Genomic DNA, 386905 nt, shown 5'->3' on the forward strand with positions numbered 1-386905 from the left:
GATCCCATGGACCAGGTGCTGGCCCACTGCCGGGCCGCTGCGAATGCCACAGGGCGTGGTTGGATCCTCATGTATGATCTCACCGGGTTGAAGGCAGGTGAGAGCACGAGAGTCATCGAAGACTGGAAACGCCTGGTCGATGAGAAGCGCGTGGCGCGCGACGGCTCGGACGCTGCGTATTTCCGGCATCATGGGAAACCGCTGATCTCGCTGTGGGGATTGGGCTTCAAGGAAAGTCCGCTCACGCTGGAGGAGTGGTCAGCTTTGCTCACCTTCTTCAAGGACGATGCGCAGTATGGCGGATGCAGTGTGATGCTGGGCGTGCCGTACCACTGGCGGACACTGGATCGCGACAGCATTTCTGATCCGAAGCTCCACGAACTCATCACACGAGCTGACATCGTGAGTCCATGGGCGGTAGGCCGTCTGGCGACACCTCAGGACGCTGCCAATCGCGTGGAGAAAGTTCTGAAACCGGATGTCACATGGTGCCAGGAAAAGAAGGTGGATTACCTGCCGGTGATTTTTCCGGGTTTCAGTTGGGTAAATCTCTCCAAGGGACGTGGTCAGGAGGCGAAGTTTGATGCCATTCCACGCCTCGGAGGACAGTTCCTCTGGTCCCAGGCAATTGCTGCGAAGCGTGCGGGTTCGCAGATGCTGTATGTGGCGATGTTCGATGAAGTGGACGAAGCCACGGCGATCTTCAAGACAAGCAACAATCCTCCCAACTCCGACGCCACCAAGTTCCTCGCGGATCCTTCATTGAAGAGCGATCACTATCTGTGGCTTGTGGGAAGGATTGGGCAGATGCTGCGGGGTGAGCTGGACGCGAGTGACTCAAGACCTGAGCGGAAGTAAGTCCTGGTCTGCACATCAAGGTGTGCGATCCGCGTCGTGCATAAACTAGAGACTTGCACCGAGGGACTGGGTGCTAGTTCTCCGTGACTTGCGCCAGTCGCTTGCGATGAAATTCCTCGGCCTGCTGCAGGCGCTGTTCCACGTATTGCAGGTACGTATCGCGGCGCGTGGTCAGGAATTCGCGGCTTCGCGCCAGTGCGTCGAGCAGTTCCGGAGCCTTGTCCGGCTGCATTCTGGCGATGTGTACATAGCGCTCAAGAAGTGAACCGAGGTTTTCCTGGGTGAGGCTGCTTTCCAGCTTGTGACGTACGAAACGCCGGAAGTAGTCCCTGTATTCGGAGGAGCCTTCAATGAGCCGGAAGAACAGCCGGGCCCGGTCTCCGATGATGGCTTCGAAGGGTTGCTCGCTGTAGTTGATACGCCGTCCGTCGACCACCTGCACGATCTCATTGAAGGCCTGATCCATGTCCCAAGTGAGCGTGCGCCACACGGCATCTGAAGAGCTGCGATCACGGAAGTAGCCACCCTGGTTGTTGTCCGTGGTGGCAGTAAAGGTCATGGCCAGCACCCATGCGCTCAGCTCTTCCAGATCGAAGCGGGCACCTTCTTCTGCCATGGAAATGGGATACCGCTCACGGCGGATCCATTTCCGCCAGATGATGTAGTTTTCATTCTCGTTGGGACGTCGCGACTTCAGTCGAACCCAATCCACATCGGCAAGTCCGAAGCGATCCTTCACAAACTCTTCCGACTGGCGCTGATAGATGAAGTAAGGGGCAGGAATGCGGGTGCCATTCAAATACACCACTGCCGGGGTGCAGCGTGACGTATGGCAGCCTGCGAGCGTTGCGATTTCGGTGGCCAGCGCTGCGTTAAATCGGCTGGGATGTGCGGCATTGGTCAGGATGAATTCCGTGGACGCCGGAGAATCGCCACCGAAGAACAGTCCTGCGGGAGCTGCGTCATGACCGCTGTAGCTGCTGTGGAAGACGAGGCGAAAACTCGTCTGCGGAGTCTTGCGATTGAACCCGCCATGGACACGCAAACCCACTGGGCTCTCCACCAGCAGGTGGCTGCCTCGCTGTGCACTAAGCCAGGCTGGCCGCTCCCACTCCTGTCCGGTTTCTTCCTTGTTGGCAATGATGCCTGACTCCGCATCAAAGAGATCCTGAGCACGGCACACGAGGGAAATGACCGTGATGTCTGGAGCCAGCTCTCCTCGGGCGGGGAGGAGCGCTGTGGAAGGAGGCATGCTCCTCGCGAGGAGCGCCTGCTGAGGTGACGGGCAACTTTTTCCGTAGAGTGCAATGGCGGCGGATGAATCGGAGGCCAGCTCTTCTGGTGTCGCAAATGTGTGGCTCATCTTCAGCAGGCCGGCTTGCAGCATCGCGGCCTGGCGTTCCGAGATCTTGTCCACGCCAAGGATGAGCTCGGGGCGGGCACGCTGCTCGTAGCCCAGCATTCCTGCCGTGCTCCATTCTTCCATTCCGAGTGACAGTGCGAGCAGGGACGCGACGCAAACGCCGAGGAGGCAAGCTTGCTTCTTTCGACGGATGGGAGACGGGAGCTGGCTCATCACGCAGTGAATCAGGCGTTGGCGTGATTGTTGTAGTACACACCCACGGAGGCCTGGGGCAGTGTCTCCTGGAGCTTCCGCTCAAGCTCGGCGGATTTCACAAGACAGACTTTTTGAAACGACCACGTGAGCACGCAGGCGTCCTCCGCGGTGGAGAGGCTGTCGAAGGTGGGCTTGCTCAAGTGCGATTCGATGAGAGAGATCATCGAAGGAAGGGCCTCGCGATACTGCTCGCCAGTGCAGCGAATGACCAGCGTGCCGGAGCCGGCGCGACGACGCAGGAAGGCCGGGCTCCACCGCAGAACGAGAAGTGCCACCATCGCGACTCCGAGAATGGCGATGAGGAAGGCCACATTGAAGGAAGCGCAGCAGAGAGCAGACGCGATCACCAGCATGATGAAGCCGATTTCTTCCGGCTCCTTGATGGGAGTGCGGAAACGCACAATCGACAGCGAGCCGAGCAAACCCAGGGACAGCGGCAGCGAGAACTGCACGCAGATGAAGATGGCGGTAATCGCAATGCTGATGAGGGGGAAGGAACGGTGCACATTGCTTCCGGTCGCACGTGACCCGTAGAAGGCGCTGTAGGCCCAGGAGAGCAGCAGCGAAGATAACAACGCCGCACCCAGGGCGAGGCTCAGAGTGAAGAGGCCAAGATCTGCCACGCGGCGTGTGTCACCGCCGAACATGATGGTATTCGCGGCCTCGCGAAGATCAGCAATGGTCATGAGTGGCGGGAATGGGGGAGAAGCTGCAGCATAATGAGGAAGTATTTCGAGAGAGCGGCACGGCGTGCCCCAAAGCGTGGCAATGCCTGTAGAAGCGGCACCGCCTCACGTGAGGGCCCCTTTTGTTCGAAGACCGCGAGCGGAAGCGGACGCTCTGACCCCGACGGCGCCGCGGCGGGATGCGTGCGCACGCAGCGGATGTTCTCGTCCAGACAGAAGCTGTCGGGAAAGATTGGGTGATGGTACCGCCGCCGCAGGTAGCGGAGTTCCAGCACGGGACGCAGGCTGGCCGGGGGTGTCTCCGCCCCTGGAGGCGAGTGCCGTTGGAACAAGCCGGTGAGCGATGGATCGCGAAAGGACGTGCGCGCCAGCTCAGCGCCCGTCATGGGAAGAGGGCAGCGGAACTTCCGGCGTGCGGCTCCGTGCTTCTCCTTGATCTCGATGAAGGCGGGTACGGACAGCGGCTGACCTGCTCCGTCGGCGTACCAGCGCACGCGATATTTGGTTTTGCGGAAGTCACTTGCCGCCTTTTCCAGGAAGGACACGCCCTCTGGAGTATCAAAATAGATTGAGCAGACCGTGGTTTCCGCATGGCTCCGATGTGGCTGCAGCGTCATGCCAAGCCACTGCCGGAAGGAATCCGTCACGTGCTGCGGCACATGGAACTTGAGTTCTTGTTCCTTGGCGGCTGCAGATGGGAACTGGCGAACGGCAGGGGCGCTCAAGGCCGTGCTTCCCTGTGGGATTGAGAACGGCTGCGGTAAGCGGTGAGCCGCCCCTGTTCACAAGGCTCTTCTGCATGCGGGGTGTGAGGTATTTTAACGTAGAAACTCATGAGGTTTATGAGTTTTTACGTTTGTATTTACCTCGTGCAACTGGTTTTCGGTCTCTTGGGACCTAAGTCTCACGCGGTGGAGGGCGCTCTCGGGTGATTTGGAGAGCCTGCTAGGCCACCTTTGCAGGGGTCAGCCTGCGTAAGAAGCATTCGTATGCTTCAAGGTTGGTGCACCCACCAGGAATCGAACCTGGATCGGTGGTTCCGGAAACCGCTGTTCTATCCGTTGAACTATGGGTGCGACTGATTTTGAACCGTTTACATCGATTCGAGGTGCGTTACAAGGCGAAATTCTACCAGAAGTTCTACCTCGTTCAGAGACATCCAATCGTGTGTCGGCGAGTCATACGCTGTTGGACGCTGGTTGGCAAATGGAGATTAGAAGACCGGTTCCCATCACGATAGGCAGCCCATTTCGGTGTCTTCTAAAGATGCGTTGGCCGCGTAGATACCGAGAACAACATCGATTACTTCTGCGCAGAGCTTCAATCACCCCGCGCTGCTGTGGCGCCTCGGACGTATCTGAGAACCTGTATTCAAGACCTTGGCCAGTCAATGACTGCGGCGAAGTGGACAAGGGAGAGGAAGTTCTGAGCGAGCTTGTCACGACGGGATGCGGTGCAGCCCCATCGTCTTTGGCCCAGCGACTGTGCCAGCTGTGGATGATCGAGTACGGACCGAACCGCTCGGGAAGGTCCTGCATTGCGCAGACGGTAGAACAACGCCTCCAATGACAAGCCCATGTCCGTGCGAGAGGTCGTCCGCCTTGATTTACATGGGCACCTCCACGGCGAGAGTGTGAAGTCATATGTCGTATCTACGTGCATGTGAGGACCGTGGATCCGTGATCCGGCCAGACCCGAGGGTGGTGTTGCGAAAATCGTCAACGAGGTCAACGGCCCTACTCCAGGTCCACAACCTGAGCGATTCGCTCGGCCTCTTCATCCGAAGCAGCCTGGTCGGGGCGGTAGATGAGGAACGTGCCGTCACTTGTCTGGTCCTCCTGACCGCCGGCACCCGTCGAAACGTGAAAGAGATGGATGCTTGTCCGCCCACTCCAGTTGCTGCGGAATTTAGGTCCAGAGCAATCCATACGACCGTGCCATTGAAAATCGCTCAATCCCCGCGCGACCCATGAGGAGGTGGAATCGAATTCGAAACCAAAGTGACCCCGCTTGCACTTGGCCACCACAATGGGACCTCTCCCAGGAGGCAGGTCCACAGTCAGCTCAACGTTGAACGTGCCACGCTTGTTCAACCGGATCAGAATGGGTCCATTGCCCAGGCTGCCCAGGTGGCTGCGACGCTCGGGCCGCCTGACATAAATCTGGTTGGGACCGCGGGTGCTGACTGTCTCTCCACTGTATACATCGCCCATCTCATTGGAGCGCATGAAGTGCCAGGTGGCATCCGTGAACTGCGGTCGTGCGGCATAGCTTTTGAGGGCGGGTTCCCGCGAAGCTGCTGCGGTAAGTATGTCCGCCCAACGCTCGTGGTAGCCCCCGTTCTGTTTCGCGCCGAGAAGATTGCGGGCCATGACTTGAACAGCCCCTGCCCGGAGGATTGCACGCGCCAGCACGTTCAATGCGGGGTCGGCACCGTCCCGCTGGGATCCGGTGGCACTTTGGATGAAAGCATCCCTTGCGTCATTCACCGCGGCTCGGCCGGCACTCTCACTAGCACGCGCGATGATTTGCAGTGCACCATCCAGTTGGAGGGCATTACCACAAAAATCCGTGATGGATCCTGGCACTTCGTCCACCAACTCCGATTCAAGAAGATCCTTCACCCCAAGCGCCCGGCCCAATGCCCAGTGAGCATCGGTATACACATTGTTCCCGATGGAAACCTGGTAAGAACTCGCCAGGAAGTAGGACATGGTGACGGAGTGCAACTCGTAGAGAAATTTTTCAGTGGCGGAAGCATCCGCGGTGGGCGGCTGGATTCCGGGCGAAAAATGCCCCCCCAGATCCGAGTCGTCTGCTTGAGACGTCCTGGTTTCCGGAGTGGTTGGCGACGCAGCCACCGCCTTCCCCAGGACGCGTATGCAACTGCTATGCATGTATCCACTCGTCCCGTCCGGCATTCTTACCAGCCACCAGCTCTCCGAGGACGGCTCTACCAGGAAACGGACGTCCTCATCAATCCTGCCCAAAATCGGCGTTTTGGTGCTCTTTCCCTGGCGAACATTCGTGTAGCCATCCGCATCGTCAATTACGGCGAGGTGTGTGAGTTCCGCAAAAGCGTAGTTTGCGGCGGTGAGCATCCAGACCAGTAGAACGATAGGCAAAATTGATTTGATCATGATATATGGAAAACTAAAGATTCTGAATTGGCCAATGGTTTCTCTGCGCAAACGTGTTACGGAGGATTGCAAGGCAGCACCGTCAAGGATGCGGAGATCCAGACCACACATCGAAGGTGACAAGTCCCACGGCCGCTTGTTATTGATTACCATGGGGCCGGATCGTTCCAATGCTGCTTCTGCCATTCGTGCCGCTTCTCAACCGCGCGCAAGTACTTGATCGCTTCCTGATCGCCCAGGGCGGCGCGCTTGCGTGCAATGGCGATGTCCATATCCTCAGCTTCGAAGAGCACGTCCGCCCACCACGGTGTTCTGTTATTGCCTGCGTTGTAGGGACCGGTAGGCAGGGGCTTCTGCCCCGGCTTTTGATAGGAATTCTGATACGGCTGTTGCTGGTACGACCGTTGATATGACTTTTGATAAGGCTGCTGATACGCGGTGCGATGCTGACCGCCGAAATATCCGGACTCGATGGGGGTAAGGGCCTCACAGGAACTGAGAAGCGCGCACAGGGGAATAAGGAGCACGGTGTGTTTCATGGTGGGATGATGAGGATGATGGGATGGATGTGGATGAGGTGATGGAAAGCGGGTGCTTTGAGAGTATTCCTGCCAGACGGCGAATCAGGTGACGAGGAGCACGACGCCCCAGGATGTGCCGGCGGCGATGGCTGCGAAGAAGATCACGCTGGAGAGACAGCCCTTGCGGATCGTGTGGTAGCCATCGCCATCACACACATGGCATTTGCGCAGCACACCCTTGCCTTCACAACGGTGGCAGTACTCCCCGCCATATGTGTATCCGGGTTCCCTGCCGCTGCCGTTGCAATAGTAGCAAGTGCCGCTACCGCTGCCGTTGCAGTTCTTGCAGAGCTCGCATCCTTCCGGGATGACGAACTTCTTGCGTCCAACCCTGTCGAAAAGCCACAGGATGAACAGGACCCCGACAATCATTGCGATCTGTTCCATGGTCTTGTGAGTGGGAATAGCGATCTACGTCTCCGGCGCACCCCGGGCTTTGAGCGAGTGCAGTGGGAGTTGAGCAGCAGCCCAGGCCGGACTAGCGCAGGGGATACTTTTCATTTGCCTCCATGACGCCCGCGTGAATGGAATTGTGGTCCTGTCTGTACTCGTCATGCGCGTTGCGAATGATGGTGAGTTTCTCGTGGGCGTTGTTCGCCTGGAGAAGCGAGTGGTAGATCTCGCCCACCACGCCCGCCCGTCTTCCAATGCCGGCTGTCAGCGTCTCTTCATCCACGAAGCCCACGGTGCCGCGAAGGTAGACACCCGCTGAGCTCCCTGCAGGGGCAACGGTCAGAACTGCCGCGACGGCGGTTACATTTCCACTCGATACCGTGTTGAACTTCAGAAGAAAACGGCACTGGTCGGTGGTGGTGCTCAAGGAATAGCGACCGCTCGAGTTGATCAACACGGCGATGCCCTTGGCCATCAGCCGCGTCACAGCGTCGCTATCGGGAGCCATCTGGATTTCGACAGGGATGTCTGCGGCGGCGGACGAGCTGGGCTGGATGAAGAATGCAATGGCGGCGAGACAGAGCGAGGTGAGTAGATGTTTCATAAGCGGATTCTGACGTCTTTGGTTGTTCGATGGAGGTGGCGGACGTGGTGGCGTGACGTTTCTCTGGAGAGGCTTTCGGTGAATCTGCGCGCGATTGGGCCATCCATGGCGGGCAGGATCCATGGCGCATCAGGGTGACTTCTTTCCCGGGACCGAACCCGTTCAGCGATTCACCAAGCTCAGGACTTCTGATGAAGAAACACCATGAAGGTGAAGCCTCCTGCATGGATGAAGTCGCCGTGGTGGATGAAGCACTGCTTGATCCTGGCGGGACTTTCGTTGACGCGCGTGCCGTTGCTGGAATCGAGATCTGTCAGGACATATTTCTGACCGTGCTGGGAGATGCTGAAATGGCAGCTGCTGAGTTTTTTCTGGCTGTCTTCCACCTGCCAGTCGGCCCTGCGGCTGCGTCCTACCGTCAGGGATTTCTTGATTGGTGTGAAGCCGGCGGGGCCGAGGCCGCCGCCCTGTATGGAAGCCACAAGGGGCCCGGCCTTGCCAGCCGGCAATGCCTCTGAGACCTTGCTGATGACCAGCATCCTCTGGAGGAAGGCTTGATTGTTTGCGGGAAGGGAGAAGACTTCCGCGGTCGTATTGGAGAGCATGGTCTCAATGGTCTCATCAGATGGCAGGAACGCCTTTTGGGGAAGAGAGTCTTTCATGATGGGGTGGGGTGGAGCATGCATTTCTAGCTGTCCCGGGGATCGCGACCGGCACGCAGGTCTGCAAAAATTTCGGCGAGTTTGTCTTTGATGAACTTGACTTCCTTGTCCACGTGGTTGCTCGACATCTTGTAGTGCGTCATGATGGCTGGCTTGGTGAGGCATCCGGCTCCATCTCGTGGGAGCCTGGCCAGGGCCTTTATTTCCATCATGTGTTCCGCAGGCAGGGGGGAGGAAGACGATGCCAGGGTGGTTTCGAAGACCTGCGGCAGTTTCAAGGCGAGGAACAAGGCGAGCTTGCGCGGATGACTCCTCTTCGTGCACTGGGGCAGCAGACGGATGGCCTGCTCGAAGAGCGCCATGGTGTAGTTCCGCTCGGATTCTTCGTCCACGATGGTATCGGGCGAGGCATCGTCATCCTTGATTTGCTCAATCAGGTCACGGCCACCGTCCGCCGAGTCATTCGAAAGGTCCGAGAACAGCACCTCCCGCTCGCGCTGCGCATTGTAGCGGTGCTTCCAGATGGCCCGCTTGGTCACCACGAACAACCATTGCCGGAACCCACCGTGCTTCTTGCCCTTGGTACCATCGAGTCCGTCAGGATTGGCGATGAAAACGCGATTCTCGCGATCATAGGTAAAGGTCTTGGACATGCGGTTGACCGCCAGCATCACCTCCTGGAGGACGTCCCTTGACGTGGCCTCACTGAGTCCCCACATACGGGACATGCTGAGGATCACACCCTCGTACATCTCATAAAAGCGCAGCCAGGCTTTGTCGTCCGTATTGGTGCGAAGGCGTGAAAGCAGCGTGGGACGAGTGCGGATCTCATCGTTCATCTGCAGTTTCTTGCTAGGTTTGTGCATGGGGCTGCGGTTCGGTTCGTCTTGAGCTATCGGGTTACAGGCTCCGCCCACCGTGGGAGGGTGTGGGCGGAGCGAGGGGCGACTTTCTTAATACCTGGCGGCAATCTTTTCCTTCACATATCCCTGGGGCCAGGCGTAGAGCGCGCGGCGGGAGAAGAAGATGCCGTCCTTGCGTTCAGCATGCATGTTGTCTGTGAAGAGTTTCAGGAGGATGGCGCCCGCCGTGAGTTCATCCTGGTTGAAGATGCCGATGACACGGTCCAGTTCCTCGTTGGCGGCTTTGAGATCGCCCTTGAGCTTCGACCTGTCAGGCTTGAGCAATGCCGCAGGGTTGGTGGTGGCGAGCTCGTAGAACCGGTTGATGTCTGCTGCCGAGAGGGGAACCCAGTCGCTCGTCTTTTTGCCGGCGGGATCTTCGGGATCCTTGGAGCCGATGCGTTCCGGGTGGAGCAGGGTGGTCATCACGTACGGCAGGCCGCCTGCCAGATAGAGCCGGGAGCAGTTTTGCATGCCGGGCTTGTTGCGGATCTGGCCCTGCAGCGGTGCCAGAAGCTCTTCGCCAGCCAGCTTCATCGCTACCGCCTTGAAGTCTTCACCGTTTTGCTTGAGCTTGGTCACCTCCTTGGAGAAGGTGCCGGTGCCCATTTGCAGCGCGTACGTCTCGAAGGTCGCGGGAGGCTCATCGAGATAGGCGCCCTTCGAGTTGCCGCTCCCGATGTCAAGCACGACCACTTCATTCTTGCCATAACGGTGGGGTGGCACGATGCCCTGGAAGACATAGCGGGACTCGGTGGGCGCATCGATGCTCTGCAACTCGATACCCTTCACCTGCTTGCCTTCCAGCTTGGCTTTCACTTCCGCGGGAATCCCGCTGCTCATCACCACATAGATCTGATTTTCGGGCATGTGATATTTCCCGATCATGGAGCTTTTGATGTTCAGCACTTCCTGGGCGACCTGGGGTGCGGTGTCTCCATCATAGGGATTCTTGTTCTTCGGCTTGAATTCCTCAATGGTGAAAGGCGGCAGGAGGAGCTTGTTGGCGTCCAATCCCTTGTCTTCCACCACGATGGCCTTGATGCCCTTGGAGCCAAGCTCGATGACGCCGAAGCATTTCTCAGGTGGGGGAAGGGTCTGCGCCTGCGCGGCCTGGGTAAGAATGGCCAGGCAGAATACGCCGGCCGTGATGCACGTTGATTTCATGGTGGAGGTGATGATGTGGTTTCTTGTTTTTGTGTTCAATCCTGGTTGTCTGGATGAAAATGAGGACCTGCTTTTCTCGTCACGGTTCCAAGACAATCCGGAACCCAGTTTCGGCTGCCTCAGAGGCAGCAAAGGTTTGCCTCCAGGCTGAGGTGAAATACATGAGCTTGTTTCGTTCGATGTCGGCCTTGGCCTCAGGTGTTGTTGCCTGACTGGAATCCCACGGGCGGGTCATAAACGAACCTCCCCGCATCAGGATGCTGTCCGCACCCGAGTTCTGGTCGGTGCACATTTCCAGCACATTGCCGCCGAGGTCGTAGAAGCCAAAGGGGTTGGCGCGATACTTCCCCACATCACAAACCTTGTGTGAGGCATAGTTTCCCAAGGATTCCAGCGCCTCTCCGGTTGTCTCTCCCCAGGGGAATACCTTGCGGTATCGCTCGTTATCCTTCTTATCTTTCCACGGCATGGCCGCGGGCTCTTTGAGATCCGCCATGCTGCTCCATTCCTGGTCCGTGGGGAGGTGGTAGTTGCGCCCTTCCAGTGCACTTAGTTTGAGGCAAAAGTTTTTGGCGAGCCTGGGTTCTGCTACGGTGACAGGTTCCTCGGGAGAACCTGAGATTTTGTAATCGGGAATGATCTGTCCGTAGTCCGACTTCCGAGTCTCGTAGATGCACCCCAGCATCGTCCGCACCGTCACCACACTGCCATCAGGCGCGAGGTCGACCACGGTGAAGGGCACAAACTTCATGCCCAAAGAATTGATAAAGGGATTCTCGAAGCTCCACGGGCCAGAACTGTCCCTGGGTTTTGGTTTGGGCACGTCCTGTCCCACGCCCATGAGGCCGAGATCAAAAATCTTCCTGTCGCCCGGTGCATTGCTGGAGATGTGCAGCGAGGCCTCCCGTGGACCAGCTTCAGCGGGCATGAAGCGGATGCTCAGTGTCCCGGTGGAGCCCGGGGCAATGCTGCGGCTCGTTCCATTGGAGCGGACGAAGTATTCCTTCGCAGCGGGCCCATCCAGGTCGGTATAGGACAGCACCTGCAGCTCCGCCTGGCCCGTGTTTCGGATGGTCAGGTCCAGGATGGACTCGGTTCCGACCGTGATGTTGCCAAACTTGAGGATGCTTCCTCCATCCGCCAGCATCGTGCCCACAGGTTGCTCCAGGGAGATGTCCGGTGTTTTGATGGGAGGCTCGGGTACGGCACGCGGCGGCGCTCCGATGCCGCTCACGATGATGTCAAAGGGACGGTCACGGTCGGAGGAGTTGCTCGCCAGGTGCAGCGTCGCGGTCCGGATTCCTGCTTCGCGGGGCGTAAAGCTCACGATGAAATTCGTGTCCTCCTGGGGAGGCAGGGGAGCGCTGCTGAGGCGGGACACGGAGAACTCATCTGCACCATCGTGCGCGAGTGCCAGGCCTTCGAGTTCAGCTTGGCCCACGTTCTTGACCACTACCGTTCTTGTCGAGGTCATGCCGATGGCGGACTCCCCGAAGTCGACCGCGCCTTTGCCATGTTTCAGGGTGCGGCCCAGGGGATACTCGACTGCCATCACCGGCCCGCGGCTGGCCTGTTCGGATGACTGGGGTGTCTGGGTGAACCAAAGGAGTGAGCTTCCGCCGAGGACGGCGCATGAGGCAAAGGCGGCGCCGATCTTACCCCAGGGTGTCGTCGATGGCGTGGGTGGCAGGGGCGGCCGGACATACAGGGCCTTTTCCCAGGCGGCACAAGTCTGCCACCTGTCCTGGGCACGGCGCTGCAGTGCTTTGTCAATCGCGGCCAGAAAGACCGTGCTGTATTCGCGGAGATCGGGATGGTGCGCCAGTTTTACCAGGGGATCATTCTCGTGCCGGTCCGTCGCCCACGGAGGGTCTGTGCGCATGAAAATCCGGTAGAGCACGGCTCCCAGGGCATAGAGATCCGTCCATGGGCCTTGTCTACCGTTGGTCTGATACTGCTCGATGGGGCCATAGCCCGCCGTGACTATGGCGCTGATATTGGAGGTCTTCAGCCCGGTCATCATGCGGGCGTTGCCGAAGTCGATCAGGACCGGCAACTTGGACTTCCTGTCCATGCGGATGTTCTCAGGCTTCAAGTCCCGGTGCATCACGCCCCCTTCATGCACGAGGGCGAGCGCTGATAGCAGTGTCAGCGTGAAGGTGCGCAGGAAGTCTTCGCTGGGCCGGGCATGCTTGTTGAGCCAGGCCTCCAGGTTGTCCCCATCAATGTACGCCATCACCAGGTAGGCCGTGCCATTGTCCTCAAAGAAGTCGTACACTGGAACGATGGACGGGTGCTGCAGGCTGGCCAGGGTCTTCGCCTCGTTCAGGAAGGAGCGTCTCGCCCACTCCAACGACTCTTCGTTCTTCGGGCCGCCCCTGGCCACAATCCTCACCCCGTCCCGGGCTCGCGCGGCGAAATCAAACGGCAGCATTTCCTTGATGGCAACGTGACGCTCGAGTTGATGATCGTAGGCCAGGTAAGTAAGGCCAAAGTTTCCATGACCCAGGAGTTCCTGGAGCTCGTAATTCCGTTCGCCAAGTGTCAGGCGGTATCCTTTTGGCAGAGCATAGATGTGTTCGGAGGCCATGGGAGCAGGGACAGCGGGTCAGAAACGGAGGAGGTGCATCTTCAAAGGTCTACTGCGCGTCCGGGTTCCATACTGACAGTTGAGTGATCATTTTTTTGTTTGAACGAGATGGTGATGGAATGGAGGAAATGGGCGGGACATCGCTTTCGCCGGTGAGTCCTTGCCGCTTCGGCGCCGCTCAGGAATGTGGCGTGGACGGCATCGAGCCTTCTGCTTCGAATACTTCAGGCGGGGCGCCTGCGGTCACCTCCCCGGAGGAAAAGTTCAACACGCCGGCATTCTTCGTTTCGATCTCCTTCGGGGCTGGGTTCCCGTCCTTGGTGACAGGCGGCGTGGGGACTGGGTTTCGCGCCTCCTCTTTCTTTTCCTCTTCCTTCTTCGGCGGCGAAGGTGACGGCGAAGGCTTCGGTTCCTTTGCTTTGGCCTTCTCCTTTTCCTCGGTCGACTTGTCTCCCTCCTTCTTAGGCGCAGTAGGAGGCGTACCTTTGGGAGCTTCCCTTGCAGAAGGCGGATTGGGTTTTGGACTTGGATTCGAAGGAGGAGTCGGCGGTGTCCCCGCCGTTGGGGACGCAGGCGTCGTTGGCGAAGTAGAAGACGAAGGGGGCGCGGGAGGAGGCTCGGTCTTGGGTTTGTCTGTACTGTCGGCGAGCTCGTTCGGAGGCGTTGAGGCCGAGTTCTCCGCCGACTTCACGTACACGAGGCGGAATCCCAGGTGGTGCTTCTTCTCATCATGCCGGATGACGGACCACTTCTCGCGCATGTTCATGTCCTGGTACATGGTGGCGAGTGCGGCCAGATTATGCAGTGTTTCCTCGTCCCCTGGGGCAGTATCGAAGTGGGAGCCCAGCATCGCGAAGTCTTTGAACTCCTGCGGTGACGGCTGATTGCGATTGGGCGAGAGCCCCACCATTTCTGCGACATTGCCCACATAGTCCGACACCGCGAAGGGCTGATCCATGGTGCGATCGATCTGGTCACCGGGCTGGATTTTGCCCGAGCCCACGTTCCCAAAATCCTCCGGCCTCTTCTTCTCCATGCCCCAGGGATAGGTCCATTGCAGATCGGGACCCCGTCCGGACGCAATCCATTCCATGGCCTCGGGCAGGCGATAGTGCCACTTCTCTCCCGCTCCCCGTTCGGCGATGGCCGCCTGGTCCTTCTGCGTGAGAAGCCGTGCAAACTCCTGCGCCTCGTCGGGGGTGATGTCCGTGATCGGCTGAAGCTCCTCTCCGTCCTTGATGGTCCGCGGTTTGGGCGAGATCGCATTCCAATCCTCGCGTGTGACCTCGTACTTGGTCATGTAGAGGGTGGTCCCATCCTGCCGCTTCACCGGGTGGAAGCGCATGCCCCTGAAGTTCACAAAGCCGACGTCGAGGGGTTTGCCGAGGTTCACGTCCCGGACCGCGTTCAGGTCTCCGACGACCGCCTTCTCGGGTTCCTGCTTGCGTTCCGGGGTTTCGTGTTCCTGCGGAGCCGGGGTGGGCGGTGGTTGTTGCACCACCACGGGGTCCGGGCGTGTCAGCAGGTAGGCTGCCACCGCAGCGAGCAGCAGTCCCGTCACCACGAGCAGCGCTGCGGCCACGGCCCGCTTCGGGAGCCGTGCGCTTGCTCCGGGTGAGGTATCTTTTGGCACCACGGCCGCCACCGTGAGATTGTCACCTTCGGGACCATTGGCTTCCGCAGCACGCGCGACGGCTTTTTTCAGGCGCGCTTCCAGGCCCCGGCTGTCTCCGGCGAGCATGTCCAGCATGACGCGTGGCGGGGTCCGCTCCCAGAAACCATCTGTGCACAGCACGAAGGCATCCGTGGGCGTGACTTCATCCGTCCCGTAAGTCGGCTCGCGATATTCCTTCGTGCCCAGGGACTGCAGCAGCCGCCCCTGGTCTGGATGCTCACCCATCTGCTCCTCGGACACTTCGCCTTGCTCGAAGAGAATCTGCACAACGGAATGATCTCGTGTGCGGGCTATCTGCTTGCCATTGCGGAAGCGATACAGCCGTGAGTCGCCCGAGTGAACCCAATGCGCTTCCGTGGGAGTCAGGTAGAGCGCCACAATGGTCGAAGCCGGCGCGCGCTTGTCACCCATACCTGCCAGGTCGGTGATCCTGCCGTGCGCCGCAGCGCTCATCTTCAAGAGGTCGATCTTCGGCTCCGTGAGCACCCCATTGCGATTTCTCCAGAGTTCCTCCGCCGTCCGCACCACAATCGCGGAGGCCTCGTCACCATTGCGGCAGCCTCCCACGCCATCACAGACGACGATGAGCAGGGTGGACTCCGCGGGATTGGTGAAGAGCCAGCACGCATCCTGCTGCTCGCTGCGTCCACCTATCTGTGGCTGGAGCGCAATTGCGCTCCATGGAGGTACGACGGCTCGGTGCGTGCCGGGCTTCTTGGCGGAGGGAGGTGGCGAGGTCTTTGGCATGGCTTCAATTTTTTACGACGATCACGATGACGGGCTCGTCCAGATCGGGGAAAACTTCGACGACAGGAGTACTGGCAAGCACGGCTTCCGCTGTTTCTTTGCCACCAGGGACCAGGATGATCTTGTCATCCGGCAGTTCAGAAACTTTCTTGCGGTTGGCTGCGTTCTGGAACAACCCGAACGCCATGTCCTCCGGATCGCGTGGTCCCTGGAGCTCAAAGTTCTCCCGGTCCTTCCGGATGATTTCCCTGACGGCAGCCAGCGGAGTGATGCCACGTGCCATCTGTTCTCTCGCAGTGGCACAGTCTGCCTCGGACAACCGGCAGCGATAACCGGCAGCGCGCGCGGTGACGATGCGCCGTGAGATAGAGGGGCTGCCGTGGCTGGCCTTCTCAATGCGCACCTCCCGCACCACCAGCCCAATGCGGCGGACACTGCTGCCAATCAATTGCCGCTCGTACGTGAAGATCTGGCGCATCTCCGCGGTATCAGTGGCAGGGTGATAGTTTACACAGGTGGAGCCGAGGTGGGTGAATCCTCCCACATCCGCCGCATACCGGGCTTCATCACGCGCCTCTTCTGCCATGAAGGCAGTGCGACTCATCTCCCGCAGATCCGCTGTTTCACCGGTGTCATTCACCGTCACGGACTCCGCATAGTTCTCTGCTTTGACACGCTGTTCGATCTCTTCCTTGAGGAATCGATCCATCTTCGCGGGAATCTCCTTGGGTGGCGGCATCGCAGCGCTGGCCACCGCATCGGTGGGAGGAGGTGTGGTGGGCTGCGCGCGGGTGGCAACCACCTGCGATTTCACTCTCTCATTCTCATTCTCGCTGGCGGCTGGCGGCTCACTGCCAGGCACCTTCTCCTGCGGATGGGGCTCCGGTGGTGTTACTGCCCCGGCCTTCGCGGTGGAAATGGGCGCCATGGCGATCTGGTGCAGCCCTGCGTCGGAAATCTTTCCGGTGACTTGCTCTTGGTGCTCGGGCTCTGCTGACATGCGGGCCGCGATCCACGCGCTCGTGAAAGCCAGCACCAGGCAGATGAAAATCGCCAGCACCCAGTTTGCGGTGTCCCCAGTCCTGCTCTTCACGTCCTTGGTGCGCACAGATCCCTTGCGCAACAGCATCTTCCGCCATTGCGCGATGGACTTGGGCCGGCGATCCGCCTTCAAGGCCATCGCGGCATCAATCCCCTTGAGCAGGGCAGGGGAGTACCGCCCGCGGTAGGCGACGGCCAGCGGCATGTATTTGTCCTTCACGTTGCGCTCGCATGCGGGCTGGGGATCCTTCATGGTGATGGCTCTCACCAGCGTGGCTGCCGTGGCGTAGATGTCCGAGGCGGGCGTGAGTGGCTCCGTGGACGTGTACTGCTCAGGGGGGGAGTAGCCGTCCGCATGAAAAATGAAGGTGGACTTGCCATTGCGCTCGCCGTCAGGACGCGCAGCGCCGAAGTCCAGCAGGATGACCTCATTGCGCCGAGTGAGGTAGATGTTGTTCGGCTTGACGTCGCGGTGCAGCAGGCGCGCCGCATGCACTGCCTCCAGCCCATCGAGCACTTGTGTCAGCACGGGCAGGAGATCCGCTTCGGAAGGGCGCCTGGGAAGTTTGCGCAGGTACTGGCTGAACGTCTGCCCATCCACATAGTTCATCACGATATACGAGGTGTTATTCTCCTCGAAGGAGGCCTGCACTGTCACGATGTTGGGATGCCGGAAGAGGGCCAGATGCTTCGCCTCATCCGTGAACTTGCGCAGCAGTCCCTTCCACTCCGCGACCAGCGAGGGCTCCATCGAAATGGGATATACCGCGTGCCCCCGCCGGGTGACGGATTCGGTTCGGAACAGTTCTTTGATCGCCACCTTGTGGCCGAGCTTCGTGTCCGTCGCCAGGTAGGTGAAGGCGAATCCGCCCTTGCCGAGACAGCGCTCGATGCGGAAGCGCCGCACCATGGTGCCAGCAGGCAGGGCGAAGTGGTGAGTCTGCAGGACCATGGCGGACAGTTAGTGAACGAGCAGGGAAAGGAGGAGGAAGATCACCCCCCAGAGCAGCACCACCATGCCCAGGGCCGCCAGCACCCACTTCACCGGGGAGCGCCGCACGGGTTCCCCATTCCAGTTCGTATCCAGAATCTCGGAGACCTCATGCACCGGTGGATGAACCTCTGGCACCCGCACGGGGGGAGGAGGTGGTGGTGGTGATTGCGTTGGCCGGGTAAAAGGCGGGAGGGGTGGAGGACCGACGGTTGGCGGAATCTTCGTGGGTGGCAGTGTACCAGTGGCAGTGCCATTGCCAGATGTGGTGGCGGGAGCCGGTGGTAGAAATTCACGCCAGGCGGCAACCGTCTGCGGGCGGAGCTTGGCTTGGACAATGAGCGCCGTATCGATCGCCTTGCGGAATTTTTCCGAATAGGCACCCAACTCCCGCCGCTGTGCGAGCGGCCGATACTGGTCCCCATTCTCGCCAAGTCTCTCGATGGACTCGGGAGGTGGCGTGCCGGTGATGGCGCGATACAGAGAGGCGCCCACGGCATAGATATCGGTGTACGGTCCCTGCTTGTCGCTGCTGCCGTACTGCTCGAAAGGAGCGTAGCCACGCGTGAGAACGGCGTCCATCTGGCGGCTGCGATTGGCAATCAATTGACGTGCCGCGCCAAAGTCGATGAGAAGAGGCTGGCTGCTTCCGGCCAGGACGAGGATGTTCTCCGGCTTGATGTCCCGGTGCAGGTAGCCCACCCCGTGCACGGTTTCCAGGCCATCGAGCAACGGGTGGAGGAGCGACAGCAATTCACTCTCGCCCGGAGGAGCGCCGGGCCCGCGATCCTCCAGGTATTTTTCGAAGGTGATCCCGTGTGCAAAGGGCATGACGTAGTAGCTGGTTCCGTTGCGGTCGAACAGATCGAGAATTTTCACCACGTTTGGATGATTCAAGCGGCTCAGGATGGTGGCTTCCCGCAGGAAGTCCTGCTGGCAGTGCTTGAACCCGCGCATCAAGCTGGTGGAGAGCGGCACGATTTCCTGTGTGGGCGTGGAGCGGGTGGCGAAATCTCCTGGCAGCAACTCCTTGATCACGCACGGAAGATTGAACCGGTGCGAATGCGCCTGGTACGTCACCCCGAAGTTGCCGACTCCCAGCGTCCGGTGGATCTGATAATGATCCAGCCGGAAGCCGATGGGCAGGGCCAAGGGAAATTCTTCGTGGGCGCTCATGATGGAACCGTGGGAGAGCAGGAACAAAAGGGGACCGTCTAGAAGCGCCGGCGGAGCAAGGCGGTGACCTGGCCGAAGTCCATCCGGTCACCTTCCTTGAGCGCCTGGTCCCTGAAGGGGGCGGAGAGACGGATGTTGTTTACCTTCGTCCCATTGGAAGAATTCCGGTCCGCGACGAAGAGTGAGCCGCTCTTGAGCTCGAAATGCAGATGCTGGCGGGAAATACTGTCGTGCTTCACCGTCACTCCACTGAAGTCCGCGTTGCGACCCAGGATCACACGACCGCGTCCCTTGATGAAGTCCTCATCCGTGAGGCTGACCCGTTGGCGAAAGCCACCCTCGCCCGTGATTTCAAGCTCCCATACCACTCCTGATGAGGGATTCGAAAGTGCCGTGGCATCCCCGTTTGTGCCCCCTGGCTTCTGATGATTTCCAGGCCGGCCCTGCCCGTTGTTCATGAACTCCTCCATCTTTTGCCTGAAGATGGATGTGGGCATGCTCATCGTGGCGGGACGACGCTTCGTCAGCAGCGTCAACCCCAGGCCGGCCGCCACGAGCAGTGCGGCAGATGCCAGGGCGATCAGGGCTTTCTGAAGCATCGTGAGCTGGCCCGGATTCACGATGTTCACCTGACCGAATGGAACGTCGTGCTCGGAAAGGAACGCCGCGAGTTCCTTGGACGACATGGCAAACTGGATCTGGTGCACAGCCTGCTGCCTGCCCTGGCCTACGACGCCCACCACGTACCCGGCACGGTCCAGCAGCGGACCGCCGCTGTTTCCGGGCGCGATGTCCACATTGAATTCCACCGTTTCCACACTGCGGCCTTCGAGATCGGACTCCTGGCCCTTGTTGTCCACTTGCAGCAAGGCCCGGCGGGCGATACGGCGGACTCCGCCGGGAGGCGCCACGGAAGGTGCCGCAAACTGCGCCAGCGACTGGTTCTCCTCCATGTCCTGCGTGATGTCCACCCCCTTGGTCTTGAGTTCCGGCAGGGTCACTTTGTTCAACAGGATCTTTCCAAGGCCGATGGGCCGGGTGTCTGCGATGGCAGGAAAGCCCACCGATGAGACAATGGTGTTGCCACTGATGTCAGGATTCGGCAGCGCGAGGTTCAAGGTCAGCGGGGAGGCGTTGATGCCCGAGCTCACCACGGCAAGATCCGCCTCCGGCAGCGTTTTCACCGATTTCGCCAGGTGAAGGCGGATGCGATCCTTGTTCTTGTGCAGGATGAAGATCATGTCCGCCCCTGCGACCACATGATTGTTCGTCACCACGTCACCGCGATCATTGATGATGAAGCCAGAGCCCACACGTTCGAACGCAGGTGCGGTCGTCCGAACGCAAAGAAAGCGGACACAGGAGTCTTTGACTCGCTCGGTATCGAGTCCGTTTCCTTGATTGCAGCCGCTGGAGCCCAGCACTGCTCCGAATACACACAGGCGCACCAGGTGATGTTTTATACAGGCAAAGAAGGAGGTCATGAATGTTGTTGGGGTCAGAGATTTGGCATGCCGAGAAACTGGCCGCGGTTTTCGCGGGCGAGCTGCATCAGGAAGTCCACGCAATAAGGTTGGGAGTTGTACTCACCGATGGCGATGCAGTGGATTTCCTTCCTGCCTGCATTGCGGGATTTGATATCGGTCGTGATCTCACGGCAGACCATCTCACCCACGCGTTGGCCATCACTGGGCGCCCCATCCGTGATGAGGAAGATTGCTTCCGTGTCATCCATCATCGCCTGTCTCAGGGCGGGCCCCGTTGGCGTCGAGCCGTCTGTGGTTTTCAGGATGCTGGATACAAAGCCCTTGGCAGCCTGCCGCTCGCGAGCATCGAGTTCCACCGGGGTGCTGCGCCACTTGGGCAGGTCCACCCGGACTCCGTCGGGTGCGTGAAAACCCATCACCTGGAGGCGCTGACCAGGCTTCATGCCTTCAATGATGGTCTCGCACACGCTCATCACCACGGGTCGGTAGTCCTGGGCCTGCGGATTCTGCCGGATGTTGTGCATACTCCCCGAGAGATCGACCACCAGTGTGATGGACTTCGCATGCGTGACGATGCCAAAGAGCGCGAGCATGGAGCTCTTCGAGAGTTCCTTCTTCAATTGCTCGATTTCCTGCTTGGCTTGCTCGGTCTTTCTGGTCTGGTCCGCGAGCTTTGTCTCCACCACACTCGTGTCCGGGATGGGCGCGGACTCCAGACGACCGAAGTATGGGATGAGGATGATCGAGATGACCATGAAGGCTCCCATGGCGGAGCAGAACAGGTCGATGGCCGCCAGGCTGAAGATGGTGAATTCGCGTCTCGGTCGGCGCATGGGGACAAAGGGGCTGGAGGTTTATCAGGGCGTGCTGGTGGCAGGGACACACTTCATCACCGTGACGGTCAGGTTGTCCTGGCCGTCCTTGCGTTCCGACTCCACGGCCTGCATGAGCTTCTCGGCGAGCTCGCCTGCCGCCAGGCCCGAATAGATTTCGAGCTTGGATCCAATCTGCGACAGCGGGATGGTATTCATGCCATCGCTGCAGCAGACGATGATGTCGCCTTCCATCAGCTGCACGACGTCTTCAGGAGCATCAATGCGGAAAATGCGTCCACCGGTGAGCGCCGAGGTGAGCACGGCGGAATCCGTGGATCCTTCGTCCACCGGGCTCACGGTGTGTTCTTCATTCAGCCGCAGCATCACCCCAGCCCGGTACAGGTACAGAGGTGAATCTCCCACGCTGACCCAGCGCAGCCGCTTGCCGTGGAGAAAGATGCCCACAAACGTGGTGCCCATCTCATCAGGCGCACCACCCCGGCGGGCATTCTCCGCCGCGATATCGCTGTTCGCCAGGTGGAGCGCATCGAGCATGGCCTGGCGCATGTCCTGCCGGCGCACATCGAGCCGCTGTAGGAAGCACTCCACCGCCAGGGCACTGGCGACTTCGCCGCGCTCGTGCCCTCCCATGCCATCCGCCAGGGCCAGCAGGAGGGCTCCCTCAGGTCCGGATCCGAGAACACAGAAGCCATAGCTGTCCTCCTGGTTCTCCCGTACCCCGCGGACTTGCCTGCCGGCAAATGTGAGCTCTGCAATCATCACGCCTTTGCCTCTCCGCTGGTTCCCGTTGCTTCCGGTTCGTTCCAATCAAAGTCCGCACCGCAAAACGGGACGAAGCGCAATAGGGTGGCGCCAATCTTGATCAGGTCGCCATTCTTCAGCACCACGGCGGAATCGATGGCTTCGCCATTCACGCGTGTGGGATTGAGGCCCTCATCATTGGCCACCTTGAACTTGCGGGCTTCAGAATCGTAGAGGATCTTGGCGTGTTTATCACCAGTGATGCTGGTGTCCCCGAAGTTCAGCACAATCCGGTTTGTCAGATCGCGCCCTATGCTGCTCCAGCCGTAGCCCACCTGCACCGATGTCCCTTTGCCAGGGCCCTGAACAATCACGAGCCATCCAGCCACCGCGTTGCGCGTATTGTCGAGGGAAGGAATGCCGAGGATCATTGTCCCGGGTTTCTTGGGCTGTGCCGGTGCAGGTGCTGGCGCCTGGTCCTGTTGGCCGTAGAGTATCGTGCCATCGGTGGAACTGCCCTCCATCTCGGATGGGGATCCCCAGGCAAGCTCACTACGGCTCACGATCTTGGTCTTCTTGTAGTCGGTATCGCTCATGATGTGGTACGGTTGTGTTGAAATAGAAGAATGAGGAGGGTCACTGGGGCTGGTTGCCGGAGTGCAGACGGTTGATGAGATGGTCCAGGCAGTACTGGCCGGAACGGTTCACAATCTCCTCCTCACGCCCCTGGATGATGTGCATCGCAAACAGGAGGACGGCGGTCATCATCAGCGCGAGGAAGGTGCCGTCATACGCCACGGCCAGGGCCTTGGTGACGTTCATCAAGAGACTGGGATCGGTAGTGGCGGAGTGGCCCGTGACGTCGAGCGCATCGCCAATGCCCTTCACGGTGCCAATGAATCCAAGACTTGGAATCAGCCACATGAGATACCGGAGCATGTTGTAGCCGAGGTCCACCTCATGCATGAACAGGTCGAGGTTTGTATTGAGCAGGCTCTGCGCCTGATCGGTTGATCGGGACGACTGGAACATCAGGATGATGCGCTGGATCAACCGGGGCAGGAAGTATCCCTGGGAGGCTGGCCGGCTGATCCGGGCATAGACCGGCTCGAGATTCTTCGGCGTGAGCATCGCCGCATGTGCGTCCTCTGAAAGGTAGCGCAGCTTGAGCTGCCGGCCCTCACGCGAGCTCACAATGAACCGGTACAGGATTTCCCCCAACCCCAGGAAGAACACCACCCACAGTACATGCTGCACGGTGAATGGATAAGCATCGACACCCCGGTTCTGTAGCAGACGAGCGGCATACCCACCGGGGTCCAGGGTGAAATGCAGGATGACGATCAGCAGCAGTGCTGCAACCAGCATGCTGGCGGTGATTGTCAGATGGATGACCGTTCCGGATTTCATGGTGATGTTGCTCTATCAATTCTGGGTTCCGCGCGTTCAGTGCTCAGCGGTATTCGATTTGTCCGGTTTCTGGATTTCTGTAGGGCTGGAGGCTGGTCCTGGCCGGGACGGGCGACTGGATGCGCGCAGCAGGGGGAGTGCGACGCGGCAGCATCTTGAGCAGGTCCTTCATTTGCACGACGTTCATGCCGAAGCGCACCGCGTCCTCCTTCCGCACAACCTCCTGCTTGATCCGCTCCCAGTTGCCCTGACGCCGGATGAAGGTGCCGTTGGAACTGCCGCAGTCCACGAGGTAGAAATTTCTCCCGTCTGAACTCACCGTCAGTTCCGCGTGACACTTGCTCACGCTCTGCTCCGGATCCTCAAGGAGGATGTCGGCATCCTTTCTGCCGATGGTGAATACTTCGATCATACTCTGGAATCCTGGCTGGAGTTGTTGAGCACGAGCATAAGGCGGACTTTCCCCAGCTGAATCTTGTCACCGTCCTTGAGCACGCAGTGCTCCACGGCCTTTCCATTCACACGCGTCTGGTTGGCGGATCTCAGGTCCGTGATTTCCAGGCTGCGGTCGCTGCGCCGGTGAATATTGGCGTGATGGACGGAGACGCTGTCATCCAGGAAGCGCAGGGTGCTGTCTGAACTGCGACCAATGGTGAAGTTCCCCTTCGTAATCTCATGACGCCTCACAGGAGAGGGAGTCGCCGAATCATCGAACTCTTCCAGCCATCCAATCACGAGCTGGGTTTTGCTTTCATGATCGAACCCACCACCCGAGATGATATCGCGACCCTCGTCAGTCACCGTTGGACCCGTAGTGACACGGCCGCCATCGGTGGGATCTACGATGGTAATCTCCTCTTCTTCGCGCGGCCGGGTAAGCTTGAAGATCAGGAAACTCAGCAATCCCATCACCAGCACTCCACCGCCTACCAGTGCGGGCAGGAACCAGGGTTGGTCGGTGAGCCCTTTGACGGGAGTGGCATCGGGAATCGGCGGAGGCACTGGTTTACCCTCATCGTGATCATTCTCGTGAACCGATGGATCTTTCTTCTCGGCAGGATCCTCCTTGGGCGGTGCGGGAGGCACAGGCAATTGGGGCACCTCGATCTCCTTTTCCACGGCGATCTTTCCTCCGGAGTTGAGCTCAAGATTGATCACCATCGGCTGCTTCCCGGAGGGAGCATTCTTCAGATCCACCGTGACCACTGCCGCCGACTTGAGCCTTCCGTGAAGTTCCTGAATCGTGCGTGGAGTCGCATTGGTGGGCACGCCCTTGATGGAAAGGACCGTTTCAATGAACCCACCGCCTGTCTCCTTCGCCACGCGGCGCAGTTCCTGCCAGTCTGACATGCCGGCCTCCGTTTTGCTGAAGCCAATGGCAAACACCACGATCCCTTCCTTCCTGGCTGCTGCGATGAGGGCATCCGCAGAGCTCTTTTGCTTGTCCGTATCCGTGGATTTTCCGGATGAGAGAATGTAGAGCACCTTTCTCTCGCCACCCTGCTGAAGCTTGAACTGGTCAATCGCCTCCAGCGCGCACCGGTAGATTTCGGAGGTGGCCTCGGGCTTGTCGTTGGCCACACCCTCCAGGATCTTCGACCTGCCATCCTTCGTCGGCAGCGCAAAGGCAAGATTCTTGTGCTGGCTGCCGATGGTGCCGATGCCGACCTGGAAGAGCGTTTGCGCTTTGTCATCGGCAAGCAGGGCATCCGTCATCTCCTGCACGGCGGCCGTTTCTTCCTTCACATAGGACACTCCCTTTTGCTCGCTGACATCCAGGAGGAAGTAGATCAAGGTCTTTCCCTCATTCGCCGGGCTCAGGGTCACGGGTGCCTCCTTGCCTCCGACCGTCGCCTGGGCACCCGGTGCCTTCTTGAAGTCATCAATGTTGGTCAGGCGGACCGTGAGCTTCGCCTCCGCTGTTTGCGGCGGGCCGCTGGAAGGCGTCGTCACGATCTCGACCACGTCCCGATTGATCAGGAAATCGGCCCCGTGGACTGGGCTCGCCACGAGAGCCGCGCCCAGGAAAGTCGCGAGTAAACGGCTGATGTGCGTAATTTTCATACTTTCAAATGCGCTGAGAATTCGTGGTACGTATGGAGCGGAAAGTTTGAACTGCTCCTATTGGGACAAGTGTTAGCAAGAACAAAGAAAAATGTTTTTTTCTAAGTAATAATGCTTAACGTGTGAACATTCTGCCACACAACGGTTGGGGACAATGCCGTCGGCGGGTCGATGTTCCGGGACCGGCGCAGGAAGGAAGGCGGGTGGAATCAGTAACGCCCGCCAAACCGGCCGACGAGGCGGCGCAAGTGGTTGGTCGGAGCCACTCCGAGCATGCGATCCAACTGAAACTCCATCTCGCTGAGAGCCCGGGCCTCTTCCAGGAGTGGGCGCATGACACTCGCTGCAGCAGCCTCACCGTTGCTCTGCGAGTAGGCTTCATTCGCCAGGCCTCCAATCAATTCTCCCAAGGCGCCGCCGAAGGCGCGGGTCAGCCGATCGTTTTTGTCCGCCATGCTTTTGCCAATTTCTCCACCAACCCATTCGGTGGGCCTTTTCAATACCTTCCCCTGGCGGTAAGCCTCATCGTAGGCTGCGGACGCACGAGCGCGGTACGCGGGGTACGCCGCCAGCCAGCGCTTCACCGCCCTGACGTGGGCCGCAATGCGCGGATCTGCCCCGGAAAGGGAAATGTTATCCAGTTGCGTACTGAGCTTGTTCACCACGTAGATGGAGTCGTTGGTACTGTAGGAAAAGGGGCTGGAATACAGATACTGCTTCCAGATCGCCTGGGAGGCATCTGCAGCACTGGCGTCCGTCGTGACGCTCCCAAAGAGAAGCGTCACGAGCCAGACACAGCAGGCGAGGGGAGATGAGAGAAAGGAGTTCATGAGGGTAGTGGGGTGGGATGATTTCCGTGGAGCTACCTGTCCTTCTAGTGATTGCGCGCATCGGCCACGCTGCGCTCGTCTGCGTCGTCGTCACGATTCGCGACATCACGAAACACGTTTCCGATGCCAGCGCCCAAAGCGCCCCCGAGCAGTGCGCCCTCCGCTCCCCGACCGCTCTGATGGCCGATGACTCCGCCAGCCAGCGCGCCAATGGCGCCAGCAGCCAGTGTGCCCATGCCATTGTGGCGGGCTTCGTTCACCTGAAATGGGGTGCAGGAAACAAGCCCGCTCGGAAGGATGACCGAGACCAGGGCAAGGGAGGCGAGCGTTCTGGCGGTGCGCAGCTTAAGAAGAGCAAATGGATTGTTCATGATGTGGGAATGGGTTTCGTGTTGATGACTACACGGGGTACCTGCCCGCCCAACCCGCCTGCTGACAGTTCGCGAACAAAAATCTTAATTTTTCTTCTATGCCTCCCCGGCACTCCCCAATCAGGATTGGGCGCCATGGGTGCGGAAAGAGTAGCGGTGGGCCGCGACGGCGCGTGGCGTGCGAGGGGGGAATGTGATAGTCGCGGCGTCTCGCGTCCAGAGTGGCTGGCCGCATGGGGCTCGGTGTTGGGGGGCGGGAGAGAGCTGCGCCGTGTGTCGCGGGTGTGCGGCGAGTGACGGCCCTGTGGCCTGAGCCCTTGGAACGACGCACGAGGAGGTGCGAAGAGGGAAGGGGCGGGATTTGGGTGGGTGTAACTTGCTGCAACGTCGAGAAAGTGCGGTGCGTGGAGGCCGGGATAGCTTTGGTGTGGCACGGCCTGGCGAAGCGCACACTTTTCTGAGCGTTGTAGCAGGTTTACCGATGGGCGGGCGCGGAGCTGGCGAGGTTGCGAGACGGGCTGTAGCGTGCGGACCGGGTTGGGTGGTGCCGGCGTGTGGCGCGAGCGGATGATGCCGACAGGCCCCAGGGGCTTTTGGATGGCGATATGATACATCAGTGCCAACGCAGAAGAAGGAAGCCACCCACAGGTTTGAGACTAAGCTCCGATGAGCACCACGTGTTGGGCGTGGGTCGAGGTCATCGCGGGTTCACTCATTACTGCGAGGCAACGCCAGGCCATCGTCACCAATCTCCTGGAGCACACGACCAGAGAGTCCCTCATCAAGCCCAGAAGGGCTCGGACCTGTCAGCGCGGCGTGCGCAAACCTCAGGACCCCTGGCCGCGTATCCACGAGCGATCCTTCCTCAAAGGTCACTTCGCGTTTAAGCTCATGCCACGGCTAAAAATTATCGCGTTTTCCTTCATGGCATTGGGCTTCAGCCAACAAGAACGGGTCACTCTCCGGATGTCGCATTCTTGTGCCGAAAGGCCACGATGCGGAGTTTCCCGGATTCGACCTCGTAGAGGCGGCTGAGGTCGCTGAGATGCATGAGCATGAAGGGCTGCATCAAGCTGGAGCCATTCTTGGTGTAGACGAGATCGTCCGCCACGTAGTTGCAGGAGTGCCGTGCGTACTCGTCAGGAGTGACAAACATCAATACATCACCAAAGCGATACGGCGGATTTACACGGTCGAAGTTTTCAAGGATGGCAGTGGTGGCAAGGCGCTCGTCCAGGTAGTGCTGCTCAGCGGAAGCGTTGAAGAAATTCAACGTCGCCCAATGACAGTCAGGAAGACGGCCCATCATCGCGAGATCGGAGCCGGGATAGGAATAGAGAAACTTGCGTGAGAGCGGGGGGAGCAGATGCAGCAGATCCAGGTGATTGATACCCTGGGTGTTTGTCACTGCCATCAGCAGGGGTTCCAGCTCCTTGCGTCGTAACCCCAGTCCCATGGACCAGTAGTTCAGGACCGTGGGAATGTCTGTGGTGGAGTCGACTTCAAGTCTGGCAAAGACTGTCTGGATACGGGTCAGCTTTCGGGCCACGAGGCGCGCCTCGGACTCCGAGCGGGAAAGCCGCATGAGTACGGGCGCATCCGAGAATGCCAGCGTGCCTCCGCGATTGTAGGCGTAGTGGCGCAATGCCTCAACGATGTGATCTGGCAAACCGGTGCCTTCAGCCCACTTTGCCACCGTTGGTGTGAGAAAGAAGATGGGATATTGGTGAAATTCGTTGCCGGGATGTTTCCCCAGCATGCTGTAAACGGCGGAGCGCGACTCAGATGTCATTTCCTCGAGATCCTTTTCCGAGGGGAAAAGATACGCGACTTCATCCGTGAGCGTCATGCGCGCGGGATCGAGGAGGGACTTGATGAATCTCTCGTTCAGCCCTGCACCCGCCAGGAACTGTGGTAGTTCACCAAGCATCTTGCGTGGCACGCTCCATCGCGACACGGGACTGGGAAGCTTGAATTGGTTGGTAAGGTTTTCCGGCGCCTCGAGGAAGAATTTATAGCACTGAAGACGGCCCCACGGGCCGGACTTGGTATGATAAGGTGCCTGCACGCTCAAAGGCTCAGTGGTCTCCGCCACTGCTGCGGTGCCCCCTGGAAACATCAAGCACAGAAGATACAGCAGGGCGCGAGTGGGAGAGGTGAAGCAAGCAACGCGCGGAAAGACCATGCCGTCACTCTACAATGTTCGCGTGATGCTTATGGCATAAAAATGATCATTAGGATCACGCTAAAGAAAAACTCTAGATTGTTTCGGCGCCTTTGCTGAAGGCGCGATCGCAGCCGTCCCGCATGTGGAGCAATCCACAAAATGATGGGCCATGAAAGTAGATTCGAAAATAATGACCGCACTTAGCTGATGGGCGGCTCATCAGCCTTTGTAGACAAGCCTCACATGATATTTCCGCTATGATTACTGGATACATACAGTTGCTCAAGGATGCCTCACTAAGAGCTGCGAGGAGGGTGATAAAGAAGAGCGGGTATGTATTTGTCATGGGAATTCTCGTCGGGACGTCACGGGCGCAAACCACAGGGACGTACACGGACACCAATGGCGGTAATTGGTCGGATACCGCCAGCTGGTCTGGTGGTGTGGTGCCCAACGGCATTGACGACATCGCAAACCTCCTGAACGTGATTGCCGCCAACAGCACAGTCACTCTCAATGTGCCTGTGACTCTCGGAACGTTGAACTTTGGGGATACGTCCCAAAGCTACACCATTGCAGGAAGCGGATCCAATGTGCTGACCTTTGATGTCTCGACAGGTGCGGCACAGTTGAACTTCGGCTCCGGAGGTAATACCACGGCAAATAACATCATCTCTGCCGGCATCGTTCTGAACGATCAATTGGATATCGTGCTGAATGACACCGGGAGCCGCCAGGCGCTGACGCTCTCTGGAATCATCAGCACAGGTGTGGGCGGTCCTGCTGCGGGTGCCGTTGCCTTGAATGTTACCAATCCCACGGAGGTCCCCACGGGTTCCAGCACACGCTGGAATGAGCTCATCATGACGGGAGCGAACACCTTCACGGGCCAAGTCGTGATCAACTCTGGAAGTGTCCGCTATGAAACAAGCAACAGGGCCGCTGGTGCTTCCGGAGTGGGAAATGAGACCATTGTGCTGGGATCGGGAAGGCTCGATCTCCGCGGGCTCAACTTCAAACAGAGCGCAAGCGTCGCTGAGATCTTCAGGCTGAATGGTCATGGCCTGTACAATGCCGGAGCGCTCGTGAACAGCACTGGCGTCGCTGCCATCAACCAGCTTATTCTCGACGGGAACTCCACAATCAACTCTGAAAGCCGTATCGATATGAGGCAGGTGGAGGGCGGCGGAGCGCTGGCCACGCTGGACATGGGTGGCTTCACCCTGAACAAATTCGGCGAGCAGGACTTTGCCCTGGTCGATACCATCATTCTCAATCCAGGAATCATCAACGTTTACGAAGGGGAACTGAGGTTCGAGTCGAGCAGTCCGGCGTCCGCGAATCCGACCATGGCGAGTGGTCTCACGATCAACATCGCCTACAATCCTAATCGATTCGATGGTGTGGACCCAGCGAATGGAACACGGACGAGCGGAGACCCCTACGCGGTGACGAACATTAGCGATACCACAGGGAACGCTTTGTTTGAGGCGCGCATTGAGTTCTACAATCAAAACGTCACCCACACTGGGCTCAACATCAATTTGAACCGCGGCTCCATTGATCGGAGCGGTGTTACTACGACCGGTACCTCCTTCAACACTATCCTTGATGCTACGAGCACCATCACACTTGTAGGTGGCACCGTGCGCGACAATTTCTTCAACATCGCCGGAGGCAGCTCCGCCTACAACTCGGCCATCAGCGCCTATGATGATCCTGGAGCGTTGATCATTGAAGGGGAGATCGTGGGAGATTCCAGCACCGGAATCACGAAGCGGGGAAATCGAGAGCTGCGCCTGACCAATGCCAATGAAAATTTCACGGGCACTTTCCTGATCAAACAAAACCCAGGTCGCTATCTTCCAACCGGGTTCCAGACTGGTGGTGGTCAGGTTGAGAAGCAGTGGGCATCTGTGGCGTTGAGTGGTGCTTCGGGTGGGCTGACAAAGGCGTCCAAGGTCGAGATTACCCGTTCAGCAACCCTCTGGCTGGACAACACAGCTGCCAACAGCAATGACCGTCTCAATGATCTGGGTATCATGGATCTCAAGAACGGGTACCTGCTGCTATCTACAAATGCCAGCGTGACCAATACCGAGAACTTCGGGAATGTGCACTCCTCGGTGGGAACCAACAAACTGTTCATTGATACGCGGGCAGGCGGTCGCGCTGACATTTCGCTGGAGAGCCTGAACATTTCAGAAGGTTCGGTGCTGAAGATCGCCCATGTGAACTCCACCGCAACTTGGGGGACGGCAGCTGGCACAGATCGCATTGCTTTGAACGATCTCGGCTCCATCACTCTGGTCGGGAATGCCTCGGGTAGCATGGACAGGGCGATTGTGCTCGGTGCCTTTGGTTCCATTTCACCAGGTGCCGGCGGCGCCACGGTGACACGTCCCCTGGCAGCCTTGGAGAATGCCCAGGCGCGGTCCAATGTCATGGCCCGTCTTCTGACGGTGGAGAACGTCGGCGGGGTGGACTACCTGCGACCACTGCTCAACTCCGAGTATGACACGAGCACTGCCGATCCGTCGGCAAATGCGAACTGGATGATAACCGGATCCTTGGGGACATTTGGCAACAAGAACAATGCCATCAACATTTCCACCAGTCGTGCCATCAACTCGATCACCGTCGGTGATACCTCCAATGACAACAGCAACGGTGAGTATGTGCGCATCAAGGATGGGGAGACTCTGACAATCAACTCCGGGATCATCAACTTCGCCAACTACGGATTCGGAAATGCGGTGAATACGGAGGCCTCCGTCCGGGGTGGAATGATCAGCATGAATGGTCGCATGGCCATCATCAACAGTGGCAGCTTCTGGGAGGATCTGGACCGCAATGAAGCGAACTACTACAACTACCTTTCCGGGAACAGCGCCTACATGCGCTCGACCATCATCAATGCGAATGGTTTGCTGAAGACGGGGCGGAACAATCTCTATCTGGATACCTGGAATCAGTTTATCGCGGGAAGCAAGGCCTACGTGACGGATGAAGCCAGCTTGGTGGTGCGTCATAGCGGTGCCCTTGGAGGCATTTCTGAGGTGGTTATCACGGGGCAGGGCAACTTCCTCCTTCAAGGTGGTGTAAACATCACAGGAACAGACATCCGGGTCACGCCTCTGGATACCGACCGGGTGATCCTGCGCTCTGAGTCCCACCACAACACTTGGGGTGGAAACATTATCCTGGATACTGTTGATTCCTCGGGGTCGAAGGAGAATCAACGGCATCGGCTCACCGCCTTGGCCAATGCCACGCTCACGGTCTACGGGGACATCTATGTGGACCCCACGGCCAGCGCCAATGCCACCGCGAGCGATCTCTGGGATGATTCATTCATCCTTGCACATGATAGTACTGCCAGCGGCATTGTGAACTTGCGGGGTAGAGTGATGGATCTTCCCACCGGACCTCTGGGTATGCCCGTCAATGTCCGTGGTGACACGGCCACGACGATTGACCGGAATCACGCGCTGCGCTTCCAGATTTCCGGTGCTGATGACGCCAACCTCAATGTCTTCCAGCAGTGGAATGCCACGGGACGCATCGATATCCGGCAGGGCTATTTTCGGGTGCTCTACGATCCCACGACTTCCCCAGATGGGACTGGCTTCCTGAGCGATACCGCCCGCAGCCGCATACTGGCCAATGACTACCTCACCCGCCTTGTGCTGGGAGGTGATGGCTCTACCGCGCAGACGTACCACTCCCACCTGATGCTCACGCGGGATGGTCAGGTCATCAACCATCCCTATTTGTACTCGCACAATGACAACCGAAATGGAACACAGACCATTGGTGGCGAGAACCGGAGTGGAACGGTATATCTCGGAAGTTCGGACAATAGCGTGAACTTCGGTCTTCAGTTTGTGAACCAGGGAGGAGATCGGGACGTTCGCTTCCTTCAGGTGCGTGGTGGAACCATGGTTTTCAACGGCCGCTTGGACGATGAAGGCACCAGCGTGAACTCGAGCATTTCCGTGGTTGGACCAGGCACGGTGAGATTCAATGGAAACGCCATTGGGACATCGGACGTGGAACGCTGGAATTTCATCGGTGGCAGCACGATTTGGGGGAATCACTTGGGGAACAACCGCTTTGCTCTCTCCTCCGCCGTGTCGACCTTTGGTGGTGGTACTCTCACCCTTGAGGCGCAGGCTTCTGCATTCTCCCAGTCGCTGTCCGGAAACATCTATCTGCTTGCCGGTTCGGGGGGGATTGAAGCGCAGAACAACACCACACTGACGCTGGGATCCGGCACGGCAGTGCTTACGCGTCGCTCCGGTTCCACGCTGGCCTTCACTGAATCTGGCAATGGAGTGATCAATTTCACGTCCGCCTCAGGCACCCCCTCTTCGGATGGGGATCGCTTCGACAGTTGGGCGGTATACGGCTCCGCGCTCAATAATATCACAGACTGGGCGGCCCGTAGCGGCACAAGCGGAGTACAAGCTTTTGCCGGATATGCGAATGATACCTTTACCTCAGGTAGTCACACAAATGTCACGACTAATGCGGTCTTGGGTGGCAGTACCTCTACGGCATCCATTCGTTTTGGCTCTTCAGCATCCATCGATCTCGGAGGAGCAGGCAACACGCTGACCGTGGAGAATGGCGGCATCCTCATTCCAACCTCGGTCTCCGGATCTGTGAACATCGGCAACGGGAATCTCACCAGCGCCTGGGCATCGGGCAACCATGATCTGGTCGTGCACAACTACGGCACCGGGACCACCACCATCTCGGCTGCCATTGTGGACAACGGGACGGACAAGGTGAATCTCGTGCATAGTGGAACCGGTACCACAGTGCTGGAGGCTGACAACACGTTCACCGGGGACATGCACATCAACGGCGGGGTGGTGAGCATTTCCTCTGAGGACCAGTTGGGCAATGTCAGCGGCACAATCGAACGCCTTATTCTCATGAACGGAGGCGGGAGTCACAGCAACAATGTTTCTGGTGGTACGCTCATTTTCAACACGTCCAATGCACCTGGCGCTGCGGCGACGGGGACGTTCAACACCAATGGAACAGGAAACGTGTCATCCGTTACTCTGACGGGCGGAGGCTCGGGATACACGAGCGGAGTATGGGTACAGTCGGAAACTGGGGCCTCGGGTGAAACCTACGCGGGCATCTGGGCCATCATGAATTCTGGTAACATCCATCTGAACGGTGGAACGCTCCAGATCACCAACGACATCAGTCTGAACGGGGCAAGAACAATTTTCCTGGGCGCAAATGGCGGCACCTTGGATGTGCAGGCTGGCAGGACGCTCACCATCAATGGCCTGATCACGAGTGAAGCCAGCCATGTGAATTCCGGCAACGGCTATGCCAATGCAGACCACGTTGGAGGAGCTACGCAGCGCTACACGGACCGGAATCCCGACATGGGGGACCTCATCATCGATGGAGGCGGTCGTGTCATCATTACAGGCAATCCTGATGGAGGCGGGGCGCGTTCTTACCTTGCTCCAGTGATCGGCGGTATTACCTGGATCAACGAAGGCATTTTGCGGCTGAGCATGCCGAGCTCTTCCGCCGCGGAGTGGTTGGGATCGAATCGGTCCTTTGCCGACAGTACCATCATTGGCGCCGATGGCACGCTCGAACTCGCAGGCGGCAATGGAGGCGATATCTACGAATGGTTCACCTTCGAAGGCAAAGGCTACCTGGGAGGAGGAACTATCCGGACTCTGGGCACGGCGCAGACTTATGACTTCACCGGACAACTTTTCATCGACAGTGACATCTACATCAACAACAAGAACGGATCGAACATTTACTTTGGTGAATCCACAGGCGCCTTCTACGGCCAGGGGGACATCATTCGAGGTGGTGCCAGTGGGGAGTTTCGCATCTACACGAATGCGCCTGAGTGGACGGGTCAGCTGATTCTCGGTGGCGGTACAAACCGCATCTATGGAAATGGGAAGATCGGTGGTGCAACAGGGCTCACTCTCTCTCGCAATGCGTATCTGGGACTTGGAAACGGGGGCACTAGTGAAAATCAGTTCGACGATCGCCTGCCGGACAATCTCGCCATCGACTCCAATGGTTGGACGCGCCTGCGCATGGAGGCGACCGGGGGCGTCTACAGTGGTGTGGAACGGCTTGGCAGATACACCGCTCGGTGGGGGACCGCGGGTATCGAAGTGGATCTCGGTGCGGATATTGTGGCCGGAGCGGCCAGGCTTCCCGGAGACTATGCAGGCTTCCGATTCTCCGAGTTGGTCCGAGATAAAGGCGCAGTGTTCCAGTTCCGCAACACGGACGGCGGTACCAGCATTGCTGGCGGGGACTTCACCTCACAGAGTGGTGGTAATCAGGCATTGTTCATGGTGGACACATTGCCGGAGATGTTTGGCTCAGGGGATGGCACCAATGGCGACACGAAGATCATTGCTGGATTCTTCGGTGGTACACGGGCGGAGTGGTTCAGTGACACGACGGATCAGCGGATGAGCGACACTTATGCGGCGCGGCACATGATGACTGCGGAGCAGGGGATAGATCCGACCACCGGAGAGACGGTCTACTACCTCCGTCCCTTGTCTGATGCTGAAGGTTCCACGGATTATCACAAGATTGGCAGCGCATCCACAGTCGTCAATGGATCGAGCCTCAGCGTGCTGAGGGATTGTGATGTAACCGCCGCGCAGAATCTCCGACTCACGGGTATTCAGACGGATGGCATTGGCGTGAATGAACTGACGGGACGCCGTGATCAGATTGTGACACTGGGTGAGGATATCACCATCAACTCCTTCTCCATTGGCCTCAACGTCTACGGTAATGGCGTGAACGGCAGCGGCGAGACAATGTCTCTGATGCTTCGCCGTGGCACCACGGTGACTGTGAATTCCGGCGTGCTGGCCTTTAACGGTCTCGGTGTGCAAAACCGCAACGGCGCTGGCCTGGATACCGGTGCAAACCTTGACATGCGAGGGTATGTTCATGGAGGGACCTTCGACTTCAACGGACAGCAGGCGATTCTGTTCAACATGAATCGCTGGGTCCATTACAACACGAGTGACGATCCCAATGCGTATCGCTCCGAAGACGGAGATAATACCCATGTTCGTATCAATACCTCCATTACCAACACGGGTGGCAATGGTCTCATCAAAGCGGGAGGCGGATCCATCTTTCTCGAAGGAGCCAACACCTACACAGGTGATACGACCATCGTAGAAGGCACGCTTTACGTAAGAAACAATCGGGCGCTGGGCCTGAGCGAACGGGTCAATGTGGTGGGAGATGGCCAGTTCGTCCTTGGCTACGGCACCTACGTTGATGGTGTCGACCTCTATGTCGGACCTCTCAACGGCAACAAGCTGGTGCTCTGGTCGGAGCAGGATGGCGGCTACTGGGGAGGCGATGTGATCCTCGACAACATTGATGCTTCCGGAAACGCCGGTGGATTCCAGCGCAACTTCACCGCGAGGATCGGGAACGCCAGTTCCGCAATCTTCACACTGGGTGGAGATATCTACGGAGGTGGGCTGGATGCCAATGCCTATGGGGTCGCAGGAGCGGAAGGCGGTGTTGCACGCATCTTCAGCACGCTCACCAGTGCCGCGGGTATGTTGGACATCCGTGGTCGGGTGCGTGACACAGCGACCGGTGCGGTGGGCGCTCCTGTTACCACTGCCAACCAGAATGACCTGCTTCGCATGGAAGTGGTGGCCAGCACCAATGAGAACACAGTACAGCTCTGGCAGTCGTACGATGCTGCCGGGCGCATCTCGCTCCTGAGAGGCTCCCTGCGCTATGCAGGAAGTGGAAACTTCTACACTGCTGCAGCTGCCGCCGCCGTCAATCCGAACAACTTCATGTCAGGATTCCACATGGGTGGCCGAAGTGTCATTGACAGCAATGGTGGATCTGGAACCGGAGACGCCACCTCCAACAGCAATCTGGGCTTCTTCCTCGCGAATGGGGGAACGACGTTCAATCTCTCTTCCTGGACGGTCGGCGGAGATCCCTATGATCCGGAAAACCTCAATGGGAATGACAACTGGGGCAGGGGAAATAACATTGGTAACTCCACGCTGGGTGGTGAGAATCGGAGTGGTGAGGTCATCTTTGGCACGGGCACCGGTACCGTGACCTTCACACCGTATCGCACGGCTGGCTCCAACCGCGATCTGCGCTTGTATGCAACCAAGGGTGGCGAGGTAACCATGCGAGTGAACTTCATCGATGGTGGAAATGCTGTGAATACAGTGAATACCTCGCTCACCAAGGTGGGCTCGGGCCGGGTGAATCTGCAAGGCTCCTCAGCTGGCGGGAGCACCGTGGAGGGACTGAATGTGCTGGGTGGTGTGGTGGTCATGGAGGGCTATGGCTCCAATCTGAATCGGCGTGTGGGTAATGGCGCGCGCCTCCTCATGGGCGGTGGTATCCTGGTCATGGACGGCAGCGAAGCCTCATTCACCGAAAACTTTGGCAGTTTGACTTTGAATCAAGGTGGCAACGGCATTGCGGCCCTTGGCAACGGACTTGGTGCCTTTGGCACCATCAGCATTGGAGGAACTGGCATCACGCGCAACGCGGGAGGGACGCTGCATCTCCAATCGATCGCTGGTGGCCTGGTTCGGTTCTCGGATGCAGCCATGGCCTCGCGGGCACGTCTGGGCTCTTTTGCCACGTTCGGTTCAGGCGTGGCGACCTCCACGATTGCCACGGATTGGGCTGCGACAGATGCCGCCGGGAACGTCATCGCCTTCACTGGCTATGCTACGGACACCTTCGGTGCGGGACAGCACACGGATATCACCAGTGCCGGTCTCGCGGGTGGGATCACAGATTCAGTCCGCTTCAATAGCGCGGCAGGAACCATTGCTACTGGCAATCTGGTCCTTAATGACGGCGGTATTCTGATCACCAGCAATCACACCGGTGGCACCGCCATGGCTGCTGGAGTCGGGATCACGACCAGTGGTACTGCGGTAGACCTGCTCGTGCACAACTATGCATCCTCCGCCGTGACCATCGCAGGTGATATCTCCGGTGGCCAGAATGTGGTGTTCACAGGCAGTGGCGAGACTGTTCTCTCCGGCACGAATACCTACACCGGAACTACGCACCTGAACGGCGCTGCCATTGTTTCTGTGGATGGTATAGAGCGCTTTGGCGCTACCTCGGGTTTTGTGATGAATGGGGGTACGCTTCGATACACGGGCACCGCACCCAGCTCGGTGCTCACTGCTGGAGTTGTCCTTGGCGGCAACGATGGCAACATCGATGTCACCGATGTTGGCGGTGTGTTTGTCTCCAAGGCGGTTTTCAGTTCCGATGCCAATGTGATTTCCACCTATGGCACGAACCCCAACAGCGGAGGGCTGTTCATCACTGGTGCCGGTACTTTCCAGATGGGTAACCGGGCGACCGAGACGACTGTTGCCGATGTCGCTGGCGTGATGAACACGTACACAGGTGTGACCGTGATCGGTGATGGTGTCCAGGCGACACGTGTGGACGTGCAGGGCATGACAAATGACTCCGGCAACAACGTCTATATTACCCCGTTTGGCACCACGGAGGGATGGGCAGATGGCACCATTGTCCGGAATAACGCAACACTTGAGCTGTCTCCAAAACGTGGCGACGTCAACCACGACAGTCAGATTCGCCTCCGTGAGTGGCTCCAGTTTGGCGAATCTGCGGCGGACAACGTTACACTGCGAATGACCACGCAACGGGAAGTCGCGATGGATGGCATGGTTCATGTCGTCGGCAACCTTCTGATCGAGGTGGGTAACGGAGGATATGCCGATGCGAATGGTACCGGCAACGGTACCCTTACTTTCGGTGCCAATGAGGGCGGACTCTATGGTGATGGGAACATCATCATCAATGGCGACGGCACGGTCTCATTCCGCAGCAGTATACCTAACTTCACTGGGAGCATTGACATTCAGGATGGCAATCTCAATGTCTATGGCAATGGACTCCCCTTTGGTTCAGGCACCTCACCGATTATGATGGGGCTCAATGGTGAAACGGGCCAGGTTCGGCTTCTACATTTGGCAGAGAATGGGTCCAACAGTCCCACCACTGCCTTTGACAGCGGTGCCACGGACTACACGATCGCGCGTGACATCATCGTACGAAACACGTCCCAAGATGTGCGCATCGGTGGTGGATACTATGCGCTGAACGGCACCGTTCGCTTCACCGGCAAGATCCAACTCGGAGATGGCGGCCCTGGTTCCACACCCACTGTGCGCCTCTACTATGAAGACACGGAAGGGCTTGATCAAGCCATCTACGGTGTACAGCAGCAGACCATTCTGGAGTTCTCGGGCGGATTCAGTGGGGCAGGAAATTTGCTGATCGATGTGAACGAAGGTGGGAGTGCCAACGATACCATTCACGATATCTATGGAATCTTCCACTTCACGGCAGACAATAGTGCCTGGACTGGCATGCTGGATATTGGAGCCGATACGGGCACATCAAGCAATCCACCGGCCGTGGACACGGACGATACCAACGTAGTCCGCTTGGGGCATGTGAACGCACTCAATGACAACCTAGTGCGATTCAGAAACTCGGGAATCCTACAGATGGCCGGCCTGAGCAAGATCTTCACTCAAAATTTCCTATTCATCGGAGGGGCAGGCTTTCATACTAGCTCTCGAATTGAAAACGCTGGCCCGGTAGATGCCTGGGTGACGTTTCACTCATTGCAAACTGGCCTGCAGTATCAGGACATTGGAGTGGGCTTGGCTGATGGAACTTACTGGACGGATCTTGGAAACGTGACCGGAAAGCTTGGGGTCATCAAGACTGGCTCGGGTAATACAGTGCTGGGGGCTTCCACCGGCGGTGGAAATGCTCCTGGCTCATTCAGCAGTTACTCCGGGGATACAAGAATCCTGGAGGGGATTCTCTATGCCGGATCCAACAATGCCTTTTCGCCGAACTCAAGGTTTGTAGTGAGCGACAATGCGGAACTCAGTCTCTATTGGGATGATGCCAGCGCCGGGTTTGACAATATGATCGGTTCGTTGGTCGGAGCGATTCTCGCTCGAGTGGACATTCAGAACTCAACTTTCCGTGTGGGTGGAGACGGCACACATGATGCGGACTTCGCCGGTGTCATTTCTGGTGCGGGGAACCTGTACAAGGTAGGTGCTGGGACACAGAGGCTCTCCGGAACGAATACGTTTTCGGGTAACGTGGCGGTGAGCCAAGGAACGCTTGTTGGTGGTGGCAACAACGCTTTTGGTGATGATTCGAACATCATCTATCTCGGTGGATTCCCCAATGATGGGAACAACCCTCTCGACGCCCGAGTGGAACTGCTGCTGGATGGTGCTGCAAGCGCAGTGAATCAGACCATTGTAATGAACGCGTTTGACGGGAATGACGAGGGCATTGTGGTCATCGGCACAAGAGCGACAAGTGGCACCTACGGGCTCACCAGTTCTGCGACGGTCGAAATGGCGCAGAATCTGTTCGCGGAGAGCGCCGGGACCTCGACCTTCCGGTTTGGTGGTGCCATCAGCGACTCTGGTTCGGAGAGGTCCATCATCAAGGTGGGATCTGGGACTGTTGAATTGGCCGAAGGGAATGTCTACGGCCCGGCGGGAGTTGCCGGAGCTGCCATCAATGGCGGGACTGTGATCCGTCATGGCACCCTCACCATCTCCAATGAGTTTGCTTTGGCCAGTACGGTGGTGGAGATGGGCGACACTCATCGTGCGCTGAGCCAGAATGCCTACTTGGCCACAACAAAGTCACTCATCTCGCCTGGCGCGGGGAGCTTTGATGCCTCAAGCAACGGCGCCGGTGGTGCTGGCACAGGTGCCTTTCTCAACGTGAAGGCTGAGGTCGACGGCGTTGCCATCACATCGGCGGACGTTGGCAAATGGATTCTGGTGAAGGATGAAGGGCTCGACCCCGAGCGCAATGGCGTGTACCGGATCGTGAGCGTGGACCCCACCTGCGGACAGATGAATCTCGTCCGTGCGAGCGAGTTCGATGACAGCACTGAGATGTTGTACGGGACCAGTGTCGGAGTGACTTCGGGCACTTATGCAGGCCTCAGGTACTTCATGGGTTCCAAGGATATCACCTCTGTGAATGCGGATAACACGGATCCTGTTCATTGGATGGCGGAGACTGGGAACCCGGACATCGCATTGCTTGCCACCCAGTCAGGCATGCTAATTTCCAATGCGTTTGATATCAATGATACGAACGGCAGTGGAACTACGACGATCGGTGGGACATTCACCACGGGTACCACCACCTTCGAAGGAAGCGTCACCCTGCAGCATCATTCGGTGCCGGGTGTGGACAATCTTCGGGAGATTGTGCTGACATCGGCGTCCAACGATGATGACGGGACAGGAGCTCGTGGCACCATCTTCTCAGGCGTTATCTCAGAGGCGGACGCAGGGGATACTCTGTCCGTCCGAGTGACTGGTCCAGGCACGGTCACGATGTCCAATGACAATACCTACAAGGGCAAGACCACGGTTGCCTCGGGCACATTGGCTCTTGAGGGGGCGGGTTCCATCAGCCAGACATCCTGGCTTGAGGTGGCCCAAGGTGCGAAATTTGATATGGCAGCGGTAAGTGGCGGAGACTATACCCTGGATACCGTAGTCAGCGGCAGTGGAACCATTGTCACGGGTTCCGGAAAGTTCACGGTCGGAACAAATGGCGGCGTTGGTGTCTTGCGTCCTGGCATGTCGAGCAATCCATCTGATGTTGGCACGGCTGGCAATCTCGTGGGGACACTTACGGTGACCGGCAACCTGGAACTCGCTGGCTCAGCCACGGGAACCGAGCGTCTCGTGCTGCAACTTGGTACCACCAACGGGGCTGACTACAATGATGCTGCCAATTTTGGTGGGCATCTCGCGGCAGGTACGTTCAGCACCTACCTTCAGAGTCAGGCGGATACCTATGACACGTTTACAGGCGGGAATCATGATCGCGTGGTCATCACCGGTTCGCTGGAACTGCACGCGGGTGGTCAGATCGTCGTGAGTAATAGTGATGGCTCCGCCTATTCGCCGATGTTTGGGGATGTCTTCAACCTTCTGGATTGGGCTGAGGGGATGCTGGTGCCGAACGACTTCGATTCTGGATCCACAAATACATTCGGTGGTTTGAATGGGGACTTGGATCTGCCGACTCTCAGTGGGGGCCTCTTCTACGACACGAGCCTCTTTGCAAGTCATGGCATTTTTGTCGTGGTCCCCGAGCCGGGTCGTGTCCTGCTCCTTATGCTGGGACTGATTTGCCTGATTGGCCGCCGTCGGCGCTAGGCAGACGCAGCTGTGCACTGTGCGGACAATTCTCAACGATAACACCATCGCATCATGAAACCAGTTGTAACGTCCAAGCTGGCCGGACGCACTCGCAAGGGCCTCGCCTTAGTCACCGTCGTCAGCGTGCTCATGCTGGCTACCATCCTGCTGCTGGCGCTATTTTCCACGACTCAGACGGAACTGGAGTCCACGGTGGCATATTCAGATGGGGTGATGGCGAGAACGCATGCCGACTCAGCGGTGAATATCGTCATTAATCAGATTCAAACCGTGGCCCAACAGGATGAAAAGGTGCCCGGACTTGAAATCTGGACGTCGCAACCCGGCATGGTGCGGCAGTACCGTGAGAATGGTGTGCTGTTACGTGGGAATAAGTTGTATTCAGACTCAAAGATGATCGCCTCCACAGAAAGGGAGATCATCGAGGACGTGCCTGCGGGCAACTGGAAAGACTTTCCAGAAAGGTATGTGGATATGAATGAGCCGGCGGTAAGACCGGGTGAGATTCCCGGGCAGGAGCGCGTCATCTTTCCCATCATTGATCCACGAGCATTCTCTCCCGACAAGGATCGGTCGGTGGAAGGCTTCTCCTACAGCAACCACGTCAACGGCACCTCAGGGGCTGCCCTGCAGGGAGTAGTGCTGCCCAGTGGCGGAGCGAATACCGAGGCCCGTCTCCCCATGCCAGTGGAGTGGCTCTATGTGTTGAAAGACGGATCGTTGGGTTTCTTGGACGACCAGAACATGTTCATCGGAGCTTCTGGACAAAAGGCAACGGTGGCAAATCCCATCGTGGGGCGCATCGCTTTCTGGACGGATGACGAGTCTGCGAAGATCAACATCAACACGGCAGGAGAGGGGACCAATTGGGATACGCCTCGTCTCTACCATGAGCGGGACGGACAGTGGGCAAGGTACCAGCCCATGATGTATGAGTACCAAAGATATCCCGGCCATCCCTCCACGGTATGCATGAGCACGGTCCTATTTCCAGGACAGGACATGAATCCGCTTGTTTCTGAGACTGCGGCTTTTAACAAGGCCCTCGATTTCAAAGAAAAGATCTACGAGCTGATGCCGAAGATACTGCCGGGTGGATCCAAGGCTGGTTCCGTACTTGTGCCGGTGTCGCGGGAGTTTTCTCCGACAGACTTCAAGAATGTCCAGCAAGCGCTTGGCGAGAGACTTTTCGCCAGTGTGGATGAGTTCCTTTTGCAGTCCAAGATAGACGGGACTGGCGAGCGTCCGGAGATTGATTTGGGAGACTCCGGACTTTGGGCGGGAATGAACCGGGCAGATGTGATTGAGCGACTTCGCTTCTTCCTGACGACCCGTAGCCGTTCGTCAGAAATCAACCCGTTCGGCCTCCCGAAGATCGCCATGTGGCCGCTGCACAGGAACAAAGGCAATGATTATCGATCTGTATTCGACCAGACAATCGCCTACTGCTCCACCATTGGGGGCAGGGACTATTTCTTTACCCGCGAGAATTGCGCCAGCCAATCGGAGTTGAGCACCATCGGCCGGAACATGCAGTTGTTCAATGGGCTGATGGCGCAGATGAAAAAGTCCATTCCAGGCTTTGGCACGAGCGCGTCGGCAACTTACGAAAACAAATACGGCGACAATCTTCAGCAGATTCTCATCGAGATCTTTGATTACATCCGTACGACGAACTTGTACGACGATACCATCGCCGAGAAGACCGTTGGAGAAAACCCACCGATCACCGGACTTCCTTCGGCTCGACTGAATGCCTATCTGACAACTGGGGGCATGAAGGCAAAGACCTTTACCCCCATGCGGAATGCCACAGGCTCAAGCTTTCCTGGTCATGGTCAGGTAATGCCGACGGTGCTGCCCAAGGCAAAAGACGAGGTGTACCGTGGCATGGGTCGCTTCCTCACCATAAGTGAAGCGGGCTTGCTCTTTGTCTGCAATGCGGAGGGGACAGACACGGCCGGCGGCAAATCTGCCCTCAAGATCACTCCAAAAGTGCCGCCGGGGGATACCAACTACACACCGCCGACCTGGCGCGGCGGTGTCTGGGGGCCGTACAACAACTGGTACTCCAATTTCCCACCATTGAGCCCTGCTCAAATGCAGGCCAAGACTTTTTACAAGACACGCTACCCAACGGGGCACGAACTTGAAGGATTCGCCGGGGATAATCCCATGCACCCGGGTTACAATCCGATGAACTGGAATTGGTGCCTTGAAAAGGACACGCCGCTGCCCAAGGACACGAAGCGGGTACAGGCGACCTTCTTGCTGGAATGGTTTTGCCCCGCAACGGGCTGGACACTCATCAATCCAGATCTGGCAATCGAGGTGGATGCGAGCCAGCTCACCATCGGGGGTAAGAAGATGTTTCCGGTCAATGGGGGCAAGACCTTGATCCGCCCCTACCAACACATGAGCAATGCCTGGGGAATCTATCAGCGCGGAGGCACCATATCGTATCGCGCGTTCTTGCAGGGACGGAAGCTGCCTGCAGTGGCTGCGGGCGTGAATGGGAACACCAATGGCAGCCTCGTGGAAGACACCAATTACCAGCAGTACAAGACCCAGTCGGGTATCCTGAAGGATTGCATCCAATACAATCTGGTAAGCGACTTCCTCGACATTCCCAACTCCGCGACGGAGGGAATCGACTTTGGCGGTGGGAAAGTCATCGTAAAAATCCTGACCAACGAGGAGGCTCCCAAGACACTCCAGACCTTCACCTTCAACTTCCCCGGCAGGAAATTTCCATCGCCCACTCTTGCCACCAGAAGTGAGGACACCAGCTGGGGAAAAAACTCGGACGGTTCGTGGTGGGTGAGGCAGCCGGTACCCGCTCCCTACTGGTGGGCTCTCCATGCGGATGGCGCTCTTGGTCGCGACAAGACAACTGGAAAGATCACGGCTGAGGCCGCTGCAGACAAAACCCGCATGGGCGGGCGGTTCCGCTTTATTGGAAGCGAAATTGGCAGCTATGGCGATCTTCCTGGTACAGGGACCTACAACCGGGGGAACCTGGTCATTCCGGATGACACACTTCAATCTCTGGTGCTCCGGCATGGGGACCCGCGTCTGACGATGGGGCAGTTTATGGTTCCCGAGTCGGAGTTTCAGGAGCACCGCTACTATGGCCAGAAGACGCTCGCACACAATATTGTGCTGGCACACTGGAGCGACGGTCCTGGGTTGGATCGCGGTGAGGATAAGAAGGGGTGGCGGCTGGTGAAGGATGCCAACTATCATTCAAGCTTCCTGCCAGACCATCCGTACTCGTCAGCGACTGGTGTGGGCCTCCAAAAATATGCCGACTTTGATCGTGGTATCACCAATCAGACGGATGGTGCCTATATCAACAAGCCTGATGAGGGCAATACCTACAGCAAGCTGAATGTTGATACGGGAGAGCAACTCGTTCCCTATTTCACAGACCCGTGGGTGGCATGGATGGGTGGGTCGACGTATTTTTCACCGAATCGTCAGGTGGCGTCTCCCGGAATGTTCGGCTCGCTGCCCACAGGAGTGCATGATTCCGGAGCTTCTCCAGCGGGGAGAAGACGCGAGGCGTGGCGGACATTATTTTTTCGCCCACAGACTTGGAGCCAGAAGCAGGGGCAGCAGGCACACATCGGCGCACCACGAACGCTCAAGGGATATGGCCCAAGTTCCGGGATGCCAAACCAGGGTGTGGACCCTCCAGACTACCTGTTCATGGATTTCTTCTGGATGCCTGTGGTGGAGCCTTATGCCATCAGCGAACCAGGGGCTACGAGCGGAAAGCTGAACATTAACTACCAGATCGCGCCCTTCCGCCACATCACTCGATCGACGGGTCTGCAGGCGGCATTTAAGAGCGAGATGCTCACAGCGGTAGCGCATGGCGATGCAAACATCTATCTTCGCAGACCGGGTGGAGCTCCTTCAAATGGGGGGCAAGCTTGGTTCTGGGACGAAACCAGCAGCTCCTCCAAGGGTAGAAAGTACTGGCACAGGCAGATTGATTCGGATGCTACGCTCAAGATTTTCCAGGAGCGTTTCAACTCCGGATTTGCATTCATCTCACCAGCCCAGATATGTGAAATGTATCTGCTGCCAAAGCGCGTGAGCGAGTATGACACCCTCGCTCCGGAGAAGTGGCCTGAAAAAATCTCGGATCTTCTGAAGCCCACCGGAAACGGAAGCATCCTCAAGTTTTGGGAGGACCACGCCATCACCGCAGAGAACCTGAAGGAGCGTCCCTACACAAATCTCTATCCGCGGCTGACCACGCGCTCGAACACATACCAGGTGCACGTTCGCGCGCAAACCGTTCGCAAGGCGCGCTCCGTGGGTCCGGAGAAGGTGGACGTGACTAAGGACAGCATCACCTCAGAGTATCGCGGCTCAGTGGTTCTTGAGCGCTATCTGGACCTGACGGATCCGCGGCTGAAGACAGTTGACTTTGCTGCCGGCGCTCCGGGAACGAAGCCTTCGCTGGAGGCTTATCACCGCGTTCGAGTGCTGAACCAGAAGCGTTTCGACCCGTGATCATCACAAACTCACAACGAACACACTCGCGATGAAACTGAAACGTTCCCCATTCATTGTCCAGCCCGGTCAGCAGGGGTTTTCCTTGATTGAGGTGTCCTTGGCCGTCGCCATTGCCGCGGTGGGATTCATCACATTGTTGGGGCTCCTTCCCCAGGGGCTGGATATGGCACGACGATCCGCGAACCTCGCCTCGGAGGCCCGCATTGTGCAAAAACTCTCGGGTGAGTTGCAGTCCGCGTCATGGGAGGAACTGCAATGGAAGGGATATGGGAAGAAGCGATACTTCAACGATCAGGCCATGGAAATTTCCGAGGCGGAGCTCTCGAATCCAGCTGTTTCGTTTTCGTTGTCGTATGTTGCATGTGTCTATCTTCCGGATCAGGGATTGGACCTTATGCTGCCTGCCGGAAGAGGTGCGAAAACGGCTGCGGCCACCTCTGCGCAGAACAATGCCCGGCGGCTTGGGATTGCGATAGTGCCGACGACCAATGCTGGCTATCACTTCGGTGGAGGAATGGCTCAGCGTCACGTCATTCATCCGGTCATCATCGCCAGGATGAATGCTGAAGCCCGGTAGTCCTCGAAATCGGCATCTGCCCGGACCTACGTAAATCGTCAATCGCAGTCATGACTCACTCACGCAAACACGCCCTGGAGCGACAGCGTTTTGCCCCTTCCACGGCATTCACGCTGGTCGAGCTTCTCATATCCATGGTGGTGCTCTCCATGATCCTGATCATCGCCACATCGGTGATGAATGAGACACAAAAGACCTGGCTGCAGACGACGGCCAGATCCGAGCAGTTCAGGGATGCCAGGCTGGCGTTTGAACAGATCACACAGAACTTGAGGCAAGCAACGCTGAATACCTACATGACGTACCAGTACAACGATGGAGATACACCCACCGTGCCTGAAAACAAGACCCAGGCACCGCTGAAGTACCTCAGGCACTCGGAGCTTCAGTTTGTCACGGGCAGAGCTGCCACTGTGTTGGGTGTCGGGGCCAATCCTGAGATTCCCGGGCACTGTGTCTTTTTTCAGGGAGCTGTTGGCGTGACGCAACGCGACGGCTACGAGAGCCTGGATAGATTATTGTGCAGCCGGGGATACTTTATCATCTACGGAGATGATGCCGCATACCGTCCTGCACATGTCACCACCGCTAGGACCCGCTTCCGCCTCATGGAATATCGGCCACCCGCCGAGCGGAACGAAGTTTACTCGGTCACACCGGGAGTATGGTTCCAGGATGCGGAAAAGGAAGTCGTCGGAATGGATGAGACAGCGACACGGGCAGCATACACACGGCCTGTGACGGAGAATATCATTGCTCTTATCATTTCTCCGAGAGTGTCTGATGCAGAAGCCAAGGAGAGCGGAAGGCTGCCCAATTGGATGGCCCCTGACTACGCTTATGATTCAGTTAAGGTTAGAGGGGAATCGACCAATAATCTCCAAGGCACACAGCATCTCCTGCCTCCCCTGGTTAGGGTCACGCTTGTTGCCCTGGACGAGACATCGGCAAGACACCTCGAGGAACGCTCGGGAACCAATGTTCCTGATCTGCTCCCTCCCAACACGTTCACCAGTGCGGCAAACTATGAGCAGGACATGCTGGCGCTGGAATCCAGACTTCAAGTCCAAAAGCTGAACTATCGTGTCTTCACAACCACCATTGGACTGAGAAACTCCAAGTGGGCCATGTACGGCCATTAAGCATGAAAATACCGGTCAAGTCCCCGCTGCTTCCCTCTATTGCAAGCCTGACACGACGGGCATTCACGCTGATCGAAATGATCACGGTGATCACCGTTGTGGCCGCGCTGATGGTGATAGCCACTCCCTACCTCATGGAAACCATCCAGGCAAACAGGCTTACCTCCGCGGGTGAGGGACTGATGTTTCGCATAGCCCGGCTACAGCAGATTGTGGCTACTACTGGCAAGCCGGGGGAGATCCGGTTCTTCAAGTTTGAGAATGAGGATGCGGAGGGGTTTCAAGCCTACCAACTTTTTGCGCACAATGAGTCCACAGGGCAGCTCACAGCGGTGGAGAATCCTGTGTATTTGAGAGGGGACAATCTCGTATTCCTGGAGGGTCAGCTTTCACCCCTGCTCGATCAGGCTGCCCACGGAGCAGCCAGTGGCTCATGGCCACGCCCAGCCGCGGATGAGCCTTTCAAGTCCATGGCAGCGCAATATCTCCGCATCGCGTTCTATCCGGATGGTTCCACAAGTCTGGTTGTACCCTTGCGTTCATCCTACCTTACTCTCGCCGCAGAGGCTGGTACGAGCAGGGGCATGACAGCTCCACCTCCCAACTACTACACGATCCAGATTGATCCTGTGACTGGTCGTGCAAAGTCATATCGGCCGTGAGAGTTGCCGGGTGGAGGGGGCGTTGGCAAAGCGACTGCACATCACCTCAATGCATGAGGTGATTGCCTCACATCCCCGGCGCTGCATGTTTCATTTCATGCAGTCCTGAATCTCGGGACACGGCAACGCACAGACGTGCCTCCTTGGGGGAGGGGGGCCACACTGAATTCAGCATTCATGGACCGTGCCCTGTACTCCATGGTGCGCAATCCCATGCCATTGCCTCGGGTCGTCGCGTTTTGAATGCCTCGTCCATTGTCCACGACTGACAGTTCCAAAGCTTGGTCGTCGCCATCCAGGGTGATGCTGATGGTGTTTGCACCGCTGTGGCGAAGGGCGTTGCCGAGGGCCTCCTGTGCAATGCGGTACAGATGCAGCGCCTTCTGGGGATCGTGTTCATTGACGTCTCCACCGCTTTGAAAGCGTACCTTCGCTGTATACATACAGGCTGACGTCCCACACAGATCCTGCAAGGCTGCTGCGAGGCCGGCTTCGTTGTTCATCACCGGAGAGATGCCGCGTGCCAGATCCCGGGTCTTGGTCACAGCATCTTTCAGGAGGGATTCAATGTTCCGCAGTTCCGTGTGTTGTGGAATCCCTTTCGTTTCGAGGTCATGCCTCACGATCCCCAGTGCGCATTTGATGCCTGCAAGGTACTGGCAGATGCCGTCGTGGAGATCGCGGCCAATGCGCTGCTGCTCTTCTTCGCTGATGCGGACGATCTGGCGCTCAAGTTCGCTGGCGCGTTCGAGCGCCCGCAGACGGCCTCGTTCCGCATTGCGTTTCACGCGGAGCGCTCTTCCTCCCACTGCTACAAAGAGGAAGTAGGTCATTCTGCTCAGACTCGCCCACAGGTATCCCCATCCTGTGGCGTAGGGGTGCTGATCCTCATTGGCGAGCCACCACACGCCAGAGCTGGCCAGAGCGAACAGAATCGCGCTGAAAAGATTTCCGTACCAGACAACAAGGAGAATTGGTACTGCATAGAATACGAAGAGGCTCAGCTCCCAGCCGGTGGACCAGTCAAGCCAGCCTACAAATAGCATCAGCAGGATCGCGATCAGTGACAGCCATGGATTTGTCAGCCATGTTGCTGGGTTCCTGTCGTGTGCCTCAGTGTTTCTGTATATGCCCGCTTGCGGTAGCATCTGGCTGTTCGTGGAGCAGATGTCGACAGGACATGGGCGGAGCTGGTTGCTGGAGGCCTGCATGCGCGAGATGCAAAGTGGTTTGCCTAGGTCTTTACCTGAGCGACTGCGCTCAGACGTTTTGATTCACCCCAACGGATGGCATAGCGGGTTACAGCCGCTCCATCCTCCAGCTTCAGTTTGGCCCGGATGTTTGCCCGATGCACATCCACAGTCTTGGGACTGATGTTCATGGCATCCGCGATTTGCAAGGAACTCCGTCCTTCTCCCATCAATTGGAAGACTTCAAACTCCCTATCGGTGAGGGTGTCGAGGCCGTCGCTGTTTCTTGGTGCCGTCCCTGAAGTGAATGCCTCGAGAATGGTATCCGCAACTTCCTCGCTCAGCCACAATTTGCCGGTGACCACCTTGCGCAATGCACGTTCGAAGGACTCGTAGTCGGCGCTCTTCATGAGGTAGCCCTTGGCTCCTGCTCGAATGGCCCGTTGTGCATAGAGGGTTTCCTCGTGCATGGAGAGCACAAGGATCGGCACCTTCGGGTACAATGCATGGACATCCTTGATCAATTCGAGCCCGCTCCGTCCAGGAAGGGTGATGTCTACAAGCATCACATCGGGGACCTGCTGCTCCAGCTGTTTCAGAGCTTCTCCGGCATCGGACGCCGTCCACACGCAGTGGAAGTTCGGAAGGCTGTCTATGAACTGCCTCATGCCTTCACGGAGGAAGGTATGGTCATCGACTACCGCCACTTGGTGCGATGCAGTCGCCGCTTTCAATTCTTTGGTTTCAATCATACGAGATGGAGCTTGTGCCGGCAGCAACTGGACCTGCGTGTGCACACTTTTATTTTTTACCTCTTCGATTAGTTTAAAGGGGAACGGAGACCCCGTAAGCGGGGGAGATCTTCAACGCGGAGCAAGAGGCTTGCACAAGCGCGCCTAAAGATAGTGCTCAGGTGCTGCTTATGTGTGAGAGGTCCCTGCGGCGATGGTCCCAACGAATGTGCTCGTCTTTATCTATTCAGAATCAGACCCTTGAGTGACAGGCATACGGCCTGCCAACGGTGATGCATCGTGGATGCGGCAATGCAACAGGGAGTGTCAAAAAAGGAGTGCCAACCTTTATCAGGAAAGTCTTTCCACTATTCAGGCCGGTGTTCTCCACACCCGTTCCGGCCAATCACTTCCTAATATTTGGGCAATCGCTTCCTTCAGTTTCTTCTTTCGCCCTGCAACCGTTTGTTTAAAGCCGTCCGGTACGGCGTCTCCGCTGAGGGCGACGGTACCCTTCTTCCTCCACAGTAGTTTCTGGTGGTCTTTTCCTTGGCGGATGGCTTCGGCAAGTTCTACAGCCAGAGCGGCGGGACTCCACCGTTTTGCCATGGAGTGGATTTGCCTGTGAGTCCTTCGGACTTGATTGGCGGTGCCTTGTTCAACGTTTACTTCCCAGTGCTGCATCTCGGCTCTTGTGGAGCCCAGGGTTGTTCCTCCATGCCGCTCGATCTGAAAGGAGAGCACGGGTGGATTCCACTGGACCTTTTCGATGCGATGCAGCTTTTCCGCGTGCATACCGCCTGCTGAGGAACCGCTGAGTCGAGGCCAGGCTTCTCTCAGCAGGAGCACCAACGTGTGCTCATCTTGGACGGAGCCCGCGGCAATGGAGCGCAGATAGTTCGCGAGTGTTGTGACGGCGTAGTGCATCATCGTGTTTCATCTCACGTATGTGTGGGTGGCATGGGCGGGCGGGACGCGCTACGCCCGGAAGAGAGTTCCGAGTTTTCTGCCGAGGAGAAGCCCTGCGCCTAGAAGCGTGATGCCCAGAAATACCATGGCCCACACACCAAGAGCGGAGGCGAGATAGGGACCATTCCCCAGTGAAGCCACGAGTGCATAGATGGCTTTGGTAATGGGATAGTGGATCGACTGCTGGGCGAGGATCATGGAGTCGGATACTTCCAGCATGGCGAAGGCAAATGCGAGAAGACCGCCCGCAATCAGGTTGGGCATGATGAGTGGAAGGGTGACTCGCGCCAGCGCACGCAGCGGAGGAGCGCCAAGATTTTGTGCCGCATATTCGAGTTCAGGGCTGATCTGTTGAAAGCCGGCACTGGCACTGCGCACCACATAGGGGAGCCGGCGCACGGCATAGGCGATGACCAGCAGTAACAACGGATTCTCTCCCAGCATGAGCCAGTGAAGAGGTTTGCCTTCACGAGACATCGCCAGGAAACCAAAGGCCAGCACGAGCCCTGGCACCGCGAGGGGGAGCATCGCCGCTGCGTCGAGGAGATGACGTCCCCAAATGCGGGTGCGCACGGTTACATATGCAATGCCGATGCCCAGTACGAGATCGAGGATGACGGCTAGTGAGGCGTACTTCAGGCTGTTCGAGACAGAGGGCAGGGTGAGTTCATGCCCAAGCGCTTCGCCGAAGTGTTTTAGCGTCAGTCCTTCTGGCAGCACGGTCCCATACCAGTCCGTGGATACGGAAAGCAGGAGCACACCCAGATGCGGAATGACGGAAATCGCAATGCACAGCGCAAACAACAAGCTGCAGGCCATGGCCAGGCCCATGGGGAGACGTTTCATCACCCTGCCGGTGGTGGCTCTCCCTCCTCCCATGACGCTGCCCCGCTCAAAGACCAGCTTGCTCAGGAGGTACAGCACGACGGTGAAGAGCAGCATGATCACCACCAGCGCGTAGGGCAGGGGATTGTCGCTCAGGTCTTTGATTTCATCGAAGATCTGCACGCTGGTCACCCGACGGAAGTCAAAAACCAGGGGAACACCGAGTTCGGTGAAGGCCCAGATGAACACAATGGTGCCGCCCGCGAAGATGCCGGGCATGATGAGTGGCAGCGTGATGCGCCAGAAGCGCATTTGCGGTGGGCAGCCGAGATTGGCAGCCGCTTCCTCCAGGGCCGGATCCAGATTCGAGAGAGCGGCTACGATATTCAGATAGAGTATGGGAAAGAGGTGCAGGACATTCATGATGATGATGCCCGTCATCTGTCCCTGGCCCAGCCAGTCCGCAGGGTGTTGTGCATCCATGAAACCCGCTTTAATCAGCAGGCTGTTCAATGCCCCTGCCTGGCCGAGCATCGCACGCACGCCAATCGCACCCACGAAGGGAGGAAGGATCATTGGCAGAAGGACGAGTGCGTTCAGCACGGTCCGTCCGGGAAACTCAAACTTCGAATAAACCAAGGCCAGCGGCAACGAGATCAGCAGGCAGCCAGCCGTGCTGCCCACGGCCATGATCAGGGAATTTACCAGTCCCTCGCGATAGATGGGGCTGGCAAAGATGTTCCAGACATATTGCAGGGTGAAGGTGTTCTTGTCGGAAATGAATGCCGCCTTCACCGTCTCCCAGAGCGGCAGCACAAAGAAGAACGCGAAAAATGCGATCACGCTGAAGAAGATGGCGAGGGCGACAGAGCGGGACATTCGGGCGTGTGGAGAGGTGCTGGCTTGTTTTTCTACTGACCGCCCCCGGCCAGATCCTCGGCTCGTTTGTACTGGGACCGAAAGTGCATCGAGAGCTCCCGTGCTTTGCGCATTTCCTGCGTCTTGTTCTTTTTGGCAAGCATGGCCGCGAGCTCCATGGCGGCGTCATAGTTCACCAGACTCACATCGCTGAAGATTTCGGTGGAACGTTCTGGCAGATGCGCACCGGCGATTGAGCCCCAAGCCTGGCGAAGTTCATCGTGGTTCTCCACACACATGGTTTTCACGAGGAAACGCAGGACATTGAATAGAGGACCGGTGCGCTCGGGATGGTACGTGAAAGCTTTTGCATCTTCATAGGGATTGGCCTGGGCATCGGTCATCCGGCTACGATTAGCCTCGGTATAGAAGTCCTTTCGAGCCGGCAGTCGCCGCAAAGCGTAGCGCTGCGGGCCGCCCGGCGTCCCAGGAGCGTAGTTCCAGAGGCGCTGGCCTTCGTCGCTCATGACGAATTCCATGAAGGCGGTGGCCGCCTCCGGTTCTTCCGCACCGCGCAGCATGCCAATGGGATCCACGCTGATGCCCGTGCCACCCACCGGAATGACAAATCCCACCCGCGCGGTGCCGTCAGCCTTGCGCACCATTTCTTCAAAGGAATAGCCATAGAAGTCGATGCACATGCCCGCAGCGGCGTCGCCCTGGGAGACTTCCAGGGGGATTTTGGTGGCATTATCCGTGAAGTAGCGCGCATTCGCCGAAATGCGCTGGATGAGCTGCAATCCACGTGTCCAGCCGATGCGGATTCCGGCATTGACCATGTCCTTCTCTTTTCTCAGCTCTCCCGGCTTCTGCCGTATCTCGTCGATCGCAATCTGCATCTGCTGCTGCACGAGTTGATCAAACGCCTTCGTCACAGTCCCGCTCTTGTTGGGATCTGCGAGCGCGATCTGGCCGCGATATTTTGGGTCTGCGAGGTCAGCCCATTGGGCAGGTTCTTTCTCGATACCCAGGCGCTTCAGCACATCGCGATTGTAGACCATGCCCATGCTGGAGAGACAGGCACCCACCCAGCGGTGTTCTTTGTCATAGAATGCTTCACCACTGACATTTTGAGGCAGGGCATCTGGAGTGAACCACTCTGGGTGCTTGGAGAAGAGGGCGTCGAGCCCCTGCTTCCTGGAAGCGTCGCTGCTCACGAGAAAGCCTGCCTTGGCCTGTGACTCGAAGTCAAATGTGCCACCGCCAAAGAAGAGGTCGACGCCCACACCGACAGTGGATTCCAGAAAGGCACGGCGTGCCTCTTGCTCGATATCGTTCTCCGCGGTCGTTGGCGCGGAGAGATCCACTTTGCTGTTTCCAAATGCTCCTGCCACACGCTGGGACCACTCCTTGGTCAGGATGCGTGTCCAGTAGTACTCAAAGGCCCCGGCGAAGTCTGACCTGAGCATCAGAGTGATTTCACCGGTGCCGGCCACACGCCAGTCCACATAGAGGGTCTCACCGGTGCGCTCCTTCCACTTTCTGGCAAAGGCCTGGCCGAACTCCTGGCGAATCTTTTCGTGATGCGGTGTGATGATCACCAGCCGCCGATCATAGTGCGAGGGTGCGGACGCCTCCGAGGGCTTCAGCAGGAAGGGGGCTGCAATCGTGAGGAGCAGGGCCGCCACTACCACGAGTTCCCTCCACCAATGCCGCAGAAAGACGGATTTCCGCAGAGCCTGCCCGGCGCGGGTGCTCCAGGCACGCGCCTTCTCCAAAATGGTCACGACCTGATCCAAACCGCCCGGCATGCAGGCCCTCATCAAACCGGAAAGATGCTGCTCCCGCAAGCCAGCATGTGCCCTGCGGGACGAAAATGCGTCCGAAACCTAAGTGCGAAGACGGGCCTGTCCGGAATTTCGTAGTGGAAAAGACGTCCCGGATGTCCGTAGAGTTCATCTCCACCAAGCCACACCACCCTGCTCCCAGAGGTTCTCGATGCCATGAAGCTCGCCTTTCTCTCCACCTTCGCACTCGCAGCATCCACCGCGTCCTGCCTTTTCCCTGTAACTGTCCACGCGGAGGACTGGCCGGAATTCCGGGGACCAGACAAGCAGGGGCATTCCACGGCCACGGGCCTTCCTACCGAGTGGTCGGAGCGCAAGAATGTGACGTGGAAAGCCGAGCTGCCGGGGCGCGCCTGGTCCTCTCCGGTGGTGGTAGGTGACGTGATCTACATGACCAATGCCGTTGGCCAGAAGGATTCAACCGATCCCCACGACACCTATTCACTCCGGGTCCTGGCTCTCAATGCTGCCGATGGAAAGGTTCTGTGGGATACGGAGATCTTCAAGGTGGACTCCCCCCACGCGTTGGGCGTGCATGGGAAGAACAGCTACGCCAGCCCCACGCCCATCCATAGCGATGGACGCATCTATGCGCACTTTGGCCACTTCGGCACCGCGTGTGTGAATGCCGCCGATGGCAAGGTGCTGTGGAAGAATGACACCGTGAAGTACAGCCCAGTGCACGGAAATGGCGGGTGCCCGGTGCTGGTGGATGGTCTGCTGGTCTTCAGTTGTGACGCCGCTCAGGATCCCTTCATTGTGGCGCTGGATGCTTCCAATGGTCGTGAGCGCTGGAGAACCTCACGCAAGGCAAAGGCCAAGAAGACGTTCTCCTTCTCCACCCCATTGGTCATTGAGGTGAATGGAGCAAAGCAAATCATCTCCCCAGGCAGCAATGTCTTGAGTGCTCTCGATCCGCAGAGTGGGGCGGTCATCTGGTTCATCAACTATGAAGGCTACTCCGTCATCCCACGTCCCGTGTATGGGAATGGCATGATCTATTTCAGTACAGGTTATGATCGCGCTTCCGTGATTGCGGTGCGTGCCGATGGCAAAGGCGACGTGACTCGCTCGCACATCGCGTGGACTGTGGACCGGGGCGCTCCGCACACGCCTTCCATGCTCCTCATCGGGGAGGAACTCTACATGGTGGCGGACAATGGCATGGTCACTTGTGTGGACGCCAGGACTGGCAAGGTCCACTACCAGGAGCGTGTGGCCCGCCAGACCTCCGCCTCGCCCCTTTATGCCGATGGGAAGATCTACATCCAGGATGAGTTGGGCAATGGCTATGTCCTGAAGCCTGGTCGCCGCCTGGACCTCGTTTCCAAGAATGAACTGGGCGACAAGTCCCTCGCGTCCTACGCGGTGTGGAAAAATAAACTGCTCATCCGTACGCAGTCCGCGCTGTGGTGCATTGGGCAGGGGTAAAGCGAGGTTTGCCGCTCGCAGCATTCCTGGCTGCAACATCCGCTTGCGGATCGCGTTCAATGGCCGCATGCCTTCCTTCATGCTTCGCACCTGTTGCTCCCTGGCGCTCATTGTAGCCGCTTCTTTCCTCCTTGTTCAGTGTGGCGAGAAGCAATCGGCCCCTGCGGAACAATCAAAGAAGGCCACGGCAGAGGCTCCATCTCCTGTACCTCCTTCGACGCCTTCTCCCGCAATCCCGGCGGCTACGCCCGAGAAGACCAAGATCTTCTGGACGGAAGAGTTGATGCACAAGGAGGTAAGGTACTACAACCCGGAGTACGCAGGCGATGGACAGTTCCGGATTGAGAACGGTGAACCTGTTGCCGTCGGGCTGGCCAACGCCAGGGTGACGAACCTGAAAGCGCTCGAAGGTAGGAAGCTGCTGGCGTTGGATCTCAGTGGCACGGCAGTTTCTGATCTGACACCGCTCAAGGGGATGCCCCTGATGGAGTTGTATCTGGAGCGGTCCAAGGTGGTAGATCTCTACCCACTGAAAGGCATGCCAATTCAGAAGCTGTACCTCAGCGGCACTGCCGTGCGGGACATCGCACCCCTTGAAGGAATGCCACTGACCGATTTCAATGCGGTGGATACCCAGATCGCCGACATCTCACCACTCGCGAAGTCACCCATCGCGATGATGTGGCTCACGAACTGTCCCGTGGAGAGTATTGCGCCTCTTCGCACCATTCCCCTGGTCAGCGTCACGTTGAAGGGCACAAAGGTGCGTGACCTCTCTCCGCTTTCCGGCACGAGGCTTCAGCGCCTGCACATCGCGGAAACCCCGGTGGAGGATCTCACTCCGTTGAAGGGCATGTCGCTTACGCGATTGGTCTTCACTCCGGCGAATATCAAACAAGGCATCGATGTAGCCAAGGCTCTGCACGTGCAGCAGATTGGCACCCGGTTTGAAGAGGATGGCAACGACTTGCTGCCACCCGCTGAGTTCTGGGCAAGGCAGGGGAAGTAGCCCCACCATCCCACATCAGATCCATGTCCCCGGAGGAATCACCGTGTTCTTCGGAATCACGATGATGCCGTCACGGATGTAGAACATGCCATCGGGACCATCGAAGGTCTCGGGCTTGCCACGTGGCGTGATCACCACGCCGTCACCGACGTGGACATTCTTGTCCACGATCGTGCGCTCAATCTTGCAGCCCTTGCCGATGCCGGGCGGCGGACGGTCTGTGGGGCAATTGGTGGCGCCGGCGTAGTAGTCTGCTCCCATGATCACGCTTTCCTTGATGATGCTGTTCCCCTCCACCACGGTGCGCACGCCCAGGATGGAGCGCTCGATCGTGGCCTCGGTGAGAATGCAGCCATCGGAGAGCAGCGCATGATGAATGTGGCCGCCGTTGATCTTGGTGGCAGGCAGGAAACGCGCGTGCGTAAAGATGGGTGCCTGTGAGTCGAAGAAGTTGAAGGCTGGCACCACGGAGCACAGATCCAGATTTGCCTCGAAGAAGCTTCCGATGGTACCGATGTCCTCCCAGTAGCCCTGGAAGGGATAGCTGTGCACACGGCACTTCTTGATGGCTTCGGGAATGATGTGCTTGCCGAAGTCGGCCATGTCATTGTCCAAGGCTTCGATCAGCGTCTGGCGGTTGAAGACATAGATGCCCATGTTCGCCTCGTACCGGGGCTCATTCTCGGGCAGCTTGAGCTCGCGCAGAATCTCCGCTGGCATCTCCAGGGGCTTGAGGGCTTCGGGAGTTTTGGGTTTCTCTACAAAGTTCAGAATGCGTCCTGCGGCATTCGTTTGCATCAGGCCGAAGCTGCTCGCGCGCTTTCCATCCACAGGAATGGTGGCGATGGTGATTTCCGCGCCGCTCTGGATGTGTTTTGCCAGAAACTTGCGGAAGTCCATGCGGTAGAGCTGGTCACCGCTGAGGATGAGGAAGTACTCGTACTTGCCCTGAGTGAAGTTCTTCAGATTTTGCCGGACTGCGTCCGCGGTACCTTGGTACCACTCCACACCAGATGCGGTTTGTTGCGCAGCAAGGATTTCGACAAACCCATTGCTGAACAGGTCGAACTTGTACGCCCGGCTGATGTGCCGGTTGAGCGAGGCGCTGTTGAATTGGGTGAGCACATACACCTGGCGCACACCGCTGTTGATGCAGTTGCTGATGGGGATGTCCACCAGCCTGTACTTTCCTGCCAGGGGCACGGCAGGCTTGGCGCGGTCCTTCGTCAGGGGGAAAAGACGGGTACCCGCACCCCCCCCCATGATGATTCCCAGCGTGTTGCGTTGCAGAAGTGCTTCGGTTTCAAAGCGGTTGAAGGCAGGAGGGGCAGCCGGAAACATGGGCGGATTTTTCATGAAACAGGGTGATCCATCAAGCGTTTCCTTGTGCCACCATGACCGCTCACCCAAATTTTTTCAAAGTTCCTGCGATCGCCGCCCTGCTCATGGGCGTTTCTGCGCAGGGAGCTGTAAACTTCAAAACGGAAATCCTGCCCGTCTTGGAGGCCAAGTGTGTAAAATGTCACAAGGCAGAGCATGAAGAAGGCGGCAAAATCGTAAAACCCAAGGCGGAACTCCGACTGGACGCCGCCTGGGCCATGCTGAAGGGGGGGGAGAGCAAACGCCCTGCGTTGGTCGCTAAGGACACGGCAAAAAGTTACATGTTTGAGGTGGTGAACCTGCCGAAGGACGATGACATGTTCATGCCTCCCAAGGGCGACCCGCTGACTGCGGAGGAAATTGCCAAGCTTAAGACATGGATCGAAGAAGGTGCCGATTTTGGCGATTGGGAAGGGAATTTGGCAGGCAAGCCCGCCGACGCTCCCTCCACCGCGAAGGCCGCGCCGAAGGAGCGTGAGCACGATATTCTGTACAAGAAGCTCAGCGAAGGCCTTCAACCCCCTTCGAAGGAGGCGCTCAAGAAAGTCCAGGAGGCTGGCGCCCAGGTGACCATCCTGCAGGTGGGCGGGCCACTGGTGCGGGTCGACTTTCTCACTGGAGTAAGCAAGACGGATGACGCGAAGATCGCGGCAATCCTGCCCATCAAGGACAACATTGCCCACTTGGACCTTGCTCGGACGGTCATCACAGATGCCTCCCTCAAGACGGTGGCTTCGTTCCCCAGACTCGTCCGCCTCGACCTTCGCAAGACCAAGGTGACGGACAAGGGCGTGCAGCAGCTCGCCGAGTGCAAAAACCTTGCTTACCTGAACCTCTACGGCACCGAGGTGACGGACGCCGTCATCCCCGCGCTTTCCAGCCTGAAGACCCTCCGTGATGTCTTCATCTGGGAGACCAAGGTGACTGAGGCGGGGGCTGCCAAGCTTAAAGCTGCCCTGCCCGAGGCCGAGGTGGTCGCCAGCGCCGTCATGCCTGCTCCGCAGCAGGCTCCGGCGGGGGGGAATCGCCGCCGCGACAAGTAAAAGACGCGTATTTTTGAACGATTTGGACCGGCAGCCAGCGCCTCAGGGAGGCTGCCGGGGGGAGCGTACCCCTTGACTCCACCCCCGATCTGTCGGAGTCTCCATGTCCTCAACCCCATGGATTTCCTCAAGTCTGCCCGCGACTCGCTCATGCGTCTGCTAGGTGTGGTCTGGCGCTGGTTGCGCCGCTCCCCTTACGCCGGTCCGGGCGCCCTCCTGCTGGCCTTTGTGGTGATGCTGCTTTGCCAGCTTTTCGGCTACCACGAGGCTTTCATGCCACCGGAGCCGAACCCGAATGAGCTGCCGAAGAGCTGGGTCGCACCCCCCACGCCCACCTACTTTGTCCTCTACATGCTGGCGTACATGCGCCTGTTCGTGCTGGTAGGCGGGCTGGCCTACCATGTCTACATCATCCGGGCATGGCCGAATGTGGAGAAGATGATTCGTCCCACCTGGATCGCCTCGATCTACCTCGCCGTCTGGGCGATCACGAGCCAGGGCTATACTTTCTTTGAATCGGTTTACCTGAATACGACAGGGGAGGTGATCTCCGTCCCGGCCTTCATCATCCAGGTGCTTCTGCTCTGCGGTTTGCTGCTGTCCCCACCGCTGATGCTCACGTACTACGCGCGCAGCCGCATCATGGAGCGCTACATGATGCGCTCCTTCCTCCAGCCGCTTTTCTTCTGCCTCATCGCATTCTGCACGCTCTGGGTGGTCATGGACCTTCTGGACAACATGTCCGACTTCCAGGAGAACGGCATCAAGGGAGGGGACATCGCGATGTTCTACCTGAAGATGGTGCCCTTCATCTACGTGACGGTAGCCCCCATCTCCCTGATGCTGGCCACGGTGTACGTCCTGGGGCGCATGTCGCGCACGAATGAGCTCATCTCCATGCTTGGCACCGGCAAAAGCCTGGGCCAGGTGCTTCGTCCCATTTACGTTGCCGCTTGTTATGCTGCCTTTCTGGGCATGGCCGCGAACTATCACTGGGCTCCGGTTTCCGCAGGAAACAAGGAGCAGCTCCTTGGGAGCGCGAAGGATCGCATCAACCAGCACTTCCTCGTCATGGGGCTGGTGTACCGGAATCAGGAGGAGATCGGTCGTAGCTGGTTTGTGGGCACGGTCCCGCGTGATCTGGTGCGGGACAAGATGCGCCGCATTGAGGTCCGTCAGGAAGGCGCAGACGGCAAGCTGGAGAAGGCCTGGTTTGCCAAGAGCGCGGCGTGGTGGCGTGAAGATGGCATCTGGTCGCTGTACAATGGCGTGGAGGTCATCTACAAGGACGGCAAGGTCGACTCCATCCAGAAGTTTGACTTCGATGGCACGGGCTACTCACGCAAGGATTTGACTGGCTTCCGCGAGACACCGTGGGTGCTGATGAGCGGTTCCCTCTCGCCCAACTATCTTGGCGTGCCGGATCTCATCTCCTACATCCGGGCGAATTCCTCGTACGGGAGCAAGAAGCTGGCGTCCTTCTGGGCGCATTTGTTCTACCGTTTCGCATTGCCATGGCAGTGCCTTGTGGTGGTCATGTTCTCCGCGCCACTCGCGGTGGTGTTCTCACGGCGCGGCCTTGTGGGGGGCATTGCCAATGCGGTCCTCCTCTTCTTCGTGCTCATGTTCCTGGACAACCTGTTCCTGAACCTGGGCCGCGGCGCCCGCATTCCGCCATTCTTCGCCGTATGGTTCCCGCACCTGATCCTCGGCGCGCTCGGCGTCTGGCTTTTCCGCCTGCGCTCGCAGAACAAGGAGTTGCCCCGCATTTCCTTCCGCTGGCTGCGCGAGCTCGTTCAGTTCGTATGGCAGCCCAGCCGGAATCGCTCCTCGGTGAAGACTGCCTGATCGGCATCATTACTGGCGGCAATATTTCTTTCGCAACGACTCCGTCTCCCTTCCTCACGTGCAGCAAAATTGGAACATCAAGTCCCGCTCCCACGAATGCTCCCGCTCCGGGCGGCCCTTTGAAGAGGGAGAAGTGTTTCACACGTCCATCTACTTCGACAACGAGAGCGGCGAATTCGTCCGCCGCGACGTGGCGCTGGACGTCTGGGATGAGGAGTTGAAGGACCGAACGCCGCTGGCGTACTGGCGCACCACTTATGTGAAACCGGACTCCGGCAAGCCGAAGGTGGAAATCTCCAGCAAGGAGAGCCCCGAAAGTCTGCTGCGCCGCCTCATCGATGAGGATCAGGAGCATACGGAGCATGCCCGCTACATCCTTGGACTGATGCTTGAGCGAAAAAAGCAGCTTGTCCCCAAGGAAACGAAGTACACCGAGCAGGGCACATTGCTGCTCTACGAACATCGGAAGAGCGGTGAGGTTTTCATCATCCGCGACCCGGAACTGCGCTTGGACGAAATCGAGTCCGTACAGGAGGAAGTTGCTACGCTGCTGGGCTTTGGCGGCCCCGTGGTCGAAGCCGCCAGGATTGCCGGCGTGACCCTCACTCCAGACGGCAAGATTGAGAAGGGGGATGCTGCAAAGAGCGCGCCTGAGAAGGCTCCCTCCGAGAAGCTTGAAGCTGAGAAATCTGAGTCTGAGCCTGTACCCGGTGCGCTGGAAGAAGGCGAGACCGGCGTGACTGAATCCGAAACCCCCGAATCAGAGCTGGCCGAAACTGGCGCGGTCGAATCCGAGGAGGGCGAGAATGTGAGCGAAGAGCCTGCGTCGGCCGCAGATGAAGCTGAAGAGCCCGAGGCTGCCGATGAGGAAGTGGAAGCAGTTGAGGCGGAGCCAACGGCACCTGAAGGCGAAAGCGATGCTTCCTCTGAGGAGCAGACTGGTTCGAGGGAGACTGCGTCTCCGAGCTAGAGTCTCTTAACCCTCCTCAGCGGAAAAGAACCGGCCCATCGAGGTCTTGGTGGCAAGGTAGCGCACGCACGGCGTTGCCAGGCCCACCGCCACCAGTCCTACCACCAAGAGCAGGCCCTCCCGCCGGAAGAGACTGCTCAACGGGTGCTCGGCACCCTGCCAGACCCGGAGATTCCAAGGGCCCCATCCATGGAGGAAGCCGGCGACCACCGCCAGTCCCAAGAGGGCAGGGGGGATGCGCCGGACCAGGAGTAGGGCCAGAGCTGTGCCGCCCAACATCATCCAGGAATTCCTCGGCAAACCACCCAGCGCCACGGGTAACCACCCTTGCCACGTCAGCCACGCAGCCGCCATGGAGGCGAGATGAAACACGACCATGACCACCACGGCGCTCCATGAGCGTCCTAGGAGCACGGAGGTCACCGCCACGGCGAACAACGCGTGCGCCAGCAGGGAGTGCGTCGGGAGTCCCGCCAGGGAGCCCGCGGTGCTGCCATTCTTGGTCCCCTGTGGCGTGGCGTCAGCAACAGACTTCGCGATAGGAGAGGGAGCGCCTTGTCCTGCAGCGGCCTTCGCCCCCGTTGGGGGCAAGGCAAAGCCTCGACTGGATTCTCCTGGAAAGACAAGCTGCGGCTGCCGCTGCTCTGCGCCGGCCATGGCGTTCATCAGCAGGGTGGCCACAGCACAGGTTCGGGCCACGGTCATTTTGAAATCACCGGCAATTTCGGGGAGCGGCCCCTTGTGCTCCACCAGCAGGTGTACTTCCGCACTGGAGGGAGTGAGGGGGGCCACAGTGGCACTATCCACCGGCTGCGCTTTCCAGATCCCGCGGAAATCGCTCCCGCCGATGCGGAACTGAAGTTGTGTGTCCACGTACGCAGCGGCCTTTTTCAGCGTCTCCGCCTGCTCTGCCTCGCTCTGCTGGAACCACCACGAGGCCGGAATTGGAGGCATCGCGGTGGGTTGGTCGGTGAGAAACAGACGCGGATCGAGGTTCACCAGCAACGTCACCTCACGTTCCGGGTTGAACTCTGCTTCAGCCACCATGCTGGGCACGGTATGTGCGCTGACCTTTTGCCCTAAAACCAGCAGGGCAAAGCAGAGGACAAAAGCCGCGTAGCGCATGCTGTTTAAAACGCCAGAATCCACCCCGCCGCAAACACAGAATCTCTTGCAGGAGAACGGCATGAAAAAAGATCCCAATTAATCAACACATCGCGCACGTGCGCTGTCTTTTCTGCACCACGTTTCGCAAAAGCAACCTTGACTTTGCCTGTCCGATTCGGTTGAAAAGACACATACAATCACATGGGAGCCTTTCTCAGATCACTGGCAGGAGAGAACACATTCGAGTTGGACGATTTTAATCTCGTCGGTCGTGGCGAAGAGGCTACGATCCGCTTGGGTGACGCGGGGGTGTCCCGGCAACACGCCACCATCCGCCGGGAGGGGGTGCATTACTGGCTGGTGGATCTGGGCAGTGCCAACGGCAGCTACGTGAATGATGTGGCGCTCACCACGGCGCGGGTATTGCGCGACGGCGACCGCCTGCAGTTCGGTAGCGCCATCTACCTCTTCGACCAGAGCGAAAGCACCATCTCCAACCACGACACCACCATGGTGGGCATGAAGACGCAGGTTCTGCGCCGCGCCCCCGTGCCGGTGAAGACCGCCCAGGCCACACTGCTGGTGGGCGACTTGAAGGGATTCACCCAACTCGGAGCCCAGCTCAGCGCCGAGCAGCTCGCCGATGTGCTGCGCGAGTGGTACGCCGACTGCAACGCCATCATGAAGCGTAGTGGAGCGATGATCGACAAGTTCATCGGTGACTGCGTCTTTGCCTATTGGCCGGGCATTGAGCTGGACATCCGCTCCCGTGCCGTCGAGGCCGCTCGCCAGCTGCGCCAGACCGAGCTGGATGCCTCCTCACCCACGCGGAAAATGCTGCGTGAGACACGGAATATCGTGCTCGATTGTCGCATCGGCCTGCATTTGGGCGAGGTGGCGTTCGGAGCCATGGGCAAGGGCATCAACACCGCTCTTGGCGACGCCGTGAACCTGGCTTTCCGCATCGAGGGGCTGACCCGCCAGACGAACAAGGCCGTGCTCGTGAGCGCTGCCTTCCTCAATGGCTGGGAGGCCGGAGCCACGCAGTTTGAGTCCTGTGGACCCCACGAGGTAAAAGGACACCCGGACAAGGTGGAAGTCTTCTCGCTGAAGGACTAATCGGGCAAAGGGCGCGCTCAAAGGCGCTCCGAGGCTGGTAAGTGGAAAAAAGATCCGAAATTTTCGGATCTTTTTTGTCACGACTTGGGATCGGGTCACATCCAGTGCTGGTCCACCACAGTGGACCGCAGAGCGGCCGTGCAAGCTGCCATGCTTCACTCGTCACTAGTCCGTCCGTCCACCACCCACTGTGTCCATGAACAATCCTGCTCGCCTTGCGGCAGTCGGCTCCCTGGCTGCGGCGTCTCTCCTCTCATCTTGTGTTTACCCGTATCCGTATCCGTATGCCGGCCCCAATGAAGCCCGCGGCACGGTGATTGGCGCTGCCACCGGTGCCATTGCCGGGGGAATCATCGGTCACCAGAGCTGTAATGGACTGGAAGGTGCCCTCATTGGAGGTGCTCTCGGTTCGCTGGCTGGCGCGGTGATTGGGAACGCTCAGGATAACTATTACGGCCCGCCACCTCCCGGCTACTACTACGGCCCGCGTCCTGTGGCCCGTGTGTACGGCGGCTACACCTACGGTCCCGGCTGCTACGACTCCTGCCCGCCTCCCTACTACGGCCGCAGATATCATTGCTGGTAGTGAGGATGGCGCGCTGGGTGGATTCACGAAATGGGGGAGGGGTGCCCTCGATCCTTGAGGAATTCCTGCTTTCCCTTGGCGCGGTGACAGCGCTCCCCCCAAGGAACGGGGACACCCTTGTCTCCTCAGTGATGCGTCTCCTGACGAACCAACTTTTCTGGCTCCATATGCGGGCTACTTTGGTTGCACCAGCCCTTGAAATCCGGACGATTCCCGTGTGCGTCTCACCCCGTCCTCAGTCAGCCAGACAAATCGGGCCACGGTACCTTGCGATTTCTCCGCCACACGGAGCCCTTTCTCCACCCCCAGCACGCATAGCGCGGTAGCCAATCCATCACTGGTAGTCGCATCCGGTGAGATCACTGTACAGGCGATGCGATCCGTGAGTCCCAGTCCCGTCCTCGGGTCCACAATGTGGGAGTACCGCTTGCCGTCCAGTTCCACAAACTGATGCAGATCCCCTGAGGTGGAGCAGCCGCAGTTCTTCAGCATGACGTGCGTGAGCTGCTCCTTCTCTTCCGGCGCCTCAAACGTTCGTAGCGCTACGTCCCAGCCAGCCTTGCCAGGCGGAGCATCTCCGGCGGCGACGTCACCGCTCCCTGCCACGAGTGCTCGAGTGATCCCGTGCTCCTTCAAGACAGCCAGCGCGGCATCTGCCGCGAAGCCTTTGCCGATGCCTCCAAGATCCAGGAGCAGACCTTCCTTCATCTTGGTCACGGTGCGTTCTTTCTCGTCGAGTTTGACGGCACTCCAATCCGTCATGGCGATCGCCCTTTGCGTCTGCTCTGCGGTGGGCAGTTTCTTCTGCCTCCGTGCGCGCCGCCAGTGCTGGATGGCATAGGTGGCCGTGATATCGAAGGCGCCATCCGTCTGAGCTGAAATCTCAGATGAACGGGCAACGAGAACGAAGAGGTCTTCGCTTACCTTTATCGGCGAGTTCGCCGGCGCTTTGTTCAACCGGCTGAGTTCACTCTCGGGGAGATAGTCCGACGCACATTGATTGAGCGCCTCAATGCGTTGGAATGCCGCCTCCGCTGCCTTCTCCGCCACGGTGGCGTCTTGTGCATAGAGCTCGATGCGAAACACCGAGCCCATCGCTGGCCTTGAGTAGGAATGGCGCTGCAGGTCACCCGCGTGCGCGGCAATGCCGAACAGCGCAAGGCACGCGAAAATAAAAATGCCGCGTACTATCCCGGCACACCGGGGAGCACGCGGCATCTTCGAAAACATGGGAGGACTACTCCTTCTCCACGCCGTTGTTCCAGTACTTGTACATCTCCTCAGCCGTGGGGATCTCCAGCGGGCGGACGAGGCGGAAGCCGAGGAACTTGGCGTCAGTCAGGTACCAGATGCTCTTGGGAAGCTGGGGGTCCTGCTGCTTCCAATCAGCATGAGAGGCGCGACGGAAGGCGGCACGCAGCTTGTCCGGATCATCATCGAAGGAACCTCCGCGGGCCGTGTGAGGATAGGGCTTGGTGGAGGGCACATAGTAGCCCGTGGCCTTGTCACCCAGAGCCGCGAGGTTCTTGAGGTAGTCCGGCTGATACTGGTCAAGCGTCCACTCGGCCACGTTGCCCAGGATGTCATGCAGGCCCCAGGGATTGGGTCCCTTCTGGCCGACCTTCGCGTACTGGAAGTTCGGAGCGTTGTCGTAGTACCACTCGTGGTCCTTCGCCTTGGAGACGTCATCGCCCCAGTAGTAGGCGGTGGTGGTGCCGGCGCGTGCAGCGTACTCCCATTCTTCTTCGGTGGGCAGGCGGTAAAAGTGACCGGTCTGGGCGCTCAGCCACTGGCAGTATTTGTTCGCCGCGTGCTGGGTCATGGAGATGGCAGGATAGCCGTCCGTGCCCATGCCGAAGCTCATTTCCGTGTACGGCGTGGTGGGCTGGGAGGTGATCTCCGTGATGGCGTCGTCCGGATTGAACTTCTGCTTCGAGCCATCCTTGTTGCGGCCCACATCCGTGATCATGAAGGGGAGATACTCGTCCCACGTGACCTCGAACTTGCCCATCCAGAAGGGCTTCACCTTCACCTTCACCTGCGGACCTTCGTCGTCCTTGCGGTTCGCCTCGCTGGCCGGGCTGCCCATGAGGAACTCACCACCCTTGATGGCCACCATGCTGTAGGGCTTCTCGGTCTTCGGAACCTTGCTGTCGTAGGCCTTCATCTCCGCCTCGGCCTTTTCCTTCGAGGTCTGCACGATGAAGGCGTGAATCTTCTGCACCAGCGCCAGGTTGTCTGGATTGTTGGTGGCAGGGCCCTTCTTCTCCTTGGCCTTCAGGGTGATGTTCTCGGGCCAGACGGCGCCTTGCTCAATCCAGGCGCGCAAAAGATCCGTCTGCTCCTTCTTCAGCGGCCCGCCGCTCTTCTTGGGAGGCATGAGGTCATCGTCGTCAGCGTCGAGGGTCGTGAGACCGTAGAGGCCGGACTTTTCTGCTTCGAAGGGGATGATGGCGGGCGCGTTGTCTCCCGTGGAGAAGGCGTCCTTCATGGTGGCGATGTTCAGCTCACCCTTGGCCTTCTCGGGATTGTGGCAGGTGACGCAGTTCTCTTCGAGGATGGGCTGGATGTGCTTCTCGAAGTTCACGCGTACGGTCTGTGCAAGCTTCACTTCCTTGGGCCAGTTGGCACCCTGCTGGATCCACAGCTTGAGGAGTTCCTGCTGCTCCTTGGAAAGAAGACCTTCCTTCTTGGGAGGCATCACTTCGTCTTCATCCACCCCAAGCGTCGTGGTCGTGTAAAGCGGGCTCTTGGCCGGGTCCCCGGGCACGAGAGAAGTGCCATTGTCCCCACCCTTGAGCGCCTCTTCCAGCGTGGTGAGCTTCAGCCCCCCCTTGTCGGACTTCTCCGAGTGGCAATGCACACAGGCCGCCTCAAGAATGGGCTTGATGTGCTTGTTGAAGTCCGGCTTTTCGATCTTGGCCGCCGCGCCCGAACAGAGGGCGGCGTTAAGCGTGGTCAGGGTGAGCAGGTGGGTGAGACGCATGACAGAGATGGCTTAGCACAGGGGGAGGGGGGCTCAAGCTGCAATCGCAGACTTGAGCCTGACAGTTCGCCCTGCGCCAGGCCCTTATTTCATTCCATTCGATAAGAGAACCCGCCGCCTCAGGCAGTCACCCCAGGCCGGGGCATGGGGGTGGGCTGGAACTTGTCCCCCCACTTCAAAGTCTCCTCAGGAGCAAGGTCTTCCTCGCTCTTGATGGCCTCGTCCCACGTGATTTTCTTGCCGGTGTAGGCGGCCATGCGGCCCATGATGCCCACCATGGTGCTGTGGAGCATCCAGTCGCCGTCATTCACCATCTCGCCCTTGCGGATGGCAGCGAAGAGCTCGTCATGCTCCACCTGGTACATGTTCTTCTCTTCCCCACGGAAGCGCCAGCGCTTCTCGCCATCGATGAAGGGCTTGTCACCTTTTCCGATGATCAGCGTGCCCTTGGAGCCGCGGATGTAGTCCGAGTTCTCGTTGTAGCAGCCTTTGATCTGGCGGCAGCCGAGGTGGGCAAGGATGTTGCCCGGCCATTCATAGGCGATGTGGAAGTGATCGTAGATGTTGCCCCCGGCATTGGGAAGCTGGCGGCCACCGGTGGCCACGCAGGAAATCGGCGCGGTGTCTTTCATGGCCCAGCACACCTTGTCCACACTGTGGATGGCCTGCTCCACGAGACCGTCGCCGGAGAGCCAGGAGAAGTTGTACCAGTTGCGGATCTGCCACTCTACATCACTCCATTCCGGCTTGCGGGCGGAGTCCTCTTGCATGGGCTTTACCGGACCGGTGTAGTAGGTGGAGAAGATGCCGTTCAGCTCGCCGACCTCGCCATCGTGCAGGCGCTTCATGGCCTCGATACGCGAGGCACTGCGGCGCCAGCAGTAGCCAGCCACCACGCTCAGTTTCTTTTCCTTCGCCTTGCGCACGGCCTCGAGCGCGACGCGGTAGCCTGCTGCGTCCACAGCCATGGGCTTCTCACAGAAGACGTGCTTCCCGGCATCCACGGCGGCCTGCAGATGGTGCGGACGGAATCCGGGAGGGCTGGCGAGAATGACGACGTCGCAGATGGCGATGACCTGCTTGTACGCCTCAAGGCCGATGAACTGGCGCTCTTCCGGGACGTCCACGCGCTTGGCAAAATCCTTCTCCAGGGCCTTCAGAGAATTCTGCGCCCTTTCAGGAAACACTTCGGCCACGGCATGCAGCGTGGTGTTGTAGTCCGCGGAGAGCGCCTGCTGCGCTGCACCCGAACCACGTCCACCGCAACCCACGAGACCGATCTTCAGTGTGTCCTCATTCTTGGCCGCCGCCGGTGCACCCTTCAGCACGAAGGGGAAGGCAAGTGGGGACAGGGCCAGGCCACTGCGGGTGAGGAAATGGCGGCGGGTGAGGGGCGACTGAGAAGGCGTGGGAGGATTCATGGTGGGAAAATCCGAGTCCTGCAATTCCGGATCGGGAGAAAGGATGCGGGGTGAGGGGCCCCCTTGTTTCACGAAATACGCAGAAGAGAAGTTGAGGCGACAATCCTACCACTTGGCTATTTGGCTGCGCCTAATGCTGGGTCAGACTGCGGCACTTGCCGATGGGCCTAGTTCTAGCGACCCATTCAGCGATTCTCCGAAGAACCACGCTACGCGAACTCGTAGCGGCTCATCTCGATCTCGGAAGCGTCCAAGCTCCTTCTTGATCTGATCGCCCGTCAACACGCCGAAAAGCAGCTTTTGAATCCGCTCATTGAACTTCCTGCTCTCGCTTTGGTCTTCGATGGCGTCGATGGTTGCACGCATCCAGGACAGCAATCCGGCGCAGTCAGGAAACAGGTGCTTGGCTGTGTGATTCACACAACTCAATCTCCAGTCCGCCGTGGGCCAGTCATCTCCGTACTCTTCTGTGAATGGGTCAATATTCTGACGTTCGAGCTCTGGCTCGCGGTTGGTGAGAAGGCTGATGGAGATCTCAGTGTTGAAGGAGTCAAAGCCAACATGGACGGCGCGAAGTTGATCCCCACCGAGCCACATTCGCCAGTGGCTCAGGACACCATAGAGTCCCCAGTAGAATTCATTCTCAATTTCGGAGTCGGTCATGGGGCCTTGCTTGAGCCTTCAAGAGTCTGTCCTGTCTGAATGTCCTCTATGACGCGAAGTCGCCGGACAACAAGCTCGTCAATTTCGAGGCGCCGGATTTTGGCACGACCGATCACCAGTCGCCCAATGGCGAGGGCCCCGATGGCAATGGCACCGACCGCTACCGCGGAAAGCGCTAGCACGCCGATGGCCTGCGCCCCAATGGCCTCTGCCCCGATTCCCTGCCCTCCGATTTCGACTGCTTGGTAGCGGGTAACTTCGGCCTTGCAAGCGGCTCGCTCATCCAGGGCGTCATCTGCGTTGGACTCACGCGAGGGCTTCGATGAGTGTGCGATCATTGGTTTGATGGACGCGCTATCCGCGCGCATCATAGGTCCAAATGGAGCGCGATGCAAATGGGGCGAGCTTGTTGCCCGCCTACACCATCACATTCGTCTGATTCGGATTCAGATTCGGCGGCTGTGGCAGCCAGGCTTCATCTCCTTCAGCCTCGGTGTTCTCATTCGCCGGCGAGAGGGCGGCGGAGATGAGAAGCTGGGCGTCATTCAGGAAAGTCTTCACGATGCCCGTGATGAAGTCGGATTCTTCCTGGCGGGTGTGCAGGACGATGACGCTGATTTCCCCAGCAAAGATGCACATGGCGTGCACATCCAGGAAGCCCATCCACAGGGAGTCCAGCATGCGATCACCGTTGCCCTGGAAGTGGTCACGCGCGTCGTGAAAGGTCTGCACGACCTGCTCGATGCGGAAGTCCTCAAAGGGCATGAGGCTCACCAGCACCTGACGGCGCCAGGCGAGACAGAGGCCATTGATGGCGCCCGCGTGCTTCAGCCGTTCCATGCTGGCGCGGAGGGAGGGAGTGATGGCGTTGGCCATGGTCGTGAATTGAGGAAAATGGTTCAGCCCTGTCCTTGCTGGGCGCGCAGGCTCACGAGGAGCTCGTTGTTGGAGACATTGGCCGAAATCATGGCACCCGTGGCCCGGCTGGGCTGGGCCTGGGCATCCGGAGGCAGCAGGAACATGAAGGTGAATTCCGGCTCATGCAGCGCGGCATAGAGGGAGTTGCCCAGCTCAAGCGAGGCACCCACGCGGTCAGCGAAGTGGCGCAACCCCTGGAAGTCGGCGGCAAAATCGTCCGCATCCTGCTGCCCCGTCTCGCTGATGACCAGACCGTTTTGAATCTCAAATACCCGCAAAGTCTGCGGCATCGTCGCGTGTGGGAATTCCATAAATCCGTAGAGGTTTTTGGTGTGCTCCCCTCTTTCCTCTCAAAAATGCCGATCGGAAGCAAGCACAAAAGGCGTTGATGGAGAGAAGATTCCGGGAAGCGGTGCGACGATGAGCGGTGGGACGGTAGGACGGTGGAGAGTAGCATCTACAGCGTTGTTTCTGTGTGGGTTTGGGAAGAGAAAGTCCACGGACTGCCAGCCAGAGACGAGGTGGAAACTTCCACCCTCCTACTGTCGCACCGCTCACCGTCGCACCTTTTTCCCACGCCCTTTCATTCAAATACAACCATCACTCTTGCTCCGCGTGTACGCTCCTACTAGGATGCCTTCCCCCTCTCCGAAAAAATCCCCATGGAATTGCGTGCCATCATGTTCGTCGACATGGTGGACTCCACCGGTCTGAAACACCGGGAGTCCTCCGAAACCGCGCTGTTGCTGACCAAGGCGCTGTTTGAGCAGGTGAAGCATGCCACGAAAAAGCACGGCAGCCTCTTTGTGAAATTCACCGGGGACGGAGCCATGGTCACTTTTGCCGGAGACAATGCCGGCTGCTTCGCGGCGATTCAGGCCGCACGGGTGTTGGTACGGAGCATCGACGAATACAACCTCCAATTCAACCATCCCAGCCGCGCGCGTGAAGGGGCGTATGTGAACATTCGGGTGCGCATCGGCATCGCCTTTGGTCGCTGTGACCTCATCGAGGACCACAGTGGTGACGTGGTGGGCCTGCCCGCGGACCTCGCGGCACGCCTCTGCCGTGAGGCGGACATCAATCGCATCCTCTTGGACCGCGAAACCATGATGCGTTCCGGAATGGACCTCTCGGAGTTTGATTCCCTGGCAAGACGCCGGCTTGCCCTGAAGGGCATCCCGCTTCCGGGCGATCACGAACTGGAGCAGTTTTTCCACGTGAAGGTCCCGCGACTGGTGCAGGCACCGCTGGAGGAGGACTTTCCCGGTGGCATGGTCGCGGTGTACACGAATCGCAACGAACTTCGCAAGGACTTCAGCCTTTCCCGTGTGCTGGATCGGGCCGTGTTCGAGTCACAGATCCTGGTGGTGGGCCGCACTCTGGTGGGCTGGTCTCAGATGAGCGCGGACGACCTCGAGCTCATTCGCACCAAGAAGCTGCGCCTCAGACTGCTCGTCAGTTCACAGGAGGCCTGCAAGTTCCTCGCCGGTGCAGAAGTCACGACCATCGCCGCCGACAAGGCTGCGACTCTGCCGGCATTCGAGAGGCTCACGAAACTGATGCCATCTGTGGATTTCCATGAAATGGACATCCTGATTCCCGATGGCTTCACGTGTGTGGAGGTTTCTTCGGGAGGTGAGATGAAATCCGTGGTGCTGCGGGACATCAATTCAGGCGCGAAGACAGACAAGATCACGATGCTCTTTGCCTGCATCTGCGATCGTGATCCCAGCCGTCAGAGCCGCTGCATCACCTGCGGCATGCGCGAGCGTGCCCGCCGGCTTGCGGAGAGCCCGCGAGGAAGTGCCGCGCGGGTGTAGATAGCGGTGCTCTCCTACTTGCCGCTAGCTCCTGTCAGCCAATCCAAAGATCTTTTTTGAATCTTGAGCCTGGCATTGCCCCGAACTTTCCCATTGGAATATACTAAGACGTAGCAGCCATCTCTGTCGGTAGCGTCCTCAAAGCAAAGAATACTGAAGGTGTTGCCGTCATCCTCAAGAACAAGGTCGCCCAAGTTGTCTGAAGGATGAATTCTGTCTCCAGGTTGGACCATGGATCCAAGTTCTACCGTGCGGAGGAGGTTTTGCTGCCAGTCCCAGGACGTTGGACGATTGGCGAAATTTCCTCTCATTGAGACAACGCGGAGATGGTTGCCGGCAAGCGTTTTTCTCAAGGCATTCTTAACATCTTCGCTTGTGGAGAAGTTGGCCTTCCAAGGAAACGCAAGAAGCATAAGTATGCCTATCACTAACGCCATTGCACGCGGCGTGGACAGCCTCTTATTCATCTCGAAATCAGGTCGCTGTAAGCGCTAAAATACAACCGTCCCGAATGGACGCCAGTCCTACTCGGCTTTCTGCATCGAGGCTGCCGTCAGTGGTGTGACTGGTGGCTGCTTTCCGATGTGAAGGTAGAGGATACGGCGGATTTCTTCGATGGCCGCAGGATGCTGGTTGGACCAGTGACCGCTTGGCACGATGATCTCGCTCTGCGCACCATCAATGTGGCTGCTCCAGTAGGGCACCACGCCGTCCGTGCTGACGGGCTTGGTGTGGTCCTTGTTTCCACCCTTGCCGCGGTCGCCGATGATCGAGTGGTAGGGAATGCCCTTCGTGGGCGGAATGCTGTTGATGGCCTTCAGGAAACGATTTCCGGGCACCAGCGCATCGATTGCGGTGGGCATTTTGGCGAGAGGGTTGCCATCCTCGCTGGGCTTGGCGAGGCCCACGGCGGTTTCAGTGTCCTCCTTGTCTCCAAATGCCGTGGAGATGGTGCCAATGATCTTGCGGCCCAACCTTCCGAAGAAGCTCTCAGCCATATCCGCACCTCCCAGCGAAGCGGAGGAGAAGATGACTCGGGACACTTCCGGACGATGATTGAAGATGAGGGTTCCGGTGATGAGCTTCCTGCCGGAATCGGAGACCGGAAGTTTTGCCGGGGGCACGTCGAAGTAGGCGTCCCAAATTTTCATGCCGCTGTCGGTGATCAGCTCGCGTGCGATCATGCCGCCCATGCTGTGGCCGATGACCACAAACTTTTTCCGGTCGGGATAAGTCTTGTGCATCTTGTCGAGCTGCTGCCGGAGATTCTCCGCCATGATGGGGTAGGGGTATCCGGTGGGGTAGCTGAAGAACCAGAACTGATAATTCTCCCGGATGACAGGGTCACCGCGGAGAATCTCAAGCATCGGCGCCCACGTTGCCTGGGAGTCGCCCAGTCCGTGGATGCACAGGATGGGGATCTTCTTGGAATCCCAAGGCTGGAGACGTGCGAGGCGGCTGGTGCCGGCAAACTTGTCCGGCTTGAACATGCGCTGGAGCTCGGTCTTGCGCGGCTTGAGTTCCGCGAGAGCGAAGGCGATGGGCGCGGTGAAATCCGCCGCGAGTGGCACCGTGTGCCCGGCGAACTGCACATCTTCGACGGACAGGGGATCATAATACACCATGGTACAGTCATGTCCCTTGAAGTTGATGAGCACGGTGACGCCGTAGTAGGACGTCTTGCCCATCACAAACGGGTCCACCTTCGTGAAGTCGAACCCCTGGTTCGCCGTAATCATGGGCGCGCCGATGCCCTTCTTCACCGTGCGTTCCTTCACGAGCTTCCCTTTGAACTCGAACCGGTCGGCAGGCAGCACGCGGAACATGCCGGGGTCGTACTTGCCGTCTGTCTTGAGGACGAGCGTCCAGTCTTCCGTGGCACCCGGACACACGAGGGGGTTCAACCAGGGCTTGAGCTGGTTGTCATGAATGACTTCAAAGATGCGCGCGACCGCGAAGTTGTAGTCATTGCGAGCTTGCTCGTCCGCAGGGTTCTTTGCCAGCTGATCGGCCGAGTAGGAGGCGGCATTGAGGTATCTGCCAATTTGCTCCTCCGGTGTCTTGGCTGGTGTCTTGATGGCCCGCTGTAGCAGCGCGCTGCCAAGACCGACGGGTTTGACTTTGGGAGCTCTCTCACGCGCGGTGGAGTAGCCGTTGCAGCCCGCAAGGCTCACGGCCATGAGCCCGAGCATGAGGGGACGGAGCAGGAATGGGAGCTTCTCCATGAGTGAACGGAGTTAGCGAGAATCTCGCCCCTTCGTCAAGCTCTCCCTCTCTGGAGAAATGAGACGCTTCCTTTACACCACGAGAGGTGACTTGGAGTAAATCTCCACGTCGTACACGTGTCCCGCGCCCATGTGCTTCTCCAGCTTGAAGCCGCCGGTCTCCATGAGCGCTTTCAGATTGTCGCGGTTGCGATAGTCAAAGCGTCTGCCGAAAACTTCCAGCAGTCGCGTGGCCGCATTGCGACGGTAGGTATTCACAATCAGGCTGCCACCTTCGGCGAGGAGGTGGTGCAGGCGCTGTACAAGATCCAGCGCTGACGCGGCATCCGGCGGGGGCTGCATGCCCATGCACTCCTCCGTGGTAGTGTAGGTGTGACCGTGGAAATACTCCAGGATGCCGATGGCCGTCACCACGTCATACGTGGCCAGCACGTCTTCCGCATGGTCCATGAAGATGTCCTCCGCGCGGGCGGAGATGCCCTGGCCAGTGCCGGGCTTGGTGTGACGCTCCCGGGTGGTCGGCAGCTTGTCCATCAGGCGATTCGCCTTGTCAATGTTTGCCCGGTCGCGGTCCGTGACCTCCGCGGAGATGCGTGTGGGGTCGAAGCCATCGCGCACCAGCTTGTCGTACACCAGAATCATGCTGAGACCGGTGCCGGCGGCCACGGCCTTGAGCCGCACGGATTTGCCGGAGTCGAGACGGCGCTTCGCCTCGTCATAGGTCGCCAGTGTTTCCCAGACCATCCGGAGGCGCACATCCTTGGCCTGCACGGAGTCCAGGAACAGCCGGTCCCAGACTTCGCAATTGGCGCGAATCTCCGGGCAGATCATCATGTACTGGCTGTTCATGGGGTCGCCGCCTTCCACGAGTGACTCCGTAGTGTGGCAGCTGGAGCCCATGAGCGCGTGGGCGTAGCCGTGCCCGGAGCGCTCCAGAATGCGGTTGCTGTACCTGGTGGCCACGGCACCGTCGGCCGTTTCGGACTTGGTGGTCCGGGTGGTCCAACTCAGCACGCGGTGGGACACGGTCGCCAGAATCTTTTTGGCGGGCCGGGCCGGTTCCAGCCCATGAGCACCGAAGATGGTGCGGCTCAGGCTCGCCACGATGGCTTCTGAGTCCGCCTCGTTCCCGCTCGCGTAGAGCGTGGCCACTGCTTCCATGGGCTTCAGATGCTTCATAAGCGAAAACTGGTTCGTCGTTCCAACTAGCCCTGGATGGCCACGGCAGGAGACATGCGGGAGGCGCGCCAGGACGGATACAGGCCGCTGATCAATCCGACCACCACAGCAATGGCCACGGAGAGAATCATCAGCTGGGGACTCAAATCAGGCTCCAGCAGACCGCGCACACTGGGCATGCGTTCCATGATTCTTACAGCCAGCGCGCCCAGTGCCACACCAACCACACCTCCCAAGAATCCCAACAGCGCGGATTCGCAGAGCACCATCTTCATGACGCGGTTCTTCTTCCAACCGACGGCCAGCAGAATGCCGATCTCATGCGTGCGCTCAAACACGGTCATGAGCATGGTGTTCATCACACCGAAAACGCCCACGATGATGGCCAGCGTGGAGGTGCTCCAACTCATGGCCTTGACCACCTTGAACCCCTGGCTGGACTGTACTACGTCATTGGCACGGAGCGCGCGGCCTTGGGGGAAAACTTTTTTCACTTCGGCGGCGATGTTGTCGACGTCCTGCTGCGTCACATCAGGAGCGAAGCGCAGGTCCACGAAGTTCACCTTTCCTTCGTTCTGCGTGACCTTTTGCAGTACGGGAAGCGAGAGGATGATGGCGCCATTCTCCACGACAGAACCGCCGGAGACGATGCCTACAACAGCGAGTTCTTCGCTCTCTATCTGCACCGTGTCGCCCACCTTCTTGCTCATGGCGTCGGCTACGGTGACTCCCAGGACAACGGCCATTTCGTTGGCGTCATTCGGCATGCGGCCATCCACCACCTTGAGTTTATTCCAGGTAAATCCGCCCCATTCGCGCCCCGAGACCATGACCATGTCCATGGTCTCCACGCTGATCATCTGCATCAGCACGGTGGTCGTCTCCTGCACCTTGGGGATCTTGGCGATCTCGTCCTCCAGCTTCTCGTCGAACACCTTCGGGTTCACGGACCCGCTCATGTTGCTGACGATCATGTCGATGCCGATGCTATCAAGTTGCTCCTTGATGCTCTTTTCATAGCCGCCGGACATGCCCACGAGCGCCACCACGGCAGCAATGCCGATGGCGATGCCACACAAGGTGAGACCGGTGCGGATGGGGCGGCGCGTCAGACCGCGGCGAACGATGGTGAAAAAGGTCATTTACTCAGGGAGATGGAAGATTCGGAGGTGCCATCGGAGACCACGCGGCCATCCTTCATGCGAATGGTGCGTCCTGCCATTTCGGCGATGGAGGGATCATGCGTCACCAACGTGAGCGTCACTTTGCGCTCCGAGTGCAGCTTCATGAGCAGCTCGAGGATTTGCTTGGCGTTCTCGCTATCGAGGTTGCCCGTGGGTTCATCAGCGAGCACGACCGAGGGACCATTGGCCAGGCCGCGGGCGATGGCGACGCGCTGACGTTCACCGCCAGAAAGCTCAGAAGGGAAATGCGTGAGGCGGTGGCCGAGGCCCACGGAGGTGAGCAGTTCCTTCGCGCGATCGGTGCGCTGAGCCACGGTAAGCCCGCCTTCAAACATGGGAATCTGCACATTCTCCAGTACCGTAAAGGTGGGCAGCAGATGGAAGGCCTGGAACACAAAACCGATGTCATGTGACCGGTAGTGTGAAGCGTCCTTCATGTCCGGAATCGACTTGCCGCGGAACGTGAGGCTGCCTTCCGTGGGCGTCACAAAGGAGCCCAGCAACTGTAGCAGCGTACTCTTGCCGCAACCGCTCGGGCCGGTGATGGCTACAAACTCACCCTCCCTGATTTGCAGATCCACGCCGCGCAGGGCGAGAACGTGGCCTCCGTCATAGCTTTTTTTCAGGCCCTTGGCCTCAAAGACGATGTTGTTGGAGCCGTCCGGCGATGATGCGGGCATGGAGCAAACTTATGTGGGAGAGATGGAGGGAAACAGGGAAGAGAATGTGACCACCCGGGGCCGGGTGTGTTCAGTCTCCACCGCGTGGAGCGCTGACATTTTTCAGGCCTTCGGGTGAAAAATCAGCATCCGTGTAGCTCACCCCTCGCTTGATGCGGGAGCCGTCCAATTCGGTGACGGTGGAGCCACGGCGTGCGCTGAGGTTGGCGGGGATGTGCTTGCCGTCATTCTGGACCACATCGGTGGTATCGATGCGCACCACGACCTCACCAGAGGACGAGTACTTCTCCACGCGCATGGGCACCATGCGGCGCAGGTCAATCCATGTGCGCACCTTTGCGTAGGAACCCTTGCCGCCTTTGGACTCCAGGATGTGGCACTCCACCTTGTTGATGGTCTCGGTGCCGGCGAAAGCCTGGTTGTCCCAGGCAAAGAAGTTCTGTACCACATCCTCATAGGTGAGAGCACTGCCGAAGAGCGGCTGCTTCATCTGCGAGGACTCGATGGTCGTCAGCTTGTCGGGAGCAGTGAAGCTGGCTCCGCCACCACTGCTGCGCAGCAGCACGCCATTGCCCTTCTGTTCCTTGGGAAACAGGATCTGATACACCACATCCGTGGAGGAGGCGGTCTTTCGGGACTTGATTTGCACCTGGAGGGAGGTGCCGCCGGTGTCCATCTTCAGTCGGATGAAGGTATTCCCATCCTGCTGCTGGGCGCTGAGCCTGGAGGCAAGCTCCTTGGCCGTGATGCCACCTTCCTGGGCACTGGCGGCTGGTGAAATCATTGCCGCGGCGGCGATGGCGGCGCCAAAAAAGACGGACCGGACGGGCGAGAAGAAGCTGGCTTTCATGCAGATAACTTTGTGGTCGGCTGACTGGGAATCCTCGACGGGGGCGCAAATCGTGCAACTTGAATTGATTAGCACGCCGCCGCCCCTGCTGACGAAATCGGCACCGGAACCCTTCAGGCAGGGCTCCGGTATCGTGGAAGGAGTGCGCGGTTTGGTTCAATCATCGTCATCGTCGTCGTCAGACTTGGTGGTGGTCGTGGTGGTTGTTTGTCGAATCACCGGTGCAGGTGACACCGCGGCCGCGGGTCTTGCGACAATCACCCGCGAAGCCACCAGTTCGTCGCCCTCGCGCACGTACTGCACGGTCACCGGCGCCCCGGGGGCGATTTGCCCCACCGCGATGGGAGTACCAGCATCATCCACATACGTGGTGCTTCCCGTCACCGCGTAGGTGAGCGGTTCGGCGCTTTCTGAGCGGACAATCAATCGCGCACCCGGCGTGAAGTTGGTAATCACACCTCCGGCAGTGGTGGAGGCGGCTACGACCTTGCGTTCAGTCACTACAGGCGTGGATACCGCGACGGGCGTGCTCACACTCTGCCGGACGACCACACGTGAGGCCAGCATGCGGCTGCCATCACGCACGTAGTGCACCGTGATGGGCATGCCGGAAGTCACCTTCTCGGCCAGCACGGGCGCGCCGGTTTCATCGATGAAGGTGGTTCTTTCTGTCAGGGCATAGCGAACGGGTGCGGAGCTCGATTCTTCACGCACGATGATGGCTTCACCGCCGGGGACGTAGTCGGTGATGATGCCGCTGCCGGTGGTGGTTTCTGCGATGACGGTTTGTGCCGGGGCGATGTTGCTCCAACTAAAAAACGTGGCCACGCTGAGAGCGCAGGCGATGGCTGACCAATGAGTTTTCATGGGGCCTTTCGGTGGGTTTGAGGGTGGTTTTAGCAAGCCCGTGCCCTGCAACCGCTGGCAGCAACAGGAGCCGCGGCGGTGCAAAGGCATCAGGCTTACTCCTCAGAATCGCCTTTGCGGAAAGCAGTGGCTGGAACCGCGCGGGAGTCCGTCGAGTGAGGAAGGGCTTTTTGGCATTCCTGCTTACGGCTGCATTTCACGTGGAGCAGTCCAAGTGTTGCGCAGTTCCGCCGCGAGCACAAAAAATGGGGACAAGAATGTCCCCACCCCTTGAGAAGCTGTAGCTCTCAATGTGCGCAGTCTATTTCGCCGCCAGAGAAGTCTGTGCGCCCTTCAAGCCACGCCACTGCGCGCCCACTTTCGGGTCATACAAGCAGGTGACGAGATGTCCGATGGCGTGCGAGTAACTGCGGAACGGAGCCAGTTCCTCGTCATTGGTGGGATACAAATCCTTCTGGTAGCCGGGCAACTCCGCATGGGGGAGGCCGGCCCGCTGGTGGTGCACTCCATGGAAGGGCTCATGCAGCAGGGTGAAGGAAACGAGCTTTCCGGTCCAAGTGTCCGCGATGATGCTGCGGGTGGCGCTGCGAATGGTGGAGCCGGTCAGGCCCACATGTTCCACGTACTTGCGCCAGCTCTGGAGATTACCTGCAATGAAGCCGGGGATGAAATACATCCACAGCCAGTATTTCCACCCTCCTGTGAGAGCTGCCGCAGTGAGCATCATGGCATGGAAGGCGACGATGCCAAACAGCTCCATCCACACGCGGCGACGCACCTTCTTGCTGCGGATCGGCGAGTTCTTCCTCAGGAAGGTCCTCAGGAACATGGCGGGCGTGTGGAAGAGCCCGAAGAACAATTCCGTGAACGCCATCAGTCGGCGGAACCAGCGGGGAGACTTGGGATCGTTGAAGGGCCAGAGCTCTTCATCGCGCTCAAGGCCCAGGTGCGCATGGTGTGTCTGGTGCGAAGCGCGATAGAGCGTGAAGCTCATCAGGCTGAGGAAGCCGATGAACACACCATCAAGGTCATTGAGAAGACGGCTCTTGCGCAGCATGCCGTGAGACGCCTCATGGAAGCCGATGAGGTTCCCGTGCATCAGGTGGCTGGCGATGAGGGCCAGCGGTACCACGAGCCAGTAGTTGTTGTGATAGAGAGCCGCGAACAGCCCGCCCAAGGTCAAGGCCAGCATACCCACCATGATGGGGAACGCGGCACGGCTCACCCAGTGGGGTTCGTGTGGCTCGAAAAGGGGATTTTCAGCAGGGGCTGGTGCGGGGGCTTGAGTCGTGGCTTCCATTGCTGCTTCAGTCAGGACTGACTAGGATTTGAAGTTGGCAATGCGGTCCTCTGGTGAGCGACAGGCTTCCGCGAGCACATTCTGGTACAGAGTGTTGAGGCTTTCAACCTCGGCATGAGTGAACAACGAGGCGCGTGAGAGCCATACGATCTCCAGTGTCTCGTTCTCCTCAGTTACTTCGCATCCCAGGTCAAATCTTGCTGTACCCGTCGAGCGCATACGCAGTTTTACCGACATGCCCGGAAGATTGACATCGGGCACCGGGTGATTTTGCAATGCGAAGCGCACGTCAAAAATTGGATTGTGCCCTGATGCAGGTTTGTCCTGCATTGCAGCTGCGAGTTCCGCGAACGGCATGAAGTTGGCAAACGAGTCCATGGTGGACTCATGCACTTCGCGGAGGGCATCGACGAAACGCTGATCACCTTTCACCTGACCGCGCAGTGGCACCACGCCGGCCACGTAGCCCATGGTTTCCTTCACTCCGGCACGGTTGCGATTCGCGAAGGGGGTGCCCACGGTGACGTCAGCCACCTTGGTCCACTTGTTCAGAGTGATTTGGAAAACGGTCAGCAGGGCGCTGAAGAGCGTGGCGTGCGTCTTCTTCACCACTTCGCGCACGGCGCTGGTGAGATCTGCAGGAATGTGTGTCACCCACCGTTGCAGCGGTCCCGTGTGGGACGGCGAGGCGGGAGGGCTCCACAAACGGGGAGCGCCTTCAAGCTTCGGCTTCCAGAAGGAGGCACAGCGCTCGACTTCAGCAGGTGTCCAGAAGGCGCGCTCCGCAGCATCCCACGCCCCATAGGTCATGGGCACGGGAGGCATGGGCTCGGAGAGGCCCATGAGTTCCTGAACATAGGCGGCGCAGAGGTCCTGCACGAACACACCAAGGGTCCATCCGTCTGCAATGGAGTGGTGCACGGCAAACACCAGCAGGAGTTCATCTGCGCTGCGGCGGACCATCTCCACGCGGTAGAGCGGTCCGTGCATCAGGTCGAAGGGCTCCAGGACGATTTCCTGGATGATCTCCTCGATGGCCTCATCACTGCGCTGCTCAGGTGCCAGTTCGCGAACCTTGAAGTTCGCCTCGCCTGTGTTGCGCACCATTTGCAGCGTCCTGTCCTTGCCGGGCAGGAAGGTGATGCGCAGGGCGGACTGCCGCTCCACCACCCGTTGGATGCTGGCGCGGCACAGTTCCGCCGGCAAACTGCCGCGGACATAGATCACGCTGCAGATGTGATTCGCCGGATCGCCGACCGGTACCGGCGTGGTCTCCCACAACTCGCGCTGGGGGAAGGAGAGGGGCTGGAGGCGGATTTCTCCGCTCTCCAGCATCTGTTTGAGCCGGGCACGTTTTTCTCCTGACATGCGGGAAGGAATCGAACGTCTGGCTTAGGCGGATGGCTTCGCGGCGGCAGTGGCTTCCGCGGTGTCATCGTCATCTCCGAGCAACCGGTCAAGGTCGTCATCCGAGATGGCATCCAGGTCCACATCTTCCACAGGAGCTGCGACCGGCTCAGCCACGGGGGCTGCGGCAGGAGCAGCGGCACCGGCGGCCTTGGCACCACCCACGCGTTCTGCGATGAGGGTGACGATCTGGCCGATGGTACGGGCACGCATGAGGCTGGTGGGCGGCAGGGCCACACCGATGGCGCTTTCCAGCGAGTTCTCGATTTCCACGCCCATGAGCGAGTCAAGGCCGAGGTCCGTGAGCGGCTGGTCGTTGCGCAGGGTATCGGGCTTCACGCGAAGCACGCCACCCACCACGTCACGAACGGCTTCACCGATGACGCCTTCTTTCTCCTCCGCCGAGGCGGATTCGATCTTGAGACGCCAGTCGCTGCCACCGCTGCTGGCTTCACCACCTTCAAGACCGGAGGCAAAGATGCGCTCAAGCAGCGGGTTCTCCTGCATGTTGCGGAAGGACTGGCGCCACTTGTTCCAATCCACGCGGATGGCCACGCCCTGGGCGGAGCCTGCGACGAGGAAGGACTCGAGGAGGGTGACCACTTCACCCGGAGTGAGGGCTGCCGTACCCTGGCGGGCCAGGAACTCGGCGACCTTCTCATTGCGGGCCACGTAGCCTTCGCCACCCAGCACACCCCAGTTGATGGTAAGTGCGGGCAGGCCGAGCGAGCGGCGATGATGAGCGAGGGAGTCGAGGAAGGCATTGGCCGCCGCGTAGTTGGCCTGCGCGGGGTTGCCGAAGATGCTCGACACGGAGGAGAACATCACAAAGGCATCGAGGTCCATCTTCGCGGTCGCCTCGTGCAGCAGCCAGCCGCCAAACGCCTTGGGCGTCAGCACGGACTGCATGCGCTCGCGGGTGAGCGCGGCGAGCGGGGCGTCGTCGATGACCATCGCGAGGTGGAACACACCCTTGATGGGGGTCTCTTCGGAATGGCTTTCGCTGATGAGGCGCTGCACATCCGCGGGCGAGCCCACGTCTGCGGCGATGGCTTTGACCTCCACACCACGAGCGGTGAGGTCATCCACGAACTCCTGCGCGCCGGGCGACTTGATGCCGCTGCGGCTGCTGAGCGTGAGGTGACGGGCACCTGCTTGCACGAGCCACTCGGCGAGCACCTTGCCGAAGCCACCGAAGGCTCCGGTGATGACGTAGCGACCATTCGACTTCACGTCGAAGGCAGGCACAGGGGCCTCGCCACGGCGCGGCACGAAGGCCTCGGGGAAGGAGACCACCACCTTGCCGATGTGCTTGCCCTGCGCCATCTGGCGGAAGGCGGCATCCACGCGGCATGCGGGGAAGGAACGGAAGGGAAGGGGATGCAGCGCGCCCTTTTCGACGAGCTTGTTCACCTCACCGAGGAGCTGGCGGGCGAGTTCACCGTCACCGGAGAACACGGCGTCCATGGCCACGACGTGGAAGGACGCGTTGCGGCGCAGCGGCCACAGCGGGATGCGTGAGTTCTGGTAGATGTCGCGCTTGCCGATTTCGATGAAGCGACCGAACTCCGCAAGGCAGGCCATGCCCATGGGGATGGCTTCGGCCGCGAGGGCGTTGATCACGACGTCAACACCGCGGCGGTTGGTGAGGTTCATCACCGCATCCACGAAGTCGCCACGACGGGAGTCGATGACGTGGGCCACGCCCATCGTTTCAAGGAGCGCGCGCTTGGAGGCGCTGCCGGCGGTGGCGATGACCTTGCAACCGAGATGGTGCGCGATCTGAATCGCTGCCATACCGACGCCACCAGCACCAGCGTGGACCAGGATGGTCTCACCCTTGCGCATGCGGGCCACATTCTTCAGCGAGTGCCAGGAGGTCATGAAGACCACCGGGATGGTGGCCGCCTCTTCGAAGGAGAGACCGGCAGGAATCGGCAGCACGTCGCAGCCACGGGCCAGCGTCTGCGTGGCCAGGCCGAACACGGCCAGACCATACGCACGGTCGCCCACCTTCACGTGCTTCACGTTCTCACCCACCTGGGTGATGATGCCGCCCACTTCGTCACCGAAGATGCGGGCATCCGGAGCTTCACCCGGATAGAGGGCGAGCGCCTTGAGCACGTCACGGAAGTTCATGCCAGCGGCACGAGTATCGATGACCACCTGATCTGCTTCGCAGGGCGGGTTTTCGAATGGCGTGAAGCGCAGCGTGTCGAGGTGACCACGTTCGCGGGATTCGAGACGCAGCGGGATGGTCTTCTGCAGCCACTGCTCTTTGACAGGGCGGCCGCGATCAAGGCGCTGCACGTAGCGGGCTTCGCCACGGAAGGCGACTTCACGCTCCACATCGGTGCGCTTCAGTTCGCTGATGAGAAGGTCCACATCCGCGTCGGAGGCGACGGTCGGAAGGTCGATCGCCTTGCAGGTGATGTCGGGGTGTTCGTTGTTGAACACGCGCACCATGCCGATGAGGGGAGCCTGCACCACGGTGGTGGCGCTGTTGTCGCGACCAATCGGCTGGGCGCCGCGGGTCACGAGGTCGAAGCGGCTCTTCACGGCAGGACGCACGGCATCTTCCGCATGGGAGAGGTGCAGCAGCGCATCGGTGCCGGCGATGACTTCGTCGGCATTGCTGGGCTTGGCGGGTTCGTCGAGCGTCCAGAAGTACACGCTGCGCTCAGGCGCGGCATCCTTCGTGACGGTTTCGAGAAGCGTCTTCCAGTCTTCACCGGCTTCCGCACGGAGGGTGAATTTGTCACCGCTGGCGCTGTAGCTGTCGCCCTTGTAGGCGAGGCGCACGCGGGCACCGCCTTCGCGGAGCTTCGTAGCGAGCTTCTCAGCGAAGCCACCCTTGTCGGCGTAGAGCAGCCAGGAGGACTCCAGCGCGGCTTCTTCGGCGGGTGCTTCAGTCGTGGGGGCAGCGGCTTTCTCGGACGCCTTGCGACCGAAGAGGAGGATCTGGCCTTCGCCACCACGTGGACCGGTGAGGCCGGCGAGGGAGGCGGTTTCGGCGTAGCCGGCGGACTTGATGACTTTCTCCCACTGGGCGCGCTCGATGAGCGGCTGCTCGGGGCGAAGCTCGCGGTCGGCGAATCTCCACCAGCCGCTCGTGAGGCCGAAAGTGGACTCGGTCCACAGCATCGGAGAGCCCGTGTCCATGAAGATGAGGCTGCCGCCGGGGGCGAGCAGGTCATGCACATGGCGCAGGGACGCGGTGACATCGCTCACGGCGTGCACGCAGTTGGTGCCGATGACGAAGTCGTAGCTGCCGACGTCGAGGCCCTGCTCGGCAGGGGATTTCTCAAGGTCGAAGATCTTGCACTCCACCTCGGGGAATCCGGCCAGCTTCTGCATGGCGCCGGGGAAGAAGCCCGCGGAGATGTCCGTGAAGGTGTAGGTGTGCAGACCGCGCTCAAGGAGCGGGAGCAGGTAGGAGGCGAGACCGCCGGTACCGGCGCCGATTTCCAGGATGCGGAGGCCACGGCCTTCGGGAAGGGCGTTGGAAGCTTCCTGAAGGGCAGCCGCAATGGCGGCGAGCCACTGGCTGGTGTAGAGGCCGTCACCGTAGAACTGGTCCAGGTGTTCGGCGCCCGCACCGGCGAAGAGCACCTGCACGGCTTCCTTCTCACCACGGAGGATGGGGCCGAGTTCGGCACACGTCGCGTGGTTGATCAGGCCTTCAGAGAGGTGACCGGGGTTGTTCTCGATGTACTTGCGAAGCGTGGGCGTCGCGTTGCTGGCTGCCTTCTTGAAGAGCGGCGTGGTCTTGTAGATCGCGCCTTCCTTCTGGATGAGACCGCGACGCTCCAAGCCCGTCATCAGGGCGCCGAAGACCGGCATGAGTGCCTCGTCGATCTTCAGCTTCTTGGCGTCGATGGTGCTCTTCACACCCATGCTCTGGAGACCACGGGCGAGGTTCGCGGCGGCGAGTTCGTCACCAGCGGCGAGTGCTTCTTCAAGCTTCTTCTTGCCACGTGCTTCGACGACCTGGTCAAGCGCGGCACCTGCGGCCTTCTGAAGCTGCGCCAGCGGAAGCGGGGCACCCACGGTGCTCGGTTCGGCGCTGGAGGGATTGGTACGTTCCCAGGCGACCTGATAAACAAGGTCGCGCTGGCCACCAGGCGTGCCGGAGCGGCGGGCGCCGGCCACAGCGATGGCGCGGAAGCCGTCCACGAGCACGCAGGGGTTGCCTGCTTCATCGTAGAGGCCGAGTTCGCCTTCGAGGTAGTCGTCGTTGAAGCCCTGAACGCTGGCGCGGACCTGGCTGGAGGCGCCGGGCGAGCGGAGGAAGAGGATGCGCTGGAAGCGCACCGGGAGCTTGAGCTTGGCCTTGCGGCTTTCCACCGTCTTCGCGCCTGCGGAGAATACGTGCAGGGCGGCGTCCATGAGGACGGGGTGGAGCTGGTATTCACCAGCGCGCTTGGCGGACTCCTCGGTGAGGGCCACCTTGCCATGGGACACGCCACCGGCGGCGGCGAGTTCCTTCACGCCACGGAACTCTTCGCCGTAGCGAAGGCCCATGTCGCTCATGTGCTGGTAGAATCCGGTCAGGTCCTGCGCTGGCAGGTCCTTCGGCTTCACGTCTTCCCACTTGGTGTGCGCGAAGGTGGTTTCCGTGCGCTCACCGCGCATGGAACCGACCACGTGCACCGACCAGGAGGCGGCGTTTTCAAACTTACTCTGGATGGAGAATGTGCGCTCGCCGGTTTCGTAGGTGATTTCGATCTGCAGACCCGCGGTGGAGTCCGGAAGGATCAGCGGCTTGCGGATTTCGAAGTCTTCCACCACGAACGGGCGGCCTTCGAAGTACTGGGCGCCTGCTTCGAGGATGAGCTCGATGAAGCCGGCGGCCGGGAAGATGACGTGGCTCTCGACCTTGTGATCCTTGAGGTACGCCATGTGGCGGTTGTCGAGGCGTGCCACCCAGGTCGGGGTGGCACGGGGCAGGCGGATGTCCAGCATGCCGCGTCCACCGTTCATGAGACGGCCATCGCGCCAGTCGGGGGACTCACTCCACCAGCGGGCCTTATCCCACGCGTACGAGGGGAGGGAAAGCTGGCGGCGGGAGGGCGTCATCGCCGCGAAGTCGAGCTCGACCGCAGCGCGGTGGAGGCCCATCACGGTGTCGAGGATGGTCTCATGCTCCTTCTCACGACGGACGGAGGAGAGCACGGGAGCCTTGATGTTCCGGGCGCCGAGGCATTCCTGGATGTTGCGGGCCAGGGCGGGGTGCGAGCTGATTTCCAGCCACACGTCCACGCCGAAGTCAGCCATCGCGTCCACGGCAGGTGCGAAGCGCACCGATTGGCGGATGCCTTTGCCCCAGTGGGTGGCGTCGCAGGAGTCACCGGCGCAGCGGTCACCCGTGACGGTGCTGAAGAAGGGAACGGTGTCCGGCAGCGGCTTGAGCTCGGCGAGCGCCTTCTCGAGCGCTTCCGAAGCGGGCTGCATGAGCGGGTGGTGGAAGGGATGGTCCACCTTCACGAGGCGGGCGAAGACGCCCTGCTCTTCCAGCTCATTCATCATCTTGGTCAGTGAAGCCGCGTTGCCCGCGAGGGTCAGCGACTTCGGACCGTTGAAGGCCGCGATGGTCACGGTGCGGTCATGACGAGCGATGAGCGCGCGAGCGTCTTCCTCGGTGATGCCCACGGCGAGCATGGTGCCGTCACCCTTGGCGCACTCTTCCATGAAGCGCGCACGCTGCACGATGATGCGGGCGCCGTCTTCCACACTGAAGATACCCGCCACACAGGCGGCGGCGATTTCACCGACGGAGTGACCCACGATGGCCGCAGGCTCCACACCCCAAGACTTCCAGAGGGCGCAAAGGGATACCTGCATCGCGAAGATGGCCGGCTGGCCCACTTCGGTGCGCATGACTTGGGAGTCTGCCTCGGACTTGGCGAGTTCTTCGAGAAGGCCAAAGCGAGCCCAGGGACGCATGGCGGCGTCGCAGCGCTCCATCATCTGGCGGAACACAGGCTCGTACTTCATGAGCTCGCGGCCCATGCCCCACCACTGGGGACCCTGGCCGCTGAGCACGAAACCGACGCGGGGCGCGGTTTCCGGGCGAGGAGTGAAGACGCTCTGCAGCTTCGGTCCGGGATTGCCGGTGGCGAAGCCGTTGAGTTCTTCGATCAAGTCATTGATGGAATTCGCCACCACCGTGGCGCGGTACTGGTGGTGGTTGCGACGAGCACCCAGGGTGTAGGTCAGGTCGGGCAGGACAGGAGAGCTGCCGTTGGCATTTGCCTTGGAGGTGAGCCAGGCGCCGAGGCGTTCCGCCGTGCCACGCAAAGCTTCTTCGGAGCGTGCGGAAATCGTCACCGGCCAGGAGCGGCCTTCGGGGACTTCCAGGTACTCACGCTGGGTGGTGTGGGGAGCTTCCGCGAGGATGACGTGGGCATTCGCGCCACCGAAACCGAAGGAGTTCACACCCACCATGCGGGGGCCTTCTGCCGGGGCAGGGAAGGCTTCCATGGAGGTCGGGATACGAAGCTTCAGTGCTTCGAAATCGATGTGCGGGCTCGGGTTTTCGAAGTGCAGGCTCGCGGGGATCTGCTTGTGCTTCAGCACGAGGAGGGCCTTGACGAGGCCAGCCACACCAGCGGCGGTTTCAAGGTGACCAAGATTGGTCTTCACTGAACCGATGGGCAGTGGCTGGTCGGCAGGGCGATCGACGCAAAGGGCATTGGCAAGAGCGGTCGCTTCGATGGGGTCACCGACGGCGGTGCCGGTGCCGTGGGCTTCCACGAAACCGATCTGCTTCGGATCAATGCCGGCGTCCTTGCAGGCGTCACGCACGAGGCGGGCCTGGGCTTCCGGGCTGGGAAGGGAGATGCCGTTCGTATGGCCGTCCTGGTTCAAGGACGTGCCGATGACGACCGCGTGGATGGGGTCGCCATCCTTGATGGCCTGCGAGAGGCGCTTCATGAGCACCACGCCGGCACCTTCGCCGCGCACGAAGCCATTGGCTTCAGCTGCGAAGGCCTTGCAGTGGCCATCCGGGGAGAGCATGCCCGCCTGGGAGAAGCCAATGAAGCCGCCAGGGGTGACCATGATGGTCACACCACCAGCCATGGCCACGTCGCCACGATTGGTCCAGATGTGCTCACATGCCGCATGCACTGCAGTCAGAGCGGAGGAGCAGGCGGTGTCCATCGCCACGCTCGGGCCGAGCAGGTTCAGGCTGTAAGAAATGCGGTTTGCCGCGATGCTGTGCGCACTTCCGGTGGGCGAGTGGGGACTGATGCCTGCTGAGTCCCAAGGCGTGCCCTGGATGATCTGATAGTCATTGTGGGACACCCCCATGAATACGGCGATGTCCGTGCCCTTTTCGAGGTCCAGCACGATGCCGGCGTCTTCAATCGCTTCCCAAGCCGTCTCCAAAAGCAGACGCTGCTGGGGGTCGATGTAGGGGGCTTCACGTGGAGAGATCCCGAAGAACTGGGGGTCGTACTGATCGAGGCCGTCGATAAATCCACCGCGCTTGGCAATAGATTTTCCAACCAGGCCGGGTTCCTCGTCGTAATACCGATCAGCATTCCAACGATCGGCAGGAACCTCCACCACAGCTTCACGGCCCTCGGCCAGTAGTTTCCAGTAGGACTCTACGTCATCCACTTTTCCTGGAAAACGGCAACCGACTCCGATGATGGCAATTCCTTCTTTGGTCATAGGCTAGCAATAAATTCCGAAACAGGGGCAGCTTTATGTGGTTTGCCCCGCACCACAAGTTATTTGCAAGGGCAACCTGATGGAAGCAAAAAGCACGATCTGCAAGTAGGCCCTTGGGGCACTGAGTATCGACTCAGGACCACTGTCCGCGTGAACTGTGCCGCGACTAATTTTGCTTAATCTTTTTGCCAGAAGACGCATCCTCACCACACTCGCTGGGGCGAACTATAATTTATGTGTGGCATTGCAGGCATGCTGGATTTGGCCGGGGAACGGGACGCGCCGGTGGACGTCGTTCGAAGCATGGCGCGTGCCATCTTCCATCGAGGCCCTGATGAAGAAGGCTTTCTTTGGCGGCCAGGGCTTGGAATGGCCTCTCGAAGGCTGAGCATCGTGGGTCTCGCAGATGGCCAACAGCCCATGTCCAATGAGGACCGCAGCGTTCATGTGGTCTTCAATGGGGAGCTGTTTGATCACCTTGAGAAGCGCGCCGAGCTCCGGGATCGGGGCCATGTACTGACCACTCATTGCGACACGGAAATCATTCCCCATATGTGGGAAGACCACCGGGAGGGCATGTTTGAGCGATTGCGGGGACAGTTTGCCATCGCCCTGTGGGACGAGAAAAAGAAGCAACTCACCATGGGGCGTGATCGCTTTGGCATTGCGCCCCTCTACTGGAGCCGGCAGGGAGATTGGCTGCTCTTCGCATCGGAAATCAAGGGGCTGCTGGCCTCCGGCATGGTGCCTGCCCGGCCCGACCGGAGGGGCATTGATCATGTCTTCACCTTCTCAGCGATGCCGGGGCCGGTGACTTGCTTCGAAGGGGTGAACTGCCTCCCGCCTGCGCGATATCTGCAGATCACGAAGGGCAATCGTGGCGATAATGTCACCATCCAGGAGCGAGCCTACTGGAAGATGGATTTCCCCGATGCGGGACAGGAAAGGGACGGCGATGCCAAGACTCTGGTGGATGAGTTTGAGCAGCTCATGCTCAAGGCTGTGGAGAAACGCCTGCGCGCGGATGTGCCGGTTGGCTCCTATCTCTCAGGCGGAGTGGATTCCAGCATGATTCTGGCGCTCGCCAGCCACGTCAAAGGCAAGGACATTCATACCTACACCGTGCAGGTGGATGAACCTGGTTTGGACGAACTGGATGCAGCCAGCATGGTAGCCAAGCACATTGGGACGGCGCCTCCCATCGTTCAGAAGTTTCGCACAGAGGACGCTCTCAGCACCTATCCCAGCCTCATCCGGGCGGCTGAGTGCCCGGTCATTGACACCTCCTGCGCATCGCTCCTGCAACTGGCTCACAAGGTCCACTCCAACGGACAAAAGGTCGTGCTGACGGGGGAGGGAGCAGACGAGTGGCTCATTGGTTACCCATGGTACAAGATCTCCAAGGCACTTGGTTTCCTTGACAAGATTCCAGGCGTGGAACTCAGCGACAATGTCCGTCGCGCCTTCTTGAGAATGAGCAATGTGCCGAATTTCCCAGCGCAGGTTCGGAGGGATATCGAAAAAGTCATCGGGGGCACCAATCCCTGGATTGATTCCTACGGAGTGCTTTGTGTTTCCAAACTGCGCTTTTACAGCCCGGACATGCTGGCACAGATGGACGCCACGGCACCGTGGGCCATGCTGGACATGGATCTCGATCGAGCCACCCAATGGCATCCATTGAATCGAGGGGTCTGGATGGCGGGAAGGGTGAACCTCGCGGGCCACCTGCTCCAGGCCAAGGGTGACCGCGTGGCCATGCACTCCTCCGTGGAGGTGCGCTATCCTTTTCTGGATGAGGATGTCTTCGATTTCACGGCGAAACTCCATCCTCGCTGGAAGTTGCGTGGGTTCCGCGACAAGCATCTGCTCCGTCTGCTGGCGGAGCGTTGGGTGCCACCGTTCGTGTATAAGCGGGGGAAGGTCATCTTCCGTGCTCCGCTGGACAGCTTTCACCTTGAGCCGGAACCCGCGTTTGTCGCTCAACTCCTCAGCGAAGAGTCGCTGCAGCGCACCGGCTACTTTGATGCCCAAGCCGTGCGGCATTGGAGGAAGGCCTATACCAGCATGCGAGCAGGGTCCCTGCCGCGCCTGTCGATCGAGATGGGTTTGGCGGCTGTCGTGGCGACGCAACTCTGGCACCATCTCTACATTGATGGCTCCCTGTGCGAGTTGCCCACGGTCGGAAGTGCTCCGGCCGCTACCTGACCGCCAGCAGAAGAAACAAAAGCGCCGCGGAACCACTCATGGGTCGCGCGGCGCTTGTGCTCTACAATTCGGTCAGGATACCAATCTTGCCATCAACCGCCTTACTTCAGGCTTGCGAGAAGTTCCTTCGCGGCAGCTTTCGCGTCCGCATCGTCTTTCTCCACGCTGGGCATCGCAATGCCTTTCTCGAGATACTTGCAGGCTTCGGAGGTGCGGCCCACCTGGGCGTACACGCGACCGAGTTCTACGTAGTGCATGAGGCGGCCTGGATTGAGCTTCACTGCCTTCTCAAGGCAGTTCACGGCCTCATCATTGGAGGCTTCCGGCAGCTTGTCATAGATCATGGAGGCGAGCATTTTCTTCACGCCGCCCACATTTGCCACATTCCGGTGCCAGCGGCCCAGAATATGCCAGGCCAGATCATTGGAGGAATTCAGCTTCACGGCCTTCTCCGCACCCGCTTTGATGGCCTTGGAGCAGGCCACCTGTTCCTTGTTGCTCATGAAGGGGACCATCTTTCCGTAGCTGATGGCGCAGGAGAGCTGGGCATCCGAGTTCTTGGGATCGGCGGCTGCAGCACGCTTTCCGTACTGCAGAGCAATGTTCCCGAGCTTCAGCTTTTGGTCGTTGGAGGAAGCGTCCGCCATGAGGTGCCGGTACTGCCGGGCGATCCGCACCAGCACATCAGCATTGTCCGGCTGGAGTTTCTCGAGTTCCAGATAGATCTGGAGGGCTTCCTTGGCCTCGAGCTTTACATCAAGGGCGTCTGCTTTTTGGAGCAGCTCTTCCGGGGATTGGGCCTGGACGCTGACGCTGGCTATACACAGCGCCGCAGCGGAGAGGAGGGCCTTGGCCGAAGCACGAAGGCGGAGGGGTTTCGGGCAAAACATCATCGCTTCGACGCGAGGATTCTTGCCGCGTTCAAAAGTTTTGCCTCACTTAATCTTGGGCCGACAAGTTGGAGACTGGTCAGGGGTATCTTTTTGTCATCCATGGGTACGGGCATGGCCACTGCCGGGTTGCCCGCATAGTTCACGGAAACGGTGTTTTGCAAGGCCAGGGCTTGGGCTTCGAAAAGGACGAAGCGGCTGAAGATGGGAACCTTCATGGGGTGGTGGCGCAGCGTGGGCAGGGCAATGAAATCCACTCGTTGGAAGATCCGGTCGAGTTGTCGCTGCCATACCTTCTTCATGGCCAGTGCTTTGCGATAGTCCTCGCTGTCGTACTTGAACTCTCCCAGAAGGATGGCGGCCTTGGTGGTGGAGGTTACTCCACGGGCTTTCAGCAGTTCCTTGTCCGTCACGTAGCCGTCCGCCACGGCGATGGTGTTCCCGTTTTTCATGGCTTCCTTCCAAGCCTCGGAGAACCACCGGGGAAGGCGGACCACTTTCACATTCGCTGACGCCAGAGCGTCGTCGATGGCCTTGTCGATTTTCGGATCCGTATTCTCGATGTAGAGGCGTCCGATGGTGAGGCTCCGTGGGCCGGGCTCGGAGGCCATGGCATTCATGTACTGGCTGCGGAAACCCGGCTTCAGCAGGTCCATGCCCTCCACGAGGTTGGGAACATCCTTGGCAATGGGTCCCACGGTGTCCAGATGCCGGGGCGAGATGGGGTGGATGCCTTTCGTGGAAATCAGGCCGAAGGTTGTCTTCAACCCATACACACCGCAGCAGGCGGCCGGGGTGCGGATGGACCCGGCGGTATCCGTGCCGATGGCGACGTCCGCTCGCTCATTCAAAACCGCAACCGCTGAGCCGCTGGAGGAGCCTCCCGGCATGAGTCGCTTGGAGTCACCCATGCGGTTTCTCGGCGTGCCGAAGTAGCCGTTTATCCCGGTGGCCCCGAGGGCGAGTTCGTTGAGATTGGTCCGGCCCACGATGTGGACTCCCCGGGCACGGACCGGAGCGAGACAGGCAGCGTCTTCTTCCGCAGGCGGATTGGTCTTCAGCAGGTACTCGGAGCCAGCGGCGGTGACCACGCCCTTCATGTCGATGTTGTCCTTCACCGCCACGCGGAGCTGGGTACTGCCTTCGGGCGGCGGCCAATAGCGGATGAAGGCCTTGTCACCCCTGAGCTTGGGGAAGGGGTTGGAAAAGCTGGGCAGGGAGCTGGTGCAGCCGCTCAGCAGGCTGACGGCGGTCAGGGCAGCTACGCCACGGCGGAGGGGGAGGCTTTGAAACCACATGGTTTTCTTATGGAATCGCATCGCCGGGCACCCTTAACCGTGTGTCAGGGTGTCGACCGGGAGGAAGGGCAGGGGCACTGTCGGCTTGGAGATGGAGGACCTCCGCCTTGTGCTGAAAAATTCCTTGCCTCTCCGCCGCAGCCGTGCATTGTCCCTGCCCCCTGCGAGCCCGTCAATCGCCGTTGGTCTTCGGGTCCACCTCTTCCGAGGTAGAACCGCTCGCCCCGAAGGCAACCCGGCCACCCATCAGAATACATGTCCATCCGTCTTGCCCGTTTTGAAATGCCGAACCGCCTCGTGAAGAACGATGCGACGGCCACCGAAACCTTCGCGCAGTTCGTTGCCGAACCCTTTGACCGTGGTTACGGCCACACCATCGGCAACAGCCTCCGCCGCGTGCTGCTTTCCTCCCTGGAAGGAGCCTCCATCACGAGCGTCCGCATCAAGGGCGCTGAGCATGAGTTCCAGACCCTCCCCGGAGTGGTGGAAGACGTGACGCAGATCGTGCTGAACCTGAAGAAGGTGAAGTTCCAGCACTTCGAAAACAAGGAGTCCCGCACCCTTTTTCTCAACGCCGACAAGGAAGGCGTCGTCACCGCCGGTGACATCAAGGACGACCAGCACTACCAGGTCATCAACAAGGACCAGGTCATCTGCACCCTCGACCGCAAGGGCAAGCTGGAAATCGAAATCGAAGTGAAGGTGGGCCGCGGCTTCGCCACCAACGAGGACAACAAGCGTCCTGACATGTCCATCGGTGTCATCCCGATTGACTCCATTTTCTCCCCGGTGACCCGCGTGAAGTACGCCGTGGAAGCCACCCGCGTGGGCCAGAACACGGACTACGACAAGCTCATCCTCGATATCTGGACAGACGGCCGCATCGCCCCACAGGACGCCCTCCTGCAGGCTTCCGCCATCCTTCGTCGCCACCTTGATGTCTTCGTGAACTACGACGACAGCCAGGTCGAATTCGACGCGGCTCCCGAAGCCCAGAGCGAAGAAAACCTCGAGCTGCGCAAGCTGCTCAACATGTCCGTCAACGAAATCGAGCTGTCCGTCCGTGCGGCGAACTGCCTCAACAACGCGAACATCACCACGGTGGGCCAGCTTGCCCAGAAGACCGAGGCCGAAATGCTGCGCTACCGCAACTTCGGCAAGAAGTCCCTCACCGAGATTCGCGAAAAGCTCGGCGAGCTTGGCCTCACTCTTGGCATGAAGCTCGACCCCTCGCTGCTTGAACCCCTTCCCGGCGGTATCTCCATGATCCGTCAGGGTGGCTTCCGCCGTGAGGACGACGAAGACGCCGATGCCGACAGCTTCTCCCGCCTGATCAGCGCCAACCTCGGCGGTGACGACGATGAGGACGAGGAATAAACCTCCTCATCAGCCAAGCACCACTGAACGAATTAACAGGAAACCTGAGAAATGAGACACCGGAACAAGACCGTCAAGCTGCAGCGCAAAAAGCCCCACCGCGAAGCGTTGCTCAAGAACCTCTGCAAGAGCCTGATCGAGCACCGTCGCATCAAGACCACCCTGGCCAAGGCCAAGGCGCTGCGTCCGGTGGCTGAAAAGCTGCTCACGCTCGGCAAGAAGAATACCCTGCACAGCCGCCGCCTCGCGTTCGCGAAGCTTCGCAGCGAGACCCTCGTGAAGAAGCTTTTTGATGAAATCGCCGTGGCTTCCGCCGACCGCAAGGGTGGCTACACCCGCATCACCAAGCTCGGTCAGCGCATGAGCGACTCCGCTCCGATGGCCTTCATCGAGTGGGTGGACTATTTCGTGCCCGCCGCTCCGGCTGCTGCTGAAGCTGCTCCTGCCGCTGAAGAAGCCAAGACGGAAGAAAAGCCCGCCAAGGCCAGCAAGTCCAAGAAGGCTGCTGCTTCCTCCGAAGCGTCCGAAGAGAAGCCCGCTAAGAAGGCTTCGAAGAAGACCGCCAAGAAGGCTGAGACCGCAGAATAAGTTTCTCAGGTTTTCACATCCCCATCCTGGAAGCGCGAAGGAGCCATCCTTCGCGCTTTTTCTTTTCAGCCAGGAGGTTGGGTCTCCTGACCCGACAGTGGATGGTGGGTTTTCCGACCCGCCAGGAACAAGTTGCCGATTGGCTCCTACAGCTTGGCCATGTTAAGCACGATTGGCACTGCCGTCAGAAATGCGGCATGGATGTCATCGATATCGGGTACTCGAGCGCCGGCAACTGCTGTCTCGATCGCTTCCCGTGTTAGCTGCTCTGATTCAATGATGAACTGAGCGTCGATCATGTCCTGCGGGTCAGTTCCGCGCATCATCTTGGTGAGAAGCAAATCCACGCCATGAGGACGCGACAGCGACAACCGCTGGCACCCCATCACTGGAAGCGGCACCAGATGCTGTTTCCAATCTGGACGCAGAATGACCTGGCTCTCTTCGAAGAGGTGCGTGACATACAGACCAGATGGGGCGAGTTCGCCGTTCGCGGCCTCCAGGGCCATCCAGAAAGACTCGTCTTGGTCCAATTCAGAAGACTGCTCTGTCGTCAAAATGACATCGACATCCAACGAGAGGGCCGCGTCTGGCGGGGATCCTGAAAAACCCAGTACCAAAGCAGCGCGTCCGTAAAGGACAAGCGCAGTATGCTTCGTCAGGTGCTTGTCCAGTGTTGTGAGGATCTTTAAGGCGTTGCTCATCCGGCAGGAAGCATACGGGGGCGAACCCATTGAGCCTTCCCTGTGGCGCCTGGGCGCACCTTGCCAGGTATCACCATGTATCGGGAGGGATGGGGCATGACTCCCGCAGGCACCGGAAGGTCAAAGGGGATGTGAGACAACAATGTGGTCCAGAATTTCACCCCAGGTTCAGCAGCCTTTCCGGCCCGCCCTATGTCGGCCAAGGGAAGAACAGCGCGTTCATGTACGGCCAGATTTGCCAACAATACTGGGTCGACCCCGGGTGCTGCCATGAGTGCCGCCGCAAGACGAAAACGTTGTGGCTCCCAAGGCAGGCAGGGATGGATGAGTGCCACGACTAGCTCCTCCAAACCCACGTCAGAAGTTGGCGAGCCTGTGCCTCCTTCGGTATTTCCTGTTGGTATGTAGTAGTCGAGTCCCCGCCGTTGAGCCTCTCTGGCTACGCTATCCGCGGTTTTCAACCCGCGTCGTGCAAGACTACGAAGCAGCACCGACTTATGCACCGTGGTGCCAAGGCGCGCTGCGAGTGTCTCAGTGCCCGTCATGTTTTCAGTATGCCATTTTTCAATCTGCGGCGCATCTGAAGAAATTTAGCGCGCAGTCCGTGCCTTTCGCTGTAGCTGCTACTCCTCTCCGCGTCCGCCGCGCACCTTTGCCCGCTTCTTCTTCACGTCGCTGCGCTTGTGCTTGCTCTGGAGGATGCGTTCCTTCACGCCGCGGGGACGCTTGCGGTTCTGGCGCTTTTTCTTTTCCACGGCATCGCGTTTCTCCTGGCGCACGGCCTGCAGCTTCTGCTCGAGTTTGGAGCACAACTCTTCACGTGCCACGAGACGGTTCACACTCTGGCTGCGCTCACGTTGGCAACGCACTTCAACACCCGTTGGCACATGCACGAGCACCACGGTGCTGCTGGTCTTGTTAATCTTTTGCCCGCCGACACCGGTGCCGCGGATGAACGTCTCCTCAATGTCCTCGTCCCGCAGGCCAATCTTGGCCATGCGCTTGAGCAGGGATTCGTCTTCGATGGGAAAGGCCATGGGGATGAGCGCGCAATATGCCGTGAAACCAGCAAAGCCCCAAGCAAAAGAAAAACCGGATACCCCGCTGAGGGGCATCCGGTTTGATTCAAATCAAAGCGAAAGAGCGCAGCTTACTTCAGCTCTTTCAGCGCGGCCTTCACTTCATCCGCCTGGGTTTCGGTGGCGCCCTTCGGGTCATGCCACACGACCTTGCCACCTTTGATGATGAAGCACTGGCGGGTGGCCATGCCCTTGGCGTTCTTCTGCACCTTGAAGGCGTCCACCACTTTGCCTTCCTTGTCGGCCAGCAGGGTGAAGGGGAACTTCTGACCATCGGCGAACTTCTTCTGAGCTTCCACGGTGTCGGTGCTCACGCCGATGACCTTCACACCTTCCTTGGTGAGATCCGCGTTGGCATCGCGAAGAGAGCAGCCTTGCTTGGTGCAGCCGGGGGTGTCGGCCTTCGGGTAGAAGTAGACCACCACATAGGGGTTGGCCTTGTAGACATCGGCGAGATTCACGGCTTTGCCGTCCTGGTCGACGCTTTCCACAGCGGGGGCGTCATAAGGGGGATTCACCTTGGCCCCTTGGCCGGCGAAAGCGGTGCTGGTGGCGAGAAGAGCGAGGGTAAGGGCAGAAAACAGAAGTTTCATGGGACGACAAGAACGCAGCCTCCCCCTGCAGTCTAGCGGGAAAGAAACGGCCGCCTGCTCGCTTGCCCTGCGTTTCGTGCTAAGGGTGAAGGCTCACCTCACCTCAATGCCCGTCACGCTTCCCGTCATTCTTTATCCCTCCCTCGCGGCCCTCATCTATACCTTCAGTGCCCTTTTGCTGAAACGCTCCAGCCAGCTGGGGGTGGGACTGTGGCGGACGACGTTTGTGGCAAACATAGTGGTGGCAGGACTGTTCTCCCTGCTGTGGCTCCTGGGTGGGAAGGCTGTGCAGGTGGAATTGTTGTGGCAGCCAGCCATCATCGCAGGTTGCCTTTTCTTCGGTCAGATCAGCCAGTTCCTCGCACTGGAGAAAGGGGATGTGTCCATTGCAGTGCCTGTCTTCGGGCTCAAGGTGGTGCTCATTGCGTTCTTCACACCGTTGGTCATCGGAGATGGGGTGAGCATGAAGCTCTGGGGGGCAGCGCTGCTGAGCGTGTTGGGTGTGGCGTTTCTCAATAAGAAGGATGGCGATAGCCCGGCGCGCAATGTGGGTATCACCCTCATGGCAGGTGGCGCGGGTGCCATCTTCTTCGCGATGTTCGACGTGCTGGTGCAGAAGTGGGGGCCGAACTGGGGTGTGGGCAGATTGCTGCCTATGATTTTCTGGATGAACGGGCTCCTTTCCTTCTCGCTCATCTTCATGTTCAAGGCGCCGCTGCGTCAGGTGACAAAGGGGGCCTGGCCCTGGTTGCTGATGGGCTCGCTGCTTCTCGGCACCCAGAGCATCATTTTCGTCAGCGCGATCGCTCTGCACGGGCAGGCGACCGCAGCGAACGTCATTTACGCCTCACGCGGTCTGCTCAGCGTGGTGATGGTCTGGCTGGTAGGGCATTGGTTTGCCAACCAGGAGCAGCACCTCGGCGCCAGCGTCCTGCGCTGGCGCTTGTTCGGTGCGGCCATGATGCTGACGGCGATTGTGCTCGTGATTAAGTGAGATTCCACCGATGAAACAAGACACACGTCAGGGGCGTTGGGGTCCCCATGACAGCATTGGATACCCGGGGCATTCTTGATGCGTATGAGCGCGATGGAGTTGTGCGTGTGCCAGGACTCTTCAATCGCGAACAGGTGGCGGCGTTTCGCACGGAAATTGAGAGATACATCCGTGAGGATCTCAGTCAGAAGCCGGCGGATGCACGTACCTTGGAGCCCGATGGAGTGACAGTGCGAAACCTGTGGCGCATGGAACTGCACCATCCCGAGTTTTGCAAGATGGTGGAGAATGAGCAGATCGTGGCGCTGGCCGGTCAGCTTGTGCACGGTGAGCCGATCCTCATGGCAGTGGAGACGTTCAACAAACCCGCGCGGGTGGGTTCAGGTGTCCCGTATCATCAGGACAACGCTTATTTCTGCCAGACGCCACCGGACATGCTCACCATCTGGATTGCCATGGATCCCGTGACGCTGCAGAACGGGCCAGTGTACTACATCCGTGGCTCGCACAGGGAGGGCATGCTGCCCACCAAGCTCTCCGGAGTAAAAGGAAATTCCATCGGCCTGGCTGAAGCGCCTGACGTTGCGCTTTCAGAGCAGTTCTGCGGACTGCTGGAGCCGGGGGACGCGCTCATTCATCAGTGCCAGACGATCCATCACTCCGCACCAAACACGAGCGAGCATCCGCGCCTGGGGTTGCTGCTGGTGTATCGCGGTTCCCATACCCAGACGGATCCGCAACTCAGGGCCGCGTACAGCGTGGCGGCAGCCGCCACGCCTCCGGCCTGACCTGCGAGCTCACCCCAGCACCTTCTTCACAAATTTGCCCTCGTTCTGGTCAATGCGCTCGGGGCGGCCCTTGTGATGGTAGATCATGCGGGTGTGGTCAACGCCCAGCAGGTTCATGATGGTCGCGTGGAAGTCGTGCACGTGCACCTTGTCCTTGATGGCGTGCAGACCCAGCTCATCGGTCTCGCCCACCACGGAGCCGCCTTTCACGCCGCCGCCAGCCATCATCATGCTGAAGCCGGTGGGGTTGTGGTCGCGGCCGTCGCCCTTCTCAGACATCGGTGTACGGCCGAATTCACCGCCCCAGATGACGAGTGTTTCATCCAGCAGGCCTCGCTGCTTCAGGTCGCGGATGAGACCCGCAACGGGCTTGTCCATCTGGCCGCAGTACTTGGTGTGGTTGGACTCGATCTTGTCGTGCGCGTCCCACTTGCTGCCAGCGCCGTGGTAGAGCTGTACGAAACGCACGCCGCGCTCGACGAGACGGCGGGCATGCAGGCACATGCGGCCGAAGTTTTCCGTCTCCGGCGTGTCCATGCCGTAGAGCTTTTTGGTGTCTTCAGATTCCTGACTGAGGTCCACGGCGCCGGGAGCCTCGGCCTGCATGCGGAAGGCGAGCTCGTAGCTGCGAATGCGCGCATCGAGCTCGGAGTTCTCCTTGCGGCTCATGGCGTGCTGATGGTTCAGCGAGTTCAGGAAGGCGAGCTTGCCCTGCTGGCGATCCTCCTTGATACCCTTCGGGGTGTAGAGGTTCGCGATGGGTTGCGGGCCATCATCAAACAGTACACCCTGATATACCGCAGGCATGAAGCCCGCGCTCCAGTTGCGCACGCCATTCACCACATCAGTGTCGCTGTCCTTCATGACCACGAAGGCGGGCATGTTTTGATTTTCCGTGCCGAGACCGTAGCTGACCCAGCTTCCCAGAGAGGGTCGCCCGCCGAAGATGGCGCCGGTGTTCATCTGGCACACACCGCCGGCGTGGTTGATGCCGTCGCTCATGCAGGAGCGCACCACGCACCAGTCATCCGCGAGTTCCGCCATGTTGGGAATCCAGTCGGAGAACCAGAGGCCGCTCTCGCCATGCTGCTTCCAGGTCCGCTTGGACTCGAGCAGGGGAGCATTCGCCTCACCCATGGCGGTGATGACCTTGCCAAAACTCTCTGGCAGGGGCTGGCCCGCGAGTTTGTTCAGCAACGGCTTGGGGTCGCAGATGTCGAGGTGGCTGGGGCCGCCCTCCATGAAGAGGAAGATCACATTCTTCGCACGACCGGCCACGTGCGGCACCTTGTCCGACATCGGATTGGCTGGACTGCCACCCGCATCGCCAAGAGCGGCCATCAGCGGGCTGTCGCCCATGAGCGAAGCCAGAGCCATGGCGCCAAAGCCCGCACCTCCACGGCGGAGGAAGTCGCGACGGTTGGTGAGGATTTCGTGGTGGGGGACCAGGTTCATTGGAGGTAGAGGAACTCGTTCGAATTGATCAAGGCGTGGCAGAAGTCAGCAAGGGCTTCGAGCCTCGGGGAGATGGTGGCGCCGGTGGGGGACTTCACCGGCTGCTTCTCCCACACAAACTTGGGCTCACTGGTGTTGGTCAGTGTTTCCGCCTGGGCGTCGAAAAGGCAGCGCGGGGCGCTCTGGACACCACCAATGAGGAGTTGCTTGCCTTCGAGGAGCTGGTTGGTCATCATCACGCGGCTGATGGCGCCGTCCCACAGGCTGCGGCTGTCACGTTCGCGGCCACCGATGGTGAGCTGGCGTTCGGGATTGGCATAGCCGCCCACGACAGGATGCTGCACGGTCACCTTCTCCAGTGGGGCATTCGGATCCGCGAGGTTGCGGGTGTAGAAGGTCACAGTACCGCCAAACTTCTGGTCCGGAGCCAGCTTGTGCGAGAGCACGGCTGCCACGTAGTAGGGAGTTTTCACCGGAATGCGCAACCCGGAGGCCACCACCTCATAGATGACCGAGCCCTGGAAGTCATCTCCACAGAGCTGGAGGATGAGGTTGTTGGGCTGGTGCTTGGACTTCTCACTGGTCACACCGAAGGCCCAGCCCTTGCTGGCCTTGTCGTTGTTCCAGCGGGCCGCGATGGTGCGCACGGAGGCATCAGGATATAGGGAATCCAGATACACCACGGCCTCCACGGTGAATTCGTCGCTTTCGTTGTCGAGGGTCTGCACGCGCATCTTTTCAAATGCGGTGCCGGGTTTGAAAGCCACGGTCTTCGTGCCTGCCAGCGGATGGGTGCCGAAGAGAGACTTCGCGTCCACCAGAGGTCCAGCAAGGATGGGCTCCGGCGGCAGTTCCTTGTCGAGCAGCTTCTTCTGGTGATTGATGAAGGTGGTGGCCGCTTTCATCTCCGCCTTCGTGGGAGGGCGGGAGAAGGCGAGCTCATACGCACGCTGCACGTGCTGCTCCGTGGTGGCGTCGGGCATCTTCAGGAGCTTGGCGGCCATGGCGCGGGCGCGGTTCAGTGGCCAGTCGCCATTGATGAGCAGGAGGCTCTGCAACGCGGTGGTGGTGCTGTCGCGGCGGGCCACGCTGGCGAATCCAGGAGGCGCATCGAAGCTGCGCAGGAAGTCGTCCTGCGAGTTGCGCACCTTGCGCGTGTAGATGGTGCGGCGGGGCTGGGCGGACTCCTCGCTCTTGCCGCCCATGTCCGGCTTGAGCTCGCCGCTGATGGCCAGCACGGCATCGCGCGCTTGTTCCGCATCGAGGCGGATCGGATTCATGCGCCACAGCAGGCGATTCTCCGGGTCCACGTTCATCAGGGAGCGGCCCTTGCTGTCTTTCGCAGTGGGATTCAAGCGGGCAGTCTGCTGATAGGTGGCGGACATGAGGATTTCCTTGTGCAGCCACTTGAGGCTCCAGCCGTGCTTCACGAACTCCTGGGCCAGATAGTCGAGCAATTCGGGATGTGTGGGCTTCTCACCCAGGCGTCCGAAGTCACTCGCACTGCCGGCAAGGCCCCGGCCGAAGTGGTACTGCCACACCCGGTTTGCGATGACACGGGTGCTCAGGGGATTGTCCGGACGCGTGATCCAATCCGCCAGGGCGGTGCGGCGGCCGGTGCTGTTTTTGTCCTTGAGAGGAGCGATCTTGGGCTCGCTGGGATCGAGAATCGTGAGGAAGCCCGGCTGCACCTCCTCAGAACCACGGCGCGTCTTCATGATCGTTGGCGGGGCTTCGGTCCCCACGTCCGAGGCGGAGAACGCGACTTGAAGGGGTTTCGGCTTGAATTCTTCGAAGGGTTTCAGCGGCTCCAACGTGGCTTCGAGCTTCGCTTTGAATTCACCCTTTTGCTTGGAAGGTGTAAGCTTGTTGTACTCCTCGATGATCTGGCGCTCCACGAGGTAGCTGATGATCTTGTCGTAGGGCTTTTTCTCGGCCGCAGGTCTGTTCATCATGACCTGCACTTCATCCGGGAACTTTTCCACGGCACTTCTGTGCATGCCTGCCTTCTTCGCAGCGATCAATTCATCGTACGGTTTGCGCGCTTCAGCCGTCATGTCCTCCCACGCCTTTTGTCTGGCGGCATGTGAGGCCAGCTCCTCCTTGTTGGCGAGGGTGAGGTCATCCCGCCATACCACGGGCGCAAAGAAAGCCTGGAGGCGGTAATAGTCCTTCTGCAGGATGGGGTCGAACTTGTGATCGTGACAGCGCGCACAGCCGAAGCTGAGGCCCAGGAAGAGTTCGCCGCTTACATCCGTGACTTCGTTGAGAATCACGGTGCGCTGGCCTTCGGCATCGCGCTGGTTGTATTCATAGATGCCATTGCGCAGGTAGGCGGTGGCGATGAGCACATCTGGATTCGTGGGATCGATCTCATCTCCGGCAAGCTGCTCACGCACGAACTGGTCGTACGGCTTGTCGTTGTTGAAGGAACGAATGACGTAGTCGCGGTACGGCCAGGCATCGGGACGATAGGCATCCTGGCGATAGCCATCGCTCTCCGCATAGCGGGTGAGATCCAGCCAGTGCTGTGCCCAGCGCTCGCCATAGCGCGGATGGTTCAGCAGGGACTCGATGAGTTTTTCGTACGCATCCGGGCGCTTGTCTTCCACGAAGGCCTTCACCTGCTCCGGGGTGGGTGGCAGACCATGAAGGTCAAAGTACACGCGGCGCACGAGTTCATAGCGGTCGGCCGGCGCGGATGCGGACAGGCCTTCGTTTTTCAGACGGGCCCGGACGAAGAGATCGATGGGGCGGAGCGAGCCCGATTTTTGATTGGAGAGTGTGGGCGGAGCAACCGGCTTCAACGGTTGGAAGGCCCACCAAGAGCGGTCTTCGTTGGAGAATTCGCCGGATTTTTCCACCTTGGCGGACTTCACCTCGTGCTCGGGCCAGGGAGCACCCATCTCCACCCACTTCTTCAGGTCGGCGATCTGCTCGTCTTCGAGCTTGCCGTCCGGGGGCATCTGCATGTCCTGGTCCTCGTAGGACACGGCCTTCAGGATGAGAGAGGCGTCGGCATCATGGGGCACCAGGGCCGGACCGCTGTCGCCGCCCTGGAGCATGTAGGCGAGGTTGTCGAGGCGCAGGTTGTGCTTCTGCTTCTTCTCGCCGTGGCACTCCGTGCAGTGATTCACCAAGAGGGGGCGGATCTTGGTCTCGAAGAACTTGAGCGCTGCCGGGTCAGGCTTTTCCGAGGTGGCGCCGTGGGCCGCCAGGACAGTGGCGAGCAGGCAGGAAGCCACCGCACCAATGCGGACGGAGGCAGTCTGGAAACGGGAGGAGCGATGCCGGAAATCCATGAGTTGCGCCTAGAGTGCAAAAGTGGGTACGAGTTGGACACAAAAATTTTTCTGTCCGAAACTGCCCCTGAGCCGCCTCTAGGGCGTAATCTGGCTCCTCATGTCCGAACCCGACCGTACCACCGAATTCCTCACCCTGCTCACCCAGCACGACCGTGCGCTGGGCGGGTACGTGGGCGCGCTCGTGCATGCCAGCGCGGATGCGGATGACATCCTCCAGCAGACGAAGCTGGTCATGTGGCGTGAATTCGGCAACTTCGAAACGGGCACGAACTTCCTCGCATGGGCCCGAAAGATCGCCTTCCACCAGATTCTGACGTACCGCCGGACCAAGAAAAAGGAACACCTGCCGCTGGATGAGGATGTGCTGGAAGCCCTGCACCATGAGGTGTCCCGCCTTTCCGACACGCATGACGATCGCCGCGAGGCCTTGCAGGCCTGCCTGCACAAGCTGCCCACGGAACATCGCCAGCTCGTGCTGCTGCGTTATTACGAGGATCTGGATATTGACCAGGTGGCCGAGCGCATTCGCAGCACGGCGGGTGCCGTCTATCGCGCTCTCAGCCGGGTGCGGTACACGTTGATGGATTGCGTGGAGAAGGAACTCGCGAAGGGAGGTGCCGCGTGAGCATGAGCCCGCAGGAGAACTGGAACTTGCTCGAACTCGTGGAGAAATCGCTCGCTGGGGCGCTCTCTGAGTCCGAACGCACCGAGCTGAATGCGCTGCTGCGTGAGAATGCCGGCGCCCGGAGACTCTTCGCTGAGGCGATGCATCAGCACGCCACGTTGTGCCTCGATGAGCGGTTGACGCGTGAACTGGCGCAGCCAGGACCATCGGTTGTGGCAAAGCCTTCGCCCACGATTCAGAGGCTTTCGTCATGGTATCCGACCGCAGCCGCTGCTGCGGTGGTGGCCATGGGGCTGGTGGCTTGGAAGCTTCTTGAGCAGCCATCCTCGCCGACGGTGCACAGTGGGCCTGCCGCCATTGCCACGGTGGTGAAGGCGCGTGGTTGCAAGTGGGCAGGCAGCACCCTGCCTACTGCCGAAGGTTCACGGGTCACTCCCGGTACACTGGAACTCGTGGAAGGCATTGCCACAGTGAAGTTCGATAGCGGCGCAGAAGTCGTGATGGAAGCACCTGCCACGCTGGATCTGGTGGATGCCATGGCCTGCCGTCTGGTGAAAGGCACGCTCGTGGCCGATGTGCCTCCGAGCGCAATTGGCTTCACCGTCGATACTCCAGATGCCAAGGTCGTGGACTACGGCACGCGCTTCGGCGTGAGCGCGGGTGAAGATGGCAAGTATCTCGTGCAGGTGCTGGAAGGTCTCGTGGAGGTGAATCCCAAGGCCACAAACGAACCCCAGAAGCTCAGGGCAGGGGAGAAGGTGGACACGGGTGTGCGTGCCAGCCAGCTTCGCCCCCAGCAGCCCGGCCAGGAACCGCCGCGCTGGCAGCCGCAGACCATTCTCGATGCCGGTGGCGGATGGAAGGTCCTCTCCACGGCATACGGACGTGGCAAGGACGCCTACATCCAGAGCAGTCCCAAGTCGAAGAACTTCGGCGATGACGCCTTCTTCCGTGTGAAGCACTCCAGCCTCGCGCCGGAGCTGAATCGCAAGGGATACGTCGCCTTTGACCTCAGCAAGTTCTCCGGCGCACAGGTTGAAGACGTCGAGCTGGTGCTGAGCATTGAGCCCAGCGATCTGGGTTTTGCCACATTGGTTCCCGACAGCACCTTTGCGGTGTACGGCGTGACGGACGAATCCAGCGATGATTGGGACGAGCACGAAATCACCTGGAAGGAGGCACCGGCGCACCATCCTGAGCAGGTTGACCGCCATCTTCCGGACACCTCACGCGCCGTGCTGCTGGGCAAGTTCCAGGTGGACCAGGGTGTGAGCCGTGGCTCGCGCACCATCCGTGGCCAGGCCATTCTGGATTTCGTGAAGCAGGATACCAATGGCATGGTGACCTTCATCATCTGCCGCGAAACGGATGAGACGACTCGCGATGGCCTCGTGCATGCCTTCTCCACGAAGGAGAACGGCAGCAATATGCCGCCGCTGCTAAGGGTGAAGGCGAAGTAACAAAGTGGCTTCGACTTCACTCGAAGGAACACGTGAAAGCGCGTGTTGACGCAATCATTCGGCTGAAGCCGAACCTACTTTGGTGGCTCACGCCACTTTCGTCGCAATCCACCACGTGGTGCCGCCGGCATCCTTGAAACCGCCGCGCTTGTCGGCATCCTGTTTCTTCACCGGTTCTTGCACGGATTCGGCACCGGCTTTGAGGCCCTTCTGATAGGTCGCGTCCACATCAGGAACGTACACGTGCACATGCGCCGGCATCACGGGCCAGCCTTCGGCGGAGTCCGCGATCATGAGTACTGTGTCATCCAGCCGGATCTCCGAGTGCATGATTTTTCCATCGGGCGTGGGGAAGCGGCGAATCTCCTGCGCGCCGAAGACTTCGGTCAGGAACTTGAGCGTCTGGTCAGCTCCCGAGACGATGAGGTAGGGGGAGACGGAGTTGTAGCCAGCGGGTTTGTAAGCGAAGCTCATGGGTTCAGAGAATATGGGTTCCTGATGGGTTGTCTGAGAGACTGCATGAAGCAGGGAGTTGGCTACACCTTCTCCACCACGATCTTCCCACCCTGCACCTCGCGCACGCGGACTTCGGTGCCAAAGGGCAGATAGTCTCCCACCACCATGGCTTCGAGCTGGGTGCCGCTGAAATCGACGTGGCCATAGGGGCGCATCGCGCTGCGCGTCGTGCCCGTCATGCCGGGGCTGATGGCGGAGGCCTTGGCCTGGCCCTGACCTTCAATGGCCACCTGATCACCGCCCACGGTGGACTTCAGCACGAGCCACGCAAAGGGACCGGAAGTGGGGAAGAAGCGCATGAGCAGCAGGATGATGGCAATCGCCCCACCGAAGGCGATGGCCAGATTCCAAATGGCCGCCGTGTAGTCGGTGAATTTCACGGGGAAGGTCTTGCCATCCGGAACGGTGATGTCCCAACCGGCCATGGTGTAGATGAGCGCTCCAAAGAGACACGCGAGCCCCAGCAAGCCGGGAAGGATATGGCCGGGGAAGACAAAGAGCTCCACGATAATCAAGGCCACTCCGATCACAAAGATCACCACGGTCTCATAGCCCACGAGGCTGCCTGCCACATAATGGCCGAAGAAGAACAAGCCGAAGGCAATCGTGGCGATGACGGCGGGAATGCCCATGCCGGGGCTTTGCATTTCCAGATAGCCTGCCGCGAGACCAATGAGCAGCAGGATGGCCGCATACTGGGTGATCAAGATGGCGACGAGTTCGAAGCCCTTCGGCTCCGCGGTGACCACTTCTCCTTTGAATCCCTCTTTGGTGATGAGTTCGTTCAGGTCATTCACGATGCCTTTTGCCAGCAGGGGCTTGCCCTCATAGATGGCGGTGGCCTGGTTCTGGTCCAGCGTCATGATGGTGCCCTTGGGCCACACCTGCACGTCACCCAGCTTGAATCCCACATCCTTGTCGATCATGGCATCGACCACGCCGCCGTGGTGTCCCTTTGCCACCGCGGCGGCACGAGCCATTGCCATGAATGCGGAGTTGGTCTTCGCGCGTTCGGCTTCGTCCAGTTGCATGCCGGGGGCGCCTCCTACAGGCGTGGCTGCTCCGATGGCGCTGCGTGGGCTCATGTAGATGGCGTCCGTGCCCAAGGCGATGAGCGCGCCCGCGGAAATGGCGCGGGTATTCACAAAGGCAGCGCTGGGGCAGCCGAGCTTCTGCAGGTCCTCCATGATGAGAGTGGCAGTGTCCCAGGCCAGGCCACCTGGAGTGTCCAGGTTGAAAACGACCGCTTCCGCCCGCTGGGCAGTGGCGCGCTTCAGCGTGCGCGACATGAATTCAAATCTTGCCGGATTGATGAGGTCTTCCTTCCCGACGGGAATGATCACAATCTTGCCCTTGTATGGTCCATCCTCTGGAAGCGATGTCGGTTTGGGGGCAGTTGCAGGTGGAAGAGCTCCGCTGGTAGTCACCTCCTTCTTGGGGGCGGCCGCCGGCGTGGACGTGGGCGTGGGCGCAGATGCAGGAGCATCCGCAGGTTTTCCCGCGGCAGCAGCCTCTGGCTTGGCTTCAGGTTTTGCCGGTTCTGCTGCCTTGGGAGCCGCGGCAGCCGTGGTCTCCGATGTTGCGGGAGCCGTTGTGGCAGGCGCAGGCGGCGGAGATGTAGGCTCCTGCGTCTGCGCTCTCAGCATGAGTGAGAAGGCAGCGCTTGCGAGTGCAGGAAACCACAGGAAAAGGAGCGGACGGAAGCGACGGGGAAGCGCGTTCATAGTGAGGAATCCAGCGTGTTGTACCTACGATTCCGCAGAATCGGGTGGGATGCAACCTGCACCGGACGCGTAAGGTTCGCCGCCTGCTTGCGCGCCATGCCATCCGCAGGTATCTGAAAGGCTCCCCCTCCATGATTCACCTCGCCTCGGACGCCGAAAGCACCCCCAGCCAGACACTGCTGGACCGCATGGCGCAGGCATTCTCACCGGAAGGCGTGCTCGCGAAGTCGCCGGATTTTGAGTATCGCCCACAGCAGCAGCGCATGGCGAAAATCGTGGGGAAGGCGCTCGAAACCACTCGTGCCGTGGTCATTGAAGCCGCCACGGGGGTCGGCAAGTCCCTGGCATATCTCCTGCCTTCCGTGACCTTTGCCCTGGAGCACAATCGCAAGGCCATCATCACCACCCACACGATCAACCTTCAGGAGCAGCTCATCCAGAAGGACCTGCCCATCGTGCAGAAGCTGGTGCCACGAACCTTCCGTGCGGAACTGCTGAAAGGACGTGGCAACTACCTGTGCCCGCAGCGCCTTGAGCGTGCGGTGAAAGGGGCTCCGGACCTTTTCACCAGCAGTGAGCAGGCGGAGCTGCAGCTCATCTGGGAGTGGAGCCAGAAGACGCAGGACGGCAGCCTCAGCACACTCGATTTCACTCCGACTCCCAAGGTGTGGTCCATGGTGTGCAGTGAGGCGCATGTGTGCACCCCGCGCCGCTGTGGCTCAACACGCTGCTTTTACCAGGCCGTGCGGCGTCGCATGGCGGAGGCGGATGTGCTGGTCATGAATCATTCGCTTTTCTTCTCCATGCTGTCCTCTTCTGAGGAAACCCTGCCGGAGGATGCGAACTTCCTTTTCCCGAATGACTTCCTCATCGTGGATGAAGCGCACACGATTGAGAACGTGGCGTCTCGCGCGTATGGACTGGCTGTTTCGGAGAGCAACATCCGCTTCGAGCTGCAACGCCTCTACAATCCCAAGACGCGCAAGGGATACTTCCCGCATCAGGGGGACTCCGTGGGCTCTCGTGCGGTGACGGACGCGATGGATGCCGCGGACATTTTTTTCCGCGCAGTGGAGGCGTCGAGTGTCTTCACCCACCAGCAGTCGCGTGAGTTCCGCGTGCGTGAACCGGGCCTGGTGGAGGATACGCTGAGTGTGCCGCTGCATCGTGTGATGGAGCGTGCCCGTGCTGCGGGCGATGGCGCATCGAGCGAAAACTCCCGGCTGGAGTTGCACGACCTTGCGCGCCGTCTCATCGCGTTGCGCCAGAGCATTGCCACCTTCCTGGACCAGAGCGAGGAAGATCACGTGTACTGGGTGGAGCGCAACCAGGGGGATACACGTCACTCCATGACGTTGCGGAGCGCGCCCATCGATGTGAGCCGTCAGCTTGGCACGCTCTTCTTCCGCGGTGATCGTCCCTGCATCCTCACCAGCGCCACGCTCGGTACGGGCGGCAGCAATGGGCTCGATTATTTCAAGAAACGCGTGGGTGCAGACACCACCGTGGGCGTGAGCATCGCGAGTCCCTTCGACTTCGAGAAGCAGATGAAGCTCTACCTCGTGAAGAGCATCCCGCCGCCCGGGTCGAAGGAGCACGAGGCCGCGCTGCCGAAGTGGATCAGCCACTTCCTGGACATCTCCAAGGGCCGCGCCTTTGTGCTCTTCACCAGCTTCGCGCAGATGAACCGCGTGGCGGAGGAGATGGAGGAGTACTTCGAGGACCGGGGCTGGACCCTGCTCGTGCAGGGGAAACAGCTTTCACGCTCACGCCTGCTGGAGGAATTCCGCAAGGACACCCACAGCGTGCTCTTTGGCACGGAGAGTTTCTGGACCGGAGTGGACGTGCCAGGCGAGGCGCTGAGCAATGTCATCATCACGAAGCTGCCCTTCGCCGTGCCGGATCATCCGCTGACCGCCGCACGTCTGGAGCACATCGAGGAGAATGGCGGAAACTCCTTCATGGAGTACTCCGTGCCCGAGGCCATCTTGAAGCTACGCCAGGGCATTGGCCGCCTCATCCGCTCGAAGCGTGACAGCGGCATTTGCGCCATCCTCGACAACCGTGTGCTCACGAAGCCCTACGGCCGCACTTTCCTGAGCGCACTTCCCCAGTGCCCGGTGGAAGTGGTCAGTGATGCCAAGTCCAAGTAGGCTGCTGCGCCTACGCTTTCGCGGCCACCGCTTCCGCAATGGTGTCCACTGAGCGCAGGGTTTCACGAGCGGCGGCGGCATCCGGGAGCTTCAGGCCGAAGCGCTTCTCCAGGGCGACCACGAGTTGCAGGGCGTCCACGCTGTCGAGGCCGAGGCCCTGGGGGCTGAAGATGAGGGCGTCATCGGCGATCTCTTCCGCGGTCTGGGGGAGCATGAGTTCTTCCACCATTGCCTGTTTGATCTGCAACTTGATCGCGTCGAGGTCTGCCATGCTGGGAAATCGGATGAAATGAGAAGGGTGGGCGTCAGAGAATGCCGCCGTCGATTTTGAGAGTGGCCCCGGTGATATACGAAGCCTGCGCCGATGCAAGGAAAAGCACGGCGGCGGCCACCTCTTCCGGCCTGCCGAGGCGACGCATGGGGATGCGCTGGATGGCGGCGCGCTTTTGGTCATCGGTCATGGCGGAGAGGGCATCGGTTTCGACGTAACCAGGGCAGACTGCATTCACCGTGATGCCGGCGCGGGCCACTTCCTTGGCGAAGCTCTGAGTGAGGCCCACCATGCCGGACTTCGCGGCGGCGTAGTTGGCCTGGCCCGCTGGGGACATGAGCGCGCTGAGGGAGGAGATATTGATGATGCGGCCGAAACGCTGGCCCATCATGGTGCGCGTGACGGCACGGCAGCCGAGGAAGGTGCCGCTGAGATTGCTCTGCAGCACGTCGTTCCACTGCGCATCCGTCATGGTCGCGAGCAGGGCATCTTCGTGATGGCCTGCGTTGTTCACCAGCACGTCGAGTCTGCCACTGACCTTCGTGATGGTCTCGACGGCAGTGGTCCATTGCTCGCTGTTCGTGACATCGAGCGGGATGACCTGACAGCGCTCTGCATGCGCTGTGGCGAGGGCTTCCGCCTTCTCTCTGCGCGAGCGCACACCCAGCCACACGTGATTGCCTTCGTCTGCTTTCAGGAAGGCCTCGCCCAAGGCCAGACCGAGTCCGCCATTTCCGCCCGTGATGAGTATCGATGCTGTGCCCGACATTCATCAAACATGGCGGTGATGCGGGCCAGCACAAGTCTGCCTTCGCATCAGGCGGCCTTGCCCAGCACGGCACCCACGGCCTGCTCGCTGAGACCCACGGCGCTGATGGCCACCTGGGTGCTGTCTCCTCGCGCAATCGATTCGCAGGCCGCCACCGTCTGCCATCCGGCGATGCATCCGTAGGCTTCACCCAGCACAGGGCGGAGACGCATTTTTTTTCCTTTCCAACCCTTCCACGCCGCGTGTTCAGCCGCGTCAGCCCGGGGAGCTGCACCGAGTCCGCTGCATAGCAGCACATTGGAGAAGTCTTCGGTGAGCAGGGATTGCATTTCGGCCTGCATGCCAATCGCGGCATTCGCTAGACTCAGGTCGGTTCCATAGGTCCATGCGTCTGTGATGCCAAGCAGTGCGACGCCCTTCTGACCATTGGCCGTGTCCCTATGGACTTTTTCCATCACCACTGCCGCGGCACCTTCAGCCGTCGCGCCATCGCGGTCGAAGAACAACAGGGCTTCATCCGTGAGCCAGTCGAGTTCCTCAGCGGCCACCACGAGCACGGCGTCCACTTCGCCGTCCTCCAGCCATTGCGCGCCGAGATCCATGCCGCGGAGGAACTGGCTGGAGTCACCGACCAATGTGCAATTGAGCTCAGGTGACCCTGCCAGCGCGGCGATGTGGCTGGCGGGGGCGTTGTAAACCGTTTCAGGAAACAAGATGGGACTTGCGAGTGCAGGATCCTTCAGGGCCTCTGCAAAGAAGCGCCGGCTGAATTGCACGCAGCCATTGGTGGTGCAGAAGACGACTCCAGCTTTCCACTGTCCGGCCTGTGCGGCAGCAAGGCGCTCCGCTCCCATGGCCTCCATGGCAGCACCCACCGCGTGGCGCGCCGCGGCGGTGGTGCGGCGGATGCGGTTGTGCTTCATCCAATCGGGCGCCGGTGTGGGCGCAGGCACTTTGCGAGTGCAGCACTTCGGTGCGCTTTCTCCACGGTGTGATGCGGAGCAGGGCAGGGGTACACCTTCCTTGATGGCATCAAAGAGAAAAGCTGAGCCCCAGCCCGCCGGTGATACGGCGCCCCAGCCCGTGATGTGGATGCGGCTGTCTGTGCTCATGCGGCCAGCTTCTTGAAGATGAGCGTGGCATTCGCGCCACCGAAGCCGAACGAATTCGTGAGCGTGCAATCCAACTGCGCTTCACGCGGCTCGCGCACCAGGTCGAAGGTGCAAATCGGGTCCGCAGTTCGCACGCTGCAACTGGCCGGTACAAATCCCTCCCGCATGGCGATGAGGCAGATGACCGCCTCCACTGCGCCCGCGCCTCCAAGGAGGTGACCGATGGCAGACTTGGTGCTGCTCACCATGATCTTCCCCACATGCCCGCCCGCCCAGCGCTGGATGGCCGCGCCCTCCGCCACGTCATTCAGCGGAGTGCCGGTGCCGTGGGAGTTGATATACTGTATCATGTCCGGTGTCACCCCGGCCTCCTCGCATGCGCGGGTCATGCTGAGCAATGCCGCGTCTCCTTGCGGATGCGGCTGGGTGAGGTGATGCAGGTCGGTGCTTGCGCCGTAGCCGGAGATTTCAGCGAGGATGTTTGCGCCACGCGCAAGAGCGTCCTCCAGACGTTCCAGCGTCACGATGGCGGCGCCTTCACCGAGTGCGAGGCCATCGCGATTCGCATCGAATGGTCGTGGCAGCGTGGTGCTCAAAGCTTGCAGGGAATCGAAGCCCGCGAAGACCATGTGCGCGAGCGCATCATAGCCACCCGCCAGAGCGCGGCGCGTGCGGCCGGACTTCACCAGTCGGAATGCCTGCCCGATGGCATTGGCTCCCGAGGCGCAGGCATTGGCAATGATGGTCAGCGGCCCGTGAATGCCGAGCGCGCTCTGCAAATGCTGGGCCTGTGTGTGCGGGAGATACAGGATGACCTTTTCCGCGAGGCTGGTCTTCGTGGCAGGCGCATTCGTCTTCGCAAGGTAATAGGCCTCACCCGTGGCCATGGCACCCGCACTGGTGCCGAGGCAGAGCGGCACGGGTTCCCCAGACAACGCATCGGCATTCCACCCGCTTTGCTGGATGGCCTCCACTCCTGCATGGACGAGCAGGCGGGAAGCGCGATCGAGGCGTTTGCGCTGACTGCGCGTGAGGCGGGTTTGCGGGAATGCGTCTGGAAACACCACCTCCCCGGCACGCTGCACCCGCTGACGGCTGGCATCGAAGACAGTGATGTCGCGGAAGGCGAGCCTGCCAGCGCGGAAACCCTCGGCATTCTCCTGCCAGTTGTTCCCCATGCTCGTGATGATGCCCGCCCCGGTGATGACCACCCGGTGCGTCTCTTCACGTGTCTGGCCTGCGCGATACGGCATGATCTGGTGTAGCCCAGCGTCACACTCTCTGGCAAACGATTAGTCACCATGCATTTGGCCTGAGGCACGTGCGGGAGTCCGGGCCGGGGCGCATCCATGCTTGCGCCGTCCGCTGGGTGGTCTAGATGACAGGAATGCTCTATGCCCGCTGGCAGCAAACTCTCTCCCAGCATCGCGATGAAGTCGCGGTGATGGACGCGGTTTCGGGCGCCTCCTGGACCTTTGCCGCCCTGCAGCGGTCTTTGGATTCGCTGCCTGCGCTGGCGGTGGGCGCTTTGCACGTGGCCTCCATAGCGGATGGCGTGCTGGCCTTTGTGATTCAGACGCTCTGGGCGTGGAGAGATGGCGCGGTGCTCTGCCCCATGGAGCGTGAAGGGGGACGCGTGCCGGATGTGCGTGGCATGCCGACAGGCATTGCGCATTTGAAGATGACCTCGGGCAGCACGGGGGAACCGCGCACCGTGATGTTCCGCGGAGAGCAGCTCGCGGCGGACGCGGACAACATCCGCTCCACCATGGAACTCGACCGAGCCTGTCCGAACGTGGCCGTCATCAGCGTGGCGCACAGTTACGGCTTCTCCAATCTGGTGCTGCCGCTGCTCTTGCAGGGGCACCCGCTGGTGATGGTGCCGGATGCGTTGCCCTCCTCCCTGCGTGCGGCGTGTGCCGTAGGCCATCGTGTTACCCTTCCTGCGGTGCCTGCCATGTGGCGCGCGTGGTGGCAGAGCGGCCTCATCAAGGAGATGCCCGTCGCGCTGGCCATCTCGGCGGGTGCGCCACTGCCGTTGGACGTGGAGCGTGGTGTGTATGAGGAGACCGGCATCAAGATTCACAATTTCTTCGGCAGCAGTGAATGTGGCGGCATCGCCTATGACCGTGCTACGACGCCTCGTGATGATGCCTCCCTCGCCGGTACTGCGATGGACGGGGTCACGCTCAGCATCGCTGAAGGTGGCCGCCTCGTGGTGGAGAGCGCTGCTGCGGGACAGGGCTACTGGCCTGCCGATGATGAAGCGCTCGGCGGTGGCAAGTTTTTCACCAGTGACCTCGTGGAGATTCAAGAGGGACGTGTGCTCATGCGTGGCCGTGTGAGTGACGCCATCAACATCGCCGGTCGCAAGCTCAATCCCGCCGATGTGGAGGCCGCGCTGCTTTCATGTGAAGGCGTGAAGCACTGTGTGGTCTTTGGTGTGGCGAGCGCGGACCCCGCGCGGTGCGAGGATACCATTGCGTGTGTGAACGCGGCAGAAGACCTCACCCCCGCGCGGCTCTCGGCCTGGCTCGGGGAGCGTCTCCAGACGTGGCAGCTTCCGAGGAAGTACTGGCTTTGCTCCGAACTGGTTCCGAATACCCGGGGAAAGATTTCCCGCGCGGAATGGCGCGAGAAATGGTTGAGTGCCCAGCCAGTGAAAGTGTGAATCAGCACCCGCATCTCGCATGAACGACGAGCCGATTTCCATTGGAGGATTCCGCGAACTCTGCTGTTCTGGCAGCATGACATCCAGCGTCCGTCTCGCGCCTCGAATTGAAAGCGTGCTACAGCCCATGAGGCGTGCACTGGGGCTGGTGCTGGTCGCTGCATTCAGTGTGCTCATCCCTCTCACGGCATGCGCCCTTCCTGATCCCATCACGGTGAGCATGAGTTCAGATGGGAAGCTCTCCGTGGATGGCTCGGAAGTCACCACTCTGGAGTCGCCAGCCGCCTTCGTGAAGCGGGTGGAGGAGATCAATGGCAGCGCTCCCTCCAAGTGGTCGGATCCGAAGCGTGACTTCTACATGTTCTCCCGGCTCGGCATCACGGTGTATCACGATCGTGGCGATGCCGACGTGGTGAATGTGCTCATGTCGATGCGTGAGGGCAAGGACCTCCCCATGGAGGCCTTCGTGGGCAGGCTGTCGATGGAGGGCATTGATGTGCCCCGGAATGCCTCGGGACAGTTTCAGGCCCAGGACGTACGCAAGGCGCTCAAGGCCCTGAATCCCGAGCCGAATGACAAAATCGATGGGCCGAATGCCGCCGTGGTCATCGGCCACCTGCCGTACTACGACTACCTGTACTTCAGCGCTGAGCCGAATGGCCGCATCAAGGAAGTCTCCCTCGGCATTGTGCTCAGCAAGGGGCGGCTGGCGTGGATGCGCGAGAATGGCGACCAGCTCAAGCGCGAAGCTCTGAAGCGGGCGATGGAAAAGGCAAAGCCATAAACGGCATTGCTTGAGCGGCGGGGAGGGGAGTGCTTTCATGCCTCCATGCAGCGTCGTTCCTTTCTCCGTACCGCAGCCGCTTCCGCCGGACTGTCCTCGCTTCCCTCCTTTTTGTGTTCGCAGGAGGCGGCGGCAGAAAATTTCCCTCCCGTGCGTGCCCTGACGAAGGGGCCGAAGTTTCACTGGTTCGGCTACTATGACAAACTGGAGTTCGACCCCACGGACCGCTACATCCTCACGAATCAAGTCGAATTCGAAGGGCGCACGCCATCTCCGGAAGATGTCATCAAGGTTGGCATGATCGACACCGGCGAAGGAGACAAGTGGACCGAGCTGGGCTCTTCGTCTGCGTGGGGCTGGCAACAGGGTTGCATGTTCCAGTGGCTCCCGGGCAGCCAGAGCAAAGTCATCTGGAACGATCGTGAGAATGGCAAGTACGTGAGCCGCGTGCTCGATGTGAAGACCGGTGAGAAGCGCACCCTGCCGATGCCGGTGTACTCCATCAGCCCGGACGGTAAATGGGCCGTGACACCCGACTTCGCGCGCATCGACTACTGCCGCAGCGGCTACGGCTATCCCGGCATCGAGGACCCCTGCAAGAATGACAAGGCGCCGGACAAGAGCGGTGTGTGGCGCATGAACATCGAGACAGGCGAAACCCAGCTCGTGTTCTCCATCGCCCAGGCGGTGGCCATCAAGCACCCCACCATCGATCTCACGGAAAAGTGGAACTGGTTCAATCACCTCCTCATTTCACCCGATGGCAAGCGCCTCATCTTCCTGCATCGCTGGCGTGATCGTGTGGACATTCCGCGTGAGCAGAAGGCGGGCGGATTCACCACGCGCATGTTTACGGTGAATCTCGATGGCTCGGATCCCTACGTGTTGGAGCCTAGCGGCATCGTGAGCCATTTCATCTGGCGCGATGGTCAGACACTGGTGGCCTGGGCCAAGCCGGATGCCGAGGAGAAGGCGCGCGTGATCGTCTACAAGGACCAGACACGTGAGTACACGAAGATTGGCGAGGAGAAGATTCCCGTGGATGGCCATATGACGTACGTGCCACACACGAACAACGAATGGCTGCTCATGGATACCTATCCGGATCCGGTGCGTCGCATGCAGGTGCCGTTCCTCTATCACATCCCCACGGACAAGAAGGTGCCCATCGGTTCCTTCTTCGAACCGCGGGAGTACAAGGGCGAGTTCCGCTGCGACCTGCATCCGCGTGCCAGCAATGATGGACGCAAGGTGGTCGTGGACTCCGTGCACGGTGGCAATGGACGCCAGATGTACCTCATCGACATCAAGGGGCTGGTGTAGCCGCAGTCGCAGAGCCGGGACGCCCCTCATCCAACAAGGCTCCGCCTTGTTCAAGGGTCGGGGGCACTCCTGCCCCTGTGGTGGCGGTGCCCCTGAGTCAGCTTTGAGATGAAGCGCTGCCCGAATAAGAGAGCCAGTCGAGTATTTCTCACCCTGAAGGGGGAGGGAGTGCCATAGGCGACTCCAGAGCTCTCACTCCGCTCTACTGTCTGCGCTCGCGGACGCCTGCAAGCTGCCGACTGGGGCATGCACCGGAGGTGTGCCGGGCAGGGGACGCAGGCCATGGCAGGCGAAAATCTGCACCTGCTGGCACACCGCGCCTTCATGCCGGATTTTGAAGATGCCGAGGCTCTGCACCTGCTCGAACTCTTCACGCAGGCGTTTGGGCGCTTTCTTCTCCACGGCGCCTTGCCGCACGAAGATGGCATTCTCTCCAGTGCGTGAGGTGTAGGTGGGCCAGAACCAGTATTGATTCTGCGGCTTGTCCGCGCTGAGCACGTAGGAAAGCTGTCGCTCTGGAAGCATGGTACGCGCCGCAGGATTGTAGAAATTCATCAGGCTAGCGCGACCATAGTGATCCGCGAGGAGGAAGGTGGGTACGCCAGTCTCCTGCTCCAGCTTGAGGCGCTGCTCTTCCATCACACGTGCCAGATCGCTGCCACCACGCACACGGCACAGGGGATCTGCACCGGGCTTCAAATCGATGCGCACGGCCTTTTTCATGAGGCCAGTGTCGTGAATGAAAATCACCGCGGGCAGACCGAGGATGAATCCCGCCGCCAGCCAGCGTGCCGGCATGCGTGCACCGTTCTTCGCGCGGAGATGCCACCAGATTGCCGCAAACAAGAACAACATCGGAGCTGCTGGTGCGATCCAGTTCGGTTGCGCCTTGGCCTGCACAGACAGGGCAAGGTAGACTGCAAACACCGGCGCGCTCATGCAGACGAGGAAGGAGAGCAGGGCTGGCTTCTCCTTCATGCGGAACCAACCCCACATGGCAAACGCTGCCGCGATGAAGAATACCGGATTCAGCAGACCCGTGATGGAGCCCGCGAATTCACCGAGCGTGGCAAAATTCAGGTGCGCCGAGCCATCCAGACCGCCGCGCTCCTTGAGGTGCGTCACCGTCACCCAATCGTGTGTGATGTTCCAGTAGAGCACCGGGAAGGCGGCAGCCACATTCATGAAGAGGGCCAGCCACGGACCGGGCCTGCGAAGTTGATGCCGGTAGGAGCGGTTGAACGCGAGGAAGAGGAACAGGCCGGCCCAAAGGAAGGGAGAGAAGAACTTGCTGAGGAAGCCCAGAGCTGCGGCCACGCCTGCGAACGCCCACCACTGGGTGCTGTCCTGCTCCATCGCTTTCCACATGGCCATTGCTGCCGCGGTGTAGAAAAGTACCGTGGGAGCATCCACCGTGAGAAGCACCCCGCCCACGGCGAACAATGGCGTCACGGCAAAGGCTGCCACCACCCAGAAGGCGGTGCGTTCATCCGTGCGCTTACGGACAAAGCACCACACCAGGACATTGCAAAGCAACGCGAGCACCGGCGACATGAAGCGCACGCCGAAGGTGGTGTCTCCCCAGAGATTCGTGCCCAGCCATTGCAGCCAGGCGATGAGTGGCGGCTTGCTGTAGTACGCCCAGTCCAGCCGCTGGCTCCACATCCACTGATACGCTTCATCTTCACTGAGCTCGATGGTGCCGCTCGCGATGTAGACCAAACGCTCGATGAGCAGACCCAGCATCAGCACCCACGCCGCATGGCGCCAGCTCACGCGTGATGCTTCGTTTGTGAGCCATTCCGGTCGCGGAGGGATGTCACGATAGAGCGAAGGGCAACGCGCCCACAGTGCGGGAAAGGCGATGCGTCCCAGTGCCTGCCACAGCCATTCCAATGCACGGATGAGCATCCACGTGGAGACGCCACCAAGGATGAATCCCGCGAGGACATCCGAAGGATAGTGCACGCCTGTGTACACCCGTGAAAAGCCCACCAGCAACGCAAGCGGTACCATGAAACGCCAGGTGCGCCGGAAGAACATCCACGTCACCACGACCAGCGCACCCCAGTTCGCCGCATGACAAGAGGGCATCGCGTGGGAGCCGGAGCCGTTCCCCGCCAGCAAGCGCACATCAGTCATGGTGACGAAGGGGCGGGGTCTTTCGATGAGGTCCTTCAGTGGTCCGCACACCCAGTTGCTTGCGACGAGTGCGGCTAGAATCGCCAACAAGACGAAGGCCCAGCCGCGCCGCTGCCAGCGCCAGATGACGAACACCGCCACTGCGAGCAGCAGCGGGTAGAAGAGCGCATTGCCACTGGCATACGGAATGGCCGCGTCAAAGACGGGATTGGCCAGACCGTGATTGATGCCGTGGAAGAGGAAGGTATCGAGTGCTTGCAGGGATGCCATGCGGTGGTGCGGGGCGAGCAGTGCTGCGCGTGGGCTCCACTGAAGCATCCCGGCTGTTTCCCGCGATGTGCAGAGAATGACATTCCTGCCACGATGAGCTGCCTCACGTGTGACTCAAAGGTTGCAGCAGAGAGGTTGCACAGTCGCTGGCATGGATCTTTCCGGCCTTGCGCAAAGGTTCACAAAGTTTGCTTGGAGCATTGCGCGTGCGTTCGCTATGCTTCCTGTGAAAACGTTCCGACACAAGCCATGGCGAATACGACACCGCAGGCGTTCACGGGAGAGGTCGTCTACTTGTTCGCCATTGATGTGGCTTATGAGTTGAAGCGCCCCATTCCAGAAACATTGCTGGGCCAGCCTCTGCTGCCACATCAGGTGGGACCCGCGAAGCGCAGCCCGAAGCAGCATCTCTTCCAGCACTTGCGCGCCGCGAAGCTGGAGCCGGTGAAGATGAACTCACCCATGGGCGAGGTCACGGTGCAGCGCATGGTGAAGGTGCTGCCCATCGGCGCGGTGAGCATCATGCTGAGGGTGCCGTTTGCGATTTCGCGGTTGGAGCAGCTGGGCGCCTTTGATGCCCCGGCCTTTGCCAAGGCGGTCATTCATGCGCACCTCGTCTCACTCACCAAAGCGATCCATGAAGAGCTGGCTCCCTACGCCGTGAGACCTGCGGTGGCGCTCCCGGAGGGGGAGGCGTACACGGTCTTCTGCATCGAAACTCCAAAGGCCAATGGCGATGGTCCCGCCTTCCACGCGGAGGCATGGTTTGAGTCGAATCGCCGCGACATTGCTGCCATCCTCACGCAGGAACCGGATGGCAGCCTGCTCTCGCAACAGGAAGCCGAGGAGTCCACGAGCCAGTTTCTCTCCTACTACCGTACCGACCTTGTGGTGGTGGACTGGGATGCGGCACTCGTGATGGATCAAGCGGCGGACATGGAGGAGACGCTGCACGTGCTGGAACTGGCGAATCTCCAGCTTGAGGAACTCATTGCCTACGACCGCCTGCTGGATGCCGCCCTGGAGCGCTCCTACGCGGATCTGCTGCATCCGCCGAAGCTCTTCAGCAGGACCACGCTCATGAATCGCCTTCGTGAGGTGCGCATCGATCTCGCACGTTTCAGTGACGAACTCTCGAACATCACCAAATTTTTCGGCGACTGGCATCTTGCGCGTCTCTATGAAGCCGTGTCACGCCGCTTCCACCTCGCTGACTGGCATCGTACCATCGACGACAAGCTCAAGACGCTGGATGACCTTTATGAGATGCTGAAACAGGAGCAGAACCACCGCCTCATGGTGTTCCTGGAGGCGTCCATCGTGGTGATGTTCCTCATCGACATCATCGTGTTGTTTGGCGGGTTGCGGCACTAGTTTGGTGCCGTGGAGTTTGTCCAAGTGAACGCCACGAAAATATCGCCATGGCTCATGGATGCTCCTACACCGAAGGTGTTGTACACGCATAGCCCGGGGTCAGCTCGCGAAGCGGGCGCCACCCCGGGATGGCATGATGATTCAGGAACGCCGAAGGTGTTCCACAAAGGCGGATTATCGGTAAGCCACATCGTCCGGCTCCGGCGCCCGTTTGTGGAACACCTTCGGTGTTCGATACGTTTCGCATCACCACCCAAGGTGGCGCTTGCTTCGCAAGCTGACCTTGGGCTGGACAATGTTCAACGCCTCCGGCGTAGGAGGGCGCCCGTTCTTCTTGGAAGAAAAAAGCCCGCCTCATGAGAGGCGGGCCTTTTGACAAAGTCTGTCTGACGGAGGCTGGCTGCCTCAGTAGATCATCTGATTCTCTGGCGCGGCGGTTTCCTCGATCTTGGTGGCCTCCAGTACCGGAACGGTCTGGCCGCCCTCTTGAGTGAAGGACATCTTGCCGACTACTTTCACCCAGGTCATTTCCTTGAAGTGAGGAGCTTCCTTTCCGAATTCCACCGGGATGGAGTAAGGACGGGCGTCTGCCGCGCAGCACTGCACCAGCATGCGGAAGAGGCGCAGGCGGGTTCCCTTTTCATTGTTCACCTTTTCAGGAAGCACCTGCGCGATGGTTTCCACCGGCTGACCAGTGAGCACGGACTGCACCTCTTTGTCGCCCGCGGTGTAGTAGAGCTCGGTCACTTCCAGCATGAAGTTGCCGTCCTTGCTCTTGGGCACCTGGGCCTCGAGGTCTGCGAGGGTGAAGGAGCCGTAGCTCTTCGTCTCGGCACCCTTGGCGGCCTGCTTCTCCACCTCGGCCACATTCACCTTGGGCATCACATCTTGTCCGCCGGGAGTCGAGGAGGGTGGGGTGCCTGTGGCGGCAACGGGCTTGTCCGGGGCAGGGGCGGTGGTCACTGCATTGGTGTTGCCGGTGCCGGGGCGTTCTCTCTTCAGCGAGTACTGCTCGGCCCGGGCGCCCTGGCCGTAGTTCTGCGCGTACACGCCCTTGTTCACCACCGCATTGGCGCTGAACTTGTCTGGCGTGTGCATGGCCGCGTAGCTCACCGGCACGGCCAGGAGGCAGATGGCCACAACACGGCCGACCATTCCGCTCTCTTCCAGGATGCCGTGGGAGTGACCCGCATGGCTGTGCTCGTGGTCGTGGTCGTCGTGCTCATCCTTGTGCACGTGGTCAACGCCAACGCCACCACCTCCGCAGCAGCCGTGGGCGTGGTCGTGATGGTGGTGACCGTGGCCATGATCGTGCCCGCAGCCGGGACCATGCACATGTCCATTGTCGGGCTTGTGCCCGTGATCGTGGGAGTGGCTGTGGCCGCCGCAGCATCCGTCCTTGTGCTCGTGGCTGTGGGAATGGCCATGACCGTGGTCATGCTCATGCTCATGCTCGTGAGCGTGGGAGTGCGCATGGGCATCTTCATGCTTGTGCCCATGGTCATGGGAGTGTCCGTGGCCACCGCAGCATCCGTCCTTGTGCTCATGGGAGTGACCGTGTCCGTGGGCATGCGCATGGCCGTGGTCGTGCTTGTGCGCGTGGTCATGGTGATGGTCATGCCCGCAGTGGTCGTGATCATGATCATGTCCATCGTCAGCGCAGCAGGCGGCTTCCTTCGCCTTCATGGTGGCCAGATTGAAAAGCGCCAGCACGATCAACCCGATGCTGCTCCAGAGCACCATGGGCCGGAAGATGCCGTCCGGAGGCAGGTAGTGGGTGATGCGTCCGCTGGTGTAGAAATACAGCATGATGCCACCCCACAGGAGGAGCAGGGACACGCTGATGAGATGGATGCCGATGCGCTTGGAAGTCATGACACGGAGGGGGCTCAGGGATTCGTGGCAGGCGGAGTCGCCGTCTGGCTGGTGGTGGCGGCAGGGATGACTTTGCTATTGTCCGAGGGGAAGAAGACCTTTTCCCAGGGCTTGCTCAGCAGCGCCACCAGAAGGAACAGCGCGACGCACAGGCCCATGAGGAACTTCCTACGGAAGATGGAAGCATACATGAATACGAGCTTCACGTCCAGCATGGGGCCGAAAACGAGGAAGGCCAGCTTCGCCGCGCTCGGGAAGCCCGCTTCCGGCATGGCCATGGGAGCGGCAATGAAGGCGTCTGACGTACTGCAGAGTGCCAGAATGAACGCCAGACCCATCATGGAGGGCACGGCAAAGAAGTCGTTCGAGGAGACTGCCTCGATGCGGGTCTGGTCCACCTGCGTGTTGAAGACGCTGGTGATCATCACGCCGATGGCGAAGTACATCGCGGTATCCAGGAAGTCCCGCATGCTGGTGCGCATGGCGTGGGTCAGCTTGGAGTCAAAGCCATCTGGCGGAGCATGGCTGTGGCCACCGCCACCATTCGCGGCTTCAATGCCTGCCGCCACAGAGGGGTGCAGGATGTCGCCCGGTCTTTTGCGCATGAGCACGAGGCCGATGAGTACCGCGACCGTGTAGCCGAGGGAAAGTCGTGCAAAGGTCATGCCCGTCTGGCTCAGGGCATTTTGAATGGCAGCCGCATGGTCGGAGACGCCGCCTGTGCCGCCGTTGGCCTTGCGCTCCGCCAGCTCATCGTTGTAGGCGGTTCCGTAGCCTTTGTGCTGGAATTCCTTGAAGGCCGTGAGCGTGCTCACGATCACAATGGGATTCACAATCGGCGCGGAGAGCAGGTAGGCCAGCGCGCAGGAGAGGGGCAGGCCCTTCTGCACCAGTCGCCGCACCACCGGTACCACGGCACACTCGCACACGGGAAAGATGAGACCCAGGAAACCGGCTGCCAGTGTGGAGAGCACCTTGTTCTTCGGCAGCATCCGGTCCAGGAGCTTGGCGGGAAGGAAAGCGTCGATGAAGCCTGAAAGCAAAGTGCCTACTAGAATGTAGGGCGCACCCTCAAAGAGGATGCTGAGGAAGGCCATTAGTACGTCGCCGCTGCGGCTGGGTTCAGGAAGGGCTGCGAGGATCATTTCGTGGGAGCCCCCTGTAAACGCGCTTCGCCCACGGGTTCAAGCAGGGAATGCGACTTCGCAGCGAGGTAATCCACCGGTTACGTACCGATTCAGTCTGCGGGTTGCGGGACTTTCCGGTCTTCCGTGACATTCACGACTCCTTCCGAGGATGGTCGCGTCGCGATTCGCGGCCCTTGCAGGATGCACAAGATCCATGCCACCAACCGCTTGCCCGCGTGCGTATCCTCTGCCAGTCTGTGGCTCGCATTCGCGAGTCTCAATACCAAAACCGAGAACCGTATACCAATCCCATCGTATGGCACACACCCTCCCTCCTCTTCCCTATGACAAGGCGGCTCTGGAACCGCACATTGATGCCACCACCATGGAGATTCACCACGGCCGGCATCACAACGCCTACGTGACGAACCTGAACAACGCCATCGCGGGCAAGGCCGATCTCGAAGCCCTGAGCATCGATGAATTGGTGAAGAACCTCGACAAGGTGCCCAAGGACATCGCTGGCCCTGTGCGCAACAACGGTGGCGGCCACTGGAACCACACCTTCTTCTGGAACATCATGGCCCCCAACGCGGGCGGCGCTCCCACGGGCGACCTCGCCAAGGCGATTGATGAAGCGTTCGGCAGCTTCGATGCCTTCAAGGAAGCTTTCGCCAAGGCTGGCGTGGGCCGTTTCGGCTCCGGCTGGGCCTGGCTGGTGAAGAAGGATGGCAAGCTCGCCATCACCTCCACCCCCAATCAGGACAATCCGCTCATGGACGGCTCCGGCACCCCGCTGCTGGGCATCGACGTCTGGGAACACGCCTACTACCTCAAGTACCAGAACAAGCGCCCTGACTACATCGCTGCCTGGTGGAATGTGGTGAACTGGAAGGCCGTGGCAGACCTGTACGCGAAGGCGTAAGCAGCCTGCTTCTGGATCGGCATTGATTCATTCAATCAATTGAAAAGCCCGGGGCATGTGCTCCGGGCTTTTTGTTTTGGGGTGAAATGAGGGGAGAGGGTCAGTGGGTCAGACCGGGTGGCAGACTTTTCATCCAGTAGTCAGCCAATGGAGAAGGCGGAGCCTTCTTTGAGGGGCCGGATGTGGCAAGGTGAATGGGTCTCCTAAAAACCCGCGCCAAACTCCGCAGGGAGTTCCACATCATTGATGGAGGTCTGCCGGGGTTCGCGAAGTTTTTCGATTCGCCATTGGAGTGCCCCGGGGACATATCCGATCAGGCCGGAGGCGGCGCTGCTGGTTTTCTCCCGCAAGGGAAAGGACCAGAAATAGTAGACGTGGGCTTTGCCGCCGGGGAAGGGGCGGTCTCGCTCCAGGAAGTACTGGCCTTCAAAGACCTCGCCGGGTTTCAGGTCCCCGGCCTGCATGAAGGGAGGATCCCAGGCGGCGTCATGGTCTGCCGCGTCCGGACGGTCCAGAATCCCGCTGAAAAGAATCACCGTGAACCAGGAGGTGTTCTTCACCTCATAGCGCAGCATGCGCCGCCCAGACAGTTCGGGCGCCACCTCCACGGCGCGGAACTCCACGGGATGGTGCGATACCCAAGGCAGCAGCAGGTAGCCGACCAAGGCCATCACTGCGATGGCGAGAAGCACGAGGAAGCCCCGCTTCATCTAACTGTCAGGGTGGGGGGAGTGGAGTGCAGTACAGGCAGTTCTTCTGCGCACTCCGCCATTTTCTGGGGCGCGAATCCATACGGTGAGATTCGCGCCCCTGGCAATGCTTACTTCTTGCTCAGGTCCTTCACCCGGATGTTGCGATACCGCACGAAGCTCTTCGTCCAGTCACCGCCGCCATGCACTTGCAGGGCGATGCTGCCCTTGGCGGGGAGGCGCGCTTCCGTTTCGGTCCATTCCATGATCTTCAGGCCATTGATCCAGGTGGTGATGGTGGGCTTGTCTCCACCGGTGATGCGCATCTTGAATTCATTCCAGTCGCCCGCCTTCCAGAAGGTCTTCCATTTCTCCGGAGTCATGTCGACCACCTGAGGCTTGCCATCGGCACCCGGAGGGGTGCGGTCGGGAGTGAGGGTGATGTCGGACTCGGTCGCGCCGAAGTTGAAGAAGCGGAAGTGCGGCTTGCCGCCGAGACCTTCGCCATAGAGACCCATGAGGCTGCCGTCCTTGTGGAAGTCGATGAGGCCCTGGTAGCACTTGCCATCCTCCGTGCTGCGGAGGAAGAGACCGCTGTCCGGACCGAAGTCGTTTTTCATTTCCACGATGACTTCGAACTCGCTGTACTGCTCGTCCGTGAGGATGAGACCGCCGTTTCCGGGGACGTCCTGGGAGCCGGTGATGGCGCCATCCACGACTTCCCACTTGCCGCCGCTGGTGTTCTTGCTGGTGCGGCTGTGGCCGGACTTGGCGCTGACGTGCCAGCCTTTGAGCGTCTTGCCGTCGAAGATGGAGACGAAGCCGGATTCATCCGCCGCTTGGGACGGAAGGGCCTGGCAGAGAAGCAGGGAGAGGAGAAATGCGGTACGCGTTTTCATGGAGGCGGATTCTGTACCGGGAGAGTACAGGGGTGCCAGCGGAAAACTTTCCGCCCGCGTCCTTCCGGGGTGGCATGTGGTTGTGCAGGAGGTGCAGGTGCCTCATGATTGCTTAAGCCGGGCTTCATTGAGGAATGCCCCCGGGAACTGAACTTGCACCGCCAGCCAAATGGGTGTATCAGAGCGCTTCTGGCTAAACATCTGTTAAGTTCAAGGCATGGTAATTTCCACGGAACAGCACAAGGGAGCATTCGGTGGGGATTTGAAAACCCGGTGATCGGGCACAGTCGAAGAAATTGCAGTCGTCGAGCTGATACGACAAAATGAGCAATACGAAAATGTACGTGGGCAACCTGTCTTGGACAGCCACTGAAACCGATGTCCGTGCCCTCTTCGAGCAGTACGGCGATGTCACGGATATTCATCTTCCTTCCGATCGTGAAACGGGCCGCCCGCGTGGTTTTGCCTTCGTGACCATGGGTACCAAGGAAGCCATGGAAGCTGCGATCAAGGCATTGGATGGTTCCGAATGGATGGGTCGTCCCCTCAAGATCAATGAAGCCCGTCCTCGTGAAGAGCGCGCTGGCGGCGGCGGTGGTTATGGTGGTGGCGGCGGCGGCTACGGCGGTGGCGGCGGTCGCAAGGGTGGTGGCGGCGGCTACGGCGGCGGCGGTGGTGGTGGCTATGGCGGCGGTGGCCGTCGTGATCGCTACTAAGCATCCCTGACTCACCAGAGTCCGATTCAAATTTGAGGAGCAGCATCGCGAGATGCTGCTCTTTTTCTTTTGTGGGAGGGTGGAGATTGAAACTGCCGGGTACTTGGGGGCAGGATAGACCTCTTGAGCGTCCCTCTGGTCTCTCTGAACCGGTGGGGAGCCGCTGCGCCGGCTTCCTTACTAGAGCGGGCGGAGGTGGGGCGGAGCTTCCCGGTGATACCGGCTTGTGAGGCACCAGTTCCACACCGCCTCTGCCCACCTGATTAGGAAGCCGACGCGGCGGCTCCCCACCGGGTTATCAGGTATGCCACGATGCATACCGGAAGATTGCTCCAGAGTACTACCTCGATTGCAGTGGCTCTGAGGCGATACACTTTCTCGCCTCCACTGTGCCAGCTCACGGCCAGTCCGTTCAATTCGCGCTCAGCCCACATTGAAGAGCGAGGTCACCGACTCGTCATCGTGAATGCGCTTGATGGCTTCGCTCAGGAGTGGCGCCACACTGAGCGCGGTCACTTTGCTGCCATAGGCCTGCGGCACGGAGTTCGTGGTGAAGACTTCCAGAATGGGGGAGGCATCCAGGCGCTCGCGTCCCTTCTCGCTCAGCACGGCGTGGGAGACACCGGCGTAGATGTTCTTCGCACCGCTCTCGCTGAGGAGCTTGGCGGCGGCGGTGAGGGTGCCGGCGGATTCCGTGAGGTCATCTACCATGAGCACATTCTTGCCCTTCACATCGCCAATGACGCTGAGGGCTTCCACTTCTTCGGCGCTGATGCGGTTCTTTGCCACGATGGCGAGAGGCACGCCAAGGGTCTTCGCATAGGAATGACACATCTTGATGCCGCCCACGTCGGGGGAGACGACCACGAGGTCCTCGATGCCACGCTCGCGGATGGCCTTGATGAGGACGGGCGCGGCGTAGAGATGGTCCACGGGAATGTCAAAGAAGCCCTGAATCTGACCAGCGTGCAGGTCCATGGTGAGCACGCGATTCACACCGGCAGCCACGAGGAGGTTCGCCACGAGCTTGGCGGTGATGGGCACGCGGGGGCGGTCCTTGCGGTCCTGTCTCGCGTAGCCGAAAAAGGGCAGCACGGCGGTGATGCGGTCCGCGCTGGCACGGCGCACAGCATCCACCATGATGAGCAGTTCCATGAGGTTCTGGTTCGCGGGCGGGCAGGTGGGCTGCACGATGAAGACATCGCGACCGCGGATGTTCTCATTGATCTGCACAAAGGTCTCACCGTCCGGGAAAGTCTCCACCGTGGCTGAGCCAAGCGGCACGCCGAGGCTGTCGGCGATGGCTTGTGACAATGCGGTGTGCGCAGTGCCACTGAGGACGCGGAGGTGATTTTTCATGGGTCGCGCAGTGAAGGGAGATTCCGACCAAAATCAACTCCCGTCCCGAAATTGCGTGACTTTCCCGTCAGTAAAAGCCGCAATCCTGCCTGCTACTGTGCCTGTGCCTGTGCCTGTGCCTGCGCCGCCAGCGGGTCCGTGGCGCCTGCCGCCTGACGGAGCATGCCTTCATAGTAGCTGAACCACTCATCCCGGCGTCCGGCGCGTGCTTCATTCGTCCAGAGGTACGCCAGCTCCGCGTCCTGCCAGCGCTGGAGGCGGTGGTAGTGGAAGGCCAGCGCCAGCCTCGGCTCACCATAGAGAGGGGCGAGGGCTCCCGCTTTTTGGATGGAGGCGTAGGCCTCTTGGGGCATGCCCAGCGGGTCATACACGTCCCCCAGCGCACGCACGGAGAACATGTGGTAGGGGTTCAACCGGCAGGCTTCCTCAAGGTCGGTGCGCGCGCGGGAAAGCAGGCTCTGCACGAGCGGTTGCGGCTGACCGGAGGCGGCCTCCAGCCGCACCATGCCGCGGCGGTACCAGAGCCGGGCATTCTGCGGGTCGAGGTCGATGGCCTTGGACAGCAGTTCCAGCTTCTGGGGGACCACATCATCCAGGGAGAAGATGTCCTGCGGTTCCGGCTTGAGCATCTCCGCCTTCTCCGCGTAGTAGTCTGCCCGGCCAAATTGCCAGGTGCCGTAGAGCATCCACGCCCCGGCTGCGATGAGGGTGAGCTTCAAGGCGGAACGGACCACCGGGAGGCGCATGGGCTGCCTGTTCTCCGGCTTGAATCCCGGATTTGCCAGGAAGCCAAAGAGCAGCGCGGCCGTGATGGCGGTGGCAGGGACGTGGAAGTGAAACTCAAACAGGGCATGCACGAGCACCGCGACCAGCGCGGCAACGGCCCCGAGCAGGATGCCGAGCTTGTTGCTCATGAGGGTCGCGCTCCGGGGGAAGCGCTCCGAGGCGTACCAGTTGAGAAATCTCAAGGCATGCACGAGGTGGCTCCCGACAAAGAGCAGGCCCAGCGCCAGCCCCACCCAGCCGTACTCCGTGAGGAGCTGCAGCCAGTCGTTGTGCACAAAGAGGGCGTCCTTCGTCCACGCAGGCGTATCTGCGGTGCGGTAGGTGATGCAGCCCTCCGTGAACATGCGTGAGCCCGCGCCCACCCAGGGGCTCCCGGCATGCTGCGCCAGCGCTGCACGCCAGATGAAGGGACGCGGGTCGCCCTCGGCAAAACCCGAGCCGCCGAGGCGTGAGCGAAGCTGCTCGGCAAAGACCCCGTACAGCACCAGTCCGCCCAGCACGGCCAGCACACCCACACCGGCGAGCACCTTGCCCAGCAGATGCCGCTGGGTGCGATACAGCATGATGACTCCTAATACAGCCAGTACCACCATGCCGATGGCCAGCCCCACCATGGCGCCACGGCTCACGGTGAGGGCCACACCCACGGCGGCGGAGAGACCTGCGAAGGCGATGCTCAAGCGGCGCACTGCCCCGCTGCGACCGAAGGTGGCCATGCCTGCCGCCAGCAGGGTCATCATGGTGAGGAAGGAAGCGAGGTGGTTGGAGTTGTTGAAGAAGCCGCCGATGCGCTCGCCATCGCCGAAGGCCCGCATGTACTCCGGCACGATGTGGTAGTGCATCATGCCCTTGTCACTGAAGTGGATGAATCCCACGGTGAGATTCCCCACGAGGATGAGCAGCAGCGCGACGAGGATCATGGTTCGCGCACGCGGCTGGCTCAGCACGGTGGCGCTCAGCGTGTAGGCCACCGCGCAGCCGAGCAGCATGAAGAGGTCCTCACGCGCATGGATGGTCACGGGCGAGGTCATCTGCCGCACCATGAGGTAGGCGGCGAAAAGGAGTCCCGTGAGCAGGCACCAGTGGGAGGGCGGGTGCTGGATGCGCCATGTCCAGCGTAGACCGGCGATGAGACCTGCAAGACCCAGCACGGCACAGCCCGGCCAGAAGAGAAGCAGCCGCGTCTCCGTGCCCAGAGCACCCACCGCCAGCAGCGCGAGGAAGAGTGCGGCGGCGACGAGAGCCTTGAAGGTCTGCGTGAGCATGCGGGCAGGGCTGGGCAGGAGAGGAGAAGGGGAAGGGAGGTCAGGAGCGGCTGGTGGCCCGCTCGTACGCGGCGAGCAGTGTCTCCACAGAGCGCTCCCAGCTCAGTTCATTTGTGAGCCGCTCATATCCCAGGGCGCCCATGCGTTCGCGCTCGTCGGGATTGTCGATCATCTCCAGAATCGCATCGCCCAGCTTCTCCGCGGAGTTCTCCATCACATACCTGGCGGCATCGCCAGCGGAGTAGCGTCCTTCCCTGGTGCCAAACATCACCTGTGCCCGGCTGAAGGCCATGTACTCCAGCGTCTTGTTCATGGTGCAGTGGTCGTTGTAGTCGTTGATGGGGTCACACGCCACGCCGAGATCCATCGTCTTCAGGGCGGTGAAGAGGAACTCATTCGTCACGCGACCGGGCATGTCCACGAAGCCCTGCAGGGACAGGGAGTCACGCAGCTTCGTGAGCTCCTCATGCTCCGGTCCGCTGCCCATGAGCAGGAACTGCACATCATTGCGCCGGCGGTGGTGCACGATGTGGCTGGCGGCCTCGATGAGGTAGTTCACGCCGTCCGCATTGCCCATCACGCCGATGTAGCCCACGAGATGTTTGCGTCCCTTGCGCAGTGTCAGGTCCGCGGCCACCTGGGTATTCAGCTTGTGCGGGGCGGTGCGCACCACAAAGACATCGTCATCACTCTTGCGCCCACGCTGCTTCACCGTGGAGAGCACGCTTTGATTCGTCGCGATGACCACATCCGCCAGTGCCAGCGTGCAGCGCTCGGCAAAGCGCACCGCGCGGTAGAGCAATCCCTTCCCGCCGAACTTCGCCTCAAACATTTCTGGCCAGAGATCATGCACGTCGAAGACCACCTTCACCTGGGCAAAGAGCTTGAAGGGAAGCGCCACCAGGAAGAGCAGATCCGGCGGATTGCAGAGGTGGATCACATCGAACCCCTTGCGCCGCCAGGCTTTCAGCGCGCACCAGAATTCCCCCAGCAACGCGGAGGCGTACTCGCTGAGGAATCCGCGGATGCCCTTGGCCTCGCCACTGATCCAGTGGCGGTAGATCTGGATGCCGTCCAGCACCTCCTCCGCCTGGGTGTAGCCGCGCATCTGCGGGCAGATCACCGTCACGTCATGGCCCGCATCGCGCAAAGCACACGCTTCCTGCCATACCCGACGGTCGAGGGGTACGGGCAGGTTCTCGACAATGATGAGGACGCGCTGCTTGTCGGAAGTCATGGAAAATCCTTATAAATATACATGCAGACAGGAAGTCTACCGGAGAAAGTCTGGTTTTTTCAGGGCAAATCCATCCTTTAGACCCTTTTTTGCGGAGATTCGCTGAAGTTTAATTCAGTCCGGCGTTTTAAGTTGCTCGGATTGAGGACCGATTGCAGCATTTTCCAGCCCATGACTTTCTGCCGAAATCTCCATGTTCCGCTCTGGCTGGTCCTCTGTTTGGTGACCGTGTCGCACATCGCTTCTGTCCACGGCATCGGCGTGGGGGCCGTCAAAGCCCAGCAGAGCGCCATGGATGATGATGAACAGAAGGTCCTCGCCGGTGCCGAGGAGGCCCTGAAGTCCCAACTGGGGGAAATCAAAAAGACCACCCAGGACAAAGAGAGCCTGGCCGCTGCCGAGGACATGCTCGCCGTGCTGGCCAAGCCCCGGGTGCCGATAACCACCAGCGAGGAACTCCAGGGGAACTGGCAGGTGCGCAGCCTCCAGACCGGCCAGTACGGAGCCTACACCTACCCCTACTTCAAGTGCCGCATCGGCACCGAGGGCAAGGACCTCGTCTTCCACAAGTCCACCGGCTCCCAGCGCCGCAAAGGCACCCTGGTACGCGAGGATGAAAACCGCTACCTCTTCACCGGCGGCGCCTACGTGGAAGGCGACCCCGTCGGGCGATACTACGGCGTGAAAGACAATCCCACCGAGGCGCAGAAGAATAACAATTCCGTGGGCTACCTCTACAAGCTCGGCAAAGGCCACTACCTCATGATCTTCTCCCCCTCCGGACCGAATGGGGAGATGTATGAGATGAAGAAGTGAGAGGGACTCTCGAAGGCGGCGCGCCTACTGGAAGTCGGGTCTCATGATCGCAACGAGCATGAACGTCAGGTTAACGATACGGAATAGGTGCCGAAGGCCTTGGACTGCGCGCAGCCTGCTGCCGCTTTCCTAAAGTGCAGCCTGCTGCACGCTCCACCGCGACGCAGTCGCGAAGCTTTTCTGGACACGCCCCCTCACTGGCGGGTGTCACCATCGCCACAGCAGGCTGTGGACTCTTTAAAGTGGCAGCAGGCTGCGCACAGTCCAAGGACGCTCCGCGTCACAGCATCCGAATCCGTCGTTCGTAGTCCGATCTTCTCTGGCATCACACAGTTCCTCTGTCCTGACGATCGCGTGCACCGGTCCCCGAAACATCCCCGCACCACCCGCGTACTCTTCGACCATTCCCACAATCATGAAATCCACTCTGATTCTCGGACTGCTCGGCCTCATCACCCTTCTGCTTCCCACTCCGGCAGCGGCTCAAAACTTCAAAGTCACCGAGACAGATGAACTCATCCACGTCACCGGCACCGCGCTCGACTTTTCCGTTCGCAAGAAGGGCTATGTGAGTGGTGTGGCGGCGGGAAGCATGCTAGACAAGAAAACCGGCTTTCGTGATCCCGGCTTCGGTCTCGATATCGTGGACTTCCTCATGGAGTCCGGGAGCGACGAAACCTACCGCGCCCAAGTGCCGGAGACTCTGCGCTATGAGTTCAACAATCCGCATCACGGAAACATCGCGAAGCGTCTCATCGAAGGACCGCAAATCTGCACCCAGGCAAAGGAACTCTCACCGCAGGTCATTCGCGGGAGCGACTTCATCGCCGTGACCATGAACTGGAAATACCACCAGGCCGCGCCGGACAAGAAGGCGGGCTCACAGTGGTCGCAGACACTCGTCTTCCCGGAAGGAAAGCGGTACTTCATCTCCACCGACAAGGTCACGAGCGCGAACGACAGCGACGGTCTCTTCCTCCGCATCGACATGCCCGGCCACGTGAAGCACAAGGAGGGCGATACCTTCAGCGAGATCTACCTTAGTTACTCATGGCCACCACCGCCTGATTCACCGCCGTTCCACGTGCGAGGTCACAAGCTCGATATCCGCCACGGGGGCACCGTGCCCGCATCCGCCTTCCTCACCAACTTCGCCCCGGACGAAAAGTTCCACTACCGCCGCGAGGGACGCGAGCCACCCAAGCGCTTCATCCGCGCTTATCGCCTCCGCGATTCCAAAACCGGTGCCGATGGCCCATGGCTGGCGGGCATGACCTTGAATGCGGTAGACGTGTATGAGGCCTGGTGTCATCAGCGCAATTATGTCTGTTTCATCCAGGAAATCGGAGGGAGGCCCATCAAGGCGGGTGAATCCTTCAGCGCGGCCTTCATCGTGGGCTACTTTGATTCCATCGAGGAGATGCAGGAAGTCTATAATCAATACTCCGGTCACAGCGGACTGGAGGTGAGCAAAGGTGGGTGGAGGCTGACGAAATAATCCGGCTGTCGCAAAGCGGTCGCGAAATGTCCGCCTTTTCCCCGACGTATAGGCGGGTCTCGAATTCCATTCTTATCTCAGGAATCAACCGACCTAGACCACGCCAAACATCATGCATCGCAAACTCATCCATTCCCTCCTGCTCGCGCTGGCGCTTACGCCAGGCCTCGCGAGCGCGGAGTTGAAGCTGCCGTCCGTCATCGGCGACCACATGGTCCTGCAGCAGAAGCAGTCCAATCCCATCTGGGGTTGGGACACGCCAGGCACGAAAGTCTCTGTCACCTTCGCCGGGAAGATGTATGCCGCAGACGCGGACAAGGACGGCAAGTGGACCGTGAAGCTGGACCCGCAGGTGGCCAATGCCAATCCGCAGGTGATGAACATCAAGGGCACGACCGCGAAGGACGTGCAGGACATCCTCATCGGTGAGGTGTGGATGTGCTCCGGCCAGTCCAACATGGGCTTCACCGTGGCGGGTGACTGGAAGGGTGACCTGGAGGCGCTGGCCTCGAAGCACCCCGGCCTGCGTCTCTTTGCCCTGCCCATGGTGGGCACGCAGGACCTGAAGACGGACATCGACGCGAAGTGGGAGCTTTCCAATGCGGACACGGCAAAGCCCTTCAGCGCGGTGGGTTTCTTCTTTGGCCGCTACCTGCATGAGGTGCTCGGCGTGCCGGTGGGCCTGATCGACAATGCCTGGGGTGGTTCCTCCGCCGAGGCGTGGGTGCGCCGCTCGACCATCGAGTCCGACCCGCGGTTCAAGGACCTCATGGAGCGCTGGAAGACCACGGAGAAGAACGGCTTTGACCCAGTGAAGGCGAAGGCAGATTTCGAAGCGCAGACGGCCAAGTGGAAGGAAGCCGTGGCTGCGGCGAAGGCCGCGAACAAGCCCGCGCCCCAAGCTCCCCGCGCTCCGCAGAATCCGCTGACGGGTCAGCATCGCCCCGGCAATATCTTCGCCGGCATGATGCATCCCACCCTCGGGTATGGCATCAAGGGTGTCATCTGGTACCAGGGCGAGTCCAATGCGGGCCGCGCGCTGGAGTATCGCGACCTCTTCCCCTTCATGATCACGGAGTGGCGCAAGGAGTGGAAGCAGGGTGATTTCCCCTTCTACTGGGTGCAGCTGGCCGACTTCATGGCGTACAAGGACCAGCCGGGCGACAGCGCCTGGGCAGAGCTGCGTGAGGCCCAGACCCTGAGCCAGAAGCTGCCGAACAGCGGCCAGGCCGTCATCACCGACCTCGGCGAGGCCAACGACATCCACCCGAAGAACAAGTACGACGTGGCCGCCCGCCTCGTGCGCTGGGCTCTGGCAAAGGACTACGGCATCAAGATTGCCTACCGCAGCCCGGAGCTGAAGAGCCACGAAATCAAGGGCAACAAGGTGACGGTCACCGTGGATTGCTTCGGCTCCGGCCTCCGCACCGTGGACGTGAATGACGTGAAGGGCTTCGCCATCTGCGGCGAGGACAAGAAGTGGGTCTGGGCGCAGGCCAAGATTGTGGGGAATGACAAGGTGGAAGTCTGGAGCGAAGCCGTCGCAGCCCCCAAGGCCGTGCGCTTCGCCTGGTCGGACAATCCTGTCTTTAACCTCATTTCCAAGGAAGGCCTGCCCGTCACGCCCTTCCGCACCGACGACTTTGAGATGGTGACCAAGCCCAAGCCCGCCGTCGTGGCCCCGGCCCCTGCCAAGCCTGCCGCTCCCGTGAAGCCCACCGCTGCCCCGGCCAAGCCTGCGGAACCGAAGACCGCCGCGGCACCGAAGAAGGCGTAATTCACCTCGCGTTAACTCCTTGGCGTCCATGGGTCCTGCCTGTGGACGCCTTATTATTTAGGGCGGCACGCGGGAAGGAAATCCATCTCCCAGTTGACAGACGTGCCATACCGGGTACCCTCTCCGCCCTTTCCCCGTAAACCAGCGAACCTCAGGAGACAAAGTACATGGCCAAGATTCTCGATTTGGATGCCAAGACCCGCACTGCCGTGGGCAACGGAGCCGTCCGCCGTCTGCGCAAAGCAGGCAGCATTCCCGCCGTGATCTACGGCAAGAAGCATGACAGCAAGAATCTTGAAGTCGACGCCAAGACCTTCAGCCGTCTGGTCGCTCACAGCGTGTCGGACAACATCCTGGTGAACCTGAAGATCGCCGGCGAATCCGCCGACTCCCTCGCGCTGGTGCAGGAAGTGCAACACGACTACCTCAAGGGTGGCGTGCTTCACATCGACTTCCACGCCGTCGCCGCGGATGAAGACATCCACGCGAACGTGCCCATCATCCTGAATGGTGTTGATGCAGCGGAGAAGAAGGGCGGCAAGCTGGAATTCATCCTCCACTCGCTGGAAGTGCACTGCCTTCCCAAGGACCTTCCCGAGAGCCTCGAAGTGGACGTGGAGCCCCTCAATATCGGTGACTCCATCCACGTGAGCGACCTCAAGCTTCCGGCCGGAGTCTCCACCAAGATCGAAGCCGACGTGGTGGTGGCCATCCTGAAGGAGCCCACCGTGGCTGAAGAACCCGCTCCTGCCGCTGCCGCAGCTCCTGCTGCCGCCGCCGCTCCCGCCAAGGGCGCCGCTGCTGCGGCTGCTCCTGCCGCGAAGGCCGCTCCGGCCAAGAAGTAACCCTGTTGCGCGTCGTCTGACTGGATGTGTCCGGCTCCGGCCCTCTCCCTTCGCTGAAGCCACGCTTGATCGTGGGATTGGGCAATCCGGGACGCGACTACCAAGACACGCGGCACAATATCGGTTTCATGGTCGTGGACGCGCTTGCCAGCCAGTTCGGTGCCTCCTGGGTGTCCGAAAAGCGCTGGGATTGCGCGCTCGCCAAGTTCGGTGGTGGGTGGCTGCTGAAGCCTCTCACCTACATGAACCTCAGTGGCGAGGCTGTCTCCGCCGTGAGCCGGTTCTACAAGATTGAGCCCGGCGAAGTGCTGGCCGTGTATGATGACGTGGACCTCCCGCTGGGGTCCCTGCGCATCCGGCAGAAAGGCAGCGCTGGCGGGCACAACGGCGTCCGCTCCCTGATTTCCCATCTCGGAGGAGAGGACTTCCCCCGCCTGAAAGTCGGTATCGCCCCGGAAGGCGGCCGTCCCGCGGGTGACCGCATGGTGGGACACGTGCTGGGACGCTTCACGGAAGGGGAGCGCCCCGCGCTGGCGCAGGTGCTGGACAGGGCCTCGGATGCCGTGCGCACCGCCCTGCGCTCCGGCATCGCCAACGCGATGAACATTTTCAACCGCAAAGAGCAATCCAACAACGAAACTACGGAAAAACCATGAGCCGCAAGTATGAAGCGATGATCGTCCTGGACATGAAGGGACGCGAAGAAAATGTCGAAACGCTGGTGAGCCAGCTCGGCAAGGAATTCGAATCCAATGGTGTGAAACTTCAGCAGGTGGACAACCTGGGCAAAAAGAAGTTCCCCTTCGCTCCCCGCCACGTGGAGAGCGGCTACTACATCAATTTCCTCTTCGAAGCTGAGCCGGCCGCCGTGGACAAGGTGCAGGCCCGCCTCAAGCTCAATGACAACGTGTACATGCAGTACTTCCAGCGCCGCTAAGGCCTGAAGTTTCTGTTGATTCACGCGGCGGATCTCTCCGGCGATGGGTTTTTGCGGCCCGTCGCCGAAATTAGTTCGCCATCCTTACTCACTCCCTCTAACCTCGCTCCGCTATGGCCTCCTACAACAAAGTGATGCTCATGGGGAATCTCACGCGGGATCCCGAAGTCCGTTACACACCCAAAGGAAGCGCCGTGGCCGACCTGGCCATTGCGGTGAACCGCTCGTACACTGCGGACAACGGCGAAAAGCGTGAAGAGGTGACCTATGTGGACGTGGTGCTCTGGGCGCGTTTGGCTGAGATTGCCAGCCAGTACTTGAAAAAGGGCAGCCCAGTCTTCATCGAAGGTCGTCTCCAGATGGATTCGTGGGAGGACAAGCAGACCGGACAGAAGCGCAGCCGCCTGCGCGTCGTCGGTGAAATCATGCAGATGCTCGGTGGCAAGCGCGACGGCTCTGGTGATGACCAGGGCGGTGGCGGCGGCGGCGGTGGTGGTGGATACCAGCAGCGCCCGCAGCAGCAGTACCGCAGCGGCGGTGGTGGTGGTGGCGGCGGCGCTCCTCGTGGCAACCAGCCCGCACGCCAGTCCCAGCCGGCGAATGAAGAATACGGCGACGGGCCCATTACCGACGGACTCGAAGACGACGACATCCCATTTTGAGCGTCGCTGGTGTTTTGACTTTCACATGAAACCGGAGCGTGGCTCCGGTTTTTTTGTGCCCGGATTCATGAAGGCGCTCATCGACATCATCGATTGGGAGTATCCAGAGACGCGGGAGGCCTATCGGCCCACCGTATGGGACTTGTCCGACAAGGATGAGATCTACAAGCTCGTCCTCGTCCTGGGCAATGGCGTGATTCTGGAGCTGCGTGCCGAGGCGGATTCGGAAGAGGTGCTGCGGGTCCTGCGCGGCCTGTTCAAAGGCGTCGGTTCCTGCGAGCAGGTGACGCTCACAGACAAGCAGAAGCAGCGGCTCTGGTACTACTACGAAGGAGACGAGTGCTACGAGCAGCGGGGAAAGAATCCGGGTTACATGATGATTGATCCCGTGCCGAGGCCGGAGAAATTTGGTGCATCGGGTCACCCATGAAACTCCTCTCCACCAGCCACACCATCGCCTATGTGCCGGGGAGGGAGCTGAGATTGCGCTCCAGGCCCGGATTGGCCATGTGCGTGGGCTTTGTGTTCTTTGCCGTGCTCACGCTGGGCAGTCTCGTGAGTGCCGTGGCTCAGGGCGAGTGGGGGGTCCTCTGGGGCACCCTGGTCTTTGCATTCTGGGCCTGGCTCATCGGAGCGCTGGTGTGGATGGAATGGACCGACCTCTGTGTGCCTCCCATCGGTACTGGTCCTGTGACCTGGCGTGATGGTTTGAAAAAACAAACCATCACGGCAGAGCGTGTTCTCGGTGCCATGGTGGATGCTCACGTGCAGCCCAAGCTTCACAAAGGGCCAGGCCCTACTGCCTTTTTGGGTGTATGGATATGTGATGCCAGCCTGACCAAAGAAGCGGGAACATACCCGTGGCGGCGTTTGTTTTCTCTCAATGCAGGGAGCTACACGACAGAGCAGGTGCAGGCGGAGTTTGAGAAAATGCGGAGTGCGTTGAAGGAGCTTGGATATCCTGACGAAGTTGCTCTTGAAGGGAAGAGCAGTTCCAAAGCATCAAACGCCTAGCTCAGAAACGCGCTGCAAGTTCGAGCGGTTAAAGTTGCTGTGCAGTCGTCGAGCAAGATCCTGCTGCCAGGTGACGTAGGCAATGCGGTCGGGATTTCCTCAATCTATGAAGGTTCTTCTCACGCTATTTGCTGTCGTGTTCTCGTTTCAGGCAGTTGCCATCCATGCGACAGAACTGCTGCAGTCGCAGACGCCTCGCGGCACGCATTATGCCATCTCGGGCGATTCATCCGGCAGTCCGGCGCCCACGCTCTTCATCATTGGCAATCCGATTTCGGTAATGGGGCAGGAGGGGATGCGCTATCTCATCGGCACTGGAGAGATATTGGCGAAGCATGGCTGGAGGTATGTGCTGCTCGATCCAGCGTGTGAAGGGCACGACGTCCAAGAAGGCCAGCCAAAGAGTCTGAGTGGCTGGGCCACGCATGCGAAGAACGGTCACGACTTCATGGGGCCGTATGTGCGGAACTGCGTCGATGTGCTCGATCATCTCATTGATGAAGGGATCACAGATGGGAAGCAAGTTGTTGTGCAGGGCGTTTCGCGCGGTGGCTTCTGCGCTCTGCACTTCGCGGCTGGGGAACCACGCATTCAGGCCGTCGTCGGCATTTCGCCAGTGACGAATCCTCTTGCCCTGAAGGAGTTTTCCGGTGTCACTGCAGCGCAGGTGGCAGGCTTCAGCCTCGATGGGGTGCTGGAGAAGATGGTGAACCGCACGGTATGGATCAGCATTGGGAATGCGGATGATCGTGTGAACTCGGAGGACTGCATCGGCTTCACGCGTCGCCTTGTCGCGACGACACAGAGGTTGCAGCCCGGGTTGAATCTCGTCCCGGTGCATCTGCATGTCGGTGTCTCAGCGGGACACCGCTCCCCAGACGACGCTTATGCGAAGGCGGCGGAATTCTTGCTGGCCCAATTTCCTGGAAAGCCGGCATCCGGGGTGACTCGCGATGTATTCAGCGGTGACTTCCCGCCCGCGAGCTACGGCAAGAATTTCGAGGAGGTGGAAGCCACCGTGCAGGAAGTGATCGAGCGTGTCTTCCGCGACGAAGACGGCATCCTGCGCAGCGGGGTGAATGGTCGTACCATGAAGCCATTGACGAATACCGAGGTGCTCGATCGTCCCAAGGGCAAAGGCGGTTATCCAGAACACTCGGCGATGCCGGACGCGCTGAAAGCCGTTTGGCTCAACTACGAAAATGCAGGCGAGGCCAGCGGCGCGTATCTGATGGCGCTTTGCCTCAAATACGAAGCCACCCACGATCCGAAAGTGCGTGAACTCGCCCGCCGCACGTTGGATGCCATTGTCACGCTTTGGCGCAATGCCGCGCCATCAGCCGGAAACGGCGGCGGTGGTCGCGGCTGGTTTCCGAAGCCCTACGCCGGCATCCACAAGCTGGCGGGCATCGAGGAATGCAGTGCCGACCAGTATGCAGGCATCACGCTCGGCCTGCATGCGTATCACCGTACCCTGGCCGATGCGGCGGAGAAAAAACAAATCGAGGAGGTCATCGTCTCCTTCTCCGACTGGTGGCATGATCATGACCACAGCGGCGTCTACTTTGGGAAGCCCATCTGGTGGAAGCGCCTGGAGTGGCACCCGATGGCGGCCGCTTACTTTCTCTACCTTCACGCCCTGGCAGAGTCATGGCGGCCCAGTGCCAAATCGCGCCAGAGTTTTGAAACATGGCTCGCCTTGAAAGCCACACTGCTGCGCCCTGACAAGGCTACGGGCATCACCATGCATGGCCTGCCAGTGCTCTGCCTGGAACAGCTCCATCTCCTGCGTCCGGACCTCGATGCTGTCTGGCAACCCGCACTTGTTCACCAGGCTGCTTTGCTCGCCCGCAGCGTCGACCAAACGGCACAGAGCAAGCATTTCGAGGTGCTCGGCTATGGCGCTGACTACCTCGGTGCCGCGCATCGTCTGTTGCCGGATGCCGGTTACGATAAGCTTGCGCTCCGGTGCCTTGAAACGTTGAAGAATCGCGGTGACTTCTACCACATCCGCCGGGAACAGCGCATCGACCAGCTCCCACCCTTGGTGAGTGGCGATGACTACCGCGACGTCTTCTTCTGCGAAGGCCACGTCCACTGGATGGCGGGTTACTGGCGGAGACAGCTTCAAAAATGAAGCTGCATGGGCTTGATGCCAAAGGAAGTTGAACCCGGGTCTTTACATGAAAGACGTCGGACTACCTGGAGTGGTTCATGCCACAAGGGTATCGATGGAACACGGACATCGCAGAGGCCCAAGGAGTGGGAATGCCTCGTTCCTGTGGTGTGAGCGGGCTATACGGCCTCTTCTGGCTGCCCTGCTGGCTTTGCCTTGTGGCGCAGGGTCTCTTCCAGACCCTCCAGTCGCAGCGGGCGGTCGGGCACATGCACCGGAGCCTTCAAGGCGTGGTCACGCATCACGTAGGTGCGTGCCAGCCGGTCGCCCCAGCGCTCCTGTCCATCGATGCACAGGAAGATAAGTTCCACGAGTGGCATGAACGGAATGAACAGGATGCAATTGCGAATGGCACTCTGCAGATGCGTGCAGGGCCTGCGATAGCGTGCGTCCTGGACTCGAATGCCAACGATCCGCTTGCCGATGGCATGACCGCCAAGGTAGGAATCCCCGAAGATGCGATAACCCAGCGCCACCACGAATACGAGCATGAAAAGAAGCATGCTGGCTGCATCTTCCACGCCGATCAAGGCACCCGCAAAGGCGATGACCATGACTACCAGCGCGGAGTCGATGCCGTGCGCGAGTGCACGTTGCAAGACGGAGGCGGTTTCATATTCGGTGGGGTGATTATCCTCGGACATACGCAGGGGCGCGACGAGTTCACCTGAAAACGGGGGCCTCTGTCAATACTGTTGGAGTTCATTCTGCGCGGCGCCACAACTCCAGCACTCCGCCTTCGAAGGGGATGGAAAACTTTTCCAGTCCGGTGACATCCTCAGGCCCAATGGCGTTTTCAAACTTCAGCACGCCGGTATCGAGCTTTCGCTTCAGAAACAGGCTCTCCACATTTTCGATCACGCGTGGCGCAGGTTCTCCTGCGAGTTGCACGGTCACATGATAGGGCGGTTGTTGTTTGACGCGGCCAAGAATCGTGGAGCGTACCCAGCCCAGACTGCGGTTGTGCGACCACACCTGGGCGAGCCACGTGGGTGTATCCACTCCTGATGCGGTGAGGTTCAGGGGCGAGAAAGTGCGCTGCAATCCACGAGCCTCCAGGGCTTTGCGCAGCGAGCGATCTGTCGTTATCTCCCAGAGGGTCTTCCCTTCCTGCGTCTTCAGATTCACGTCCGCGCCGCGGTCCAGCAGTGCGAGGGCAATCTTCGCACGATTGCCTTGTGCGGAATCCACCAGGGGCTCCGTCTGGCCGGGATGCGTTGCCTTGGGTGAGGCGCCCTTCTCCAGAAGCCAGAGCGCGAGGTCCTCATTCCCCGCGCGGATGGCAGCATTGAGCGGGGTGGCTTTGAAGATATGCTCTTGTGAGCCACCCATGGAGTGCACCATGGCAGTCTGGGTTTCGAGCGCGCTGATGTCAGCTCCTTTGGAAAGCAACAGCTCGACTACCGCCTGGCGGTCTGCGCGCTTCGAACGGGCGGCGGTGCAGAGTGGGAGCTTGCCGTGAGGTTCCGGCGCAGTGAGTTTCGCGCCCTTCTCAAGAAACAGCTCGATCAGTGGAATCGAACCATGGGTCAGGGCCTCTTCGAATGCGGATACGCCGACGTTCGAAAGCAGCATGGGATCCGCACCGTGTTCCAACATTGTCTTCGCAGACGAGAGAGTCCTGGCCGCTGCTTCTACTTCGTCAATGCTTAGAGTGTGCTGGGCGTAGTGCTGTGACGGCTTGATTACAAGATTCAGAAGGGGGGTGCCGTTGGAGTCCATCGCATTCGGTGATTCTCCCGTATCAAGCAGCAGGCCGAGAATATTCGCGGCGCGATAGTTCGCCGCATCCACAATGAATCCGTTCTCTCCTTCATTGAGCCGCGCTCTGACAAAGTCAGCATCATCCTCCTTGTACGCGGCTTCCAGTTTGTCATATGGAGTCGGTTGTAAACTCGTGGCTACAATGACGGCAAAGGATCCCACTCCCCAAACGACGGTGAGCGGCGCCACGATGAGCCCGCGCCACGAGTGCAGCATGGCCACGCAGATGGTCGTCTTCACCGCCAGCCACACAACCACGGCGAGTACGCCGCCGAAGATGGGCAGACCCCAGAGCATGCTCCACGCGAAGTAGTCTGGATTCTCCGAAATCCAGCTCAAGGCAATGGTCCACACCAGCACCGTGGGCACATTGATGCACAGCGCGATGAGCAGGCTGTACTTCCACGAAACGCGGCCCAGCCACTTGATGAGAGGCCACTCGATGACTGCCATCACCAGAGCGACCAGGGTGAAGACGAGGAGGATGGCGCCACTCATGGTCAGTTGGTGCTGGCTTTGGGTTCTTCGCTGTCTCCTTCGCCCGGGACTGTGCCGAGCACGCGGATCTTACCGGTCTTCACATCCAGCAGACGGAAGGTCTTCTTTCCATCCTCATCGCTGTGCGCGAGGAAGAAGACCTTGGTCTCATCTGCCGAGGAGCAGAGATTGAAAATGGTGGCCAGCGATTCCTTGATGGGAATGACCTTGAGTGACTGCAGCGTGGTGGTTGCTTGTTTCCACCGTGCTGAAACGCCTGCTGGCAGCTTCTCCATGTCCGTGCCCGGCTTGGGCATCTGTACCAGGAAAGCTTCCACTTCATTCGCAACTGTCATCACCAGCGATTTCCCCGCAGGCGCAATGTCCATGAGGGTGAATGACGAGCCGGGGTTGTTCGCTTCGTATTGAAGAACAGCGAGCGGCGCGGCGCGCCATGCGTCCAGGGAGAGCCCTTCGTCCACGATGCTTGCCATCCCTGCCCAGAGGTCGCTGTCACTGGAGAAGAAGAAGCTCCCTTCGGCATCAAACACAGCGGAGAACATGGCGGGTGCATCCTTCGCATCGACAAGCTCCGTCTCGCCCTTCGGCAGGGCTTTCAGATGGAATGCGCTGTCTGTCTCAGACTCGCCTCCGAAGACCTCCATGAGCACATCGCCGGATGCAGGATTCGCATTGATGTCCATCAAGTCACCGTGCTCCAGGGTGAGGACCTTCTTTGCGCTTTCGCCGCCGGGCTTCCAGAGGAAAAGCTTCTTGGAAGTGGAGAGCCAGAATTGACCTTCGCTTGCCGGCGAGAGGGACTGCAAGTCTTCGCCATCGACCTGCTTGCCGAGATCAATCACGGTGGTCTTGCCATCAGCGAGGGACACGGACCACACCTTGGCCCCCTCATGAGGGATGGCGATGACGGATTTCCCGTCCTCTGTAAAAGCAGCCTCAGCCGCGGGGAGGGGAGTGGTGGAAACGTGACCGCACAAGGCGGCCGCCAGCAGCGCAGAAGCAAGAGGCCTCATGCGGCACGAGGTGGCGCAACCCGCGAGAAGCGTCAAATCAATGTTGCGTCAGCGTTTGTGTGCACGCGCATTGCCCCCATGCCGGTCGAAGCGATAGAGGTCACCATAGGCATTGGTCTTGCCCAGAAATTGGTCGCGGAGAATCTCCGCCGCGAGCACACTGTAGGTGATGCCGTTGCCTCCGAACCCAAGCGCAAATGACGCGTGGGGAAACTCGGGTATCTGACCGATGTACGCCAGTCCATCTTCAGTCTCCCCGAACGTACCCGCCCAGCAGAATGCAGGTTCAAGAGGGATGTGTGGAAAGAGGTGCCGGAACTTGCGTTTCAAGGTCGCAGACTTCTTCGCGATCATGGCATCGCGCTTCTCGGGATCACGGAAGTCTTCATCTTCGCCTCCAATCAGCACACGATGATCGTCCGTGGTGCGAATGTAGAGATACGGGTCCGCTTTTTCCCAGAGCAGACAGTTGTCATGCCAGAGATGTCTTCCCGCGGTCAAGGGTTCGCTCACGAAGGCGAAGGTGCTGTGCAGTTTCACGAGTTTGCGATCGCTGAGCTGCTGGAACTCATATCCCGTGGCGAAGATGATGTGCTTCGCGCGAATGGTGCAGTCGCGATTGGTCTTCACCAGCACCTGCCTGCCACGGACCTTGTACTCCATGACCTCCGTGCGATCGAAGATACGCAGACCGAAGTCCGCCTGCGCTTTCTCCAGCAAGCGATGCGTGAGGCGGAAGGCGTCCACCTGCGCTCCATCCCTGGAATAGAGTGCGCACGGCCGCTGGAACTTCATGTGCCTCTTCACCTCCCGCGCGCTCCACCAATCAATCTCAAATCCCGCCTCCTTGCGCGCGGCGAACTCACGCTTCATGAAGGCGGTGTCGCTGGCACGCTTCGCCATGAAGAGGCTTGGTTTCAGTGAGAATCCACAGTGGTCATCCAGCCTCTGCGTCAGCTCACGCAGCTTGTAGATGGCATCCCTGCAGGAGTGGTAGCAGCGCTGCGCCGTTTCCGTTCCGAAGCGTTCCTGCAACTCGACGAGCGGCGTGTCGATTTCATACTGCAGCAGAGCCGTGCTGGCCGAGGTGCTGCCCCAGCCGATGTCCCGGCGATCCAGCACCACGGTGGAAACGCCCGCTTCTGCGATATGATATCCCACCAGCGCTCCCGTGATGCCGCCTCCAACGACGACCACGTCACACCGCACGTCTCCATCGAGTGCAGGAAAGGCATTCAGAATGCCATTGCGAACAAGCCAGAAGGCGTGGCCAGAGCGGAGGTCCATGAGGTGTGCTGCCTATGAATTCGGCAGCACACTGGCCCGTGCGTGTTTGACCCTGGAAGTTTGCTCCAGCTTAATGTTGTTTAACCCAACAACCCCCGCAGCATGGGAATCATCTGGACGTACAGGCTCTGGCCACCGAGGCGGCTGAGCTGTTCGGTGATGAGTTCCACATCGGTGACGAGGTCCGCTGGAAGCATCTGTTCATGGTGATGGCCACCGATGCTGACATCTGTCTTGATGTAGGCGGTGCCACAATCGCGAGATACCTTGAAGCACGCATTGTCTGAGCACAGGGTCACGGACTGCACGGCTTCGTTGCCGCTGCTTTCCGTGAGCTGCACCTCGATCACCTGGCCCTCAGGCTGCTGGAGGCGGATGCTGCCATTCTCCGCGCCCAGGGTGCATTTCAGGCGCACGCCCAGCCACGCGACAAGGAGCAGCGCGCTGATGCGCTGGCCGGGACAGTGGCTGACTTCCATTTTCTTCAGCTTCGGAAGCTCTGCGAGCGCGGTCGCGTCTGAGAAGCAGGAGGCAATGGCCGTGCGGAAGAGGTGCGAGCGCAGCCAGCTCAGGTCATACACGCGGAACTTTGAGGTCTTCTCCGTCAGTGCCGTGTGCAGGATGGCCATGTCACGAGCGGGGTCGCTCCAGGTCGCGCTGTCAAAGAACAGCAGGTCCATCACGCTGTAGAAGCGCTCGTTGAAGTTCGAACTCAGCTCACCCTGCCACCAGCAGAAGAGGGGAAGGTCGGAATCCAGGTGTGCGAAGACGATGTTCCGCACCTGGTTCATGTTGCCCCCTTCGAGGACGAAGGAGACCTGCTCGCTGCACACAGACTTGTGTCCTTCGTGAAGCTGGCAGTGGGCCGTGACCCAGGCGCGGGCCTTGGGTTCACCATCTGAGGGCAGGACCAGAATCAGGAGACCACGGCAGGCATGTTCCAGCGTGATTTCTTCAAGGCGCCTGGTGTTGTCATCCAGAGACTCGGGGTCCTCGCTGTAGATGGCGAAGTTCATGAGCGAGGCCTTGGTCCTCGCTTCATCCTGGCCCCAGAGCTCCTTCAGGGCCTTGTCCACGCGTCCAAGCGGGACTTCCTGACCGAGTGTGGAAGTGTCGAGTGCGATGCTCATGACGGGAAACGGAGTTGAGAGCTTATGGTTGAAAGTTGAGAGACTGATGAAGAGCTGTTTCAAGCTGGCCGGTATGCTCCTCCACAAAAGCTGAGCATTCCGGCTCGGAACGTTCCTGCATTTTCAGACTCTCAACACTCATCTAACAACTCTCAACCCATGTCTGTATAAGTTACTTACGCGTCAAAGGCGGCGCCATACACGGCCGTCTGCCTGCAGGAGTTCATCTGCTTCCTTGGGACCCCAGGAGCCGGCGGGATACTCGCACATGGGCGGGGGATTGCCGGACTTGTGCCAGGCGTTCTCGAGTTCATCGATGAAGGCCCATGCGTTCTCCACTTCGTCGCGACGGGCGAAGAGGGTGGCGTCACCCGCCATGGCATCCAGCAGGAGGCGCTCATACGCTTCCGGGCTGGCCTTGCCGAAGCTGGTGCTGTAGCGGAAGTCCATCTTCACCGGCTGCATGAGGAGCTGCACGCCGGGGAGCTTCGAGAGCATGCGGAGGGAGATGCCTTCATCCGGCTGGATGCGAATCACCAGCACGTTGCGCGTGCCACGCTGTTGCAGGGTGGGGAAGGGGACCTGGGGTGGCGCCTTGAAGTGGATGGAGATCTCCGTGGCCTTCTTCGGGAGTTGCTTGCCCACGCGCATGTAGAAGGGCACGCCCTGCCAGCGCCACGTGTCCACAAAGAGGCGCAGGGCCACATAGGACTCCGTCTTGGACTCGGGATTCACACGGTCTTCCTGGCGGTAGCCCACACGCTCCACGCCATCCACGCTGCCCGCAGTGTACTGGGCGCGCACGATGTTCTTTGCCACTTCCTCCGGTCCCTTGTAGCGACGCAGGGAGCGGATGACCTTCACCTTCTCATCACGCACGGCATCGGCGCCGAGGTCGCTCGGGGGTTCCATGGCCACGAGGCTGAGAAGCTGGAAGAGGTGATTCTGCACCATGTCACGCAGGGCGCCGGCGGTGTCGTAGTAACCACCGCGGCCGCCTTCCATGCCCAGATTCTCCGCGCAGGTGATTTGCACGTGGTCGATGTAGGTGCTGTTCCACAGCGGCTCGAACATCACGTTGGCGAAGCGCAGCACCATGATGTTCTGCGCGGTCTCCTTGCCGAGGTAGTGGTCGATGCGGTAGGTGTCCTTTTCCGCGAAGACGTCATTCACGACCTGGTTCAGGTGGCGGGCGGTCTTGAGATCCTTGCCAAAGGGCTTCTCGCACACCACGCGGGCCCACTTGCCCTCGGGGCCTTCGTTCAGGCCGCTCTGCTTGAGCATGAGCATGATTTCATCGAAGAATTCCGGAGCGCTCGCGAGGTAGAAAAGTCGGTTGGCAGGCACGCCGCGCTCTTCGTCAAACTTGTCGAGCAGGGCCTTCAGGGACTTGTAGCCTTCCAGGTCCTGGAACTCGCTCTTGTGGTAGTGGATGCTCGCTCCAAAGCTGGCCCAGAGAGCGGGATCATGTCCCTGGCGGGAGTGCTTCTTGTTCGCCTCTTCCAGCTCAGCGCGGAATCCCTCGTCCGTTTTGTCGCGCCGGGCAAAGCCGACCACCTTGGCCTGCGGGGGAAGGTCGCCGCCTGCGGCCAGGTTGTAGAGCGCCGGGATGAGCTTGCGATGCGTCAGGTCGCCGGTGGCGCCGAAGATGACCACGGTGCAGGGCTCCGCGCGGTGGCGCTGGATGAGCGTTTCCTGGAAGGGATTTTCGAGTTCTGACATGGAGTGTGTGCTGACGGGGGATGCCGCCGCGGGAAGCCAGCAGCGGGTGGGCAGACTAGCCCGACCCCCTGCAATGCGCAACTCACGAGGGCGTTAGATGCAAGCAGGGACCATGAAAGCAATTCATAGGCCGGATGAGGGGAAGAAGACCGTTTCAGGCCCCGTCGAAGTTCTCTTTGATGACCCCACCCAGGTCGCTCAGAAGCTTGTCACAAGCACCCGTGTAGGAGGAGCCGTGCATCACGGCGAGCGTTTGCGGCTTCAACTCCGCAAGCCGGCGCAGGACACCCTCCGTCTGCCGGGTGTAGGGCATGTAGCCGGAAAGTGGACCTTGGTTCAGGCGGGACATGGCCTCGCGGGTACGGTCGATGAGGTCCGCCTCCGTGAGCGCTTCGGTGTTTCCGAAATGGTGGAAGAGGTCCGAGCAGAATAGGGTCTTCTGGGTCTCCTCGAACAATACGCCTGCGTCCCAACCGTGCGGGATGTGGGGTGACTGGTGGAAGCGGAAGCGGTACTTGCCGGTGGTGAGCACATCATCCTGTGTCATGCCGCGGGCGGGGCGGGCGGAAAAATCATCCACCGTCACCAGCTTGCCCACGAGGGTACACACAGGCTGGGCCTGCGGAGCAACTTGGAACCAGTCATTCAAGGAACCACACTCGTCGGACTCAAAGTGGCTCCAGCCAATCCACTTGAGCGTGGCAGGGTCGATGATACTGGCGACCGCATCCTTCAGCAGCGGGAACATGGCCCTCAACCCCGTGTGGAAGAGCAAGGGCTCCTCATCGCGCACCAGGAAGTGGTTGAACTGCATGTCGTAGTCCTGGGCGTAAACCGAGAGGCGAAACACGTCGGGTGCGATTTCATCAATGGCAGTCATGGTGGAGGCGGGTGAGAGCGCAGTGAATGTGGAGCACGAGAGCTTTGTCGATCAGTGCCGGGAGTCGAGTGAAAAAGTATGACAGGTCCGGATGTGAAACGTTGGTGGTGTGCAGGGGTTGGTTCAGGGCATGAAGGGGGGAAGCAAACTGCATTGGATTCAACGCAGAGGCACAGAGACGCAGAGGAACTTCGGAGACTGAGGGAACGGCGACTTGGTCACCTGCCATGACTTGTGTCGGGGGAGGCAGAGACGACTGGGCGACATTCATTCCACCTTGCTACTCCGGTGCCTCTCGCTTCCATGCAGGTTCGTATCCCTCTCCTTACCTCAAGCTCTGATTTGAAACCTGCTGCTGCATCACCGCCCGTTCACTGGCTGCGCGCCAATGGCTTCATCATCGGACTGGGCTTGGCTGTGCTGCTGGCCTTCCTCCTTCCGGGGCCGGGTTCGCGGCATGGCGTGTTGCATCCGGACATCCTCAACAACGTCGGCATCGCCACCATCCTGTTCCTGCAGGGGCTCTCGCTGGCGATGGAGAGGGTGAAGAGTGGTGCTGCCAATTGGCGGCTGCACCTCGTCATTCAGGCTTTCACGTTCCTGATTTTCCCCTTGGTGGGATTGGGTTTGAACTACGTCTTGCCAAAAGTTTGGGGTTCGGTGCCTCCGCCTATTCTGGATGGTTTCTTGTATCTCTGTGTGCTGCCTTCCACCATCTCCACGTCGGTAGTCCTCACTGCCGTGGCGCGCGGAAATACAGCAGGCGCACTCTTCAATGCGGCTCTATCAAACATCATCGGTGTCGTCATCACGCCGGTGCTGGTGCACCTGCTCATGCAGCGTAGCGGTGCTGGTGCGGCGATGGAATTCGGACCCCTGCTGCTGAAGATCTCGCTGCTCACGCTGCTGCCGTTTGGTCTCGGCATGTTGCTGCGTCCACGGCTCAAGGATTGGGTAGATGCGCACAAGAAGTGGAGCACCCGTATCTCGAATGGCATCATCCTCTTCATCGTGTACACGGCCTTCTGCGATTCCATCGAGGAAGACATCTGGCATCGTCATGGAGCGTGGCTCACCATTCAAACCATTGCCGTGGTGATGGTGCTCTTCACTCTGGTGTCACTGCTGGTGCACATCTCCTGCCGCGCGCTGAAGCTGAATCGCGAGGACTACATCGCCGCCTACTTCTGCTCGGTGAAGAAGACGCTCGCCATGGGCGTGCCGCTGGCGATGCTCATCTTTGGAGAGCGCGCGGACCTTTCGCTGATCCTGCTGCCCATCATGTTCTACCATCCGCTCCAGTTGTTCATCAACGGACTGCTTGCCAATCAGTGGGCGAAGCGACCAGGGTGAGACGGACTTGTGGAACGTGGCGATTGTTCCAGAGTGGGGCCGTCATGAAGTCTTTTGCCACATGTCTTCTCTCCCTCTCACTTTCACTCACCTGCACCGTCGGAAACGTGAACGCTGCTGACGCTGCTTTGGACCGCGTGGCTATCGTGACTGGCACACCCGGTCTCGTGGCTTTCTGGGATTTTGTGAAGCGCGAACCTGAGGGGGCGCATCGTTTCACGGCGCATGTGCCCAAGGGTGCGTCGACGGATTACCCGCTGGATGCTGCGAACTATATCCGGGATTACTGGGGCGCGGGACGCGAGGCGACGTACGCGGACTTCCCCTTGCTGGGACGTGGGCCGTTTGGTGATGCCGTGCGGATTGTGAAGGAGACAGATGCGGACTTCCGCCCCTTCCTCTTTGTGCCGCGTTCACGATTGCATGACACGCCACTGGACATCAAGGGCGCGGGCAAGGCTGTGACGGTGGTGGTGTGGGCTATTCGTGAGAGTGGCAATCATGCGCTGGCGGGCATCTGGCATGAGGGCACGGATCTGCAGCAGAATGAAACGGCCAGCATCGCGAAGGTGGAGCGGGGTCAGCGGCAGTACGCGCTCTTTGCCGGGCTGAACAAGCTGGGCAGTGCCTGTGGCCATGTGTCGGAGAACGGCGCGAGTTCCTTCCTCAACAAGTATGCGCTGCACAAGTGCAACTCGGTGGGCCAGTCCCCTGAGGTTCCGGCGGATGCTCCTGCCGCGACGCTGGATGCTTCGTGGCAGTGTTTCGCGACGACCTTTGATGATGCGACGGATGAACTCATCGGCTGGCTGAATGGCAAGTCCGGTCAGCGTTGGCTGGAGAATCCGAAACAGGACAAGCTCATTTCTTCTGCGTATCAGGCCTACATGCAGGGGCATTATGCGAAGCTGCCGGGCAAGCAGGAGGGTGAAGATGAGTCGTTCCCGAAGGACCAATACTACAATCCGCCCGAGGAGAAGCCGGTGAGTGTGCTGGTGGCGCGTGAGGAGGGCAATGAGCGCGTGGAGTTGCGCGAGTATCGGTATACGAAGGTGGAGGTGACGGTGAGGGATGGCAAAGAGGTGTCGCGGGAGTTGGTGGGGTTGAGTTTGAACCCGTGGTGGTATCCGCACGGCATCTATGTGCCGAAGGATGCGCAGAGTGGTGGGCCCTTCACCATCGGTCGCGTTATCCACAGCAGCCGCAGTGTGGGATTCACGGGATGGATTGGTGGGGTGGCGGTGTTTGATCGGGCGCTGAGCGAGGAGGAGTTGGCGAAACTATCGGCGATTCGGAGTGGGCCGCCGGTGGTCGTTGAATGAGGCTTGAGAGGAATCTAGGTTAGCTCTCTCGGAACGAAGAGAGGCGATTCCATTGAAGCTTTTTGCGACTCCAATGAGCCGAAATGGATTGAACGAACTCTTTGCGAACAAGCTTTGCTCGTGACCCGAGCCAATCTCCGTTGTCTTTGCGGACTACGATTCCCTCAAGAACGTTGGAGCCTAGTGCACTTGGCCTTTTGCTGATCAGTTCTGTCAGTGATGCAATGGTCACTTCACCCTTACTAACGGTAGGTACGACTGCAAGGTCGACGCCAGCAAGAAGTTTGTTTCTTCGGGAAGAACTCCAAAATCCCTTGGTGTGTCGGTCGTAGATATCAAAAGCTAGGAACCAATCAGGTAGCTCAGTGTAGGTCAAGGAGTGAGTCGCAGTGCACCATTCTCCAAACAGCATGAGATTCCTGCCTAGGAGAGAGACGAGTGTGTCTCGGTGTTGGGGTATCCAAGATGCGAGTCGCGCAAACTGCCCTGAAAACGGAGGCTCTATGTATTGTCCTCTGTTCTGAATTTGTAGAATTCCATCGAGATTCACAGAAAAGCCAAGGTTTGCGCCATCGACCTTTTCCTCGACTTCGACTGGGCCAGCCAGAAGTTCGGCGGCTTCTTGGGGGGTGAGGACTTTATCGTCTCGAGGGATGCCCTCACCCAGCCAAGCTAAGTGAGGTGTATGAGGAAATTTAAAAAAGTCACTCATCGCCCAAATTTGTTGCGATGGAATCGATGGATGTCCGCAGGGCACAGGAACTCGACTTCAATTTCGTGGTCGGCGAGGGCTGGTGCCCAGTCAATCCACTTGGAATCTGCTGCCTGCAATATTTTAGGGTGGTCTGGATGTGCAGCGGCAACGGCAACGAATTTCCTGTCGGACGCGTCAAAATTGCTAAGTCGCTCGTCGTCAGGGAAGCTCTCGAACATGCGCTGTTCATTTGGCTCAAGGGGTACCACGTCACAGCGTTCGATATTCGCTTGGTTTTGTATAGCCCATTTCACGAAGGCATCGCCTGCCCGATTGCCTGTGAAAGGCTTCGTCTTATTCTGGTATTCTTGGAGAATTGCGCAGTCGCTATCTAAAGCAATGCGCTCCTTTAACATGATCGATTGGAGCGTTAGAGCACAGGTCGCAACGCAGTCTCCGCTGACAGCGTCGTGCTGACCATTGGCCACCAAGATTACATTTGTATCAACCAAGACGGTCATTTGCCAGCAAGCTTCTTTTTCTTTTCTACGGCAGCAACAGTGCGCGCAGTGAGGTCTGCCATCTGGTCGCCAAAGAAGTTTTGTGGCCAGTTTTCAATGTCACCAAACTGATTTAGCCGTAGAGGCTCCATCTCGGTAGCGGACTCAGTGCGGTTGCAAAAGTAAATCGCAACATCTTGAGATTCGAGAGTGCCCTCGGCTATTCGCCGTTGCAGTCGATTAAGAAAGTGCTCGGAATGGCTCTCAACAATCAGTTGAACATTGCGATCCCTGTTGTTTTCTCGGGCTTTAACCGCACAAATGAAGACGTCTGCCAATTCTGCCTGAACTTGCGGATGCAAATGGATTTCCGGTTGCTCCAACCAAACCACCGAGTTGGCTGGGCAATAAAATGGAAGTACCAACGCTGGAAGCACCTGTGAGACCCCGAAGCCCACGTCGGTGATTTTCACTTCAGGTGATTGAGGGCCCGTCTTGATTAGAACCTCGTATTCCTTTCGCCCAGGTGCTACTGGTTTGACTGCAAAGCTGTTAATTACTCCAAGGTCCTTTAACCAACCTGCTATAAACGCACTAAAGTGGCGAAGGTGTTGCTTTGCGCTTCTGTTTAGTTTTCTGCCGCGAGCCTCGGCGGCTAGGAGCGCCGCGATTGTAAATTCCCCACGGGGCCCCACGTCTTCCGGGGTGTCGCCCGACCATTGGTAAGTTCGCCGAGGATGATCTCTGAGGGGCCCCAAGTAATATAGACTGTTGAGCATTTGTTCGGTCGCCAATGCAAAATCAGCCAAAAATCCGGCATTCTGATATCTCGCGCGACTTGTGTCGGAGATTCGATAAAACTTCTCAGGAGCCTCTAAGGGCCACTTTCTACCAATTGCTTTTTTGAAGGAATAGTGCTGTGATTCTAGAGAATAATTTCCCTTAGGGTCGCGTGAGAACTCAGCGTCCACCGAAGGGGTCTTGTCGTCGGCGAGGGAATATCGAATAAGCTTAGTTTCAGGCTGCAACGACGTATCTGCCGTAAGTTGCACTTTTAAGGCCAGATTTGTGCCACGATATAGTCGGAGAGGTTCGAGCGGGTTGCGAAATCGTATGGCTTCAGGGAGTTGCCAGCTAACCTCAAAGTCGAGAGTTTGACTTACATCGTGACCATGTAGACAGTCTGCAAAGGTTCCAAGATCGATAAGCGTATTCTGATCACCTAGATGCAAAGCACGACGTCGGTCTGACGACTGAGCGGTCTGCTTAAGCGCTAATAGTAGATGCCCAAGACTGCTTTTCCCGGCGCTGTTTGCTCCAAAGATTACTGTAAGAGGGGCGAGCTTAACTTCGCCAGTGTCCTTCCATGCTTTGAAGTTTTTGATTCGGAGCGAGGTGAGCATGCCACTGGGGTGTTACGCTTTCAGACGTACTACTTGATTAAGTAATACGATTCTATTTTGTTAATACAGCATTGTAAATGAAATGCTTTCGACCGGAGTAGTTTAATGTTGAATTGAACACGAGGTTCAGGGCAGCGGGAAGCGCTTGTTCAACTCCGCCACTTCGCTGCGAATCTTCTCCAGCACTTCGGGCTTCTCACGGCCTTCGAGTGCCTCGTGGATCCACGCAGCGATCTGCTTCATCTCAGCTTCCTTCATGCCGCGAGTGGTCACAGCAGGAGTGCCGACGCGGATGCCGCCGCCGAGGGTGATCTTCTCGGTGTCGAAGGGGATGCCGTTCTTGTTCACGGTGATGCCGGCGTGGTCGAGGGTCTCGGAGGCAATCTTGCCGTTCAAGCCGCGGGGTCGCAGGTCCACGAGCATGAGGTGATTGTCCGTGCCGCCGCTCACGATGCGGTAGCCGAGGGTGCCGAGCTCGGCGGCGAGCGCCTGGGCGTTCTTCACAATCTGCTTTTGGTATTCCTTGAAGCCGGGTTGGAGTGCTTCATGGAAGCACACCGCCTTCGCCGCAATCACGTGCATGAGCGGGCCACCCTGGGTGCCGGGGAAGACCATGGCGTTGATTTTCTTTGCGAGGTCTTCCTGGTTCGTCAACACAATGCCACCACGCGGACCGCGCAGGCTCTTGTGCGTGGTGGAGGTGACGAAGTCTGCATACTCCATGGGGGAGGGATGCACGCCACCAGCCACGAGACCGGCGATGTGAGCCATGTCTACGAAGAGATAGGCGCCCACGCTCTTCGCGATCTCGGACATGCGGGCGAAATCAATCACACGCGGATAGGCACTGGCACCGGCGGTGATCATCTTGGGCTTCACCTCCTGCGCCTGCTTGGCGAGGGCATCATAGTCGATGCGCTCATCCTTCTCGCTCACGCCATAGTGGGTCACCTCATAGAATTTGCCGCTGAAGTTTGCGCTGTGACCATGCGTGAGGTGGCCGCCGTGGGCCAGGTTCATGGTCAGAATCTTGTCGCCGGGCTGCAGCACGCTGAAGTACACGGCTGCATTCGCCTGCGATCCGGAGTGCGGCTGCACGTTGGCATACTTCGCTCCGAAGAGTTCGCACACGCGATCGATGGCAAGCTGCTCGGCCTTGTCCACCTCTTCACAGCCACCGTACCAGCGGCGTGCGGGATAGCCTTCCGCATACTTGTTCGTGAGGCATGAACCCTGCGCGGCCTGGACGGCGCGGCTCGCGAAGTTCTCGCTCGCGATGAGTTCGATGTTGCCCTGCTGGCGCTGCTCTTCGCCTTCGATGACATCGGCGATGGCAGGGTCCTTCTGGCGGACCACATCCGCAGCGCGCTTGCGTAGGGAATTCATCTTGTTCACACGGCGCAGGTGGCGCTCACCGCTGGCTGTTGCGGTGTTGATGAAGGCTTCCACAATGGCGATGCCCTCTGCGGTGGAAGTCGTGGTGCCGGCGAGGCAGACCACGTTGGAGGAATTGTGTTCGCGGGTGATGGCGGCGGTTTTCGCATCATGCACCAGCGCGGCCTGGATGCCGGGGTGGCGGTTCGCCGTGATGCTCATGCCAATGCCGGTGGTGCACACCAGCACGCCGGCGTCTGCTTCCCCACTCAGCACGCGGGCGCACACCGCCTCGGCGAAGTCGGGATAGTCCACGCTGTCCTTACCGTGCGTGCCGAGGTCATGCACCGTCTTGCCAATACCACGCAGGTGGGCCACGAGAGCGTCCTTGAGGTCGATGCCGCCGTGATCAGAGCCAAGGGCAATGCTCTGCACCAGGGTATTCGTGGCGGAAGAGGCGGCGGGATCAGAGGCGCTGGCGGAGGAGTGCATGGCTTGGGGCGTCGGTGCGGTGGCGGTGGCGGTGGGTTGGTGGTTCCTGTCGAAAGTCTGGTCGATGTAGGCGAGGATGGTCGGCAGCAGTTTCTGCAGCGTCTTGAGTGTCTGCTCGTAGTCGCGGCGGCCACCACCGAAGGGATCCATGATGTCCCGGCCACGAATGCTGTCATCCGGTGAGAACTCGCTGAGCAGGTAGACCTTGTCTGCTGCCTCCGGATACATCATCTCGACCGCATGGAGATGCCCCGCGCTCATGGCAAAGATGTGGGTCACATCTTTGAGCAGGTCGGAGGAAATCTGCCGGCTCCGGTGGCCGGAGAGGTCGAAGCCCAGCTCTCTCAGAAGCTGTACGGTGTGTGTGGCGGGGAAGTCTCCCTCATGGGCTCCCACGCCTGCGGAGAGTACCGCATAGTCCTGCCGCTCCGCCACCATGCCACGAAAGAGTGCCTCCGCCATGGGACTGCGGCAGGTATTGCCGGTGCAGACGAAGAGGACGCGTTTCAGAGCGGAAGACACAAGCGGGAAGGGAGCAGGTGGCTGCGGAAAGGGGGATAGACAACTTGCTCCGCTCCGGGGATTTGTCAAAAGGCGGGAGGTCCGCCAAGTCCCTGACCGCTTTCTCGCGTGTGCCGTGCCTGCTCAACTGCCATTCGTCGCGCCGTTCAGCGCGGGAAAGGCCTGGAGTCCGGTCAGCTCCATGAGGTCGGGGTAGTTCTTCAGCAGGTGCTTCCAGAGAGCTCCGAGGTCCCGATAATATTGGAGCCAGCGGAGCAGGAGAAGGTCCATCACGGCGCCTTCGGTCCAGTCCACCAGCTTTGTGTAGCCCATGACCATGGCCACGCCGGTGGCTTCCACGAACTGTGTGAGCTGATCCTCGTCAATCATCACCGTGCTGCAACTGGCGACGTGCACCACCCAGCCGCGGAAGCGTTTGCCCATCATCTTCGCCAGCGCCTTCAAGTTAACCAGCTTATCACCGAGCTCAATCTTCCCGGTGACGCCGTGGAAGGCGAGCACGAGGATGCCGTAGGAGGGCTTGCGTTTGAAGAGGCCCAGATTGTGCTCCAGTTCCTCCTGCGTGTTGCAAGTGAGGTAGATGAATTTTGCCGAGGTGGTGCGTGCGGTCAGCTCAAGAATCGGCAGCACGCTGAGGCGGTTTTCCAAGTCCTCATCCCACAGCGATTCCAGGCAGGCGATGTTCTTGAGGTATTTCGGGACTCGGGGCATGATTGGGGACGAGATTGGATACGCTTGGGGTGTATCCAAGAGGCGGGTTGTGACGGAGAATTCAGATGAAGAATCCCGGGAAACCATCGAAACCCATTGATAGTCAATATTGTTGAGGTGTCGCCGCGTCCGGGCGTTGGCAAAAGAACCCTCAGTCCACTCCAAAAAGGTATACGAGGCATTGGAAAAAGCGCTGGGGACAGCAATGATGCGGAATGGGCAATGTGGGTGAATCGATCAAAGCAGTCTTGGGAGGCATCGTCTTCCTGCTCGTCGGCCTCGTGGCGACTTGGGGTTCATGGCGCGAGATGGGCAAGCACGACGCGTTGCAGGAGCACGGAGTGCGTTCCATTGGCACTGTCAGCGGCGCGTCCAGCAGTTCTGGCAGAGGGGGCAAATCCTATCGCGTGGACTTTACCTACCGGGTGAATGGCAAAGAATACAAGGGTAGCTCTTCTCTGCCGGACAAGGTGTTCAGCAAATATGCTTCCGAGTACTTCTACAGCCCGAGTTCGATACCCATCAAGTACCTGCCTGAAGACCCCTCTACCGCAGAAGTGGCGGACGTGGACCTCCCCAGCGACCACTACGCCTGGTCGAAGTGGCTGTTGTTGATGCCCATCGGGATCACCGTGATGGGAGGGCTCTATCTTTACAATGGGGGCGCTTCGCTCCTAGCCTCCATGAGGACTTCGAGCGGCTCTCCACCGACCAAACATTTTGGCGGGTTTTAGTCCTGCCTCATTGACGTCAGCGTGAAGAATGGATTTCCTGCCAGCATGAAATCATTGCCCGCCTTCCTCGCTGTTGTACTGGCTCTCTTTATGTCCACTGCCTCCGCTTCTGCCGCCGATACGCCTTACCGTCATGTGGTTCTGTTCAAGTTCAAGGACGGTACCACGCCTGCACAGGTGAAGACGGTGGAGGATGCCTTCCGTGGATTGCCCGGCAAGATTGACACCATCGTGGACTTCGAGTTCGGGACCAATGTGAGCCCGGAGGGGAAGGACGGCGGCTTCACGCATTGCTTCTTCCTTACGTTCAAGGACAAGGCTGGCCTGGAAGTCTACCTTCCACATCCCGCGCACAAGGAGTTCGGCGCGACGCTTCGCCCGTATCTCGACAAGGTGCTGGTGATTGACTACGTGGCCGGGAAGTAAACCTAAGGCAGCGTCTTGGTCGGAGGGCGGTGATTGTACCGCCCTCAGTTTCTTTGTGTCATGAGCAAGGCACCGGGGTTTTCGCAATTTTGAGGCTAAAAGTTACTTTAGAAACGGTCAATTTCGTCGGAAATTTATTGTAAATATTAATTGTATAAGGAATGATTCAGGCTCAAATTTGGAGTACTCCCACGCACACATCCCTCCAATCGCTCATGAACCTCCGCTCTCTTCGCCATCTGGCGTGCGCCATGGTCGCCCTCTCCGGGTTTTCCCTTGCCCATGCTGGCACTCCAACGGCTCCCTCCGCACCGCCTTCTGCACCAGCTCCTTCTGATTTGGAGGCCTTCTTCATGCAGGACTATCTCCTGGGTGACTGGGGTGGCCTGCGCACGGATCTGGCCAACAACGGCCTGTCCTTCGAGCTCTTCTACATCGGCTCCATGCCCACGAACATGCATGGCGGCATCGAGGAAGGCACGGTCTATCAGGGCGCGATGCTCATGATTGCGGACTTCGACACCGAGAAGGCTGGTCTTTGGAAGGGTGGTCGCCTTCACGTGTCCGGGGTCGACCTCCACGGGGAATTGTTCTCCAAGAACCACGTGGGTGACTTCAACAAGAGCAATCTCGTGGACTTCGAAAACGACTTCCGTCTCTGGGAAGCCTATTACGAGCAGAAGCTGGGAGACTCCCTCACGGTGAAGCTCGGCCTCATGACGGCGGATGCGGACTTCATCCTGCCGGACTTCTACCACTCCCTGTCGAACATCACCTTCCTGAACCAGACGTTTTTCTTCCCCACGCTGGTCTTCAATCTGTATGACATCCCCGGATTCCCGGTCGGCAATCATGCGCTGAACTCCTCTCCGTACGGCTCGCTCGGCGCGGTGGTGAAGTGGAATCCGGACAAGAAGTTCTACATGAACTTCGGCATCTATGACGGCGAGCCGAACCTTGGTGATGGCGGCACGGATTTCTCCCTCAGCGACGACCAGGGGGCGCTGATGTTCTTTGAGACCGGCATCCGCTGGAATGTGGAAGGCAGCAAGTGCCTGCCTGGCGACCTCAAGCTGGGCGCCTTCTACCACACGGATGAGTTCTCTGATGTGTATGACGTGGTGACGAGCTTCGCGGGTCTCAGCTCCGGGGCCAAGACACACGACGGCAACTACGGCTTCTACGCCCTCCTTGAGCAGATGCTGGTCTGTGAGTCGGGCTGTGAGGCAGATCTGGGTCGCGCTGGCTGCCAGGGCCTCTATTCCTTCCTGCGGTTCACTGGCGCTCCGGCGGATCGCAACCTCACCCAGTTCGGCGTGGACGGCGGCTTCGTCTGGAGAGGACTCATTCCCACCCGCGACTACGACACCCTCGGCATCGGCGGTTCCTACCTCCAGATGAGCGATGACATCCGCCGCGGCCAGAAGCTGGTGAACAAGCTCGCACCGGGCTCCTTCGTGGTGGCAGACTACGAAGCGGCCATTGAGGTGAACTACAAAGTGCAGCTTGCGGCCTGGTGGACCATCCAGCCCAGCTTCCAGTACGCCATGCATCCCGGCGGCTCCGGTGAGATTGAAAACGCCTGGGTCTTCATCCTGCAGTCGACGCTGCGCTTCTAGCCCGCGGGCAACTGCTCATTTCACGCCAAAAGCAGCCAGCACTCCGCTGGCTGCTTTTTTTGTTTCCGGTGGTGGCACCCTGCTCGTAACTGCATCTCGTGCTTGCTTTTCGGCACATGGGTTGCTCATGTGCCCGCTCTATTTCTTATGTGTGGCATTTACGGCTTCGCCGGATTCAAGGAAGAAGGTCTGCTCGACCGCATGGGGCGGGTCATCCGTCATCGTGGGCCGGATGGTCAGGGACGCTATGAAGCGCCCGAGGGCGTGCCCTTCAGCATGGGCATGCAGCGCCTGAGCATCATCGACCTGGAAGGCGGCTGGCAGCCGGTGTTCAACGAGGACCAGTCAATTGCCATCTGCTACAACGGCGAGACCTACAACTACGTCGAACTCCGCGAAGAGCTGGAGGCCAAGGGGCACCAGTTCCGCACGCACAGCGATACCGAGTGCGTGGTGCATGGATATGAGGAGTGGGGGATTGAGGGCGTGCTGCAGCGGATGAACGGCATGTTCGGCTTCTGCCTCTACGATGCGCGGAAGCGGGAGTTCTTCATTGCCCGTGACCGCTGCGGTCAGAAGCCGATGTACTACCACCATGCGAATGGTCGGTTTCTTTTCGGGAGCGAGGCCAAGAGCATCCTGCAGAGCCAGCACTACACGGCGGAGGTGAATCTTGAGGCCATCGATCCGTACCTCACGCTGCGGAATGTGCCGGAGCCAGCGACCATGTTCAAGGGCATCTACAAGCTGCCCACGAGCCACTACCTGCACTACAAGCTGGCGGATAACTCGCTGAAGATCGCGCGCTACTGGGAAGTGCCGCTGCTGGATGCGCGCACGGCGAAGTACAAGAGTGATGGAGAGTATTTCGAAGCCCTGGAGCATCTCTTTTATGACTCGGTGAGACTCTGCATGCGCAGTGACGTGCCTGTGGGCGCGTATCTCAGCGCGGGAGTAGACTCCTCCCTCACCGTGGCGGCGATGACGCGCTACAGCAGCAACATCAACACCTACAGCGTCGGCTTTGACTCGCCGGTGGATGAGACGCCGGCGGCGCGTGAAACGGCAGCCTTCCTCGGCACGAAGCATCATGAGATTATCTGCCAGCCGGAGGACTTTGATCTGCTGCCCAAGATCGTGTGGCACATGGATCGCCCCGTGGGCGATGCGCTGCTCATCGCTTTCTACAAGCTGGCGGAAGGTGCGAGCAAGGACCTGAAAGTGGTGCTCGGTGGTGAGGGCGCGGATGAGGCGTTTGCAGGGTATTCCTTCCAAGGTGTCATCACGAAGGTGGAGAAGATGCGCCGGATGATTCCGGGAGTGACTTCCATCGCGGCGCCCATCTTTGCGGCGACGCCTCCCGGCATCCTGAACAAGTTTTTCACCTTCCCGGCGGACCTTGGCAGCCAGGGGAAGAAGCGCGTGGTGGAGTTCCTTTCCAAGTACAGCGGCCGCGATCTGAACCACAACTTCAATGCCCTGCGCACGCTGTGGAGTCAGGATGAGAGACGCGATACGTACTCGGAGAAGTTCAAGAATCTGGCCACTGATGCCTGGATGGCGAAGGAGAAGGAAAAGGACAAGCATGGACCCTTCCTCGATCGACTCCTGAAGTTGCAGTACGACGAATGGCTGCAGGACTGGGCGCTCATCCGCCAGGACAAGAACACCATGGCGCACTCGCTGGAGTACCGCCTGCCCTTCCTCGATCACCGTTTGATTGAACTGGCCTTCACGATGCCTGCGCATCTGAAGATCAACAAGGGCACGGACAAGTTCATCGAGCGCCAGCTTGCGGACAAGGTCTTTCCCCAGCACATCGCGCGTCGTCAGAAGATTCCCTTCTACCTGCCGGTCGAGTACTTCCTGGATCAGCCGCAGTTCAAGTCACTCGTCGCGGAGACCTTGAACCCGGATGCCGTGAAGAAGCGTGGTTACTTCGACCCGGCGAAGGTGACCCGTCTGCTGGAGAACATGCGCAGCACACGTGAGTTCGTGTATTGCAAGCAGGTCATGTCCCTCGTGGTGCTGGAACTGTGGCACCGGGTGTTCGTGGACAAGAGCATCCGATTTGATTGAGACGAACTTCGAGGTAGCACCAGATGGCTTGCCCCTTGCACCAAGGGGCAAGCTGGTCATTGAGTGACTACATTTTCACACTGGTACCCACCTTGGGGCCTTCGGGCTCAGTCTTCACCTTGGAGCCCAAGGATTCGCGCACGCTGACGTTCTTTTTCAGGGCCTCGATCTCCAAGTCATTCTTATCGTGTTCCAGGTGGGCCTTTTCATTAGTGTTCATCACCTTTTGGCTCTTTTCCTGGATGGTTTGCAACTCCTGCCTTCCTTCTTTGGACAAGCCGTCACCGAGCGGGCCTTCTGCAAAAGCTTGAATCGTCGCTGCGGCGTTCCGCTGTTTTTCGGCTTCACGGTACGCCAGATCTCCTGGCGCGAGCTCGTCCTGCCTGTGACCCAGTTTTTCGATGGATTCCTGATTCTGCTTCTGCAGGGTTTCGGACATCGCGGAATCCATGCGCTGGATGATGTCCTCCTTGGCCTTGTCGATCTTGTTGATGAGATCTTTCTTGGCGCCTTCGATGCCACCGTGGCGGATGGCCTTGATGCGGTCGAGGATGCCGGGGTTCTTCAGCTTGTCGAGTTCTGCCTCGAGCTTGTCGATCTTCTGGTAGGTGAGGGCAGCGCCCTTCACGTTGGGATCGATGCCACGAACCTGTTCGACCCCCTTGGCTTGTGAAAGGGTCTTCGGATCGATCTTCAGTCCAGTGAGATCACTCCGGCTAAGGTCCACGCCTTTGAGGTTCGCACCGCTGAGGTCCAGCTTCTGGTCCTTGACCTTCGCCAGGGACTTGGTGCCACCGCTCATGTCGGTGGCGTTCATGCGGCCTTTGGCATGCTCGATGATGCTGGATACCTCTTGTGGGCTCTTGCCCTGAGCAGCGCCGAGTTGTTTTTGCAGCGCGCCCTGGACAATGGAGGTGGATGTGTCCTCGACGGTTTTGCCGAAGGTCTTCGACTGGGCCTTGAGTTGCTTGAGCTGCTCCCGCACCTCTTCGTTCTTGTATCCTTCACCCTCCTCTGTTTCGAGGTTCATGTTGTCGAACATGACCTTCTCCACCTTGCCATCCATCTCAGCACTGCCGGCGGAGATCATCATGATCTGGGCTTCGGCGAGCACCATGGGATGGATGTTGTAGTTGTTGTGCTTCAGCAGGTCGTCGACTGCAGTGACGAGCTGCTCCCTGGACATGGTGGCGGAGGTAAGGCCCGCTTCCATTACTCCTATCACACTGTGGGGGTGCTGATTCGTGACAACCCCGGATTCGGGATCGAGACCGTCGGGGAGATTGTTGATCGTGGTGGATTTGATCCCCACGTCGAACATGTCGCGCAGTTCCTGATCCGTGAGTTTGTCGTAGTCCGGCTTCTTGCCACCCGTGGCCAGCTTTGAGAGAGTCTCCACCTTCTTCAGGCGCTCGGTGTCCGAAGTCATGACCTGCTCGAGTTGCTCGATCGAGCGGACGATTTGCTGGGTTCTTCTTTCGAGTTCTTCGGGAGGCATGGCCGTAGGGATGGGAGGAGTTGAGTGGTTGGAGAGTGGCGATTTGGATGTGGAGCCAGCTCTCTCTTGCTACCTATGAAATCGGAGGGTCGGCGCAAAAGTTACGCCGACCCTCCGAAGAATGACGGTCTTGCTTGTGCTTGCTGGAGGTCGAGGTTCTGGAAGGCGACATCCAAACATTCACTTAAGTTCAGTGATGACTAGTGAACGGCGCGCACAATGGCATCAGCAATGGCTTGCATCCCTTTGTCTCCCGGATGCCTGGCCACACCTTCGTGTTTGAAGGGGCGCTCGGATCGGGCGTAGTTGGATTCGTCCTTTCCGAGTGCGCTGATATCAACAAACACACCTCCGGACTCCTGACAGGCTTGCTTCAGCGTTTCATCCTTGGCGGTGTTGGACCAGAAGGAACTGCGCACGATGATCTGTGGATTGCGGTTCGCCTTCAACCGGGTGAGGAGCTTCTGCACGCTGGCTTTGAGTTGTGCCTTCGACTCTTCCGTGGTGAGTGCAGGCACGTTCTCACCAATGGCGAGAATGATGAGGTCGGCCCCGAAGTCCGCAGCGTCCTTGAGCTTCGCATCCACATCATAGGAAGCGTAGTTTCTCTCAAACTCGGCAATGTTTACCGCCAGTACGGTTGGCTTTGCATTGGCACGAGCGGTCAGGGCTTTTTCAATCAGGTGGACGAAGTCCTTGTCCTCTGCGCTTGCTGCCATGCCCCAGTTGCCTGTCCACCCGATGTCCGGCTTGGGGCCGTGCCGGGTGATGCTGTTGCCGAGGATGAGGACCTTCTGGGGAGGCTTCGGCGCAACATCCTGAGCCAGGATGGGGGAGATGACTTGGGACGCCGAAAGGGTGGCCAAAATGAGAAGGATGGCCGGAATGGGGGAGTGGCGGTGGAATTTCATGAGGGGATAAGAAAATTTTCCGCCGTCCGGGTGATTCGACAGGCGTGAAAGTTGGGTGAAGGCGGTGCGCGAAAATTATCCGGAATTGCTACTGCTGGAGGGCCGTCTTTTCTCGATTTCGCCTCTGAATCAAGCGGTCCTGCAGGATTTTAGGAGGACTTGCACATTGCCCATACCGTTTGACAGCCCCCCGTTCGCGTGTTGAATCGCCCTTCCAGATCATGCTTCAGGAACTCAAACAACGCGAAAAGGACGGAAATTTCATCCATGTAGGCCTCGTCGGAGCGGGCGCCATGGGCTCGGGCATCGCGTACCAGATTGGCCGCACCCCGGGCATGCGGTTGTCCTTTGTCGCGGACAAGGACATCAAGGCGGCGGAAAACGGCGCGGCCCGCTATGGCAAGCCGACGAAGATCACGACGGATTGCATGTCCATGCTGCACGACTCGAGCGTGAAGGTTGACGTGTTTGTAGAAGCCACCAATTCTGTCATCGCGGCGTACGACTACTGCGTCGGCGCGATTGATCGCGGTGCCCACTGCGTGCTGATGAATGCCGAGGTGGATGCCATTCTCGGCTATCTCCTGCGTGATTTTGCCCGCAAGCAGAACGTCATCGTGACCAGCGACGCCGGCGACCAGCATGGCGTGCTTGCCCGCATGATGGAAGAGATTGAGATGTGGGGCTTTGACATCGTGCAGGCTGGCAACATGAAGGGCTTCCTTGATCGTCATCAGACCCTCGAAGGCATTGAGCCCATCGCCAAGCAGCTCGGCCTTTCCACGGTGCAGTGCCTGGCCTACACGGACGGCTCCAAGCTCAACATTGAGATGTCCGTCATCGCCAATGAATACGGCCTGACGCCCATCGTTCCCGGCATGGAAGGCCCCCGCGCCACCAAGATGCAGGACGTGGTGGATCTCTTCGACTTCGACAAGTACAACGGTCAGGGCCGTGTGGACTACGTCCTCGGCGCCAAGGAACATGGTGGTGGTGTGTACGTGGTCGCGCGCTGCGACAGCACGTTCCAGCAGCGCTACATGAACTACTACAAGGTGACGAACAAGCACCCGTACTACGTCTTCCTGCGCCCCTACCACCTGTGCCACCTCGAGACGCCGCGTGCCGTGGCTCTGGCTGCCATGTATGGCAAGGCGGTGCTGACCATGCGCGCCGGTCGTGTGACGGACACCTTCGCTTATGTGAAGGCGGACGCTCCCGCCGGTACTCGCGTGGAGCACGCCATCGGTGGTAATGAAGTCTACGGCCTCATCGACGAGGCAAAGAAGGCGGATGCTGCGAACCATGTGCCCCAAGGTGTGCTGGATATTGAGGACTCGGACGCCCGTCCTGTCTTCAAGCGGGCGGTGAAGAAGGATGAACCCCTGACGTGGGATGACATCGAGATTCCCGCCAACCGCATGACCGAACTCTGGGAGAAGCAGAAGGCGCTTTTCGCCCGCTGAGCCATCAGCCCCAGAACCCCGAGCCTGGAATGTCTTCCTCGAACAAGCACGTCGTGATCCTTGGCGGAGGGCCATGCGGCCTGTACGCAGCCCGGGTGCTCTCACGAGTGGGTGTGAAGGTGACGCTGCTGGAAAAGGACGTGCGTCCCGGTGGACTCGCGACCTCCCATCAGCGTGGTGAAAACTGGTACGACCTCGGCTGCCACATGCTGCACGAGTTCGACAAGGAGATCTATGAGGACATCATGGAACTCATGGGGGATGAGAGCATTCCCGTGCAACTTGATGCGAAGATTCGCTGGGCTGGTGCCTTCTACCGCTACCCGCTGCAGTTTCAGGACATGATCAAGGGCATCCCGCTGCCCATCCTGGCCTTCTATACCATTGGCCTCTTCTACGCGCAGATCCGCAAGAGCCTGGTGCCCTGGACTCCGAAGAACGCGGAGCAGGCGCTCATCCAGCTTTACGGTTCCCCGCTGTATCGCTTTTTCTTCAAGGACTTCACGCATCGCTACTGGGGCATTCACCCCAAGGAGTTGAGCGCCACGTTCATCACCACGAAGATGCCCCGCCTCAGCGCGGTGGACGTGCTGAAGAAGGCGTTCGGCAAGCTGGGCGTGAAGGACAAGGGTGTGAAGGCAGTCGACAGCGCGTTGCACGAGGAAACGCTGCACTATTCGCGTACGGGAGCTGAAGCCATGCCCCGGGCGATTGCCAAAGCAATTGGCGAGCAGGGTGGGGAAGTCGTCGTGGGCGCTGATGTTTCGCGCATTGAGTTGAGCGAAGGAAGAGTCTCGAAGGTGTACTACCAGAAGGATGGCGCCGAGCACTCCGTCGTCTGCGACGAATGCATTTCCACCATCCCGATGCCGTGGCTGGTGCAAAAGACCGAACCGCCACCTCCCCAGGAGGTGCTGGACGCGGCGAAGGAACTCCGATTCAAGCCCATCGCCATCTATGGTCTGCTGGTGAGGAAGGAGAAGTGCCTCGATGCTCTGTACATCTACTACCGTGACCGCGCCTTCCATCGCGTGGGCGAACCGAAGAACGCCGGCCTGACCGTGAAGCCCGAAGGGCACACGGTGCTGATCGTGGAAACCACCTGCGAACTGGGTGATGCCAAGTGGCAGGGCACGGAGGAGATGAAGGACCGAATTTTCAAGGATCTTGAAGCCGAGAAGATCTGCACCAAGGCAGACGTGGTGGAGACACACGTGCTGCACGGTGAGACCGGCTATCCCATCTTTGCACTCGGCTTCGAGCCTTATCTGGAAAAGGTGACTGGCTGGGTGAAGAGCATCCCCAATTTGCAAACCACCGGCCGCCAGGGCGGATTCAAGTATCCCAACATGCACTCCGCCATGCGCATGGGAGCGACTGCCGCACAGACAGCGCTGAAGAGGCTGGGTTCCCAGTAGAGACCGCGTGGCTTTGCGTGGGCCGCGCAATCGCGGATCGCCCGTCCATGCAGCCATTACCCGTCTCCCTTGCGGTTCATGGAGTTCCGCCTAGGATGGGCGGATGAACTTCTCTCCCGTCAAGCTTCGTGCCGCCTGCGTGTTGGGATTTACAGGTGTCGCGCTCGGTGCGTTCGGTGCCCATGCCCTCAAGGATCACTGGAAGGAGACGCTTGATGCGGTGGAGGCGGCGTACCGTCTGGATATCTGGGAGACGGGTGTGTTCTACCACCTGGTGCATGCCGTCGTGCTGCTTGTCCTGGCCTTCGGATGCCCGGAGAAGCATCAGGGCAAGCTGGCGAGCTATAGCTTCGTCATTGGAGTGAACATCTTCAGCGGCAGTCTCTACATGCTGGCCATCACGGGTTTGAAGTGGATGGGTGCGATTGTGCCGATTGGAGGTATGTTGCTCCTTGCTGGTTGGGTTCTGACAGCGCTCAGGAAGTGAGATGTGACGTCGCGAACGGCAGGAAGTTCCGTCTTCAATTAGATGTCCGCTCCAACTATTTCGTTTCTGGTTGCTGAAGAGCACCTTGAAGATGGTCTCTGGAATCCAAAAGATTCAGCTGAGGCGCCCGCGGGCCTGCAGATCAACTTGATTGGAAATAGAGCTCACTATCTGAAACTCGCTGAGTTTATCAAGAAGTTCGCGGAGCAGGATACTTCCAACGACTCAGAGTACCACGAACACTTCAATGGCATGATGAGTGTGGATGGTAGGACCCGACTCCATATCATCCTGAGAAAGGACGACGTGGGCGATGGCAGCTATTCCACTTCATTTCCCAAGTCTCGCAAGTGAGGCGAGGCAGCTCCGATCCGCGGCTTTCTGCGATTGTCTGGGCTCGCTCACACCGCCCCCACCTGCTTCAACCAGTCCTGAAGGTTGTAGTAATTCGTGATGCGGGCCACTTTCCCGTCGCGGATGTCGAAGAAGGCACCCACGCGCAGGTAGTAGGTCTGGCCCGTGGCTTCGGGAAGGCCTTCGTCTGTGCTGATGTACTTGCCATCGATGAAGAACTCGGCCGCGCCCCGGGAACCATCTTCCGAGCCGAAGACCTGCAGCTCGCACACCTGTTCCTTGTAGCTGCGATCCATGCGCTGGAGGAAGGTGCGGAAGTTCTCCTTGCCCACGTCGCATCCACCCTGGTTGATGTCATGCTTCACATCATCCGTGAGGAGTTCCAGGAAAGCTTCACGGTCCCCCGCATTGAAGGTCTCGTAGTAGCGGGTGATGAGGGCGAGGGCTTGTTCGCGAGTGGAAGGCATGGCGTGATGACTTGGGGTGTGGGGCGAACATTCCATGCAAACGGCTCGCATCCTGCGCAACCAGAAACACATGGCCTGAGAACACACGGGCATGTCTTTTCCGCTCCCTTGGACACCCCGCCATGCGGACGGAAAACTTGCACCGTCCTTTAGTCCCGCTATCCTGCCCGCCCATGCTCCGTCCGACCCCTGTCCTGTCCGCGCGTGTCTCCGGCCTTTTTCGCCTGCTGGTGCTTTCCGGCATGTGCTTGATCTCTGGCGCGCTTTTTGCTCAGACGAGCGTCATCGCAGTCGATGTCTACAACAAGAAGATTCACGTGGAGTCAGGTGGCAATGTGAAGCGTCCCGTCGGCGGACTTGCCAAGGTGGCCACGGCACTGGTGGCGCTGGATTGGTCAGACGTGACCAAGGTGCCGTTGAACACTCTTGCCACGGTGTCGCAGTCAGACCTGCAGATTGCTGGTTCGAACAGCCTCGGTCTTGCTCCCGGCGACCAGATTACTCTGCGCGATCTCATCTATGCCGCGATGATGTCCTCTGACAATGTCGCCGCCACCACGCTGGCCGCCTTCGTGGGGAATGACATCAATGCCCGCCGTGGTCGCGGTGGCGATCCCATTGCCACTTTCGTTGGGGAAATGAACAAGCTGGCAGCGCGTGAAGGCATGAAGAAGACCCGCTTCACCAATCCGCATGGGTTCGAGAACAGTCGCAGCACGCCCTTCTCCACAGCGGCAGACATGGCCCGCCTGAGCATGTACGCCATCTCCCGCGCGCCCTTCCGCTTCTACACGAACCAGCGCTCGCGGAACATCACTGTCCTCCGTGGCGGCGCTCCTCTGACGGTTCCCCTTCAGAACACCAACGCGCTGCTGCGCCGTGGCAACATCGATGGCATCAAGACCGGCAACACACCGATGTCCGGAGGTTGTGTCATCGTCACCGAAGAGCGTCCCGGTACGGTGAACAAGGATCCCGCCTCAGGTGCGAGCGTGGTGTACCGCCATCGTATGGTGGCCATCGTTCTGGGCTCCGCAGATCCCTTCACAGAAGGTCTTGCCGTACTCCAGCAGGGTTGGGGCGGCTATGACCAGTGGCTCCAGGCCGGTCGACCGGTGCAGGATGCCAAGGAACTGCTGGGCACCTTCTGATTCTTTTTCCTCAATACTCCCACCTCAAAACTCCCAAGACTCAGACACCCAATACCCATGCGCATCGGCATTCTCAACAGCGGCGGCGATTGTCCAGGACTCAATGCAGTGATTCACGGTGTGGTGGGAGCAGCCACGGAACTTGGCTGGGAGGTAATTGGCTTCCGCGATGGCTTTGAAGGCCTCCTCCCCAATGGGCCTGGCCATGTGAAACTCGACCCCGAGCGCACCATCGGCATTCTGAAACTGGGCGGCACCATCCTGGGCACCACGAACAAGGGCAACTTTGCCGTGAAGATCGGCGTGGACAATGTGGCCCAAGTCGCCGCAGACATCATGGAGCAGGCCAAGGCCACCATCAAATACCTCGGTATTGAAGCTCTGATCGTGGTGGGGGGCGACGGCTCACTGACCACCGGTCTCCAGCTCTGCCAGGAAGGTGTGCCTGTCGTGGGCGTGCCCAAGACGATCGACAATGACCTTCAGGCAACGGCGATGACCTTCGGTTTCGACTCCGCAGTCGCCGCGGTGGTCGACGCCCTGGACCGCCTGCACACGACGGCGGACAGCCACCAGCGCGTGATGGTGGTGGAAGTGATGGGCCGCCACGCCGGCTGGATTGCCCTGTACGGTGGCATCGGTGGCGGTGCGGACATCGTGCTCCTGCCGGAAATCAAGTTCACCATGGAGAATGTGGCTGCCCACGTGAAGCGTCTCTACGCTGCCGGACACCGTTCCGTCCTCATCGTGGTGGCAGAAGGGGCCGAGATGGAAGGCGGCGGTCTCATGACCCGCGAGCAGATGGATGCCGAGAAGCGCCAGGTGAAGCTGGGCGGCATCGGCGAATACGTGGCCAAGAGCGTGGAAAAGATGACCGGGCACGAGACTCGTGACGTGCGTCTGGGCCACCTCCAGCGCGGGGGCTCTCCCACGCCTCTGGACCGTATCCTGGGCACCCGTTTCGGGGTGAAGGCGGTGCACCTCATCAAGGAGCAAAAGTATGGCCGCATGGTCAGCTACCAGAGCTACCACGTGGGTGATGTGCCCATCGAGGAGGCTGTGAACAAGCTGCGCCTCGTGCAGCCGACCAGCGAAGTCGTCCAGGCCGCCCGCGCTGTTGGCATCAGCTTTGGCGACCGCTGAGGCTAACAGCGGAGTAGATGGTTTATGGTCGATGGTTGATAGCCTGACTCTGAAGCAGTTCTGGGTGGTGGGAAGCCCCGCCCGGTAGAGGGCTCACTCTCTCGTTCGAGGGAGGCTCATTCTCAGGCCATCAGCTATCAACTCTCGACCATCAACCCTGTGTTGAGGCTGGACAGAGTCGCAAAAGCTGTCCTTGCACAGCATCGAATCCATTGGCTTCCAGGCCGGAATGCGCTAGCGTCTCGGCCACCATGGATAGAATACTGGAACTCCTTCGAGAAAACTCACGCCTCACCAACAAGGAAATCGCCAACCGTCTCGGCCTCGCCGAGGCCGATGTCGCCTTCCGCGTGGCCGAGTTGGAGAAGGCCGGTACCATTCTGGGATACCATGCGGTCATTGATCAGGAGAAGATCGGCAAGCGTGGCGTCACGGCGTTCATCGAAGTGAAGGTCACGCCCGAGAGCGGTGGCGGCTTTGATCGTTTTGCGCGGCGCGTCTCCCAGTATGAACAGGTGAGGGGCTGCTACCTCATGAGCGGTGGCTATGACCTCATTGTGGTCGTGGAAGGAGCGGATCTCTATGATGTGGCTCGTTTCGTGGCGGAAAAACTCAGCACCCTGGATGTCGTTCTTTCGACGGCGACACATTTCCAGCTCCGCACCTACAAGCATGACGGCTTCCTGCTGAATACGCCGTCCACGGAAGGTCCCCTGCCAGTTTCGCCATGAGCCTGCCCCGCCAAATGGACCTTTCCAATAAACTGTCCCGGCAGCTCAGCGGCATTCCCCGCAGCGGCATCCGCGATTTCTTCGAGCTCGTCATTGGTCGCAGTGACGTCATTTCCCTGGGTGTAGGCGAGCCTGACAAGCCCACACCCTGGCCCATCCGTGAGGCCGCGATTCGTTCCCTTGAAAAAGGTCAGACCAGCTACACGAGCAATCTCGGTCTGGAGTCCCTGCGCGTGGCCATCAGCGAGTACGTCGCCGGCCAGTTCCGCGTGACCTACGATCCGAAGACGGAAATCCTCGTGACCGTGGGTGTGAGTGAGGCGCTGGACCTTGCCTTCCGTGCGGTGCTGGATCCCGGTGATGAAGTCATCTATCACCAGCCGTGTTATGTGTCCTATGGGCCGAGCATCACCATGGCGTATGGTGTGCCCGTGCCGGTGAATACCCGCTTGGAGGATAACTTCGCCCTGCGCGCAGAGGACGTGGAAAAAGCCATCACGCCGAAGACCAAGGTCATTGCGCTGAACTTCCCCACGAATCCCACGGGCGCGATCGAGCCTCCGGAGGAACTGGAGAAGATCGCCCAGCTCTGCGTGAAGCATGACCTGCTCTGCTTCACCGATGAGATCTACAGCGAACTGCTGTATGACGGTGGCCAGCACAAGAGCATCGTGGAATTCCCCGGCATGCGTGAGCGCACCGTGCTGCTGCATGGCTTCTCCAAAGCTTTTGCCATGACGGGATGGCGTCTCGGGTACGCGTGTGCGCCTGCGGTGCTGCGTGAGGCGATGATGAAGATTCACCAGTACTGCATGCTCTGCGCTCCCATCATGAGCCAGGTGGCGGCGCTGGAAGCGCTGCATCAGGGTACGACGGTGATTGAGCCCATGCGCCAGAGCTATGAGGAGCGCCGCAACTTTGTGGTGCGCCGCCTCAATGAAATGGGCCTGAGTTGCTTCAATCCCGGTGGTGCGTTCTACGTGTTCCCGGATGTGAGCTCCACGGGACTTTCCGGCCGTGACTTCGCGCTGAAGCTTCTCGAAGAGAAAAGCGTGGCGGTGGTCCCTGGCAATGCCTTTGGTCCCACGGGTGAGAAGTGCGTGCGTTGCTGTTATGCCACGGCGCCGGATCTTCTCGTGAAGGCCATGGACGGCATGGAGGAGTTTGTGAAGTCACGAAAGGTGGCTTGATTCCGACGGCGTGCCGCGTAGCCACTTCGCAGTCCGCTGCCCGGCATGCCTCAAGTTTCTCTCCCAGCTATCAAGTCCCCGGCGGTGGCACATGTGCTGCCGCTGGCGCTTTTCATGCTGCTGAATGCGGTACCCTCAGCAGTGGGGGTGGAGAATCCTGACCTGCCATGGTGGAAGCACTCGCCCGAGCAGTGGGTCTATCCCGCGCAGACGGTGATTATTGCCGTGGTGCTGGCGCTCGGCTGGCGGCACTACCAGTTTCAGCCGTTTCGTGGCTTTGGTTTGGCTGCAGTGTTGGGTATTGTTGGGATTTGTCTGTGGTGCCTGCCGGCGCTCCTGTGGCAGAAGCTCACTGCGGCAGGACATGCGATTCCCGAGTGGGCCGAGTGGTTCGGCTTTGCGGAGCGGAAGGATGGTTTTGATCCCAGCTTTTTCCAGAGCGAATCCTTTTGGTATCCCGCAGCCCTCGTGATGCGTTTCCTCCGGCTCGTGCTCATCGTGCCGTTGGTGGAGGAGATTTTCTGGCGTGGCTTTCTCATGCGCTACCTCATCGCAGATGGGGATGACTTCCGGAAAGTTCCCTTCGGCAAACACACATGGTTCTCCTTTGCCGTGGTCACCACTGGAGTGGTGCTCGCCCACCATCCCGTGGATTATCTCGGGGCGCTCATCTGGGGCAGCCTTGTGTATTTCGTGGCCGTGAGGACGAAGAGTCTCGCGGCGTGCGTGCTCATGCATGCCGTGGCGAATCTGCTTTTGGGCATCTATGTGGTGAGCACGAAGCAGTGGGGTTTCTGGTAAGTGTTTTGCCTGTTACGGACAAGAGGGTTCGTCTTGGTGCAGAGGATGAATGAATCGTGTATGGCTGGGTTTGTGAATTGAGGTGTAATTGTCGAGAGCTATCGATTGTCACCGCCTGCCTCTCATGCCTGAGAACACGCCCCTGTCTCCACTGCCCGAAAGGGAACCCATTCAGCAATCTCCGAGAATGGGATGTAGCATTGGTATTTTTGGCTGGGCGTTCATCGGGTTGCTGTGCTTGGCCGTGCCTGTGGCATCACTCTTCCTGCTCAATAAGTTCCGGACACAGAAGTACAAGGAGTTCCACGAGGGAGCGGCGCGGCAGACGATCCAGGTCAATCTCATGATGATAAGCGCCGCGCTCAACGCCTATCGCACTGCCGCTGCAACCTATCCGACTACGGCCCAGGGGCTGGAGGCTCTCATGGAAAGGCCCACCGAGCCGCCTCTCCCCAGCCAGTGGTTTTCCGTTCTGCGGGAACTTCCCAAGGACCCGTGGAAGCAACCCTACAAGTATCGGAACCCCGCGACCAAATCGAAGAATGGGTACGACCTGTACTCGGTGGGGAGTGATGGGGTCGACGGCACGGCGGATGACGTGGGGAATTGGCAGTAGCTCCTTTTTGAGGAGAGCGGAGTCGACTCCGCATCACGCCTCGCAAGCAGGGGTGGTCGCATAATTTGAACGAACGGCTGAATTCTTATTGCAATTGCGTCTCAGGTGCTTTAGAAGCAGCTCATGACGGCAGCCTCCATTCGCCCTGAGACTCTCCACGGAGACCTGCGTGCGGACGGTTTTCGTATCCGCATCTGGCGCTTTCATGCGGGAAGGGACACGAGGCTTGAGTTTGGCATTTCCTCAGAGTCCACGGTCATGGCCTTGAGCTTCACGGGTCGACTGGTGTTTGCGAGCCAGGATGGCCAGGTGAGGATTGCTTCGGAGCAGCTTGTGGTGGCCTCCAAGGTGCGCCCTGAATCGCAATGGATTGCTTTGGAGGGAGGGCGGCATCGGGGCCTGATGGTCGAGCTGGCTCCCCACCTGATGGCGCAGCTCGGTGGCGTGGAGCGCGGGGTACGGCCGTCGCACGAAGTCGTACAGAGCGTCACCGTCAATCGTATCGGTCAGGGGGATGTGTCCCGTGTGCCCACCGTGGTGCTCAGCTTGGCACAGCAGCTCAGCACCCCTCCTGCCCACACGGCATGCCTTCCCATCTGGTTTCAGGCCAAGGTGATGGAACTCGCCTCTCTGACTCTCTTTGCCCCAGCCATCCAACCGATGAACACCTCAAACGAACCTGCCGGAAGGGAGAGCCTTGAGCGCGCTCTCTTCCTCCTCGAACGGGATCTGGAAAATCCTCCCACGCTGGAAATGCTGGCTCAGGAGGTAGGTTGCGGGCCATTCCATCTCAGCCGGCTCTTTGGGAAGCTCACGGGAAAGACCATGCCAGAGTTTCTCAGGCAAAAGCGCATGGAGCGCGCGGCCCTCATGCTCCGCACCACGCGGCAAAGCGTGAGCGAGATCGCCCTGGCAGTGGGGTACGAAAGCTTCAGCGCCTTCACTCGGGCGTTTGTGCGTGAGGTCGGTTCGACTCCGACCACCTACCGCGCCCACGGCGGAATGTTGCCAATTGCGGCACAGCAGCCAGCAACCTGAGTCAAGCAAGCCTCCCAATCTCGCTATCATTCCGCCATGCACTTGAGACGAAATCGCAATAACAGCTCGCCCGAGTCTTCCCGGCTCATGGCAGCGAAGGCGATGGGTCTCTGCACGGTTCACGCAGCGGACGGCGGACCGGAAAACTTTTTCTCAACACTCCCAAGACCAATTTCGGCACCGGGTGGTGCCGGGTGAGGGGCATCCTGCTGGCCGTGTCCATGCTGACAGCCTGAGCAACTGTTGGCACCAAAAAATGGCGCGGCTGGCGGGATGTCCAAGTCCCCCTTCCCCAGCACGGGGTGCGGCACTCGCATGCAGGCATGGAGCGTCGCAAAGGAATATGCCAATCGCGGAGCGCTGAGGAGAACGGGAGACGAGTCAGCGATTGAGAGCCATGAGTTGAAAACCGAGAAGCAACGTCAGGCGCGAATCATCTGTCAGATGTCTCCGCCGCTGCCCGTTCCGTTGATCTGATTGACTCATCCACTCACCCAAGTTGCTCATGAATTCCCGGCAAACCTCCTCATGGCCTCGCTCCAGAAGATTCGTGCTCGCACTCCCATGTCTTTCCTTCCTTGCAGTGGTGCTTTCTGCGGGTGTTGCGGCTGAGGATGCTGCGCCTTCCACGCTGCCGTCATTGCCCGAAGCGGTGACGAGTTTCGGCGGCGCCATCAGTGAGGACGGTCAACTCTTCGCGTACGGTGGTCACAAAGCAGGCACGCATGAGTGGTCGCTGGACACGACAAGCGGCAAACTGAACCGGCTCGATCTGTCCAAGCCGGGGGCTGCCTGGGAAACGCTAGGCGAGGGGCCGAAGGTGCAAAGCCCTGGTCTCGCTGTGCACGCGGGAAAGGTCTACCTCATCGGTGGCATGCAGCCGCAGAATAAGGAGGGCTCGAAGGCGGAGCTGCTTTCGCTGAATCACGCGATGATGTTTGATCCGGCGGTCAAGGAATGGAAAAAACTTCCTAACCTGCCTGCGGGTAGGTCCAGTCACGAAGTAGCGGTGCTGGATGGCAAGCTCTACGTAGCCGGTGGATGGCCGCTCGACACGCGCAAATCCGAAACGAAGCCGGATGATGCTGAGGTGGAGCGTGGCTACCACAACACCATGCTGGTGCTGGACCTTGCCAAGCCAGATGCCTGGCAAAGTGTGCCCCAGCCCTTCCAACGCCGTGCGCTCTCTGTGGTGGCGAGCCAGGGAAAAATCTACGCACTCGGTGGCATGAATGAGAAGAACGAGGTGACGGCGGATGCGGATGTGTATGACGTGAAGTCCGGCAAATGGGAAAAGCTTCCCGAGATTCCCATCGTCTCCAAGAAGACCAAGGCCTTTGCCACGGCTGCATGTGCCCTGGACGGACGGGTATTGGTGAGTCCTGCAGGTGGGAAGATCTTCGCGCTCTCACCGGACGCGAAATCCTGGATCGAAGTTGGTGAGCTCCAGACCCATCGTCTTTTCCACCACATCGAACCCTGGAAGAACAGCCGGGTCATTGCGCTCGGCGGTACCAAAGGCACCAAGCCGATCGATAGCGTGGAAATCGTCACCATCGCACCGCCGTCGACCGTGAGCGCGAAGTAGTCATTCCCTTTCTGATATCCTCTCAATCCTCACAAACTCCCGAACGTCCATGCTGCCACGCTTCCTCTCCACGCTCTCGATTCTGCTTTGCCTGACATCCGCCATCTCCGCGCATGAAGTCTGGATTGAGGAACTGGATGGCAAGCTGGTGGTGCGCTTCGCGGAGTATGGCGAAGAGTATGAGAAGTCACCGGGACACCTCGATTCGCTGACGGCACCCCAGGCGTGGACCACCGGCGAAGACGGCAAGCCCGCGCCATTCGAAGTGCAGAAGAAAGCGGATCACTTCCTCCTGGTTGGCGCGACCACGGCCAAGGGCGCGACGGCAGAGACGGGCTTTCCTGTGATGAAGCGCGGCGATGCTCCGGCTCGCAAACCGAACTTCTATGCGCGCTGGCACCATGCGGCCGCGGGTGAGGCCAAGCCTGCGATGATGTTCGACATTGTGCCGACGGCGACTCCTGGTGAGGTGCAGGTGTTTTTCCGGGGCAAGCCGATGGCCGACACGAAGGTCTTTGTCGTGCCGCCGCAGGGCAAGGAAGAAGAACTCACCACGGACAAGGATGGCAAGGCCAAGTTCACCATCGGCAAGTCCGGTAACTACCTGCTCTATTGCAAGCATCATCGCGAAGACCTTCCTGGGTTCTCGGGTGGCGTGGCCTACGAAGCGCTGAGCCACAATTGCTCCCTGCTGTGGAAGCAACCCTAAATCGATAGCACGGTGAGCGGTGAGCGGTGCGGCAGTGGGACGGTGGGAGCTTCTTTGAAGTGATGACTGTCCCTAGGCGGCGAGGCGCTTTTCAAGGTCCTTGCGTACAATGGGCGCGAGGGCCTCGATGGTGAGGAGCTTCTCCAACGTCTCGGTGGCTTCTTCATTGAGGCGATGGACTCCGAGGAGATCGCGCACCGTGACGCGCAGCGGGTGCTGCTCCACGATTTCAATGGTGTCTCCCATGGCGAGCGTGCCTTCTTGGAGCACCTTGTAGTAGAAGCCACTGTGGCCACTTTGCAGGAAGGGCTTCAGGATATCAGGGCGACCGACCTTGTGCGCGAACTTGAAGCAAGGCAATCGCTCACAGGTAACTTGGAGCAGGACATTGCCCATGCGGTGGACATCGCCGATGCAGACTTCCGTTTCGACAAGGCCGCTGGTAGTCAGGTTCTCACCGAAGGTGCCGTGTGCCAGTGATTCTGCGCCGAGGAATTTTGCCCAGTGAGGATAGTGCTCGATGGGATAAGCGTAGACCGCTTGATGTTCCCCGCCGTGAACGGTGAGATCTGCCTGTCCATCACCAGCGAGCCCCAGTTTGCGTAACTCCACCGGGCCGGTCACCGGCTCCTTGTAGATACCCGTGGGCACTGCCTTTCCGTTGATTTCGATCACGCGGGGCATGGCGACATTCACGGAGAGGATTTGCATGGGGCGAGAGTGGGAGTTGGGTGCAAGCGGACGGCACAACGTGCCGCATGATTCACGCCAACAGTACGGTTGCGGTGGGCGGATTGGTGCCGCCGATTAAAAACCATCACCGCACCGCCACATACGTACCCGTGAATCGCACACAGGTCTGTGCATTCTCGGTGACCGTGCAGGTGAGCTGGATGCGAGCTTTGCCTTTTTGGGTGAACTGTCTGTGAAAGCTCTGCATCAGAGCTGCATCAGGGCGCTCACACACCACGCGAATCAAGGGCTCCTTGACCGGATGGAGATAGGAGATGGTACTTTCCTTCACCACGACGTGAGGCTTGGAGGTGTGCGTGCCGGCTTCTTCTTCACGACTTTGCCCTTCGAGATCCAGCCAGAGCAGCGCATAGCCTGCAAGCGTGCACAGCGCGCTCAGGCTCCCTCCAAAGGCCGTGCCAAGATGGTTGTGATTGGTCTCAAGAGGGGCGGTAAGAACCAGGTGGCCCGTGTGGGCTTCGTAGGACTCAATGCCCACGCCCATCGCGCGGGTGATGGGGATCTGGGCATGGAGGTACGCTTCGGTTGTCTGGCAAAGAGCCTGCGGGTCGGTGGGCATGATTCGTGGTTGCGCACCATGGGAAGCGCTTCGCCACAGGCAAGTGGGGATGCAGGAGCATGGGGTGGTGTTGCAGGAACCACTAGTGACACTAACAGGAGGTCAAATTGGGGAGGAGTTGGGAGCTTCTCAGCGCCGCCGATCTAAAAATCACCCAATTGACCCCGCACCAGAGATGTCTAGGCTCAATCTCAGGCGGGTGCATCTTCTTGGGTAACCACCAGTTACGATAGCAATTTCATGAATCTAAGCTTCGTCACAGATACGTCGACGTTGTGCGTTTTTGATCTGGAGGCACTCAGACATCGTTTACATGATGATGCTGATTGGTGGAGCATACCTGAAGATGAAGTGGCAGAGGTTAACCTGGGAAATGTCGCTTTCCTGGGATTGGGGAAAGACGGCCGATTTGATGTGAGGCTTGTGGACGAGGTGCACAACGGCATCTGTGTTATGCTAAAATGTCCGTCTGGCAGGATGTTTATTGGTGCTGGCGAGGAGGTGACAGGCGGAGAGCTGGAACCGGAAGCAGTTCGAGGCGGTGGATTCTATCGAGTGGAACCCGGGACATATGTAGTCCACGCAGCACTCGTTGTTCCGAACCAAATCCAACTCAGCTTGTCGCGAACTGTCAATTCGCCCGTGAACAGGTTTCTCGTGCCGGTGAGCCTTATGGAAAAAAACCACATCTAGCGGACTATCCGCGGACATCTATCGGCGGCGCGAAAAGAGGGCCATACCATATTCACCCTTCACTTCGCCTTCAACTCCGCCAGCATGCTCTTTAGCTTCTCTGCGATCTTGGTGGAGGCATCCACTTCCAGATAACTGCTGCGGGCGCGCCAGGTTTCGTAGCCGCCCAGCTTGTGTTGCTCGGGCGTGGGAAGATAGCCGTTGTAGCCGTTGGCGAGAGAGACGGTGAAGTGGCGGGTGAAGGGCGTGCTCTTCTTCAGGTCGAGGCCGATCTCCACAAACGTCTCGCAGGGGATGGTGGCGATGCTGAGATCACCGATGCGATAGGCTTGCAGCTTCACAGGGACTTTGTCGGGATAGTCGGCGAGCTTCACGGTCTCACGGGCATAGATGGCCTTGCGGTCGGCCCACTGACCGTCTTTGTCCTTGGGGACGGTCTCGAGTATTTGCCTGGCTTGGGCGAGGCCCGCAGCGTCCGCTTTGCGCACGCCAAGCTGGAGCACGGTTTCCGAGGTGCCGAGCATGGTCGTGGGTGACCACTTCAGGTTGTCATAGGCGCCCATGGCGGCGTCAGCCACGCTGCGTGCGACGTTCTTGATCTGTTCACCGGGTTGGCGCTTCAGGCGGATGGGAGAGGCGAAGTTGATGTTGTTGATGTCGCCGCTGGTGCCGTTCGACATGATGCCGACAAACGCAGGCTTGCCCTGATAGCGCGTATCGGTGGCCTTGAGGCGCCCGGCCATTTCATGGGCGAACGCGGCGAAGTAGTCGGCGGAGATGGCTGGATTGCCGCCCACATAGTGGAGGCTGTAATTCGCCAACAGGGCGAGGGGGCGCTTGTCCTCGGCGGATCGCACAGCAAGGATGCCCACATCCGGATCCACGGGACCGGCGGGCACGGAGACCTTGGGATTCTGTGCGCCGGGATTCATCCAGGCACGGTCCGTCGTGACGGAGAAGGGGTTCTCATACTGCTCCTGCTCCTTCACGCGCCAGCGCCGGTTGAAGACCTGCGAGGGATCGCTGCCGAAGCCCCATGCGATTTCTGCGGGTTCCAGATTTTCATGTGCCTTGATCAAGCCCTCTGCGATGAGAGCGGGCACCGTGGCCACATAGTCCATGTCGGGGTCGCTCTGGAATGCAGGACCGAGAGCCGCGGCAGAGTGCGTATGCGTGGCGGAAATCATGATCTGGCCAGCAGGTACCCCGGTCCTTTTTGAGGCGATTTCCTTGGCCTTGTCGCAGATGTCCTGCGGGATCATGCAGGCATCTACCACACACAGGATGATTTCCACTGCACCGTCATGGATGGCCACACAGCGCGCGTGCATCGGGTCCGTGATCGCTTGTGCAAATCCTCCCTTCATGCTGCCATTCACCGCAGAGGGAAATTTGGTGGGGGAGATGTCCTGGGCATAGGCGCCTGCGCGGAGAGTCCCCGCAGCATAAATAGCAGACGGCATCAGGATGCACGTAGCGAGCAACACAGGGAGCAGGAGAAAAGACCAGCGTGTCATGCGTGCTGGTACGCGGTCCGTTTCCGCCTTCTTTGCCTTGCATCACAAACCGAGGGAACGTGGCCACATTCGGCACATGCAGGGCTCTATGCGGCTGGCACGTGCAGAACATGGCGGAGTCCCTGCTCCACACGTGTTCATGTTTCTCAGGAGAACACCACCGTCTTGTTCCGGTACACCAGCAGACGATTCATCACATGCCACCAGAGGGCCTTGGCGAGCACGGTCTTTTCCAGGTCCTTTCCAAGGCGCACCAGATCCGCCACGCTGTCTTCATGAGACACGCGCATCACGTCCTGATGGATGATGGGGCCCTGATCGAGGTCCTCGGTCACGTAGTGACTGGTGGCGCCGATAATCTTCACCCCGCGCTCGTAGGCCTGATGATAGGGCTTCGCTCCCACGAAGGCGGGCAGGAAGGAGTGGTGGATATTCAGGATGGCGTCCGGGAATTCACGGATGAGCGCCGGGCTCACAATCTGCATGTAGCGAGCGAGCACCACGGTATCGATCCCGTGCTCGCGAAGCAGGGCGATTTGAGCTTCTTCCTGCGCGGCCTTGTTTGCCGGCGTGATGGGGAAGTGGTGGAAGGGAATGCCGAAGCGTTCCGCCGCAGGGCGCAGTACTTCGTGATTGCTGACCACCACGGGAATCTCCACCGGCAGCTCACCAGCTTCATGACGTGAGAGCAGATCGTACAGGCAATGGCTTTCCTTCGAGACGAAGAGGGCGAGCCGCTTCCGCTGGCTGGCGAAGTGCAGCTTCCACCACATCTGGTGGCGGCGACCCAGGATGGAGAATCGCGAGTCGATCTCCTCCTTCTCCAGATGGAACTTCTCCAAGGACCACTCCACGCGCATGAAGAAGAGATTGCCCAGAGGATCGATGTGCTGCTCGAGATCGAGGATGTTCCCGCCGTGGGAGAAGATGAACCCGGTCACATCATGGACCAGTCCAGGCTGGTCCGGGCAATGAATGAGCAGGGTGGCGGTGTCTGAAGTGGGCATTGCTCCAAGTTTCGACAGATTTCGGGTGTCGGCAACCTTTCGCCCACGGGTGTGGTCCGATGTTACCCGGGCGGAAGCATGGATGGTCCATCCTTGCACCACATTCCCAGAGACCGAAGTTGCAACCTGATGACCGTCGCATCTTTGGCTTCGAGCTTCACTTCGTGACCCTCGCCCTCACGCTGACAGAGGACTCGAAGGACGAGGTCACAGGATGGTGGCTCATCGCCATTGACCTGAAGACCGATGAGGTGCGTTTCATCACCCCGCTGTACTTTGAGCAGTGGTGGGTGGAGCCTCATCGGGCCGTTCCAGCTCTCAGGCGAACTCACATTCCAGCCGTTCTGGGACAAGAGCTGTGCGGTGACCTGAACGGCCGGAGGCGCGCCATTCCAGGAATCGCCCGCCCGTAGCGCGCTGAACATGTCTTCCAGCAGGTAGTCCGAGTCGCCCGGTCGATCGGCCCATGGTGTGCCTTCGTATGGCAGGGGCTGCTTCAATTGCACCTCCAGAAAGGCACTGCCTACGACGAGAGCTCCCTCCCGGGGCACGTATCCCGAGGTGGCATGATCCATGACCATGAACCGGAGTTTGAGTGGTGGCAGGTTGCTCCTGGACTCGTCGCTTTCGACGGTGCCCTCAAACATCCATCCCTTATCGCCGAAGAACTCGATGGCACGCAGGTTTTCCACCTTGGTCACAAAGGTGTACCAGAGGGGCTCCTCGGAAGGCTGGAACGAGCGAAGATTTTCGTTGGAAATGGTGACCCTGGAGAGGTCGGCCGGGGCGACGTCTGGCTCCTTCTCCTTCCGCATAGCGCGCTGTATTTCCAGAAGTGGCCCCTGAGTGATCTCGAAACTCGATTCCATGGGGGACAGGTCTGAGACCAGCGCCCCGAGGTCGGCCAGATAGTGTCCGCCTGGGCGGAGCAGTGGCTGGTGGTCCGCGTAGTCGGGGTCAAATGCCTCGAGCTGTGTCCCGCGTTGCGTCAGCATATGAAGAGCCCCAGCGCAGGCGAGATCCTCATCCTCCAAGGTGTCCAGCAGTTCCACTTCCGCAGGTTCGCCATCTACGAGTATGGGATAGGCGGCTTGCATGAGAAGGCCCTCCGACTTCGAGCGCTCGATGAGGATCGCAATGCCCACGCCATCCTGGCTTACGCTGGCGGACTGAAATTGCTCTGAAGGGGTCTCCCTGAGCGGGCTGCCCCATCCCTGCCAGACCGAGGTGGGAAAGGCCTTCAGGAAGCTGTCGAAATCCGCCAGGGCTTCATAGCGGTCATCACCCAGGAGCAAACGGAGCGTCCAGTGCATGAGTCAGAGTTTTGCGATGCGCATGCTCATTCGCCACCAAGGTTCCTAAACTCAAGGGAAATCGTAAAGCGATGGGCAGATCCACTTCATGAGAGAAGTGGTGCTCGGGAAGGGACTCGAACCCTTAAGCCTTTCGGCACAAGATCCTTAGTCTTGCGCGTATACCAATTCCGCCACCCGAGCGGGAGGGGACCGAGAGTATGCGTAGTCTCGCGACGTGTGCAAGCAGTTTGAGCACTTTCGCTGACAATAAAATGGTCCGGCCCTTTCCAAGGGACGGACCAAATGGTGTCAGGGTGAGACCGATCCAGAGGGCGGCTATCGGGGATCCCGGCCAGTGGCTTCCACGTACTGCTGTTTCACGCTGTCGTAGCGTTCCTGCCAGCGCACGATGTCCCGCTGGAGTTCCATGTTCTGGCGCTCCAGCCACAGGGTGCGGCTGCGGGTGGCGCCGCCGCCTTCCGCCGTGCTTTCCTCCCCATAGCCCACGCCGGACTCGAGTGTGCCACGCACACGGTGGGGACTGGCCTTGAAGAAGGGCATCTCGCTGATGCGGCTGCGGTTGCCGTCCGCGGTATTGATCACGGTCACATGGTCATCGATTTCACCGGTGGCCAGGAACTCCTGAAGAGTGCCGACGCTCGTGGGTCCGTAGAGAAAATTGTCCGGCATCTCAATCAGCCAGTCCATCTGCAGTTCGGCCACCATGGGCGCGCGCCGCCAGGTGACCTTCTCGTCATTGCTCACACGATCCAGCGGGGAAATTTTGGCACCTGCGGCCCAAATCCGGAGCTGTTCCAATGGAGCCGGACCAAAAACTTCATTGTCCGTGACCTTGAGGAGATACCACGAATTGTCGCTCATGTTCAGGATTCTAGCGGGATGGACGGGCCGCTTCCAAGAAAAAAGCACGGACGGGGGAGGATTCGTCGTTTTGATGTTGGTTTGCTTGCGTGCACTTGCTTATCTTGAATCTATGGAGTTACCGATGCCGAAGAATCTGCTTCCACCCCTTTTGCGCCTCAGTTTTGCCCTGACCTGCGGCCTGGTGCTGCCCATGTGCCAGTCCACCTCGACCACAACGGGGGATGCTTCCGCCGCGGCTCCACACGCGGGACCGCTCACCGGGGCAGAAATTGCGGACAAGCAGGAGGGTGTGGATGTGGGCAAGCTCCTTTCCATGACGTACGACGAGGCGAAGAAGGTGAGCCCGAACAGCCTTGCCGTGCCGCCCTTTTACAAGCTGACCGCGGATGAGATTACGGTGCTGCGGACCAATGCCAAGGGGCAGCCGGAGCGTGTGCGCGCCAAGGGGAAGGTGTTTGTGCAGATCGATTTCCGTGAGAAGCTGGTGGCGCTGGCCCAGGAGGCCTACATCGAGTCCGATGGCGAAGTGATCCTTCGTGGCCGCCCGCTCCTGAAGCGGGGCCGCAGCGTGGTGGAAGGCCTGAGCGAAACGACGGTGTATTACATCAAAGGAACCCGTCTCCAGGTGATTGGAAAGCATCGTCTGGCCAAGCAGGAGGGCGGCATCGAGAGCCCCCATGGCGGTACCATCCGGCCCAGCTTTGACGTGCAGCCCACGTGGCGTCGCGCGTGGAAGGATGGCCCGAACCCACTCCTCCCTGCGTTGACTCCTTCCGTGGTGCCAGCCGAAATGCGTGCCAGCCCCCTGCTGCCACCGGTGCAGAACTCCAGTGATCTGCCGAAGCTCCTCGTGCCGGATGATGATCCGCCGATCCCTTCGACAAACGGAGCGAAGCCGCTGCCCGTGCCGCCGCCGCCACAATAAGGGGCGGCCAGCCCTCCCTGCGGGACCATTCACGGCGGCCTCACGTCATTTCTGTGAGGCTCGCCAGGCTGCGATGCGTTGAATTCCAGTGTCGATCTCTGCTTGGGCTCTCACCGTGAGGTCAGCCAGGGCAGATAAAGTTGTCGGATGGCACTGACGACCGTGACCCTTCAGGGTCTCACTGGTGCATGCTATCTTGGGGCTTGCTCGTCTCGGAAAGCTGCGCGTTGAGCGCACGCTCATCCCTCTGCTGTGCCAGAGTGATGAAGTACTGCTTCTTTACCGCGGGATCTTTCTCATGTGGCGACACACATGGCTGTAAGCGCCATCCTGCTGATGGATGAAAAGACTGGATTCACAGTGAGAACACGTCCCAAAGACGGGCTTCTTTGGATCGCGACCAACTAAAGGGGCGCAACTGGGGGTGGATGCTCCTGCGACATGAAGTGGGAGAAGGATGGCAAATCGTGCGTGAATGCATGCGCTCTCACGAATGACGGGCAAAAGCGGGAATGAATCAGGCTCGACCTTACCGAAGCCCGGTCCGGCGCGGAGATTGCTCGACAGAAACATCGACATTGATGTCAGAAATGAGAATTTAACAAATCCTGAAAAAATTGCTTCCCTGAAAGGACTGGAGCTGTTAAATGCTAGTCATTGTTAACTTTTTACACCGCATGTCAGCCCTTGCAGTTGAGAACTATCGCTCGCGCACCGGGACCCCGGCGGAACCCACGGCCGATCCAGTAAGGGCGGCCCACATGGCCAACTCCTTCCTAAGGACCGCATTGGACCAGGCGAGCGAGGGGATCATGATTGTGGCACCCGGACTCCAGCATAACCTCGGCCCCCGCATCCTGCTGCACAACACGCGGATGGCGGCGCTGGTGGGAGCGGAGCCCCGCACGGGACTGTGTGATCGATTCATCACCCAACTCGCTGCGACTGAGGAGGAGGCGACTGATCTGCTGCGTGTGCTGCGCGCGACCGTGAAGCAGGGTGGCGCCGCCCAGTGGGAAGGCGGACTGAGGACACTTTTCGGCGGCAAGGTGGTGCGCTGCATCTGGCGCATCCGTGCGGTGATGGATGAGCATGGCCGTGTGTACAACTACACGCTCTCCGTGACCCAAGCTCCGGCACCATCGGCTGTGGAGCGCAATGGTTATGCACTGGAGGGCGTCATGAGCGACTCCCGCCGTCTGCGCAATGACAATCTCGCCACCATGGCGGTGGGCGTGTTTCACGACCTGAACAACCTGCTCGGCATCATGATGACGAACCTCTCTGAGGCGGCCATGATCACGCCGCCGCAGGGGCAGGTGAGTTCGCATGTGGACGAGGCTCTCGCCGCGGCACGGCAGGCCTGCGATTTCGTGAAGGAGACGATGCGCATGGCCAAGGACATGCCGGAAAATCGTTCTGCCTCGGACGTGGCCCAGATCATCCGCATGACCGCCCGCATCACGCAGAGCGGCAGCGGGGTGAATCTGCACATGAGCCTGCCCAAGGACCTGTGGTGGGCGGTGGTGGATGCCCCGCGCATCTCGCAAGTGCTGCAGAACCTGATCCTGAACGGCATTCAGGCCATGAATAATCATGGTCATATGGACGTGCTCGCGCGGAACATTGTGGCGCCTCAGGGGCACCATTCGCTGCGTCCGGGCCCTTATGTGGAAATCCTGGTCCGCGACCGCGGCTGCGGCATGGACCCGGCAGATGCCGCCCGCGCGCTGAACGAATCCTTCACCCGCAAGCCGAATGGCAACGGTGTGGGCCTGACCACTTGCAAGCACATCATCACGGAGCACGGCGGGCAGATCGCGGTGTCCTCCATGAAGAACGTGGGTACGGAAGTCATGTTCTGGCTGCCGGCCACCCAGCCTCTGCAGGGCAAGGACGCCGCACCTGTCGCTCCGCCACGCCTCAAGTCTGGTCTCGGTACCATCCTGGTCGTGGATGACGAGGAGCGTCTGCGCAAGGTGGTGCATGCCGTGCTGAAACGCTGCGGCTATCGTGTCTTTGAAGCCTCCAGTGGTGAAGAGGCTGTGCAAGCCTACCGGCAGCTCATGCGCCAGAATGATGATGTGGACATCGTCATCATGGATCTCACCCTGAAGGGTACCCTCACGGGGGAGAAGGCCATGATGGAAATCTGCGCCATGGATCCCTCTGCGAAGGTCATCGCCTCCAGTGGTGGCATGCTGGAAGAGTCCCGTGAGGGCTTCCTCTCACAAGGTTTCTGTGATGTCCTTCCCAAGCCCTATCTGGCAGCCGATGTCTCGAACGTGGTGCATCAGGTCCTGATGAAAGACATCAAGGGCGAACACTCTGGACGGGCAGCCTGAGGATCAAGGGCAGTCATCGTTTTCGCAAGGTGGGCGAATAGTCCCCCAGCGGGGTGGCCGTCCACCATTCGCCTGTCTTTTGGCGAGTTTCCGCATCCGTGAACTGGTAGCGGTAGAACTTTGCCCGGACCGCATGGATGGACTCGATGGGAAAGGGAGGCGGCTCCATGAGGGAGTAGATCCTCTCGTCATGCCGTAAAAGCGCTTCCAGATACCTGCCGAACCACGCCATCTGCGGATTCTGCAGGTCTCGCTGGGGGATGAAGCCGGGGTAGAATGCGGCGAACCACATCTGCCAGTCCAACCGCGGCTGATGCGGAGCGACGAAGGGTGGCGCCCGATCCAGCAGTCTAGGCTTCCACTTGAACTCCAAGGGCTGGAAGTAGGCGCCGTCGTCGCTGACCTCGATGATGATCTCATTCCGCTCCGTGGTCATGACCCGGAAGAGGCCGTAGCTATTGATGGTGCGGAAGGGGGCAAGGTACTCGGTGCAGTCTGAGAGTGTGCTGAAGAGCGCACCGGTCTTCGGAATGTTTTCGCGAACGGCCACGGCGATGCTGAATAGCAACATCAGTGATACGACGGCACCTTGCCCCACAAGCATCCACGTGGGAGGTGCTGCTGGTGGCGTTTCCGTCCAGCGGAGCCACCGCTTCAGGAATGCCGGCCAGCAGGTGTCGTCGAGGACCGAGAATGAGAGGAGGATCGTGAGCCAGTTGAAGAAGGTGTAGTTGCCCGTCAAAAGGACGACAAACATCAGCCCGGTGAAGGAGAAGGCGACCACGAGATTCAGTGTGCGTATCGTCTGTACCCAAGCCGGGGCCAGCAGGCGCCAAACCCATGCGACTACGATGAGGAACGGTACTACAAGCTCCACGACAAACATAAGAACGCAGGAGGCCTTGTGGAACCAGAGCGGGAAGTGATGGACGTGCCAGGCAACCCAGGTGGGGATGGGCTGTGACTCGTAGTGATAGGACAGGGCGGTGAGGTTGTGCCAGTTGGGATCGCCTGCAGTGATCTTCGTGAGGCCGGAGAGGAACATCAATTTCAGTATCAGCGCCTGCGGGAGAAGCATCGTCACTCGCGACGGAGACGGCGTCTTGTCATGAATGCGCCCGATGTAGAGCCGCCATGGCGAGATGAGGGCGGCGATGAATCCGGCCTCCAGCAGCAGGGTGTCCCACTGGAAGCTTAGGAAGACATCACCGGTGGTGCAGATGGAGAGGTAGGCAAACCACAGGGCAAGCAGCAGCGGCCCCTGCAGCACACCTGCCATCACCAACACCGCCGCTGCACAGGCACCCCAGCACAGCCACTGGGCAATCGCATCGCTGTAGCCCAGCCAATACGCTGTGGGCACCTTTGCCCACGGAGTGAAGTCATTGATCTCCGCCGCCTGAAGGACCCGCTCCAGAAACTTCGGCACGGGCATCAGCCCCTGATCGCCGGTCAGCGCGTCCATTTGCGACGACCACGAGATGAATGCGATCAAATAGATCGCTCCGAGCGCGCGGGGGAAGAGCCAGCCAAAGACACGGTACGTGGGAGATGCCATGCGTGCCCGAATCTCTCAGGTCCGGTGCACTCTGTCACGCATCACATCCTGCAAGATAGAAGAACAGAGAAGAGCCAACTACTCCACCTCTGGTGGCACTGCGCCATAGGTCCACGCACGACCGAAACGCCCAATCTTCGGAGGCTCCGGCATGGGGTCGGGTTTCAGTTGCTTCGAAAGCTCGATGCCAGCATCTGCCATCTGGGTGCCGGCGGTGACCTCGAGATTGCTGTAGTAGGTGAGACGCGTCTCATAGCCGCCGCCATTGGGTCCGAAGGCTTCCTCCGTGGGCACATACCCGGTGCATCCATTGGCCAGTTCCGTGGGGAAGGTCATGGGGAAGCCGCTGTCCTTTTTGATGCGCAGGCCGTTCGCCACGAAATACTCCGCGGGATTGCTCACGCATACGACCGGCCCGACCTGGATGGCCTGCACTTCCACCTCACAGGTTGGTTCTTTTTTTACCAGTGCATCGAGCATCACGATTTCCTTCGCGAACATCCAGTCCGTGGTGTCGCCGGCGGGTTTGGGCTGGGTTACGATTTCCATGCTTTTCTTGACTCGTTCCGCAGAAGGAATGCGGCGCTTGATGGGGAAGACCTTTTGCTTCGCATCGAGCGTGGCTTCCGTAGTCTTCGGCATGGAGAGGATGACCTTCACGGCTTCCGCGCCTACGCGTCCACCCACGAGCCTGGACCACTCCTCGGGACCGGGACGTTGATACTGGCTCATGTTGTCCACCTGGGTGATGTCTCCGCAGGCTCCCTGGAGGAAGACCACGGGCGTGCGGGTCTGGAAGGCTCCCTGAATGGTCTGCTCCAGATACTGGATCCAGTTTGCCGAGATGCCGCCGGGGCTGGTGGTGGCATGGCAGGCAAAGTTCACCACACATCCGAGCATGGCCCCGGTATTGATATCCCACGCGGCAATCACACCCACTTCGGGATCGATGGGACCGGCGTAGTCCACGATGTCGGGATTGCCTGGTCCGGGGTGACTGTAGGCGAGGCCATTCTTCATCTTCATGCGCCGGTTGAAGGACACCTTGTCCTCATGTCCCCTGCCGAAGCCGAGGCTGGCAGGTTGCTTCGTCTTGTCCGCCCACACCACGGCGTCCACGATGGCCTTCGTCACGGTGAGGAGGAATCCAGCGTCTGCCATGGAGGATTCTTCATAACCAAGCTTCTGCACGAAGGGGGTGGCATGGTCGAGTTCGCCGGGTTGAATCATGCCCACAGGACCCGAGGAGTGGGAATGGGAGGCACCGACCATGACGCAATCCGGGGTGATGCCACATTGCTTTGCGATCTGTTCGCGCGCATCCAGCACCACCTTGCGCGGGATGATCAGAGTATCTGTGCCCACAAGAGCCACGCGCTTCTTGCCGTCATCGAAGACAGCGGCGCGGACCTTGCAGGGATCGTGGAAGGTGCGGTGATAAGACTTCCCGTAGCCGCCCGGTTGTTCCATGCCGATGGCGGGCGTGATGTCGCGTTCTGCGAACCCTGCTTTGACTTTTGAAGTGGGAGCTGGCGCTGCGGGAGGGGCAGCATGCAAGGCACTGGCGCAGAGGGTCGCGAAGACAAGGCAGCGTAAGATGGACATGGTGGAACGTCGGGTGAAGTTGGGCTGGATAGCAAAAGGGCGCACGGCACAGCACCTTGCGTACTATTGAGGAGAACTTGCATACATTTGTTGCCCGACCCACGCAGCATCCAGAGGCTGAGAGGCGTGCGATTCCCGGGTGTCAGGCCCTGCACCTGGCGCAAACCTCCGCTGCATACATGCCATGCGTGCCATCTGGAAAGGCTCCATCAGTTTCGGGTTGGTGAACATCCCCGTTGCCCTCTATCCGGCTACTCACACGGAGGATTTGAAGTTCCGACTTCTGCGCTCCAAGGATCTGAGTCCGGTGAACTACAAGCGCGTAGCGGAGGCGGATGGCAAGGAAGTGCCCTGGGATCAGATTGTGAAGGGGTATGAGTACGAAAAGGGGAAGTTCGTGGTCATCAAGGAGGAGGACTTCAAACGCGTGGATATCGAGGCCACGCAGACCGTGGACATCCTCAACTTCGTGGAACTGGAGGAGGTGAATCCCGTCTACTTCCACAAGCCGTACTACATGGAGCCGCAGAAGGGCGGCGATCGCGCTTATATTTTGCTGCGTGAAGCGCTGGAGAGCACGGGCAAGATTGGCATCGCCAAAGTGGTCATCAAAACCCGGCAACACCTGGCCGCGCTCAAGCCGCAGGGGGACGGACTCATGCTGGAGTTGATGCACTTTGCGGCAGAGTTGCGCGACGTGGAGGAGTTCCGTCATCCGCGCGAGTCCAAGATCGCCAAGAAGGAGTTGGACATGGCTAAGGCCTTGATCTCATCCATGACGGAGAAATGGGAACCGGAAGCTTACAAGGATGACTACAGGGAGGCTCTGGAGGATATGATTGAGGAGAAGGTGAAACATCCGGACAAGGCACCGCCAAAGAAGGCGGCGAAGAAGCGTCCCAGCAATGTCATCGACCTTGTGGCAGTGTTGCAAGAGAGCATGCGGGAAGGCTCCAAGGCGAAGAAGAAGACCGCAAAAGCCGCCTCGCCTTCGAAGAAGAAACCTGCGGCGAAGAAACGGACGAAGACCCGCAAGGCTGCCTAGGCAGTGCGCATGGCAAGGAGTCATCACCATGGCCTCGCTCAAGGAATACAAGCGCAAGCGCAACTTCGCGATCACTACCGAGCCGGAGGGACGGGTGGAAAAGTCGAAGCGGAAGCAACCGCGGTTTGTCATCCAGAAGCATGATGCCACCCGGCTGCACTATGATTTCCGTTTGGAAATGGGCGGCACCTTGATCTCATGGGCTGTACCAAAAGGGCTGCCGATGGTGAAAGGAGAGAAGCACCTCGCAGTGAAGGTGGAGGATCATCCCATTTCGTACATCGACTTCGAAGGAACCATTCCGCAGGGGCAGTATGGTGGCGGCACCGTGCAGGTGTGGGATCGTGGAACATATGAACCTCTGAGCAAGACTCCCAAGAAAGAACTGGATGGAGGCAAGCTTCACGTGATGCTGAAGGGCAAGAAGCTCAATGGCGAGTGGTACCTGGTGCGGCTGAAGAGTGAGGAGAATCAGTGGCTTATCATCAAGGGAGGTGAGGATCACAAGAATCTCTCCAAGAAAGTGCATGCCCAATCGGCGCTCTCGGGCAAGACCATGGCGCAGCTCGCGAAAAGTGACCACGTCTGGCAGTCGAAAGCCAGGGGGCCGCATTCAGGCAACGGGCATGGCTCATTGAAGGAACGACTGGCGGAAGCCCGGGAGTCGGTCAGGACGCCGAGGAAGGTGGCACGCGCGAACTCCACATCAAAGACTCCAAAGAAGAAGCCGGCCTTGAAGGCCAAATTTCTCGAACCGATGAAGGCACGCATCGAAGATAAAGTGCCGCCGGGTGATTGGATCTATGAAATCAAGTTCGATGGTTTCCGCGCGGTCACCTACAAGAAGGGAAAGGCCGTGCATCTCCTTTCCCGGACCAACCATGACCTGGCGGCGAAGTTTCCGGATGTCGTGGAGGCGATGGAAGGCATAGACGCCCAGAATGCGATTGTTGACGGCGAAATTGTCGCGCTCGACAAAGCGGGACGGTCTTCCTTTCAGCTTCTTCAGGCTTATGAGCTCGGCCAGGAGCGGCCGCCGCTCTGCTACTATGTCTTTGATATTCTCGCCCTGAATGGCAAGAGCACACGCGACCTTCCGCTGGAAGAGAGGCGTGAAAAACTCAAGGCCATCCTGCCGGAGTTCTCGGACATCATCCGCTTTTCCGCTTCCATCGGGACGGAGGCTGAGAAGCTGCTGAAAAAAGCCGGCGCCCTCGGACTGGAGGGTCTGATCGGGAAACGCAAGGGCTCACGCTACGAGGTCGGCCAGCGCAGCGGCGCGTGGATCAAGCTGAAGATCGTCCGGGAACAGGAGTTTGTGATCGGTGGCTACACACCGCCGGGTGGCACCCGGCAGCACATCGGTGCGTTGCTGGTGGGGGTGTATCAAAAGGGGAAGCTGGTGTACTCCGGTAAAGTCGGTACGGGCTACACCGGCGCGGTGCTGAAGGACCTGCATGCACGATTCAAGAAGGTCACGGCGAAGACCTGTCCCTTCACAGACCTTCCGGAGGAGCGTGAGGGAAGATATGGTCAGGGCATTACCGCGAGTGTGATGAAGAAGTGCCACTGGGTGAAGCCGGTGCTGGTGTGTCAGGTGAAATTCTCCGAGTGGACCCGGGACAACCGGTTGCGCCAGCCTGTGTACCTGGGCCTGCGTGAAGACAAGAAGGCAAAGGATGTCATTCGCGAATCCGCCAGCAAACTCTCATGAGCGACAGGAAGAAGACTACGCTGAAAATAGGCAAGCGCGAGGTGGCCGTGTCCAACCTCGATAAGGTCTTCTATCCCGAGACGGGATTCACGAAGGGACAGGTCATCGACTACTACGCACGCATCGCTCCCGTGCTGGTGCCTCATGTCAAAGGTCGGCCTGTCTCGCTGAAGCGCTATCCCGACGGGGTGAATGGCATGTTCTTCTATGAGAAGCAATGTCCCTCACATGCTCCTGATTGGATCAAGAAGAAGACGGTCAAGGTGGCCAAGGACAACGGCGAGTACATTGACTACTGCGTATTTGATGAACTCCCAGCCCTGGTGTGGGCGGCGAACATCGCGAACTTGGAGCTGCATACTTTCCAGCATCGGCGTGGAGCGTTGCAACGACCGACTGCCCTGGTGTTTGACCTCGATCCCGGTCCGCCCGCCGACGTCGTGCAGTGCTGTCAGGTGGCGCTCTGGTTGCGAAAGATGTTTGCCGCGCTGGATCTGGAGTGTTTCCCGAAGACTTCAGGGTCCAAGGGGATGCAACTGGTGGTGCCGCTGAATACAGCCACCAACTATGACAAAACGAAGGCCTTTGCGCATCAAGTGGCGGATACACTGGCAGCAGAGCATCCTGAGATGGTGGTTTCTGACATGAAGAAAAGTCTGCGCAAAGGGAAGGTCTTCATCGACTGGAGCCAGAATGATGACAAGAAGACCACGGTAAGTGTCTACTCCCTGCGTGCAAAAGAGGTGCCCTCCGTGTCTACGCCACTGAAGTGGAGCGAGGTGGAGTCCGCCTGGAAAAACCGGGCGAAAGGGAAGAAGGGGAAAGTGCTCGTATTCGAAGCAGACGAGGTGCTGAAACGTGTGAAGAAGTTTGGCGATCTTTTTGAACCGGTGTTGACGATGAAGCAGAAGCTGCCGAAGATCGGGTGAGCATCCATTACCTGCCCTTCGCCATCTTGAATCGTTTCAGGGTGCGTTCACGTTCTTGGCTGTGATCCACAATAGGCAGGGGATATCCTTTCGCCAGCGGGGTATCGCAGGGCTGGAATAACTTCTCCGCCGCCACATCCTTCAGCTCGGGCACCCACTGCTTGATGTACTCACCCTCGGGATCGTAGCGCTTCGTCTGCGTCCAGGGATTCTGGATGCGGAAATAGGGGGCCGCATCCGCGCCGGTCCCTGCGCTCCATTGCCAGCCGCCGTTGTTGCTGGCGATCTCGCCGTCCACGAGCTGCTGCATGAACCAGCTCTCACCGAGCCTCCAGTGCACATGCAGGTCCTTGGTGAGGAACATGGACACGATCATGCGCACGCGGTTGTGCATCCAGCCGGTGGCCAGGAGCTGACGCATGCCAGCATCCACGATCGGGAAGCCGGTACGGCCTTCCTTCCAAGCCTCGTAGTGCGCGTCATCGCCGTCCCATGGGACGCTGCGGAACTCTGGATTGAACTCCATCTCCAGCACCTCCGGCCAGTGATGCAGCACCGTCATGTAAAACTCCCGCCACGCCAGCTCCTTCACGTAGGCCTCGATGCTGGCCTTCGTGGATGCTTTGGCTGTCGCTGCCGCCTTCTGGCACCGCTGGTACAATTCACGAATGCCGATGAGGCCGTAACGGAGATCCGGACTCAAGCAGGAAGAATGGTGGCCCGCGGGAGTATTGCGCATGTCTGCATAGGCTGCGAGCCTGCCCGAAGAGATGAAGGCTTTCATGCGATCCCGTGCTGTGCGTTCGCCGGGAGGTGGGGTGGCGGCGGTGCATTCGGGCAGGCTCCAGTGGCGCACTGTGGGGAGCTTGAGACTCACCAGCTTGGGCAGAGTTATTCCCAGCGACTTCACTGCGGGCACCGGCTCCGGTTTCGGTAGCGACAGCCAGTTCTTGGAATAAGGGGTGTAGACCCGGTAGGGTTTGCCTTCGCCATTGAGCACCTCCTCCGGGCCATGAAGGGTGACATCCTTGAAGGTAAGAAACTCTACGCCGTGTTTCTGGCACATAGCGGCCACTTTCCCTTCCACCTCACGACCAAAAGGGTCAGGATCGCGGTTGGTGTAGACAGCGCTGGCTCCGGTCTCATGCACCAGCCTTTCCAGTTCGCTGACGGCGTCGCCTGCTCGCAGGAGCAATTGTGACCCAATGGCCTCCAAGTTCTTCGCCAGGGACTCCAGATTCCCGCAGAGGAAATGCTGACGGTTCGGTCCGGTCCAGTCGTGCTGGCGTTTCCAGGTGCTCAGAATGTAAGCGGGTACTACCTGGTCAGAGCCCTTGGAGGCATGATGCAGTGCGGTGTTGTCCGTGAGACGGAGGTCACGGCGAAACCAGTGAATGCTGACCCGGGGCATGCCGCACCTATACGAGCCACGGTCGCAGGAGGGCGAAAAAAATGGAAATGTTTACCCGTTGCCCAAATGCCCGAAGACGGGGATAGTTCCGGCCCCCATTTCACATCATTTCATGTCGCGCACTTGGAAGCTCCCACTTCTCGGCCTGCTGGCGGCCGTTGTCGGCCTGCTGGCGCTGGCTGCATGCAAGGATGAGAAAGAGAAGAAGACCGGCTCGGATGGCGAGGAGGTGGTCGAGATCCCCCTGGACCTCGATGAGCAACTCATCAAGAAGACCATCTCCCGTCTTGGGACGGGGTTCATGGTTTGGGAGCGCCTTCGCAATGATCGCTGGGAGATCTGGGTGAAGAAGCTCAGCGGAGGCAAGGAGACCCGCATCATCCCGGCGGAGGAAGGGCGCGATCACGCATGCCCCAAGATCTCTCCGGATGGCCGAATGCTCGCCTACATGAGCTACCCCAAGGGGAAGACGGGCTACCCGGGGCACGCCAGGAAACCGGGCACCCTGTGGCTCATGAACCTCGTCAGCAGGAAGCGGCGGGTCATTTCCCAGGAAGCCAGAAGCTATGCAGAGCACCGTGCCGTGACGTGGCTGGATGCGAACCGCCTGTGCTACATCGATGGCGAAGGCTATTCGACGGAATACGACGTGAAGACGGGCAAGACCAAGCGCCTTGTGAAACTGGCCCATGAGACTTTTGGTTATCTCGTCAGCCCGGACATGAAGCATGCCACCAGTGGCACGCCTGAATTTGCCATTTACGACCAACAGCAACAACTGGTGCGCAACCAACAGCGCATGGGCGGCTGCCAGCCCTACTTCACCCAGGATGGCCAGTGGGGGTACTGGATGGGTGGCGCGGGCGGCCCCATCAACAAGATGCGGCTGGCCACCCGTGAGATAGGTCAGGTATTGCAACGCGATGATACGCGGCTGCACGGGAAGCGGAATTATGTCTACTTCCCCATGGTGTCGCCGTGCCAGAGGCTCATGGCCTTTGCAGCGTCTCCCGACAAGCACGATCACTTTGAGGCGGACTACGATATCTATCTCGCGCACGTCCATCCCCAGCAGCTCTATATTATCGGAAACCCGGTTCGTTATACGAAGTTCAAGGGAGTGGACCGTTATCCCGATGTGTTCCGGCGCGAGTTGCCCCTTGGCTCACACTACATCGAGGGGAAGACGGAGATGAAGTTCACCATTCCCGCAGAGCACGCCTCCGGAGAATGGCAGTGGCATATCACGGGGCGGTTCACCGCCACTGGCACCTCTGTCACGCGCACTTTCGAGCATCCCGGTGAATATTGGGTGGAAGCGAAGCAGGGGGGCAAGAAGCTCCGGGGCTATGTGAATGTACGCGAGGCCACCGCACCCCAGGTGGATGGTGTACGTCGCGAAGGCAAGGACGGCATCATCGTCGACTTCGATGAGCCGGTGCTTGCCGATGGCGCCTCTGTCACCGTCGCTGGTGGGCAGGCCGTGCCGGGATGGCAATTGATCAATGACGGCTATGCCGTTTCCCTGAAACTTCCGCCGGGCACGCCAGAGACTGCCGTCTTTGAACTGGATGGCTTCCGGGATATGGCCCAGCAGCCCAACCGCATGGTAAAGGCCAAGGTCAATGTGCCCTCCGTCGCATGGCCCGCATCGGATGAAGGGATGGTCTTCGTCTGGGAGAATGTGAAAGGACGCACCTCACTGCCCAACGGCATGCCTTGCGAGGTGTCCCCCCAGGGCCTTGCCTTCTGGTCCGACCACGGAGCCATGAAGCTCAGGGGTGGATGGTTTGATGCGCCCAAGGCTGGGGAGTTGGTGTCTGCCTCCTGCGTGAAGAGCAATGAGGTGACAGTGGAGATGATTATCACTCCGCAGCCAGCGCCCTTCGACAAGGAACTGCACCCCATCCTGACGCTGGCCAATAGCGAGAAACAACGCAACCTGACCATCGGCCAGCGCGGCACCAGGCTCTATCTGCTGCTTCGCACCCCCGAGCAGGAACCCGGCGCTCCCATGGAGGAGACTCATCTCGCCGGAGTAGATAACAATCAACCACATCACCTCGTCATCGCTTATCGAAAGGATAAGCTCAGCGTGTGGATTGATGGTACACAAGTCTGGCATCGCAGCCGGATCCGGGGCGACTTGAGCAATTGGGAGGACATGAAGCTGCGTTTCGGTGCGTCCTCCGAGGGCAACAACTCCTGGCGTGGTCTCATTGACAGAGTGGTCATCTACGACCGCTGCCTGTCGGACGAAGAGATCTCGCAGCACTCCAACTCTTCCATCGTGGCGGAGTCGAAGCGCAACCCGCTGCAAGAGTGGAAGGTCGTGGCCAAGCTCATTGAGGCATCGCCTGTGCCGCCACTGCAGGAATTTCAGCCCTATACCGAGGCTCTCGTGAGGCACTTGTATGAAGTGCAGGAGGTCAAGGAGGGCTCCCTGCTTCCTTCCAAGCAGATTGCCGTGAGCCACTGGATCTGGCTGGATTCACAAGCATTGTCTGCCCAGCAACTCAAGGTGGGTGATATCGTCCACTTGACTCTGCATCGTGAAGAGGAGCACACGGAACTGAAGAGCTTGTTCATCAAGGATGAACTCATCGAAGGCTTGGGCGCAGACCGCTTTCATGATGCTACCGACTGGGATACTGAAATCATGAAAGCCAGTTCCAACGCGGATAAGATCGAAAGTACGGGGCGCTGATTCTGCTGCCCACTGCTGTATTGCGTGAGCTAAAGTGAGCTGCTGGCGATGCTCCAGGCTTCACTTGCCGTTGCAAACACCAGGCGGCCCTCGCGCGCACGTCTGGCGAGAGATAGCGCATTCTCCACGAAATCTTCCCAGGTTGGGAGCGCTACGAGATTTGAGCGAATGACGAATGCCAGATGCGTAGGACCTTCGGCATCGGCCGCGGATGACTGGCTCAGGAGGCGATCGAGTTCTTCTTCGAAGAGGACATTTGGCAGCCACGGGCTCAACGAGCCCTTTTCATAGGACGTCAGTGGAAGGATGCCAAGGCCGGTCGAATTCTCCGGGTCTGCAATCCTGAAGTCCTTGGCGGAAGGTCGGTAGGCGCGAGAAGGGATGGATGTTCCATCGGGAATGACGCCTGTGCCGCGCTCCGCCTCCACCAAGCGTGCGACTTCTGGCATCCGCTCCAAGGTCACGTCTACCTGAACGCCTTCTTGCTCAAGGATGCGCACGACCGCATTACTTAGATAACGATCCCCGCCGCGATAAGAAGCCGGCGTCTTGTCGAGAGCTCTCCTATAGGCCTCAATCGCGGAGCGGACGCATGAGGTGACCCACGCTTCGTCAACGTGATCCTGAAACCATTCGTTAGCCTGCTCATCCCATCGCCACGGGTGCACATGCAGGCCTATCTCATCTCCTTCGCTCAACATGGAGTTCCACTCTTCTTTGAATTGCTCGAAGGCCCAGGTGGCGCTTCCATTGGACTTCTCCACTTGCGGATCAGCTCGGGGAAACCAGGTGAAGTGAACGGGCGCTCCGCCTGCGACAGCGCTCAATAGACTGCGAAAGGCGGACGTCCTCCTGAAAAATTCCGAGGTGGATTGCCACGAGGCATCGCTTGGCTCAACCACGCGAGCATCCGGCTCCACGTCGACGCCGAGGATTGTGGGGATCGCCGGCCCTGTGTAAGGGGAAGCTGCCGCTCTCGTGAGGCTCAACCGATCCAGCAGTTCGATACGGGAGCGGCGCATCTCCGACAGGTGGGACTGAAGCCTTTCCATCTCGCGAAGCCGGGCCTCGCATAGCTGTATGAGTGCAGGGTCGGCTTGGGCTGTGACGCTTGAGTGCGAGCTCTCTATCACGGTCAGTCGAGCCTCACAGAGCGCTTCCAACTCCGCTGCTCTGCGACTTTCCGCGTCGAGCTTGGTTCTCAACCGGGTCACCTTTTCCTCCACCCGCTTCTTTTCCTCCTTTGCCTTCGCCAGCGAGCTCTTCAAACGCTCCACCTCCGCGTGGTGGCGGGATTTTGAAATGAAAGGGAATTTCATCGTGACGATGGGTTAGCGACCATGCATGGGCCGCCGGCGGATGATGCCCTCCGCGACACGTATAATTGGCTGGATTGCACAGTGAACATTGAGATTGTGAAGGATGATGGGGTCACGGTGACTCGGAGTGAGGAGTCGACGATGGATACCCGGGGAAGGCGGGCAAGGAACTGCATCATATCACGCCTAAGTACCTAGGCGGTGCCCCTGTGGGTCCCACTATATTGCTGGATGCTGCCTACCATCAGCTGATCACGAATGAGTTCCGGCGATTGGCTCCATACGGACATACCACGTCCAGATCCCACCGGAGTGCAAAGAATTATGAAAGAAGTTTATTCAAAGTATCCATTGCCACCTACAAATTGGTTATGAGAGAAACGTGTGAGTTCCGTGTCGTTGAGGAGTTTGCTCCTCAACTTTTTGAATCTACCGAGGGGAAACGTTTGGGTGATTCTGTTAGGAAAGTTGAGATTGCGACAGACGATCCTCGATTTAGTGCTGTAGGACGACTGCAGTTGGAAACTAGGTCAAAGACGGATCGTTCGTTCTTTTACGGATGGAATATCCGACGACGTTACTCGAAAACGGAACTCGACAACGCTGTACTCTTTCTACTCAACGTAACCTCAGTTTTTGAACCCGCGGGCGAGGAGTGTGGGACGAAGTACGATGACTCAACGGCTTGCCCACGCTGTGGCGCTGGAGCCATGCAAGCCACTTCGCTTTTTCTGCCTGAAAGCCGAATTCCGAAGACCAAGGAGATTAGCAAGACAATCGGGGGTGAGATTGTGGTCTCGCAGCGGGTAAAAGAATTGTTTTTGCGGCACGACGTTACTGGCGCAGCATTGTTGCCTCTTTGCCCCAATTCGTCGTCAAGCGCGGAATCCAATGCTTGGTTCCAGCTAGGGGTGTTGGAGGCCAATGCCGAAGTCATCGCACCAACTCGCGTCGGTATCGATCCATTTGACGATGACGTGAAAGGCGAGTGCCGTTGTCCACTCGGTGATCTAGTCGGGCTCAATTTGCTCTCTGAGGTAACAATCACGTCTGGCTCGCGCGGTGAGGCGGACATCTTCTGCACGCGGCAGTTTGTCGGAGTTAGACGTGGATTGTTACGGCCGGAGCGAATCATCCTCATTTCACCCAAAGTCTGGAGGGTGCTCGTATCTGAAAAGATCAAGGGTGTTGAGATCGAAGTCGCACATATTGCATGAAGCAACAAGTGGAGAGACCCGACGTCTCCGGCCAATTCTTTCTCGTACGCTATGTCGGCTGCATTGCCGCGGCAGCTTCACTTGCAGCCTCCGCCCAGGACAAACCGGACCCCGGCGCGGCGGAGTTGAAGAAGGCGATGACGGAGTTGGTCGGGACCATCAAGGATGGGAATGATGCGAAGATTGCGGAGTTGGAGGGGAAGGTGTTGCCTGATGCGGAGAGGATTGGGAGGGGCTGCGTGTGATGTCGGGATGAAGTGCCATCTCTTCTACTGGGATGGTACTGGCTGGAGCATGCTGAGGCCTTCGGTGTAACAAATGTTACCGTGCTACGTGAGGGAGAAACTTTGGACTGCCAGCGTTGTTCAACTCCTGCGCTTCCTTACACCCATTTGACTCTATGAAATCCGAAATGCCTTTCACTAGGAAACATGGCGCCGCACCTTGGGAGGTCATCCTTTGTGTCATACTTTTTGTGGTCGCAGCTGCACCCACCCCCGCCCAAGACAAACCCGACCCCGGCGCGGCAGAACTGAAGAAGGCGATGATGGAATTGCGTGAGGCCATCAAAGACGGGAATGACACGAAGATTGTGGAGTTGGCGGGGAAGGTGTTGCCGGATGCGGAGAGGATTGGGAAGGGGCTCGGAGCGGGGGCTGGGGAGGGGAAGGAGAAGGTGGTGGCGTTTCATGCGCGGATGCCGAAGGATGGGCAGGCGCTGGCGAGGTTGTTTGCGGTGAAGCCGGCGCAGACGGAGGTGCAGGTGCATGGGTCGACGACGGAGGAGATGGCGGCGTACGAAAATGGGTCAGTGGCGGCGAAGGAGTTTCCAGCGGCGGTGAAGGCGCTGGCGGAGAAGGGGGTGTTCGTGCCGGGGAAGACGTATTATGAGGTGGAGTTTCTGGAGCCGGGGAATGATGTGGGGATGAAGTATCACCTGTTCTACTGGGATGGGAGTGGGTGGAGCATGCTGGGGCCGGTGTGGAGGATGGTACAGTAGGTAGTCAGTAGTCAGTAGTCAGTAGTCAGTAGTCAGTAGTCAGTAGTCAGTGGTCAGTGGTCAGTGGTCAGTGGTCAGTGGTCAGTGGTCAGTGGTCAGTGGTCAGTGGTCAGTGGTCAGTGGTCAGTGGGGGTGGGGGTGGTGTGATGGTTTTGGACTACGGAGTGGGAGTGAGCCTTGGGGTGGGAGGATCGGTGCTGGGCTTTGAAGTGGTGGGTGAGAGGCTTTTTGGGAAAGATTCTCCTTTGTTGACCAGCATCCGCGCCCCTCTACTCTGCGCGGCTCATGGCTGAATTTTTGCGGCAGTTGCTCGCTCCTGGTACAAAGGCGCCCCGGTGGTTCACCGCGGTGGTGGTGGTGTGTCTGGTGATCACGGCATGGTGGTATGTGACCCGGGCGATCCAGCACGGGACGGATGTGTCCAATGCCATCGACAAGCAGCTTGCGGCGGAGCGAGCGCACCGGTTCGATGGCGATGCTGACGCGCAGAGTGAGGCTGGCAGGCCGATGCGCTCCTTCGACATGAATGACCAGCGCGTGTACATGAACTATGCGCAGAACCTGCGCGAGCACGGGATCAGCCAGTTCACCACCCGCATGCGCATGCCCATGTACATGTGGCTGCTGGCGTTTGCGGCACCGGATGTGAAGATGGAGCCCACGCTGGAGGCGCAGAGGCAGTATGTGTCCGACTTCTTTCCCAAGGCGCGGGCGTTCAATGTGTACCTGTCGCTGGTCTGCCTGGTGGGGATGTTTTTTGTGGTGCGTGGGTGGCTGGGGAACTGGCTCGGGGTGGCGTTCATCCTCGTGGCTGCGTTCCAGCTCTACATCCTGAAGTCGCCGTACGTGCAGCCGGAAATTCTACTGACGACCTTGATCACGATTGGGACGATTCTCGTGGTGAAAACGCTGCATGAGCCCACCTGGCAGAATGCGCTCGTCACCGGGTTGGTCCTCTGCGCGTGGCATCTGACCAAGGCAAATGCGCTGGTGGCGCTGGGCCTCATGGGGCTCGTGCAGGGAGTGCAGCTTCTATGTGCACGCGACTGGCCGCGCCGCTGGGCGATTGTGATCGCGGGTCTGGTGACGCTGGGAGCCTACATGCTGCCGATGTCGAAGTACCTGTACACGTCCTACGAGCTCTTTGGCGACCCGTTCCACAATGTGCAGAGCAAGTACTACATGTGGGCGGAGGATGTGCATCAGAAGCATGAGATGCAGAAGATGGGCCTCGACCGGGATCTCTCCACCGTGGACAAGGATGGCGATGGAAAAGTCGACAACCCTGAGGCCCTGCCGACCGCGAAGAACTACTGGAATCAGCACTCTTGGGAGCAGATCAAGAAGCGCTTCGTGAAGGGTGTCTCGATGATGTTCACGAACAACTATGAGGAATACACTGCCATCCACTGGCTGCAGATCCTCTGGGCGGGCATCGTGGTCTGGGCGGCGTCCCGGAGGTGGAATGAGGCGGTGTTTGGGGTGTGGTCCTGGGGATGGTCCATGCTGTTTCTCGCCGCGTTTCTCACGGTGCTGGTCTACCTCTTCGGGTGGTTCACTCCGCTGAAGGTGGGGCCGCGCCTGCTGAACTCCATCTCGCTCATCCCGCTTTTCTTCTGCATGGCGGCCACGGCGTATCTGTTGCGCCAGGATTCGTTCAAGGTCGGCAGCTGGACCATCTCCAGCAGCAAGGCGGTGACGTTGGTCTTTCTTGCCTTCTGGCTTGTACTGACTGTGCGGCAGGTGCCGCATGACCTCGAACTTGGCTACTTTGCCGGCTAAAAACGAGCGGAGAGGGGGAGGGTAATTTTTAGGGGAAATGAATTAACCCCGTTCCCCCTGCCGTTTGGTATCCGTCTCCTCACCTGTATATTACCCCGCTCCCACCCATGCCGACCGCTTCCGCAGCCTTGAGTTCCAGCGACGACGCCTCTGAACAACCCCTAGCCGCACCTGTTCCTGCCCCTCGCATCTCGCTTTTGGGGTGGGCCTCCGCGGTGGGCATCATCATGCTCTTTGCCCTGGGGCTCTACATGTATCCGCCCCTGGCCAATGCCGGTCGCGAGGTGCAGACGCCGACCTGGGCTCTTTTCTTTGGACGTTTCCATCCCATTGCGGTGCATGTGCCTGTAGGTGTGCTCTTTCTGGCGGCGCTGATGGATGTGCTGGCGATTCGCCGCAGCCCGCTGGGGGATGCGCTCAAGCCGGCCATCACCTTCATCATGGGCGTGGGGGCATTTGGTGCGGTGGTCGCGGTGATTCTCGGAGTGGTGCTTTCGCGTGAGGGGGGCTATGACAGCGCCACCTTCCAGGCCCACCAGACGCTGGGGCTGGCCACGGCGGTGCTCGCGATTTTGTCCTTTGTGTTCAAGCTCATCACGGATGCCAGCGGCCGCATCCCCATCATGCATCGCTTTTTCATGGTGAGCACGCTCGGTGTCATGAGCGTGGGCGCTCATCTGGGTGGGAACATGGTCCACGGTCCGGACTACCTGCTCGACCACGCACCGACGGCGGTGCAGACGAATGTGGAGAAGGCGGAGGAGAAGCTGCTCTCCTTCTTCGGTCCCCTGCGCAAGGATATCCCAGGCGCAGAGAACCACGCTCCGGAGCCGGGCAGTGAGAATCCGCAGCCTGCGGCGGCCAACATCGATCCGGCAGACCCCACGGTGTACGCTTCCCTGGTAGCTCCCTTGATGGAGACCTACTGCTACTCGTGCCATGGCGCTGACAAGGACAAAGGAGCGCTCCGTCTCCATACCCACGAGCTCATGCTCAAGGGTGGCGATAGCGGGTACAATCTGGTGCCGGGCCAGCCGGACAAGAGCCTCATGATCTCCACCATGTTGCTTCCTCTCGATGACGAGGATGACATGCACATGCCACCGGGCAACAAGCCCCAGCCCAAGAAGGAGGAAATCGCCCTCCTGAGCTGGTGGGTGAAGGAAGGGGCCAGCAAGGAGCTGAAGCTTTCCGAGGCCAAGGCAAAGGTCCCCGCCGAGTTGCAGGAGACGATGCAGACGCTGCTTTCGAAGTCGAAGTCGGGCTCCGGTGGCAGCATGCCCCCTGCCTTCCTTGTCATGGCGGAGGCGGCTGCCCAGGTGGACCCTGCCGTGGCGGAAGCGATGAAGAAAATCAACGGCAGTGGTGCGAGCCTGGCACCGGTCGCTGCGGACGCGAAGCAACTCCGCTTCACGGCGCTGAATGTGGCGAAGGACTATGCGGATGCGAACTTGAAGGAGCTTGAGCCCATCGCAGCGAGCATCGTCGCGCTCGATCTCGCGCGGACCAAGGTCACGGATGCGGCGTGCGACACCATCGTCAAGATGACGAACCTGAAGGAACTTCATCTGGAGAATACTGCCGTCACCGACGCAGGTGTGGAGAAGCTGAAAGGGCTCGCGAATCTGGAGTACCTCAATCTCTATGGCACCAAGGTGACGGACAAGGTCTTCGGCAGCCTGGAGGGGCTGGGCAAACTGAAGTCCGTGTACCTGTGGCAGACGGGTGTGACTCGTCCTGCAGCGGAGGCCTACAAAGCAAAGCATGCCGGCATGCTGGTAAACACTGGCTGGACGGACGCGGACAATGCGAAGGCGGTCGCCGCTGTGGCTCCCGCTCCGGTCGTTGCACCCGCGCCAGCGGCCCCAGCGGCTCCGGCGAAACCCGCTGCTGCGCCAGCGCCAGCACCGACTCCAGCTCCCAAACCGGCTCCTGCTCCCGCTGCGGCTGCGGCGGCTACCAAGGTGGAAGGCACCGCCCTGCCGAAGGCCGGTGATGCGAATGCCAAGGTGTTTGCGGATGTGGTGCTGCCCATTCTCGAGGCCAAGTGCGTGAGCTGCCACGGTGCGGACAAGTCGAAGGGCAAGCTCAAGCTCCATACCTTTGCAGATGCTCTCAAGGGTGGCAGCGATGGTGAGACCACGGTCATCGGTGGCAATGTGAAGGACAGCCTGCTCCTCGTGCGCTCCAAGCTGCCGGTGGATGACGACGATCACATGCCGCCCAGCGACGAGCCGCAGCTCACGAAGGCGGAACTGGCATTGCTGGAGTGGTGGATTGCCGAAGGCGCCAAGGAAGACCTCACTGTGGTGGCCGCGAAGAAGACCCCGGAGATCGAGTCTTTCCTCAAGGGGCTCGCCAGCTCCAAGCCCGCCACAAACGCGGTCGCCAAGAAGGAAGAGAAGCCCAAGGCCAAGCCGTTGACGGATGCCGAGAAGAAGTCTGTCGCTGAAGTCACGGCAAAGATGACTGCCCTGAACACCACGCTCATGCCGCTGGCGCTGGATACTGAGCAGCTTCGTTTCGGCTGCGTGAACGCCGCAGACAAGTTCGGTGACAAGGAACTGGCTGAGCTCGCTCCGGCCGCGCCGCATATTGCCTGGTTGGATCTCGGTCGCAGCAAGGTCACGGATGCCAGCCTGTCCACGATCGCGAAGATGACTGCGCTGCAGCGTCTGCACCTTGAAAAAACTGCCGTCACGGATGCTGGTCTCGCCCAGCTCGCTGGGCTGCAGAATCTGGAGTATCTCAATCTCTACGACACCAAGGTGACTGACGCCGGCATTGCGAAGCTGGCCGCGAACAAGTCGCTCAAGAAGCTTTTCGTGTGGGGGACGCCGGTCACCAAGGATGGCGCCAAGAAGCTGGAAGCCGCCGTGCCCGGACTTCAGGTGAACGTTGGCCTCAGCGCCGAGGAAATCGTCAAATTGGTCGAGGCAGCCAAGCCCCCGCCCCCTCCCGCGCCTGCACCGGCTCCTGCGCCTGCGCCGAAGAAAGAGGAAAAGAAGGAGGAGAAAAAGCCCGAGCCGCCAAAGCCTGCCAATGCTCCTGCGGGCCCTGCAAAGCCTGAGAACAAACCCGCCACCCCGTCACCTGCTCCAACTCCAGCTCCCGCACCAGTCGCGCCACCGAAACCGGCAGACGCGCCTCCAGCGGCTGCACCCGCTCCTGCGCCAGGAGCGAACAAGAAATGATGAAGCCGTTCTTGCGCGCGTGAGCTTCCTCACGGAGGGCGATTTACGCCTCTCCTCCCATGTCCGCTTCAGGGACTGTTCTTGGTCCCGCGCCTAACGATTTGCCTGATCCCCCGTTTTTCTCTGTGATGCCTGTTGCACGTTTCATTCCTCTTCTTTCCCCGGTTGTCGCCTGCCTCCTGATGTCTGGTTGCGATCAAGTGGGCGAGAGGGTCCAAATCAAGGAGACACGCGAAATCTCCAAGCACGCCACGCGTCCTCCGGTTGCAGTGGCCAGCGCAGATCGCTTCCCCCAGATGGATCGCGAGGCGCCCGAGGTGGAGCAACCAGATCCGCCGGCAGCGGAGGAACTTTTCGATTGGATCACGCCTGCGGGGTGGACGGTCGTGCAGCCCACGGGCGCGGCGAGAGGCATCCGTCTTCTCGACATGCGTTTTGGTCCCAATCAGGAGGGGCAATGTTTCCTGAGCTTTCTTCCCGGCGGAGGCGGGGGAGTGGAGGCGAATGTGAACCGCTGGCGCACGCAGATGGGTCAGGCTCCTTACACTGCTGAGGAGTTTGCCGCATTGCCGAAGAAGCCTCTGTTTGGCCGCGATGCTTCCTATGTGGCCTTCGACGGTGACTTCACGGATGTGGGCAAGTCAGAAGCGGTGAAGGACTACCGCATGCTCGGCGCTGTCCACGCTGACGAAAAGTTCATGATCTTTGTCAAAATGGTGGGCCCGAAAGCACTGGTGGTGGAGAACGAAGCCGCTTTCGATGAATTCTGCCGTTCCCTCCAGCCCAAGGTTCAACGATGAGAGACACTGCAACCGCCCCCAAGGCCCCTTCTATCTTGAAGAAGGTGTATGGCATTTTTGCATCCTTCGGCTTTGCCGTGGCGGTGCTCACCCTCCTGCTGCTCATGACGTACCTCGGTACGCTGGAGCAGCTCGAGCATGGCCTCTATGACAGCCAGCGGAAGTATTTCGAGTCCTGGTTCATCACCAGCATCGACATCGACTGCTGCCTTCGTGCCATGCACATCCCCTACGAGGGCGAATGGGTGCTGCCCATCCTCCTGCCCGGTGGTGGACTGCTCATGGGGTTGCTGGCGCTGAACATGATTTGCGGCGGTATCACCCGCATCATCTCGCGCATGCGCGCGGGGTTGAAGAACAACGTCAGACCAAACCTGGGACTCATCGGTGTGCTCATCGCGCACGTGTCGGTGGTGTTCATGCTCCTGGCCGGTCTGGTGTCCCTGCTGGCGAAAGAAGAAGGTGCGGTGTGGGTGACGGAGAACCAGACGGTGGATGAATTTGAAGCGTTCCACGTCAGCGATATCCGCATCGAGAAGCTCGAACCCGCGCCTGCAGACGGCAAACGGGAGGCGATGCTCATCCCGGACAGCCAGTTTGCGGATCTCACCAAGGGCAAGGCTCGCACCTTTTACCGTGAAGGTCTCCCGTTTGAACTGATGGTGATGAACTACATGGAGCACTGTGCGGTGCGTCCAGCCAAGACTGGAGATCCGCAGAGCATGGTGGTGGATGGATACATCCTCCAGGAGCTGCCGCTGCATGATGCGGAAATGAAACCAGTGCCGCATGAGCAGCGTGTGAATGGTGCTTATGTGAAGGCCATCGATGCGAAGACCAAGGCCGAGCATCTAGGCATCATCGTGCGTACCGAGCGCGCGCCATGGACGGTGACCATTGGCAATGAGTCGTACGGCGTGGGCATCGGCCGCCGCCAGTACCGCCTGCCCTTCGAGGTGAAGCTGGACAAGTTTGTCCGCGAGACCCACCCCGGTACGAACCAGGCGAGGAAGTTCACCAGCCACGTGACCGTGATTCGCGATGGGAAGTCCGAGGAGAAGATCATCAACATGAATGAGCCGCTGCGTTTCGGTGGCTTCGCTTTCTTCCAGAGTTCCTTCGACATGGAGGCGGCGCAACGCGGTGGCCAGCAGTCCTCCATGTTCCAGGTGGCGAGCAATCCCTCCGACCACTGGCCGCTCATCTCACTCATCGCTGCCATGATTGGTCTTCTGATGAATCTCGTCTGGCATCTGACGAAATTCCTGAAGCAAAGTGCGCGAAGCAATGTGCCGGTCGCTCCGCCCAGTGTCTAACAACTCGTGTCCCCCGTCCTTTCCACGCTCATGAAAGCTTCCCGATTGATGAAGACCCTGGCGGCCTGCTGTGCAGCCTGGGCTCTGCTGCCGGTGGTGCTGACTGCCCAGGCAGAAGCTCCCAAACCCGCTGCGGATCCTCATGCGTCTGTAACGGCAGTGCCGGCAGCCACGGCGCCCGCCCAGGTGGCGTCAGAGAACAAGGCAGCTCCCATCCCGCTGGAGACATTGATGGATCCGGAGTTGCTGAAGATCATGGCCACCATCCCAGTGCAGCAGCAGGGACGCGTGAAGCCGCTCGAGACGGTGGCTCGCACCACCCTGCTCCTGCCCATGTATGGCAAGCAGAGCATGAAGGCGGAGAAGTTCAACGAAACCACCGGAAAGGTGGAGCCGGTGCTGGATCCGCAAACGGGCAAGCCGGTGGTGAATGCCAAAGGCAAATCAACGCTGAGCGCCATGGAGTGGATGCTTATCAGCCTGTTCCGTCCGGACATTGGCAAGGAACTGAATGTCTTCGTGGTGGATAACTCGGATGCCGTGGTGATCCTGAACCTGCACGGCAAGGGCAAGCGCGACCGCTACTCGTACAATGAGATCGCGGAAGGTCGCCAGAAGCTCTCGCAAAAGATGGAAGAATTCCGCGGGATGGATCCGGCCAAGCTCTCACCGGAGTCCCGCGCGCTCTACAAGCTGAGCCAGGACTTCCTCGATTACGACATGATGCTGGGGCACTTCGACTTCGCCCGCAATCCCTTCGGGGATCAGGTCGGGAAGGTGCCAGCGGAGATCCTTTCTCCTGCGGACGGCCCGAATCCTCCCATCGCGGCGCTGCTGCCCAAGATGGCCGCGTATTTCAAGGCGCATCCGGAAGCTCAGGCACCCATGGCGAATCCCTGGTTCTTCAACTTCATCCGCACGCTGCTGTGCGCCAAGATGAACGGCGTGCCGCAGGAGCAGATGAATCTCTTTCCTCCTGATGACAAGAATCTCGAGGTGTGGAAGAGCCCCGGTGCGATCATGCAGGAAGCTCTGAGCGGTGCGGAGGTCTCCGCACATGAGTATGCCATGCTCACCGCCTGGGGTGAATTGGGACGCCTTGACGGCACGGCCAGCAGCAGTGATTTCAAGGCGAAGGCGAAGCAGGTGGCGGACACGCTCAGCAAGGCGGCCTCGGACCGGGGGCAGACCGGACACATCGGCCTGGAACTGCTGCTGCACAAAGGGGACTTCTTCACCAGAGCGCTGTACATGTTTGTGCTGGGCAGCCTGGCTCTCTCTGCGGCGTGGGTATCACCCGGGGGCCGTTGGGAGAAGACGTGCAAGTCCATCTGTTGGGGAGCGATGATCATTGGCGCCGTGCTTGGCACCGTGGGGATCATCATCCGCAGTCTGATCATGGAGCGTCCTCCGATCACCACGCTCTATGAGACCATCATTTTCATCACCACAACCTCGGTGATTGGAGCACTGCTGGTCGAGTGGATGAGTCGCCGCAAGGATCTGGCCATGACAGTGGCCTGCATCTCGGGTGTTGCCGGGATGTTCCTCTCCATCCGCTTCTTCGAAATGGAAGGCAAGGACAGCTTGGTGCAGCTGCAAGCCGTGCTCATCACGAACTTCTGGCTGGCCACGCACGTGCCGTGCATCAACCTCGGCTACGCGTGTGGGATGGTGGCTTGCAAGACTTCCATGGTGTACTTCACGCGCCGCGTGTTCGGTGTCACCAAGGCTGGGGATGAGGATGCCCGCACCCTGACGCGCATCTCGTACGCATTTGTGCTGGCCGGTCTTTTCCTTTCACTCGTCGGCACTGTGCTCGGCGGCGTGTGGGCAAACTATTCCTGGGGCCGCTTCTGGGGTTGGGACCCGAAGGAGAATGGCGCGCTCATGATTGTGCTGATGAACCTGATCATCCTGCATGCCCGCCTTGGCGGTTATGTTCGCGAGGCCGGATTCCACGTGGTGAACGTGATTCTGGGGATGATCACCATCTTTTCCTGGTTCGCGACCAACCAGCTCGGCATCGGATTGCACGCTTACGGTGAACTCAGCGGCGCCTGGAAGTGGCTCTACACCATCTGGGGCGTCATGGCTGGCTATGTGGTGCTGGGGATGATCTTCGCGCAAATGGACAAGAGCTCCCGCTCAGGTGGGAGTGTCAGCGGCGGGTCAACTCGTGAAGGGCAAAAGGGAGAGCATGACCTGCTTCCGCAGGCTGTTGCCAAATAGTCTCATCCTTCCACTCAGACGCATTCCACGGGGGGAAGTACACTGGTCTTCCCTCCGGTGTGATGCTTGCATGCACTCGTGTGAGCACCATCTTGTTGGCGTAGGGCAGGGCAGCGGCAAACACTTGTCCGCCGCCGATGCACACGAGCTCGCCCTGGCCGGCAGCCTCAGCCGTGGCGATCGCTTGTGGTACGGAGGATACGACGCGCCCGATTTCCGGATCCCATCCACAGCGCGAGCTTAATACCAGCGGGCAATGCCCCGGGCGGAACCATCCGCGCATTTCCTCGTACGTGGTGCGTCCCAGCAGCAGCCACTTGCTGTCGGTGTACTCGCGGAAGTGCGCGACGTCACGGGGCAACTTCCACGGGATGCCGCGCGCATCCGCCAGGAGGCGGTTCTCATCCATGGCGGCGATGAGGGAGAGGAGCATCGGGATGTTGAGGGTGACGGTTGAGAGTTGAGGGGCTTAAGGAAGCGAGGCGTTGTTGATGTGCAGGGGTTGGTTCGGATCTGGAAGGGAGAAGGATCTGCATTGGATTCAACGCAGAGACACAGAGGAACTTCGGAGACTGAGAAAACAGTGCTCGATTATCGGCTCAGGCCGCCGGCGACGGTTCGTGCCTATGAGCGGTTTTGAACTCAAGCCATCAACTATCAACCGTGGACCATCCACCTGCCGTTACCGCCCAAACACGCGTGACCGTCCCTCGTTCAGGACATGCACGCTGTGGTCGAGGTTTGCCTCGGCTTTCGTCCGGAAGCGTGCCACCGGCTCATGGATGGGTTCGCCGCTGATGGGGAAGGTGCCGTAGTGCATGGGCACGATGTGGCGGGCGGAAAGCATGTCTGCGGCTTCCAGCGCCTCTTCGGGATTCATGTGCACGGGACGGCCGCTCGGAGGTTCATAGGCGCCGATGGGCATGAGTGCGATATCGACGGAGGAACGTTTGGCGATCTCCTGGAAGCCATCGAAGAGGGAGCTGTCTCCACAATGGAAGATGGTGTGTCCGCTCTTGCGTTCCGTGATGAGGTATCCGCCAAATTTACGGTAGGTGTCGTGGATGAAGCGTGCGCCCCAGTGCTTGGTCGGCGTGAAGGTGATATCGAGCGTATCCACGCGCAGCGTCTGCCAGTAGTGCATCTCAATGACCCGGCTGAAGGCGCAATTTTTTACAATGCTGCCGACACCTTCTGGAACAATGATCGGCTGACCTGCGGCGATGGAACGTAAACTCGGAAGATGAAGGTGGTCGAAATGCGCGTGCGTGATGAGCACGAGATCGATGTATGGGAGGCTGCGGGCCACCAGGCTGGGGTGGCTGACGCGCTTGATGGGCCCCAACCAGAGCGCCCAGACGGGGTCCACGAGAATGTTTTTGCCACCCACCTGCAAAAGAAAACCGGCATGACCAAGCCAGGTCACGCCGGTTTCGTGGTTCTCAAGGTCTGCGCGGAAGGAAAACTCTCCGCCGGCCTGTCGTGGGGTCAGCAAGTGGGGGATGAGCACATCGCTGAAGAACTTCAGGTTGCGCTCCCGCCAGCCCTTGCTGGGCAACAGGCCCACCTTGTTGGTGTTATGCCCATTGGAGCCAGAACCAGAGGCCGCTTGGCCCTGGCGTCGCGTAAGCGCCTTTTGGCTGAAGGATCGAAAGTTGGGGTCGTGGAGCATTTCCAGCAGGGGATAAAGGCAGGAAAAGTGCCGAAGGTGTTGGAAAGTCTATGTTTTCTGGGTCAGGATGACAACCATCATTTCAGGTCTCGAAATCTTCCATCTTTGCAGCGATGACGACCTCAGAAACCCAGCAACCGGAGACCAAGAGCGAGATGAGGAAGCTCATCCGCGAACGGATGCGCGCCTGCTCGCTCGAGGATCGGGCGGCATGGTCTGAATCCGTGCTTAGCCATCTGCGGCAGAAGCCCGAATGGGTACGTCCGGGTGGAGTGGTGACATTGTTCGGAGGCATGGTCTCAGAGCCGAATCTCCTGCCACTCCTGCCATGGCTGCAAGAAATGGGCATGCGCACGGCATTTTTTGCCATTGAGGGTGACATCATGACGCCTTATCTCATTCAAGATGAGCAGGATTTGGTGCCGGGGGTGCTCGGTGTCCTGGAACCGTGGCGCAATGCCAAGAAGCGTCTGAAATTTGAAGAAGTCTCTGTGGCGCTTGTTCCCGGAGTGGCTTTTTCCTCAGCGGATGGAACGCGCCTCGGCCGCGGCAAGGGTCACTATGACCGCGCGCTTGAGAGAATGCAGGACATCTGCGTACGCATCGGCGTGTGCTTCCACATGCAAATCCTGCCCACCGTGCCGGCGGAAGGACACGATCGGAGAGTACAATCCATTGTGACCGAGAATGGGTGGATGAGCCTCACAGGACGGGACTGAGATCCGTCCTGGCTATCACACCATCTCACACCAGCGGCAGTTCCAGACGGAAATCTGGAACACGCACGTACACGGGCTTTCCATTGTCTGTCTGGCCGAAGAACGTGCCGGTGGCGACGCTGGGCTCGGCGATGACGTGATAGCTGTTGTAGCTGAAAGTCTGGCCGGGCTCCAGGCGGGGCTTCTCACCCACCACACCGTCGCCTTCCACCACCAGTGTCTCACCGCCGTCATCCGTCACGATCCATTTGCGTCCGACGATGGTGATGGACTCGCTGGAATGATTGTGGATGGAGAGGTAGTAGGCAAAGGGGTGCGGCTTGTCCGGGGGCACCTGCAGGTGAGGCAGATAGAGCACCTGGTCCACCGAAACGGAAAGCCCGGGGAGCTGTTCAAATTGTAGGGGCATGGGGGGATTTTACCCAAGATGAGACATCGCGCCAGTGGGGGCGTTCAGGAATGAATTGATTCCTAGTCCCAAGGTTTCTTCCCCAGTGGCACAGGCTGCCGGGACGGGCCGGCAACCTGTGTCCCAGTGGAGTCATGCCTGCTGCTTCCCGCCTGTCAGGCTGCTGAGCAGGGAGGGGAGGAGGTCATCCAGGCCCTGCTGTTGCTGGTTTTCAGCGCTGTCGATCTGGCCACTGGGGGTCAGTTTGTCGACGATCTTTGGCAGGTAGTCGGCGAGGAACCCCGAGGCCTTCGAGGGATCGACTCCCAGTTGGGCTGCGAGGCCTTTCACCTGATCCGAGCCGAGTACGTCTTCAATTTGTGAAGATTTCACAGACTGGTTTTCTCCCATACCTACCCAGGAGGTGAATACTTCACCAAGTCCTCCCTTTGAGAACTTGCTCATCAGGCCCTGTAGACCTCCGTTTTTTTCCAGAAGGCTGCTTAGTGCCGCCGCAAGAGGATCCTGTCCGCCTGCGGCCACGGCTGCATCATTTCCTTTCTTGCCAGTGAGGCTTTCAAGGAGGGTATCAATCATTCCCATGGCGATGTCGAGTTAGGCTTTCCCCATCCTTTTCGAGAGCACGCGATAGAGGATCAGCAGGATGAGTGAGCCGATCGTCGCGATGAAGATGCCACCCAAATCGAAGGACTCGATGGCTCCGAGACCGAAGAGCCTGCCGACGAGCCCCCCGGTGATGGCGCCTGCGATGCCGATCAAGATGGTGACAAAGAATCCGCCAGGATCTTTTCCTGGCATGATGAACTTGGCCAATGCTCCGGCCACAAGGCCGAGGAGGATCCATGATAGGATTCCCATATGGTTTATTCTATTGTGCGTGTGGATTAGGCCAGCGGCTTGACTGGCTGTGAGGGACTCACCACTGGCGTGCCTCCATGGTGGAGGAGGCTCCGGAGGTTGCGGCGTGGTGTACCACTTCAGAGAAGTAGTCTAACGTTGGGAGGCAGCAAATGGCGCTTCAGTGCGCACTGTTGAATGAAGGTTAATCCAACGAATCGTGGTCATTATCCCAGAATTTGCCTGCCCGTGATAGCCAAAAGTGATGACTTTTGCATGGTGATTCTTCATCAGGGCTCCCGAACCTACAGCTTTGTTCAGGGAAGGAGGATGCGACGCAAAAATGGGCAACGGCGAGTGTGTCGGAATGGAATCGATTTTAAACTGGACTCCCTTCATGAACGGGTTTGCAATGAAGCGAACCTGAATCTGCCATGCTCGACCAAATTGTTTCCCTGCTCGGCGACAAGGCCGACTCCCTGCTCAAGCACGAGTGCAAGACGATTGCCAAAGAGTTGCTTCATCTTCCTGGTTCAGACTGGGTTGATCGGATCTTTGCTCCCAGCGATCGCAACCAGAGGGTGCTCAACAACCTCAACTGGATGTACAACACCGGTCGACTCGCGGGCACGGGATATCTGTCCATTCTTCCGGTGGACCAGGGAGTGGAGCATTCCGCGGGAGCGAGCTTCGCGCCGAATCCTGAGTATTTCGATCCGGAGAACATCGTGAAGCTGGCCATCGAGGGCGGATGCAATGCGGTGGCCTCCACCTTTGGTGTGCTGGGCATGGTCTCACGAAAGTACGCGCACAAGATTCCCTTCCTCGTGAAGTTGAATCACAATGAACTGCTCACGTATCCGAATGCGTTCAAGGAGATCCCGTTTGGCACGGTGGATCGTGCGTATGAGATGGGAGCAGCGGCGGTGGGTGCGACGATCTATTTCGGCTCTGATGATGCGGGCCGGGAGATTGTCGAGGTCGCACAAGCCTTCTCACGGGCACATGAGCTGGGGATGGCCACCGTGTTGTGGTGCTACCTGCGCAACCCGGAGTTCAAGAAGGACAAGGACTATCATGTGGCCGCAGACCTGACCGGCCAGGCCAATCACCTTGGCTGCACCTTGCAGGCCGATATCATCAAGCAGAAGCTGCCGGAGAATAACGGAGGCTTCATTGCGCTGAATACCGGCGGCTCCAGCTATGGCAAGTTGGACAAGCGTATCTACTCAGTCCTCTCCAGCGATCACCCCATCGATCTGTGCCGCTATCAGATTGCGAATTGTTATCTGGGGCGCGCGGGATTGATCAACAGTGGTGGTGCCTCTGGCAAAAAAGACTTCGAGGATGCCGTGTATACCGCCGTGATCAACAAGCGTGCGGGAGGCTCTGGACTCATCTCGGGGCGCAAGGCTTTCCAGCGTCCCATGAAGGAGGGTGCGGAACTGCTGCAGCAGATCCAGGATGTGTATCTATGCAAGGAGATCACGATTGCGTGATGGCGCTTTTGTGACCGGTCCACTTTTTCCTTGAGTCCGTGTCTCTCAGTGCGGAGGGGTAGTCCTTTGCCATGAGAGTTGCCGCCAGCCCCCCTGTCATCCTTACCATCGCCGGATCTGATTGTTCTGGGGGGGCTGGCATTCAGGCGGATCTCAAGACGATCACGGCATTGGGCGGCTATGGGATGACGGCCGTGACTGGGGTGGTGGCGGAGACACCGCTGGTGGTTTCTCGCATTCAACTCATTGATGCGGAGGTGGTGCATGAGCAGGTGAAGCTGCTGCTGGATGCCTATCCCATGGCTGCGGCGAAGACGGGCATGTTGGGTGGCAAGGAGCAGATCGAGGCGGTGGTTTCTGCCTGGGAATCCTCAGAAAGGTCCGCAAAGCAGGTTCCGCTCGTGGTGGATCCTGTGATGGTGGCCACGAGCGGTGGACGCCTGTTGGATGAAGATGCGGAAGAGGCGCTGGTGACCCGACTGTTTCCCCACGCTGCGCTCATCACTCCCAATCTTGATGAGGCTGCCGTGCTGGTGGGAGAGAAGATCACTACGCGTGAATCCATGGAGCACCACGCGCTGGCCTTGAGCGCGCGTCATGGCTGTGCCGTGCTGTTGAAAGGAGGGCACCTGTCGGGTGATAGTGTGCCGGATGTGCTTGTCAGTGATGGAGAACTCCACTGGCTGGAGGGACGTCGCATTGAGGGGGTGCACACGCATGGCACCGGATGCACGTACTCCGCGGCGATCGCTGCCGGGCTTGGGAACGGATTGTCGATGCTCGATGCCGTGCGGCAGGGGAAGGAATTTGTCACGAATGCCATCGCCACTCATCTCCGCTGGGGAGAGATGGAGGCGCTGAATCAGACGCAAGGAAAGTAGCCGCCTTGAGCCTTTAGCGGTGGGAGCTGGGTGTTCAAGTGTGACGGATGGCTTCTGGCTCGACCCTGCGGGTAGCGTGACTGACAGCACACGGAGTGTGCGGACCACCATTTAATACCCGCGCTCATAGCCACCAGTGCGCCCATAGGAGCGTGGGCTGCGGTCGTAGCCGTAGTTGTTGTAGTCACCGTCGACGTCGTCATAACGGTCGTTGTTGTCGAACCAGTCGCGGTCGTCATCATGATCGTAGTCGTGGTAGTCCTGCCTGCCCCTGCTGCGACGTGCGATGCCTTCGATCTGATCTTCGAATTGGCCGATGCATTTGTCGAAGGACTTGCGAATGTATTCACGACGGTGAAGCAGGATGCCGGGGCCGCCGGTGCGCGCGTAGGCATGGGCCACTTCTTCCCCGTGGCGGGTCAGCCGGAGATGGACATCGGCATTCACGGGACCGTCGTCGACTTCAAAGGCGAGCATGTAGTCCGCCGGAGTGCGATAGGTGGGGCGAAATCCGGAGTCGACCAGGGCGTCTTCTACCTCGGGTAGCAGCTCGCGTTCGGAAGAGCTGAGCCCGCCGGGAATCAAGACCCGGGGAGCAGGGCGGCGACCGGGGCCCACAGGCTCGACGGTTTCGCAGGACGAGAGGGCGAGCACGCCCAGCAACAGCAGAGTGGGGGAAAGCAACCGGTGCATTGGAGAATAGTACGGATTTCTTAAGCTTCTGGCAAGGCGGTCCTTGGCAAACCTTCGGCACATGACCGTTCGCCAGCGGAGGCGGATGTCTTCCTCACAAGGACGCTGGCATCCGCGCGGGGCATGGGTATGCTACGGGAATGTCGCTCTTCCGGGCTTGCCTGCTCACTCCGTTGCTTTCCCTGTCTTCGCTGCTTCCGGCAGCGGAATCACGGCCGCTGCTGGACAAGTTGCCCCAAAACAGCATCCAGTCCGCCTTCCAGATCCTGCGACGGGACTACATTCGCAGGGAGGACCTGAGCTATGAGGAACTGAACCGCGCTGCTTTGCAGGGGTTGCTGGAGCGCCTGGACTTCGGTGCGGAGCTTGTGCCTGCGAAATCCGATGAGAATCCGTTGGTGCCGTATGTGCATGCGGAGTTTCTCGCGCCGGACGTGGCCTATCTGCGACCGGAGACGTTCACCCAGGGGGAGGGGGCTTTGTTTGAAACAGCCCTGAAGGGAATCCTGGAAAAGAAAGCCAAACATCTGATTCTGGATCTGCGCGCCGGAGGGAAAGGGCTCTTCGAGGAGGCAGCCGCGGTCTTGCAAACCTTCCTCCCGGCGGGAGAACTGATGTTCAAGATGAAGCAGCTTCACAGCGATGACGCGGAGCTTTTCATTTCAAAGGGCTCGCCGCTGTGGACCGGGCGCGTGGTGGTGTTGATCGATGGTGAGACTGGTCATGCAGCCGAGGCTGTGGCGGCGGTATTGCATGCGCAGGGCAGGACGCTTTTGATTGGCGAAAAGACCCGTGGCGCCACCGTGCGCTACTCGGACGTGACGCTGGATGACCATACCATTCTGCGCTACGCCAGCGCGGAGATGCTGCTGCCGGATGGGACCTCCCGCTTCAAGGTGGGGCTGGAGCCAACCTTCAACATCGTGGGCAACCTGAAGCAGAAGCATCTTGCGTTTGAAGGCAGTCGTGGGAAATCCCACCTTCCTTACGTGAATGACCGGGTGCGCCCGCGCTTCAATGAGAGAGCACTGGTGCACGATCAGAATCCCGAACTCGACGACTACATCCGCCGCAGCAAGGGGCAATCCCTGCCGGGGGATGAAGGCCAGACTCGCGATGTGGTGACCCAGAGGGCCATTGATTTCATTCTCGCAGGTGACTTTGGCAGTGCCTCCAAAATCGACTGGCAGCCGAAGCACAATCCGGCGGAGGGCCCGGTGGAGAGCATCCCCAAGGCCGTGCCTGCAGACCCCTCCGCCACCAATCCAGACCAATGATCAGCCGCGAGACTATGACGCAAGACAAAACGGGGGATGTGCGCATTCTCACCACGGTGACCATTCAGGAGGTGCTGGATGGGAGGAGCTACCGTGCCGCCCTGGCCAATGGCAAGCGTATCCTGGCCTTTGCGATGCCCCTGGACAGGGTGCCCCCTCTTCAGGTTGGCGACCGCAGCAAGGCCATCCTCTCCCTGTGTGATTTCAATGAGGCGCGGTTGCTGCCGGAAGACATGACGGGGGTTCGAGTGGACCATCCGATCATCGATGGTGGTGGGCATGTTCGTGCCTGAGCGGTTGGTTCGAGCTGCGATTCTTTTTGGTCACTGAAATCTGCTCGCGGGCTTCCATGGCACGCGGCATGCTTGGTTGGAGGTCCGCATGTCCATACACGTCGCGCTTCATCACCGCACCACCTACTCTTACGATCGTCTCATTTCTCTGGGACCGCAGACCATTCGTTTGCGACCGGCGCCGCACTGCCGGACCAAGATCCTGAGCTACTCGCTGCAGGTCGCCCCCAAGCAGCACTTCATCAACTGGCAGCAGGACTCGCACTCGAACTACCTGGGCCGGCTCGTCTTTCCCGAGAAGACCCGCGAGTTTGATGTGACCGTGGATCTGGTGGCTGAGATGGCGGTGTACAATCCGTTCGATTTCTTCCTTGAGCCCTCCGCGGAAAAGTTTCCCTTCAAGTATGAGCCGTGGTTGAAGAAGGATCTGGCGCCATTTTTGGAGTGGGAGGAGCAGAGTCCAAAAATTCTGCGTTACATTGAGCCCTGGATGGGGAAGAAGGACATCCGGACCATCGATTTTCTGGTGGAACTGAATGCGCAACTGCAGAAGGACATCAGCTATCTCATCCGCATGGAGCCGGGGGTGCAGACGGTGGAAGAAACGCTTACGCTGCGGAGTGGTTCCTGTCGTGATACGGGGTGGCTGCTCGTGAATATCCTGCGCCGCCTTGGATTCGCGGCGCGCTTTGTGAGTGGATACCTCATCCAGCTCACGGCGGATGTGAAGGCGCTCGATGGTCCGAGCGGCACGGAGGTGGACTTCACCGATCTGCATGCGTGGTGCGAAGTGTATCTGCCCGGTGCGGGCTGGATTGGCCTGGATCCCACCAGCGGATTGCTCGCGGGAGAGGGGCACATCCCCCTGGCCTGCACACCGGAGCCCATGACGGCCGCTCCGGTGAGCGGTGCGCTCGACAAAGCGGAGTCGACGATGCACCACGAAATGAAGGTGACACGCATCTACGAGTCACCGCGCGTCACGAAGCCTTACACCGATGAACAGTGGGCGGAGATTCTGAAGAGTGGTCGCGCCGTGGATGCACGTCTGCATGCCGGTGATGTGCGTCTCACCATGGGTGGTGAGCCTACCTTCGTGTCCATAGATGATCCGGATGGCGCAGAGTGGAACTTTGCGGCGAATGGCAAACGCAAACGTGAGCTGTCCGGAGAGCTCATCAAGCGGCTGCGCAAGCACTTCGCGCCCACGGGAGGCATGCTGCACTACGGCCAGGGCAAGTGGTATCCGGGCGAGAGCCTGCCCCGCTGGTCGCTGGGCTGTTGGTGGCGCAAGGATGGCGAGCCCATTTGGGAAAACGCAGACCTCATCGCGGATGAAAGCATCAACTACGGTCACGGCGCCGCGGAGGCGAAGGTGCTCGCGGATCGGCTTATTGACCATTTGGGGGTGGATGGCCAGTGGCTCATGCCCGCGTATGAGGATGTCTACTACTACATCTGGCGGGAGCGGCGCCTGCCGGTGAACGTGGACCCGCTCAACAGCAATCTGAATGACAAGGAGGAACGGGAACGCATCCGTCGCATCTTCGAGCAGGGTCTGGGCAGCATCGTGGGTTATGCGTTGCCACTGCAGCGCAACTACGTAGGGGATGAACTGGAGTGGTCCAGTGGTCCATGGTTCTTGCGTCGAGAGACGTTGTATTTGACTCCGGGTGACTCGCCCATGGGGCTTCGCCTTCCGCTGGACTCCCTGCCGTGGGCGCCGCTGAGCGAACTGCCCTACAAGCCGGAGCCTGATCCCATGGAAGAGCGTGGCGCGCTCCCTCCGCGACGTAGTCGCGCAGCGCAGATGCACGTGGCCGTGGGCGAGACTGGAAGAGATTCTACCAAGCCGACTCATGCCACGTATCCCTACGGTCCCGAAAGCGCCGTGGCGCAGAAGGCTGGATCAAGGCAGAAGCTGGCCCCAGCATCCGCGACAGGCACGCGCCAGCCGGAGCAGGGCCGGAGCGCTCCGTGGGTGGTACGCACCGCGCTATGCGTGGAACCGCGCAATGGAAGACTGCACGTCTTCATGCCGCCAGTGACGGCGATTGAAGATTACCTCGACCTGGTGGCGGCCATTGAAGATGCCGCAGCCGATCTGAGCATGCCGTTGATCATCGAGGGCGAGCCACCACCATATGATCCGCGCCTCAGCGTGCTGAAGGTGACGCCCGACCCGGGCGTGATTGAGGTGAACATCCATCCCTCCGCCACGTGGGATGAACTGGTGGAGAAGACCACCATCCTATACGATGAAACGCGTCTCACGCGCCTGGGCACGGAGAAATTCATGGTGGATGGCCGCCACACGGGCACGGGGGGAGGCAATCACATCATCATGGGGGGCGAGACGCCTTCGGACTCTCCCATTCTGCGTCGGCCGGATCTGTTACGCTCGCTGCTGAACTACTGGCACAATCATCCCTCGCTCAGCTACCTGTTCTCCGGCCTCTTCATTGGACCCACCAGCCAGGCGCCGCGTGTGGATGAAGCGCGCAATGATTCCCTGTACGAACTGCAGATGGCCTTCGACCAGGTGCCTGATGCCAGCGGCTACATCGCGCCCTGGCTGGTGGATCGCCTCTTCCGCAACTTGCTCATCGACTCCACTGGCAACACGCACCGTGCGGAGTTCTGCATCGACAAGCTGTACTCTCCGGACAGCAGCACAGGCCGCCTGGGCCTCGTGGAACTGCGCAGCTATGAGATGCCACCGGATGCACGCATGAGCGTGGCGCAGCATCTGATGCTCCGCTCCCTGATTGCCAGGTTTTGGGAAGAGCCCTATGCAGCGCCACTCGTGCGCTGGGGTACGGACATCCATGATCGCTGGATGCTGCCGCACTTTGTGTGGAACGACTTCAGTGAGGTGGTCGGGGATCTGAAGTCCTCCGGATTTGAGATGAAGTCCGAGTGGTTTGCGCCGCACTATGAATTCCGCTTCCCTCGTATCGGTGCCTTCTCGCAGAAGGATGTGGAGGTGCAGCTCCGTACGGCACTGGAGCCCTGGCATGTGCTCGGTGAGGAGTCTGGCGGTGGTGGCACGGTACGCTATGTGGACAGTTCACTGGAGCGCATGGAGGTGAAGGTGAAGGGCATGGTGGATCCCCGACATGTGATCACGGTGAATGGACGCCGCCTGCCGCTGCATCCCACCGGGGTGAATGGCGAGTACGTCTGTGGCGTACGGTACCGGGCCTGGCAGCCGCCGGAGTGCCTGCAGCCCATGATTGGCGTGCACAGCCCACTGACCTTTGACCTCGTGGATACCTGGAACAACCGCTCGTTGGGTGGCTGTCGCTACCACGTCTCCCACCCGGGAGGCCGGAGCTACGATACCTTCCCGGTAAACGCCTATGAGGCGGAGAGCCGGCGGTTGTCACGATTCGAGGCCATGGGTCATACCGGAGGCAAGGTAACTCCTCCGGCGCCGCCCCTGTCCCGTGAGTTTCCCTTCACACTGGATTTGCGTGCTTAGCGTTCGCGGCCATGATAATGCGTGGCCGCTCCCGCCCCTCACCTGATGGATTCCCCGTCTGCACCTGCCAACACTTCCGTGGCAGATCTGCTTGCGGCGTGTTCTCGTAGCCCGGCTACGGGATGGGGCGAGGCTTTTGCACCGGACGGCCAGATACGTCCGGCGTGGCAGCCGTTCCTTTCCTCCCTGGCCAAGCTGACGGTGCAGGATCTCAACGCCCGGCGCGAGGAGGCGAACCAGCTCCTGCGAGAGCACGGCGCCACCTACACCATCTACAACGAACAGAAGCAGTACACGGACCGGCACTGGCGGCTGGACATCCTGCCGCTCATCATTTCCTCGCAGGAATGGAGTGGGCTGGAGGCTGCGCTGAAGCAGCGGTCCCGTCTGCTGCGGATGCTGGTGAAGGACATATACGGCGAACGCCGCCTGCTCAAGGAGGGATGGATACCACCTTCGCTCGTGATGGCGAATCCCGGTTTCATCCGGGCCGCGCACGGGGTGAATCCCGCAGGGGGCCACATGCTCTTCCATCATGCGGTGGATCTCGCGCGTGGGCCTGACGGCCGTTGGGTGGTGCTGGCAGATCGCACACAGGCCCCCTCCGGCAAGGGATACTCGCTGGAGAACCGCATCGTTCTCACGAGTTTGTTCCCTGATGAGTTCCGTTCGATGCACGTTCATCGACTTGCGGCTTTCTTCCAGGTGGAGCGTGACGCGTTGCGGGCCATGGCGCCACAGAATCACGCAGACCCACGCGTGGTGCTCTTCACTCCTGGGCCGCTGAACGAAACCTACTTCGAGCACGCGTACAAGGCGCGCTACCTCGGCTTCCCCCTGGTGGAGGGCGCGGATCTCACCGTGCGCGGACGCAAGGTGTACCTCAAGACGCTCGAAGGCCTTCGTCAGGTGGATGTGATCGTGCGGCGCGTGGATGACACCTTCTGTGATCCTCTGGAGTTGCGTGGAGAAACCTGGCTGGGTGTGCCTGGACTGGTGGAGGCCTGGCGTGCTGGTACGGTGGCGATTGCCAATGGCATCGGCAGTGGTGTGATCGAAACGCCTGCGCTGCTTCCCTTCCTACCGGGACTTTGTCGTCACCTGCTGGGCGAAGATTTGCAGCTTGGCAATGCTGAAACGTGGTGGTGTGGCCAGCCGAAGGAACTACAGCATGTGGAGGACAATCTCGATCGCTTCGTGCTGAAGCGTGCCTTTGTGGGCGGAGCTGGTCAGCCGGTATTTGGTTCACAACTCACCGATGTGCAGCGGGACGAGCTGATGGCGCGAGTGAAGGCTTCGCCGCAGGATTTTGCCGCGCAGGAGAGGTTGCCGCTTTCGACGGCACCCGTGTTTGAGAACGGGAGAATCGAGAGGCACCCGCTGGTGCTGCGCTGCTACATTGTGCCACACGGTGAAGACTTCGCCGTGCTGCCCGGAGGTCTTACCCGCGTGAGCCCCTCGCCGCAGGGATTGGTGGTCTCCATGCAAGCAGGTGGCATCAGCAAGGACACCTGGGTGCTGGCGGATGGCCCTGTGGAACAGCTCACGTTGCTGCTGCCGCCTTCCGTGGTGGTGCGCCCGGAGAAGATGGCGGGTGAAGTGCCCAGCCGTGTGGCGGACCATTTCTTCTGGCTGGGGCGGTATGTGGAGCGTCTGGAAGATGCCGTACGTGTGCTGCGTGCCGTGCTGCAGCGAATGACGGGGGAAGGCACCGAAGATCAGGCGCGTGAACTTTCAGCGCTGGTGCCCTGGCTGGTGGCGTTGGGACGTTTGCCGGACCGATTCGGCACGAAGGTGGCGAGCGGTGAACTTCGCGGCGAGCTGTTTGCCCTAATCGATCACTCCAATCGCGATGGCAGCGTGCGCGAGCTGATGAACCGCGTGAGCTTCAATGCGACGGCACTGCGCGACCGTCTCTCGGACGACACCTGGCGTCTGTTGAACAAGCTTGTGCGGCATGTCCACGGGCGGAATGTGCGCTCCCGTGTTCCGGAGGCGCTGGAGTTCTTGAATTCACTCGTGCTGGAGCTCGCGGCCTTCACAGGCATGGAGATGGAGAACATGACGCGTGGCCACGGCTGGCGTTTCCTGGACTTGGGACGTCGCGTGGAGCGTGCCCAGAATATCCTCACCTTGCTCAAGGCTGCGGTGCATCCGCCGCCGCGCAATGATTCCGTGCTGGGGCCATTGCTGGAGGTATTCGACAGCGCCATGTCCTACCGCCGTCGCTACCATGCGCGCGCGCAGCTTGCTCCGGTGCTGGATATGCTGATTGCCGACGAAACAAATCCGCGCTCCCTCACGTGGCAGCTTCACCAGCTCACGCGTCACGCCTCGCAACTGCCCCGTACCGGGCGCGAAGGGGATGCGCATGAAGAGAAGCGCCAGGTGGACGGCATGCTCTCTGAGCTGGCTGGCATCAACTTCGAAACGCTGGTCAAGCACGAGGATGCGAATCCGGGCGCGCTGGTAGCGCTGTTCGATGAGTTGTTCTCGTCCCTTGGCCGATTGTCACAGACCATCTCTGCCCACTATTTCAGTCACGCACTGCCCCACGTGCGTTAGCGAGGGGGGATTGCATATGCGTTACGAGATCATCCATCGCACCATCTACAAGTACCAGGAGCCCATTTCCGTGGGACATCATCTCGCGCGGCTGGCTCCAAAGAACGAGGGGCGGCAGACGCTCTTGTGGCACGGATTGGATATTGATCCTGCGCCCTCGACGATGGCGGGACACACGGACTACTTTGGCAATCGCGTGTTGTTCTTTGCGCTGCATGGTTCTCACAAGGAGCTGGTGGTCACAGCGCACAGCCGTGTGATTGTGAATGATCCGGTCATTCCGGATCCCCTGACGACGCCTGCATGGGAAACACTGCGTGACGGCGTGCGTGCAGATGTTCTGACTCCGGATGCGGAGGCGGGTGAGTTCTCATTCCCTTCGCCCTTCATCAGGCCGGATGCGGTGTTCGCGAAGTACGCACTCACTTCGTTCATTCCGGGACGTGCGGTGCTGGCCGCGGCGATTGAGCTGAACTCGCGCATGTTCCGTGACTTCAAGTTTGATCCCAAGGCGACGGATGTGGCGACGCCCATCCTTGAAGCTTTCAAGCTGCGTCGCGGTGTGTGCCAGGACTTCGCGCAGATCTACATTGCCTGCCTGCGTTCGATCGGGCTTCCGGTGCGTTATGTCAGCGGCTACCTCGAAACACTTCCACCACCCGGCAAACCCAAGATGGTAGGTGCTGACGCGTCACATGCCTGGGTGAGCGTCTGGTGCGGCTCAGAACATGGATGGGTGGATCTGGATCCCACGAACAACTGCCTTCCCGCGGCACGGCATATCTCGGTGGCGATTGGCCGTGACTTTGGGGACGTATCCCCGCTGCGTGGTGTCGTGTACGGCAGCGGTGAGCAGGAGCTGAAGGTCCAGGTGGATGTGAAACCGATGCCGGAATTGAAGCTGGTAGAGGCAACACAAGAGAAGGCGGAGGACACGAAGCCATAGAAGGCCCTGTCTCCCGTTCACCTCTGCCTGCCCAGAACTTCCTTGAGTGCCTTCTCCAGCTTGGGCCAGTGCACGGGCTTGGTGAGGTGCTGGGAAAAGCCCGCCTTGCGCGAGCGTTCCACGTCCCGCTCGGTACCGTAGCCGCTCAAGGCAATCCCTTGTGTCGGGCGGATGGCTTTCAGCTTTTCGAGGAGCTCAGTGCCACTGCCATCAGGAAGGCCGATATCGCTGATGACGCAATCCATGGATTGCTTCTCATACAGACCCACTGCCTCCCGGATGCTTCCAGCGAGATGCACTTGGTACCCTTCGCGGGACATGATGCGTCCCAGTACTCGCGCGGTGTCGATGTGGTCCTCCACCAGAAGAAGGTGAATGGAGCCGTGCCCATCGATGTCCTGCGAGGGATTGCTCGTCGGCGAGGGGGACGTAACAAGGGGCGCCTGCTGCGTGCAATGCAGTGTGACGGTGAAGGCTGCTCCACCTACGGAGGGGTCACTTTCCGCCTGAATGGTCCCACCATGAGCGTCTACCAGTGCCTTGGCAATGGCGAGGCCCAACCCGAGGCCGCCGAAATGGCGGGTGATCTCCGGGCTGCCCTGCTCGAAGGCGTCGAAGATTTTGCCAATGAAGGAAGGGTCGATGCCCACACCGCTGTCGCGTATCTCGGCGGCAATTCTGTCACCGGGCAAGTTCCGGGTGGTGATTGTGATTTGTCCGCCGACTGGAGTGAACTTCACGGCATTCTTCAGCAGGTTCCAGAACACTTGCTGCAATCTTGCAGGATCGGCCTGTACGGCGCAGTGGATGGCTTCAAGCTGCCACTTCAGAGTAAGCTGTTTCTGTGAGATCTCCTCATGGCAGGTATCCGCCGTGTGGTGCAACAGGCTGTTCAGATCCGTAGGGCGCAGATCCACCTCCAGCTTCCCACGAGAAATGCGGGTGAGGTCCAGCAAGTCATCGATGAGACGCGCCTCCAGCTCCACATTCCTCCGGATGATGGCGAGCATGTTGCGGAGCTGTTCGGGATCCGAATGCTCGACATCGGTCGCGGTCACAGCGGCCAGCACCGGAGTGAGCGGGGTGCGCAGTTCGTGTGAGAGTGCCGCCAGAAACTGGTCCTTCCGTGCATTCGCTTCCTGGGTCTCCAGGAAGAGCTGCTCCATCTCCCGCCTCTGCTGCTCCAGCAGGCGCTCCGTGTGTGCCTTGTACATGGCGTTCTCCACGGCGCGATGCAGCAATTCCGGATTGAGGCGGTCCTTGACCAGATAATCCTGCGCACCCGCCTTCATCACCTGCACGGCGATGGCTTCATTGCCAGTGCCCGTGAGCATCACCACTGGGAAGCTTCGCGGTCCGCCTGCGGTGATCAGTTCTTGGAGGAACTCAACTCCGTTTCCATCGTGGAGGTGGTAGTCCAGCAGGATGCAGTCCGGACGCTCGCTCAGCACGATGTCCATGGCACCTTCCACGGAGTTGTGCTCGATGAACTCGTAGTTGTTGCCCGGGGCTTTGGTCAGATAGCGCCGGCATGTTTCCCGGTCGATGCCATTGTCGTCCAGGATGAGAAGTTTGCGGATGGGGGGAAGTCCGTCCATGAGCGAGATCCTTTAGAGAACAGTGGACTGGCGCCACAGATGGACCATGTGGTCAATCGCCGCGTCGGTGATCGTGTTGTCTGCAGCCTTCGCTCGAAACTCGCTGGCTCCAACCTTGAGGCAACGCTCCTGCACCGCAGGGTCGTTCACGGCACTCCACACCACGACGGGAATGTCCTTGAATGACTCATCCGACTTCATCCTGACCAGCAGCTCCTGGCCGTCACCGTCAGGAAGCTTCAGATCCAGCACCAGCAGGGCAGGCATGGGCATGGCAGCAATACCAGCCTTCCAGCGGCCCAGATGATCGTGGACCTCATCCACGCCGAGGCAGCGATGCACGGGGGCTTCGATGCTGAGCTTTTTCAGGCGGCGCATCACGGTTTCATAGTCGGCATCTTGATCCTCCACGACGAGGATGGGCCGCACGCTGGAGGATGACATGGATTTCATGAGGCAGTGGGCAGGGTGAAAAGGAAAGTGGTTCCACCCTCGGGCGGCGCCTCGATCCAGATGCGCCCCCCATGCTTTTCCACAATGCTCCTTACGATGGCGAGACCGGCGCCGGTTCCCTTGCCGTATCGGTTGTCCGGGTGCAGGCGGCGGAAGATCTGGAAGACGGCCTCACGGTGCTTCTCACGAATGCCGATGCCGTTGTCCTGAACGTAGAGCGTCAGCGGCTCCTCTGGTGCGATGGGGGGGCGTACACCTACCTCCACCCATTTGTGGTGGCTGGTATTGTAGCGAATCGCGTTGGTGATGAGGTTGGAGAACACTTCTCGAATCAGCACGGGATCGCATGAGACCTCTGGAAGCGGATGTGGCCTTTTTAGTTCGGCGCCACTTTCATGGAGCAGGGAGGAAAGGGCCTCGCTGCACTCACTCACCACTGCATCCAGCCGGGTGGGCTTGCGCCGGATTTCCATCCTGCCCACCTTGGAGAAGTGGTTCAATTCATCGAGCAGTTCCTCGCAATACACTGCGAGGTCCGTGATCTTGCTCAATCTCGCGAGAGCGTCGTCCTGCAATGATCCGGCGTGGTCCTCCTGGATGAACCGGGCGTAGTTGGCCATGCCCCTCAGTGGCTCGCGCAGGTCATGGGATGCGATGTAGGCGAAGGAATTGAGATCCGTGTTTTTCTTCTCAAGTTCCGCGTTGAGTTTGCTCAGTTTTTCGGTGCGACGCAGGAGAAGGGCATTCAGCGCGGTGCGCAATTCCTCTGCGCCGTGCGTTTCCGCCGAGGTCCAGGGGAGTGATCTGCCTGTGACCTTTTGCTTCCAGGTGGCGAAGGATTTGCGGGGATGCAGGGCGAGATGGTCGGTGGTCGGTTTGTGAGGATTGCCCGCCCACGTGACGGTGGTGATCACCTCGGGGCGGAACCAGAGTACGTACTGTGGTTCCACGCGGGAGAGCTTCACTGCCAGCAGGCCGCTGGCGCAATCCTGGAAGGTGGAGCCTTCAGGGTACACGCTGCTGAGTTCATCCGTGGCGATCACGGAATCGAACGGTTGCTGCTTGAGCCACTCCACCAGCCCTTTCACGGCGGCCTCATTGGGCGTATTTCCCAGCAGGGTGAGTTTTCCATTCACATGAATGGCGGCACCGCCTGCATTCATGAAGGTGAGGAGTTGCGGGGAAAACTTCACCAGCGCCTCCACGAAATTCTGCTCCTCGGCGATGATGTCAAAAAAGCGCGTCTGGATGCGTGTGGCCCGGTAGTGGAGGGTGAGTCGTTCCTTTTCCTCCTTGGCGCCGAGTTCGAGCGAGGCCACCTGTCCGTACATCTCACATGCGCTGCGAATGGCGTGGGGAAGTTGCAACGGCGTGCGATGATGACAAGCGATGAGTCCCCACAAGCGGTCGTCCACGATGAGGGAGATGGACATGGATGCTGCCACATCCATGTTTCTCAGGTACTCCAAGTGCACAGGCGAGACACTGCGCAGAACAGAGAAGCTGAGGTCCAGTGGGCGACCCGTCTGCGGGTTCAGCGGTGGCTCAAGCGGGGTCGCCTTGTAAGTGGCATCTGGAATGATGCGCAGCCAGTTCCTCCGATACAACGCACGCGCCTGTTCGGGAATGTCTGATGCGGGAAAGTGGTGGCCCATGTAGGCGTCCACGTCCGCCGTAAGACATTCACCGACGACCTCGCCATGCCAGTCGGTATCGAAGCGGTAAACCATGACGCGCTCGAATCCGCTGAGTTTCGCGATGAACTCCGCCATCGTCTGATGGAGGGTAGTGGGACTCTCGGCGTGGCGCAAATCAGCGAACGCTTGCTGCATGCGGCGGTACAGGCTGGGATTTTCCGCGGCAGCGTGTTCAACTTCGACAATGAGCACGCCGTCGTGCCGATGTATCACACAGTGGTAGTGCTGGCCCTGGAGCGTGACTGATACGGGAGACACCTGCGAGGGGTTCTCCTCGCGGCAGGCGGCGGCGACTTTCCCGGCGTCCGCACGGAAGATGTCCTGCACCTCCCTGCCGAGGAGTTGCGCAGGGCCAAGGCCGGTAACGGAGGCGCTGTTCGTGCTGGCCTGGATGCAGACGAGGTCCGGCTCACGTAGTACCATCAACACGCCGTGTGGCTGGATGGCGCCAGGGATGTGAATGGGTTCGCGACTGCAGATGGCGAGTGCCGCCTGATCGATGGTCTTGAGATCCGTCATGCGTGAAGGCCCTCCTTTGCGATCCAGCGCTGCAGGGAGCGAAAGGTGGCGTTGGCACCGTGGATGATCCTGTCGTGATCGCCGCGCTCTGCATGTCGCTCAAGGGCATTGCAGAATTGCTTCCACATGCTTCCCGTTTCTTCTCCATATCCGCGGAAGAATTTGCGCGCACCCTCACTGATCGGCCGGCCCTGGAGCATGGCAGAGATGTGCCGGCCTCCGAGCGTTGAACCCTCCAGCACGTAGAAGCTGCCGAAGGCGGGGTCGTTCTCCTGCACTACAGGCAGATCCTCGCAGGTGGGCAGGTCGTTTATTTGCTCGATTCCGAGACCAAGGGCCTGCAAGTCCTGCTTGAGCCAATCGGCCTTGCGTCGCTGGTCGAACTGGATGCCCTGCAATTCCCACCCGTGTCCGTGGGATAAAAGTTCCTCCATGGGTGCGTAGAACCCATAAAAGACCTCCAGCATTTTTCGATAGGTGGATTCGAGCTCAAGCGTTCGTGCGATTTGCACTGACTCTTCCAGTTCTCGGTGGGACAGCGCCGTTTCCTGGCGAAGGCGTGGGAGGAGGGGAGGTCGATCTGGCACGGGAAGGAATATTTATGCCATGAGAATCGGATGAACATGGCTGTCCGCAGAGAAAATCGCAATGCAATTTCCCGACGGCGATCTTTCCTTCGTTGAGCAGGCGCAAGCGATCAGCCTGCGCCGTCGCCGCCGCCCTTGCCGGCAGGGGCGATGACTGCCTCGTGCACGGTGGCGAGTGCGTAGTCCCGATTCATTTTGGCGATCCAGCGCACGCTAATGTCCTTCGGGCAGGCTCCTTCGCACTCGTAGTGATTGGAGCAATTGCCGAACCCTGCGGCATCCATGGAGCGGACCATGCCGAGCACACGGCGGTGTTTCTCCGGCTGGCCCTGGGGAAGCATGTTGAGCTGACCAGCCTTGGCGGAGGTGAAAAGCATGGCGCTGGCATTCGGGCAGGCGGCCACGCAGGCACCACAGCCGATGCACTCTGCGGCATCCATGGAGGCATCTGCGGCTTCCTTGGAGATGGGCAGCGCATTGGCATCCTGTACGGAGCCGGTGCGTACGCTGATGAAACCGCCGGCAATTTGGATCTTGTCGAACGAAGTGCGATCCACTGCGAGGTCCTTGATGACCGGGAAGGCCACGGCGCGGAAGGGCTCGATCCAGATGGTGTCCCCATCATGGAACTTCCGCATGTGAAGCTGGCAGGTGGTGGTAGACCGCTCAGGGCCGTGAGCGCGTCCGTTAATCACCATGGAGCACATGCCGCAGATGCCTTCGCGGCAGTCGTGGTCAAAGGCAATGGGGTCTCCGCCCGAGGTGATGATGCGCTGGTTCACGATGTCCATCATCTCCAGGAAGGAAGCGGACTCGGGGATGTCCCTGGCTTCGATGTCCTGGAAGTAGCCTTTGGCATTGGCGCTTGCCTGGCGCCAGACTTTCAGGTGGAGGTGCAATGAGCGGGCCATGGAAGGTGGTGGGTGCGGTTCGGAAAGATTGCGCGGAAGGGTGGGGACGTTGGCAGACTAGACGTAGCTGCGCACGGCGAGGTGGATCTCTTCGTACTTGAGCTCCTCTTTGTGCAGGGTGGGCTTGGAGACATCTCCGGTGTATTCCCAGGCGGCGACGTAGGCGAACTTCTCGTCATTGCGCAAGGCCTCACCAGCCTGGCCACGCTTCGCCTTCTCGTCCTCAGCCGTGTACTGGTACTCGCTGCGGAAGTGACCACCGCAGCTCTCTTCGCGCTGCTGGGCATCGAGGCACATGAGCTCGCCGAACTCGAGGAAGTCCGCGAGACGACCGGCCTTTTCGAGTTCCTGATTGAAGGACTCGCCTGCGCCGGGGACGTAGAGATTTTTCCAGAACTCTTCGCGAAGGCCGGGCAGCTTTTGGAGGGCTTCCTGCAGACCTTCACGGGTGCGGGCCATGCCGCACTTGTTCCACATGAGCAAGCCCAACTCGCGGTGGAAGTCATCCACTGTGCGCTTGCCTTTGATGTCGAGAAACTTCTTGGTGCGCGCGGCGACGGCAGCCTCCGCTTCCTTGAATGCAGGATGCGCCGTGGTGACGGAGCCGGGCTTCTGGCCTGCCATGTAGGCGGGGAGGGTGTAGGGGATGACGAAGTAGCCATCTGCCAGCCCCTGCATGAGGGCGCTGGCGCCAAGACGGTTCGCGCCGTGGTCGCTGAAGTTTGCCTCGCCCAGCACGTGCAGGCCGGGGAGATTGCTCATCAGATTGTAGTCCACCCAGAGACCGCCCATGGTGTAGTGCACGGCGGGGTAGATGCGCATGGGCTGCTCATAACCGCTCTCGCCGGTGATGCGCTCATACATGTCGAAGAGGTTGCCGTATTTCTCACGCACGACGGCCTTGCCGAGCTTCTCAAGCTCCTCGGTGGGCAGGTTCTTGCCACCTGCTTTGTCCTTGCCGTAACGCTTGATGGCGTCTGCGAAATCAAGGTACACGCCGAGTCCGCCGGGGCCTACACCGCGGCCTTCGTCACACACTTCTTTCGCACTGCGGCTGGAGATGTCACGAGGGGCGAGGTTGCCGTAGGTGGGGTATTTGCGCTCCAGATAGTAGTCGCGATCCTCATCCGGAATCTGGTGCGGCGGTTTCTGGCAGTCTTCCTTCTTCTTGGGCACCCAGACGCGACCGTCATTGCGCAGCGACTCGGACATGAGCGTGAGCTTGCTCTGGTAGTCGCCGCTGACCGGGATACAGGTGGGGTGAATCTGCGTGTAGCAGGGATTCGCGAAGAAAGCGCCCTTCTTGTGCGCGCGCCAGGTGGCGGTCACGTTGCAGCCCTTGGCATTGGTGGAGAGGTAGAAGACGTTTCCGTAGCCGCCCGTCGCGAGGATGACGGCATCGCCAGCGTGGCTGCTGACTTCACCGGTCACGAGGTCGCGCACCACAATGCCCTTGGCATGGCCGTCCACGACCACGAGTTCGAGCATTTCGGCGCGGTTGTACATCTGCACATTGCCACGGGCGATTTCCTTGTTCAGCGCGGAGTAGGCGCCGAGCAGGAGCTGCTGTCCGGTTTGACCACGGGCGTAGAAGGTACGGCTTACGAGGGCACCACCGAAGGAGCGGTTTGCCAGCAGGCCGCCATATTCGCGGGCCAGCGGCACGCCCTGTGCCACGCACTGGTCGATGATGTTCGCGCTGACTTCGGCGAGGCGGTAGACATTGGCTTCACGCGCGCGGAAGTCGCCACCCTTGATGGTGTCGTAGAAGAGGCGGTAAACGGAGTCGCCGTCGTTCTGGTAGTTCTTCGCGGCGTTGATGCCCCCCTGGGCGGCGATGCTATGGGCGCGGCGGGGGCTGTCCTGGAAGCAGAAGCACTTCACCTTGTACCCCAGCTCGGAGAGGGTCGCTGCGGCGGAGGCGCCGGCGAGGCCGCTGCCCACCACGAGGACGGTGAACTTGCGTTTGTTCGCAGGATTGATGAGCTTGGCTTCCTGCTTGTAGCGGGTCCACTTCTGGGCGAGCGGCCCGGCTGGAATTTTAGCGTCGAGTGCCATGGGAAGAGGTGAGGGGAAAGAGGTTCGTTATTTCACCCAGCCGAGCATGACCGAGATGGGGATGGAACAGTTTCCGATGAGAATGACGGTGGCGAAGACCAGGGCGATGGTCTTGTAGACGGGAATGGTGCGCTCATTGGAGATGCCCACCGTCTGGAACATGCTCTGCACTCCGTGGCTCAGGTGGGACCAGAGCAGGACCATGGCAATGATGTAGAAAAGGGAGGCCGGCCACCAGGAGAAGCCCGCAATCACCATGCGGTACACGTCATGCACAGTCTCGCCGTGGAGGACGGTCTTGTAGGTATCGTAGTCATTGCCCGCACGAACCGTGAAGTGCAGGAGGTGGTAGACGATGAAGGCCAGCAGCGTAAGCCCGCTCAGGATCATGATGCGCGCGGAATTCGTCGTCTTGATGGTTTTGTGAACGGCGTACCGGTCGGAGCGTGCAGCCCGGTTTTCTTTGGTCACCTGGATGGTCAGCACCACGTGCACCACCACGCAGACCAGCAGGCCGATGCGGGCAATCCAGATGCCTGCGCCATGCAGCAACGTCTGCAACGTATGCCCGTATTCATTGATGGCGTCCGGACCTGCATACACCAGCAGGTTTCCAATCATGTGTCCGAGAACGAACACCACGAGCACCATGCCCGTGAGAGCGACCAGGATTTTCTTTCCTAAGGAAGAGCCGAGAAACGAAAAAAAAGACGGGAACAGGGAGCTCATGGGTGAGGATTGCATATTGGCGAACCGTCGCGCCTTGGCAAGCCTTGTCGCAGGAGATATGCCTTCATGAGACCCAGTCTCCTTTCTTTTGTGCGAAAGGCTGACCGTGGGCCCGTCCTGAGTGAGCTTGCAGGGCGCGCATGATGGCTTCATTTTTCATACGCCCGCCGGAGGCGTCCAGAGGCAGTTTGTAGGACGAAAGTCGCATGTCGTCCCGGGGTTGTCGCACATGCCCTTGGCGTATCTGGGAGACCGGATTACACTTTTGACGTTTCACCCCATGTATTATCAGCCATCGCAGCTCGACGGATGCAGCGTCGTGGTCTTGCTCAAGCGGGGCTTGGGGTATGTCGTTGTGAAATCCGGATTCCTTGAATTTGACGGCGAAGAGCTTTTCCTGGCCTCAGACGACGGGAGAGTCCCTTTCTCTGAGAATGAGGTGGACTCTCTGAAGCTGGTGGCGGCGGACAATCGAATCCCGGAATGCCAGGGATTCAGACTTTTTCGGATTGAGTCGATCTGAACACAGAGGTCTCCGGGAGGGCTGGAGTCTAAACAAAAAGGGCTGACCCACAGGCCAGCCCTTAAAGTCAGGTTCAGTACCCGGCCCTAGTGAATTGGTGACGTGTCGTACACCACCACCCGCTCGAAGAACGGTTTGCAGATCTGAACGAAGCGCGTGTGGTGCTCGCAGTCCGTCTGGTAGTGATCGTGGTCTTCGAGGTTCTTGAAGTGCAGGAGCAGGGAGTAGTCGAAGGAGTGATCTGTGACCGGGCGCTCGGGGGTGGGGGCGGGCTTGCCCACGAAGCCATGCACCAGGTAGGGAATCTCCTTGAGCTTGATCAGCTCGTTTTCGAAGGTGGTGCGTTGTTCCGCGGTGAGGTCCTTTTTCAGCCAGAAGTAGACGTTGTGAAGCATGGCGTGTGTGTGGATAAGGGTTCAGGCCAGCAAGTGGCGCCGGGTGAGTTCAGCGAATTTGAAGCATGACACTGCCCGTGCAAAGCGTTTTGATGAACCTCTTTCCATGAAAAACACCAGTCTTCCCCTCATGTGCGCTGCTGGAGCTGCGGCGCTTGGCATGTCCCTTCTGGCCTTCGGTCAGGAGAAGCCCGCTGCAGGTACCGCCAAACCAGCCACGGCTCCTGCTCCCAAATCCAAGCCGCAGGGCCTGAAGTTCCGGGTGCAGCAACTCCACGTGGACAACAATGAGGGTTGTGCTGTGGCGGACTACAACAAGGACGGCAAGCTCGACGTGAGTGCCGGTGAGTTCTGGTATGCCGGCCCGGAGTTCAAAGAGAAGAAGCCGGTGCGCAAGCTGCGTGCCTTCGGCAAGGACTACCTCACCAACAATGCTGAGCACGCCTGGGACGTGAATGGTGACGGATGGACGGACATTATCAGCGGCTCCTTCATGGAAGGTGAAGTCTCCTGGTATGAAAACCCCAAGGCGGAAGGTCTGGCCAAAGGTGAGCCGTGGAAGCAGCACCTGCTGGCGGACACGAAGCTCGGACAGAATGAATGGACTGCCTTCCGCGACATGGATGGTGATGGTGTGCCCGAGTTCGTAGTGAATTCATGGGGCGACAACCTTCCCATGATGTGCTGGAAGCTTGCGAAGGATGATGCGGGCAATCCCATCCTGAAGCCCTGGGTCATTCACGAGGGTGGTGACCAGACGAATGGCCACGGCATTGGATTCGGCGACATCAATGGCGATGGCACGGAGGACATCATCTTCAAGAACGGCTGGTACGAGCGTCCGAAGGACGGAGCGACCACGCAGCCATGGAAGCTGCACAATGACTTCGTCTTCTACCACGCTAGCTGCCCCATGCTGGTGAAGGACCTCAACGGTGACGGACGCAACGACATCATCTGGGGCAACGGCCACAACTACGGCCTCTGGTGGGAGGAGCGCCGCGACGACAACAAGGATGGCAGCACCAACTGGCGCACCCACCTGATTGACGACAAATTCTCCCAGCCGCACGCCCTCGCGTGGGAGGATCTGGACAATGACGGCCAGCCTGAACTCATCACCGGCCGTCGTGTGCGGGCTCACAGCGGTGGTGACCCGGGGGACAATGATCCGGGGGTGATTCACTACTTCAAGTGGAACAAGGACGCGCAGAAGTTCTCCAAGTTCAACGTGGCGATCGACGGCCCAGGCATCGGACTTCAGATCAACGTGGCGGATCTCGATGGGAATGGCTGGAAAGACATCGTCTGCGCAGGGAAAAGCGGTACGCACATTCTCTGGAACGAAGGCAAGTAGAGCACGTTACGCAGGGATTCTACGAAGGGGAGGCCGCGCTGTACAGGTGCGGCTTTCTCGTGTTTTCCCAGTGAAAACCCCTGCGTGAAGGACGTTTTTGCCGCTGGAAACAGGCATGGGAAGGGGCCCTGAGGAAGGGTGGTTTGGAGTGTGAACTCCTGATATTGTATCGACTAAAAAATTCTCCAGAAGTACTGTTTTCCCTAGGGAAAACACTGATCTGACGGATGAAGAAATTTTTGGAAGTTGCTGCTTCTATCTCAAATTCCTGTTGACGAAGAGCCGTTTTTTTCAATAGCCTGTGCGGGTTAACTTCAAACCCGATCCCTATGGCAACCAAATCCACGAAGAAAACAGCCGCTAAAAAGGCTGCTCCCAAGAAAGCCGCTGCTCCAAAGAAGGCCGCTGCTCCCAAGAAGCGCAAAGTGAATCCCGCTCTGATGAAGCCTGTGCAGCCTGATGACGTGCTCGGTGCCGTCGTCGGCAGCAAGCCCGCTCCGCGCGGCCAGATCACGAAGCGTCTCTGGGACTACATCAAGAAGAACGGCCTCCAGGACGCCAAGAACAAGCGCCAGATCAATGCTGACGACGCCCTCAAGGCAGTGTTCGGCGGCAAGAAGTCCGTCACGATGTTCGAGATGACCAAGCTGGTCTCCAAGCACATCAAGTAAACTGCCTTTCTCGCATGAGCGCGGTGGAGTGATCCACCGCGCTCTTTTTTGCATCCGGGGTGGCCTATCATGTGATGATACAATGTATCATCAATGATGCGTGGTATTGACTGCGCGATCAATGAGGCCATTGGGGAGTGATCTTGAAATCACGACGCGAGGCGTCTTTGGGCTGCGCGCAGTCCAGGGACGCTCTGCGTCACGGCCACCAGATCAACAGGAGTTGTCACTTTCACCAAGACAAGACCACCGTGTGGCGATGTGCGTGAGGAGTTCTATTGCTTCAAGGAACGCAGGCCGATTGCACGAAATTTCTTTCCCGTTTTATTGACACGCTAAATCTACATTGTATTAGTGGGATATGTGAGCTGGCCAGAGTGCCTGGCTTGCTGGTGCCGATCCGGACGACGGAAGGTCTAGTCTGGAAATCACCTGCGCCGATCCCCGTGAGGAAGGTGCAGGACCAATGGCGGATGATGTGATGCCTTGTTTTCGAAGGCATGACCCAAGGCCGCTGTTCCGTGTCATGTCCCTTGTTCGCGACCTTCAGTCAGAATTCAGCTTTCAGATTCCCCTTGGATGGAGACGACGCTTTCTGCGTCGCCGTCGTCGTGCGGTAGCCAGCCATCCAGCATCACCAGCAGCATCACAGACAGGCAGGAGGACCAAGTCGTAGTCCGCCATGCTTGATCGACTCTCCTACGTTCTGCGGCTGAGAGACCCTCTTCGCCGTCATCATCCTTACCGCATTTCCTGGCGCGCAGTGATTGGCCTTGGCAAGTTGGCCTTGCTTGCCAGCATGATGTCAGCAGCGGCATCTGCTCAAACCAGCGGGGTGTGGAAAGTCACAGGCAACAACCTGAACTGGAGTGATCCTGCCAACTGGCAAAGCTCTGTGGCTTCAGGCATCGGCGTCACGGCGGACTTCAGCCAGGTGAATATTCCCGGGGCGCGCAACGTCGTGCTGGATGGGCCATTCACAGTGGGCACATTAATCTTTGGAGATTCGGATGATACGCATGCGTGGACCCTGAATGGAGCCTCGACGCTGACTTTGGAGACTGCCGCCGGGATCCCTGAGATCCGGGTGGTGAACCGCACATTGACGGTGAATGCCACGCTTGGCGGAATTCAGGGTTTCAGAAAGACGGGTGCGGGCACACTCGCGCTGGCCAATGCGGGCATCACACTTACGGGCGGCATTGCGCTGAATGAAGGGGTGCTGAGTTTCACGAATGGGGCGCTTGGCACGAACGCCGTGACGTTTGGCGGAAACGCCACCCTCACATGGGGTGCAAGTACCAATCAGGACATCTCCAGTCAGATTGTGCTTGGAGATGGTTTTACGGCCACGCTCAACACGAGCACCAACAATGTCACGCTCGCATCGGTGCTCCAGACAGGAGTCTCCGGCAATGCGGCGGTCACCAAAACCGGTGGAGGTACATTGACCCTCACTGCGGCGAATACCTGGACGGGCCTGACTCGCGTGAATGTGGGACGCCTGGTGCTCGCTGGAGGCAACAACCGCCTCGCGGCGACGTCCGGGGTTACCATTGGCCAGGCGGGCAATAGCGGTGTCCTGCAATTGGGCGATGCGAGCGGTGCGGTGAATCAAACAGTCATCTCGCTTGCTTCGGCCGGCACTGGGACAGCAAATGCAGTGGTGGGGGGCAATGCTGCAGTCTCTACCCTGACCGTGAACGTCGCTGGCCCTGCCAGCAACTCATTCACCTTTGCAGGTCTGCTCGGAGGCGCCGGAGCGAATGAAAACAATCTGGCTCTGACCAAGGCCGGTGCTGGTACACTGGTCATCAACAATGCCGCGAACACCTTCACGGGTGGCGTGAACATTCAGGGAGGCACCCTCGAGTTTGGTCTGGGAGCTCTGGCTGCGAATACCGTGACCTTCACGGGCAATGGCACCCTGACGTGGAACGGGACCAACACACAGGACGTGTCCTCACAGATCCGTCTCAACAACGGAGTCACAGCCTCCATCAGCGCCAACGGGAATACCGTGACTCTTGCCACCGCATTTCAGGTGGGAACCAACAACAGCGTGACCAAGTCTGGTGGTGGCACCTTCATCATCACGGCGGCGAACACCTGGACCAACGGTACTCGCATCAACAACGGTCGGATGATTCTGACCGGAGGTGACAACCGCCTTTCCGACCTTGGTGGCATCTCACTGGGGAATGGTGCGAACAGCGGTGTCCTGCAACTGGGCGATGCCAGCGGTGCAAGCAATCAGACCATCACGAATCTGACCATCATCGGCAACGGCACCGCCAATGCGATTGTGGGTGGCAATTCAAACATCTCGACGCTGACTCTCAATACGGATGGCATTGTGGCCTATGCCGGACTGCTGGGGGGGATCGGGGCGAATGAAAATCAGCTGGCGCTCGTGAAGGGTGGCACTGGTATCTTTGTTCTTAACGGAGAGAATACTTTCGCAGGAGATGTCACCATCAATGGTGGTTCCCTTCTCATTTCCAAGTCGGCGGCCCTCGGTTTGGGTAACAAGACGGTGCACATCCACGCGGCTGCCAATGCTCCCAGCCTGCAACTCGACGGTACCAACGGGGACATCGTCCTGGCCTCGGGCATTCGGTACGTGACGAGCAATGATGACGCGACCAATGCGGCCATCGTGAGCAAGGCAGGCAACAATGTCATCTCCGGCAGCATCGCGCCCACGACGGGCGGAGCTGGCACCGGAGCGACGCGCATCAAGGTGGAAACGGGCACGCTTACATTGGAAGGCGACATTGCGCCTGAACTGGACGTGGCGGCAGCATCAACGGTGATCCTTGATGGCGATGGCAATGGGACGGTGAGTGGCCTGATTGCAAATCACGGGGCACACACGCTGGGAATCCGCAAAGAAGGTGCTGGTACGTGGAGCTTGCTTGCCGCGAATACCTACAGCGGCCCCACTGACGTGGCTGGCGGACGTTTGAATCTCACCACGGCTCAGAGCGGCGGGGGAGCGGTGACCGTACGAGATGGTGCGACTCTGGGATTGAAGCTGGCTGCATCCGGACAAACGCTGGCCACGTCAGAGCTGACGCTCGGGGAATTGAGTGGCAGCACGCTCTCTTTTGATCTGGGTGCTTTTGCAAATCCCTCCATAGCCCTGATCACGGCACCAACGTTCATCACGCATGGACTGAATGTTCTCCATGTCTCCGGAACAGGACTCAACGTGGGGCAGTTTGCGCTCATTGATTACACGGGCTCCATTGGCGGAGATGGATTTTCGGCACTATCCTTGGGGATTCTCCCGGCGCGTGTGACGGCGAATCTGTTGAATGACACCACCAACACACAGGTGCTGCTGAACATCACCGCGTTTGACGTTCCCAAATGGATCGGTGGTGTGAACAATCAGTGGGACATTGATGACGGCACCGGTACAGGCACGCTGAACTGGCGTGAAGTGAATAGCGGCCTGGCCACGCGCTACCTGCAGGGCAGTGGTGGCACCGACAGCGTGCTCTTTGATGACACGGTTGGTGTGCCACTGACCGTGGATCTCACAACCACACTCACGCCTGCGACGGTGACCGTGAACACCTCCATCAATGCGTTTGTATTTGAAGGCGCGGGCAAGCTGAGTGGTTCCACCCAGCTGATCAAGAATGGAAGCTCCAAGCTGATCTTCAAGGAACTCGGGCTCAATGACTATATTGGTGCTACCACCATCAACGGAGGCACCCTTCAGATTGGTGACGGCGTCACCTCCTTCGCTGGTGGCCTTGGCACTGGCGATGTGTCCATCAACAACAGCGCCACGTTGATTCTTAAACGGCCTGACGACATCACGGTGGCGAATGTGATCAGCGGCAGCGCCGCCAGTACCATCATCCAGGAGGGGCCTGGCAGTGTGACACTCTCTGGAAACAATGCGTCGTTTGAGGGAAGCATTTCGGTGGCCGGTGGGACTTTGGTCGTGGGTGGTGCCAATGCTCTGGGCTCGCTCACGGGTGGCACGAGTATCGCCACTGGTGCGACTCTGGATGTTGGTGGGTTCTCACTGGCGGAGAATATCTCGAACGCAGGTGGTACTTTGAGAAACACAGTGGGAACTACCGGGATTCTCAGTGGAAATATCTCACTGGATGGCGGTGGCACTGTCCATGTGGATGACTCCACCGTGCGCCTGACGATCACCACGGCGATCACAGGGACTGGAGGCCTGAAGAAGAGCGGTGCTGGAACACTGGTCCTGACGGGCAACAACACCTACGCGGGCGGCACCACGATCTCGGGCGGGATATTGCAGATTGGCGCTACTGGAGGAGCGGGTACGTCAGGGGCGCTTCCTGCAGGTGACATTGATTTCGCCGCGGATGAGTTTTCCTCGGCCACGCTCACCATCCTGCGTTCGGATGCGATCACGATTGCCAACAACATCACGAGCAGTGGCCTGGGCACGAATGCGATCATCATCGGGGTGAATGGAGCGGCATCTCCCAGCGGCACGGTGACGTTCTCTGGCAACAACAGCTTCACGGGTAATGTGACGATAAACGGCGGAACGCTGAAAATTACCAACAGCAATGCGCTAGGCTCGGGAACAAAGACGGTGCGTGTGGCCTCGAATGCGCTGCCCAGTCTGGTGCTGGATGGGTCAGCGGGGGACATCACCCTCGCGGCTGGCATCAACTATCAGGTCAGCAGCGATGGCTCCGGCTCCACGGCAGGTGGTATTGTAAGCATCGCGGGAAATAACACCGTCAATGGCGTGGTCTCCATGATCAATGGTGGCGGTGGCAATGCGCGGATCTCTGTGCAGGCAGGAAGTACCCTGACTCTGGCCGGGGGTGTGGATGCCAATGGCGCCACGGGCAACCGCACCCTGCTGATTGGTGGGGCGGGCACGGGCCACATCACCGGAGTGATTTCTGATACAGGTGCCAACGTCGTCACCGTGACCAAGGATGGCGACGGTACCTGGTCCTTGGAAAACCATAATACCTTCACCGGCGTGGTGAACGTGAATGCGGGCACATTGCAGTTCAACAATGCTGCTGCCACAGGCGCCGCGCAGTCCTTGGGGCAGGGGACGGGTGTGGTGAATATCGGTACGGCTACCACGACGGGTACGCTGGAATACATCGGCCTGGTGGACGCACTGTTGGGACGGGGCATCACGGTCGGCGGCGTGGCGGGTGGCGTGGTGAAGAACAGCAGCAACAGCGGTGTGCTGACCCTGGCCGGTACAGTGACGAAAAACGGACGTCCACTCACCCTGACCGGTGGCCGCATCAACGTCACGGGACTGGTCACGGGTGCCACACTTTCTGATCTGATAGTGGACGCCTCGGTGGTGACCCTGAGCAACACGGCTAACAACTACAACGGCACCACGCATGTGCGCGGCGGCGGCACCTTGAAGAACGGCGCTTCCGAAGTGCTGACGGACTCCACCGTGGTGCAACTGGGTGAAGCCACCACCAACACCTCCGGCACCTATGACTTGAATGGCTTCCATGAGACCATCTCCGGGCTTACGGGAGTGGGCACGGGAGCGAGAGTCGTTACCAACAACGGCGCCACGGACAGCACGCTCACGGTCTCAGGTGCCAGCACGTTCAATGGTGTGATACAAGATGGTGCCACGGCCAAGGTGAACCTGGCCAAATCTACCGGAGGAGTCTTCACCCTCACGGGTGACAACACCTACACAGGCACGACGACGATCTCTGGAGGCGCCCTTCAGGTAGGCGCAGGTGGCACTGGTGCTTCGCAGGTGGAGGCCATTACGCTGGGCACCACAGGGAGCGGGCAAACGACTGTAAGTGGGACTGGCATTCTCGCGGGCACAGGCTTCGTGAGAGGTGGATTGACCATTGCCGGTGGCAGTGTCCATGCAGGTGACACGATCGCCACGGCCGGTGATCAATTGGGAACGTTGTGGATTGGAGGCAACGTGACATTCGAATCGGGCAGTCTGGTCCTGCAGATCTCCTCATCCGATCTCAATGTCGCTGCGCTCGCGGACTCGAACTCCGCCGGCTACAGTACGGCCCTGCTGGGGCTCACCACGGAGTCCGCAGCGGCTCTGGCCAGTACCATTTCCATCGGCGCGCACGACCATCTGGAAATCTCGGGTACAATCGACTGGGCAGCTACGGGGACACGCACGGTCTCCATTGAATTGGCCAGCACGACCGACATTCTGGCTGGCGATGTCTTCAATCTGCTCGACTGGAGTGCAGCACTGAACGCGGGCACCTTCAACGCAGGAGGCGCCCTTCGTGCTGGTGGTGAGGTGGGAGCGGACCTGCTTCTTCCCACGCTCGCCAATGGCTTGGGGTGGGATACTTCACTCTTCGCTGAGCACGGCATTCTTGTCGTCACGCAGCTTTCCGTAGTGCCGGAGCCGTCGCGCATGATGCTCATGTTGTTCGCCTTCGGTGCTGTCATTCTACGTCGCAAGAGGGGTGGTCGCGCCACCGCATTTTGATGTCGCATTGAGCCAATCCCTTCGTTCTACAGGACAACGCCCCTTCGCCCTCCAGTCCACTTCACCCTTCCCCATGAAATCCACATTCCTCATCGCCGCCTTTGCGGCTGCTACAGCAGGCTTGCTGTTGCCTGCCACGGCTTCTGCAGAATCCAAGAAGCCCAATGTTCTCGTTATCCTCGCTGATGATCTCGGCTACGGGGAGACCAGCATCCAGGGCAATCCACAAATCCCCACACCGCACATCGATAGCATCGGCAAGAGCGGTGTCCGGTTTACGAGTGGCTATGTGAGTGGTCCGTATTGCAGCCCTACAAGGGCTGGACTTTTCACCGGTCGGTATCAGCAGCGCTTCGGCCATGAATTCAATCCCGGTCCTGCACAGACAGCAGGCCAGGCGGTGGGCCTTCCTGTGGAGGAGAAGACCATCGGTGACCGCTTCAAGGAGGCTGGCTATACCACGGGCTGGTTTGGCAAATCCCACCTTGGTTATGAGCCGCAGTTCCATCCGCTGAAGCGCGGATTCGATGAGTTCTACGGGTTCCTTGGTGGCGCGCACGACTATCTGGATGCGAAAGCTGATGGGAAGAATCCCATTCTCAAGGGCACGGAACAGGTGGATTCAGTAGAGTACACCACCGAGTCGTTCGCGAAGGAGGCAGTGTCGTTCATCGACAAGAACAAGAAGAAGCCCTGGTTCGTGTACCTTCCCTTCAACGCGGTGCATGGTCCGCTGCAAGCCACGGAGAAGTATCTGGCCCGTTTCGCGAACATCGAAGATCAGAAGCGCCGCACCTTCGCCGCGCAGCTTTCCGCGATGGATGATGCCATCGGCACTGTGCTGGAAAAGATCCGGGCCAATGGGCAGGAGGAAAACACGCTGATCTTCTTCTTCGCTGACAATGGTGGGCCCACCCGTCAGACCACCTCGCAGAATGGACCGCTGCGCGGCTTCAAGGCACAGACTTGGGAGGGAGGCATTCGCGTTGCCTGGCTGGCGCAGTGGAAGGGGCGCATTCCCGCAGGACAGGTGGACGATCGTCCGGTCATCCAGCTCGACATCCTGCCAACGGCTCTCGCGGCTGCTGGGGTCGAAGCCAAGCCCGAGTGGAAGCTCGATGGCGTGAACCTTCTTCCTTACATCACGGGTGAAAAGAAAGAAGCTCCACACGAGGCGCTCTACTGGCGCTTCGGCCCGCAGATTGCCATTCGCAAGGGGGCATGGAAGCTGGTGAAAGGAACCAATCCCGAATCCCAGCCACTGGAACGCCGTGGTGCTGCATCCGTCGAAGGGGCGGAACTTTACAACCTGGAAAAGGACATCGGCGAAACGAACAATCTCGCAGCCAGCGAACCTGAAAAACTGAAGGAGCTCGCTGCAGCTTGGGAGAGGTGGAACTCGGAACTGGTGGCACCCAAGTGGATTCCCGGGAACGCGGGCAAGAAGCAAGGTGCTGGCGGCGGCAAGAAGCGCCCGGCGGCCCAGACCCAAGCGCAGTCGAACTAGACCTTCTTCGATTCATCCGCAATCATCTCAAGCGAACCGACCGGACTACCGGAGGGCAATCAGAATCCATGGCGGGAGTACCACACACGTGGACAGGTCCGCCATCTCCCTCCGGTAGTTTTCATGATCACACTCACTCTTTCTCACTTGCGCGGGCGGCAGCACCGCACACGCCGCTGGCTGCTGGGCGCAGCGGTTTCATCCCTCCTTGTTCCACTGCCACTGCATGCGGCTGAGCAGAAGCTGCTCAACGTGTCCTATGATGTGACACGCGAGTTCTACAAGGACTACAACGACGCCTTCGCGAAGCATTGGAAGATCAAGACTGGCAACGATGTCCTCGTGGACCAATCCCATGGCGGCTCCTCGAAGCAAGCCCGTGCGGTGCTTGATGGATTGAGTGCTGATGTGGTCACCTTCAATCAAAGTACGGATATTGATATCCTTGTGCCCAGTGGGCTGGTGGCGAAAGACTGGACTGCAAAGTATCCCAACAACGCCGCGCCCTACACCTCCACGATTCTGTTCCTAGTGCGGAAAGGGAACCCCAAAGGCATCAAGGACTGGAGTGACCTGGTGAAGGATGGAGTGCAAGTCATCATCCCGAATCCGAAGACGTCCGGCAATGGACGCTACAGCTACATTGGCGCATGGGCCTATGCATTGAAGTCGGATGGTGGGAATGAAGACAAGGCCAAAGAGTTCGTTGGCAAGCTCTTCAAGAACGTGCCCGTGCTGGATACCGGTGGCCGTGGTGCTACCACCACCTTCGCACAGAATGGCATCGGCGATGTGTTGCTCACCTTCGAAAACGAGGTGCATCTCACGCTCAAGGAACTCGGGGCGGACAAGTTCGATATTGTGGTGCCCTCACTCAGCATCCTGGCGGACGCACCTGTGGCTGTGGTGGAGACAGTGGCGAAGAAGAATGGCAACGAGGATCTGGCCAAGGAGTACCTCTCCTATCTCTACAGCGATGAGGGACAGGAGCTGGCAGCGAAGCATTACTACCGCCCTCGCAATGCTGACATTCTCAAGAAACACGGAGACCGTTTCCCCGAAGTGAAACTCGTGACGATTGATGAAATCGCCGGCGGTTGGGCCAATGCCCTGAAGGTGCACTTCAAAGACGGCGGTGTCTTCGACCAGATTTACCAGCGCAAATAGCAGTAGTGTGTGAGTGAATGAGTGCGGCGTAGGGAGGTCTGTCACTGCTGGTAGTGGCAGGCCTCCCAATTTTTTCTGGTGCCACAGTTTACGCGAGGATGGATTCGATCGCGCGATTGGGATCCAGGCCATTCTCCGCCAGCCAGGCGTGATTGAAGAGTTTGGACTGGTACTTGTGTCCAGAGTCGCAGAGGATGGTGACAATCGTCTGACCGGGGCCGCGCTCTTTCGCAAGCCGCACCGCGCCACCCACATTGATGCCAGAGGAGAGACCCACGAAGATGCCTTCCTCACGCAGGAGCTGGTTCACGATGGTCAGGGCAGTCTGGTCATCGATGCGATACGCAGCATCAACTGCAGCCGCTTCCACGTTCTTGGTCACCCGGCCTTGTCCGATGCCTTCGGCGATGGAGTCACCGTCGTCGGTGTCTGTATTGCCTTGGGTGAACCAGGACCACATGGCCGCACCATAAGGGTCCGCGCATACGGAGAGCACTCCAGGTTTCTTCTCCTTCAGATATTGCGTCGTGCCCGCCAAGGTTCCGCCCGTGCCTACGGAAGCAACGAAGGCATCGACGGTGCCTTCTGTCTGCTGCCAAATCTCCGGACCTGTGGTCACGTAGTGAGCTTGGCGATTCGCCGTATTGTCGAACTGGTTGGCCCAGAACCAGTCGTTTTCTTCCGCGAGCCGGCGTGCAATGTGATTGTAATTTCCCGGGTCCTTGTAGGGCTTTGCGGGCACGGGCCGTACTTCAGCACCGAGCGTGCGCAGTAGCAGTATCTTCTCCGGTGCCTGGGTCTCGGGAATGACGATGACACTCTTGTGTCCTCGTGCCGCGCCGATGACGGTGAGGCCGATCCCGGTATTCCCCGCAGTGCCTTCCACGATGGTCTGGCCTGGCTTCAGCAGTCCCTTTTCCTCGGCATCGGTGATGATGCCCCACGCTGCGCGGTCTTTCACGGAACCACCGGGATTCATGTATTCCGCCTTGCCGAGAATCTCACAGCCCGTCAGTTCGGATAGCTTGTTCAGGCGGATGAGGGGTGTGTTTCCAATGTGGCCGTCGACTCCGCGATAGGTGGGCATGCAGGTCTTGAGGTGGGATGCTTCAAATGGAGAATTCCGGGGCGGCCTTTACGCGCTTTTGGGTCTTGTCGAGGATAGTGAGATTTTTCTCCTCGTAAATGACGAGTGAGTTGGGTGGCACACTGTGCATGAGGAAGACATTGGCCCCGATGGTGGAGTTTGCGCCGAGCACGGTCTCTCCACCCAGGATGGTTGAGTTCGGATAGATGGTGACACTATCCTCCACGTTCGGATGGCGCTTCTGTCCCTTGATGGCCTGGCCTGTTTCTGTCTTGGCGATGCTGCGAGCACCGAGGGTCACGCCATGATAGATCTTCACGTTGTTGCCAATGCGGCAGGTCTCGCCAATCACCACGCCCGTGCCGTGATCGATGAAGAAGTGTGTCCCGATGCTGGCACCGGGATGGATGTCGATTCCCGTACGAGAGTGAGCCCACTCCGTCATCATGCGAGGAATGACAGGGGCGCCCGCCTTGTGCAGCAGGTGCGCGCAACGCTGGATTGCGATGGCTTCGATGCAGGGATACGAGAGAATGATTTCTTCGCGGCTGACCGCGGAGGGATCGCCATCATAGGCGCACTCCACATCTGTGAGCAGCAACTCACGAACCCCTGGAAGCGTCTGGCAGAACTTGCGGAGGATGGGAGGGGTTTTGCCAGTGGGCTTTTTGGGGTCACCAATGCGCACCGCCTTGCGCACCTGGTCCTCAAGCCGCAGCATCACACGCGAGAAGCGCTGGCTGGTCACTTCTACCAGCAACCCGTGGTGCAGCGCATCCTCATCGTGGAAGCCGGGGAAGAGGATCTGCAGAAGTTCCTCGCAGATCTGGCCCACGGCGCCCTTGGAGGGCATGTTGTGGGAATCGCTATTGTTCAGACCGCCGACATTCTCATAGGAGTCGAGCAGTGCCGGAACGTATTGTCCATAGGGGAGGGCTTCCCAGGGAGCGGCCACATCTTCTTCAAGACTGCGGCCACTGATTCGTTCCGTTTGTTTGGGAGACGCACTCACAAGTGTGGAGGCATGCACAAGCTTTGAGGGGGGAGGGGGCCAGTATCGGTTAACTGGCTGATTGACCACGGTTGCTCGAGGGCGCACGCTGATTCCACGGCGCTTTGGCAAGGAGCAGGCCCATGCCACAGAAGTCCGTGATGCCCGCGAATACAAGACCGGCGCCGACGAAGCCCGAGAGCCACACAAAAGCCGGATGCACAAACCACCCGAGCAGCACGCCGATGAAGACCAACGACCCTGCCACGATGCGCACCTGGCGCTCGAGGCTGATGACTTTCACCTGCCCACGATTCACCGGCAGTCCGGCGGAGATCCACGCGAGAGTGCCGCCTTCCACCACGATGGGTTGGGCAAAACCTTCCGCGGCGAGCTTTTCCGCAGCTTTCGCGGCTCGCTGGCCACTGCGGCAGAGGATGTACACGGGCTTGTCCTTGCTGGCGGTGCCGGAACTGGCCAGTGAAGAGGGGGCGAGTTTATCCAGCGGTTCGAGGCGAGCCTGGGGTACATGCACTTCGGCATATTCCACAGGGGTGCGCACATCAATGACCACGCTGCCGGGTTCTGCGGCGAGGCGCTGGCTGAGTTCGTTGGGGGAAATGGTCTTCATGGGGAAACCTCGCAGAGGAGTGGAAGATTGGAAGAAATTGAAGAAGGGCCTCTGGTATTCTACGCTCCAGCTGAGATCATGGTTATTTGAGGTTCAGTTCCGGGGCAGGCGCTTCAGGACATCTACGAGGGTATCCACTTCGTCGCGAGTGTTGTAGAAGGCCAGCGAGGGGCGCACGCTGCCCTCGACGCCGAACTTGCGCTGCGCGGGCTGGGCGCAGTGATGTCCCGCGCGCACCGCGATGCCGTGCTTGTCCAGGTGCCTTGCGATGTCGACATTGGGGATGCCGGGGATTACAAAGGAAAGCACGCTGGCTTTGTTGGCGGCTGTACCGATGGGCCGGATTCCGGGAATGGTGGCAAGCGACTCGGTGGCGTATTCCAGCAACGCATGTTCATACGCGGCGATGGCGGGCATGCCGATGGACATGAGGTATTCCACCGCTGCACCCAGACCCACCACACCGGCAATGTCCGGCGTGCCGGCCTCGAACTTTTCCGGAGGTTCGTTGTAGACCGTCTTCGCAAAGGTCACGTCCTTGATCATATGTCCACCGCCCTGCCACGGAGGCATTCCGCTCAGGAGCGAGCTTTTGCCGTAGAGCACTCCGATGCCCGTGGGTCCGAAGATTTTGTGACCTGACAGCGTGTAGAAGTCCGCATCCAGTGCCTGTACATTCACCGGCATGTGCGGGGTGGATTGGGCGCCATCCACCAGCACTGGCACGCCGAAGGCATGCGCGAGCGCGATGACCTGCTCCACGGGATTCACCGTTCCGAGGGCATTGGAGACATGCGTGATGGCGACGAGCTTCGTGCGGCCATTGAGCAGGGTGGCAAATTGATCGAGGATCAACTCGCCACGATCATTGATGGGAGCCACGCGGATGGTGGCGCCTGTCTGCTCCGCGAGAAGCTGCCAGGGTACGATGTTCGCATGGTGCTCCATGTGCGTGATGAGGATTTCATCACCAGCGCCAATGTTTTTCCTGCCGTAGCTCTGCGCCACGAGGTTGATGGCCTCTGTCGTACCACGGACGAAGACGATCTCCTTCGCGCTGGATGCCCCGAGGAACTTGCGCACGCTCTCGCGAGCGTTTTCGAAGAGATCCGTGGAACGCGCTGCCAGAGCGTGTGCGGCGCGATGGATGTTGGAGTTGTCCCGGCTGTAGAAGGATGATGTCGCATCGATCACTGCCTTCGGCTTGTGTGTGGTAGCGGCGTTGTCCAGCCAGATGAGTGGACGCCCATTCACCTGTTGATGCAATGCAGGAAAATCGCTGCGAACGGAATGGACATCGAACGCACGGGCAGACGGTATGCCTGAAGCCGACGGTCTTGATGAGCCCAAGCTGCTTGAGAGCTCCTGTACTTGCGCCGCTTCCCGTGGCAGGAAGTAGTAGCGCTCACTCACGGGGAGTGATGACGATTGTTTTTCAGGCGCACCGAGCACGCTCACGGCATGTCCTTCTGCACCGAAGAGCACATGAGGATTGCCGAAGGCGTACTCGCCGTCATCTGCGGAAGATGCGCTTTTGACCGGTTGGGTATCCACATTCGGATGAAGAGAATCCAAGGTGGGATGCACAGGTGGCGCCACATCAGGTTGTCGCGGAGCGAGTGTGGCTATCGAAGGCGTGCCCGGAGCCGTGGGATGTTGGCTATTCCCCCGGTAGAATTCACCCAACAGCCGATGGATGAGCGAGGTGTCCACCCCGCCGAAGGATGGCTCAGGCGGAGTAGTCATAGTAGTTGCCCACGAAAACGTTATCCAGTCGCGCGATGGCATCATGCGTGAGCACGGCCGCGGAGAAATAGCGGGTCACCAGGTGGGAGGCCACGGAGTGTTCGTTGGTTCCCATGTAGCGGACTGAGAGACCGGGCTCGACCTCGCCAGTGACTCCGGTTTTCTGCAATGCGACCACCCCTTGTTCGGCTTCTCCAAGGCGCAGCAGGATGATGGTGGTCTTGTCGTCCTCGAGCGGAAGTTTGTCACTGGGCACCAAAGGAATGCCGCGCCAGGTGATGAAGGGCGAGCCAAGGATATTCACCGTGGGTGGTGGCACGCCACGACGGGTGGCCTCACGACCAAAGGCCGCGATGGCCTTGGGATGCGCGAGGAAGAAGGCAGGCTTCTTCCACACGAGGCGGAGCAATTCATCAAGGTCGTCCGGTGTGGGAGGTCCACTCAGGGTATTGATGCGCTGGCTGTCCACCACTTCCCTGAGCAGGCCGAAGTTGGGATTGTTCAGCAGCTCCCATTCTTCGCGTTCCTTCACCGCTTCCACCACCAGGCGCACTTGCTGGCGAAGCTGATCGATCTCATTGCTGTAGAGATCGGTCACTCGGGTGTGGGTGTTCAGAATTGTCTGGATGGTGCTCAGGTGGTACTCGCGCGGGTTTTCATCGTAGTCCACGAATGTGGAGGGCAGCTTGGGCTCTCCGCCTTCCACAGTGAGCAATTCCACGGTGGCCCGGTCGGTTTTCTGAACCTGGTTCACGCGGTACACTCCGCCATCAATATCAATCCAGGGCAGCAGCTTGAGCAGCCAGCGCGGGGTGATTTCATCCCACTGGGGGACGGTGACGGTGGCGGTGGCGAGGTTGCGTGCCGCGGCGGCGGTGAGACTGAAATGATTGGGATCGCTCATGAGTTGGCTGTGTGTTGCTGTGCCAACAACACGGCAGCCGGCGGGCGGCCATCAGCAGGAGAGGAGTCTGCCAGATGGGAAATCTGCCAGACCGTGTGGGATGAGCCGCGGCCAAGCGCTGCCGTAGGTCAGCACAAGGTGGGTGGTGGTCCGCCGCTCAATTCGAATCGTGGCGCAGGCCGTTGATTCTTCACACAAGCTCAAATGAGATCGTCGCCCTCTAGGTGTGAAGTCCCTGTAAATTGCCCTGTCTCACAGAAAAACAACCGGAAATGGCGGATTTTTCACCAGTGAGGTGTGGCTTCCATGGGTGTGGAACTGCATCTTTGGCAGCTTTTCCACGGTCTCTTCTCGAAGGAGAAGAGAGGTGGCTCGAGCCGGAATCGAACCAGCGACACGATTTCGCGGGGTTTGGACAGCGTCGGCGGGCGAAATAGTACTCGTTTCCAGTGATTTACGACATCTTGGAACATTGCTGCACGTTGACAGGTGTTACCTCATGTGTTACCTGATCTCGCCATGGCTTCGGTGCACAGACCCGATGGGTACCCCTTTTACTTTGCTCACTTCCGGCTTCCTGTCGGGAAAAAGCCGGATGGAGCGACGATTTGGAAGCAATTCAAAAGAAGCACCGGCAAAGAACGGCCCGATGAGGCAATGGTGGAGGCCAAACGCATCGAACGCGAAGAGAAAAAGAAGTCAACGTTCACGGAAGAGAGCGCGCTTGAGGTGATGCATCTTTTGCAGTCTGCTGGAAAGCAAGCTGCCAGGGGGCTCCTGAATCAACAAAGCGCCCAGGCGTTCCTCAGCAAATTGACGGAAATCAGCATTGGCGAGCCTCTGGTCGTTTACACCGTTGAAAAGTGGTTTTCCACGTGGCTAGCCGGGAAGGACAAAAGCCGCTCTAGAGGCACCTACTTGAGGTATCAGGGAATCGTTGACGGGTTTCTTGCATCACTGCCAGAGCGACGGAAGAGGCAGCCCCTGGAAAGCCTGACAGTTGGGGATATCGAGGCATTCAGGGACGCTGAGATCGCAGCCGGAAAATCGGCGTCCAGCGTTAACTTGGCTGTCAAAACCGTTCGAAGCGTGCTCAAGCGTGCGGTTCCCCTCGGGTTGATAAAGGCAAATCCAGCCGATGCCATGGACAGTCTTCCTGAAAAGCGCATCGTTAAGTCAACCTTTGACTTACCTGCCGTACGAGCCCTTCTCACAGCGGCCGAAGGAGATTGGAAGGGCGCCATTCTTGTTGGCTATCTGACTGGTGCTCGACTTGGCGATGTCACAAACCTACAATGGAGCAGCTTCGACTTTACCGGTCGCCGACTGATTTTTACAGCAGGGAAAACCGGTCAGTCGGTAGAACTGCCATTACATGAGTCGCTTAAAGCACACTTCGAGCCTTTGGTTCCCCGGGATGGTAAGGGGCCTGTCTTCGTGACATTGACTGGAAAGACAGCAGGGGGAAGAAATGGTCTGAGTCGACAGTTCTCTGCGCTTCTTAAAAAGGCTGGTATTCAAGGCAAGTCGTATGAGGCCGCGGGCAAATCTGGGCGCACACGCAACACTCTGACCTTTCACAGCCTGCGCCACAGTTTCAATTCAGCCCTCGCGAACGCCGGAGTAGCGCAAGAAATCCGCATGAAACTCACGGGGCATCTTGATGCGAAAGTCAATTCCATTTACACGCATACGGAGTTGGAAACCCTTCGGTTGGCTATTGGCAAGCTTCCGGAAATTACGATCCAACCCGTTTGAGTTTCGTTGGCCACGCTGATGCAGAGACCAACGCCGGCTACTCCCATGCAGAGCTTCAATCACTCAGGGCCGCGGTAGACCTTGTGCCTGGGATGGGGAAGGAGAGTTCGGACGGGACGGACGCGATTTGAGAAGTCGTGGTGGGAAATGGGAAAGCGAGGGAGTGAAACGCGACTATGGCATCGTTCCGTTCGATTCTGCATGTTCCTTCTCAAGCAAAGCCTTTCGCATTGATTCCATAAACGCTCTTGCTTCCTCGTCTGTAAGAGGCTGCTCCATGTGAATCATCTTGTCGATGTCCTGATACTCGTCGAGGAGTTCCGTGAATCTTCCATGATGTTGTTGCCAGTAAGGTCCGAGGTCTGCCTTCGCTGACACGATGTCTTTCTCGGACCAATACTCTGTTTGAGTCGCGAGGAACCACTTTTCAAAACCAGGGTGCATTGGTGGAAGAGAGACTGTTGGCATTTCCAGCGTTGGTGCCTCGTGTTCAGGAATTAGCTTAAGTTCGATGAGGGCTCGGAATGCCGTGTAAACGTTGATTTCAAACCACTCTCCGTTGGTCCTGTGCGCCCGGAAATGATGGTGCAGTGCCTTTTCAGCTTTGGCTTCGTTCGGTAAGTGGATGGTCAGAACCAATCCGCAGGGCTCTGGACTCGCGGTGTAGATAGTCCTGAAGCGAGAGAGAGGGTTTGCAGAGTAACCAATCTTAATCTTGCTGCCGGATTGGATGAAGTAGAGCATTTGTTGAGGGAGTGTTTGAACTACTCTACCCCGGCTTGTTCTGATCTTCAGCCGAGATTTTGTCGATGAATTCAGGCATGTCCGACATCTTGAAGTTCCGTCGCTCTTCCGACTTTCGCCACACATGGCGGATAATGCCGATGTGACAACGGTCTTCTTCATCGCCGTCATTGTAGAACAGCTTTGGGAATCCATTGCCCGCAGGGCGCATTACAGATTCCGGTTCCTCCCCATGGTGTTCGCTCCACAAGAAGACTGCGTCTATGGTCGGTGTGCGCTCTAAGAATGCGTCTGCTTCGCGTACGAGTGCTGTATCGATAGGAGCGAGAACGGTGAGACCCACGAGATTTAGCTCGCCTTCATGGCGCAGTGGAAACTTCGGCGCGATGTCATCGAAGGGCCCTGCTCGGGCTGGTGAGTATTTGGAGCCGTCTACTCTTCGAATCCAGTCACCAGATCGGTATTTTACTTCGAGGTTGATTACTTGCGCACTCGATCTGAACCTCCAATCGGGTCTCTTTTTGCAGCCGGGGAAGGGTCTTGGTTCAATCTCGACGTCTTGGGGTTGCTTGAACCTCGAGAGCCAGAGCATTTGCTGAATGCAGGCGTTGTGCTGGCTGCCTAATAGTTCGTCTCTAAACTTTCTGGGCCATTTTCCCGGAAGTAGCATGGCGCCAATCTTGCAAGCTTTTGAGAGCCTGACCAAGTCTCCCCAGTTTAGTCCGATTCCGTGAGCTGTTAGAGCGTCGGCTACCCCTTCTTCTCCGGACTCGACTCCAAAGTCACTCGTTGGAAGTTCGTAGTATGGAATCCAAAGCTTCTTGTAAAAAGGAGCCGCGTGGAGCCGAAGGTCAAATCCGATGGCCATCATGTCTTCGCAGACCAACTGGGCACGAATGGCAGCTTCATGTGCAGACAGAATAGGACGCTCAGAACCGAAGGGTGCCTTGGCAAGAATGGATTCGAGTTCCTTTGATTCCACGTGAGTTGCTTACTTGCTTAAGGAGAAGGGCTGGGGTTCGTTTTGCTCAGTGGCGGCTTCATGTCCACAGGCGCCTCGCGAGTTCTGCTCCTACAATGAGAAATCCAGTGACGAGAAAAGCTGTCTTCAACAGAAAACAAGTGTAGGCAGGACGATCAACACTCCTGGGCTTCTCAATTTCTCCTTCGATGGTGTTGGTCGTCGTCTTCAGCCTTTCTTCTTCTTTCTCAGTGAACCGTTTGAGACTCAGTGCGCCGAGAAGTGGCTGAAGGATATCGCAGATGAAGTAAGAGACAAAGGCAGACAATGACACGTAGACCAGGAGTGGGAATGTGAACTCACCGTCCTTAAAGAGCCAGCAGATGCCGACGCCTGCGAACCCCAGAGTACGCCCGTGTTCGGTTAGATCACGGGTGTACACTTGGTATTGAGCCCAAAGTTCCTTGCCGGTCATCGAGTAGGAGGAATGGGTGGGGTACGTGTACCAGGGTTATTTGTTGGAGGTGGCGGGGGAGGTGGTGGTGGTGGAGGATTTGAATTGTTCATTGAGAACTAGGTTGAACACAGCGATGATGTGCAAGCAGGAGGAACCAGCTTGTGGTATTGACAACGGCAAAGGGTAGATGGTTAAGTATTACTCCATCCACCCTGACTATTGGTGTCGCTTCTGCTTATCGAGATGCTCACGCACTTTGTCGGCGCCACTGCCAACGGCTCTCACCGCATCACGGAGCTCGGTCGGTGTACATCCCAGTCGCTTGCTCCAGTCTCTCACTTCATAGTCCTCAGTGAGGCTAATCTTGCTGGCGTCTTGTGGACGGCGTTTCGTAAGGTCATCGCTCATGGTAGTCTCTTTTGGTTTGTTGAACTGAGTGTCTTCGTGAAATGGCTTCCAATGCTTAGGAGGTGTGACACTGAGGCGAGCAGTAAACACATCCGTTGACCTGCCGGTGGTGCTGTCGGGCTGCCTGAACCGCGGATGAGCACTGGGTGTGATAGCCCAGGTCCGTCTTGCGGATGGCTAGTCTCAGCCAGTTGCAGTTCTCCTTGTGTACTTCGTGGTCCCCATTGTTCTGGGCGGTATCGTTGACGTAGTATCTGTCCATTGTGCTTTGGGTATGTAGGGTTCTCAGCTTTGCGCCTACATCTTCGCACAGGGGGTGGGACAAATACTGGGTGACGTGGAAAAAAGTTTTGCTATTATTTCCATAATGACCAAGCGTGCAAGTCAGCAGTGGCAGATGCCGAAGAACTCTCCACGCCGGGGGGCTAGCAGGCCGGCCTTCTTACGCATTATGGAGATTCACAAGTGCATCGTTGCAGGTAATTACCCAAATTGTGCGAGCCTTGCTGCAGAGATTGAAGTCAGTGAAAAGTCGATACAGCGCGACATCAGTTTCATGCGTGATCAGTGGGGGCTTCCCCTGGAGTATGACGAAGTTAGACACGGGTATCGGTACACTAAGCCTGTGCATGATTTTCCCATCCTACAGTTGTCCAAAGACGATCTCGTAGCCCTATTCTTAGCTCGTCACGCCCTTGAACCTCTGCGAGGCACTGTTCTCGAAGGCATGCTAACGGAGAGCTTTAGAAAGATTGCGGATGCCTGTCCTGGAATTGTTTCATTTCAATGGCAAGACCTGGACGAAGCCTTTTCTGTCAAAGCCGCAGGCGTACTAACTGCAGATGTCACCTTATTTAATCAACTTCTCACAGCCGTTGGTGAATGCAAAGTGGTGAGCTTCCGATATGAGGGGCTTAAGGGCAAGGGTAAAGAGCTTCGGAAAGTGAACCCATACCATCTTGGCCAAATCGACCATGGGTGGTATCTGCTTGCATGGGACAACGCGAGAAATGCAATGAGAACATTCGCTCTTCAAAGGATCTCCGATGTGCAGGTTCTTGAGGACGCGTTCGTGCGGGACCCGAACTTCAAGGCGACTGAGCATCTGAATCGCGGGTTTGGTGTATGGAGCTATGATGCTCACGAGAAGGCGAAGACCTACGATGTGACAATCCGGTTTTACGATTATGCAGCACGAATTGTCGGCGAGCGGGTTTGGCATCCATCACAATCAATTTCTAAGAGCGGAAAAGACGGAGCAATTGAGTTCAAGGTAAGGCTCCCAGGTCTAGAAGAAATCACTCGATGGGTGCTGAGTTGGGGAAGCAAGGCAGTGGTTCTTGGTCCCAAGGAATTGAAGGACAATGTCACTCGTGAACTGAATGCCATGGTGAGGTCTTACGGAAAGGACTAGCCAATGCTGCTACGCCGCCTTCTCCCTTTCCATCGGCGACAGTCTCTGCATCTTGCCCCTGTCGAAGGTCAGCACTTTTACCCCCGCTCTGTTGGGCCTTCAATGCGCAATGCGGTATCAAGCTGACCTACCGTTCGCTTCCAATTCCGTTTGAACCTTGAGTCCTCCTGCCGGTCACACAGCCAACCCCTATCGTACCACTCATAGTAGGGGATGTGCACGATGTTCCACCCTGCTCGGCGGAGAACGGCCACCCGCTCAAGATGTGCCTCGCCGTAGTTTCTGCCGGTGCCTTGGTCAAAGTGGTGCTGGCCATCGACCTCCACTGCCACGCTCTTGCCAGTCAAAGCACAATGAAGGACAAAGTCCAATCGCTTCTGCCCACAACTCTCCAACCTGGTGCCTGCGGCAACCTGATTGAAAATCTGAATCTGATACCTGTCGGCGCGGTCGGCACAATACTCTTCGAGATATTCTGCAACCCGTTGCTCGAACTCCGACTCCATCAGCTCTTGCCTGTACCGTTCGCGATTGAAGCTCCAGTCGTATCGGCGCACTGAAGTCTCTGAACTTAGTCCGTCAGAGTCTTCCTCGGCCCCTACTCCGAAGTGATTCAAATAGGCCTTCAGGACCTTGGCAGTTGGGGGTAGCCCGCCATACACGAAGTATGTGTAGTCGATGGCTCTGCTCGTCGCCACATTGACACGCCTTTTGTCAGACCAGAAGTTCCCGCCACGTGAAACGCCATCGTGAGCAATTGTGAGGATCATGATATTGCGCTCACTACCTTGAAACTCCTCAGTAGTCCCAATTTGCAGTTTGTAGGTGGCACGCTCCACCGCATCGAAGTAGTCCTCCTCGAAAATCTTCTCCCGAAGGTAGTTGCGTTGGTCAGTTGTGAATGAAAGGACGCCAATAGACGGAGGTCTGCTTTCCGTGAATCCATGTTGCTTTAGTGCAGGTAGTTTCAGCCAGGCCCGCTCCCTGATCAATTGTGAGAGAATCTCCAAGACCTTCTTCACTTCTTCCTCGACCACCTTCTGAGTCGAAAGATTTCCCTCTTCATCCAATCTGCCGCGCTTGCCGCCCGTTTGAAATGCTGAGAAACACTTCTTCTGAACATGAGCAGGCGTCTCGCGCATCAGCTTCAAATTGCAGTCGTAGAAATGGTCACTCGTGAAGGATGACAGTGCAGGCATCGATCGGAAATGTTCCTTCAACAACGTCGAAGACATCGGCAGACCAGGCGATTCAGTGATGAAATCCAGCACCGAGTCCTTGCTGAGAATCATCTTCTTGCTCAAGGCGTCCTGAAATTTGTCGGCACCACAGTGTCGATTCCAAATGAGTTGTTCCAAAGTTCGATTGACCGAGAACATCCCGGCCGAATCCAGGCCAAGCTGTTTTTTGTCACCAACGACGCAGAAACGCGTGCCACGGTAGAGCGCGGGCAGCACCTCGGCAATGTTCACCTGCGATGCTTCATCCACGATGACCAGATCAAACATTTCCGCGTGGAACGGCAGATAGCCGCCGAGGAATCGCATCTCTCCGGCCCAGAGTGGAAACGCTGTTAGTAGCTGTTCATACTGCAGAGCCCCCATTATTTGCTGCAATTTTTCCGCGCTTCGCCAATGCCAGAGCCGAGCAAAAGACTTCAGGTCCGCTTCCGCTTCTTTCGCATGAGCAAGCACTTGAGCGTCAAACAAGGTCTGCACATATCTCGATTGCTGTCGTTCCAGGTCCTCGGAATGATGATCCAGCGAATCACGTGCTGCCTTCAACGAGCCAGGAGCAATCAGCTTTTTGCAGAGGTCAGCCTTCTGCCATTCAGCAATCAACCCCAGCGTCTTCCGAGCGTAAATCAGGGAATGGTCGTGGTGGTCCGCAAGCAGACGGGCAGGATCAAGGTGAAAATCGCGATGCAGAGTACTGAGCAGGCGTTGCAACCAGACCTTCTGACCTCGAAGGAGTTTGCAGTTTTGCTCCACAAACTTCTGCCCGTACAAAACTTCACCCTGTGAAAGGGCCGCATCCCATTGTTCGTCTGTATCGACTCGCTTAGGTTTGGAGAAGTCGAATTGTTCGGGCACCTCCGAAGACAGAAGCTTCCGTCGCCTCACGAATTCTCTGTGCTTTTCTAAATACTCGTGATCACGCTGAATATGGGACTGAATTTGCTTCTTCTGCCCATCCAGCAGGAAGCACTTGGACGCGACAGCGCCACGCGCGGTCTTGGCCTCTAAGCCAAGCTGAGCAAGACGGGAGCGAATGTCATGTCTCGCGACGTCCTGGCTCACTCCAGCCAAATAGTCCGCCATCTTCTGGCGGCCCTCAGTGTCATCACCTGCGTAGATTACTTTGTGCCGGCCAGTGTATCGTTCAACCATCTGCTGAACCACCGCTACAGCGTCCTTCTTCTGCGACACAAGAAGCACTTTCTTGCCGAGTAGGATAGCAGAGAGCATCAACGCCGTGATCGTGTGTGATTTACCTGTGCCAGGTGGCCCTTCGATGTACGACACCTCTTCTTCCCAAGCCCTCGCAACCGCTTCCCGTTGCTCCAAAGACAGTGATAGTGGAAGCAGTTGAATGGTTTCCTCCAGCTTCGCACGATCCTCAAGAGACCGATTGAGCGCGATTCGTCCGTCCAAAACCAGACCGCCCACCAACTTCTTCAACAAGGAGTTCTGAATGCCGTGGCTTTCACATTCTTCCACGAGATGCTTGATCGCATTGTAAGTGCTGATCTCCGTGGGGACAGGCGCGGCAAATACAAACGCCTGGGGGTAGAAGAATAGTTTGCCAGATGTCTGAAGCTCTTTCAGGCGCTTCTCCAGCTTGCTCACCCCAGGCGTGAAGTCGAACTTGTCACCAGCTGCGAAATGCACCCTGTTCTTGATGGAATCAAGACGGAGCCATATCTCGTTGCGGAAGAATCCTGTAATCGCAGGCTCTGCAACGGCCGCCTGTCCGAGTAGGGCACTGCGCCAATCGCGATTGCCACAGTTTTTCTCCAACTTGTCATCAGCCTCGCCCAGGACTGTATGAGCATTCTGCAACAATGGCCCGTAATGCGCCAGATTCGAGTCTTCTTGGATATCGTCCTCAGGCGTGGGCACCGATTTCCCAACAAGGTCAGCCAGCAGCTCCAAATTGAGTTGCACTGACTCCCACTCGACCTGGGGTTCCACTCCATCCCCATCAAAGGAAATTGGCGCGTAGAACACTGGGGCACCAATGCGTGAAGTCGCTCCTCCGGCAGCAGCAGACCGCATCGATCCAGTGATCATGCCGAAGCCAACGTACAGTTGCTTCGATGGATCTCTCCGTAATCGTTGCTTCGAAGACCGGAAGAAGCCAGATCCGTGAAACTCGTTGTGTTCCGTGTAGTTGAAATAGAAAGTGGGATTTGCAGAAGTGCCCTTCAGGACATTCTTGATCCCTCCACGGACCAGAATCTTTCGAGTGACATCCCGAAGGTACCGCAAGTAGCCAGCTACTTGGTTGTCCTGTGCGTTATTGGAGTCCTGGGGCATCGGGAATCACAATGTGATCGGCTCATCCATTTTTTGGAGGACGCTTTTGATCTCGGCATGCATTTGCTCGCCTTCTGCCTCAACTTTCTCGAGGATGTCCTCTTTGGACTTCGTCACTGCTTCAAGAACCTTCTTGAGCAGGTCTGATGTGCGTCCGGTTGCATCCGCCATCCCTTGCAGGTGGGCCTGACTGCGCTGCTTGGAGTCCCCGAGCAAATCCTGAGCATCAGAAGAGGTTTTTACCAGCAATCCCTGAATCTCTTGGCTCAGTCTAGAGGTGGACGACTCTTGATGCTCCTGGATGCGAGCCAACACCTCACTCAAGGTGCTGGACAAGGAAGCCGCTAGGTCATGGGTGCCCTGCTGCTGTTCGGCAATTTGACGTTCTGCATTGGAAGCAAGCTCCACGTGAAGTGCCTCAAGAGCCTTCGCCGTCCGAGAATATAGCAACATCACCAGCGCGCAGATGACAGCGGCTGCTCCAACGCAGTAGATTATTGGTTCCATGAATCAAGTTTAGGCCAGCATTGCAAAAGGCTTCACTGGTCGCAAGCGAAAACCCCTGTCTAGGCAGTGGGTGTCATGTCAGAAAAACGCAGGGGGTGTTTCTGGCTGTGCACCTGCTGCTACACTGGCGCATTTACTTGAGCATGAGTCGATTGCGAGAAAACCTCGAACCTTACTAGAAAGTCCAATAATCGGGGAAGAAGGGGCTTTTGCAAAATTCTACACAGGCCACTACCAGTTCTCCAATGGACTCGTGAAGACGGTCCGTAACGTCCGAGCTCATAGTCAAGCGAGCTAAGCGCCCGCGGCAAGCAGGAACCAGAAGGTCGCGAGACCTTCTTTGCTGAACCAGTTGTATTCAAACTGAACCAGCAGCACGCCGCGTTATGAAACCATTTTGGAGCAGAAGCTCGAACAAATCAAAGCCCGAAATCTACCTATAGTGGCAAGTCGAGTGAACCTAGAGGTGCCGGTCGTTGGACGCCTTCGGTATGATACCAAGGGTGAAACAGTGAGTTCCAGCGATTTATACTTCCTAAATTGCCAGGCGGAATGGGACGCGCAGGAACCTAAGCCCAAAATTCGGCTTGTAGTGATGGGACTTGGACGGGTGGGGAGGGCAAAGATGCTCGCAACCAGCGATATGACCGTGAAACCTCTGTGGGACGAACGCCTCGAACTCTTTGAAAAGCGTGTGTTGGGATTAGCTCACAAGAAGTAGGCACGCAGGGCATTCAGACCTGGTTGCGCATTGACCGGGTTTGAATACGGACAGCTCGACTATGTTTTGAAACTGTGTTGGAGGGAAGTGGAGGAGATTTGAGCCACTGCAGAATCCTTCGTCTCCAAAGGCTTGCGTTTTCCGGTGAGAAACCGTTAGAACTTACGCGTAGCGGCAGATAGAAAGCTTACGCCATTTATTCGCTATGGAACTACAAATCTCAAGAGACGGAGTGGTTATACAAGCACTTGAACTTGAGGGACTGGCCGGAGCTGTTGCAGACGGGACAATCCTCCAAACTGACTACGGATGGCACGAGGGGATGACGGATTGGAAGCTTGTGAGCGAACTTGTATCTCCTGCTGTGCCTAAGAAACGGAGGAAGACCGCAAAGTCTTCCGAGGCGAAGAAGGACTGGCGACAAGATCCAGCGACAGAAAAGCAAATTGAGTTCCTTAAATCGTTCGGAGTGACTCCTGCACCGAACCTAAAAAAAGGAGAGGCATCGGAGTTGATCGATCGATGTATCAATGACCCCGAAGCGCGAAGGATTCAGGATGAGAAACGCTTTGCTGATTGGGAGGCGGTGATGAAGCGACAGCGCCAGGAGCGCGCTGCCTCGGGAGCTTTCTCATTTAGGAAGGATTTTGAGAAGGCAAAGACCGAGGTTGCGAAAGAGATGGATCGCATTTCTAAGAGTAAGGTGGCTGCTGCTTCCAAAAAGAAGGAGCTAGCATTGCTTCAAAAGCGGCTGACACACGCGGTCGGAGCTGAAAAGGAGGAGATTGAAGAGCAGATCGAGGACATAGAATGCGACCTAATTGACCTTGAATGCGATCCGATTGACCTCCAATGCTGCAAGGAGGAGTTGAAGGAAGCGGAAACTGTCCGGATCAAATTCTGGAAGGCTACTTTCAAAAGGGATTGGATTCAATCTGACGATGCCATGGAATACGACGTGTTGGTTGATGTAAGCACCACCATCGATAAGCTCTACGAGGAGTACGGCCAATACTTCAAGAGTCCCACCAATAAGCAGATTAAGGACGTTCTTGAGTCGTTAGACAGCGCCTCGCTCGATTGGGATAGAGCGCAACCCGATGCGTTCTTCGCTCGCCTTCACCACATCTCTCCTAGTCAGATGAAGGTAGGCGCAGGAATTCGAACATCTAAAAGTTCAACATCTCGTACGAAGGCGGGCAAGGGGAAAGGATGTTTGGTTGTCCTGCTTTCTGGAGTGCTTCTCTTTGTGACGATGGTCGTTGTACTTGCGTACATTGCGGACCAGGCGTCACCAAGAAATGATGGTTCTAGAATGGTTGGGTAAAAGCTGGATTGATTCATTGAGAGGCTGAGAGCGGTATCCATTCTTCCGTTCCCTCTTTACAGCACAGTGTCTCCGGTGATGCGACACCTGTGTCCTTGAGGGCTTGCAGTTGCTCTTGCGAGAAGGGCCCTTTTACCTCTTCGGAAATGAATAGGTACATTCCTACGGCCTTTGGTTGTGAGACCGGATGGACGCCTGCAGTGGGATCAATTTCCTCACCGGTGTACTCAGGCGAGAGTTTGATCTCGTCACTGAGCTGATCCAGTTTCGCGATCACATTCTGGATGTTCTCTTTCAGCACGGCATAGGGCTCCGATCTTGACGCCTTGAACGCGCGCCCAATTTTGCTCGTAGACGGCATCGAGCTCTTTGGTGTACCCTTGAGGCCACTCAGTAACGAACGGCCGATCTCTTCGAAAGCTTCTCGTTTGAGATCCGCAGCCGACTTGCCGTTGCTACTACGAACAATGAACGGCGTGATGTCGCGTTTAAGCGCCATCAGTTGCCGTCGCATCTCACGTATGTCAGCCAATACCTTCTTGCCGCTAGCACGGTCGTTCCAGCGAATTGCAAGATTGACCATGCCATCGGAAAGGTCATCGCCGAGTATTTGAGCAAATCGCTGGTTCGCTTCTGCTGCAGTCATGAAAGAGGGGTGTAGCTTTGTTCCTATACGCTAACAAACGTGCCCACAATTCAAGAGGGTAGTCGTCGGACGTCTCGGACCGTGTTTTTAAAATGCGACTGGAACGGCAGTGGGAAGGGGAGACCAGGCTGTGCAAAGTTCTCCACAAGCACTCACGCAGATTTCCCAATGAACTTCAGAAAGACGGTCCGTAACGTCCGAGGCCAGTCGCGAGAATCTTGGTGTCAGGAAACAGCCTATACTCCGCGAAATGCGGGAACCGATGAACGTCCCGGAGGTAAAAAGGTAACACCCTAAGCTTATTGAATCGATCTATACCATCAAACCATTTGGGGATAGAACAGGCTCTTGAGGACGTCTGCGTTCCTCACCTCCAAAGCGATGCCGAGTGTTCAGCCTCGTCAAACAGGCTGTAGAGTGGTATGGTAGCGAATGATTGAGACCAAACCGACGCCGAGTGAGATAAAGGCCCGTATTCGCGCAAGCAAGCAGAGGCCGAAGAAAGTTCCGTCTAAATGCAATTCGTGCAACGGTACCGGCGAAGCCATTTCTCCTGGACGTTACGCATCTCGTTGCCCTGACTGCTTTGGTTCTGGATTCGCGCGGCAATCACCTGATCAACAGATGGGTGCCTTTGTGTTTGGCTCCGCTCAGCGTTGAATTTTCCTCCAGAACCGGGACGTCTCGAACCCCCGAAACTCCGATTGAGGCTGAGAGGAAGGGGAGTCGAGCGTGTGCAAAATTCTACACAGGCTGGCACCAAATCTCCCATGGACTTCAGAAAGATGGTCCGTAGCGTCCGAGAGGATGGCAAACCAAGCCAAACAACGGATCATCCGTCAGATCACTCGCCTTCACGCAAAGCGGGAACCGTTGAACGTGTCGGCGGTAAAGAGAAATATCCGAAGCTCATTGAATCGGTCTACGCCATCTCAGCGAGTGCCGTCGCTGCGGTGGCCATCGCGACGGAATCGCGACCGTTTTGTTCGGTGATTTTCCGGAGGTGGGAGCGGTCGCGCAGCCAGGCAAGCTGGTCTGCGAAAAGGGAGCGCAGCAGTTCGCAGTAGCGGCGCATCTTGTCCTCCTCGGGATGATGGTGGAGGTCAATCTGCTGGAAGAGATCGAGCTCCTGGAAGCGACTGCGGGCGGATCGTTCGCTTCCGCCCCAGGTCCTCAGCACATCCAGCCGGGAGCCGGGAAACATCTCCATGAGTGTGCGCGTCTGCTCCTCGTTCACCACCGCACGAATGCGGGCACGGACGGGCACCCATTCTTCGAGGGTGACATCTCCCCGCTCGAACAGCAGACGGAATTCCTGCCGATCAAGGCGTGAGGGCTGGGTGAAGCTGTGGTGGAAATGTACCAGCGCACCCGTCGCATGGCGCACGGTACATTGCACCATCTCTTCGATGCCTGACACTGGCCGCAAGGAACGCTGGGCTGCCACCACCTCTCCCTGGCCCAGCCAGCCGGCGAAAAGGTCAAAGAAGTGGACGCCGTGCTCGACGAAAATGCCGCCGCTTTTTCCGCGGTCCCAGAACCAATGATTGGGACCGAGACCTTCGTCGCTGGCGAAGTTCTCCAATCGTCCATAGAGGCAGGCACCGAGCACGCGGGACTCCACGAGACGGGTAATGACGTCGGACAGCGGATTGTAGCGCTGCATGAGATTTGCGATGCAGAGCAGGTCCCGGGATTTAGCCAGAGCGAGAAGTTCGTCCGCTTCAGCGATGGTCATGGAGAGCGGTTTTTCGCAGATGACATGCTTGCCCGCTTCCAGAGCGGCACGCGCCTGGGAGAAGTGAAGAAACGGAGGCGTGGCAATGTACACGAGATCCACGCCGGGGTCCGTGAGCAGAGCCTCCTCACTCATGACGTCAGCAACGCCGAAGCGCTTTGCCATGGCCAAGGCAGCCTCGCGGTGAGTGCCTGCGATGCCCACGAGCTGGGTGCCGGGGACTTGAAGGAACTGTTGAAGCGCGAAGAGACCGAAGCCCCCAGCGCCAATGGCGCCGATGCGCACGGTTTCATATCTCATGGTAGATGGCAGGTTGGGACAGGACGCGAAAGATAACGACACCAAACTGGGTGACAAAGCAGGGCATCACACCGGCTCAGCTCGCAGTGCGGCCAGCAGGTCATCCAGCGACATGCTCGCGATGGCAGATGCCTTGTCGCTCATGGCATAGGGCAGGATGAGCTGGCGACCATGCAGCATGGAACCGCAACTGTAGACGACGTTCGGCACATACCCTTCGCGCTCGTTGCCTTCTGGGGCGAGGAGTGGCTGGCGCAGACGTGCGATAACCTTCCTTGGATCCTCAAGATCGAGCAGCACGACTCCGATGCAGTATTTTCTCATGGGTCCAACCCCATGAGTAATAACGAGCCAACCGGCCTCTGTCTCGATGGGTGAGCCGCAGTTGCCCACCTTCACGGATTCCCACATCTCCGAGGGACGGAGGATCACTTCCGGGTCATTCCAGTGATGGGGATCGTCCGAAAACATGATGAAGAGGTTCTCATCGTCCTGCCGCGAAAGCATCACGTAACGCCCCTGGATACGCCGGGGGAAGAGCGCCATGCCCTTGTTCTGCACGGCACTGCCATTGAGGGTGAGGATGCGGAAATGGAGGAAGTCCTTTGTCTCGATAAGCATGGGCAGGATGGCCCGCCCATTGTAGGCTGTGTAGGTGGCGTAATACATCACCGCCCCATCGTCATCCACAAAGCGGACAAAGCGTGCGTCCTCGATGCCATTAGTTTCATTCGGAGAGACGGGGAAAATGATACGCTCACTGATGGCGAGCTTGTTGGAGAAGCTGAGCTCATAGTTGGAGTCGGCCAGCCACTGGATGCACTCCAGTGTGCGGGTGAGATCGCGTGTGGTAGGCTGGTGCTCACGCCGCACGGTGCTGATGCTTTTGTTCAGGTCACTGAGTGTGAAATCCTCTGCCAGCGGGGCCATGACGGCATCGGCATGGCCTCCGTCGAATCCCATCTCAGCCAGCTTGATGATGAAACGTCGTCTTCTGTAAGTGGGATTGGGGACGACAACGGGCACCGTGACGAAGCGTGACACGGGGTCCAGTGCGATATTTCCGTCTGGCGAGATGGTGCCGACGCGGAATTCGATGGAGGAGATATGCCCCTCGCCCGTGGCGCGGAGGCTCATGACGAAGCGCAGGGCCCCAGCATCAAGACCGCTCTGGTCTGGATGGGGTACAATGGAGGGATTGAAGATGGCAGCGGACTCCAGCGCATATTCACCGGAGAACAAAGCGCCAATGAGCATTTTTCGTTCGTTGGAGAGTGGGCGCTGGGTGAACACATGCCGCTCCACCTTCTGAAAATGCCCAAGCAGCAGCGATGCGATGTCGAAGTGGCGTCCCTCGAACTCCTGCTTCACTGCATCCAACTGATGGCAGACCTCCTCTTCCGTAAGAGCGAGCGCCCGACCGATGATGGTGGTGATGCGATGGATTTCCGCAGGGATGAATGGACGAATGATTACCCTTGCGCTTTCGGGAAGGAGCGTCACCTCGTGACGCCGGAGGTGAACAGGACTCATGAAGTAAGATGCGGCAATGGTGGAGTGGGATGTGCAGCGCCTGCCATTTCGGCAAGTGCCAGGTGAAAGGCCAGCGTGGACTCCGCACCCTGATTTTCGTTCACGCGATCATGATGCAAGCCATCGCTGCAACCGCCTGTGGTGAAGTCATAAAGCGCCAGACCCAGATCGTTGCGCCCAAGGAACCATTCGAAGGCGCGCTTCGCCTCACGCGACCATGAAGCATCCTGGGTGGCACGGAAGGCTTCAAAACACGCAGACACCATGGCTTGTGCTTCTACCGGCTGTTGGTCGAAGTCGGCGCGTGCACCATCCCGCACATAGAATCCATTGCTGCCAATGGGGCGGTAGCAGCCTGTCTGCGTCTTCTGGATCGACACCAGCCAACCGAGTGACTTGAGCCCGATTTCCATCGCCACCTTATCTCGCGACCATTGGCTGCTGAGAATGAGTGCCTGGCAAAGGCGTGCATTGTCATAGGTGACATAGGGCTCAAACCACGGCCAGTTTGCGGTCGCGCAGGTGTTCCAGAGATCCACGAGCCGGTTCGTGAGCAACGCACGCATGGCGGCGAGTTCCGGAGTGCAATTGAACTGGCGCAGATACTCGTGGATGCCCAGCAGGGTGAAGCTCCACGCACGGGGTGAGGTGAAGGAAGAAACCGCCTCCAGTCCTCGCTCGAATAGTTGCGCCGAAAGCCTGCGGTGGCCTTCATTGCGAGAGTGGCCCGCGCCCACTCCAGCAGCCCACAATGCCCGAGCATGGCTGTCTTCACTCCCATATTCCTCCAGCCACTGGCGCCCGTGGCTCATGAAATTGCGGAAGCGGCCACTGCCGTAGTCGAGCGCTGCGGCGAGAAATGCAAGGTAGCTGGTGGCCAGGGTGCCGAGATTCTCCGCCGGCGGATCACCTCCAATCTCCTCAAGCATGTTGCACAGGATGAAGGCGCGCGCGTTGTCATCCGTGCAGTAGCCCTCATGGAAGTTCGGCACATTGAAGATCGCGTGCTGGAAGATGCCTGTGCCATCGCTCATACGCACCACGTGGTCCAGGCGCAGGGGTGGGAGGGCGTAGGGACGGCTGTTGAGGGTCCACCCCGCGAAGGCAGTGCGAGGAGTGGCCCTTCGCGTCGCACGGGCTTGTTGAAAGGATTCCAGGTAACGCTCTGCCACAGCGGGCCAGATCATCTCGCGACCCATGGCATAGGCGTCGGCACGCATCCTTTCCATGTGCAGAGGATCATCGAGCAGTTTGCAGACAGCGTCTGCAATCGCTTGGGAATCGCGGAAAGGCACGAGTTCCCCACGCCCGTCTGCCAGGAGTTCCTGCGCGTGCCAGTAGGGTGTGGAGACCACGGCTTTCCCAGCTCCGAACACGTAAGCCAGTGTCCCGGAGGTGATCTGGGCTTCATTCAGATACGGTGTGAGATAGATGTCCGTCGCGCCGATGAATTCTTTGAGGTCGTCCTGCGAGACGAAGCGGTTGTAGAAGATGATGTGATCTTTCACGCCCCGGTCTTCCGCGAGGCGTTCGAGGCTAAGGCGGTAGCGCTCCCCCTCACGTTCCAGTAGATGGGGGTGCGTGGCACCCAGCACCAAGTACACCACGTCAGGATGGCGCTGAACGATCTGTGGCAATGCTTCTATCACATGCTCGATTCCCTTGCCCGGGCCGAGTAACCCAAAGGTGAGGAGTACCTGCCGACCCTTCACGCCAAACTGCTCCTTGTAACCACCGGAATCCGCAAAGGGCATATTCAGGATGCCATGTGGAATGAGGTCCACCTTCGCTTCCGGAATCCGGTAAGTCTCACGGAGGATCTCAGCTCCCTTGTGCGCCATGACCACGAGGCGATCACTGCGTTCGGCCAATTCCTCCATCACCCTCCGCTGCACGGGATTCGGCTCCCGGAGAATGGTGTGCAGCGTGGTCACCACTGGCATCCGCAATTCCTTGATGAGGGCGAGAAGATGGCTCCCACTCGGGCCGCCATAGATTCCGAATTCGTGCTGCACGCAGAGCACATCAACGTTGTTGAAGTTCAGAAAGTCCGCGGCACGCCTATAGGAATCGAGGTCCTTCTCCAACAACTCAAATCGGACGCGCGGCGGATAGTCGTACCCTTCCGTGCGGTCATTCACCGCGCCCGCAAAACACTCCGCGTCATGAGCTGCGAGCGACACCGATTCGCAGAGGTCATGGGTGAATGTGGCAATTCCACAAAGCCTTGGCAGGTAATTGCCGAGGAACGCGATTCGCTGAAGGCCAGGGGTGCTCAGGACAATCCTCTCACATGAATGGACATGCCCTACAAGACAACCTGCATGACATAAAGCAACCGAGTTTGCTGATCTTCGGCCAGGAGTGGCGAGTCATTACGCCAACAACTATGCGGCCATCATGACTCGATCTCGATCATGTGGCACCCGCTCAGTATCAAGTCGTGAGAACCATTGGCGCGCTGCGATGAAGACAACTATGCTGAGAAAAGAGCAAGTAGGCTGATCGACCACTAGGGATAAATCAGCTTCCAGTTAGCTGGAAAACTCTCCAGCTCAGTCTGCAAATCAGCAACTTTCATCGCGCAAACACTGCGCTTGGGAGAGGCAGTCACATGCAGGAACGTTAGCGCCGCGGTCGCAATCTTGAGTCTTGACTGCAACGCTTTGAACTTTGCGACGTTCTCAAGCGTTGGCTCCATTCTTAAAGCGTAACACCAAAGTGTCGCGCGGCTAGGAATTTCGCCTCCTCCATACGACTGTGCAGATTGCACATCTCGAGGCTTGTGGTGTCTTTGAAAGGGGTTAACCCCACCAATGTGAGATCTGGTATGCCAATTTACGTTCATCCTGCCATCCGGTTACCCGAGGCTTGTTCCACCTTTGTCCTGGAGACGCCTACCATATGTCCTTGAGAGCTTCGTCATTTGCCACATCAAACCTTCCGTCGAGGTCCGCTGCAATGCAGTGTCTCACCGCTTCCATCGCGGCATCGTAGTCACCGTCTCCTGCCTCAATGACAGCCAGTCTGTACCAAAGGTCCGCCCGCATGGGATAGTCGACTGTAGCGCTTTTGGCGAGGCGTCTTCCGTCTGCCCATTGCTCCATGCCAGTGTACACGACCAACCTGCGATCCAATACATCGGGATGCCTTCTCCAATGCTTGGGTATTCGGCGTAAGGTGTCAGAGGCATCAGCCCACATCTTCAGTGTCAAATATCCATCCGCAAGATCCAGCGCGGCGGCTAGTGCAAAGATTGCTCTCATGATGGTCTCAGGTGGGAATTTGATAAGCAAACGGTCAGGCTCGGACGAGTCGATGCATCAAGCTGAGGAAATGGTCCGGATTGCCTGCTTTACGTCCGGAATCAGTGGTGGCGCCACACTCAGCGTTCGAACCCCGAGATGCACGAGGGTTGGAATGGCATTCAAGTGCCCGGCAAGTTCTCCGCAGATGGACACAGGCGTATCACCCGCTTCTGCAACCACCATCCGTATCAGCCGAAGCACGGCAGGGTGATCTTCGATAAAGTAGTCATTCACGAGTGGATTTTCACGGCCCGCCGCCATGGTATATTGCGTGAGGTCATTGGTCCCAATGCTGAGGAAGTCGGCGTGTTTGATGATTTCCTCCACGCCAAGTGCGGCCGCCGGGGTTTCAATCATCGCTCCCAGCTTTGGGAGTCGTCGAATGCCCTCCTGTTCTGCGATCGAGCACATCTTCTTCCGTATTTCCTCCATCTCGGAAGCTAATGTCACCATTGGCACAAGAACGTGGACTTCGCGGCTCAGACCAAACTGCAGGAGGGCCTTCAGTTGTGCATCCAATAGTTCAGGAAAACGGAGTAAGAGGCGAACACCTCTGCAACCGAGAAACGGATCATCCTCAACGGGAAAGTTGAGATAGGAAACCGGCTTGTCGGCACCGAGATCCAGGAGACGCACCGTTAGTGGCTTCGAGCCGAATCCGCTAAACATGGCGTTCAGTTCCGATAGCAACTCTGCAGTCGATGGCGGAGTGTTGCGTGAGAGGTAGTATTGCTCAAGGCGATACAAACCGATGCCGTCGGCCCCCGTTTCCTCGGCGACGGCCACATCCCGACGTGTGCTTACGTTGGCCAAAACTTCCACGCGCTGACCATTCATGGTAGCGGCCACCACACGGGCGCTTTGTCTCGCACTTTTCCTCAGGGTGTGGATGTGGCTTCTACGCTCCTCAAAACTCTTCAAGGCTTCAACGCTCGGGTTCAGGACTATCTGGCCGGAGTCCCCGTCTACGATGAGTTCCTGTTCATCACTGATGTTGGTCGTTGCTCCTGCGATTTGGGCCACGGTAGGTATTCCGAGAGCTCGTGCGAGCAAGGCTGCATGAGACCCTGGCCCCCCGAACTCCAGCACAATTCCGGCCACATCAAGGTCGGGCAGAGCCACTGTTTCCGAAGGGAGCAGCCGATGCGCGACGAGTACCCTTCCTTTTGGCATCATTTCGAGAGCGGTTGTTTTCACGCCCGCGATGGCCCGGAGGAGGCGACCTTCAAGGTCAGCGATATCATCGGCCCGCTCCTGAACCAACTGCTTAGGATGTGCCCGGAACTTCTGCTCCCACCGCTGGAAAACATGCGCCAAGGCTTGAGCGGCCCCGACGAGTTTATCCTCAATTTGACTGCGAATCTCGCTCCTCAAACTGGCGTCTTGAAGCATGGCCTCGTGAGCTCCAAAGATTGCAGCGAGCTTCGGCCCAGAATGTTGCTCAATTCTTAGTGCCGAAAGCTTGAGGTCTTCGAGCACTGAAACCAGTGCATGATCCACACTGTCAAACTCACGCTCTATTTGATGAGTGGCGATAGCCCGTGGCTCGCTCAGGGCATCAAGGATGTTGCGATGTACGAACGCCTTTCCGCGCGCCAGGCCGGGGGACGTCGCGCGACCTGGGATTTTGATGTCTTCATCTTCACTCATATCCCTAGACCGGTTCACAACTGAATGAAGTGAGGACAGTCAAATGCACCCCCAATCTCGTCGGTATGCGGTTTCCCACTTTGCCAAAAACGGCGCAATGGGAAGACGCACCATATCCACCAGACATGTTCGCACCACGTGCGCTTACCCACACACAACTTCCTCTGACTTCACTGAGACGTAAAGACAAATATGAACAATATGTTTGCGGGACGTAAGTTGGGATGAATCCCTGCCGCTGCAATGACTCCCCCGCGCGGAGGTGTGGCGGTAAGGGAATTGGCTGATCATCAAGCATCTCAAGCGTCTGTTACACAAAATCGTGGGACCTTCACGTGCCCCCAAGCACAGTGCCTTAAAGACGGAAAGGCTCCTCGAAGAGTTCTGCCGATTGCAGTTGACTTAACGAGCCGATGCCAGACCTTCACTCAAGGTCGGATTCTCTCTCCGTTCCCTGCAACGCTTCGCGGGCTGCGATCCCGTTCCAATGCGCAAGGTTTTACCGGCGTAGTTGTTTGAGGCGAGGATACACCAAATGAAGATCTACAGGATTGAGTTGAGGTACGTAGGAGTCGTGTTTGTCGAGGCGGACGGGGTGATGGAGTCGGAGTTTTCCATCACGTTTCATAAGGATGGCACGGTCGTAGCCAGCTATCCCGCCTATGCAATCAGTGCGTATGGTGAAGTTCCATCGATGAGTGTTTCAGAACGACGCGGACATAATGTCCCCAGCCTTCCAAACTAGAGGCTCTGAGCGAAAGCAGAAGAAAGCCAAGCATTCCCCTGCGTAATGCTCTGGCTGGAAGACAGGAAGACGGAGGCAATGTGTGATCCTTTGAATTGTCATTCCTGATGCGGCCTTTCTTTACTCGATGCTTCGCTCTTGCCGCTCCGCGACTGGTCCAACTGCCTTCGAGCCGCTTTGGCCGCTTTGAAGCCCACAAGCTTCTTGCGGGTTTCGTCCCACAAACGAAAGGTGAGCGACTTCATGCTTCTGCCCAAGGTCAAGGGCTTGACGGCTTGAAAGAGGGGCTCGGCTTTGTGGGCTTTTTCGAGTCTGTAATTTGGTATGCGGGGACTCAGGTGATGAATATGGTGAAACCCAATGTTTCCCGAGAACCACTGGAGGATTTTTGGCAGCTTGTAGAAGGAACTGCCATGGAGAGCGGCTTCCGCGAAATCCCACTCCGGATGACGCTCCCAGTAGACATCTTCAAACTGATGTTGGACGTAAAAGAGCCACACCCCCGCAGTGCTGGCCACCAGTAGAACAATGAATTGAATGATGAGATATGCCTTGATGCCAAAGGTCCAGGCAAGCAGGCAGGCCAGCATGACGATGCCGAGATTGGTGACATGCACCCAGCACCGTTCGCGTTCCTTTGCGTCCCGGGCTGGAAGTCGATGCAGAATAAGGAACAAAGTCAGCGGAGCCACGACAAAGAGAATGACGGGACTGCGGGAGAGCCGGTAGGAGAAGCGCTTCCATCGGGACGCTTCAAGGTATTCATGCACCGTCAGAGTCCAAACATCTCCCATGCCCCTTCGGTCCAGATTACCAGCGCTCGCATGATGAATGGAGTGTTCCCACTTCCAGTGGTGATAGGGTGTGAAAGTGAGTACCCCAGCGATGAATCCCACGACCTCATTGGCCCGTCGAGATTTGAAGAACGAGCCATGCGTGCAGTCATGGAAGATGACAAAAATCCGCACGAGGAACGCGCCTGCAAGGACCGCCAGCGGAACCACCAGCCACCAGGAAATTCCAAGCAAAAGATACATGAACACCCACAGAGCAACGTACGGCACCAGTGTGTTCGTGAGCTGCCAGACGCTTCCTGAAACCGTCGGATCCTGGTATTTGCGTACAACGTCCTTCCACTCCTCCAGCTCTGGAGCAGTTGGCACTTCTCCATGCGATGTCTCTGAGGGCTCCATACGCATTAAATCAGGTTCCGGGGCATCTTGAAAGTCGGCGCCAACGAAAGATCCTCAATTATACTTCGCGTTCAGCGTGGTCAGTGGCGGTGCTAGTCCCTCAGCCCCCAGTCCCCCAGTCCAGTCTCCGATGCAACGATTCATTTGTAATTGTGGAAATGTTCTATTCTTTGGCAGCGCACGTTGCCTGAGTTGCGCGGCAGAGGTGGGGTTCGATCCTCAAAACGGGAGGATGATGCATTTGTCTGCGACGCGGGGATTGAAACTTTGCGAAAACGGTACGCGATATGGAGTTTGCAACTGGTTGGTGGGCGCAGACTCCGGCAACAGCCTTTGTCTTGCCTGTCGCATGAATCAATTGGTGCCGGATCTAAGCTGGGATCGGAACAGGTTTCTTTGGGGACGAATGGAGACAGCAAAGCGAAGGCTCATCTATACCTTACTGGGGTTGGGCATTCCGCTGCCTTCGAAGTCCGAAGAGCCGCAAACAGGTCTTTCGTTTGAGATTGTGAGTACGGTGTTGAACCCTTCCGTGACCACAGGCCACTTGAATGGCGTCATCACCGTGAATCTTGAGGAGGCAGATGATACCTACCGCCAAATAAACCGCCAACAACTAGGCGAGAACAGTCGCACGTTGCTTGGTCACTTCCGGCATGAAAGCGCACACTACCTCTGGGGCCGCTTTTTATCCAGCCTGGACTGGGGTGATCCGGGTCGAGTGGCCTTTCGCGAGAGGTTTGGCAATGAATGGCTGGACTATGGAGTCGCCCTAGGCAGCCACTATCGCCTCGGAGCGCCAAGAGGCTGGGAGCAAAGATTCATCAGCGCCTATGCCGCATCACATCCATGGGAGGACTGGGCGGAAACATGGGCGCACTACTTGCAGATGATTGATGGGTTGGAGACCTGCGAGGCCATGGGCATTCAGGTCAAAAATCTCAACTTGCCACTGGTCGTGACACCCTCCGAGGCCGGCTTTCTCCCCGGTTGCCTCCCACAGTCTCCCAGCGATGACGATGCTTTCCTGGCGATGCTGCAGCGTTGGACGTGCCTCTCGAGGGCGCTCAACGAAATCGCGAGCAGTTCAGGCGAGCCAATTCTTTATCCGTTTGTCGTTTCAACCACCGTCGCACAGAAACTGCGGCTGGCCCACTTTTTTGCCGTCTTATGGGGAACACGCACTAGGCTCTGACCGAACAGCTAAAAAAGGGTTCCCCTGAAAGCTGAAACCTCAAAGGTCGAAGCAAACAGGAGTTCCCTTCCCTCGAATCAATTCAATCCCACGTGAACATCCAACAGTCCATGGAGGGCTTCCGTCCTTTTCGGTAACTCTGCGAGACTGCCGTCTTTGAGACTTTCGGTGAAGGAATTGAACAGCGACCACACATTCCTCTCCTCAAAAACGGAATGCCTGGGTTTCCGCCACTCATGCAGCACAGATGGAATCAGGCGGTTGCTGCACACGCCGACATCAGTAGCCCGAATGACAAGGTCGTGGGCTTGGATGTCGTCGAGGTCAGCTTTCTTGTAGGCGGCGATGCGTTTGTCCTGGTGATGCCACTTCTCCATCAATTGGCCAATGGCTCTACCGGTGATGAAGGGCAGGTCACGAACGATGTGGCGGGTGTGTTTCCGGGCGAACTTCACATCTCCACCAAAGGAGAGATTGTCGCAGACGAACACTGAGGCGCCGGCAACAAGACCAGCTGGGAAGGTCTTGTCGTGGCTATTCCTGAGACCGAGAACCCAGGTGTAGTCGTCTGAGGCTTGTTTGCCCTGCACCTCCATCAGACCAAAGTACCTGCTTCCATTGTGGCTGAGGCTGTGAGCGACAGCGCCAATGGTGAGGTTGGTCTTGGAGAGGGTGTCCTGGACTTCGTTGATGAGGTTGAGGTGGGGAATTGGTTGCCAGGTCTCAGTTGGTCTCGGGGTTCTGACCCGTTTGACTTCATCGAGGCTGGCTTCTCGACCACCACAATGCAGGATGAGATTGCACTTGGGTCTTTTGAGGGGTGTTTCTTGTTGGTACATGGGCGTATGGGGTTGGAGTTTTGGGCATGAAAAAACCCATGGCCTTTGAGGCGCATGGGTTGGGTGAGGGAGGGCTTGGAAGTTGCCTCGGGAAACGCGTTGATTATGAGATGGTTAACCGGTGATAGAGAGGGAAATGTCGACGGTGTTGAATATTAACTTTTTCATGCTAGCATGCCGGAGGGAGGCAAAAAGTGATGAGACGCAAGAGGAACGATAAGTCAGGCTGCACGAGGTGTTGTAGTGCAGCGGCGCCTGGCAAGCTAATGTGCGAGAGGCATACCAGACTTCGTCATGAGGAATCAAAGAGGCGCTACGGAAAGCGGATGGCCCCAGAGAACAGGCGACTTTGTACGCAATGCGGGAAGAGACCGCGGTATTCTGAACGAAAGCGTTGTTTGGATTGTTTGGTGTACCATCAGGAGGATATGAAGACGCGTCGAAGGTCTCCCAAGGTAGGCTCAGCGCAGATGGAATTGACACTGCCGAGTTGACACTAGGTCTCGGACATTTCGGACGTCATTTACCAAGTGCCCTACTCATTGACTTCAGCCGCCGTGGGTAGTGGGATCCTTCTTGAGTCACGATGATGCGATAGGAGGGCGAGATGACCGCTTCTGTAGCTTAGTTGCACTCACTCGGGTGCAGCTGGCCATTCCTGATTAAGACAGAAGATCTCTGGAATGGTAAGACCCTCTTGATGCACTAGGGCATCGTCTTTCACGAGCGCATGTGGCAAGCACTTTAGAGACTCGGGTAAAGGCGTTGTTGCCCACGGGTTGAAGTAAATTGTTGCTCGTCGTTTGACGAGAGCGTGTGACGCTATCCCATTGAAAATTCATGCACCGCTGACCCTTGTGTATTGCGGTCCACCTCGACCGAGCCACGCACCATTTGGCAGCCTCTCCGTTGTCACTGGTTCCGACTCATTGGCAATGTCTATTCTAAATGTTTCAGTTCCAAACAGAGCTTGAACTTCATCGAGCCGGTCCAGGAATGGAGTGCTAAAGTTCACAGCAATGAGAAGAGGTTTATCAAGCTGACCGTATCTGTGGCCTTTCGAGACAATGGCTTCGCGAATCGGATCTGAATGGGTGACGAACGAGAGCGGGCGCTGAGTGATTCCAATTAATGATTTAGATTTGCCGCGGTTCCGTTGACTTATGGGCCTGGGGCGCAAGCGAAGTTTCCAATCTTCGTGCTCCCAGAAGAAGTTGTTTGTCGCAAATTCGTCCGGATGCCTGGGAACTTTGTCAGGGTCCAAGGTATCAAGCCATTTGAGCACGGCGGAAATCAGTTTGCGCTTGCTCGGCTGGGTTTGTGGCAAGCCAGAATGTTGGATGTCGACCCAAAAGTTATCATGCCGAGCCTCGCGAATGGCGTCCAATGTGGTTTCGATCATGCGAGATTTTCCACTTAGAGTCCCGCCTTCTTCTGATGCCAAAACAGCTTCCAGGTAGAATTGAAAACCGTCTTGCCCGGTCACGAGAAAGTCCGGCCGAGCCGTAGATCCATTGGCCAGTTCCGGATGCGGTTGCAAATCGTAACCGAGTTTTTTGAGAATGGAGTAGACCAGCAATTCAAAAACCGCGGAGTGAAACAGTGTATCGTCACCGCACCTAACTCTTGACCGAAGTTCAGGAAGAGCGTCTTGTGGATACGCTGACGCAAGTTGCTCTAACATGCACCTCACAGTATCGAATTCTTGGCGCGATGAGCGATTCAAGAATACAAATTCACTTTCGCCGCTGAGCTTAGGCGATGAATTTTGTCTGAGAGTCTGGTCGAAGAGCATTGTGTAATCGCGCCGTTGAGATTGAAGAGCACTGTTGCTTCGCAGCGAATTGAGGAGCTTGTAGCCGACTCTTGTAGGATGCTGCAACCTTGCTCTCGTACGCATTTTGTAAAGCACGTCCGAACCGTCCGAGAGAAAGGCTGACCCCTGTGAGGATACAGCCCTTCTCTTTTTTGGTATCTGGGGGGAGGTGTGAATCAAATGCGCATCGATTGGAGACCGCGGTGATGCTGCCTGAGGGTTTGCATCTCCTTAGTCCCGGATTTCTGGGAGCGTTGGATGTTGCGCAGCTTGGTGCCCAGGTCCCGGAGCTTCTCATTGGACTGGAGATGACAGACTCGAATCTCATCTACGACTGTGATGGCCTGTTCGATGAGAGTAGCTGCCGGTGTTAGTTCTGAAGGCTGTTGTTCTGGCTGGTGATTGTTTGGCATGGGTTGATGTTTCCTTTCTGGTGGTGTTGGAGATGGTGAGAATGCAGGTATTGGCGTTTCCCTGGGTGATGGCGCCGGAGCCTTGGGTTGTGATGAAGCTGGCCCATCAGGTCTCACCGGCATCACAATGATTTGTCTTCCGCCGAGGTAGAACCTGAGCGGGGAGAGTTCACCAATGATACCGATGGTGCTGAGGCCGAACTGCAGCGCCTTGAGGAGGAGCCGGCGATCCACGAAGATGGTTACCGGCTTTCCTTCGGCTTTGCAGTGGGGCAGGGGAACATGAGTCCAGGGAGCTTCCGCAGTACTTTTGTAGACCAGCCTGCATTGCATCCCCTGGTACTCAATGCCAAGGGTGTGGTACTGCTCATCGTGGTTGGGCATCCGTTCGATGAGCTGAATCACGGCATCGAGCTTGTCGGGATCCAAGGTGAGGATGGTCTTGGCTTCTCGTGGGTTCGGAATGACCTGCCGCCAGTTCGGGTAGTTGCCTTCGATGAGTCTCGTGATGAATCTCCATCTTCTGCTACTGATCTGGAGAAGTTGGTTTTTGCCGTCCGAAGCGTCCGAGAGTTTCATTTGCCATGCACCGTCCAGATTGAAGTCTTTCCACCCCAGGAACTTGTGTTTCGGGATGATGATGGACTTTTGGAAGGGTAGGTTGAAGGAGTTGCTGCTGAACAAATGCCTGCCATCCGTGCCCACGAGGTAATGAGCTTTGGGCTGGCTGACATCGATGCAGGCGCCATTGAGGACATACCTGCTTTCGTCGGTGCTGGAACAGGCCATTGCTTCATGGAGGGCCAGACGGAAGGATTCATTTACCGGTACAGGGTTTGCCTGAATCCTGGGGATAGCAGGGAACTCCTGAAGCGGGAATGACTGTACCTTGGTTTCTCCGAGCTGGTCACCGAGGTTGAAGCGCAAAATGACGTCTTCCTTGGCGCTGGACTCAAGATGGATGCTGTCTCCTTTGTTACTGGACTTGGTGAGCTTGGAAAGTTCTTCGAATGTAATCAACAGGGATAGAGGTTCTCCTTTAGTGGGCTGTTCTAGGCGCACGGTCACGAACCGGTCGAGGTCAGTAGCCGTGAGACAGATCCAGCCATCAGGAGTTCTCTCGATCTTGAGGGTCTTGATGACGGGGAGGGTGGATTTATTGACGATGATTTTGCCCAATCCAGCGAGAGCCGGTTTGAGCTCTGAGACGGGCAGGGTAATGGGATGCATGGGGTGGGGTTCCTTTCTGTTCGGGGTGAAAATGAAAAACCCATGCTTCCGCAGAGGGAGGCATGGGTCGGAATTCAGGGGGCGAAAGGCAGCATCACGGGATGCAAGACCCCGGTTTGTCAGTTCAAACGCCAAAAAACTGTTGCAGCCACTAGCAAAGTCTTTTTAGCTTCAAGCTGAGGAAATAATATGCTCGATGAGTTTGTAGCAAAGAAGCCGAGGGAGAGTGCAGGAACGCGCTCGTCCAATCGGTTCGACTACCAACTTAGTTGGGCATTTTGTCTACTGCTGAACATGGAGAAATCAGGTCGTGACTATCTCCTTGTTTTGGACTATCACGACGACGTGGTGGTGTTTGACTCGGAAACTGCTCCGTCCAAAGCAGACTTTTACCAAGTGAAGACTGACACTCGGAATCGCTGGACGCTAACAAGACTTCTCGAGAAGGCAGGAGATTCTACACATTCAATTTTAGGAAAACTTTACGGCCATCGGTTGGAGTTTGCTCAAAAGGCAAGCACGCTGAATTTTGTATCCAACCAGCTCTTTAGCTTAAAGACGCTTAAGTCTCCTGACCGCGCGAGCGATGTCGAACTGTGCACCTTGGCGGAACTCTGTGCCGATTCCCTCCTTGAAATTAAGCATCAACTTAAAGCCGAGCATGCACTGTCAGAAGACCCTGTCATAGGGTTGGAAGTAATTCTGAAAAGGGAGGAAATAATCGCTGCAGGACACAAATTGTATGCTGAAGGCGCCCTGTCTCGCTTCCTGTCCGAACAGTATGGGAACAAACCGTACTCTGTCTCGCACGCTTTCACGGCACTTATAGACCTCCTGCGCAGGAGATCTCATTGCGAGGATGAACTTACTTCTGTGCAAGATTTGAAACTGAAAAAGTCGGTGGGGCGGGCCGAGTTCCGAGCATTGATTGAAAAAGTTGGTCAATCTGCCTCATCGGAGACTTGGCGAACAATGGAGGCGTTGTTGATCCAAGGCGGAACAAATATGCTTAAGCTCAGTCGTTACAAGAACGCTTGGAACACCCGTGAAGTTGAATTGCTAGATCCATCGAATTTGGTTGTGCAATCAACACAGCGTGAGATAGAGCGCGTCGTTGAAAGAGTAATCGAAGCGGCGCCCGATGCCTCAATAGTTGATTGGTTGAACGAGGCGAACACACAATGCTTGCCCGTGCTAGAGCGGCTTGGCGTGCCTCTTGGCGACGACCAAATGACCGGCGCGATTTTATCGTCAATAAGCACAGAATTCCAGTGAAGGCACGTTCATTTCGAATCTTAGTCCGAAACCTTCGGAAGCACAAACATGACAACCTTGCGATACAGGCGTTTGGTCATCTTATCAAAAACAGAAAGGAGAGCGAGATGCATCGACTTTCACCCTCGAGCAACAGTGATCACCGGACCCAACCACCTGGGGAAGTCCTTTCTGATAAAGACCCTCTTTTGGACTCTGGGAGCTGACAGTCGCTACAGCGACGCATGGAAAGCCGCGCGGGTATCAAGCTTGTTGTACTTTACTTTAGGAGATGAAGATTATGCCATACTGAGAGACGGAAAGGAATTCACCATTTTTGATGGCGATGATCAAGCCATCGCCCAGTTTGGAAGCGTGTCTTCTGGGCTAGGACCGTTCCTCGCTGGCAAATTGCACTTCGGGTTGCGGCTTTTCAGTAAGGGGAGTGAGAAATCTGTCGTTCCTCCACCCGCATTCTATTTTCTTCCTTTCTACTTGGACCAAGACTCTAGTTGGACCCGTACTTGGGACTCGTTCAAAAATCTTGAGCAGATGAGAAATTGGAAGAACGATGTTCCTGACTATCATTCAGGAATAAAACCAAACTCGTACTACGAGCTTGGCTCTGAACAAAGCCAGTTGATAAAAGTACGCGATAGCACCCAGTCAGAGTTGGACATGGTCCGGAGAATTAGGGATGAACTCGTTGGTCAACTCGAGTCAGTTCCATTTACCATTGATCTGGCAGCATTCGAAGAGGAGGTCACAGCAGTTCTACTTGAATGCGAGAAAATCCAGCGCACAGCTGATGGTGTTAGAGACAACTTGGTGAAGCTTCACAACGATCGGATGCTTGTGGAAGCGCAGACTGAGATGGTGACTAGTTCTTTACGAGAACTTGGGAAAGATTATGCGTTCATTAAATCGGCGGATGAGCACGTGAACTGCCCGCTATGCCAGGCAACGTACCCGAGTGACTTTAGTGAAGTCTTTGAAATAGCCCTCGATCAAGACAGGTGTGAAGAACTCTTATCGAGACTGCGTGAAGAACGCTCAAACATCAGCGATGCGATCTCGAAGGAGAGTGCCAAGCATTCGAACCATCAGGTAGAAGTAGCGAAAATCCGTGCCATCCTTGAGAAGAAGAAAGAACAGGTTTCTCTTGGGGATCTCATCGAGAGCGAAAGTCGAAAGGAAGTGTCGACAAGACTTAAAGGCAAGATCTCGTCACTCAACGACAAGCTGTTAGAGGCTCAGAGCAATCTCGACGCTGTGAATCGCAAGCTGAAGGCGCTTGTTTCTAAAGAGAAGAAACGTGAAATCCTTCGTCATTTCAAACAGGAGATGCGTGAAAATTTCCTAAAGTTGGGAATTCCCCTGATGAACGAGGATAAGTTGAACAAGATCTCGCCGAGCATCACGCTGGGTGGCAGTTATCAGCCTCGAGCTTTGTTGGCATACTGGTTTAGTATTCTCGCATTGATTAAGAGGAGGGCTGATGAGAACGATGCTCCTGTCTTCGCTCCGATTATCATTGATTCGCCAATTCAGCAGGATCAAGACACCGAACATCATTTAAGAATCATGCAATTCATCAAGGAGAAGCTTCCTGAGGGCGCGCAACTGATAGTCGGTGTCGTTGATGACAAGGATGTCGATTATGGAGGCAAGGCGATACGGCTGAATAACGAGAAGAGGTCAGTTCTGCTGGCAGAGGAATACGAGACACTTTTTTCAGAGCTTGAGCCGTATATCCAGCGTTCGTACCAGTTCCGAGATGGAACTCTACTTTAAAGGTGAGAGAAACTCACCCACCAAATGAATGATGGGTGAGCCACTCCAGCCTGTGCAAAATTCTACACAAGCTGCCTCTCAATAATACCGGTCCTCATACGATCCCCGTCTCCCGTCCCTCATTCGGCGCATCAACAGCAGGGATTTGCCCAGATAGACCAGGCCGCTGATGAGTCCGATGAAGATGAGTGCCGAAAGCGGGAAAAGGACGACGCTGGCCGTAGTGGCTGCAATCAACGCGGCCCAGGTGACGAACTGACCCAAAGTAAGGGTCACCAAAGGCATCACCAGAATCGACGGGATGAGCAGGCACGCAAACACCTTGGCATTGAAGCGCAGCCATTCCCGGAGGTAGCCTTTGGGAGATAGCCAATGTTCCGTGGAAAGCGTGGTGTAGCGAAATACCTCTGCAGACCTTTCCACGCCGTTCAGCTCCGGCAGGTCAGGGTCTACCTTCGGTGCCTCCAGCTTTTCGGGGTTCCAGTGACGGGAGAGATAGAGACGAAGACGGCGCACCCAGTTTTTGGGTTTCTGCCGGCGTTCAGGAGGGAGCACTTCCAGTCGGTGGTCATGATCTTCCTCCTCGTCTTCAGGCCAGGGATGGTTAGGGTTGGTGTTCATGATGGCGGCGGATTTTTGAGCCTAGGGCGGTTCCGATGACGAGAAGCAGCACACAGCCGATTCCGAGGATACCTATGATGACGGAGAGGGAATCGTTGGCTTTGCGCTGTTGGGTAAGTTCCTGTTCGACCTGGACCAGCCTTTTCTGCGAGGGGTCTTCCTTCTTGTCGAACCAGCCTCCATGAACGGGAGGGATCGTGGCAGTGAGCAGGAACACGATGATGAGCTTGAGTAGGATGTGTTTCATGTGAATTGGGGAAAATGAAAAAGCCAGCCACCTCCGGTTAGGGAGATGACTGGCTCGGTGGTTTTTTGGGGGTGGGGTTTTAGCGGGGGTTTTGACCTGTGGTGTTTTTAGGACCAGCGCCGGCAGTTATCGAAGAACTCACAGCTCATGCAGCCGAACCCAGGGGAGGGGACAAAATCCTTTCTCTCCAGTCCTTCCACATAGGCTTCCATCAGGTGAAACAGCCGGGTTTCTTGGCTATCACTCATGGGAGGCAGTTCAATGATGCTGAGCTTGGGGTTTTTCAGCTTCACCAATGAATGCAGTTCAATGCCGAGTTCGCGCTGGCCATTGGCTTCGCGATAGAGCACAGCATAGGTGCATGTCTGGACTTCGTGGGTATGCGCTGACTGTTCTTCCTTGGGGGTGGTGCCAGAGGTCTTGTAATCGACTACCCGGCGTTGTTGCACCAGATCCAGCACTCCCACGAGCTTCGGTAAACCATGGTTTCCCAAGTCTGCTTCGATGGGGACCTCGACTGCTTCTGGTTTGATGGCCAGGTAGAGCCCGTATTGACGCATGTAGGTTTCCAGGAGCCGCCAGCCTGTCAGCTTTTCGGCTTCCTCTTCACCTTCCCAGTTTACGGGTTCTTCCTTGGATTGCTCCTCCCATGCCCTCGAGAACTCATCATGGAGCTCTTTCAGGGACAGGAGGCGGTTTTCCTTCCAGCGGGTCTTGTTCCAGGCTTTGAGGGTTTCATGGACCGCATTGCCTAGGAACAATGCTGCCGTTTTGGCCTTCTTGATTTGAGCCACGTAGCGGTAGTAGAACTTCAGCCGGCATTGCAGAAACGTGCCCAGCCGTGAGGAAGAGACGATTTTCTGCAGACCGGCGATGGTTTCAGCTTCGCTGGGTGGTTTGGTTTCTGGCTTCTCAATGGACTGGATCTTTTCGCGTGGGGGTATGGCAGCAAGGAGTGAGTTCATGAGGGTTGTTGTTGGTTGCGGGGTTGAGACCAGCGAGTGCGGCCTGAGGGTTTTCCTGCTTTGGCCAGCAATTCCTCAATCAATTGGGAAGCCTGCATCTTGTTGAGATGCTTCACTCCGAGCTGATAGAGCTGCTGAGACAGGTCCTCGACTTCCTGCTTGTCGATGTTGTTCTCGTTGACGATGCGAAGAATGAACCCGCGCTGTCCGTCGGTGCAGTTCCATGAGTCACTGTTCCCATTGCTGGATCTGGAGTGACCGTCGGAACCCTTGTGGTGGCCTTGGCTGCACCCGTTGCGGTGAGAGCCGTTGCCGTTCTGATGCTGTTGATGAGGGCCGCCTTGCTGGGTATCCTGTCCCTGACCTATGGCGTCGATGCCAAAGAACTCATCGGGGACAAAACCGACCTGCTTGATTTCCTTGTCGACGGACTGCTGAAGAAGCTGATAGAGCTTTGCGCACTCCGCTTGTACTTGGGAAAGGTCAGTCAGTTCCACCTCAACAGACACGCTGAAGAAGTGGGAGCTGAACCCTGGAAGACCGAGCTTTTTGCTGTAGTTGGCACTGAGGGTAACTGCCATGAGGCTGGGTATTCGGGCTGAGATGTAGGCACAAAAAAGCCGGCGCCCTTGCGGGAACCGGCTCGTGAGTGTCTGGTTTGTTGGTGAAATCCCTACGCAGCTTTGGATGGCTGCGAGGGATACGGCGGTGGGTCTTCTGCCACCCGAAGGGTTTCAGCTTGTCTCCATCCCTCCGTGTCCCTGAGAGCCTGGCACAGCAGATGGTCCGTGAGTTTGGTCATGGGCATCTTCCGTGCTTTAGCTTCATGGTAGAGGGCGGAAACAACGAACCGGGACATGGCAGGAGAGTAATGGCGTGGTCTGGCCATTGGGGTCTCCTTTGGATTTGAGGAACCGCCTTTGCTTTGGTGCTTCGGGCTTGGGTTCCTCTTGATGTATTATACCAGCATCGGCGATCTATTTCACCCTGATACCTTCCCACCGTTCCGGGTCCTGGCGGCTGAAGAGTTCCCAACGCATTTTGGTGCCTGTGGCGGTCTGTTTTGAGAACTCCACCCGCATTTGTCCTAGCATGGTTTCTACTTTTCCGTTTCCGATGTCCTTGATGGGGTATGGTTTCGAACGAGAACCGCCCAAGTCAACGAACTGGTATGCGTCAGGTGAGATGAGGATGCGCCTCATGAACCTGCCCTCGTAGAACAATTCCCACTCACCTAGGTACCATTGACCAGGTGCGGGAATGTTCAGGAGAGCGAGTTCCGCTTCAATCTTCTTCAAGAGGTCAGGGTTGGGCTTGAGCTTGCTTTCCTTCACTTGGGTGTGGAGGGATGAAAGCACTTCGCCATACCGCCTGTTGAGGTCCTGCTGCGCCTTTTGATATTGCTGCTTCTTGGTGTTGAAGTCCTGCTCAAGCGAATCGGAATTGGCCTGAGCAAAGACGGATGAACTGATGAGGATAAGTTTGAGGATGATGAGTCTGTCCATAGTTGGATGAGCAAGGGTTAAGGTTTCTTGTCATCCTGCTATACCGCCAACTCAGCCGAGAAATGGGGGAGGGGGTCAGTTGCTTCCTTGAGGCCGATACTTGTAGACCTCTCGTTGCGCGGCAGGATCTTCCCACCACGCCTTCTTTCTCTTGCTCTCCGATGAGGACTCTTGCCACGCTACGATGGCGATGCCGATGAAGATACCGATGACTCCTAGAACGAGCGAGAGACCTTTGATGAAGTGACCATGAAGTATGCCTTTACGGGAAAGGACCGAACCAAGAATGAAGCCGGCAGTGCCAAACAGTGGTGGACACACGATGAGCGCCAGCAGTGAGCACAAATACCCGACGACGGTCAGCACCTTCAAAATGCCCGTACTAGCCGGAGCAGGCAGTGGAGGCGGAAGCATCGGTGGTGGACTGGCATCCGCCTGCGCTTTATATTGCGTGACCTTCGCTAGAAGTTCTCTGGGTGGAGTTTTGAGCGCGGGAAGGGTGATTTTTGCTCCGGACTGGGTATTGCTCGGAAGTATGTAGATGGAGAGTTTTTCGTTCTGAAGATTGGGACGGCCGAGCTGCCATCCCGTCTTGGCAAGTTCGAATCGCCCTACCTCGGACCAACGATAGGACGAAGGCACGTAGTAGTCGGTAAGATGGAATCCCTGCTCGTCGATTTTCAATGCAGTGGAGCCTGGCAACGCACGTAGTCCAAGGGTAACCACCGTCGTTAGGCACATCACCAATGCAAGGAAGGTGAGCGCCCCACCTAGACCCACCAACAGCACCAAGGTGGTCATTGCGATGGCAAAAAGCGTGAACAGGCACGAACCGAGTCGAGCCGGCGGAATGACTTCTACCTTCATGGAGACGGGCGGGGATTAGGCTGACCGAACCGGTTCCTGTTCCGGTGCCTCTTCATCTTGGCTGGTAGGAAGGGGGCACTCCTGCGCCTCTCGAATTTCCTTCAACCCCATCTGCACCAAGCTGAGGACCACTACCCAGGCGATGAACCCGATGATTACGTACTTCCCGAGTTGGCCAAGAAAGTCTCCTAAAAGGGGGATTTGCAGCGGCGAATTCCAGACGGTATGCAGGATAACGGCGGTCAAGAACACCCGGAGAAATCTGCTGTCGCGAAGCATCTCAAACTGGAACCGGGAGTTCCCTTTCACTCGCCAGAGGGCTGCACCAACCATGGCTGTGAGGATGCCATGTCCTCCTAACGGTGTGACAATGCCCCTCATGAGAAGAGTGATTTCTACCCCATTGCTGTAGCCTGAGAAGAGGGATTCGAAGGCGTAGCCCGCAGTCTCAATCACTGCAAAGCTGGTTCCCACACAGGCGCCGAAGAGCATGCCATTGAGGCTCCATGGGTATCGAGGGTTGCCTACGATGACCAGCAACGCTAGAAGCTTAGCTGACTCCTCGACAATGCCCGCTACTGATGCACCCATCCACGAAAGTCCGATGGAGTCCGACCAACTGGAAAAGAACATGGTGATGAGCAGGGAGAGCATGCCGCCGATGAGCATGACCCGAATCATCTGGTACAGAAACACATTCCTGGGAGCGTTGAACTCGAAGAACAGAACCAGCACTGAAAGCGGCACTGCGAATGAACCCACGAGAATGACTCCAGGGATGAGCCTCAGGTTTTCGAAGTGGGAGCAGGCATAGTAGAGTCCTGCAAAAGCGGCTAGGGAGAGAAGTAGGGCGCGAAAGAACACCCAAGGCTGCGGCCATCTGGTATCGATGTCCTGAAGAGCTGGGGTAGTGGCTGGACTTCCCGTGGCAAAGTGGACTTCAAAATCATCCTGGGTGCGCTTCTGGAAGACAGCGGAGAAGAGATTGCCTGCCCTGAAGTCCTGCAGCTGTTCTAGGCCAGCCGCGGAACTGATTCTGTCAGCCATGTTGCCAATGACCGCGCCGGCGCCAGCCTTGAGGTCTCGGGGTACTTCTACCTGCCAGAGAGACCGGCCAATGCGGAGCTGTTGTTTGGAGCCAATGAGTCCTGAGGTGAAAGGCAGACCATCCAGGTACAAGCCAGCACCGTCCAAGGCTTCAGCTGTCACCTTCCTCTGGCTTACCGTGACCTGAACATGGCGGGGTAGGGCATCAGGGTCATCACTCAGGACGTTTGATTCTGAGGCCGTTCCGATGATTACAGGTTGATTTTCAGTGAGTTGAACGCGTTTCCCTGAATCCGGACCGCTGATGCACTGAAGGTAAGCAACGCCACGGGGAAGGGATTTCGACTGTCGTTCACCTTGGAGCCGCAGGAGTTCTTCAATGGGTAACCACTGAGCGGTCTTCTGGTCCCACGTCAGGTCAGTCAGAGCAAAAGTATCAGCGTGGAGGTGTTCTTGAAGCGCAGTGCTGGTAAGGGGCCCATACTGTTGGCCGTCTTTCTGGACGTAGAATTCCATGGCTGTTCCTCCGATAGTCCAGTCGAGTAAATGAAGGCTGGGGGAGGGTCAAGGCAAATATTCCGTATCCGGAATGAGAACTCGCTAATTCTCTGCGGGTGGCATCGGAGTTGGATGAAAAATTGGCTACCTTTCTGCGCAAGAAGCGCGGAAAGACGACCTATGCCGCATTCTCCAGGAAGATCGGATTGCCTGCTTCCACAATCTTCCGATTAGAGCAATGCCAACAAAGTATCACCCTCGGAAGATTGCAGACAGTCTTGGATCGCCTGAGGTGTACCCTTGACGATATTTTTGGATAACCTGCCGCAAGAACTGTCGGATTGCTCGCACTCTGCACTTCTATCGCACAGTTTGAAAGTCCCTTCTATTCATCTTGGAAAGGTACGAGGTATTCTTGAGCAAAACGACCAGCCTCAAAGCGACACTTTAAGAGCAAGTTGCTACATTCGTTTACAAGCTCGTCGTCAGGCAACTGAGATTCGCACAATGTTGAAAGTAAGACTCTCAGGTCCGAGATCAAAGACCCTAGCGCAGGATATGTAAGCGCATGAGAGGCCCCAGCTACTGCCGCCCGAGTCGCTTGGTTGCTCGGATGCACCGATACTCTCACACATTTGTAGCCTGCATAAAACTTCGCAAACCACTCTGAAGCTACCAGCAGTTGGCCGTGCTGGTTTTTTGTCAAGGCGTTCGCCTCCTTTTTCCTGCTTTTTGCTTCGATCACGAGACCTGTCTTTCCTGGCAAAAGCCAAAGGACATCCGGTCCCTCGCCATTTACATCACGCCTCTCACAAACAAATCCCAGGTACCTTCCAAGCACACATAGGGACTCCTCAAACTGGTTTGCGGAAGCTTGGTGATTTAGAAATGACACAGCGTCTTCAAATGCCTGGATCACTCCCCGCCGATTTCGATAACCTTTGATCTGATTGATGACTCCATGCGGCTGGGAGCCGGGCAACGGTAGAGACCTGTAAGGCTCGCGAATCTTTGGACGAAGCAAATTTCGATTGTGCCCAAATGCGGACCTTTGAAGCTCCTCCGCTCTGTCTTCATTGCCCCAGTTGTTTGAGATTCTCCCCGCAAACTGTTCTAGCCAGCCGCGCATTTGAGCGTCTAAACCATCTCCTGTAGAAGTGATCTTAACAAGTGCTCCAATGGCCTTGTCATGATAACCGTCCTGCCACAGGGTGAACGCTTTCCGCTCTGCGGCGGCGATTTGGTATCGGCTCCCGTCAGCAGGATCCTCCGATACTAACTCTGCGAGAGTTTCAGCATGGTACTGAGTCCAATCAGTGTCACGGTGGAAACAACGAAGCACTGTCTGGCGCAGATCCTCTAAGTTCTCGACCGCCTTGCTGACATCGGCTCCCATGTCAAGTTGGGCTCTCGTGGCGCTGGTGAGGAATCTAAAATTTGCTTCCCTAGCAACCCAAGATGCGAGATCAGAGCCTACTAACAGTACCACGCAAAAATCACCTGACCCGCGAGCGCCCCTTCCAATTCCCTGTTCAATGCGCTGGGCGAGAATCCGAGTAATAGTCGTGCCACCGTACAGCGCACTTGCTCTGTACAGTTCATAGTTTGAAGTTCCCGATGGAAGACCGCTCATCACAAGTAGACGACAGGAATTCCCGGGTAAGTCAATTCCGTCGTACCTGTTAGAGAAAACAAAAGGGCCTAGATCGGTAAGGTTCTGTAGGGCATCTACTGCTTTCTCGACTTGTTCTGGTCCGACCGCGACTGTCGCGACTTCCGACCACTGTTTTGCCGCAGTGTCTGAACCTACGAGGATGGCGCAACCGTAACCCTCCGTGGTGGCACTAGCACTCAATTCCCTAACAGTCTTTCGAATATTGAAATTGAAGCGCATTAGATCCGGAATCAGAATCATGCGTTCACTGATGCCAGCAAGCGACCGCGATTTAAGTGGATCAGAGACAGCTACGGCGTCAGCGTCAAAACATCTAATGATTTCGCTGTCATCCGCAATGGTGGCGGACATGTAGACCCGCCTCTGAGCATCGGAAAACGCTGGGAACATGTTCACCAATGGCAAAATCGGCGTGATTGTGAACGCAGAGCGGCTTATTAGCGCATGGCAGAACGAGAGACTGTCTCGAAGTAAAGGCCAAACCAGTTTGAATGTTTCGCCTTCAGGGCGGAGTTGTTCTCGCACGGCGTCCAGCTGCTCTTGCCAACTCCAATAAGGCACCTCCAATACCGCGAACTCAGACCCGCTAAGGATGTCGTCAAAGGTTCCGAGCTTGTCGATCCTGTTGAATGCATTGCGAAACAACATCGCCAAACTCTGGTATAACCCTCGATGAGCTTCTGCCGATATCGAGAGAGTGAATGCGTCTCTAACCACGGAAAACGCAGCATGCGCATCGTCTAGAATCACAGTGGAAACCGTTGGACCCATTCGCTGCCCTCGCACGCCAAATTTGCTAAGGCCATGAAATAGAGCGTTGTATGTCGCCACCATAACCGAGGTGCCATTGGTGAACTGCTCATTTAGGTCCTTACCTTTCTCGTAGCCCACAGCGCGGATTCCATAAGACTTCGCTTTCTCAAGTGTCTGATTCACAAGCTGAACCGTAGGTGTAAGGTACAATACTGGCTCACGAGTCTCGGTCAGTGATGACTGTGCGATCAGCAGTCCAACTAGAGTTTTCCCACCGCCAGTATGAAGCTTCACCACCACGTCTTTCTGCTGACGACGACCATACCAGGCTTGCAGGACCTCAGCTTGACTTGTGTAGAGGTCGTTGATTCCAGGCGGCTTTGGTAACCGCCGGAATATTTCAAGCGGATCCACAGTGGCAGGATTGCGAGGAGAGGTTCTAAGGCTTTTGAAATCCATGGACTACGGTGCTTGAGATGTTTACTCTATTGTAATGCAATTCAAGGTGCACATTTCCTTGGGGGCAAGAAGATTCTTCTCATTGGGGAATAAGGGGAAGCGCGTGCTTGCGGCCGATTCTCGGAAGTAGGCAACCCAGCACCTCAATGCGGTGGAGAAACACGGAATTCCGTGGCACCATCTATTCTGATGGGAAAGACCGACATTATGGAGGAAATATTTGACTTGATTCAACATTAACTTCCACCCAAAATTGCGCTCAGCTGCCATGAAAGCCTTTGTGTTGCCCGTCTTTCTGCTGCTTCTGGCGATTGCATGTTTGTCGGCAGAATCAACGCCAACCGAACTCTCCCTCAACGACGGTAGCCGAATCAAGGGGAGGGTGATGTCTGTCACCGCATCTGAAGTCACCGTGATGGCTGACTTTGGCGTGTTGCGTATCGATTTGGCGAAGTTGACTCCAGAATCCAGGGCCAAGCTCGCGGAGGCCAACAAGCCTGACACGGAGGCGCTTCTTCGTAGAGTCGCTGAGCTAGAAGCCAGGGTCTCTCAGCTACAGCAGGAGAACGAGCAGCTACGCCGGCAGGTGGTTTCTGTCCGCTCTACCCCACCTTCTTACCGTCCTTCCACTTCCGGAGTCCAGAGCCTCACCACTTCGGGAGGCGGCTCAACAGCGACCGCAGGTAGAGCCGTAAGCATCAGTTCGACTGGCAAAAGACACAATTCAGGATGCCGATACTATGCGGGTGGCCGACCCTGTGGTCCTACTGACGGAATTGCATGCAAACTCTGCGGTGGCTAGCACTAGGACTCTTCCTCCTCCTTCCGCTGGCGTCGAGTCAGGGTGGGGAAGTCGTGAGGGTGGTGACCTGGAATCTGGAGTGGTTCCCAGGAAAGAAGCCGAACGCGACCCAAGAACAAAGGGATCAGCACTTCTTGGAAGTTGCCTCCGTGGTTCCTCAATTCCGCGCCGACATCCTCATCCTTCAGGAGGTCCGTGACTTGGATTCAGTGGAAAAGTTGGCAAAGCTTCTTCCGGGGTTTGAAGTCCATGTGGTAAGCAGTTTTAAAGACCAAGTAGGAGGAGTGGTGGGGCTTCAACAGATTGCCATCCTTTCTCGTTTCAAGGCCGAAGGTGCCTGGGCAGAATCATGGAAGCGGGGGTGGGTCAATGCTCCGAGAGGGTACGCCTACGCCAAGCTGATGGTCTCTGGGAAGCCGTTGCACGTGTATGGAATCCATCTCAAAAGCAACCTGGGTGACGCCATTGCCAATACGTCAAAGCGCGAAGACGCCGTGGAACAATTGCTGGATCACATCAAGACCCAGGCCAAGGAGGGAGAAGCTGTAGTGGTCGGCGGAGACTTCAACGTGTCCAAGGAACAGTCTGCGCATGCCGGCGATACCACTCTGTCGAAAATGGAGCTGGCTGGGTTTTTCTGGAGTTTCGAAGGGGTGCCGCTCCAGGACAGAATCACCATTCCGGGAAACGGAAGATACCCGGATGCTTGCTTTGACCATCTTTACCTAAGGGACCTTGGTAGACCTGTGGCGTGGGTGCTCAAGGATATCCCTGGAAGCGATCATTTTCCGGTGGTGGTGGACGTCGCTGTACCATGGTAAAATTGGAAGGTTTGGACCTGTCCAGTAGTGGAGGACGCAACTGCGCTTGACAAGTGAACGGTGCGGCGTCACTTGGATAAATGAATGCTCTGCTGCATCCTGCGGTTCTTGTGAGCCTCCTTCTTATTCTCTGGGGTGGCCAGTCACTTGCGCAATCCCCTAATCAGCAAGCGAGGGGCTTGGCAATCGTGAAAGAACTGCCAAGCGACAAAGATGAATTTGCGACGAGCTTTCACTTTCTAAGTTGCAAAAGATTTGGGGTTACCACCAACTTCGTTCTCAATTCCGCCTCGCCTCTGACTGTGGAAAATTACAAGATATGTGCGGTGGCCGAGTTCGGTGACTTGACCACGCGGGACCTGATTACGGAAGAGGACCGGCAATACCTCGAACTCAAGCGTAATGAATTTCAGGAGCTAAGTCAGAAATATCCGACTGCGCGGGGCAAGTTGAAGCCCGTTATGGAGACTGTGATCCATCTTCAGAGTCAGTTGGATTCGGGACAAGTTCGCTATCGAGGAGGGTGGACTAGCAAAGTGAGCTTTGATGCAATGGTGGAATCAAAGAGGAAGGCCGCAGAAAAAGAAGCTGCCGACTACGCAAGGGAACTTCAGGATGTTCAGGCTCGTGAGAAAAACCTCGCTTCCGCCAGAACAAATCTTGCCGGCAGATGGTTGTTAAGAGATCACGTTGAGTACATAGATAGGCTAGCGCGTCAAGGTATCAAGATGAGTGGAATCTCGCTGCTGCCAATTCCGGAGAACATCATCCAGGATGCGCTCCATTTACCCATACGGAACTGGAAGGATGTCGTATTGAAAGAGGCGAAGGGAGCCATGGGGCCTGCCATCCTTTGCGTGATGCAACCTCAGGGAGCGTATTCCATGAGATTAGCGTTCACAATTGCAAGTGATGATGAGAAAATTGCTAACGCAGACGATTTGAAGGGAGCATTGAAAGTTCTCGCTTCAATAGACAACGAGTTGGCCGGTTGGCTTCCGGGGGCGGTCGCGGCAGCTCTCATTAAACTGGATCTAAATGAAAGAAACGGGGATAGAGACGCGGAAGTCACAATTGACCGCGATTTCGGTAACCGGGAATGCGAATTGCGGGTGCTTCCGAGATCTACTCACGAAGACGGTACCATCTACTCGCTCGTCTGCCTAACTGTTCATTAACACTCCGATGAATTACTACTACGTCAGCAGTGATTCCAACGTGGTTGGTCCGATGCCGGAAGAGGCGATACGCGGCCTTTGGAGGGGTGGAGTTTTGGGCGATTTATCGCTAGTTGCTCGTGAGGGCTCTGAAGAATGGAGAACCTTTGCAGAGACTTTCGAAACGGAATGTAGGAACAAAAGCAAGGCGCTGTCGAACCCTAGACGGTATGGCATTTTGATTATGGCATGTGCGGGTGCACTTATCTGCCTGGGTCTTATTGTGGCCATGAGTGGTCTGACAATCGGGCACTCCGCTAACGCGCCAGTCCCTTCATTGGCGACTCCTGAGCCAGGGGAGGACGTCACAAAAGTGAAGCCTCTTGCTCCTCTGCCAAGAGCGGAATCCCCTGAGTTGAAACAGAGTTCTCAATCTGAGGTTATGTCGTCGAGTAATCCCAGTTCCATCTCTCCGGGAGTTGCACATCATAACACCGCGCCTGTACGGTCCGAGGGCAATTCACCTGAAGCACGACTAGACGCGAAGCCATCCGACCCTGAGGATTCGCCGAATTTGCTGGCAGAATGGTACGATGCTGGATATCACCAAGGTGCAACAGTAAAAAAAGTCTACGAGGCGTTTGGTGTGACGCCTGAAACGTCCAAGGGTGGTCTGTTCCAGATTCTCAAAAGCTTGGGGGTAGAAGCTTCTGAAATTCGCAGTGACCAAAGGAACGCTTGCGTAGAGGGATATGGTCATGCGCTGGCAAGCAAGCCTAGCGCAATGGAGATTTCACCAAAACAAAAGGCGTCTGTGCTTCCGCGTGCACTCAGGGGATACCATCTGTTCAAAGGTGAGCTTGTTGAAGATGACGCTGGAGACTTTGCTGGGCGCGCAAGGGCAGCCACGGTGATCATTTTCAGCTTGTCGAACGATTCAGTTGGACAGGGGTCGGGCTTTTTCATTGCGCCTGGAATTCTACTGACTAACCGTCACGTTGTCGAAGATGGAGAGAGGTTGCGAGTGCGAATGCCTGATCGGTCATTTGTTGCCGCGGAACTTATCAGGGCATCTACAACTGCTGATGTTGCGCTTCTGAGAATTGAGTTGACCAACCATCCCATTCTAAAGCTGTCTAGCTCACAGGAGGTCAAAGTCGGTTCGAACATCTGTGCGGTAGGCTTTCCCGAGTCTTTCTTGCTTCTTGAAAGTAGTGGCGAGTTTGATAAGATGGAAGCTCTTAAAAGGCTGGACTCTACAAGCACCTACGGACGAATTGGGGGAAGAATGACGTTTGACTCCACAAAATGCTTCCATGTGGATCTAAACATTAATCATGGCAACAGTGGTGGTCCGGTCGTCAATACAAGTGGAGATGTTGTGGGCATTAGTACCTACGGTTTAGGGGACAGAAGGGGAGTGCAAGGACTTAACTATGCGATAGAGAGCGACATAGCGCGACAGTTTGTTCGTAGCGTTTTGCCGGACCTTCGTATCGATTGAGGTCGTTCGATTCTGGATGACAACAAGAGCTTCACTTTTAGAATCATGAGATGCTCTCCACCATCACCGGACTCAAAGACGATCTGGCCAAGCTCGCCGGCGTACTCAATCAATTCAAAAGCGAAACCGTACAGGTGAAGCTTCTGGAGCAATTCTTCGCAATAGGCCCGACACCAGGCTCTGAACTCGTCAATCCCGTTGCGACGACAAAGCCCCGTAGGGGAAGGCCACCAAAGGCTCAGGTAGGAAGTGTCCAATCACCCTCGACGCCATTTAGGAAAAAGGGCAAGCGTTCAGCGATAGGTGCAACGGGTGCCTTGAATGCACTTCTCGGCCAGGGGTACTTCAAAAGCCGGCGGACCATTGCTGACATCACCGCCGCCTGCGAATCCAAGGCGGGAGTCACCATCAAGGTAACAAACCTTTCGGGTCCTCTGGCTAGGTTTGTAGAGGAGCGAAGACTGCAGCGCGCCAAGAACAAGGACGATAAGTTCGAGTATTGGGCGAAGTGAGCAGGAATCCGCAATGGCTGTCGATTCTTCACCTAATACCGTTTTCAGCCTAGGCTACTGGGGCTGGGGTAATCATACGGAAAAGCTTGTTGAGTTGATTGATGGTTCAGAGGCATCACTACGATTCGGGAAGCCTGTCTACGTGGACATCCGGTTGCGCAAGGCGGTTCGAGCGAAGGGCTTTCAAGGAGCGAGATTTGCTCAGACGGTTGGGGGAGGCCGATACCATCACATTCCTGGCTTGGGTAATTTGAGTGTCCGAACTGGTGCCAACTCAATCCGGATTAAGCAACCGGGAGATGTGAAGTCGCTGATGCAAATCGTGCTGGCTGCGAGAAAGGAGAGAAGAAGGGTGGTGCTCTTCTGCGCATGTGAAGAACCGTGTTGGTGCCATCGACGGATAATCTCGCGACTGTTAGTGGGCCATGCAATTCAGGAAAGAGTGCACCTGACGTGTGTTGAGTGGCCTGGTGGAAGTCCTGAGTTCCATGAGTTGGAAGTTTCCAAAGTTACTTTCGACACTGTGTGGCGAGGTCAGGGGACAATTGCTTTGAGTCGGAAACTCAATCACCTTCGGGTATTGCCATGGTACAGTGTGCTTAGGATTAAGCACGGAGAGCGCATCAAGGACATTTTCACGGGGCGCGCAATCTACAGAAAGGGCTGGCGCCTTCCATATTTCCAGGATGTGGAAGACGCCCCGCGGAGAGTTCAGCGAATTGAAGCAAGGCTTCTGCAGCACGATTGGGGGTATGCACCGCAATCAACTTACTGAAAGGAGTTGAGCCATGGACGCACCAGATCTCTACCTGCCAATACCACCGCATCAGGTTCTCTTCACCTACAGCGAATGCTATGCGCAGGCGGAACGTAATATGAGAATTCACCGCTTTGGTCGGCTTCATTCACCAGAGCAGAGTTTGGTGATGTTCTTCTGCCGATTACCCTCAGATGAAGCAGAACCACATTGGGAGCAAAGGGACGTGCCTCCCGAAGGGAGGATCTGATTCTAAAAGCACTCAAGGAGATCCGCGTCCCGGTTGTGCTCGAGAGTACCTGGAAGCAAAGGGTATAACGAGCATCGTGGCCGGCATCACAGGGAATGCCAAGCGAGCCGCCATGGGGTTTGTCTGGGTGCGTTCTGATGGTGCTTTGGCGATTTTGAGGCCAGGCTAATTAATCCTGCGCGTAGAGACGGCCGATGCTGCAAAGCTTGAATCTGACCTTGAACCCGGGGAGGGGAGAGTTCCGAAGTTCTGAATCTATTTCTCCCCTTGGCACTCCGAAAAACTCCGGGAGGTTTCGCGCCTACCGCTCGTATTCAGTCGGGAGGAACATTGGCCGCGTTCTATTTTCAATTAGGAACGTGAAGTGCGAATAACAACATTTTAAATTTTTTCGGTGACCCAATTAACTGTGCACTGTTTTCGCGTTCCTGAGGCTTGTCACCTGATCAAGCTGAGGGAGTTACGAGGTGAATATTGAAGGTTCTTCACCCCTTGAAAATTTTGGTGGTTGAGTGGGGATGTGCTCTTGGCAGTGGTGCTGACAGTCGTACGCATGTGTGTCTGAGCCAAGCTCATAGGATGTCACGGCTGGCGAAAACGACTTAGCAGAACCCCGTTCGGACGTCTCGGACAGGATTCTGCCAGTCGGTTGGAAGAATTAGCCAGTTTGAGGAACAGAATTTTCCCGGCTGCCTTGCTCAGGGGCGGATTCTCCAATGGTGCCAATCTTCAAAAGGACGCCACTGTCGGGTATGACCAGGCGTTTGATAGGGAACTTGCAACTTGGTTTCCCACCCTTCTGCCCCAGCAATTGGAGAATACTTTGATTGTGAGCTTTGTCTCCAGAGAACGCCGCACATGCAAACCTACCGTCGGGGAAAACCACGAGATTGTTTCCCTTTCTGTCGGCATCGTTTGCTGCGCAGGCGGGGCATCTCGCTACGATGCGCCCGTCTTCCTTCTTCTCCACGTTGGTGAGCTTTGTCAGATTAATCTTCATTGCACACCTCCGTCTTGAGTCTGATTCCTTTGTAGCCCCTTTGAGTGCCCGATCCTACTGGTATGTCATGCCTTAACGCAGCCTGATGTATTTCCATCATGTACCTCGGTAGCTGAGCATTTACGTCTTTCGGGTTCATTGGTTGCATGCCCTGCTGTTCGCAATAGGTATAGTACCCTTGTTGAAGATATTTTACCGTCAGGGTGCATGACGGATTTTTGACTATTCCATCGCGCACAAATGCTTTCACGCTGTCTGACTGTTGAAGCAGCAAGTCTACGCGAGCCAGCTGGGTTTGCGTAAGGATGTAGTCCCCATGGTCTCTCAGCTCCCGTTGCAGCTTAATGGCGCCTTCGACCATCCAACGAAGTATTCCGGGACCTTCCTCTTTAAGAAGCTTTTCGGCGTAGCCCACAATCTTTCTTTCGACAGGTGGACGGTCATATTTGACTGCCAACAGGCGTCTGAACCAAGCACCCACATCACCTTCGAGACGCACATTCAAATCAGCATTGCATGTGATTCCCACGTTGAAGTTCCCACGTATTTGAACTCGGTTGTTAAACCCCTTCTTTTCGGCTTCCAATAGATCGCCACCAATCAAGGCTTTGACCACACTTGCGCTTTTGAGACTCATAAAATCGGCAGCTACATCCTTACCTGACAAGAGTGTCTTCCCATTGAAGGCGTAGAGCTCGAACGGTTTGCTCAATTGTTCAGTGCGTAGTTGTGCCACATTGTTCGTTCCGATGACACTTTCCAAGATAGTCATCAGGGTAGACTTCCCTCCGCCAGGAGTTCCCAGCAGCAGGAGCATCCGTTGAGCGTCGTTCCTACCCATCAAGACTGCGCCCGCCCATCGCTGTATCAGACTGATGTCTTCTTCATTCAATGCTGGCCCCAGGAGTTCGTTCAAGAACTGGGGGCATTGAGCTTCGGGGGCATACTCATAGGGACAAACGTTGCGGGAATAGAAATCAGGGTGAAATCCTCGCAGTTCGACATCATCACCCTCAAAACAAATCATGCCGTTCTTCACGTGGATGGCAGGAGGGCGATTGTGAAACACGCCCGGTTTCTCGGCCATGAAGCGAAGCTGATTAGTTAGGGAAGACGCCGTGTGGTCGTTGCAACGGTAATGTAGACTGGGAAGGCCGGAGTCTTTTGCTACTTCGCCGATTCTTTCCAGGAACTTTCGCTTGATGGTTTCGACCGTTGCAATATTCCAAATGCCTGAATCGGGATGGTACAGGAAAAACTCCCCAAGTGAGGAGTCGAATACCACTCGGTTCTCTAGCATAAAAGCTTCAACGAAGAACTTCTGATTGAGCGTTACTGTTCCTCTCTCGGAGATGGAGAACGGTTCACCTGCGTCTTCGGTCAGGAGGTCGAAATCTGATTTGACCCATGGGAGCTTCAGGTGGGACGGCCAATGAATGTCCTCGAATGAAATCTCAATCGGGGGTGCTCTATGAACGAAGCTATACTGGTTTCCTGAAGGATGGGTACCTTGGATGACCGATTGATTGCCGGTTGATCTCCACTCGCCCCAGGCATTTCCGGCCTCTGTGACGAATTTGATAGGCGCAGGGTAGGGGGAGGTCATCCGAACCCACAACTGCTCTCCACGAGCGCCCTTTGAGCGAAGCGTGGTGCGTAGGCGGGGATTGAGAGCGAGGAAGGGCTCTACCTCATCGTCGGAGTCAATGTCGATGGTGCACAGCCCTCCAGATGGGTCACCCAGAAGGACCCCGGTGTTCCCCGATTCACTGAGGTCGCGGAGGTAACAGGGGTTCTCCATCTCAGAGACATCAGTCTTCTGCCAGCCGCAGATTACCGGGTATTTTGTGCCGGCGGAGATTGGCAGGAGAATGACGTCGGGTCCTAGGAGTTCCCTGAGGCTCTCTATACGGGCGGCCTGCGTTGTGTTTTCGTTTGCGGAGAGCTTCGGTGAGCTCTGGTCTGTCTCTTGTTTTTTTGTGTTTTCCATAATGAAATACTGACTGTCCGGTCGATTCCGTCGTAACCGGTGTGATGTGCCCGTTGAGCAAGCGTTTCTTGCATCCGCTCACGGAAGGCGAATTGATGTGGGTTAAACTCGGAGGCCATATGCATTGGCGAGGTCCACGATGAACGCCCTGAGCACCTCCGGTGCGATCAGGCGGAGACCATTGGAGCTTCTTTCGTAGGGAATCAGCTTCGGGTCTGTGATGGCGCGTGCTGCGGTATGTCGGTCTATCCCGAGTATCGTCGCAGCGGTAGGCAACGTGAGGTACCTTGCACTGCTGTGGCTCGTCCTTTGTTTGGACTGAAACTCCTGGAAGCGGATGAAGCTTGCGGTGGGATTGATTCTGCGGAACAAGGGGGCGTATGAACTTGCCTTGATAGCGGAAACTGAGTTTTTGATGCGTGTTGTTTTTTTCATAAGATGGTCTTCTAACGCGCCTGAAAACAGCGGGTGTGCATGGCCACGAAGAGCGCGGAGTTGTACTCCGTTCTTTTAGGGCTTTGCCCAGCGGGGCTGTTTTTAGCTCCTTGCTGGGGTCCGTGCGGTGACTACCTAGTCAGGGTCGCGTTCAGAACTGGCGGGAAAATAACACGGCAATGCGAAAAGTCAACATGTCTTATGCATCTCTCTTAAAGATACCTATCTCCAGTGCACCTTATCGATAGCGCCGGTGTGCCTGACTATGGGGGTGAAATAGCCCCGGTGCTCGTGCAAACTCCCAACCGACTTGAGAAAAGTGGTCCGAGACGTCCGAGGGGAGGTTGTACCATGTCGAGGCGGATTCTAATGAAGAGATAGCCCCGTCCCAGCTGGTGGCCGGAACGAGGCTCATTATTGCTTAGATATCAATCTCCACGCCCAGGCTCTTAAGGGTTCGGAAGAAGTAGTCGCCGAACTCTTTCCATTCCTGAATTCGCTCCGCCGGAAAAGTATCGAGGGAGCGAAGGCCATCAGTGATGTTGTCGAGAAGGTCGATGGCCTGATCAAGGTCCTTCGCGTCCCATTTCCTGCGTGCCAGCTCCTCCGGTTCACCATCCTCTTCGACAAGAGGCGGTGCAGGGATGACCTCATCCTCAGTGCCCCTGTCTTCCTCGACCGCCTCCGACTGAGAGGAACTCGCGATATAGGGGGCTGGGGCTGGCTTTGGCGCGTCAAATACCGCTTTCAGCGCACTTCCGAGTTCCGCTAGGTTTAGCCCCTTCCCGGTCGTGATCTGCTTTCTAGCGGTGCCTTGCATCCGAAAATGAGGGAGCTCCGGTTCCCCCTGCTCGTCTTCGACCTCGCCGGAGACATCAGTTTGGGCGGGACCTTCAGCTTCATCTTCCACATCGCTAACCTGCGTGCGAGCGCGCAAGGGTTGCAGCCCCTTTGTCTTCAAGACCTCTCCAGCGGCGTGGATCGACTCCTCATTAAGAATGCGGAGCAATTCATCAGCCTCGTCGATTGCGCCGTCGCGCCGGAGCTCATCTGCTTTGTCCAGCACCTTCAATCCCATGGCCGCAGTGACGCCTGACAGGTCCACCTTCTTTGCGGCGATGTCGCGAGCTTTGCCTTTTTCAGCGGGTGCAAACTTCTTCACACCCTCCGGTCCGTTGGTGGATTGGCGGAGCTTGGCCTTCTCTGATTCGATGCGACGGTATTCTCGATACTCCCGAAGCTTTTGCTCGGTGGTTTTCGTCCTGTACTGATTTCCATCAAGGATTCTCTCATGAGCTTCATTCTCGGTGAGCGTCCTTGCGATGACGATGACAGGCACCGATTCCAGGCCGCATGCGACGGCTGCAGCATGCCTTCTGTGGCCGCTGATGATGGTGTTCTTGCTATCAATGATGATGGGGGTCCGGATTCCGTGCTCGCGTACGGATTCTTCAAGGCCCTGGTCGGCGTCTGTCTTCCCGTAAAGCTGCGCATTGAAAGGATGGGGAATGAGGGCAGCGGGGGAGATGTTCTTGTACTCGGAGCCGGAGACTGCTTCGTCGATGTTTGATGATGAAAATTTCATGGTAGTAAAATTCTGTTTTTGCGATTGGATATAGGAACCGCCCCAGGGCATCGGGGCCAGCATTGCCGTCTCGAGTACGGCCGTCGCAAGAATTTCACCCTGACTCCGCCAGCGACCGTGTTTCGGATCGCGCTGGCTGGAGCTTGGCGCCTTCATCATCAAGGCTGCCACGGGTAAGAGAACGCAACTTCCAAGTGGAACTAGAGGTCACTAGGAAGTGAGTCGAGTATGCGCTATATGGTTATGTTATGCAACGGAAAAGTGTGTTTTATCTAACGAAAGATAGCAGCTAGATATCGACGGATATCGCCAAACATATTACGGTGCCTCTGTCGCATCGCGCTTGACGGCAATCCCGCGAAAACCGCGGACTGACTTTCCATCCCGCTTGATGTCATGGCTCCGATGCAGGCCATGATGGGTTAACATGAGCTCTCCTAAGGCGTTTTGAAGCTTGCGCTCGGACAGGGGCTTCCACCCGTGTTCGCGACACATCTCCGCATACGCGTGATAGATCTCCTCGACGCTCATGTCGTTCGTCCCTGGTGCCAGAGCATCGCGGACAAACACCACTTCGCTTTGTGATGCATTGACGAAGTCCTGCCTGCGCGTCTTTTGCTCCTCGGTGAGGCTGAAGAATCCGGTGCGTAGAATTTCTTCCCTAGCCGCGAGGTAGCCCTCAACCAGCCAGCACAGAATTCCGTCTCCCTCTTCTTCCAGCAGCACCTTATCGAAGTTCGCGATGCGTTCGGAGGGGCTCTTGCTGAACTCGATGGGGATCATTCGTCTAAGCCACGCCTCGGCATCCCCTGCAATCTTGAGCAAGGGGAGTTCGTTGGCGGTGACGATGACGTTGAACTTGCCTTCGAGATGGTGCTTGCCTCCGAATTTCTGTTCCGTCTCAATGCGATCTGCCCCGGTGAGCCACTTTAGCGACGAGCCCCCATTCTGAAGGAAGTCAGGTGTGACGTCCTTCGCGACCAGCAGATCTTTGCCCTGGTACGAGTGCGTCTCGAATCGGGTAGAGAGCTGTTCCGTGCGCAGGTGAGCCATCCGGTGCGTGCCAATAATGGCCTCGAATACGGAGATAGCCGTACTTTTGCCAGTGCCGCCCTTCCCAGTGAGCACGAGAATGCCCTGCGCCGGATTCCCCGCCACGAGCATGCTTCCCAGAACACGTTGAAGCAAAGGAAGGTCATCCTCATGCTTCAGCGCCGGTTTAAGCAGGTCTTCCACCCAACGCGGACATTGCAGCATCGGTTTCAAGTTCACAGGCATCTGCGCCGTAAACCGGTCTTCTGGCTGAGGCGCCCGGAGCTTGGGCTTGGAGCCTGAGAGATCCAGGACCCCATTTTTCACGAGCAGCAATCGAGGTTCGTGGTCGAAGTTATCGCCGAAGGAGCTGTAGCCCTTCAGGGTTTCGATGACCTTGCTGCTCATCTGGGGGGTCACCTTGTGATTGAGCTTCGAGAGGGGGATATCCCGCTCCCGTGCAAGCGTTTTCACAAGTTGATTAACCTCTCGAACGGCCTGATGGAAGTTCTTAGGCTTCCAGACGCCGGTGTCCTCACTGTACTGGCGGAGTTGCTGGGAGTTGTCGTCCCAACACACCCCAGCATGCTGTGCGTACCTCTGAGCCAAGGCTGTCCAGTTGAGGAGCACCGTTTTCTCGGTGTCCTCAAAGTATTCGCCTTCCCTCTGCTCAATGGCATCGAGAGGCGTGTTGACCTGCTCGTTCTCGGGTGGAAGTGAGGAATTACCGTCACGACCGTCCGCCGAAGGCATGATTTCGTACTGGATGAGTTCGCTCATACTGCCACCTCCTCGCCGTTGAGGCTGTTGAGGTAGTTCAGAAGCGAGCCCACGTGGATCAGACGCACACCGCGAACGGCGTGCTTCTTCTTAAGCACGATGCTCTTTACCGGCGGCTTGTACCCATTGGCGGCACAAGGCAGAATGAGCTCGTTGAGTGCTGAGCGCGAGAGCCCTGTAAGAGGGCATTGCGCAGGTGATTTCGGGAGGCGGATGAAAGCCGGAAGGAGGTTGATTGCGGGACTATCTTCAGGCTCCGTGACCTCTGATTTTCGGGGACTTGATATTTTTGGTGGATGGAATTGGGTTAACATGACAACCCAGCCTTCCACAGTGAAAGTCGTCTCGCGAGACGGCTAAAAAAGGCTTTTATGCGCTCCCAGTAAATCGGCGCGTGATCTCATCCAGAACGTGCTCCGCCTTCAGTTTTGCGAGCCGACGCTGTTCCATTCGGGACTGCATCGCCAAGAATGCCTTCGCTTTCGCCTTCTCGATGGCAGACCTCTCCGCATTGTCTATAATCTGTACGACACTCCGACCCGGCCCAGGAACAAAGCCGTGTGTGATGAGCTGTTCTGCCTGCCTCCGAGCTCGGTTCCAGGAAGATTCACTGGCATACCTCGGCGCATGCTCACCGCAATGTTCGTCCCCTACGGCGTTTAACGCGTCTTCCCAGTTGCCATAGTGACGCAACAATCGAAATGCACCCAGCAACTTTAGGAGCTCAAACGCATCCGTGCGTCCTCTGGTCTCCTTCACTGGGAAGAATGAAGGGCGGTGCCTCTCGAGCCACTTCTCAAAGCTTGCCTTCAGAGCTTCGTCACTTGCAGCCCAGTCCACTTCTATCGCGTGAACTGATGTCAATTCTTGAAATCCGGTGTCCTGTGGGAACTCTCGATACTCACCATCTTCATCGAAGAGGCGAGGGGGTGCAATCGTCAGCAATGGCCCTTCCAATGGGGCCACAGCTTTCATTGCCTTCGTCCTGATTTTGGCCGGGACTTTAAGCCATGGAATCTGAGGGAATTGTGAGAGTGTTGAGTAAAATGCACTCCATCGCTTCTGCCAGTAGTAGTCTGCTGCGCAGGGATCTGAACAAGTGAGTGCCCATTCACTCTCCCGGCCATGTTTGACCTGTTCAATTGCCTTTTTCGATTCCCGAGCGAGCTCATATTCCAAGCAGTACTGCTTTTCATCACCGGGGCATTCGCTGAAGTCCCAATCTTCCTTGGAAAGCTTGGAGGGTGCTCGTTTCGCGGATCCATTCATGCATCTGTGGCTTCTCTGATCGTTACGTCGGATAGCCTTGAATGGCGCTGAACCACGCTGAATTGTTTCGATTGTGAGTGACGGCTCGCTTTTTGAGCTCGGCTCCGCTTCGTCCGGCAGTCTCCGTGCTACCGAAGGTGTTCAAAGGAAACGTCCGAACCGTCCGGGGATAGCCCCTTTCGGAAAGAGACATCCTGCGATGAAGCACAGGGGCTGGGAAGAATTTTACACTACCAGAGTTCCTATGGCCCTTTCTGGGGTGCCGTAAAATCAGGCAAAGCCTCAGTCGCATTCTTCAGAGCTTCCTGGCCGACGTGGGTGTAGTGCTGGCTCATCTGTTCGCTGTCATGACCAATGAGCTCCATGACGACAGCCTGAGGGATGCCGGCTTCTTTGAGTAGGGTGACAGCTGTGGACGCATAGCCGTTGCGTCGAAAAAATAACTCCGTCCAAACATCTCCAAACGTAGTGAAATCTCCTCGAACCTGTTACCCGAGGTCTTACCTACAGACCTTTTCAGCTATCTGGTGCCGACATAAACACCTCAAAATGAAAGAGGTGGCTCGAGCCGGAATCGAACCAGCGACACGAGGATTTTCAATCCTCTGCTCTACCAACTGAGCTATCGAGCCTTTTCGGTTGGGGCGGGCAGTATGTCGTGTCGCGGGCTGCGTGCAAGGGGAAAGTGCTTTTTCTCAGCCTTGCTAAGCGAATTCCGTTTTTCTAAGGTGGCGGTATGAAGTGGCTCATTCCCGGTGTGCTGGCATGGATGTGGGTGGTGACACTGAGTCCCCTGTGCGCCGTGGAGGTGGTGGAGGGGCCGGTGGTCACTGCGACCGATACCTCGGCCAGCATCACATGGAAGACGGATGTGGTCTGCGGCACCCGGGCTTCGGTGGGACTGAGCCTGGAGAGCCTGATCCAGAAAGCAGAGGGACCCGTGGGGCTGGAGCACGAGGTGACTTTTTCCAACCTCAAGCCAGGCACCACCTATCACTACAGCATCGCCACCGCGAAAGTGAGGCTGAAGACTGGTACCTTCTCCACCAAGGAACCCGGCGTGGCCCGACCGCCACCCGCTGGAGGCAAGTCTCAGGCCACGACTGAAGCCGCCAAGCCAAAGGTAGAGACCAAAGCCAAGCCCATGGCTCCGCCTGCCCGGAAGACTTGGGGAAACCACCGTACCTTGCAGGATCACTATGACCGCCACGGGCCTGATTTCGGCTCCGCTTCACCCGAGGATTACGCCCGTCAGGCATGGGAATTCCTGCAACGTGCGATGGATGAAGGGCTCCCTGCCAAGCTAGACGATGCTGATGGCACCATCCGGGTCTGGGACCCAAAGAGCAAGGCCTTCGCTGCGTACAATCGGGATGGCACCACGAAGACCTACTTCAAGCCGGGCAGCCCGGATTATTTCACCCGTCAGCCGGGGCGGAAAATCACCCTGAAGCGCCCTGTTAGCTCGCCCCGCTAGCCACTTTCACCAACTCATCTACTTCCACGATCATGCACGTCTGCCCTGTGTGCGGTTATCCCAACCTCGCTGAACCTCCGAGATCCCCTTCGGGTGGTGGCTCCTATGAAATCTGCCCCTCCTGCGGCTTCCAGTTTGGAGTGGATGATGACGACCGGGGGAAGACCTATGAAGAGGCTCGAAAGGCCTGGAAGGAGGCAGGCTCCCCCTGGTCCAGCAAGGGCATCCCTGCTCCCAAGGGATGGAATACCAAAGAGCAGCCCGCGACCTCGAACCCTGCTCCTCGGAAAGTTGCCCAAAAGCACCGGTCGCAACCAGTCAGGAAAGCCGCGGAAAAGGCCGTGAAGAGCCCTGCGAAAAAGGTGGGCAAGAAGGTGGCAAAGAAAGGCACTTCCTCCCGACGCAAAAAGCCCGTGCAAACTGCCAAGAAGAAGCCCCGCAACCGTCGCTGAGCCGCCGGGTTTTTCTTCCGTCATGGATTGGACTTCGCTCCATTGATTTCCCTTGCAGCTTTTGCTGCCACATGTCCCTATTCCCGATCCGCAGCTCTGCTTTCTCCCTTGCTCCCATCTCCCATGGCGACCCTGCTATTTGTTATTGATGACGACCAGGAAATTGTCGTCCCTCTTGCCGGCAACATCACACTTGGCAGCGCGGATGGGAACGACGTGGTCGTGGAGGATGCGAGTGTTTCTCCGAGTCATGCGGAGATCGTTTCCACGGCCAGCGGCGGGTTTCATCTGCGCGACCTCGGTTCGGTATCCGGCACGTTCGTCAATGGGGCGCGGGTGCGTTCGCGTGATCTGAAGGATGGGGATCAACTCACCTTCGGGGCGCTTCGTGGACGTTTCCTGGCTGGCGAGAAGCAGACCATCAGTGAACCGGTGCTGGCGCGGAACAGGACCTCCACCATCACGAGTCAGGTCCCTGAGCCCCCCAAGTCGAAAAAGGAGACAACAAGCATCAAGCTTGCGACCTCCGAGGTGAAGGTGCTCCCGGAGCCCGATGGGCAGAAGGCCGTGGAGCAGAAGACTGCCGAACTGGCGGAACTCACAAGGAAGATCGAGGAGCAAAAGGCGAAGCTGGACGAGCAGACCGAGCAGGCTGACAAACAGCAAGCGAAGTTGGACGAGCAGACTGCGCACGCTGAGAAACAGAAGGCGAAGCTGGATGAGCAGATCGCAGAGGTGGAGAAGCAGCAGGCAAAGCTCGACGACCAGACTGCGCAGCTCGAGGAGCGGAAAGCGAAGCTCGAAGAAATCACGAGCCAGATTGAAGCGAAGGACAAAGAACTGGCTGAGGCCAATACGCGCATTGAAGAGCGGCAGTCTGTCCTGACGGAGTCCGTGCGGCAGGCGGATCTGCGCAAGGCGGACCTGGAGAAAGCCAACACCCAACTGGACGAGAAGAAGAAGGAAATCTCCGAAGTCGGTCGCCAGCTCGAAGAGCGAAAGGAAGCGCTGAAGAAGGTTTCGGACGAACTTGGCTCTTCGAAGGATGAAGTGGCCAAGACTGGTAAGGAGCTGGTCTGCCTCAAGGACGAACACGAAAAGGTGCGTAAGGAAGGCGAGAAGCTCGCTGCGACACTCATGGGTGAAATGCAGGCCCAGCGGAAGGCGCATCAGGAGACTGAAGCCGCTCTTGAGGTCGTAAAGAAAAAATTCAGCGAGGCCGAGGCGGGATTGAAGGAAAAAGCCAGGCTCTTCAAAGAATCGGAGGGCAGGCTGGAATCATCGAAGAAGGACGTCGAAACTGTTTCCTCCGAGATCAACAAGCTGAAGTCGCAGGAGAAGAGCCTGCGCGATTCACTCACCGAGGTCGAAAGCAAGAAAAAGGAAGCTCAGAGTACACTGGAGTCTGTCCGCAAGGAGCAAACTGCAGCGAAGAAGGAGCAGGAAACCTTGCGCGAAGCCGTCGCGAAGAGTGTCGAGGAAAAGAAGTCGATGGCTGCGGAGATCGCCACTCTGCGTACCGACAAGAAGGACGCTGAGGACGCCCTGCGTCATGCGGAGGGCGAGCTGCGGACCATGCAGAACGGCCTCTCGAAGCTGGCCCAGGCGCGGCAGGATCTGGAGAAGCAGACAGGCCGCCTGACTCAGGAGTCCTCTGAACTGCGACTGACCGTGCAGGGGCTGGAATCAACGCATGAATCCACCCTCAAGCTGCTGCGTGAAGGCGAAACCGGCTTGAAGGATGTGCTCAAGTCTGTGGAGCAGGCGCAGACGGAGAAGCACGCGCTGATGGCGGACATTGAGAAGCTGATTGCGCAGAAAGGGGAGATCGAAACCCAGACCATGCAGCTCGGCACCGCTGCGGAAGATCGAAAACGCCAGCTCGAGCAACTCCAGAAGGAGCATGACGGTGCGGCGAAGCGCACCGAGGAGGCGAAGGCACGTGCCTCGGAGCAGGAGACCCGGGTGGAGAAGCTGCTGGGCAACGTCTCTGATCATGAGAAGAAGCTCTCCGAATTGGTGGCGGCTGCCACCGAGCATCGCCGAGTGGCAGACTCGCTGGCCGAGCTTTGCCGTGCGGAGCAGGAGCGAGTCACCCAGGCAGAGGCCGCCGCTGTCGCCGGTGAGTTGAAGGCCACTGAAATCAAGGCTGCGATCACGACCAAGGAGGATGATCTGGCCAGTCTCTCCAAGAAGGTGCAGCAACTGGGCGTGGAGAAGTCCGCCGCAGAAAAGAAGCAAAGCGAACTCGCGCAGAAGAATAAAGAACTGGAATCCAAGCTTGCGGAAGCTGCGACTCTCGAAAGTCGCATGGAGAAGCTTCGCGACGACCTCAAGTTGGTGGAACTTGGCAAGAAGCGCGTGGAAGGTGAGACCGCCACGCTGCAAAAATCCCTTGGTGAAACCAAGGCATCCCTGGAAGAAGTCACCAACGAGGTGGCAGAGGAAAAGTACCGCCTCGCCGGATTGCAACGCGAGGTGCGGACTCTTCAAGACTCCAGGGCCGAGCTGCAAGAAGTCGAAGCGAGGTTGAAAGTTTCTGCCGCGAAGGTGCAGGAGTTGCTGGACCAGGAGGCCAGACTCAAGGACGTGGCCAACACCTTGCGCTCGCACGAGGAGTCCAAAGGACAACTGGAACGTGCACTGGAGACCATTCGCAAACAAACAGGCGAGGCCAATGAGCGCCTGAAGAAGGTGGCTGGTGAAGAGCAGGGTGCAGCGTCTCGTTTGAAGACGCTGCAGGAGCAGGAATCGGCCCTGGCATCACGGGCCAAGGCACTTGAGACTGAGGTGGCGCGTCTGCTACCCTTGCAGGCGGAAGTGAAGAAGCTCCAGGATCTCGCCGCCCGCATGCAGTCCATGCAGTCCGAAACGAAGAATGCGGAAGTACAGCACCAGCAGGCTCGCAAGGGTGCAGACGATGCCCGTGCGATGCTCGGCAAGCTCTCGGCCGAAGAGAAGGCGGCGCAGGCGAAAGTGCAGGAACTGCAAGGCCGCTACAAGGCCACGGCTCTTTCCCTGGAAGAAACAGCTTCCACGCTGAAGCTCAAGGGGGCTGAACTGCAGAGCACCGAAAGCAAGGTGGTGGCCCTGCGGCGGGAACTCACCGATCTGGAAGCTCTCATCACGACGAAGAACACCGAAGTCAAGCGGCTGCAACACGTGACCACGGAGATGGAGATAGCGCAGAAGAGGCTCATTGAGCAGGACGCCCGTCTCGCCGAGGTGAAGCAAAACGCAGAACCCGCGAAGGAAGGCATCATGGCAAGACCCAATCTGCGCACCGTGGTGGTGCCAAGGAAGAGGGAGTAGCTGCCGGAGAGTTAGTTCATGACAGGAGAGGTCTAATGCCTTCGTTACAGCGGGACATGACTTCTCGCTGGCTTTCTCTCTCCCTCGCTCTCTTTTCATGGTTGATGCTGTCCACTGCGGGCGGCGCTGCACCCCTGGAAGGCAAGAGACCAAACATCATTTTCATCCTGACCGATGACCAGGGGTATGGAGATCTGTCGGTGCACGGGAATCCTGTGCTGAAGACGCCCAACCTGGACAGGATGCATGCGGAAAGTGTGCGCTTCACCAACTGGCACAACAGCCCCACGTGTGCGCCGACACGCTCAGCCTTGCTTACAGGACGTCATGAGTTCCGCAACGGCATCACGCACACCATCCTGGAGCGCGAGCGTCTGCGCCTCGATTCGGTGACTCTTGCGCAGGTGCTGCAGAAGGCTGGCTATGCCACGGGCATCTTCGGCAAGTGGCATCTCGGTGATGAGGAGGCGTATCGACCGGACAAGCGCGGCTTTGACGAAACCTTCATCCATGGTGCCGGGGGCATCGGCCAGAGCTATCCGGGAAGTTGTGGCGATGCTCCTGGGAACAGCTACTTTGATCCTGCCATTCTTCACAACGGGAAGTTTGAGAAGACCAAGGGCTACTGCACGGATGTCTTCTTCACACAGGCCACGAAATGGATCGAATCCACGAAGAGCCAGAAGGACAAGCCCTTCCTCTGCTGGCTGAGCACGAATGCACCGCATGGACCATACATTGCCAAACCGGAAGACAGGGCGCTGTATGAGGGCAAGACGCCCAATGAAGCCGTGGCCAATTTCTTCGGCATGCTGCACAACATCGATGAGAATGTGGGCAAGCTCCTGGCAAAGCTCGACGAATGGGGCATTGCGGAGAATACACTCGTCATCTTCATGAACGACAATGGCGGCACGGCAGGAGTGCAGGTATTCAATGCCGATATGCATGGTTCCAAGGGCTCACCGTGGATTGGCGGTGTGCGTGCCATCAGCTTCTGGCGATGGAAGGGGACGCTGAAGCCGGCCAATTGCAATGCTCTTGCTGCTCACATCGATTTCTTCCGCACCCTATCATCCATAGCCGGTGTAAAGCTGGATGAGGCGATGCTTCAGCAATCGGCCGAAGCGCGCAATCTGGTGCCGCTTCTGGAGGATTCGTCCGCGAAATGGGATGACCGTTTCCTCTTTGCACACGTCGGTCGCTGGCCCAAGGGAACGTCCCCTGATGCTGCGAAGTTGAGCAACGCCTCGGTGCGCAATACCCAATACACTCTGGTGAGCGAGGTCGCTCGCGGGCCCAAGGCTCCAAAGAACGCCGGACCCAGGTGGCAGCTCTTTGATGTGATTGCGGATCCAGCGCAGAAGACCGACATCGCCGCAACCCATCCGGACGTGGTAAAGAAATTGACGGATGCGTACGACGCATGGTGGTCATCACTCAAGGGTCAGTACGACCTCAATGAAAACGCTGTCGGCCCCAGGTTGAATCCGTTTGCCGAGTTGTATTGGAAGCAGTTTGGCGGTGGCCCCACCCCGGAAGACTACGAGCGCATGGATCCGGACAAGGCGAAGACTTTTGAGGCCAATCGACAACGGCAGGTAGGTGGCAAGAAGGGCGCCGATTGACGGAGTTTGCGCGGTGCACGGGATTTATTTGCGTGACGAGGTGATGCTCCAGCTATGCTGAGAGCGTTTCCTTCCCGCATCTCCGCTGCCCGCACCATGACCCTCTCGCGCCTCTTATCATTCCCCGTTGTGTTCTGTTTCCTCAGCGCCTCCCTTTGCGCAGAATCTCCGATCCATGTGGAGCCGATTCCCGGTGCTGCCGATCTCGACAAGGCCGTGTTCGCGTCGTCCGTGGGGGGCGCAGAAGTTGCCATCGCAGAAGAAACCGCAAAGGGCGGGCCTTCAGCCGTGATTTGGGTGAAGGGTGGCAAGCCCGAGTTCCGCGGGGTGCGCTACGGCGAGGGGAGGGATGCAGGCGCACGGCATCTACGTGTGGGTTTTGTGAAGTCGGTCGAACTGGGTTCCGTGCTGGTGCGTGGGGGTGGAGCTTTGAGCGTCTTGAAGCCGGGCGCTCCCTATCCAGGCAACCTTGCGGATGACTCGCAGTGGATCCCTGCGGAGCGCCTGCAAAACGGGGTGGCCACTCAAGATGAAGTCACCGAGGATGCCTATGGTCTATGGGTGCTGCCGAAGGGAACGACCACGCGTGCCTTGCGCTTCAGTCATGTGCCGGCACCTGGGGATCGGGAGATGAATGGCTGGCTCGGTGGGGTGTGGCTGCTGCCGGACCGCGTGGGCAATGTGGCACCGCAAGCCCTTGTGCAGTCTGTCGCGCGTGATGATGTGTCGACCAAGCTGGTGGATGAGTCGCACAACAAGCAGTGGCAGACCTGGGACAACGGAGAGGACGGTGCTGCGCTCGCGGTAAGTCAGGAGCATCCGGAGATCGTGACGCTTACGTGGCCCAAGCCAGTGAGACTGAGCGGTATTTGCCTGCTGTGGACCGGCTTTCAGAGCGTGGATGTGGATGCCTTCATTGGAGGAGAAGAGTCCGTGCGTGAGGCCCCGACATCGAGTTGGAAGCAGGTAACCCAAGGACGCGACATGGATGCGCTCTATCCCCTGCCACTGGGGCCGCATTGGCTGGGCTTTGAGAAGGAAGTGGAGACGCGGGCGCTACGTTTGCGCATCACCGGCGGTGCAAAGTCGAATCATCCGCACCTCACCAGCAAGGTGAAGGAAGGCAAGCGAGTGTGGCTTGGAGATGTGCTGGCGATCACGAAGCTGGGTGAGAAGGAACTCGCTTCCATCGTCTTGCCCAGAGCCGAGGAGGAACCGCCTCCCATTCCCGTGAAGTTTACTCTCCCCGAAGCCGGACTTGTCACACTCGTGATCGAGGACAAAGACAACCGGCGTGTGCGCAATCTCGTCAGTGAAACACTCTTTCCAGCCGGTGAGAATGTCGCATGGTGGGATGGCAGTGATGATCTGTTGCGGGATCCCCAGGCAGCGAGACATGGGGTGTATCACATTCCCACACGACCGGTGATACCCGGTGAATACAAGGTGCGCGGCCTGTGGCGGAAGCCGGTGTCCCTGCACTATGAATTCAGCATCTACAGCGCGGGCAGGCCGGCGTGGATGACGGCCGACAAGACGGGCTGCTGGATGACCACGCACACGCCACCCACGAGCATGGTGTTTGTCCCTGGTTCCCGTACAGCGGATGGCGTGCCGCTGATCTTCATGGGTGCCTACGTGGCCGAAGGAGGTCATGGGCTCCAGTGGGTGAAGGAAGATGGGACCAAGCTCGGCGGACAGGGCTGGGTAGGTGGCACATGGACCGGTGCACCGACACTCGCGGTTGATGCAGGCAGTCGTCCCATTGGTGATGACCTGTGCTATGTTGGTTCGATATGGGATGGCGAACTCCGCCTCACGGCGAAGACCCGCAAGCTTGAGGACCGTCCTATCTTCAAGACCGTCCTCGGAAAGGATCCCAATATCAAGAAACCCTCCGATGGTGTGAAGCCAACGGAACTCGAGGGCTATGATGGGGGAGGGAAGCAGTTTGTGCTCGCAGGCATTGCGGCACATGACGGCATTCTTGTCGGCTCACTCATTCGTCAGAATGAGCTCTTCTTCGTGGATGCGAAGAACGCGCAGATGCTTGGCCGTGTGCCAGTGGAGAATCCGCGGGGTGTGGCATTCGATTCCCAAGGGCGCCTGCTGGTGATCAGTGGTGCTAAACTCCTCCGTCATCCCGCCTTGGACGCGTTGCATCCCAACAAGCTGGGACATGCCGAAGTCATCATCGACAAGGGTTTGGATGATCCTCGTCATGTGCTCACAGACGATGCCGGCAATTTCTTTGTCTCCGATCGTGGACAGAGTCATCAAGTGAAAATCTTCTCTCCGCAGGGCAAGCTGCTACGCACGGTGGGCAAGGCGGGGGCGCCCAAGGTTGGGAAGTACGATCCGATCCACATCAACAACCCCAATGGCCTCGCACTCGATTCCCAGGGAAGACTGTGGATTGCGGAGGCGGATAACTTTCCCCGTCGTGTGTCCGTATGGGGCAAGGACGGGAAGCTCGATCGCGCCTTCTACGGGCCCACGGAATATGGTGGGGGCGGGGTGCTGGATTCCCGAGATGCGAATGTCTTTTTCTACAAGGGACTGGAGTTCAAACTCGACTGGGCCGTGGGCAAGGATGAACTCGTACGCGTGTTTCATCGGCCAGACGAGTTGATGGAGGCCCATGGCGGGCACTACTCGCCAGACACACCGTTGTATCCTGAGTCACGCAAGGGCGAGCGGTATTTCACGAGCTGCTACACCCACAATCCAACCGGCGGTGATCAAGTGGCCTTCCTCTGGAAGGATGATGGCGCCACGGCGCATCTTGTGGCAGCGCTTGGCAGTGCCCATGCGTGGCGTGCTCTTCGAGCCCCTGAGCTTTCAGGCATCTGGCCGCAAGGCACCAAGCTCGAAGAAGAGAATCCCCCGGCGGACAAGCAGGCCTGCTTTGCATGGACAGACAGGAGCGGAGACGCGCATCCGCAAGCAGATGAATTCACCGTGCTCAAGGGTTCCATGCGCGGCGTCACGGTGATGCCGGACCTTTCCTTTGTGGTCGCTCGCTACAGCGAGAATAGTGTTCGCTATTCACCTGCAGGATTCACTGGCAAAGGCGCACCTCTCTACAAGCTTGATGCGCCTGAGATCATAGGGCCTTCCGGGGGCCAGCCTCCTTCGAGTGGTGGGAACCAGGCGATGATGCATCCTTCCGGCTGGACTCTCTTGACGAACGCGCCTGCTCCCTTCTCTCCGTATGGTCTAGGCGGAATGTACAACGGCGAGCCGCGCTGGAGCTATCCGAGTGCATGGCCGGGCCTGCATGCCAGCCACGAGGCTGCGGTGCCGGATCGCCCGGGAATGGTGGTGGGGCACACGCGCCTGCTGGGTGGCTGGGTGCAACCACGCGGTGATGGCGGTCCCATGTTCTGCATCAATGGCAACATGGGGAACATGTACCTCTTCACTGCGGACGGGCTCTTTGTCTCCACCTTGTTTCATGACATCCGTCTGCGTCCGAACTGGGCTGCGCCCGTTGCCATCCGCAACATGGACGTGACGAATGTCTCCCTGCACGATGAGAACTTCTGGCCAAGCATCACGCAAACACCCGATGGCAGGGTATTCCTCATCGATGGCGCTCGCACGAGCCTCGTCCGTGTGGATGGATTGGACACTATCAAGCGTCTTCCAGAGCAGGCCATCACTGTCACTACAGCAGATTTGGAGAAGTCGCGCGACTGGCATGCACGTGTGGAGGCATCGCGCCAGAAGGCTCGCGGAAGTGGCATTCTGAAGGTCAAGCTACGTGACGATGCCCCCACGGTGGATGGGAATTTGAATGACTGGCCGGCCACCACCGACTGGGCATCCATCGACCGCCGTGGCATCAAGGCCAACTTCAACAGCGACTCCAAACCGTATGAAGTGAGCGCTGCTGTCACCGTGAGCCGGGGGCGTCTCTTTGCCGCATGGCGCACCACGGAGAAGGATCTGCTCAACAACAGTGCCGAGAGTCCCCAGTCGATCTTCAAAACAGGCGGATGTCTTGACCTTATGCTTGGCACGGATGCCACTGCAAAGCCAGACCGCCCTTCACCGGTGCCGGGGGACCTTCGCCTCCTGGTGACTCTGGTAAAGGACAAGCCGCTCGCCATGCTCTACCGTGCCAAGGTGCCGGGCACTACCCAGCCAGTGGCGTTCAGCAGTCCATGGCGTTCCATCTCCATCGATGTGGTCGAAGATATCACCTCGAAAGTGGAGTTCGCGAAAGATGGCTCCGGCAACTACGAGCTCGGAGTTCCCCTTGAGGTATTGGGTTGGAAGCCGAAGGCCGGGGACTCCTTCTCCGCTGACCTCGGAGTATTGCGTGGTGCCAACTTTCAGACCACCCAGCGTGTCTACTGGTCAAACAAGGCCACAGCCATCACGGCGGATGTGCCCAGTGAGGCCGAGCTGACACCGAAGCTGTGGGGGAAGTGGCGGATGGAGTAGATCAGCCCTGGCATGGATGATATTGCCATCCTGCCCATGGGTGTCCAAAGAGGACAGGTTCCCGATATTTGACGCTTACTAACGACATTTTGCCCGATGTGTTTCTTGCGCCTTCAGGGTGCTGGAATTGCGCATCTGAAGACGTTAAAATGTCCAGAATCGTCACTTTCTGATGAGCGCTCGTCACCTTCTTACCACCCTTGCCATCACTGCCACTGTGGCGAGTGGGGCAGTCCATGCTGCCTCCACGCCACCATCCGCGGTCCAGTTCAACCGTGATATCCGCCCTATTCTCGCGGAGGCGTGCTTCCATTGTCATGGGCCGGACCCCGGGACGCGCAAAGCGTCCCTGCGCCTGGATACGGAAGAGGGGTTCTTTGCCGCGCGTGATGGCGGTGACTCCACTGTGGTAAAGGGACAGCCGGAGAAAAGCTCTCTGTATCAGCGCATCGTCACTGAGGATGTGGATGATGTGATGCCACCCCCGGAGTCGCATAAAGATCTGAAGCCGGAGCAGAAGGAACTCATCAAGAGGTGGATTGAGCAGGGCGCGTCCTGGCAGCCCCATTGGTCCCTGGTGAAGCCGGAGCGTCCCGCACTGCCCACCGTACCGGGAGTGAATGCGGAGACGCAGAATCCGATTGATCGCTTCGTTCAGTCAAGGCTCGCGAGCGTGGGACTCACCCCTGCACCGGAAGCGGATAAATATACCCTCGCGCGCCGCGTGACATTGGACCTCACCGGCCTTCCGCCCTCGCCAGAAGAAGTGGAGGCCTATGTGAGCGATACTCGTCCTGACGCTTATGAAAAATTCGTGGAGCGTCTCCTGGACTCGAAGCGCTACGGAGAGCATCGCGCACGTTACTGGCTGGATGCTGCGCGCTATGCGGATACCCATGGCCTCCACTTTGATAATTATCGCGAGATGTGGCTCTACCGCGACTGGGTGGTGAATGCCTTCAACAAGAACCAGCCATTTGATGCTTTCACCGTTGAGCAGATTGCCGGTGACCTTCTGCCCAATCGTACGGATGAGCAATTGATCGCCACAGGGTTCCAGCGCTGCAACATCACCACCAACGAAGGTGGCACCATCGATGAGGAGAATCTCGCCCTCTATGCTGCCGACCGCGTGCAGACCCTCGGTTGGGTTTACATGGGCTACACGGTAAACTGCGCCCAGTGCCACGATCACAAGTTTGATCCCATTACCGCAAAAGACTACTACGCTCTCGCGGCGTTCTTCAGGAATACCACGCAGGGTGCGAAGGATGGCAATGTGAAGGATAGCGGACCCATCCTCGTGGTACCGTCAGAGAAGGACAAGGTGCGCTGGACGGCCCTGCCCAAGGAAATCGAAGTGGCGACCGCCGCCCGTACCGATCGTAAGAAAACGGCGCGCCCCGAGTTCAGCCAGTGGCTTGCCTCTGCGAAACCGGATACACTGGACAAGGATGTGCCGTCCGAAGGCATTGTGGCCCATGTGCCGCTGAACGAAGGCACCGGCAATGAAGTGCAGGCCATTTGCGGGCCGCCTCGTACCATCAAGGCGACGGGTGAGATTTCATGGGCTCCAGATGGCAAGCTCGGACCTGCTCCCATTCTGAAGTCGGGCAGTACCTTTGTGCTCGGTGAAGAAGGTGACTTTGAGCAGAAGCAGTCCTTCAGCTATGGCGCATGGATCAAGGCGGGGAGAAATGGCGTCTTCGGCGGGATCATTGCCCGCATGGATGAGAAGGCGCAATACCGTGGTTGGGATCTCTTCCAGGCAGATCGTGGCCTCGCCGTTCATATCGTGAGCGATTGGCCAGAGGACGCCCTCAAGGTCAGCACGCGCAATGCGGTGCTGAAGCCTGGCACCTGGCAGCATGTGTTTGTCACCTACAACGGCTCCGGTAAAGCGAATGGCATCAAGATCTACATCGATGGTGTGGATCAGAAGCTGAACACGGAGAATGCGTCACTGAAGCGCAGCAGCAGCATCCGCACACAGACACCGTTGCGCATCGGCCAGCGCAGTGATGTGCAGACATTTGAGGGCGGTTCCGTTCAGGACGCGCGTGTCTATGCTCGCGAACTCAAGCCGGCTGAAGTGAAACGCATCTCCGAAATGGGGCCGCTGCGCGCCATTCTGGCAGCCACCTCGGACAAGCGCACACCACAGCAGCACAACGCCCTGTACGATCACTACCTCGTCACGCGTGATGAGTCCTACAAGAAGCTCGATAAGGCTGTGGTCGACCTTGAGAAAGAGAAGACAGATATCAAGGCGCGCAGCCCCATCACCCACGTGCAGGAAGAGGTTATGAACGTCAAACCCATGACTCCCATCCTGATGCGTGGCGAGTATGATAAGAAGGGCGAAACCGTCGCCGCGGCCACTCCTGTGGCTCTTGGACCTGCGATGCCAAAGGATGCGCCGCAGAACCGGCTGGGACTCGCGCAGTGGCTGATCGACCCCAATCATCCGCTCACCACACGGGTGACGATGAACCGTTTCTGGCAAGAGCTCTTTGGCCAGGGATTGGTGAAAACCAGCGAAGACTTCGGCATCATGGGCAGCGCACCGAGCCATCCTGAACTCCTCGACTGGCTTTCCGTCGAGTTCCGCGAAAGCGGATGGGATGTGAAGCACATGTTCAAGCTGATGGTCACCTCCGCTGCCTACAAGCAGGCGGCTCTCGCCACTCCGGAGAAGCTGGAAAAGGACCGGGACAATGCCCTGCTCAGCCGTGGCCCCCGTTTCCGCATGGATGCGGAGATGGTTCGCGACTACGCGCTTGCCGCGAGCGGCACGATGTCACCCACCATGGGTGGACCCGGCACGCGTCCTTATCAGCCGGAGAATATCTGGGAGATTGTAGGGCTCGCCGGCGGGAACACGCGCAACTATGTGCAGGACACGGGCGAAGGTCTCTATCGCCGCACGTTGTACAACTTCTGGAAACGCATGGCGCCTTCGCCAAACATGGAGGCCTTCAATGCGCCAAGTCGCGAGGCGAGCTGTGTGCGTCGCGAGCGTACCAACACGCCGCTTCAGGCGCTCGTGACCATGAATGACCCACAGTTCGTGGAAGCCGCGAGGAACCTCGCCCAGCATGCCATGGTCCAGGCGAAGGGCGATCCGGAGGGAATCACGAAGTACATCACCGGTCGCGTACTCTGTCGCCCACTGAAGCCTGAGGAGACAACCATCCTTCAGGCGAGCCTGAAGGATCTACAGGCCTACTATCAATCGAAGCCAGAGGATGCTGCCGCATTGATCGCAGTCGGAACCACCAAGGCGGATGCCTCCCTGAATGCATCGCAACTCGCCGCATGGACCATGGTCTGCAATCAGATCATGAACCTCGATGAGGTGCTGAATAAATAACCGCCGTCGATTTTCATTGTCATGAATACTTCCTTTCCTTTCAATCCCATGGAAACCCGCCGGGGCTTCTTCACGCGCGGTGGACATCTGCTTGGCTCCGCTGCGTTGACGTCGCTGTTGGGTGAGGCATTTCTCCAACAAGCATCGGCATCTGCGTCCGTGAACCATGGTGCCGTGCCGCTAGGGCCGCATTTCGCGCCGAAAGCCAAGCGTGTGATCTACCTGCACATGGTGGGCGGTCCCTCGCAGATGGATCTCTTCGATCACAAGCCGGAGATGCAGAAGTGGTATGACAAGGATCTGCCAGACTCCGTGCGCAAGGGGCAGCGTCTCACCACCATGACGAGCGGTCAGGCGCGGTTCCCCATCGCACCCTCCAAGTTCCGCTTCGAGCAGGCTGGCCAGTGTGGCATGTGGATGAATGCCGACCTCCTCCCCTACTTGAGCAAGAGCGCGGATGACATGTGCTTCATCCGTTCCATGCATACGGAGGCCATCAATCACGAGCCTGCGATTGCTGCCATGCAGACGGGCAATCAGGTCACGGGTCGTCCGTGTCTCGGCTCTTGGGCCTCTTATGGTCTTGGGTCGATGAATCAAAATCTGCCCACTTTTGTGGTGTTGGTGGCCACGCCCACCAATCGTGAACAGGAGCAGGCCATCTCCTCCCGCCTCTGGTCCAGCGGTTTCCTGCCCGGTGAGCATGCCGGTGTTTCCTTCCGCAGCAAGGGTGACCCCATCCTCTTCATCAACAATCCACCCGGCGTTCCGGATTCTGTGCGTCGCCGTACGATCGACGGCCTGAATGCGCTGAACTCGCTGAACTTCCAACGCATGGGGGATCCTGAGACGCAGACGCGCATCCAGCAGTACGAGATGGCCTTCCGCATGCAGGCTAGCGTTCCTGAGCTCACGGACTTCGCCAGCGAACCCGAGCATACCTTCAAGATGTATGGTGAGGCCGCAAAGACACCGGGTTCGTTTGCCAACTCGGTCCTCATGGCTCGCCGTCTCGCTGAGCGCGGCGTGCGGTTTGTGCAGGTCTATCACAACAACTGGGACCACCACTCCAATGTCTCCGGTCGCATGCCCAGCCAGTGCAAGGATGTCGACCAGCCCTGTCATGCACTCATCGAGGACCTCAAGCAGCGAGGTATGTTCGATGACACGCTCATCATCTGGGGTGGGGAATTCGGTCGTACGATCTACTCCCAGGGAGGTCTCTCAAAGGAGAACTACGGTCGCGATCACCACCCACGCTGCTTCACCATGTGGATGGCTGGCGGCGGTGCAAAAGGGGGCGCTATCCACGGTGAGACCGATGACTTCAGCTACAACATCGTGAAGGATCCTGTGCACATCCGAGACTTCCACGCCACGGTCTTGCACCTTCTGGGATTCCATCACGACCGTTTTGTCTTCAAGCACCAGGGCCTTGATGGCAAACTCACCGGTGTGGAAGAAGCACATCTGGTAAAGGCGCTCATTAGCTAGGGTGCCGAGTGCGAGTGAGACTGGCCCGGTGTTGAAGTGTCGCTTATTCCATTTCGATGATTTTCCTGGGCTGCGCTAAATAGTGACGCGCGCTCACACATATGTGTGCGCGCACACGGATGTGCCGTGCTTTGCAACAGAAAGGTCACCCAATAGAAACTGCGTCAGCGCGGGGATTGCTTACTAACGGGGCCCCCAATGCCCCCATCTGTAGTACTCCGTCGTTGTTCCTCCCGCAGCTCTTCATCCTGGTTCAAGACTAAAGTCGTTGGTCTTGCGTGCATCGCCGTTGCCTTCACCAGCCTGACGGTGCATGCGCAGTCCGTCTGGTCCTCTGGTGATACTGTGTGGAGTGATCCGTCTGCGTGGCTTCCCATTGGAGTGCCGGGCAGCCATGATTCCATGCACCTTGTGTTCCATGGTGATTACAGTTACACCACGACCAATGACCTTGGCGGGTTCACGTTGAACGAGCTCGTCGTCAACTCGGCAGCAGGGAACACTGTCAGGGTGGCGGGTGATACATCAAATCAGATCACTTTTACGCGTTCCAGTCTGGCTGAGCTTCCTGAGCTCAAGGTGAGCGGTGCAGGTAACACCACGATTGCGGCTCCCCTCGTCTACAGCGGAAACGCAACCGTGACCAATGCCGGCTCTGGCTTGCTGTTTCTGGAGGGGAACCAGACTTTTGGCCTTGGCACCAAACAAACGTTCATCAATGCCGGCTCCGGTACGATTTCACTGGCAGATGATGTCACTTATTCCACCACTGGTTCAGGGACAGGTTTGGTTCTGAACTTCGTCAACAGCAACACCGCGGCGAACAGTTTCAATGTCGGCGATCTGGGAGGCTTGACCAACGTGACATTCAATGTCGGCGGTGCTGGCACCGTGCGTTTCGGTGGCGCCAGTGTTGGAGATCTGTTCTCGGGATCTGCCATTCTTAACGTTCGGGAGGGAGCTGCCTTTGACTTCAATGCCAATGGTGAAGGCATGGGAGCGATCATGGGGGCTGGAACCATCAATATCAGGGGCGGCGTCGGGGTAAGCATCGCCGGTTACTATGAAGTCTCTGGAAAACTCACCGGCTCAACCAACTCGCCGAACGTTACAGTTGAGGGAGGGAGCCACACGCTCGTGCTTTCTGGTTCTGCAAGCGACTACACAGGTGCCACCACCGTGAATAGCGGCCGTCTCATTGTAAATGCCAACGCACCGAATGGTGGTACTGGAGTCACGGGAGCTTTGGGAAATGCAACTTCGGAAGTAGTCATGGGCAACACGACAGGCACGGCCAACGCCACCCTGCTCATTGGGAAAGCCGGGGTCAGCATTGGCCGCAATATCCGCATACGCACGGGGAACACAGGGATTGCAAGGCTTGGCGGTCTCAATGACTCTGGTACTGTCACCTACAGCGGTAATGTCATCATGGGTAGCAATACTGCTGCTGCCAAAGGCCTCACGGTGCAAACGACCACTGGAGGCACGGTCGCTTTCACGGGCAATCTCCTGCGCGCGAGTGGTGCGACGGGGAATACTGACACTCTCAACGTGACTGGAGGTGGGACTGCCATCCTCGGGGGCGCCAATACCTTCACGGGCGCTACTACCGTGAGTGGTGGCACCCTCGTCCTGGACTATACGGTCAACAACGGTTCCAAACTCAGCCAGACAGCGTCACTGACTCTCAATGGTGGCTCGTTGAACGTGCTGGGCAACAGCACCGGTGCGACGAATCAGACGGTCAGCGGATTGCTCTTGGGAAACAGCACCGGTGTTCTGGGAGGTGGAGGACGTTTTGTGGTCATCGGCGGCCAGGACAATGATGCCACTGTGATTCTCGGGGCCATCACCCGGAACACCGCTGCTACCATCGACTTTGCTACGGTGAACACGGGTGTGGGTACGGCGCGTATTGGCACCACTACCAAAAACACATCGGGGGGAATCCTGGGGAGCTATGCCACCTTCAACCGATCCGACTGGGCTGCGGTGAATGGGATGGACTACATCACTGCACTGGATGCATCGAGCTACACCACAAGCTTTGGTACGGGCTTGCACACCAGCATAGGTAGCAACACAGGCGTGACTACGGGAGGAGCGACCAGCCATACCTTGCGGATCACTGGTACGGCAGCAGTCACCTTTGCTACAGCAGCTGATACGCTGACTCTGGAGAGCGGTGGCGTGCTCGTGACGCCCAATGCCGGGGCGACCAGCATCGGTAGCTCCAGTGTCCGTGGGAACCTGGCCTCCAGCACGGGTGAGATTCTCATCCATCAAAACAGCACGGCAGGCGCTCTTACAGTTCACTCTGTGATTTCAGGCGCGACGACTGTGACAAAATCTGGCGATGGCGTGCTGATTCTTACTGGGACCAACACGTATACGGGAGGCACCTACATCAATGGAGGTACGGTGCAGATATCCGCCTCCGCGAACTTGGGAGCGGCCACCTCTCATGTCTTCATCAACGGCGCCACATTGATCATTACGGGAGTCAATGCTCTGCCCGGTGCAGGTACCGGCACGGATGGGCGCCAGATCACGATTGGATCAGCCGGAGCGATTCTGGATGTCCGTGCGAACCAGTCGTTTCAACGGGGAAATATCAAGGGTTCTGGTACTCTGACGAAAATTGGCGCTGGTACCATGTCCTTTGGATCCAGTTCCAACACGTTCAACGGTGATCTTGTCATCAATGAGGGGGTGGTGCTTTTTAACAGCAATCAGCTCAGCAGTGTGGGATTGATCACCGTGAACAACGGCGGCACCTACGAGGTGAACGACGACGGCACGGACAGTTTCAACTCGTCCAACAACACTCCAGGCGGAACGCGCTTCGTGATCAATGGCGACGGCTATCAAGGCAATGGCGCCATTCGCTTGACTGACCAGAATGCTGCGAACACGAGCCCGCTCCTCGATCCAAGAACCACGCTCAACCGTGAAGTGTTCCTCCAAACCACCTCGCGTATCCAGGTGGACAATGGCACGTCACCTGGCAGCTTTTCCTTGCTGAGGCTCACCGGCAATGTCACCGGTACAGGTGGCCTTGTGAAAACCGGCGCAGGCGGCCTGGAACTCTCAGCAAGAGACAACTCCTATGCTGGCGACACTGAAGTGCAGAACGGCATTCTCGCGATCAACCTCGGCAACGATCGCCTTCCTACTGGGACGAAGGTGACGTTGGGATTGGGTGGCAATTCCGGTGTGCTGAAGCTCAATGGCTTCTCTCAAACCATCGCTGGACTCACCACGTCAGGTTCTGGGGTGGCAAATGCTGTGATCGGCGGTGACGCAGCGAACACGAGCTTGCTGGAGGTGAAGGTTGCTTCTGGTTCGCAGAACTATGCAGGCTCCTTGGGTGGAACAGGAACCACTTTCCAAGCGGGGAACAACCACGCCAACAACAACCTGGCCTTCGTCAAAAGTGGTGCGGGTACTCTGGAGCTTTCTGGAGCGAGTACTTACACTGGTTCGACGACCGTGGTGGAGGGGACCCTTGTCGTCAGCAATAACCAGGCGCTTGGTGCTGGCGGGGTGGGGTACGCGGCGGGTGATGGAGGGACCACCGTGAAGTCCGGGGCTACGCTGGATCTGAACGGGCAGTCCAACGTGTATGAGGTGATCACCTTGAATGGTTCCGGAGTCGGAGGCGGAGGAGCGTTGGTGAACAACAACACCTCTTCCGTGGCGAGTGTTGGCGGCGGCATAGCTTCCTTCAGTGTGTCCTCGGTCACCTCCACGGGCTGGTCTGCGAATGCCAGTGTCTCCATCGCTTCGCCCACCTTCGGGATGGAGGCCTTCGCCACGACACAACTCGGCCTGACCAGTGCCACGTTCACCGTGACCAATGGAGGCACCAACTTTAGCCTCACCAATGGCAGGGTAAACGTAATCGGAGGTGGGGGCTCCGGTGCGGTGGTGGTTCCTGTACTGGGTGTGACCTCGGATTCCTACACGGTCACCTCCGGCACCACGACCTACTCGGTGGCTCCTACGGTCACGCTTCAGAATGGCGCCACAGGTGTGGCCATATTGGATGGGAACGGTAAGGTGGTGGGTATCACGGTTACCAATGCTGGTACCAATTTCCGGGCTGCACCCACGGTCACCTTCTCCGGGGGCATTGTCATTTCGCAGGGAACGGATCCTACGGTCACGGGCAGGAGTGATCGCTTCACAGTCGTCGCCGTGGAGGTGGTGAGTGCCGGTACTGGCTATACTGAGGCTCCCATCGTAACCATTACGGGCAATACGGGCGGTATAGCCGCCGTCGCTGAAACCAATGACACCAACTTCGTGCTCAATGGACTGGCTCTCATCGATCCGGGATATGGCTATACCCCCGATGCGCCGATCCCTGTGACGGTCAGCGGAGGCACCGCCACAGTCACTGCGAATGCCTCCGCCATCCACCTCGCCTCAGACTCCAGTGTCGGCGGAGCTGGCGACCTAATCTTGAATCCCGTCATCACTGGAGAACACGCATTGACCAAGGTTGGCGCCGGAGTCACCACGCTCGCAGAAGCGAACACGTATACTGGAGGCACCACCGTCAGCGAAGGCACGCTTCTGGCTACGAACTTCAGTGGCTCTGCGACTGGCACGGGTAATGTCACTGTGGCGTCCGGGGCCACCTTGGGAGGCACCGGTTATGTAGGACGTGCAGCAGGCTCTGCGGCATCGCCAGAAGCGAACATGAACATCACCGTCTCCTCCGGTGCGAAGCTCATGGTGGGGAAAACTCACAATCAGACAATCGCCAATGATGGTGCTCCCTCCGTGCTCACACTCCAGACGGGCGGTGACGGTGTCACCAGTGGTGTCATATCGCTCCTCGGCACCGTTCAGTTTGATATCTACAACCGTGATCCCGGGGTGAACAGCCCGCTCTATGCCAATGATCTGCTCGTGCTCAAGAGCGCCAATGAGGTGGCTATCAATGGGGTTCTGCAGGTTCGGGATACTACCAGCACCTCCATGTTGGATTGGGCCATCGGAGATTCATGGAAGCTAATCGACTGGGCGGGCGTCCTTCCTGGAGTCAATCACAGCGGTGGCTTTCACACGTTTGAGCTTCCTGACCTTGCCTTGGGTCTGAAATGGGATACCAGCCAGATTTACACGACCGGCTTTATCTCCGTCGTGGTCGTTCCCGAGCCTGGCCGCGGGGTGTTGTTCATCGTGGCGTTCGGTGCGGCTTTGCTTCGTCGGAGAAGGCGACGCTGTGAAAGCTCCTCGTAGAGCGTGTGAGAGACCGCTTGGTGGGTGCGTAATTGGTACCGACCATGCGCTCTCCTCTCTTGTATTCCCTCTTCATTGCGTTGCTCAGCATTGCCAGCATGGCCTTGGCTGAAGACAAAAAGGCAGATGAAATTCCGCGCATCAGACCGGATCAACCCAGCTCCCGCACCACGCGAATTATCGAGGGGTGGACAGTGCGTATTGATGAACGGCTCCTCGCCCCGCCTCACGCCGCTCTTGGTAAGCGGGCTCTCGATCTTCTGGAGGCGAAACTGACGGACATCTCCACCGTGATGGCGCCCGAACCGCTGGAGAAGTGCCGGAAGGTGGTCGTGGTGCTGGACCTGTCCCATGGAGGACTCACCTCCATGCAGTACCATCCGTCAGCAGATTGGCTCAAGGACAACGGTTATGCTGAAGATCTCGCCAAGTGTGTGCACATCCCGGTGGCGGAACGGTTTGCCAATGCACGGCACAATTTTATCCAGCCCTGGTGTGTGCTGCATGAACTCTCACATGCTTATCACGATCAAGTGTTGGGTTTTGAAAATCCTCGCGTGAGACGGGTGTGGGACAAGTATGTGGCTGCGGATCGTGGCGCTCGCGTGCTGAAGATTGATGGAGTCAAGGTGCGCCACTATGCGATGACGAATCACAAAGAGTTCTTTGCGGAGATGTCCGAGGCCTATTTTGGCACCAACGATTTCTTCCCATTTGTGCACGGAGAACTGAAGGAGGGGGAGCCGGAGACGTTTGCATTGCTCCAGGAGATTTGGGGGGCTGTGGCGGGGCGATAGGGGTCAGGTGTCATGGTCCCGAGTTGGTGGTGTCATAGGCCGCAACCGGGAAATCACCTTCTCGTGCAAGAAACCGCCCGGGCGGACTGTTTGCACGCGGATGAAATCCCTTGCCTTCCTCGCTGCCCTGTCAGCTCTGATGGTCGCGCCTTCCATGGCGGCGGTCCGCTTGCATCCGCTCTTTGCGGAGAATGCCGTTTTCCAGTGTGATAAGCCCGTGCCGGTATGGGGATGGGCTGACATGGGTGAGGAAGTCGCTGTGACCTTCGCTGATCAATCGAAGACTGTGAAAGCTGATGAGCAGGGCAAGTGGATGGTGAAACTGGATGCCATGAAAGCCTCTGCCATTCCTGGTGTGCTGACGGCCAAAGGAACGAATACCATCACGGCGAAGAATATTCTCGTGGGTGAAGTCTGGCTTGGCTCGGGCCAGTCCAACATGGCCATGACGGTGAACCGAGCGAAGGACTTCGAGAAGGAGAAGCAGGCTGCCGAGCTGCCGCAGATCCGCATGTTCACCGTGAAGTCCACACCATCAGATAAGCCCCAGTCCATATGCGAGGGACAGTGGGTGGAGTGTAGTCCAGATACTGTGGCTGGCTTCTCAGCGACCGCGTACTTCTTCGGCCGTGAGATTCATCGGGAGTTGAAGCTGCCCGTAGGAATCATCAATTCCTCGGTGGGTGGCACGCCGATTGACTCGTGGATCTCCGCGGAGGCGCAGCGTGCGTCAGCCGATTTGAAACCGCTTATTGCCGAGCTGGAGGGCAACGCGAAAGTACTCGACCCCGCAATGGCGCAGGCCCAGTACGAGAAGCAACTGGAGCGCTGGGAAGCTCTCTCCAAGCAAGCGCGCACCGAGGGCAAGCCTGTGCCCCGCAAGCCGCAAAACCCGCTCGAAGTGCGCAAGCGGAAGGGAAACATCGGTGGTCTGTACAATGGGAAGATCGCACCGCTTGTGCCCTATGCTTTGCGTGGAGTGCTGTGGTATCAGGGCGAGGCAAACACGACACCGCAGAAGGCATCCTTCTATCAGTATCAGCTGCCGCTGCTCGTGAATGAATGGCGCGGGCAGTGGGGTGAGGAGCTGCCCTTTGCCTGGGTGCAGCTTCCCAACTACGCCAATCGTGCCGATGGCTGGTGCCTCGTGCGTGAGGCGATGCTCAAAACCCTCAAGCTCCCAAAGACCGGCATGGCAGTCACTATCGATGTGGGCGAGGCGAAGGACATCCATCCCAAGAACAAACAGGCTGTGGGCCAGCGACTCGCCCTGTGGGCGCTGGGTAGCGTGTACGGGAAGACGCGTGAATTCAGCGGCCCCTTGCTTGACGGCCACGATGTAGAGAAAGGCAGGGTGGTGCTCTCCTTTACCCACGCGGACGGCCTCACTGCGAAAGAAGGAGAACTTAAAGAGTTCCTCATTGCGGGAGAAGACCGTCAATGGAAGCCGGCGAAAGCCGAGATTGTGGATGGCAAAGTCCAGGTCTCCAATCCTGAGGTGCCGGCGCCTGTCGCGGTGCGCTATGCATGGAAAGACAACTGCCTGGCGACACTCTTCAACAGCGCAGGCCTTCCTGCATCGCCTTTCCGCACGGATGATTGGCCGGTGAAACTGGAAGAGCCGCCCGTGCGGCCTGTACGTGCGAAGGCTGCAAAACCGAGTACTACTGTTAGTGAGACACCCAAGGTTCAACCACAACAGTAGATCGCTCATGAGTGCTGAAGGCGAAGGAAATCTAGACAACGACACCGCTGGAGACATGCTGGTGGACATCTCCGAACGCCTCTGTGCACGCGTTTGGAGTCTTATGCATCATCCTCGGGGACATGAGTACGACGACCAAGAAATTGGAGAGCTCTTTGTTACCATCGAGGTGCTATTTGCCTTGAACGATGCCAAATTGATACCCGTACGCATGGATCCCCAGAAGCTGCGAAAGGCAACGGACGAATTCCTCGAACGATGGGAGACGTACCACAGAGTGGCAGGCAAACATGACCCACCAGAAGAGCGGAAAGAGTCCATGATGGCCACGTTTGAGCGACTCAATACGCTTGCGGAGGATTTTGAGCGCAGGAGAGCGCTTTAGGAGGCTCAACGATGACGAGCTAACTCCTGAAGACAGAACTGTGATTGATATCTTGGAAGGGAGAAAATAGCCGAGACGGACCCCAAGAGTTCGCCATCCGCCTTCAAAAAAAGCCGCGACTCATGGAGTCGCGGCTTTGGTGATTGGTATCAAGATTTCGGCAGGCGTTACACCTTCCCGTATATCGTCTTGCCCGTGCTGCGCAGGTCATCACACGCCTGCTTGAGGCGCTCGCAGAGCCCCTGCTCCGCCTTCTTGAGATAACCGCGGGGGTCGTAGATCTTCTTGTCGCCAATCTCGCCATCGACCTTGAGCACGCCGTCGTAGTTCTTGAACATGTGCTCTGCGATGGGGCGGGTGTAGGCGTACTGGGTGTCGGTGTCGATATTCATCTTCACGACGCCGTAGCCCAGGGTCTCGCGGATTTCTTCCAACGGGGTGCCGGAGCCACCGTGGAAGACGAGGTCAAACTCAGCTTCCTTGCCGTACTTGGCAATCACCGCAGCCTGGCCATCGCTCAGGATGGTGGGCTTGAGCTTCACCGCGCCGGGCTTGTAGCTGCCGTGCACGTTGCCAAAGGTGGCGGCGAACATGAAGCGGCCGATGCCGTTGAGGGATTCATACACTTCCACCATGTCTTCAGGGCTGGTGTAGAGCTTCTCGTTCGGCTGGTCGCCGTGATCCACGCCGTCTTCTTCACCACCCACGACGCCGGCTTCGACTTCGAGGATGATTTCGTTCTTGGCGCACTCGACGAGGAGTTCCTTGGAGAGCTTCATGTTCTCCGCCAGCGGAAGCTCGGAGGCATCCAGCATGTGGGAGTTGAAGAGGTTGCCCTTGCCCTCGGCGCGGCGCTTGGCGGTCTCGGCGATGAGCGGCTTGAGGAATTTCTCCACCTTGCCAGGCTGGCAGTGGTCGGTGTGGAGGGCGATGAGAACATTGAAGCGCTCCGCGAGGCGGTGCGCGGCCTCTGCGAGTACGATGGCACCGAGGGCCATGTCCTTCACTGACACGCCCGAGGCGAACTCGCCACCACCGGTGCTCACCTGGATGATGCCGTCTGACTTGGCATCAGCAAAGGCCTTCATGGCACCGGTGAGGGTGGACAGGGAGGTGATGTTGATGGCCGGATAGGCGTAGTCGCCGGCTTGGGCGGCGTCCAGCATGGCGCGGTACTGAGCGGGAGTAGCAATAGGCATGAGATGGCATAAAGCAGGAATCGCGCCCATGCAACCCCGGCGGGTCCAGCAACTTTCGGCCGGACGAGGGTTATATCTCCCTGTGAAGACTGAGTCCGCCAATCCGGGCGTTGCGTTTTGCGCCGCCGTGTCGAAAGTGCCGCCCATGAAATCCGCCGTGCTTCTGGCTGCCGCAACAGCGACCGCAGTGATGCTCGCTGGAGCTGGGCTCTGCCCAGCACAGGACGCCACCACGCCCCCTCCCCCTCAGCCACCAGTCGGTGGAGTCCCGGACCGGCCAGAAAAGCCTCCCCGTGACGGCCCGGACAGGGATCGCGATAAGGACAAGGACGGGCATCGCTTCGGCAACCGTGGACCCGGTGGCCCAGGGGGTGGCAGCGGCTACAGCGGCGGCTATTCCCGCGGAGGGGATCGTGACCGGGGAGACATGTTCAAGGGACTGCCGGAAGAGGAGCGCCAGAGGGTGCGTGAAGCCTTTGAGAAGGCGTGGCAGGACCCGGAGGTGATTGCTGCGCGCGACCGTATGTCCAAGGCCAACGAGGACATGCGCAACGCGATCCATGAGGCGCTGAAAAAGGCTGACCCTGAAGTCGTGAAGATTCTTGAGAAGGTGCGGCCGCCGGGAGGTTTTCCATGGATGGCTCGCATGCCAGACCCTGCCGACCCAGAATTTGGAGCGCAGGCCATACATAGACTCGGTGGCGAGCTTCAGGTAGGGGCGCGCATCGACCGTCGTGAGACGGACACGAAGCCCATACACGAGCGCATTACTCAGGTGCCTTCGGTGAAGGAGGCCATCCAGCGTGCGCAGGAGGCCCCTCCAGAGCAGCGTCCCGAAGCGTGGCGCCGACTGCGCGAAGCCTACATCGGCGCGGCCAAGGCGGAGTTCATCCAGGCATGGGGCAAGTCTCCGTGGGACAAGGATCGGGATTGGGGACGCGATCGTGAGCGTGGACCAGGCGGCCCAGGGGGCCCAGGCTTTGGGGGGGACAATCGCGAGCGTGGCGACCGCCCGCCGCCGCCTCGCCCTGAAGAGGGTAAGTGATCGGCCATCCCCGTAATGGCATGGTGCTTTTTCGACGGCACCTGGAAAAAAGGGGTGACAGGTGTTGAGAAATGATGCTTTCATGGAGAAACCATGGGCGTGTTTCCACAGCACATTTGGGTGCTGTGAAGGGAAATGTGCCATTCTGCATCACTCCAATCCTGGTTCCAACATGAGCACCCGAGGCAGTATTGAATCGTACAAATCACGTGTGCCGGCCAAGCCCGCGACTGATCCGGTCAAGGCCATCAAATCCATCCTGAAGCAGGCTCTCAAGCCCCACTCTGTGCCGGAGGATATCCAACTGTCCGTGTACTACATTGCTGGAGTAAGCAAAGATCTCGATACCCAGATTGAGAGCGTGATCTTCACTCCCGAGTTCCTTTATGTGGCGGAGGTTGGGACGGGAAGGCTGGCTGGCGTCTCTATTTCATTTGAGGAAAGTGGTTGGGGTGATCCCACTTTCCCTGACTTCTCCGAGCATGCGCTGCGAAGTATCAAAGACCGCAGCAACAAGGAGCTGATATTTCCGGCAGCTGCAGGTGAGTTGCTCGTTGGTGTCGTGGCTGGCACTCCCGAGGACAAGGTCATCAAGGCTGTTTCGAAGTTTGCAAGCAAAGTGACAAAGATTTCAACAGACTTGTACGAGGCCAAGGTCAAGCCCTTTGACGAAGAGGCAATTGCCAGGGAGATCGAGAAGATTGAGTTCGTCCGCTACGCTGAGCTCAATCACATTCTCCGCGTCATCGATTTTGAGCCTGGCTGGCGCGTGACCCGGGTGCTCTAGCAAAGGGTGTTGGAGAGGTGGAGTGAAAGCTCCACAGGTGTGGCATTCCCTTTGTCGCAAGATGGCTTGCGCCAAAGGCGGGGCTTTTGCATCATGAGAACCTTGATGAGGCCCGGTCTCCTGTGCAAGGACGGTCCGGGGATCTCTGGTTCACCCCTTTCTTGCAACGCCATGCCACGAGGACCCAAGGTCAACAGCATCGACGAATACATCGCGGAGTTCTCGCCTGAAGTGCAGGCCATCCTGCAGGAGATCCGCTCCACCATTCAGAAGGCGGTGCCGGATGCGGAGGAGAAAATCAGCTATCAGATCCCTGCTTTCACGCTCGGAGGAAAGGTGTTCATCTTCTTTGCCGCTTTCAAGAAGCACCTCGGTCTGTATCCACCCATGAAGGGGGATGCGAAGCTGGAGAAGGAAACGGCACGATATGCTGGTGAAAAGGGGAATCTGCAGTTTCCTCTCAGTGAGCCGATACCGTATGCGCTCATCAGCCGAATAGCGAAGTTCAAGGCGAAGGAGCATGCGGAACGGACGCCTGCTCAGAGGGTGAAGAAAACCAAGTAACACTCGATTGGTAATGCTCGCTTGAAGTAGTGATGACTGGCTAGTTACCTGAGTCCAGGCTGCTTGCAGTCGGATGACATGCTGACTTGCGCATGCCATCCTCTTAGCAGTCAATACTACGAAATGAAATCCGAACGCGAAGAGCTGATAGAGGGCTTACAGGACATCATCGAGGGAGGCGGCGGAGGTCTTGATTTAGATACTCCAGCTCATTGGGCCATCGATGGGATCCAGGAACCAATCGCCTTTTTCCGTGCCCTTTCCATCTTACTGCCTCCTGGTGGCGTGTTATACATGGAAGGCACTTCGATTGCGCCCTGTGTAGCTGGTTTTTATGAACGGCACGCTTTTGCAGAACCTGTTCCTGTAGTCCGAGATGGCATCAGTCCCATTCCTGAGGTCTTCCACGTTTCATTCACCCCGGAGGTGATTGACGGACTTTGCGACATGGTCCGCGAGAGGCCGTTGGAACAGCTCTTCAATCACATCAAGGCCTATCACAATACCTCGCTGGTATTTACCTATCATGATGCATTCGTTGATGAGCTCCGTGTGAGTGGAAGAGTAGCCGAAGACACCATCCGCGATTTTTGCGCAGTCTTGGGAGCCACCTATTGCCAAGAGGCGACCAAACAACGCGACATGGAGCAGGTGAGACGTTTTCTGTGGGCTCTAGAAAATCCCGACAAGGCTCGAATCAAGCCCGAACCGTTGTGGCGACGTTTGTGGAATGCCATCACGGGCCGATAGCATGACGCCCATATGCTGAGTGCAAGCCTCTACAGATTCCTCTCCATCAACTCCCGAATCTGCCTGAGTTGCTTCTTATCCGGCTTCGCAGCCAGGATACCGGGCATCACGAGTTCCTTCTCGCGGCGGATTTCCGCAGCGCGAACATAGTTCTCCTCGGGTGTGAGGTTCTCTACATACTTGGACACGAGAGGAGCACCCACGCGGCTGGCAGGGAAGTCGAGCACGCGAAGCACGAGTTTCAGTTCACCGCGTTCGACGTCGAGGGTTTCGCCCAGTTTCAGATCGCGTGCGGGCTTCAGGTGCTGGCCATCAATGCGCACGTTGCCCTTGTTGCAGGCCTGGGTGGCCAGGCTGCGGGTTTTGAAAATGCGGATATGATGAAGATACAGATCGGCACGCATGGGGGCTATCCCTAGGATCGCTGGTCAACCGTAAAAGGTCAAGAAACCGGTGCGCGCAGTGCTTTTTGGGCCTCAGCGTGAGCTCTTGGTGATCAACGCGGCGAAGGCGCCATCCACCTGATTCCGCCAGGGCAGGGTGGAGCGCGTTTCCTTGAGTCGCAGGGCAGGGTGGCGCTGAAGGAATGCCTGCACCACCTCTTCATTCTCCTCGTGATCGAGACTGCAGGTGCTGTAGACGAGCGAGCCACCCGGCTTCAGAAGTGGTGCCACGGCATCGAGGATGGTCGACTGTGTCTTCGTCATCTCCTTGAAAAACCAGGGCTGCAATCTCCAGCGCACATCCACACGCCGGCGCATGACGCCTGTATTGCTACAGGGCGCATCGATCAGGATGCGGTCAAACTGCAGTCCGCCAAAGACGGCAGCCGTGGCCTTCGTCCAATCCACTGCCGGTGTTTCGGCGATGGTGACGTGGAGCCGCTCGAAGTTCTCCTCCATACGTTTCACACGTCGGGGCATGGCGTCCGTGGCGATGATGCGGCCTTTGTTGCCCATCATCTGCGCGAGGTAGGCGGTCTTGCCACCCGGAGCGGCGCAGGCATCCAGTACCACATCTCCGGGTTGCGGCGCGAGAAGTTCGCAGGCGACAGCGGTGCTGGGATCCTGAACGTAGCACCGCCCAGCAGCCAGCCAGTCGCGCGGCGGAGTTTCCACGCGGAAGAATTCGGGATTCGAGGTCGTCGCAAGGTTGGCGACTGCAGCTTGGTCCAACGGTTCAGGATGCAGCCGGTTGATGCGAATGTAGGTGGAGGCCGGATTCTGGTTCCACTCGCAGAGCTTCAGGGCCTCCTGCTCGCTGTATTGCTTGCTCCAGCGCTCGATGAGCCAGTCGGGATGGGAGAGGCGGTCATGAGGTGGCAGCGATTCAGCGAAGGACAGCAGCTCGGTGCGTTCACGCTCCGCACGGCGAAGCACGGCATTCACGAGGCCGCGCGCCTTTCCGTCGGCGAGTGAAACGGTTTCATTCACCGCGGCATGGGGAGGCATCTCCAGAATCAGAAGCTGGGCCACGCCGAGGCGCAGCAGCCAGTGCACCTTGGTTTCCAGGCGCTTGTTGCTGCACAACTCATCCAACCATGAGTCCAGCAGGCTAATGTTGCGCAGTACGCCAAACACCAGGGTCTGCAGCAGGGCGGCGTCACGGTGCGCCAGCTGATGCCGTGTGGCGTGCCGCTCGATCAGGTCCTGAGCATACGTTTCACCGCGCTCCCAGTCGAGGAGGACTTGAAGGGCAAGGGCGCGGGCGGGGGGGGTGGGGGCTGACAAGGGGCGTAACGCAGATGGTTGAAACGGCGGGAACCGTCACCATAGCGCTGCTTTGGCTGATGAACAAGCAACCATAACTACGTAGAAGGCTTCACCAGAAGCCTTCCACCGTGGCATTTGCCATGGATTTTCACGAGTGGTTTACGCGTGGAATGCCAGGACCAAGGTGTCCTGGACACGGGCAAGTCATGGGACCGGCAGGTATGAAAGGCTTCTGGAGAAGCCTTCTACATTGAGCCGTGTCCCCTCAGTATTAGCACCACAACGATGCCAAGGCTCTACCCCTGTGCCACCGGCAACGTGCCACGACCGATGCCACGGTACTGGAAGCCGTAGGCCTGCGCAGCCGTGGGGTCGAGGAGGTTGCGGCCATCGAAAATCAGCGGGGCGCGCATGATGTTGCGCAGTTCCGCGAGGTCGACAGAGGCGAAGTCGGCCCACTCGGTGGCGATGATGAGGGCCTCGGCCCCTCGTGCGGCTTCCAGCGGGCTTTCGGCCAGCTTGACCTTGGCGGAAACGGGCAGGTCCTTGAATTTCTCCATCGCCTTGGGATCGTAGGCCGTCACATCGGCGCCTTCGGCCACGAGGGCCTCGACGATGTTCACTGCCACACTCGAGCGAACGTCATCCGTATTCGGTTTGAAGCTCAGGCCCCACACGGCGATTTTCTTTTCCTTGAGCACCCAGAGCGCTTCACGCACCGCATCGAGGAAGCGGGTGAATTGGTGGGTGTTGATGTTCTGCACTTCCTTCAGCAGGGTGAACGGAGTTCCGAGCTGCTCGGCGATGGCGATGAAGGCGGCAATGTCCTTCGGGAAGCAGGAGCCACCGTACCCGAGTCCGGCATTCAGGAAGCTGCGGCCAATACGCTTGTCCATGCCGATGCCTTCAGCGACCTTCTCCACATCCGCGCCGCTGACTTCACAGATCTCAGATACCGCGTTGATATAGGAAATCTTCAGGGCCAGGAAGCTGTTCGCAGCGTGCTTGATGAGTTCCGCGCTGTTGATGTCCGTGACGAGCACCGGGGCTACGAAGGGCTCATACACCTTCTGCATGAGAGCGAGAGCACGGTCGCTGTTGCCACCGATCACAATGCGGTCCGGATTCATCAGGTCATCCACGGCACTGCCTTCGCGAAGGAACTCAGGATTGCTGACCACATCGAACTCCACGCCGGCCTTGGCATAACGGCGGATGGTGTGGGCCACGCGCTCGCCGGTCTTCACCGGCACGGTGCTCTTGTCCACAATGACGCGATAGCTGTCGAGGCAGACGGCGATTTCGCGTGCCACCTTCTCGATGAAGCTGAGATCCACGCTGCCATCCGGCTGGGGTGGGGTGGGCACGGCAATGAAAATCACCTCGCCAAAGTTGACGCCTTCCTCCGTGCTCGTGGTGAACTGGAGCCTCTTCGACACCACATTCTTGCGCACCATGTTTTCCAGTCCGGGTTCGTAGATCGGAATCTTGCCTGCCAGGAGCGTCTCGATTTTCCTGGCATCATTGTCCACGCACATGACGTGGTGACCGACTTCTGCGAGGCAGGCGCCTGTGGTGAGACCGACGTAACCAGAACCAATGATCGTAAGCTTCATGCGCGATAGGGAGGGAGTGAGGCGATGCGATTTTGGGCAAACTAAAGCGACGTTCCTGACCGCCACAAGCGGGAAGGGGTGGCTTTGCGGTAATTAGCGGATGGGGCAAATAGCAGGGGAGAGGACAAACTAGGGGTGGAGCCTCCCCTACTCACGGCTTGGACCGTCCCAGGCTGCGCTTAAACTCCTCATCGAGCTCCGAGTACTTTTGGAAGTCAGCGTCAGTCATGCCGTCCGCCCAGGTGAATACACCTTCCCTATAACAAAGCAGGGAGAGCTCCAACATTTCGGCAAGGGAGTTAAACTCAATGCTTGGAGGCTCATGTATACCCAAGTTTACAACCCGTCCCCCGTCTGTTTTTGGGCGTACGCCATACCCACTTCCGCCATGATCGGTCAGCACTACCAGTGAACTCGCCAGTGGTCCCCAGCATTCAGTTATTGGAGTAGTGTTTTCAAACGTGTTGATGGCGTATTCCAACGACTGGAAGTACGCACCTGGTAATATCTCGACCAGTGGGATCGCGCCGGAAGAACCGTTCGCAAGGGAGTAGAGCTCAAGTAGTTCCTCGCCAGGAGTAAATTGGATTTTTGTAAGGAGCTGTTTCGCCTCCTCCGCGGGAATTCCCGGGGCAAATGATGAGGCCAATTCGGTTGAAACCACAGCCATGGTTTCGCGAAGTTCCGAGAAGATTTGGGTGAGCGTTTTCATTTTCAATGCCAGTCCGGAGCTACTGATGGCCAGGCGGGGGACTCTTGTCGATGTACATTTCCTAGCCAAAGAAAAGCCCGGTGACTCAAGCGAGTACACCGGGTTTCAAAAACGTCAGGAAAGGGTGCGATGAAGGCTATTCGCTGCCGCCGCGGCCCGTGGGATTCGGGTCGAGGTCGAGCGGGATGCTCACGTTGGGGAAGTCCTTAAGGGTGAAGGAAAGCACCAGGCCGTATTCGTTTTCACCACGGTTGTCACGGACGAGGCCGCCGAGCGCCATGGTCCAGCTCGCAAGGTCACGGTGGATGCTGTAGCTCTGGTACTCCAGCGTGGAGTCATCCATTTCGTAGATGTGGTTCATGGAGAAGCCCCAGTTCTCGTTGATCTTGGCGTAGACGCGCGAGTAGATCAGGCTGCTGTCGATGAAGAGGGGGTTGTCGCTCAGGAGCTGGTGACCAAGGGTGAGGGACAGGCGCTTGCTCGGCATCCAGGTGATGGCGGAGTTGACTTCCGTGAAGTTGAAGTCGCTGTTGCCGATCGGGAGCTGGCTGTCGATGGTGAAGGCAAGCCAGGGCACCGGATACCAGAAGAGGTCGTTGTAGAGGTTCGAGATATCGCGGTCGAATTCCGGGTCCTCCATGAAGACATCCATGTAGGTATTCAGGCCAGCCCAGTTGTGGGTGGCGGTGTCGCGCTTGGTCTGGAAGAGGTTGCGCACACCAATACGGGCCACATTCCAGGTGCGGAAGCTGTCCGTAGCGGTGAAGAGCGGCACGTCGATGGGGCGGGGGCGGGTGCTGGGAGTGAGGCGGTCCACGGTCGGCATGCCTTCGAGCTCATCCGCATCCAGATACGAATAGTTGACATAAGGCTGGATGATGTGGCGGAGGCCATCAAGACCCAGCGTGCGATTCTGCACTTCATCCCAGACCTTGCTGAACTTCATGGAGAAGTCGAAGCCCACGTGCAGAAGGGGACGGGTGTCGTCACCGACTTCGCCGGTGCCGCCTTCCACGTCGCTGTAGTAGGTCGCGCCACCACCGATGCGGGGCACAAAGTTGATCCAGTTCCCTTGGCCGAAGCTCATGGGGTAGAGCACCTCATGGTAGCTGTGCATGCGGAAGAACTTGTTCTCGCTCAGCTCAGCCTGGAGGGCTTCAAGGTCCTGCTCCACTTCGTCGCGGGTGAAGAGCTGACGGGGAGTCGCGCGGAGGAAGGCGGAGTTGTTTGAGGTAAGCGTCGTGCCAGCCAGCGCAGTGGCCGTTGTCGTGGTGGTCACCGGAACGCCATCCGGACCAATTACCGTGGTGGTGGGGATGCCGTCCGTACCAAAGCTGCTCAGCACAGCTTTCTGCTGGGCAATCTTGCCCTGAAGGATGAGCTGCTCGTCATCGGAGAGCTTGTCGCGATAGGCGCCGATGGTGGTCTCACCCTGATAGTAGAAGTTGGAGTTGCCGATGCGGGAGCGGGTGAAGTCAAAGGCGAGTTCCGGCAGACGCGTGTCCGTATGGTAGAACTCATTCATCTGGAAGCGGGCCAGCAGCGTCGCGGTGAAGCGGTCATCGCGGTGCACCAGTTTCACGTGGTTGTCCGGCTCGGGGTTCGTGCGGAAGTCGTTGAGGTAGTAGTCCTCAAGCATGAACTGGTCGCTCAGCTTCGTGAGGTCAAAGTCCAGATACCAGGTGCTCTCCGCAGGGCCGGGGATGAAGATGCGGTGCTGGAAGCCGATGCGGTAGCGGTTTTCATCCACCAAGCTCTCAGGGCGGATGGAGTCATTCACCCCTTCTTCCGGATTGGTGTCATAGGCGTAGTAGAGGGTGAGGTGGCCGAAGTTATCATTGCCCAGCTTCTTCCACTTCATGGACTGGAAGTCAGCACCGACGCCCACGCCGCGCTCGCTGCGCAGGTCCAGCTTGTACTTGGCGAGCGTGTGGTCACCATGCATCACCCCGTACTGGTTCAGGAGGAAGACGCCCCACTGGCTGGTATAGCCGGGCTGGAAGAAGTAGCCCAGTTCGTCATTCAGGGGCTGAACAATGTAGGGAAGGTAGAAGACGGGGGTGTTGCCCAGATAGACCTTCACATGCTTCATCACAATCCGGTCTTCCGGATAGATGGTGATGGACTTGGCCTTGACCCGGTAGTTCGGGTTTTGGGCGTCGTGGGTGGTGAAGTAGGAATCCGTGCCGTCAATGCGCTTCAGCTCGCCCGAGTTGGTCTTGAAATCGGCTGCCTCATAAAAAATCGGAGGCAGCGAGCTGCGGATGCTGTTGGCGGACAGTTCCTGGGTCTTGACGTTGTAGGTGATGTTCTCACCGCGGTAAATCTCGCCCGCCTTGACCACCGTCACGTTGCCCTTGGCGATGACGTCACCGGTAGCGGAGTTGTAGTCAGCCTGGCTGGCTTTGATCTCCGTGTCTTCGTATTTGATGTACACATCGCCCTTGGCGGTGGCGATTCCCGTGGCCGGGTCGAAGGATGTTTCCATGCCCTCGATGTTGATGTTGCTGGTCAGCGTTCCCAGTATGTCGGATGACTGTCCTTGAACGCTGGCGGCTGCCAGCAAGACGCAACCGAGGAGGGGAAGAACATGCTTCATGGTGCGGGAGTCGGGAGAGTGGTCTCGTCCGAATGGCGGACGGGGTTGGGGAGCAGGTTGTTAAAATCCATGAAATAGGCGAACTGGCAGGGGGCGGCAAGGAAAAGGACAAGAAATTTGCCTACGTTCACCGAAGGACTTGCGCTGCCGGAAAGAGTGCCAGGGAGAAGGCTTTATTCGTCTGCCTCGTGCCGGAGCGAGAGGGTGCAGACGCCTTTTTTGCTGGGTGCCTCAAGGAAGGCGAGCAGCCGGGCCGCATGCTCGCTCCAGGACTGCTCGCGGGCGGCAGTCAGGGCCTGGCTGAGGTTGTGACCAGAGCGAAACACAAGATTGAAGAGGTCCTTGATGCCGGCACGGTCCTCCGGGCTGAACCCCTGGCGGCGCAGGCCGATCACATTCAGGCCACTGAGCCGGTTGACACGCAGGGCGGAGCAGTAGTGGGGGATGTCCCGGCTGAAGCTGCCGTTCCCCTGCACCACACAGAAGTCCCCGATGCGGATGAACTGGTGGAACACGGCCCCACCGCCCATGAAGGTGTTGTTCCCAATGTGTACGTGCCCGGCCACCAGGACTGCATTGGCCAGGATGCTCCTGTTCCCGAGCTTCACATCATGGCCCAGGTGGGAGCCCGCCATCAGGAAATTATTGTCACCGATCTCGGTCAGACCGCCATCCTTGGACCCGCGGTGGATGGTGACGTGCTCGCGAATGACGTTGTTCCTGCCAATGCGCACCCCGCTTTTAGTGGCGCTGGTGAATCCGATGTCCTGCGGGGTTTCCCCAACGACAGCGCCACGTCCGATGGTGGTGCCGTCCCCGATGATCGTGTCCCCCACAATCTGCGCATGGGGGGCGATTTTGCAGCCCGCGCCAATCTTCACCGGCCCTTCAATGATGGCGTAAGCCCCGACTTCGGCAGAGGGATCGATTTCAGCTTCGGTGGAGATGAGGGCGGTGGGGTGAACCATGAGGGGATGAGGACGCAGATGCGCCGATGGTGGCGCGGGAGCTGCCTGCTCGCAACCCATGTGTGTGCAGGCTCGACTTTCACGCATAGGCCCTGGGAGCGCTGGCCTCTGGCCGGCGTGATTACTCGCTGTGTGCATAAAACGCCGGCCAGAGGCCAGCGCTCCCAGGGCTCAGTCGCTTCGGCTGGCGTGCGAGGCGCTCATAGCAATCCTGCCGCCCGGAAGCTGAACCACGGCTGGCTGCCCTGACGCGGGGCACCGATGATGACGTGGTCGGCGAACTGGATCTGCATGATCTCTGCGCACTGGCGGATGCGCTGGGTGAAGCGCCGGTCCATTTCACTGGGGGAAGGATCGCCGCTGGGGTGATTGTGCGCCAGGATGAAGGAGTGCGCACGGTGCACGGCGGCGATGCGCATGATTTCACGCGGGTGCGCGGGGCTCTCATTCACAGTGCCCTGGAAGACCATCTCATCATGCTCCAGTCCCATCCGGGTGTTGAGCACCAGGATGCGCAGTGTTTCGTAGCCCTGCCGCGCCATATCCTGGCCCAGGTAGCGGTAGACCTTCTCCGGCTCGTCGAGCTTCTCCTCCAGCACCTCCTCCACGCTGGCCCGCCTGCCCAGCTCAAACGCGGCAGCGATGTGGGCCGCCTTGGCGGGCCCGAGGCCGCGTACCTTGGCGAGTTCCTTGCCACCCATGCGGGACAGGTTCCGCAGGGTCTTCGTTTCCCTCAGCAGCCGATCCGCCACCTGAATGGCGTTTTCTCCCTGCATACCAGTGTTGATGAAGAGCGCCAGCAGTTCAGCATTGGTGAGCGATTCGGCACCGAGCCGCAGCAGTCGTTCGCGGGGGCGATCATGTTCAGGAAGATCGTGGATGCGCTGGGAGCCAGACATGCGCGCACCCAAGCAAGTTGCGCCATGGCGTCAATGGAAGAAGGATGTGGCGCAAAGACAGAAGGGCGCTGTGATCAGGCGGCCTTGCACTGATCCAACAAGCCATCCAGATACTGCGTCACCGTGACCATGGCGTCCTTGTAGACCGTCGCGGGAAGGCCCACGAGATTTTTCCGTGCGTCCTCGAGCATCTCACGTGCCGTTCTCACGGAGCGGTCGATGGCCCCGGCATAGTCGGCAATGCCGGCGAGGATGCTGGTGTCCATGGGTTCCCCCTTGAGCACCATGCGCTGCAGCTTGATGCGTTGCTGCTCGCTGGCGTCCTGCAGGAGGTACAGCATGGGCAGGGTCAGCTTGCCCTTGGCGAGGTCGGTCCCGAGGGTCTTGCCGATGGCTTTTTCATCACCGACGAGGTCGATGCAGTCATCGTAGATTTGGTACGCCGTGCCGAGCTTCAGGCCGTAGCTCTCCATGGAGGCTACGAGTTCATCACTCTGGCCATTGAGCTTCGCCCCGAGTTCCGTGGCGGCCGCGAAGAGGGCAGCCGTCTTCATCTCGATGATGCGGAAGTAGTCCTGCAGGGAGAGATTGAAATCAAAGCGCCGCTGGGTCTGCAGGATCTCCCCACAGGCCACGTCGCGTGAAGCGCGAGCGATACGGCGGCATATCCCCGAATCCGCGAATTCCGTGGCCAGTTCCAGCGCGTAGGCAAAGAGGCTATCCCCCAGTAGCACACTCAAGGCGTTGCCCCATTTTGCCGCCGCGGTGGGCACCTCACGACGCAAGGTCGCACCGTCCATGATGTCGTCATGCACCAGAGAGGCGATGTGCACCATCTCCAGAATCACCGAGAGCCGGCGGTGGTCGTCAGAGACGCCGCCCGTGGCTCCGCCTGCGAGCACTGCCAGGGCCGGACGGATGCGCTTGCCTGAGGTGTTGCAGACATAGGACACATAACCTTCGACGGCGGGGTCAAAAGCACGCGCCTGCTCCTGCAAAATCTGCTCGATGTGGTCCACTTCAGGCTTCACCAACTCAAAGGGGAAGGCCGCCTTTGGTTTGAGGAAGGAAGGGAGTTTCATGGGTGAGGTAAGCGGAGATTGTGAAATATTTCACAAGGAACGTGAAGTCTGACAGAAGTCAACTTTTCGTCACTGCCAGCTTCTTAAGGATAAATACGCCCAAAGGCAACAGGCTGATAGTGAAAGCCCCCGGAAATTTTCGAGTGCAGAGGCGGGCAAATGTGGGGTGGAGCCCGGGCCAGGGTGGCTGCGAGGGCTCTCGCCTGCTGTGAACCTTGCGGAGGCTCGATTCGTAACGAGATTAGACATTGACAAAAAAAGTTGTCAAGGCAGACTGGTGTGGTCTGCAACGAATGCGCCTTTCAGCATCATCCCTCACCCCTCTAGCACCATGCCTGTGAAGAAAGACGAAAACGGTCAGCGCTCTGTGGAAGCGGAAGTCGAAGTGCCCGGAACTCCGGAGCAAGTGTGGAAGGCCATCGCCACGGGAGAGGGGATTTCGTCCTGGTTCGTGCCCAGCGAGGTAGAGGAAAAGGAGGGCGGCGCGGCAGTCAGCCACTTTGGACCCGGGAACACGATGGACGCGGTGGGCACGGTCAAAGTGTGGCAGCCGCCCCATCAGTTCGTCGTGGAGACCACCGAAGGCCCGGGAGCCGTGGCCTCCGAATGGACGGTGCAGGCCAAGTCCGGGAGTACCTGTGTAGTGCGGGTGGTTCACCGGTGGTTCGCCAGCACGGATGAGTGGGACAATCAATTCGAGGGCCACACCTATGGCTGGCAGTCCTTTTTCCGCATCCTGCGCCTGCATCTGGAGCATTTTGCCGGGCAGTCGTGCGCTTCGTTTCAAGTCATGGGCACGGCGCCTGAGCCCAAGGGAGAGGCCTGGATGAAGTTCCTGAATCTGCTCGGCATCCGCGAAGTGACGTTGGGCCAGGGCATTTTTACAGTGGCGGGCGCACCTCCGCTTAACGGCATCGTGCGCTGGGCGGGGCAGGAAATGTGGCCGGAGGACCTTCTCGTCACGCTGGACCGTCCCGCTCCTGGCATTGCCCACGTCACGGCCCATCCCATGGCCGGGCAGGTGTTCCTCTGTGTTCGGATGTACCTTTCCGGACCCGGTGCAAAAGCCGTCGTGCAGGAGGCGGAGACCACGTGGCAGCAATGGATGAGCGCGCACTTCGGTACCGTGCCTGAGACGAACATCATGGACTGTTCGTGATCGGGCCATCATACGGGTGGCGCGACAAGGTGTGCTGGGGCATAACTCCACACCCCCTGAATGTCCGCTGCGCCTCCCATTCCGCTCACGCGCTACGCCTGGCTCTCCATTGGCGCGGCGCTGGTCACCTTCTCGCTGAAGATGACCGCGTGGTGGTTCACCGGATCGGTGGGCCTGCTGTCAGATGGCCTGGAGTCTCTCGTGAATCTGGCGGCTGCGGTGATTGCATTGATCTCGCTGCGAGTGGCGGCCGTCCCCGCGGATGACGACCACGCCTACGGGCATACGAAGGTGGAGTACTTCTCCAGCGGCATGGAAGGAGGGCTGATCGTGCTTGCTGCGGTGGGCATTGCGTGGACGGCCACTACCCGTCTCATGAATCCGGAGCCGCTGGAGGCTATTGGGCTCGGCCTGTGGCTCTCGACGGGAGCTTCACTCATCAATCTGGCTGTGGCGAGAGTGCTCTACAGGGTCGGGAAGAAGGCGCATTCCATCACCCTGCAGGCGGATGCGGACCATCTGATGACGGACGTGTGGACCTCCGCCGCGGTCATTGTCGCCGTGGCACTGATCGCGTTCACTGGCTGGCAGGTCCTGGATCCCATCATCGGTCTGCTGTTGGCGGCTCACATCGTCTTTGTCGGCATCCGCCTGGTGAGAAAGTCCCTGCTCGGCCTCATGGATACAGGGCTGGATGCTGAGGACATGGCAGTCGTGAATGCTGTGCTGGATCGCCATCGCGCGAATGGAGTGCAATTCCATGCACTGCGCACCCGGCAGGCCGGTGCATGGCGCTTCATGTCCGTGCACGTGCTGGTACCTGGCGAGTGGACCGTCGCTCGCGGGCATGAGCTTTCTGAGGAAATCGAGAACGAGCTACGTGAGCACCTGCCAAGGCTCACGGCTCTCACGCACCTGGAGCCCATCGAGGATCCGGCATCCTATGAGGATCTGCCGGAGAAAAGGGAGAAGCCGAATGGCGCGTAACGCGAGGCAATGTGCTGACACAATCGCCCCACCCGCAGCGTTGATACAACCGCCCACCAGCCTTCACCTGCATGCTCCGTACAGCCGCTCTTCTTGTCGTCCTTCAAGCTACTGTTGCTTTTGCAGAGAATTGGCCGCAGTGGCGTGGGCCGCGACTGGATGGCACATCACAGGACACGGGCTTCTCCACGATCATTTCTCCCGAGACCATCAAGTGGAAAGCGGATCTGCCAGGAACGGGACACGCTTCACCGATCGTTTGGGGTGATAGAATCTTCACGGTGGCTGCGGTGGAAGCCACGGGTGACCGTGTTCTGATTTGCCTGGATCGCGCGACGGGCAGTCTGCTCTGGCAGACTACGGTCCTCGATGCACCACCGGAGGCGATTCACCGGCTTAACAGTCTCGCCTCCAGCACCCCAGCGACGGATGGTGAGAAGGTCTTCACTGCTTTCCTCGACAACAATGAGACCCCGGATTCACGCAAGGCCAATGAAGGACGCGAAATCCCCAAGGGCGAAGTTCCCAAGGGCACCGTGGTGATCTCTGCGCATGACTTCTCCGGCAAACAGATCTGGCAGGTGCGTCCTGGCCTCTTCTCCAGCAAGCACGGTTTCTGTTCCTCACCGATCCTGCACAAGGACAAGGTGATCGTGAATTGCGACCATGATGGCGACGGCTACATCGTTGCGCTGTCGCGTGCGGATGGCAAAGAGCTCTGGCGCGTTGCCCGGCCCAACAACACACGCAGCTACTGCGTGCCCATCATTCGTGAACTCGCAGGGAAGACACAGATGGTACTCAGCGGCACGAAGTGCGTGATGAGCTACAACCCGGATGACGGCAAAGTCATCTGGTCCATGGAAGGACCCACGGAGCAGTTCGTGGCGTCACTTGTTTACAACGATCGCGCCGGTTATCTCTTCCTCACCGCTGGCTTTCCTGAGAAGCACATCCTGGCCATCAAGCCGGATGGAACGGGTGACGTGACCAAGACGCACATCGCCTGGCGCACGAATCAGGGCGCGGCCTATGTGCCTTCACCCATCGCAGAAGGTGATTGGTGCCTGGTGGTCTCAGACTCCGGTGTGGCGCATTGCTTTGATGCGAAGACGGGGCGCATCGCATGGGAGGAGCGGATGCGTGAACATCATGCGTCTCTCGTGAGTGCAGAGGGCAAGGTGATCTTCATCAACGACTTCGGCGTGACTCGTGTCGTGAAGCCCGGGGACAAGTACGAGCTCGTGGCCGAGAGCCAGGTGGGGGAGAAGGTGTTCGCTTCACCCGCGCTCAGCGAAGGCCAGATGTTCATCCGCGGGGATAAGTCGATAATCTGCGTCGGTGAACGCAAGAGTGGCGTGGCGGGAAGGTAAGCGCAGGATTCAGGCGTTCATTCGTCGTCAGGCGTCGCCTTTCCTGCCCTTTTCTTGCCGCCTTTCTTTCCTCCCACGCGTTCTTCCGCCTCCTTCTCTTGGATGGCGACCCAGGCCTCCCGTGCTGCGGCATCGCCGCGCTTGCGGAAGATTTCGAGCATGGGGTCTTCATATTTCACCATCCATGACTCCAGCATCTGGCGCATGGTGTCCGCATCCTTGGCGTGAGTGGTGTGGCCGATGAGATTGTGAAGGCAGTCGGGATCCTGTTCCACATCGTACAGCTCCTCCATGGTGCGGTGCTGGTAGACTTCCAGGCGGCCCGCGATCTTGGAATCCGTTTTGGCAAGAGCCACCATGCGGCGGTAGGTGGAGGTGCCGCTCGTGGCCGTGGCCATCACCCGGGTGCCATTGGACCAGGCGTTGAAGATGTAGAGATACTTCTTCGTCTGGATGGCTCGCATGGGATCGCGGGAGCGTCCTGCGTTCTCCGTGTGGCCTTTCACGATGAAGTCGCGACCTTCCTGTGAGGTGTTGCGAAGAAGCGGCGCAAAGGAAGAGCCATCCAGTCCGGTGGGATGCGTGATCCCTGCGGCATCCAGCAATGTCGGGAGGAAATCCACGGCGGAAACCATGTTCGTTTCATCCACGGATCCTGCCTTTGTGATTCCCGGCCAGCGCACAATGAGGGGCGTGCGGGTGCTGTGATGGTAGAGCTGCGTCTTTGCGAACGGCAGGGGCATGCCATGATCCGAGAGGAAGAGAATCAGCGTGCGCTCGTCCTCGCCTGACTTCTTCAGCGCAGTCAGGATGGCGCCCACACAATCGTCCGCACGGCGCACGGAGGAATAGTAGTGGGAGAGTTCCTTGCGGACGACTGGGTCATCGAACAGGAAACCCGGAATCGGCACCTCTTCCGGTGTGAAGACACGGCTGGGCACATGCTCATCCGGGATGGTCTCACCCCGATTGCCCTCCGCATAGAAGGGCTTGTGCGGATCGGAGACATTGATCATCAGGCAGAAGGGTTTGCCCGCAGACTTCGCGGCCTGAATGCCTTGGGTGGTGCTCACCTCGTAGGAAGGAGCATCCTTCACGTGCACCTTCTTTCCATCGGGGCCGTCATCGAGATCAAGGTCCCATTTGTAGGGGGAGTAAGGAGTGGAATGCGCCACCTTGCCGCGGATGCCGGTGAAGTATCCACCGCCTTTCATGAGATCTGTCAGCACCGGATATTTCACGTCCCGGACCTGATAGAAACCCTCGATGCGATTGTGGTGGGTGTAGCGCCCGGACCACATGACATTGCGTGAAGGCATGCAGTTCCCCGCCTGCGCGTGCGCGAGATTGAACTTCATGCCTGCAGACGCGAGCCGATCGATGTGCGGCGATGTGTCCGGCAGCTTGCAGCCAAAGGCTCCGAGGGAGTCCGCGCTCATGTCATCCACCGTGATGATCAGGATGTTGGGCCTGGAATCCGGTGCCTCCGCAGCCCGTCCACTGCAAGGGAGACTGGCTGCAAGCACCGCTGCAAAACACAATACGAGAGACCGGCTGAAATTCATCCGCCTTAAACCGGGGGTGACCGCTCGTTCTAGCGCAAAGTTTGCGCGTAGCTCAGCCCCCCACCGCCCGTCGGGCACTCGTCTTGCTGGAGCCGCCCTGGATGCGTTCGGCCTCGGCTGCGCGCAACTGCTCCTCCTTCGTCAGGGGGCGCTGGCTGGAGAGGCGATGGCGGGTGGTGACGCCCCAGACCACGAAGCCCACGTCCGCCACCAGCACCAGCATCGCGGCGATGATGCCGTACTTCCGGATGAGCTCATCCAGCCGTTTGTTACGATTGACGGAATGATCCTCTGGGTTGCAGAACTTGGACTGGTACAAACGACGCCAGCCACGCGGATTCCGCGCAATGCAGAAGAACCAGATGAACAGCGCCGTGAGGACGATGCACAGGATCTGGAAGGGCAGTGGGAAATAGTCCACGTGCAACACAGCTTCGTCCGTGGTCACGGACGAAGCATCAGCCAGCAGGATAGGAATGGATGGGGGAATCCAAGGCATTATGCCCCTATTCTGAACGCGGCTGCCGGAATGCTCAAGCGTGCGTTTCCAACGTGAAGCGGTCGTCACCCGGAGTTTTGCCCAAAGACTGAGCCACATGGGCTTCATTGGCTGCGAGATGCACGAGGCAGTGGTACACTTCCTCGGCATCAGCACCGATGGCAGAAGCCACTTCATCCGCCGTGGCAGAGCCTGCTTTCACGAGCTGTGCCCTCACGTTGGTAAGAATCTTCAGGAAGTCTCCGGCAGCCTTCTTACCAGCTTCTACGCCGGGCTGGTGATAGGCATTGATGTTTACGAGAGTGGCGTAGTAACCCACCGCGCGCTCGAAGAGGGCGACAATCGCGCCGACCACGTAGGCATTCACTCCAGGCACACTGATGGTCACGGATTCGCGACCATTTTCGTAGAGGGCCTTGCGGGTGCCGCGCAGGAAGCCCTGGAGGAAGTCGCCGCAGGTGGTGGCAGGTTCCACCTCGAGCTGCGGGCCCGAGGCGCTCTTGCGCACCTCAATGAAGGTGGCGAAGAAATTGTTCACGCCGTCGCGGAGCTGTTGCACATAGGCATGCTGGTCGGTGGAACCCTTGTTGCCGTACACGGCAATGCCCTGATTTACCTTGTTGCCATCGAGGTCCAGTTCCTTGCCCAGAGACTCCATCACGAGCTGCTGGAGGTACTTGCTCAGGAGCACGAGGCGATCCTTATAGGGGAGGATGACCATGTCCTTCGCACCTTTGCCGCCACCAGCGTGGTGCCACATGAGAGCCAGCAGCATGGCGGCGTTCTGCTCCACCGGGAGGCTGCGGGTCTTTTCATCCATGGCGGAGGCGCCAGCGAGAAGCGAGTCCACATCCACGCCCTGCAACGCCATGGGCACCAGACCCACGGTATGCATCACGGAAGTGCGTCCGCCAACCCAGTCGGTCATCGGGAAAATCTTCAGCCACTTGTGCTCGTTGGCATAGGCTTCCAGCTTGCTGGTGATGCCATTCGCGGCCGTGCCGGTCACGGCCACCGCGTGCTTGGAGAAGTCCAGGCCGGCGCGTTCATACGCGGCCTTCGCTTCGAGCATGCCATTGCGCGTCTCGGGAGTGCCGCCGGACTTGGAAATGACGACGGTGAGTGTGCGATTGAGATCCGCGCCGATGTCTGCGAGGACGCGCTGGAGGCCGTCCGGATCGGTGTTGTCAAAGAAGTGGGTCTTCAGCGGGGCGTCCCAGGAATTTACCAGGGCGTCCGTGATGAACTGCGGGCCCAGGGCGGAGCCACCGATGCCGACGATCAGCAGGCGGGTGAATCGCCCGCCGCGCTCTGCGACGATGTTGCCCGCGTGGATTTCGTCCGCAAATGCCTTGGATTGGGCGATGTCGCTCTCAATGCCGGTGCGAAGCTCCGGGGAGGGGGCCAGGCCGAAGTTGCGCAGCCAGTAGTGGCCGACCATCCGCTTCTCATCAGGGTTGGCGATGGCTCCTGCCTCGAGCTTTTTCATTTCCGCGAAAGCCTTGTCGGTCAGAGGCTTCATCTTCGTGAAGAAGTCGTCGGGGAAAGTCATCCGTGAGACGTCGAGCGAGATGCCGAGATCGGTGTAGCGGACGAGGTGCTTCTGATAGCGCTGCCAGAGGTTCATGGTAACGGGGAGGTACCACGGACAGGGGGCTGTGCAACCGGCGAATCATTCGTCCTGTGCATTGCGAACATGAAAAATACGACGTATCGCGGGACGATGGATTGGCAGAGGTCCCTGATGGTCGCGGGAGCCGGATTCCTGGCTGGCATGATGAACGCTGTTGCCGGGGGAGGCACCATGGTGACCTTTCCCGCGCTGCTGTGGGCGGGCCTGGGTACCATGCAGGCGAATATTACCAGCACCGTTGCCTTGTTCCCGGGAATGCCACTCAGTGCGTGGACCTTCCGCCGGCATGTCGGCAAGATGGGCTCATGGGTTCGCAGGCTCGCCCCCGTCGCCCTGCTGGGCGGTCTGGCTGGCGGGGTGCTGCTGGTGCAGACCGGCTCCCGGGTTTTTGATTTTGTCGTTCCATGGCTGCTGCTTTTGGCCACTGTTCTTTTCATGTGCAACGGCCTGGTGCAGCGGTGGCTGGCTCGCAGGCAGGTGACCGCCATGGCGCCGGGAAAGGAGGAGGAGCCTGCGGAACCGAGGCTGCGTTTGTGGAGCGTCTTCATCCTCGCAGGCGTGGCGGTGTACGGGGGCTACTTTGGTGCGGGCATCGGCATCATGATGCTGGCCACTCTTGGCGTGTTGGGCCTGCGTGACATCAATCAGATGAATGCACTGAAGGTGGTGCTGGCCATGCTCATGAATGTCTCCGCGGTGATCTACTTCATCATCACCGGAGGAGTGCAGTGGGATCTGGCCCTGTGGCTCATGGCGGGGTCCATGGGCGGCTATTGGACCGGCAGCCACGTGGCGCAGCGCATTCCCGCCGTGTGGGTACGTACTGCGGTCATCCTGATCGGGCTGGCGATTTGTGTGGAGCTTTTTATGCGGCAGTGGCGGTGACGTGGATCTCATCACCCACGCGCAGGAAGCCATCACTCAGGATGGCTGCTCTCAGTCCTCCGCGGTTTGCCAGCGGTTTGAGCAGTGCCATGCCGGTCACGACGTTGAGGTGGGCGCAAGGGTCACAGAACCGGATGCCTTCCATCAGCACGCCGCCAATGCGGAACTTCACACCGACGAGGTCATTGAGCCGTATGCCCTCCGTCACCAGATTCCTCCGGGCCTGTGCCGCGCTCAGGCGAATACCGTGTTCTATTTCGACCGCTTGCAGCGCCTCGCTTTCAATCAAAGTCAGCTCACGGCCCGGACCCAGAGGGGTGGCATTGGAAAAAGTGCCGTTCCCGATGAAGTAACGATCACCGACAAGTCCAGCATGCGCTTTGGCTTCTGCCTCGGTCACCGAACTGGGCAAGACAGTGGCGGCTGGCGAAAGGTAGATGGCAATGAGGCGTGGAACCATGAGCGAGAACATCGGGCGGTCCAGGACCATCGCTGCGCCTTGCCGATTTGCAGCGACAAACTGTTTCCGCTACCGCTCCATTACCAGCAAGGTGTGCTTGCCATCCGGCCACTCCATCAGCGCGACGGGGGTGTCCTTCAGCAGTTCGAGGAGTTCCTTGTCATTCACTTCGTGAATCGTGATGGGCTCGGGAGGCGCTGGCACGGCGTGCACAGTCGATGGCGTGGCAGGAGATTCTTGAAACCAGTGGCTCTGTTGCACCAGGAGAAGCGTTACGAGAGCACACACACATGCACCCGCCGCCGTGCCGAGGTAGGTGCTCGTACGTTTTCGCCGGGCTCGTTCCTGGCTCACCATCTCCAGCAGGGTGGTGCGGTTCGGCCCCAAGTGTTCGCAGTCAGACTCGGGAGTCACGACGTCATCGAGCAAATGCTGCATCGATTTTTGTTTCGAGTTCATGTTCCTTGCAGGCGGAGTTGGTGGGCGATTTCCTCCCTGAGCCGTTGGCGTAAGCGTGCAAGCCTGCCTTCCACGGCGCGGCTGGAAATCGAGAGGCGTGCTCCGATGGTTTCAAGGGATTCACCGGTAAAATAGCGACCTTCGAGAAGCAGGTTCTCCTCGGCAGTGAGTTGGGCCAGGGCAGCTTCCATCGCCTGCATCAGGCTGGCGGTGTCATCTGCTGCCGAGGTTTCGGGTAAGGGCGACCACCATTGCTTGAATCGCTCCAGGGCGCGTTTGTAACGTCCGCCTTTGCGACGCAGATCCGCAGCCGCATGGCGTGCCGCGCAGGCAATCCAGCACCAGAGGGCTTGTTCATCCGCGAGCACGCGCATGTGCCGCACGATGCGCAGCCACGAGGCCTGGGCGATTTCCGAGGCGAAGGATGCATCTCCGGCAGCCAGGGCGAAGCAGTAGCGGTTGATGCGTGCACTCCACTCATGATGGAGCCAGGTGAAGGCGGGCTCCTCGCCATGTTTCAGCGCTGTCGTCAGCCCCGGCACATCATCCAGAGTGAACGCAAGCTCTCCCGTCGCCGGCAGTTCGTGCGAGAGGGCTGGCTCCGCGTGATCCATGAGGGCGGCGAATGAGGATTCGACGATGCTGGTGGATGGAATGGACACGTGACGATGAAGTCACTCAACGTTGCAACGCGCCCGGGTCTTTGGCGCTTGCGGCTTCATTTTCTTTCAACACGGTGATGATTTGCTGGATGATCTCATGCTGCTGCGCGGAGGCTTTCACAATGAGCACCCTGGTATTGCGGTGCAGGGAGAGGACAGGACGCTCCCCGCTGAGCAGGCTGGCGTGTTCAAGCGACTCCATGACAAGCTTCTCCAAATCGGTCTGCCATGCAGGTACCTGACTTTCATCGCCCTTCATGATATCAGCCACCGAATAGATGCGCACGAGCGGTCCCGTGGGAGGAGGGGACGCGGCAGGCATGTCGGGTGTTGCAGGAGCGGCACCGGCGAGATTCGTGAGGTTGTGCCTGAAAACCGGAGAGTTGGGGTCATGGCCAGGAATGAATGGATGGGGCCTCACGTCCGTGGTGACGTACGCGAAGGTGTCTAACACGGGTTCCACGACTTTTACCAGAGGAGGCGGGACCATGGGGGGCGGCCCGGGTTGGCGTGTGAGGATCACGACTTTGGGCTGCCCATCGCCATGCGGCGGCGCAACGGTGACGCGAACCTTGGAACCGGGTTCGCCGGCGAGCAGCTCGGAAACTTTTTCCTGGCCCACCTCCGCAGCCCGCACTTCGGTGGCTCCTTCTTCGGCAATGCTCAGCAGCTTCTCTCCCGGGACGATGGCCCTGCTTTGAGCTGCTGGAAGACCAGGCACCACGTCCCGGATGAGGATGTCTCCATTCTGCTCTCCCAAGGTCAACCCGACGGTGCCGATGACATTTCGTGGTAGAGATTTCAAGGCGGGTTTGATCTCAGGTGCCTGCGCCTCGGGTAGCCGCATGGCTGTCGAAACATAGTATCCAATCACCCGCTGGGGTCCCTTCTTATCCTCCGAGCCATCCGGCAGTGCGGGAATCGGTTCCAACCGGCACCCTGCGGCCGCTGCGACCAGTGCCAGGGCGTCCAGTGCCCTTGTGTTGTACAAACAGAGCTTCAGTTCGCCATTGATTTTGGCGTCTTCAGCGCCGGGACCGTAGATGAGTTTGGGGAACACGTCCCTATCTTGCCCTTCTTTTGTATACTTCTCGAGGTAGTACTCTTCCAGGCTGTTTGCTGCGCTGGCCATGGAGCCTGGGCCAAGGTGGCGATAGGTCATCATTTCTGCCAACTCCTCCGCAGGGAATGCGGAGGGAGCAGCAGGAGCCGACGGAGGCAAGGCTGTCGTCTGTGTTTGGGAATGGGTGGTGCCCGCCACGCTGAACATGGCAGCGGTGAGGATGGGAAGCTGGAGTAGAAGTTTCATGAAAGGGAAGGAAGGTGGTTTCATGAGGAACACGACTGCCCCGTCCGAAACCCACGCGGGATTTTTTCAGCGCGGTGCTTTTTTGCGAATGCTCGTGCTGTATCCTGAAGGCATGACTACCAGTGACATCACTGTCTTCCGTCACGCCGCGTTGTGTGCCCTCGCAGCGAAGGCATTGTCTCTTTTTGCATTCAGCGGGATGCTCCCGGGGGCGAATGCCTCAGACTGGCCGCATCTTCACGGTCCGCTTCACAACAATGCCACGCCGGAGGTTGGATGGAAAAAGGAATGGCCTGCGGATGGACCTCCGGTGCTGTGGAAGGCTTCTGTGGGACGTGGTCTGGCGTCCTTCACTGTGGTTGGAGAGCGCGCGTACACCGTAGGCAATGATGGTGCGGATGAGGACAGCATTGTGTGCCTCGATCTGAATTCCGGAAAGGAACTCTGGCGGCATCGCTATCCCTGCAAGACGGCTGCGCACGAGATGCCGGTGGTGCCATTCGGCCCTGCGGCCACGCCCACGGTCGAGGATGGCTGTCTCTACATGCTCAGCAGGGAAGGGGATGTCTGGTGTCTTGACGCAGCGACAGGAAAGGTGATCTGGCAGAAGCACCTGATTGCCGACTTCAAAGGGAAGCGTCCCGTCTATGGCTATGCCAGCAGTGTGCTGGTGCACGAGGGCAAGGCCTATCTTGATGCCGGTGGTGGCGGACAATCCACGGTGTGCGTGGACGCGAAAACGGGCAATCTCTTGTGGGGCAAGGGCAGTGGTGAGGCCGGCTACGCATCACCAGCTTTGGTGAAGATGAGTGGGACCACGGCGCTCGCTTTGTTCAAAGGAGACAGCTTCCGCCTCTTGAAGCTCGATAACGGAGAGGAAATCGCGAGGCACGAGACAGTGACACGCGACTTCTGCAACTGCGCCAATCCACATGTCAAAGATGACATGGTCTTCATCTCGCACACAGGTGCTGATGGCAGCACGTTGCTGAAGTTTGCGGATGGAAAACTCACATCGCAATGGAATGATCGCAATTTGGGGTTGCTCTTCAACTCGGGTGTTCCTTGGGATGGGAAGCTCATCGTCTTCAATGACCAAAAGCGAGGGGTGAAGGAATTGCGCTGTCTCGATATGAAGACTGGGGAGACCGCGTGGGTGTCTGACGAGATCGACAAGGGCACGGCCATTCTCAGTGATGGGCATCTCCTCATCCTCACCAGTGTGGGAGAACTCATCCTGGCAAAGCCGCAACCGGACAGGCTGGAGGTGATGAGCCGCGTGCAGGTGCTGCCAGCAAAGACGTATGTCCTGCCCGTTTTGAGCCAGGGGAGACTCCTGTGCAAAAACAACGCGGGCGAAGTCGTTTGCCTCGATCTGCGCTGACCTCCTGGAGGCGTCTGACACAGACTGCCCTTCTGTATCTCAAGGTTTGTCCCGAATTTGACTGATTCGCCGGGGCATCCAATCCGTTGAAGACGTGCGATTTCCTTCTGCCGTAGTCTCCTTTCTCGAACCTGCCAAGTCTCATCACGCATGACGGATGCCAAGAACGCCAGCCTGCCCGATGAGGCAGGATTTATTTCTCCGGCATTGTTGCTGTCTGCCATCGTGAGTTCCTCGGACGATGCGATTGTCAGCAAGAATCTTTCCGGCATCATCACGAGCTGGAATCCCGGAGCGGAGAGGATCTTCGGCTACAGTGCTGAGGAGGCCATTGGCAGATCCATCACCATGGTCATTCCTGAAGAGAGGCAGGATGAGGAGCGGCAGATTCTGGAAAAGATCCGCAGTGGTCAAAGGGTGGAGCACTTCGACACGGTGCGCCGACGCAAGGACGGCACGGAGGTGCACGTCTCCCTGACCATCTCCCCGATTAAAGACCCTGACGGAAAAATCGTGGGAGCCTCAAAGATTGCACGGAATATCACCCAGAGAAAGCTTGCAGAGGAACTGGCGAGGAAACAGAGGGCCAAGCTGGAGGTGATCAATCAGGTGGGGACCTCGCTGGTAGCGGAGCGCGATCTGTCCGTGCTCGTGCAGGCCATCACGGATGCGGGGAAGGAGCTGAGTGGCGCCGCCTTTGGCGCGTTTTTCTACACCGCGCACAATGAGCAGGGGGAAGTGTTTACGCTCTACACCCTTTCCGGAGCACCGCGGGAGGCCTTTGAAAAATTCGGCATCCCGCGAAACACACCCATCTTCGAGCCAACTTTCCGCGGTACGGGCGTTGTACGCGTTCCGGACGTGACGTTGGATCCTCGCTACGGCAAGATGCCTCCCCACCATGGCATGCCGAAGGGGCACCTGCCTGTGCGCAGCTATCTTGCCGTGCCGGTGGCGTCCCGATCGGGTGAAGTCATTGGAGGCTTGTTCTTCGGGCATCCGGAGCCTGATGTCTTCAAGGAGGATGCGGAAGCGGCGGTCGTCGCCCTGGCTGCCCAGGCTGCTGTGGCGATTGAGAATGCCCGTCTGTATGACGCACTCGAGCGCGAGCTCACTCAGCAGCGTGTCATGGAGAGGGCTCTTCGGGAGAGTGAAGCGCTGAGCACCAGCGTGCTCAACAGCAGCGCGGATTGCATCAAGGTCATGGACCTCGAAGGCAGGCTCAGCTCCATGAATACTCCAGGCATTGAAGCATTTGATCTGGGGTCGTTCGATGACGTGAAGGGGAAGTTGTGGTCCGACCTCTGGGTAGAAGAAATGCGGGACGAAGTGCAGCGAGCAGTCGCGCAGGCAGCGGCAGGCTCGACCTCGAGATTCAATGGTCCCTGTGTGACTGCGAAGGGAGTTTCCAAATGGTGGGATGTGATAGTCACGCCGCTGCGCGACGCCGATGGAAAGGTCAACCGGCTTACCGCGACCTCGCGTGATATCACCGAGCAGCGCAAGACTTCAGAGGAGGCACTGGCCTCTGCCGCGGAAGCCGAGCGCCAGAGCCGCATGAAGGACGAGTTCCTGGCAACGCTTTCTCACGAGTTGAGGACGCCCCTGCAATCCATCCTCGGCTGGACGCAGATGCTGCGTTCAGGAGTGTGCGAGGAAGGTGAGCTCGAGCAGGGGTTGGAAGTCATCGACCGCAACGCGCAGGCTCAGACGAAGATCATTGAAGACCTTCTCGACATGAGTCGCATTCTCTCCGGCAAGGTGCGGCTCGATGTGCAACGCGTGCAGGTCGCCTCTGTCATTGAGTCCGCGTTGGAAACCGTCAAGCCGGCGGCGGACGCAAAAAATATCCGTCTGCAATCCATCTTGGATCCGCTGGCCCGGCCCATTTCGGGAGATCCGGCACGGCTACAGCAGGTCTTTTGGAATCTGCTCAGCAATGCCATCAAGTTCACGCCTCGTGATGGCCGGGTGCAGATCCTGCTGGAGCGGGTGAACTCACATCTGGAAGTCGTTGTTACGGACACGGGATGCGGCATTGAAGCGGACTTCCTACCCTACGTGTTCGAGCGTTTCCGGCAGGCAGATGCGTCTACAACGCGAAGGCATGGGGGGCTCGGACTGGGACTTGCGATTGTGAAAAATCTCACGGAACTGCATGGTGGCACGGCGAGGGTCAAGAGTCCTGGCGTGGGACAGGGTTCGACGTTTGTGATTTGCCTGCCACTCGCGCCCATCCACGTGGAGCCTGATGATGGCTCGCGCCGTCATCCAGATGCTGTGAATGGCGAGCGCACCATGGCGCCACCGCCGAAGCTCGATGGCATTTCCGTGCTGGTCGTGGATGACGAGGAAGATGCCCGCATGCTCATCGCCAAAATGCTGGCCAAAGCCGGGGCGCAAGTGCACAAGGCTGGCTCTGCGAAAGAGGCTATCGAGGAACTGAAACGTATCCTGCCCGATGTCCTGATCAGCGACATCGGGATGCCGGTTGCCGATGGCTATTCGCTGATTCGCTCCGTGCGCGCCCTGCCCGCCGAGCTTGGTGGCCGCGTCCCTGCGATCGCCCTGAGTGCCTACACGAGAACGGAGGATCGCATCCGCTCCATCTCAGAGGGATTCCAGATTCACCTTTCCAAACCGGCAGATGCGGTGGAGCTGCTCGCGGTGGTGCAGAGCTTGTTCAATGCGACGCGGAATGTGAGGGAATGAAACGAAATGGCGCGAGTGGCGGTGTGCCAACTCGCGCCATGAACGTGCAGTGCAGTCTGATCAACGGAACGACTTCGCGAAGTCATCCGACGTGGCCTTGGCCACGACCTTGGTCTTCTGGAAGGTGCTCGCTTCGCCCTTCTCCAGAAGGATCTTCTCGTAGTCCGCGGAGGACATGGGGAGGTCGATGGTCTTGTCCTGCCAGGTGGAGAGGAGGATGGTATTGGCCAGTTCCACGCTGCGGATGCCTTCTTCAGCAGGGGAGAGGAGTTTCTCGCCCTTGAGGATGGCGTTGGTGAAGTTCTGTAGAATCTCCACGTGCTGACCACCGCTGTTGTCCACGGGGATGTCCATGTGCCAGCTCTCGGGCATGGCGAAGGCGGCTTCGGCCTTCATGCAGAATTCGCTCATGGGCTGGCGGTTCCGCTGGAAGTGGATGCGGGTGCCATCGGTCACGGTGAGGCGGCCCTTTTCCGCGGAGATTTCCAGGCAGTTGCGGCCAGGAGCCTCACCCGTGGAGGTTACGAAGGTGGCGGTGGTGCCGTTCTTGTACTGGAAGACGGCGGTCACATCGTCCTCCACTTCGATCTCGTGGAAACGACCGAACTGGCAGAAGCCGCGGACGCTGTCCGGCATGCCGAAGAGCCACTGGAAGAGGTCCAGATTGTGGGGGCACTGGTTCATCAGCACGCCGCCGCCTTCACCCTTCCAGGTGCCGCGCCAGCCGCCGGTGGCGTAGTAGTAGTTCGTGCGGAACCAGTTCGTCACTTCCCAGTGGACGCGGCGCACTTCACCGAGTTCACCGCTGTCGATGAGGTCCTTCACCTTCTTGAAGACGGCGTTCGTGCGCATGTTGAACATGGCGGCGAAGATCTTCTTCTTGTCCGTGTGGGCAGCGATGAGGCGCTCGCAGTCCGCCTTGTGCACGGAGATGGGCTTCTCCACCAGCACGTGAAGGCCGGTCTTCAGGGCCTCAATGCCGATGGTGGTGTGGGAGAAGTGCGGGGTGCAGATGAGGATGGCATCAATGCGGCCGCTGTGGATCATGGCGTTCACATCGGTGAAGGGAGTCTCCCCCTCGATGAGCTTCGGGAGCGTGCCGACGCTCTCACAGAGCGCGGTCACGCGGAGGCCCTCCACCTTGCCTGCGCGGATGTTCATTAGGTGGGCTTTGCCCATGTTGCCAAGTCCAACGATGCCGAGTCTCACTGTATCCATGAGGCTGAGCGTAGAAGGGTGCAAAGCCGGGTGCAAATGCCAAATGATAAACTTAAATGACCTGAGTGGGAGGGACTCGGAAAGGCCGGAAGTGATCCCGGATTTTAGTTTTTCGCTTGGCAAGTTATTCACATGGCTTGAAATCTTGGTACATGGCAAAAGGCACCCTCCTCATCACCGGCGGCGCTGGTTACATCGGCTCCCACACCGTCAAGCAGCTGCTCCAACGGGGGGAGAAGGTCGTGGTGCTGGACAACCTCGTCTTCGGCCATCGGGAGGCCCTGCCGCTGGACCGGGTGACCCTTGTGGAGGGAGATATGGGGAATGCAGCTCTGGTGGAGAAGATATTCGCCGAGCACCAACCGGAGGCGGTCTTGCATTTTGCTGCTTTTGCCTTCGTGGGGGAGTCGGTGACGGATCCGCTGAAGTACTACCGGAACAACCTCGCCGCTCCGCTCACCCTTCTGGAGGCCATGCAACGTCATGGGGTGAAGGAATTCATCTTCTCCTCCACCTGCGCCACCTATGGGAATCCGCAGTTCATCCCCATGAACGAAACCCACCCCCAGGACCCGGTGAACCCGTATGGCGCCAGCAAGCATATGCTGGAGCGGGTGCTGAAGGACTGCGACACCGCCTGGGGACTGAAGTCGGTCTTCCTCCGTTACTTTAATGCCAGTGGCTGTGACCTTGAGGGTGAGATTGGGGAGGACCACAATCCCGAGACGCACCTCATCCCGCGCATCCTGATGGCGGCCACGGGGGAGCTCGAGAGCATCACCGTCTTCGGCACGGACTACCCGACCCCGGATGGCACCTGCATCCGCGACTACATCCATGTGAATGACCTGGCGGATGCCCATGCGCTGGCGCTGGAGCATCTGAGGAAGGGCGGGGAGAGCGTTGCGGTGAATCTCGGCACGGGACGTGGCTTCAGTGTGAGGGAGATCATTTCCACGGCTGAGCGGGTGACGGGGAAGACCATCCCGGTGACCTATGGACCCCGCCGGGCGGGCGACCCCCCGGAACTGGTGGCCGACCCCGCCAAGGCCAAGGCCCTGCTGGGCTGGGAGGCCCGGCACAAAGAACCGCAGGCACATATTGAATCTGCGTGGAAATGGATGACTGGTCCCCGGAAGGGCCGCTATGCCGCCACTTCGTGACATGAGCCCACCCGCCCAGAGGAGCGCGAATGGTCGCCAGCACAGGCGGCCCACAGGAGGGCTGACCGCATCGTCGGCATTCTCCCCATGAGCGCGCACCGTCAGGCCCAGCAAAAGCAGGCGAAAAACCGGCGCAGTGCCAAAAGTGGCAAAGGGGAAAAGATGCGCCTGAAGGCGGCGCATGAGAAGGAACTCATCGACGCGAGGCGCAGCAATCCGAACTACGCGGAACCCGATTTCCACCAGGCGGGGGATGCGAGCTTTGAGGATGATGACTTTGACCCGATGGCCATCCCGCCCACGGGACAGAAGCGGAAGCTGGTGGTGGGTCTCTTCCTGGTGCCGGTATGCATTGTGGCGGCAGTGACGCTGCTGGAATTGTTCTTCCGCGCCACGGTGGATGGGAAGTTCTGGAAGTCGGAGGGTTTTTGGTTCTTCACCTTTGGCTGCATGTTGTGGTTTGCGCTGGGCTGGTTCCGCATGCAGCCGGCGTGGCTGTATGTCTTTGCCCATGAGTTCACCCATGTCATCGCCGCGAAGCTGAGTGGCGGGAAGGTGCATGCCATGCACGTGTCCGACGAAGGGGGCTATATCGAGACGGACAAGACGAATGTCCTGATCACGCTGTCACCCTATCTGGTGCCTCTCTATACGGTGGTGATCTTTGCCATCTACGGTTTGCTGGAGGCGTTCGTCGACATGCACCGGGACGTCATGTGGACCCTGCCGTTTCTCGAGGTCACCATGTGGATTCGGTGGGCCTGGCTCGTGTACTTCTTCGTGGGGATGACCTGGTGCTTTCACATCACGTTCACCCTTGAGGTCTTGCGCACGGAGCAGAGTGACCTGGAGCACAATGGCGAATTCTTCTCCATCATCCTGATCTTCCTCACGAACCTCGCCCTCATCGGCGCGCTCTTCATTGTGGCATCGCCCACGGTAAACTGGATCGATGTGTGGGAGGACGCGAAAGGCATGGTGCTGTGGGCTTGGGAATATGTGAGCGCCCTTCGCTCGACGTGATGGAAGGTTGATGATATGTCGCAGCCTGCGACATGGGACATTCACAGCGACCGCTTTCTCTTGTTTTTCTGCAAGCCCTCGTGCTCACGGTGGTGCAAGCCTTGCTCTTGTGGGTGTTTGTGAGAGTGCTGCATTGGGGATTTTTCCCCTCCTTGCTCCTGGCGGGAGCGGTGGGAATGGGCATCTGGTACGCCCTTGTGAGCCTGTTGCGGAGCCGCGCGTCGCGAAAGGTCGAGTGAAGGCTTGACCCCGATTCCGCGATCCCCTAAGCGGTAGCCCAGCCCCTTTTTCATGCCTGATCCCGCTGTCCTCACCGTCTCTGCATTGACCCGCTCCATCCGCTCACTCCTTGAGGAGCAGGTGGGAGACGTGTGGGTCGAGGGGGAAATCAGCAACCATCGCCTGCAGAGCTCCGGGCACCAGTATTTCACGCTGAAGGACGAGACGGCGCAGATCTCTTGTGTGCTCTTCCGAAATGCCGGCGCTCGTCTGCCCATGCCGCTGCGGGATGGCATGCAGGTGCAGATCTTCGGCGGGCTCACCGTGTATGAGGCACGCGGGAACTACCAGATCATCGTCCGCACCGTGCAGCCGAAGGGGCAGGGGAGCCTGCAGCAGCGCTTCGAGGCATTGAAGCTGAAGCTCGCAGCGGAAGGGCTCTTTGACATGGAATGGAAGAAGCCCATTCCGCGTTTCCCCCGTTGCGTGGCGCTGGTCACTTCGCCCACGGGCGCGGCCATTCGTGACATGCTGAACATCCTCACCCGTCGTGCCCCGTGGGTGCGGGTGATGGTGTTCCCTGTGCGCGTGCAGGGGCAGGGTGCAGAGCAGGAGATTGCGAAGGCGATTGAGCTCCTGAATCGTGCTGAAGAAATCGACCTGCCTGTGCCGGATACCATCGTGGTAGGTCGCGGAGGCGGCAGCCTGGAGGACCTGTGGAACTTCAACGAGGAGGTTGTGGCGCGTGCCATCTTTGCCTCGGAGATTCCCATCATCTCCGCAGTGGGACACGAGATCGACTTTACCATTGCCGACTTCGTGGCGGACTTGCGTGCGCCAACACCCAGCGCTGCGGCCGAGTTGCTCGCGCCCGACGTCACGGAACTGCGCCGGCACTTTGACGCACTCGACAAGCGTCTCTCCTTCCGGGTGAATGCCACCCTGGAGCAGCATGAGCGTGTGCTGGAGCTCATGGACAAGGGCGCGCTGCACCGCGAGCCCGTGCGTCTGCTGCGTGATGCCGAGCAGCGCGTGGATGATGCGGAGAGCAGCTTCCATGACGCGCTCTCCGGCTTCTGGCGCGAAATCGAAGATACGCTCATCCATCACCAGCATGCCCTGGAGCGCTTCCAGCCGACTCGCCTTCTGACCGACGCAGGACACCGCATGGACCTGCTGCAGCACCGCCTTGCGAGCATGGTGCGCCAGCGCATCACTCAAGACGACGAGCGCATCCGCTCGATGCGCAAGCTCCTGAAGAGTCTCGGGCCGGATGGCGTGCTGGCTCGTGGCTTCTCCATGACTACCGACCCGACGGGCAAGGCAATCTCCGATGCCACCAAGGTGCGTGTGGGGGACATGCTGATCACGAAGTTCGCAAATGGCAGTGTCTCCAGCGTGGCGACGGGGAACAAGTGAGAGGTGAGGCCGGGCCTCACCCAAGGATCGGGGACATTCCTGTCCCCGCTGTGGGCTGGCGATCACCTTGAAGCTTCGATATCAAAGGAGTTGCCACCGCAAATCGGGGACAGGAATGCCCCGCTCCTTGACGGCACCCAAAGTACACTCGGCCCACGTTTTAGATCCTTGGATGAACCTCCGACTGCCGCAATACGCACGTTTGTTATCATGGAGCCTGTTGCTCCTGATCATGGGCATTCTGACGAGCTGTGTGGGGTACATCCCTCCTCACTCCGGTGAGAGTGTGCATCGGGACATTGTCTTCGCCCGGACACCTCAGCGCGATCTGAAGCTGGACCTCTATGTGCCGGAGACCAAAACCAAGGAGCCTCCACCCGTCGTGATCTGGATGTACGGCGGAAGCTGGAAGTTCGGGTGGAAGGACATTCACGTCGTGCTCAGGGATCTCTCCCACCACGGTTTCGCTGTTGCCTCGATCCAGTACCGCTTCAGCAAGGAAGCTCCGTTTCCCGCTCAGTTGCAGGATGCCCGCGCCGCTGTGGCATGGCTTCAAGAAAACGGCGCACGCTACGGTGTGGACGGCTCGCGTATTGGCGTGAGCGGCGAATCTGCAGGTGCGCACATCGCAGCACTGCTTGGAGTGCTGGATGGTCCGCCAGACATTCGTGCCGTGTGCGCGTTTTCACCACCCGCAAATCTCGTCGCGCTGTATGAAAAGCATGCGTGGACGGGCAATCAGACCATTGCCAATCTTTTGCGTGCGCGACTTCCGGCGCATAACGATCTCGCCGCGGCTGCCAGCCCCACCTTCAACGTGCGCCGTGGCGCTTCCCCATTCCTCATTCTTCACGGCCGTCTCGATCCCCTTGTGCCCGTGCAGCAAAGCGAGGAACTCAACGACGCCTTGCATGCGCATGGGGTGGAGTCCACCCTCAAGGTTTTCCCGAACAAAGCGCACTGGTTCAGCATCAATCAGAAGGAGATTGCTGGGGTGGCAAAGTTCTTCCACCGGCACCTTGATTGAGCGAGGCTTGTGGCTGGCAATTACAGATCGGCGTCTTTGAGTGACTGCATCATCCACTCATTGTTCCACTGCACGGCCGCACGAATCATCTCCTCTTCATACGCATTGCGGGCGTCGTGACGCACAGAGGGCTTCTGAAACAGCTCGTCGAAGTGGAAAAAGGGGCGCAGTTCTATCGGAATCTGGGGCCACATCCTCCATGCTAACAGCCTTGGATCGATGGGGCGATTCTTGTCGGGCTTGTTTTGCCTCGCCCATACGTCGTAGAGGTCCAGCATGCCGGGCTTGAGGCGGCAGCTGTCTGGAGTCATGCCGATGGTGCCATCACTCAATCTGAGCAGATAGGGCCAGAATTCAGGAGGGTAGGCTTTCAATTCCTTTTCACTCAAGACCGGTTGCGGAGCGTCCACGTTCATGGACATTTGCGCGGTCATGCGCTCGACGAACTGCTCGCGAATCAGGTGTATGGCGACTCCATTCTTCCAAAGGGCGATGCTTTCCTTCCAAACTTCTGGCAGTTCTTGGCCATAAGGCAGCGACCTGAGGGTGATGCCCAGCAGGAAGAAGGTGCCATTCACCTCCTTGACCAGGGGGATGAAATCTTCGAGTTGGTAGTCATTCTTGGGCACCTTCACGGCACGCCAAATGCGGCGCGTGCGGAGTGTCTCCACATGTTTCCCTCGGCGGCGATGGTCCGCAGAAATGGTCTGCAACCAAAAGCATCCCGGACTTATCGGTCCATGGCTGTGCGCGGGTGGCGCAACGCAATCCAGCCACGCGTGTAGGCGGGTGCCATCCGCAAGGGTGAGTGCGGTCTCTTCGCAGGGGTGGAACCCCAATAGCGCATTGGAGCCATCGTGCTCCGGCACGCATCGCATCAGCTCATTTCCCTGCGTGGCGAAGTCGGGGTCACGCCGCCGGATGCGGAACATGATTCGCCTGAGGTTGGGATTGTCCCGCAGGAGATGTTGCAGTGCCTCGTAGCATCCTCCGTTGATGAGATTGAGCAGGAGTACGGGCGTGAGTACGGTGCCCAGTCCTCTTGCTTCATACTTTCTCAATTCGGTAATGTGCTGGTCAGACGCGAGGCCGTGCAGAAACGTGATGATGTGTCCGCCTTGACCATCACCTTGGAGAAAGAGAGGAATCTCCCAGGGTTTCACGAGAGGTATCAGTGGTGAGAGCTTCTGCTCCACCCACTGCAGGTCCTCCTTGCTGTATCCCATCGTGAGGTGCACTTCTGAAATGACCTTCCCCTTGTGTCCATAGCCATTCTCTCCATAAGGCTGGCCACCTTCAAAGGTCGCGCCCAGATCCAAAAGCAAGTCTGAAAGAGTCCAGTCCCGCTGCTGGATGGCCAGCATCAGCGGCAGATTCCTTCCTGCACAGTCGAGCCCTTGAGGGGTGGCTCCATGGGAGAGCAGCAATCCGATGATCTTGTCCGCTTCTTCCTCGTGCTTCTCCCGCCCTTCCTTGATCGCATAGGAGAGGGCGCTGTGCCATTCGTTGAAGTTTCGCTCCAGGATCCAGCAGGGGACGTTGGGATTGGCTCCACGCTCGAGCAGAAGCTGCACCGCCTCGGAACGCACGCATCGCACCGCAGCCTCCAGAAGCACATCGAGGACGCACGTGCTTTGTTGGGAAAGTTGCTCTTCAAAGCGGAGTTGATCCCGGTAACCGCTGAATCTCGGGACAGGGCCTTCCGGCAAATCATCCCGACTGAGGAGGCATTGCAGCAGGGAGTTGTGTTTGGCGATGATGGCGCAGGCCCCGATTTCGGCGGCGGCCGGAGCTTCCAGACGGACCGTTGGCAGGCGCCGCGGTATCCAGGTGGAGAGAGCTTCAGCTTCCTTTTCCGTCGATGGAATCCCGCTGCTGTCATTGATCGGCACCGAGAGAGCATCACCCTCCAGAAGATGCGCCGCACCGGCGAGGAAATTTCCCTGGGCGGTGGGCGAGATTCTTGGCCAGAGAAGGTCGGCGAGCGTGCACAGCCCGTGTCTTCCTGCCATCCACGCACGTTGCTCAAATAAGGGCGTGAGTTGGACCATGACATTGCCGGACAGGCTCAGAGCCAGCTCTTCCAATCTGTCCAAGGTCCCATACCGGACTGCCGGATCCCACATGCCTGCGCAGCGCAACCTGAACCCGTAGTGCATCCAGTCTACGATGCCCTCGGGCCGCTCGGTGGTGGCCTTGGCGAGGTCTTGGAGGAGTTCTGGAATGCTCCGGTTGTCTTCCTGCGAATTCATCGTGTCTCGGCTTTATCCCATTTCCATGCTCGAAATGATGTCACAGCAAGTCCCTGTCTTCAGTGCAGGGGGGGAGTTTTTCCACGGCGAACATTGCGCCACTGAGCCGTTTTGCATCAAGGAACTTCGCCTGCGATGAAGCGAAAAGAAAACACGGCGCCCGCGAAGGACGCCGTGTTTGTTCAGTTCAAGCTGTCAGTGGAGACCTCGGCCTACAGGCTCTTCACCTGCACATCCTTGAAGCTCACCGGATCGCTGTGGCCAGCGAAGCCGAAGAAGCCATTGGTACGGTTCAGGCCGGGGTGTGCCTTCGGAGCGTCGGGCTTGGAGCCCATCACCGTGGAGGGATCCACCTTGCTGAGGTCGGCATCAAGAATGACGGTGCCATTGAGCTCCACCTTGATGGTGCTGCCCTTCACGGTCACTTCCTGGAAGTTCCACTCACCGGCGGGGCGGGTGTATCCACGTTGCGCGGCGACCATGCCGTAGGCGCTGCCATGGAACTGACGCGCGTCGAGTTTGGCGTATTTCTCCGCGTCGTTGTCGAGCACTTGAAGTTCGGTCATGCCCACGTAGGCCGTGTCACCCTGTCCAGGATAGCGAATCGCCAGGCCGTTGTTTCCACCCGCCGGCACCTTGAATTCCACGCGCGCGGCGAAGTCTTTCAGGTCCTGGTTCCAGTACACTGTGCCGCCCTTCTTGTCTTTGCAGCGGATGGCTCCGTCCACGACTTCGTAGTTCTCCAGGGGACCGGCCCATCCATCGAAGTCTTTGCCGTTCCACACGCTCTTGAAGCCCTCACCGCCCTTGCTGGAGAGAATCTTGTTGGCCTCTTCCGCTCCAATTTCACGGATGAAGATGTTCTTCCAACGGATCTCGCCACCGTGGGTTTGGAGCTGGATGGGTCCCTTCGCAGGCACCGGGCGCGGGGCGGGGGGAGGGGTGTTGCCCTTCGGCTTGGCCTTGTCGTAGTAGTTTTCGAGGATGGCGTGATCCACCACGAGCTGGTCATTGAGCCAGATGCTCACGCGGCTGCCCACCATGACGATGCGGAACTTGTTCCATTCACCGAAGGCCTTGTCCGCTTTCACGAGCGGGTCCTTGCCGGGATTGCCGGCGGCGTTGTTCCAGAGACCACCGGAGCCCTTGGGCTTGCCCAGTTGCACGGCCTTCTCATCGCTTTCCGTGGAGTCCCAGATCTGCACCTGGGGCACACCGCGAAGGTAGATGCCGCTGTCTGCCTTGGGCACGGTCTTGTACTCGACGAGAAGCTCGAAGTCACCGTAGTCCTTCTCCGTGGTCGCGTAGTCGCCGAAGCCATCGTTCACCAGTTCATCGCCTTCCACATACCAGTGGGGCTTGCCGGTCTTGTCACTGACCTCCATCATCTTGGCGGTCCACTTTTCGATTTGCGCCTTGCGCTCTGCCTCCGGCATTTCGAGGAGCTTGCGATGGTCAAAGGTGCTGCCGCCGCGCCAACCAGTGAGATCCTTCTTGTTGAAGAGAGCCGTGAATCCCGCGGGCGGTTCCGCTGCGGAAGTGAAGCCGGCCACCAGGGCAAAGGCGGAGAGTAGTAGGGTGCGTTTCATGAAGAATACAATGCAGGGCGGACAATTACGCGCCCCATCTTGAAGTGTTTCGTCGGGTACTTCTAGGATTGTGCACAATGATACGCTTCTTGTGCATCGGCCTTAGGCCTGGCCTAATTCACCGCCGCACCTGTGCGCGTCGCTTCGATGAAACGCCTTACCTTTTCCAGGTTCTTCACACCGGGTGAGGCATCCTCCACCCCGCTGGCCACATCCACCACCTGAGGGTGCACGCCAGCCACGGCTTCAGCGACATTCTCAGGTGTGAGTCCACCTGCCAGCCACAGATGGCGTTCTGGATAGCGTTGCTTGAACTCCTGAGCGAGCTTCCACGGAAACGTCTCGCCAATGCCGCCACGCATGCCGGGATGGTACGCATCCAGCAGAATGTTCTGCACCGGGAATGCTGCGACACCATCAAGGCTGGACTCATCCTTTACCTGGATGGCCTTGATGACATTCAGGCCTTGCTCCACGAGACGCGCGCAAAAATCGGGAGTCTCATCGCCGTGCAGTTGCACGAAGGAAAGACCGACGGATGCGGCAGTATCCTGCACGTCGTTAGCCTCGGCGTTCACAAAGAGACCGACAAGCTTTGTTGTCCCTGGAATCTCGCGCGCCCAAGTCAGAGCCGATTCGAGCGGCAGATGCCGCTTCGATTTTGGCCAGAAGTTCAGGCCGAGGTAATCCACGCCCAGTTCCGCAATGGCCAGCGCCTGCTCACGTTGCGTCACTCCGCAGATTTTCACCCGGCAGTTTTCATGCGGCAGGATGGGGGATGACGGATTGGATTCGGACATGGGGGCCGACATTGAATCATGGATACGAGTGGATTCAACTCATGAGGCGTAGCGGGCGCTGGGAAAAATACAGAAGGCTTCTCCAGAAGCCTTGTTTCATGGTGGCATTGCCCATGATTCACCAGGAATGATATGCGATGTCGAGGGGCGATAGACAGCCCGAAGCGTTTGTTCTCCAGACGCGTGAAATGATAGGGCGTGCGGGCGTGAAAGGCTTCTGGAGAAGCCTTCTACATTGTGGCTGCACGCGCGCAAAGGACTACTTTGTCCCCTTCGCCGGCAGCACATTGCCTGCCGCATTCATCAGCGCATCCAGATTGAGCGGCAGGGGGACCTGGCCGCGGACACGAGCGTCACTTTGGGCAGCGCGGAAGGCGGCGGCATCTTCGGGACGCGACAGGAAGACCACGGGCGGTGCGGTGACGGCGCCAGTATGCACCTTGGTGTAGACCTTGGCCAGGAAACGATCCAGCAGGATGCCGCTGATGTCCGGCAGATCGATCGCGAAGATGAAAAGGGCGTACTCGCGCTGTAGGGCGCGCTCAAAGGCGTGCTCCGCATTGGCGGCGTCATCGAGTTCGCAGTGACGGAAGGCGGTCAGCAACTCACGAATGAGGCGCCGGTTCGGCAGGGAGGCATCGGCGACTAGGACACGCGGAGTGGGCTCGGGCATGCCTCACCCATAGAGAGAAAAAGCAGGTGTCAATCGCACAAAGTCCGCAGGATGGTCGCCCGTAGGCTCGTAATTTCCGCTTGCCTTAATCGACTACGCTCTCGACACTTATTCCCATGCCCCGCACAACCCCAGAGTTGGAGCCCCGTACCCCCCGTTCCAGCGGGGAGGAGCGCAAACAGCGCACCATGTGCGAAAAAACGCGCAAGAGCCTCATTGAGAAGCTCGACAACTGGGAGGACCATCGCGTCTGGGATGAGTTTTATCAGACCTACTGGCGTCTGATCTTCAGTGTGGCCACGAAGGCTGGCCTGACCCGCGAGGAGGCATTCGATGTGGTGCAGGAAACCATTCTGGCCATCGCGCGCCAGGTGAAGAAGGGGCAGTACGATCCTCGTGCTGGTTCCTTCAAGGCGTGGCTCCTGCAGATGACGCGCTGGCGTATCCTGGATGTCTTCCGCGCTCGCAAGCGTCAGCCCTCCCTTGCCGACCAGGGCAATGAGCACTCGGAAAATGCCGAGCTCGCCATGGAGCGGCTGACGCACGAGAAGGACAACGTGCTGGAAAAAGTGTGGGACAAGGAGTGGAAGGACAACATCACCTCCGCTGCACTGGAGCGGGTGAAGAGCCGCGTTTCACCGCGCCAATTCCAGATTTTCGACTGCTATGTGCTGAAAGGTTGGGGCGTGAAGAAGACGGCCGAGGTGCTGGGCATCAATGCCGCCCAGGTCTATCTGGCGAAACATCGCGTCGGTGCCCTCGTCAAAAAAGAGGTGCAGGGACTGGAAAGCACCATGCTCTAAGGCGGATTCCGGATTGGTCATTCAGCAGGGTTTTTATGCGCGCTCCGCTGGAAGGTTGGGCGAACGCCTGCTAGAATTCCGCTGTCCCATTCTTTCATGCCTCCTCCCAAGCCTGCCCAGGAGCAGCCAGCGGCATCGCCTGCTGCCGGAGGTCCATCTTCAGGCATGAAGCCCGGAAGCGCCCGGGGCAGTGGACAGGCGCGGACCTCACAGGAGCCGCTGAGCTCCCGGGATGAGGACATCCCGATTCCGGATCTCAAGCTCATCCGCCGCATCGGCTCCGGTGCCTATGGTGAAGTGTGGCTGGCCCAGACAATCACCGGTGCCCTGCGTGCCGTGAAGGTGGTATGGCGGGAGGACTTTGAGTACGAGAAGACCTTCCACCGGGAGTTCGAAGGCATTCAGCAATTTGAGCCCATCTCCCGCGGACATCCCGGGTTGGTGAATGTGCTCCACGTAGGGTGGAACGAAAACCGTGGCTTCTATTACTATGTGATGGAACTGGCGGACGATGCCGATCGTGGAAAAGACATCGACATCACAACCTACGTGCCCCGCACGCTGACCACGGATTTCAAGACACATGGCCGGCTGAATCTCGAGTTCTGCAAACAGACCGGCATCTATCTGGCGGATGCGCTGGGATACATGCACAGCTACGGGCTCACGCACCGCGACATCAAGCCGTCCAACATCATCTTTGTGGGAGGCGTGTGCAAACTGGCGGACATCGGCCTCGTGGCTGCGCATGGCGAGCGTTCGTTCGTGGGCACAGAGGGCTTTGTGCCGCCGGAGGGCCCGGGTACCTTTGCTTCGGACATCTACAGCCTTGGGAAAGTGCTGTATGAAATCAGCTCGGGGAAGGACCGCATGGAGTTCCCCGAGGTGCCGGACGATCTCACGGCAGGCGAGTGGAAGCTGTGGCGCGAGTGGAATGGCGTTATCTGCCAGGCGTGTGCGCCGAATCTGAAGGAGCGCTTTGCCAGTGCTGCGGACTTTGCCGAGGCACTGCGGACCGTGGGAGTACCGAAGCCGGTGCCCATGAGCAGCCGCCTGTGGGGCGCTGCCTGGCGATTGGTGTTGGGCTCGTTTCTTTTTGGCGCGCTGCTCGCTGTCTCCAAGCGCACTGCGGAGTGGCGCTATGTGGTGCAGGCACCGGAGTCTCGCGAGCTGACGCCCGAGGAGATTGCCCAGGCAAAGCTCCCACGTCAGGGCCGGATGTGGCTGAACAGCTTCGACCTCAAGTTCAACTGGAAGGGAGATCGCCATGTGGCGGAGAAGCCGGTGACGCTGGAGTCGCTGCAGCGTTTCCTGGATGACAGCATGCAGTCCTTCGAGGGCGAAGTGGTTCCCACCTTCCCAAAGGGCGGAAAGCCGGAGTATCCGGTGGTCGTTCCCAAGACGGATGCGGACGCCTTTGCCGAATGGATGACGAAGTACGATCAGGAGGCCGGCGCGCTGGATGCCAACTACGAGTACGCCTGGAAGCAGGATACGAGCGTGAAGCGCAGCGCGGCGAACGCGGACTGGGTTGCCTTCCGTCTGGAGGTGGTGCGGCTGCACTTCGGCCATGTGATCGTGGAAAGTTCTCCTGGCAGGGCGGAAGTCATGAACAATGGTGTCGCCCTGGGACCTACGCCGCTCGCGCTCACGCGCATGAAGGTGGGAAATGCCGAGTTCGTGGTGAATCTTCCCGGCTACAAGCGTGAGGTACTCAAGGGCAAGGTGGAGGAAGGGAAGACGCTCAAGCTCGTGGCAAAACTCAAGCCTACGGATGCGGTGGCATTCGGCAGGAAGTGGAAGAATTCCCTGGGCATGGACTTCGTGCCGCTGGGAGATGTGCTCATGGCTGCGACCGAGACCCGCCGTGCGGACTACGCTACGTTCCTGCGCACGCTTCCCACATCGCAGCCTCCGCTGGTCGACGTGCGTTCTGACGTGACCCTGCCCATGACCCACGTGAGCCGCACGGATGCGGAACTCTTCTGCAAGTGGCTCACGATGGTGGAGCGCACTCGTGGCTTGCTGGAGCCGAGTCAGAGCTACCGACTGCCTACGGATGACGAGTGGAGCATGGCGGCGGGACTTCCGCGCGAGCGTGGTGATTCCCCGGCCTCACGCAGCCAGCGCGCGTTGGGCATCTATCCGTGGGGCTTCAGCTGGCCGCCGAGCCCGGTCCCTGGGAACATGTGGGACCGCACCGCCGCCACCAAGGCAAAACGCAAGGACGGCATTGAGGACTTCAACGATGGCTTTGCCGACTTGTCCCCCGTCGGTTCGTTTGAGCCGAATGAAAATGGACTGCGTGACCTTGCCGGGAATGTCTGGGAATGGGTGCAGGACGATTTTGGCGGCGAAGATCAAAAACTGCGCCGACTGGGTGCGGTACGAGGTGGTGGCTTCCGTTCCGGAAACAAGGACGAGCTTCTCGCTTCCCATCGCAAAGCCATGCCCCCAGGGACTCGCGGAGATGAGATTGGTTTCCGCGTGGTGCTCAGCGAAGAGGGCGTGACAGCCCGCCAAGATGATGAGTGATTTTTTCTCCTACGTGGGAGAGAAATTGCGAGGCGGATTGCTGTAAAAATCAGGAAAATTTCTGATCTCCTCAGACGCAGATCTTAGAATTTAGATTAAGTGTTCGTGTGAACATAAATCTTTCTGTTGTAATTTTTGAACGGGCAGTCACAATGGCCTATCTTAAATTTTCGGACTGCCTAATCATTTGAGGTTGTTGTACCTAGAGATGGAGTAAAATATGTTTTAGCGGAGAAACTGAAAACGTCACACTGTCTGCTGTTTCGCAATTTTCACAATACGCGCATATTTGGATTGCATTTTTGATTATTACCTGTCATCATTCTGAGTATTCCAGCTATTCGTTTACGAAAAAGCTTGCTAATTTTTGGAATTTATGGAAATTTAAGTCGCACATTCTCAAATAAGCTCGCTCGTAAGCTTTTTGCACACACTCTCCCGACTCCCCACCTGCATCTCACACCCAACCTTATTGCCAACTAACATGGCTGAATCCTCCCCTGAGTTGATGACGGTCAAAGAGACCGCCGAGTACCTCCGCATTCCGCTGCCGACGGTGTATTACCTCGTGCAGCGCGGACAGCTCCCGGCAGTCCAGATCGGTGGACGGTGGCGCATCAAGCGCAGCCTTCTGGATCGCGATGTGCTGCGGAAGGAAGAAGAAACAGGCCAGCCCACCGTGCTTGTGGTTGATGATGATCCTGCGCTGCAGGCTCTCTTCAAGCAGTTCTTGAAGAAGGCCAACCTCGCTCGCCTCGTGGTGGGCTCTGGTGCGGAAGCGCTCAGCATGGCCAAGAAGCAGAAGTTCGACTTCGTCTTCCTGGACCTCAAGCTTCCTGACATTCCGGGGGATGAGGTATACATGCAACTCAAGGCGCTGGATCCCGATCTGCCAATCGTGGTGATTACCGGATATCCGGACAGTGAAATCCTTAGCAAGATTTTGGCTACCGGACCTGTGACGGTGATCAAGAAGCCCCTCGAGTTTGATCAGCTTAACAAGGCTGTGAAGCAGCTCGGACACAAAGGTGCTGAGGCTGTAGCTTAAGCTGTCACCTCTGAGAGGTACGGCATCCCGCAGCGCCGTCACTTCGGCGCATGGGATCGGGGAGGTGTCGGCAATACACCTTGCTGATTTGCATCGACCGATGAAGAGTTGGCGGCATCATGGTCCGCCCACTCATCATCACGATTATGGCGATGCTCTGGTCGCTGCCGCCATGCATGGCTGCGCCGCCTGCCGATGACCTCCAGCGGATGGAAGGTTCATGGACAGTGAAGTATGCGGAGAAGGGGAACAAGCCCGTGTCCACCCAGGAGGCGAAGGCGATGACGCTGCGCATCACGGGACCGGTTTTCTCCATCATGGTCGACGGGAAGGTGGTGAACAATGCCACGCTCTCCGTAGACGCCACCAAGGAACCGAAGCAGTTCAAAATGGCCTCGCCCGACGGGAAGCAGTCCGTTCTGGGCATCTACAAGATTGAGCCCGAGGAAATCCGCCTCTGCTGGGACAACTCGCCGGGAAAGAGGCCTGTCACTTTCAGTGGCATCAATGAGTCCGGGTCGCTGGTATACTTCCGGCTGGTGAAGGCGAAGTTGTAGGATGTGGCCTTCAGGGAGGTGAATTCTGCGACAGCGCGGAATCCGGTGAAATGCGGGAGGGGTGCGGCGCGTTAGCCCGGAGATCATGGGGACGCGTGTGGCCTGGCTGCTAAGCTCCGTTGTCGGTTTCGCTACAGCGACAGCCGTGGAGAGTCTTGCCGCCGCGCCTGACTTCGCGCGTGAAGTGCGTCCCATCCTTGAGGCGAAGTGCTTCTCCTGTCATGGGCAGAAGGAACAGAAGGCCGGTGTTGCGTTTCACACGCACTATCATGCGCATCGTCCGGCAGATTCCGGTGAGCCGGTGATGGTACCAGGCCAGCCCGAGGAGAGCTTGCTCTACAAGTTGCTTGTAACGGCGGATGAAGAGAAGCGGATGCCCAAGGACAAGAAGCCGCTCACGTCGGCCCAAGTGCAGGTAATCAAGGAGTGGATCTCGCAGGGAGCACCGTGGCCGGATGACGGATGGCGGCCTCCTGCGCATTGGGCCTATGTAAAGCCAGTGGCCGCGGGACTGCCGGACAAGGGGAGTCATCCTGTGGATGCTTTCATCAATGCGCGTCTGAAGAAAGAAGGGCTCACGCCCAATCCCGCTGCCCAACCCGAAATCTTGGTGCGCCGTTTGTTCCTCGATGTCATCGGTCTCCCGCCGACCATCGCTGAGGTGGATGCCTATGCAGCGAATCCAACGGAAGAGGCCTACGCCAAGCTGGTGGACTCACTCCTGGCGCGACCGCAGTTTGGCGAGAAGTGGGCCCGACCCTGGCTGGACCTCGCGAGGTATGCGGATTCGGATGGCTACCAGCGTGATGGTTTCCGCCAGGTCTGGCCATACCGCGATTGGGTGGTGAAGGCGTTGAATGATGACATGCCGTTTGATCAATTCACGATCGAGCAGCTTGCGGGCGATCTCCTGCCGCAGGCGACACCGCAGCAACTGGTCGCCACCGGATTTCATCGTAATGCCACACTCAATCTCGAAGCGGGCACCGATCCGGAAGAAGATCGTGTGAAGCAACTCGTCGACCGCGTGAATACCACCGGCACGGTATGGCTGGGTGCCAGTCTCGGGTGTGCGCAGTGCCACAACCACAAGTACGATCCGATCACCTCCAAGGAGTATTACCAGGTCCTGGCTTTCTTCAACAATACGCCGGTGGAGAGCCAGCAGGCACCCAAGGGCGCGCGCATGAGTTACATCGGCCCGGACTTCGTGATGGGCTCCTCACCTGAGGCCGTGGCACTGGCCAAAGCTGCGCAGAAAGATCTGGCCCTGTCCATGAAGCGCTACGAGGAGGCGGTGCAAGACAAGTGGGGAGAATTGGAGGAAGATACTGCGCGTGTGGCAAAACTGAAGCCGGGGCAGCGTGACCTTCTGCAGACGCCGGCGCAGGATCGCGACTTTGATGTATGCAGCAGGGTGCATCGCAGTCTCTTCAAGGGGGACACTCGATTGGACAAACTTCAGGACGTGGTGCAGCGGGGTCGAAAGAAGGTGGCAGAGGTGGGTGTCACGCGCACGGCCGTCATGCGTGATGAAGCCATGCGTGAGACCCGTATCATGCAGCGTGGTGATTTCCTCATGCCGGGAGCGAAGGTGGCGCCAGCGACTCCCGCCGCCTTGCACGCCTTTCAAAAGGATGCGCCATCCAACCGCCTCGGCTTTGCCCAGTGGCTGGTGTCGGAGGAGAATCCACTGGTGGGGCGTGTTGCGGTGAACCGTTGGTGGGCGGAGTTGTTCGGCCAGCCCATCGTGTCCACCATGGAGGACTTCGGGCTTCAGGGGGACAAGCCTACACACCCTGAGCTGCTCGACTGGCTGGCCGTTACTTTTGTGGAGACAGATGGATGGAGCTTCAAGAAGACGCTGCGTCGCATTCTTTTGAGCGAGACGTACCGGCGTGCTTCTGCAGCGCGTCCTGAGCTGCTGGAACGCGACCCACTGAACAAGCTGTTCGCGCGGAATGGTGGCATTCGTTTGGAGGCAGAAGCCATCCGTGATCAGGGACTTGCGGTAAGTGGACTGCTCTCCCCCAAGATGGGTGGACCGCCGGTGAAACCGGTGCAGCCTCCGGGCGTGTGGCGAGTCACAGGGGAGGTGGACAACAACTATACCACCTCCAAAGGGGAGGATGCTCACCGGCGAGGCCTCTACACGATTTGGAGGCGGCATGCACACTATCCGAGCTTTGCCACTTTCGACGCGCCGAACCGTGGCGCGTGCACGGTGCAGCGCACCCGAAGCAACACTCCTTTGCAGGCGCTCACGCTGATGAATGATCCCGCCTATGTGGAGATGACTCACGCACTGGCGAAACGCCTCTCTGTGCACCCGGGCAAGGACCTGCGTGAGTCACTGGCCTTCGGCTTCCGTACCGTGCTGGCGCGTCCACCCTCCAGCAGTGAGCTTGATTCGCTGGTGTCGGTCTATGAAGAGGGGAGAGGCTCGTTGAATGACGCCGGAGCAGCGTGGTTCGATGTCGCGAGCGTGCTGATGAACCTTCACGAAACGATCACCAAACCATGAGATACCATGATACATCATGGATGAGTGCCGGTGACGCAGGGGCGTTGCCCAACCTGCTGCACCGCCGGGCCTTGTTGCGAGGCATGACGGCTGGCATGGGAACACTGGCTCTCAACTCCCTGATCGAGCCGGGGCTCTTCGCTGCTGCGTCAGATGCTGGCCTGGCGCACTTCGAGCCCAAGGCTCGTCGGGTGATTTTCATGCACATGGTGGGTGCGCCTTCGCAGCTCGACCTCTTTGACTACAAGCCCATGCTGCAGAAGCATGATCGGCAGCTCTGCCCGGATGAGTTCATCAAGGGCAAGCGCTTTGCCTTCATCCGTGGGCACCCCAAGCTCCTGGGCACATGCTATCGATTCGACCGTTGCGGAGCAGGTGGGACGGAGATTTCTGAACTGCTGCCAAACCTCCAGACCGTGGCTGATGACATCTGCGTGGTGCGCAGTATGACCACCCAGGATTTCAATCACGGTCCGGCACAGTTGTTCTTCCACACCGGCCTGAATCGACCGGGGAATCCAAGCGTGGGCTCATGGGTGAGCTATGGCCTGGGGAGCCCGAATGCAAATCTGCCAGCGTACGTGGTGTTCGTTTCCGGCAAGATTCCCGGAGCAGGCAGCGCACTGTGGGGAAATGGTTTCCTGCCGAGCATTCACCAGGGCATTGAGTTTCGCAGTGCTGGTGAGCCTGTGCTTTTTCTGAACAATCCCCAAGGGATGGATGCCGGGCGGAGGCGTCGCATCATTGATGGTGTGCAGGCGCTCAATCAACAGCAGTTCACACAGACCGGGGATCCGGAGATTCTCACGCGCATGGGCCAGTATGAGATGGCCTTCCGGATGCAGACCAGCGTGCCGGAACTGATGAATTTGAAGGATGAGCCCCAGCATGTGCTTGATCTGTATGGGGAAGGAGAGTTCGCCCGCCAGTGCATCTATGCGCGTCGTCTTGCCGAGCGAGGAGTGCGATTCATCGAGCTCTTCCACGCGGACTGGGATACGCATGGCAATCAGCACGGCAAGCTTTCCAGCAACTGCAGGGCCGTGGACCGCCCCATGGCCGCACTGGTGAAAGACCTGAAGCAGCGTGGTCTTCTGGATGACACGCTCATTGTGTGGGCGGGGGAGTTCGGCCGCACGCCCATGCTGCAAGGCAGCGAGAATCCGGAGACCTGCGGACGCGATCACCACAAGGAAGCGTTCAGCATCTGGGTCGCCGGTGGTGGCATCAAAGGTGGTGCCACCTATGGAGCCACGGACGAAATGGGCTACTACATTGCAGAGAATCCCGTGAAGGTCCGCGACCTGCATGCCACGCTGCTACACCAGCTGGGGCTCGATCACGAAAAGGTCACCTTCCGTTTCCAGGGCCTCGATCAGAAGCTCACCGGTGTGGAAGAGGCGCATGTGCAGCGCGGGATGATTGCGTGAAGCAGCAGCCTACTTCGCCCTGAGCACGCTGGTGAAGAAACGGAATGTATCAGCCACGTGCTCCGTCCAGTACTCCCAGGTGTGCGCGCCCGGGTATTCCTCGTACACATGATGGATGCCTTCGTGATCAAGGTCGCGATGCAGCACGCGGTTGTATTCGATGAGGTCATCCTCCGTGCCGCAATCGAAACGGAACGGCGGCAGCTTGCCGCGGCGATGCAGCATGGCTTCGAAGACTCCCGGCTCTTCATCCGAGCTCAGCTTGAACGTATCCATCGGCTCCTCCACAAAGCCCTCCATCTGGCGGAAGTCCGTAATGCTGCTGTGAGCGCTGATGCCTGCAAACTTCTCCGCAAAACGCGCACCGAGTCGCAGTGCCCCATAGCCACCCATGCTCAGTCCGCTGATGAAGAGCGGCGCTTTGGTCACGCGTGGCTCCACTAGAGCCGCGAGGGTGGGCACCTCTTCCACGATCCATCTGGCGTAGTCCGCCTCCTGATGATGCAGATACCCGGAGCCATCTCCCCACAACCCATCGGAAGGCATGGCCAGCATCATGGGCTCGCATTCGCCGACTTTGATGAGCTTCTGAAGCACGCGATGCGCCGCACCTTTCAGAGCCCATGCCCAGTGGCTGCCGTACACGCCATGGAGCAGCAGCACCAGTGGCAGACGTTGTGCTGTCACACTGTCTTGCTCAGGAACGTAGAAGGTGACATCCGCACGCCGACGTAGCGCTGGGGACTTCACGGTTGCAAAGCGAAGACCCGGCTCTGTGAGCGAGGGCTCGGAGAGTTCAATCGTGCGGAAGGGCGGGGCTTCACTCATGAGTCTGCGGCTGGCTGTGCGTGGCTACTGGGGCTTCACGGAGAAATCGCTGTCTGCCATGCTGCGCAGCACGAGTTCACGCGTCACGCACCAGTCGTCCATCTCCAGCACCTTCAGGATCGCATCTGCCACGTGACGCGGGGTCAGAAACTTCTCCACAGGAGCCTTGCGATCGGATGCGCCATCCCAGAAGGCGGTGTCCACACCACCAGGAAGGACTGCGGTGACACGGACACCGTGAGCCGCTGCCTCTTCCTGCAGGCCGTGGGTGAAGCCACGCACGCCCCACTTGGCGGCGCAGTAGACCGTTTCGCTTGGGATGCCGCGCAGGCTCGCGGTGGAGATCACATTCACAATGTGACCTGCCTTGCGAGTCATCATGCGGCGGAGTGCTTCCTGGGAGCCGAGGATGGTTCCCTTGAGATTCACATCGAGCATCAGATCGATTTCCTCCTCTGAGTAATCGGGAATCCAGCGGTGACGTGCGAGGCCTGCGTTGTTGATCCACACGGCGATGGGGCCCACTTTGGTTTCGATCTCTTCGCCGAGTTCGCGGACTTCCGCCTGCTTTGACACATCACAGGGCATGGCGAGCACACCGTCCATTCCGACCATCTCGGCGGCGCTCGCGAGGGATTCGGCATCCACATCCGCCATGGCCACGGTCATCCCGGCACGGGCCAGTTCTTCACAAAGCGCGAAGCCAATGCCACGCGCCGCTCCTGTCACCACAGCTACCTTGTTCCGGAGAATCATGCCCGAATGTTGGCGGGACGGCGAAACTGGCCAGCGGTTTTTCGGCCTGTACTCGCGGTTGATTGTGACAACAGGCTGGGGCATGAAGTTGGCTGCCCCATGCCTGCCTCCCCTTCACATTCTGTCAGCGCCCCCATTCTCGCCCACGACTGGCGTGAGTATGAACTCCTCGATGCGGGCGATGGCATGAAGCTGGAGCGCTGGGGCGAGTATGTCCTGGCACGTCCTGACCCCCAGGTCATCTGGCCCCGGAGTGGCGAGTGGAGGCAGTGGGACGCCTGGTACCACCGCAGTGACAAGGGTGGGGGACGCTGGGAGTACCGCAAGAAACTGCCGACCTCCTGGACCATCAAGTATGGCGGGTTGACGTTCAAAATCTCGCCCACCGGCTTCAAGCACACCGGGCTCTTCCCCGAGCAGGCGGTGAACTGGGACTGGTGCAGCGGCCTCATCCGCCAGGCCAAGTCCAAGGCGAAGGACCGCGAGTTGTCCGTGCTCAATCTTTTTGGCTACACCGGTGCCGCCACCGTGGCTGCTGCTGCGGCGGGGGCGAGTGTGTGCCACGTGGATGCTGCCAAGGGTATGGTGGAGTGGTGCGGGGAGAATGCGCGGCTCAGCGGCCTGGGCAAGTCGTCCATCCGCTACATCGTGGATGATTGCATGGGCTTCGTGCGCCGCGAGATTCGTCGTGGCAGGAAGTATGACGGCCTCATTATGGACCCACCGAGCTACGGTCACGGTGCGAGTGGCGAGGTGTGGAAGATGGAGTCGCACCTCTGGCCGCTGCTGGAAGAGTGCCAGAAGCTGCTTTCGGATGAGCCCATCTTCTTCCTGGTGAATGCGTACACCACTGGCCTCTCACCCACGGCGCTGGGGAATGTGATGACGCAATTGCTGGGCTCGACAGGTGGGAAGCTCGCGACAGGTGAAGTGGGGCTGCCGATCACGCGTGGCGGGCTCACTCTGCCGTGCGGGATTTATGGGCGGTGGTGGTGGTAGGCGTGGTGCCTCTGCTCTTGAACGATACAAATCTATCTCGCATAGCCATGCGTGAATGGCATGGCTTGCGCTTTGCGTTTTGGAGTGCGGTGGCAAGCGCTAAGGCGCGACACCGCTTTGAACGGAGCAGCTCTTTGCAAATTTTTCTCAAAGGCTTGCTAGAATCCAGCTTCCTGCCGTAACTCGCTTCTATACCCGAACCGGGTTGGAAAATATCGTCCGCTTCGTTCAAAGCGGTGTCGCGCTTGAAGCTTGCCACCGCGTCTCAAAAGTCAAAGGTAAAAAGATCTCTCCTTGCCCGAACCCGAAGGGAACAAAGGGCTTGGTGTCCCCTCTTTCCCATTG

Annotated in this window: 295 protein-coding genes, 3 tRNA genes and 1 pseudogene (1 of these 299 running past the window's edge); 129 read left to right on the top strand and 170 right to left on the bottom strand. The window is 58.6% G+C overall.

Annotation, left to right across the window (positions count from 1 at the left end; all coding sequences use genetic code 11):
- Positions 1 to 858, top strand: partial view of a glycoside hydrolase family 99 protein gene (locus DES53_RS18900; protein ID WP_147263488.1) — the 3' portion only. The gene continues 366 nt to the left of window position 1, outside the view; only the last 858 of its 1224 coding nucleotides appear in the window; its start codon lies beyond the left edge, outside the window; it ends in the stop codon at positions 856 to 858.
- Between the two features lie 73 nt (positions 859 to 931).
- On the opposite strand, the gene DES53_RS18905 is transcribed toward DES53_RS18900, so the two are convergent.
- From DES53_RS18905 to DES53_RS19020, 25 genes are all read right to left on the bottom strand, one after another.
- A complete protein-coding gene (locus DES53_RS18905; protein ID WP_170157220.1) occupies positions 932 to 2344 on the bottom strand; it encodes a CotH kinase family protein in 1413 nt (470 codons plus the stop codon).
- A gap of 101 nt (positions 2345 to 2445) precedes the next feature.
- On the bottom strand, positions 2446 to 3162 hold the full coding sequence (locus DES53_RS18910) for a DUF4956 domain-containing protein (RefSeq protein WP_113959872.1): 717 nt from the start codon (positions 3160 to 3162) through the stop codon (positions 2446 to 2448).
- Entirely contained in the window at positions 3159 to 3887 is a 729-nt protein-coding gene (locus DES53_RS18915) for a VTC domain-containing protein (protein ID WP_113959873.1), read from the bottom strand. Before DES53_RS18915 ends, DES53_RS18910 begins: the two co-directional genes overlap by 4 nt.
- A 276-nt stretch (positions 3888 to 4163) precedes the next feature.
- Positions 4164 to 4238: transfer RNA gene (locus DES53_RS18920), tRNA-Arg, on the bottom strand.
- Between the two features lie 660 nt (positions 4239 to 4898).
- On the bottom strand, positions 4899 to 6302 hold the full coding sequence (locus tag DES53_RS18925; RefSeq protein ID WP_147263489.1) for an SH3 domain-containing protein: 1404 nt from the start codon (positions 6300 to 6302) through the stop codon (positions 4899 to 4901).
- Positions 6303 to 6448: 146 nt separating this feature from the next.
- Positions 6449 to 6841 (bottom strand): hypothetical protein, encoded by a 393-nt coding sequence (locus DES53_RS18930; protein WP_113959875.1) that lies wholly within the window; start codon positions 6839 to 6841, stop codon positions 6449 to 6451.
- Positions 6842 to 6925: 84 nt separating this feature from the next.
- Positions 6926 to 7270 carry a hypothetical protein gene (locus DES53_RS18935; RefSeq protein ID WP_113959876.1) on the bottom strand — a complete coding sequence of 115 codons (345 nt, stop codon included), beginning with the start codon at positions 7268 to 7270 and terminating at the stop codon, positions 6926 to 6928.
- A gap of 91 nt (positions 7271 to 7361) precedes the next feature.
- Positions 7362 to 7880, bottom strand: a complete 519-nt coding sequence (locus DES53_RS18940) for a hypothetical protein (RefSeq protein ID WP_113959877.1) — start codon at positions 7878 to 7880, stop codon at positions 7362 to 7364.
- A 179-nt stretch (positions 7881 to 8059) separates the two neighbouring features.
- Complete coding sequence (locus DES53_RS18945; RefSeq protein ID WP_170157221.1) at positions 8060 to 8542, bottom strand: FHA domain-containing protein; 483 nt, start codon at positions 8540 to 8542, stop codon at positions 8060 to 8062.
- A 26-nt stretch (positions 8543 to 8568) separates the two neighbouring features.
- A complete protein-coding gene (locus DES53_RS33070; protein ID WP_170157222.1) occupies positions 8569 to 9408 on the bottom strand; it encodes an RNA polymerase sigma factor in 840 nt (279 codons plus the stop codon).
- Positions 9409 to 9495: 87 nt separating this feature from the next.
- Positions 9496 to 10611, bottom strand: a complete 1116-nt coding sequence (locus DES53_RS18950) for a hypothetical protein (RefSeq protein WP_147263490.1) — start codon at positions 10609 to 10611, stop codon at positions 9496 to 9498.
- A gap of 79 nt (positions 10612 to 10690) precedes the next feature.
- Positions 10691 to 13201, bottom strand: coding sequence for a protein kinase domain-containing protein (locus tag DES53_RS18955; protein ID WP_113959880.1), 2511 nt, complete (start codon positions 13199 to 13201; stop codon positions 10691 to 10693).
- 178 nt (positions 13202 to 13379) lie between these two features.
- A complete protein-coding gene (locus tag DES53_RS18960) occupies positions 13380 to 15623 on the bottom strand; it encodes a PP2C family protein-serine/threonine phosphatase (protein ID WP_113959881.1) in 2244 nt (747 codons plus the stop codon).
- Positions 15624 to 15627: 4 nt separating this feature from the next.
- The gene (locus DES53_RS18965; protein ID WP_113959882.1) at positions 15628 to 17616 is read right to left on the bottom strand and encodes a protein kinase domain-containing protein; all 1989 of its coding nucleotides are present in this window, start codon (positions 17614 to 17616) and stop codon (positions 15628 to 15630) included.
- A 9-nt stretch (positions 17617 to 17625) separates the two neighbouring features.
- Positions 17626 to 18831, bottom strand: a complete 1206-nt coding sequence (locus tag DES53_RS18970; RefSeq protein ID WP_147263491.1) for a serine/threonine protein kinase — start codon at positions 18829 to 18831, stop codon at positions 17626 to 17628.
- 38 nt (positions 18832 to 18869) lie between these two features.
- Positions 18870 to 20315, bottom strand: a complete 1446-nt coding sequence (locus DES53_RS18975) for a trypsin-like peptidase domain-containing protein (RefSeq protein ID WP_113959884.1) — start codon at positions 20313 to 20315, stop codon at positions 18870 to 18872.
- A 14-nt stretch (positions 20316 to 20329) separates the two neighbouring features.
- Positions 20330 to 21151, bottom strand: a complete 822-nt coding sequence (locus tag DES53_RS18980) for a vWA domain-containing protein (RefSeq protein WP_113959885.1) — start codon at positions 21149 to 21151, stop codon at positions 20330 to 20332.
- 24 nt (positions 21152 to 21175) lie between these two features.
- A complete protein-coding gene (locus tag DES53_RS18985) occupies positions 21176 to 21913 on the bottom strand; it encodes a PP2C family protein-serine/threonine phosphatase (RefSeq protein WP_113959886.1) in 738 nt (245 codons plus the stop codon).
- Entirely contained in the window at positions 21913 to 22491 is a 579-nt protein-coding gene (locus DES53_RS18990; protein WP_113959887.1) for an FHA domain-containing protein, read from the bottom strand. The genes DES53_RS18985 and DES53_RS18990 overlap by 1 nt, the downstream gene beginning before the upstream one ends.
- Before the next feature lie 40 nt (positions 22492 to 22531).
- Positions 22532 to 23305 (bottom strand): MotA/TolQ/ExbB proton channel family protein, encoded by a 774-nt coding sequence (locus DES53_RS18995; RefSeq protein WP_113959888.1) that lies wholly within the window; start codon positions 23303 to 23305, stop codon positions 22532 to 22534.
- 43 nt (positions 23306 to 23348) lie between these two features.
- Positions 23349 to 23717, bottom strand: coding sequence for an FHA domain-containing protein (locus tag DES53_RS19000; RefSeq protein ID WP_113959889.1), 369 nt, complete (start codon positions 23715 to 23717; stop codon positions 23349 to 23351).
- Entirely contained in the window at positions 23714 to 25369 is a 1656-nt protein-coding gene (locus DES53_RS19005; protein WP_113959890.1) for an FHA domain-containing protein, read from the bottom strand. The genes DES53_RS19000 and DES53_RS19005 overlap by 4 nt, the downstream gene beginning before the upstream one ends.
- Before the next feature lie 209 nt (positions 25370 to 25578).
- Positions 25579 to 26199, bottom strand: coding sequence for a hypothetical protein (locus DES53_RS19010; RefSeq protein ID WP_113959891.1), 621 nt, complete (start codon positions 26197 to 26199; stop codon positions 25579 to 25581).
- Between the two features lie 44 nt (positions 26200 to 26243).
- Positions 26244 to 26570, bottom strand: coding sequence for a hypothetical protein (locus DES53_RS33555; protein ID WP_211325612.1), 327 nt, complete (start codon positions 26568 to 26570; stop codon positions 26244 to 26246).
- 955 nt (positions 26571 to 27525) lie between these two features.
- Positions 27526 to 28527 (bottom strand): hypothetical protein, encoded by a 1002-nt coding sequence (locus DES53_RS19020; protein WP_211325613.1) that lies wholly within the window; start codon positions 28525 to 28527, stop codon positions 27526 to 27528.
- Positions 28528 to 29081: 554 nt separating this feature from the next.
- Here DES53_RS19020 and DES53_RS19025 point away from each other — a divergent pair.
- The 5 genes from DES53_RS19025 to vccD are packed head-to-tail and all read left to right on the top strand — an operon-like array spanning position 29082 to position 48967.
- Complete coding sequence (locus DES53_RS19025) at positions 29082 to 42053, top strand: autotransporter-associated beta strand repeat-containing protein (RefSeq protein WP_170157223.1); 12972 nt, start codon at positions 29082 to 29084, stop codon at positions 42051 to 42053.
- Between the two features lie 54 nt (positions 42054 to 42107).
- A complete protein-coding gene (gene vccA / locus DES53_RS19030) occupies positions 42108 to 46583 on the top strand; it encodes a Verru_Chthon cassette protein A (protein ID WP_113959894.1) in 4476 nt (1491 codons plus the stop codon).
- A gap of 31 nt (positions 46584 to 46614) precedes the next feature.
- Entirely contained in the window at positions 46615 to 47163 is a 549-nt protein-coding gene (vccB, locus tag DES53_RS19035) for a Verru_Chthon cassette protein B (RefSeq protein ID WP_113959895.1), read from the top strand.
- A 50-nt stretch (positions 47164 to 47213) separates the two neighbouring features.
- Entirely contained in the window at positions 47214 to 48305 is a 1092-nt protein-coding gene (gene vccC, locus DES53_RS19040; protein ID WP_113959896.1) for a Verru_Chthon cassette protein C, read from the top strand.
- Positions 48306 to 48307: 2 nt separating this feature from the next.
- Complete coding sequence (vccD, locus tag DES53_RS19045; protein WP_113959897.1) at positions 48308 to 48967, top strand: Verru_Chthon cassette protein D; 660 nt, start codon at positions 48308 to 48310, stop codon at positions 48965 to 48967.
- Positions 48968 to 49062: 95 nt separating this feature from the next.
- On the opposite strand, the gene DES53_RS19050 is transcribed toward vccD, so the two are convergent.
- The 5 genes from DES53_RS19050 to DES53_RS19070 all read right to left on the bottom strand — a co-directional run bounded on the left by DES53_RS19050 (position 49063) and on the right by DES53_RS19070 (position 55351).
- Entirely contained in the window at positions 49063 to 50013 is a 951-nt protein-coding gene (locus DES53_RS19050; protein ID WP_170157225.1) for a sensor histidine kinase, read from the bottom strand.
- 188 nt (positions 50014 to 50201) lie between these two features.
- Complete coding sequence (locus tag DES53_RS19055; RefSeq protein ID WP_113959899.1) at positions 50202 to 50909, bottom strand: response regulator transcription factor; 708 nt, start codon at positions 50907 to 50909, stop codon at positions 50202 to 50204.
- A gap of 351 nt (positions 50910 to 51260) precedes the next feature.
- Entirely contained in the window at positions 51261 to 51683 is a 423-nt protein-coding gene (locus DES53_RS19060) for a hypothetical protein (protein ID WP_147263492.1), read from the bottom strand.
- A gap of 183 nt (positions 51684 to 51866) precedes the next feature.
- Positions 51867 to 53561, bottom strand: a complete 1695-nt coding sequence (locus DES53_RS19065) for an ABC transporter permease (RefSeq protein ID WP_113959901.1) — start codon at positions 53559 to 53561, stop codon at positions 51867 to 51869.
- A gap of 32 nt (positions 53562 to 53593) precedes the next feature.
- On the bottom strand, positions 53594 to 55351 hold the full coding sequence (locus DES53_RS19070) for an ABC transporter substrate-binding protein (RefSeq protein WP_113959902.1): 1758 nt from the start codon (positions 55349 to 55351) through the stop codon (positions 53594 to 53596).
- 192 nt (positions 55352 to 55543) lie between these two features.
- Here DES53_RS19070 and DES53_RS19075 point away from each other — a divergent pair, with 192 nt between their 5' ends.
- Complete coding sequence (locus DES53_RS19075) at positions 55544 to 56818, top strand: PQQ-binding-like beta-propeller repeat protein (protein ID WP_113959903.1); 1275 nt, start codon at positions 55544 to 55546, stop codon at positions 56816 to 56818.
- A 79-nt stretch (positions 56819 to 56897) separates the two neighbouring features.
- A complete protein-coding gene (locus DES53_RS19080) occupies positions 56898 to 57827 on the top strand; it encodes a leucine-rich repeat domain-containing protein (protein ID WP_147263493.1) in 930 nt (309 codons plus the stop codon).
- Between the two features lie 15 nt (positions 57828 to 57842).
- On the opposite strand, the gene DES53_RS19085 is transcribed toward DES53_RS19080, so the two are convergent.
- Positions 57843 to 59183: a glucose-1-phosphate adenylyltransferase gene (locus DES53_RS19085; RefSeq protein WP_211325614.1), complete on the bottom strand. Its 1341-nt coding sequence runs from the start codon at positions 59181 to 59183 to the stop codon at positions 57843 to 57845.
- A gap of 38 nt (positions 59184 to 59221) precedes the next feature.
- On the opposite strand from DES53_RS19085, the gene DES53_RS19090 reads away from it, so the two are divergent.
- From DES53_RS19090 to DES53_RS19100, 3 genes are all read left to right on the top strand, one after another.
- The gene (locus tag DES53_RS19090) at positions 59222 to 60250 is read left to right on the top strand and encodes a c-type cytochrome domain-containing protein (protein ID WP_113959905.1); all 1029 of its coding nucleotides are present in this window, start codon (positions 59222 to 59224) and stop codon (positions 60248 to 60250) included.
- A 117-nt stretch (positions 60251 to 60367) separates the two neighbouring features.
- Positions 60368 to 62098, top strand: a complete 1731-nt coding sequence (locus DES53_RS19095) for an LptF/LptG family permease (protein WP_113959906.1) — start codon at positions 60368 to 60370, stop codon at positions 62096 to 62098.
- Positions 62099 to 62156: 58 nt separating this feature from the next.
- Positions 62157 to 63068, top strand: coding sequence for a hypothetical protein (locus DES53_RS19100; RefSeq protein ID WP_113959907.1), 912 nt, complete (start codon positions 62157 to 62159; stop codon positions 63066 to 63068).
- 6 nt (positions 63069 to 63074) lie between these two features.
- Here the strand turns inward: DES53_RS19100 and DES53_RS19105 are convergent, their stop codons facing one another.
- A complete protein-coding gene (locus tag DES53_RS19105) occupies positions 63075 to 64193 on the bottom strand; it encodes a hypothetical protein (protein ID WP_113959908.1) in 1119 nt (372 codons plus the stop codon).
- Positions 64194 to 64376: 183 nt separating this feature from the next.
- Here DES53_RS19105 and DES53_RS19110 point away from each other — a divergent pair, with 183 nt between their 5' ends.
- Positions 64377 to 65294 (top strand): adenylate/guanylate cyclase domain-containing protein, encoded by a 918-nt coding sequence (locus tag DES53_RS19110; protein ID WP_113959909.1) that lies wholly within the window; start codon positions 64377 to 64379, stop codon positions 65292 to 65294.
- 196 nt (positions 65295 to 65490) lie between these two features.
- Positions 65491 to 65880, top strand: a complete 390-nt coding sequence (locus tag DES53_RS19115; protein ID WP_113960158.1) for a glycine zipper domain-containing protein — start codon at positions 65491 to 65493, stop codon at positions 65878 to 65880.
- A 174-nt stretch (positions 65881 to 66054) separates the two neighbouring features.
- Here DES53_RS19115 and DES53_RS19120 read toward each other — a convergent pair whose 3' ends face one another.
- The 7 genes from DES53_RS19120 to DES53_RS19150 all read right to left on the bottom strand — a co-directional run bounded on the left by DES53_RS19120 (position 66055) and on the right by DES53_RS19150 (position 72179).
- Positions 66055 to 67110 carry an FAD:protein FMN transferase gene (locus tag DES53_RS19120; protein ID WP_113959910.1) on the bottom strand — a complete coding sequence of 352 codons (1056 nt, stop codon included), beginning with the start codon at positions 67108 to 67110 and terminating at the stop codon, positions 66055 to 66057.
- A gap of 7 nt (positions 67111 to 67117) precedes the next feature.
- Complete coding sequence (locus DES53_RS19125; protein ID WP_113959911.1) at positions 67118 to 68866, bottom strand: SUMF1/EgtB/PvdO family nonheme iron enzyme; 1749 nt, start codon at positions 68864 to 68866, stop codon at positions 67118 to 67120.
- A gap of 119 nt (positions 68867 to 68985) precedes the next feature.
- The gene (locus DES53_RS19130) at positions 68986 to 70287 is read right to left on the bottom strand and encodes a Gfo/Idh/MocA family protein (RefSeq protein ID WP_113960159.1); all 1302 of its coding nucleotides are present in this window, start codon (positions 70285 to 70287) and stop codon (positions 68986 to 68988) included.
- 141 nt (positions 70288 to 70428) lie between these two features.
- Complete coding sequence (locus tag DES53_RS19135) at positions 70429 to 70950, bottom strand: hypothetical protein (protein WP_113959912.1); 522 nt, start codon at positions 70948 to 70950, stop codon at positions 70429 to 70431.
- Positions 70947 to 71288: a hypothetical protein gene (locus DES53_RS19140; protein WP_211325615.1), complete on the bottom strand. Its 342-nt coding sequence runs from the start codon at positions 71286 to 71288 to the stop codon at positions 70947 to 70949. The genes DES53_RS19135 and DES53_RS19140 overlap by 4 nt, the downstream gene beginning before the upstream one ends.
- Positions 71289 to 71367: 79 nt before the next feature.
- Positions 71368 to 71826 (bottom strand): hypothetical protein, encoded by a 459-nt coding sequence (locus tag DES53_RS19145; protein WP_113959913.1) that lies wholly within the window; start codon positions 71824 to 71826, stop codon positions 71368 to 71370.
- A 23-nt stretch (positions 71827 to 71849) separates the two neighbouring features.
- Entirely contained in the window at positions 71850 to 72179 is a 330-nt protein-coding gene (locus DES53_RS19150; RefSeq protein WP_147263494.1) for a hypothetical protein, read from the bottom strand.
- A gap of 351 nt (positions 72180 to 72530) precedes the next feature.
- On the opposite strand from DES53_RS19150, the gene DES53_RS19155 reads away from it, so the two are divergent.
- Positions 72531 to 73691: an adenylate/guanylate cyclase domain-containing protein gene (locus DES53_RS19155; protein ID WP_113959915.1), complete on the top strand. Its 1161-nt coding sequence runs from the start codon at positions 72531 to 72533 to the stop codon at positions 73689 to 73691.
- Positions 73692 to 73705: 14 nt separating this feature from the next.
- Here DES53_RS19155 and DES53_RS19160 read toward each other — a convergent pair whose 3' ends face one another.
- From DES53_RS19160 to DES53_RS19205, 10 genes are all read right to left on the bottom strand, one after another.
- A complete protein-coding gene (locus tag DES53_RS19160; protein WP_147263495.1) occupies positions 73706 to 74158 on the bottom strand; it encodes a hypothetical protein in 453 nt (150 codons plus the stop codon).
- Positions 74159 to 74215: 57 nt separating this feature from the next.
- Positions 74216 to 75916: a lipase family alpha/beta hydrolase gene (locus tag DES53_RS19165; RefSeq protein WP_245958205.1), complete on the bottom strand. Its 1701-nt coding sequence runs from the start codon at positions 75914 to 75916 to the stop codon at positions 74216 to 74218.
- Positions 75917 to 75988: 72 nt separating this feature from the next.
- Positions 75989 to 77095: a hypothetical protein gene (locus tag DES53_RS19170; RefSeq protein WP_113959917.1), complete on the bottom strand. Its 1107-nt coding sequence runs from the start codon at positions 77093 to 77095 to the stop codon at positions 75989 to 75991.
- A 26-nt stretch (positions 77096 to 77121) separates the two neighbouring features.
- Positions 77122 to 78237 carry an ABC transporter permease gene (locus tag DES53_RS19175; protein WP_113959918.1) on the bottom strand — a complete coding sequence of 372 codons (1116 nt, stop codon included), beginning with the start codon at positions 78235 to 78237 and terminating at the stop codon, positions 77122 to 77124.
- Positions 78234 to 78959, bottom strand: coding sequence for an ABC transporter ATP-binding protein (locus tag DES53_RS19180; protein WP_113959919.1), 726 nt, complete (start codon positions 78957 to 78959; stop codon positions 78234 to 78236). Before DES53_RS19180 ends, DES53_RS19175 begins: the two co-directional genes overlap by 4 nt.
- Positions 78960 to 79029: 70 nt before the next feature.
- Positions 79030 to 79809 carry an outer membrane lipoprotein-sorting protein gene (locus tag DES53_RS19185; protein WP_113959920.1) on the bottom strand — a complete coding sequence of 260 codons (780 nt, stop codon included), beginning with the start codon at positions 79807 to 79809 and terminating at the stop codon, positions 79030 to 79032.
- 156 nt (positions 79810 to 79965) lie between these two features.
- Positions 79966 to 80676, bottom strand: coding sequence for a hypothetical protein (locus DES53_RS19190; RefSeq protein ID WP_113959921.1), 711 nt, complete (start codon positions 80674 to 80676; stop codon positions 79966 to 79968).
- A gap of 301 nt (positions 80677 to 80977) precedes the next feature.
- The gene (locus DES53_RS19195) at positions 80978 to 81976 is read right to left on the bottom strand and encodes a fatty acid desaturase family protein (protein ID WP_113959922.1); all 999 of its coding nucleotides are present in this window, start codon (positions 81974 to 81976) and stop codon (positions 80978 to 80980) included.
- A 21-nt stretch (positions 81977 to 81997) separates the two neighbouring features.
- Positions 81998 to 83344, bottom strand: a complete 1347-nt coding sequence (locus DES53_RS19200) for a condensation domain-containing protein (protein WP_113959923.1) — start codon at positions 83342 to 83344, stop codon at positions 81998 to 82000.
- A 24-nt stretch (positions 83345 to 83368) separates the two neighbouring features.
- Positions 83369 to 91063: a type I polyketide synthase gene (locus tag DES53_RS19205; RefSeq protein WP_113959924.1), complete on the bottom strand. Its 7695-nt coding sequence runs from the start codon at positions 91061 to 91063 to the stop codon at positions 83369 to 83371.
- 234 nt (positions 91064 to 91297) lie between these two features.
- On the opposite strand from DES53_RS19205, the gene asnB (DES53_RS19210) reads away from it, so the two are divergent.
- On the top strand, positions 91298 to 93271 hold the full coding sequence (asnB, locus tag DES53_RS19210) for an asparagine synthase (glutamine-hydrolyzing) (protein ID WP_113959925.1): 1974 nt from the start codon (positions 91298 to 91300) through the stop codon (positions 93269 to 93271).
- A 101-nt stretch (positions 93272 to 93372) separates the two neighbouring features.
- Here the strand turns inward: asnB (DES53_RS19210) and DES53_RS19215 are convergent, their stop codons facing one another.
- Both DES53_RS19215 and DES53_RS19220 read right to left on the bottom strand, forming a co-directional pair.
- Entirely contained in the window at positions 93373 to 94164 is a 792-nt protein-coding gene (locus DES53_RS19215) for a tetratricopeptide repeat protein (RefSeq protein ID WP_245958207.1), read from the bottom strand.
- Positions 94161 to 95459 (bottom strand): amidase, encoded by a 1299-nt coding sequence (locus DES53_RS19220; protein WP_113959927.1) that lies wholly within the window; start codon positions 95457 to 95459, stop codon positions 94161 to 94163. Before DES53_RS19220 ends, DES53_RS19215 begins: the two co-directional genes overlap by 4 nt.
- Positions 95460 to 95714: 255 nt before the next feature.
- On the opposite strand from DES53_RS19220, the gene DES53_RS19225 reads away from it, so the two are divergent.
- Both DES53_RS19225 and rplQ read left to right on the top strand, forming a co-directional pair.
- Positions 95715 to 96836 carry a DNA-directed RNA polymerase subunit alpha gene (locus tag DES53_RS19225; RefSeq protein ID WP_113959928.1) on the top strand — a complete coding sequence of 374 codons (1122 nt, stop codon included), beginning with the start codon at positions 95715 to 95717 and terminating at the stop codon, positions 96834 to 96836.
- A 51-nt stretch (positions 96837 to 96887) separates the two neighbouring features.
- On the top strand, positions 96888 to 97424 hold the full coding sequence (rplQ, locus tag DES53_RS19230; RefSeq protein WP_113959929.1) for a 50S ribosomal protein L17: 537 nt from the start codon (positions 96888 to 96890) through the stop codon (positions 97422 to 97424).
- 146 nt (positions 97425 to 97570) lie between these two features.
- Here the strand turns inward: rplQ and DES53_RS19235 are convergent, their stop codons facing one another.
- The 3 genes from DES53_RS19235 to DES53_RS19250 form a co-directional block, all read right to left on the bottom strand.
- A complete protein-coding gene (locus DES53_RS19235) occupies positions 97571 to 98128 on the bottom strand; it encodes a hypothetical protein (protein ID WP_113959930.1) in 558 nt (185 codons plus the stop codon).
- Between the two features lie 623 nt (positions 98129 to 98751).
- Complete coding sequence (locus tag DES53_RS19245) at positions 98752 to 99165, bottom strand: peptide chain release factor family protein (RefSeq protein ID WP_113959932.1); 414 nt, start codon at positions 99163 to 99165, stop codon at positions 98752 to 98754.
- A 113-nt stretch (positions 99166 to 99278) separates the two neighbouring features.
- Positions 99279 to 99800, bottom strand: a complete 522-nt coding sequence (locus DES53_RS19250; RefSeq protein ID WP_113959933.1) for a peroxiredoxin — start codon at positions 99798 to 99800, stop codon at positions 99279 to 99281.
- A 106-nt stretch (positions 99801 to 99906) separates the two neighbouring features.
- On the opposite strand from DES53_RS19250, the gene DES53_RS19255 reads away from it, so the two are divergent.
- Together DES53_RS19255 and DES53_RS19260 are read left to right on the top strand one after the other, a co-directional pair.
- Positions 99907 to 100794, top strand: a complete 888-nt coding sequence (locus DES53_RS19255; RefSeq protein WP_170157226.1) for a DMT family transporter — start codon at positions 99907 to 99909, stop codon at positions 100792 to 100794.
- Between the two features lie 47 nt (positions 100795 to 100841).
- The gene (locus DES53_RS19260) at positions 100842 to 101582 is read left to right on the top strand and encodes a phytanoyl-CoA dioxygenase family protein (RefSeq protein ID WP_113959935.1); all 741 of its coding nucleotides are present in this window, start codon (positions 100842 to 100844) and stop codon (positions 101580 to 101582) included.
- Between the two features lie 9 nt (positions 101583 to 101591).
- Here the strand turns inward: DES53_RS19260 and DES53_RS19265 are convergent, their stop codons facing one another.
- Positions 101592 to 103037 (bottom strand): DUF1501 domain-containing protein, encoded by a 1446-nt coding sequence (locus tag DES53_RS19265; protein ID WP_113959936.1) that lies wholly within the window; start codon positions 103035 to 103037, stop codon positions 101592 to 101594.
- The gene (locus DES53_RS19270) at positions 103034 to 106339 is read right to left on the bottom strand and encodes a DUF1549 domain-containing protein (RefSeq protein WP_113959937.1); all 3306 of its coding nucleotides are present in this window, start codon (positions 106337 to 106339) and stop codon (positions 103034 to 103036) included. The genes DES53_RS19265 and DES53_RS19270 overlap by 4 nt, the downstream gene beginning before the upstream one ends.
- Positions 106340 to 106439: 100 nt before the next feature.
- On the opposite strand from DES53_RS19270, the gene DES53_RS19275 reads away from it, so the two are divergent.
- Together DES53_RS19275 and DES53_RS19280 are read left to right on the top strand one after the other, a co-directional pair.
- On the top strand, positions 106440 to 106967 hold the full coding sequence (locus DES53_RS19275; RefSeq protein WP_113959938.1) for a sigma-70 family RNA polymerase sigma factor: 528 nt from the start codon (positions 106440 to 106442) through the stop codon (positions 106965 to 106967).
- Between the two features lie 2 nt (positions 106968 to 106969).
- Complete coding sequence (locus DES53_RS19280; protein WP_147263496.1) at positions 106970 to 108427, top strand: DNRLRE domain-containing protein; 1458 nt, start codon at positions 106970 to 106972, stop codon at positions 108425 to 108427.
- Between the two features lie 87 nt (positions 108428 to 108514).
- On the opposite strand, the gene DES53_RS19285 is transcribed toward DES53_RS19280, so the two are convergent.
- Entirely contained in the window at positions 108515 to 108901 is a 387-nt protein-coding gene (locus tag DES53_RS19285; protein WP_113959940.1) for a VOC family protein, read from the bottom strand.
- 62 nt (positions 108902 to 108963) lie between these two features.
- Positions 108964 to 110667, bottom strand: a complete 1704-nt coding sequence (locus DES53_RS19290; protein WP_113959941.1) for an NfeD family protein — start codon at positions 110665 to 110667, stop codon at positions 108964 to 108966.
- 131 nt (positions 110668 to 110798) lie between these two features.
- On the opposite strand from DES53_RS19290, the gene DES53_RS19295 reads away from it, so the two are divergent.
- Positions 110799 to 112820, top strand: a complete 2022-nt coding sequence (locus DES53_RS19295; protein WP_113959942.1) for an ATP-dependent DNA helicase — start codon at positions 110799 to 110801, stop codon at positions 112818 to 112820.
- Between the two features lie 10 nt (positions 112821 to 112830).
- Here the strand turns inward: DES53_RS19295 and DES53_RS19300 are convergent, their stop codons facing one another.
- Genes DES53_RS19300 through DES53_RS19315 form a run of 4 tightly spaced genes read right to left on the bottom strand, consistent with a single transcriptional unit; the run spans position 112831 to position 116225 of the window.
- A complete protein-coding gene (locus DES53_RS19300; protein WP_113959943.1) occupies positions 112831 to 113091 on the bottom strand; it encodes an acyl carrier protein in 261 nt (86 codons plus the stop codon).
- 34 nt (positions 113092 to 113125) lie between these two features.
- The gene (fabG, locus tag DES53_RS19305; RefSeq protein ID WP_113959944.1) at positions 113126 to 113860 is read right to left on the bottom strand and encodes a 3-oxoacyl-ACP reductase FabG; all 735 of its coding nucleotides are present in this window, start codon (positions 113858 to 113860) and stop codon (positions 113126 to 113128) included.
- Between the two features lie 47 nt (positions 113861 to 113907).
- The gene (locus DES53_RS19310; protein ID WP_113959945.1) at positions 113908 to 114972 is read right to left on the bottom strand and encodes a beta-ketoacyl-[acyl-carrier-protein] synthase family protein; all 1065 of its coding nucleotides are present in this window, start codon (positions 114970 to 114972) and stop codon (positions 113908 to 113910) included.
- On the bottom strand, positions 114969 to 116225 hold the full coding sequence (locus tag DES53_RS19315; RefSeq protein ID WP_113959946.1) for a beta-ketoacyl-[acyl-carrier-protein] synthase family protein: 1257 nt from the start codon (positions 116223 to 116225) through the stop codon (positions 114969 to 114971). Before DES53_RS19315 ends, DES53_RS19310 begins: the two co-directional genes overlap by 4 nt.
- 125 nt (positions 116226 to 116350) lie before the next feature.
- On the opposite strand from DES53_RS19315, the gene DES53_RS19320 reads away from it, so the two are divergent.
- Genes DES53_RS19320 through DES53_RS19330 form a run of 3 tightly spaced genes read left to right on the top strand, consistent with a single transcriptional unit; the run spans position 116351 to position 119750 of the window.
- A complete protein-coding gene (locus DES53_RS19320) occupies positions 116351 to 117643 on the top strand; it encodes a class I adenylate-forming enzyme family protein (protein WP_113959947.1) in 1293 nt (430 codons plus the stop codon).
- Between the two features lie 19 nt (positions 117644 to 117662).
- A complete protein-coding gene (locus tag DES53_RS19325; RefSeq protein WP_147263497.1) occupies positions 117663 to 118427 on the top strand; it encodes a hypothetical protein in 765 nt (254 codons plus the stop codon).
- Between the two features lie 45 nt (positions 118428 to 118472).
- Positions 118473 to 119750, top strand: a complete 1278-nt coding sequence (locus DES53_RS19330; RefSeq protein ID WP_211325616.1) for a TolB-like translocation protein — start codon at positions 118473 to 118475, stop codon at positions 119748 to 119750.
- A gap of 192 nt (positions 119751 to 119942) precedes the next feature.
- On the opposite strand, the gene DES53_RS19335 is transcribed toward DES53_RS19330, so the two are convergent.
- The gene (locus DES53_RS19335) at positions 119943 to 122162 is read right to left on the bottom strand and encodes a glycosyltransferase family 39 protein (RefSeq protein ID WP_170157227.1); all 2220 of its coding nucleotides are present in this window, start codon (positions 122160 to 122162) and stop codon (positions 119943 to 119945) included.
- Between the two features lie 249 nt (positions 122163 to 122411).
- Between DES53_RS19335 and DES53_RS19340 the strand changes: the two genes are divergently transcribed.
- Positions 122412 to 123536, top strand: a complete 1125-nt coding sequence (locus tag DES53_RS19340; protein WP_113959950.1) for an RMD1 family protein — start codon at positions 122412 to 122414, stop codon at positions 123534 to 123536.
- A 405-nt stretch (positions 123537 to 123941) separates the two neighbouring features.
- On the opposite strand, the gene DES53_RS19345 is transcribed toward DES53_RS19340, so the two are convergent.
- Positions 123942 to 125411, bottom strand: coding sequence for a TIGR03943 family putative permease subunit (locus DES53_RS19345; RefSeq protein ID WP_113959951.1), 1470 nt, complete (start codon positions 125409 to 125411; stop codon positions 123942 to 123944).
- A 14-nt stretch (positions 125412 to 125425) separates the two neighbouring features.
- Complete coding sequence (locus tag DES53_RS19350; protein WP_113959952.1) at positions 125426 to 126556, bottom strand: permease; 1131 nt, start codon at positions 126554 to 126556, stop codon at positions 125426 to 125428.
- A 298-nt stretch (positions 126557 to 126854) separates the two neighbouring features.
- Between DES53_RS19350 and DES53_RS19355 the strand changes: the two genes are divergently transcribed.
- Complete coding sequence (locus DES53_RS19355) at positions 126855 to 127463, top strand: superoxide dismutase (RefSeq protein WP_113959953.1); 609 nt, start codon at positions 126855 to 126857, stop codon at positions 127461 to 127463.
- 203 nt (positions 127464 to 127666) lie between these two features.
- On the opposite strand, the gene DES53_RS19360 is transcribed toward DES53_RS19355, so the two are convergent.
- Both DES53_RS19360 and DES53_RS19365 read right to left on the bottom strand, forming a co-directional pair.
- Positions 127667 to 128173, bottom strand: coding sequence for a hypothetical protein (locus DES53_RS19360; RefSeq protein WP_113959954.1), 507 nt, complete (start codon positions 128171 to 128173; stop codon positions 127667 to 127669).
- A 110-nt stretch (positions 128174 to 128283) separates the two neighbouring features.
- Positions 128284 to 129051 (bottom strand): 3-keto-disaccharide hydrolase, encoded by a 768-nt coding sequence (locus tag DES53_RS19365; RefSeq protein ID WP_113959955.1) that lies wholly within the window; start codon positions 129049 to 129051, stop codon positions 128284 to 128286.
- A 323-nt stretch (positions 129052 to 129374) separates the two neighbouring features.
- On the opposite strand from DES53_RS19365, the gene DES53_RS19370 reads away from it, so the two are divergent.
- A complete protein-coding gene (locus DES53_RS19370; protein ID WP_113959956.1) occupies positions 129375 to 129767 on the top strand; it encodes an RNA recognition motif domain-containing protein in 393 nt (130 codons plus the stop codon).
- A gap of 423 nt (positions 129768 to 130190) precedes the next feature.
- Here DES53_RS19370 and DES53_RS19375 read toward each other — a convergent pair whose 3' ends face one another.
- From DES53_RS19375 to DES53_RS19385, 3 genes are all read right to left on the bottom strand, one after another.
- The gene (locus DES53_RS19375; protein ID WP_113959957.1) at positions 130191 to 131126 is read right to left on the bottom strand and encodes a ribose-phosphate diphosphokinase; all 936 of its coding nucleotides are present in this window, start codon (positions 131124 to 131126) and stop codon (positions 130191 to 130193) included.
- Between the two features lie 92 nt (positions 131127 to 131218).
- A complete protein-coding gene (locus DES53_RS19380) occupies positions 131219 to 133177 on the bottom strand; it encodes an O-antigen ligase family protein (RefSeq protein ID WP_113959958.1) in 1959 nt (652 codons plus the stop codon).
- A gap of 40 nt (positions 133178 to 133217) precedes the next feature.
- The gene (locus tag DES53_RS19385) at positions 133218 to 134414 is read right to left on the bottom strand and encodes a glycosyltransferase family 4 protein (protein WP_113959959.1); all 1197 of its coding nucleotides are present in this window, start codon (positions 134412 to 134414) and stop codon (positions 133218 to 133220) included.
- Between the two features lie 171 nt (positions 134415 to 134585).
- Between DES53_RS19385 and DES53_RS19390 the strand changes: the two genes are divergently transcribed.
- The 10 genes from DES53_RS19390 (at position 134586) to DES53_RS19435 (ending at position 144100) form a co-directional block, all read left to right on the top strand.
- Positions 134586 to 135230 (top strand): DUF4893 domain-containing protein, encoded by a 645-nt coding sequence (locus DES53_RS19390; RefSeq protein WP_113959960.1) that lies wholly within the window; start codon positions 134586 to 134588, stop codon positions 135228 to 135230.
- 415 nt (positions 135231 to 135645) lie between these two features.
- Positions 135646 to 136728 carry a hypothetical protein gene (locus DES53_RS19395; RefSeq protein WP_113959961.1) on the top strand — a complete coding sequence of 361 codons (1083 nt, stop codon included), beginning with the start codon at positions 135646 to 135648 and terminating at the stop codon, positions 136726 to 136728.
- Positions 136729 to 136840: 112 nt separating this feature from the next.
- Positions 136841 to 138505, top strand: coding sequence for a sialate O-acetylesterase (locus DES53_RS19400; RefSeq protein ID WP_113959962.1), 1665 nt, complete (start codon positions 136841 to 136843; stop codon positions 138503 to 138505).
- Positions 138506 to 138672: 167 nt separating this feature from the next.
- Positions 138673 to 139350 carry a 50S ribosomal protein L25 gene (locus DES53_RS19405; protein ID WP_113959963.1) on the top strand — a complete coding sequence of 226 codons (678 nt, stop codon included), beginning with the start codon at positions 138673 to 138675 and terminating at the stop codon, positions 139348 to 139350.
- 53 nt (positions 139351 to 139403) lie between these two features.
- Positions 139404 to 140006: an aminoacyl-tRNA hydrolase gene (gene pth / locus DES53_RS19410; protein ID WP_113960162.1), complete on the top strand. Its 603-nt coding sequence runs from the start codon at positions 139404 to 139406 to the stop codon at positions 140004 to 140006.
- Positions 140003 to 140287 (top strand): 30S ribosomal protein S6, encoded by a 285-nt coding sequence (rpsF, locus tag DES53_RS19415; protein ID WP_113959964.1) that lies wholly within the window; start codon positions 140003 to 140005, stop codon positions 140285 to 140287. The genes pth and rpsF overlap by 4 nt, the downstream gene beginning before the upstream one ends.
- Before the next feature lie 113 nt (positions 140288 to 140400).
- Complete coding sequence (ssb, locus tag DES53_RS19420; protein ID WP_113959965.1) at positions 140401 to 140949, top strand: single-stranded DNA-binding protein; 549 nt, start codon at positions 140401 to 140403, stop codon at positions 140947 to 140949.
- Between the two features lie 25 nt (positions 140950 to 140974).
- A complete protein-coding gene (locus DES53_RS19425; RefSeq protein ID WP_113959966.1) occupies positions 140975 to 141379 on the top strand; it encodes a hypothetical protein in 405 nt (134 codons plus the stop codon).
- Entirely contained in the window at positions 141376 to 141963 is a 588-nt protein-coding gene (locus tag DES53_RS19430; protein WP_113959967.1) for a hypothetical protein, read from the top strand. The genes DES53_RS19425 and DES53_RS19430 overlap by 4 nt, the downstream gene beginning before the upstream one ends.
- A gap of 106 nt (positions 141964 to 142069) precedes the next feature.
- Entirely contained in the window at positions 142070 to 144100 is a 2031-nt protein-coding gene (locus DES53_RS19435; RefSeq protein ID WP_170157228.1) for an alpha/beta hydrolase family protein, read from the top strand.
- A gap of 158 nt (positions 144101 to 144258) precedes the next feature.
- On the opposite strand, the gene DES53_RS19440 is transcribed toward DES53_RS19435, so the two are convergent.
- From DES53_RS19440 to DES53_RS19470, 7 genes are all read right to left on the bottom strand, one after another.
- A complete protein-coding gene (locus DES53_RS19440; RefSeq protein ID WP_211325617.1) occupies positions 144259 to 144738 on the bottom strand; it encodes an RDD family protein in 480 nt (159 codons plus the stop codon).
- Positions 144739 to 144841: 103 nt separating this feature from the next.
- Positions 144842 to 146401, bottom strand: a complete 1560-nt coding sequence (locus DES53_RS19445) for an ankyrin repeat domain-containing protein (protein WP_113959970.1) — start codon at positions 146399 to 146401, stop codon at positions 144842 to 144844.
- A gap of 2 nt (positions 146402 to 146403) precedes the next feature.
- A complete protein-coding gene (locus DES53_RS19450; RefSeq protein ID WP_113959971.1) occupies positions 146404 to 147414 on the bottom strand; it encodes a hypothetical protein in 1011 nt (336 codons plus the stop codon).
- A 48-nt stretch (positions 147415 to 147462) separates the two neighbouring features.
- Positions 147463 to 148701, bottom strand: coding sequence for an NAD(P)/FAD-dependent oxidoreductase (locus DES53_RS19455; protein WP_113959972.1), 1239 nt, complete (start codon positions 148699 to 148701; stop codon positions 147463 to 147465).
- An 80-nt stretch (positions 148702 to 148781) separates the two neighbouring features.
- A complete protein-coding gene (locus DES53_RS19460; RefSeq protein WP_113959973.1) occupies positions 148782 to 149831 on the bottom strand; it encodes a glucose-6-phosphate dehydrogenase assembly protein OpcA in 1050 nt (349 codons plus the stop codon).
- Between the two features lie 183 nt (positions 149832 to 150014).
- Positions 150015 to 151553 (bottom strand): glucose-6-phosphate dehydrogenase, encoded by a 1539-nt coding sequence (zwf, locus tag DES53_RS19465; protein ID WP_113959974.1) that lies wholly within the window; start codon positions 151551 to 151553, stop codon positions 150015 to 150017.
- A gap of 154 nt (positions 151554 to 151707) precedes the next feature.
- Complete coding sequence (locus DES53_RS19470; RefSeq protein ID WP_113959975.1) at positions 151708 to 152433, bottom strand: oxygen-binding di-iron domain-containing protein; 726 nt, start codon at positions 152431 to 152433, stop codon at positions 151708 to 151710.
- 303 nt (positions 152434 to 152736) lie between these two features.
- Between DES53_RS19470 and DES53_RS19475 the strand changes: the two genes are divergently transcribed.
- Positions 152737 to 153786: a bile acid:sodium symporter family protein gene (locus tag DES53_RS19475; protein ID WP_113959976.1), complete on the top strand. Its 1050-nt coding sequence runs from the start codon at positions 152737 to 152739 to the stop codon at positions 153784 to 153786.
- 44 nt (positions 153787 to 153830) lie between these two features.
- Positions 153831 to 155108, top strand: coding sequence for a LamG domain-containing protein (locus DES53_RS19480; protein ID WP_113959977.1), 1278 nt, complete (start codon positions 153831 to 153833; stop codon positions 155106 to 155108).
- A gap of 19 nt (positions 155109 to 155127) precedes the next feature.
- Here the strand turns inward: DES53_RS19480 and DES53_RS33950 are convergent, their stop codons facing one another.
- The 5 genes from DES53_RS33950 to DES53_RS19505 form a co-directional block, all read right to left on the bottom strand.
- Positions 155128 to 155820: an RNA ligase family protein gene (locus tag DES53_RS33950; RefSeq protein ID WP_113959978.1), complete on the bottom strand. Its 693-nt coding sequence runs from the start codon at positions 155818 to 155820 to the stop codon at positions 155128 to 155130.
- The gene (locus DES53_RS19490) at positions 155817 to 156218 is read right to left on the bottom strand and encodes a hypothetical protein (protein WP_211325618.1); all 402 of its coding nucleotides are present in this window, start codon (positions 156216 to 156218) and stop codon (positions 155817 to 155819) included. Before DES53_RS19490 ends, DES53_RS33950 begins: the two co-directional genes overlap by 4 nt.
- Before the next feature lie 101 nt (positions 156219 to 156319).
- The gene (locus tag DES53_RS19495) at positions 156320 to 157705 is read right to left on the bottom strand and encodes an AAA family ATPase (RefSeq protein ID WP_113959980.1); all 1386 of its coding nucleotides are present in this window, start codon (positions 157703 to 157705) and stop codon (positions 156320 to 156322) included.
- 126 nt (positions 157706 to 157831) lie between these two features.
- Positions 157832 to 160093 carry a serine hydroxymethyltransferase gene (locus DES53_RS33885; protein ID WP_281270184.1) on the bottom strand — a complete coding sequence of 754 codons (2262 nt, stop codon included), beginning with the start codon at positions 160091 to 160093 and terminating at the stop codon, positions 157832 to 157834.
- A 123-nt stretch (positions 160094 to 160216) separates the two neighbouring features.
- A complete protein-coding gene (locus DES53_RS19505; protein WP_113959981.1) occupies positions 160217 to 160804 on the bottom strand; it encodes a DUF6642 family protein in 588 nt (195 codons plus the stop codon).
- A gap of 224 nt (positions 160805 to 161028) precedes the next feature.
- Here DES53_RS19505 and DES53_RS19510 point away from each other — a divergent pair, with 224 nt between their 5' ends.
- The 4 genes from DES53_RS19510 to asnB (DES53_RS19525) all read left to right on the top strand — a co-directional run bounded on the left by DES53_RS19510 (position 161029) and on the right by asnB (DES53_RS19525) (position 165662).
- Positions 161029 to 161538, top strand: a complete 510-nt coding sequence (locus DES53_RS19510) for a DUF3592 domain-containing protein (RefSeq protein ID WP_170157229.1) — start codon at positions 161029 to 161031, stop codon at positions 161536 to 161538.
- A 45-nt stretch (positions 161539 to 161583) separates the two neighbouring features.
- Complete coding sequence (locus DES53_RS19515) at positions 161584 to 161964, top strand: Dabb family protein (RefSeq protein WP_113960164.1); 381 nt, start codon at positions 161584 to 161586, stop codon at positions 161962 to 161964.
- A gap of 215 nt (positions 161965 to 162179) precedes the next feature.
- Positions 162180 to 163583, top strand: coding sequence for a carbohydrate porin (locus DES53_RS19520; RefSeq protein WP_170157230.1), 1404 nt, complete (start codon positions 162180 to 162182; stop codon positions 163581 to 163583).
- Positions 163584 to 163730: 147 nt separating this feature from the next.
- On the top strand, positions 163731 to 165662 hold the full coding sequence (gene asnB, locus DES53_RS19525) for an asparagine synthase (glutamine-hydrolyzing) (protein WP_113959984.1): 1932 nt from the start codon (positions 163731 to 163733) through the stop codon (positions 165660 to 165662).
- 67 nt (positions 165663 to 165729) lie between these two features.
- Here the strand turns inward: asnB (DES53_RS19525) and DES53_RS19530 are convergent, their stop codons facing one another.
- Entirely contained in the window at positions 165730 to 167160 is a 1431-nt protein-coding gene (locus tag DES53_RS19530; protein WP_113959985.1) for a hypothetical protein, read from the bottom strand.
- 200 nt (positions 167161 to 167360) lie between these two features.
- Positions 167361 to 168071: an SGNH/GDSL hydrolase family protein gene (locus DES53_RS19535; protein WP_113959986.1), complete on the bottom strand. Its 711-nt coding sequence runs from the start codon at positions 168069 to 168071 to the stop codon at positions 167361 to 167363.
- Positions 168072 to 168292: 221 nt separating this feature from the next.
- Between DES53_RS19535 and DES53_RS19540 the strand changes: the two genes are divergently transcribed.
- From DES53_RS19540 to DES53_RS19555, 4 genes are all read left to right on the top strand, one after another.
- Positions 168293 to 169537 (top strand): homoserine dehydrogenase, encoded by a 1245-nt coding sequence (locus DES53_RS19540; RefSeq protein WP_113959987.1) that lies wholly within the window; start codon positions 168293 to 168295, stop codon positions 169535 to 169537.
- Positions 169538 to 169566: 29 nt separating this feature from the next.
- Positions 169567 to 170955, top strand: coding sequence for an FAD-dependent oxidoreductase (locus tag DES53_RS19545; RefSeq protein ID WP_113959988.1), 1389 nt, complete (start codon positions 169567 to 169569; stop codon positions 170953 to 170955).
- 103 nt (positions 170956 to 171058) lie between these two features.
- Complete coding sequence (locus tag DES53_RS19550; protein WP_113959989.1) at positions 171059 to 171442, top strand: DUF423 domain-containing protein; 384 nt, start codon at positions 171059 to 171061, stop codon at positions 171440 to 171442.
- Between the two features lie 42 nt (positions 171443 to 171484).
- A complete protein-coding gene (locus tag DES53_RS19555) occupies positions 171485 to 171796 on the top strand; it encodes a hypothetical protein (protein WP_113959990.1) in 312 nt (103 codons plus the stop codon).
- Between the two features lie 47 nt (positions 171797 to 171843).
- Here the strand turns inward: DES53_RS19555 and DES53_RS19560 are convergent, their stop codons facing one another.
- A complete protein-coding gene (locus tag DES53_RS19560; protein ID WP_113959991.1) occupies positions 171844 to 172263 on the bottom strand; it encodes a ketosteroid isomerase-related protein in 420 nt (139 codons plus the stop codon).
- A 173-nt stretch (positions 172264 to 172436) separates the two neighbouring features.
- Here DES53_RS19560 and DES53_RS19565 point away from each other — a divergent pair, with 173 nt between their 5' ends.
- The 9 genes from DES53_RS19565 (at position 172437) to DES53_RS19605 (ending at position 181230) form a co-directional block, all read left to right on the top strand.
- The gene (locus DES53_RS19565; protein ID WP_170157231.1) at positions 172437 to 173414 is read left to right on the top strand and encodes a D-alanyl-D-alanine carboxypeptidase family protein; all 978 of its coding nucleotides are present in this window, start codon (positions 172437 to 172439) and stop codon (positions 173412 to 173414) included.
- Between the two features lie 57 nt (positions 173415 to 173471).
- The gene (locus DES53_RS19570; protein ID WP_113959993.1) at positions 173472 to 174557 is read left to right on the top strand and encodes a 6-phosphofructokinase; all 1086 of its coding nucleotides are present in this window, start codon (positions 173472 to 173474) and stop codon (positions 174555 to 174557) included.
- Positions 174558 to 174808: 251 nt separating this feature from the next.
- The gene (locus DES53_RS19575) at positions 174809 to 175288 is read left to right on the top strand and encodes an Lrp/AsnC family transcriptional regulator (protein WP_113959994.1); all 480 of its coding nucleotides are present in this window, start codon (positions 174809 to 174811) and stop codon (positions 175286 to 175288) included.
- Positions 175285 to 176478, top strand: coding sequence for an aminotransferase class I/II-fold pyridoxal phosphate-dependent enzyme (locus DES53_RS19580; RefSeq protein WP_113959995.1), 1194 nt, complete (start codon positions 175285 to 175287; stop codon positions 176476 to 176478). The genes DES53_RS19575 and DES53_RS19580 overlap by 4 nt, the downstream gene beginning before the upstream one ends.
- Positions 176479 to 176523: 45 nt before the next feature.
- Complete coding sequence (locus tag DES53_RS19585) at positions 176524 to 177279, top strand: CAAX prenyl protease-related protein (protein WP_113959996.1); 756 nt, start codon at positions 176524 to 176526, stop codon at positions 177277 to 177279.
- A gap of 187 nt (positions 177280 to 177466) precedes the next feature.
- Positions 177467 to 177895, top strand: a complete 429-nt coding sequence (gene gspG, locus DES53_RS19590; RefSeq protein WP_170157232.1) for a type II secretion system major pseudopilin GspG — start codon at positions 177467 to 177469, stop codon at positions 177893 to 177895.
- 123 nt (positions 177896 to 178018) lie between these two features.
- Positions 178019 to 178933, top strand: coding sequence for a helix-turn-helix transcriptional regulator (locus DES53_RS19595; protein WP_113959998.1), 915 nt, complete (start codon positions 178019 to 178021; stop codon positions 178931 to 178933).
- Positions 178934 to 179483: 550 nt separating this feature from the next.
- Positions 179484 to 180521, top strand: a complete 1038-nt coding sequence (locus DES53_RS19600) for a Kelch repeat-containing protein (protein ID WP_170157233.1) — start codon at positions 179484 to 179486, stop codon at positions 180519 to 180521.
- A 49-nt stretch (positions 180522 to 180570) separates the two neighbouring features.
- On the top strand, positions 180571 to 181230 hold the full coding sequence (locus DES53_RS19605; RefSeq protein ID WP_113960000.1) for a DUF4198 domain-containing protein: 660 nt from the start codon (positions 180571 to 180573) through the stop codon (positions 181228 to 181230).
- Positions 181231 to 181302: 72 nt separating this feature from the next.
- Here the strand turns inward: DES53_RS19605 and DES53_RS19610 are convergent, their stop codons facing one another.
- On the bottom strand, positions 181303 to 181941 hold the full coding sequence (locus tag DES53_RS19610; RefSeq protein WP_113960001.1) for an MOSC domain-containing protein: 639 nt from the start codon (positions 181939 to 181941) through the stop codon (positions 181303 to 181305).
- 106 nt (positions 181942 to 182047) lie between these two features.
- Positions 182048 to 182542, bottom strand: a complete 495-nt coding sequence (locus DES53_RS19615; RefSeq protein ID WP_113960002.1) for a YiiD C-terminal domain-containing protein — start codon at positions 182540 to 182542, stop codon at positions 182048 to 182050.
- A gap of 240 nt (positions 182543 to 182782) precedes the next feature.
- Between DES53_RS19615 and DES53_RS19620 the strand changes: the two genes are divergently transcribed.
- Positions 182783 to 183235 (top strand): DUF6386 family protein, encoded by a 453-nt coding sequence (locus DES53_RS19620; RefSeq protein WP_211325619.1) that lies wholly within the window; start codon positions 182783 to 182785, stop codon positions 183233 to 183235.
- A gap of 59 nt (positions 183236 to 183294) precedes the next feature.
- Here DES53_RS19620 and DES53_RS19625 read toward each other — a convergent pair whose 3' ends face one another.
- The 5 genes from DES53_RS19625 to DES53_RS19645 all read right to left on the bottom strand — a co-directional run bounded on the left by DES53_RS19625 (position 183295) and on the right by DES53_RS19645 (position 187936).
- Positions 183295 to 184752 (bottom strand): hypothetical protein, encoded by a 1458-nt coding sequence (locus DES53_RS19625; protein ID WP_170157234.1) that lies wholly within the window; start codon positions 184750 to 184752, stop codon positions 183295 to 183297.
- Positions 184753 to 184898: 146 nt separating this feature from the next.
- Positions 184899 to 185759, bottom strand: coding sequence for a formyltetrahydrofolate deformylase (gene purU / locus DES53_RS19630; protein WP_113960004.1), 861 nt, complete (start codon positions 185757 to 185759; stop codon positions 184899 to 184901).
- A 62-nt stretch (positions 185760 to 185821) separates the two neighbouring features.
- Complete coding sequence (locus DES53_RS19635) at positions 185822 to 187072, bottom strand: hypothetical protein (protein WP_113960005.1); 1251 nt, start codon at positions 187070 to 187072, stop codon at positions 185822 to 185824.
- Between the two features lie 98 nt (positions 187073 to 187170).
- Positions 187171 to 187255: transfer RNA gene (locus tag DES53_RS19640), tRNA-Leu, on the bottom strand.
- A gap of 135 nt (positions 187256 to 187390) precedes the next feature.
- Positions 187391 to 187936 carry a hypothetical protein gene (locus DES53_RS19645; RefSeq protein ID WP_113960006.1) on the bottom strand — a complete coding sequence of 182 codons (546 nt, stop codon included), beginning with the start codon at positions 187934 to 187936 and terminating at the stop codon, positions 187391 to 187393.
- 124 nt (positions 187937 to 188060) lie between these two features.
- On the opposite strand from DES53_RS19645, the gene DES53_RS19650 reads away from it, so the two are divergent.
- Positions 188061 to 188864 (top strand): LptA/OstA family protein, encoded by an 804-nt coding sequence (locus tag DES53_RS19650; protein ID WP_113960007.1) that lies wholly within the window; start codon positions 188061 to 188063, stop codon positions 188862 to 188864.
- A gap of 677 nt (positions 188865 to 189541) precedes the next feature.
- The gene (locus DES53_RS19655; RefSeq protein ID WP_170157235.1) at positions 189542 to 191209 is read left to right on the top strand and encodes an ATP-binding response regulator; all 1668 of its coding nucleotides are present in this window, start codon (positions 189542 to 189544) and stop codon (positions 191207 to 191209) included.
- 13 nt (positions 191210 to 191222) lie between these two features.
- On the opposite strand, the gene DES53_RS19660 is transcribed toward DES53_RS19655, so the two are convergent.
- Positions 191223 to 192767, bottom strand: a complete 1545-nt coding sequence (locus tag DES53_RS19660; RefSeq protein ID WP_113960009.1) for a lipase maturation factor family protein — start codon at positions 192765 to 192767, stop codon at positions 191223 to 191225.
- A 78-nt stretch (positions 192768 to 192845) separates the two neighbouring features.
- Positions 192846 to 194372 (bottom strand): neutral/alkaline non-lysosomal ceramidase N-terminal domain-containing protein, encoded by a 1527-nt coding sequence (locus DES53_RS19665; protein WP_211325620.1) that lies wholly within the window; start codon positions 194370 to 194372, stop codon positions 192846 to 192848.
- Between the two features lie 184 nt (positions 194373 to 194556).
- Here DES53_RS19665 and ku point away from each other — a divergent pair, with 184 nt between their 5' ends.
- Genes ku through ligD (DES53_RS19680) form a run of 3 tightly spaced genes read left to right on the top strand, consistent with a single transcriptional unit; the run spans position 194557 to position 198060 of the window.
- Entirely contained in the window at positions 194557 to 195417 is an 861-nt protein-coding gene (ku, locus tag DES53_RS19670; RefSeq protein ID WP_113960010.1) for a non-homologous end joining protein Ku, read from the top strand.
- A gap of 28 nt (positions 195418 to 195445) precedes the next feature.
- Entirely contained in the window at positions 195446 to 197131 is a 1686-nt protein-coding gene (ligD, locus tag DES53_RS19675) for a non-homologous end-joining DNA ligase (protein WP_113960011.1), read from the top strand.
- Positions 197128 to 198060 (top strand): non-homologous end-joining DNA ligase, encoded by a 933-nt coding sequence (ligD, locus tag DES53_RS19680; RefSeq protein WP_113960012.1) that lies wholly within the window; start codon positions 197128 to 197130, stop codon positions 198058 to 198060. The genes ligD (DES53_RS19675) and ligD (DES53_RS19680) overlap by 4 nt, the downstream gene beginning before the upstream one ends.
- 7 nt (positions 198061 to 198067) lie before the next feature.
- On the opposite strand, the gene DES53_RS19685 is transcribed toward ligD (DES53_RS19680), so the two are convergent.
- Positions 198068 to 199471: a cryptochrome/photolyase family protein gene (locus DES53_RS19685; protein ID WP_113960013.1), complete on the bottom strand. Its 1404-nt coding sequence runs from the start codon at positions 199469 to 199471 to the stop codon at positions 198068 to 198070.
- A gap of 112 nt (positions 199472 to 199583) precedes the next feature.
- On the opposite strand from DES53_RS19685, the gene DES53_RS19690 reads away from it, so the two are divergent.
- The gene (locus DES53_RS19690; RefSeq protein ID WP_170157236.1) at positions 199584 to 202178 is read left to right on the top strand and encodes a LamG domain-containing protein; all 2595 of its coding nucleotides are present in this window, start codon (positions 199584 to 199586) and stop codon (positions 202176 to 202178) included.
- Between the two features lie 29 nt (positions 202179 to 202207).
- On the opposite strand, the gene DES53_RS19695 is transcribed toward DES53_RS19690, so the two are convergent.
- The gene (locus DES53_RS19695) at positions 202208 to 203497 is read right to left on the bottom strand and encodes a polysaccharide deacetylase family protein (RefSeq protein WP_113960015.1); all 1290 of its coding nucleotides are present in this window, start codon (positions 203495 to 203497) and stop codon (positions 202208 to 202210) included.
- A gap of 710 nt (positions 203498 to 204207) precedes the next feature.
- Here DES53_RS19695 and DES53_RS19700 point away from each other — a divergent pair.
- The 8 genes from DES53_RS19700 to DES53_RS19735 all read left to right on the top strand — a co-directional run bounded on the left by DES53_RS19700 (position 204208) and on the right by DES53_RS19735 (position 215038).
- Complete coding sequence (locus DES53_RS19700; RefSeq protein ID WP_113960016.1) at positions 204208 to 204714, top strand: hypothetical protein; 507 nt, start codon at positions 204208 to 204210, stop codon at positions 204712 to 204714.
- Complete coding sequence (locus DES53_RS19705; protein WP_113960017.1) at positions 204711 to 204959, top strand: hypothetical protein; 249 nt, start codon at positions 204711 to 204713, stop codon at positions 204957 to 204959. Before DES53_RS19700 ends, DES53_RS19705 begins: the two co-directional genes overlap by 4 nt.
- A 155-nt stretch (positions 204960 to 205114) precedes the next feature.
- On the top strand, positions 205115 to 205714 hold the full coding sequence (locus DES53_RS33890) for a hypothetical protein (protein ID WP_113960018.1): 600 nt from the start codon (positions 205115 to 205117) through the stop codon (positions 205712 to 205714).
- A gap of 285 nt (positions 205715 to 205999) precedes the next feature.
- Positions 206000 to 207496 carry a hypothetical protein gene (locus tag DES53_RS19715; protein WP_113960019.1) on the top strand — a complete coding sequence of 499 codons (1497 nt, stop codon included), beginning with the start codon at positions 206000 to 206002 and terminating at the stop codon, positions 207494 to 207496.
- Between the two features lie 107 nt (positions 207497 to 207603).
- Positions 207604 to 210690, top strand: a complete 3087-nt coding sequence (locus DES53_RS33560; RefSeq protein WP_113960020.1) for a c-type cytochrome domain-containing protein — start codon at positions 207604 to 207606, stop codon at positions 210688 to 210690.
- 128 nt (positions 210691 to 210818) lie between these two features.
- Entirely contained in the window at positions 210819 to 211490 is a 672-nt protein-coding gene (locus DES53_RS19725; protein ID WP_147263499.1) for a hypothetical protein, read from the top strand.
- Entirely contained in the window at positions 211487 to 212806 is a 1320-nt protein-coding gene (locus DES53_RS19730) for a cytochrome c biogenesis ResB family protein (RefSeq protein WP_113960022.1), read from the top strand. Before DES53_RS19725 ends, DES53_RS19730 begins: the two co-directional genes overlap by 4 nt.
- A gap of 30 nt (positions 212807 to 212836) precedes the next feature.
- The gene (locus DES53_RS19735) at positions 212837 to 215038 is read left to right on the top strand and encodes a cytochrome c biogenesis protein (RefSeq protein ID WP_113960023.1); all 2202 of its coding nucleotides are present in this window, start codon (positions 212837 to 212839) and stop codon (positions 215036 to 215038) included.
- Here the strand turns inward: DES53_RS19735 and DES53_RS19740 are convergent.
- Both DES53_RS19740 and DES53_RS19745 read right to left on the bottom strand, forming a co-directional pair.
- Positions 214968 to 215471, bottom strand: a complete 504-nt coding sequence (locus tag DES53_RS19740) for a dihydrofolate reductase (RefSeq protein WP_113960024.1) — start codon at positions 215469 to 215471, stop codon at positions 214968 to 214970. The genes DES53_RS19735 and DES53_RS19740 overlap by 71 nt on opposite strands.
- Before the next feature lie 249 nt (positions 215472 to 215720).
- The gene (locus DES53_RS19745) at positions 215721 to 216710 is read right to left on the bottom strand and encodes an MBL fold metallo-hydrolase (protein ID WP_113960025.1); all 990 of its coding nucleotides are present in this window, start codon (positions 216708 to 216710) and stop codon (positions 215721 to 215723) included.
- A 113-nt stretch (positions 216711 to 216823) separates the two neighbouring features.
- On the opposite strand from DES53_RS19745, the gene DES53_RS19750 reads away from it, so the two are divergent.
- The gene (locus tag DES53_RS19750) at positions 216824 to 217429 is read left to right on the top strand and encodes a 5-formyltetrahydrofolate cyclo-ligase (RefSeq protein ID WP_113960026.1); all 606 of its coding nucleotides are present in this window, start codon (positions 216824 to 216826) and stop codon (positions 217427 to 217429) included.
- A 25-nt stretch (positions 217430 to 217454) separates the two neighbouring features.
- Here DES53_RS19750 and DES53_RS19755 read toward each other — a convergent pair whose 3' ends face one another.
- The 3 genes from DES53_RS19755 to DES53_RS19765 all read right to left on the bottom strand — a co-directional run bounded on the left by DES53_RS19755 (position 217455) and on the right by DES53_RS19765 (position 218696).
- Complete coding sequence (locus DES53_RS19755) at positions 217455 to 217838, bottom strand: Co(2+)/Mg(2+) efflux protein ApaG (RefSeq protein ID WP_113960027.1); 384 nt, start codon at positions 217836 to 217838, stop codon at positions 217455 to 217457.
- A gap of 132 nt (positions 217839 to 217970) precedes the next feature.
- Positions 217971 to 218414: a YidB family protein gene (locus DES53_RS19760; RefSeq protein WP_170157238.1), complete on the bottom strand. Its 444-nt coding sequence runs from the start codon at positions 218412 to 218414 to the stop codon at positions 217971 to 217973.
- Positions 218415 to 218432: 18 nt separating this feature from the next.
- Positions 218433 to 218696, bottom strand: a complete 264-nt coding sequence (locus DES53_RS19765; RefSeq protein WP_113960029.1) for a GlsB/YeaQ/YmgE family stress response membrane protein — start codon at positions 218694 to 218696, stop codon at positions 218433 to 218435.
- A gap of 413 nt (positions 218697 to 219109) precedes the next feature.
- On the opposite strand from DES53_RS19765, the gene DES53_RS19770 reads away from it, so the two are divergent.
- Together DES53_RS19770 and thiD are read left to right on the top strand one after the other, a co-directional pair.
- Positions 219110 to 220174 (top strand): class I fructose-bisphosphate aldolase, encoded by a 1065-nt coding sequence (locus tag DES53_RS19770; protein WP_113960030.1) that lies wholly within the window; start codon positions 219110 to 219112, stop codon positions 220172 to 220174.
- A gap of 71 nt (positions 220175 to 220245) precedes the next feature.
- Positions 220246 to 221055, top strand: coding sequence for a bifunctional hydroxymethylpyrimidine kinase/phosphomethylpyrimidine kinase (gene thiD / locus DES53_RS19775; protein WP_113960031.1), 810 nt, complete (start codon positions 220246 to 220248; stop codon positions 221053 to 221055).
- 111 nt (positions 221056 to 221166) lie between these two features.
- Here the strand turns inward: thiD and DES53_RS19780 are convergent, their stop codons facing one another.
- Positions 221167 to 221748, bottom strand: coding sequence for a hypothetical protein (locus tag DES53_RS19780; RefSeq protein WP_113960032.1), 582 nt, complete (start codon positions 221746 to 221748; stop codon positions 221167 to 221169).
- Positions 221749 to 221888: 140 nt separating this feature from the next.
- Here DES53_RS19780 and DES53_RS19785 point away from each other — a divergent pair, with 140 nt between their 5' ends.
- From DES53_RS19785 to DES53_RS19805, 5 genes are all read left to right on the top strand, one after another.
- Positions 221889 to 223025, top strand: a complete 1137-nt coding sequence (locus DES53_RS19785; protein WP_113960033.1) for a S41 family peptidase — start codon at positions 221889 to 221891, stop codon at positions 223023 to 223025.
- Between the two features lie 14 nt (positions 223026 to 223039).
- Positions 223040 to 223318, top strand: coding sequence for a hypothetical protein (locus tag DES53_RS19790; RefSeq protein ID WP_147263501.1), 279 nt, complete (start codon positions 223040 to 223042; stop codon positions 223316 to 223318).
- An 88-nt stretch (positions 223319 to 223406) separates the two neighbouring features.
- Positions 223407 to 226802, top strand: a complete 3396-nt coding sequence (locus tag DES53_RS19795; RefSeq protein ID WP_113960035.1) for a transglutaminase family protein — start codon at positions 223407 to 223409, stop codon at positions 226800 to 226802.
- A 78-nt stretch (positions 226803 to 226880) separates the two neighbouring features.
- Positions 226881 to 229367 (top strand): circularly permuted type 2 ATP-grasp protein, encoded by a 2487-nt coding sequence (locus DES53_RS19800; protein WP_170157239.1) that lies wholly within the window; start codon positions 226881 to 226883, stop codon positions 229365 to 229367.
- Between the two features lie 16 nt (positions 229368 to 229383).
- Positions 229384 to 230313, top strand: coding sequence for a transglutaminase family protein (locus DES53_RS19805; RefSeq protein WP_113960037.1), 930 nt, complete (start codon positions 229384 to 229386; stop codon positions 230311 to 230313).
- Positions 230314 to 230330: 17 nt separating this feature from the next.
- Here DES53_RS19805 and DES53_RS19810 read toward each other — a convergent pair whose 3' ends face one another.
- The 8 genes from DES53_RS19810 to DES53_RS19850 all read right to left on the bottom strand — a co-directional run bounded on the left by DES53_RS19810 (position 230331) and on the right by DES53_RS19850 (position 239783).
- Positions 230331 to 231911 (bottom strand): hybrid sensor histidine kinase/response regulator, encoded by a 1581-nt coding sequence (locus DES53_RS19810; protein WP_113960038.1) that lies wholly within the window; start codon positions 231909 to 231911, stop codon positions 230331 to 230333.
- A gap of 12 nt (positions 231912 to 231923) precedes the next feature.
- Positions 231924 to 232355 carry a response regulator gene (locus DES53_RS19815; RefSeq protein ID WP_170157240.1) on the bottom strand — a complete coding sequence of 144 codons (432 nt, stop codon included), beginning with the start codon at positions 232353 to 232355 and terminating at the stop codon, positions 231924 to 231926.
- Positions 232356 to 232360: 5 nt separating this feature from the next.
- Positions 232361 to 234580, bottom strand: coding sequence for an ATP-binding protein (locus DES53_RS19820; RefSeq protein ID WP_113960040.1), 2220 nt, complete (start codon positions 234578 to 234580; stop codon positions 232361 to 232363).
- Positions 234577 to 235167: a biliverdin-producing heme oxygenase gene (locus tag DES53_RS19825; protein WP_170157241.1), complete on the bottom strand. Its 591-nt coding sequence runs from the start codon at positions 235165 to 235167 to the stop codon at positions 234577 to 234579. The genes DES53_RS19820 and DES53_RS19825 overlap by 4 nt, the downstream gene beginning before the upstream one ends.
- Positions 235168 to 235277: 110 nt before the next feature.
- The gene (locus tag DES53_RS19830) at positions 235278 to 236078 is read right to left on the bottom strand and encodes a succinate dehydrogenase/fumarate reductase iron-sulfur subunit (RefSeq protein ID WP_113960042.1); all 801 of its coding nucleotides are present in this window, start codon (positions 236076 to 236078) and stop codon (positions 235278 to 235280) included.
- 57 nt (positions 236079 to 236135) lie between these two features.
- The gene (locus DES53_RS19835; RefSeq protein ID WP_113960043.1) at positions 236136 to 238136 is read right to left on the bottom strand and encodes a fumarate reductase/succinate dehydrogenase flavoprotein subunit; all 2001 of its coding nucleotides are present in this window, start codon (positions 238134 to 238136) and stop codon (positions 236136 to 236138) included.
- 27 nt (positions 238137 to 238163) lie between these two features.
- Positions 238164 to 238865 (bottom strand): succinate dehydrogenase cytochrome b subunit, encoded by a 702-nt coding sequence (locus DES53_RS19840; RefSeq protein ID WP_170157242.1) that lies wholly within the window; start codon positions 238863 to 238865, stop codon positions 238164 to 238166.
- Between the two features lie 609 nt (positions 238866 to 239474).
- The gene (locus tag DES53_RS19850) at positions 239475 to 239783 is read right to left on the bottom strand and encodes a Dabb family protein (protein ID WP_113960046.1); all 309 of its coding nucleotides are present in this window, start codon (positions 239781 to 239783) and stop codon (positions 239475 to 239477) included.
- 106 nt (positions 239784 to 239889) lie between these two features.
- On the opposite strand from DES53_RS19850, the gene DES53_RS19855 reads away from it, so the two are divergent.
- From DES53_RS19855 to DES53_RS19875, 5 genes are all read left to right on the top strand, one after another.
- Entirely contained in the window at positions 239890 to 241140 is a 1251-nt protein-coding gene (locus DES53_RS19855) for an FG-GAP repeat domain-containing protein (RefSeq protein WP_170157243.1), read from the top strand.
- A gap of 329 nt (positions 241141 to 241469) precedes the next feature.
- Positions 241470 to 241811, top strand: a complete 342-nt coding sequence (locus DES53_RS19860) for an SWIB/MDM2 domain-containing protein (protein WP_113960048.1) — start codon at positions 241470 to 241472, stop codon at positions 241809 to 241811.
- Positions 241812 to 242493: 682 nt separating this feature from the next.
- Complete coding sequence (locus DES53_RS19865; RefSeq protein ID WP_113960049.1) at positions 242494 to 248292, top strand: beta strand repeat-containing protein; 5799 nt, start codon at positions 242494 to 242496, stop codon at positions 248290 to 248292.
- 73 nt (positions 248293 to 248365) lie between these two features.
- On the top strand, positions 248366 to 249799 hold the full coding sequence (locus tag DES53_RS19870) for a sulfatase-like hydrolase/transferase (RefSeq protein WP_113960050.1): 1434 nt from the start codon (positions 248366 to 248368) through the stop codon (positions 249797 to 249799).
- A gap of 123 nt (positions 249800 to 249922) precedes the next feature.
- Positions 249923 to 250966, top strand: a complete 1044-nt coding sequence (locus DES53_RS19875; protein ID WP_113960051.1) for a sulfate ABC transporter substrate-binding protein — start codon at positions 249923 to 249925, stop codon at positions 250964 to 250966.
- Between the two features lie 88 nt (positions 250967 to 251054).
- Here the strand turns inward: DES53_RS19875 and DES53_RS19880 are convergent, their stop codons facing one another.
- From DES53_RS19880 to DES53_RS19900, 5 genes are all read right to left on the bottom strand, one after another.
- On the bottom strand, positions 251055 to 252053 hold the full coding sequence (locus tag DES53_RS19880; RefSeq protein WP_113960052.1) for a cysteine synthase A: 999 nt from the start codon (positions 252051 to 252053) through the stop codon (positions 251055 to 251057).
- Between the two features lie 22 nt (positions 252054 to 252075).
- Positions 252076 to 253008 (bottom strand): serine O-acetyltransferase, encoded by a 933-nt coding sequence (locus tag DES53_RS19885; RefSeq protein ID WP_245958209.1) that lies wholly within the window; start codon positions 253006 to 253008, stop codon positions 252076 to 252078.
- Between the two features lie 106 nt (positions 253009 to 253114).
- Positions 253115 to 253675 carry a rhodanese-like domain-containing protein gene (locus tag DES53_RS19890; protein WP_113960053.1) on the bottom strand — a complete coding sequence of 187 codons (561 nt, stop codon included), beginning with the start codon at positions 253673 to 253675 and terminating at the stop codon, positions 253115 to 253117.
- 93 nt (positions 253676 to 253768) lie between these two features.
- Complete coding sequence (locus DES53_RS19895) at positions 253769 to 255421, bottom strand: cysteine desulfurase (RefSeq protein ID WP_211325621.1); 1653 nt, start codon at positions 255419 to 255421, stop codon at positions 253769 to 253771.
- Positions 255405 to 256325 carry a family 2A encapsulin nanocompartment shell protein gene (locus DES53_RS19900; RefSeq protein ID WP_113960055.1) on the bottom strand — a complete coding sequence of 307 codons (921 nt, stop codon included), beginning with the start codon at positions 256323 to 256325 and terminating at the stop codon, positions 255405 to 255407. Before DES53_RS19900 ends, DES53_RS19895 begins: the two co-directional genes overlap by 17 nt.
- Before the next feature lie 519 nt (positions 256326 to 256844).
- Here DES53_RS19900 and DES53_RS19905 point away from each other — a divergent pair.
- The gene (locus tag DES53_RS19905) at positions 256845 to 258083 is read left to right on the top strand and encodes a tyrosine-type recombinase/integrase (protein WP_113960056.1); all 1239 of its coding nucleotides are present in this window, start codon (positions 256845 to 256847) and stop codon (positions 258081 to 258083) included.
- Between the two features lie 174 nt (positions 258084 to 258257).
- Here DES53_RS19905 and DES53_RS19910 read toward each other — a convergent pair whose 3' ends face one another.
- From DES53_RS19910 to DES53_RS19920, 4 genes are all read right to left on the bottom strand, one after another.
- Positions 258258 to 258827, bottom strand: coding sequence for a GIY-YIG nuclease family protein (locus DES53_RS19910; protein WP_170157244.1), 570 nt, complete (start codon positions 258825 to 258827; stop codon positions 258258 to 258260).
- Positions 258828 to 258852: 25 nt separating this feature from the next.
- Positions 258853 to 259809: a hypothetical protein gene (locus DES53_RS33095; RefSeq protein WP_170157245.1), complete on the bottom strand. Its 957-nt coding sequence runs from the start codon at positions 259807 to 259809 to the stop codon at positions 258853 to 258855.
- A gap of 58 nt (positions 259810 to 259867) precedes the next feature.
- Positions 259868 to 260263, bottom strand: coding sequence for a hypothetical protein (locus DES53_RS19915; protein ID WP_113960058.1), 396 nt, complete (start codon positions 260261 to 260263; stop codon positions 259868 to 259870).
- Positions 260264 to 260461: 198 nt separating this feature from the next.
- Positions 260462 to 260653: a DUF3606 domain-containing protein gene (locus DES53_RS19920; protein ID WP_113960059.1), complete on the bottom strand. Its 192-nt coding sequence runs from the start codon at positions 260651 to 260653 to the stop codon at positions 260462 to 260464.
- A 367-nt stretch (positions 260654 to 261020) separates the two neighbouring features.
- Here DES53_RS19920 and DES53_RS19930 point away from each other — a divergent pair, with 367 nt between their 5' ends.
- Complete coding sequence (locus tag DES53_RS19930; RefSeq protein WP_113960060.1) at positions 261021 to 262067, top strand: helix-turn-helix transcriptional regulator; 1047 nt, start codon at positions 261021 to 261023, stop codon at positions 262065 to 262067.
- A 77-nt stretch (positions 262068 to 262144) separates the two neighbouring features.
- Here DES53_RS19930 and DES53_RS19935 read toward each other — a convergent pair whose 3' ends face one another.
- Both DES53_RS19935 and DES53_RS19940 read right to left on the bottom strand, forming a co-directional pair.
- The gene (locus DES53_RS19935; protein ID WP_113960061.1) at positions 262145 to 265606 is read right to left on the bottom strand and encodes an AAA domain-containing protein; all 3462 of its coding nucleotides are present in this window, start codon (positions 265604 to 265606) and stop codon (positions 262145 to 262147) included.
- A 6-nt stretch (positions 265607 to 265612) separates the two neighbouring features.
- Complete coding sequence (locus DES53_RS19940) at positions 265613 to 266113, bottom strand: hypothetical protein (RefSeq protein ID WP_113960062.1); 501 nt, start codon at positions 266111 to 266113, stop codon at positions 265613 to 265615.
- Between the two features lie 926 nt (positions 266114 to 267039).
- Between DES53_RS19940 and DES53_RS19950 the strand changes: the two genes are divergently transcribed.
- On the top strand, positions 267040 to 268161 hold the full coding sequence (locus tag DES53_RS19950; RefSeq protein WP_113960064.1) for a DUF4339 domain-containing protein: 1122 nt from the start codon (positions 267040 to 267042) through the stop codon (positions 268159 to 268161).
- Positions 268162 to 268174: 13 nt separating this feature from the next.
- Here the strand turns inward: DES53_RS19950 and DES53_RS19955 are convergent, their stop codons facing one another.
- From DES53_RS19955 to ptsP, 6 genes are all read right to left on the bottom strand, one after another.
- Positions 268175 to 268807, bottom strand: coding sequence for a DUF4339 domain-containing protein (locus DES53_RS19955; protein WP_113960065.1), 633 nt, complete (start codon positions 268805 to 268807; stop codon positions 268175 to 268177).
- Positions 268808 to 269729: 922 nt separating this feature from the next.
- Positions 269730 to 270845: a Gfo/Idh/MocA family protein gene (locus DES53_RS19960; protein WP_113960066.1), complete on the bottom strand. Its 1116-nt coding sequence runs from the start codon at positions 270843 to 270845 to the stop codon at positions 269730 to 269732.
- Between the two features lie 66 nt (positions 270846 to 270911).
- Positions 270912 to 272378 carry a glycoside hydrolase family 130 protein gene (locus DES53_RS19965; RefSeq protein WP_113960067.1) on the bottom strand — a complete coding sequence of 489 codons (1467 nt, stop codon included), beginning with the start codon at positions 272376 to 272378 and terminating at the stop codon, positions 270912 to 270914.
- A complete protein-coding gene (locus DES53_RS19970) occupies positions 272375 to 274657 on the bottom strand; it encodes a glycosyltransferase (RefSeq protein WP_113960068.1) in 2283 nt (760 codons plus the stop codon). Before DES53_RS19970 ends, DES53_RS19965 begins: the two co-directional genes overlap by 4 nt.
- 618 nt (positions 274658 to 275275) lie before the next feature.
- A complete protein-coding gene (locus tag DES53_RS19980; protein ID WP_113960070.1) occupies positions 275276 to 275644 on the bottom strand; it encodes a tetratricopeptide repeat protein in 369 nt (122 codons plus the stop codon).
- Positions 275645 to 275701: 57 nt separating this feature from the next.
- Positions 275702 to 277336, bottom strand: a complete 1635-nt coding sequence (gene ptsP / locus DES53_RS19985) for a phosphoenolpyruvate--protein phosphotransferase (protein WP_113960071.1) — start codon at positions 277334 to 277336, stop codon at positions 275702 to 275704.
- Between the two features lie 535 nt (positions 277337 to 277871).
- Between ptsP and DES53_RS33100 the strand changes: the two genes are divergently transcribed.
- The gene (locus DES53_RS33100; protein ID WP_113960072.1) at positions 277872 to 278081 is read left to right on the top strand and encodes a hypothetical protein; all 210 of its coding nucleotides are present in this window, start codon (positions 277872 to 277874) and stop codon (positions 278079 to 278081) included.
- 98 nt (positions 278082 to 278179) lie between these two features.
- Here the strand turns inward: DES53_RS33100 and DES53_RS19995 are convergent, their stop codons facing one another.
- Positions 278180 to 279244: a fatty acid desaturase gene (locus DES53_RS19995; protein ID WP_245958211.1), complete on the bottom strand. Its 1065-nt coding sequence runs from the start codon at positions 279242 to 279244 to the stop codon at positions 278180 to 278182.
- 160 nt (positions 279245 to 279404) lie between these two features.
- Here DES53_RS19995 and DES53_RS20000 point away from each other — a divergent pair, with 160 nt between their 5' ends.
- The gene (locus DES53_RS20000; protein ID WP_113960074.1) at positions 279405 to 280469 is read left to right on the top strand and encodes a zinc-binding metallopeptidase family protein; all 1065 of its coding nucleotides are present in this window, start codon (positions 279405 to 279407) and stop codon (positions 280467 to 280469) included.
- Between the two features lie 77 nt (positions 280470 to 280546).
- Here the strand turns inward: DES53_RS20000 and DES53_RS20005 are convergent, their stop codons facing one another.
- The 3 genes from DES53_RS20005 to DES53_RS20015 form a co-directional block, all read right to left on the bottom strand.
- Positions 280547 to 281308, bottom strand: a complete 762-nt coding sequence (locus DES53_RS20005; RefSeq protein ID WP_113960075.1) for a DUF932 domain-containing protein — start codon at positions 281306 to 281308, stop codon at positions 280547 to 280549.
- A gap of 838 nt (positions 281309 to 282146) precedes the next feature.
- Complete coding sequence (locus DES53_RS20010) at positions 282147 to 282992, bottom strand: hypothetical protein (RefSeq protein WP_147263502.1); 846 nt, start codon at positions 282990 to 282992, stop codon at positions 282147 to 282149.
- Between the two features lie 308 nt (positions 282993 to 283300).
- Complete coding sequence (locus tag DES53_RS20015; protein WP_245958213.1) at positions 283301 to 284767, bottom strand: DNA polymerase III subunit beta family protein; 1467 nt, start codon at positions 284765 to 284767, stop codon at positions 283301 to 283303.
- A 189-nt stretch (positions 284768 to 284956) separates the two neighbouring features.
- Between DES53_RS20015 and DES53_RS20020 the strand changes: the two genes are divergently transcribed.
- Both DES53_RS20020 and DES53_RS20025 read left to right on the top strand, forming a co-directional pair.
- Positions 284957 to 286042, top strand: a complete 1086-nt coding sequence (locus DES53_RS20020) for a dsDNA nuclease domain-containing protein (protein ID WP_113960077.1) — start codon at positions 284957 to 284959, stop codon at positions 286040 to 286042.
- Positions 286043 to 286090: 48 nt separating this feature from the next.
- A complete protein-coding gene (locus tag DES53_RS20025) occupies positions 286091 to 287815 on the top strand; it encodes a hypothetical protein (RefSeq protein ID WP_211325623.1) in 1725 nt (574 codons plus the stop codon).
- Between the two features lie 78 nt (positions 287816 to 287893).
- Here the strand turns inward: DES53_RS20025 and DES53_RS20030 are convergent, their stop codons facing one another.
- The 9 genes and pseudogenes from DES53_RS20030 to DES53_RS34065 form a co-directional block, all read right to left on the bottom strand.
- Entirely contained in the window at positions 287894 to 288436 is a 543-nt protein-coding gene (locus tag DES53_RS20030) for a hypothetical protein (RefSeq protein WP_245958214.1), read from the bottom strand.
- Positions 288420 to 288683, bottom strand: a complete 264-nt coding sequence (locus tag DES53_RS20035) for a hypothetical protein (RefSeq protein WP_113960079.1) — start codon at positions 288681 to 288683, stop codon at positions 288420 to 288422. The genes DES53_RS20030 and DES53_RS20035 overlap by 17 nt, the downstream gene beginning before the upstream one ends.
- A 107-nt stretch (positions 288684 to 288790) precedes the next feature.
- Entirely contained in the window at positions 288791 to 289648 is an 858-nt protein-coding gene (locus DES53_RS20040; protein WP_113960080.1) for a RecB family exonuclease, read from the bottom strand.
- A complete protein-coding gene (locus DES53_RS20045) occupies positions 289645 to 290229 on the bottom strand; it encodes a hypothetical protein (protein ID WP_113960081.1) in 585 nt (194 codons plus the stop codon). The genes DES53_RS20040 and DES53_RS20045 overlap by 4 nt, the downstream gene beginning before the upstream one ends.
- Before the next feature lie 92 nt (positions 290230 to 290321).
- Positions 290322 to 290507: a hypothetical protein gene (locus DES53_RS20050; RefSeq protein ID WP_245958215.1), complete on the bottom strand. Its 186-nt coding sequence runs from the start codon at positions 290505 to 290507 to the stop codon at positions 290322 to 290324.
- Positions 290508 to 290625: 118 nt separating this feature from the next.
- Positions 290626 to 291153 (bottom strand): hypothetical protein, encoded by a 528-nt coding sequence (locus DES53_RS20055; protein ID WP_113960083.1) that lies wholly within the window; start codon positions 291151 to 291153, stop codon positions 290626 to 290628.
- 75 nt (positions 291154 to 291228) lie between these two features.
- Positions 291229 to 292020 carry a hypothetical protein gene (locus tag DES53_RS20060; protein ID WP_113960084.1) on the bottom strand — a complete coding sequence of 264 codons (792 nt, stop codon included), beginning with the start codon at positions 292018 to 292020 and terminating at the stop codon, positions 291229 to 291231.
- Between the two features lie 15 nt (positions 292021 to 292035).
- Positions 292036 to 293229: a PrsW family intramembrane metalloprotease gene (locus DES53_RS20065; protein ID WP_245958216.1), complete on the bottom strand. Its 1194-nt coding sequence runs from the start codon at positions 293227 to 293229 to the stop codon at positions 292036 to 292038.
- A gap of 219 nt (positions 293230 to 293448) precedes the next feature.
- Positions 293449 to 293583, bottom strand: a pseudogene (locus tag DES53_RS34065) (GYF domain-containing protein); the annotation flags it as partial.
- 98 nt (positions 293584 to 293681) lie between these two features.
- On the opposite strand from DES53_RS34065, the gene DES53_RS34070 reads away from it, so the two are divergent.
- Positions 293682 to 293885: a helix-turn-helix domain-containing protein gene (locus DES53_RS34070; RefSeq protein ID WP_211325624.1), complete on the top strand. Its 204-nt coding sequence runs from the start codon at positions 293682 to 293684 to the stop codon at positions 293883 to 293885.
- Positions 293886 to 293950: 65 nt separating this feature from the next.
- On the opposite strand, the gene DES53_RS20075 is transcribed toward DES53_RS34070, so the two are convergent.
- Complete coding sequence (locus tag DES53_RS20075) at positions 293951 to 296452, bottom strand: DEAD/DEAH box helicase (RefSeq protein WP_113960087.1); 2502 nt, start codon at positions 296450 to 296452, stop codon at positions 293951 to 293953.
- Between the two features lie 864 nt (positions 296453 to 297316).
- Here DES53_RS20075 and DES53_RS20085 point away from each other — a divergent pair.
- The 4 genes from DES53_RS20085 (at position 297317) to DES53_RS20100 (ending at position 301248) form a co-directional block, all read left to right on the top strand.
- A complete protein-coding gene (locus tag DES53_RS20085; RefSeq protein WP_245958217.1) occupies positions 297317 to 298075 on the top strand; it encodes an endonuclease/exonuclease/phosphatase family protein in 759 nt (252 codons plus the stop codon).
- A gap of 80 nt (positions 298076 to 298155) precedes the next feature.
- Complete coding sequence (locus DES53_RS20090) at positions 298156 to 299253, top strand: hypothetical protein (RefSeq protein ID WP_113960090.1); 1098 nt, start codon at positions 298156 to 298158, stop codon at positions 299251 to 299253.
- Between the two features lie 7 nt (positions 299254 to 299260).
- Positions 299261 to 300736 carry a trypsin-like peptidase domain-containing protein gene (locus tag DES53_RS20095; RefSeq protein ID WP_113960091.1) on the top strand — a complete coding sequence of 492 codons (1476 nt, stop codon included), beginning with the start codon at positions 299261 to 299263 and terminating at the stop codon, positions 300734 to 300736.
- A 50-nt stretch (positions 300737 to 300786) separates the two neighbouring features.
- Positions 300787 to 301248, top strand: coding sequence for a hypothetical protein (locus DES53_RS20100; RefSeq protein ID WP_113960092.1), 462 nt, complete (start codon positions 300787 to 300789; stop codon positions 301246 to 301248).
- A 1665-nt stretch (positions 301249 to 302913) separates the two neighbouring features.
- On the opposite strand, the gene DES53_RS33105 is transcribed toward DES53_RS20100, so the two are convergent.
- From DES53_RS33105 to DES53_RS20145, 6 genes are all read right to left on the bottom strand, one after another.
- On the bottom strand, positions 302914 to 303255 hold the full coding sequence (locus DES53_RS33105) for a hypothetical protein (protein ID WP_113960093.1): 342 nt from the start codon (positions 303253 to 303255) through the stop codon (positions 302914 to 302916).
- Positions 303245 to 305245 (bottom strand): phage/plasmid primase, P4 family, encoded by a 2001-nt coding sequence (locus DES53_RS20110; RefSeq protein ID WP_113960094.1) that lies wholly within the window; start codon positions 305243 to 305245, stop codon positions 303245 to 303247. Before DES53_RS20110 ends, DES53_RS33105 begins: the two co-directional genes overlap by 11 nt.
- A gap of 856 nt (positions 305246 to 306101) precedes the next feature.
- The gene (locus DES53_RS20120; RefSeq protein ID WP_170157248.1) at positions 306102 to 307265 is read right to left on the bottom strand and encodes a ParB/RepB/Spo0J family partition protein; all 1164 of its coding nucleotides are present in this window, start codon (positions 307263 to 307265) and stop codon (positions 306102 to 306104) included.
- Positions 307266 to 307583: 318 nt separating this feature from the next.
- Positions 307584 to 309077: a DNA primase family protein gene (locus DES53_RS20125; protein WP_113960097.1), complete on the bottom strand. Its 1494-nt coding sequence runs from the start codon at positions 309075 to 309077 to the stop codon at positions 307584 to 307586.
- A gap of 369 nt (positions 309078 to 309446) precedes the next feature.
- A complete protein-coding gene (locus DES53_RS20135) occupies positions 309447 to 310346 on the bottom strand; it encodes a hypothetical protein (protein WP_113960098.1) in 900 nt (299 codons plus the stop codon).
- A 559-nt stretch (positions 310347 to 310905) separates the two neighbouring features.
- Positions 310906 to 310978: transfer RNA gene (locus tag DES53_RS20145), tRNA-Phe, on the bottom strand.
- 104 nt (positions 310979 to 311082) lie between these two features.
- On the opposite strand from DES53_RS20145, the gene DES53_RS20150 reads away from it, so the two are divergent.
- From DES53_RS20150 to DES53_RS20200, 11 genes are all read left to right on the top strand, one after another.
- A complete protein-coding gene (locus DES53_RS20150) occupies positions 311083 to 311823 on the top strand; it encodes a hypothetical protein (RefSeq protein WP_113960100.1) in 741 nt (246 codons plus the stop codon).
- Between the two features lie 32 nt (positions 311824 to 311855).
- Positions 311856 to 312275, top strand: coding sequence for a hypothetical protein (locus DES53_RS33565; RefSeq protein ID WP_211325625.1), 420 nt, complete (start codon positions 311856 to 311858; stop codon positions 312273 to 312275).
- A gap of 123 nt (positions 312276 to 312398) precedes the next feature.
- On the top strand, positions 312399 to 315587 hold the full coding sequence (locus tag DES53_RS20160; protein ID WP_113960101.1) for an FHA domain-containing protein: 3189 nt from the start codon (positions 312399 to 312401) through the stop codon (positions 315585 to 315587).
- 56 nt (positions 315588 to 315643) lie between these two features.
- Complete coding sequence (locus DES53_RS20165) at positions 315644 to 317215, top strand: arylsulfatase (protein WP_113960102.1); 1572 nt, start codon at positions 315644 to 315646, stop codon at positions 317213 to 317215.
- A 96-nt stretch (positions 317216 to 317311) separates the two neighbouring features.
- Positions 317312 to 321667, top strand: coding sequence for an NHL repeat-containing protein (locus DES53_RS20170; RefSeq protein ID WP_113960171.1), 4356 nt, complete (start codon positions 317312 to 317314; stop codon positions 321665 to 321667).
- A gap of 172 nt (positions 321668 to 321839) precedes the next feature.
- Entirely contained in the window at positions 321840 to 325040 is a 3201-nt protein-coding gene (locus tag DES53_RS20175) for a DUF1553 domain-containing protein (protein ID WP_113960103.1), read from the top strand.
- A gap of 21 nt (positions 325041 to 325061) precedes the next feature.
- Positions 325062 to 326534: a DUF1501 domain-containing protein gene (locus tag DES53_RS20180; protein WP_113960104.1), complete on the top strand. Its 1473-nt coding sequence runs from the start codon at positions 325062 to 325064 to the stop codon at positions 326532 to 326534.
- A 198-nt stretch (positions 326535 to 326732) separates the two neighbouring features.
- The gene (locus DES53_RS20185) at positions 326733 to 331790 is read left to right on the top strand and encodes a beta strand repeat-containing protein (RefSeq protein WP_113960105.1); all 5058 of its coding nucleotides are present in this window, start codon (positions 326733 to 326735) and stop codon (positions 331788 to 331790) included.
- Between the two features lie 44 nt (positions 331791 to 331834).
- Positions 331835 to 332587, top strand: coding sequence for a M90 metallopeptidase family protein (locus DES53_RS20190; RefSeq protein ID WP_113960106.1), 753 nt, complete (start codon positions 331835 to 331837; stop codon positions 332585 to 332587).
- Positions 332588 to 332687: 100 nt separating this feature from the next.
- Positions 332688 to 334292, top strand: a complete 1605-nt coding sequence (locus DES53_RS20195; protein WP_113960107.1) for a sialate O-acetylesterase — start codon at positions 332688 to 332690, stop codon at positions 334290 to 334292.
- A gap of 7 nt (positions 334293 to 334299) precedes the next feature.
- Positions 334300 to 334677 carry a hypothetical protein gene (locus DES53_RS20200; RefSeq protein ID WP_113960108.1) on the top strand — a complete coding sequence of 126 codons (378 nt, stop codon included), beginning with the start codon at positions 334300 to 334302 and terminating at the stop codon, positions 334675 to 334677.
- A 167-nt stretch (positions 334678 to 334844) separates the two neighbouring features.
- On the opposite strand, the gene fbaA is transcribed toward DES53_RS20200, so the two are convergent.
- A complete protein-coding gene (gene fbaA / locus DES53_RS20205; protein ID WP_113960109.1) occupies positions 334845 to 335876 on the bottom strand; it encodes a class II fructose-bisphosphate aldolase in 1032 nt (343 codons plus the stop codon).
- A gap of 145 nt (positions 335877 to 336021) precedes the next feature.
- Between fbaA and DES53_RS20210 the strand changes: the two genes are divergently transcribed.
- From DES53_RS20210 to DES53_RS20225, 4 genes are all read left to right on the top strand, one after another.
- The gene (locus DES53_RS20210; RefSeq protein ID WP_147263503.1) at positions 336022 to 336921 is read left to right on the top strand and encodes a hypothetical protein; all 900 of its coding nucleotides are present in this window, start codon (positions 336022 to 336024) and stop codon (positions 336919 to 336921) included.
- Positions 336922 to 337093: 172 nt separating this feature from the next.
- On the top strand, positions 337094 to 337708 hold the full coding sequence (locus DES53_RS20215) for a hypothetical protein (RefSeq protein WP_147263504.1): 615 nt from the start codon (positions 337094 to 337096) through the stop codon (positions 337706 to 337708).
- A 171-nt stretch (positions 337709 to 337879) separates the two neighbouring features.
- Positions 337880 to 338272, top strand: a complete 393-nt coding sequence (locus DES53_RS20220; RefSeq protein WP_113960112.1) for an iron chaperone — start codon at positions 337880 to 337882, stop codon at positions 338270 to 338272.
- Between the two features lie 123 nt (positions 338273 to 338395).
- Positions 338396 to 339022 carry a hypothetical protein gene (locus DES53_RS20225; RefSeq protein WP_113960113.1) on the top strand — a complete coding sequence of 209 codons (627 nt, stop codon included), beginning with the start codon at positions 338396 to 338398 and terminating at the stop codon, positions 339020 to 339022.
- A 29-nt stretch (positions 339023 to 339051) separates the two neighbouring features.
- Here the strand turns inward: DES53_RS20225 and DES53_RS20230 are convergent, their stop codons facing one another.
- From DES53_RS20230 to DES53_RS20265, 8 genes are all read right to left on the bottom strand, one after another.
- Positions 339052 to 339426, bottom strand: a complete 375-nt coding sequence (locus tag DES53_RS20230) for an RNA-binding S4 domain-containing protein (protein WP_113960114.1) — start codon at positions 339424 to 339426, stop codon at positions 339052 to 339054.
- A gap of 72 nt (positions 339427 to 339498) precedes the next feature.
- On the bottom strand, positions 339499 to 340752 hold the full coding sequence (gene rsmB / locus DES53_RS20235) for a 16S rRNA (cytosine(967)-C(5))-methyltransferase RsmB (protein ID WP_113960115.1): 1254 nt from the start codon (positions 340750 to 340752) through the stop codon (positions 339499 to 339501).
- 278 nt (positions 340753 to 341030) lie between these two features.
- The gene (locus tag DES53_RS20240; RefSeq protein WP_113960116.1) at positions 341031 to 342350 is read right to left on the bottom strand and encodes a UDP-glucose dehydrogenase family protein; all 1320 of its coding nucleotides are present in this window, start codon (positions 342348 to 342350) and stop codon (positions 341031 to 341033) included.
- A gap of 151 nt (positions 342351 to 342501) precedes the next feature.
- A complete protein-coding gene (locus tag DES53_RS20245) occupies positions 342502 to 343062 on the bottom strand; it encodes an SMI1/KNR4 family protein (protein WP_113960117.1) in 561 nt (186 codons plus the stop codon).
- 136 nt (positions 343063 to 343198) lie between these two features.
- Positions 343199 to 345661 carry an LPS-assembly protein LptD gene (locus DES53_RS20250; protein ID WP_113960118.1) on the bottom strand — a complete coding sequence of 821 codons (2463 nt, stop codon included), beginning with the start codon at positions 345659 to 345661 and terminating at the stop codon, positions 343199 to 343201.
- A gap of 173 nt (positions 345662 to 345834) precedes the next feature.
- A complete protein-coding gene (gene lpxA, locus DES53_RS20255) occupies positions 345835 to 346629 on the bottom strand; it encodes an acyl-ACP--UDP-N-acetylglucosamine O-acyltransferase (RefSeq protein ID WP_170157249.1) in 795 nt (264 codons plus the stop codon).
- A 200-nt stretch (positions 346630 to 346829) separates the two neighbouring features.
- A complete protein-coding gene (radC, locus tag DES53_RS20260) occupies positions 346830 to 347528 on the bottom strand; it encodes a RadC family protein (protein ID WP_113960120.1) in 699 nt (232 codons plus the stop codon).
- A gap of 74 nt (positions 347529 to 347602) precedes the next feature.
- Positions 347603 to 348610 (bottom strand): polyprenyl synthetase family protein, encoded by a 1008-nt coding sequence (locus DES53_RS20265; RefSeq protein ID WP_113960121.1) that lies wholly within the window; start codon positions 348608 to 348610, stop codon positions 347603 to 347605.
- A 331-nt stretch (positions 348611 to 348941) separates the two neighbouring features.
- Here DES53_RS20265 and DES53_RS20270 point away from each other — a divergent pair, with 331 nt between their 5' ends.
- From DES53_RS20270 to DES53_RS20280, 3 genes are all read left to right on the top strand, one after another.
- The gene (locus DES53_RS20270; protein WP_113960122.1) at positions 348942 to 349769 is read left to right on the top strand and encodes an SRPBCC family protein; all 828 of its coding nucleotides are present in this window, start codon (positions 348942 to 348944) and stop codon (positions 349767 to 349769) included.
- Positions 349770 to 349829: 60 nt separating this feature from the next.
- Positions 349830 to 350756, top strand: a complete 927-nt coding sequence (locus DES53_RS20275; protein WP_113960123.1) for a cation diffusion facilitator family transporter — start codon at positions 349830 to 349832, stop codon at positions 350754 to 350756.
- A gap of 71 nt (positions 350757 to 350827) precedes the next feature.
- Positions 350828 to 352129, top strand: coding sequence for a PQQ-like beta-propeller repeat protein (locus tag DES53_RS20280; protein WP_113960124.1), 1302 nt, complete (start codon positions 350828 to 350830; stop codon positions 352127 to 352129).
- Positions 352130 to 352146: 17 nt separating this feature from the next.
- On the opposite strand, the gene DES53_RS20285 is transcribed toward DES53_RS20280, so the two are convergent.
- From DES53_RS20285 to DES53_RS20295, 3 genes are read right to left on the bottom strand one after another with little or no spacing between them, the layout of a single operon-like run.
- Entirely contained in the window at positions 352147 to 353694 is a 1548-nt protein-coding gene (locus DES53_RS20285) for a sulfatase family protein (RefSeq protein ID WP_113960125.1), read from the bottom strand.
- Positions 353695 to 353746: 52 nt separating this feature from the next.
- On the bottom strand, positions 353747 to 354193 hold the full coding sequence (locus tag DES53_RS20290) for a hypothetical protein (RefSeq protein WP_113960126.1): 447 nt from the start codon (positions 354191 to 354193) through the stop codon (positions 353747 to 353749).
- Positions 354194 to 354227: 34 nt separating this feature from the next.
- Entirely contained in the window at positions 354228 to 355820 is a 1593-nt protein-coding gene (locus DES53_RS20295) for a glucose-6-phosphate isomerase (RefSeq protein ID WP_113960127.1), read from the bottom strand.
- Between the two features lie 69 nt (positions 355821 to 355889).
- On the opposite strand from DES53_RS20295, the gene DES53_RS20300 reads away from it, so the two are divergent.
- Positions 355890 to 356711 carry a sulfite exporter TauE/SafE family protein gene (locus DES53_RS20300; RefSeq protein WP_113960128.1) on the top strand — a complete coding sequence of 274 codons (822 nt, stop codon included), beginning with the start codon at positions 355890 to 355892 and terminating at the stop codon, positions 356709 to 356711.
- On the opposite strand, the gene DES53_RS20305 is transcribed toward DES53_RS20300, so the two are convergent.
- The 4 genes from DES53_RS20305 to DES53_RS20320 all read right to left on the bottom strand — a co-directional run bounded on the left by DES53_RS20305 (position 356692) and on the right by DES53_RS20320 (position 359601).
- On the bottom strand, positions 356692 to 357171 hold the full coding sequence (locus DES53_RS20305; protein WP_147263505.1) for an MOSC domain-containing protein: 480 nt from the start codon (positions 357169 to 357171) through the stop codon (positions 356692 to 356694). The two genes, DES53_RS20300 and DES53_RS20305, sit on opposite strands and share 20 nt — an antisense overlap.
- 69 nt (positions 357172 to 357240) lie before the next feature.
- A complete protein-coding gene (locus DES53_RS20310; RefSeq protein WP_113960130.1) occupies positions 357241 to 357630 on the bottom strand; it encodes a hypothetical protein in 390 nt (129 codons plus the stop codon).
- Complete coding sequence (locus tag DES53_RS20315; RefSeq protein ID WP_113960131.1) at positions 357627 to 358292, bottom strand: RNA polymerase sigma factor; 666 nt, start codon at positions 358290 to 358292, stop codon at positions 357627 to 357629. The genes DES53_RS20310 and DES53_RS20315 overlap by 4 nt, the downstream gene beginning before the upstream one ends.
- A 16-nt stretch (positions 358293 to 358308) precedes the next feature.
- A complete protein-coding gene (locus DES53_RS20320) occupies positions 358309 to 359601 on the bottom strand; it encodes a PDZ domain-containing protein (RefSeq protein ID WP_147263506.1) in 1293 nt (430 codons plus the stop codon).
- A 112-nt stretch (positions 359602 to 359713) separates the two neighbouring features.
- On the opposite strand from DES53_RS20320, the gene DES53_RS20325 reads away from it, so the two are divergent.
- On the top strand, positions 359714 to 360985 hold the full coding sequence (locus tag DES53_RS20325; protein WP_170157250.1) for an outer membrane protein assembly factor BamB family protein: 1272 nt from the start codon (positions 359714 to 359716) through the stop codon (positions 360983 to 360985).
- A 150-nt stretch (positions 360986 to 361135) separates the two neighbouring features.
- Positions 361136 to 363697, top strand: a complete 2562-nt coding sequence (locus DES53_RS20330; RefSeq protein ID WP_113960134.1) for a PAS domain S-box protein — start codon at positions 361136 to 361138, stop codon at positions 363695 to 363697.
- Positions 363698 to 363757: 60 nt separating this feature from the next.
- On the opposite strand, the gene DES53_RS20335 is transcribed toward DES53_RS20330, so the two are convergent.
- Entirely contained in the window at positions 363758 to 364915 is a 1158-nt protein-coding gene (locus DES53_RS20335) for a Gfo/Idh/MocA family protein (protein ID WP_113960135.1), read from the bottom strand.
- Between the two features lie 152 nt (positions 364916 to 365067).
- Between DES53_RS20335 and galE the strand changes: the two genes are divergently transcribed.
- From galE to DES53_RS20360, 4 genes are all read left to right on the top strand, one after another.
- Positions 365068 to 366078: a UDP-glucose 4-epimerase GalE gene (galE, locus tag DES53_RS20340; protein WP_113960136.1), complete on the top strand. Its 1011-nt coding sequence runs from the start codon at positions 365068 to 365070 to the stop codon at positions 366076 to 366078.
- A gap of 87 nt (positions 366079 to 366165) precedes the next feature.
- Positions 366166 to 367101: a zinc metalloprotease gene (locus DES53_RS20345; RefSeq protein ID WP_113960137.1), complete on the top strand. Its 936-nt coding sequence runs from the start codon at positions 366166 to 366168 to the stop codon at positions 367099 to 367101.
- Between the two features lie 291 nt (positions 367102 to 367392).
- Positions 367393 to 368739 (top strand): exodeoxyribonuclease VII large subunit, encoded by a 1347-nt coding sequence (gene xseA / locus DES53_RS20355; RefSeq protein ID WP_113960139.1) that lies wholly within the window; start codon positions 367393 to 367395, stop codon positions 368737 to 368739.
- 172 nt (positions 368740 to 368911) lie between these two features.
- Positions 368912 to 369766: an alpha/beta hydrolase gene (locus DES53_RS20360; protein WP_170157251.1), complete on the top strand. Its 855-nt coding sequence runs from the start codon at positions 368912 to 368914 to the stop codon at positions 369764 to 369766.
- 20 nt (positions 369767 to 369786) lie between these two features.
- Here the strand turns inward: DES53_RS20360 and DES53_RS20365 are convergent, their stop codons facing one another.
- From DES53_RS20365 to DES53_RS20380, 4 genes are all read right to left on the bottom strand, one after another.
- Entirely contained in the window at positions 369787 to 372018 is a 2232-nt protein-coding gene (locus DES53_RS20365; protein WP_113960141.1) for an ankyrin repeat domain-containing protein, read from the bottom strand.
- A gap of 212 nt (positions 372019 to 372230) precedes the next feature.
- Positions 372231 to 373607 carry a 3-keto-disaccharide hydrolase gene (locus tag DES53_RS20370; protein ID WP_113960142.1) on the bottom strand — a complete coding sequence of 459 codons (1377 nt, stop codon included), beginning with the start codon at positions 373605 to 373607 and terminating at the stop codon, positions 372231 to 372233.
- Between the two features lie 113 nt (positions 373608 to 373720).
- Positions 373721 to 374407, bottom strand: a complete 687-nt coding sequence (locus DES53_RS20375) for a phosphoribosylanthranilate isomerase (protein ID WP_113960143.1) — start codon at positions 374405 to 374407, stop codon at positions 373721 to 373723.
- A 259-nt stretch (positions 374408 to 374666) separates the two neighbouring features.
- Positions 374667 to 375080 carry a response regulator gene (locus tag DES53_RS20380; RefSeq protein WP_113960144.1) on the bottom strand — a complete coding sequence of 138 codons (414 nt, stop codon included), beginning with the start codon at positions 375078 to 375080 and terminating at the stop codon, positions 374667 to 374669.
- A 116-nt stretch (positions 375081 to 375196) separates the two neighbouring features.
- Here DES53_RS20380 and DES53_RS20385 point away from each other — a divergent pair, with 116 nt between their 5' ends.
- The 6 genes from DES53_RS20385 to DES53_RS20410 all read left to right on the top strand — a co-directional run bounded on the left by DES53_RS20385 (position 375197) and on the right by DES53_RS20410 (position 383977).
- Positions 375197 to 375883, top strand: coding sequence for an RNA polymerase sigma factor (locus DES53_RS20385; protein ID WP_206026087.1), 687 nt, complete (start codon positions 375197 to 375199; stop codon positions 375881 to 375883).
- A 96-nt stretch (positions 375884 to 375979) separates the two neighbouring features.
- Positions 375980 to 378418, top strand: a complete 2439-nt coding sequence (locus tag DES53_RS20390) for a bifunctional serine/threonine-protein kinase/formylglycine-generating enzyme family protein (RefSeq protein ID WP_113960145.1) — start codon at positions 375980 to 375982, stop codon at positions 378416 to 378418.
- 484 nt (positions 378419 to 378902) lie between these two features.
- Positions 378903 to 379466, top strand: a complete 564-nt coding sequence (locus tag DES53_RS20395) for a response regulator (RefSeq protein ID WP_113960146.1) — start codon at positions 378903 to 378905, stop codon at positions 379464 to 379466.
- A 119-nt stretch (positions 379467 to 379585) separates the two neighbouring features.
- Positions 379586 to 380023, top strand: coding sequence for a TIGR03067 domain-containing protein (locus DES53_RS20400; protein WP_113960147.1), 438 nt, complete (start codon positions 379586 to 379588; stop codon positions 380021 to 380023).
- Positions 380024 to 380108: 85 nt separating this feature from the next.
- A complete protein-coding gene (locus DES53_RS20405; protein ID WP_113960148.1) occupies positions 380109 to 382547 on the top strand; it encodes a PSD1 and planctomycete cytochrome C domain-containing protein in 2439 nt (812 codons plus the stop codon).
- The gene (locus tag DES53_RS20410; protein WP_245958219.1) at positions 382544 to 383977 is read left to right on the top strand and encodes a DUF1501 domain-containing protein; all 1434 of its coding nucleotides are present in this window, start codon (positions 382544 to 382546) and stop codon (positions 383975 to 383977) included. The genes DES53_RS20405 and DES53_RS20410 overlap by 4 nt, the downstream gene beginning before the upstream one ends.
- A 9-nt stretch (positions 383978 to 383986) precedes the next feature.
- Here DES53_RS20410 and DES53_RS20415 read toward each other — a convergent pair whose 3' ends face one another.
- Positions 383987 to 384805, bottom strand: a complete 819-nt coding sequence (locus DES53_RS20415; protein WP_113960150.1) for an alpha/beta hydrolase — start codon at positions 384803 to 384805, stop codon at positions 383987 to 383989.
- Between the two features lie 24 nt (positions 384806 to 384829).
- Positions 384830 to 385561, bottom strand: a complete 732-nt coding sequence (locus DES53_RS20420; protein ID WP_170157252.1) for an SDR family oxidoreductase — start codon at positions 385559 to 385561, stop codon at positions 384830 to 384832.
- Between the two features lie 99 nt (positions 385562 to 385660).
- Between DES53_RS20420 and DES53_RS20425 the strand changes: the two genes are divergently transcribed.
- The gene (locus DES53_RS20425; RefSeq protein ID WP_113960152.1) at positions 385661 to 386560 is read left to right on the top strand and encodes a class I SAM-dependent methyltransferase; all 900 of its coding nucleotides are present in this window, start codon (positions 385661 to 385663) and stop codon (positions 386558 to 386560) included.
- Positions 386561 to 386905 lie beyond the last annotated feature (345 nt).

It is taken from the genome of Roseimicrobium gellanilyticum (genome assembly GCF_003315205.1).
Lineage (GTDB): Bacteria > Verrucomicrobiota > Verrucomicrobiia > Verrucomicrobiales > Verrucomicrobiaceae > Roseimicrobium > Roseimicrobium gellanilyticum.

Excerpts from the sequence above, each read along its gene's own strand:
- DES53_RS18905 (WP_170157220.1), bottom strand. The coding sequence starts at position 2,344 with ATGGAAGAATGGAGCACGGCAGGAATGCTGGGCTACGAGCAGCGTGCC.
- DES53_RS18910 (WP_113959872.1), bottom strand. The coding sequence starts at position 3,162 with ATGACCATTGCTGATCTTCGCGAGGCCGCGAATACCATCATGTTCGGC.
- DES53_RS18925 (WP_147263489.1), bottom strand. The coding sequence starts at position 6,302 with ATGATCAAATCAATTTTGCCTATCGTTCTACTGGTCTGGATGCTCACC.
- DES53_RS18930 (WP_113959875.1), bottom strand. The coding sequence starts at position 6,841 with ATGAAACACACCGTGCTCCTTATTCCCCTGTGCGCGCTTCTCAGTTCC.
- DES53_RS18935 (WP_113959876.1), bottom strand. The coding sequence starts at position 7,270 with ATGGAACAGATCGCAATGATTGTCGGGGTCCTGTTCATCCTGTGGCTT.
- DES53_RS18940 (WP_113959877.1), bottom strand. The coding sequence starts at position 7,880 with ATGAAACATCTACTCACCTCGCTCTGTCTCGCCGCCATTGCATTCTTC.
- DES53_RS18945 (WP_170157221.1), bottom strand. The coding sequence starts at position 8,542 with ATGAAAGACTCTCTTCCCCAAAAGGCGTTCCTGCCATCTGATGAGACC.
- DES53_RS33070 (WP_170157222.1), bottom strand. The coding sequence starts at position 9,408 with ATGCACAAACCTAGCAAGAAACTGCAGATGAACGATGAGATCCGCACT.
- DES53_RS18950 (WP_147263490.1), bottom strand. The coding sequence starts at position 10,611 with ATGAAATCAACGTGCATCACGGCCGGCGTATTCTGCCTGGCCATTCTT.
- DES53_RS18955 (WP_113959880.1), bottom strand. The coding sequence starts at position 13,201 with ATGGCCTCCGAACACATCTATGCTCTGCCAAAAGGATACCGCCTGACA.
- DES53_RS18960 (WP_113959881.1), bottom strand. The coding sequence starts at position 15,623 with ATGCCAAAGACCTCGCCACCTCCCTCCGCCAAGAAGCCCGGCACGCAC.
- DES53_RS18965 (WP_113959882.1), bottom strand. The coding sequence starts at position 17,616 with ATGGTCCTGCAGACTCACCACTTCGCCCTGCCTGCTGGCACCATGGTG.
- DES53_RS18970 (WP_147263491.1), bottom strand. The coding sequence starts at position 18,831 with ATGAGCGCCCACGAAGAATTTCCCTTGGCCCTGCCCATCGGCTTCCGG.
- DES53_RS18975 (WP_113959884.1), bottom strand. The coding sequence starts at position 20,315 with ATGACCTCCTTCTTTGCCTGTATAAAACATCACCTGGTGCGCCTGTGT.
- DES53_RS18980 (WP_113959885.1), bottom strand. The coding sequence starts at position 21,151 with ATGCGCCGACCGAGACGCGAATTCACCATCTTCAGCCTGGCGGCCATC.
- DES53_RS18985 (WP_113959886.1), bottom strand. The coding sequence starts at position 21,913 with ATGATTGCAGAGCTCACATTTGCCGGCAGGCAAGTCCGCGGGGTACGG.
- DES53_RS18990 (WP_113959887.1), bottom strand. The coding sequence starts at position 22,491 with ATGAGCGATACCGACTACAAGAAGACCAAGATCGTGAGCCGTAGTGAG.
- DES53_RS18995 (WP_113959888.1), bottom strand. The coding sequence starts at position 23,305 with ATGAAATCCGGAACGGTCATCCATCTGACAATCACCGCCAGCATGCTG.
- DES53_RS19000 (WP_113959889.1), bottom strand. The coding sequence starts at position 23,717 with ATGATCGAAGTATTCACCATCGGCAGAAAGGATGCCGACATCCTCCTT.
- DES53_RS19005 (WP_113959890.1), bottom strand. The coding sequence starts at position 25,369 with ATGAAAATTACGCACATCAGCCGTTTACTCGCGACTTTCCTGGGCGCG.
- DES53_RS19010 (WP_113959891.1), bottom strand. The coding sequence starts at position 26,199 with ATGAACTCCTTTCTCTCATCTCCCCTCGCCTGCTGTGTCTGGCTCGTG.
- DES53_RS33555 (WP_211325612.1), bottom strand. The coding sequence starts at position 26,570 with ATGAACAATCCATTTGCTCTTCTTAAGCTGCGCACCGCCAGAACGCTC.
- DES53_RS19025 (WP_170157223.1), top strand. The coding sequence starts at position 29,082 with ATGGGAATTCTCGTCGGGACGTCACGGGCGCAAACCACAGGGACGTAC.
- vccA (WP_113959894.1), top strand. The coding sequence starts at position 42,108 with ATGAAACCAGTTGTAACGTCCAAGCTGGCCGGACGCACTCGCAAGGGC.
- vccB (WP_113959895.1), top strand. The coding sequence starts at position 46,615 with ATGAAACTGAAACGTTCCCCATTCATTGTCCAGCCCGGTCAGCAGGGG.
- vccC (WP_113959896.1), top strand. The coding sequence starts at position 47,214 with ATGACTCACTCACGCAAACACGCCCTGGAGCGACAGCGTTTTGCCCCT.
- vccD (WP_113959897.1), top strand. The coding sequence starts at position 48,308 with ATGAAAATACCGGTCAAGTCCCCGCTGCTTCCCTCTATTGCAAGCCTG.
- DES53_RS19050 (WP_170157225.1), bottom strand. The coding sequence starts at position 50,013 with ATGCTATTTGTAGGCTGGCTTGACTGGTCCACCGGCTGGGAGCTGAGC.
- DES53_RS19055 (WP_113959899.1), bottom strand. The coding sequence starts at position 50,909 with ATGATTGAAACCAAAGAATTGAAAGCGGCGACTGCATCGCACCAAGTG.
- DES53_RS19060 (WP_147263492.1), bottom strand. The coding sequence starts at position 51,683 with ATGCACGCGGAAAAGCTGCATCGCATCGAAAAGGTCCAGTGGAATCCA.
- DES53_RS19065 (WP_113959901.1), bottom strand. The coding sequence starts at position 53,561 with ATGTCCCGCTCTGTCGCCCTCGCCATCTTCTTCAGCGTGATCGCATTT.
- DES53_RS19070 (WP_113959902.1), bottom strand. The coding sequence starts at position 55,351 with ATGCCGGGCGGTTTGGATCAGGTCGTGACCATTTTGGAGAAGGCGCGT.
- DES53_RS19075 (WP_113959903.1), top strand. The coding sequence starts at position 55,544 with ATGAAGCTCGCCTTTCTCTCCACCTTCGCACTCGCAGCATCCACCGCG.
- DES53_RS19080 (WP_147263493.1), top strand. The coding sequence starts at position 56,898 with ATGCTTCGCACCTGTTGCTCCCTGGCGCTCATTGTAGCCGCTTCTTTC.
- DES53_RS19085 (WP_211325614.1), bottom strand. The coding sequence starts at position 59,183 with ATGAAAAATCCGCCCATGTTTCCGGCTGCCCCTCCTGCCTTCAACCGC.
- DES53_RS19090 (WP_113959905.1), top strand. The coding sequence starts at position 59,222 with ATGACCGCTCACCCAAATTTTTTCAAAGTTCCTGCGATCGCCGCCCTG.
- DES53_RS19095 (WP_113959906.1), top strand. The coding sequence starts at position 60,368 with ATGGATTTCCTCAAGTCTGCCCGCGACTCGCTCATGCGTCTGCTAGGT.
- DES53_RS19105 (WP_113959908.1), bottom strand. The coding sequence starts at position 64,193 with ATGCGCTACGCGGCTTTTGTCCTCTGCTTTGCCCTGCTGGTTTTAGGG.
- DES53_RS19110 (WP_113959909.1), top strand. The coding sequence starts at position 64,377 with ATGGGAGCCTTTCTCAGATCACTGGCAGGAGAGAACACATTCGAGTTG.
- DES53_RS19115 (WP_113960158.1), top strand. The coding sequence starts at position 65,491 with ATGAACAATCCTGCTCGCCTTGCGGCAGTCGGCTCCCTGGCTGCGGCG.
- DES53_RS19120 (WP_113959910.1), bottom strand. The coding sequence starts at position 67,110 with ATGTTTTCGAAGATGCCGCGTGCTCCCCGGTGTGCCGGGATAGTACGC.
- DES53_RS19125 (WP_113959911.1), bottom strand. The coding sequence starts at position 68,866 with ATGCGTCTCACCCACCTGCTCACCCTGACCACGCTTAACGCCGCCCTC.
- DES53_RS19130 (WP_113960159.1), bottom strand. The coding sequence starts at position 70,287 with ATGAATCCTCCCACGCCTTCTCAGTCGCCCCTCACCCGCCGCCATTTC.
- DES53_RS19135 (WP_113959912.1), bottom strand. The coding sequence starts at position 70,950 with ATGACCGACTCCGAAATTGAGAATGAATTCTACTGGGGACTCTATGGT.
- DES53_RS19140 (WP_211325615.1), bottom strand. The coding sequence starts at position 71,288 with ATGATCGCACACTCATCGAAGCCCTCGCGTGAGTCCAACGCAGATGAC.
- DES53_RS19145 (WP_113959913.1), bottom strand. The coding sequence starts at position 71,826 with ATGGCCAACGCCATCACTCCCTCCCTCCGCGCCAGCATGGAACGGCTG.
- DES53_RS19150 (WP_147263494.1), bottom strand. The coding sequence starts at position 72,179 with ATGGAATTCCCACACGCGACGATGCCGCAGACTTTGCGGGTATTTGAG.
- DES53_RS19155 (WP_113959915.1), top strand. The coding sequence starts at position 72,531 with ATGGAATTGCGTGCCATCATGTTCGTCGACATGGTGGACTCCACCGGT.
- DES53_RS19160 (WP_147263495.1), bottom strand. The coding sequence starts at position 74,158 with ATGAATAAGAGGCTGTCCACGCCGCGTGCAATGGCGTTAGTGATAGGC.
- DES53_RS19165 (WP_245958205.1), bottom strand. The coding sequence starts at position 75,916 with ATGGAGAAGCTCCCATTCCTGCTCCGTCCCCTCATGCTCGGGCTCATG.
- DES53_RS19170 (WP_113959917.1), bottom strand. The coding sequence starts at position 77,095 with ATGAAGCATCTGAAGCCCATGGAAGCAGTGGCCACGCTCTACGCGAGC.
- DES53_RS19175 (WP_113959918.1), bottom strand. The coding sequence starts at position 78,237 with ATGACCTTTTTCACCATCGTTCGCCGCGGTCTGACGCGCCGCCCCATC.
- DES53_RS19180 (WP_113959919.1), bottom strand. The coding sequence starts at position 78,959 with ATGCCCGCATCATCGCCGGACGGCTCCAACAACATCGTCTTTGAGGCC.
- DES53_RS19185 (WP_113959920.1), bottom strand. The coding sequence starts at position 79,809 with ATGAAAGCCAGCTTCTTCTCGCCCGTCCGGTCCGTCTTTTTTGGCGCC.
- DES53_RS19190 (WP_113959921.1), bottom strand. The coding sequence starts at position 80,676 with ATGAAAACTCATTGGTCAGCCATCGCCTGCGCTCTCAGCGTGGCCACG.
- DES53_RS19195 (WP_113959922.1), bottom strand. The coding sequence starts at position 81,976 with ATGGAAGCCACGACTCAAGCCCCCGCACCAGCCCCTGCTGAAAATCCC.
- DES53_RS19200 (WP_113959923.1), bottom strand. The coding sequence starts at position 83,344 with ATGTCAGGAGAAAAACGTGCCCGGCTCAAACAGATGCTGGAGAGCGGA.
- DES53_RS19205 (WP_113959924.1), bottom strand. The coding sequence starts at position 91,063 with ATGACCAAAGAAGGAATTGCCATCATCGGAGTCGGTTGCCGTTTTCCA.
- asnB (WP_113959925.1), top strand. The coding sequence starts at position 91,298 with ATGTGTGGCATTGCAGGCATGCTGGATTTGGCCGGGGAACGGGACGCG.
- DES53_RS19215 (WP_245958207.1), bottom strand. The coding sequence starts at position 94,164 with ATGATGTTTTGCCCGAAACCCCTCCGCCTTCGTGCTTCGGCCAAGGCC.
- DES53_RS19220 (WP_113959927.1), bottom strand. The coding sequence starts at position 95,459 with ATGTGGTTTCAAAGCCTCCCCCTCCGCCGTGGCGTAGCTGCCCTGACC.
- DES53_RS19225 (WP_113959928.1), top strand. The coding sequence starts at position 95,715 with ATGTCCATCCGTCTTGCCCGTTTTGAAATGCCGAACCGCCTCGTGAAG.
- rplQ (WP_113959929.1), top strand. The coding sequence starts at position 96,888 with ATGAGACACCGGAACAAGACCGTCAAGCTGCAGCGCAAAAAGCCCCAC.
- DES53_RS19235 (WP_113959930.1), bottom strand. The coding sequence starts at position 98,128 with ATGAGCAACGCCTTAAAGATCCTCACAACACTGGACAAGCACCTGACG.
- DES53_RS19245 (WP_113959932.1), bottom strand. The coding sequence starts at position 99,165 with ATGGCCTTTCCCATCGAAGACGAATCCCTGCTCAAGCGCATGGCCAAG.
- DES53_RS19250 (WP_113959933.1), bottom strand. The coding sequence starts at position 99,800 with ATGAAACTTCTGTTTTCTGCCCTTACCCTCGCTCTTCTCGCCACCAGC.
- DES53_RS19255 (WP_170157226.1), top strand. The coding sequence starts at position 99,907 with ATGCCCGTCACGCTTCCCGTCATTCTTTATCCCTCCCTCGCGGCCCTC.
- DES53_RS19260 (WP_113959935.1), top strand. The coding sequence starts at position 100,842 with ATGACAGCATTGGATACCCGGGGCATTCTTGATGCGTATGAGCGCGAT.
- DES53_RS19265 (WP_113959936.1), bottom strand. The coding sequence starts at position 103,037 with ATGAACCTGGTCCCCCACCACGAAATCCTCACCAACCGTCGCGACTTC.
- DES53_RS19270 (WP_113959937.1), bottom strand. The coding sequence starts at position 106,339 with ATGGATTTCCGGCATCGCTCCTCCCGTTTCCAGACTGCCTCCGTCCGC.
- DES53_RS19275 (WP_113959938.1), top strand. The coding sequence starts at position 106,440 with ATGTCCGAACCCGACCGTACCACCGAATTCCTCACCCTGCTCACCCAG.
- DES53_RS19280 (WP_147263496.1), top strand. The coding sequence starts at position 106,970 with ATGAGCCCGCAGGAGAACTGGAACTTGCTCGAACTCGTGGAGAAATCG.
- DES53_RS19285 (WP_113959940.1), bottom strand. The coding sequence starts at position 108,901 with ATGAGCTTCGCTTACAAACCCGCTGGCTACAACTCCGTCTCCCCCTAC.
- DES53_RS19290 (WP_113959941.1), bottom strand. The coding sequence starts at position 110,667 with ATGAACGCGCTTCCCCGTCGCTTCCGTCCGCTCCTTTTCCTGTGGTTT.
- DES53_RS19295 (WP_113959942.1), top strand. The coding sequence starts at position 110,799 with ATGATTCACCTCGCCTCGGACGCCGAAAGCACCCCCAGCCAGACACTG.
- DES53_RS19300 (WP_113959943.1), bottom strand. The coding sequence starts at position 113,091 with ATGGCAGACCTCGACGCGATCAAGTTGCAGATCAAACAGGCAATGGTG.
- fabG (WP_113959944.1), bottom strand. The coding sequence starts at position 113,860 with ATGTCGGGCACAGCATCGATACTCATCACGGGCGGAAATGGCGGACTC.
- DES53_RS19310 (WP_113959945.1), bottom strand. The coding sequence starts at position 114,972 with ATGAGCACAGACAGCCGCATCCACATCACGGGCTGGGGCGCCGTATCA.
- DES53_RS19315 (WP_113959946.1), bottom strand. The coding sequence starts at position 116,225 with ATGCCGTATCGCGCAGGCCAGACACGTGAAGAGACGCACCGGGTGGTC.
- DES53_RS19320 (WP_113959947.1), top strand. The coding sequence starts at position 116,351 with ATGACAGGAATGCTCTATGCCCGCTGGCAGCAAACTCTCTCCCAGCAT.
- DES53_RS19325 (WP_147263497.1), top strand. The coding sequence starts at position 117,663 with ATGAACGACGAGCCGATTTCCATTGGAGGATTCCGCGAACTCTGCTGT.
- DES53_RS19330 (WP_211325616.1), top strand. The coding sequence starts at position 118,473 with ATGCAGCGTCGTTCCTTTCTCCGTACCGCAGCCGCTTCCGCCGGACTG.
- DES53_RS19335 (WP_170157227.1), bottom strand. The coding sequence starts at position 122,162 with ATGGCATCCCTGCAAGCACTCGATACCTTCCTCTTCCACGGCATCAAT.
- DES53_RS19340 (WP_113959950.1), top strand. The coding sequence starts at position 122,412 with ATGGCGAATACGACACCGCAGGCGTTCACGGGAGAGGTCGTCTACTTG.
- DES53_RS19345 (WP_113959951.1), bottom strand. The coding sequence starts at position 125,411 with ATGACTTCCAAGCGCATCGGCATCCATCTCATCAGCGTGTCCCTGCTC.
- DES53_RS19350 (WP_113959952.1), bottom strand. The coding sequence starts at position 126,556 with ATGATCCTCGCAGCCCTTCCTGAACCCAGCCGCAGCGGCGACGTACTA.
- DES53_RS19355 (WP_113959953.1), top strand. The coding sequence starts at position 126,855 with ATGGCACACACCCTCCCTCCTCTTCCCTATGACAAGGCGGCTCTGGAA.
- DES53_RS19360 (WP_113959954.1), bottom strand. The coding sequence starts at position 128,173 with ATGAAGCGGGGCTTCCTCGTGCTTCTCGCCATCGCAGTGATGGCCTTG.
- DES53_RS19365 (WP_113959955.1), bottom strand. The coding sequence starts at position 129,051 with ATGAAAACGCGTACCGCATTTCTCCTCTCCCTGCTTCTCTGCCAGGCC.
- DES53_RS19370 (WP_113959956.1), top strand. The coding sequence starts at position 129,375 with ATGAGCAATACGAAAATGTACGTGGGCAACCTGTCTTGGACAGCCACT.
- DES53_RS19375 (WP_113959957.1), bottom strand. The coding sequence starts at position 131,126 with ATGAAAAATCACCTCCGCGTCCTCAGTGGCACTGCGCACACCGCATTG.
- DES53_RS19380 (WP_113959958.1), bottom strand. The coding sequence starts at position 133,177 with ATGCTCACGCAGACCTTCAAGGCTCTCGTCGCCGCCGCACTCTTCCTC.
- DES53_RS19385 (WP_113959959.1), bottom strand. The coding sequence starts at position 134,414 with ATGACTTCCGACAAGCAGCGCGTCCTCATCATTGTCGAGAACCTGCCC.
- DES53_RS19390 (WP_113959960.1), top strand. The coding sequence starts at position 134,586 with ATGACTTTCTGCCGAAATCTCCATGTTCCGCTCTGGCTGGTCCTCTGT.
- DES53_RS19395 (WP_113959961.1), top strand. The coding sequence starts at position 135,646 with ATGAAATCCACTCTGATTCTCGGACTGCTCGGCCTCATCACCCTTCTG.
- DES53_RS19400 (WP_113959962.1), top strand. The coding sequence starts at position 136,841 with ATGCATCGCAAACTCATCCATTCCCTCCTGCTCGCGCTGGCGCTTACG.
- DES53_RS19405 (WP_113959963.1), top strand. The coding sequence starts at position 138,673 with ATGGCCAAGATTCTCGATTTGGATGCCAAGACCCGCACTGCCGTGGGC.
- rpsF (WP_113959964.1), top strand. The coding sequence starts at position 140,003 with ATGAGCCGCAAGTATGAAGCGATGATCGTCCTGGACATGAAGGGACGC.
- ssb (WP_113959965.1), top strand. The coding sequence starts at position 140,401 with ATGGCCTCCTACAACAAAGTGATGCTCATGGGGAATCTCACGCGGGAT.
- DES53_RS19425 (WP_113959966.1), top strand. The coding sequence starts at position 140,975 with ATGAAACCGGAGCGTGGCTCCGGTTTTTTTGTGCCCGGATTCATGAAG.
- DES53_RS19430 (WP_113959967.1), top strand. The coding sequence starts at position 141,376 with ATGAAACTCCTCTCCACCAGCCACACCATCGCCTATGTGCCGGGGAGG.
- DES53_RS19435 (WP_170157228.1), top strand. The coding sequence starts at position 142,070 with ATGAAGGTTCTTCTCACGCTATTTGCTGTCGTGTTCTCGTTTCAGGCA.
- DES53_RS19445 (WP_113959970.1), bottom strand. The coding sequence starts at position 146,401 with ATGAGTGGCGCCATCCTCCTCGTCTTCACCCTGGTCGCTCTGGTGATG.
- DES53_RS19450 (WP_113959971.1), bottom strand. The coding sequence starts at position 147,414 with ATGAGGCCTCTTGCTTCTGCGCTGCTGGCGGCCGCCTTGTGCGGTCAC.
- DES53_RS19455 (WP_113959972.1), bottom strand. The coding sequence starts at position 148,701 with ATGGACCTCCGCTCTGGCCACGCCTTCTGGCTTGTTCGCAATGGCATT.
- DES53_RS19460 (WP_113959973.1), bottom strand. The coding sequence starts at position 149,831 with ATGAGCATCGCACTCGACACTTCCACACTCGGTCAGGAAGTCCCGCTT.
- zwf (WP_113959974.1), bottom strand. The coding sequence starts at position 151,553 with ATGTCAGAACTCGAAAATCCCTTCCAGGAAACGCTCATCCAGCGCCAC.
- DES53_RS19470 (WP_113959975.1), bottom strand. The coding sequence starts at position 152,433 with ATGACTGCCATTGATGAAATCGCACCCGACGTGTTTCGCCTCTCGGTT.
- DES53_RS19475 (WP_113959976.1), top strand. The coding sequence starts at position 152,737 with ATGCAGGTTCGTATCCCTCTCCTTACCTCAAGCTCTGATTTGAAACCT.
- DES53_RS19480 (WP_113959977.1), top strand. The coding sequence starts at position 153,831 with ATGAAGTCTTTTGCCACATGTCTTCTCTCCCTCTCACTTTCACTCACC.
- DES53_RS33950 (WP_113959978.1), bottom strand. The coding sequence starts at position 155,820 with ATGAGTGACTTTTTTAAATTTCCTCATACACCTCACTTAGCTTGGCTG.
- DES53_RS19490 (WP_211325618.1), bottom strand. The coding sequence starts at position 156,218 with ATGTTAAAGGAGCGCATTGCTTTAGATAGCGACTGCGCAATTCTCCAA.
- DES53_RS19495 (WP_113959980.1), bottom strand. The coding sequence starts at position 157,705 with ATGCTCACCTCGCTCCGAATCAAAAACTTCAAAGCATGGAAGGACACT.
- DES53_RS19505 (WP_113959981.1), bottom strand. The coding sequence starts at position 160,804 with ATGCCCCGAGTCCCGAAATACCTCAAGAACATCGCCTGCCTGGAATCG.
- DES53_RS19515 (WP_113960164.1), top strand. The coding sequence starts at position 161,584 with ATGAAATCATTGCCCGCCTTCCTCGCTGTTGTACTGGCTCTCTTTATG.
- DES53_RS19520 (WP_170157230.1), top strand. The coding sequence starts at position 162,180 with ATGAACCTCCGCTCTCTTCGCCATCTGGCGTGCGCCATGGTCGCCCTC.
- asnB (WP_113959984.1), top strand. The coding sequence starts at position 163,731 with ATGTGTGGCATTTACGGCTTCGCCGGATTCAAGGAAGAAGGTCTGCTC.
- DES53_RS19530 (WP_113959985.1), bottom strand. The coding sequence starts at position 167,160 with ATGCCTCCCGAAGAACTCGAAAGAAGAACCCAGCAAATCGTCCGCTCG.
- DES53_RS19535 (WP_113959986.1), bottom strand. The coding sequence starts at position 168,071 with ATGAAATTCCACCGCCACTCCCCCATTCCGGCCATCCTTCTCATTTTG.
- DES53_RS19540 (WP_113959987.1), top strand. The coding sequence starts at position 168,293 with ATGCTTCAGGAACTCAAACAACGCGAAAAGGACGGAAATTTCATCCAT.
- DES53_RS19545 (WP_113959988.1), top strand. The coding sequence starts at position 169,567 with ATGTCTTCCTCGAACAAGCACGTCGTGATCCTTGGCGGAGGGCCATGC.
- DES53_RS19550 (WP_113959989.1), top strand. The coding sequence starts at position 171,059 with ATGAACTTCTCTCCCGTCAAGCTTCGTGCCGCCTGCGTGTTGGGATTT.
- DES53_RS19555 (WP_113959990.1), top strand. The coding sequence starts at position 171,485 with ATGTCCGCTCCAACTATTTCGTTTCTGGTTGCTGAAGAGCACCTTGAA.
- DES53_RS19560 (WP_113959991.1), bottom strand. The coding sequence starts at position 172,263 with ATGCCTTCCACTCGCGAACAAGCCCTCGCCCTCATCACCCGCTACTAC.
- DES53_RS19565 (WP_170157231.1), top strand. The coding sequence starts at position 172,437 with ATGCTCCGTCCGACCCCTGTCCTGTCCGCGCGTGTCTCCGGCCTTTTT.
- DES53_RS19570 (WP_113959993.1), top strand. The coding sequence starts at position 173,472 with ATGCGCATCGGCATTCTCAACAGCGGCGGCGATTGTCCAGGACTCAAT.
- DES53_RS19575 (WP_113959994.1), top strand. The coding sequence starts at position 174,809 with ATGGATAGAATACTGGAACTCCTTCGAGAAAACTCACGCCTCACCAAC.
- DES53_RS19580 (WP_113959995.1), top strand. The coding sequence starts at position 175,285 with ATGAGCCTGCCCCGCCAAATGGACCTTTCCAATAAACTGTCCCGGCAG.
- DES53_RS19585 (WP_113959996.1), top strand. The coding sequence starts at position 176,524 with ATGCCTCAAGTTTCTCTCCCAGCTATCAAGTCCCCGGCGGTGGCACAT.
- gspG (WP_170157232.1), top strand. The coding sequence starts at position 177,467 with ATGGGATGTAGCATTGGTATTTTTGGCTGGGCGTTCATCGGGTTGCTG.
- DES53_RS19595 (WP_113959998.1), top strand. The coding sequence starts at position 178,019 with ATGACGGCAGCCTCCATTCGCCCTGAGACTCTCCACGGAGACCTGCGT.
- DES53_RS19605 (WP_113960000.1), top strand. The coding sequence starts at position 180,571 with ATGCTGCCACGCTTCCTCTCCACGCTCTCGATTCTGCTTTGCCTGACA.
- DES53_RS19610 (WP_113960001.1), bottom strand. The coding sequence starts at position 181,941 with ATGCAAATCCTCTCCGTGAATGTCGCCATGCCCCGCGTGATCGAAATC.
- DES53_RS19615 (WP_113960002.1), bottom strand. The coding sequence starts at position 182,542 with ATGCCCACCGACCCGCAGGCTCTTTGCCAGACAACCGAAGCGTACCTC.
- DES53_RS19620 (WP_211325619.1), top strand. The coding sequence starts at position 182,783 with ATGAATCTAAGCTTCGTCACAGATACGTCGACGTTGTGCGTTTTTGAT.
- DES53_RS19625 (WP_170157234.1), bottom strand. The coding sequence starts at position 184,752 with ATGACACGCTGGTCTTTTCTCCTGCTCCCTGTGTTGCTCGCTACGTGC.
- purU (WP_113960004.1), bottom strand. The coding sequence starts at position 185,759 with ATGCCCACTTCAGACACCGCCACCCTGCTCATTCATTGCCCGGACCAG.
- DES53_RS19635 (WP_113960005.1), bottom strand. The coding sequence starts at position 187,072 with ATGCACTGGACGCTCCGTTTGCTCCTGGGTGATGACCGCTATGAAGCC.
- DES53_RS19645 (WP_113960006.1), bottom strand. The coding sequence starts at position 187,936 with ATGAGCGACAATTCGTGGTATCTCCTCAAGGTCACGGACAATGAAGTT.
- DES53_RS19650 (WP_113960007.1), top strand. The coding sequence starts at position 188,061 with ATGCCGAAGAATCTGCTTCCACCCCTTTTGCGCCTCAGTTTTGCCCTG.
- DES53_RS19655 (WP_170157235.1), top strand. The coding sequence starts at position 189,542 with ATGTCAGCCCTTGCAGTTGAGAACTATCGCTCGCGCACCGGGACCCCG.
- DES53_RS19660 (WP_113960009.1), bottom strand. The coding sequence starts at position 192,767 with ATGGCATCTCCCACGTACCGTGTCTTTGGCTGGCTCTTCCCCCGCGCG.
- DES53_RS19665 (WP_211325620.1), bottom strand. The coding sequence starts at position 194,372 with ATGTCCATCTTACGCTGCCTTGTCTTCGCGACCCTCTGCGCCAGTGCC.
- ku (WP_113960010.1), top strand. The coding sequence starts at position 194,557 with ATGCGTGCCATCTGGAAAGGCTCCATCAGTTTCGGGTTGGTGAACATC.
- ligD (WP_113960011.1), top strand. The coding sequence starts at position 195,446 with ATGGCCTCGCTCAAGGAATACAAGCGCAAGCGCAACTTCGCGATCACT.
- ligD (WP_113960012.1), top strand. The coding sequence starts at position 197,128 with ATGAGCGACAGGAAGAAGACTACGCTGAAAATAGGCAAGCGCGAGGTG.
- DES53_RS19685 (WP_113960013.1), bottom strand. The coding sequence starts at position 199,471 with ATGCCCCGGGTCAGCATTCACTGGTTTCGCCGTGACCTCCGTCTCACG.
- DES53_RS19690 (WP_170157236.1), top strand. The coding sequence starts at position 199,584 with ATGTCGCGCACTTGGAAGCTCCCACTTCTCGGCCTGCTGGCGGCCGTT.
- DES53_RS19695 (WP_113960015.1), bottom strand. The coding sequence starts at position 203,497 with ATGAAATTCCCTTTCATTTCAAAATCCCGCCACCACGCGGAGGTGGAG.
- DES53_RS19700 (WP_113960016.1), top strand. The coding sequence starts at position 204,208 with ATGCAAGCCACTTCGCTTTTTCTGCCTGAAAGCCGAATTCCGAAGACC.
- DES53_RS19705 (WP_113960017.1), top strand. The coding sequence starts at position 204,711 with ATGAAGCAACAAGTGGAGAGACCCGACGTCTCCGGCCAATTCTTTCTC.
- DES53_RS33890 (WP_113960018.1), top strand. The coding sequence starts at position 205,115 with ATGAAATCCGAAATGCCTTTCACTAGGAAACATGGCGCCGCACCTTGG.
- DES53_RS19715 (WP_113960019.1), top strand. The coding sequence starts at position 206,000 with ATGGCTGAATTTTTGCGGCAGTTGCTCGCTCCTGGTACAAAGGCGCCC.
- DES53_RS33560 (WP_113960020.1), top strand. The coding sequence starts at position 207,604 with ATGCCGACCGCTTCCGCAGCCTTGAGTTCCAGCGACGACGCCTCTGAA.
- DES53_RS19725 (WP_147263499.1), top strand. The coding sequence starts at position 210,819 with ATGCCTGTTGCACGTTTCATTCCTCTTCTTTCCCCGGTTGTCGCCTGC.
- DES53_RS19730 (WP_113960022.1), top strand. The coding sequence starts at position 211,487 with ATGAGAGACACTGCAACCGCCCCCAAGGCCCCTTCTATCTTGAAGAAG.
- DES53_RS19735 (WP_113960023.1), top strand. The coding sequence starts at position 212,837 with ATGAAAGCTTCCCGATTGATGAAGACCCTGGCGGCCTGCTGTGCAGCC.
- DES53_RS19740 (WP_113960024.1), bottom strand. The coding sequence starts at position 215,471 with ATGCTCCTCTCCCTCATCGCCGCCATGGATGAGAACCGCCTCCTGGCG.
- DES53_RS19745 (WP_113960025.1), bottom strand. The coding sequence starts at position 216,710 with ATGCTCCACGACCCCAACTTTCGATCCTTCAGCCAAAAGGCGCTTACG.
- DES53_RS19750 (WP_113960026.1), top strand. The coding sequence starts at position 216,824 with ATGACGACCTCAGAAACCCAGCAACCGGAGACCAAGAGCGAGATGAGG.
- DES53_RS19755 (WP_113960027.1), bottom strand. The coding sequence starts at position 217,838 with ATGCCCCTACAATTTGAACAGCTCCCCGGGCTTTCCGTTTCGGTGGAC.
- DES53_RS19760 (WP_170157238.1), bottom strand. The coding sequence starts at position 218,414 with ATGATTGATACCCTCCTTGAAAGCCTCACTGGCAAGAAAGGAAATGAT.
- DES53_RS19765 (WP_113960029.1), bottom strand. The coding sequence starts at position 218,696 with ATGGGAATCCTATCATGGATCCTCCTCGGCCTTGTGGCCGGAGCATTG.
- DES53_RS19770 (WP_113960030.1), top strand. The coding sequence starts at position 219,110 with ATGCTCGACCAAATTGTTTCCCTGCTCGGCGACAAGGCCGACTCCCTG.
- thiD (WP_113960031.1), top strand. The coding sequence starts at position 220,246 with ATGAGAGTTGCCGCCAGCCCCCCTGTCATCCTTACCATCGCCGGATCT.
- DES53_RS19780 (WP_113960032.1), bottom strand. The coding sequence starts at position 221,748 with ATGCACCGGTTGCTTTCCCCCACTCTGCTGTTGCTGGGCGTGCTCGCC.
- DES53_RS19785 (WP_113960033.1), top strand. The coding sequence starts at position 221,889 with ATGTCGCTCTTCCGGGCTTGCCTGCTCACTCCGTTGCTTTCCCTGTCT.
- DES53_RS19790 (WP_147263501.1), top strand. The coding sequence starts at position 223,040 with ATGACGCAAGACAAAACGGGGGATGTGCGCATTCTCACCACGGTGACC.
- DES53_RS19795 (WP_113960035.1), top strand. The coding sequence starts at position 223,407 with ATGTCCATACACGTCGCGCTTCATCACCGCACCACCTACTCTTACGAT.
- DES53_RS19805 (WP_113960037.1), top strand. The coding sequence starts at position 229,384 with ATGCGTTACGAGATCATCCATCGCACCATCTACAAGTACCAGGAGCCC.
- DES53_RS19810 (WP_113960038.1), bottom strand. The coding sequence starts at position 231,911 with ATGGACGGACTTCCCCCCATCCGCAAACTTCTCATCCTGGACGACAAT.
- DES53_RS19815 (WP_170157240.1), bottom strand. The coding sequence starts at position 232,355 with ATGTCATCCTCCAGCGTGCGGCCCATCCTCGTCGTGGAGGATCAAGAT.
- DES53_RS19820 (WP_113960040.1), bottom strand. The coding sequence starts at position 234,580 with ATGACGGATCTCAAGACCATCGATCAGGCGGCACTCGCCATCTGCAGT.
- DES53_RS19830 (WP_113960042.1), bottom strand. The coding sequence starts at position 236,078 with ATGGCCCGCTCATTGCACCTCCACCTGAAAGTCTGGCGCCAGGCAAGC.
- DES53_RS19835 (WP_113960043.1), bottom strand. The coding sequence starts at position 238,136 with ATGGCACTCGACGCTAAAATTCCAGCCGGGCCGCTCGCCCAGAAGTGG.
- DES53_RS19840 (WP_170157242.1), bottom strand. The coding sequence starts at position 238,865 with ATGAGCTCCCTGTTCCCGTCTTTTTTTTCGTTTCTCGGCTCTTCCTTA.
- DES53_RS19850 (WP_113960046.1), bottom strand. The coding sequence starts at position 239,783 with ATGCTTCACAACGTCTACTTCTGGCTGAAAAAGGACCTCACCGCGGAA.
- DES53_RS19855 (WP_170157243.1), top strand. The coding sequence starts at position 239,890 with ATGAAAAACACCAGTCTTCCCCTCATGTGCGCTGCTGGAGCTGCGGCG.
- DES53_RS19860 (WP_113960048.1), top strand. The coding sequence starts at position 241,470 with ATGGCAACCAAATCCACGAAGAAAACAGCCGCTAAAAAGGCTGCTCCC.
- DES53_RS19865 (WP_113960049.1), top strand. The coding sequence starts at position 242,494 with ATGCTTGATCGACTCTCCTACGTTCTGCGGCTGAGAGACCCTCTTCGC.
- DES53_RS19870 (WP_113960050.1), top strand. The coding sequence starts at position 248,366 with ATGAAATCCACATTCCTCATCGCCGCCTTTGCGGCTGCTACAGCAGGC.
- DES53_RS19875 (WP_113960051.1), top strand. The coding sequence starts at position 249,923 with ATGATCACACTCACTCTTTCTCACTTGCGCGGGCGGCAGCACCGCACA.
- DES53_RS19880 (WP_113960052.1), bottom strand. The coding sequence starts at position 252,053 with ATGCCCACCTATCGCGGAGTCGACGGCCACATTGGAAACACACCCCTC.
- DES53_RS19890 (WP_113960053.1), bottom strand. The coding sequence starts at position 253,675 with ATGAAGACCATTTCCCCCAACGAACTCAGCCAGCGCCTCGCCGCAGAA.
- DES53_RS19895 (WP_211325621.1), bottom strand. The coding sequence starts at position 255,421 with ATGACTACTCCGCCTGAGCCATCCTTCGGCGGGGTGGACACCTCGCTC.
- DES53_RS19900 (WP_113960055.1), bottom strand. The coding sequence starts at position 256,325 with ATGAGCGATCCCAATCATTTCAGTCTCACCGCCGCCGCGGCACGCAAC.
- DES53_RS19905 (WP_113960056.1), top strand. The coding sequence starts at position 256,845 with ATGGCTTCGGTGCACAGACCCGATGGGTACCCCTTTTACTTTGCTCAC.
- DES53_RS19910 (WP_170157244.1), bottom strand. The coding sequence starts at position 258,827 with ATGCTCTACTTCATCCAATCCGGCAGCAAGATTAAGATTGGTTACTCT.
- DES53_RS19915 (WP_113960058.1), bottom strand. The coding sequence starts at position 260,263 with ATGACCGGCAAGGAACTTTGGGCTCAATACCAAGTGTACACCCGTGAT.
- DES53_RS19920 (WP_113960059.1), bottom strand. The coding sequence starts at position 260,653 with ATGAGCGATGACCTTACGAAACGCCGTCCACAAGACGCCAGCAAGATT.
- DES53_RS19930 (WP_113960060.1), top strand. The coding sequence starts at position 261,021 with ATGACCAAGCGTGCAAGTCAGCAGTGGCAGATGCCGAAGAACTCTCCA.
- DES53_RS19935 (WP_113960061.1), bottom strand. The coding sequence starts at position 265,606 with ATGCCCCAGGACTCCAATAACGCACAGGACAACCAAGTAGCTGGCTAC.
- DES53_RS19940 (WP_113960062.1), bottom strand. The coding sequence starts at position 266,113 with ATGGAACCAATAATCTACTGCGTTGGAGCAGCCGCTGTCATCTGCGCG.
- DES53_RS19950 (WP_113960064.1), top strand. The coding sequence starts at position 267,040 with ATGGAACTACAAATCTCAAGAGACGGAGTGGTTATACAAGCACTTGAA.
- DES53_RS19955 (WP_113960065.1), bottom strand. The coding sequence starts at position 268,807 with ATGACTGCAGCAGAAGCGAACCAGCGATTTGCTCAAATACTCGGCGAT.
- DES53_RS19960 (WP_113960066.1), bottom strand. The coding sequence starts at position 270,845 with ATGAGATATGAAACCGTGCGCATCGGCGCCATTGGCGCTGGGGGCTTC.
- DES53_RS19965 (WP_113960067.1), bottom strand. The coding sequence starts at position 272,378 with ATGAGTCCTGTTCACCTCCGGCGTCACGAGGTGACGCTCCTTCCCGAA.
- DES53_RS19980 (WP_113960070.1), bottom strand. The coding sequence starts at position 275,644 with ATGAGAGCAATCTTTGCACTAGCCGCCGCGCTGGATCTTGCGGATGGA.
- ptsP (WP_113960071.1), bottom strand. The coding sequence starts at position 277,336 with ATGAGTGAAGATGAAGACATCAAAATCCCAGGTCGCGCGACGTCCCCC.
- DES53_RS33100 (WP_113960072.1), top strand. The coding sequence starts at position 277,872 with ATGAAGATCTACAGGATTGAGTTGAGGTACGTAGGAGTCGTGTTTGTC.
- DES53_RS20000 (WP_113960074.1), top strand. The coding sequence starts at position 279,405 with ATGCAACGATTCATTTGTAATTGTGGAAATGTTCTATTCTTTGGCAGC.
- DES53_RS20005 (WP_113960075.1), bottom strand. The coding sequence starts at position 281,308 with ATGTACCAACAAGAAACACCCCTCAAAAGACCCAAGTGCAATCTCATC.
- DES53_RS20010 (WP_147263502.1), bottom strand. The coding sequence starts at position 282,992 with ATGTTAGAGCAACTTGCGTCAGCGTATCCACAAGACGCTCTTCCTGAA.
- DES53_RS20015 (WP_245958213.1), bottom strand. The coding sequence starts at position 284,767 with ATGCATCCCATTACCCTGCCCGTCTCAGAGCTCAAACCGGCTCTCGCT.
- DES53_RS20020 (WP_113960077.1), top strand. The coding sequence starts at position 284,957 with ATGCTCGATGAGTTTGTAGCAAAGAAGCCGAGGGAGAGTGCAGGAACG.
- DES53_RS20025 (WP_211325623.1), top strand. The coding sequence starts at position 286,091 with ATGACAACCTTGCGATACAGGCGTTTGGTCATCTTATCAAAAACAGAA.
- DES53_RS20030 (WP_245958214.1), bottom strand. The coding sequence starts at position 288,436 with ATGAACACCAACCCTAACCATCCCTGGCCTGAAGACGAGGAGGAAGAT.
- DES53_RS20035 (WP_113960079.1), bottom strand. The coding sequence starts at position 288,683 with ATGAAACACATCCTACTCAAGCTCATCATCGTGTTCCTGCTCACTGCC.
- DES53_RS20040 (WP_113960080.1), bottom strand. The coding sequence starts at position 289,648 with ATGAACTCACTCCTTGCTGCCATACCCCCACGCGAAAAGATCCAGTCC.
- DES53_RS20045 (WP_113960081.1), bottom strand. The coding sequence starts at position 290,229 with ATGGCAGTTACCCTCAGTGCCAACTACAGCAAAAAGCTCGGTCTTCCA.
- DES53_RS20050 (WP_245958215.1), bottom strand. The coding sequence starts at position 290,507 with ATGTCCCGGTTCGTTGTTTCCGCCCTCTACCATGAAGCTAAAGCACGG.
- DES53_RS20055 (WP_113960083.1), bottom strand. The coding sequence starts at position 291,153 with ATGGACAGACTCATCATCCTCAAACTTATCCTCATCAGTTCATCCGTC.
- DES53_RS20060 (WP_113960084.1), bottom strand. The coding sequence starts at position 292,020 with ATGAAGGTAGAAGTCATTCCGCCGGCTCGACTCGGTTCGTGCCTGTTC.
- DES53_RS20075 (WP_113960087.1), bottom strand. The coding sequence starts at position 296,452 with ATGGATTTCAAAAGCCTTAGAACCTCTCCTCGCAATCCTGCCACTGTG.
- DES53_RS20090 (WP_113960090.1), top strand. The coding sequence starts at position 298,156 with ATGAATGCTCTGCTGCATCCTGCGGTTCTTGTGAGCCTCCTTCTTATT.
- DES53_RS20095 (WP_113960091.1), top strand. The coding sequence starts at position 299,261 with ATGAATTACTACTACGTCAGCAGTGATTCCAACGTGGTTGGTCCGATG.
- DES53_RS20100 (WP_113960092.1), top strand. The coding sequence starts at position 300,787 with ATGCTCTCCACCATCACCGGACTCAAAGACGATCTGGCCAAGCTCGCC.
- DES53_RS33105 (WP_113960093.1), bottom strand. The coding sequence starts at position 303,255 with ATGAAGATTAATCTGACAAAGCTCACCAACGTGGAGAAGAAGGAAGAC.
- DES53_RS20110 (WP_113960094.1), bottom strand. The coding sequence starts at position 305,245 with ATGGAAAACACAAAAAAACAAGAGACAGACCAGAGCTCACCGAAGCTC.
- DES53_RS20120 (WP_170157248.1), bottom strand. The coding sequence starts at position 307,265 with ATGAAATTTTCATCATCAAACATCGACGAAGCAGTCTCCGGCTCCGAG.
- DES53_RS20125 (WP_113960097.1), bottom strand. The coding sequence starts at position 309,077 with ATGAGCGAACTCATCCAGTACGAAATCATGCCTTCGGCGGACGGTCGT.
- DES53_RS20135 (WP_113960098.1), bottom strand. The coding sequence starts at position 310,346 with ATGAATGGATCCGCGAAACGAGCACCCTCCAAGCTTTCCAAGGAAGAT.
- DES53_RS20150 (WP_113960100.1), top strand. The coding sequence starts at position 311,083 with ATGAAGTGGCTCATTCCCGGTGTGCTGGCATGGATGTGGGTGGTGACA.
- DES53_RS33565 (WP_211325625.1), top strand. The coding sequence starts at position 311,856 with ATGCACGTCTGCCCTGTGTGCGGTTATCCCAACCTCGCTGAACCTCCG.
- DES53_RS20160 (WP_113960101.1), top strand. The coding sequence starts at position 312,399 with ATGGCGACCCTGCTATTTGTTATTGATGACGACCAGGAAATTGTCGTC.
- DES53_RS20165 (WP_113960102.1), top strand. The coding sequence starts at position 315,644 with ATGACTTCTCGCTGGCTTTCTCTCTCCCTCGCTCTCTTTTCATGGTTG.
- DES53_RS20170 (WP_113960171.1), top strand. The coding sequence starts at position 317,312 with ATGACCCTCTCGCGCCTCTTATCATTCCCCGTTGTGTTCTGTTTCCTC.
- DES53_RS20175 (WP_113960103.1), top strand. The coding sequence starts at position 321,840 with ATGAGCGCTCGTCACCTTCTTACCACCCTTGCCATCACTGCCACTGTG.
- DES53_RS20180 (WP_113960104.1), top strand. The coding sequence starts at position 325,062 with ATGAATACTTCCTTTCCTTTCAATCCCATGGAAACCCGCCGGGGCTTC.
- DES53_RS20185 (WP_113960105.1), top strand. The coding sequence starts at position 326,733 with ATGCCCCCATCTGTAGTACTCCGTCGTTGTTCCTCCCGCAGCTCTTCA.
- DES53_RS20190 (WP_113960106.1), top strand. The coding sequence starts at position 331,835 with ATGCGCTCTCCTCTCTTGTATTCCCTCTTCATTGCGTTGCTCAGCATT.
- DES53_RS20195 (WP_113960107.1), top strand. The coding sequence starts at position 332,688 with ATGAAATCCCTTGCCTTCCTCGCTGCCCTGTCAGCTCTGATGGTCGCG.
- DES53_RS20200 (WP_113960108.1), top strand. The coding sequence starts at position 334,300 with ATGAGTGCTGAAGGCGAAGGAAATCTAGACAACGACACCGCTGGAGAC.
- fbaA (WP_113960109.1), bottom strand. The coding sequence starts at position 335,876 with ATGCCTATTGCTACTCCCGCTCAGTACCGCGCCATGCTGGACGCCGCC.
- DES53_RS20210 (WP_147263503.1), top strand. The coding sequence starts at position 336,022 with ATGAAATCCGCCGTGCTTCTGGCTGCCGCAACAGCGACCGCAGTGATG.
- DES53_RS20215 (WP_147263504.1), top strand. The coding sequence starts at position 337,094 with ATGAGCACCCGAGGCAGTATTGAATCGTACAAATCACGTGTGCCGGCC.
- DES53_RS20220 (WP_113960112.1), top strand. The coding sequence starts at position 337,880 with ATGCCACGAGGACCCAAGGTCAACAGCATCGACGAATACATCGCGGAG.
- DES53_RS20225 (WP_113960113.1), top strand. The coding sequence starts at position 338,396 with ATGAAATCCGAACGCGAAGAGCTGATAGAGGGCTTACAGGACATCATC.
- DES53_RS20230 (WP_113960114.1), bottom strand. The coding sequence starts at position 339,426 with ATGCGTGCCGATCTGTATCTTCATCATATCCGCATTTTCAAAACCCGC.
- DES53_RS20240 (WP_113960116.1), bottom strand. The coding sequence starts at position 342,350 with ATGAAGCTTACGATCATTGGTTCTGGTTACGTCGGTCTCACCACAGGC.
- DES53_RS20245 (WP_113960117.1), bottom strand. The coding sequence starts at position 343,062 with ATGAAAACGCTCACCCAAATCTTCTCGGAACTTCGCGAAACCATGGCT.
- DES53_RS20250 (WP_113960118.1), bottom strand. The coding sequence starts at position 345,661 with ATGAAGCATGTTCTTCCCCTCCTCGGTTGCGTCTTGCTGGCAGCCGCC.
- lpxA (WP_170157249.1), bottom strand. The coding sequence starts at position 346,629 with ATGGTTCACCCCACCGCCCTCATCTCCACCGAAGCTGAAATCGATCCC.
- radC (WP_113960120.1), bottom strand. The coding sequence starts at position 347,528 with ATGTCTGGCTCCCAGCGCATCCACGATCTTCCTGAACATGATCGCCCC.
- DES53_RS20265 (WP_113960121.1), bottom strand. The coding sequence starts at position 348,610 with ATGAAACTCCCTTCCTTCCTCAAACCAAAGGCGGCCTTCCCCTTTGAG.
- DES53_RS20270 (WP_113960122.1), top strand. The coding sequence starts at position 348,942 with ATGCCTGTGAAGAAAGACGAAAACGGTCAGCGCTCTGTGGAAGCGGAA.
- DES53_RS20275 (WP_113960123.1), top strand. The coding sequence starts at position 349,830 with ATGTCCGCTGCGCCTCCCATTCCGCTCACGCGCTACGCCTGGCTCTCC.
- DES53_RS20280 (WP_113960124.1), top strand. The coding sequence starts at position 350,828 with ATGCTCCGTACAGCCGCTCTTCTTGTCGTCCTTCAAGCTACTGTTGCT.
- DES53_RS20285 (WP_113960125.1), bottom strand. The coding sequence starts at position 353,694 with ATGAATTTCAGCCGGTCTCTCGTATTGTGTTTTGCAGCGGTGCTTGCA.
- DES53_RS20290 (WP_113960126.1), bottom strand. The coding sequence starts at position 354,193 with ATGCCTTGGATTCCCCCATCCATTCCTATCCTGCTGGCTGATGCTTCG.
- DES53_RS20295 (WP_113960127.1), bottom strand. The coding sequence starts at position 355,820 with ATGAACCTCTGGCAGCGCTATCAGAAGCACCTCGTCCGCTACACCGAT.
- DES53_RS20300 (WP_113960128.1), top strand. The coding sequence starts at position 355,890 with ATGAAAAATACGACGTATCGCGGGACGATGGATTGGCAGAGGTCCCTG.
- DES53_RS20305 (WP_147263505.1), bottom strand. The coding sequence starts at position 357,171 with ATGGTTCCACGCCTCATTGCCATCTACCTTTCGCCAGCCGCCACTGTC.
- DES53_RS20310 (WP_113960130.1), bottom strand. The coding sequence starts at position 357,630 with ATGAACTCGAAACAAAAATCGATGCAGCATTTGCTCGATGACGTCGTG.
- DES53_RS20320 (WP_147263506.1), bottom strand. The coding sequence starts at position 359,601 with ATGAAACTTCTACTCCAGCTTCCCATCCTCACCGCTGCCATGTTCAGC.
- DES53_RS20325 (WP_170157250.1), top strand. The coding sequence starts at position 359,714 with ATGACTACCAGTGACATCACTGTCTTCCGTCACGCCGCGTTGTGTGCC.
- DES53_RS20330 (WP_113960134.1), top strand. The coding sequence starts at position 361,136 with ATGACGGATGCCAAGAACGCCAGCCTGCCCGATGAGGCAGGATTTATT.
- DES53_RS20335 (WP_113960135.1), bottom strand. The coding sequence starts at position 364,915 with ATGGATACAGTGAGACTCGGCATCGTTGGACTTGGCAACATGGGCAAA.
- galE (WP_113960136.1), top strand. The coding sequence starts at position 365,068 with ATGGCAAAAGGCACCCTCCTCATCACCGGCGGCGCTGGTTACATCGGC.
- DES53_RS20345 (WP_113960137.1), top strand. The coding sequence starts at position 366,166 with ATGAGCGCGCACCGTCAGGCCCAGCAAAAGCAGGCGAAAAACCGGCGC.
- xseA (WP_113960139.1), top strand. The coding sequence starts at position 367,393 with ATGCCTGATCCCGCTGTCCTCACCGTCTCTGCATTGACCCGCTCCATC.
- DES53_RS20360 (WP_170157251.1), top strand. The coding sequence starts at position 368,912 with ATGAACCTCCGACTGCCGCAATACGCACGTTTGTTATCATGGAGCCTG.
- DES53_RS20365 (WP_113960141.1), bottom strand. The coding sequence starts at position 372,018 with ATGAATTCGCAGGAAGACAACCGGAGCATTCCAGAACTCCTCCAAGAC.
- DES53_RS20370 (WP_113960142.1), bottom strand. The coding sequence starts at position 373,607 with ATGAAACGCACCCTACTACTCTCCGCCTTTGCCCTGGTGGCCGGCTTC.
- DES53_RS20375 (WP_113960143.1), bottom strand. The coding sequence starts at position 374,407 with ATGTCCGAATCCAATCCGTCATCCCCCATCCTGCCGCATGAAAACTGC.
- DES53_RS20380 (WP_113960144.1), bottom strand. The coding sequence starts at position 375,080 with ATGCCCGAGCCCACTCCGCGTGTCCTAGTCGCCGATGCCTCCCTGCCG.
- DES53_RS20385 (WP_206026087.1), top strand. The coding sequence starts at position 375,197 with ATGCCCCGCACAACCCCAGAGTTGGAGCCCCGTACCCCCCGTTCCAGC.
- DES53_RS20390 (WP_113960145.1), top strand. The coding sequence starts at position 375,980 with ATGCCTCCTCCCAAGCCTGCCCAGGAGCAGCCAGCGGCATCGCCTGCT.
- DES53_RS20395 (WP_113960146.1), top strand. The coding sequence starts at position 378,903 with ATGGCTGAATCCTCCCCTGAGTTGATGACGGTCAAAGAGACCGCCGAG.
- DES53_RS20400 (WP_113960147.1), top strand. The coding sequence starts at position 379,586 with ATGGTCCGCCCACTCATCATCACGATTATGGCGATGCTCTGGTCGCTG.
- DES53_RS20405 (WP_113960148.1), top strand. The coding sequence starts at position 380,109 with ATGGGGACGCGTGTGGCCTGGCTGCTAAGCTCCGTTGTCGGTTTCGCT.
- DES53_RS20410 (WP_245958219.1), top strand. The coding sequence starts at position 382,544 with ATGAGATACCATGATACATCATGGATGAGTGCCGGTGACGCAGGGGCG.
- DES53_RS20415 (WP_113960150.1), bottom strand. The coding sequence starts at position 384,805 with ATGAGTGAAGCCCCGCCCTTCCGCACGATTGAACTCTCCGAGCCCTCG.
- DES53_RS20420 (WP_170157252.1), bottom strand. The coding sequence starts at position 385,561 with ATGATTCTCCGGAACAAGGTAGCTGTGGTGACAGGAGCGGCGCGTGGC.
- DES53_RS20425 (WP_113960152.1), top strand. The coding sequence starts at position 385,661 with ATGCCTGCCTCCCCTTCACATTCTGTCAGCGCCCCCATTCTCGCCCAC.